Source organism: Streptomyces avidinii (genome assembly GCF_045161815.1).
GTDB lineage: Bacteria > Actinomycetota > Actinomycetes > Streptomycetales > Streptomycetaceae > Streptomyces > Streptomyces avidinii.
Genome location: NZ_CP108863.1, coordinates 8,240,239 through 8,691,153, shown reverse-complemented (window position 1 = coordinate 8,691,153; position 450,915 = coordinate 8,240,239). Strand labels below are relative to the sequence as shown.

General features: G+C 71.3%; 428 protein-coding genes and 28 pseudogenes (2 of these 456 cut by a window edge). 227 read left to right on the top strand and 229 right to left on the bottom strand.

Translation table 11 applies throughout. The features are described 5' to 3' along the window. The 3 genes from OG373_RS39600 to OG373_RS39590 form a co-directional block, all read left to right on the top strand. On the top strand, positions 1-938 hold the end of the coding sequence (locus OG373_RS39600) for a phosphoketolase (protein ID WP_405443734.1). 1,423 nt of this gene lie to the left of the window's left edge; the window shows 938 of its 2,361 coding nt (coding positions 1,424-2,361); the start codon falls outside the window, past its left edge; its stop codon occupies positions 936-938. Between the two features lie 271 nt (positions 939-1,209). After that, a complete protein-coding gene (locus OG373_RS39595) occupies positions 1,210-1,854 on the top strand; it encodes a CBS domain-containing protein (RefSeq protein WP_405443732.1) in 645 nt (214 codons plus the stop codon). Positions 1,855-1,973: 119 nt separating this feature from the next. After that, entirely contained in the window at positions 1,974-2,672 is a 699-nt protein-coding gene (locus OG373_RS39590) for a response regulator (protein WP_405443730.1), read from the top strand. A 16-nt stretch (positions 2,673-2,688) separates the two neighbouring features. Here the strand turns inward: OG373_RS39590 and OG373_RS39585 are convergent. Both OG373_RS39585 and OG373_RS39580 read right to left on the bottom strand, forming a co-directional pair. Next, positions 2,689-3,455: pseudogene (locus tag OG373_RS39585) on the bottom strand (sensor histidine kinase); the annotation flags it as partial. After that, positions 3,449-4,348 (bottom strand): universal stress protein, encoded by a 900-nt coding sequence (locus OG373_RS39580; RefSeq protein ID WP_405443728.1) that lies wholly within the window; start codon positions 4,346-4,348, stop codon positions 3,449-3,451. The pseudogene OG373_RS39585 and the gene OG373_RS39580, both read right to left, overlap by 7 nt. A 258-nt stretch (positions 4,349-4,606) precedes the next feature. On the opposite strand from OG373_RS39580, the gene OG373_RS39575 reads away from it, so the two are divergent. The 4 genes from OG373_RS39575 (at position 4,607) to OG373_RS39560 (ending at position 8,151) form a co-directional block, all read left to right on the top strand. Then, positions 4,607-5,290 carry a CBS domain-containing protein gene (locus OG373_RS39575; RefSeq protein ID WP_405443726.1) on the top strand — a complete coding sequence of 228 codons (684 nt, stop codon included), beginning with the start codon at positions 4,607-4,609 and terminating at the stop codon, positions 5,288-5,290. 94 nt (positions 5,291-5,384) lie between these two features. Then, on the top strand, positions 5,385-6,251 hold the full coding sequence (locus OG373_RS39570; protein ID WP_405443724.1) for a universal stress protein: 867 nt from the start codon (positions 5,385-5,387) through the stop codon (positions 6,249-6,251). 39 nt (positions 6,252-6,290) lie between these two features. Continuing rightward, positions 6,291-6,893: a CBS domain-containing protein gene (locus OG373_RS39565; protein WP_405443723.1), complete on the top strand. Its 603-nt coding sequence runs from the start codon at positions 6,291-6,293 to the stop codon at positions 6,891-6,893. A 268-nt stretch (positions 6,894-7,161) separates the two neighbouring features. Continuing rightward, positions 7,162-8,151 carry an Acg family FMN-binding oxidoreductase gene (locus OG373_RS39560; RefSeq protein ID WP_405443722.1) on the top strand — a complete coding sequence of 330 codons (990 nt, stop codon included), beginning with the start codon at positions 7,162-7,164 and terminating at the stop codon, positions 8,149-8,151. Positions 8,152-8,173: 22 nt separating this feature from the next. Here the strand turns inward: OG373_RS39560 and OG373_RS39555 are convergent, their stop codons facing one another. The 6 genes and pseudogenes from OG373_RS39555 to OG373_RS39530 form a co-directional block, all read right to left on the bottom strand. Next, the gene (locus OG373_RS39555) at positions 8,174-8,458 is read right to left on the bottom strand and encodes a glycosyl hydrolase family 65 protein (RefSeq protein ID WP_405444394.1); all 285 of its coding nucleotides are present in this window, start codon (positions 8,456-8,458) and stop codon (positions 8,174-8,176) included. A gap of 45 nt (positions 8,459-8,503) precedes the next feature. Then, positions 8,504-8,623, bottom strand: a pseudogene (locus OG373_RS39550) (trehalose 6-phosphate phosphorylase); the annotation flags it as partial. An 80-nt stretch (positions 8,624-8,703) separates the two neighbouring features. Next, positions 8,704-9,297, bottom strand: a pseudogene (locus OG373_RS39545) (glycoside hydrolase family 65 protein); the annotation flags it as partial. Then, positions 9,294-10,046, bottom strand: coding sequence for an HAD family hydrolase (locus OG373_RS39540; protein ID WP_405443720.1), 753 nt, complete (start codon positions 10,044-10,046; stop codon positions 9,294-9,296). The pseudogene OG373_RS39545 and the gene OG373_RS39540, both read right to left, overlap by 4 nt. After that, the gene (locus OG373_RS39535; protein WP_405443719.1) at positions 10,043-10,723 is read right to left on the bottom strand and encodes a helix-turn-helix domain-containing protein; all 681 of its coding nucleotides are present in this window, start codon (positions 10,721-10,723) and stop codon (positions 10,043-10,045) included. The genes OG373_RS39540 and OG373_RS39535 overlap by 4 nt, the downstream gene beginning before the upstream one ends. A gap of 5 nt (positions 10,724-10,728) precedes the next feature. Continuing rightward, positions 10,729-11,817, bottom strand: a complete 1,089-nt coding sequence (locus OG373_RS39530; protein ID WP_405443718.1) for a zinc-dependent alcohol dehydrogenase family protein — start codon at positions 11,815-11,817, stop codon at positions 10,729-10,731. Between the two features lie 74 nt (positions 11,818-11,891). On the opposite strand from OG373_RS39530, the gene OG373_RS39525 reads away from it, so the two are divergent. The 3 genes from OG373_RS39525 to OG373_RS39515 are packed head-to-tail and all read left to right on the top strand — an operon-like array spanning position 11,892 to position 15,511. After that, the gene (locus OG373_RS39525; protein ID WP_405443716.1) at positions 11,892-12,344 is read left to right on the top strand and encodes an MBL fold metallo-hydrolase; all 453 of its coding nucleotides are present in this window, start codon (positions 11,892-11,894) and stop codon (positions 12,342-12,344) included. Continuing rightward, positions 12,232-13,446 (top strand): hypothetical protein, encoded by a 1,215-nt coding sequence (locus tag OG373_RS39520; protein ID WP_405443715.1) that lies wholly within the window; start codon positions 12,232-12,234, stop codon positions 13,444-13,446. The genes OG373_RS39525 and OG373_RS39520 overlap by 113 nt, the downstream gene beginning before the upstream one ends. Continuing rightward, positions 13,424-15,511 (top strand): protein kinase domain-containing protein, encoded by a 2,088-nt coding sequence (locus OG373_RS39515; RefSeq protein WP_405443714.1) that lies wholly within the window; start codon positions 13,424-13,426, stop codon positions 15,509-15,511. The genes OG373_RS39520 and OG373_RS39515 overlap by 23 nt, the downstream gene beginning before the upstream one ends. A 59-nt stretch (positions 15,512-15,570) precedes the next feature. Here the strand turns inward: OG373_RS39515 and OG373_RS39510 are convergent, their stop codons facing one another. Beyond that, complete coding sequence (locus OG373_RS39510; protein ID WP_405443712.1) at positions 15,571-16,866, bottom strand: acyltransferase; 1,296 nt, start codon at positions 16,864-16,866, stop codon at positions 15,571-15,573. 3 nt (positions 16,867-16,869) lie between these two features. After that, positions 16,870-18,957: a bifunctional polysaccharide deacetylase/glycosyltransferase family 2 protein gene (locus OG373_RS39505; protein ID WP_405444363.1), complete on the bottom strand. Its 2,088-nt coding sequence runs from the start codon at positions 18,955-18,957 to the stop codon at positions 16,870-16,872. Positions 18,958-19,900: 943 nt separating this feature from the next. On the opposite strand from OG373_RS39505, the gene OG373_RS39500 reads away from it, so the two are divergent. Next, a complete protein-coding gene (locus OG373_RS39500; RefSeq protein ID WP_405443711.1) occupies positions 19,901-20,839 on the top strand; it encodes a glycoside hydrolase family 16 protein in 939 nt (312 codons plus the stop codon). A 90-nt stretch (positions 20,840-20,929) separates the two neighbouring features. Here OG373_RS39500 and OG373_RS39495 read toward each other — a convergent pair whose 3' ends face one another. The 3 genes from OG373_RS39495 to OG373_RS39485 all read right to left on the bottom strand — a co-directional run bounded on the left by OG373_RS39495 (position 20,930) and on the right by OG373_RS39485 (position 24,599). Then, positions 20,930-23,260, bottom strand: coding sequence for a bifunctional polysaccharide deacetylase/glycosyltransferase family 2 protein (locus tag OG373_RS39495; protein ID WP_405443709.1), 2,331 nt, complete (start codon positions 23,258-23,260; stop codon positions 20,930-20,932). 304 nt (positions 23,261-23,564) lie between these two features. After that, complete coding sequence (locus OG373_RS39490; protein ID WP_405443707.1) at positions 23,565-24,101, bottom strand: hypothetical protein; 537 nt, start codon at positions 24,099-24,101, stop codon at positions 23,565-23,567. A gap of 336 nt (positions 24,102-24,437) precedes the next feature. Next, positions 24,438-24,599, bottom strand: a complete 162-nt coding sequence (locus OG373_RS39485; protein WP_405443706.1) for a hypothetical protein — start codon at positions 24,597-24,599, stop codon at positions 24,438-24,440. 128 nt (positions 24,600-24,727) lie between these two features. Here OG373_RS39485 and OG373_RS39480 point away from each other — a divergent pair, with 128 nt between their 5' ends. Continuing rightward, the gene (locus tag OG373_RS39480) at positions 24,728-25,978 is read left to right on the top strand and encodes a M4 family metallopeptidase (RefSeq protein WP_405443704.1); all 1,251 of its coding nucleotides are present in this window, start codon (positions 24,728-24,730) and stop codon (positions 25,976-25,978) included. A gap of 108 nt (positions 25,979-26,086) precedes the next feature. Here the strand turns inward: OG373_RS39480 and OG373_RS39475 are convergent, their stop codons facing one another. After that, positions 26,087-26,941 (bottom strand): caspase domain-containing protein, encoded by an 855-nt coding sequence (locus tag OG373_RS39475; RefSeq protein WP_405443702.1) that lies wholly within the window; start codon positions 26,939-26,941, stop codon positions 26,087-26,089. 190 nt (positions 26,942-27,131) lie between these two features. Between OG373_RS39475 and OG373_RS39470 the strand changes: the two genes are divergently transcribed. From OG373_RS39470 to OG373_RS39445, 6 genes and pseudogenes are all read left to right on the top strand, one after another. Then, complete coding sequence (locus tag OG373_RS39470; RefSeq protein WP_405443701.1) at positions 27,132-28,022, top strand: DNA/RNA non-specific endonuclease; 891 nt, start codon at positions 27,132-27,134, stop codon at positions 28,020-28,022. Between the two features lie 149 nt (positions 28,023-28,171). Continuing rightward, the gene (locus OG373_RS39465; protein WP_405443699.1) at positions 28,172-32,491 is read left to right on the top strand and encodes an AAA family ATPase; all 4,320 of its coding nucleotides are present in this window, start codon (positions 28,172-28,174) and stop codon (positions 32,489-32,491) included. A 6-nt stretch (positions 32,492-32,497) separates the two neighbouring features. After that, a complete protein-coding gene (locus tag OG373_RS39460; protein WP_405443698.1) occupies positions 32,498-33,658 on the top strand; it encodes a trypsin-like peptidase domain-containing protein in 1,161 nt (386 codons plus the stop codon). A gap of 1 nt (position 33,659) precedes the next feature. After that, positions 33,660-34,733, top strand: a complete 1,074-nt coding sequence (locus OG373_RS39455; RefSeq protein ID WP_405443697.1) for a trypsin-like serine peptidase — start codon at positions 33,660-33,662, stop codon at positions 34,731-34,733. A 479-nt stretch (positions 34,734-35,212) separates the two neighbouring features. After that, positions 35,213-36,316 carry a hypothetical protein gene (locus OG373_RS39450; protein WP_405443696.1) on the top strand — a complete coding sequence of 368 codons (1,104 nt, stop codon included), beginning with the start codon at positions 35,213-35,215 and terminating at the stop codon, positions 36,314-36,316. A 26-nt stretch (positions 36,317-36,342) separates the two neighbouring features. Then, positions 36,343-36,610, top strand: a pseudogene (locus tag OG373_RS39445) (IS5/IS1182 family transposase); the annotation flags it as partial. Here OG373_RS39445 and OG373_RS39440 read toward each other — a convergent pair. Further along, entirely contained in the window at positions 36,559-37,113 is a 555-nt protein-coding gene (locus OG373_RS39440) for a hypothetical protein (RefSeq protein ID WP_405443695.1), read from the bottom strand. The pseudogene OG373_RS39445 and the gene OG373_RS39440 overlap by 52 nt on opposite strands. A 139-nt stretch (positions 37,114-37,252) precedes the next feature. Continuing rightward, positions 37,253-38,260: a 1-aminocyclopropane-1-carboxylate deaminase/D-cysteine desulfhydrase gene (locus OG373_RS39435; protein ID WP_405443694.1), complete on the bottom strand. Its 1,008-nt coding sequence runs from the start codon at positions 38,258-38,260 to the stop codon at positions 37,253-37,255. Between the two features lie 180 nt (positions 38,261-38,440). On the opposite strand from OG373_RS39435, the gene OG373_RS39430 reads away from it, so the two are divergent. Next, the gene (locus tag OG373_RS39430) at positions 38,441-38,932 is read left to right on the top strand and encodes an SRPBCC family protein (protein WP_405443693.1); all 492 of its coding nucleotides are present in this window, start codon (positions 38,441-38,443) and stop codon (positions 38,930-38,932) included. A gap of 289 nt (positions 38,933-39,221) precedes the next feature. Here OG373_RS39430 and OG373_RS39425 read toward each other — a convergent pair whose 3' ends face one another. Continuing rightward, entirely contained in the window at positions 39,222-39,380 is a 159-nt protein-coding gene (locus OG373_RS39425) for a hypothetical protein (protein WP_405443692.1), read from the bottom strand. Positions 39,381-39,931: 551 nt separating this feature from the next. Between OG373_RS39425 and OG373_RS39420 the strand changes: the two genes are divergently transcribed. The 3 genes and pseudogenes from OG373_RS39420 to OG373_RS39410 form a co-directional block, all read left to right on the top strand. Further along, complete coding sequence (locus OG373_RS39420) at positions 39,932-40,330, top strand: hypothetical protein (RefSeq protein ID WP_405443691.1); 399 nt, start codon at positions 39,932-39,934, stop codon at positions 40,328-40,330. A gap of 404 nt (positions 40,331-40,734) precedes the next feature. Next, a complete protein-coding gene (locus tag OG373_RS39415; RefSeq protein WP_405443690.1) occupies positions 40,735-42,324 on the top strand; it encodes an alpha/beta hydrolase in 1,590 nt (529 codons plus the stop codon). 368 nt (positions 42,325-42,692) lie between these two features. Then, positions 42,693-42,809 (top strand): annotated as a pseudogene (locus tag OG373_RS39410) (IS5/IS1182 family transposase); the annotation flags it as partial. Between the two features lie 2 nt (positions 42,810-42,811). Here OG373_RS39410 and OG373_RS39405 read toward each other — a convergent pair. Continuing rightward, positions 42,812-43,048, bottom strand: a pseudogene (locus OG373_RS39405) (nucleotidyltransferase family protein); the annotation flags it as partial. A 94-nt stretch (positions 43,049-43,142) separates the two neighbouring features. Between OG373_RS39405 and OG373_RS39400 the strand changes: the two are divergent. After that, positions 43,143-43,469 (top strand): hypothetical protein, encoded by a 327-nt coding sequence (locus tag OG373_RS39400; RefSeq protein ID WP_405443689.1) that lies wholly within the window; start codon positions 43,143-43,145, stop codon positions 43,467-43,469. Between the two features lie 276 nt (positions 43,470-43,745). Here OG373_RS39400 and OG373_RS39395 read toward each other — a convergent pair whose 3' ends face one another. Next, positions 43,746-44,483, bottom strand: a complete 738-nt coding sequence (locus OG373_RS39395; protein ID WP_405443688.1) for a dienelactone hydrolase family protein — start codon at positions 44,481-44,483, stop codon at positions 43,746-43,748. A 366-nt stretch (positions 44,484-44,849) separates the two neighbouring features. Between OG373_RS39395 and OG373_RS39390 the strand changes: the two genes are divergently transcribed. The 3 genes from OG373_RS39390 (at position 44,850) to OG373_RS39380 (ending at position 47,706) form a co-directional block, all read left to right on the top strand. Continuing rightward, a complete protein-coding gene (locus OG373_RS39390) occupies positions 44,850-45,545 on the top strand; it encodes a VC0807 family protein (RefSeq protein WP_405443687.1) in 696 nt (231 codons plus the stop codon). After that, positions 45,542-46,750, top strand: a complete 1,209-nt coding sequence (locus OG373_RS39385; protein WP_405443685.1) for an aromatic ring-hydroxylating dioxygenase subunit alpha — start codon at positions 45,542-45,544, stop codon at positions 46,748-46,750. Before OG373_RS39390 ends, OG373_RS39385 begins: the two co-directional genes overlap by 4 nt. A gap of 167 nt (positions 46,751-46,917) precedes the next feature. Next, complete coding sequence (locus OG373_RS39380; RefSeq protein WP_405443684.1) at positions 46,918-47,706, top strand: hypothetical protein; 789 nt, start codon at positions 46,918-46,920, stop codon at positions 47,704-47,706. Between the two features lie 108 nt (positions 47,707-47,814). Here OG373_RS39380 and OG373_RS39375 read toward each other — a convergent pair whose 3' ends face one another. Together OG373_RS39375 and OG373_RS39370 are read right to left on the bottom strand one after the other, a co-directional pair. Beyond that, positions 47,815-48,663: a hypothetical protein gene (locus OG373_RS39375; protein ID WP_405443683.1), complete on the bottom strand. Its 849-nt coding sequence runs from the start codon at positions 48,661-48,663 to the stop codon at positions 47,815-47,817. Positions 48,664-48,793: 130 nt separating this feature from the next. Continuing rightward, positions 48,794-48,961, bottom strand: a pseudogene (locus OG373_RS39370) (SAM-dependent methyltransferase); the annotation flags it as partial. 241 nt (positions 48,962-49,202) lie between these two features. On the opposite strand from OG373_RS39370, the gene OG373_RS39365 reads away from it, so the two are divergent. Beyond that, a complete protein-coding gene (locus OG373_RS39365) occupies positions 49,203-50,420 on the top strand; it encodes a DUF418 domain-containing protein (RefSeq protein WP_405443681.1) in 1,218 nt (405 codons plus the stop codon). A 162-nt stretch (positions 50,421-50,582) separates the two neighbouring features. Here the strand turns inward: OG373_RS39365 and OG373_RS39360 are convergent, their stop codons facing one another. Beyond that, entirely contained in the window at positions 50,583-50,906 is a 324-nt protein-coding gene (locus OG373_RS39360; RefSeq protein ID WP_405443680.1) for a hypothetical protein, read from the bottom strand. 69 nt (positions 50,907-50,975) lie between these two features. Here OG373_RS39360 and OG373_RS39355 point away from each other — a divergent pair. Further along, positions 50,976-51,267: pseudogene (locus OG373_RS39355) on the top strand (hypothetical protein); the annotation flags it as partial. Between the two features lie 52 nt (positions 51,268-51,319). On the opposite strand, the gene OG373_RS39350 reads toward OG373_RS39355, so the two are convergent. Then, positions 51,320-53,329, bottom strand: a complete 2,010-nt coding sequence (locus OG373_RS39350; protein WP_405443678.1) for a hypothetical protein — start codon at positions 53,327-53,329, stop codon at positions 51,320-51,322. A gap of 934 nt (positions 53,330-54,263) precedes the next feature. Here OG373_RS39350 and OG373_RS39345 point away from each other — a divergent pair. The 3 genes from OG373_RS39345 to OG373_RS39335 all read left to right on the top strand — a co-directional run bounded on the left by OG373_RS39345 (position 54,264) and on the right by OG373_RS39335 (position 58,079). Further along, positions 54,264-55,694, top strand: a complete 1,431-nt coding sequence (locus OG373_RS39345; protein ID WP_405443676.1) for a DUF2252 domain-containing protein — start codon at positions 54,264-54,266, stop codon at positions 55,692-55,694. 113 nt (positions 55,695-55,807) lie between these two features. Then, on the top strand, positions 55,808-56,902 hold the full coding sequence (locus OG373_RS39340; RefSeq protein WP_405443675.1) for a glutamate--cysteine ligase: 1,095 nt from the start codon (positions 55,808-55,810) through the stop codon (positions 56,900-56,902). A 340-nt stretch (positions 56,903-57,242) separates the two neighbouring features. Beyond that, positions 57,243-58,079, top strand: a complete 837-nt coding sequence (locus OG373_RS39335) for a class II glutamine amidotransferase (protein ID WP_405443673.1) — start codon at positions 57,243-57,245, stop codon at positions 58,077-58,079. 36 nt (positions 58,080-58,115) lie between these two features. On the opposite strand, the gene OG373_RS39330 is transcribed toward OG373_RS39335, so the two are convergent. Continuing rightward, complete coding sequence (locus OG373_RS39330; protein ID WP_405443671.1) at positions 58,116-59,009, bottom strand: hypothetical protein; 894 nt, start codon at positions 59,007-59,009, stop codon at positions 58,116-58,118. A 479-nt stretch (positions 59,010-59,488) separates the two neighbouring features. Between OG373_RS39330 and OG373_RS39325 the strand changes: the two genes are divergently transcribed. Further along, positions 59,489-59,968: a ricin-type beta-trefoil lectin domain protein gene (locus OG373_RS39325; RefSeq protein WP_405443669.1), complete on the top strand. Its 480-nt coding sequence runs from the start codon at positions 59,489-59,491 to the stop codon at positions 59,966-59,968. A 104-nt stretch (positions 59,969-60,072) separates the two neighbouring features. On the opposite strand, the gene OG373_RS39320 is transcribed toward OG373_RS39325, so the two are convergent. The 3 genes from OG373_RS39320 to OG373_RS39310 all read right to left on the bottom strand — a co-directional run bounded on the left by OG373_RS39320 (position 60,073) and on the right by OG373_RS39310 (position 64,805). After that, positions 60,073-61,437: a glutamate decarboxylase gene (locus OG373_RS39320; protein ID WP_405443668.1), complete on the bottom strand. Its 1,365-nt coding sequence runs from the start codon at positions 61,435-61,437 to the stop codon at positions 60,073-60,075. A 439-nt stretch (positions 61,438-61,876) separates the two neighbouring features. Continuing rightward, on the bottom strand, positions 61,877-63,385 hold the full coding sequence (locus OG373_RS39315; protein ID WP_405443667.1) for a DUF4246 domain-containing protein: 1,509 nt from the start codon (positions 63,383-63,385) through the stop codon (positions 61,877-61,879). 169 nt (positions 63,386-63,554) lie between these two features. Continuing rightward, entirely contained in the window at positions 63,555-64,805 is a 1,251-nt protein-coding gene (locus OG373_RS39310) for a saccharopine dehydrogenase family protein (protein WP_405443666.1), read from the bottom strand. Between the two features lie 103 nt (positions 64,806-64,908). Between OG373_RS39310 and OG373_RS39305 the strand changes: the two genes are divergently transcribed. Continuing rightward, on the top strand, positions 64,909-65,640 hold the full coding sequence (locus OG373_RS39305; RefSeq protein WP_405443665.1) for a TetR/AcrR family transcriptional regulator: 732 nt from the start codon (positions 64,909-64,911) through the stop codon (positions 65,638-65,640). A gap of 228 nt (positions 65,641-65,868) precedes the next feature. Further along, positions 65,869-67,950, top strand: coding sequence for an NAD-dependent DNA ligase LigA (ligA, locus tag OG373_RS39300; RefSeq protein ID WP_405443664.1), 2,082 nt, complete (start codon positions 65,869-65,871; stop codon positions 67,948-67,950). Between the two features lie 161 nt (positions 67,951-68,111). On the opposite strand, the gene OG373_RS39295 is transcribed toward ligA, so the two are convergent. Further along, positions 68,112-70,283, bottom strand: a complete 2,172-nt coding sequence (locus OG373_RS39295) for a hypothetical protein (RefSeq protein WP_405443662.1) — start codon at positions 70,281-70,283, stop codon at positions 68,112-68,114. A gap of 157 nt (positions 70,284-70,440) precedes the next feature. Between OG373_RS39295 and OG373_RS39290 the strand changes: the two genes are divergently transcribed. After that, a complete protein-coding gene (locus tag OG373_RS39290) occupies positions 70,441-70,944 on the top strand; it encodes a GNAT family N-acetyltransferase (protein ID WP_405443661.1) in 504 nt (167 codons plus the stop codon). Between the two features lie 369 nt (positions 70,945-71,313). Here OG373_RS39290 and OG373_RS39285 read toward each other — a convergent pair. Beyond that, positions 71,314-71,616 (bottom strand): annotated as a pseudogene (locus tag OG373_RS39285) (DUF6882 domain-containing protein); the annotation flags it as partial. Between the two features lie 303 nt (positions 71,617-71,919). Between OG373_RS39285 and OG373_RS39280 the strand changes: the two are divergent. Both OG373_RS39280 and OG373_RS39275 read left to right on the top strand, forming a co-directional pair. Further along, the gene (locus OG373_RS39280) at positions 71,920-72,279 is read left to right on the top strand and encodes a hypothetical protein (RefSeq protein ID WP_405443660.1); all 360 of its coding nucleotides are present in this window, start codon (positions 71,920-71,922) and stop codon (positions 72,277-72,279) included. Between the two features lie 282 nt (positions 72,280-72,561). Continuing rightward, a complete protein-coding gene (locus OG373_RS39275) occupies positions 72,562-73,116 on the top strand; it encodes a flavoprotein (protein WP_405443659.1) in 555 nt (184 codons plus the stop codon). A gap of 46 nt (positions 73,117-73,162) precedes the next feature. Here the strand turns inward: OG373_RS39275 and OG373_RS39270 are convergent, their stop codons facing one another. After that, complete coding sequence (locus OG373_RS39270; RefSeq protein ID WP_405443658.1) at positions 73,163-73,735, bottom strand: GNAT family N-acetyltransferase; 573 nt, start codon at positions 73,733-73,735, stop codon at positions 73,163-73,165. 126 nt (positions 73,736-73,861) lie between these two features. Continuing rightward, the gene (locus tag OG373_RS39265; RefSeq protein ID WP_405443656.1) at positions 73,862-74,215 is read right to left on the bottom strand and encodes a hypothetical protein; all 354 of its coding nucleotides are present in this window, start codon (positions 74,213-74,215) and stop codon (positions 73,862-73,864) included. 372 nt (positions 74,216-74,587) lie between these two features. Between OG373_RS39265 and OG373_RS39260 the strand changes: the two genes are divergently transcribed. Both OG373_RS39260 and OG373_RS39255 read left to right on the top strand, forming a co-directional pair. Then, positions 74,588-76,498, top strand: coding sequence for an ATP-binding cassette domain-containing protein (locus OG373_RS39260; protein ID WP_405443655.1), 1,911 nt, complete (start codon positions 74,588-74,590; stop codon positions 76,496-76,498). Positions 76,499-76,555: 57 nt separating this feature from the next. Then, on the top strand, positions 76,556-77,956 hold the full coding sequence (locus tag OG373_RS39255) for a hypothetical protein (protein WP_405443654.1): 1,401 nt from the start codon (positions 76,556-76,558) through the stop codon (positions 77,954-77,956). Positions 77,957-77,977: 21 nt separating this feature from the next. On the opposite strand, the gene OG373_RS39250 is transcribed toward OG373_RS39255, so the two are convergent. The 8 genes and pseudogenes from OG373_RS39250 to OG373_RS39215 form a co-directional block, all read right to left on the bottom strand. Then, the gene (locus tag OG373_RS39250; RefSeq protein ID WP_405443653.1) at positions 77,978-78,937 is read right to left on the bottom strand and encodes an MBL fold metallo-hydrolase; all 960 of its coding nucleotides are present in this window, start codon (positions 78,935-78,937) and stop codon (positions 77,978-77,980) included. A 277-nt stretch (positions 78,938-79,214) separates the two neighbouring features. Beyond that, on the bottom strand, positions 79,215-79,469 hold the full coding sequence (locus OG373_RS39245) for a WhiB family transcriptional regulator (protein WP_397731875.1): 255 nt from the start codon (positions 79,467-79,469) through the stop codon (positions 79,215-79,217). A gap of 165 nt (positions 79,470-79,634) precedes the next feature. Beyond that, positions 79,635-80,279: a response regulator gene (locus OG373_RS39240; RefSeq protein ID WP_393785569.1), complete on the bottom strand. Its 645-nt coding sequence runs from the start codon at positions 80,277-80,279 to the stop codon at positions 79,635-79,637. Continuing rightward, on the bottom strand, positions 80,231-81,559 hold the full coding sequence (locus OG373_RS39235; protein ID WP_405443652.1) for a sensor domain-containing protein: 1,329 nt from the start codon (positions 81,557-81,559) through the stop codon (positions 80,231-80,233). The genes OG373_RS39240 and OG373_RS39235 overlap by 49 nt, the downstream gene beginning before the upstream one ends. 1 nt (position 81,560) lies before the next feature. After that, the gene (locus tag OG373_RS39230) at positions 81,561-82,490 is read right to left on the bottom strand and encodes a type II CAAX prenyl endopeptidase Rce1 family protein (RefSeq protein WP_405443651.1); all 930 of its coding nucleotides are present in this window, start codon (positions 82,488-82,490) and stop codon (positions 81,561-81,563) included. Between the two features lie 925 nt (positions 82,491-83,415). After that, complete coding sequence (locus tag OG373_RS39225) at positions 83,416-83,835, bottom strand: arsenate reductase ArsC (protein ID WP_405443650.1); 420 nt, start codon at positions 83,833-83,835, stop codon at positions 83,416-83,418. Between the two features lie 46 nt (positions 83,836-83,881). After that, on the bottom strand, positions 83,882-84,151 hold the full coding sequence (locus tag OG373_RS39220) for an arsenate reductase ArsC (protein ID WP_405444393.1): 270 nt from the start codon (positions 84,149-84,151) through the stop codon (positions 83,882-83,884). A 112-nt stretch (positions 84,152-84,263) separates the two neighbouring features. Next, a pseudogene (locus OG373_RS39215) lies at positions 84,264-84,416 on the bottom strand (arsenate reductase ArsC); the annotation flags it as partial. Positions 84,417-84,492: 76 nt separating this feature from the next. Between OG373_RS39215 and OG373_RS39210 the strand changes: the two are divergent. The 3 genes from OG373_RS39210 to OG373_RS39200 are packed head-to-tail and all read left to right on the top strand — an operon-like array spanning position 84,493 to position 86,700. Next, entirely contained in the window at positions 84,493-84,807 is a 315-nt protein-coding gene (locus OG373_RS39210) for an ArsR/SmtB family transcription factor (RefSeq protein WP_405443649.1), read from the top strand. A 40-nt stretch (positions 84,808-84,847) separates the two neighbouring features. Next, a complete protein-coding gene (locus tag OG373_RS39205) occupies positions 84,848-85,642 on the top strand; it encodes an aquaporin (protein ID WP_405443648.1) in 795 nt (264 codons plus the stop codon). Further along, positions 85,639-86,700 (top strand): ArsO family NAD(P)H-dependent flavin-containing monooxygenase, encoded by a 1,062-nt coding sequence (locus tag OG373_RS39200; protein WP_405443647.1) that lies wholly within the window; start codon positions 85,639-85,641, stop codon positions 86,698-86,700. The genes OG373_RS39205 and OG373_RS39200 overlap by 4 nt, the downstream gene beginning before the upstream one ends. Positions 86,701-87,090: 390 nt before the next feature. On the opposite strand, the gene OG373_RS39195 is transcribed toward OG373_RS39200, so the two are convergent. The 3 genes from OG373_RS39195 to OG373_RS39185 are packed head-to-tail and all read right to left on the bottom strand — an operon-like array spanning position 87,091 to position 88,239. Beyond that, positions 87,091-87,588: a GNAT family N-acetyltransferase gene (locus OG373_RS39195; RefSeq protein ID WP_405443646.1), complete on the bottom strand. Its 498-nt coding sequence runs from the start codon at positions 87,586-87,588 to the stop codon at positions 87,091-87,093. Further along, positions 87,585-87,953: an ArsR/SmtB family transcription factor gene (locus OG373_RS39190; RefSeq protein WP_405443645.1), complete on the bottom strand. Its 369-nt coding sequence runs from the start codon at positions 87,951-87,953 to the stop codon at positions 87,585-87,587. The genes OG373_RS39195 and OG373_RS39190 overlap by 4 nt, the downstream gene beginning before the upstream one ends. A 4-nt stretch (positions 87,954-87,957) precedes the next feature. Further along, a complete protein-coding gene (locus OG373_RS39185; protein WP_405443644.1) occupies positions 87,958-88,239 on the bottom strand; it encodes an NAD(P)-binding protein in 282 nt (93 codons plus the stop codon). 64 nt (positions 88,240-88,303) lie between these two features. Here OG373_RS39185 and OG373_RS39180 point away from each other — a divergent pair, with 64 nt between their 5' ends. Together OG373_RS39180 and OG373_RS39175 are read left to right on the top strand one after the other, a co-directional pair. Then, complete coding sequence (locus tag OG373_RS39180) at positions 88,304-89,671, top strand: NAD(P)-binding domain-containing protein (protein ID WP_405443643.1); 1,368 nt, start codon at positions 88,304-88,306, stop codon at positions 89,669-89,671. Positions 89,672-89,674: 3 nt separating this feature from the next. Beyond that, positions 89,675-90,895 (top strand): MFS transporter, encoded by a 1,221-nt coding sequence (locus OG373_RS39175; protein WP_405443641.1) that lies wholly within the window; start codon positions 89,675-89,677, stop codon positions 90,893-90,895. Between the two features lie 103 nt (positions 90,896-90,998). Here OG373_RS39175 and OG373_RS39170 read toward each other — a convergent pair whose 3' ends face one another. From OG373_RS39170 to OG373_RS39155, 4 genes are all read right to left on the bottom strand, one after another. Beyond that, complete coding sequence (locus tag OG373_RS39170; RefSeq protein ID WP_405443639.1) at positions 90,999-91,898, bottom strand: hypothetical protein; 900 nt, start codon at positions 91,896-91,898, stop codon at positions 90,999-91,001. Further along, positions 91,895-92,908, bottom strand: coding sequence for an SPFH domain-containing protein (locus OG373_RS39165; RefSeq protein ID WP_405443638.1), 1,014 nt, complete (start codon positions 92,906-92,908; stop codon positions 91,895-91,897). The genes OG373_RS39170 and OG373_RS39165 overlap by 4 nt, the downstream gene beginning before the upstream one ends. A 221-nt stretch (positions 92,909-93,129) precedes the next feature. After that, positions 93,130-93,777, bottom strand: coding sequence for a hypothetical protein (locus OG373_RS39160; protein WP_405443636.1), 648 nt, complete (start codon positions 93,775-93,777; stop codon positions 93,130-93,132). Positions 93,778-93,914: 137 nt separating this feature from the next. Beyond that, complete coding sequence (locus OG373_RS39155) at positions 93,915-94,475, bottom strand: TetR/AcrR family transcriptional regulator (protein WP_405443634.1); 561 nt, start codon at positions 94,473-94,475, stop codon at positions 93,915-93,917. A gap of 94 nt (positions 94,476-94,569) precedes the next feature. On the opposite strand from OG373_RS39155, the gene OG373_RS39150 reads away from it, so the two are divergent. After that, complete coding sequence (locus OG373_RS39150) at positions 94,570-95,172, top strand: DUF2867 domain-containing protein (protein ID WP_405443633.1); 603 nt, start codon at positions 94,570-94,572, stop codon at positions 95,170-95,172. Positions 95,173-95,455: 283 nt separating this feature from the next. On the opposite strand, the gene OG373_RS39145 is transcribed toward OG373_RS39150, so the two are convergent. Together OG373_RS39145 and OG373_RS39140 are read right to left on the bottom strand one after the other, a co-directional pair. After that, a complete protein-coding gene (locus OG373_RS39145) occupies positions 95,456-96,112 on the bottom strand; it encodes a response regulator (protein ID WP_405443631.1) in 657 nt (218 codons plus the stop codon). After that, entirely contained in the window at positions 96,109-97,374 is a 1,266-nt protein-coding gene (locus OG373_RS39140) for a sensor histidine kinase (protein ID WP_405443630.1), read from the bottom strand. Before OG373_RS39140 ends, OG373_RS39145 begins: the two co-directional genes overlap by 4 nt. A gap of 130 nt (positions 97,375-97,504) precedes the next feature. Here OG373_RS39140 and OG373_RS39135 point away from each other — a divergent pair, with 130 nt between their 5' ends. Further along, the gene (locus OG373_RS39135; protein WP_405443629.1) at positions 97,505-98,422 is read left to right on the top strand and encodes an ABC transporter ATP-binding protein; all 918 of its coding nucleotides are present in this window, start codon (positions 97,505-97,507) and stop codon (positions 98,420-98,422) included. Between the two features lie 8 nt (positions 98,423-98,430). After that, a complete protein-coding gene (locus OG373_RS39130) occupies positions 98,431-99,273 on the top strand; it encodes an ABC transporter permease subunit (RefSeq protein ID WP_405443628.1) in 843 nt (280 codons plus the stop codon). Positions 99,274-99,295: 22 nt separating this feature from the next. On the opposite strand, the gene OG373_RS39125 is transcribed toward OG373_RS39130, so the two are convergent. Next, a complete protein-coding gene (locus OG373_RS39125; protein ID WP_405443626.1) occupies positions 99,296-100,258 on the bottom strand; it encodes a LysR substrate-binding domain-containing protein in 963 nt (320 codons plus the stop codon). A gap of 67 nt (positions 100,259-100,325) precedes the next feature. Between OG373_RS39125 and OG373_RS39120 the strand changes: the two are divergent. After that, positions 100,326-101,026 (top strand): annotated as a pseudogene (locus tag OG373_RS39120) (inositol monophosphatase family protein); the annotation flags it as partial. Positions 101,027-101,078: 52 nt separating this feature from the next. Beyond that, a complete protein-coding gene (locus OG373_RS39115; protein WP_405443624.1) occupies positions 101,079-101,723 on the top strand; it encodes an NADPH-dependent F420 reductase in 645 nt (214 codons plus the stop codon). Positions 101,724-101,779: 56 nt separating this feature from the next. Here OG373_RS39115 and OG373_RS39110 read toward each other — a convergent pair whose 3' ends face one another. Next, positions 101,780-102,283, bottom strand: a complete 504-nt coding sequence (locus OG373_RS39110) for a MarR family winged helix-turn-helix transcriptional regulator (protein ID WP_405444362.1) — start codon at positions 102,281-102,283, stop codon at positions 101,780-101,782. Positions 102,284-102,503: 220 nt separating this feature from the next. Between OG373_RS39110 and OG373_RS39105 the strand changes: the two genes are divergently transcribed. Together OG373_RS39105 and OG373_RS39100 are read left to right on the top strand one after the other, a co-directional pair. Further along, positions 102,504-103,634, top strand: coding sequence for an NADH:flavin oxidoreductase (locus tag OG373_RS39105; protein ID WP_405443623.1), 1,131 nt, complete (start codon positions 102,504-102,506; stop codon positions 103,632-103,634). Positions 103,635-103,905: 271 nt separating this feature from the next. Beyond that, positions 103,906-104,874 (top strand): helix-turn-helix domain-containing protein, encoded by a 969-nt coding sequence (locus tag OG373_RS39100; protein WP_405443622.1) that lies wholly within the window; start codon positions 103,906-103,908, stop codon positions 104,872-104,874. A 15-nt stretch (positions 104,875-104,889) separates the two neighbouring features. On the opposite strand, the gene OG373_RS39095 is transcribed toward OG373_RS39100, so the two are convergent. Then, positions 104,890-105,879, bottom strand: coding sequence for a helix-turn-helix domain-containing protein (locus tag OG373_RS39095; RefSeq protein ID WP_405443621.1), 990 nt, complete (start codon positions 105,877-105,879; stop codon positions 104,890-104,892). Between the two features lie 247 nt (positions 105,880-106,126). Here OG373_RS39095 and OG373_RS39090 point away from each other — a divergent pair, with 247 nt between their 5' ends. The 10 genes from OG373_RS39090 (at position 106,127) to gap (OG373_RS39045) (ending at position 116,625) form a co-directional block, all read left to right on the top strand. Then, positions 106,127-107,098, top strand: coding sequence for an alpha/beta hydrolase (locus tag OG373_RS39090; protein ID WP_405443620.1), 972 nt, complete (start codon positions 106,127-106,129; stop codon positions 107,096-107,098). After that, positions 107,091-107,819, top strand: coding sequence for an acetate uptake transporter family protein (locus OG373_RS39085; RefSeq protein ID WP_405443619.1), 729 nt, complete (start codon positions 107,091-107,093; stop codon positions 107,817-107,819). The genes OG373_RS39090 and OG373_RS39085 overlap by 8 nt, the downstream gene beginning before the upstream one ends. A 54-nt stretch (positions 107,820-107,873) precedes the next feature. Beyond that, a complete protein-coding gene (locus OG373_RS39080) occupies positions 107,874-109,772 on the top strand; it encodes an amidohydrolase (RefSeq protein WP_405444361.1) in 1,899 nt (632 codons plus the stop codon). An 80-nt stretch (positions 109,773-109,852) separates the two neighbouring features. After that, positions 109,853-110,527, top strand: coding sequence for a hydrolase (locus OG373_RS39075; protein WP_405443618.1), 675 nt, complete (start codon positions 109,853-109,855; stop codon positions 110,525-110,527). Positions 110,528-110,542: 15 nt separating this feature from the next. Continuing rightward, positions 110,543-111,061: a DoxX family protein gene (locus OG373_RS39070; protein ID WP_405443617.1), complete on the top strand. Its 519-nt coding sequence runs from the start codon at positions 110,543-110,545 to the stop codon at positions 111,059-111,061. 55 nt (positions 111,062-111,116) lie between these two features. Further along, the gene (locus OG373_RS39065) at positions 111,117-111,962 is read left to right on the top strand and encodes an alpha/beta fold hydrolase (RefSeq protein ID WP_405443615.1); all 846 of its coding nucleotides are present in this window, start codon (positions 111,117-111,119) and stop codon (positions 111,960-111,962) included. 27 nt (positions 111,963-111,989) lie between these two features. Continuing rightward, positions 111,990-112,862, top strand: a complete 873-nt coding sequence (locus OG373_RS39060) for an alpha/beta hydrolase (RefSeq protein ID WP_405443613.1) — start codon at positions 111,990-111,992, stop codon at positions 112,860-112,862. Positions 112,863-113,115: 253 nt separating this feature from the next. Then, the gene (locus OG373_RS39055; RefSeq protein ID WP_405443612.1) at positions 113,116-114,378 is read left to right on the top strand and encodes a hypothetical protein; all 1,263 of its coding nucleotides are present in this window, start codon (positions 113,116-113,118) and stop codon (positions 114,376-114,378) included. A 133-nt stretch (positions 114,379-114,511) separates the two neighbouring features. Then, positions 114,512-115,468: a GlxA family transcriptional regulator gene (locus tag OG373_RS39050; protein WP_398671917.1), complete on the top strand. Its 957-nt coding sequence runs from the start codon at positions 114,512-114,514 to the stop codon at positions 115,466-115,468. Positions 115,469-115,626: 158 nt separating this feature from the next. Further along, a complete protein-coding gene (gene gap / locus OG373_RS39045) occupies positions 115,627-116,625 on the top strand; it encodes a type I glyceraldehyde-3-phosphate dehydrogenase (RefSeq protein ID WP_397731829.1) in 999 nt (332 codons plus the stop codon). 75 nt (positions 116,626-116,700) lie between these two features. Here the strand turns inward: gap (OG373_RS39045) and OG373_RS39040 are convergent, their stop codons facing one another. Together OG373_RS39040 and OG373_RS39035 are read right to left on the bottom strand one after the other, a co-directional pair. After that, entirely contained in the window at positions 116,701-116,883 is a 183-nt protein-coding gene (locus OG373_RS39040; protein WP_405443611.1) for a hypothetical protein, read from the bottom strand. 83 nt (positions 116,884-116,966) lie between these two features. After that, complete coding sequence (locus OG373_RS39035) at positions 116,967-118,436, bottom strand: MFS transporter (protein ID WP_405443610.1); 1,470 nt, start codon at positions 118,434-118,436, stop codon at positions 116,967-116,969. Positions 118,437-118,536: 100 nt separating this feature from the next. On the opposite strand from OG373_RS39035, the gene OG373_RS39030 reads away from it, so the two are divergent. Then, the gene (locus OG373_RS39030; RefSeq protein WP_405443609.1) at positions 118,537-119,406 is read left to right on the top strand and encodes a helix-turn-helix transcriptional regulator; all 870 of its coding nucleotides are present in this window, start codon (positions 118,537-118,539) and stop codon (positions 119,404-119,406) included. A gap of 60 nt (positions 119,407-119,466) precedes the next feature. Here OG373_RS39030 and OG373_RS39025 read toward each other — a convergent pair whose 3' ends face one another. Both OG373_RS39025 and OG373_RS39020 read right to left on the bottom strand, forming a co-directional pair. After that, positions 119,467-119,823 (bottom strand): hypothetical protein, encoded by a 357-nt coding sequence (locus OG373_RS39025; RefSeq protein ID WP_405443607.1) that lies wholly within the window; start codon positions 119,821-119,823, stop codon positions 119,467-119,469. A gap of 86 nt (positions 119,824-119,909) precedes the next feature. After that, positions 119,910-120,353, bottom strand: a complete 444-nt coding sequence (locus OG373_RS39020; RefSeq protein WP_405443605.1) for a MarR family winged helix-turn-helix transcriptional regulator — start codon at positions 120,351-120,353, stop codon at positions 119,910-119,912. A gap of 108 nt (positions 120,354-120,461) precedes the next feature. On the opposite strand from OG373_RS39020, the gene OG373_RS39015 reads away from it, so the two are divergent. Then, on the top strand, positions 120,462-120,854 hold the full coding sequence (locus tag OG373_RS39015; protein WP_405443604.1) for a nuclear transport factor 2 family protein: 393 nt from the start codon (positions 120,462-120,464) through the stop codon (positions 120,852-120,854). A gap of 7 nt (positions 120,855-120,861) precedes the next feature. Here OG373_RS39015 and OG373_RS39010 read toward each other — a convergent pair whose 3' ends face one another. Together OG373_RS39010 and OG373_RS39005 are read right to left on the bottom strand one after the other, a co-directional pair. After that, positions 120,862-121,248, bottom strand: a complete 387-nt coding sequence (locus tag OG373_RS39010; RefSeq protein ID WP_405443603.1) for a VOC family protein — start codon at positions 121,246-121,248, stop codon at positions 120,862-120,864. 14 nt (positions 121,249-121,262) lie between these two features. Next, positions 121,263-122,459 carry an FUSC family protein gene (locus OG373_RS39005; protein ID WP_405443601.1) on the bottom strand — a complete coding sequence of 399 codons (1,197 nt, stop codon included), beginning with the start codon at positions 122,457-122,459 and terminating at the stop codon, positions 121,263-121,265. Positions 122,460-122,620: 161 nt separating this feature from the next. On the opposite strand from OG373_RS39005, the gene OG373_RS39000 reads away from it, so the two are divergent. Beyond that, complete coding sequence (locus OG373_RS39000; RefSeq protein WP_405443599.1) at positions 122,621-122,806, top strand: hypothetical protein; 186 nt, start codon at positions 122,621-122,623, stop codon at positions 122,804-122,806. Between the two features lie 46 nt (positions 122,807-122,852). On the opposite strand, the gene OG373_RS38995 is transcribed toward OG373_RS39000, so the two are convergent. After that, a complete protein-coding gene (locus OG373_RS38995; protein WP_405443597.1) occupies positions 122,853-123,221 on the bottom strand; it encodes a hypothetical protein in 369 nt (122 codons plus the stop codon). Positions 123,222-123,411: 190 nt separating this feature from the next. On the opposite strand from OG373_RS38995, the gene rox reads away from it, so the two are divergent. From rox to OG373_RS38970, 5 genes are all read left to right on the top strand, one after another. After that, a complete protein-coding gene (gene rox, locus OG373_RS38990) occupies positions 123,412-124,857 on the top strand; it encodes a rifampin monooxygenase (RefSeq protein WP_405444359.1) in 1,446 nt (481 codons plus the stop codon). Between the two features lie 190 nt (positions 124,858-125,047). Further along, complete coding sequence (locus OG373_RS38985) at positions 125,048-125,443, top strand: hypothetical protein (RefSeq protein WP_405443595.1); 396 nt, start codon at positions 125,048-125,050, stop codon at positions 125,441-125,443. Between the two features lie 121 nt (positions 125,444-125,564). After that, positions 125,565-125,924, top strand: coding sequence for a PRC-barrel domain-containing protein (locus OG373_RS38980; RefSeq protein ID WP_397731811.1), 360 nt, complete (start codon positions 125,565-125,567; stop codon positions 125,922-125,924). A gap of 49 nt (positions 125,925-125,973) precedes the next feature. Next, positions 125,974-126,237: a hypothetical protein gene (locus tag OG373_RS38975; protein WP_405443594.1), complete on the top strand. Its 264-nt coding sequence runs from the start codon at positions 125,974-125,976 to the stop codon at positions 126,235-126,237. 46 nt (positions 126,238-126,283) lie between these two features. Beyond that, positions 126,284-127,174, top strand: coding sequence for an oxygenase MpaB family protein (locus OG373_RS38970; RefSeq protein ID WP_405443593.1), 891 nt, complete (start codon positions 126,284-126,286; stop codon positions 127,172-127,174). 20 nt (positions 127,175-127,194) lie between these two features. Here the strand turns inward: OG373_RS38970 and OG373_RS38965 are convergent, their stop codons facing one another. From OG373_RS38965 to OG373_RS38950, 4 genes are all read right to left on the bottom strand, one after another. Continuing rightward, positions 127,195-127,503, bottom strand: a complete 309-nt coding sequence (locus tag OG373_RS38965) for a hypothetical protein (RefSeq protein WP_405443591.1) — start codon at positions 127,501-127,503, stop codon at positions 127,195-127,197. A 54-nt stretch (positions 127,504-127,557) separates the two neighbouring features. Further along, the gene (locus OG373_RS38960; RefSeq protein WP_405443589.1) at positions 127,558-128,046 is read right to left on the bottom strand and encodes an SRPBCC domain-containing protein; all 489 of its coding nucleotides are present in this window, start codon (positions 128,044-128,046) and stop codon (positions 127,558-127,560) included. Next, positions 128,043-128,378 (bottom strand): ArsR/SmtB family transcription factor, encoded by a 336-nt coding sequence (locus OG373_RS38955; RefSeq protein ID WP_405443588.1) that lies wholly within the window; start codon positions 128,376-128,378, stop codon positions 128,043-128,045. Before OG373_RS38955 ends, OG373_RS38960 begins: the two co-directional genes overlap by 4 nt. A 228-nt stretch (positions 128,379-128,606) precedes the next feature. Next, positions 128,607-129,452, bottom strand: a complete 846-nt coding sequence (locus OG373_RS38950) for a class I SAM-dependent methyltransferase (RefSeq protein ID WP_405443587.1) — start codon at positions 129,450-129,452, stop codon at positions 128,607-128,609. Between the two features lie 172 nt (positions 129,453-129,624). On the opposite strand from OG373_RS38950, the gene OG373_RS38945 reads away from it, so the two are divergent. From OG373_RS38945 to OG373_RS38920, 6 genes are all read left to right on the top strand, one after another. Further along, positions 129,625-130,365 carry an ArsR/SmtB family transcription factor gene (locus tag OG373_RS38945; RefSeq protein ID WP_397731799.1) on the top strand — a complete coding sequence of 247 codons (741 nt, stop codon included), beginning with the start codon at positions 129,625-129,627 and terminating at the stop codon, positions 130,363-130,365. A 124-nt stretch (positions 130,366-130,489) separates the two neighbouring features. Continuing rightward, on the top strand, positions 130,490-131,431 hold the full coding sequence (locus OG373_RS38940; protein ID WP_397731797.1) for a DMT family transporter: 942 nt from the start codon (positions 130,490-130,492) through the stop codon (positions 131,429-131,431). Positions 131,432-131,464: 33 nt separating this feature from the next. Next, positions 131,465-132,394: a ketopantoate reductase family protein gene (locus tag OG373_RS38935; RefSeq protein WP_405443585.1), complete on the top strand. Its 930-nt coding sequence runs from the start codon at positions 131,465-131,467 to the stop codon at positions 132,392-132,394. A gap of 139 nt (positions 132,395-132,533) precedes the next feature. Further along, positions 132,534-133,022 (top strand): hypothetical protein, encoded by a 489-nt coding sequence (locus OG373_RS38930; RefSeq protein WP_405443583.1) that lies wholly within the window; start codon positions 132,534-132,536, stop codon positions 133,020-133,022. 109 nt (positions 133,023-133,131) lie between these two features. After that, entirely contained in the window at positions 133,132-134,364 is a 1,233-nt protein-coding gene (locus tag OG373_RS38925) for an FAD-dependent oxidoreductase (protein WP_405443581.1), read from the top strand. A 101-nt stretch (positions 134,365-134,465) separates the two neighbouring features. Continuing rightward, positions 134,466-135,689 carry a cytochrome P450 gene (locus tag OG373_RS38920; protein ID WP_405443579.1) on the top strand — a complete coding sequence of 408 codons (1,224 nt, stop codon included), beginning with the start codon at positions 134,466-134,468 and terminating at the stop codon, positions 135,687-135,689. Positions 135,690-135,731: 42 nt separating this feature from the next. Here OG373_RS38920 and OG373_RS38915 read toward each other — a convergent pair whose 3' ends face one another. Then, on the bottom strand, positions 135,732-136,412 hold the full coding sequence (locus OG373_RS38915) for a M15 family metallopeptidase (RefSeq protein WP_405443577.1): 681 nt from the start codon (positions 136,410-136,412) through the stop codon (positions 135,732-135,734). A gap of 124 nt (positions 136,413-136,536) precedes the next feature. Continuing rightward, on the bottom strand, positions 136,537-137,772 hold the full coding sequence (locus OG373_RS38910) for a PP2C family protein-serine/threonine phosphatase (RefSeq protein ID WP_405443575.1): 1,236 nt from the start codon (positions 137,770-137,772) through the stop codon (positions 136,537-136,539). A 190-nt stretch (positions 137,773-137,962) separates the two neighbouring features. Between OG373_RS38910 and OG373_RS38905 the strand changes: the two genes are divergently transcribed. The 3 genes from OG373_RS38905 to OG373_RS38895 all read left to right on the top strand — a co-directional run bounded on the left by OG373_RS38905 (position 137,963) and on the right by OG373_RS38895 (position 140,927). Further along, positions 137,963-138,376 carry a cytidine deaminase gene (locus tag OG373_RS38905; protein ID WP_405443574.1) on the top strand — a complete coding sequence of 138 codons (414 nt, stop codon included), beginning with the start codon at positions 137,963-137,965 and terminating at the stop codon, positions 138,374-138,376. Between the two features lie 150 nt (positions 138,377-138,526). Continuing rightward, entirely contained in the window at positions 138,527-139,459 is a 933-nt protein-coding gene (gene hemC / locus OG373_RS38900) for a hydroxymethylbilane synthase (RefSeq protein ID WP_405443572.1), read from the top strand. Between the two features lie 427 nt (positions 139,460-139,886). After that, the gene (locus tag OG373_RS38895; protein ID WP_405443571.1) at positions 139,887-140,927 is read left to right on the top strand and encodes an AraC family transcriptional regulator ligand-binding domain-containing protein; all 1,041 of its coding nucleotides are present in this window, start codon (positions 139,887-139,889) and stop codon (positions 140,925-140,927) included. Positions 140,928-140,939: 12 nt separating this feature from the next. Here OG373_RS38895 and OG373_RS38890 read toward each other — a convergent pair whose 3' ends face one another. The 4 genes and pseudogenes from OG373_RS38890 to OG373_RS38875 form a co-directional block, all read right to left on the bottom strand. Beyond that, the gene (locus tag OG373_RS38890; protein WP_405443570.1) at positions 140,940-141,158 is read right to left on the bottom strand and encodes a hypothetical protein; all 219 of its coding nucleotides are present in this window, start codon (positions 141,156-141,158) and stop codon (positions 140,940-140,942) included. 48 nt (positions 141,159-141,206) lie between these two features. Beyond that, positions 141,207-142,118: an SDR family oxidoreductase gene (locus tag OG373_RS38885; protein WP_405443568.1), complete on the bottom strand. Its 912-nt coding sequence runs from the start codon at positions 142,116-142,118 to the stop codon at positions 141,207-141,209. Further along, positions 142,115-142,723, bottom strand: coding sequence for a TetR/AcrR family transcriptional regulator (locus OG373_RS38880; protein ID WP_405443566.1), 609 nt, complete (start codon positions 142,721-142,723; stop codon positions 142,115-142,117). The genes OG373_RS38885 and OG373_RS38880 overlap by 4 nt, the downstream gene beginning before the upstream one ends. A 113-nt stretch (positions 142,724-142,836) precedes the next feature. Next, a pseudogene (locus OG373_RS38875) lies at positions 142,837-142,992 on the bottom strand (SDR family oxidoreductase); the annotation flags it as partial. Between the two features lie 180 nt (positions 142,993-143,172). Between OG373_RS38875 and OG373_RS38870 the strand changes: the two are divergent. Beyond that, complete coding sequence (locus tag OG373_RS38870; RefSeq protein ID WP_405443564.1) at positions 143,173-143,736, top strand: hypothetical protein; 564 nt, start codon at positions 143,173-143,175, stop codon at positions 143,734-143,736. An 82-nt stretch (positions 143,737-143,818) separates the two neighbouring features. Next, positions 143,819-144,136 (top strand): hypothetical protein, encoded by a 318-nt coding sequence (locus tag OG373_RS38865; protein WP_405443562.1) that lies wholly within the window; start codon positions 143,819-143,821, stop codon positions 144,134-144,136. 15 nt (positions 144,137-144,151) lie between these two features. Here OG373_RS38865 and OG373_RS38860 read toward each other — a convergent pair whose 3' ends face one another. From OG373_RS38860 to OG373_RS38830, 7 genes are all read right to left on the bottom strand, one after another. After that, positions 144,152-144,901, bottom strand: coding sequence for an SDR family oxidoreductase (locus OG373_RS38860; RefSeq protein ID WP_405443560.1), 750 nt, complete (start codon positions 144,899-144,901; stop codon positions 144,152-144,154). Positions 144,902-145,079: 178 nt separating this feature from the next. Further along, positions 145,080-145,985 (bottom strand): AraC family transcriptional regulator N-terminal domain-containing protein, encoded by a 906-nt coding sequence (locus tag OG373_RS38855; protein ID WP_405443558.1) that lies wholly within the window; start codon positions 145,983-145,985, stop codon positions 145,080-145,082. Between the two features lie 129 nt (positions 145,986-146,114). Then, on the bottom strand, positions 146,115-147,686 hold the full coding sequence (locus OG373_RS38850) for a S8 family peptidase (protein WP_405443557.1): 1,572 nt from the start codon (positions 147,684-147,686) through the stop codon (positions 146,115-146,117). A gap of 741 nt (positions 147,687-148,427) precedes the next feature. Then, positions 148,428-148,664 carry a hypothetical protein gene (locus OG373_RS38845; protein ID WP_397731764.1) on the bottom strand — a complete coding sequence of 79 codons (237 nt, stop codon included), beginning with the start codon at positions 148,662-148,664 and terminating at the stop codon, positions 148,428-148,430. A 312-nt stretch (positions 148,665-148,976) separates the two neighbouring features. Beyond that, positions 148,977-149,690 carry an RICIN domain-containing protein gene (locus OG373_RS38840; protein ID WP_405443555.1) on the bottom strand — a complete coding sequence of 238 codons (714 nt, stop codon included), beginning with the start codon at positions 149,688-149,690 and terminating at the stop codon, positions 148,977-148,979. Beyond that, complete coding sequence (locus tag OG373_RS38835; protein WP_405443553.1) at positions 149,687-150,145, bottom strand: hypothetical protein; 459 nt, start codon at positions 150,143-150,145, stop codon at positions 149,687-149,689. The genes OG373_RS38840 and OG373_RS38835 overlap by 4 nt, the downstream gene beginning before the upstream one ends. Positions 150,146-150,240: 95 nt before the next feature. Further along, complete coding sequence (locus OG373_RS38830) at positions 150,241-150,765, bottom strand: VOC family protein (protein ID WP_405443551.1); 525 nt, start codon at positions 150,763-150,765, stop codon at positions 150,241-150,243. Between the two features lie 205 nt (positions 150,766-150,970). On the opposite strand from OG373_RS38830, the gene OG373_RS38825 reads away from it, so the two are divergent. Further along, complete coding sequence (locus OG373_RS38825) at positions 150,971-151,681, top strand: intradiol ring-cleavage dioxygenase (RefSeq protein WP_405443549.1); 711 nt, start codon at positions 150,971-150,973, stop codon at positions 151,679-151,681. 3 nt (positions 151,682-151,684) lie between these two features. Here the strand turns inward: OG373_RS38825 and OG373_RS38820 are convergent. From OG373_RS38820 to OG373_RS38810, 3 genes and pseudogenes are all read right to left on the bottom strand, one after another. After that, a pseudogene (locus tag OG373_RS38820) lies at positions 151,685-152,220 on the bottom strand (YbaK/EbsC family protein). A gap of 133 nt (positions 152,221-152,353) precedes the next feature. After that, positions 152,354-154,861, bottom strand: coding sequence for a SpoIIE family protein phosphatase (locus OG373_RS38815; protein WP_405443548.1), 2,508 nt, complete (start codon positions 154,859-154,861; stop codon positions 152,354-152,356). Positions 154,862-154,929: 68 nt separating this feature from the next. After that, positions 154,930-158,958 (bottom strand): HAMP domain-containing protein, encoded by a 4,029-nt coding sequence (locus OG373_RS38810; RefSeq protein ID WP_405443546.1) that lies wholly within the window; start codon positions 158,956-158,958, stop codon positions 154,930-154,932. A 271-nt stretch (positions 158,959-159,229) separates the two neighbouring features. Here OG373_RS38810 and OG373_RS38805 point away from each other — a divergent pair, with 271 nt between their 5' ends. Next, positions 159,230-159,712 (top strand): ATP-binding protein, encoded by a 483-nt coding sequence (locus OG373_RS38805; protein ID WP_405443545.1) that lies wholly within the window; start codon positions 159,230-159,232, stop codon positions 159,710-159,712. Here the strand turns inward: OG373_RS38805 and OG373_RS38800 are convergent. Further along, positions 159,707-160,057 carry an STAS domain-containing protein gene (locus OG373_RS38800; protein WP_405443543.1) on the bottom strand — a complete coding sequence of 117 codons (351 nt, stop codon included), beginning with the start codon at positions 160,055-160,057 and terminating at the stop codon, positions 159,707-159,709. The two genes, OG373_RS38805 and OG373_RS38800, sit on opposite strands and share 6 nt — an antisense overlap. A gap of 217 nt (positions 160,058-160,274) precedes the next feature. Between OG373_RS38800 and OG373_RS38795 the strand changes: the two genes are divergently transcribed. The 7 genes from OG373_RS38795 to OG373_RS38765 all read left to right on the top strand — a co-directional run bounded on the left by OG373_RS38795 (position 160,275) and on the right by OG373_RS38765 (position 165,584). After that, a complete protein-coding gene (locus OG373_RS38795) occupies positions 160,275-161,198 on the top strand; it encodes a SigB/SigF/SigG family RNA polymerase sigma factor (protein WP_397731745.1) in 924 nt (307 codons plus the stop codon). A gap of 8 nt (positions 161,199-161,206) precedes the next feature. Continuing rightward, positions 161,207-161,677, top strand: a complete 471-nt coding sequence (locus OG373_RS38790) for an STAS domain-containing protein (protein ID WP_405443541.1) — start codon at positions 161,207-161,209, stop codon at positions 161,675-161,677. Continuing rightward, positions 161,674-162,642 (top strand): anti-sigma factor RsbA family regulatory protein, encoded by a 969-nt coding sequence (locus tag OG373_RS38785; RefSeq protein WP_405443540.1) that lies wholly within the window; start codon positions 161,674-161,676, stop codon positions 162,640-162,642. Before OG373_RS38790 ends, OG373_RS38785 begins: the two co-directional genes overlap by 4 nt. A 202-nt stretch (positions 162,643-162,844) precedes the next feature. Beyond that, positions 162,845-163,222 (top strand): ATP-binding protein, encoded by a 378-nt coding sequence (locus tag OG373_RS38780; protein WP_397731739.1) that lies wholly within the window; start codon positions 162,845-162,847, stop codon positions 163,220-163,222. A 79-nt stretch (positions 163,223-163,301) separates the two neighbouring features. Then, positions 163,302-163,424, top strand: a complete 123-nt coding sequence (locus tag OG373_RS38775) for a hypothetical protein (RefSeq protein ID WP_405443538.1) — start codon at positions 163,302-163,304, stop codon at positions 163,422-163,424. A 77-nt stretch (positions 163,425-163,501) separates the two neighbouring features. Further along, the gene (locus tag OG373_RS38770) at positions 163,502-164,869 is read left to right on the top strand and encodes an NAD(P)/FAD-dependent oxidoreductase (protein ID WP_405444358.1); all 1,368 of its coding nucleotides are present in this window, start codon (positions 163,502-163,504) and stop codon (positions 164,867-164,869) included. A gap of 52 nt (positions 164,870-164,921) precedes the next feature. Then, positions 164,922-165,584, top strand: coding sequence for a DUF4230 domain-containing protein (locus tag OG373_RS38765; protein ID WP_405443536.1), 663 nt, complete (start codon positions 164,922-164,924; stop codon positions 165,582-165,584). 241 nt (positions 165,585-165,825) lie between these two features. Here OG373_RS38765 and OG373_RS38760 read toward each other — a convergent pair whose 3' ends face one another. Further along, a complete protein-coding gene (locus OG373_RS38760) occupies positions 165,826-166,323 on the bottom strand; it encodes a flavin reductase family protein (RefSeq protein ID WP_405443535.1) in 498 nt (165 codons plus the stop codon). Positions 166,324-166,477: 154 nt separating this feature from the next. Between OG373_RS38760 and OG373_RS38755 the strand changes: the two genes are divergently transcribed. Together OG373_RS38755 and OG373_RS38750 are read left to right on the top strand one after the other, a co-directional pair. Next, entirely contained in the window at positions 166,478-166,927 is a 450-nt protein-coding gene (locus OG373_RS38755; protein ID WP_397731734.1) for an SRPBCC family protein, read from the top strand. A gap of 8 nt (positions 166,928-166,935) precedes the next feature. Continuing rightward, a complete protein-coding gene (locus OG373_RS38750) occupies positions 166,936-167,760 on the top strand; it encodes a DUF1206 domain-containing protein (RefSeq protein ID WP_405444357.1) in 825 nt (274 codons plus the stop codon). Between the two features lie 26 nt (positions 167,761-167,786). Here the strand turns inward: OG373_RS38750 and OG373_RS38745 are convergent, their stop codons facing one another. Then, complete coding sequence (locus OG373_RS38745; RefSeq protein WP_405443533.1) at positions 167,787-168,329, bottom strand: VanZ family protein; 543 nt, start codon at positions 168,327-168,329, stop codon at positions 167,787-167,789. Positions 168,330-168,413: 84 nt separating this feature from the next. Here OG373_RS38745 and OG373_RS38740 point away from each other — a divergent pair, with 84 nt between their 5' ends. Next, positions 168,414-169,298, top strand: a complete 885-nt coding sequence (locus OG373_RS38740) for a YihY/virulence factor BrkB family protein (RefSeq protein ID WP_405443531.1) — start codon at positions 168,414-168,416, stop codon at positions 169,296-169,298. A 106-nt stretch (positions 169,299-169,404) separates the two neighbouring features. Beyond that, positions 169,405-169,896 carry a DUF6328 family protein gene (locus OG373_RS38735; RefSeq protein WP_405443530.1) on the top strand — a complete coding sequence of 164 codons (492 nt, stop codon included), beginning with the start codon at positions 169,405-169,407 and terminating at the stop codon, positions 169,894-169,896. 18 nt (positions 169,897-169,914) lie between these two features. Here OG373_RS38735 and OG373_RS38730 read toward each other — a convergent pair whose 3' ends face one another. The 4 genes from OG373_RS38730 to OG373_RS38715 all read right to left on the bottom strand — a co-directional run bounded on the left by OG373_RS38730 (position 169,915) and on the right by OG373_RS38715 (position 172,089). Further along, positions 169,915-171,039 carry a glutamate--cysteine ligase gene (locus OG373_RS38730; protein ID WP_405443529.1) on the bottom strand — a complete coding sequence of 375 codons (1,125 nt, stop codon included), beginning with the start codon at positions 171,037-171,039 and terminating at the stop codon, positions 169,915-169,917. Positions 171,040-171,163: 124 nt separating this feature from the next. Next, the gene (locus OG373_RS38725) at positions 171,164-171,337 is read right to left on the bottom strand and encodes a CsbD family protein (protein ID WP_405443528.1); all 174 of its coding nucleotides are present in this window, start codon (positions 171,335-171,337) and stop codon (positions 171,164-171,166) included. 73 nt (positions 171,338-171,410) lie between these two features. Further along, a complete protein-coding gene (locus OG373_RS38720; protein WP_229920453.1) occupies positions 171,411-171,566 on the bottom strand; it encodes a DUF6131 family protein in 156 nt (51 codons plus the stop codon). 139 nt (positions 171,567-171,705) lie between these two features. After that, complete coding sequence (locus OG373_RS38715; protein ID WP_405443526.1) at positions 171,706-172,089, bottom strand: PRC-barrel domain-containing protein; 384 nt, start codon at positions 172,087-172,089, stop codon at positions 171,706-171,708. Between the two features lie 257 nt (positions 172,090-172,346). Between OG373_RS38715 and OG373_RS38710 the strand changes: the two genes are divergently transcribed. The 3 genes from OG373_RS38710 to OG373_RS38700 all read left to right on the top strand — a co-directional run bounded on the left by OG373_RS38710 (position 172,347) and on the right by OG373_RS38700 (position 174,845). Continuing rightward, a complete protein-coding gene (locus tag OG373_RS38710; RefSeq protein ID WP_405444355.1) occupies positions 172,347-173,084 on the top strand; it encodes a VOC family protein in 738 nt (245 codons plus the stop codon). A 160-nt stretch (positions 173,085-173,244) separates the two neighbouring features. Next, complete coding sequence (locus OG373_RS38705) at positions 173,245-174,051, top strand: ribonuclease BN (protein ID WP_405444354.1); 807 nt, start codon at positions 173,245-173,247, stop codon at positions 174,049-174,051. 266 nt (positions 174,052-174,317) lie between these two features. After that, positions 174,318-174,845: a hypothetical protein gene (locus tag OG373_RS38700; protein WP_405443524.1), complete on the top strand. Its 528-nt coding sequence runs from the start codon at positions 174,318-174,320 to the stop codon at positions 174,843-174,845. 204 nt (positions 174,846-175,049) lie between these two features. Here the strand turns inward: OG373_RS38700 and OG373_RS38695 are convergent. Further along, a pseudogene (locus OG373_RS38695) lies at positions 175,050-175,523 on the bottom strand (DoxX family protein); the annotation flags it as partial. Positions 175,524-175,621: 98 nt separating this feature from the next. Here OG373_RS38695 and OG373_RS38690 point away from each other — a divergent pair. Both OG373_RS38690 and OG373_RS38685 read left to right on the top strand, forming a co-directional pair. Beyond that, on the top strand, positions 175,622-175,969 hold the full coding sequence (locus tag OG373_RS38690) for a GntR family transcriptional regulator (protein WP_397731721.1): 348 nt from the start codon (positions 175,622-175,624) through the stop codon (positions 175,967-175,969). A gap of 23 nt (positions 175,970-175,992) precedes the next feature. Further along, a complete protein-coding gene (locus OG373_RS38685) occupies positions 175,993-176,931 on the top strand; it encodes a DUF1648 domain-containing protein (protein ID WP_405443522.1) in 939 nt (312 codons plus the stop codon). A 103-nt stretch (positions 176,932-177,034) separates the two neighbouring features. Here OG373_RS38685 and OG373_RS38680 read toward each other — a convergent pair whose 3' ends face one another. From OG373_RS38680 to OG373_RS38670, 3 genes are all read right to left on the bottom strand, one after another. Continuing rightward, positions 177,035-177,586, bottom strand: coding sequence for a hypothetical protein (locus OG373_RS38680; RefSeq protein WP_405443521.1), 552 nt, complete (start codon positions 177,584-177,586; stop codon positions 177,035-177,037). 263 nt (positions 177,587-177,849) lie between these two features. Continuing rightward, complete coding sequence (locus OG373_RS38675; RefSeq protein ID WP_405443520.1) at positions 177,850-180,000, bottom strand: SpoIIE family protein phosphatase; 2,151 nt, start codon at positions 179,998-180,000, stop codon at positions 177,850-177,852. A gap of 111 nt (positions 180,001-180,111) precedes the next feature. Beyond that, entirely contained in the window at positions 180,112-180,471 is a 360-nt protein-coding gene (locus OG373_RS38670; RefSeq protein ID WP_405443519.1) for an MmcQ/YjbR family DNA-binding protein, read from the bottom strand. A 134-nt stretch (positions 180,472-180,605) separates the two neighbouring features. On the opposite strand from OG373_RS38670, the gene OG373_RS38665 reads away from it, so the two are divergent. Continuing rightward, positions 180,606-182,744, top strand: a complete 2,139-nt coding sequence (locus OG373_RS38665; RefSeq protein ID WP_405443518.1) for a DUF4139 domain-containing protein — start codon at positions 180,606-180,608, stop codon at positions 182,742-182,744. An 8-nt stretch (positions 182,745-182,752) separates the two neighbouring features. Then, positions 182,753-184,318 (top strand): mucoidy inhibitor MuiA family protein, encoded by a 1,566-nt coding sequence (locus OG373_RS38660; RefSeq protein WP_405443517.1) that lies wholly within the window; start codon positions 182,753-182,755, stop codon positions 184,316-184,318. Here OG373_RS38660 and OG373_RS38655 read toward each other — a convergent pair. After that, positions 184,305-184,997, bottom strand: coding sequence for a TetR/AcrR family transcriptional regulator (locus OG373_RS38655; RefSeq protein ID WP_405443516.1), 693 nt, complete (start codon positions 184,995-184,997; stop codon positions 184,305-184,307). The two genes, OG373_RS38660 and OG373_RS38655, sit on opposite strands and share 14 nt — an antisense overlap. Positions 184,998-185,162: 165 nt before the next feature. On the opposite strand from OG373_RS38655, the gene OG373_RS38650 reads away from it, so the two are divergent. Then, positions 185,163-186,197, top strand: coding sequence for a medium chain dehydrogenase/reductase family protein (locus OG373_RS38650; RefSeq protein ID WP_405443515.1), 1,035 nt, complete (start codon positions 185,163-185,165; stop codon positions 186,195-186,197). Positions 186,198-186,214: 17 nt separating this feature from the next. On the opposite strand, the gene OG373_RS38645 is transcribed toward OG373_RS38650, so the two are convergent. Then, a complete protein-coding gene (locus tag OG373_RS38645) occupies positions 186,215-187,786 on the bottom strand; it encodes an alpha/beta hydrolase (RefSeq protein ID WP_405443514.1) in 1,572 nt (523 codons plus the stop codon). Positions 187,787-187,950: 164 nt separating this feature from the next. Here OG373_RS38645 and OG373_RS38640 point away from each other — a divergent pair, with 164 nt between their 5' ends. Next, positions 187,951-189,018 (top strand): PI-PLC domain-containing protein, encoded by a 1,068-nt coding sequence (locus OG373_RS38640; protein ID WP_405443513.1) that lies wholly within the window; start codon positions 187,951-187,953, stop codon positions 189,016-189,018. Between the two features lie 58 nt (positions 189,019-189,076). On the opposite strand, the gene OG373_RS38635 is transcribed toward OG373_RS38640, so the two are convergent. Together OG373_RS38635 and OG373_RS38630 are read right to left on the bottom strand one after the other, a co-directional pair. After that, positions 189,077-189,358, bottom strand: a complete 282-nt coding sequence (locus tag OG373_RS38635) for a WhiB family transcriptional regulator (RefSeq protein WP_397731700.1) — start codon at positions 189,356-189,358, stop codon at positions 189,077-189,079. 56 nt (positions 189,359-189,414) lie between these two features. Next, complete coding sequence (locus OG373_RS38630) at positions 189,415-190,503, bottom strand: mechanosensitive ion channel family protein (protein WP_405443512.1); 1,089 nt, start codon at positions 190,501-190,503, stop codon at positions 189,415-189,417. Positions 190,504-190,648: 145 nt separating this feature from the next. On the opposite strand from OG373_RS38630, the gene OG373_RS38625 reads away from it, so the two are divergent. Continuing rightward, positions 190,649-191,131, top strand: a complete 483-nt coding sequence (locus OG373_RS38625; protein WP_405443510.1) for an ATP-binding protein — start codon at positions 190,649-190,651, stop codon at positions 191,129-191,131. A gap of 57 nt (positions 191,132-191,188) precedes the next feature. On the opposite strand, the gene OG373_RS38620 is transcribed toward OG373_RS38625, so the two are convergent. Further along, positions 191,189-192,124 (bottom strand): SigB/SigF/SigG family RNA polymerase sigma factor, encoded by a 936-nt coding sequence (locus OG373_RS38620; RefSeq protein WP_405443509.1) that lies wholly within the window; start codon positions 192,122-192,124, stop codon positions 191,189-191,191. Between the two features lie 171 nt (positions 192,125-192,295). Here OG373_RS38620 and OG373_RS38615 point away from each other — a divergent pair, with 171 nt between their 5' ends. Further along, the gene (locus OG373_RS38615) at positions 192,296-192,706 is read left to right on the top strand and encodes a helix-turn-helix transcriptional regulator (RefSeq protein WP_405443508.1); all 411 of its coding nucleotides are present in this window, start codon (positions 192,296-192,298) and stop codon (positions 192,704-192,706) included. A gap of 15 nt (positions 192,707-192,721) precedes the next feature. Here OG373_RS38615 and OG373_RS38610 read toward each other — a convergent pair whose 3' ends face one another. From OG373_RS38610 to OG373_RS38600, 3 genes are all read right to left on the bottom strand, one after another. Next, complete coding sequence (locus OG373_RS38610) at positions 192,722-193,186, bottom strand: hypothetical protein (protein WP_405443507.1); 465 nt, start codon at positions 193,184-193,186, stop codon at positions 192,722-192,724. Between the two features lie 102 nt (positions 193,187-193,288). Next, positions 193,289-194,050: a YqjF family protein gene (locus OG373_RS38605; RefSeq protein WP_405443506.1), complete on the bottom strand. Its 762-nt coding sequence runs from the start codon at positions 194,048-194,050 to the stop codon at positions 193,289-193,291. A gap of 88 nt (positions 194,051-194,138) precedes the next feature. Further along, positions 194,139-194,303, bottom strand: coding sequence for a hypothetical protein (locus tag OG373_RS38600; RefSeq protein WP_405443505.1), 165 nt, complete (start codon positions 194,301-194,303; stop codon positions 194,139-194,141). A gap of 46 nt (positions 194,304-194,349) precedes the next feature. Between OG373_RS38600 and OG373_RS38595 the strand changes: the two genes are divergently transcribed. Next, positions 194,350-194,745 (top strand): hypothetical protein, encoded by a 396-nt coding sequence (locus tag OG373_RS38595; protein ID WP_405443503.1) that lies wholly within the window; start codon positions 194,350-194,352, stop codon positions 194,743-194,745. On the opposite strand, the gene OG373_RS38590 is transcribed toward OG373_RS38595, so the two are convergent. After that, entirely contained in the window at positions 194,735-195,436 is a 702-nt protein-coding gene (locus OG373_RS38590) for a sortase domain-bontaining protein (protein ID WP_405443502.1), read from the bottom strand. The genes OG373_RS38595 and OG373_RS38590 overlap by 11 nt on opposite strands. Positions 195,437-195,693: 257 nt before the next feature. Here OG373_RS38590 and OG373_RS38585 point away from each other — a divergent pair, with 257 nt between their 5' ends. From OG373_RS38585 to OG373_RS38555, 7 genes and pseudogenes are all read left to right on the top strand, one after another. After that, positions 195,694-195,951 (top strand): hypothetical protein, encoded by a 258-nt coding sequence (locus OG373_RS38585; protein WP_405443501.1) that lies wholly within the window; start codon positions 195,694-195,696, stop codon positions 195,949-195,951. Further along, positions 195,948-198,266: a heavy metal translocating P-type ATPase gene (locus tag OG373_RS38580; RefSeq protein ID WP_405443499.1), complete on the top strand. Its 2,319-nt coding sequence runs from the start codon at positions 195,948-195,950 to the stop codon at positions 198,264-198,266. The genes OG373_RS38585 and OG373_RS38580 overlap by 4 nt, the downstream gene beginning before the upstream one ends. Further along, entirely contained in the window at positions 198,263-198,790 is a 528-nt protein-coding gene (locus OG373_RS38575; protein WP_405443497.1) for a copper chaperone PCu(A)C, read from the top strand. The genes OG373_RS38580 and OG373_RS38575 overlap by 4 nt, the downstream gene beginning before the upstream one ends. Before the next feature lie 667 nt (positions 198,791-199,457). Beyond that, positions 199,458-199,676, top strand: a pseudogene (locus OG373_RS38570) (metallophosphoesterase); the annotation flags it as partial. A gap of 77 nt (positions 199,677-199,753) precedes the next feature. Beyond that, positions 199,754-200,650, top strand: a complete 897-nt coding sequence (locus OG373_RS38565; protein ID WP_405443495.1) for a SigB/SigF/SigG family RNA polymerase sigma factor — start codon at positions 199,754-199,756, stop codon at positions 200,648-200,650. Between the two features lie 88 nt (positions 200,651-200,738). Then, a complete protein-coding gene (locus OG373_RS38560) occupies positions 200,739-201,110 on the top strand; it encodes an STAS domain-containing protein (RefSeq protein WP_405443494.1) in 372 nt (123 codons plus the stop codon). A 5-nt stretch (positions 201,111-201,115) separates the two neighbouring features. Then, complete coding sequence (locus tag OG373_RS38555; protein WP_405443492.1) at positions 201,116-201,577, top strand: ATP-binding protein; 462 nt, start codon at positions 201,116-201,118, stop codon at positions 201,575-201,577. Between the two features lie 12 nt (positions 201,578-201,589). On the opposite strand, the gene OG373_RS38550 is transcribed toward OG373_RS38555, so the two are convergent. Further along, on the bottom strand, positions 201,590-202,249 hold the full coding sequence (locus OG373_RS38550; RefSeq protein ID WP_405443491.1) for an HAD family hydrolase: 660 nt from the start codon (positions 202,247-202,249) through the stop codon (positions 201,590-201,592). 70 nt (positions 202,250-202,319) lie between these two features. Further along, positions 202,320-202,853, bottom strand: a complete 534-nt coding sequence (locus OG373_RS38545) for a type 1 glutamine amidotransferase domain-containing protein (RefSeq protein WP_397732031.1) — start codon at positions 202,851-202,853, stop codon at positions 202,320-202,322. A 352-nt stretch (positions 202,854-203,205) separates the two neighbouring features. Between OG373_RS38545 and OG373_RS38540 the strand changes: the two genes are divergently transcribed. Together OG373_RS38540 and OG373_RS38535 are read left to right on the top strand one after the other, a co-directional pair. Continuing rightward, a complete protein-coding gene (locus OG373_RS38540; RefSeq protein ID WP_405443489.1) occupies positions 203,206-203,697 on the top strand; it encodes a glutamate-cysteine ligase family protein in 492 nt (163 codons plus the stop codon). Beyond that, positions 203,694-204,062 carry a hypothetical protein gene (locus tag OG373_RS38535; RefSeq protein WP_405443487.1) on the top strand — a complete coding sequence of 123 codons (369 nt, stop codon included), beginning with the start codon at positions 203,694-203,696 and terminating at the stop codon, positions 204,060-204,062. The genes OG373_RS38540 and OG373_RS38535 overlap by 4 nt, the downstream gene beginning before the upstream one ends. On the opposite strand, the gene OG373_RS38530 is transcribed toward OG373_RS38535, so the two are convergent. The 3 genes from OG373_RS38530 to OG373_RS38520 form a co-directional block, all read right to left on the bottom strand. Beyond that, a complete protein-coding gene (locus OG373_RS38530; protein WP_405443486.1) occupies positions 204,059-204,637 on the bottom strand; it encodes a hypothetical protein in 579 nt (192 codons plus the stop codon). The two genes, OG373_RS38535 and OG373_RS38530, sit on opposite strands and share 4 nt — an antisense overlap. 177 nt (positions 204,638-204,814) lie before the next feature. Then, positions 204,815-205,921, bottom strand: a complete 1,107-nt coding sequence (locus OG373_RS38525; RefSeq protein ID WP_405443484.1) for a sugar ABC transporter substrate-binding protein — start codon at positions 205,919-205,921, stop codon at positions 204,815-204,817. A gap of 201 nt (positions 205,922-206,122) precedes the next feature. Beyond that, positions 206,123-206,368, bottom strand: coding sequence for a DUF6296 family protein (locus OG373_RS38520; RefSeq protein ID WP_397731659.1), 246 nt, complete (start codon positions 206,366-206,368; stop codon positions 206,123-206,125). Between the two features lie 497 nt (positions 206,369-206,865). Here OG373_RS38520 and OG373_RS38515 point away from each other — a divergent pair, with 497 nt between their 5' ends. From OG373_RS38515 to OG373_RS38500, 4 genes are all read left to right on the top strand, one after another. Next, complete coding sequence (locus tag OG373_RS38515; protein ID WP_397731658.1) at positions 206,866-207,351, top strand: lamin tail domain-containing protein; 486 nt, start codon at positions 206,866-206,868, stop codon at positions 207,349-207,351. A gap of 148 nt (positions 207,352-207,499) precedes the next feature. Then, positions 207,500-207,790, top strand: coding sequence for a hypothetical protein (locus tag OG373_RS38510; RefSeq protein WP_405443482.1), 291 nt, complete (start codon positions 207,500-207,502; stop codon positions 207,788-207,790). Between the two features lie 146 nt (positions 207,791-207,936). Beyond that, positions 207,937-208,962 (top strand): ATP-binding cassette domain-containing protein, encoded by a 1,026-nt coding sequence (locus tag OG373_RS38505; protein ID WP_405443481.1) that lies wholly within the window; start codon positions 207,937-207,939, stop codon positions 208,960-208,962. Then, positions 208,959-209,771 (top strand): ABC transporter permease, encoded by an 813-nt coding sequence (locus OG373_RS38500; RefSeq protein ID WP_405443479.1) that lies wholly within the window; start codon positions 208,959-208,961, stop codon positions 209,769-209,771. Before OG373_RS38505 ends, OG373_RS38500 begins: the two co-directional genes overlap by 4 nt. A 77-nt stretch (positions 209,772-209,848) precedes the next feature. Here OG373_RS38500 and OG373_RS38495 read toward each other — a convergent pair whose 3' ends face one another. Further along, positions 209,849-210,892, bottom strand: coding sequence for a S66 peptidase family protein (locus tag OG373_RS38495; RefSeq protein ID WP_405443477.1), 1,044 nt, complete (start codon positions 210,890-210,892; stop codon positions 209,849-209,851). Between the two features lie 284 nt (positions 210,893-211,176). On the opposite strand from OG373_RS38495, the gene OG373_RS38490 reads away from it, so the two are divergent. Continuing rightward, positions 211,177-211,674, top strand: coding sequence for a C40 family peptidase (locus OG373_RS38490; RefSeq protein ID WP_405443475.1), 498 nt, complete (start codon positions 211,177-211,179; stop codon positions 211,672-211,674). On the opposite strand, the gene OG373_RS38485 is transcribed toward OG373_RS38490, so the two are convergent. From OG373_RS38485 to OG373_RS38460, 6 genes are all read right to left on the bottom strand, one after another. Continuing rightward, positions 211,656-212,963, bottom strand: a complete 1,308-nt coding sequence (locus OG373_RS38485; RefSeq protein ID WP_405443473.1) for an MFS transporter — start codon at positions 212,961-212,963, stop codon at positions 211,656-211,658. The genes OG373_RS38490 and OG373_RS38485 overlap by 19 nt on opposite strands. Before the next feature lie 65 nt (positions 212,964-213,028). Next, positions 213,029-213,625 (bottom strand): MBL fold metallo-hydrolase, encoded by a 597-nt coding sequence (locus OG373_RS38480; RefSeq protein ID WP_405443471.1) that lies wholly within the window; start codon positions 213,623-213,625, stop codon positions 213,029-213,031. Positions 213,626-213,665: 40 nt separating this feature from the next. Further along, on the bottom strand, positions 213,666-213,761 hold the full coding sequence (locus OG373_RS38475) for a DUF664 domain-containing protein (RefSeq protein ID WP_405443470.1): 96 nt from the start codon (positions 213,759-213,761) through the stop codon (positions 213,666-213,668). A gap of 10 nt (positions 213,762-213,771) precedes the next feature. Beyond that, the gene (locus OG373_RS38470; RefSeq protein ID WP_405443469.1) at positions 213,772-214,977 is read right to left on the bottom strand and encodes an epoxide hydrolase family protein; all 1,206 of its coding nucleotides are present in this window, start codon (positions 214,975-214,977) and stop codon (positions 213,772-213,774) included. A 153-nt stretch (positions 214,978-215,130) separates the two neighbouring features. Beyond that, positions 215,131-215,337 (bottom strand): 4-oxalocrotonate tautomerase family protein, encoded by a 207-nt coding sequence (locus tag OG373_RS38465; protein WP_398678801.1) that lies wholly within the window; start codon positions 215,335-215,337, stop codon positions 215,131-215,133. Between the two features lie 36 nt (positions 215,338-215,373). Next, complete coding sequence (locus OG373_RS38460; RefSeq protein WP_405443468.1) at positions 215,374-216,102, bottom strand: SDR family NAD(P)-dependent oxidoreductase; 729 nt, start codon at positions 216,100-216,102, stop codon at positions 215,374-215,376. Positions 216,103-216,220: 118 nt separating this feature from the next. Between OG373_RS38460 and OG373_RS38455 the strand changes: the two genes are divergently transcribed. Further along, entirely contained in the window at positions 216,221-217,129 is a 909-nt protein-coding gene (locus OG373_RS38455; protein ID WP_405443467.1) for a LysR family transcriptional regulator, read from the top strand. A gap of 329 nt (positions 217,130-217,458) precedes the next feature. Further along, positions 217,459-218,103: a ScbR family autoregulator-binding transcription factor gene (locus OG373_RS38450; protein WP_405443466.1), complete on the top strand. Its 645-nt coding sequence runs from the start codon at positions 217,459-217,461 to the stop codon at positions 218,101-218,103. A 133-nt stretch (positions 218,104-218,236) separates the two neighbouring features. Here the strand turns inward: OG373_RS38450 and OG373_RS38445 are convergent, their stop codons facing one another. After that, positions 218,237-219,175 (bottom strand): alpha/beta fold hydrolase, encoded by a 939-nt coding sequence (locus OG373_RS38445; RefSeq protein ID WP_405443465.1) that lies wholly within the window; start codon positions 219,173-219,175, stop codon positions 218,237-218,239. Positions 219,176-219,301: 126 nt separating this feature from the next. Here OG373_RS38445 and OG373_RS38440 point away from each other — a divergent pair, with 126 nt between their 5' ends. The 3 genes from OG373_RS38440 (at position 219,302) to OG373_RS38430 (ending at position 224,899) form a co-directional block, all read left to right on the top strand. Beyond that, a complete protein-coding gene (locus tag OG373_RS38440; RefSeq protein ID WP_405443463.1) occupies positions 219,302-219,937 on the top strand; it encodes a TetR/AcrR family transcriptional regulator in 636 nt (211 codons plus the stop codon). A 232-nt stretch (positions 219,938-220,169) separates the two neighbouring features. Continuing rightward, positions 220,170-221,852 (top strand): glycosyltransferase family 2 protein, encoded by a 1,683-nt coding sequence (locus OG373_RS38435; protein ID WP_405443461.1) that lies wholly within the window; start codon positions 220,170-220,172, stop codon positions 221,850-221,852. Between the two features lie 14 nt (positions 221,853-221,866). Then, positions 221,867-224,899 (top strand): acyltransferase family protein, encoded by a 3,033-nt coding sequence (locus tag OG373_RS38430; protein WP_405443459.1) that lies wholly within the window; start codon positions 221,867-221,869, stop codon positions 224,897-224,899. Positions 224,900-224,970: 71 nt separating this feature from the next. On the opposite strand, the gene OG373_RS38425 is transcribed toward OG373_RS38430, so the two are convergent. Next, on the bottom strand, positions 224,971-225,378 hold the full coding sequence (locus tag OG373_RS38425; RefSeq protein WP_405443457.1) for a RidA family protein: 408 nt from the start codon (positions 225,376-225,378) through the stop codon (positions 224,971-224,973). A gap of 103 nt (positions 225,379-225,481) precedes the next feature. On the opposite strand from OG373_RS38425, the gene OG373_RS38420 reads away from it, so the two are divergent. Continuing rightward, positions 225,482-225,862, top strand: coding sequence for a winged helix-turn-helix transcriptional regulator (locus OG373_RS38420; protein ID WP_405443455.1), 381 nt, complete (start codon positions 225,482-225,484; stop codon positions 225,860-225,862). Positions 225,863-225,879: 17 nt separating this feature from the next. Here OG373_RS38420 and OG373_RS38415 read toward each other — a convergent pair whose 3' ends face one another. Continuing rightward, entirely contained in the window at positions 225,880-226,305 is a 426-nt protein-coding gene (locus OG373_RS38415; RefSeq protein ID WP_397731625.1) for a subtilase-type protease inhibitor, read from the bottom strand. A 396-nt stretch (positions 226,306-226,701) separates the two neighbouring features. On the opposite strand from OG373_RS38415, the pseudogene OG373_RS38410 reads away from it, so the two are divergent. The 7 genes and pseudogenes from OG373_RS38410 (at position 226,702) to OG373_RS38380 (ending at position 233,792) form a co-directional block, all read left to right on the top strand. Then, positions 226,702-227,885: pseudogene (locus tag OG373_RS38410) on the top strand (alpha/beta hydrolase family protein). Between the two features lie 309 nt (positions 227,886-228,194). Beyond that, positions 228,195-228,848, top strand: coding sequence for a hypothetical protein (locus OG373_RS38405; RefSeq protein WP_405443453.1), 654 nt, complete (start codon positions 228,195-228,197; stop codon positions 228,846-228,848). Between the two features lie 179 nt (positions 228,849-229,027). After that, a complete protein-coding gene (locus OG373_RS38400) occupies positions 229,028-229,663 on the top strand; it encodes an isochorismatase family protein (RefSeq protein ID WP_405443451.1) in 636 nt (211 codons plus the stop codon). Positions 229,664-229,689: 26 nt separating this feature from the next. Further along, positions 229,690-230,595, top strand: a complete 906-nt coding sequence (argB, locus tag OG373_RS38395) for an acetylglutamate kinase (protein ID WP_405443450.1) — start codon at positions 229,690-229,692, stop codon at positions 230,593-230,595. Positions 230,596-230,804: 209 nt separating this feature from the next. After that, positions 230,805-232,202, top strand: a complete 1,398-nt coding sequence (locus OG373_RS38390; protein ID WP_405443448.1) for a lysine N(6)-hydroxylase/L-ornithine N(5)-oxygenase family protein — start codon at positions 230,805-230,807, stop codon at positions 232,200-232,202. A gap of 4 nt (positions 232,203-232,206) precedes the next feature. Then, positions 232,207-233,535 carry a condensation domain-containing protein gene (locus OG373_RS38385; RefSeq protein WP_405443447.1) on the top strand — a complete coding sequence of 443 codons (1,329 nt, stop codon included), beginning with the start codon at positions 232,207-232,209 and terminating at the stop codon, positions 233,533-233,535. Between the two features lie 50 nt (positions 233,536-233,585). Next, a complete protein-coding gene (locus tag OG373_RS38380; protein ID WP_405443446.1) occupies positions 233,586-233,792 on the top strand; it encodes an MbtH family protein in 207 nt (68 codons plus the stop codon). 92 nt (positions 233,793-233,884) lie between these two features. Here the strand turns inward: OG373_RS38380 and OG373_RS38375 are convergent, their stop codons facing one another. After that, positions 233,885-234,385, bottom strand: coding sequence for a GNAT family N-acetyltransferase (locus OG373_RS38375; protein WP_405443445.1), 501 nt, complete (start codon positions 234,383-234,385; stop codon positions 233,885-233,887). A gap of 107 nt (positions 234,386-234,492) precedes the next feature. Between OG373_RS38375 and OG373_RS38370 the strand changes: the two genes are divergently transcribed. The 3 genes and pseudogenes from OG373_RS38370 to OG373_RS38360 form a co-directional block, all read left to right on the top strand. Then, positions 234,493-234,732: a phosphopantetheine-binding protein gene (locus OG373_RS38370; protein ID WP_405443444.1), complete on the top strand. Its 240-nt coding sequence runs from the start codon at positions 234,493-234,495 to the stop codon at positions 234,730-234,732. 212 nt (positions 234,733-234,944) lie between these two features. After that, on the top strand, positions 234,945-235,964 hold the full coding sequence (locus OG373_RS38365) for an MFS transporter (RefSeq protein ID WP_405443443.1): 1,020 nt from the start codon (positions 234,945-234,947) through the stop codon (positions 235,962-235,964). A 400-nt stretch (positions 235,965-236,364) separates the two neighbouring features. After that, positions 236,365-236,640: pseudogene (locus OG373_RS38360) on the top strand (DoxX family protein); the annotation flags it as partial. A gap of 27 nt (positions 236,641-236,667) precedes the next feature. On the opposite strand, the gene OG373_RS38355 reads toward OG373_RS38360, so the two are convergent. Continuing rightward, positions 236,668-237,012 carry a MerR family transcriptional regulator gene (locus OG373_RS38355; protein WP_405443441.1) on the bottom strand — a complete coding sequence of 115 codons (345 nt, stop codon included), beginning with the start codon at positions 237,010-237,012 and terminating at the stop codon, positions 236,668-236,670. 128 nt (positions 237,013-237,140) lie between these two features. Here OG373_RS38355 and OG373_RS38350 point away from each other — a divergent pair, with 128 nt between their 5' ends. Together OG373_RS38350 and OG373_RS38345 are read left to right on the top strand one after the other, a co-directional pair. Beyond that, a complete protein-coding gene (locus OG373_RS38350) occupies positions 237,141-237,728 on the top strand; it encodes a flavodoxin family protein (RefSeq protein ID WP_405443440.1) in 588 nt (195 codons plus the stop codon). A 48-nt stretch (positions 237,729-237,776) separates the two neighbouring features. Beyond that, a complete protein-coding gene (locus tag OG373_RS38345) occupies positions 237,777-238,583 on the top strand; it encodes an arylamine N-acetyltransferase (protein ID WP_405443438.1) in 807 nt (268 codons plus the stop codon). A gap of 56 nt (positions 238,584-238,639) precedes the next feature. Here OG373_RS38345 and OG373_RS38340 read toward each other — a convergent pair whose 3' ends face one another. From OG373_RS38340 to OG373_RS38325, 4 genes are all read right to left on the bottom strand, one after another. Then, positions 238,640-239,134: a hypothetical protein gene (locus tag OG373_RS38340; protein WP_405443437.1), complete on the bottom strand. Its 495-nt coding sequence runs from the start codon at positions 239,132-239,134 to the stop codon at positions 238,640-238,642. Between the two features lie 212 nt (positions 239,135-239,346). Continuing rightward, positions 239,347-240,924, bottom strand: a complete 1,578-nt coding sequence (locus tag OG373_RS38335) for an FG-GAP-like repeat-containing protein (protein WP_405443436.1) — start codon at positions 240,922-240,924, stop codon at positions 239,347-239,349. Positions 240,925-241,009: 85 nt separating this feature from the next. Then, entirely contained in the window at positions 241,010-242,161 is a 1,152-nt protein-coding gene (locus OG373_RS38330; protein ID WP_405443434.1) for an RICIN domain-containing protein, read from the bottom strand. A 121-nt stretch (positions 242,162-242,282) separates the two neighbouring features. Beyond that, positions 242,283-242,798 carry a hypothetical protein gene (locus OG373_RS38325; RefSeq protein ID WP_405443433.1) on the bottom strand — a complete coding sequence of 172 codons (516 nt, stop codon included), beginning with the start codon at positions 242,796-242,798 and terminating at the stop codon, positions 242,283-242,285. A 770-nt stretch (positions 242,799-243,568) separates the two neighbouring features. Here OG373_RS38325 and OG373_RS38320 point away from each other — a divergent pair. The 3 genes from OG373_RS38320 to OG373_RS38310 all read left to right on the top strand — a co-directional run bounded on the left by OG373_RS38320 (position 243,569) and on the right by OG373_RS38310 (position 247,507). Beyond that, positions 243,569-245,575 (top strand): DNA/RNA non-specific endonuclease, encoded by a 2,007-nt coding sequence (locus tag OG373_RS38320; RefSeq protein ID WP_405443431.1) that lies wholly within the window; start codon positions 243,569-243,571, stop codon positions 245,573-245,575. Between the two features lie 31 nt (positions 245,576-245,606). Further along, the gene (locus OG373_RS38315) at positions 245,607-246,515 is read left to right on the top strand and encodes a hypothetical protein (RefSeq protein ID WP_405443430.1); all 909 of its coding nucleotides are present in this window, start codon (positions 245,607-245,609) and stop codon (positions 246,513-246,515) included. A 326-nt stretch (positions 246,516-246,841) separates the two neighbouring features. After that, complete coding sequence (locus OG373_RS38310; protein WP_405443429.1) at positions 246,842-247,507, top strand: DUF4232 domain-containing protein; 666 nt, start codon at positions 246,842-246,844, stop codon at positions 247,505-247,507. A 133-nt stretch (positions 247,508-247,640) separates the two neighbouring features. On the opposite strand, the gene OG373_RS38305 is transcribed toward OG373_RS38310, so the two are convergent. Beyond that, the gene (locus OG373_RS38305; RefSeq protein WP_405443428.1) at positions 247,641-248,147 is read right to left on the bottom strand and encodes a nuclear transport factor 2 family protein; all 507 of its coding nucleotides are present in this window, start codon (positions 248,145-248,147) and stop codon (positions 247,641-247,643) included. Between the two features lie 222 nt (positions 248,148-248,369). After that, positions 248,370-248,753, bottom strand: coding sequence for a helix-turn-helix transcriptional regulator (locus OG373_RS38300; protein ID WP_405443426.1), 384 nt, complete (start codon positions 248,751-248,753; stop codon positions 248,370-248,372). Here OG373_RS38300 and OG373_RS38295 point away from each other — a divergent pair. Beyond that, positions 248,727-249,179, top strand: a complete 453-nt coding sequence (locus OG373_RS38295; protein WP_405443424.1) for an iron chelate uptake ABC transporter family permease subunit — start codon at positions 248,727-248,729, stop codon at positions 249,177-249,179. The two genes, OG373_RS38300 and OG373_RS38295, sit on opposite strands and share 27 nt — an antisense overlap. 297 nt (positions 249,180-249,476) lie before the next feature. Here the strand turns inward: OG373_RS38295 and OG373_RS38290 are convergent, their stop codons facing one another. Next, positions 249,477-249,935, bottom strand: a complete 459-nt coding sequence (locus tag OG373_RS38290; RefSeq protein WP_405443422.1) for a MarR family transcriptional regulator — start codon at positions 249,933-249,935, stop codon at positions 249,477-249,479. A gap of 283 nt (positions 249,936-250,218) precedes the next feature. Here OG373_RS38290 and OG373_RS38285 point away from each other — a divergent pair. The 3 genes and pseudogenes from OG373_RS38285 to OG373_RS38275 form a co-directional block, all read left to right on the top strand. Continuing rightward, a pseudogene (locus OG373_RS38285) lies at positions 250,219-250,782 on the top strand (siderophore-interacting protein); the annotation flags it as partial. Further along, entirely contained in the window at positions 250,716-251,375 is a 660-nt protein-coding gene (locus OG373_RS38280) for a methyltransferase (RefSeq protein WP_405443420.1), read from the top strand. The pseudogene OG373_RS38285 and the gene OG373_RS38280, both read left to right, overlap by 67 nt. Positions 251,376-251,424: 49 nt before the next feature. Further along, entirely contained in the window at positions 251,425-252,309 is an 885-nt protein-coding gene (locus OG373_RS38275) for a hypothetical protein (RefSeq protein WP_405443419.1), read from the top strand. Positions 252,310-252,404: 95 nt separating this feature from the next. Here the strand turns inward: OG373_RS38275 and OG373_RS38270 are convergent, their stop codons facing one another. From OG373_RS38270 to OG373_RS38255, 4 genes are all read right to left on the bottom strand, one after another. Next, entirely contained in the window at positions 252,405-253,106 is a 702-nt protein-coding gene (locus tag OG373_RS38270; RefSeq protein WP_405443417.1) for a hypothetical protein, read from the bottom strand. Positions 253,107-253,272: 166 nt separating this feature from the next. Further along, positions 253,273-255,063, bottom strand: a complete 1,791-nt coding sequence (locus OG373_RS38265; protein ID WP_405443415.1) for a methyltransferase — start codon at positions 255,061-255,063, stop codon at positions 253,273-253,275. 112 nt (positions 255,064-255,175) lie between these two features. Further along, complete coding sequence (locus OG373_RS38260; protein ID WP_405443413.1) at positions 255,176-256,405, bottom strand: 4-hydroxybenzoate 3-monooxygenase; 1,230 nt, start codon at positions 256,403-256,405, stop codon at positions 255,176-255,178. A gap of 218 nt (positions 256,406-256,623) precedes the next feature. Further along, on the bottom strand, positions 256,624-257,097 hold the full coding sequence (locus OG373_RS38255; RefSeq protein WP_405444392.1) for a hypothetical protein: 474 nt from the start codon (positions 257,095-257,097) through the stop codon (positions 256,624-256,626). A 57-nt stretch (positions 257,098-257,154) separates the two neighbouring features. On the opposite strand from OG373_RS38255, the pseudogene OG373_RS38250 reads away from it, so the two are divergent. Next, a pseudogene (locus tag OG373_RS38250) lies at positions 257,155-257,430 on the top strand (helix-turn-helix domain-containing protein); the annotation flags it as partial. Positions 257,431-257,602: 172 nt separating this feature from the next. Beyond that, positions 257,603-257,911: a zinc-ribbon domain-containing protein gene (locus OG373_RS38245; protein ID WP_405443412.1), complete on the top strand. Its 309-nt coding sequence runs from the start codon at positions 257,603-257,605 to the stop codon at positions 257,909-257,911. A 63-nt stretch (positions 257,912-257,974) separates the two neighbouring features. On the opposite strand, the gene OG373_RS38240 is transcribed toward OG373_RS38245, so the two are convergent. Continuing rightward, a complete protein-coding gene (locus tag OG373_RS38240; protein WP_405443410.1) occupies positions 257,975-258,298 on the bottom strand; it encodes a hypothetical protein in 324 nt (107 codons plus the stop codon). A gap of 269 nt (positions 258,299-258,567) precedes the next feature. Here OG373_RS38240 and OG373_RS38235 point away from each other — a divergent pair, with 269 nt between their 5' ends. The 6 genes from OG373_RS38235 (at position 258,568) to OG373_RS38210 (ending at position 263,137) form a co-directional block, all read left to right on the top strand. After that, a complete protein-coding gene (locus tag OG373_RS38235; RefSeq protein ID WP_405443408.1) occupies positions 258,568-259,143 on the top strand; it encodes a hypothetical protein in 576 nt (191 codons plus the stop codon). Positions 259,144-259,148: 5 nt separating this feature from the next. Further along, positions 259,149-259,700 carry a hypothetical protein gene (locus OG373_RS38230; protein WP_405443407.1) on the top strand — a complete coding sequence of 184 codons (552 nt, stop codon included), beginning with the start codon at positions 259,149-259,151 and terminating at the stop codon, positions 259,698-259,700. Positions 259,701-259,886: 186 nt separating this feature from the next. After that, a complete protein-coding gene (locus OG373_RS38225; protein WP_397739248.1) occupies positions 259,887-260,204 on the top strand; it encodes a hypothetical protein in 318 nt (105 codons plus the stop codon). A gap of 120 nt (positions 260,205-260,324) precedes the next feature. Further along, on the top strand, positions 260,325-261,149 hold the full coding sequence (locus tag OG373_RS38220; RefSeq protein WP_405443405.1) for a MerR family transcriptional regulator: 825 nt from the start codon (positions 260,325-260,327) through the stop codon (positions 261,147-261,149). Between the two features lie 119 nt (positions 261,150-261,268). Continuing rightward, positions 261,269-262,240 (top strand): bile acid:sodium symporter, encoded by a 972-nt coding sequence (locus OG373_RS38215; protein WP_405444353.1) that lies wholly within the window; start codon positions 261,269-261,271, stop codon positions 262,238-262,240. Between the two features lie 111 nt (positions 262,241-262,351). Beyond that, positions 262,352-263,137: a sulfite exporter TauE/SafE family protein gene (locus OG373_RS38210; RefSeq protein ID WP_405443403.1), complete on the top strand. Its 786-nt coding sequence runs from the start codon at positions 262,352-262,354 to the stop codon at positions 263,135-263,137. A 76-nt stretch (positions 263,138-263,213) separates the two neighbouring features. Here the strand turns inward: OG373_RS38210 and OG373_RS38205 are convergent, their stop codons facing one another. The 4 genes from OG373_RS38205 to OG373_RS38190 are packed head-to-tail and all read right to left on the bottom strand — an operon-like array spanning position 263,214 to position 265,351. Then, the gene (locus OG373_RS38205; RefSeq protein WP_405443401.1) at positions 263,214-263,480 is read right to left on the bottom strand and encodes a DUF4235 domain-containing protein; all 267 of its coding nucleotides are present in this window, start codon (positions 263,478-263,480) and stop codon (positions 263,214-263,216) included. Continuing rightward, the gene (locus OG373_RS38200; RefSeq protein WP_397739242.1) at positions 263,477-263,824 is read right to left on the bottom strand and encodes a DUF3618 domain-containing protein; all 348 of its coding nucleotides are present in this window, start codon (positions 263,822-263,824) and stop codon (positions 263,477-263,479) included. Before OG373_RS38200 ends, OG373_RS38205 begins: the two co-directional genes overlap by 4 nt. After that, entirely contained in the window at positions 263,821-264,234 is a 414-nt protein-coding gene (locus OG373_RS38195; RefSeq protein WP_405444352.1) for a phage holin family protein, read from the bottom strand. The genes OG373_RS38200 and OG373_RS38195 overlap by 4 nt, the downstream gene beginning before the upstream one ends. Continuing rightward, complete coding sequence (locus OG373_RS38190; RefSeq protein ID WP_405443399.1) at positions 264,221-265,351, bottom strand: YihY/virulence factor BrkB family protein; 1,131 nt, start codon at positions 265,349-265,351, stop codon at positions 264,221-264,223. The genes OG373_RS38195 and OG373_RS38190 overlap by 14 nt, the downstream gene beginning before the upstream one ends. A gap of 337 nt (positions 265,352-265,688) precedes the next feature. Here OG373_RS38190 and OG373_RS38185 point away from each other — a divergent pair. The 4 genes and pseudogenes from OG373_RS38185 to OG373_RS38170 form a co-directional block, all read left to right on the top strand. Then, a pseudogene (locus OG373_RS38185) lies at positions 265,689-267,125 on the top strand (catalase); the annotation flags it as partial. Between the two features lie 102 nt (positions 267,126-267,227). After that, complete coding sequence (locus OG373_RS38180; RefSeq protein WP_405442889.1) at positions 267,228-268,313, top strand: IS630 family transposase; 1,086 nt, start codon at positions 267,228-267,230, stop codon at positions 268,311-268,313. 56 nt (positions 268,314-268,369) lie between these two features. After that, a complete protein-coding gene (locus OG373_RS38175) occupies positions 268,370-269,203 on the top strand; it encodes a catalase-related domain-containing protein (RefSeq protein ID WP_405443397.1) in 834 nt (277 codons plus the stop codon). Positions 269,204-269,304: 101 nt separating this feature from the next. Then, positions 269,305-269,511 (top strand): hypothetical protein, encoded by a 207-nt coding sequence (locus OG373_RS38170; RefSeq protein ID WP_405443395.1) that lies wholly within the window; start codon positions 269,305-269,307, stop codon positions 269,509-269,511. A gap of 534 nt (positions 269,512-270,045) precedes the next feature. On the opposite strand, the gene OG373_RS38165 is transcribed toward OG373_RS38170, so the two are convergent. The 4 genes from OG373_RS38165 to OG373_RS38150 all read right to left on the bottom strand — a co-directional run bounded on the left by OG373_RS38165 (position 270,046) and on the right by OG373_RS38150 (position 273,253). Next, positions 270,046-270,510, bottom strand: coding sequence for a hypothetical protein (locus OG373_RS38165; RefSeq protein ID WP_405443394.1), 465 nt, complete (start codon positions 270,508-270,510; stop codon positions 270,046-270,048). Between the two features lie 160 nt (positions 270,511-270,670). Further along, positions 270,671-272,482: an alpha/beta hydrolase gene (locus OG373_RS38160; protein WP_405443393.1), complete on the bottom strand. Its 1,812-nt coding sequence runs from the start codon at positions 272,480-272,482 to the stop codon at positions 270,671-270,673. Positions 272,483-272,490: 8 nt separating this feature from the next. Continuing rightward, entirely contained in the window at positions 272,491-272,877 is a 387-nt protein-coding gene (locus OG373_RS38155) for a hypothetical protein (protein WP_405443392.1), read from the bottom strand. Positions 272,878-273,064: 187 nt separating this feature from the next. Then, a complete protein-coding gene (locus OG373_RS38150) occupies positions 273,065-273,253 on the bottom strand; it encodes a DUF6381 family protein (protein ID WP_405443391.1) in 189 nt (62 codons plus the stop codon). A gap of 162 nt (positions 273,254-273,415) precedes the next feature. On the opposite strand from OG373_RS38150, the gene OG373_RS38145 reads away from it, so the two are divergent. Next, positions 273,416-273,976, top strand: coding sequence for a YciI family protein (locus tag OG373_RS38145; protein ID WP_405443390.1), 561 nt, complete (start codon positions 273,416-273,418; stop codon positions 273,974-273,976). 31 nt (positions 273,977-274,007) lie between these two features. On the opposite strand, the gene OG373_RS38140 is transcribed toward OG373_RS38145, so the two are convergent. Further along, the gene (locus OG373_RS38140) at positions 274,008-274,973 is read right to left on the bottom strand and encodes a LysR family transcriptional regulator (protein WP_405443389.1); all 966 of its coding nucleotides are present in this window, start codon (positions 274,971-274,973) and stop codon (positions 274,008-274,010) included. A 153-nt stretch (positions 274,974-275,126) separates the two neighbouring features. On the opposite strand from OG373_RS38140, the gene OG373_RS38135 reads away from it, so the two are divergent. Then, complete coding sequence (locus OG373_RS38135) at positions 275,127-276,419, top strand: MFS transporter (RefSeq protein WP_405443388.1); 1,293 nt, start codon at positions 275,127-275,129, stop codon at positions 276,417-276,419. Between the two features lie 113 nt (positions 276,420-276,532). Here OG373_RS38135 and OG373_RS38130 read toward each other — a convergent pair whose 3' ends face one another. Then, positions 276,533-278,170: a serine/threonine-protein kinase gene (locus tag OG373_RS38130; RefSeq protein ID WP_405443386.1), complete on the bottom strand. Its 1,638-nt coding sequence runs from the start codon at positions 278,168-278,170 to the stop codon at positions 276,533-276,535. A gap of 181 nt (positions 278,171-278,351) precedes the next feature. On the opposite strand from OG373_RS38130, the gene OG373_RS38125 reads away from it, so the two are divergent. The 3 genes from OG373_RS38125 to OG373_RS38115 all read left to right on the top strand — a co-directional run bounded on the left by OG373_RS38125 (position 278,352) and on the right by OG373_RS38115 (position 281,570). Beyond that, positions 278,352-280,250: an FHA domain-containing protein gene (locus OG373_RS38125; protein WP_405443384.1), complete on the top strand. Its 1,899-nt coding sequence runs from the start codon at positions 278,352-278,354 to the stop codon at positions 280,248-280,250. A 495-nt stretch (positions 280,251-280,745) separates the two neighbouring features. Then, positions 280,746-281,252: a hypothetical protein gene (locus tag OG373_RS38120; RefSeq protein WP_405443382.1), complete on the top strand. Its 507-nt coding sequence runs from the start codon at positions 280,746-280,748 to the stop codon at positions 281,250-281,252. 156 nt (positions 281,253-281,408) lie between these two features. Next, positions 281,409-281,570 (top strand): hypothetical protein, encoded by a 162-nt coding sequence (locus tag OG373_RS38115; RefSeq protein ID WP_405443380.1) that lies wholly within the window; start codon positions 281,409-281,411, stop codon positions 281,568-281,570. 180 nt (positions 281,571-281,750) lie between these two features. On the opposite strand, the gene OG373_RS38110 is transcribed toward OG373_RS38115, so the two are convergent. Together OG373_RS38110 and OG373_RS38105 are read right to left on the bottom strand one after the other, a co-directional pair. After that, entirely contained in the window at positions 281,751-283,310 is a 1,560-nt protein-coding gene (locus tag OG373_RS38110; protein WP_405443379.1) for an amidohydrolase, read from the bottom strand. 12 nt (positions 283,311-283,322) lie between these two features. After that, a complete protein-coding gene (locus OG373_RS38105) occupies positions 283,323-284,663 on the bottom strand; it encodes a lysine N(6)-hydroxylase/L-ornithine N(5)-oxygenase family protein (protein WP_405443377.1) in 1,341 nt (446 codons plus the stop codon). 262 nt (positions 284,664-284,925) lie between these two features. Between OG373_RS38105 and OG373_RS38100 the strand changes: the two genes are divergently transcribed. The 5 genes from OG373_RS38100 to OG373_RS38080 all read left to right on the top strand — a co-directional run bounded on the left by OG373_RS38100 (position 284,926) and on the right by OG373_RS38080 (position 290,245). Next, positions 284,926-285,882 (top strand): methionyl-tRNA formyltransferase, encoded by a 957-nt coding sequence (locus OG373_RS38100; protein WP_405443375.1) that lies wholly within the window; start codon positions 284,926-284,928, stop codon positions 285,880-285,882. Positions 285,883-286,029: 147 nt separating this feature from the next. After that, positions 286,030-287,586, top strand: a complete 1,557-nt coding sequence (locus OG373_RS38095) for a serine/threonine protein kinase (RefSeq protein WP_405443374.1) — start codon at positions 286,030-286,032, stop codon at positions 287,584-287,586. 170 nt (positions 287,587-287,756) lie between these two features. Beyond that, positions 287,757-288,269 carry a hypothetical protein gene (locus tag OG373_RS38090; RefSeq protein WP_405443372.1) on the top strand — a complete coding sequence of 171 codons (513 nt, stop codon included), beginning with the start codon at positions 287,757-287,759 and terminating at the stop codon, positions 288,267-288,269. Positions 288,270-288,291: 22 nt separating this feature from the next. Then, positions 288,292-289,605, top strand: a complete 1,314-nt coding sequence (locus OG373_RS38085) for a HEAT repeat domain-containing protein (protein ID WP_405443371.1) — start codon at positions 288,292-288,294, stop codon at positions 289,603-289,605. A 103-nt stretch (positions 289,606-289,708) separates the two neighbouring features. Further along, positions 289,709-290,245 (top strand): hypothetical protein, encoded by a 537-nt coding sequence (locus OG373_RS38080; protein WP_405443370.1) that lies wholly within the window; start codon positions 289,709-289,711, stop codon positions 290,243-290,245. 23 nt (positions 290,246-290,268) lie between these two features. On the opposite strand, the gene OG373_RS38075 is transcribed toward OG373_RS38080, so the two are convergent. Beyond that, complete coding sequence (locus tag OG373_RS38075; protein ID WP_397735878.1) at positions 290,269-290,733, bottom strand: DUF2199 domain-containing protein; 465 nt, start codon at positions 290,731-290,733, stop codon at positions 290,269-290,271. Between the two features lie 433 nt (positions 290,734-291,166). Between OG373_RS38075 and OG373_RS38070 the strand changes: the two genes are divergently transcribed. Beyond that, positions 291,167-291,862: a hypothetical protein gene (locus OG373_RS38070; protein WP_405443369.1), complete on the top strand. Its 696-nt coding sequence runs from the start codon at positions 291,167-291,169 to the stop codon at positions 291,860-291,862. Between the two features lie 248 nt (positions 291,863-292,110). On the opposite strand, the gene OG373_RS38065 is transcribed toward OG373_RS38070, so the two are convergent. The 5 genes from OG373_RS38065 to nadE form a co-directional block, all read right to left on the bottom strand. Further along, the gene (locus tag OG373_RS38065; RefSeq protein ID WP_405443368.1) at positions 292,111-292,257 is read right to left on the bottom strand and encodes a hypothetical protein; all 147 of its coding nucleotides are present in this window, start codon (positions 292,255-292,257) and stop codon (positions 292,111-292,113) included. A 107-nt stretch (positions 292,258-292,364) separates the two neighbouring features. After that, the gene (locus OG373_RS38060) at positions 292,365-293,630 is read right to left on the bottom strand and encodes a YhgE/Pip domain-containing protein (RefSeq protein WP_405443366.1); all 1,266 of its coding nucleotides are present in this window, start codon (positions 293,628-293,630) and stop codon (positions 292,365-292,367) included. 192 nt (positions 293,631-293,822) lie between these two features. After that, on the bottom strand, positions 293,823-294,584 hold the full coding sequence (locus tag OG373_RS38055) for a GNAT family N-acetyltransferase (protein ID WP_405443365.1): 762 nt from the start codon (positions 294,582-294,584) through the stop codon (positions 293,823-293,825). A 129-nt stretch (positions 294,585-294,713) separates the two neighbouring features. Beyond that, positions 294,714-295,940, bottom strand: a complete 1,227-nt coding sequence (locus OG373_RS38050) for a PP2C family protein-serine/threonine phosphatase (protein WP_405444350.1) — start codon at positions 295,938-295,940, stop codon at positions 294,714-294,716. Between the two features lie 150 nt (positions 295,941-296,090). Continuing rightward, positions 296,091-296,921 carry an ammonia-dependent NAD(+) synthetase gene (gene nadE / locus OG373_RS38045; protein ID WP_405443363.1) on the bottom strand — a complete coding sequence of 277 codons (831 nt, stop codon included), beginning with the start codon at positions 296,919-296,921 and terminating at the stop codon, positions 296,091-296,093. Positions 296,922-297,938: 1,017 nt separating this feature from the next. Between nadE and OG373_RS38040 the strand changes: the two genes are divergently transcribed. Both OG373_RS38040 and OG373_RS38035 read left to right on the top strand, forming a co-directional pair. Continuing rightward, the gene (locus tag OG373_RS38040; protein WP_405443361.1) at positions 297,939-298,445 is read left to right on the top strand and encodes a hypothetical protein; all 507 of its coding nucleotides are present in this window, start codon (positions 297,939-297,941) and stop codon (positions 298,443-298,445) included. 111 nt (positions 298,446-298,556) lie between these two features. Next, positions 298,557-299,294 (top strand): SAM-dependent methyltransferase, encoded by a 738-nt coding sequence (locus OG373_RS38035; RefSeq protein ID WP_405443359.1) that lies wholly within the window; start codon positions 298,557-298,559, stop codon positions 299,292-299,294. Positions 299,295-299,335: 41 nt separating this feature from the next. On the opposite strand, the gene OG373_RS38030 is transcribed toward OG373_RS38035, so the two are convergent. The 8 genes from OG373_RS38030 to OG373_RS37995 form a co-directional block, all read right to left on the bottom strand. Next, entirely contained in the window at positions 299,336-300,748 is a 1,413-nt protein-coding gene (locus OG373_RS38030) for an ATP-binding protein (protein ID WP_405443357.1), read from the bottom strand. Further along, positions 300,745-301,476, bottom strand: coding sequence for a response regulator transcription factor (locus OG373_RS38025; protein WP_405443356.1), 732 nt, complete (start codon positions 301,474-301,476; stop codon positions 300,745-300,747). The genes OG373_RS38030 and OG373_RS38025 overlap by 4 nt, the downstream gene beginning before the upstream one ends. A 34-nt stretch (positions 301,477-301,510) precedes the next feature. Next, a complete protein-coding gene (locus OG373_RS38020; protein ID WP_405443355.1) occupies positions 301,511-302,080 on the bottom strand; it encodes a hypothetical protein in 570 nt (189 codons plus the stop codon). Positions 302,081-302,149: 69 nt separating this feature from the next. Then, complete coding sequence (locus tag OG373_RS38015; RefSeq protein ID WP_405443354.1) at positions 302,150-302,923, bottom strand: cytochrome c biogenesis CcdA family protein; 774 nt, start codon at positions 302,921-302,923, stop codon at positions 302,150-302,152. Further along, positions 302,920-303,564, bottom strand: a complete 645-nt coding sequence (locus tag OG373_RS38010; RefSeq protein WP_405443353.1) for a TlpA family protein disulfide reductase — start codon at positions 303,562-303,564, stop codon at positions 302,920-302,922. The genes OG373_RS38015 and OG373_RS38010 overlap by 4 nt, the downstream gene beginning before the upstream one ends. Continuing rightward, the gene (locus tag OG373_RS38005; protein ID WP_405443352.1) at positions 303,552-304,319 is read right to left on the bottom strand and encodes a thioredoxin family protein; all 768 of its coding nucleotides are present in this window, start codon (positions 304,317-304,319) and stop codon (positions 303,552-303,554) included. The genes OG373_RS38010 and OG373_RS38005 overlap by 13 nt, the downstream gene beginning before the upstream one ends. A gap of 325 nt (positions 304,320-304,644) precedes the next feature. Beyond that, positions 304,645-305,211: a hypothetical protein gene (locus tag OG373_RS38000; protein ID WP_405443351.1), complete on the bottom strand. Its 567-nt coding sequence runs from the start codon at positions 305,209-305,211 to the stop codon at positions 304,645-304,647. A 296-nt stretch (positions 305,212-305,507) separates the two neighbouring features. Further along, positions 305,508-306,380 carry a CAP domain-containing protein gene (locus OG373_RS37995; RefSeq protein WP_405443349.1) on the bottom strand — a complete coding sequence of 291 codons (873 nt, stop codon included), beginning with the start codon at positions 306,378-306,380 and terminating at the stop codon, positions 305,508-305,510. 246 nt (positions 306,381-306,626) lie between these two features. Between OG373_RS37995 and OG373_RS37990 the strand changes: the two genes are divergently transcribed. Then, the gene (locus OG373_RS37990) at positions 306,627-307,343 is read left to right on the top strand and encodes a hypothetical protein (protein ID WP_405443347.1); all 717 of its coding nucleotides are present in this window, start codon (positions 306,627-306,629) and stop codon (positions 307,341-307,343) included. On the opposite strand, the gene OG373_RS37985 is transcribed toward OG373_RS37990, so the two are convergent. Beyond that, positions 307,250-307,633: a hypothetical protein gene (locus OG373_RS37985; protein ID WP_405443346.1), complete on the bottom strand. Its 384-nt coding sequence runs from the start codon at positions 307,631-307,633 to the stop codon at positions 307,250-307,252. The two genes, OG373_RS37990 and OG373_RS37985, sit on opposite strands and share 94 nt — an antisense overlap. A 17-nt stretch (positions 307,634-307,650) precedes the next feature. Between OG373_RS37985 and OG373_RS37980 the strand changes: the two genes are divergently transcribed. The 3 genes from OG373_RS37980 (at position 307,651) to OG373_RS37970 (ending at position 309,936) form a co-directional block, all read left to right on the top strand. Beyond that, positions 307,651-308,562 carry an NADPH-dependent F420 reductase gene (locus OG373_RS37980; RefSeq protein WP_405443345.1) on the top strand — a complete coding sequence of 304 codons (912 nt, stop codon included), beginning with the start codon at positions 307,651-307,653 and terminating at the stop codon, positions 308,560-308,562. A 145-nt stretch (positions 308,563-308,707) separates the two neighbouring features. Next, positions 308,708-309,046: a PadR family transcriptional regulator gene (locus tag OG373_RS37975; RefSeq protein ID WP_397735759.1), complete on the top strand. Its 339-nt coding sequence runs from the start codon at positions 308,708-308,710 to the stop codon at positions 309,044-309,046. Further along, positions 309,043-309,936 carry a hypothetical protein gene (locus tag OG373_RS37970; protein WP_405443344.1) on the top strand — a complete coding sequence of 298 codons (894 nt, stop codon included), beginning with the start codon at positions 309,043-309,045 and terminating at the stop codon, positions 309,934-309,936. Before OG373_RS37975 ends, OG373_RS37970 begins: the two co-directional genes overlap by 4 nt. 21 nt (positions 309,937-309,957) lie before the next feature. On the opposite strand, the gene OG373_RS37965 is transcribed toward OG373_RS37970, so the two are convergent. Both OG373_RS37965 and OG373_RS37960 read right to left on the bottom strand, forming a co-directional pair. Further along, positions 309,958-310,746 carry a class I SAM-dependent methyltransferase gene (locus OG373_RS37965; RefSeq protein ID WP_405443343.1) on the bottom strand — a complete coding sequence of 263 codons (789 nt, stop codon included), beginning with the start codon at positions 310,744-310,746 and terminating at the stop codon, positions 309,958-309,960. A gap of 438 nt (positions 310,747-311,184) precedes the next feature. Continuing rightward, a complete protein-coding gene (locus OG373_RS37960; RefSeq protein ID WP_405443342.1) occupies positions 311,185-312,024 on the bottom strand; it encodes a dienelactone hydrolase family protein in 840 nt (279 codons plus the stop codon). Positions 312,025-312,188: 164 nt separating this feature from the next. Here OG373_RS37960 and OG373_RS37955 point away from each other — a divergent pair, with 164 nt between their 5' ends. Then, on the top strand, positions 312,189-312,848 hold the full coding sequence (locus OG373_RS37955) for an HAD family hydrolase (RefSeq protein ID WP_405443341.1): 660 nt from the start codon (positions 312,189-312,191) through the stop codon (positions 312,846-312,848). A 69-nt stretch (positions 312,849-312,917) separates the two neighbouring features. Here the strand turns inward: OG373_RS37955 and OG373_RS37950 are convergent, their stop codons facing one another. Both OG373_RS37950 and OG373_RS37945 read right to left on the bottom strand, forming a co-directional pair. After that, positions 312,918-313,748, bottom strand: a complete 831-nt coding sequence (locus OG373_RS37950; RefSeq protein ID WP_397735876.1) for an IclR family transcriptional regulator C-terminal domain-containing protein — start codon at positions 313,746-313,748, stop codon at positions 312,918-312,920. Positions 313,749-314,653: 905 nt separating this feature from the next. Beyond that, positions 314,654-315,232 (bottom strand): RNA polymerase sigma factor, encoded by a 579-nt coding sequence (locus OG373_RS37945; RefSeq protein ID WP_405443340.1) that lies wholly within the window; start codon positions 315,230-315,232, stop codon positions 314,654-314,656. 647 nt (positions 315,233-315,879) lie between these two features. Here OG373_RS37945 and OG373_RS37940 point away from each other — a divergent pair. Next, entirely contained in the window at positions 315,880-317,808 is a 1,929-nt protein-coding gene (locus tag OG373_RS37940) for a hypothetical protein (RefSeq protein WP_405443339.1), read from the top strand. Positions 317,809-317,839: 31 nt separating this feature from the next. After that, the gene (locus OG373_RS37935) at positions 317,840-319,093 is read left to right on the top strand and encodes an FAD-dependent monooxygenase (protein WP_405443338.1); all 1,254 of its coding nucleotides are present in this window, start codon (positions 317,840-317,842) and stop codon (positions 319,091-319,093) included. A 17-nt stretch (positions 319,094-319,110) separates the two neighbouring features. On the opposite strand, the gene OG373_RS37930 is transcribed toward OG373_RS37935, so the two are convergent. Then, the gene (locus OG373_RS37930) at positions 319,111-319,731 is read right to left on the bottom strand and encodes a hypothetical protein (RefSeq protein WP_405443337.1); all 621 of its coding nucleotides are present in this window, start codon (positions 319,729-319,731) and stop codon (positions 319,111-319,113) included. 135 nt (positions 319,732-319,866) lie between these two features. Between OG373_RS37930 and OG373_RS37925 the strand changes: the two genes are divergently transcribed. Continuing rightward, complete coding sequence (locus OG373_RS37925) at positions 319,867-320,544, top strand: response regulator transcription factor (RefSeq protein WP_397735743.1); 678 nt, start codon at positions 319,867-319,869, stop codon at positions 320,542-320,544. Positions 320,545-320,620: 76 nt separating this feature from the next. Continuing rightward, positions 320,621-321,991, top strand: coding sequence for a sensor histidine kinase (locus OG373_RS37920; RefSeq protein WP_405444348.1), 1,371 nt, complete (start codon positions 320,621-320,623; stop codon positions 321,989-321,991). Here OG373_RS37920 and OG373_RS37915 read toward each other — a convergent pair. Beyond that, the gene (locus tag OG373_RS37915; protein ID WP_405443336.1) at positions 321,975-322,550 is read right to left on the bottom strand and encodes a hypothetical protein; all 576 of its coding nucleotides are present in this window, start codon (positions 322,548-322,550) and stop codon (positions 321,975-321,977) included. The genes OG373_RS37920 and OG373_RS37915 overlap by 17 nt on opposite strands. Positions 322,551-323,068: 518 nt before the next feature. Here OG373_RS37915 and fusA point away from each other — a divergent pair. The 8 genes from fusA (at position 323,069) to OG373_RS37875 (ending at position 332,383) form a co-directional block, all read left to right on the top strand. Further along, positions 323,069-325,144, top strand: coding sequence for an elongation factor G (fusA, locus tag OG373_RS37910; protein WP_405443335.1), 2,076 nt, complete (start codon positions 323,069-323,071; stop codon positions 325,142-325,144). 106 nt (positions 325,145-325,250) lie between these two features. After that, entirely contained in the window at positions 325,251-325,793 is a 543-nt protein-coding gene (locus tag OG373_RS37905) for an FABP family protein (RefSeq protein ID WP_405443334.1), read from the top strand. A 138-nt stretch (positions 325,794-325,931) separates the two neighbouring features. Next, positions 325,932-326,711: a polysaccharide deacetylase family protein gene (locus OG373_RS37900; RefSeq protein ID WP_405443333.1), complete on the top strand. Its 780-nt coding sequence runs from the start codon at positions 325,932-325,934 to the stop codon at positions 326,709-326,711. A gap of 104 nt (positions 326,712-326,815) precedes the next feature. Beyond that, positions 326,816-327,523 carry a DsbA family protein gene (locus tag OG373_RS37895; protein WP_397735735.1) on the top strand — a complete coding sequence of 236 codons (708 nt, stop codon included), beginning with the start codon at positions 326,816-326,818 and terminating at the stop codon, positions 327,521-327,523. A gap of 15 nt (positions 327,524-327,538) precedes the next feature. Then, positions 327,539-327,847 carry a hypothetical protein gene (locus OG373_RS37890; RefSeq protein WP_405443331.1) on the top strand — a complete coding sequence of 103 codons (309 nt, stop codon included), beginning with the start codon at positions 327,539-327,541 and terminating at the stop codon, positions 327,845-327,847. A 589-nt stretch (positions 327,848-328,436) separates the two neighbouring features. After that, positions 328,437-330,512: an RICIN domain-containing protein gene (locus OG373_RS37885; RefSeq protein WP_405443329.1), complete on the top strand. Its 2,076-nt coding sequence runs from the start codon at positions 328,437-328,439 to the stop codon at positions 330,510-330,512. Positions 330,513-330,628: 116 nt separating this feature from the next. Further along, complete coding sequence (locus tag OG373_RS37880) at positions 330,629-331,255, top strand: hypothetical protein (RefSeq protein WP_405443328.1); 627 nt, start codon at positions 330,629-330,631, stop codon at positions 331,253-331,255. A gap of 240 nt (positions 331,256-331,495) precedes the next feature. Further along, positions 331,496-332,383: an endonuclease/exonuclease/phosphatase family protein gene (locus OG373_RS37875; RefSeq protein WP_405444347.1), complete on the top strand. Its 888-nt coding sequence runs from the start codon at positions 331,496-331,498 to the stop codon at positions 332,381-332,383. Here OG373_RS37875 and OG373_RS37870 read toward each other — a convergent pair. From OG373_RS37870 to OG373_RS37845, 6 genes are all read right to left on the bottom strand, one after another. Continuing rightward, positions 332,378-333,346: an NAD(P)-dependent alcohol dehydrogenase gene (locus OG373_RS37870; RefSeq protein WP_405443327.1), complete on the bottom strand. Its 969-nt coding sequence runs from the start codon at positions 333,344-333,346 to the stop codon at positions 332,378-332,380. The genes OG373_RS37875 and OG373_RS37870 overlap by 6 nt on opposite strands. Then, a complete protein-coding gene (locus OG373_RS37865) occupies positions 333,343-333,546 on the bottom strand; it encodes a helix-turn-helix transcriptional regulator (protein ID WP_405444346.1) in 204 nt (67 codons plus the stop codon). Before OG373_RS37865 ends, OG373_RS37870 begins: the two co-directional genes overlap by 4 nt. 23 nt (positions 333,547-333,569) lie before the next feature. Beyond that, complete coding sequence (locus tag OG373_RS37860) at positions 333,570-333,998, bottom strand: hypothetical protein (RefSeq protein ID WP_405443326.1); 429 nt, start codon at positions 333,996-333,998, stop codon at positions 333,570-333,572. A gap of 136 nt (positions 333,999-334,134) precedes the next feature. Beyond that, complete coding sequence (locus OG373_RS37855) at positions 334,135-334,878, bottom strand: SOS response-associated peptidase (protein ID WP_405443325.1); 744 nt, start codon at positions 334,876-334,878, stop codon at positions 334,135-334,137. Between the two features lie 37 nt (positions 334,879-334,915). Continuing rightward, the gene (locus OG373_RS37850; protein ID WP_405443324.1) at positions 334,916-336,904 is read right to left on the bottom strand and encodes a helix-turn-helix domain-containing protein; all 1,989 of its coding nucleotides are present in this window, start codon (positions 336,902-336,904) and stop codon (positions 334,916-334,918) included. A gap of 91 nt (positions 336,905-336,995) precedes the next feature. After that, complete coding sequence (locus OG373_RS37845) at positions 336,996-338,387, bottom strand: MFS transporter (protein ID WP_405443322.1); 1,392 nt, start codon at positions 338,385-338,387, stop codon at positions 336,996-336,998. Positions 338,388-339,135: 748 nt separating this feature from the next. Here OG373_RS37845 and OG373_RS37840 point away from each other — a divergent pair. Continuing rightward, positions 339,136-339,759: a hypothetical protein gene (locus tag OG373_RS37840; RefSeq protein WP_405443320.1), complete on the top strand. Its 624-nt coding sequence runs from the start codon at positions 339,136-339,138 to the stop codon at positions 339,757-339,759. A 65-nt stretch (positions 339,760-339,824) separates the two neighbouring features. Continuing rightward, the gene (locus tag OG373_RS37835) at positions 339,825-340,592 is read left to right on the top strand and encodes a transposase (protein ID WP_405443319.1); all 768 of its coding nucleotides are present in this window, start codon (positions 339,825-339,827) and stop codon (positions 340,590-340,592) included. A gap of 84 nt (positions 340,593-340,676) precedes the next feature. On the opposite strand, the pseudogene OG373_RS37830 reads toward OG373_RS37835, so the two are convergent. The 4 genes and pseudogenes from OG373_RS37830 to OG373_RS37815 all read right to left on the bottom strand — a co-directional run. Continuing rightward, positions 340,677-341,162 (bottom strand): annotated as a pseudogene (locus tag OG373_RS37830) (PP2C family protein-serine/threonine phosphatase); the annotation flags it as partial. 263 nt (positions 341,163-341,425) lie between these two features. After that, a complete protein-coding gene (locus tag OG373_RS37825; RefSeq protein WP_405443317.1) occupies positions 341,426-341,731 on the bottom strand; it encodes a hypothetical protein in 306 nt (101 codons plus the stop codon). Then, a complete protein-coding gene (locus OG373_RS37820) occupies positions 341,728-341,862 on the bottom strand; it encodes a hypothetical protein (protein ID WP_405443315.1) in 135 nt (44 codons plus the stop codon). Before OG373_RS37820 ends, OG373_RS37825 begins: the two co-directional genes overlap by 4 nt. Positions 341,863-342,586: 724 nt before the next feature. Continuing rightward, positions 342,587-343,231, bottom strand: coding sequence for a GAP family protein (locus tag OG373_RS37815; protein ID WP_405444344.1), 645 nt, complete (start codon positions 343,229-343,231; stop codon positions 342,587-342,589). Between the two features lie 225 nt (positions 343,232-343,456). On the opposite strand from OG373_RS37815, the gene OG373_RS37810 reads away from it, so the two are divergent. Further along, positions 343,457-343,606 (top strand): hypothetical protein, encoded by a 150-nt coding sequence (locus OG373_RS37810; RefSeq protein WP_405443314.1) that lies wholly within the window; start codon positions 343,457-343,459, stop codon positions 343,604-343,606. 19 nt (positions 343,607-343,625) lie between these two features. Here OG373_RS37810 and OG373_RS37805 read toward each other — a convergent pair whose 3' ends face one another. Beyond that, a complete protein-coding gene (locus OG373_RS37805) occupies positions 343,626-344,990 on the bottom strand; it encodes a glutamate decarboxylase (RefSeq protein ID WP_405443313.1) in 1,365 nt (454 codons plus the stop codon). A gap of 1,381 nt (positions 344,991-346,371) precedes the next feature. Here OG373_RS37805 and OG373_RS37800 point away from each other — a divergent pair. Both OG373_RS37800 and OG373_RS37795 read left to right on the top strand, forming a co-directional pair. Next, on the top strand, positions 346,372-346,581 hold the full coding sequence (locus OG373_RS37800; RefSeq protein WP_405443312.1) for a hypothetical protein: 210 nt from the start codon (positions 346,372-346,374) through the stop codon (positions 346,579-346,581). Positions 346,582-347,292: 711 nt separating this feature from the next. Then, positions 347,293-348,264 carry a formylglycine-generating enzyme family protein gene (locus OG373_RS37795; RefSeq protein ID WP_405443311.1) on the top strand — a complete coding sequence of 324 codons (972 nt, stop codon included), beginning with the start codon at positions 347,293-347,295 and terminating at the stop codon, positions 348,262-348,264. Between the two features lie 350 nt (positions 348,265-348,614). Here the strand turns inward: OG373_RS37795 and OG373_RS37790 are convergent, their stop codons facing one another. Beyond that, complete coding sequence (locus OG373_RS37790; RefSeq protein ID WP_405443310.1) at positions 348,615-349,061, bottom strand: DUF6325 family protein; 447 nt, start codon at positions 349,059-349,061, stop codon at positions 348,615-348,617. Positions 349,062-349,754: 693 nt separating this feature from the next. Here OG373_RS37790 and OG373_RS37785 point away from each other — a divergent pair. From OG373_RS37785 to OG373_RS37775, 3 genes are all read left to right on the top strand, one after another. Continuing rightward, the gene (locus OG373_RS37785; RefSeq protein WP_405443309.1) at positions 349,755-350,189 is read left to right on the top strand and encodes a hypothetical protein; all 435 of its coding nucleotides are present in this window, start codon (positions 349,755-349,757) and stop codon (positions 350,187-350,189) included. A 714-nt stretch (positions 350,190-350,903) separates the two neighbouring features. After that, positions 350,904-353,258: an arylsulfatase gene (locus OG373_RS37780; protein WP_405443308.1), complete on the top strand. Its 2,355-nt coding sequence runs from the start codon at positions 350,904-350,906 to the stop codon at positions 353,256-353,258. A gap of 28 nt (positions 353,259-353,286) precedes the next feature. Next, a complete protein-coding gene (locus OG373_RS37775; protein WP_405443307.1) occupies positions 353,287-353,820 on the top strand; it encodes a DUF1269 domain-containing protein in 534 nt (177 codons plus the stop codon). A 465-nt stretch (positions 353,821-354,285) separates the two neighbouring features. Here OG373_RS37775 and OG373_RS37770 read toward each other — a convergent pair whose 3' ends face one another. Both OG373_RS37770 and OG373_RS37765 read right to left on the bottom strand, forming a co-directional pair. Beyond that, positions 354,286-355,527 (bottom strand): IS701 family transposase, encoded by a 1,242-nt coding sequence (locus tag OG373_RS37770; protein WP_405443306.1) that lies wholly within the window; start codon positions 355,525-355,527, stop codon positions 354,286-354,288. Between the two features lie 169 nt (positions 355,528-355,696). Next, positions 355,697-356,047, bottom strand: a complete 351-nt coding sequence (locus OG373_RS37765) for a DoxX family protein (protein ID WP_123082018.1) — start codon at positions 356,045-356,047, stop codon at positions 355,697-355,699. 95 nt (positions 356,048-356,142) lie between these two features. Between OG373_RS37765 and OG373_RS37760 the strand changes: the two genes are divergently transcribed. Then, on the top strand, positions 356,143-356,574 hold the full coding sequence (locus OG373_RS37760) for a helix-turn-helix domain-containing protein (protein ID WP_266607114.1): 432 nt from the start codon (positions 356,143-356,145) through the stop codon (positions 356,572-356,574). 356 nt (positions 356,575-356,930) lie between these two features. Here the strand turns inward: OG373_RS37760 and OG373_RS37755 are convergent, their stop codons facing one another. The 6 genes from OG373_RS37755 to OG373_RS37730 all read right to left on the bottom strand — a co-directional run bounded on the left by OG373_RS37755 (position 356,931) and on the right by OG373_RS37730 (position 362,419). Beyond that, on the bottom strand, positions 356,931-358,244 hold the full coding sequence (locus OG373_RS37755; RefSeq protein WP_405443304.1) for a cation:proton antiporter: 1,314 nt from the start codon (positions 358,242-358,244) through the stop codon (positions 356,931-356,933). A gap of 764 nt (positions 358,245-359,008) precedes the next feature. Continuing rightward, the gene (locus OG373_RS37750; protein ID WP_405443303.1) at positions 359,009-359,491 is read right to left on the bottom strand and encodes an SRPBCC family protein; all 483 of its coding nucleotides are present in this window, start codon (positions 359,489-359,491) and stop codon (positions 359,009-359,011) included. A 16-nt stretch (positions 359,492-359,507) separates the two neighbouring features. Further along, positions 359,508-359,669, bottom strand: a complete 162-nt coding sequence (locus OG373_RS37745; protein ID WP_405443301.1) for a hypothetical protein — start codon at positions 359,667-359,669, stop codon at positions 359,508-359,510. Positions 359,670-360,115: 446 nt separating this feature from the next. Then, positions 360,116-360,610 (bottom strand): hypothetical protein, encoded by a 495-nt coding sequence (locus tag OG373_RS37740; protein WP_405443299.1) that lies wholly within the window; start codon positions 360,608-360,610, stop codon positions 360,116-360,118. Between the two features lie 643 nt (positions 360,611-361,253). After that, positions 361,254-361,715: a DUF6114 domain-containing protein gene (locus OG373_RS37735; RefSeq protein WP_405444343.1), complete on the bottom strand. Its 462-nt coding sequence runs from the start codon at positions 361,713-361,715 to the stop codon at positions 361,254-361,256. Positions 361,716-361,804: 89 nt separating this feature from the next. Beyond that, on the bottom strand, positions 361,805-362,419 hold the full coding sequence (locus OG373_RS37730; RefSeq protein WP_405443297.1) for a DUF6230 family protein: 615 nt from the start codon (positions 362,417-362,419) through the stop codon (positions 361,805-361,807). A gap of 340 nt (positions 362,420-362,759) precedes the next feature. Between OG373_RS37730 and OG373_RS37725 the strand changes: the two genes are divergently transcribed. Then, complete coding sequence (locus OG373_RS37725) at positions 362,760-363,017, top strand: hypothetical protein (RefSeq protein ID WP_405443296.1); 258 nt, start codon at positions 362,760-362,762, stop codon at positions 363,015-363,017. 949 nt (positions 363,018-363,966) lie between these two features. On the opposite strand, the pseudogene OG373_RS37720 reads toward OG373_RS37725, so the two are convergent. Continuing rightward, positions 363,967-364,140: pseudogene (locus OG373_RS37720) on the bottom strand (pirin family protein); the annotation flags it as partial. Between the two features lie 583 nt (positions 364,141-364,723). Here OG373_RS37720 and OG373_RS37715 point away from each other — a divergent pair. Both OG373_RS37715 and OG373_RS37710 read left to right on the top strand, forming a co-directional pair. Beyond that, entirely contained in the window at positions 364,724-365,734 is a 1,011-nt protein-coding gene (locus OG373_RS37715) for a beta-ketoacyl-ACP synthase 3 (RefSeq protein ID WP_405443295.1), read from the top strand. A 28-nt stretch (positions 365,735-365,762) separates the two neighbouring features. Further along, on the top strand, positions 365,763-366,014 hold the full coding sequence (locus OG373_RS37710) for an acyl carrier protein (RefSeq protein WP_328764352.1): 252 nt from the start codon (positions 365,763-365,765) through the stop codon (positions 366,012-366,014). A gap of 28 nt (positions 366,015-366,042) precedes the next feature. On the opposite strand, the gene OG373_RS37705 is transcribed toward OG373_RS37710, so the two are convergent. The 6 genes from OG373_RS37705 to OG373_RS37680 form a co-directional block, all read right to left on the bottom strand. Further along, positions 366,043-366,876, bottom strand: a complete 834-nt coding sequence (locus OG373_RS37705; protein WP_328764351.1) for a methyltransferase — start codon at positions 366,874-366,876, stop codon at positions 366,043-366,045. 70 nt (positions 366,877-366,946) lie between these two features. Next, positions 366,947-369,493 (bottom strand): FAD-dependent monooxygenase, encoded by a 2,547-nt coding sequence (locus OG373_RS37700; protein ID WP_405443293.1) that lies wholly within the window; start codon positions 369,491-369,493, stop codon positions 366,947-366,949. A gap of 4 nt (positions 369,494-369,497) precedes the next feature. Then, positions 369,498-376,742, bottom strand: coding sequence for an amino acid adenylation domain-containing protein (locus OG373_RS37695; protein ID WP_405443291.1), 7,245 nt, complete (start codon positions 376,740-376,742; stop codon positions 369,498-369,500). Then, a complete protein-coding gene (locus OG373_RS37690) occupies positions 376,739-378,001 on the bottom strand; it encodes a cytochrome P450 (RefSeq protein WP_328764349.1) in 1,263 nt (420 codons plus the stop codon). Before OG373_RS37690 ends, OG373_RS37695 begins: the two co-directional genes overlap by 4 nt. A gap of 84 nt (positions 378,002-378,085) precedes the next feature. Continuing rightward, positions 378,086-378,910 carry a methyltransferase domain-containing protein gene (locus tag OG373_RS37685; protein WP_405443289.1) on the bottom strand — a complete coding sequence of 275 codons (825 nt, stop codon included), beginning with the start codon at positions 378,908-378,910 and terminating at the stop codon, positions 378,086-378,088. Positions 378,911-379,272: 362 nt separating this feature from the next. Then, entirely contained in the window at positions 379,273-379,824 is a 552-nt protein-coding gene (locus OG373_RS37680) for an EF-hand domain-containing protein (protein WP_328764347.1), read from the bottom strand. 327 nt (positions 379,825-380,151) lie between these two features. On the opposite strand from OG373_RS37680, the gene OG373_RS37675 reads away from it, so the two are divergent. Continuing rightward, the gene (locus OG373_RS37675) at positions 380,152-381,045 is read left to right on the top strand and encodes an SDR family oxidoreductase (RefSeq protein ID WP_328764346.1); all 894 of its coding nucleotides are present in this window, start codon (positions 380,152-380,154) and stop codon (positions 381,043-381,045) included. A 1,050-nt stretch (positions 381,046-382,095) separates the two neighbouring features. On the opposite strand, the gene OG373_RS37670 is transcribed toward OG373_RS37675, so the two are convergent. The 3 genes and pseudogenes from OG373_RS37670 to OG373_RS37660 all read right to left on the bottom strand — a co-directional run. Continuing rightward, positions 382,096-383,259 carry a helix-turn-helix domain-containing protein gene (locus OG373_RS37670; protein ID WP_405443287.1) on the bottom strand — a complete coding sequence of 388 codons (1,164 nt, stop codon included), beginning with the start codon at positions 383,257-383,259 and terminating at the stop codon, positions 382,096-382,098. A gap of 6 nt (positions 383,260-383,265) precedes the next feature. Then, on the bottom strand, positions 383,266-383,991 hold the full coding sequence (locus OG373_RS37665) for a hypothetical protein (protein WP_405443286.1): 726 nt from the start codon (positions 383,989-383,991) through the stop codon (positions 383,266-383,268). Further along, a pseudogene (locus tag OG373_RS37660) lies at positions 383,969-384,518 on the bottom strand (transposase); the annotation flags it as partial. The gene OG373_RS37665 and the pseudogene OG373_RS37660, both read right to left, overlap by 23 nt. A gap of 308 nt (positions 384,519-384,826) precedes the next feature. On the opposite strand from OG373_RS37660, the gene OG373_RS37655 reads away from it, so the two are divergent. Then, positions 384,827-385,396 carry an SMI1/KNR4 family protein gene (locus OG373_RS37655; RefSeq protein ID WP_405443285.1) on the top strand — a complete coding sequence of 190 codons (570 nt, stop codon included), beginning with the start codon at positions 384,827-384,829 and terminating at the stop codon, positions 385,394-385,396. A gap of 66 nt (positions 385,397-385,462) precedes the next feature. On the opposite strand, the pseudogene OG373_RS37650 reads toward OG373_RS37655, so the two are convergent. The 4 genes and pseudogenes from OG373_RS37650 to OG373_RS37635 all read right to left on the bottom strand — a co-directional run. Beyond that, positions 385,463-385,624, bottom strand: a pseudogene (locus OG373_RS37650) (IS5/IS1182 family transposase); the annotation flags it as partial. Positions 385,625-387,070: 1,446 nt separating this feature from the next. Then, the gene (locus tag OG373_RS37645; RefSeq protein ID WP_405443283.1) at positions 387,071-387,346 is read right to left on the bottom strand and encodes a hypothetical protein; all 276 of its coding nucleotides are present in this window, start codon (positions 387,344-387,346) and stop codon (positions 387,071-387,073) included. Next, positions 387,343-388,248: a universal stress protein gene (locus OG373_RS37640; protein WP_405443281.1), complete on the bottom strand. Its 906-nt coding sequence runs from the start codon at positions 388,246-388,248 to the stop codon at positions 387,343-387,345. The genes OG373_RS37645 and OG373_RS37640 overlap by 4 nt, the downstream gene beginning before the upstream one ends. A gap of 139 nt (positions 388,249-388,387) precedes the next feature. Continuing rightward, positions 388,388-388,870 carry a GNAT family N-acetyltransferase gene (locus OG373_RS37635; RefSeq protein WP_405443280.1) on the bottom strand — a complete coding sequence of 161 codons (483 nt, stop codon included), beginning with the start codon at positions 388,868-388,870 and terminating at the stop codon, positions 388,388-388,390. Between the two features lie 52 nt (positions 388,871-388,922). Between OG373_RS37635 and OG373_RS37630 the strand changes: the two genes are divergently transcribed. Continuing rightward, on the top strand, positions 388,923-389,930 hold the full coding sequence (locus tag OG373_RS37630; protein ID WP_405443279.1) for a transposase family protein: 1,008 nt from the start codon (positions 388,923-388,925) through the stop codon (positions 389,928-389,930). Positions 389,931-390,467: 537 nt separating this feature from the next. Here OG373_RS37630 and pflA read toward each other — a convergent pair. From pflA to gap (OG373_RS37590), 8 genes are all read right to left on the bottom strand, one after another. Continuing rightward, positions 390,468-391,196, bottom strand: coding sequence for a pyruvate formate-lyase-activating protein (gene pflA / locus OG373_RS37625; protein WP_405443278.1), 729 nt, complete (start codon positions 391,194-391,196; stop codon positions 390,468-390,470). Further along, positions 391,193-393,460 carry a formate C-acetyltransferase gene (gene pflB, locus OG373_RS37620; protein WP_405443277.1) on the bottom strand — a complete coding sequence of 756 codons (2,268 nt, stop codon included), beginning with the start codon at positions 393,458-393,460 and terminating at the stop codon, positions 391,193-391,195. Before pflB ends, pflA begins: the two co-directional genes overlap by 4 nt. A 49-nt stretch (positions 393,461-393,509) precedes the next feature. Next, positions 393,510-394,409: a PEP/pyruvate-binding domain-containing protein gene (locus OG373_RS37615; protein ID WP_405443276.1), complete on the bottom strand. Its 900-nt coding sequence runs from the start codon at positions 394,407-394,409 to the stop codon at positions 393,510-393,512. Between the two features lie 117 nt (positions 394,410-394,526). Further along, entirely contained in the window at positions 394,527-394,907 is a 381-nt protein-coding gene (locus OG373_RS37610) for a universal stress protein (RefSeq protein ID WP_405443275.1), read from the bottom strand. Between the two features lie 134 nt (positions 394,908-395,041). Further along, on the bottom strand, positions 395,042-395,299 hold the full coding sequence (locus OG373_RS37605; protein ID WP_405443274.1) for a universal stress protein: 258 nt from the start codon (positions 395,297-395,299) through the stop codon (positions 395,042-395,044). A 328-nt stretch (positions 395,300-395,627) separates the two neighbouring features. Continuing rightward, complete coding sequence (locus OG373_RS37600) at positions 395,628-396,338, bottom strand: response regulator (protein WP_405443268.1); 711 nt, start codon at positions 396,336-396,338, stop codon at positions 395,628-395,630. A gap of 385 nt (positions 396,339-396,723) precedes the next feature. Then, entirely contained in the window at positions 396,724-399,381 is a 2,658-nt protein-coding gene (gene adhE / locus OG373_RS37595; RefSeq protein ID WP_405443267.1) for a bifunctional acetaldehyde-CoA/alcohol dehydrogenase, read from the bottom strand. A gap of 265 nt (positions 399,382-399,646) precedes the next feature. Then, positions 399,647-400,675, bottom strand: coding sequence for a type I glyceraldehyde-3-phosphate dehydrogenase (gene gap, locus OG373_RS37590; protein WP_405443265.1), 1,029 nt, complete (start codon positions 400,673-400,675; stop codon positions 399,647-399,649). A gap of 371 nt (positions 400,676-401,046) precedes the next feature. On the opposite strand from gap (OG373_RS37590), the gene OG373_RS37585 reads away from it, so the two are divergent. The 3 genes from OG373_RS37585 to OG373_RS37575 all read left to right on the top strand — a co-directional run bounded on the left by OG373_RS37585 (position 401,047) and on the right by OG373_RS37575 (position 404,037). Next, positions 401,047-401,694, top strand: coding sequence for a CBS domain-containing protein (locus OG373_RS37585; protein WP_405444342.1), 648 nt, complete (start codon positions 401,047-401,049; stop codon positions 401,692-401,694). 451 nt (positions 401,695-402,145) lie between these two features. Continuing rightward, a complete protein-coding gene (locus OG373_RS37580) occupies positions 402,146-402,943 on the top strand; it encodes a sigma 54 modulation/S30EA ribosomal C-terminal domain-containing protein (protein ID WP_405443263.1) in 798 nt (265 codons plus the stop codon). A gap of 161 nt (positions 402,944-403,104) precedes the next feature. Further along, entirely contained in the window at positions 403,105-404,037 is a 933-nt protein-coding gene (locus tag OG373_RS37575; protein ID WP_405443262.1) for a universal stress protein, read from the top strand. 552 nt (positions 404,038-404,589) lie between these two features. Here OG373_RS37575 and OG373_RS37570 read toward each other — a convergent pair. The 5 genes and pseudogenes from OG373_RS37570 to OG373_RS37550 all read right to left on the bottom strand — a co-directional run. Continuing rightward, a complete protein-coding gene (locus OG373_RS37570; RefSeq protein WP_405443260.1) occupies positions 404,590-406,122 on the bottom strand; it encodes a YfcC family protein in 1,533 nt (510 codons plus the stop codon). Beyond that, a complete protein-coding gene (gene arcC, locus OG373_RS37565) occupies positions 406,119-407,072 on the bottom strand; it encodes a carbamate kinase (protein WP_405443258.1) in 954 nt (317 codons plus the stop codon). The genes OG373_RS37570 and arcC overlap by 4 nt, the downstream gene beginning before the upstream one ends. A 33-nt stretch (positions 407,073-407,105) precedes the next feature. Continuing rightward, positions 407,106-408,107 (bottom strand): ornithine carbamoyltransferase, encoded by a 1,002-nt coding sequence (gene argF / locus OG373_RS37560; protein WP_405443257.1) that lies wholly within the window; start codon positions 408,105-408,107, stop codon positions 407,106-407,108. 66 nt (positions 408,108-408,173) lie between these two features. Beyond that, the gene (locus OG373_RS37555; RefSeq protein WP_405443255.1) at positions 408,174-409,397 is read right to left on the bottom strand and encodes an arginine deiminase; all 1,224 of its coding nucleotides are present in this window, start codon (positions 409,395-409,397) and stop codon (positions 408,174-408,176) included. A gap of 419 nt (positions 409,398-409,816) precedes the next feature. Next, positions 409,817-409,979 (bottom strand): annotated as a pseudogene (locus OG373_RS37550) (polyphosphate kinase 2); the annotation flags it as partial. A 186-nt stretch (positions 409,980-410,165) separates the two neighbouring features. Between OG373_RS37550 and OG373_RS37545 the strand changes: the two are divergent. Together OG373_RS37545 and OG373_RS37540 are read left to right on the top strand one after the other, a co-directional pair. After that, on the top strand, positions 410,166-411,848 hold the full coding sequence (locus OG373_RS37545) for a GAF domain-containing protein (RefSeq protein ID WP_405443254.1): 1,683 nt from the start codon (positions 410,166-410,168) through the stop codon (positions 411,846-411,848). Positions 411,849-411,936: 88 nt separating this feature from the next. Then, a pseudogene (locus OG373_RS37540) lies at positions 411,937-412,095 on the top strand (response regulator transcription factor); the annotation flags it as partial. 129 nt (positions 412,096-412,224) lie between these two features. Here the strand turns inward: OG373_RS37540 and OG373_RS37535 are convergent. From OG373_RS37535 to OG373_RS37525, 3 genes are all read right to left on the bottom strand, one after another. Then, complete coding sequence (locus OG373_RS37535) at positions 412,225-413,100, bottom strand: universal stress protein (protein WP_405443252.1); 876 nt, start codon at positions 413,098-413,100, stop codon at positions 412,225-412,227. Between the two features lie 530 nt (positions 413,101-413,630). Continuing rightward, entirely contained in the window at positions 413,631-414,293 is a 663-nt protein-coding gene (locus OG373_RS37530; RefSeq protein WP_405443250.1) for a response regulator, read from the bottom strand. Further along, on the bottom strand, positions 414,290-415,417 hold the full coding sequence (locus tag OG373_RS37525; RefSeq protein ID WP_405443249.1) for a sensor histidine kinase: 1,128 nt from the start codon (positions 415,415-415,417) through the stop codon (positions 414,290-414,292). The genes OG373_RS37530 and OG373_RS37525 overlap by 4 nt, the downstream gene beginning before the upstream one ends. Positions 415,418-415,637: 220 nt before the next feature. Here OG373_RS37525 and OG373_RS37520 point away from each other — a divergent pair, with 220 nt between their 5' ends. After that, on the top strand, positions 415,638-416,060 hold the full coding sequence (locus OG373_RS37520) for a DUF6223 family protein (RefSeq protein WP_405443248.1): 423 nt from the start codon (positions 415,638-415,640) through the stop codon (positions 416,058-416,060). A gap of 34 nt (positions 416,061-416,094) precedes the next feature. Here OG373_RS37520 and OG373_RS37515 read toward each other — a convergent pair. The 3 genes and pseudogenes from OG373_RS37515 to OG373_RS37505 all read right to left on the bottom strand — a co-directional run. Then, positions 416,095-417,062, bottom strand: a pseudogene (locus OG373_RS37515) (APC family permease); the annotation flags it as partial. A gap of 261 nt (positions 417,063-417,323) precedes the next feature. After that, positions 417,324-418,340 (bottom strand): annotated as a pseudogene (locus OG373_RS37510) (PEP/pyruvate-binding domain-containing protein); the annotation flags it as partial. A 179-nt stretch (positions 418,341-418,519) separates the two neighbouring features. Then, positions 418,520-418,804: an SHOCT domain-containing protein gene (locus OG373_RS37505; RefSeq protein WP_405443247.1), complete on the bottom strand. Its 285-nt coding sequence runs from the start codon at positions 418,802-418,804 to the stop codon at positions 418,520-418,522. A 333-nt stretch (positions 418,805-419,137) separates the two neighbouring features. On the opposite strand from OG373_RS37505, the gene OG373_RS37500 reads away from it, so the two are divergent. After that, positions 419,138-419,803: a class I SAM-dependent methyltransferase gene (locus tag OG373_RS37500; protein WP_405443246.1), complete on the top strand. Its 666-nt coding sequence runs from the start codon at positions 419,138-419,140 to the stop codon at positions 419,801-419,803. Positions 419,804-419,905: 102 nt separating this feature from the next. Here the strand turns inward: OG373_RS37500 and OG373_RS37495 are convergent, their stop codons facing one another. Beyond that, the gene (locus OG373_RS37495) at positions 419,906-420,766 is read right to left on the bottom strand and encodes a universal stress protein (protein WP_405443244.1); all 861 of its coding nucleotides are present in this window, start codon (positions 420,764-420,766) and stop codon (positions 419,906-419,908) included. Further along, entirely contained in the window at positions 420,763-421,665 is a 903-nt protein-coding gene (locus tag OG373_RS37490) for a universal stress protein (protein ID WP_405443243.1), read from the bottom strand. Before OG373_RS37490 ends, OG373_RS37495 begins: the two co-directional genes overlap by 4 nt. Positions 421,666-421,871: 206 nt before the next feature. Between OG373_RS37490 and OG373_RS37485 the strand changes: the two genes are divergently transcribed. The 12 genes from OG373_RS37485 to OG373_RS37430 all read left to right on the top strand — a co-directional run bounded on the left by OG373_RS37485 (position 421,872) and on the right by OG373_RS37430 (position 432,975). Beyond that, positions 421,872-422,567, top strand: coding sequence for a CBS domain-containing protein (locus tag OG373_RS37485; RefSeq protein WP_405443241.1), 696 nt, complete (start codon positions 421,872-421,874; stop codon positions 422,565-422,567). Positions 422,568-422,688: 121 nt separating this feature from the next. After that, positions 422,689-424,479: an acetate--CoA ligase gene (acsA, locus tag OG373_RS37480; RefSeq protein ID WP_405443240.1), complete on the top strand. Its 1,791-nt coding sequence runs from the start codon at positions 422,689-422,691 to the stop codon at positions 424,477-424,479. Positions 424,480-424,504: 25 nt separating this feature from the next. Then, positions 424,505-425,584 carry a pyruvate dehydrogenase (acetyl-transferring) E1 component subunit alpha gene (gene pdhA, locus OG373_RS37475; protein WP_405443239.1) on the top strand — a complete coding sequence of 360 codons (1,080 nt, stop codon included), beginning with the start codon at positions 424,505-424,507 and terminating at the stop codon, positions 425,582-425,584. After that, positions 425,581-426,585 carry an alpha-ketoacid dehydrogenase subunit beta gene (locus tag OG373_RS37470; protein WP_405443237.1) on the top strand — a complete coding sequence of 335 codons (1,005 nt, stop codon included), beginning with the start codon at positions 425,581-425,583 and terminating at the stop codon, positions 426,583-426,585. Before pdhA ends, OG373_RS37470 begins: the two co-directional genes overlap by 4 nt. 1 nt (position 426,586) lies before the next feature. Beyond that, entirely contained in the window at positions 426,587-427,927 is a 1,341-nt protein-coding gene (locus OG373_RS37465) for a 2-oxo acid dehydrogenase subunit E2 (RefSeq protein ID WP_405443236.1), read from the top strand. Then, on the top strand, positions 427,924-428,175 hold the full coding sequence (locus OG373_RS37460) for an acyl carrier protein (RefSeq protein WP_405443234.1): 252 nt from the start codon (positions 427,924-427,926) through the stop codon (positions 428,173-428,175). Before OG373_RS37465 ends, OG373_RS37460 begins: the two co-directional genes overlap by 4 nt. 109 nt (positions 428,176-428,284) lie before the next feature. Next, entirely contained in the window at positions 428,285-429,154 is an 870-nt protein-coding gene (locus tag OG373_RS37455) for a universal stress protein (RefSeq protein WP_405443232.1), read from the top strand. A gap of 28 nt (positions 429,155-429,182) precedes the next feature. Continuing rightward, positions 429,183-429,869 carry a CBS domain-containing protein gene (locus OG373_RS37450; protein WP_405443230.1) on the top strand — a complete coding sequence of 229 codons (687 nt, stop codon included), beginning with the start codon at positions 429,183-429,185 and terminating at the stop codon, positions 429,867-429,869. Between the two features lie 243 nt (positions 429,870-430,112). Continuing rightward, complete coding sequence (locus OG373_RS37445) at positions 430,113-430,718, top strand: CBS domain-containing protein (protein WP_405443228.1); 606 nt, start codon at positions 430,113-430,115, stop codon at positions 430,716-430,718. Between the two features lie 12 nt (positions 430,719-430,730). Next, the gene (locus tag OG373_RS37440) at positions 430,731-431,357 is read left to right on the top strand and encodes a CBS domain-containing protein (RefSeq protein WP_405443226.1); all 627 of its coding nucleotides are present in this window, start codon (positions 430,731-430,733) and stop codon (positions 431,355-431,357) included. A gap of 9 nt (positions 431,358-431,366) precedes the next feature. After that, on the top strand, positions 431,367-432,023 hold the full coding sequence (locus OG373_RS37435) for a CBS domain-containing protein (protein WP_405443224.1): 657 nt from the start codon (positions 431,367-431,369) through the stop codon (positions 432,021-432,023). A gap of 76 nt (positions 432,024-432,099) precedes the next feature. Then, positions 432,100-432,975, top strand: a complete 876-nt coding sequence (locus OG373_RS37430; RefSeq protein ID WP_405443222.1) for a universal stress protein — start codon at positions 432,100-432,102, stop codon at positions 432,973-432,975. A 24-nt stretch (positions 432,976-432,999) separates the two neighbouring features. Here the strand turns inward: OG373_RS37430 and OG373_RS37425 are convergent, their stop codons facing one another. Beyond that, positions 433,000-433,419, bottom strand: a complete 420-nt coding sequence (locus tag OG373_RS37425; protein ID WP_405443221.1) for a CBS domain-containing protein — start codon at positions 433,417-433,419, stop codon at positions 433,000-433,002. Positions 433,420-433,675: 256 nt separating this feature from the next. Between OG373_RS37425 and OG373_RS37420 the strand changes: the two genes are divergently transcribed. Both OG373_RS37420 and OG373_RS37415 read left to right on the top strand, forming a co-directional pair. Further along, a complete protein-coding gene (locus OG373_RS37420; RefSeq protein WP_405443219.1) occupies positions 433,676-434,551 on the top strand; it encodes a universal stress protein in 876 nt (291 codons plus the stop codon). Positions 434,552-434,577: 26 nt separating this feature from the next. Then, entirely contained in the window at positions 434,578-435,567 is a 990-nt protein-coding gene (locus OG373_RS37415) for an Acg family FMN-binding oxidoreductase (RefSeq protein ID WP_405443218.1), read from the top strand. Between the two features lie 73 nt (positions 435,568-435,640). Here the strand turns inward: OG373_RS37415 and OG373_RS37410 are convergent, their stop codons facing one another. From OG373_RS37410 to OG373_RS37375, 8 genes are all read right to left on the bottom strand, one after another. Further along, a complete protein-coding gene (locus tag OG373_RS37410; RefSeq protein ID WP_405444340.1) occupies positions 435,641-437,116 on the bottom strand; it encodes an AAA family ATPase in 1,476 nt (491 codons plus the stop codon). Between the two features lie 103 nt (positions 437,117-437,219). Continuing rightward, positions 437,220-438,095 (bottom strand): universal stress protein, encoded by an 876-nt coding sequence (locus tag OG373_RS37405; protein WP_405443216.1) that lies wholly within the window; start codon positions 438,093-438,095, stop codon positions 437,220-437,222. Between the two features lie 218 nt (positions 438,096-438,313). After that, positions 438,314-439,678 carry a Ni/Fe hydrogenase subunit alpha gene (locus tag OG373_RS37400; RefSeq protein WP_405443214.1) on the bottom strand — a complete coding sequence of 455 codons (1,365 nt, stop codon included), beginning with the start codon at positions 439,676-439,678 and terminating at the stop codon, positions 438,314-438,316. Continuing rightward, positions 439,675-440,493, bottom strand: a complete 819-nt coding sequence (locus OG373_RS37395; RefSeq protein ID WP_405443213.1) for an oxidoreductase — start codon at positions 440,491-440,493, stop codon at positions 439,675-439,677. The genes OG373_RS37400 and OG373_RS37395 overlap by 4 nt, the downstream gene beginning before the upstream one ends. Position 440,494: 1 nt before the next feature. Next, entirely contained in the window at positions 440,495-441,301 is an 807-nt protein-coding gene (locus OG373_RS37390; RefSeq protein ID WP_405443211.1) for an FAD/NAD(P)-binding protein, read from the bottom strand. Further along, positions 441,298-441,783 (bottom strand): cyclic nucleotide-binding domain-containing protein, encoded by a 486-nt coding sequence (locus OG373_RS37385; RefSeq protein ID WP_405443209.1) that lies wholly within the window; start codon positions 441,781-441,783, stop codon positions 441,298-441,300. Before OG373_RS37385 ends, OG373_RS37390 begins: the two co-directional genes overlap by 4 nt. After that, positions 441,780-442,949 (bottom strand): 4Fe-4S dicluster domain-containing protein, encoded by a 1,170-nt coding sequence (locus OG373_RS37380; RefSeq protein WP_405443207.1) that lies wholly within the window; start codon positions 442,947-442,949, stop codon positions 441,780-441,782. The genes OG373_RS37385 and OG373_RS37380 overlap by 4 nt, the downstream gene beginning before the upstream one ends. Before the next feature lie 42 nt (positions 442,950-442,991). Beyond that, positions 442,992-443,528 carry a hydrogenase maturation protease gene (locus OG373_RS37375; protein ID WP_405443206.1) on the bottom strand — a complete coding sequence of 179 codons (537 nt, stop codon included), beginning with the start codon at positions 443,526-443,528 and terminating at the stop codon, positions 442,992-442,994. A 281-nt stretch (positions 443,529-443,809) separates the two neighbouring features. On the opposite strand from OG373_RS37375, the gene OG373_RS37370 reads away from it, so the two are divergent. Continuing rightward, the gene (locus tag OG373_RS37370) at positions 443,810-444,127 is read left to right on the top strand and encodes a hypothetical protein (RefSeq protein WP_405443204.1); all 318 of its coding nucleotides are present in this window, start codon (positions 443,810-443,812) and stop codon (positions 444,125-444,127) included. A 35-nt stretch (positions 444,128-444,162) separates the two neighbouring features. After that, a complete protein-coding gene (locus OG373_RS37365) occupies positions 444,163-444,522 on the top strand; it encodes a CBS domain-containing protein (protein ID WP_405443203.1) in 360 nt (119 codons plus the stop codon). A 67-nt stretch (positions 444,523-444,589) separates the two neighbouring features. Here the strand turns inward: OG373_RS37365 and OG373_RS37360 are convergent, their stop codons facing one another. After that, on the bottom strand, positions 444,590-445,483 hold the full coding sequence (locus tag OG373_RS37360) for a potassium channel family protein (protein WP_405443201.1): 894 nt from the start codon (positions 445,481-445,483) through the stop codon (positions 444,590-444,592). A 101-nt stretch (positions 445,484-445,584) separates the two neighbouring features. Then, positions 445,585-446,010, bottom strand: coding sequence for a pyridoxamine 5'-phosphate oxidase family protein (locus tag OG373_RS37355; RefSeq protein WP_405443199.1), 426 nt, complete (start codon positions 446,008-446,010; stop codon positions 445,585-445,587). A 239-nt stretch (positions 446,011-446,249) separates the two neighbouring features. Here OG373_RS37355 and OG373_RS37350 point away from each other — a divergent pair, with 239 nt between their 5' ends. The 3 genes from OG373_RS37350 to OG373_RS37340 all read left to right on the top strand — a co-directional run bounded on the left by OG373_RS37350 (position 446,250) and on the right by OG373_RS37340 (position 448,246). Then, positions 446,250-446,714 carry a Crp/Fnr family transcriptional regulator gene (locus tag OG373_RS37350; RefSeq protein WP_079403917.1) on the top strand — a complete coding sequence of 155 codons (465 nt, stop codon included), beginning with the start codon at positions 446,250-446,252 and terminating at the stop codon, positions 446,712-446,714. A 44-nt stretch (positions 446,715-446,758) separates the two neighbouring features. Beyond that, positions 446,759-447,394, top strand: a complete 636-nt coding sequence (locus OG373_RS37345) for a CBS domain-containing protein (RefSeq protein ID WP_405443196.1) — start codon at positions 446,759-446,761, stop codon at positions 447,392-447,394. Positions 447,395-447,517: 123 nt separating this feature from the next. Continuing rightward, on the top strand, positions 447,518-448,246 hold the full coding sequence (locus OG373_RS37340; RefSeq protein ID WP_405443195.1) for a response regulator: 729 nt from the start codon (positions 447,518-447,520) through the stop codon (positions 448,244-448,246). Between the two features lie 13 nt (positions 448,247-448,259). Here OG373_RS37340 and OG373_RS37335 read toward each other — a convergent pair whose 3' ends face one another. From OG373_RS37335 to OG373_RS37325, 3 genes are all read right to left on the bottom strand, one after another. After that, complete coding sequence (locus tag OG373_RS37335) at positions 448,260-450,008, bottom strand: GAF domain-containing protein (protein ID WP_405443193.1); 1,749 nt, start codon at positions 450,006-450,008, stop codon at positions 448,260-448,262. A gap of 88 nt (positions 450,009-450,096) precedes the next feature. Beyond that, positions 450,097-450,327 (bottom strand): DUF1918 domain-containing protein, encoded by a 231-nt coding sequence (locus OG373_RS37330; RefSeq protein WP_405443192.1) that lies wholly within the window; start codon positions 450,325-450,327, stop codon positions 450,097-450,099. A gap of 5 nt (positions 450,328-450,332) precedes the next feature. Beyond that, positions 450,333-450,915 carry the 3' portion of a cation-translocating P-type ATPase gene (locus OG373_RS37325; RefSeq protein ID WP_405443190.1) on the bottom strand. The gene runs 2,000 nt beyond the window's last position, so 583 of the gene's 2,583 nt are visible here — the last part of the coding sequence; its start codon lies off the right edge, out of view — the gene reads right to left on this strand; the stop codon is at positions 450,333-450,335.

The window sequence follows — 450,915 nt, the reverse complement described above, 5'->3', positions numbered from 1 at the left end:
GCCACGGCCTCTTCTCCACCTACGAGGCCTTCGCCCACATCGTCGACTCCATGGTCGGCCAGCACATCAAGTGGCTGAAGACCTCGCGCGAGCTGTCCTGGCGGGCTCCGATCGCCTCCCTCAACTACCTGCTCACCTCACACGTCTGGCGCCAGGACAACAACGGCTTCTCCCACCAGGACCCCGGATTCGTCGACCACGTCCTCAACAAGAGCCCCGAGGTCGTACGGGTCTACCTGCCGCCGGACGCCAACACCCTCCTCGCCGTGGCCGATCACGCCCTGCGCAGCCGCGACCAGGTCAACGTCATCGTCGCCGGAAAGCAGCCCTGCTTCGACTGGCTGCCGATCGACGAGGCCCGCATCCACGTGACGCGCGGCGCCGGCGTCTGGGAGTGGGCCGGCACCGACCACGGATCGCGCGAACCGGACGTCGTACTCGCCTGCGCCGGCGACGTGCCCACCATGGAGGTACTGGCCGCCGCGGCCCTGCTGCGCGAACGCCTCCCCTCGCTGGCCGTCCGGGTCGTCAACGTCGTGGACATCGCCCGGCTGATGCCCCACGAGGAACACCCGCACGGCATGACGGACACCGAGTACGACGCCCTCTTCACCACCGACCGGCCGGTGATCTTCGCGTACCACGGCTATCCGTGGCTCATCCACCGCCTCGCCTACCGCCGCACCGGCCACCCGAACCTGCATGTGCGCGGGTACAAGGAGTCCGGCACGACGACGACCCCCTTCGACATGGTCGTGCGCAACGACATGGACCGCTACCGGCTCGTCATGGACGTCATCGACCGCGTCCCCGGCCTCGCGGGCCGCGCCGAGGGCCTGCGCCAGGCCATGACCGACCAGCGTCTACGCCACCACGACTGGATCCGCGAGCACGGCACCGACCTGCCGGAGATCGCCAACTGGGCCTGGCCGTACTGATCGGCCCTGATTCACTCGCTCGCGTGGTCGGGACAGGCCCTTGGGTCCCCCGGAGCGGTTTCCGGAGGCCGGTAGGCCCATGCCTGGCAGGAACCGGGCCTCCGATACTGGAAGAGGACTCGAAAGAGGAGGCTCCGTGACCACCCACTCCCCCACCCGGATCGCCGCCGCGCCGCCCCCGGAATTGCGCACTCGGCAGCTGGACCTCGCCCGGGAGGTCGACTGACCAGGGCTGCGGTTCGGCCCCCGTGCCAGCACGAAGGAGCACACCATGCCCGCGTCCCGGTACACCGTCAGCGACGTCATGAGCCACACGGCCGTGGCCATCGGCCGCGAGGCCTCGTACAAGGAGATCGTCGAGCTGATGCACCAGTGGAAGGTCAGTGCCGTCCCCGTCCTGGAGGGCGAGGGCCGCGTCGTCGGGGTGGTCTCCGAGGCCGATCTCCTGCCGAAGGAGGAATTCCGGCAGGACGACCCGCTCCTTCCGGAGCAACTGGAGGAGGCTTCCAAGGCCGGGGGCGTGCTGGCCGAGGAGCTGATGTCGAGCCCGGCCGTGACCGTGCACCCCGACGCCACGATCGCCGAGGCGGCCCGCGTCATGGCCCGCAAGCGCGTGAAGCGTCTCCCCGTCGTGGACCGCGTGGGCATGCTGGAAGGGGTCGTGAGCAGGAGCGACCTGCTCAAGGTGTTCCTGCGCCCGGACCGGGAGATCGAGGAGGAGATCCGCGACGCGGTCCTCGCCGAGCTCGTTCCCCCGGTGCGCCTGGCGGTCACGGTCCAGGACGGTGTCGTCACCCTGCGCGGATCCCTGCGGAACCGCGCCCTGGTACCGCTGACGGCCCGCGCGATCCGCGCCGTCGAGGGCGTCGTGGACGTACGGATGGAGCTGGACGGAGCCGAAGGCGCGGCGGCCTGAGGCCTTCCCCGGGCGCGGGCACCGCTCGGGGCCGGCGCTGAACCGCACGGTGCTTCCGCCCGGCCCCTGAGACAATGCGTACGAGACATACGCAGAGCGGATCGACCACGGGGGCGTACATGTCCGACGCACCAGCACCCTCCGTCTCGCCCGGGGCGCCCATCAGGGTCTTCCTCCTGGACGACCACGAGGTCGTACGCCGCGGCCTGCACGACCTGCTGGACGCGGAGCCGGACATCGAGGTCGTCGGCGAGGCCTCCGGCGCCGAGCAGGCGCTCGCCCGCGGGCCGGCGCTGCGCCCGGACGTCGCCGTGCTCGACGTCCGGCTGCCCGACGGCGACGGGATCACCGTCTGCCGCGAGCTCCGTTCGCGCATGCCGGAGCTGGCCTGCCTCATGCTGACCTCGTTCGACGACGAGGAAGCACTGCTCGACGCGATCATGGCCGGCGCAGCCGGCTACGTCCTCAAGCAGATCAAGGGCTCCGACCTCGTCTCGGCGGTACGGACGGTCGCCACGGGGCAGTCCATGCTGGACCCGGCGACGACCGCCCGCCTGATGCACTCCCTGAGGGACCCGGAGACGGCCAGGGCCCCCGAGGACGCCCGGCTGGCCGCCCTCTCCGAGCGGGAGCGTTCCGTGCTCGAGCTCATCGGCGAGGGCCTCACGAACGCGCAGATCGCCAAGCGGCTCTACCTTTCCGAGAAGACGGTCAAGAACCACATCTCGCGGCTGCTCGGAAAGCTCGGGGTGGAGCGCCGGGTACAGGCCGCCGTCATCGCCGCCCAGGTTCAGGAGCACGAGAAGGGTCAGCACTGAGGACTGTCGTGGACCCTCAGCGGGGCGGTTCGGGACGCGACCTCGACAGCGGGATCCGCCATTCCAGCTGCGTCCCCCGGCCCCTCTGATCCAGCTGTGTCCCCTGGCTCCTGCGACCACTCGGACCGCTCGCCGACACCGACAGTTCGCCGCCGAGCCGCTCGGCCCTCTCCGCGAGATTGCGCAGCCCGCTGCGCCGGCCGCCCTCCGGGATACCGATCCCGTTGTCGGCGACCGTCACGGTGAGAGCGCCTCCGGCGGCCACGATGGAGACCTCCGCCCGGGTGGCCCGGGCATGGCGGACCACGTTAGGCCCTCCATCCGCAGGGCCGGCGCGAAGCCCAGAGCCGTCGCGGCCGCGTCCACGGCTTGGACGACCCGCAGCCGGAGCTTGGGCGCCGCTCCGGGCACCTCCCGCTCCCGGAGCCCGAAGATCATCGAACGGATAATCTTGATGGTGGCGTCCAGGTCGTCGATCGCCCTGGCCAGCCTTTCAGCCGCCTCCGGGTGCTCGACGAAGCGCTGGGCACTCTGCAGCGTCATCCCTGTGGCGAAGAGCCGCTGGATCGCCAGGTCGTGCAGGTCGCGGGCGATGCGGTCGTGGTCCTCCAGGAGGCTCATCTGCTCGGCGTCCCGGCGCCGGTCGGCAAGCTCCAGGGCAAGCGCCGCCTGCCCGGCGAAGCCGGGCAACGCGGCCACCGCCGCGGCGGAGAACGGCGAGCGGCCCCGGCGCCTGGCCAGCATCAGAACACCGGCCAGCTGTTCCGCGGTGGCCATCAGGACCCGCTCCCGTTCCGGTCGGCGGTGCGCGGGATGAGCAGCACGGGGCAATGGGCGTGGTGCAGGAGGCTGTGGGTGTGCCACCCGAGGGTGGGCCCCATGGCGTCGTGCGAGCGCCGCCCGCCCATGACCAGCAGGTCCGCGTGGTGCGACGCCTCGACGAGTGCTCCGGACACCGAGACGCTCTTCTCCGCGTCCGCCTCCACGGTCAGGTCCGGGAACTCGTCACGGATCCGGTCCGTCACCGCGGTCAGGTGCCGGACCTGCTCTCCGGCGATCTCCTCGACGTCATCGAGCATGGTCACGACGCTGCCGACGGACTCGAGGATGTTCCAGATGTGGAGGAGCCTCAGCTCGGACTTGCGGATCCGGGCTTCGCGCGCCGCGTGGCGGACGCTGTCCAGGTCGTGCTCGTCACGGACGGCGGCGAGCACCACACCGGTCGTCACGTCGCCGGTTCCCCTGACCACGACGACGGGCGTCTTCGCCCCTGCGGCGACCTTCAGCCCGACGGAGCCGAGCAACAGGGAGTTGAATCCGCCCAGACCCCGGTTGCCGACCACGATCGTGCCGCGCCGAGCAGCAGACCGGTGCAGGCTGATGGCGGGTGCACCGAGGCTGAACTCGGTGGTCACGTGCAGGCCCGGATGCAGCCGCGCGACCGCGGCGGCGGTCTCGTCGAGCAGGTCACTCCCGGCGCCACGGCCACGTTCGATGGTGTCCGCCGAGATGTACAGGTCCCGGCCCTCGGTATCGGCCGCGTAGACGATGTGCAGCGGGCTTCCACGGCGATCGGCTTCGGCCGCCGCCCACAGGGCTGCCCGACGGGCAGGCTCCGAACCGTCGACGCCGACGACGACACTGCCGAATTCCGAACCGTTGACGGTGCTGTTCATGATTCCTCCTCGCGCAGGGACCACTCGGGGTCGTCTCCCACGCTGACACCACAGCCGCGGCTCGCAGAGGGCCACTCAGGACCGTCGTGGGACCAAAGGTCCCTGTCGTCGGCGCACCCTGCGCGCAAACGTCCCCGCCGAGTGGTCCGACCGGCCCCTTCCGGGACCCGTTCGGCCCTGCTCAGCACCGTGTCGGCCGACGCATCGTGGATCTCGAACAGCTACCCGCCATCACGCAACGCGGCCGGAGGTGCCCCGATGAAGCACATCAAGGTGGGAGACCTGATGACCGACGAGGTCGTCTCCGCCCTCGCGGACACGACGTTCAAGGAGGTGGCGAAGCTGCTCGCGCAGCACGACATCACCGGACTGCCGGTGCTCGACGCCGAGGACCGGGTGATCGGCGTCGTCTCCGAGAGCGATCTGCTGAACCGGCAGGGCGCGGCAGCCCTGATCGAGCGGGACACCGTGGAGGGCGCCGCCGTGCCCGAGCCGGCGACGTTCACGGCCGGTGAGGTCATGTCGGCGCCGGCCGTGACGGTCCGCGCGGACGAGACCGCCGCGGAGGCTGCCCGGCTGATGTCCCGCCGTGGTGTGGAGCGGCTCCCCGTCGTGGACGAGGAGGACCGGCTCGTCGGCATCGTGACACGCCGCGACCTCCTGAGACTCTTCCTCCGACCCGACTCGGAGATACGCCGCCGCGTCATTGAGGACGTCCTCACCGACACCATGGGGCTGGGCGCCGACGCGGTCGAGATCCACGTCGTCGACGGCATCGTCACCCTGCAAGGGACACTCGAACGACAGAGTCAGATCCCGGTGCTGATCCGCCTCACCGAACGGCTCGACGGAGTCGTCGCGGTCGCGGCCCAGCTGACCGCCCGCGTCGACGACAGCCTGCTCGCACCACCCGAGCGCGCCACGCACGGCATGCCCTGGTGACCATCGGGGGACTTCCGGCAGACGGCATGCCGCGCCGCGCCCCGTGAGAGCCCGCCGGCCGAACACCCGAGGCGAACACCCGAGGAGACACGCAATGAAGCACCATGTGACCGTCGGTGTCGACGGCTCCCCCGAGAGCCGCGCGGCGGCCCGGTGGGGTGCCCGGGAAGCGGCACTGCGGCAGGTGCCGTTGCGGCTGGTTCATGCTGTCGACTGGCCCGAGGCTCCTCTCGTTCCGCGGCCGGGCCGCGAGAACGCCGACCGGTGGGCGGACGAAGCGCTCACCGAAGCCCTGGAGGACGTACGCCTGCGCCATCCCCGGGTGGAGGTCACCACCCGATGCCTCTCCGGCAGACCCGCCGCCGCCCTGGCCGCCGAAGCGGCCGACGCCGGCCTGCTCGTACTCGGCTCCCGCGGTCTCGGCCGCCTGGCCGGATTCCTCATCGGCTCGGTGAGCCTGTCCACACTCGTCGCGACGCAGACACCGGTCGTCCTGGTCCGCGACACCGGCGAACCGCAGGAGGACGCAACCGCCCCCTTCGGCGAGATCGTCGTCGGCCTCGACATCCACGAGGCCACCGACCGGGTCCTGTCGTTCGCCTTCGCGGAAGCCGACCGCCGTGGTTGCGCGCTGCGCGCCGTCCACGGCTGGAAGCTTCCCGCCGCCTACGCGTACGTCCCCTTCTCCGACCCCGCCGACGAACGCGCCATCGGCCTGAGCGTGACGCAGATGCTGGACGACACGCTGCTGCCCTGGAGACACAAGTACCCGAACGTGGACGTCACCCACCAGGCGTTCATGGGGTCCGCCGGTGCTCGGCTCGTCATGGCGGCCGCCGGTGCGGACCTCGTCGTGGTCGGCCGGCACCTGCGCCGTTCCCCTGTGGGCGCGCACCTGGGTCCGGTGGCCCATGCAGTGCTCCACCATGCCGGGGCCCCCGTGGCCGTCATCGCTCACTGAGCCCGGCAACGGAGTCCCTCACGGCACGAGGCTGGAATCATGAAGAGCCTGTCCACCGTCGGCGACGTGATGACGCACACCGTCGTCACGGTCGGTCCCGAGGCCCGGTTCAAGGACATCGTGGAGACCATGCGGCAGTGGCACATCAGCGCGCTGCCGGTGCTGTCCGGCCGGGGCCGGATCGTCGGAGTCGTCTCCGAGGCGGACCTGCTCCTCGAGGCCCGGGGCACGGACGACCCCCGCGCCGTCAGCGCCGGACAGCTCATGACCGTACCCGCGGTGACCGTGGGCAAGGACACGACCATCGCCGGAGCCGCCCGGCTGATGGCCCGCGGCCACCTCAAGCGGCTTCCGGTCGTCGATGCCGACGGCCGGCTCACCGGTGTGGTCAGCAGGGGCGACCTGCTGAAGATCCATCTCCGTGCCGACGACGACATCGGGCAGGAACTGCGCGATCTGATCACGACCGAGATCATCCCCACCGGGTCGGCCGAGGTCCACGTTCATGTGGCCAACGGAATCGTCCACCTTTACGGCTCAGCGCCCGGCCCCTCCCTGGAGGACGTGCTCGTGCGTCTCGCCCGCGCGGTGCCGGGAGTCGTCGACGTCACGGCTCAGTTCGACGCCGAAGGCCCCACGTAGCGCGCCGGGCAGCGTCTGCGCCACCGTGCACGGGAGGGGGCCGATCGGACCCCGTCAGGGCCGGTCGGCCCCTCGGCGACGGCGCCCTCCCTGTACCAAGCTGGAGGAAGCAGTGAGAAACCCCCTCGGTGAAGGAGACGGCCCTCATGACGAACCCGCATACGGCACCCACCTCCGATCGATCGCGCACGCCGTGACGCACCACGCGACCTCCCCGGTCGCCGTGGTCGCCCACGACCGAGGTCCACCGCACAGGCAGGAAAGTCCCATGACCACAACCCTCCCGGAAACGGCCGAAGTTCTCCCCCTGATCGCGGACGCCGTCGCGGCTCCGTCCATGCACAACGCCCAGCCCTGGAAGTTCGTCCACCACCGGGAGAGCGGAATCGTCGCACTGTACGGCGACCCCGCCCGGGCCATAGCCCATGCCGACCCTGATCACCGCGCCCTCCATCTGGGCTGCGCCGCCGCGCTGTTCAACCTGCGGGTGTCGGCCACCTGGGCTGGCTGGGAGCCGTCGGTACGGCTGTTGCCCGACGGCGGCGATCCGTGGTTCCTGGCCGAGGTGCGTCTGCGCAGGCCCGAAGTGGCGGACCCGGCGCTGGCCGCGCTGCACACCGCCGTACGGCGGCGCCATTCGAGCCGGTTCCCCTTCTCCGAGGAGGAAATACCTCCCGCCCTGCTGGACGGGCTGCGCTCCGCCGCTCTCCTGGAGGGATGTCGCCTGGCCGTGCCGGACGCCTGGCACGCCGAGACCGTCCTCGGCCTGGTCCACGACTCCGAGCACCGCGAGGAGATGGACCCCACGCTGCGGGCGGAGACAAAGGCCTGGACGCACACCGGCAACCCGGAGCAGCAGGTCCGGCCGGACGGCATCCCCGCCTACGCGTTCGGCCCCAAACAGTCCGGCCGGGGAACCGTCGTACGCGACTTCGGCCGCTCGGATCCCGTACCGGGCCGAGGCTGGGCCGTCTTCGAACGCCGCCCGCATCTCGCCCTGCTGGGCACGTCCGGTGACACGCCCGAGGACTGGCTGCGGGCCGGGCAGGCCCTCGAGCGGGTTCTGCTCCAGGCCACCACTGACGGTCTGGTCACCTCCATGACCTCCCAGCCCCTCGAATGGCCCGAACTCCGCTGGACGGTGCGCGATCCTGGCGCGTCGATGAGCCACGTCCAGATGGTCATCCGGCTCGGCTACGGCCCCGAGGGGCCCGCGACGCCGAGGCGCCCGGTAGCCGACGTGCTCGACGTCCGATGAGCCACCGGCCACCGGCCTGCGGTCAGTCCCCGGTCAGTCGGAACCATCGCTCCTCCCCTGCGGCCACGGTCACGAGCCGGCTGCCGGTCAGGTGCACCGGCAGCGGCGATACGAGTGCGGACGCCGACACACGGACGCCCAGCCGGCCGGGGAGAAGGTGGACGCGGATGCCCCGGTGCCCGCGGCAGCAGAGGGTGAACGAGCATCGGGGAACCTCCCGGAGCAGGACGGGATCGACATGGAGGCCGTCGGGGCCAGCCTCGATGCCCCCGACGCCCCGCTCGATCAGGTCGAGGGTCCCTGCCATGGCACCCAGGTGGATTCCTTCGCCGGTGGTGCCGCCCTGGACGTCCGCCACATCACTGAGCAGGGCCTCCTCGCAGTACCGCCAGGCGTCGGCGCCCTTCTCCCGGGCGAGGACCCACCCGTGCACCAGGCTGCTGAGGGTCGACCCGTGGCAGGTGCGCTCCAGGTAGTACTCGACCGTCGTGCGCCAGATGTGACCGTCGAGGTGGTAGCCGAGCCGGGCGAAGAGGGTCCGGCGACCCCGTCCGTGCCGACTTCGGTGCGGTGGCCGGTGAGGTGGTGCCCGTCGAGGTCTCGATAGCGTTCCACCCCCGCGTTCGTGACATCGCCGTCGAGGACGGCTTGGGCCTCGATCGTCCCGCTCCAGCCGTACGCGCGGAACGTGGTCCGCTGGGCGGCGAGGTACGGGTCGCCCATGTGGACCAGTCTGGTGTGGGTGACGCCGAGTCGGCGGCCGTGGCCGTCCTGGAAGAGCATCCGGCGGGTGAGGACGCCGTCGCGGAGGTCGAGCGTGGTCCCGCAGTGGCGCAGGGTCGGGTGGTCGGGGGTGAGCCAGTCCCCCTGCGGTCCGTCGTCGGGCACGCAGCGGTAGCGCAGCCGGCTCCAGTCGGGCAGGTTGACCAGGTCTTCGTTTCCGACCTGCCGGCCCGCGATCCGGGTGGGGAGCCAGTCGTAGCAGCCGGCTGCGTAGGTTCCGGGGTAGTGGACCGGTCCGGCGGTGGCCTCGGGCCCGGCTCCCCGGGTGGCGAATCTGCCGTTGCCGAGGGTGCACAGGGCTTCGACCAGGCGTTCCTTCTTGGGGTCGTAGCCGTTGAAGGACCAGGTCCACGAGGTGTTCACCGGCCTGCCCCGCACACGCGCGCCGCCAGGGCGCCCAGGTCGGGGAACACCACGTCGGCCCCATGAGCGCGAAGCTGCGCGTCGGCGTCGGGGGCACGGGTCCGGCTGATGCCGACGACCAGCCCGAAGCACCCACGTCGTCCAGCCTCGACCCCGGCGAGGGCGTCCTCGGCCACCGCCGCGTGAGCGGGAGTGGTACCCAGCCGGTCGGCGGCCTCCAGGAACAGTGCGGGGTCCGGTTTGCCGGCCAGCGCGAGCCGGGCCGCGTCCGTACCGTCGACCAGAGCGTCGAGGAGGTCGACGAGACCGGCGGCTTGCAGCAGGGGGCGGGCATGCCGGGAGGCCGATACGGCGGCGCAGCGGATGTTTCGCTCACGGAGCCTGATGAGCGCGGGCCGCACGTCCTCGAAGGGAGTGACCGGGCGGGTCCGCAGCGCTTCCGTGAACGCCTGTTCCTTCCGGGCTGCGACCGCCCACACGGTGCCGCAGCCGGGCGGATCGTCGGGTGTGCCGGTCGGCAGTGCGATCCCGCGGGCGTGCAGGAAGGCCAGCGCACCGTCATGGCGCGCCTTGCCGTCGACCAGGTCCAGGTACTCGCGGTGGGCGTCGAAGGGCTGCCGGCTCCCGCCGTCCGATGCCCAGGAGTCCAGGCAGCCGTCGAATGCCGTCTTCCAGGCGCCCGCGTGAAGCGCCGCCGAGTCGAGCAGCACTCCGTCGGTGTCGAGGACGACCGCCCCGAGTGCGCTCACCGGTGCACTACTCGGCGTCCGGTGAGCCGGGTCGGCGTGACCTTCATCCAGAGGGTACGGGCGCCTCCGGCCCAGGGCAGCGAGCGGGCCACGGCATCGAGCCGCTGGATGACAGCGGCATCGGTGATGCCTTCCGCCTCGCCCACGGCCATCACGCTCCAGCCCGTGTGCATGACCTCGTCGATGTGATCGACCTCGAAGGCCACCTCGGTGCCGGCGGCCCCGGCGATGGCCGTCTCTCCGGACGTGCGGAAGGCGATGTCACCGCCGGCCACCACGTAATTCACGGGGAAGATCGCGGGTCCCCGGGTGCTGAAGACCGCGACCCTGCCGATGCCGTGCGTGGACAGGAGGTGCCGGCACTCGTCGTGGGTCAGCGCGACCAGGTGCGCGTCGCGCAGGCTGGTGCCCCGGCCGGGCGGATGGTCGGCCGTCGCTCCGGTGAGTTCCGCGACGGTTGTCTCCAGCCCATCGGCGAGGCGGAGCAGGGAGCCGATCGCGGGCGACGCGGCGCGTTCCTCCAGGTAGGCGATGTACGTGGCATCAGTGCCGCAGCGCTCGCCCAGCGCTTCCCGGCTGAGGCCGAGTTCCTCGCGGCGCGCGGCGATCCGGCGTCCCAGATCGGTCCGCCCGGCAGGCATCTCGGTGGAGGCGGATCCCGGAGTTCTGGTGTTCATGGCTATCACGCCCCTTCGGTTTCGTGCCGGGCCGCCGCGGCGACCACGTCGTGCCGGGGGCCGCCGAGTACGACCTTCAGGGCACCGGTGTCACCGGCGCGGGAGAAGACGTCGTACGCCTCTTCCATCTGTCCCAGCTCGAAGCGGTGGGTCACCAGCTCGCCACCCGGCAGGCGGCCGGCCGCCATCATGCGGAGCAGCATCGGCGTGGAGGAGGTGTCGACCAGCCCCGTGGTGATGGTGACGTCCTTGATCCACAGGTCTTCGAGGTGCAGGGTGGCGGGCTTGCCGTGGACGCCGATGTTCGCGACCCGGCCTCCGGGGCGAACCATCCGGGTGCACATCTCGAAGGCCTCCGGGACGCCCACCGCCTCGATGACCACGTCGGCGCCGAGCCCGTCGGTGAGGTCGGCCACGAGCTGTTCCGGCTGCTCGGTCGCGCCCGCGGTCGCGTCCGCGCCGAAGGCCCGGGCCGCTGCCAGCCTCGACTCGGCGAGGTCTACGGCGATGATCCGCCCGGGGCTGTACAGGCGGGCCGTGGCGATGGCCGCGAGGCCGATGGGACCCGCTCCGACCACCACGACCGTGTCGCCCGGCCGCACCTTCCCGTTGAGCACGCCCACCTCGTACGAGGTGGGGAAGATGTCGGCCAGCAGCACCGCGTCGTGGCTCTCCACGGCGTTGGGGAGGGGGTGGACGGAGAGGTCGGCGAAGGGCACCCGGACGTATTCGGCCTGCGTGCCGTCGATGGTGTGCCCGAGCACCCATCCACCGCCGCCCCGGCACTGGCCGTAGCGGCTCTCGCGGCAGTAGCTGCACCGGCCGCACGAGGAGATGCAGGAGATGAGGACCCTGTCTCCGGGACGGACGGTGCGGACGTCGCCGCCGGTCTCGACGACGGTTCCGACAGCCTCGTGCCCCAGGATCCGGCCCGGCGTCACCTCGGGGACATCGCCCTTGATGATGTGCAGATCGGTGCCGCAGATGGTCACGGCGTCCACCCGGACGATCGCGTCTGCGGCGTCCTTGATCGCGGGGTCCGGGACGTCCTGCCAGGCGGTCTGCCCCGGGCCGTGGAAGACGAGTGCCTTCATGACTTTCGCCCTGCTTCCTGTCGCTCGTCCAGTGGGGAACACTGCCAGGCTGGCCCGATGCCCGGCCCGCCCGCATGGGCCGGTCGGCCCCCGTCCTGGCCCTGTCGGGCCCCTCGCCGCACCATGCGACGAATGGGATGGTGAAGACCGGTACCCGCCTCGAAAGGCCTCGAAAGGAGGCTGCCGCCATGGCCGAGACAGCCCCGACCGCCGTGCCCTCCTCCTCCCGCCCGGCGCTGCTGCGCTTCCTCGGGGGCGTGCGGACCATGACCGGCAGCAAGTTCCTGGTGGAGAGCGATCACGCCCGGATCCTCGTCGACTGCGGTCTCTTCCAGGGTTTCGCGGACCTGCGGCGGCGCAACTGGGACAGGCTGGCGTGCGACGCCTCAGACATCCACGCCGTGGTCGTCACCCATGGCCCACCTGGACCACTGCGGCTACCTGCCTCGCCTGGTCAGGCACGGCTTCCGCGGGCCGATCCTGACCGGCTCCCGCACGGCCCGCCTCGCCGAGATCGTCCTGCGTGACAGCGCGAAACTGCAGATGGAGGCCGCTCGGCACGCCAATGAGCACGGCTGGTCCAAACACCGGCCCGCCTCTCCGCTGTACGACGACGGCGACGTGGACCGAACGGTCCAGTACTTCGACCCCGTGCCGGTGGGCGAGGAGGTCGAGATCATGGCCGGGACGAAGCTGAAACTGCACCGCGGCGGCCACATCCTCGGCTCCGCCTGGGTCCACCTCACGCTGGAGGACGGGCACACGCTCGCCGTCAGTGGCGACCTCGGCCGTCCCGGCCACCCCCTGCTCCTGCCCCCGGAGCCGTTCTCGGGTGCCGATGTGCTGCTGATGGAGTCCACCTATGGAGACCGGCGCCATGATCACGAGGCGGCTCAGCGGGAATTCGGCTCCGTGATCGCAAGAAGCCTGGCGCGGGGTGGCACCGTCGTGATCCCGGCCTTCGCGATCGACCGCACCGAGGTCGTCCTGCACGAACTCGCCGGCCTGCGACGCGAGGGCATCCTGCCGCGGAACGTTCCCGTCTACGTGGACAGTCCCATGGCCCTGGCCGCCCTCGACGTCTACCGGGACGCCCTGCGCAGCCGCTCCCCCGAGCTACGGCCGGAGGTTCTCGCCCAGGGTGAATCCGCGATCAGCCCCGAGCCGTTCCTGGCGGCCCGCAGCGTTCAGGAGTCCATCGACATCAACAGCACCACCGGGCCGGCCGTCATCGTGTCCATACCTCGTCCCGGTGGCCACGCGCCTCGCACAGGCCGTCGAGGGGATCGTGAGCGTGCACAACCACCTGGAAACACTCGCCCCCTCCACCGACACCGGAGCCTGAGGGACCGGGTCCCGCCTCATCGGCGAAAGGTGCGCCGCGACGCGATGGCCAGGATGCGCTCGGCTGTGCGGGCCGTGGCGGGGTCGTCGCCCGTGCTGGTCACGCGGACGATCGCGGACCCGCCGCCGGGCCTGCCGACCAGGAGTAAAGGTTGTCAAAGGCACCCTTGTCGGGTCTCCGCAGGGGCCCCGCTTGACTGGTGGTCGGCAGGACAGGTAGGGAGAGGGCTGTTCATTGCGCAATGTGTGAAACGGGGGACGTATGAAGCCGCTCGAAACGGGTGATCCCACCTCGCTCGGCGAGGGCCGCTACCGGCTGGTGGGACGGCTCGGTCAGGGGGGCATGGGCGTGGTCTATCTGGGCCGCTCCCAGTCCGGCCGTGCGGTCGCCGTCAAGGTCGTACGTCCCGAGCTGAGCACCGAACCCGGGTTCAGGCGCAGGTTCGCCGACGAGGTCGCGGCCGCGCGGCGGGTGGGCGGCTTCCACACTGCGCCGGTGGTCGACGCCGACCCGGACGGGGATCCGGCGTGGCTGGTGACGGCCTTCGTGCCCGGTCCCACCCTGCAAGCGGTACTCGCGCGCGTCGGATCGCTGCCTCTGGACACGCTCACCGTCCTGGCGGCCGGGCTGGCCGAGGCGCTGGAGGCGATCCACCGAGCGGGGGTCATCCACCGCGATCTCAAGCCCGCGAACATCATCGTCGCGGAGGACGGACCGCGTGTCATCGATTTCGGCATCGCGCGCGCCCTGGACGGAACGTCCCTGACACAGACCGGCCTGCAGATCGGCACGCCGGGATTCCTGGCACCCGAGCAGCTCACCGGCGGCGGGGTGGTCACCCCCGCGGTCGACATGTTCGCTCTGGGGGTGGTGCTCACCCAGGCGGCGGGTGGCGCCCCCTTCGGCGACGGCCCGTCCGCGGCCAGGCACTTCAAGGTGGTCTACGAGGAGCCGGACCTGACCGCGGTGCCCGGTGAACTCCGCGAAGCCATCGGCGCCTGCCTGTCCAAGGACCCGGCGGCGAGGCCCACCCCGGCCGCCTTCCTCGGCACTCTGACCGTCCGGCACCCGGACGGTGGCTCCTGGCTGCCGGAGGCGGCGACGCAGCTGCTCCCACCCCCGGAACCGGCGGTGCGCCCCACCACGCCGGACAGCCGGTCGGACACCCTGCAGGAACTCCCGGAACCGGCGGTGCGCCCCACCGGGCCGGACAGCCCGTCGGACACTCTGCAGGAACTCCCGGAGCCGGACGCCGCCCCGCCCGTCGTCGCGGAGTCCCGTACGGAACAGGCGCACACCATGACGGGGCCCTTGGCGCAGCTCTCCCCCGCCCCCGCGCAGGTACCGGAAGGGGTGTCGGGGAAGCCCCGGCGTCGCCGCGCGGTGGCGGTGGCGGTACTCGCGACGTCCGTCGCGGCCGTCGGTCTGTTCGTGTGGCAACCCTGGAAGGACTCCGCCAAGGACAATGCCAAGGGCCGCGCCTCCACGCGCACCGCATCCGCCCCCGCCCCCGCCGCGTTCCCGGCCGATCCCCTGCTGATCCGACAGGACACCGCCCCGGGCTGGCCCGGGACGTGCCACAGCGTCATCGCCCGCCGGGACGCCGCGACGGAGAAGCCCGTGGTGCTCATCGCCGGAGGCGCAGGCGTATGCGACACCTTGCCCCAGTGGTCCCCCGACCGCAGGTCGTTCGCGTTCACCCGCAGTACCCCCGAGGGCACGGCCGTCTGGACCGCCAACGCCGACGGTTCGAACGCGCGGCGGATCACCTCCGTCGCCGGCGGCAGGGTGTCCTGGTCGCCGGACGGCAGCCGGCTCGCCGTGCTGCGCAAGAAGGACGGCGTACAGCAGCTGTTCGTGGTCGGCGTCGCCGACGGCGCGGCTCGCCAGATCACCTCGGGCCGGGGCCAGGTCGAGGATCCCGCCTGGTCACCGGACGGGAAGAGCATCGCGGTCTGCTTCCAGACGGAATCCGAGAACTGGCAGATCCACGTGGTCGACCCCGCCGACCCGAACCGCGCACCGCAGCAGGTGACCCGGCTGCCCCACCCGGCACTCGACCCGGTGTGGTCACCCGACGGCACCACCATCGCCTACACGGCGGGCACCTACGGCACGGGCACTCAGGGCGACATCCGACTCGTGGCCGCCGACGGCAGTGACGATCGTGAACTGGTCGCCACCGACGCCCAGGAGATGGACCCCGCCTGGTCCGTCGACGGCAAGTGGGTGGCCTTCGTCCGCGGCCCGTACGAGAAGCCCGTGATCTGGGCCGTACGCACGGACAGGACCGGCGAGCGCACGCTCACCCCCGACGCCGCCAGCGAGGGGCATCCCGCCTGGCGCTGAGAGCGGAAGGGGCCGTTTCGGATCACTCCGGAACGGCCCCTTCATCCAGTCGCAGCCCGTCAGTCGGCCCGGCGTCTGCCCCGTCGGCGGCGCGGGTACGGCAGGAGCCGCGGCGAGCGCTTGGCGGCCACGTCCTCGACCCAGCCGAAGGTCAGCACCAGCACGCCGAGCAGCGGGATCGCCACCAGGAGCGTGAACCATTGGCTGGCCAGCAGCCACTGGAAGTTCCTGTAGAAGAACGGGACGCTCCAGAGGGGGTCGATCAGCGGGACGGCGACCACCAGCGCGATCTGGTGCCAGAGGTAGACGCTGACGGCGCGTGCGTTGAGCAGGCCGACGAGGCCGTTCCAGCGTTCCAGCGGCCTGGGCCACCGCTCCCAGGACGGGCTGACGTGGAGCAGGATGGCAACGAAGCCGAGGGACCACAGGGCCTGGGCGATCGGCCAGGCCTCGATGTCGGTCGGCTGGGTCGGATCGACCGGCCGGGTCTGCAGGTACCAGAGGCCGGCCACCATGATCAGCGGCGCGATCGACGGCAGCACGTACTGAGGGATCTTCTTGAGCAGCCCCTCCTGGTGGGCCATGCCGAGGATCCAGCAGGAGCCGAACAGGGTGAAGTCGTTGGCGGTCTCCCAGACCCGGCTGTAGATGAACTCCTGGTCGGCGAAGAACGTGTTCATGACGATCACCAGCACCAGGGGGGTGAACAGCGTCACCACCGGGAATCGTCGCAGTGCCCGGAGCATCAGGGGTGAGAGCAGGACGTACCACAGGTAGGCCCGGAGGTACCAGAGCGGGACGATGATCTGCGCGGCCCAGGTGTGTTCCACGAGGCCGTGGAAACCGGGCAGGTCGTCCGCGTACGGCGGAGTGCTCAGCGGCAGGATCCAGTACGCCAGCTTGGTCCACCACCAGGTGGGGTGGCCGTCGGAGTGAGGGCCCCAGCCATCGAGGATCTGGAGGGCGACCATGACGACGCCGAACAGCCACATCGGCGGCAGCAGCCGGCGCAGTCGGCCCCGGATCACGCCGAGAGCGGGACGGCCGGGAGCGGGACGGCTGAGCGAGCGGGCCATGAGCGAGCCGGCCAGCGCGAACATCACGCCCATCGAAGGGAAGACGAGGGGCAGCCAGAACCAGCCGAAGTTGTGGTAGAGCATCACTCGTACCAGTGCCAGGGCGCGCAGCAGGTCGAGATAGCGGTCCCGGCCGCTCTTGGGTGAGGACGGTGCCTCCGGCTGCGGCTCGAGCTCCGGCTCCCGCTCCGGCTCCCGCTCCGGCTTCTGCCGCAGATCGGCGGGGACTCTCAACTGGAGGGTGTCCTGCATGCGCTTGAGGTCGATGAAAGCGGTCACGGGTCAGGCCTCCACCGGTACAGCGACCTCGCCGGTGCGCCGGAGCTTCTGCCAGCGCAGGCGGCCGCCGGTCATCGCCGTGATCGCCGACTGCAACAGGACGATGTACATCAGCTGCCGGTAGACCAGTTGCTGGATCGGCAGGCTGATCAGATGCCAGGGCTTCTCGTGGTCGAGCCGGAAGGCGTACCAGGACAGTGCGGCCTGGAGCAGGATGAAACCGCCCCAGCTGGTGAGGGTGATCGGGGCGTCCCCGAACAGCACGCCGTACAGCAGGAACAGGTCGACCAGCGGCGCCAGCAGCGGAGCGACCACGCCGAACAGCACGACGAGCGGCAGCCCGAGTCGGCCGAAGCGCCCGGCCGGGCCGCGGGAGGTCACCGCGCCGCGGTGCTTCCACATCGCCTGCATGCTTCCGTAGCTCCAGCGGTACCGCTGGGACCAGAGCTGCTGGAGGCTGGCGGGAGCCTCGGTCCAGGCGCGGGCGCGCTCGGCGTAGACGATCCGCCAGCCGTCGCAGAGCACCGCGATGGTGATGTCGGTGTCCTCGGCAAGGGTGTCGTCGCTCATCCCGCCGACCCGCCGCAGGGCCTCCTTGCGGAAGGCGCCGACCGCGCCGGGGATGGTCTGGATGACGCCCAGCATGTCGTACATCCGGCGGTCCAGGTTGTGGCCGAGGACGTACTCGATGTGCTGCCAGGCGCCGATCAGGCTGTCGCGGTTGCCGACCTTGGCATTGCCCGCGACCGCGCCGATCGCCTGGTCACCGAAGGGCTGGACCAGTTCGTGCACGGTGGACGGCTCGAAGACCGTGTCGCCGTCCATCATCACGATGATGTCGTGCGAGGCGGCCGCGATACCGGTGTTGAGCGCGCTGGACTTCCCGCCGTTGACCTGGCGGATCAGCCGGACGAACGGCAGGTCCATCTGCTCGACGATGTCCGCGGTGCCGTCCGTGGAGCCGTCGTCGATGACGATCACCTCGATCGGATGGTCACTGACGGCCAGGGAGTTGAGGGTGTTGGCTATGCACTCGCGCTCGTTGTAGGCCGGGACCAGTACGGTGACCGGCTCGGTGACGGGCGGTCCCCAGGCGTCCCGCCGCTTGGAGCGGCGGGCGTGGATCGGTGCGAGAACGAGCATCAGCGCGAACCGGCCGAAGTTGAGGAAGCCGACGACGGCCAGCAGCGCGACCAGCACCGGCAGGGTGAGTACGGCGGCCTGGGTGGCCCAGATGTATCCCTTGCCCGCCCACAGCTGGAACCCTTGCACCGGCACGGTGGCGCTGGAAGCGCCGAGTGCGTCGGAGATGGTGGTGAAGCGGTAGCCCTGGGCCTGCAGCCTGTCGATGATCTGCCCGAGCGCAGTGAGGGTCTGGGTACGGTCGCCACCCGCGTCGTGCAGCAGGATCAGCGCGCCCGCACCGGGCTTGGACGGCATCGCCGCCTTGACGATCTCCTCGACTCCGGGACGCTTCCAGTCGTCGGTGTCGCGGTCGATGAACGCGGTGAGGTAGCCCCGCGCCCCCACGTACTTGATCACCGGGTAGTTCCAGTCGTCCAGCGCCGAGGCGTCGGAGGAGTACGGCGGGCGGAACAGCGCGCTGTGGACGCCCGCGACGCCGGCCAGCGCCAGCTGCGTCTGCGCCAGCTCCCAGCTGATCCGGGCGTGGGACTGGTACACCAGATCGGGGTGGGTGAAGGTGTGCACGCCGAGTTCGTGTCCGCCCGCGACGATCTCGCGGATCAGCTCAGGGTGTCGTGTGGTCATGGCGCCGGTCACGAAGAAGTCCGCACGGACGTTGCGGGCCGCGAGCACCTCCAGGATCTTCGGCGTCCACTCCGGCGAGGGACCGTCGTCGAAGCTCAGAACCGCGGTGCGGTCGGGAATGCGATAGCTCACCGGCTGCGCGTTCTTGGTGCCGCGCGCGTCGATGATCGGACCACCCTTGAGCAGGTTGTCCGGCACGGTGGTCTTGTCGACCGAGATCGCGATCCGGGAGTCGTGGAACGCCTCGTTGGTGGCGAGGCCGCGCAGGACGAGGAGCGCGAGCAGGCAGGCCAGCAGGGACAGCGGCATGAAGAAGCGCAGCGGCGGCGCGGCCAGTCGGCGCGGCCTCAGCAGGGACTGCCGGCGGCGCTGGTGGCGGGACAATGACGCTCCTGGAGATGGGTGGTGCGGGCGATCAGGGGTGCTTGGCCGGTGGGCCCGAGGGTTTTGCCCCGCGCGACGCGGTGGTCCTGGGCTTCGACGGGGTGACCGTGGGCCTCGACGGGGTGGCCGAGGTTTTCGTCCGCGGTGCAGCGGACCGCGTGGCCGTCCGGGCCGAAGACGAAGCGGACGACCCGGACAAGGGGGTGGACGACAGCGCCGGCACGGGTGAGGGCGACGGGTCGGGCGACCGCGATGGCTGCGCGGGTATGCCCATCGCCGGGGCGTCCGCCTGCACACCGATCAGGCTGCTGCCCATGGCGACCGCCAGGATCGCGCCGACCACGGAGACCGGCCAGCCGAAGCCCCGCAGTAGACGGCCGCGCAGGCCGGTCCGGTCGACGAACACCGGTGCGGGAGCGGGCTCCTCAAAGCCCGATTCGGACATTTCAGGCTGTGCCTGGTGCGCCGACCCGCGTTCGATGGAAGTGATGACTGAGCGCACCTTGCGGGGGCCTTTCATTGCAGGGCACGTAAAACGCGGGATCGCAGGGCGAACGCTAGTGCACCGGCCTGAGTCGACTTGGGCCCGATGTGTTTGTTTGACACGATCCGCCCCGGTGCCGTGATCGGATCGAAATGGAATTGGTCGTACCGGTTAGTAGTCTGCTCATATGGTCGCCGGGCAATGATCGGTACGTGTTCAACCTGAGCCGTTTGCCGCGACCGCGGTGGCCGGGGTCACGAACGTTGCCCGGCGGTCACCCCGGCGGTCACTCCGGCGGTCGGCCGCAACCTTAGGATGACCCCCTCGTGTGATCAGCCACTGATCCTCATGCACAGGGCGTGTCCAGGTACCGCCACTACGCCCCAAGGAGCCCGTGTGAGCCAGCCCCGCCGCACCCCTCGTCGCCGCGCATGGACCGCGCTCACGCTGCCCGCCCTCCTGTGCGCACTCGCCGCGTGTTCCGGCGGCCCCGGTGACGATGCCGCCGCGCCCGCGCCCAGCGCCTCGCCGACCCCGTCCGGACCGCCGGGAACCCTGTTCGACACCTTCCACTACAGCGGCCCCGACGACCCCTCGCTCGCCGCCCACGGCTGGGAGGTCCGTACCGGTGGGGGTGGCCCGGGGATCAAGGACAGCTGGTCCGCAGCCGGTGCCGGATTCCCCTCCGACACGACCGCCCAGGGTGGCAGGGTCCTGAAGCTGCAGTCCTCCACCGACGGCACCAAGCAGGGCACCAAGCAGGTCGAGGTGCAGAGCACCGGCACCCCCCTCTTCAACGGGACCTTCGCCGCTCGGGTCTACCTCAGCGACAAGCCCACGAGCGGTCGCAACGGCGACCACGTCGTCCAGACCTTCTTTCCGATTTCCGCCTCGGATTCCTCGGAGAACTACAGCGAGCTCGACCACGAGTACCTGCCGAACGGCGGCTGGGGTTCGGTGGGTCCGCGACTCGACAACGTCAGCTGGTACAAGGCCGATCCGCCGGACCGGGTCAACCACACGCTCAAGCAGCGCCTCGAGGGCTGGCACGTCATGATGATCACCGCCATGAACGGGAAGGTCACCTACTCCCTGGACGGCAAGGAGCTGTTCACCAGCTCCGGCAAATACGTCCCGCGCGAGAAAATGGACATCCACTTCAGCAACTGGCTCATCGACCTTCCCTTCACCGGCGGTCCGCGCACATGGGACATGAAGGTCAACTGGTTCTACTACAAGGCCGACGAGGCCGTTTCCCAGGCGGATGTCCAGAAGGCGGTGGACGGCTTCTACAGCGCCGGCACCCACTACATCAACACCGTGCCGAAGTCCTGACGGGAAGGCACCGGCGTCCGAAGCCGGGGTGTCACGCCCCGCCCCGCTCGCCCTCACGGGAACGTCGAACGGAACACCCCGGCGCCGTGCCTACAGGTCGCGGTGCCCCTGCGAGGGCCAGATGTGGTCCTGCGAGCTGTACGGGGCCGGCGCAGGAGGGTGGGACGCCCAGGCGGGGTCCGGGCCCGCGTCGTAGCCGTCGTACGGCGCGGCCGTGGGAGCGGCCCAGGGCTCGGGGGCCGGCGGGGCCCCGGGCACGGACAACCGGTCCGCCAGCGGAGGCTCGGACGGGGTGCGGGGCACCTGGAGGCTGCCGTAGCGATCCATCCGCTGCCAGCGCAGGCGGGACCCGGCGACCGCGGTGAAGACGGACTGGATCACGACCAGGTACATGAGCTGGCGGTAGACGAACTGCTGCAGGGGCAGGCTCCACAGCGGTCCCGGCCGCTCTCCGTCCAGGCGGAACGCGTACAGCCCCATCAGGACCTGGAGGAGCAGGAACGCCGTCCACAGGCCGACGATGCGCAGGGGGTCGAGGAAGAGCAGACCGTAGACGGCGAAAACGTCCACGACGGGCGCGAGCAGGGGCAGCAGGACCTGGAACATCAGCAGGTAGCCCAGACCGCGTCGGCCTAGCTTTCCGGCCTGCCCCCGCTGGGTGAGGGCGCCCCGGTGCTTCCACATCGCCTGCAGGGTGCCGTAGCACCACCGGTAGCGCTGCTTCCACAGGGCGCCGAGCGATGCGGGGGCTTCCGTCCAGGCCTTGGCCCGCTCCTCGTAGACGACGCGCCAGCCGTCCCGGCACAGGGCCATGGTGAGGTCCGTGTCCTCGGCGAGGGTGGTGTCGCTGACGCCGCCGACCCTCAGCAGCGCCTCGCGGCGGAACGCGCCGACGGCACCGGGGACGGTGGGCATGCACTCGGCGAGGTCGAACAGGCGGCGGTCGAGGTTGAAGCCGACGACGTACTCGATGTGCTGCCAGCGTCCGAGCAGCCCGCCCCGGTTGACCACCTTGGCGTTGCCGGAGACCGCGCCCACGCGGCGCTGGGCGAAGGGCTGGACGATCATGCGAACGGCGTCCGGTTCGAAGACGGTGTCGCCGTCGACCATGACGAGCAGATCGCAGTAGGCCGCGGCGATGCCCGTGTTGAGGGCGGCCGGTTTGCCGGCGTTCTCCTGCCGGATGACCCGTACGCCGGGCAGCCGGAGGGCCTCGACGATGTCGGCCGTGCCGTCCGTGGAGCCGTCGTCGACGACGATGACCTCGACCTGGTGGTCCGAGGCCACCAGGGAGCGGACTGCGGCCTCGATGCCGGCGCTCTCGTTGTAGGCGGGGACGATGACGCTGACGGGTTCGGTGACCGGAGCGCCCCAGGGCCTGCGGCGCATCCGCACGTGCCGCCTGGCGGCGACGAAGACGGCCACCGCACGCAGCAGGCTGATCGCGCCCGCCGCCCACAGCAGCCACGAGAGGGCTTCGATGATCCAGTCGCTGGTGCGGATCGCGGTGATGAGGGCGAGGCCGTGCCATCGGTCCGCGGTCCCGGCCGGCTGCACGACTTCGGGGAGGGCGACCGCGTCGCCCACGGTGACGAACTTCCAGCCGGACGCCTTCAGCCGCGGCACGAGCTGTTCGAGCGCGGCGACTGTCTGCGTGCGATCCCCGCCCGCGTCGTGCATCAGCACGATCTGCCCGGCCGTGTCCTTCGGGGTGGCGCCGGTGATGATCTGCTCCACGCCCGGGCGTCGCCAGTCCTGACTGTCCAGGGTGGTCAGGACGGTCAGGTAGCCCTCCTGCCCGGCCTGGACGACGGCGCTCCAGTCGGCGTCGCCGAGCGCCTTGTTGGTGGAGGAGTACGGCGGGCGCAGCAGCGGCGTGGTGACGCCGGTGGCGCCGGCGATGACGAGTTGGGTCTCGCGCAGTTCCAGGGAACGCCGCCAGGCGGACGCGGTACCGAGATCGGTGTGGGTGAAGCTGTGCAGGCCGATCTGGTGGCCCTCGTCGACGATCCGGCGGGCGAGGCCGGGATTCTCGGCGACCCGGGTGCCGACGGTGAAGAAGGTGGCGGGCACGTCGTTGCGGCGCAGCACATCGAGGATCTTCGGCGTCCAGACGGGGTCGGGGCCGTCGTCGAAGGTCAGTGCGAGGGTGCGGGCCGCCGGGGCGGCGGTGCGACCGGCCGTGCCCTCGATCACCGGCCCGCCGGAGCTGATGCCCGCCGGGACTGCGGTTCCCGGACCCCGCTCACGGGGAGCCCCGTCGGGGGTGGAGTCGAACAGGTGCTGGGTGTAGCCCTGGAGGAGCAACGCCGCCGAGAGCGTGAGCACGAGGGTGGTCAGCAGCAGCCAGTGGGTGCGCAGGGGGACGTTGCGTACGGAGCTGTGCCTGCCGTGGGGGCGGCGGCGACGGTTCTTCGACAAGGGAGGGGTCTTCCTGCCTGCTGCGCAGTGCGGAGCGGTGTGGAGCGGTGCGGTGTGGAGCGGAGCGGTGTGGAGCGGTGCGGTGTGGAGCGGAGCGGTGCGGTGCGGTGCGGTGCGGTGCGGTGCGGTGCGGAGCGGTGCGGTGTGGAGCGGAGCGGTGCGGTGCGGTGCGGTGCGGTGCGGTGCGGAGCGGTGCGGTGCGGAGCGGTGCGGAGCGGTGCGGAGCGGTGCGGTGCGGAGCGGTGCGGAGCGGTGTTTGGGGCATGCGGTGTCGCCGGTGTGGACCACGCCCGGCGTGCCGGGCTCAGGGGCGGCTGGTGGGCTTGCCTCCGCCTTGGCCCGGCGGCTCGGTGCCGCGACCGCGCCCGCCGCCGGGAGACGACGGAACGGGGTCTCCCGGTCCGTTGCCGGTCTTCGTCGGAGCCGGTCCGGGGCCGGGTGTCGCAGGGCTGGTCCCGGTCGCGGCGGCCGGGGAGGGTGCAGCGCTGCGCGAGGCCGCCGGGGCGGGTCGCGGGCTCCCGCTCACCGCGCCGCGGGGGGACGGGCTCGCGGTGCGGCTCCCGGCCGTCCCCTCGGGCGCGGGGGTCTGCGGAGCCTGGGCGGAAGGGAGGAACGGCGACTGGAGGGTGGGGCCGCCCAGCAGGGTACTGATGAGCAGGACGACGTAGGCGGCGGCCGGTACCACCAGCAGGTAACCCCAGCGGCGCACCCGGCGCTGTCTGCGCCCCGACGTGTCCACGAACACCGGGGCCGGCGGCTCCGGCGCCGTACCGGGTGCACCCACATCACCGAGGAAGAGCTCCATCGTGTCGTGATCCGGGTTGCCGATTGGTGGGTGCATGCGCGGTGGCCTCTGAGGATCGGGGGACGGAACGTCGGGGGCAGGGTCGTGGTCGCGGCCGGGACGGCGACTCATGCCCTTCAGCGTTGAATCCGCCGTCGGTGTCACTCCCGGTGCCGAACCCGTCCCATTCCGTACGATCCCGACCGGGATGCCCGGCCTCCGACGCAGCAGCCGGACGAGAAGCCTGACGTGAAGCATGGGTCTATACGGGGTTATTCAGGCGAACCCGGCCAGGCTGGGCGGACCGTACATCGAGTGCGTCATCACCGGTACCGGTCCCCCGCCGGAGCGAGGCACTTGTCGCCGTGTCGGGCGCGGGAACCGCGCCGAATCTCACCGAACGGTGCGGACATGAATCGCGCTGCGTTTGCCGGTGACCAGGGCCGGCGGGAAAATGTTGACATCGGCGTGGCGGGCCGCGAGAACGGCTCCGGTGGGCGCTGAGCGCTTCTGTCGCCGCTCGCCCCACGCATCCTTGCCCGCCTCGGCGATCATCGCCGGACATCCACTTCTTGCTTCACCCCGTACCGGTGCGCGCCGCTGCGGGAAGAAGGCCCATCGGGGACTGCCCGACTACTGGCCAGGCATTCACCGCCGCGCTCCTCTTTCACAGGAGATATGCCATGAGCAGGACCCGCCGTCTCAATTGCATCATCCCCCCGCACATCCTCTACAAGCTCTTGGAGAGCGAAGACCCTGAGGTGCGTCAAGCCGCCCTGGACTCCCTGGTGAGCACGGCTCGATTGCGCGGCGAGAGGTCGGTCCGGGGGTCCTTGCCCGGCGCCGCCGCAGGCAATGGCCGGCGGACCATCTTCGACTGCCGACGGGGCAGGTTCCTGCACTCTGCCGAACTGGCCCGGTCGGAGGACGGACCGGCGTCCACGGACGAGTCCGTCAACCGAGCGTTCGACGGACTCGCCGAGACACGTGATTTCTTCCGCGAGGTACTCCAGCGCAACTCACTTGACGACCGGGGAATGCGCCTCGACGGGTACGTGCACTACGACGCGCACTACAACAATGCGTTCTGGGACGGACGCCAAATGGTCTTCGGTGACGGGGACGGAAAGCTGTTCACCGACTTCACCGGTTCCCTGGACGTCATCGCCCACGAGTTGACACACGGAGTCACCGAATTCACAGCGGGGCTGGCGTATCACAATCAGTCCGGTGCGCTGAACGAGTCGATGTCGGACGTCTTCGGGTCACTGGTCAAGCAGTGGTCGCTGAACCAGTCGGCCGAGACCGCGGACTGGCTGATCGGGGCCGATGTGTTCACCCCGGGGGTCGATGCGGACGCCTTGCGTTCGATGAAGGCTCCCGGGCAGGCCTACGACAACGCCCTGTTCGGCAGGGACCCCCAGCCGGACCACATGCGCAATTTCGCCAACCTGCCGGACAACGAGAGAGGGGACTTCGGCGGGGTGCACATCAATTCCGGCATTCCGAACAAAGCGTTCTATCTGGCGGCAGCGCGCATCGGCGGGTTCTCTTGGGGCGCTCCCGGAGTGATCTGGTACGAATCGCTCAAGGCTTCCGGTATGGACACTCAGTTCCAGAGTTTCGCGGATACCACCTACCGGAAGGCCGAGGAGTTGTACGGGGACGGCAGCGCCGAACAGCTGGCCGTGCTGTCGGCATGGCAGGAGGTGGGTATCCGGATCAGCGGCGTCCCGGCCGGGGTCGCCCGGGCGCGGGGCGCCGCTGTCAACGGGAACGGTGGTGTGGGCCGGGAGGACGGTCTGGCGGCCTTGAGCAAGCAGATCAGGGAGCTGTCCGCCCAAGTGAGGGGGCTGACCGAAGAAGTGACTGCGCTGAAGGGGAAGAAGTGGCCCCCGCGGGTCGATGCCGGCCGATCCTCGGACGGACGGTAGTCGTCGGAGTCGTCGGGGCCGCGGCGAACGCCTTCGAACGAACTTCTTCGAACGACTCCTTCAGGTCCTTCGACGTGCGCCGCACGGTCGGTGGCCGGGCAGGGGCGCTCAGACCGTGAACGGCTTCTGCCGGAGGAAGTCCTCGGGCGGGTTGCCCGTCGTGTAGAAGTTCGGGCTCTGGATGGCGGGCATGCGCTTCTGGATGTCCCGGTGGAAGGTGCGGTAGTCGCCCCGGAAGGTGCCCTCCTTCCACACCTTGAGCAGCTGCGCGGTGAACAGTCCGTTCACGTCGCCGTCGGAGGCGACCTGGTTGTCCTGGCAGGCGGCGATGAGCACGGCGCCGGGGGTCGGGCGGCCACCGTTGCCGTTCCTGAGCTCGCGCTGGAGCCCCTCGTACAAGGCCCGGTCCCGCTCGAAGGCCTGCTGCTGCCTGTACAGCGGCATCATGCGGGAGGCGGCCTCCAGTCCGCCCGGGTCACTCGTCTGGAAGTGTGACTGCATGGCCTCGGGGGTCAGCAGCTCGTGCACGGACTCGATGGCGCTGCCGCTGTGACAGCAGTCGAGCAGGGCGACGATCCTGACGCCCTCCTCGAAGCGCTGGAACTCGCGGTACAGCTCGTCGTCGAGGAACTGGCGGTCGAAGAACACCAGCGTCTCGTCCTGCCGGTCGGGCTCGGCGTCCGATCCAGTGGTGTTGGGCATCTGGCCGCCGTGGCCCGAGTAGGTGAAGAGCAGGATGTCCCCGGCCTTGAGCCGTGCGGCCGCCGAGCGCAGCTCGCCGATGATGTTCTCCACCGTGCCGTCGCCGGTGAGGACGACCGTGTCTTCGAATCCCGCGGCGCGGCCGACCGCCGCCATGTCTCGGGCGTCGTTCTCGCAGGCCAGGAGTGTGCCGTCCCAGCCGTCGTAGGCAGCGGGATCGACCTTGTTCAAGCCGACGTGAAGGGAAAGTCCAGTGGGCACGGGGGCTCCTCGGGGGCGCGCCGGGCGGAGGGGGTCGGAGGATGGATTCCGCGGCCCGCCCCGTCCGAACCGGGGCGGGAGGGAAGCCGCCCGATCGGGCCTGCCGCGGGGTGACGGGAGGGTGGCCGCTGTTCGGGTGGCCCGTGACGCGCCCCCGTAAATGATCATCCCCGCGCGGTATTCCCATCGTATGAACGCAATTGAGACGCCGCCGGATCGTGCTGCGGGCACCGCGGCGCGCCCCGACGCCCTCGCCGACCGGACCGGCTACGACGAGGCCTTCCTGGGGCCCGTCGTCCCGCTGCCCGTCCCGGCCTCGGCCGCGGTCGACACCGTGGTCCTCCCCTACACCCACTTCACGGTCGTCCTGCGCCCCGACCGCAGGCTGGCCGCCTCCACCGCCGTCTGCATCGACGGCCAGAAGCTCCTGGAGGACGTACCCCGGGACGACGCCTGGACATTCGACCCCCGGGTGCCCGAGTCCCAGCAGGCCGGCAACGACGTCTACCGCGACAACCCCCTGGACCGCGGGCACCTGGTCCGCCGCCTGGACCCGGTCTGGGGTGCGGCGGCAGAGGCGGGCCGCGCGAACACGGACACGTTCCACTTCACCAATGCGGCCCCGCAGCAGGACGTCTTCAACCAGGGCAAGCAGCTGTGGCAGGGGCTGGAGAACCACCTGCTCGACCACGCGGCCCGGTTCGACCGCAAGCTGAGCGTCTTCACCGGCCCCGTCCTGCACGACTCCGACCCGCCCTACCGGGGCATTCAGGTGCCGCTGCGCTTCTGGAAAGTGGCCGCTTTCGTCCAGGGCGGGGCGCTGGCCTCGACCGCGTACATCCTCGACCAGAGCCCCGACCTCAGCCGGGACCGCGAGCGGGCGATGGCCGGCGCCAAGCCCGGCGACCCGCCCCCGCTGGGCGCGTACCGCACGTTCCAGGTGCCGGTGGCGGACATCGCGGAGCTGACCGGACTCGACCTCGGACCGCTGCCCGCGGCGGACCTCATGCCCCTGACGCGCGCGCCCGAGGAGCGCTGGCGGCGACTGGAGTCCTACGAGGACATGGTCCTGGGGAGCTGACCGGTGCGGGCCGCCCGCCACTGGGCGCGGCGGCCCGACTCCGCAGGGGCACCGGTCGCCGCGTTGCGGCCGGACAGGCCGAGTGAAACCATTGCAGGTATCAGGCAGTCCGTCATTACGCGCCGCTTCGGCGGGTGTGCAGGTGCGGTATGTCTCCCAAGGATACCGAGTGGGGCCTCGTCACCGAATGGGTGCGCGACCACCTCTTCATCACCGGTGAACCCCGTTCCCGGCTGGTGCAGTTCGGATTCACACCGGAGTTCGTGAGCAGGATCCCGCTCAACTACGTGAGCAGCGACAACGCCGTGGCCCTGGTCGAGGCCGTGCGGAACGACGGCATCGACGCCCAACTCCTGCTTCTCGAAACCCTCGTACGGCTCGACTCGCTGAGTTCGCTCCCGGTCGGCGTGGAGGTCCTGCGGCTCAAGTCCGAGCTGGTGCACGCCGCCCGGCTGCACATCTCGCCGCAGGACCATTTCCTCTCGACGGTGCTCGGGAACGGAACCGAGGTGTTCATCGACCGGGTGGACCTGAGGGAGAGGCTTCGCGAGTTCATCGAGGACCCCGACAAGACGGTCCTGGTGGTGGACGGGGAACCGGACAGCGGCCGCTCGTACACCTACCACCTGATCCGGCACATAGGCCTGCACTCCCGCTTCCGCCCGGTCCGGCTGACGCTGAACCGGGCCTCGACCGCGGAGCAGGTGATCCTCCGGCTCGCCGAGTTCGTCGGCGACCCGCACACGGCCCTCGCACCGTTGAATCCGACACAATTGAACGATCCACTGCCCGAGATGGAGGCGGCGCTCCACCGCATCGTCAGCCAGGCCACCGCCGCGAGCGGACAGTACTGGTTCGTCCTCGACGACTGCGACAAGCTCGACGTCAATTCCGACGTCTGGGACTGCATCGGCAAGCTGGCCCTGACCATCTATGAGCACAGGCCGGTACGGCCGGACGCCGCGCCCCGGCTCGTATTGCTCGGGTACTCGCCGACCATGCGCCAGCTTCCGTACGAGATCCGCAAGAACGAGGTCCGGGACATCGCGCGGAGACTCGGTCCGGAGGATCTGCGGCAGTTCTACCTGCAGTTCTTCACGGAGGCCGGGACGGAAGCGGCTGCGGCAGAAGCAGCGGCGACGGAATCGGCCTCGCCGGGCGGAACGGCGGACCCGGCCGCGGAGGACCCGGCCGCCTCCGACCTGACCGCCGCGGACCCGGCCGCCTCGGACCCCGCCGCCTCGGACCCGGCCGCCTCCGACCCGGCCGCGCCTCCGGGCGATCAGCGGCTGTCCGCCCTCGTGGAGGCCGCCGTCCCCGCGGTCCTGCAGGCCGGCGACGCCCCCGGCCCGGACAGCTACATGCGCAAGCTCTGCACGGCGGCGGAGGAGTCGGTGCGCCTCTACCGCTCCCTGGCCCCGGGCCAGGACTTCGGCGCTCTGCTGCGCGAGCGGCTGTGCGCCGCGGCGGCCTCCCCCGGCCCAGCACCCGTGTCGGACCTTCGCCGGGCCTACCGGGAAGCGGCCTCGCTGCTGTCCCGGTTCGACCCGGCGCAGCTGCGGCTGCCCGGCGAGGAGGAGCCCTCGGGGCGAGCCGCTCTGGAGCTGGTGCAGGACTGCCGGACCACCGGGGCGCGCAACAGCTGCACCTGGGTACTCAAGTCGCAGGTCCGCGACACGGCGCTGCGCGGCTTCGCCGGTCCTCAGCAGGCCCGCCGGGCCCTGACGGCCAACCTGGACCGGATGCCTCCCGGACCCGGACCCGAGCAGACCGTCCTGGCCTACCTCGGGGGCGATCTCCCGGACCTCGCCCGGCAGAATGCGGACGAGCTGCCGCACACCCTTCAGGCCGTCCTGTGGCTCGCCCAGATTCCCGGGATCACCGGCCTGCCCGAGACCGCAGCGGTCCAGGGGCTGCTGGAGCGGGCGCGGCTGCTGCAACCGCTGGAGCGGTTCGTACAGGGCCCCTTCCAGGGGCGCACCGACGAACTCGCCCAGCTGCGCGCGTACATCGGACTGCCCGTCGGCACCCTGCCGGAGCGGCTGCGGCAGATCCGCAGCGAGGTGTCCCGGGCGGGCGCCACGGAGCGGCCGGTACTCATCCACGGGCCCGGCGGCGTCGGCAAGAGCACCCTGCTCGCGAGGTTCCTCCTGGAGAGTCTGCACGACTCCCCCACCGGTTTCCCCTTCGCCTACATCGACTTCGAACGTCCCACGCTGTCGGTCCACGAACCGGCCACGTTGATCGCGGAGATGGCCCGGCAGCTCGGCATCCAGTACCCGCGGCAGCGCGCCGCCTTCGACGCCCTCGCCCACGAATGCGAGGCGGCGGCGGGCGTCCACCGCACCGCGGAGGACACGGTGGACGAGCTCTACGGACTCTCCACCACCCGGGCCACGATGGGACGGCTCTCCATGTCGGGGCTGCACGCGGTGGCCGCCGCCCGTGAGGGAGTCCTGGCGGCGCAGCTCGCGACCCTCGTCGTCGCCGCCGTGGGCGTCCCCGCGGCGGAGCAGCCGCCCCTGGTACTGGTGGTCGACTCCTTCGAGGAGGCCCAGTACAGCGGCTCCCCCGAGCTGGGCCGCATGTGGGGCGTGTGGGCGGGGCTCCAGAAGGTCCATCCACGGCTGCGGACCGTCGTCGCCGGGCGGCTGCTGGAGCGGCACCCGGCCCGGGCGGTGCAGCTGCTGGCCATCGAGCTGCGCGACCTCGACCACGAGGCCGCGGTGGCCCTGCTGGTGTCCTGCGGCGTCGCGGACAAGCGGCTGGCCGAGAAGCTCGCCGAGCGCGTGGGCGGGCACCCGCTGAGCCTGAAGCTGGCCGCGCGGGCGGCCGTGCAGGCGGCCGAGAACGACAGGAGCCGGGGCGACGGCGACGGGGTCCAGTCCCTGAACGCGCTGATCGAGAGCCTGCCGCGGCGACGCCGGCACTTCTTCCGCACGGTCGACCAGACAATCATCCAAGGGACCCTGTACGAGCGCCTCCTGGGCCACATCCGCGACCCGGAGGTCCGCTCGCTGGCTCAGGCGGGACTGGGGCTGCGGGCCATCACCCCGCGGCTGATCAGAGAGGTCCTCGCCGCGCCGTGCGGGCTCGTGGTGGAATCCGACGAGGAGGCCGAGCGCCTCTTCGAGCTGCTGTCCCGGCTCGACCTGGTGGAGTCCGCCGGTCCGGGATGCGTGTGCCACCGGTCCGACCTGCGGGCGATCATGCTACGGCTGGCCGACCGGGCCCGTACGGACCAGATGCGCGCGGTGGGGTGGCTGGCCGTCGCGTACTACGCGGCCCAGGACGGTACGGAGGCGCGCGCGGAGGAGATCTACCACCGGCTGCGGCTGAACGAGAGCCCCCGCGAGGTGGAGCTGCGCTGGGTGCCGGGAGTCGAGCGGTTGCTCGCCGGGGCCGAGCAGGACATGGCGGGACGGTCCGCCGCCTACCTCTCGGGGCGCCTCGGCGGCCACACCTCGGACGAGGTCATGGCGGAGGCGGACCAGGAGGACTGGGAACGCATCACGGCCCACGAGGTGGAGGGCCTGCTGTCCCAGGGGTACACCGACGCGGCCGCCGCCCGGCTCGAGGAGCGGCGGCCGTGGACCGCGGGCAGCCCGCTGCACCCCCTGTGGGCGGAGACCCTGGACCGGCTGGGGCGACGGCCGGAGGCCAGAGCGGCCGCCGAAGCAGCGGTACAGGGCGCCGACGAGGCCGGCTTCCCCGAGCTGCGGCTGGAACTACTCCTGCTGTCGGCCCGGCTCGCGGAGGCGGACGGCGACGTGAGCGAGGCGGACGAAGACCTCGCCGAGGCCGAGGAGGCCGCCACGAGCCTGGGGAGGGAGTTCGAGGCGCTGGGCGCCCTGCTGAGCCGTGCGCGGCTGGCGGCGGGCACCGAGGCGCACAAGCACGAAATCGACGGCAGGCTCGCCGAGCGGCTGCGGCGGCTGCCGGACGCCGAACTGTCCCGTCGGCCCGCGCTGGTGCGGGCCGCGGCCGCCGCGGTCTCCCGCGACCACCCCGGGGTCCTGGAACACACCCTGCACGTGGTGGGCCTCCCCGAGACCGAGGAGGCGGTCCTGGAGTACCTCGCGAAGGCCATCGACCATGTGGTGGCCGGCCGGCCCGAGCTGCGCGGCCCGCTCCTGGGCATGCTGAAGGACGCCGCCGGCCCGCCGGACGGGGCGCTCACCTCCGGCAGTACGCACACCGGGGTGCTGGGCATGCTGCGCACCGCGCGGGCGCGCGGCACGCTCGACCGGCTCGCGGGGAGCCTGCTGCACCTCGACGACCGCAGTGGCGAGCTCGCCTCGGGGGTGGCGGAGGCGATGGCCTCGGGTGCGCCCGCCGACGCCGGGCAGGCCACCCGTGCGGCCGAGCAGTACCTGGCACGGGGCCCGGCCGAGGGCGACCGGGCCGCGGAACGTCCCGCAGGAGGCTCCCCCACCCCCGTCGAAAGGAACGGCCACCGAGCGGCCTGATCGACCATGAGCGACCCGTATCTGTCCCAGGACGACGTCGTACGGCTGCGTGACACCGCGGTGGAATCGGATCTCGCCGATCCGGCCCGGCGCACCCTTCTGTTCGCGGGTGTCCTCCCGAAGTACCGCGGTTCGCTGCCGCTCCTCGCGGCGCCCGGCCCGCAGGTGCAGTCGGACCTCAACGAGATGAACCGCGTGGAACGGCTGATCGACGGCAGCGTGCCGCTCGCCAGGTGGCTCGCCAACGCCGCCGACCAGCTCACCGATGCCGCCGCCCGCGACGTGTTCCTGAAGGCCCTGGACCGGGTGTCGCGCGACGCCGCCGGAGAGCCCGATGTGGCGCCCGACGTGCCCACCGGAGAGACCAAGGAAGAGATCGTCTTCCGGGACGACACGGTCCCCTTCGAGTTCCTCGGCGGCGGCGCGCTGGCCGGTGCGTCGGTCGCGCGCGTCAAGGTGCTGCCGTACGAGGGGGGCGCGCTGCTCCGGCCGGTGGCGCTGCCGCACACCGGGACCGGCTGGCTCATCGCCCCCGGCCTGCTCGTCACCAACCACCACGTGGTCAACGCCCGCAAGCGCAGCGCCGGCGAGCAGCAGTCGGCGGACCCGACGGACCTGCGGCTCCAGGCGCAGGGGGCGCGCTGCCGCTTCGACTACGTCAGCGAGGACGATCCGACGGCCGAGGATGCCGCGGCGAGCGAACTCGCGGCCTGGGACGAGGAACTGGACTACGCGGTGCTGCGGCTGGCCGATACACGGCCTCGGCCCTTCCTCCGCGTCGCCACGCAGGCACTTGCCGTGCCCAAGGAAACGCCGGTGCCGGTCAACATCATCCAGCACCCGGGGGGCGAGCCGAAGCGGATCGCGCTGCGCAACAACCTCGCCTTCGACGCGGACGACCGGGACGTGCGGTACTTCACCGACACCCGGGGCGGCTCCTCCGGGTCCCCGGTGCTGACCGACGACTGGACCGTCGTCGCGTTGCACCGCGGCACGCGCCGGGTGTCCGACGTCAGTTTCCAGGGCAAGAGCACCGCCTTCGTGAACGTGGGCACGCAGCTGAGCGCCGTCATGGAGCACCTGCGCGAGCACAGCCCGCAGCTCCACGAGGAAATCGCGGCGGCCCAGTCGTCGTTGGCGCGGCAGGGACAGACACAGGAGGTGTGAGATGCGTGGCGGATCACCGGTGGCGACCGGACCCGAGCAGGTCTTCAGGGAGGACCTGATGGAGGTCGCCGCACGCGTACGCAAGGGACTGGAGGCGGAGATCTCCGAGTCCGCCGAGGAGCTCGCGCCCCGAGAGGAGACGGCAGGGCGGATCGGACGCGCCGCGCTGGAGGAGCGAGCCGGGGTGCTGGAGGCGGGGGTGCGCGGGCTGGAGAAGCTGGCGGCCGGCCGCGGCGGGGACGTGGACGAGGACGAGTACTTCGGGGTGGAGGCGATCGTCCTGCTCGAAGGCCGCCCGGCGATCCTGGTCCAGGGCCAGGACTTCACCTCGCCCCCGGGCGACTGGGCGCTGTTGGAGGGCCTGCGGCCGGGCATCCGCGAGTCGATCGCCCGGGTCGGCCGGGTGGAGGTCACCGGGCACGCGGAACTGGACTGGCTGGGCACGGGCTTCCTGGTCTCACCGTTCGCCGTGATGACCAACCGGCACGTAGCCGCCGAGTTCACGCGCGCGGACGGGGAGGGCGGGTTCACCTTCCGCCAGGGCATGGGCGCCCGCGTCGACACCGCCGAGGAGCTCGGCGCGGCGGCCGCCGACGACTCGTTCGAGTTCGAGGTCACCGAGGTGATCGGCATCCACCCGGACGTCGACATGGCACTGCTGAGGGTCTCCCCCTCGACGCGCGCCGGTGGCGTGCTGCCGACGCCGCTCGCGGTCGCGGGCGACGCTCCGCCGGAGCTGGCGGGGCGTCCCGTGTACGTGGTCGGCTATCCGGCGGCGGACGGCCGCCGCAACGAGCCGGAGGCCATGAGCCGGATCTTCATGGACATCTACAACGTGAAACGGCTCCAGCCGGGCACGGCGACGGGCCTGGTCCCGGACGGGGCCGGTTCCACGATGACGCACGACTGCTCGACCCTCGGCGGCAACAGCGGTTCACCGGTCTTCGACCTCGCCGACCACCGGGTGCTCGGCCTGCATTTCGGCGGCAGGTTCCGCTCCGGCAACTTCGCCGTACCGCTGTTCGAGCTGACCGACGACCCCCTGCTGGAGCGGGCGGAGGTCAACTGGGTGTGAGCGGGCGGCGGCGAGGGCGGCGCGGAGTGACTCCGCAACGCCCCTGCAGGGCGCTCGTACGGCATCACGGTTGAAGGAGAGGCCGTCCGAGTAGAGGAGGCCGGAGATGCTGGTGGAGGCGCTGGCGGCCCTGGCAATGGCCGGCGGCAGTGCGGTGGTTCAGGCTGCGGGGACCGATGCGTGGGCGGGGTTCCGGCAGGCGGTTGCACGCTGGTTCGGGCAGGGCGACGCCCAGCAGGAGCGGGCGGAACTGGAGCGGTTGGACAGGACCGTGACCTCCCTCCGGACGGCGGACCCGGCTCAGGCCGAGCGGGCGCGGATCAGTCAGGAAGCGTACTGGCAGGCACGGATGGAGGCCGTGCTGGAAAACCTGGACGAGGGAGAGCGCAGTGGTGCGGCCGACCAGCTGCGTGCCCTGCTTGCCCAACACGTCCCTGAGGTCCGGGTGACAGCCGGGCCGGGCGGGGTGGCCACCGTCGGTGGCATGGACGCCCAGGGAAGCCGACTGCTTCCAGGACCGTGCCACCGCCCGGGAGCTCGGTCATGGGGCGGACGGCAACGGGAGCGAGGCGCGCTACCAGGTACTCGTCGGCCTCGGCGGAGTCGGCAAGACCCAGCTCGCCGCCCACCACGCCCGCACTCTGTGGCAGACGGCGCAGCTGGACCTGCTGGTACGGGTCACCGCAGCCACCCGTGATGCGGTCGTCACCGGCTACGCCCAGGCGGCAGCCGAGATTCTCGGCGCGGACCCCGCCGGACCGGAGTCCGCCGCGCGCTCGTTCCTGGCCTGGCTGGAGCCCAAACCCGCCGGCGAGCGCCGCTGGCCGGTCGTCCTGGACGACCTCGCAGACCCTGCCGATCTGCGCAACCTGTGGCCTCCTGCCATCGACCACGGCCGCACCCTGGTCACCACCCGCCGCCGCGACGCCGCGCTGACCGGACACGGCCGACGACTGGTACCGATGGGCCTGTTCACCGAGGAGGAAGCAGCCGCCTACCTCACCACCTCCCTGGCTGCGCACGACCGCCACGAGCCCGCCGACCAGCTCCTCGGCCTTGCCGACGACCTCGGTCACCTGCCGCTGGCACTGTCTCAGGCCGTCGCCTACCTCACCGACGTCGATCTGGACTGTGCCACCTACCGACGCAGGCTGTGCGATCGCGCGCGCTCCCTGTCCGACGCGCTGCCCGACCCGTCCGGGTTGCCCGACGACCAGGCCACCAGCGTCGCCGCCGCTTGGTCCCTGTCAATCGAGTGCGCCGACCACCTCCCGCCGGCGGGGCTGGCCCGCCCCATGCTGCAGCTCGCCTCGATGCTCGACCCCAACGGCATCCCCATCGCCGTCCTGACCAGTCCGCCGGCGCTGGACCACCTCGCCCGGCACCGGAGTGCCGGCCCGGAGCACACAGGTGCCGTAGAGATCACGGCGCCGGACGCGACACAGGCGCTGCGTGCGCTGCACCGCCTCAGCCTGATCGACCACACCCCCGACAGCCCGCACCACACCGTCCGCGTCCACCAGCTCCTCCTTGCGGCTCTACCTCTACTGGCTCGAAGAACGCAGTCCTCCGGCCCCCACTGAGGCTCTGCCCAAGCTGTGACCGCGGCGCGATCCGGTCCCATATTCGTCGGCGCGGGATCCGGGCGTCGATCCCGCAGCCCGCCGACCAGGCGGCCAACCGCAAACGGCTCGGCAGCCGCGGCGGCAGACCGCCCGCCTTCGACCGCGAGGCCTACAAGCAACAGAGCACCGTGGAGCGCTGCATCAAACAAGCTCAAGCAATGGCGCGGCCCGGCCACCCGATACGGCAAGACCGCCACCCTCTACCCCGCCGGACTCCACCTCGCCGCCATCTTCATCTGGTCAGCGAAGTAATCCGCAGGAAACGGCCCAGGAGTGATGTGCGGGAGCGCTGGACGGGTCTGTGTGCCCGGGGAGCCTGTGTCAGTACGCGCCGAAGGACCAGAGGACCCCGCCCCGTCGCCGGACACGGCGATGAGGCCCAGTTCTTCGAGCAGGTCGAGGCCGTTGATGTACTCGCATGTGATGAAGCTGCGGACCCTCGTCCCTTTGAGCCCGGCCCGTACGAAGTCCCGGGCGGGGTCCGAGGCTGCGTCCCGGGCGTTCGTCCAGAATTGGGCGTCCGAGCCGTAGCGGTCCAGCAGGAACCGTGCGTCGGCCAGCAGGGCGTCGCGCTCCGGCCGGTTCCGAACGGGCCGGTCGTCGCCCCACTCCTCCACAATGACGGCGAGCGCGGTGACGGCACCCGCCGGCTCCAGCTCGTGGAGGCGGTCCCGGAACGCGGCGGCGGGCGGCGGCTCGAAGGGGTACGCCGGCACGGCGTAGCGGGCATCGTTGGTGACGTTCAGCGGGCCCAAAGTCCATGTTCAGGGGTCAGGAAGAGCCTTCGCTGAGTCGTGATGAACGTTTGATCCGGGTAAAGAGCGTCAGCGATACCCTTTAGGCGGATCAAAACAGCGGGATCAAAATGCGACGCGGACCCGCTCCTCAAGGACCTCAGAAGGCGTCCCGGGGGCCATGGGTATGGAGGAACAGGACAGGCCCGGTGCCCAGACGGCCGCCAGCTGCCATGGCGAGCAGGGCGGCTAACGCCTTCGCCGTGTATACGGGATCGAGCTCCATCAGCCCGCTCTCCGAGGCAAGGCGCTGCGCCCTCACGCCCGCCGCTGTGGTGTGCCCGTAGCCCGGTCCCAGCCAGTCCCGCACCATCGTCACCGCGTCCGGCACGATACGGGTCCGAGGATGGTTCGCGCCCCGCCTGCGCAGCAGACTCTCCGCCCGCTCGGCCAGAGCGACCACGGCCCGGTCATCCAGCCGCAGCGTGTCGTTGACGACCACGCCCACGACACGGGTACGCAGCCCGGCCAGCCTGAGGCCAAGAGCCAGCCCTGCGGCGGTACCCCCCGAGCCGACGGCGGTGACGATGTGCGAGGGTTCCGGCAGGGTTCCGTCCGCGACCTGTGCCGCGAGCTCGAGGGCCACCTCGGCGTAGCCGAGCGTGCCGATCGGCGCGGAACCGCCCGCCGGTAGGAAGTACGGCAGCTGCCGTCCCGTGGTATGGCGGAGGAAGAGCCACGGTGCGGCTGCGATGGTCCGGGCCTTCGTCCGGGTGAGGTGGAGGGTGGCGCCGGACCGCCGCAGCCGCTCCAAGTGCGCCCGGACGTGGTCGTTGACGGGCTGGTCGATCAGCGCGAGCGCGGTGGACAGACCGTGCTCGCGAGCGTAAAGGGCAGTTGCCAGACCCCAGTTCGTACCGAGACCGCCCACCGTCAAGATCGTGTGCTTCCCACTTCGCCGCACGTCGGGAAGGATCCACTCGAGCTTGCGGATCTTGTTGCCGCCCCACCCACCTGAGCCGAATCCGCTCTCGTCCTTGCACCACAGCGATACACCGTCCGCCATCCCGGTCAGCTCGCGCACGGGCGTCGGCCGGTCGCCGAGCGAGAGGTGCGGCAGTGAGGTGACCAACTGGGGAAACAACCGGTGCAGCAGGGGTCCGCTCATACCCGGGACTGCCCCTTCCTATCGATGGTTTCACGTGGCGTGGGCCCTGCCAGAGTAGTGAGTCGGCATCCCCCGCACCTCGCTACGCTTTACTTTACGGACACAGAATGCATTGCCCTCAGCCGCGGAGCACGACGAGCAGTACAAAAGCACGTTGTCCCAAAGGAAATGATGCGCGCCATGAAATACACCGTCTCCATCGAGATCGCCCTGCCGCGGGAGAAGGTGGTCCAGCTGCTCGCCGACCCGGCACACCTGCCGAAATGGTTGCGGGGCCTGGTGCTGCACGAGCCCCTGAGTGGGGAGCACGGGCGACTCGGCACCAAGTCGCGGGTCGTGATGCAGATGAGCCAGCGGAAGATCGAGTGCACCGAGACCGTCACACGCCGGGAACCGGCAGACCTGCGCGAGATCGCGAAGACGAGCGTTGTTCACTTCGACCGCGAGATCGTCGGCGAGGGCATGTGGAGCGCCGTGCGCGACCGGCTGACCGAAGCCGGCCCGGAAACGACGCTCTGGGAGAGCGAGAACGAATACCGGTTCAGCGGCTTTCTGATGAAGCTGGTGGGACTTCTGATGCCTGGCGCCTTCCGCAAGCAGTCGCAACAGCACATGCAGGACTTCAAGGCGTTCGCCGAGCAGGGAAAGGACGTCCGCGAGGCAACGGACTGATCTGCCGTAACTGGTCAAGCGTCTGACGGCGCGGCGTGTTGATCTTCCCTTCGTTCGTAGAGGACCGCTGGGGCAAGCTCCACCGAGATGACCGTTGCCGAAGGCGGCGAGGCCAGCACGCCCGCTCCCGCCGTTGCATCGGATGCAACATCGTGGCGTCAGATCGAACCCGCCCCAGGCCAAAGCCCCTCACCTCACCTCACCTGAACGAGCCACCCGCCCACACCGCACGACCAGGGCAGAGCGTGCTCCATCAGGAAGCGGAATGATGCACCCAGCACCACACCGCCTACTTGGAGTCGTGTGCCTCGGCGAGGGGGACCATGTGGTGGATGTCGAGGCCGGCCGGGCCCTGGACCAGGACGTCGTCGTAGTAGGAGTGCCAGACGCCCCCGGTGATGGTGCAGCCGGCTCCCACGGTCGAGGCCTCAAGCGCCTCGGCGATCAACACGTCATTGTGGGCGGTGCAGCCGTTCTTGCGACCCGGCGGCCATCCCCGTCCGACCCGGCCGAGTCGTGCAGCCCGCCCCTCTCCGGCCGGGCCGCGCTGGGGGCGGGACCGACGAGCAGGCCGTCCGCACCGAGCCGACGCCGACACCGACGGTCAAGCGGTTATGGCGAGGTTGAGTGCCGGCCCCTTCCCTGTCCGCTCTCGCGACCAGCGCGGACGGTGCGGGAGCAGCAGCGCACTCCACCGCACCTACTCGGCCGGGCGGTCGGAAGCGAGGCGGGGACCCGCTGACAGCGCGCTGCGCTGCTGACGGACCCTTTGATGCTGGCCCACCTCACCCACGACCCGCAGGCCATCGCCTCCGCCACCGCCGACACCACCGCCCGCCCCACCACCACGGCGTATGCGCGTCAGCAGCTCGCCGGGCCACTGCACGACGCCGTCCTCGCCCACCCCGACCTCTGCCCCACCGCCCGGCCGTCCTCGGCTCCGCCGGGCGGGCGTGGCTCCAGCACGTCACCCTGCACGACCCCGTCGCGGACACCGTCATGGCCCCGGCCGACGACGGAACCGACCCCCGCCACCACCTCGACGACGCCCAGTGGATCACCACCTACGCCACCTACGCCATCGCCCGCACCATCGGCGTCTACGGACGAGACGAAACCGCCGACACCTCACCCAGATCCGGAACGCCGACTTCCTCCCCCACCTCACCCAGTAGACCCGCAGACACGGCTGCCACCGGCCAGACGCCCAAGGCACAGGTCCGCGCAACGGATCCCGCCTTGGCGGTGCCACTCCGACACCGGCCCCACCGCGTAGCCGTGCTCGGCGCACCAGGAGACGGGGACCACGCCGCCGCAGTCGTGGCGCTTGCACACGCACCCCTCGACCGGCCCGGCATGGGCGACGCCGTGGCGTACCGGCCCTCCTCGTGCACCTGACGCGGCGGCGCCGCGCAAACCGGCCGGCCGGGCCGGCGTGAGGCGCAGGCCTCCCGAGCCCGACCGGAACCGATCGATCACCCGTACCTCGCCGAGGACGGCAAGGGGCGGTGTCCCGGGCGTGGCCAGGTGCTTGACGGTCAGTCCGAACGTGCCGGCGGACAGCGCGGCGAGGGTGTCGGCATCCTCGTCGGTGGACCAGCCGGGACAAGCTGTCCTCTGGCGGACTGGCGCGGCCCGGCCGACGCGCCGTCAGGCCCACTGCTGCATGTCGGCCAACTGTCCGAATATCGCATGATACGTGAGTTGTACAAGGAGTGGCCCTCAGGAGGGATTCGCCCTGCCCACCGGTGCAACACGGTGGACGGGCACGCAATCTCCGTAAGAATGGGGACACCGCACGTATGAAACGCCTCTCACCGCTGTTGGCCACCGCCGGACTCATCGCAACCACCCTGTCCCAGCTGGCCGTTCCCCAGGCATCCGCCGCCCAGCCCACCCCCGGGTACATGAGCCAGAAGCCCGCCTGGCACCGCTGCAGTGAAGACAGACCGGCGACCTACGAGTGCGCAACCCTCAAGGTCCCGCTCGACTACGAGCGCCCCCAAGGCCCCACGATCGACCTCGCGATATCCCGGGTGAAGAGCGAGAACCCGGCCAAGCGGCACGGCGTCATGCTCCTCAACCCGGGCGGACCCGGCACCCCCGGACTCTACCGGCCGATGCGGTTGAGCACGGAGATGCCCAAGGACGTACGGGACCGCTACGACCTCATCGGCTTCGACCCGCGCGGCGTCGGGGCCAGCAGCCCGATCACCTGCGGGCTGGACCAGACCGAGACGGGCACCGGCGGGGCGTACCGGCCAGAGCGCTTCGCCTCGGACGTGGCGTGGGCGCGCAACGTCGCGGACAAGTGCCGTGAGAAGGCCGGTGACGTGCTCCCGTACATCACCACCCGCAACACGGCCCGCGACATGGACGTGATCCGCGCCGTGCTGGGAGAGCGCAGGATCTCGTACCTGGGCTACTCGTACGGGACCTACCTCGGCGCGGTGTACTCCCAGATGTTCCCGCAGCGGACGGACCGCTTCGTGCTGGACAGCGGCGTGGACCCGCACCGCATCTGGCGCGGCATGTACCAGGTGTGGTCGACCAGCTCCGGGCCGGCCTTCGAGCGGTGGACGCACTGGGCGGCGGAGCGCTCGGCCGAATACGGCCTCGGCGCGACCCCCGAGGGGGTGTCCGACACGTTCTGGGCACTGGTGGCGCGCGCCGATCGGGAACCGATCGACTACTTCGGGCAGAAGCTCACGGGTGACGACATCCGGGACCCTGGAGTGTTCTACTCCCCGGTCGAGGCCTCGATCATCACGAGGTCCATCAAAGCCGCGGCCGAGCGGACACCCCTGCCGGCGGACGCCGGGGTGCCGGACGTGAAGAGGCTCCTCGCCGGCGGCCGGGGGGCCACCGGGCCGGATCCCGACACGGCGGCCGCCCCCGCGCCGGGCGACGGGCCCGCCCCAGAGGCCGTCTTCGGTGACAACGGCACCGCCGTCTACTGGTCCGTGGTGTGCGGGGACACGGAGAACTGGCCGCGCGACCCCGAGCAGTACGCGCGGGACGCGGCACAGGACAAGGTGAAGTACCCGCTGTACGGGGACTTCGCGTCGAACATCAAGCCCTGCGCCTTCTGGCAGCGGCCACTGGAGGCAGCGACGCCCATGACGCACCAGGCGAAGGTGCTGACCGTGCAGAACGAGTGGGATCCGATGACCCCGCTCAGCAGCGGTCAGGGCCTGCACCGCGCTCTGAAGGGCTCGCGGATGGTGTTGGCGAAGGGCGGGCAGGGCCACGGGGTGTACCTCATCGACGGCACCTCTTGCGCCAACGATCCCGTCAACACGTACCTCACCACGGGCCGGCTCCCCGCCAGGGACGTGACATGTCAGAGTCCGCCACGCGAACAGGAGCCGAAGGGGTCGTCGGCGCCGTGAACCCTGCCATCGTCCTGGATGCCTGACGAGGGGGACACCAACCGGACCGTGGAACGCGATCGAGGGCCGATCGCCCTGCGGGCGCCGGGCCCGGTGGGGCCGACCGCTCGCCCGCGTGTGGTCGCCCGGCTGCGCGGGACAGGTCGGTGCAGCGGATCCCGGGCCCGGTGTGCCGCTCCAACACCGGCCCCACCGCGACACCGTGCTCGGCGCACCAGGAGACCGGGACGACGCCACCGCCTGTACACGGGCCGCGTACATGTGAGGCACGGATTCACCCGTGCGGGGGAAGGGCAGGGCCCTCTGCGGCCCGGCTGCTGACCCCAAGGCCCGGACACGCGAAAGGGCCCGTTACCCCTGCACCGGGCACCTTCGCCTGGTCTCACCACTTCAAGCGTCTGCGAATCCGCTACGAACGCCGGGCCGCCCTCCATCTCGGCCTGCTCCAGCTCGCGTGCAGCATCGTCTGTCTGCGTCGGCTCCGGCCTCAGGATGAAGAGGTGGCTGGGGCGACAGGGCCAGATGGCCAGGTGAGAACGGTCAGCTCAGGCCACTGCTGTTGCCAGCGGGCCGCCTTGGCCTCGTACACCTCGCGCGGGGCAAGCACCGGGTTGGGGCGCACGACGAGGTTGAACACGTCGGAGAGGCCGTGCGGCGCATAGACGCGCCATCGGCCGCCCGGCTCCAGGCGCACGCCCAGGCAGCAGGTGGTCGCCGCGAAGCTTCGCCGAGGACATCGTCCAGCACTACCAGCAGTTCCTGAACCACCGCCGAGCCGCGCGTCCCGAGGGCGAGTACGTCGATGTCACGGCCGAGGAGTGGGCGAGTTCGAGGAACACTTCGACAAGCGCGAGGTCGGACTCGGAAACTGCGCGCGCCCCTACGGATCGCCCTGCCAGCACGAGCACGCCTGCATCCGATGCCCAATGCTCCAGGTCAACCCGAAGATGCTCTCCCGGCTGGCGGAGCTGGAGAAGGATCTCCTCATGCGGCGCAAACGGGCTCAGGCAGAGCAGTGGCTCGGCGAGATCGAGGGGATCGACCTGACGCTCACCTTCCTCCGCAGCAAGCGGAGCGACGCAGCCCGAACCCGACGGGAACCCGTCCACCTCGGCCTCCCCCTATCCCGAGCTGAAGGCGACTGATCCTCCATCGGCCCGCTGGACAATGGGGGGTTCAGCCGAGATACGCGTCAAGGGTGCAACGAGTAGATCCTGATGCGGTGACGCCGCAGTAAATGCGTACATCTCTGATGACGGCCAGGGCTCCGTCGCAGTAAAACCGTTATTTGCTGCGGTAGTTGGGAGTACGTCTCCGCGACCGTACAACTGGCCGAATGTGGGTCTGCTGTGACGGCTTGAGGGGAGGAGACTGGCAGTGCGCGACGCCGACCAGGCCTGGCACCAGCATGTTCGCCTGGGTCATGCCCCCAGTTCCTCCACCACAGGCAGGCACTCGGCGAGCAGGTCGACGACGTCGCGCCAGGCTCGCTGCGCGTGCTGTGGGTGGTAGCCGACGCCGGGGACCACGGGGTGGTCGACCGGCGGGTGGTGGAAGGCGTGCAAGGCGCCGCCGTAGACCGTGAGGCGCCAGTCGACGCCCGCGGCCTGCATCTCGGCGGTGAACGCGTTTCGTTGAGCGGGCGGCATGATCGGGTCTTCCGACCCGACCCCGGCCCACACCGGGCAGCGAATGCGCGCCGCCTCGCCCGGTCGGCCCGTGGTCAGTGCGTTGACTGTCCCGATCGCGCGCAGGGTGACGCCGCCGCGCCCGAGTTCCAGCCCGACGGCGCCCCCGGTTCCGTAGCCGACGGCGGCGATCCGGTCGGGGTCGGTCCGGGGCTCGGTGCGCAACACGTCGAGCGCCGCATGGCCGATCCCCCGCATCCGGTCGGGATCAGCGAGCAGTGGCATGCAACGGGCCAGCATCTCCTCGGGGTCACCCAAATAGCGCCCGCCGTGAAGGTCGAAGGCCAGCGCTACGTATCCCAGCTCGGCGAGAGCATCGGCCCGGCGGCGCTCGACGTCGCTGAGCCCCATGCCCTCTGGTCCGAGCAGCACCGCGGGCCGGCGGTCGACACCGGCCGGGAGCGCGAGGTGCCCGATCATCGTCAAACCGTCGGCCGGGTACTCGACCGTACGCGTCGTAATCGTCGTCATGAGACTGGACTGTAGTGATCGTCGAGCCCGGTCCGGCCGGTGTTCTGCCGCTGGCAGAACAGCGCGGGTGTCCCTCTGAAATACGGGACGGGTCCGGCGCTCAGGGCTTCAAGATCATCCCGTTGCCCCTTTGGCCTGCCTGCCTGCCTGCCTGCCTGCACAACCCGGGCAGGCAGGCATTTTGTTGCAAAGCGAGGCCGGTCCCCTCCGGAGCCTGAGCTCACGGAGCCGTCTGGCCGATCCCGCATCGCCCCCGCCATCGGCACACGGGGATGGATCAGAATAAAACGGTACATCGAAGGATGTACGCGCATATCACCCACCATGTCGATTTGGTGATCTTGGCCGGTCCCTACGGTTTTTCGTATGGCATCACTGAACGGTCGGACCGGAGCACACGAGATCCCGACGTGGCGGGCAGCGGCCACTGCAATGCTGCTCGCCGTGGTTCTCCCGCTGGCCGTGTTCTACGTCCTCCGGGCACAGGGGATCAGCCAATGGCTGGCCCTGACGCTCAGCGGGGCAGTCCCCGCAGTGCACATGGCTGTCCGGGCCGCCACGCAGCGTCACGTGAACAGCTTCGAGGCGTTCATGATCGGCATGCTGGCGGTACGCATCGTGACGTCGCTGCTCACCGGCAGTCCACGGGTCATCCTCGTCAAGGACGCCGGACTCGGGACGGCTGCCGGGCTCTGGATCCTGGGCTCGCTACTCGTGGCGAAGCCCTTCGCCTTCCAGGCCGGCCAGTCCTGGCACGCGCCCACCGGCGCAGCCGCCCGAGAAGCAGCCTGGGACACCTCGCCCGCTCTGCGCAGCGGACTGAAACGGCTGACTGTGCTGTGGGGCTGCACGCAACTGCTGGACGGCGCTGCCGGAATGCTCCTCGCCCTGCTGATGCCGGTGGAAACGGTTCCGGCACTCAACCGGGCCAAGGGACTGGCGCTGCTGGGCGCTGTCCTCCTCGCCACCGTCTCCTGCAGCCGCCGCTACCGGCGTCGGCACGCCCTGTCCCTCTTCGGTTCGACACCTCTGATCACCGGAAAGGAAGGCCGATCACCATGACCGTGCACCACACCACGGCCAAGCAGCCTGCCTCCCCCGCGTCCGCCCCCGGGGCCCTGCGTGAGACGCTCGCGGAGCTTGAGCGTCTGGCCACGCTTCCACTCGAACGCGGCCAGACACTGCCGCCCCACGCCTACACCTCCCCCGAGATGTACGCATGGGAGGTCGAGCGGATCTTCCGGCGCGAGTGGCTCTGCGTGGCACGAACCGAGGACATTCCACAGCCGGGGAGCTATCTGCGGTTGGACGTACTCGGCACACCGCTGGTGATCACGCGGGACGAGGAAGGCAAGCTTCATGCCCTGTCCCGGGTGTGCCGCCACCGGTTCATGGACCTCCTGCCGCCGGAGAACACGCCCGAGCGCGGCTGCCTGGAACGGCTGACGTGCCCGTACCACACCTGGACCTACCGGCTGAACGGCCACTATGCGGGACAGCTCGCCGGTGCTCCGTTGATGCAGCGTGTCGAGTTCGACCGGGCCGGCTGCCGGCTCCCGGCCCACCGCGTCGAGGTCTGGAACGGCTTCGTCATGCTCAACCTCGACCCCGACGCGGCACCGGCAGCACCCGCATTGCGCGGGCTGGACCTGCGCCTGAGCAGCCTCGGCATCGCGGACTGGGTGAGTGTCCACACCCAGACCTGGGAAGGCGTACCCGCCAACTGGAAAGTGGCGGTGGAGAACGGTTCGGAGAACTACCACCACATGGGCACACATGCGGCGACGCTGGATCCGGTACTGCCGGGCCGGAACACGGAAGTCGACGAATGCGACGGCCGCTGGTTCACCATGTTCACGCCGCTTTCCGACCCCGAGCAGGGCGGCACCGGCCTCGGGAGGCCTTCTTCTCGATCCCCTCGGGAATCGCAGCCGGGAATGCTCATTGCCGGTATCTTCCCGCAGTTCGTCCTGGCGGTCCTGCCCAACAGCGCGGTCGGCATCCGCTGGCTGCCCACTGGTCCCGACACCCACGACACACAGATCACGGCCATGGTCCCACCCGGGGCGCACAGCACTCCCGGTTTCGCGGAGGCGCTGGCCGCCATGCGCGCCCAGATCGCGCAGGTCCAGGAAGAGGATCTCGTGGCCGTCCGCGGCGTCCAGCGCGGCCTGGCCTCCCACCCGGCGCCGTCCAACGGCCGGTTCTCCCATCTGGAGCGCCCGTTGTGGCAATTCCAGCGCTACCTTGCGGAGCGACTGTTGTGACTGCCGTCAGGCATCGACGTCAGAGGGTCAAGATCAAGCCAGGGAACGTGGCGTTGGTAGCCGCGTCCGTCGCCGTGCCGGTCCAGGAACAGCCCCGAGTCGCCGAGCGCGGCCGCGCCGGCCCGGTGGCTGCCGCGCAGCGCGGGCAGAGCGACGAAGGGTGGGACATGCGCGGGACGGACGCGATGGCGGCACTTGCCGAGCTCATGCCGGTGATTGACGGGGTCGACGAACGGGTCGACCGGGGTGAGGTCGAGGCGGCCTGGGGGACCCGGTTCCCGTCGGACTGCGTCCGTTTCATGAAGGTATACGGGTCGGGGGTGATCAGCGACGGGATCAGCATCCTGCTGCCGGCACTGCAAGCCGATGGGTACCCGTACACGGCAGGCCCGGGCCTGCAGGACGAGACGGAGATCGCCCGCGAGACCTGGGAGATGTGCCGCGACGCCGCCGCCTTCGACGCGGACCTCGAGTCCATCGTGGCGTGGGGCGTGACGTCGGGCGCGGACATCTACTGCTGGGTGACCGCGTACGACGACCCGGATCGTTGGCCGGTCCTGATCTGCGGGAGGCACACCAACCCCGAGATGCAGTTTTGCACCCCCTCGGGATGGCCGAGTTCCTTCACCGTCCCCTCGGGCGACGCGGCGGGACGGGTCGGCTTCTGGAGAGTTCACGTACTGTCCCGCACGATGTGCTCCCGACCCCTGGGGGTGCCTTGGTCCGGGGAAATACGATCGAAGGCGACCAGCTCCTCCTCGTGCCGCCCGGAGATCGACGTGTCTCCGTACGCCGGCTACTTCGACAGCCGTTCGAACTCTCCAACCACCCTCACGTGGTCTCCTGGTCACCGGTCAGCACGGCTTGGAGGGCGAGTGCGACCGTGCCGGCGCTTTTCCGGACTACGGGACACAGGGACGGTCGGAGCTCTCAGAGCAGAAGACTTGATCGTGTGAGAAACGCGCTGTGGAGTGCGACGTATGCGGGCGTTCGGATCCGCGCGCACGGTGGCCCAGTGTGCTGGCCCGACAAACTTCGGCGCAGGCGCGGTAGTCGCGACCCGCTCAGCGCAGCAGCGCTCCGCGCAGGGTGATGTTGTGGCGTGTGCGCAGCCGCCGCAGCTCCCACATCGCCACGGCGGTGACGGACAGCGGTGCTCCCAGGAGGAAGGCCAGCCGGGCCCCGAGGGGCACGCTGTCGTAGGCGCCTCGGAAGAGGTCGAAGAGGGCGAGTTCCCATACCAGGAGCGTCGCGAGCAGCGGTGGCACCGTCTCGTGGAGGTCTGCCGTCCGGAAGACGTGGATGAGCGATTGCCCGATGCCGTAAAGGGCGAAGGGGGCGAGCCACAACAGGAAGGCGCCCAGGGCGAACAGCAGCACCACCCGCCCTGCGGACGCCGTCCAGTTCGTGTGCTCGTCCACATAGCCGAGTCCTGTGATCAGGCGCGGCACGGCGAGCGTGACGACCAGAGCGAGCAGCGCCGCGGCCGGCTTGACCGCGCGGCGCACAAACAGGCGCCGGTGGGGCGGGCGGGCCGCCGCGATGAAGGCGGCGACGGCGACCGGGAAGGTCACCGCCAGCACGATCAAGGCGGTACGGACCTGGCCGAAGCGGTCGTCGACCACGCCGTCGGCATCCGACGCCAGCCCGTAGGACAACAGCATCCACGTGATGGCGACCAGTCCGATGACCGTCCGCAGGATCTGCACCCTCTTCACCAACGGATCCTGCACGCGGTCCGGCCGGGACGGCGTGAACACCGTGCGGCCCACGGCGATGGGGTTGAAGAGCTGTCCGAAGGTCAGCCGGCGCGCGGCTGTCGGCGGTACCGGGGCCGGCGGCCAGCCCGCAACCGGGGGTTGTCCTGCTCCGTACGGATTCCAAGGCCCGCCGCCGCCCCCGCTTGCGCTCATCCCCGCGTCCTTCGTCTCGTATGGCCGACAATCTCATGGAGCATAAGCGGATTTCCGCACGCCGGATACGGACAAGGGGGCGTCCGTGCGCTGTAGCAACTGCCTCCGAGCCGGCGAGCACGCCGCCCCTGAGCTCGCGAGCGGCCGGATCGGGCTGTGGCTCGCTGATGACGGCCAGACGGAAACCTGCGGCAGAGAAGGCGTCGGTCGTCGCGTGCAGCGGCCTGCCCCAGAAACTCATCCGGGCGTTCTGCCCCACCAGGTCAGCCCATTCCTGGGTGTAGTTGGTGGCTGAGTACTGCCGGCTCCACCTGCAGTCGGCGGCGCCGGTGCCTGCCCCTGTGGCACCTGCGGCACGGAGCTCGGTGTGGTCGTTGGCGCAGGCGTCCGGGCGCTTCGACTGGGCTACCGTCATCGCATCAGGTCGGCGCTTCCTTCCGTCAGCTCTGCCGCACGCGCCGGGACCCGCTGGACGACGCCGGCCGCAGGTGCGGCACGGGGGGGGAGCCCTCACACCTACGACTGCGGAGGGGGAAGCAGTGCCTTCAACGGCTGTGCACGCACCAGGAGATCGGTCGACGCGGATACCGGAGGTCGACGCACTGCGCGGGTTCGCGCTCATGGGCATCCTGCTGGTCAACGCGTTGATGATGGCCGGTCCGTACGGTCTCGGAGCCATCACCGATCCAGGTGCCTCCGCACTCGACCGGACCGTCGAGGGTGTCGTCCAGACCTTCGCGGTCGGCAAGTTCTACTTGATGTTCTCGTTCCTCTTCGGCTACAGCTTCACCCTCCAGCTGGCCTCCGCCGAACGCGATGGCACGAGCCCTGTTCCCCGCCTGCTGCGCCGCTCGCTCGGCCTGCTCGTCCTGGGAGTCCTCCACGCCGTTCTCCTGTACACCGGCGACATCCTCATGACGTACGCGGTGCTCGGCCTGATCCTGATCGCCTCACGCAACTGCGCACGGGCGCTTCGCGCCGCCCGGGTCCTGTACGGATGCCTCAGCGCCTTCCTCCTTCTTGTCGGCTTGGGGACGCTGCTCATGTCGGATGCCGAAGCAGCCGAAGCGGATGCCGAACTCGCGGAAGGTGTGCCCGAACTGATCGCCGGCTACCGTGGTGACGCCTCGTCAGTCGTGCAGGCCAACATCGGCCAGCTGCCCGACCAATTCCTCGCCGCGCTGCTGTTGAGCGGCTTCGTCATGGCGGCCTTCCTGGTCGGGCTGCACTGCGGCAAGCGGCGCCTGCTCGCCGACACGGGGCACCACCGTGCGCAGATGCGCCGCATCTTCGTGATCGGTGCCGCCGTGGGGCTGCCCGGGAGCCTCTTCATGGCCTTGGCCGTCAGCGGGCCGCTCGGTCCGCGATGGTCATCCTTCGGCTCGATGGTGGGAATGGTCACGGCCCCCGCACTCACCGCCGCGTACATCTGCGGGATGCTCCTGCTCATGAGGACCGCCCACGGCGCCGGGATCGCTGCGATCTTCGCTCCCGCCGGCCGGATGGCCCTGACGAACTATCTGAGCCAGTCCCTGATCATGGCCCTGGTCTTCACCGGCTACGGGCCGGCACTCTACGACCGCCTCAGCCCGGCCGTCGTCATACTCGGCGCACTCGTGCTCTACGCCGGCCAACTCGCCCTCAGCGCATGGCTCACGGCGCGATACCGCTACGCCCCGGTGGAATGGCTCCTCCGCGTGATCACCCTCGCACGGCTCCCCCACGACCGTGACCGGCCAACAGCCGCCACACGGTGACGCACACCCCACCGCCTTCCACGTCCCGCCGCAGCGGAGAGGCTGGCCAAGGGGCGCGAATTGTTGTTCCCGTCATGTGACCCGGTCAGGCCCGAGAACCCGTGCCGCGTGTTTGCGGGGGCATCCGGTGGGGAGGACGATCCCCCGCTGCCGCAGCCTGATCTACCGCGCAGCCCGCAACGCCGCCGCGATCTGGACGACATCCAGGTCGACGACGACCTCCTCACCGTCCCACACGCCGCGCGAGGAGATCGCCAGGCCGATGAAAGCCAGCTCGGCAGCATCGTCACGCAGTTCGTACTCTTCGTGGCTCTCCTCGCCGATCCCACCCAGTTCCTCGCGATCCCAGGCAGCGACTGCCGACTCTGCCACGGACCGAGGCAACCGCACGCTGATCCGACTGATCCGGGGATCAAGATGAGCCCCGATCGATGCCAGCACGGCCCGATCCTGCCGGTACCTCACATACTGTTCGCGACGTTCCACGAGCCGAGGGTACTCAGGCCCAGCCGAGCCACCGACACCAAAGCCGGTGAACGTATGCGGTCACAGCACTCCTGGAAGGACCGCACCAACTCGCCCTGGCGTGATCTGCCGGGCGAGCTCGGCCCGTTCCGGACCGCTCACCACGCCATCGGACGCTCCCGCGGAGGCCTGAGCACCAAGGTCCACCTGGCGGCCGACGGCCGGGCCGGCCCCCTGGCCTGTGCTGGCCGACCGCGCCCACTCCTCACCCGCCATCCGGGCCCACCTGCGACGCCGGGGAATCCACGCGGTCGTCCCCCAGCCGTCCGACCGGATCGGCCACCGCCAACGGCGAGGCCATCGCCCACCAGGCCGCACTCCACCTCGCCGGCATCCTCATCCGAACCCGACACTGGCCAAAGAGACAGAACCTATTAGGGCAGGCCGCCGACGGGGACGGTCAGTGCGGTCGCTTCGGCCTCGGTCTCGCGGGTCACGGGGATCTCCGGTGTGCGGAACCGGTCGAGGAGGGCAAGGGCGATCGCCGGGACGGCCAGGTAGACCAGGAGGACGACGAGGGCCTGAGTGGTGCCGTGGCCGTCGAAGTAGATCGTGTTGCGGAGCAGGATGTAGGCGTTGCGGGGCGGCAGGAACGGGCCGATGTCACGCCAGAACGCCGGCAGGTACGGGACGCCGTTGGCCCCTCCGGAGGAGGGGTTGCCGAAGAGCATGACCACGATGACGGTCACGAGGGTTCCGGCGGCGCCGAGGAGCTTTTGCAGGACGGCGGCGACGAGGGCGACGACGGCGACGATCAGCGACAGGATCGGCCACACGATCCAGAACTTCTCCAAGGGATAGCCCTGCAGCCAGAGGCCGACCACGAGGTTGACCACCAGGCCGGCCACGGCGGAGAAGCCGAGGAGGGCGGTCAGGCGCCGGCGTCCGGTCGCGCTGCCGGTGACGGTTCTGAGCATGGTCGAGGCCATGTAGCCGCCGACCAGCAGCGGGACCAGCATCAGGGACACCACGAAGCCGAACGGGTCCTTCTTCGCCAGCGGGTGTGGCGCGTACTGCTGGACGCTGAGCGGCTGCCCGAGCTTCTTCGCTGCGATCTCGAAGTTCGCCGCCAGGTCGAGGGGGGCGACGTCGCTGAGGGTGGGGACGACGAGCAGGGTGTTCGATGCCTGCCCGGGGATGAGCGCCCCGTAGATCTCGGCCTGGTCGATCGCGTCCTTCGCTGCCTGCTCGCTGAGGTACTGGCTGACCTTCAGGGAGAGGTTCTTCTCGGTCGCGGCCAGGAGCGGGGACGGTCCGACGGTACCGAACGGCATGTCGGTCGCTACGGGTTCGTGGGCCGAGCTCATGTAGTTGACGGTGAACAGGCACTGCATGACAGCGGCGATCGCCAGCGCGATGAGGACCCGGACGAGCGTCTTCGGGCCCGCGGACTGTGTGGCCGGGGCTTCGACTGCGTCGGGTGTGTCCGACGCGTCGGCGGGTTGGGGTGCGCCGGCCGGCTTGACCGGCCGCCACCGTCCCAGGTAGCCGACGATGACGCCGCCGCCCAGCGCGTACAGGCCGAGGACGATCAACGGTGTGGTGATGTTGTTCCCGTTGAAGTAGATGACGTTGCGCACCAGGGTGATGGCGTGCTGGGGCGGGAAGACGGCGCCGAGGTGCTGCCAGTACTCGGGCAGGAGGGTGACGCCGACCCCGCCGGCCGCGGAGCCGCCCACGATGATGAACAGGGTCGCGACCACGAGGGTGCCCACAGGTCCCAGGAGACGCTGGAAGGCTGCCGCCGCGAGGGCTACCGAGGCGGCGATCAGGATGAAGCACGGCAGGAGCGGCCAGAAGTGGCTGTTGGAGTATGCGCCGATCCCCGGCCCGGCGATGAGGTCCGTCAGCAGGGCGCCCACCGCCGAGTAGCCGACGAGCATCGCCACATGCCAGGGGGCCGCCGCCGTCCTGGTCGCCTTGAGCAGCAGGACGGCCGCCAGGTAGCCGCCGATGAGCAGCGGGATCAACAGCAGACCCGAGACACCGCCGAGGCGGTCGTACTTCGGCAACGGCTTGACGGTCTGCACCGTCAGGGGCCTGTCGAGCTTCTTGGCCGCGTCCTCGAACGCGGCTTCCACCTCCACCCGGCCGAAGAAACTCTTCGCTGGGACGACGATCAGCGTGTCGCTCGCCTGGCCGGGCAGGTAGGCGCCGTAGAGCTTGCTCTGGCCGATCGCCTCCATCACCGCGGACTCGTTCGCGTAGCTGCGGGTATCCAGCGACACTTTCGAAGCCACCGCGTTCACGACCGGCGACGCACCGGTCACCCCGAACGGGGTGCTCCGCAGCACCAGTAGCTGCAGCGCACTGACCAGGCAGAGCGCGAAGAAGCTCTGCAGAACCAGAACGATCCCCAGCGCGACCAGAGCCTTCTTCAGCACGGGTTCACCCTGTCGGCCCGCGTCGCCCGCCCGGCATACGTCGTGCCGGGGTCGGCCACGTCCGATCCTGCTGCCCGGACCGGGACCCCGATCGCTGCCAAGGAACTACACATAGCACCCATGCATGCACGTTATGGCCTTTGTGGGGGTCGGACGTGGAGGCGCCCACTCACCCGTGTCGAGCGTGGATCGCGCAGCAGATGCCCTGCACCGGGGGTGCGGGCCACACCGTTGAAGCAGTTGCCGGCCGGTCAGGCGCGATTCGGTGCTGCGGTGTTGTCCTGGCAACTGCCCTGACGCCCGTGCCGGACCCGCCACGCCCCTGCGGGCTCGGCGTCCTGTTGCACGGCATGACGGCTCCGTCCTCGCCGACCGCCGGGGCAGCCGGGGCAGCCGGGGCAGCCGGGGCAGCCGGTCCGACGACGCACTGGTCGTGAACCCTGGCTCCGAGAGGGCTCAGGGCCTGAGGGAGGGGTCCGAGAAGCGGGTCGCCATGCGGGGTGACCAGGACGGATCTACGGTTGAGGAAGGCCCGGCGCTCGCGGACACCCGATGCTCCACGATCATTCCCGGCTCGGTGTCAAAAGCCCACGGGAGGCGTACGACATGGCCGCTGCAGGCGAAACTCCCGTCCTGGGCACCCTGGCCGACGTCCTCGCAGCCCTGGCCGCCCCGCAGGCTCCGCCCGGCTTCGTCCCTGGCCCACGTCGACCGCGCCGTCAGGGCATGCGTGACCACCGAGCAGTTGCAGGACGTCCTGGTCACCGTCGCCGACGCCCCAGACCGAGCCCCAGCGCTGCGGCCCGGCTGACCGAGAGCAGACTCCACCCGCATCGGTGATCGGCACGGTCGGCATCGGACGGAACCACGGCACGTTGCCGGCCACCGAACGCCGGCGACCTCACGGCCAGAGGGCCAGACAGGAGGGCCTTGGATGCCCCAGCACGCGACCACGACGATGCGCGCGTCACTTCACGCCACGCCCGAGGAGCGCGCGGCACTCGGCAAGGCGGCCCGGCGCCGCTCACCACGGTCGGGGCACGCGGTGTACGAGCCCTCACCGAACCGACGGGACCCGCTGGAAATCCTGGATTCCCAGTCCAGGACCAGGGTGACGGAACTGGTGCCGATCCGGTACGGCCGGATGACCGAGTCCCCGTTCCGCTTCTACCGGGGCGCCGCCGCGATCATGGCCTCCGACCTGGCGGGCAGCCCCGACTCGGGGATCTTCGCCCAGCTGTGCGGGGATGCGCACCTGCTGAACTTCCGGCTGCTGGCCTCGCCGGAGCGGGAGCTGATGTTCGACATCAACGACTTCGACGAGACCTTGCCGGGCCCCTGGGAATGGGACGTCAAACGCCTGTCGGCGAGTTTCGTCATTGCCGCCCGGGCGAACGGCTTCGACGATGCCGAGCGCGCCCGCATCGTCGGCAGCACGGTGCGTTCGTACCGTGAGGCGATGATCCACTTCGCGGGCATGGGCAACCTCGACGTCTGGTACGCGAAGATCGACGCCGCCCGCCTCACAGCCCTGACCACGGACCAGCTCCACAAGAAGGGCCGCAAGAAGCTGGACCTCGCCATGGCCAAGGCCCGCTCCCGGGACGCCCTGCAGGTGTTCGGCAAACTCACGCACGTGGTGGACGGCCGGCCGATGATCGCGGCGGATCCCCCCTTGCTGGTACCGATCGCCGACCTGATGCCGGACGCCGAGCGCGCCTCGCTGGAGCGCCAGTTCAAGGCACTCATCGAGCGGTACGGAGTCACGCTGCCGTCCGACCGGCGCGCCCTCCTGGAGGACTACCAGCTGGTCGACGTCGCCCGCAAGGTGGTCGGGGTCGGCAGCGTCGGCACCCGGTGCTGGATCTTCCTGCTCCTGGGACGGGACGGCGGGGACCCGTTGTTCCTGCAGGCCAAGGAGGCCGACACGTCCGTGCTCGCCGACCACGTCGGGGCGAGCCGGTATCGGAACCAGGGCGAGCGCGTGGTCGCGGGGCAGCGGTTGATGCAGGCGGCGAGCGACATGTTCCTCGGCTGGGAACGGGTGGAGGGGCTCGACGGCAGGCGCCGCGACTTCTACATCCGCCAACTGCGCGACTGGAAGGGCATCGCGATGCCGGAGACGATGTCGCCCAGGCAGCTGGAGACGTTCGGTGGCGTCTGCGGCATCACCCTGGCCCGCGCGCACGCGCGGTCCGGTGACCGGATTGCGATCGCCTCCTACCTGGGCAGTGGCGACTCCTTCGACCGGGCCCTCGTGACCTTCGCGGAGGCGTACGCCGACCAGAACGAACGCGATCACCAGGCACTGGTCGACGCGGTACGAGAGGGACGGCTGCCCGCGGAGGAACTCCCGGCCGACTGACGGACCCGGCGTTCCTCCCGCACGAGACACGCGAGGAGCACCGGATTGCGCCTCATTGTGTGGCAATCGGCCCTCACCTGGGTGATCACATCTGGTTCGGGGTACTACCCAGCATGATCACTGTTGGGGTCGAAGAGGAGTACTTGCTGGTCAACCCGGAGACGCTCCTTCCTACCCCACTCGTGCAGCAGGTACGTGCCACAGCCCGCCTGGCACCCATCGCGGAAGAGCGAGAGGTCCAGGACGAGCTGCTGCAGGCTCAGATCGAAGTCGCCACCCCTGTGTGCACGGCCCTCGTGGAGGTGGGAGGCCATCTCCTGCGGTTGCGCCAGGCGGTCGCCGCCGCCGCGCAGGCGAACGGCTGCCGCATCGCCGTCTCTGCCACCGCGCCGGTCAGGAACGCCTCGCCCGTACCCATCACCAGCACGGCGAGGTACGTGAAGATGCAGGAAGAGGCCCGGTTGCTGGTCGATGAGCAGCTGATCTGCGGGATGCACGTCCATGTGGGGGTGCCCGACCGCGAGACCGGGGTGGCCGTCCTGAACCGGCTGCGTGTCTGGCTTCCGACGTTGTTGGCGATGTCCGCGAACGGGCCCCTGTGGGACGGACGGGACACCGGCTTCGCCAGCTGGCGCACGATCGTCTTCGGCCGCTGGCCGGTCAGCGGCCCGCCACCGCATTTCGCGGGGCTCGCGGACTACGAGGCGCGGGCCGATGCGCTGGTGAAACCGGGGGTGATCCCGGACCGGGGGCAGCTGTACTGGCACGCCCGGCTCTCCGAGCGCTACCCGACGGTTGAGGTGCGCTGCTGTGACGTGCAGCTGGAGGCGGACGACGCGGTGATACTGGCCGGCGTCGTCCGCGGGCTCGCCGCCACCGCGGTAGCCGAGGAAAAGGCCGGAGTCGCTCTCGTGCCCTGCCGAGCGGAGCTCCTGCAGGCCGCGACGTGGCATGCGGCCAGACACGGACTGGGCAGCACGCTGGTGGACCCGACGGGCCGGCTGCGGAGCAGCGGGGACGTGCTGAGCGCGCTCCTGCGGTACATCGGCCCCGCCCTCGAGGAGAACGGTGATCACCGCGAGGTGACCTCGCTCGTCCACCGGCTGCGCCGACGGGGAACGGCGGCCGACCGCCAGCGCCGCGCCCTGGCGGAAGCCGGCCTGCCGGCGGTCCGCGACCTGATCACCGCAGGGGCCACTACCGCGTGACCTCGCCGGGATAGACCGATCCGGCCGTGCCGTCCGCATCGGCTCCGGCCGATCGTGCGGCAGCTCGCCGTGCGGTGGCAGCTCGGGCCGCGAAAACCCCGTGGAGTGCGAGGTTCTGCTCGGCATGCTCGGGCTGCTCCCCCACGACAAGCACTGCGGGACCCCAGACCCGCATCTCGAACACTTGGGCGAATAGAACTGCGTGCGGGCACCGCCGACCCGACGGCCCGGCCGCTCCGCATGGCGACGCGCGGCGAAGGAGGCGAAAATGGGGTTGGCCGGGGGGCGAGCGCGACAAGGCATTCCCGCAGGTTCAGGTGAGGAAAACAGGTGATCGCTCATGTGCCGATGGCTCGCTTACTCGGGAACACCCCAGCTGCTCGACACCATCCTCTACAAACCGGCTCACTCGCTGATCGATCAGAGCCTGCACTCCAAGCTGGGTGTCGAGACAACGAACGGTGACGGGTTCGGCGTCGGGTGGTACCCGGAGGGCGGCGACGGCACCCCCGCGCTCATGCGGGACGTCGGCCCGGCCTGGAACAACCGCAACCTGCGGGAGCTCGCGGACCACGTCAGGTCCCCGTTGTTCTTCGCCCACATCCGGGCGTCGACGGGTACGGCGGTGCAGCAGACGAACTGTCACCCGTTCCGGCACGGCCGCTGGATGTGGATGCACAACGGCTCCGTCTCCGGCTTCCACGCCATGCGGCGGGACCTCACGATGCTCGTCGACCCCGCGCTGTACTCCGAGATCGAGGGGACGACGGACTCGGAGACCATGTTCTACCTCGCGCTCACCTTCGGCCTGGAGGAGGACCCGCCGGGCGCCGTCGCCCGGATGGTGGGGCTGGTGGAACGCGTCGGCCGCGAACACGGCGTGGAGTATCCGATGCAGATGACGGTCGCCGTCAGCGACGGGACGTCCGTGTGGGCCTTCCGCTACTCCAGCCAGGGCGCTTCCCGGTCGCTCTTCTACAGCAGCCGGGTGGACTCGCTGCGCAAGCTGCACCCCGAAGTCACCTTCCTTCAGGAAGTGTCCGACGAAACCCGCCTGGTGGTCTCCGAACCCCTCGGCGATCTGCCCGGCGCCTGGAACGAGGTACCCGAGAGCAGCTACGGCGTCGTACGGGCCGGGGCCGACGAGTTGCGTCCCTTCACTCCGGAACCGGTGTGACGCAACGTCGCATTGTGCCGAACACCCAAGGGTCCGTCAGGGACAGGCGTCGGCCGGGTCGTCGTGGACGAGGGCGCAGACCATCTGTGCGCCGCGCCGGTGATCGGGGTACTTCGCGAGCAGCTCGGCCTTGAAGTCCTCCCACTGGCGCGTGATCTCGGCGGTGGCCCCGGCCGTCGCGTGACGGAAGTTGTCGCCCGTCCCCGAACGGGCCGATGCGAGGGTGTCCTTGTTCAGGGCGCGGTCGTGGGCGACCCGGCCGTCGCAGTCGGCGGGCTTGACACCCGTGGAATCGATGTCGGTGTAGCAGCCGGTGGCAAGGTCCGCGGGGATACGCTCACGCGCGTCCCGGGTCCAGTCGGCGTCCTTCATGGTGCTGTAGCGGCGGATGTCGAGAAAGGGCGCCACGTCCCTACGCTCCAGGCCGGGCGGGTTGTCGATGCCGATCGGGCCGGGAGCGGGCCGGTCGCTCCAGTTGGAGTGCGAGTAGAAGTCCTCGATCTGGTGCCACCCGCGACCGAGCTGTTCGAGGACGGCGCACTTGGCCCGCCCGGGCTTCTCGTCCCACGTGCAGTGCGAGGACAGGTCGCTCTGGTCGGCGCGCACCTTGCCGTCAGCGTCGACGAGGCCGTCGGCGGCCTCGACCGCGTTGCGGAAGCGGGTGACGGAGGTACGGATGCACGCGAGGAGCTCGGTGTCGGCCTCGTCCCGGGTCCGGGGGTAGTCGGGGGCATAGCGGGCGGCGAGGTAGTCGGCGTTGTCGCAGTGCAGGGGGCCGACGCCGAAGTACGGCGGGCGGTCGTTGGCGTTGATCGCCCCATTGACGGCATCGGCCATCTCGGTCAGCGTGACGGGCTCCCAGGGCAGTGCCGCCCTGGTGATGTCCTCGTGGTTGCCACCGGTGAAAGCATGGGCGGGACCGATCGGCACGGTGGTCAGAACCGCAGTAAGAAGGGCCGCGAAAGCTGTGCAGGACGCGCGGGGCAGGCCGGGCGGCATACGGCGGGGCATACGAGGCTCCGGGCGCCCTGGAGGCCGACCGGGCGCGGAGGCCTTCGAACGTCGACCCGGCCGCGAGAGTACAACCATGCCTCCATGCTGCGCGTCCGCCCCCAGCCCCGCATTCGCTGTCTCTTTCACGCCGGCTCCGACGCCGTGATCGCATCGGCCACAACGCGATCACGGCTTGGTGGGCGGGATATCCCCGCATGCCGGCGGGCTTGTTCCGCCACTCGGAAATCTTTCGGATCATCGCACATCCGGACTCCTTGGAATGAACGTGCGGCGCAGAAACCGTTGGCCAACCAATGAGTGGTGCTACCAATTGCCATGCGCTCGGGTCCGAGTTGGGAAATCACCTTGTGATCGTGCGCGAATCCCACGCCTCCAGCAAGAACGGATTCCGCCCCATGGAAATCGCATTCCGCAAGACGCTCGCCGTCGCGACGCTCGCCCTGACTTCCTCCCTCCTGCCGGCCGTCGGGGCAGAGGCCGTAGACACCGCCGCCCCGTCCCTGCGCGCTCCCGGCCTCTACTGCCTCGCCAACGCCTGGGAAACCCCGAACATCTCCACGAAGCCGTGCGATGCCGCCGACCGCGGCCAGCACTGGACCCTCTCGGGCCAGCAGATCTCCCTCAGCAATGCGCGGGGCTACTGTCTCGCCAACACGTGGAACGCCCAGGACGTCTCGGTAAAGCCTTGCAACTCCAAGGACCAGGGGCAGTACTGGACTGTCTCGGGTCAGCAGATCTCCCTCACCTATGCTCCGGCCTACTGCCTGGCCAACGCCTGGCAGACCCCGAACATTTCGACCAAGCCGTGCGACTCCGCCGACCGCGGCCAGCGCTGGGTGATCTTCAACGACCAGATCAGCCTCGCCGCCGCCTGACCCCTGCCCCACCACTGCCGCACCTGATCTCTGCCTGGACAGAGCCGGGTGCGGCAGCCCGCACGGCCCTGCCCGAGCACTTCGGATCGTGGAAGGGTGCCGCGTCAGTAGCCGGTGCCGCGCTTGACCTGGGCCCGCTCGATTCCGTGGGTCGCACCCTTGTCGTCCAGCGTGCGACAGGCGTCGGCGATGTCCTGGGTCAGGCGATCGACCTGCTCACGGCTCAGAGTCGCCTTGACCAGGGCGCGCAGGATCTTCACCCGCTCGGCGTTGGGCGGGAGGGTGTACGCCGGCACCATCCAGCCCCGCTCGGCCGAGAGCTGCCAGGCGATGTCGGACTCGTCGTACGCGTGCTTGCCGGCCAGGCGGAAGGCGACCAGCGGCAGCTGCTCGAGGTCGCTCCCGATCACCTCGAAGCGGCCGCTGCTCCGCAGGTTCTCCGCCAACGTGCGGGCGTTCTCCTGCATGATTTGCATGACGTAGGTGTAGCCCTGGCGACCGAGCCGCACGAAGTTGTAGTACTGCGCGAGCACCATCGACGCACCGGTGGAGAAGTTCAGCGTGAACGTCGCGTCGGTCTTGCCCAAGTAGTTCTCGTAGAACACGAGGTCCTTGGCGAGATCGGCCTCCTCGCGGAAGACCAGCCATCCGATGCCGGGGTAGACCAGTCCGTATTTGTGTCCCGAGACGTTGATCGAACGGACCTGCTCGAGCCGGAAGTCCCATTTCGACTCCGGGTAGAGGAAGGGCCACACGAATGCGCCGCTGGCGCCGTCGACATGGATGGGAATGTCGAGGTCCCGCTTCTTGCGAACGTCCCGCAGGAGCTTGTCGATCCCGACGACATCGTCCTTGTGGCCGGTGAACGTGGTGCCGAGAACGGCGACGACGCCGATCGTGTTCTCGTCGAGGTGGGGCTCCACGTCCTCCGGGCCGATCGTGTACTTGTCCTCGGCGAGCGGCACGATCCGCGGCTCGACGTCGAAGTAGCGGCAGAACTTCTCCCACACGACATGGACGTCACCCCCGAAAATCAGGTTGGGCCGGTCGATCGACAGGCCGGCTGCCTGGCGGCGCTCGCGCCACTTCCACTTCAACGACAGCGCCCCGAGCATGATCGCCTCGGATGAGCCCTGGGTCCGACATCCGGTCGTCCTGCCCGGCGCATGGAACAGGTCTGCGAGCATGCGCACACAGCGCTGCTCGATGTCGGCGGAAATGGGGTACTCCGCATGGTCGATGAAATTGCGGTGGAGGTTCTCGGCGATCAGCCGTTGGGCCTCCGGCTCCATCCACGTGGTGACGAACGTGGCGAGGTTGCGCTGCGGGTCGCCCTCCATCGCGAGATCCACATCCACGAGCCTCATCGCATCGGTGGCGGCCATGCCTTCCTCGGGGAAGGTCTCCGAGGGAGCGGGCACCGTCAGAAACCGGTTACCGAAGAGAGCCGAAGCGTCGCTCTTAGTCATGGACCGATTCAACAGCGCCGGGCCTGCCGCGGGGCGCGGGACACACCGACGGACCAGGCGCGCGCGGAGGAGGTTACGGAGATGCAGCTGTAGACGCACGCCGGTCGCGTGCCAGCAGGTCGTGGATCCGGGTGTACTGCATGCCATCGACGCCCGACCAGTACGGCCGCCCCCGTGGCCGGGCTCGCCTCGCCCGGCCACGTGACTCTCCGATCCCACACGGCGAAGCGGCTGCCGACGGGCCGAGTCGGGATCCGGTACGCACGGCTGTCGGCCACTCGCGAGTCGCTGACGGCGGTGTCCACGACCCGTCCAAAGCGGCACGGACCCTTTTCCTCGGTAGACATCGGTGACGTTCGCCCCCTCCGTCCGTGGCATCGCCACCAGTTCCCTGTGGCGGGGCACATCGTCGCTGCCACGGACGGAGGATGGGCGAGGTTCAGTGCTCGCAGAGGGAGAATTCTCGCTCGTAGAGCTGCTCGTTGTGTTCGTCGACGAAGAACTTGCGTTCCTGCATGAGTTGTTCGCGGTAGTCCTTGGCCTGTTCAAGCGTCATGGTCGAGGTGTCGGACCATGGCTGTTGCGGTGGTACATCGGACGTCGAGACGATCTTTTCCGACGGGTCGACCAGGAAGAACGCGAGAATTTTGCGATGGCCCCGGCGCGTGGGGTCCGTGAGGCGGAATGAGCCGACGCGGTGTTGCAGGATGTTCGGGAACGCAAGGCAGCGGCCCGCTGGGGTCGATGTCGATCCCAGCAGCTGGTTCAGTGCGTCTTCGTCCTCCAGGCCGTAGACCTCACGCATGCCGCTGTCGTCGTTCTGTTCGTAGTCCGGGTCGTCGAGTGCCGCCCGGAAACCCAGGCTGCTTTCGGTGATGTTCTCGCTGTCCCAGTAGTAGATGCCGGTCGAAACGATCCGCTCGTTCAACATCCCCTCGACATGCCAGGAACCGCCGGAGTACTCGGGCTGGTCCGGGGTGAGATGAATGGTGGCGAGCTTGACGATGACCTGGAGACCACGGCCGCGCAGGTCGACTCGGGCGGACTCGTCGGGCAACACGGGCGGCGTGAAGGCCGGGGCGTCCGGGACGACCGGACTGCGGTTCTCCCACCAGTCGTCCTGGGCCTCTCCCCACACACGGAGGGCTTCTGCGTAGGCCCCCTCATCACTGTAGGAGCTTTTGTTCGGATACTCCGGCTTCGAGTCGTACCACCCGTAAGGATCGACCTCGATCCGCAGGGGCCGCGGATGACGCAGATCGGTGAGCACGTTCTCCAGCAGCGGGCGCATGCATGCGAACAGGTCCGGCAGGACGGACGTCAGCTCGCGATGCTGCTCGGGATGGACGTTGTTGACGTACGAACGGAAGGCGACATCGCCGTCATCACTGACGTCGACGTCAGTGGGCAGCCACTGGAACTTCTCCGAGAATTCGTACCTCGAGTAGCGGTTCGTCGGGTTCTGCCAAGCCCTCTCGGGCGCACCGCTCACCTCTCGCACCAGACAGAACAGCGAGGGATGGACCAGATCCAGCACCTGGCCGTCGGATCCGGGATGCCAGTCCTGTTCTGCCTCGGGCACCTGCTCCAGAACCCGAACCGCCTCGCGCAGCCGGGTTCTGAGCTTTTCGTCGACCAGCGTGTCCGACTGCCACACCCCGTCGACGGCGGACACCTCGACGCCGGTTCGACCGTCGCGGAGCGCGGCGTAATGCAGGAGTTCGGCAAGCACGTACCCAACCTGCGCTTCGGTGAGGCCCTGGGCCATCGCTTCCTGCGTCCACCGGGCGACGATCTCGGGATCGTTCATCTTGTCGAACCACCCCGGCTTCGCCCGAATGAGCGCGCTGCACTGCATCATCTGAAGTTCCCGCAGCGTTCGGGGGGTCGCGAACGATATGGAACGGGAAGCATGAAAGGGCAGCGGGAAAGCAGACAGGCCGGTCAATTCTCTTTTTCCTTGCAGTCGGTGTGCAGTGGCGGGAAGGATACTTCAGCAGACTGACACCGTCGCCCGAGGCCCCTGCCACCCCTGGCCCTGGAGCCAGGGCTTCGACGCATTCGCCTGATGTCGGTCCGCGCCCGTCCAAGGCGAAGGAGCGCGAGGTGCCCCGCGGTCAGTGGCCCGCGGTCCGGGCCCCGTCGCTCTGTTCGCGCATGCCCCACGGGGAGCCGTACGCGGTGAGCAGGTCGAGGAAGGGCTGCGGCGGCAGCGCCTCGGGGCCCAGGACGCCGGACTGCGCCCACACGCCGGTGGCGAGGAGTTCGAGGGCCACCACCGGGTTGACGGCGGTCTGCCAGACGACGGCCTGGGAGCCGTACTCGGCCATGGACCACTGGTTGTCGACCACGTGGTAGAGGTAGACCTCGCGGGGCAGGCCGTCCTTGGTGCCCTTGACCCAGGTGCCGGCGCAGGTCTTGCCGGTCATACGGTCCCCGAGCGTCGCCGGGTCCGGCAGGCAGGCGGCGACCACGTCGCGGGGCGAGATGCGGACCTCGCTGCCGTCCTCGCCGCGGACCGCGACCCGGTCGGTGGAGTCCAGGCCCAGGGCGTGGAGGGTCTTGAGCTTGCCGATGAAGTCGTCGCCGAGGCCGTACTTGAAGGTGACCCGGCGGGCTCCGACCCAGCGCGGGATCAGGAGGACCTCCTCGTGTTCGACGTTGACGCACTCGACGGGTCCGATGCCCTCGGGGAAGTCGAAGACCTCCGGCTCGCTGAAGGGCTCGGTGGTGAACCAGCCGCGCTCGCGCTCGTAGACCACGGGCGGGTTGAGGCACTCCTCGATCGTGGTCCAGATGTTGAAGGACGGGGCGAAGTCGTAGCCCTCGACGGTCAGGTTGGCGCCGTCACGGATGCCGATCTCCTCGATCTCGTCGAAGAGCCGGTCCGCCGCGTAGCGGGCGAAGACGTCCGAGAGGCCGGGCTCGACGCCCATGCCGACGAGGGCGAGACGGCCCGACTTCTCCCACTCCCCGGCCCGTTCGAACTGCTCGTCGCCGAGCTTCACCCCGCATGCGCTGTGCGGGTGGTCGGGGTGCGGGCGGGAGAGGGACATGGCCATGTCGACGTAGTGGCTGCCCGCCGCCAGTGCGGCGTCGAACAGCGGCATCACGAACCGAGGGTCGGTGGCGTTCATCAGGACGTCGCATCCGCGCTCGGCGAGCAGGCTCGTGACGGCCGCCTCGTCGCAGGCGTCGACGCGGCAGGCGCTGAAGCGCTGCTCCTGGCCGCCGAGGGCCGCGACGGCGGCCTCGGCGCGGGCCAGGTCGTAGTCGGCGACGACGAAGTGGTCGAAGAAGTCGCGGCGGGCGGCGATCTTGGTGATCGCGCTCCCGACACCGCCGGCACCCACAAGCAGAACACGCATGGCGAGGTCCTTTCTCTGTGAGGCGTGCGCCTCAGGGGGCTGATGCAACCCGTCGGCCCGAGTTAAGGTCAATGGTGTTGGCATAAGGACGGGAGGCCGGGAGATGGCGAAGGACGTGGTCCCGGAGGAGGCCCGCAGGCGGCGGCGCCCGACCCGGCAGGGGACGGTGCTCTCCGAGCGGCTGATCGTCGAGACGGCCCTGCGGATGGTGCGCGAGCACGGGAGCGCGGGCCTGTCCGCCCGGCGGCTGGGCGCCGCTCTGGGCGCGGACCCCAGCACCCTGTACCGGTACTTCGACGGCATGGACGGACTGACCCTGGCCATCGGCGAGGAGCTGATCGGGCGGGCGCTCGCGGGCTGGGCCCCCACCGGTCGGTGGCGCGACGACCTCCGCTCGCTCGGGCTCCGCATCCACGGCGCCTACCTCGCCCACCCCCAGGCCGCACTGCTGACCGCGAGCCGGGTGACCGGCCGGCCGCGCGAGATCGCGACCGACGAGGCGATCCTCGGGAGCCTGCGCGGCGCGGGGTTCCCCGATGCGGACGCGGTGCGGATCTACCACGCCTACATCGACCAGGCCCTGGCCTTCGCGGCGCTCGACGCGGGGTCCCTCGCGCTGACCGACAAGGCACGCGAGTCGGACGAGGAGAGGTGGGAGTCGACGTACGCCCGGCTGCCGACCGACGCGTACCCGAACATCGCGGCCACGGCCGGGCTGCTGGCCGCCCGGATGCCGCACAGTGCGTACCCGGTCGCGCTGGAGATGCTGCTGGACACCGCCGAGAGGCAGCTGGCGGACGCGGACACCGGCGGGGCTACGGGCCGGCGCCGCTGACCGGACCGGCCGGGCACGCTTGCGCCCACTGGCCGTCGGCCTGAACGGCTGGGCCGGAAACACGCTGATCCGCCAGGCGCTCACGGTGCCGGCGCGCGGTGTCCGGGGTGTTCCGGACCGGGCGCCCGACCGTGTACGAGGGGCCCGCGGACCGTACGACAACGGGCGTGCGGGAGGTGTGCCCGGTGCCCGGCCCGATTGTCAGTGCCTCGCGAGAGGATCACTGGCATGACGAACCTTTCCGCCGTTCAGGCGCTGTCCAGCATGCCCAGCATCCCCGTCCTGTCCGGCCGCTCCGAGTACGAGGCCGCGCTCGAGCGCCTGCGCACGGCCTCGGGGGCGTACTACGCCGACGGCGACAGCGCGATGGACGACGTGACGTACGACCAGCTGCGGCTCGCCGTGCTGGCGTGGGAGGCGGAGCACCCCGACGAGGCCGCCGCCGACTCCCCCACCGGGCAGGTCGGTGACGGCGCGGCCCCGGTCGGGGATGTTGCGCACACCACCCGGCTGCTCAGCCTGGACAACGTGTTCAACGCCGAGGGCCTGGTGGCGTGGGGCGAGTCCCTGCAGCGCCGGCTGGGCCGTGAGCCGGTCGGCGGGTTCACCGTCGAGCCGAAGCTGGACGGCGCGGCCGTGGCGGCCCGCTACCGGGCCGGGCGGCTCGTGCAGATCATCACGCGGGGCGACGGCAGCAGCGGTGAGGACGTCAGCCACGTCATCGGGCAGATCGAGGGCCTGCCCGAGCAACTGCCGGTGGCGGCCACCTTCGAGGTGCGCGGCGAGGTGCTGTTCACCCAGGAGCAGTTCGAGGCGGCGAACGCGGTCCGCACCGCGCACGGCGCGCAGGTCTTCGCCAACCCCCGCAACGGCACGGCCGGCACGCTGAGGGCGAAGGACCGCCCGTACCGGCTGATGATGACGTGTCGGACGTACGGCGCGGTCGAACTCGACGGGGAAGCGTTCCTGCCCGCCGGGGCCACGCACGCCGAGGTGCTGGCCGCGGTCGCGCGGGCCGGCGTACGGACGACCGCGGACACCCCGGCCGGGCTGCACGTGGTCGCCACACTCGCCGAGGCCCAGCAGCGGGTGGACGAGATCGCCGCGCTGCGCCCCGGGCTGCCGTTCGGTATCGACGGGGTGGTCATCAAGGTCAACGACGCGGCCGAGCAGGAGGCGGCGGGTCTGGGCAGTCGCTTCCCCTACTTCGCCGTCGCCTTCAAGCTCCCCGCCGTCGAACGGCAGACCGTGCTGGAGGACGTGGTGTGGGAGGTCGGCCGGACCGGAGTGCTCGCTCCGACCGCGATACTCGCCCCGGTGCTGATCGACGGGTCCACGGTGACCCGGGCCACGCTGCACAACCCGGCCGACATCCGGCGCCGGGACCTGCACCTGGGCGACACCGTGACGGTCTACAAGGCGGGCGACATCATCCCGCGCGTCCAGGCGGCCGTGGTGCCGCTCCGCCCGGCGGGAGCGGTGGAGGTACCGCTCCCCCAGGAGTGCCCGAGCTGCGGCGGGGAGATCAACAAGACCCAGGAGCGGTGGCGCTGCGCCAAGGGCGCGGCCTGCGCCCTCCCGGCGCTCATCGAGTACGCCGCCGGGCGCGAGATGCTCGACATCGACGGACTCGGCAGAACGTACGTCAAGGCCCTGGTCGACGCCGGTGACGTCGCGGACGTCGCCGACCTGTTCCGCCTGTCCCTGGAGCAGCTCACCACCGCCTCCGGGAGCGCCAAGCGGGCCGCGAAGCTCGCCGAGCAGATCGAGGCGGCGAAGGCCCGGCCACTGAACCGCGTGGTGTGCGCACTGGGCATTCTGGGGACCGGACGCAGCATCTCGCGCCGTATCGCCCGGCACTTCGGCACGATGGACGCCGTCCGCGAGGCCGATGCCCTGGCGATGCAGGCGGTGGACGGCATCGGCCCGGAGAAGGCCCCGGTGATCGTCGAACAGATCGCCGCTCTGGCCCCGGTGATCGACAAGCTCGCCGCGGCGGGCGTCAACATGACCGAGCCCCAGGACACTTCGGCGGCGCAGGATTCGGGTCCGCTGGCGGGCAAGGTCGTGGTGGTGACCGGCAAGATGACCGGAGCGCTGGAAGGCCGGGGGCGGGACGCCATGAACGCCCTGATCGAGAAGGCGGGCGGCCGCGCGGGCAGCAGCGTCAGCCCCAAGACCTCGATCCTGGTCTCCGCACCGTCGGCAGGCGGCAAGCCGAGCTCGAAGGCGGTCAAGGCGGCCGAACTCGGCGTCGAGGTCCTCACTCCGGAGGCGTTCTCCGAGCTGGTCGCCGAGTTCCTGGCCTGAGGGGGAAGGAGCCGGCGGCCATGCGAAAGGCCTCCGGCCGTCCCGCGTTCAGGCGGGGCGACCGGAGGCCTCAAGTCGGCGGCGAGGAAAGCGAAGGGACTAATTTCAAGGAGTGTGGAGAAGGAAGCCCCTTCATGGCCTCGCCACGGCCACGTTAACAGTCAGGCGGGGATCAGGTCACGCAGGTTTTCGGTAGTGACGATCCGCGACTGCGGGTGCAGCCCGGCGGGGCGCTCCAGGCCGATGTAGGTGACGGGCCCCGCCGGAACCGTCTTGCCGTCCCACAGAGTGACCGTCGTCGCGCTGCCGGTCATCAACTCGGTGAGGTGGCGCACGGTGAGCTGCTCGCGCTCGATGATGCCGCGCAGGAGCGTCGCCACCGTGGCCCGGTTGCCCTCGACCCTGTTCGACGACGGAGTCCCCTTCAGGTAGAGGTGCAGCCACTTGGCGCGCCACCGGCCGTCCGGACCGCGCAGGAAGACCAGCGGCAGGGCGACCCGGCCCGGACCGCGCAGCTCCGACTTCATACGTACCGTGCGCGGCTCGAAGGGGCGCCCCTTCTGCTCGCCCTCGCGCAGCATGAACCCGAAGAACGACTCCTCCACCTCCTCGAAGCCCTCCCCGGAGTAGATGTTGATCTGCGGCACGATGCAGGCGGCGCGCACAGCGCCCAGGCGCAGGTTGATGAACTCCGAGGCTCCGTCGGGAGCGTTGGTGATATCGCCCGAGTGCTCGCCCTCGACCCCGCGCAGGTTGGTGTAGGACAGCCAGGATGCGGTCGAGTAGTCGGCGTTCAGCAGCGCCGCCGACAGGTCGTAGTCGGTGGACTTCTCGCTCTGCTTCCAGTAGGTGAAGAAGCGCAGCAGTTCTCCGTCCACGCGCGACACCGAGCCGCGCGGCAGCACGCCGAGCCCGGACGCGGTGGCGTTGCCGCTGAGCGGCAGCGCCACGTCCAGGACGTCCGGGTCGACCAGCAGGTGGTCCGCGGCGGGCAGCCGGCGGCGCAGCTCCGCGTCGAGCGCGGCGATCAGTCGCTCGCGCTCGGGCGCGAACACCGGCCGGCGGGTGTCGTCGGTGACCCAGGCCCGGCCGAGGCGGTTGACGAACACGCGCTGCTCCCCGGTCTCCTGCTCGCGGTTGTGCAGGTGCTGGCGCACCGACAGCACGACCCGGCCGGAGACATCGGGGACCACCTGCTCGGCGGCGGCCACGACGACGTCGCGCTCCTCCTGGGTGAAGGAGTCGCGCAGCAGCTGGTCCAGGGAGCGGAAGAGCTTGCCGGGCGCGGCCTTCAGCAGTTCGACCGCCGCGGTGGTATCGCCACGGGCGAGCAGCTCCTCGACCCGGCTGTCCAGGGAGCGCGCCGTCTTCTCGCCGCGGGCGACGGCGAACACGTCGGCGGCGTAGGGCCACTGCGGGTACTCGTGCGGGTGCAGCCGCTCGCCGAGCCGCTTCCACATCTCGCGGTGGGCGTGCACGTCGGCGAGCTTGGCCGGCGCCGCGGCGACGACCGTGTCAAGGCCGGCGAGCAGCGCCCGGCGCACCGATCGCGGCAGGGTGCGCAGCCGTGTCGGCTCCTGCAGGGTCACATCGCCGCCCGCGAACGCGCAGGCCAGGCGGAGCACATCGGTGACCGTGTCCAGCAGCAGTCCCGCACCGGCCGTCAGCCGGGCCTGGTTGACCACGGCCCGGTTCTCCCGTACCGGGATCTCCTCGGGCTGCGGCCCGTCGGCGCAGTGGCCGGCGAGGTCCTGCAGATCGCGCAGACCGTCCTCGCCGAGAGGGGTCGTGCTGCCGGCCAACGCCAGGTAGAGGGACGTGATTTCGTCGTCGAGCGCCCCGCCCAGGTGCAGGACCGTCATACGGTCTCCCGCCGCGGCGATCAGCTCGTCGTGGTGGGTCAGCATCTCGGCGTAGGTGTGCCGGTAGTTCCCGTAGGAGGGGAGGGTGAGCAGGTCCACCACACCGGTGCTCAGCTGCTCCAGCGTGTTCGTGCGCGTCTCGTCGTCGGCGAGCGCGTCGGCGATGCAGCGCATCCAGAAGTCGAAGGTGTCGGGGACGTTGGCGGGGAAGTCGATGAAGTACGCGTTGTGCCGGACGTGGTCGCCGACCATCTCCCGTACGGTGCCCAGCGTCCCCACGGCGGTCTCGACGACCGCGCCCTCGGAGAGCCCCGACAGGTCCGCGAGCAGCTCGGCCGAGAGCTTGAAGCCCACGGACATCAGCGCGGCGTCGAACTGCTGCGCCGCGACTGCGCCTTCCCCGACGGGTCCTGTGGGGCAGGGGACGCGGTGGGTGTGCCGGATGACCAGGGGTTCGAGTCGGTGGACCATCCCGGGATGATCCCAGGGCGGGGCGAGCGGCCGCACCCGGTTTTCACGGTGCGCGAAGCAGGGGTTGAGGTGAGCCGGGGTCGGGCCGGGTCGGGCCGGGGTCGGGCCGGGTCGGGCCGGGGTCGGGCCGGGTCGGGCCGGGGATACGCTGAGGGGCATGCCAGCCCTGAACACCCCCGCACCGGGCACGCTGCGCCTGGAACCCGTCACCGCCGACAACTTCGACGCGGTCTGCGCGATACAGGTACGCGCCGATCAGGCGCACCTGGTCTCCCCCGTGGTGAAGTCCCTCACCGAGGCGTACGTGCACACCGCGACCGCCTGGCCGCGTGCCATCGTCGACGGCGACGAGGTCGTCGGCTTCGTGATGGCCTTCCACGACATCGTGTGGGACCCGGCCACCGACCCCGACGACCGGCGCAGCGGGCTCTGGCGCCTCAACATCGACGCCCGCCACCAGGGCAAGGGTTACGGCCGCTTCGCCGTGCATGCCGTGACCGAGGAGATCCGCGCCCGCGGCGTCGACCACGCGTACGTCAGCTGGAACACCGGCGCGAACAGCCCCGAGCCCTTCTACCTCGGCCTCGGCTTCCACCCCACCGGCGAACTCGCCGGCGACCAGCGCGTCGCCAGGCTGCCCCTGACCCCGAACCGGACCTGACCCGACCGGACCGGACCCGACCGGACCCGGCCTGACCCGACCGACCCGGTCTCGGCGAGCGTGCGCGGCGGGTCGCTCAGGCCATGGTGAGGCGCACGCCGGAGATGCGGTCCGCCGCATCGAAGGCGACCTCCGCCCCGCCGCCCCCGGGAGCTCGGTGAGGATGCGGTTCCCGTCCTCCCGCCAGGGCAGCGCGTGGTACTCCAGGTAGCCGGTGACGACCCTGCGGGCCGAGCGGCCGATCAGGCCCGCCCCGGTGACCAGCTCCCGCGGCAGCGCGACCGTGTCCAGCGCCGCCCGGGGAACCTGCGGGTCGTCCGGCAGGAAGTACACCCGTGTGTCCGGGCCCGCGGGGAGGCCCAGGTACCCGGGGGCCTCGGCCACGCCCATACCCGCGAAGGCGAGCGTCTCCGCCGCGCGCCGGGGGTCCGCGAAGCCGGACAGGTCCACGGCCTCCTCGGTGAACTCGGGAATCCCGTGGGCCCGTCCGTACCGTTCGACCGCGCCGGTCAGCGCCACGACCTCGCTGCCGCGCAGCCCCGGGTTGGCCCATCCCCACATCCAGGAATGCTCGTTGGTGTCGTACGTGCCGAGGACGGCTATCCGGAGCTCCAGGCCGCCCTGCCGGTACAGACAGGACGGAAGATCGGCCGTCCAGGGGCCCTCCGGCATGAACCGGGTCAGGGCTTCCAGTTGTGCGGCGCCCCAGGCCGCATGCCGTTCCGCCTCCAGGAGGAACGCGTCACTGAACTGTTCATTCACCATGGTCATGTCCACGACCCTAGCGACCCTGCCCCGGGTCCCCGCACTCCGCACGACCGGCCCCGACCGACATCGGACGAGTTCGGGACGAGCCACGCCGCGTACGTAGCCGCTGGTCACCGGCCCGAACTGGGTGCGGAAACTCCGTAGGCGCCGAATGCGCGGGGCCGGTATCGTCCGTCCGGTCCACCGACCCGAGTCGACCCGAAAGTGATGCAGATGACCAGCCGGCAGGCAACGACGACCCTCTGGCGCCCCACCGGCCCCGAGGAGCTGAAGCTGGTCCGCGCGCTGAACTCGCGTGCCTGGCCGCCCCGGCTGCCCGAGCAGCCGATCTTCTACCCGGTCCTCAACGAGGACTACGCGATCCGGATCGCCCGGGACTGGAACGTGAAGCACAGTGGCGTCGGCTTCGTCACGCGTTTCGAGGTCGAGTCGGAGTTCCTGAGCCGGTATCCGGTCCAGCAGGCCGGCGGGGAGACGATCCTGGAGCTCTGGGTGCCGGCCGAGGAGCTCGACGAGTTCAACGCCCACATCGTCGGTGAGATCCAGGTCGTCCACGAGTTCCGCTGAGGCGGTCGGCGGCCCTGCCCCGAGGCTGCGAGCCCCGCACCGCCCGGCGCGGTGCGGGCCGGCATCCCACCACTGCTGTCGGCCGGGGAGACCGTACGGTCCGCTCGGCGGACCGCCCCACTCCGCTCGGCGCCGCAGGCCTCCGCCCACCGGAGTGGGGCGGCCCGCCGGATGCGCTGCAGCGGATCCGGGTGGCGCCCGTACCCGACCGAGTACGTCCGCAGGAAAGCCGGCCGTTCCGGATAGCGCGATCATGGTCAAACAATGTGATCATATGGCCGCATGACCACGAGGACTCTCCACCTGCTCTGTTCCGCCGCCCCGCCCGTCTTCGACATCGCCCATGTCATCGAGGACGCCCAGACCCGCGGCTGGGACGTGTGCCTCGGCCTCACCCCCACCGCTGCGCACTGGCTGTCCGAAAGCCTCGACGGACTCGCCGCCCTCACCGGCCACCCGGTCCGCTGGCAGTACAAATTCCCCGGCCAACCCGACGTATGGCCGGTGGCCGACGCCCTCCTCTTCGCACCCGCCACCTTCAACAGCATCAACTCCTGGGCCCTCGGTCTGACCAACAATCTCGCCATCGGTCTGGCCGCCGAGGCAACCGGCAAGCGCATGCCCGTCGTCGCGATGCCCTGCACCAACACTGCACTCGCCGCGCACCCGCAGTTCGAGACCTCCCTGAGCACCCTGCGCAATGCCGGAGTCGAACTCCTCCACGGCGAGACCGGCTACTCCCCCGACCCCGCCGACCCCGACGCCCCGCTCCACTTCCCGTGGCCCGCCGCCCTGAACGCCCTCGACGCCCGCACCCGCATCTCCCCGCAGATCTAGACATAGGCATAGGCACAGGGCGGGGCCCGGACCGAGGCGCAGAGCGTCAGCGCAGGTCGAGCCGCATCAGGATCCGAGGATGACCGGCCAGCACCGAGGTGGTGTCCGCGGCGTGGACGAACCCGGCGCGCTCGAAGTTCTTGCGGATCCCGGCGTACGCCATCGTCAGGTCGACCTTGGCGTCACCGTTGTCGAGCGGGTACGCCTCGATCACCGGTGCGCCCTGAGCACGGGCGAATTCGACCGCGCCGGCGATGAGGGCGTGCGAGATCCCCCTGCCGCGGTGGCCGGGGCGTACCCGGACGCACCACAGCGACCAGACCGGGAGGTCGTCGACCTGCGGGATCGTACGGCTGCGCGCGAACGAGGTGTCCGTACGCGGGGCCACTGCGGCCCAGCCGACCGGCTCGTCGCCGTCGTGGGCGAGTACCCCGGGAGGGGGTTCGCCGCGGCACAGCGCGGCCACGTACGCGCCGCGGGCCGGCCCGCGCAGCTCGTTGTTGAGCTTGGACGGGATCCGGTAGCTCAGGCACCAGCAGACGTTGGCCCCGGGTGACTTCGGGCCGAGCACGGCACGGACGTCTTCGAAGACCGAGGCCGGACGAACGCTGAGGACCATGGCGCCACCCTGTCACGGCGGATGCGGCGACGTCGTCGCATCTCTGCGCCGTGTCCCCGAGGAGCGGTGGGCCCACTGTCAGGTTCACCCGCCCGGGCGCGCCCGCTTACCCGTCCGACCCGCCCTTCAGCACCGGTAGGGCCAGACGCTGACACGGCTCCTGGCGGCACGTACCTCCACCCACGGGCCATCGGCGTAGTCCGGCGGCGTACCTGCCGGATCGACATCGAAAAGGATCAGCGCGCCGCCCACCTCCAGGACGGCCGCTCCGTCCTCGGTGAGGCTCAGCCTCCCCCGGAAGACGATGTGGGAGCCGTCCTCCCGCACCTCGGACGTGGAAGCGGCGGCCATGCGGGTGTTCCCCGCCCAGGCGATGTCCTCGTCGACCGTCCACTCGACGTGGTGCTGACCCTCCGCCGCCTCACCGGCGCCGTCCCGCCAGACCACGACGGCGCTTCCCACCTCCGTACGCACCCGCACGGACGTGGGCTCCCCTGCCGGCTGCCGCACCGGCTCCACCTGTACCAACACCCCGCCATCATCCACGGCCTCCCCGCAATCGATTTCCGGGGGCCGCCCGCCGTACCGGCCGGTTCCGGCCAACCTCTCTTCCCGCTGTGCCCGGCAGCCCGGCGGCACGCGTACACGATCAGCGGCCACCGCTGGGGAGCAGTCGCCACGAGGTAGGCCAGATCCGGCTGCTCCGCCCCCGGGCCTGCGCTCTACTCACTCCCTCCAGTTCCCGCGACCACGCAGCCGCCCCTCCGCACACCGCGGAGCCGGGCTTCTCCGCCATGCGCCGGAAGCGGCCGAACCGGCCTCCACGACAACCCAGTTGAAGGAGAAGACAGCATGTCCGAGCAGCAGGACACCCGGCGAAACGAGCAGCAGGCCGGGCAGCGGAACAGCGCCGCCGCACCGCCCACCCCTCCCGAGTTCAAGTACACCTGGGGCCAGCACAACGAGACCATGGAGGCGCTGTCGCTGGGGCAGATGGCCCGCCGCGTTCCCTCCGCCCTCCGGCAGACGGCCCGGCTCGCCCTCGCCGTCAACCGCACCGCGTTCCATGTGCTGGTCACCGCCCAGATCCTGGGTGGCATCTGCACGGCCGCGGCACTCGCGGCGATCTCCCGGGCCATGGTCCCGCTCCTGGCGGGCAACGGCGTCCAGGAGCGGATCTCGGCCGCGGCGTGGCCGCTGGTCGTCGCCGCCGCGATGACGGCGCTCGGCGCGCTGGCCTCCATCACCTCGGGCAGCGCGGCCCGCCGTCTGAATCCCGGCATGGCCACCCTCGCCGACCTCGCCATGGTCGACGCCCACATGGACGTCGAACTCGCCGCCTACGACGCCCCGGACTTCACCGAGCGCTCCGAGGCGGCCGAGACCGGATCCGCCCGGTCCGCCATGCTGCTGCAGGACGCCCTCGGCTTCACCGGCGGCCTGATCGACATGCTCGCGGTGGCGTCCGTCCTCGCCGTCGTCCACCCGGTGCTGTTGCCCCTGCTCCTGCTGTCGGTGGTTCCCCGCGGCCTGGGCTCGGTCTACGCCGCCCGCCTCGACTACCGCCTCCACAACCAGACGATCGCCTCCCGCAACATCAAGCACATGATGCGCTGGCACCTGACCACCCCGAAGCTCGCCGACGAGCTGCGCGGCAACAGCATGCGGCCGTACGCCCACCACTGGTACGCGGCCGTCTGCGAGCGCATCGACTCCCGGATGGTCAGCTCCGCGCCCCGCTACCTCACCGTCCATCTGATCGCCGCCTCCGCCTCGGGGGTCTTCGTCGTCGCGACCTACGGGGCCCTCGCGGGGCTCGTCGTCGGCGGCTACATGGCGATCGCCGCCGCCGGCACCGCGATCATCGCCATGCGGACCTCGACCGCCGCCCTGTCGCAGCTCGTCGTCTACGGTGCGGCGATGTTCCAGCACGCGCTCTACCTCGGCGACTACACCGCTTTCGTCGCCGAGGCCGCCCGGAAGTCCGGCCCGCGCGGACCGCAGGTGGTGGAGGGCGCCCCCGAGAAGATCCGGCTGGAGGAGGCCACGTACACCTACCCCGGCAAGGACACCCCCGCGCTCGGGCCGGTCTCGCTGACCCTGTCCCGGGGCGAGGTGATCGCCGTCGTCGGGGAGAACGGCGCGGGGAAGTCCACGCTGATCCGGCTGCTGACCTCGCTGACTGTCCCGACCGCCGGCACCGTCGCCTGGGACGGGATCCCGACCTCCGACGCCGACCAGCGCACCGCCTGGCAGCACGTCGGCCTCGTGACACAGTCGTACGGGTACTGGCCGTTCTCCGCCCGGGAGAACATCACCCTCGGTCAGCCCGACCCGCGCGGCGAGGAGGCCGTGTGGGACGCCCTGGACGCCGTCGGCATGCGGACGACCGTCGCGGAGTTCCCGGACGGCCTGGACACCCTGCTGGCCCGGTCGGTCTGGGGCGGGCACGAGCCCTCCGGCGGCCAGTGGCAGCGCCTGGCGTGCGGGCGGGCGTTCCACCGCAAGCCGGGGCTGCTGGTCATGGACGAGCCGACGTCGGCCATGGACCCGCGCGGGGAGCACATGGTCTTCTCCGGACTGCGGGACATGCACGCCGACCGGATCACGGTGATCGTCACGCACCGGATGGAGAACTGCCGCCTCGCCGACCGGATCATCGTGCTCGACGCGGGCCGGATCGCGGAGCAGGGCAGTTACGAGGAACTGGTGCGGCTGAACGGCTCCTTCGCCGAGCTCGTGCGCCTCTCCCAGGACCGGTAGCCCCTCGGCCGGGCGGCGCTGTCGGTGGGGCGGTCTGGACGGTCTAGCCTGCGTCACATGATCGATGGAGAATGCGCCGCACCGGCAGTGGGTGCGCTCGCCGACGAGGTCGCGGCGGTACTGGCCGACCGCCGCGACCCCGGCGTGCAGTCGTTCGAGCGTGTGCTGGGCGGCGTCGTGAGTCACAGCTTCCGGGACAGGGACGCGCTCGTCACCGCGCTGGGCTCCGTACCGCGCGAGTTCAGGGTGAAGCCGCACCCACTGGCGGGGTGCGTCGCGAGCGTCGTCGGCGCCGCGGTGGGCCCGGTCCGGGCGGCGGAATCCTGGGAGAACGCCGGGGCGGCGGGCTGGCTCGAACTGTGCCAGCACGTGGCACTGGACTACGTGGCCGGGGCGCGGATCGCCGAGGTCGCCGCGCGGCTGCGCGCCGGTGATCCCGTCCCGTTCCTGCTGTCCACGCCGAGCGGGCCGACCGGTGCCGTGGCGCCGTACGACCTGGTCGCGCGTCTCGCGGAGTACGAGCGTCTCGGCGTCCGGCCCGGACCGGCGGACCTGGGGCAGGCACTGCTGCGCATCGGCGGCCCTGTCGATCCCGACGTCGTACGCGCCGCCGAGGGGTTGCGGCCGGCGGAGGGCGCCCGCGTGGCCGACTGGCTCCGGCAGGGCGGTCTGCCCCGGCCGGCGTGGTGGCGGGAGCGCGAGGCCGGGGCGCCCGAGCGTCCCAGCAGGCGCCGGGGAGCACGGATCGGCCGCCGGATCCTGGTGGGGCACGAGGCGATCGAGGGGCGCGGCGCGTTCCCCCGGCGTTTCTGGTCGCTGTTCCGGAAGTTCGAGCCGCACCTCGCCTGTCCGCACTCGTCGCTGCCGGACGGCCGGGACGCCCATACGGTCGCCACCCTCCCCTGGCACCCGGAGACGGCGGCGGCCCGGCTGCTGACGGGTGTCGCATCGGCGGCCGACCAGGACGGCAGCGGCGCCCCCGCTTTCCTGGAGGCGCTCGCAGCGACCGACGGCCCGGCCGGACCCGCCGTGCATCTGGCCGTCGCCTACGGGCTCGCCTCGGTCCCCGAGCAGGACCGGGAGGCCGCCGTGCGGGCGCTGGTCCTGCTGGCTGCGCGGGGCCGGCTCGACGGGGAACTGCTCGGCCGTGAGCTCACCGAACTCGTGGGGCTGGGCACGCTGAAGGTGCCCCTGCTGATCGAGTCGCTGCGGGCTGCGGCCGGCGCCCCGCAGGGCGCCGGGGCCGTCTGGGCGGTCCTGGCCGGCGCGCTGCCGGGCCTGCTGGCCCACACCCGGCCGCAGGTGCACGGGGTGCTCCTGGCCGTCGCGGTGGACTGCGCGCGGCTGTCGGGTGCGCGCGGCGGGCTGGCCGAGGTGAGCGCGCTGGCGGAGCGACCGGGTTCGTCCCAACTGCTCGTGCAGGCACGCCGGTTGCATGACGTACTGGCCGGGCTGTGACCGGACGGGGGCCGGTGCGGATCAGCCGTGCTGGTGCTGTTCGGGCAGTCGGCTCTCCGGGTGCGCCCACAGCAGTACGTTGCCGGGCCGCTCGTCCCCGAAGAAGTCGAGGACGTCCTCGTCCGAGTGGCGCAGGCTGAAGTGGGTGAGGACGAAGAGGGTCTCGGGGTGGGCCTCGACGACGGGCTTCAGCCGGCTCCAGACGGTGTGCCCGACCCGGTCGGCCCGCTCCAGCTCGGCGTCGTCGAGAAAGGTGCACTCGGTGATGAGCACCGGGTACTCGAAGAGCCAGGGATTGTCCTCGAAGACGCTCACGTGGGTGTCGCCGAGGAAGGCGAACAGCGGCCTGAGCAGCTCTCGTTCGACCTCGGCGCCCTCCTTGCGGCGCCGGGCGAGGACGCGCCCGAACTCGCCGCCCCGGCCCTGTTCGGCCAGGTCGCGCCGCAGTTCCTCGTACTCGGGCAGCAGCGCCTTGCGGCGTTCGGAGAAGGCGTATCCCACGCAGGGCACCTTGTGCACGCACTCCACCACCCGTACGTGGTGGCCACGGCGCCCGAAGGTGAACTCGTCGCCGCCGCGGACGCCGTGCAGCCGGCAGTTCGCGGCGAGGTCCGGATCGTAGGCGGTGCCGTGGTTCAGTTCGGCGGAGGCCCGCAGGAAGGTCTCCACGTACGGGGCCGCCGCGGCGGGCAGGTGGATGTCGACCCCGCCGGGCCGGGCGGCGAGGTAGTCGAGGTCCTTGGAATGGTCGTGGTGGGTGTGGGTGAGGAAGACGGTCTCCGGCTGACGCCCTTCCGCGAGTCCGGCGTCGAGCGCGCAGCGCAGCTCCGGGATGTGGAAGAACGTCTTGTCGTTGGCGCGCGAGTACCCGGTGAGGGTGAGCTCGGTCCCGGGTATCCGCCAGGTCTTCCACTGACGGAACGGGTGTCCCCGGTCGAGTCGTTCGGGGTGGGCGGGCGTCCGCGAGGGGGCCGGTGTCATCGGTGCCTCCGTGGGACCGCCGAGGTGGGTGGGGTGTGCGCGGGCCCGATCGTAGCGGCCGGTGCGCCCGGGCGGCGTGCGGTTTTCCCGGCCGGCGCGGGGCGGAGGCGGCACGCCCCGCGGGCGGGCCGGGCTCTCACCTCCACCGCAGGGCGCGGCGTCCGGAAGGATCTGTCACGGTCACGGCGCCTGGGCCTGGGCCTGGGCCTGCTGTGCCCCTTCGTCGGCCTCGGCCGGCAGGAACAGCCACAGCCGTTCCCGCTCGGCACCCACGGGATCAGTCCCCCGATCGTGCGCGGGCCCGGGCCGCCCGCCGCTTGACCGCACGTCGTTCGTCCTCGCTCATGCCGCCGCACACACCGAGGTCCTGGCCTCCCTCGAGGGCCCACTGCAGACAGTTCTCCATGACCGGGCAGCGGTGGCACACCGCCTTGGCCTCCTCGATCTGGATGAGGGCCGGGCCGCTGGATCCCACGGGGAAGAAGAGGTCGGGATCTTCCCACCGGCAGGCGGCCTCTTGGCGCCAGTTCATCGTCGTTCCTCCATCCACGTCGTCCAAACCCTTCCCCCCGCTCCTGGCCAGTACCGGCGGCCCTATTCAGCACTCGGGCCACGACTTGCCGGCTCTTCCTCGACCGGCGCGCGGCGCCTGCTGTGTCGGCAACGGTGGACGACCGGGAACGCTGCGGTTCTCCGGCTACCGTTTGAGGTAGGCCAGGACCGCCAGTACCCGGCGGTTGTCGTCCGCGGATGGTTCGATCCGGAGTTTGGTGAAGATGGCGGCGGTGTGTTTGGCGACGGCGCTTTCGCTGATGAACAGGGTTTGCGCTACGGCCGCGTTGGAGCGGCCCTCGGCCATCAGGGCCAGTACGTCCAGCTCGCGCGGTGTCAGCTGGGCGGTGGTGCCCCGGGCGTCGCTGCGGGCCAGTAGCCGTGCGATGACCTGCGGGTCCATGACCGTACCGCCCGCGGCGACGGTGCGTACCGCGTCGATGAACTGGGTGGTGTGCGTGATCCGGTCCTTGAGGAGGTAGCCGATGGCGCCTTGGCCGCCGGCGAGCAATTCGTGGGCGTAGAGCTGGTCGACGTACTGGGAGAGTACGAGGACCGGGAGCGCCGGCCGGGATCGGCGTGCTTCCAGGGCGGCTTGGAGTCCTTCGTCGGTGAAGGTGGGTGGCAGGCGGATGTCGACGACGGCGACGTCCGGTTGTTCTTCGAGGAGTGTTTTGAGCAGGGCGGGGCCGTTGTCGACTGCGGCGATCACCTCGAATCCGTGTTCCTGGAGGGTGCGGGTCAGTCCGTCCCTGAGGAGGAAGAGGTCTTCGGCGAGGACGACGCGCACGGTATCTCCAAGGTCGCGGTGGTCGGGCCGCCCGGCGGGCTGTGCAGGACGAGGGTTCCGTCGAAGGGGTCCAGGCGGCGGCGTACTCCTTGCAGTCCGCTTCCGCCGGGGTCGGCGCCGCCGCGGCCTTCGTCGGTGACCGTGGCACGCAGGGCGCCGTCGGTGTGGCTGAGGCGGATGTGGACCTCGGGGGCGCCGGAGTGTTTGGCGGCGTTGGCGAGGAGTTCCGCGACGGCGAAGTAGCCGGCTGATTCCACGGGGGCCGGGAGCCGGCCGGGCAGGGCTGTCTCGATGTGCACGTCGAGGTGGCTGTCGAGGGCCAGTGAGCGGACCGCGTCGCCGAGCCCGCGGTCGGCGAGTATCGGGGGCAGGACGCCGTGGACGAGTTCGCGGAGGTCCTGGAGCGCCCGTTGGGAGGTGGCGCGTACCTCGTGCAGGAGTGCGCGGGCCGCCGGGGGGTCGCGGTCGAGGAGCCGGGTGGCTTCGTCGAGGGTCATGCCCAGGGCGACGAGGCGGGCCTGTGCCCCGTCGTGCAGGTCCCGCTCGATGCGGCGCAGTTCGGCGGCCTGGACGTCGAGGATGTCGGCGCGGGACCCTGCGAGGTGTTCGATGCGGCGGACGAGTTCGGTGGTGTGCGGGGCGGCGAGCAGGCGTCTGCTCCACCGTGCGTGGAGCCGCAGGGTGGCGGGGGCCAGCTTGAGTCCCGCGGCGATGAATCCGAGGCCGAGCAGGAGCGCGGCGAGCATCGTCGGGGTGGAGTCGACGAGGATGAAGGCGTACCAGTTGCCGTCGCCCAGGAGCCGCCAGACGAAGGGCTGTACGGCCGCACCGAAGAGGCCGTACTCGAGGAGGGCCAGGGGAACGGCGGCGAGCAGTGCCCCTGTCCACGGCTCTGCCCAGGCCCAGCGCAGGTCGTGCCAGAACCCGTTGTCGCCGAGGAGGGCCCGGGCCTGTCGGTGGCGGCCGGTGGTGTTCTCGGGGGAGGTCGGGCGGGGCGGGAGCGGTTGCGGTGGGCTGATCACCGTTCCCGTCCAGCGGGCGACCCGGTCGCGGTAGAGGTCGGAAGTGCGGCGCAGCGCCGCTGCGGCGGGCGGGAGCAGGAGGAGGCCGATACCGACGGGCAGGAGGAGCAGCGCCCCGACCACGAGGGTGCCGGCCCCGAAGACGGCGAGCGCGGCGAGCGAGAGCAGCTGGCAGCGTCCGATGTCGGCGAGCGCGCCCCTGAGGCTGATGCCGGGGCGTCCGTCTGCCTGTGCCATGCCCACCTGTGGTTCCGTCATGTCAGCGCGGTCCGTTCGCGGTTGCGCCGATGATCCTATCCGGCGTGGTCGCCGCCCGGCGGGCGGAGGCGATCCACGGGAGTGCTGCGGCCAGGCAGGCGGCGCCGAAGACCACCATCGGCGCTGTTGCCGGGGACGTCTCGTCCGTCACGAACAGCATGCCGAGGTTGACCAGGGTGTGGAAGCCGCCCGCGAGCAGCAGCCGGTTGCTCCGTACGCGTTCCAGGGCCAGGCCGAGGATCACGGACATCGCGATGGTGGCTGTCAGGAATCCGGCCGCGTAGGCCGGCGCCTGGGTGAGGGCCGGTACGTGCCACAGGCCCCAGGCCGTCCCGACCAGGGCGGAGGCGGTGACCGGGCCGAAGCGGGTACGCAGCAGTGGCTGGAGGTAGCAGCGCCATCCGATCTCCTCGGCGCAGGCACCGATGAGTTGGGCGGTCACGAGCAGGGTGAGGGGATGTGCGAGTGCCTGGGGGCTGGTGACGGGGAGGGAGCCGGAGGTGAGGAGGGCGCCGCCGGCGGACAGTGCGGTGATCAGGACGGCGGTGAGGAGGAGGGCGGCCCGGTTGCCGGACGGCAGCCGGGCCTCGCGGTCCGCCGGTCCGTTGCTGCGGGCGGGCAGGCTTCCCCTGAGCCGGTCCCTGATCCGCCCGGGCCACAGCAGTGCCACGGCCGCCACGGCGAGGGCGGGGCCGAACTGGGTCAGTTGCAGCACCTCGGGCGGTATGCCGGTCGCGGGCTGTAGGGCCCCGCACAATCCCGCCGCCACCAAGGCGACGGCGAGGAACACAGCTGTCTGCGCCGCCCATCCGCTGCGGGGTGCTCGCTGCTGCTCCCGGTCTTGCCCTTGGTCCTGGCGCTGCCCCAGGTCCTGCTTGTGGTCCTGGCCCTGCTTGTGGTCCTGGCCCTGCTTGTGGTCCTGGTCCGGCATGGTGCCCGGCCTCCCCGTGGATCGCTGGCGGCGCGGCTGTCGCGCCCCGCGTTCGACTCTGCCGGTTGGGGTCGAGGCCGTCCTTGCACGTGGGTGCCGGAAGGGGTGTATCCAGGTACACCCCCCTCTCAAGGGCAAGTCGGGTACAGGTTGCGCGATTCGGGACAGCCCGAAATCGGAGAGAAGCCACGCTTCTCTCCTGGGACTCGTTCTCGAGGGGGGTGTGGCTCTGCGGCGGGTTGTTGCACGACTCGATGCAGGAGTTGCGGATGCGGGCGTTTCCCGTGGTGATGCCGTCCGGGCAGAGGTACTGGACGGTCCTTGATGACGACCTGGAGGTCGTCCCCGTAGCCGATCAATGGCTGCGGAACCTTCTTCGGGCGGGACCGGGCCGAGCTGACGACGAAGTCGTACGCCGACGGGGCCGCCCTGTACCTGAAGTGGTGCAGGTCAACCGGTAGGCAATGGCCCGAGGCGGGCCGAGACCTGGGCCTGTTCATGGTCTGGCTGAAGTACACGCCGGCCGCCGTTCACGGGGTGGTGCCAGTCGGACGGAGGTCTGTTCTACCGGCTGCGACCGGTTCACCGCCTGCGGGAGCCGGTCTCGGAGGTGGACCGGGCAGCCGACGCCGAGCTGGTGGCGATGTTCGTGGCGTGCCGCAGCGCGGGACCGCTTGGTCGTGCTGCTGCTCGGGCGGGTGGGGCTGCGGCGCGGTCAGGCCGCCGGGCTGCGTCGCAGCGACGTGCATCTGATGCCGGACTCGCGGGCACCAGGCTGCGAGTACCGGGGGCGGTGCCGCCGGACGTCCTCAAGGACCTGATGGACCACCGGGCCATCACCACCACCCAGGGCTACTTCCGCATCGGCGCCGCGATGACGTCGCGGACGTCGTCGGTCGGGGTCGACCCGGTCACGTCGAGTGCCTCAGGCCTTCGACTTGGCGTCGATCTCGGCGATCAGGCCCTCGATGAGGCCCTTGATCTCGTCGCGGATGGGGCGGACGGCCTCGACGCCCTGGCCGGCCGGGTCCTCGAGCTGCCAGTCGAGGTAGGTCTTGCCGGGGAAGTACGGGCAGGCATCCCCGCAGCCCATGGTGATGATGTAGTCGGAGGCCTGGGCTGCCTCGGGGGTGAGGACCTTCGGCTGCTGGTCGGAGATGTCGATGCTCAGCTCGGCCATGGCGGCGACGGCCGAGGGGTTGATCCGGTCGCCGGGCACGGACCCGGCGGAGCGGACCTCGACGCGGTCGCCCGCGAGGTGGCGCAGGAACCCGGCCGCCATCTGGGAGCGGCCCGCGTTGTGGATGCAGACGAACAGGACGGAGGCGGCAGGAGCGGAGGACATCTGTTCTTCCTTGGGGTGAGGCGACTGCAGTGGGGATCTGTACGGCTTAAGGGGCGAGCTGGGTGAGCAGCTCGGTGATGTGTGCGTCATTGGCGTCGCGGATGTCGCGGACGACGGCGATGGGCGCCCCGTCGGGATCGGCGACGGGCCGGTCGTCGAGGTAGCGGCGGCCGGGCATGACGGGGCAGGCGTCACCGCAGCCCGTCGTGATCACGATGTCGGCGGCCTGGACGACCTCTTCGGTCAGCGGTTTGGGGTAGGCGTCGGCCGAGTCCGCGCCTGCCTCGGTGAGGGCCTGGGCGATGTGCGGCGCCACCTTGCCTGCGGGGCAGCAGGCGGGTCGGTCCGCTCACCAGTCCCTGGGGGTGGGCGAGGGCGTCGAGGCGTTCGGCAGTGAGCCGTTCCGCCGGCACGACGAGGTGCATAAGGATCCGTGCCTGCTCGGCAAGACGGGTGTGCGAGTCGACGAGCAGGCCCAGCACGGTTTCCGGCGCGAAGCGGCCGGCATACCGGTGGGCGAGACGGGCGGCCCCCGCGGCCAGGCGTTCGTCCGGCAGGAGGGGCGAGGAGGGCGAGGGCATGGCGATCCCGTTCAAAGGAGCCAATAAGGTCAGCTCGGGCTGGTGTCAGCCCCAACTGATGTGACAGTATCAGTCCATGATGACGTCAGTCGACACTGATCTGATCCGGGTTCTGGCCGACCCACTCAGGCTCCGGATCGTGAGCCTCCTCGCCAAGGAGACGCTCTGCACCACCCACCTCGTGGAGGAGACGGGTGCCAAGCAGACGAACCTCTCCAACCACCTGAAGGTGCTGCGGGAGGCCGGGGTCGTGGATACGGAGCCATGCGGGAGGTTCATCTACTACCGCCTGCGCCCGGAGGTCATCGAAGCCCTCGCCGGTCAGTTCGCCGACCTCGCCCAGACCGCGCGGGCCACCGCAGAGGCGCACCTCAAGCGGTCCTGCCCATAGCCTTCCGCGCTTTGCCTCACCTGCCCGAGGAGAACCCGCCTTGACCGCCACCGAGCCCGTCGGCACCGCCCCCGCAGCGGACACCGTCATAGCCGCCGACGCGCCCCAGCCCGCACCCGGCGCGACCCCGCCCCGCACCCCCCTGATCGCCCGCGCCGCCGCCGAGCTGGTCGGTACCGCCGCCCTCGTCGCCGTCGTGGTCGGCTCCGGCATCCAGGCCACCGAGCTGACGCAGGACGTGGGCCTGCAGCTGCTGGCCAACTCCACCGCCACGGTCTTCGGGCTCGGCGTGCTCATCGCGCTCCTCGGACCGGTGTCCGGCGCCCACTTCAACCCGGCCGTCACACTCGCCGAGTGGTGGACCGCCCGCCGCGGCGGCGCGGGAGTCAACGGGCGTGAGCTCGCCGTATACGTGCCTTCCCAGACCGCGGGCGCGATCGCCGGCGCGATCCTGGCGGACGCGATGTTCGGCGAGCCGCTGGTGAAGTGGTCCACCCACGACCGCTCCGCCGGGAACCTCCTCCTCGGCGAGGTCGTCGCCACCGCGGGCCTGATCCTGCTGATCTTCGGCCTGGCCAAGACCGACCGACTCCGCTTCGCACCGGTCGCCGTCGCCTCCTACATCGGCGCCGCCTACTGGTTCACCTCCTCCACCTCCTTCGCCAACCCGGCCGTCACCATCGGGCGCGCGTTCACCGACACGTTCGCGGGCATCGCCCCGGCCTCGGTGCCCGGCTTCATCGGCATGCAGCTCGTCGGCGCCGTGGTGGGCCTGGCGCTGGTGGCGGTCATCTTCATGCGCGGCAGGACGGACAGCGGGACACCGTCGGCATGACGCAGCGCACCGAGGTGGTGGTGATCGGCGGCGGCCAGTCCGGGCTCGCCGCCGGCTACCACCTGCGCCGTCTGGGCATCCAGCACGTCATCCTCGAAGCCCGGGCGGCACCCGGCGGGGCTTGGCAGCACACCTGGAACTCCCTGCGCCTGTTCTCCCCCGCCCAGTACTCCTCCCTGCCCGGCAGGCTCATGCCCGTCCAGGAGGGCGAGCTGTACCCGGACGCCGCCCACGTGGTCGCCTACCTCACCGACTACGGGAAGCGGTACGCGCTCCCCGTCCAGCGCGGCACCCGGGTCGAGAGCGTGCACCGGGACGGGCCCGGCCTGCGGGTCGAAACGGACTCCGGACCCTGGACCGCCCGGGCGGTCATCAGCGCCACCGGCACCTGGACCCGCCCCTTCCTCCCCGCCGTACCCGGACGCCGCGAGTACCGGGGCCGCCAGCTCCACACCGTGCAGTACCGCAGCCCGTCCGAGTTCGCCGGGCAGCGCGTGGTCGTTGTGGGCGGGGGCAATTCCGGCGCACAGATCGCCGCCGATCTCGCCCACGCCGGCATCGACCTGATCTGGGTCACCCAGCGTCCGCCCCGCTACCTGGCCGACGACATCGACGGCCGAGCCCTCTTCGACGCGGCGACCGCCCGCCGATGCGCCCTCGACGAAGGCCGCACGGATACCGGCGGCGTCGCCTCCCTCGGCGACATCGTCGCCGTCCCGCCCGTCCGCGCGGCCCGCGACGCCGGACTCCTCGACGCCAGGCCGATGTTCGCCCGCCTCACAGCGACCGGAGTCGAGTGGGCCGACAGCACTCGGGCCGAGGCGGACACGGTCATCTGGTGCACCGGCTTCCGCCCCGCGCTCGCACACGTCGCCTCCCTGCGCCTGCGCGGCACCCGCGGCCACATCGCCACCGTCGGCACCCGCGCTGTCGATGAGCCCCGCCTGCACCTGGTCGGCTACGGCGACTGGACCGGCCCGGCCTCCGCCACCCTCATCGGTGTCGGACGCCCCGCGCGCGACGCCGCTCGAGAGATCGCCGGCTCCCTGCGCAGCTGATGCAGGTAAATGTCAGACAGGGTGGCTGAATTCCGCGTCTCATGGCCGGTGTGACAAACCCTCCAGCACCCTTCCTGCAGCCTCCCGTACAAGACGATGATCCCGAGGCACTCACGCTCATACCGGACACCCAATCCACATGGCAGCAGCTACCCGGGGGCATGCCCGATTTCGTGTTCCAGCAGGCCGCGCACGCCGCCAAGGGCTCGGGGCGCCGAGAGCTGAGCGACCGGCTGCTCCTGGCCGGCACCAGCCAGGGCGGAGTGGGGTCACCACACGCACCGGCCGGATCGAAGAATCCTCGACCCTCGGAGTGCCGCTCACCCGCCGCCCCGGAGGAGGTCGGCCTTGGGACACCAACACCGTGCGGGTCCACGGAGCTGACCGCTCTCACCCCACGTTCGGGCTGCGGCGCTCCAACAGGACGACGTCGCGCCAGACGCCGTGGTGGCGGCCGATCCGCTCGCGGGTGCCGATGATCCGGAAGCCGGCCCGTGCGTGGACGGTGAGGCTGGCGGTGTTCTCGGGGAAGATCCCGGACTGGATGGTCCAGAGGCCCGCGGTCTCGGTCGAGGAGATCAGCGCGTCCAGGAGCGCGCGGGCAACGCCGCGGCCGCGGGCGTCGGGGTGGACGTACACGGAGTGCTCAACCACGCCCGCGTATGCGCACCGGTCCGAGACCGCGCTCGCCGCGACCCAGCCCACCACCCGGCCGTCGTCATCGACGGCGACGAAGCGGTGGTCGGGCAGCTTGGCCTTGTCGAACGCGGCCCAGTCGGGGGCCTGTGTCTCGAAGGTCGCGTTGCCCTCGTCGATCCCGGCCCGGTAGATGCCCAGCACCTGCTCGGCATGCTCGGGCAGCAGCTCCTCGATGCGCACTGCGGTCATGCCGCCTTCGCGGCGCCGGCCAGGAGCGCGCCCATGGCGGCGAGGACGGACGGCTCGACCCTGTAGTACACCCACGTCCCGCGGCGCTCGGAGGACAGCAGTCCGGCTTCCTTGAGCTTCTTCAGGTGGTGGGAGACGGTGGGCTGGGAGACGCCGACGTCGGAGATGTCGCACACGCACGCTTCTCCACCCTCATGGGAGGCGACGGCGGAGAACAGGCGCAGACGTACGGGGTCGCCGAGGGCCTTGAACATCTTCGCGGCGACCTCGGCCTCCTCGGCCGACATGGGGCGCTCGTTCAGCGGCGGGCAGCAGGCCGCGACGGGGTCGGGCTCCAGGAGCGGCAGAACCTTCGTGTTCGACATACGTCTATGTTGACACACATCGAACCAGGTCGTCTCTTTCGGATCTTGTCGGCCGAGTCCGCGGCGTCCGGTGCCGTGCCCGGCAAGGCGGAGGGGCGCCCTTGCACTGGACGCACTCGGGCCACGAACCGGCCGCACTCCCCGAAGCCTCCAGGACCATCGACGTTCGGCCCTGACCTGCGAGTGCGTGCGCGGCGGCGAGGCCGGCCCGGCCCCCTCCGATGACGGCGACGTCCACATGCTCCACAACAACCTCGTTTCGATGAATGTCTATGTTGACGAACATCGAAACAGGTGCAATGCTGGCTGCGCAAGCCATCGACAGACATCGAAACAACAGGGAGCCGACCGTGAACGCGCAAGCCATCACCGACCTGCCCGTCGTCGTCATCGGGGCCGGCCCGGCCGGTCTCGCGGCCGCCGCCCACCTCACCGACCGCGGCATCGAACCCCTCGTCCTGGAATCCGGCCCCGTGGCCGGAGCCGCTGTCCGAGAGTGGGCACACGTGCGGCTCTTCTCCCGCTGGGGCGAGCTCGTCGACCCCGCCGCCGAGAAGCTCCTGGCCCCCACCGGCTGGGCCAAGCCCGCCGAGAACACCTACCCCTCCGGCGGGGACTGGGCCGACCTCTACCTCCAGCCTCTCGCCGACGTCCTCGGCGAGCAGGTGCGCTACGGCGCGACCGTCACCGGCGTCTCGCGCACCGGCCGCGACCGTGTCGTCGACGCCGACCGCGAGGCCCAGCCCTTCGTCGTCCACTACGAGAGCGCGGAAGGCCACGAGCAGCGGGTCCTGGCCCGCGCCGTCATCGACGCCTCCGGCACCTGGTCCACCCCGAGCCCGGCCGGTGGCAGCGGACTCGCCGCCCTCGGCGAGAAGGCTGCCACGGACCGGATCACCTACCAGGTCCCGGACCTGAAGGACCCCGCCGTCCGAGCCCGGTACGCGGGCAAGCGGATCGCGGTCATCGGATCCGGCGCCTCCGCCTTCACCGCCCTCGCCTATCTCGCCGATCTCGCCAAGTCCGAGGACGGCAAGGGCACCCACGCCACATGGATCCTGCGCCGAGGGATCTCCGGCTCCACCTTCGGCGGCGGCGAAGCCGACCAGCTCCCCGCCCGCGGCGCCCTCGGCCTCGCCGCCAAGGCCGCCGTCGACGGCGGCTACGCGGACGCGGTCACCGGCTTCCGCACCGACACCTTCGAACGGGACGGTGACGGCCGCGTGGTCCTGGCCGGGGAGGACGGCCGCCGCCTGGACCCGGTCGACGAGGTCATCGTCCTCACCGGCTTCCGCCCCGACCTCGGCTTCCTGGGCGAGCTGCGGCTCGGTCTCGACGAGCGCCTGCAGGCCCCGACCGCGCTCGCCCCGCTGATCGACCCCAACCAGCACTCCTGCGGCACCGTCTACCCGCACGGCGTGAACGAGCTCTCCCACCCGGAGAAGGACGTCTACCTCGTCGGCATGAAGTCCTACGGCCGCGCCCCCACCTTCCTCGCCATGACCGGCTACGAGCAGGTCCGCTCCATCGCCGCCCACCTCGCCGGCGACCGCGAAGCCGCCGAGCGCGTCGAACTCACCCTTCCCGAAACCGGGGTGTGCGGCGGCGCGGGCCTGTTCGACGAGCCGGAGGCCGCCGAAGCGACCGGTGGCGGCTGCTGCGCAGCCCCGGCCACCCTCACCGTCGGCAGCGCGCCCGCCTCCTCCGGCGGCTGCTGAACCGTGCCCGACACCCAGGCCGGCGTGGCCGCGACCGGAACAGGGGACCGGTCGCGGCCACGCGCCGTCCTGCCCGCCCTCTGCCTCACCCAGATCACCAGCTGGGGCATCGTCTACTACGCCTTCCCCGTCCTCAATCCCGCCATCACCGCCGACACCGGCTGGAGCGCGGGAGCGACCACCGCGGCGTTCTCCGCCGCCCTCGTCGTCTCCGCCACAGCCGGGATCTACGTCGGCCGCGTCCTGGACCACCGCGGCCCCCGCACCGTCATGACCGCAGGCTCCGTCCTCGGCTCCCTGAGCCTGCTGGTGATCGCCGCAGCGCCCAACCTGGCCCTGTTCTTCGCCGGATGGCTGCTCGCCGGGGCCGCGATGGCCGCCATCTTCTACCAGCCCGCCTTCGCCGCCCTCACCCGCTGGTGGGCCCCCGACCACATCCGCGCACTCACGATCGTCACCCTTGCCGGCGGACTCGCCTCCACCGTATTCGCACCCCTGACCGCGATACTCGCCGACCACATGTCCTGGCGCGCCACCTACGTGGTGCTCGCCGGCATCCTCGCCGTCCTGACCGTCCCGGCCCACGCCCTCGCCCTGAAAGCCCCCTGGCCACCGGCACCGCCGAGCCCGCCGCACCTCACCGGCGGCCACGAGCAAGTCGTGCGCAGCCGGGCGTTCTGGATGCTGGCCGCCACCTTCACCCTCTCCGCGTTCGCCATGTACGCCGTCGTCATCGGCCTCGTCCCCCTCCTGATCGAACGCGGCTGCACCACCACCCAGGCCGCATGGGCCCTCGGGCTCGGTGGCGCGGGCCAGACCCTCGGCCGCACCCTGTACGCGTCCCTCGCCCGCCACCTGGGCGTCACCGCCCGCACCGTCACCCTGATCGCACTCGGCGCCCTCACCACCGCGGCCCTCGCAACCGTGGCCGGCCCGTATGCCCTACTCATCGTGGTATCCGTCCTCGCCGGGGTCATCCGAGGCAACCTCACCCTCCTCCAGGCCACCGCTGTCACCGACCGCTGGGGCACCACCCACTACGGCCGACTCTCCGGACTCCTCGGCGCACCGGCCCACGCCGCAGCCGCCCTCGCCCCCTTCGCCGGCGCGGTCCTGGCCGGACCCCTCGGCGGATACCCAGCGCTGTTCGCACTGCTCGCCGCCTTGTCGATCGCTGCCGCTGTCACAGCCCTCGGGGCTCACACCCGCAACCGGAAGGAATGACTCACCCGAACCGGCGACAGCACCACACCTTGCCAGGCCGCGTGACGGGCCCCGGAACCTCCTGCGGGTCTGGGGTCGAGACGGCCGGTCGGGCAGGGGGGGCTCACGTCACCAGGTGCAGCGACGTTCCCGCGATGCCCAGCCGTACGCTCTGGCCCCAGGTCAGCTCCAGGGCGTCGCTCTCCATTCCGTCGCCGAAGACCACGATCCGGTCCGACTCCACGGTCAGCTGCAGCCCTTGCCCGCCACCCAGCTCACCGGCGACCTTCGTCGTTCCGGTCGTGGGAGAGGGCCAGGCCTCGCGCACGAACCACAGGAGCCGCCGGTCGCAGGGTGCGGGCAGCCCCGCGGGGCTGCCGCGCTCCAGCCACAGGGAACCCAGCCAGCCGGTGGCGCCCGTGCCGGTGCCCACCAGCACTCCGGAGGATGCCTGGGCCTCGCCCGGGCCCGTGTCGCCGTCGGGGCCCAGCCGGTAGCGGGCCGTCTGGTGACCGGGCGAACCCAGGTAGATCTCGTTCAGCGCGAGAAGGCGCTGGGTGTCGTCGGCGACGGCCTCGACCATGGTCAGCTCCTCTGCCCGGCCCCCGGCGGCGGTCGCCGCACGCAGCAGGGCGGCCGTGTCGGCGCAGCGGTGCCGGACCAGGACCCCCGGGTTGCACCCCGGGTCGGTGTCGATGCCCACCACGGGCTGTCCGCGCAGATACTTCGCGGTGTTGGCGACCAGGCCGTCCTGGCCGACCACGACCACCACGTCCTCCGGGGCGAACAGGAAGCGGTCCAGGTCCGCCCGCTCCACCCGGGAGCTGCGCCAGGTGAGCGGCACCGCCGCCGCCACCTCCCGCAGCGCCTGCCGCGTGCGCTCGTGGCGGCGGACCACCTCGTCGATCGACCGGCCCCTGCTGGAAAGGAAGAACGCGGCCTGCCCATGCGTTCCGTGCCGGGCGAGCAGCTCCTCGTACTCGGTCCTGCGGTGCACGAGTACGGCCCGCGGGGCCAGGCTCACGCGCCCGCGCCGCCTTCCGGACGTCCGAGCCTGGTGAGGAGCCCGGTGAGGACGTCGGGAGAGAGCGTGATGCTCTCGATCCGCGGCAGGTTCTCCGCCAGTCGGGTCACCGCAAGGGCGTGCAGCGTGCCCGGGCCGGCTTCGTCGTGCACGCGCAGCCAGGCTGCCTGGGCCTCGGCGCGCGCCGCGCCCGTCTCGCGCGCCGCCTCGGCGTCCGCGCGGGCCAGGCGGACCTTGCGGGCCGCCTCGGTCTCGGTGCGTATGCCGTCCGCCGCCGCCTTCTCCTCGGCCTCGCGGCGGGTGTTGGTGCCGCGCTGGTCGATCAGCTGCTCCTCGCGCCTGGCCAGTTCGATCTGACTGGCCAGCTCGTTCTCGGCGATGGCCCGCTCACGCTCGACGGCGACGGCCCGTCGTTCGTAGGTGGCCCGGTCCGCCTCCTGCTGGATCTGCTCGCGGGCCGGGGTGCGCAGGGCGCGCTCCACCTCGGCCTCGGGGCGGATCGCCACGACCCGGACGGTCACCACATCGATGCCGGTCGCCGGGAGCCTGGGCTCGGCGGCGAGACCGGCGGCGACGCTCCCCCGCACGGAGGCGACGCCGTCCACCAGGGCGACGGCCAGCGGAGTCCGGGCCAGTACGTCCAGCGTGTGCTGCTGCGCGGTCTCGGTGAGGAGCGTGGCGATCTGCTCCAGCGGGGCGCCGCGCCAGCTCCCGGTGTCCGGGTCGACGGAGAAGTCGAGTCGGTCCGCGGCTTCGGCCGGGTTGCTGATCCGGTAGGTGACGGTGGCCTGCACGGCGACGTCCTGGAAGTCGGACGTACGGGCGTGGAACGCCATGGCCAGCTCCCGGTCGTCGACCGGCACTTCGGAAAGCGCCGCCGACAGCGACCGGTACCAGAAACTGAGCCCCCGCCCGTCGTGGACGAGTCGGCCGCGCTTGTGGTGGCGGATGTGAGTGGTGGGCGCGGAGCGCAGATGACGCCAGCCGAAGCGCCGGGTGATGTCGGCCATGGCTAACCCCCTTCATTTCGTCAATGCGACGATAACGAGCCGCGCCCATATCGTCAAGAGGACGAAAAGAGGGCTTGCGAGGTGTCGCCCCGGCAACAACGGAAGCCGCCCGCACGGGTCACCCTCGGCATGCGCGGGTGATGGGCGGCTTCCAGGGGGTGGGTACGTTCGGAGGTAAGGGGTGTTCGGCCTTCGCCACGAGAGGCTGCGATGCGGTGTGCTCAGTCCGTGAGGAAGGCACCTTCGCGGCAGGCTCGGCAGACGAAGACATAGCCCAACTGGCCGCCGAGGTTCATCGCGGTCTGCACGGAGATCCCCTGCTCCAGATGCGCCGCGAATTCCATCGTGCCCGCGCAGGAGGGGCATGCGGGCACTCGGTCGTCCTCAAGGTATGAGGGGTTGCCTCCGAGCGACCCGAGCACTTCGCGCTGCTTCCCGAATCGTTCTTCGGGTTCCCGCTTCCATCCCGAGCGGGCAAGGTCGTATGCGTCAGGCACGAGTTCGTCGTCGTCATCGTGGTCGTCGTTCTCCTCGGGGTCGAGTGTCACGACGTGGGTGCGGATGGCCGAGGTGGCGGGCAGCAGCGTCACTCCCGTCTCGGGCACAGCCACCGACTGCAGTCCCTCCCGGGGGAACAGGTAGACCCGGTTCGCGCCGGAAGTCGCGTCCCAGAATTCACATGCGCCGGGGTCGTTCTGACACACGAACACCGACAGGACGCCGTCCTCGGCGGGGAGATGGGCGAAGAACTGCAGCGGCCCTCCACAGAAACAACCGCACATGGGCCAGCTGAATCCCGCGGGAGCCAACGGCACGCCCCCGGTACGCGGGACATCGGAGTCGGCCGGTGCGGTGCCGTCGTAGATCATCAGAGTTGTCTGCATGGCCACAGGCTACGGGCGGCCTACGACATGACCGGTATGACCGGTCCCCCGCCATCGGCAGCCTCGTCGATCGCCTTCAGCAGGCGCATCCACCGCTCCGGCCACCACCCCGAGCGCTGCGGCTACTCCAGTAGCCGACGGCTGATCAGCTCCATCACTTCCGCACGACTGCGCTTGCCGTTGTCGGCGGCGTTGAAGTGGTTGCCGATGCGCACCGAGACGGCGAGCAGGCAACGGACCTCGACCTCGTCCTCGTCGGGGCAGAAGGCGGAGAACAGGGAACGCAGGTAGTCCATACGGCGGTTGTCGACGCGGCGCAGACGCTCGGCGACGGCCGCGTCGCGGCGGGCCCAGTCGCGGATCGCGATGTCGGCGGTGGTGCCCCGTACCGGACCGTCGGTGCTGGCGGCGACGATGTCGAAGAGCCGCTTCAGCCTGGCCCTGGCCTCTCCCCCGCCGCTCTCCACCTGTTCGATGACACTTTCCGCGACCTCGTACTCCCAGGTGTCGAGCATCTCGGTGAGCAGCGCGTCCCGGTTGCGGAAGTAGCCGTAGAAGCCGCCCTTGCTGACACCGAGCGCCTGCGCCAGCGCCTCGATCCGCACGGCTTCCGGACCGCCGGCGACGAGGGCCCGCAGGCCTTCCTCGATCCACTTTCCTCGGGGTGTGCGGGTCGCGCCCATCCTGTGTGCCTCCTCACGTCCTGCCGAGTATACGGGGGCGTACAGATATGCCTACACTCGATCTATACGCCACCGTATAGACAGGGGTACGGCCATGCGACTTCCCCGAACCGAACACACCGACCGCCCGTGGCGGATCCACGAGGTCGCCGACGACTTCACCGTCGAGGACGTGTGGGCGCTGCCCACGCCCGGCGGACCCGGCGACCTCGCGCTGCTGGTGGGCCAGATCGCCGAGGGCATCAGGGGTGGGGTGAACGGAGACGGTTTCGTCTCCCGAATGCTCTTCGCCGTCCGCTGGAAGCTCGGGGCCCTGCTCGGCTGGGACAAGCCCGATTCCGACGCCGGCGCCCGGCCGCCGAGCCTGCGCGACCGCTTGCCGGCGGACCTTCGCGACGGCCCCCGGGGCCCCGACCTCGGCTCGTCCCCGTTCACCTCGCTCTATCAGCGGAAGGACGAATGGGCCGCCGAAATGGCCAACCAGACCGTGCAGGCCGTGATGCACATCGGCTGGGTACCGGACGGGTCCGGCGGCTACCGCGGCCAGATGGCCGTCCTGGTGAAGCCGAACGGACTTCTCGGCTCCCTCTACATGGCCGCCATCAAGCCCTTCCGGTACCTCGGGGTGTACCCGGCGCTGATCCGCTCGATCGGCCGCGAGTGGGAGGCGAACGCCACCCGGCGGAGCGCGAGCTGACCGGAGGGCCGGGGCTCCGAGGCCTGCCCGAGACGGCGTTGAGGGGCCGGGGGACGGGCCGGTCGCTGACGGCATCCCTGCCGGCCCTCACCGCGATCCGCGCCCGTGTGGGACGTCCTGGCGGTCGGTGAAGTGGTCCCGGAGCCGCACCGGGTACGCCCGCGGACCGACCGTTGAGTGAGCCGGCCACGATATCGGCCATGGCGTGGGCCATGCGCTGGTAGAAGCGCCACAGGAAGGGGTCGCGGGGGCTCGGTACTCCGAAGTAGCCCTTCGTCGCCCCTCAGCAGGACGGTGACACCAGCCCTGCCTCGTAGGCGGCGATGACCAGGTGGACTCGGTCGCGGGCGCCCAACTTGGACAGCAGACTCGCGACATGGGCCTTGGCGGTGCCGGGGCCGATCCGGAGGTGGGCCGCAAGTTCGGTGTTGGACATGCCGCGGCCGACAAGTGTGAGTACTTCACGTTCTCGCGCGGTGACGGCGGCGAGTTCGGGCACCGCCGGGGCGGGTACGGGGCGGCCGGCGAACTCTGCGATGAGGCGGCGGGTGACTCCGGGCGAGATCAGGGCGTCACCGGCAGCGACGACCCGGATGGCGGTGAGGAACCCGTCAAGGTCCGTGTCCTTGACGAGAAAGCCGCTCGCTCCGGCCCGCAGGGAGCCATGGACGTGGGTGTCGGTGTCGAAGGTGGTGAGGACGACGACCCTGGCCTCATACGACTCGGCGGTGATCATCTGCGTGGCCTCGATGCCGTCCATGCCGGGCATACGGATGTCCATGACCACGACGTCGGGAGCGAGTTCCCTGGTCAGGGCGACGGCCTGGGCTCCGGTCGAGGCCTCTCCGACGACGTCGATATCGGGTGTGCTGTCGATTACCATGCGCAGGCCGGAGCGGACCAGCGACTGGTCGTCTGCGAGGAGGACTCGTATCGTCATCGCGCCTCGGCCGTGGGCAGGGGGAAACGGGCAGCGACCCTGAAGCCGCCCTGCGGCCGTGGGCCGGCGGTGAAGTCTCCGGCGAGGAGGGCAACCCGCTCCTGCATTCCACGGATCCCGTACCCGGTCCCGGGTTCGGCCTCGGGCAAGGGGGCCTTGGTGTCCGGGGTGTCGGGTCCGTCGTCGACGATCTCGACCGACAGGTCGTCGAGGCCCCAGTCGACCGTCACCCGGCAGTGCCCGGCGTTCGCGTGACGCACCACGTTGGTCAGGGACTCCTGGATGATGCGGATGGCGGACCGGTCCACGGCTTCGGCCAGTTCACGTCGTTCCCCACGGTGGCGCACCTCCACGTGGACTCCCCCATCCGCCGTCGTCGTGACCAGCCGGTCGAGGGCGGCGAGTCCGAGGAACGGCTCGGCTTCGGCGACCGACACGGATTCCGGCTCCGTCCTGCGCAGGATGTCGAGCATGGTCCGTAGTCCGCGCAGCGTCTCGCGGCTGGTCGTCTCGATCGCGGCGAGCGCTCCGCGCGCCCGCTCGGGTTCGCTGTCGATGACCCGTTTCCCGGCACCGGCCTGGATGGCGATCACCCCGATGCCGTGCGCGACCAAGTCGTGGATTTCCCGGGCAATGCGCAGCCGTTCTGCCGTGACCGCCTGAGTCGCGGCGTGGGAGCGCAGTGCCTCGCCGTACGCGCGTCGTTGGCGTACGTATGTGCCGGACAGCCAAGCCAGCATGACGAGCAGGGCCAGGCATACGGTCAGGCCGATGAAGCCGGGGGCCAGCACACGGCCCCAGCCGCCATCCCGGAAGAGGTCCACTTGGAGGACCGTCTCCTGGACGGCGCCCGTGGCGAGTGCGGCCACGAGACCGGCGCGGGGCGTCCGTGCGGCTGCGACAGCGGCGGCCAGCAGGCCGGTGACAGGGAAGAGGGGCCAGACCTGCTCGGCCCGAAGACCGGCGGCGGTCGAGGCGGCGGCCTCGGCCAGCAGAAGCCCGAGGGCCGCGGAGGGCCTGCTCCGCGCCCAGGCCAACGGTGCGGCCATCACGACGGCCGCAACGGCGACGGCCACTGCGGCGAGGGCCGCGCCGTCGGCGGCCGGAGCATGGCTCGGTTCGGCCCCGCCCGCGATCGCCGCGTACAGCAGGAGCGCCGGCACGGCCGCCATGCACCCGGTGACCGCTGCCCGTGCGGCGCGCGGAAGACGTTGCATCAGGGGCGGATCGGGCGCGGAGGGCATCGCGGCGGGCACGGGCACGTGCCGATCGTAGGCAGCATCCGCTCGACAGGCATCAGACCTCAGACGTATGCCCCTGGGCCGATGCCTGCCGCCGATGGCCGACGCCGGATCGATGTGGCCGGCCGACGGCGTCCGACACCGTGTTCATGTGATCGAAGTCAACGGACTGACCAAGCGCTACGGCGACGTCCTCGCCGTCAACGACCTCAGCTTCACGGTGCGGCCCGGGACCGTGACCGGGTTCCTCGGCCCGAACGGCGCCGGTAAGAGCACCACCCTGCGCATGATCCTCGGTCTGAACCGGCCGACCGCCGGAAGCGCCACCATCGACGGCCGTCCTTTCGCCCGACGGCAGGCCGGCCTGCACCACGTCGGTGCGCTGCTCGACGCGGGGGACGTCCACCCGGGTCGGAGCGCCGCCGCCCATCTGTCGGCGTTGGCCCGCACCAACGGGCTGCCCCGCCGACGGGTGCGGGAGGTCCTGGAGGAGGTGGGTCTGGCCGGCGCGGCGCGCCGCCGTGTCGGCGGGTTCTCCCTGGGAATGCGGCAGCGGCTCGGAATCGCGACGGCCCTCCTCGGCGACCCGCCCGTGCTGCTGTTCGACGAGCCGGTCAACGGCCTGGATCCGGAGGGCGTGCGATGGGTACGCGGGCTCTTCAAGGCGCTGGCCGCCGAGGGCCGCACGGTGCTCGTCTCCAGCCATCTGATGAGCGAGATGGAGAACACCGCCGACCGTCTCGTCGTCATCGGCCGGGGCGAACTGATCGCGGAGGAGAGCGTTGCCGAGTTCGCCGCGCGCGGCACCCACAGCCGCGCGCACGTCACCGTGCGCACCCCGGACCCCGCCCGGCTCTCGGCCGTTCTGACGCCCGAAGGCGCCGGCGTGCAGGCCGACGGCCAGGAAACGCTCAAGGTCACCGGGCTGACCGCGGACCGCATCGGTGAACTCGCCTTCGAGCACCGGATCATGCTGCGGGAGCTCGCCACGCGCAGCCCATCGTTGGAGGAAGCCTTCATGGAACTCACCACCGACCGCGTCGAATACCTCGCGGGTGACCGCCGATGACCTCGCTCATGGCACCGCGACCGGGCGCGGCCTCCCGCTTCGGGGCGACCGACGAGCCACGCGTTCGCCGGCGCGGCCTCCTGGCCGCTGAGTGGATCAAGCTGTGGTCCCTGCGGTCCACCCGGTGGGTACTCGGGCTCGGCATCCTGATCCTGATCGCGCTCGCTGTGCAGAGCAGCCTCGACACGTACGGCAACTGGCCGGACTTCGGTCCCCAGGAGAGATCCCGCTACGACCCGATGAGCGAGGCGCTCAGCGGCGCCGGCGTCGCCCTGCTCATGATTGGCGCGGGCACCGTCGGGGCCCTGACGATCGTCGGCGAGTGCGCCTCCGGTCTGATCCGCACCACGTTCACCGCGGTACCCGCCCGGTACCGGGTGGTGCTGGCCAAGGCAGTCGTCGTCGCGGCCGTCATGCTCGCCGTGGGCGTGGTCGCCTCGTTCAGTACGTTCGTTGTGAGCCAGGCCATCCTGTCGGGCCGCGACATCGGCATCTCGCTGGGTGAGCCCGGCGTCCCGGCCGTCCTCGCGGCGAACGCGGCACTCGCGCCCGTTGCGGCTCTGGTGGGCATGGGTGTCGGCGCACTCCTGCGGCACACCGCCCTGTCCGTCGTCTCGGTCTGCGGCGTTCTCGTCATCCTGCCCGGCTTCTTCAAGCCGACCGTCCACCAGTGGGCGAACGAACTGTTCGGCTACTTCCCCTACTACGGCTGGCACAGCTGCCTGTCCCAACTGCACCCCCAGAAGGCCGCCGCCCTGCCGTCGACGGCTGAGGCATGGACGGGCTTCGCGCTGTGGCCCCTGCTCGCAGTGGCGCTCACCCTGGTCGTCGTGCGGCGCCGCGATGTGTGAACGCCCTCCGGGCAGTACGGAGTCACGAACGCCCTCCCGTGCAGGCCTCCGGCCGTGCTGCGGGGCCCTCCGGAGGGGCGCTCGGTGGTGCGAAGAGTGCCTGGACGGTTTCGGTGGCCAACTCTCGCAGCCAGGTGTGGGCGCGGTCCTCGTCGTAGCGCTGGTGCCACAGCAGGTACAGGGGGACATCGGGCAGCGGGAGCGGCGGGGGCAGTGTGACCAGGCCGAGTTGATCCCGCGCCGTGCGGGTGACCGCGTCGGGGAGGGTGACGATCAGGTCGGTGTCGAGGGCGAGTTGCAGTGCGAAGGCAGCGGTGGGACCGGCAGCGACGACGCGTCGTTCGAGGCCGCGTGCGGTCAGGGCGTCATCGATCGGGTCGCGGAGGCTCCCGCGCCGCGAAACGGTGAGGTGTTCGGCGGCTGCGTAGCGCTCAAGGCTCAGCGGGCCTGCGGTGAGCGGGTGGCCCGGGCGGGCGGCGACGACCAGCCGGTCCCTGCCGACGAGGCGGTGGCGGATGTCGGGGAGCGTCGGGGTGCTGGAGCCGGATTCGAGGTCGACCTCACCCCGGCGCAGCTCGGCGTCGTCCGTCCCCGGTTCGGCGGACAGGCGCAGCCGGACGCCGGGGGCCTGTCGGTGGACGGCGGTGATCAGGGCCGCACCGGAGGCGGCGGTCAGGGCGTCGTGCCAGCGCACGGTGAACACCCGGTCGAGAGCCGCCAGGTCCAGTTCCTGCTGCGCGGAAAGGAGTTGGTGCGCCTGCTGCACGAGGGCGTGGACCTCGGCGCGCATGGCCAGCGCCCGGGTGGTGGGGACCATGCTGCGGCCGGTGCGGACCAGGATCTGGTCACCGGTGGCTTTGCGGATGCGGCCCAGGGAGCGGCTCATCGCCGGTGGGGTGACGTGGAGGCGTGCTGCCGCGCCGGCGACGCTCCCCTCTTCCAGCAGGGCGTCCAGGGCGGTGAGCAGGTTCAGATCCAGTTGCATGCGAGTAACTCTATAACTGACAAGCATGCACTTGTTGTTAGTGTTCGTGCGGCCTGCCTTCGAAGTGCGGGGGGTGAGTCCGGACGAGGACGTGGGTGAGATCCACGCCAACGACGACGCAGTGCTGGATGTGTTGCGGGAACCGCTGCTCCGGGCCCGGCCGGGGTCGCAGTGGGCCGAGGACGAGCCGGCCGGAGGCACGCTCCCGCCCGGGGAGTGGTGGGTGGTCGACCCCGCCGAGGGCAACATCAACCACGTCCACGGCATGGATGACTGGGCCGTCACCGCCACCCCGGTCAGCGACAACCGGCCGACGCTCACCGTCGTCCACCTACCGCTGACCGGCGACACCCACACCGCGGTCGCCGGCGGCGGCGCCCGACTCAACGGCCGTCCCCTGAAGGTGTCCGCCAAGACCGACCTGGACGCCGCGCTCATCGGCACCGGTCAGGCCAAGCCCGGCGAGGACGAGCGCACCTTCCGGCGGATCGGTGACTCCGTCACCGCCATGCTCATCAACGGCCTGGTCGTGCGTGTGTCCGTTCCCGCCACGATGCAGCTCATCCATGTCGCCGCCGGCCGGATGGACGCGTTCTGGCAGTGCTCCGACGTCCGCTCCGGCCTGGTCGCCGGCGCCCTGCTCGTCTCCGAAGCCGGAGGCACCGTCACCGACCTGGCGGGCGAACCCTGGGACACGGGCAGCCGTGACTTCCTGGCCGCCGCCCCGGCATCCATGCCGCCGCCCTCAAGGTCCTCTCGCCGATCGCCCGACCCGGAAGTCACCGCTCTTCCCACTCGATACCGCAAGGAGCATCACCGTATGACCAGCATCGGCATCCTGGGCGCCGGCCGCGTCGGAACCAACCTCGCCGGCAAGCTCTCCGCAGCCGGGCACCACGTCACCCTCGGTGGCCGGAGCCCCGAGGACACCTCCGCCCGCGCCGCCGGGCTCGCCCCGCGGATCACCTTCGCCGGCCTGCGCACCACTGCCCGCGGCACGGACGTCGTGATCAACGCGATGCCCGGCGGCAGCTCCCTGGACCGTCTCACCGACCTGCGCACCGAACTCGCCGGCAAGATCCTCATCGACGTCTCCAACGCCACCCGCGACACCGCCGACGGCCTGCCGGGCGACCTGTGCCATCCCGGCAGCAGCCTCGCCGAGAAGCTCCAGGCCGCGCTTCCCGACGCCCCTGTGGTCAAGACCCTCAACACCATGCTGTTCATGGTCATGACCGCCCCGGAATCCCTGGCCACCCCACCGACCGCCCATCTCTCGGGCGACGACGAACACGCGAAGAAGACCGTCACCGGCCTGCTCGGCGACCTGGGCCGGCAGCCCGAACGGATCGAGGACCTCGGCGACATCACCACGGCCCGCGCCACCGAGGCCATGATCCTCGTCGTGCCCCACATCCTGCGCCGACACGGCTTCAAGCCCTTCGCCGTCTCCCTCGCCCGCTGACCCCGTGGCGGTTCTCGGCCCGCCGCCCGGGCCACCGAGCGAACCTCCCGCCGTTCTTACGGCGCGGGGGTCGCGGGTGCCTGCGGAGCAGGGGTCGGGGATTCGTGCGGGACCGGCGGGTGGCATGCGGCGCGGGCGTCGTCCTCCTCCGTGCGCGGCCAGTACCGTCCTTCGAGGGCCTCGGCGCTGCGGTTGAGCCGGACCAGGGCGTCCTCGAGCTCCCCTACTTCCTCGGGGGACCAGTCGGCGACCACCCGGGCCAGGCAGGAGCGGTTGACCTCACGGTCTTCGGCGAGCCGGCGCCCGCCTTCATCGGTGATGCACAGCTTGCGGGCCATGCCGCCGCCCGGGTCCGCGACGCGCTCGGCCAGTCCGCAGCGCAGCAGCGCGGCCGTCTGGCGGTTCACGGTCGAGGTGTCGAGCCCGAAGGCATCCGCCAACTGCCCGATGGACATGGGGCCTTGTGTGTCGATCCGGCTGAGCAGCAGGTACGCCGACCGCTCCAGGCGTTCGGGGTCGCGCTCGCGCCGGGCGAGCACCTGGTGCCGCGAGAGCAGCATCAGCTCCCGCTCCAGTTTCTCCAGCACTGCGCCTCCCGCTCTTCCGGCGCTCCATTATTGCGGACCTGTGAACCCGGGGACCGGCGGACCCCTGCACGGCTCGACCTGCGGGCGAGGCCGCACGTCGGCCGGACGCGGCAATATGCATGATACACAACATGTGTACTATGCACTTCTCGTTGCCGTCCGACGAGCCACAGCCTCAAACCGGAGGACCCGCATGACCGTCACCACGTCCACCGCCTCCCGCGCGGCCGAGATCCTGTCCCGGCCCGTCAAGCTGAACGGCCTGACCGTCCCCAACCGCATCGCGATGGCGCCGATGACGCGGATGTTCTCCCCCGGCGGCGTGCCCGGCGAGGACGTGCAGGCGTACTACGCCGGCCGGGCCGCCGCAGGTGTCGGCCTGATCGTCACCGAGGGCACCTACGTCGGTCACGACTCCGCCGGGCAGAGCGACCGGGTGCCGCGGTTCCACGGCGAGGACCAGCTGGCGGGATGGGCGAAGGTCGCCGCGGCCGTGCACGAGGCGGGCGGCACGATCGTGCCGCAGCTGTGGCACATAGGCATGGTGCGCAAGCAGGGCGAGGCACCGTACGCCGACGCCCCCGCCGTCGGCCCCTCCGGGATCCGCGTCGACGGCACCGAGGGGACCGGCAGGGCGATGACCCGCGCCGACCTCGACGACGTCATCGGTGCGTTCGCCGACGCCGCCGCGGAGGCCGAGCGGATCGGCTTCGACGGTGTCGAACTGCACGGCGCCCACGGCTACCTGCTCGACCAGTTCCTGTGGGAGCGGACCAACCGCCGCTCCGACGCCTACGGCGGCAACGCGGTGGCCCGTACGAAGTTCGCCGCGGAGATCGTGGCCGCGGTCCGCGAGCGCGTCCGGGCCGACTTCCCGGTGATCTTCCGCTACTCGCAGTGGAAGCAGGAGGCCTACGACGCACGGCTCGCGCAGACCCCGGAGGAGCTGGAGGCGATCCTCGCCCCGCTGGCGGCGGCGGGCGTCGACGCGTTCCACGCCTCCACCCGGCGCTACTGGATCCCGGAGTTCGAGGGCTCGGACCTGAACCTGGCGGGCTGGACCAAGAAGCTCACCGGGCGGCCGGCCATCACCGTCGGTTCGGTCGGCCTCGACGGCGACTTCATCCGCGCCTTCGTCGGCGAGGGTGCGGCGCTCGGAGACATCGACAACCTCCTGGACCGCATGGAACGCGACGAGTTCGACATGGTCGCCGTCGGCCGGGCGCTGCTCCAGGACCCGCAGTGGGCGGCGAAGGTCCTCGGCAACCGCTTCGACGAGCTGAAGCCGTACGACGCGGCGGCGCTCAGGTCGCTCAGCCGGTAGGCGCAGCCGGTGGCCGAAAGCCGGCAGCCGTCCGGACGGCCGGTCCGAGGACGCCCCGTGACATCGGTCCGCCGAGGTCACGGGGCGTTCCCGCTCCGGGCAAGCCGGAGCGGGTCGCTCACGAAGACCATGGTGTGCGACGGCTCCGGCAGCAACCGGCCCGGCTCTCCGCCCGCCTGCCGTGGCCAACATCCTCCGCTCGAAATCCACCTCCTCGTTGACCTGATGCAAAATGGGCCGAGCGGCGCCCGGGGCGGAGGGGAACCAACAGGTGTTGATCGACAGTGCGGCCATGGCTCCCGCCGAGCGGGCCGAGGCGATCCGTGAGGCGATCTGGGACAGCGTGGTACGCGTGGAGATCACTCATCAGCCGGACCCCCGCCTCATCCGCACGGTGGGTGCGATCAGCGCGGTCGGACCGCTGCAGGTCTGCTCGGTGCGTGCCAACGCCACCACCATCCGCCGCACCCCCTCACTCGCCCGCGACGACCTGGAACCGAGCGTGTTCGTCGGGCTGCAGGTCACCGGGAGCAGCATGGTCGTCCAGGACGGCCGGGAGGCCTTCCTGGAACCCGGGGATCTGGCGCTCTACGACACGACCCGCCCCTACACCCTGCTCAACAGGGACGGTATCCACCAGCACTTCTTCCGCATCCCGAGAGCTGAACTAGCCCTTCCCGCAGCCACGTTGAACCGAGCCACCGCGGTCCGGCTCAGTCGCCGAGACCCGCTGGCCGACCTCACCGCCACCTGCCTACGGCGCATCGCCCGTCACCAGGCCCATCCCGCCGCCGCCTCCTCCGTGCACGGCATGGATGCGGCCGGCCGGCCGGGCATCGAACTGCTGCGTGCCCTCATCACGGCCCGGCTCGGCGACCACCGCAGCGCCTCCGAGCCCCTGCACGACACCCTTCACCTGCGCATTCTGGAATACGCCCGGACCCACTTGGGCGACCACGACCTGACCCCGGCACGCATCGCGGCCCATCACCACATCTCGCGTCGGTGTCTGTACACCACCCTGTCGCGCAACGGCATCTGTCTGGGCGACTGGATCCGGACACAGCGCCTGGAGCGCTGTCGTGACGAACTCGCGGCACCCGCCGCGCGCCACCGTCCGATCTCCGCCATCGCCCGGCGCTGGGGCTTCCCGAACGCCGCCCACTTCAGCCGCATCTTCAAACACGCCTACGGCCTGACCCCGAGCGACTGGCGGGACCTGCACGCCGCGGCGCGGTGAGCCGGCCCCGTACGCTCAGGCGTCCTCGCGGGCGACCGGGGCGGTGGGGCGGAGCCGGTGGCGCCGCCACTCGCTCGGTGTGACCCCGTAGGACTCGCGGAAACGCCTGGTGAAATGGCTGGGGCTGATGAAGCCGCAACGGGTCGCCACGGCGGAAACGGGCAGTGCCGCGTGGCGGGGCGAAGCCAGCAACCGGCACGCCGCCTCCAATCGCTCGCCGATGAGCCACTGTTCCAGCCGGATGCCCGCGCGACCGAGCACCACGTACAACTGCCGCTTGGATATGGCGTGTTCCACAGCGATGCGCTCGGGGCCGAGATCGGGATCGGTGAGGTGGCGACGCGCGTAGGCCATGATCCGGGCCACCAGGGAACTGTCCATGGCCTCTCTGACCTGCCGGTCCCGCTCGTCGTGCGCCGCCGATGTCAGGAGGGCCCGCACGAGCTCGGTGGTGGCGTTCGCGAGGGCGGCGGCTCCGGGATCCTCTTCCAGGCCGCCCGGATCCTGCCAGAGCGCTCGCAGATGCCCCAGGAGCAGGTCGTGCAGGGGGCTGGCCCGCAGCCGAACGGAGGCCCGTAGCACGGTGTCGACCGGTACCCCGAGATATTCCATGTCCATGGTGATGGCCTGCGAGGCGCCGTATCCGGACCAGCCGTATGCGCGCGGCGCGAGCTCGTGGAACACACAGATGTCCTCCGGCCCCAGAGTGAACCGCCCGCCCGCCTGCTCGGCCCGGTGGACGCCCCTGGTCTGGAGGGAGACCGAGACCACCGGACGGTCCCGGTGCCCGCGCACGTGCCTGGCCGTCCGCCGGACCTCGAAGCCGGAGCACCGCACGTCGAAGAGGTCCAGCCCGCCCACCCGCCATGCTTCGATCCGGGCACGCATCCCCGATTCGGGCTCTTCGTGAGCGATGTCGTTCGGCACGGAGGTGTCCGTCATCGCGTGGTGGAACGCGTCCACCCGGTCACGCGGTGCGAAGTCCTCCAGGTCCAGCAGCAGCACGAACTACCCCTCCATCACGGTTGTCTGAATCCGGCGGTGTCCATCCTCCCGAGAGGACGGTCCGCCCACTTGCCCGTGCGTGCTCATCCCTGTTCTCCGGCGCCCTCCTTCCGGAGTCCTGCACCGAGGGACAACTCCCCTGCGCGGACAGGCGACCGCGCACTTTCCCGCCCGTCTAGCTTCGGAATGCGCCGCAGCTCAGCACGGCGTGGGCGTACGCCCTTCGATCCGACGAGAGGTCCGATCCATGACCGACCACACCCCTGTCGCCCCCGTACTGGAGCCGGCCGCCGCCGACTTCGCGGAAGCGACCGGGACACCGCCGTTCCTGTTCCAGGTCCCACCGGCCGAGGGCCGCAAAGCTGTCGACGAGGTGCAGTCGGGCGGCGGGACCGCAAGGCCCGACGTGGACGAGGAGTGGGTGACCGTCACCGGTGGCCCCACCGGCGAGGTCAGGGCCCGGATCGTCCGACCTGCCGGAGTGAGCGGCGCCCTGCCGGTCGTGCTCTACATCCACGGCGCGGGATGGGTGTTCGGCAACGCGCACACCCACGACCGCCTCGTCCGGGAACTGGCCGTCGGCGCCCGGGCCGCCGTCGTCTTCCCCGAGTACGGGCTGTCGCCCGAACACCGCTACCCGGTCGCCATCGAGCAGAACTGGACGGTGGCCCGCTGGGTCGTCACGGACGGCGCCCGCCACGGCCTGGACGGCACCCGCATCGCGGTGGCCGGCGACTCGGTCGGCGGCAACATGGCCGCGGCGCTGACCCTGATGGCCAAGGAACGCGCCGGGCTCGCCCTGCTCCAGCAGGTCCTCTTCTACCCCGTCACCGACGCGGCCTTCGACACCGGCTCCTACCACCGGTTCGCGGAGGGGTACTTTCTGCGCCGCGACGGGATGCGGTGGTTCTGGGACCAGTACACGACGGACGAGGCCCAGCGGGCGGAGATCACGGCCTCCCCGCTGCGCGCCACCATCGAGCAGCTGACCGGTCTGCCGCCGGCCCTGGTGATCACCGCGGAGGCGGACGTCCTGCGGGACGAGGGCGAGGCGTACGCGAACAAGCTGCGCGCCGCGGGCGTGCCCGTCACGGCGGTGCGCTACCAGGGCATCATCCACGACTTCGTCATGCTCGACGCACTCCGCGGGACGCAGGCGGCGGCGTCCGCGATCGAGCTCGCCGTCCACGTCCTGGAGCGGGCGCTGGCCGATGGCTGAACCCGAACCGGCGACCGCTGCGGTGCCGGGGCGCGGCCCGGCCGACGGGGGAAGACACCTGGAGCCCGACCTGCGCCGGATGACGCGCATCAACCTGCGGCCCATCGCCTCGCCCATGCCGCTGGGCTTCTACTCGGTGGCCATCGCCTCGGTGATCGTCGGCTGCTTCCAGATCGGGCTCTTCGACGAGGGCGCGCACCGCGCCGTCGGCCTAGCCATCCTGCCGGCCTTCGTCCTGCAACTGCTCGTGAGCCACTTGGCGTTCGGCGCCCGCGATGTACTGGCGGCGACGCTCATGGCCTGCTTTTCGGGTCTCTGGCTGGTGAACTCCCTGACCCTGTTCGTGGACGCCCCGGGCGGGAGCCGGGTGCTGGGCGTCCTCAACGCCGTCTTCGCGGTGTTCGCCGTAATGATGGCATCCGTCGCGACCCCCAAGCGGGCCCTGTGGCTGGTGCTGTGCACGGCGATCCCCCGCTTCGCCGTGGCAGCGCTCGCCAACCTCACGGGCGCGCACTGGCTGGGCACCGTCTCCGGGGTCCTCGGGCTCGTGCTGGCGGCCGTCGCCCTGTACACGGCCTTCGCCCTCATGCTGGAGGACATGCGCGGCGAGCCGGTTCTCCCCATCGGCCGCAGCGGCCCCGCGCATCACGCCGTCGAGGGGGATCTGACGGTCCAGTTGCGCAATCTCGAGCGGCAGGCCGGCGTGCGGCGCACCCTCTGACCCCCTGGCCTTCTGGCACTTCCCCTTTCGAAAGCGAGCAACGTGAGCAGCAGCATGCCTGTCGGCGGCATCACCGCCGCGCCCGCGCCGGCCGGCCGTCCCCCGAACGGCCGGGCGGCCGACCTCGTCCTGCGCAACGCACGCGTTCACACGCAGGATCCCTCCCGGCCCGCAGCGACGGCGATCGCCGTACGCGGTGGCCGGATCACGGCCCTGGGCGACGACGGTGACATCGCCGGCCTGGTGGGACCGGCCACCCGGGTGGTGGACGCCCTCGGCCGGCGGGTGGTCCCGGGGCTCAACGACTCCCATCTGCACGTCATCCGGGGCGGCCTCAACTACGTACTGGAGCTGCGCTGGGACGGCGTACGCAGCCTGCGGCATGCCCTGGCCATGCTGCGCGAGCAGGCCGGCCGCACCCCCAAGGGCCAGTGGATCCGGGTGGTCGGCGGCTGGACCGCCGAGCAGTTCGCCGAACGCCGGATGCCCACCGCGGCCGAACTCACCGCCGTCGCACCCGACACCCCGGTGTTCGTCCTGCACCTCTACCAGTCGGCGATCCTCAACCGGGCCGCCGTGCGCGCCGCCGGATTCACCCGCGACACCCCCGATCCGAGGGGCGGGCAGATCGTCCGGGACCGGAACGGCGACCCCAACGGCCTGCTGCTGGCCGCCCCCGGAGCGCTGATCCTCTACTCCACCCTCGCGAGGGCCCCCGCGCTGAACGAAGCCGACAAGATGGTCTCCACCCGGCACTTCCTGCGCGAGCTGAACCGGTTCGGCCTGACCTCGGCCGTGGACGCGGCCGGCGGATTCCAGAGCTTCCCCGAGAACTACGCCACCGTCACCGAGCTGGCCCGCGCGGGTGAGCTCAGCGTGCGCATCGGCTACCACCTGTTCCCGCAGACCGCCGGCCAGGAGCTGGCGGACCTCGAACGCTGGACCGAGACGGTCCGGCCGGGGGACGGCGACGCATGGCTACGGCTGAACGGCGCCGGCGAGAACCTGACCTGGGCGGCCGCCGACTTCGAGAACTTCTCCGAGCCTCGGCCGGAACTGGGTTCCTACGAAGCCGAGTTCGAGAAGGCGGTCCGGCTGCTGATGGAGAACGGCTGGGGCTTCCGGCTGCACGCGACGTACGACGAAACCATCGGCCGAGACCTCGCCGTCTTCGAGAAACTGGCTGCTGACGGACTCTTCCCGGCGGGCAACGGCTGGCTGTTCGACCACGCCGAGACCGTATCCGCCCGGAACCTGGAGCGGATCGCGGCGCTGGGCGGCGGGATCAGCGTGCAGAACCGGATGTCGTTCCAGGGCACGGCCTTCGCACAGCGCTACGGGGCCGAGGCCGCCGCTCTCGCCCCGCCCGTCACCGACATGCTGCGTCACGGTCTGCCCGTCGCAGCGGGCACCGACGCCACGCGCGTCTCCTCGTACAACCCGTGGGTGGCCCTGCACTGGCTGGTCACCGGCCGGACCGTCGGCGGCGCGGCCCTGCGGCCGGCCGGGCAACGGGTCTCCCGCGAGCAGGCCCTGGAGCTGTACACCCTCGGCGGAGCGCGGCTCACCGGCGAGGAGGAGCACAAGGGCATCCTCGGCGAAGGCCGGTTCGCGGATTTCGCTGTCCTGTCCCACGACTACTTCGCCGTGGCGGCCGATGACATCCCGCACATCGAGTCCCTGCTGACCGTGGCCGGCGGCCGGATCGTGTACGCCGCCGGTGAGTACGAGGGCCTGGACGAGGCCCTTCCGCCGATCAGCCCCGAGTGGAGCCCTGTCGCGCACCTCGGCGGCTACCAGGCCACACCGCCGCCCTCGGCGGCGGGCGCCCGCCAGGCCGATCTGCTGGCGGAGGTGGTCGCCGCCTCCGAGCAGCACCGCCGGTGGAGGGCCGCGCGCGGCGAGGCCCCCGAGGTGCCACCCGCCGCATTCGATCCGTGCTTCGTCCTCTGAGCCGCCCGCCCACCCGCGCGCGCACCCGGCCCCTTCCCCCTTTCCCTTCCCACACCGTTCACCTCCGAGAGGAACTCCTCATGTCCGACTTCGACTTCGACCTCGACGCCGTCACCGCCGCGCCCAGCCGCGATCTGCTCACCCCCGACAACGCGATGATGCTGTTCGTCGACCACCAGCCGCAGATGTTCTTCGGCGCCGCCAGCACCGACCGCGTCGCCGTCATCAACGCCACGGTCGGCCTCGCCAAGGCCGCCCGGGTCTTCGACGTACCCGTCGTACTGTCCACCGTGGCCGCCGAGTCCTTCTCCGGGCCGATCCTGCCGCAGCTGCGCGAGGTCTTCCCCAAGCACGACGTCATCGACCGGACCTCCATGAACGCCTGGGAGGACGAGGCCCTGGTCGAGGCGGTCAAGGCCACCGGCCGCCACAGGATAGTGCTCTGCGGCCTGTGGACCGAGGTCTGCCTCGTCCTGCCCGCCCTCTCCGCGCTCAACCAGGGGTACGAGGTCTACGTCGTCGCCGACGCATCGGCCGGTGTCACCCCGGCCGCCCACGAGCACGCCCTGCAGCGGATGACCGCCGCCGGCGCCGTACCCGTCACCTGGCTGCAGGTGCTCCTGGAGCTCCAGCGCGACTGGGCGCGCACCGAGACGTACGCCGCCACCACCGACGTGGTCAAGGAGCACGGCGGCGCGTACGGCCTGGGCGTCGTCTACGCCCACTCCATGATCGACCCGCACGCGGCCGGCTGACCGGACGGTTCGACCATGGACACCGGACTGCTCCTCCTCCGCCTCCTCACGGGCCTGCTGATCGCCGCGCACGGCGTGCAGAAGGTCAGCTTCCTGCTCGGCGGCAGCGGACTGGCGGGCGGGACCGAGGAGTTCCGGCGCGACGGCTTCCGCGGCGGGGCGCTCACCGCCCTCGCCGCGGGGGCCGGGCAGATCGGCTCCGGCCTGCTGCTGGCCGCCGGAGCCCTCACTCCGCTCGGCGCCGCAGGGGCGATCGGCGTGATGACCGTCGCCCTCGCCGTCAAATGGCCCCACGGCCTGTGGGTGCAGCACGACGGCTACGAGTACCCCCTCGTGCTCATCGGAATCGCCACCGGGCTCGCCCTCACGGGACCCGGCCGCTTCTCCGTCGACCATGCACTCGGCCTGCCGCTCCGGCCCGGCTGGACGGCCGCGGCCGCGCTGGCGGTCGGGGTGGCCGGCGGCCTCGCCGTACGCGCCCTGCTGCACGACCCGGCCGCGCCCGCGGCCCCCGATCGGCCGGGCTCCCCGTGACCGCATCGGCCCGACACGTCTCAGCCCCGCTCCCCGACCCGGAAGGACCCCGAACATGACCGGCCGTCCACTGAGCCGACGCCACACACTGAGGACCGCCGCCGGCGCAGCGGCAGCGCTGACCGTCGCCGCGGCGCCGCCGGCCGCAGCGTCCGCCACCGGCCCCGGCCCCGGCCCGGAGCGGGCCGGGAGGCCGACCGTGGTCCTGGTCCACGGCGCCTTCGCCGACGCCTCCAGCTGGAACCCCGTCACCGAACGGCTCCAGCAGTACGGCCACCCGGTGATCGCCGTGGCCAACCCGCTGCGCGGCCTCACCCACGACGCCGCCCACGTGGCCGCCCGGCTCGCCGCCGTCCCCGGACCCGTCGTCCTGGTCGGCCACTCCTACGGCGGGGCGGTCGTCACCCAGGCCGCAGCCACCGCTCCCACCGTCAAGGCCCTGGTCTACGTCTCCGCGTTCATCCCCGATGCCGGAGAGGTCCTCGGTGAACTCGCCGCACGGTTCCCCGGCTCCCGGCTCGAAGCCTCGCTCGACCCCGTGCCCGTCCCCGGCCCCGACGGCACCACCGGCGTCGACCTCTACATCCGGCCCGACCGGTACCACGAGGTCTTCGCCCAGGACGTTCCGCCTCCCACCGCACGCGTGCTGGCCGCGGGCCAACGCCCGCTCAGCGCATCCGCGTTCACCGACCGGGTGAGCAGCGCGGCGTGGCACACCGTGCCGTCGTGGACCCTGATCTCCGGCCGGGACCGGGGCATCGTTCCCGAGCTCCAGCGGTTCCAGGCCTCACGGGCCCGGTCCCGGACGGTCGAGGTGCCGTCCTCCCACCTGCCCATGTACAGCAGGCCCGACGCCGTCGTCGCGCTGATCCGGTCGGCTGCCCGCACCATCGCCGCCTGATGCCCCGCCACCTCTGAGGAGCCACCCGTGTCATCCCCCGAAACCACTGCGTCCTACGCGCGCGACCTCGCCCGGGTCGAGGCGGCCAACGCCACCGGCCGCATCCCCGTCGTCTTCATCCACGGCCTGTGGCTGCTGCCCACCAGCTGGGACCGCTGGGCCGCCGTCTTCGAGGACGCCGGCTTCGCGCCCGTCACCCCCGGCTGGCCGGACGACCCGGAGACCGTCGAGGAGGCCAACGCCCACCCCGAGGTCTTCGCCGGCAAGAGCGTCGGCCAAGTCGCCGACCACTTCTGCGGCCTCATACGCACACTCGACCGCAAGCCCGTGGTGATCGGCCACTCCTTCGGCGGGCTGATCACGCAGATCACCGCCGGGCGCGGCCTCTCCCGAGCATCCGTCGCCATCGATCCGGCGCCCTTCCGCGGCGTGCTGCCGCTGCCGCTCTCCTCCCTGCGGGCCGCGAGCCCGGTCCTCGGCAACCCGGCCAACTACCATCGGGCCGTCCCTCTGACATACGAGCAGTTCCGCTTCTCCTTCGCCAACGCGGTCGGCGAGGAGGAAGCCCGCGAGCTGTACGACACCTTCGCCGTCCCTGCCCCGGGAGAACCCCTCTTCCAGGCGGCGGCGGCGAACGTCAACCCGTGGACCGAGGCCAAGGTCGACACCACCTCCGCCGACCGGGGACCGCTGCTGATCATCTCCGGGGAGAAGGACCACACCGTCCCCTGGGCCATCGCCGATGCCTCCTACAAGAAGCAGGCCCACAACACGCACGCGGTCACGGAGATCACCGAGATTCCCGGCCGCGGCCACTCCCTGACCATCGACCACGGCTGGCGCGAGGTCGCCGACACCGCCCTCGCCTTCGTCCGCCGGTTCGCCCACCCGGCTTCGTAGCGCGGCACGGCACGGGGCCCGGCGGTACTCCTCGGGCTGCCCGGTGAAGGACGGCCCGGGGAAGTCCGCAGGCAACGCTGTGGGCCCGAGGCCCTCCCGGGGGTGTCGGATGGGGCACGCGGGGCGCTTGCGGCGGGGTTTGCGATGGCTGTCGTTGCCGCCCTCCCCAATGCGCCGGAACCGGTGGACGGCCGCTCCCCGAGGACCCGAAGATGAGCGCGGCCCCCGCTCGGTGGGCCGCGAAGGGAGTGCCATGACGACGTCTGCGGTGGCCGGCAGGCCTGCTCCACCACCGAGCACGGCCCGGGAGGTACCGGACAGGACGAAGTGGGCCGTCAAGCCGCTGAACGACGGCAAGTCGGCCTACGCGCTGCCCACCGAGTGGAAGAGCGGCGCACTGCACCACAAGATCTCCAAGGAGCGCCTCAGCTCGATCGCCGAACAGGTCACCCCTGCCTGGAACTCGAAGAGCCCGCAGCTCCAGGGAGCGGCTCGGGCGTTCTGGAGTCTGTGCTGGTCGGTGGCCGGCCAGCGCGTCGCCGAGGCCGTGGCGACGGCGGGTGCCGGCGGCAGCCCCAACCCGCACCGCCTGCTGTGGAACCTGCCGCTGATGGTGTCATTGGGGCCGCAGAGTCCGGCCAACGACCCGGGCATGAACTTCGACCCCGACACCGAGCCGATACCGGGCGGCCCGGGCACGCGCCGGATGGACGCCGTGTCGCTGGCGCTCAAGGACCTGGAGACCGCCTGGCTGAGGGCCGCCGGGGCGGACAACGGACGCGGTGTGTACGACGCCGCGCTCTGGACGACCCTGCACCGGCACCTGCAGACCGCTCACCTCGCCGCCGAGCGCGTGGATCGCGAGGAGCGGGTGCTGTACCCGCCCCTGCACGAGCAGTGGGTGTACGACGCCACGACCAAGCAGAACCTGCGCAAGGGGCTGACACCGTTCCCGACGTGCGAGCAGGGCCGGCGCCTCTTCGCGGAGGCCCGTGTGAACGCGCCGTCGATCGCGGCGTACGCCGACTCCGGGACGACTGCCGCGACCGCCACGGTCCGGGCCGACGTGAGCGGGCGGCAGGTCACCCTCACGCTGACCGCGGCCGAGCAGAACGTGCACCACGTGTGCGTGCGCCACACCCTCACGTTCTTCGACTTCACCGACACGTCCCGGCCCCGGCCCATCAACACGTTCTGGCCGGACGTGCGCACCTTCGCCGACGCCACGGCCCTCACCACGACGCTGCTGCCGGGGATCGGCCGTAGTTGTCTGCGGGAACTGGACCGCGAGCTGGGCAATGCGGCCAAGGCCGCCGACTGGCTCGACGAGGTCCTGGAGATCTCCAGCGAGGACGTCGACGGCAGACTCGTCTTCTACAACGTGCAGTTCACCGAGGTGAACGGTACGGACGCGGCTCCCGCCGTCCAGGCGGTCATCGAGTCGTTCGCACCGGACGGCCCGGACGGCCCGGGCTTCACCCGCGGGGACCTGGACCTCATCGCCAAGCAGTTGTGACCCGTCCGGCCCGCCGGATCGCGTCCCGCACCGCGTCCCGGCGGGTCACCGCAGGACCGCATATCCACCGCCACGCTCCCGCGCGGGAGACGGCACGGCCGTGCGGTCGGTGAACCCGCCGTACCCTGAACCCGTGCCGCCCTCCCGCCTCCACCGTGTCGCCGTCCTCGTCCTCGAGGGCGCGAAGCCGCTCGACGTCGGTATCCCCGCGCAGGTGTTCACGACGCGCGCCAGCATGCCGTACGAGGTGCGGGTGTGCGGGGCGGCGCCCGGTCTGGTGACCGGCGGCGACGGGCTCTCGTACCACGTCACGCACGGGCTCGACGCGCTGGCCTGGGCCGACATCGTCTTCGTACCCGGCTACCGCTTCCCCGACCGTGAGGACCCGCCGCGGGCGGTGATCGACGCGCTGATCGCCGCCCACGAGCGGGGCGCGCGGCTCGCCGCCATCTCGACGGGTGCCTTCGCGCTCGCCGCCACGGGTCTGCTCGACGGCAAGCGGGCCACGACCCACTGGCACTACGCACGAGCGCTGGCGGCGAAACATCCGCACATCCGCCTCGACGAGAACGTCCTGTTCGTCGACGAGGGCAGCGTGCTCACGTCGGCCGGCGCCGCCTCGGGCATCGACCTGTGCCTGCACATCCTGCGCCGCGACCTCGGCGTGGCCGCCTCGAACCACGCGGCCCGGCGCCTGGTCGCGGCCCCCTACCGCAGCGGCGGGCAGGCGCAGTACGTGCCGCGCAGCGTCCCCGAGCCGCTCGGCGAGCGGTTCGCCGCCACCCGTGAGTGGGCGCTGCACCGGCTGGGCGAGCCCCTCACCCTGGAGGCGCTCGCCCAGCACGCGGGCGTATCGCCCCGTACGTTCTCGCGCCGCTTCGCCGAGGACACCGGGTACACACCGATGCAGTGGGTCATGCGGGCCCGCATCGACGTGGCGCGTGAGCTGCTGGAGCGTTCGGAGCGCAGTGTCGAGCAGATCGCCGATGACGTCGGCCTCGGCACCGGCGCGAATCTGCGCCTGCACTTCCACCGCATCCTGGGCACCACTCCGACGGAGTACCGGCGCACCTTCACCCAGGGCGTATAGGGCGTATACGGCGCATCCACGGCCGTATCCACCCGAGAAGGATCTCGTCCCACGGTGTGGCGAGGTGTGGCGAGATCCTTACGAACCATGGCGATCTCGCCGCTGTCGGGGACACGGAGCGGGGGCGAACCTGATGGCGAACGAAAGGGACATCGCTCATGACTCGCATTGCCATCAACGGATTCGGCCGCATCGGGCGCAACGTGCTGCGCGCGCTCCTGGAGCGCGAGACGGACCTCGAGGTCGTCGCCGTCAACGACCTGACGGAGCCCGCCACCCTCGCGCGACTGCTCGCCTTCGACACCACCTCCGGCCGGCTCGGCCGCCCGGTCACCGTCGAGGGCAACGTGCTCGTCGTCGACGGCCACCGCATCACGGTGCTCGCCGAGCGGGAGCCGGAGCAGCTGCCGTGGGCCGAGCTCGGTGTCGACCTCGTCCTGGAGGCGACCGGTCGCTTCACCTCGGCCGAGGCCGCCCGTGGCCACATCAAGGCGGGTGCGCGGAAGGTGCTGGTCAGCGCGCCGTCCGACGGTGCCGACGTGACGCTCGCGTTCGGTGTGAACACCGACGCCTACGACCCGGCGCTGCACACGGTCGTCTCGAACGCGTCCTGCACGACCAACGCGCTGGCCCCGCTGGCCGCCGTACTGGACGACCTCGCCGGCATCGAGCACGGCTTCATGACCACGGTGCACGCCTACACGCAGGAGCAGAACCTGCAGGACGGCCCGCACCGCGACCCGCGCCGTGCCCGCGCCGCCGGCGTCAACATCGTGCCGACCTCGACCGGAGCCGCGAAGGCGATCGGCCTGGTACTGCCGCAGCTCGACGGCAAGCTGTCGGGCGACTCGATCCGGGTGCCGGTCCCGGTGGGCTCGATCGTCGAGCTCAACACCACCGTCGCCCGCGAGGTGACGCGCGAGGAGATCCTCGAGGCGTACCGCACTGCGGCGCAGGGGCCGCTGGCCGGCGTGCTGGAGTACTCCGAGGACCCGCTGGTGTCGTCCGACATCACGGGCAACCCCGCCTCGTCGATCTTCGACTCCGAGCTCACCCGCGTCGACGGCCGCCACGTCAAGGTGGTCGCCTGGTACGACAACGAGTGGGGCTTCTCGAACCGCGTGATCGACACGCTCACCCTCCTCGCCGCGGGCTGAACCGCGGGCTGATCCTCGGGCCGATCCGCGAATCGAACCGCGAACCGAGCCACGGGCGGCTCCCGGTGGGGCGGCTCAGAGGTTGTCCCAGAACCTGCGCCAGAAGTTGGCGCGCACGTCGCTGATCCAGTGGCGGGTGTTGCAGTGCAGCTTGCGCACCACCGGGAAGGGCTGCGATACGGGACGCCCGCACCACTGGCACGGCTTCGTGCGCCGTGCGGGCGAGCCCGGCGCCTGCGCGCGGTTGGTCTCGGTCATGGTCACAGTGAACCGACCGGCCGCGCGCGGCGCCTCGGCGTACGTACTCAGGCGCCCCGGGCTCTCCTGCTCATGCCGCGCGCTCAGCGCATGCGGGGCAGACGGAGGCTGAGCAGAACGGTCAGCCCGATGAGGCCGAGCTGGACGAGCAGGGTGGTGGACACGGCCTCGCGCACGCCCGCCGTCGGGATCAGCGCGAGGAAGAGACTCCCCAGCGTGGCGACGCCGATCGCCACGGCGGACTGCTGGGCGGTGATCATGACGCCGCCGCCCGCGCCGGCCCGGTCGGCGGGGACGTCCGAGAGCATCAGCCGCATCAGCACGGGCATTTGGAAGCCCTGGCCCAGTCCTGCCAGGGCCACGCCCGGAGTGAGCGCGGCCGGGCCGAGGTCCGGCCAGCCGTGGCGAAGGGTGACCAGCAGGAGGGCGATCCCGGCCGCCTGGATGACACCGCCGGCGGTGACGATCCGGCTGCCGAAGCGGGTGATCAGGCGCGGCCCGGCGAGCGCGGCCCCGAAGAAGGCCACCGCCATCGGCGCCAGCGACAGTCCCGCCTGCACCGGGCCCATGCCCAGGCCCTGTTGGAGGGTCACGGCGAGCACGAACATGAAGCCGCCGAACCCGATCGAGAACGGCAGCAGCAGCATCAGGCCGCGCCGCAGCGACTCCAGCCTCAGCAGGCTCGGCGGCACCAGCGGGATACGGCCGAGGCGGTCGGCCCGGCGCTCGGTGAAGTAGAACGCGGCAGCCGCGACCGGGAACACGCCGAGCGAGACCCAGGTCCACAGCGGCCAGCCGGCAGCCCGCCCCTCCGTGAGCGGCAGCAGCAGCGAGACCAGGGACAGCGCGAGCAGCAGGGTGCCCGGCACGTCGACCGCGGCGGGCCGGCCGGCGCGGGTGTCCGGGACGGAGCGCACGGCCAGGACCAGTCCCAGGATCACCACCGGTACGTTGACCAGGAACACCGCGCGCCAGCCGGTGCCGCCGAGGTCCGCGGCGACCAGGACGCCGCCGAGGATCTGCCCGGCGACCATGGACAGGCCGCCGGTGGCCCCGTACAGACTCATCGCCCGGGCCCGGCGCGGGCCCTCGGTGGTGGCCTGGATGGTGGCGAGCACCTGCGGCAGCATGAGGGCGGAGGCCGCGCCCTGTGCCACGCGGGCGGCGACGAGGGTCCAGGCGTTCGGGGCGAGGCCGCAGGCGAGCGAGGTGAAGCCGAAGGCGGCCATGCCGACGAGGAAGAGTCGGCGCCGGCCGAGACTGTCGCCGACGCGCCCGCCGAGGACGAGCAGGACGGCGTACGCGACGCCGTAGCCGCCGATGACCAGTTCCAGGAGGGCCGGGCCGGCGGAGAGGTCGTGCTCGATGGAGGGCAGCGCGACGTTGACGATGAAGAAGTCGATCAGGGGCAGGGCCGCGCCCAGGAGCACGGTGAACAGGCCCAGGCCGCCCAGGTGGGGCGCCGCGGCGGTGTGTGCGGGAGTGCTGCGTGCGGGGGTGGTGCGCGCAGGAGTGCTGCGTACAGGCGTGTCGCCTGGAGGAGTTCGGGTCACCCTGCGACAGTCGTGCACCTGCCGGACGGGTACCAGAGTGCGCTTATCCGGGTATCAGGACTACCTGGCAACAGGATGAGCGGTGCGGCAGGCTGGGGGCATGACCACTGTGGCTCCTGGAAGCGATGTCCGCCGGCACGAACTGGCCGAGTTCCTGCGCACCCGCCGCGAGCGGATCACCCCCGAGCAGGTCGGACTCGTACGCGGACCGCGCCGGCGCACCCCGGGACTGCGCCGTGAGGAGGTCGCGCACCTGTCGTCGGTGGGCGTGACCTGGTACACGTGGCTGGAACAGGCGCGCGACATCCAGGTGTCCGCGCAGGTGCTGGACTCGGTCGCGCGGGCGCTGCTGCTCGACGTGAGCGAGCGCGAGCACCTGTTCGCGCTGGCCGGGAGCCTGGATCCGGCGCCGCCCGCGGACTGCCCCAGTGTGACGCCGGCGGTGCGGGCGATGCTCGACCAGTTGGGCCCCATCCCGGCCTGCGTCCAGAACAGCCGGTACGACGCCGTGGCGTACAACGCCACGTACGGCCGGCTGCTCTGCGATCTGGACAGCAAGCCGCCGGAGGACCGCAACTGCATGTGGCTCGCCTTCACGGATCCCGAGTGGCGGGAGGCGGTGGTCGATCTGCCGAGTACGCACCGGATCATGGCGGCGAGGTTCCGGGCGGCGATGGCCGAGCACCTGGCGGAGCCGGCGTGGACGACGCTGCTGGCCCGGTTGGAGGGGGCGTCGGCGGAGTTCCGGGAAGTGTGGGCTCGGCACGAGGTGGTCGGCGGGCAGGTCTCGAAGGCGAAGTACATCCGCAACGCGCACGTGGGAATGCTGCACGTGGAGCACACCAACCTGTGGCTCGGCCCGCGGACCGGTCCGAGGGTCGTGACGTACGTACCGCTGGACGAGGAGACCCGGGAACGGCTGGAGGCGCTGGCGGAACTGGCCGGCGCCGGGGTTCCTGTGACGGCCTGACCGTCTGACGGCCCTGGCAGCCCTGCCATCCCTGCCGGCCTGACGGGTCGGCCGCCGATGTCATCCCCCCAGGAGCGCCGAGGCGAACCACACGACCACCAGCGGCAGCATCGTGGCCACCGTGCCGAGCACGGCCCCGGTCCGCGCCCGGCGGCGGGCCGCTCCCCCGTCGTCCTGCGGGCCCCGCATGTGCCGCAGGTCGAGGAGACCGAAGACGACCGCCAGGATCCCGACGGGGATGACGAAGTAGACGGGGGCGAACCGGAGCCAGGCCGGGAGTCCGTCCGGCAGGAAGGGGCAGCCGATCATCGCGACGGCGGCGGCGCCCAGAACGAGAGGCACCCAGCCGCTCGGCCGCGGGCCCGGCTCCAGCTCCTGCTCCTGGCTCTCTTCCGTCTCCTGCTTCACAAAGCTCATGGCACGGAGGCTAGGCGGGCGGGAAGCTGTCGCGCCTGAGCGCAGATACTCAGATCTCCGTGAGCAACCGCACCGGGGCCCGACCGCTACGCGAAGGGCCCCTCCGTCATGAAGCGGCGCAGATGGCGGGCGAAGGTCTCGGCCTCGCCGGGGGGCCACGAGGCCAGGCTCGCGGTGATGCGGGCGGCCAGGCGCGCACGCAGCTCCGCCACGACGAGCTGTCCCTCACCGGTCAGGACGAGGAGGTGTGCGCGCCGGTCGGTGGGGTCCGGCTCGCGGCGGATCAGGCCGGCCGCCTCCAGCCGGGAGGCCCGGCGGGTCACGCCCGAACGGTCGACCCCCGCCACCTGAGCCAGGTCGGCCGCACTGCGCGGACCGGTCCGGGCCAGGGCGCTGAGCACGGGGTACGTCAGTTCGTCCACCGCCTCCCCCATGCCCTCCGTGAGCTGCTTGTGCAGGTGCGTGCGGGTCGTGCGCTTGAGCAGGATGCCCAGCGCGTCGGCGATCTCATGCCCGATCTCGTTGTCCACGAGAAAAGAATAGCGTGCGTTGCGCACGCATCGGTGTTACGGTGACGAAAGAGCGTGCGCAGCGCACGCATCCCCGGTCACATTCCTCCCGCACCGAAAGGCAGCCCCATGACTCGCACCGGTATCTCCGCCGCCCTCACCGACCTGCTCCTCAGCCGCGACCTCACCGTCGAGGAAGCCGCCGACCGCCACTTCGCGCCGGAATACCGCCAGCGCACCGACGGGGAGTGGGCCGACCGGGCGGGCTTCATCGAGCACATCACCCACCTGCGCGGCGTCGTCGACCACGGCAGCGTCCAGGTGCACGAGGAGCTCTACGAGGGCAGCAGGTACGCCGACCGGCACACCGTCCACGTCACGAAGACGGACGGTTCGACGGTGAGCATGGAGGTCTACCTGTTCGGCGAGTTCGCCGCCGACGGCCGCTTCAGCCGCATCGAGGAGACCACCCTGCTGCTCCGTGGCTCCGCCGCCGACCGCAACCTCGGCAGCGCCCGCTAGCGGGCGGTCAGGGGCGGAAGCGCAGGGGGTGGTCCGCGGGGACCTCCACCAGGGCGATGTGGACGCCGTCGGGGTCGGTGATCCACATTTCGATCAGGCCCCACGGTTCGCGGCGGGGAGGGCGCAGGACCTCCGCGTCCCGGCTGCGCAGGTCCTCGTACGCCGCGTGGACGTCCGCGACCTGGAGCCACAGCCGCAGCCCCGGTCCGGGCGGCTCTTCGGCGCGCCCCGACACCTCGAGGAAGCCGCCGCCGAGGAAGTAGACCGTGCCGCGCTCGGGGCCCGTGCCGAACTCGCGGTAGACCGCCAGCCCCAGGGTGTCGCCGTAGAAGGCGCGCGAACGTTCGGGGTCCGTCGGTCGCAGCAGCATCCTGCTGCCCAGTACGTGCACCATGGCTCCACCTTCCCTCACCCGGCGTCCTGCCGGGACCTCTTCAGCGGGTTCCAGCTCCTGCGCCGGGTGCGCGTGTGCCGGTCGAGTTCCTCCAGCAGGCGCTGGGAACGTTTGTCCACGCCCAGCTCGTCGAGGACCCGGTCGATCTCGGTGAGCAGCGCGCCGCGCAGCTGCCAGTGCGTCGGATCCTCGCGGGCGGAGGCCAGCAGCAGTTCCGCGAGCCGGTCGCGGTAGGTCCGGGCGACGGCGAGTTCCCCCGTCAGGCGGGCCTCCGCCTCCTCGGCATTGGCGCTGACCTGCGCGGTGATCAACTGGGCGAAGCTCTCCACCGCGATGGCCGTGTGGCGCCGCACCTGCCGCAGCGCGGCCGCCGTCGCCGGGTCGAACAGCGGGCCGTCGGGGCGGGCCTTGGCCAGGTCGGTCAGGGTCCGGGAGGCCACGCGGAGCACCACCGCGCAGATCTCCAGGGTGTCCAGGCCGGTGCGCAGCACCAGCCGGAAGAGCAGTCCCTCCTTGACGCGCGGGTTGAGCCGGAGGCTGTCCTCGGCCTGCCGGAGGGCGGCGTCGACCTGAGCGATGTCGTTGTCGAGGCGGCGCGCCTCGTGCAGCCGGGCCGCGGCCTGCTCGACCCGCGCCGGGCCGGCGGGGTCCTCGCCGAGGTGGTCGAGCAGCCGGCTCATGCGCCGGGCGAGGTCGGTGATCGCGGCGCCCGCGGGGCCGACCCAGAGCGGCGGTGCCAGAAGCAGGTTGACCAGCAGTCCGACCACCGCGCCGATGACCGTCTCCAGGACCCGGTCCCAGGCGGTGTCCGTGACCTGGGTGACGCCGAGGACGAGCATGGCGCTGATCGCGACCTCGGGGACGAACTCGTCCACGCGCACCAGGTGACCCACGACCAGGGAGGCGAGGATCAACAGGCCGAGGCTCCACCAGGTCAGACCCACCAGGGCGCTGAAGCCGATCGCGATCAGCACGCCGACGACCACCGAGTTCACCCGGCGGATGCTGGTGGTCAGCGTGGAGTACAGCGTGACCTGGACGACGAGCAGGGCCGTCAGCGGGGCGGTCAGTGGATTCGGCTCGCTGCTCAGGCGGAGCGCGACGACGTAGCTGATCACGGCCGCCGCGGTGGAACGCAGGGCCTGGACGGCGACCGGCTCGCGGCGACGGCGCACGAAACGGGTGGCGAGGCTACTGATCGTTTCCGTCATGCGGGGCGCCTTCCCGCTGCTGGGCCGGATGACGCATGGCGTGGCCTATGGGGTGCGAGCGCCTCAGGATGGGTCGTGAGAGGAGGGTGACCGGGCCGTTCGCGGGTAGGCGGAGGGTGTCCGGATCCCGTGTCCATCAGATCTGCGAGGGAGCGGCAGCCATGAGCGGTATGGAGAGCAAGCGTCAGAAGCCGGGTAAGGGTCGTGAGGAGCAGGCGCAGGAGCACCCCGGTCCGGACCCGGTCCACCCGGAGGCCAGCAAGCGGGTCAGCGGCAAGACCCCGGAGGAACTGAGGCGGCTGCAGGAGCGGAAGATGACCCGAACGGGCGACGACGACGCGGAGTAACGGCGTCCGGTCGTAGGCCGACCGAGCAGGGACCGTCGGCGGGGCTCTATTGACCCTCGTCGTAGGTCCCTGCCTCGATTTCCAGGGCGAGTTGCTGAAGGACCTCGATCGAGGAGATGTCCGTCCGCCCGCTGTCGTGCACCATCGCGAGGCTGGTGAACGCCAGGCTGAAGCCGGAGACCATGGTGTGCAGGGCCGGACCGAGCGCTTCCGCGACCAGCGCCGCCACCTGCTGCGGGGACGCGTCGGCCGGGACGCGGATCGACGGCAGCATCTCGTTCAGCAGCAGGGTGGCCACGCCGGCCGTCGGTTCCGGGCGCTCGGCCTCGTCCTCCCCGGCCTCGGCGGCCCGGCGGATGTCCTGGGCGTCGGTGAGGATGCCGACGACCCGCTTGAGTACCTCTGCGCGTTCCATCTGCGGAGCGTAGCCCCGCGCCCAAGGCCCGGGCGACAAAAAAGAAAGGGCAAGGAGGTAACTGCTCCTTGCCACTCTCAACATATAGCGCACCGGGGGCCTTGCGGCAAGGCCCCCGCCGTGCCGCACAATCTCCGTTCGAAGCCGGAACCTGACGAAATCAGGGATTCGCGGAGTATGGGGGATCTTGTTGATCGACGTGATGATCATCGGTGGCGGACCGACCGGACTGATGCTGGCCGCCGAGTTGAGACTGCACGGTGTGCGGACCCTCGTGCTGGAGAAGGAGGCGGAACCGGCCCGGTACGTCCGCGCGCTCGGCCTGCACGTGCGCAGCATCGAGGTGATGGCCCAACGCGGCCTGCTGGAAAGGTTCCTCGCGCACGGCAAACAGTACGAGGTGGGCGGCTTCTTCGCCGGCCTCGGCACCTCGTGGCCCGACGGGCTCGACACCGCCCACTCGTACGTCCTCGGTATCCCGCAGCCCGTCACCGATCGTCTGCTGGCCGAGCACGCCACCGAACTCGGCGCCGAGATCCGGCGCGGCTGCCGACTGGTCGGGTTGAGCCAGGACCAGGACGGGGTGACCGCCGTACTGGCCGACGGTACGCAGCTGCGCTCGCGCTATCTCGTCGGCTGCGACGGCGGTCGCAGTACGGTGCGCAAGCTGCTCGGCGTCGGTTTTCCCGGCGAGCCCACCCGGGTGGAGACGCTGCTGGGCGAGATGGAGCTGACCGCGGATCCGCGGACGCTGGCCGCCGTGATGGCGGAGGTGCGCACGACGCAGAAGCGGTTCGGCGCGGCGCCCTTCGGGGACGGGGTGTACCGCGTCGTCGTGCCGGCCGAGGGGGTGGCGCCGGACCGCGCGGTCCCGCCGACCTTCGAGGAGTTCAAGGAGCGGCTGCGGGCCGTCGCCGGCACCGACTTCGGCGTGCACTCACCGCGCTGGCTGTCGCGGTTCGGCGACGCCACCCGGCAGGCCGAGCGCTACCGGGTCGGCCGGGTGCTGCTGGCGGGCGACGCGGCGCACATCCATCCGCCGACCGGCGGACAGGGACTCAACCTCGGCATCCAGGACGCCTTCAACCTCGGCTGGAAACTGGCCGCCGAGGTGCGCGGCTGGGCTCCGGAGGGTCTGCTGGACAGCTACGAGGCCGAACGGCACGCGGTGGCGGCCGACGTGCTGGACAACACCCGCGCGCAGATGGAGCTGATGTCCACGGAGCCCGGCGCGCAGGCGGTGCGCCGACTGCTGTCCGAGCTGATGGACTTCGAGAACGTGAACCGGTACCTGATCGAGAAGATCACCGCCATCGGGGTGCGCTACGACGTCGGCGAGGGCCACAAACTGCTCGGCCGGCGGATGCGGGACATCGCGCTGGAGCGGGGTCGGCTCTACGAGCTGATGCACGGCGGCCGCGGGCTGCTGCTGGACCGGACCGGCCGGCTCTCGGTGGCGGGCTGGGCGGACCGCGTCGACCACGTCGTCGATGTCGTCGACGCCGGCGAGAAGCGGGAGGAACAGGATGTGCCCGCCGTGCTGTTGCGGCCGGACGGGCACGTGGTGTGGGTCGGCGACGACCAGCGGGATCTGCTCGGCCGGCTGCCCGAGTGGTTCGGCGCGCCCACCGCCTGAGCGGGCCCGGGAACACCGCGCAGGATCTGCATAGGCCGCTTCCGCTTCCTCACCGTTCGGTAACGCTTGGTCAGGCACGTATGCCGCATCAGCCGTTCTGTGCCGTTTTGGTGTCCGAGGCTGCCGCTAGGTTCTGATCCACAGCGGCGACTTCCAGCCATCACGTGGGGATTTTCTCCTTGGGGAAGCAGTGAACCTTCGAAAGAGCTCGGGCACCCGCCGGCAGGGCCACCGGCCGCGGCCGGTGCGGCGGCTGCCGGTCGGCTGGTCCGTCACTCTTGCCTTCGATCTGCTGGCCACTCTGCTGACCTGCCTCGGCCTGTGCGCCGTCGGCCTCCTGCTGCCCGGGATCACGGAGGACTACGGGCCCGCCACGGTGCCCACGTCGAAGAAGGCGCTCGCCGTCTTCGCGGCCGCCCTCGCACTGATCTCGTCCCTGGCCGTGACGGCGACCCTGCTCGCACGGGCCAGGACCGATCGCTCCCGCCGCCGCGCCCTGTGGCTCTCGGCCTGCCGGCTCGCGCTGCTGGTTCTCGCCGCGGCGGCCTTCGTCGCGTACGGCGTCTTCGGGATCGAACTTGTCTGACCGCCCTACGTGCCGTCAGCCCGGGCCGCCCCGAAGGCAGTCGCGGGCGGATGTGTAGCCGGGAGACCGCGGGGCAGGCGCGCCGTGACGGACACGGATCGACGAAGGGAGCTGTTCCCTCATGTCAGAGAACTTCTGGGCCTACCGCCTCACCGTTGGCCGCCTCGCGGACGTGGACCTGTCCGGCTACAAGGTGGAGGCGACCGACGGCACCGTCGGGAAGGTCGACAAGCACTCCGACGAGGCCGGATCCGCCTACCTGGTCGTGGACACCGGCCCGTGGATCTTCGGCAAGGAGGTCCTTCTCCCCGCGGGTACCGTCACCGGTATCGATGTGGAGGAAAAGAGCATCCGGGTCGCGCTGACCAAGGAACAGATCAAGAACGCCCCCGAGTTCGTGCGGGACGTGCACCTGCAGGACGCCGACTACCGCGAGGCCCTCGGCGGCTACTACGGGTTCTTCCCGCCCCGGTGGCTGTGATCCACGGCCGCCAATAAACGGTGCGAAATCGCGCAGTATTGATGCAACTATGGTGCACCTCTTCATCGACAGGAAGGGCTTCGCCATGGATCGGCTTCCCCCTCACCCCGACAGCGAGCGGTACTCCGTCACCCTGTGCCCTCCGGCCGTCACCATCGTCTCCGAGCTGACCGCCGCGACCGGCGTCAGCAAGTCCGACGTGATCAACCGGGCGGTGCTCCTGCTCGGGTTCATCGAGCGCGAACGCGCCAAGGGCAACGACCTGATGGTCCGCGACGCGTCCGGCGCCCTGGAACGCATCCACATCATCTGAACGCCGCCTCCTGCGCCGTGCGCCCGGAGCGGCACATACTGGGCGCATGGCAAGGGCGACGACAACCGTCCAGCGGATCAGACGTCACGCCGGGGAAGTGGTCTTCCTGCGCGTGGCCGGACCCGACGGGCCCGGGAACAGGGCGCGGATCCACACGACCCCCGGACCTCGCTGGTTCGGGCCGCAGCGGCCGGTCCGGCGGGTGCACGGGGACGCGTCGATGTTCATCGGGGGGCTGGCCGCCCTGCTGCTCCAGTCCCTGCATCCCCTCGCGATGGCCGCCGTGGCCGCGCACTCGGGCTACCGGGGCGACCCGTGGGGCCGGCTGCACCGGACCAGCACCTTCCTGGCCGTCACCACCTTCGGTACCAGCGCCGATGCCGAGGCGGCCGTGGCCCGCGTGCGCGAGGTGCACGGCCGCATCCGGGGCCGGACGGCCGACGGCGTGCCGTACCGGGCCGACGATCCGGAGCTGCTGACCTGGGTGCACATCGCCGAGGCGGACTGCTTCCTGCGGGCCCACCAGCGGTACGGCAGACGCCCGTTGGACTCCGCGGGCTGTGATGCGTACCTCGCCGACACGGCGCGCGTGGCCCGTGCGCTGGGCGCGGACCGGGCGCCGGAGAGCGTGCGGGAACTGACCCTGCTGATGGCGCGGTACCGGCCCGGCCTGCGTTCGACGGCGGCCTCCCGGGACACCGCCCGGTTCCTGCTGACCGATCCCCCGCTGCCGGGTGCCGCCCGGTGGCCGTACGCACTGCTGGCGGCGGCAGCGGTGGATCTGCTGCCGCCCTGGGCGAGGGCGGCCGTGACCGCCGATGCCTCCGTCGCCGCCCGGATCCCGCCCGTTGCCGCACGCGCCGGTGGCCACGCCGTGACGCGGGCGATCCGCTGGGCGCTGCCTCCGGCGCCTCCGTCTCCGCCTCCGTCGGACTGAAGCCGGGGCGGCTCAGCCGGTCAGTACTCCTCGTCGGGGTACCCCCAGCGGATCTCCGGCCGGGCGGCCGCCGCCACTTCGGCGACCGTCGCCGCGAAGAGCCCCTCGAAGTGCGGTTGCCACAGGTAGAAGCGGGAGATGCCGAGCGGGAAGTCGGAGTCCCCGGAGACGAAGTAGGCGCCGTCGTCGTCCACGGCCACCCCGATGGTGACCTGGTTGGCTATGTCCTCCTCATCCATCAACTGCTGCAGGGCGCGCACGATTTCCCAGGCCTGCGGTTCGCCGGCGACCCCGGTGACGGTGAATGCAAGATCGATGTTCACTGACATGCCGGAAGGATAGGCGGGGCCACTGACAGCGCCGACAGCCCCCCGCCGCGCTCCTCAGAGTTGTTCGACCACACGGATCAGGGCGTCCATGACGTGGGTCCGCCAGCCGCTTCCCACGACCCTCCGGGCCATCATCTGCAGGTCGTCGTCCGGGTCGAAGCCCTCATGGACGAGGAAGAGCCGGGTCCCGCGGCCTTCCGGTTCGAGGGTCCACGTGATGGTCCAGTCGGCGCGGTTCGCGTCGGAGGCGTCCTGGCAGCGGACGGCCAGCATGCGGCCCGGGTCGAAGGCGAGGACCTCCGCCGCCGTCGTTCCGGAGAAACCGGTGTGAGGACGGGGCGCGGCGGTCATCGTGTAGCGGTGGCCGACCTCCAGGCGGAAGTCGCAGGGCATGAGCCACTGGGCGATCAGATCGGGCTCGGTCAGGGCCCGCCAGACCTTGGCGGGCGGGTGAGGCAGGAACTGGTCGACCCGGACGGTCGTCAGGTCCTCCTGCGCATCGTCGAATGCGGGCGGGGGCCGGTGCGGGGGTTCCTGGGTCATGTCTCATCGTCGGGCATGCTGTCGAGGAGTCGGCCGAGGTCCTTCAGCCTGCCGCGCCAGTACCGCTCGTACGGATGCAGCCAGTCCTGGACATCGACCAGGGGCGCGGCCTCGAGCCGGTAGATGCGCTGCCGACCGGCCCGTCCCTCGGATACGAGCCCGGCTTCCCTGAGCACCTTGAGGTGCTCCGAGAGGCTGGGGCGGCGCATGTCGAAATGGTCGGCGAGGGCCTGCACGGGCTGCGGGCCGCGCTCGCGCAGCAGGCGCAGCACCTCACGGCAGGTGCCGTTGGCGAGCGCGGCGAACACGCGGTCCGAGTCGGCACCCGTCATGACCATGGGGCTAGAAGCCTTCCTTCTCCGTGAGCAGCATCAGGCTGTTGCCGTAGGGGTCCCGGAAACCGGCCATCCGCCCCCAGAGGGCATCGTCCGGGCCGGTCACCTTGACCTAGGTAGGAGATTCCCTACGCGTCAAACGTAGGAAATCTCCTACCTATGATGGGGTGGACCGAGCAGGCGCCGGGCGGGCCGGGCCACGGCTTCCGGGCTACGGCTTCCCGGCTACGGCCGGGTGGCGGTCACGAGGTAGTAGTCCAGGATCCGTTGCTCCCAGGCGGCCAGGAAGTTCCGGGGCCAGGTGCCCGGCTCCCACAGGCGGGCGAGCCAGCGGTCCCAGCCGGGCCACACCTGCGGGCCGATCGAGGCGACCCGGACGTCGGCGAAACCGGCTTCGGCCAGGGCGTCGGTCAGCCGGGACACGGGCCGGGCGATGTCCAGGCCGCTGGCGAACGAGTCGAGCAACCCGGCGAGCCGCTCCGCGGGCTCGGGCGCGCCGGCGACGCTGAAGAAACTGGTGACCGCGACCCGGCCGCCGGGTCGCAGGACTCGCGCCGCCTCCCGGGCGAAGGCGAACAGGTCCGGGAAGTGCTGGGCCGCCTCGACGCTGTAGAGACAGTCGAACTCCGCGTCGCCGAGCGGCAGATCCTCCGCAGCTCCGAGCAGGAAGCGCAGCCGGTGCGGCTCCGCCGCGAGGAGCGGTGAGTTCGCCTCGCGGGCCCGCCGGAGCTGCTGGGGGTGGATGTCCACGCCGGTGACGGCCGTGGGACCGTACTCCTCCAGCGCGAGGGCGCACCCCAGGCCGAGACCGCAGCCGACCTCGACGGCCCGGCCGCCCCCGGGCACCGCAGCGTCGAGGACGTGGCGGTAGAGGTCCTGCTCACTACGGATCCGGTCGCCCTGCGACAGGGGCCCTTCGAGATCGACCGCCTTCCAGTAGCCGAAGTTGATGAACCCTCCGGCGAACACCGGAACGGCGCTGAGATCGGCCGGCCCGTACGTCTCCCAGACCTCGGGCCGTACGACCGGAGCGGGCCGCGACGGCCGCTCCGCAGGGTCACGCGACGACACCACCCCACCACCTCCCCGTGACGGGGGCGTTCTGCCCCGAAGAACCCAGTGTGGCCGGTGGACCCCCGGTCGCGACAGAGGGCCCGCCTCCTCCCGGCCACGCACATGGATACGAGCCGTCCCCCACAGGGACTATTCGCTGTTTGCCGAAACGATGGGGCATCCTGGACCTATGAACGAGATGCATCCCGGGCCTGCGTCGCCCTCGTGCGGACCGGCCCCCGCAGCCCTCCTGGCCGCCTTCGCCGCCGCCCTGGCCGACGAGACGCGGGCCGCGATCTGTATGACGCTGCTGGAGGGGCGCGCCTGGACCGCGGGCGAACTGGCCCGCATCACCTCGGTGGCGCCCTCCACCATCAGCGGCCATCTGACCCGACTGCTCGACGCGGGCATCTGCGTGACCGAGCGGCAGGGCCGCCACAGTTACGTGCGCATCGCCGACGGAGCGACCGCGCGGCTGCTCGACGATCTCGCCTCGCACGCGATTCCGGACCGGGACGCGGCGCACGCCGTGCCCGTGGTCGCCGCACCGGACCCGCTGGCCCGCGCCCGTACCTGCTACGACCACTTCGCCGGGCGGCTCGGCATGGCGGTGACCGACGCGATGGAGCGCCGCGGGCTGCTGCGCACGGAGGACGTGTTCGAACTGACGGAGGCCGGCCGCGACTGGTGCGCCGAGGCCGGCATCGGCCTCGGCGACGAGGGGCGCAGGAGGCTGGCCAGTTCCTGCCTGGACTGGACCGAGCGGCGCCGCCACCTGGGCGGGCTCGCCGGGGCGCGCCTGTGCGCCCGGGCGTTGGAGGAGCAGTGGGTCGTGCGCCCGGCGGGCGGCGGCCGGGCGCTGGAGGTGACCGATGCCGGGGAGCGCGCCTTCGACGAGCTGCTGGGGCTCACGGCGGACGCGTGGAGCTGAGGCGCAGCACCGGGACGCGGAGCGGAGCCGGGGAGCCGAGCCGCCGAGCCCTGACGGAGCGATCCCGGCTGCATCCGTCAATAATTCGGTCGACACCGAAATGTTGCGCCCGTAGGGTGGGTTCATGACGTTCCGCTCGAGTCCGATCCCGCCCGGCGTCCTCACGGTCGGCGCCGTCACCTTCACGGTGTTCGCCTGGGCCTCCGCCTTCGTTTCCATCCGCAGCGCGGGAGCCGCGTACTCGCCCGGCGCCCTGGCCCTCGGCCGGTTGCTGGCCGCCTCGCTGGTGCTCGTCGTCCTGGTCCTGGTACGCCGTCAGGGACTGCCGCCCCGCGAGGCCCGGCGAGGGATCCTGGTGTCCGGTGTGGTGTGGTTCTGCGGCTACACGATCGCGCTGAACTGGGGTGAACGGCTGGTGGACGCGGGCACGGCGTCGCTGCTCGTGAACACCGGGCCCATCCTCATGGCGCTCCTCGCGGCCCGCCTCCTCGGCGAGGCCCTGCCCCCACGCCTTCTCGTGGGCATGGCCGTCTCCTTCGCCGGAGCGGTGGTGGTGGGTCTGTCCATGTCTTCCGGGGACGGCGGCTCCACCTCGTTGCTCGGGGTCGTGCTCTGCCTGCTGGCAGCGGTGGCCTACGCAACCGGCGTCATCGCCCAGAAGCCGGCGCTCTCCTACGGCACGCCCCTGCAGGTCACCACCTACGCCTGCCTGACGGGAACCGTGGTCTGCCTGCCCTTCACGGGTCAGCTGCTCGCGGAACTGCCCGACGCACCAGTGTCCGCGACCCTGAACATGATCTACCTGGGCGTGGTGCCGACCGCCCTCGCCTTCACCACGTGGACCTACGCCCTGGCACGCATGCCCGCCGGCAAGCTGGGCGCGACCACGTACGCCGTCCCCGCCATCGTCGTCCTGCTCAGCTGGACCCTCCTCGGTGAGGTACCCGCCTGGCTGACCCTGCTCGGCGGGGTGCTCTGCCTGGCGGGGGTGGCGGTCTCCCGGTACGCGCCGCGCTCGCCGCGCACCCCCGCCGAGGACAGCCCCCTCGGCGCGGGCCGTACCTGATCCCCCGTCACTCCCCCGAAAGGCAAGCAACCCATGAGGATCCTCACGGTCGGCGCCGGCGCCGTCGGCGGCTTCTTCGGCGCCCGGCTCGCGAACGCGGGCCAGGACGTCTCCTTCCTGGTCCGGCCGGCCCGCGCGAAGGCCCTCGAAGCCCGCGGCCTGCGCGTGGCGGGCCAGGGCGAGCAGCTCCGCCTCACGCCGCGCCTGGTGACGGCGGACGCGGTGGGCGGACCGTACGACCTGGTCCTGCTCTCCGTGAAGGCGACCGCCCTGCACACGGCCCTGGCGGACATCGAACCCGCCGTCGGCCCGGATACCGCCGTCGTCCCCCTGCTCAACGGTGTGGCCCACCTCGACACGCTCGTCGCGCGCCTCGGGGCCGACGCGGTCCTCGGCGGTGTCGCGAAGGTGGTCACCACGCTGAGCGAGGACGGCGACATCCTCCGCATGGCGCCGCCCGCGGTCATCCTGACCGGCGAGCTCGACGCCCGTCCGTCGGCCCGCGTGGACTCGATCCGTACCGTCCTGGCCGAGGCGGGCATCGACTCGCCGGCGGCCGAGGACATCGTCGCCGCCATGTGGCACAAGTGGGCCTTCATCTCCACCCTCGTCGCCCTGACCTGTCTGATGCGCGGCACCGTCGGAGAGGTGAACGCCGTTGCGGGCGGGCCCGATCTGGCGGCGGCCCTGATCGCCGAGACGACGGCGGTGGCGGACGCCGCGGGCCATCCGGTGACCGGCGCCGAGCTCGCCTTCACCACTTCGACGGTCACGGCCCCCGGCTCCCCGCTCACCCCGTCCCTGTACCGCGACCTCGTCGCGGGGGCTCCGACGGAGGCCGACCACGTCCTGACCGACCTCACCGTCCGCGCCCGCGCGCTGGGGGTGGCCACTCCCCTGCTGGACCTCGCAGCCCTCCAGCTGCGCGTGCACGAGCACCGGCTCGCCGCGGCAGGCGCCTGAGGTCGTGGCCGCGCGGAGCAGCCGCCCGGAGCAGCTGCCCGGAGCAGCCGCACGCCTCACCCGGATGCCCGGTCCACTGGGCATCCGGGCCGGGGCGCCTTTGACTGGGGGTCCGGAGGTTCCGAACACCCGTGGAGGCATGGTGACGACGTTCGCGTTGATGCGTGGTGCGGCAGGTGTGGTGGCTCTCTCGCTGGTGGCGCTCGGCGCCGCGGGGTGCTCGGACGGCGAAGGCACCCCGTCCGAGGCCGTGTCGAGCGCCGCGTCGGCGGTGCAGTCGGCGGGCGAGGCGGTCTCGTCGGCCGCGGCCGAGGCCAAGCGGGCCGCCGAGTCGGCGGCCGCGGTGGCGCAGGACAAGCTCGCCGAGGTGAAGGACGGGGTCGACGCCAAGGGCCACGGTACGGACGGGTACACGACGGTGCCCGTGACCGTACAGAACACCGACGACGGGACGAAGTCCTTCGCGGTGCAGGTCGAGTTCAAGGACGAGTCGGGCAACCTCGTCGACACGGCGGTGGTCACGATCACGGACGTCGCCGGAAAGGGCACCGGCCAGGGCACGGCCCGCAGCACGCACAAGCTCTCCGGCACGGTGACGGCCCAGACCGGCACGGCCCTGCGCTACTGAATCCTCTCCGGGCCGGCCCGCCGCGCACCGTCACGCGCGTCGGCGGTGCGGGCGGGGTATACGTCCTCCGGGGCCTGCCTGCCCGATGCCTGTGAAGGGAGCGGTTGCCGTGGAACGAACCACCTGCTGTGTGGTGGGAGGAGGGCCCGCGGGAATGGTGCTGGCCCTGTTGCTGGCCCGGGCCGGGGTCGAGGTGACCGTACTGGAGAAGCACGGCGACTTCCTGCGCGACTTCCGCGGTGACACCGTGCACCCGTCCACCCTGTCGCTGCTCGACGCCATCGGCCTGGCCGACCGGTTCGCCCGGCTGCCGCAGCGACGGGTCACCTCGGTACAGCTGCCCATCGGGCCCGACCGGTCCCTCGTCACCGTCGGGAACATCGGGGCGCTGCCCGGGAAGTACAACTACATCGCGATGGTGCCGCAGTGGGACCTGCTCGGCCTGCTCGCCGACGAAGCGCGCCGGGAGCCTTCCTTCCGGTTGCGGATGAACACCGGGGCCACGTCCTTCCTGGTCGAGCGGGGCAGGGTCACGGGCGTGCGCTACCGCACCGCCGACGGTGACACCGGCGAGCTCAGGGCCTCGCTGACCGTGGCCTGCGACGGGCGCGGCTCGCTGGCCCGGGCTCTTCCCGAGCTCGGGCTGGAGGAATTCCCGTGCCCCATGGACGCCTGGTGGTTCCGGGTACCGCGCCGCGAGGAGGATCCCAGCGGGCTCGTGGGCGGTATCGGGGACCGGCTCTTCGTCGCGCTCATCGACCGCGGCGACTACTGGCAGTGCGCGGGGCTCATTCCCAAGGGCTCCGATGCGCGGCGCCGCGCCGAGGGCCTGGAGCCGTTCATGGACCGGTTCACGGAAGCCGTCCCGTGGCTCGCCGACCGGGCCGACGCCGTCACCTCGTGGGACGAGGTCAAACTGCTCGACGCACGGCTCGACCGGTTGCGCCGCTGGCACCGTCCGGGGCTGCTGTGCATCGGCGACGCCGCCCATGCGATGTCGCCGGTCTTCGGCATCGGCATCAACCTCGCCGTGCAGGACGCGGTGGCCGCGGCGCGCCATCTCGTGGGCCCGTTGCGCGAGGGCACTGTGGGCCTGCGCGACGTACGCCGGGTGCAGCTGCGGCGCATGCCCACGACGGTGGCGACCCAGGGCCTCCAGCGCGTCGCCCACGCCCAGGTCATCGAGCCGCTGCTGGCCGGCCGCGTCGCGTTCGGCGACCCCCGGCGGGCCAAGCGGCTGACCGAGCTGATCACCGAGTCGCGTTGGCTGAACCGGCTGCCCGCCTACTTCCTCGCCTACGGAGCCCTGCGCGAGCGGCCCCCGAAGGAATCGCTGCGCTGACCTCGCCGCACCGACCGGCATGGCCGGAAAGCGACGTATCGGGAGGGTTGGGCATATAACCTCACCCTGCAGAGCGAGGACGACGTGCTTCGGGAGGCACCATGAGCGAGCAGCCGCCGGCCCTTCTTCCCTACGCCGACCCGGCCTTCGTCGCGGACCCGTTCCCCCTGTACCGGCAACTGCGCGAGGAAGGCCCCGTGCGCCGCGTCGTCATCGCGGGCGGCCTGGACGCCTGGCTCGTCACCCGATACGAGGACGGACTCGCGGCCCTGTCCGACACCCGCCTGAGCAGCGACGTACGCGATGCCTCGGACGCCCGGATCCTGCGGCAACTGCCCGAAACGGAACGCGAGTCGATGCTGAGCAACATGCTCCGCAGCGATCCGCCCGACCACACCCGGCTGCGCCGCCTGGTCTCCAAGGCGTTCACCGCCCGCCGCGTGGCCGGGATGCGGCCGCGGATCCAGAGCATCACCGACCGGCTGCTGGACGACATCGCCCCGGCCGGGCGCGCCGACCTGGTGGCGGACTTCGCGCTGCCGCTGCCGGTCACGGTGATCAGCGAACTCCTCGGGGTTCCGGTGGACGACCGTCACGAGTTCCAGGACTGGACCGACCGCATGATCAGGCGGGGCGCGGAGCCGCCGGATCCCGCCGTGGTCAACGAGGCGTGGGAACACATGCGCGCCTACGTGACCGGGCTCATCCACGCCAAGCGGGCGCACCCCGGTGACGACCTCCTGAGCGGCCTCGTCACCGCCCGGGACGAGGAGCAGCGGCTGAGCGAGGACGAGCTGGTCGCCATGGTGTTCCTGCTGCTGGCGGCGGGCTACATCACCACGGTCAACCTGATCGGCGGGGGCATCGCCATGCTGCTCGCCGAGCCCGGCCAGCTCGACCTGCTGCGTTCCGAGCCCGGCCTGTTGCCGGGCGCGATCGAGGAGTTCCTGCGCTACGACGGCCCGGTCAGCCCGGGTATCGCCCGGTTCGCGCGCGAGGACGTCGAGATCGCCGGCGTGAGTGTGCCGCGCGGGGCGACCGTGCTGATCGGCTCGGCCGTCGCCGACCGCGATCCGGCCCGGTTCCCCGATCCGGACCGCCTGGACATCACCCGGCAGGACAATGCGCACCTCGCGTTCGGGCACGGCATCCACTACTGCCTGGGGGCTCCGCTGGCCCGGCTGGAGGGCCAGATCGCCATCGGTACGGCCCTGCGCCGGCTTCCCGGGCTCGCCCTCGCGGTGCCGCCGGACGGAATCCGCTGGCGACCCGGCGGGCTGCGCGGGCCGGAGAGCCTGCCGGTGACCTTCACTCCGGGCGGCTGAGCCCGGTACGGCGCGGCGCGGGCCCGGCCGCCCGGGCCGGTGTCAGCCGCCCTCCGCGGAGAAGTGCTGGTAGTCGGGTGGACTCCAGCGGCCGCCCCAGTACCAGCCGGCCTCCCGGAAGGCCCGGGTCACCACACCTTCCGGGGTGACCATCCCGGGGCGGGCGCGACCGCGGTCGAGGTAGGCGCGGCCGTTCGGGGGATGGCTGGTGCCCCGGACGTCGACGTACGGGTTCTCGACCGGGTTGATGTCGATGGCGTCGCCCCATGCGTGCCGGGACAGGCGGCTCGGGTCGCCGGTGACCGGTCGGCAGTTGAAGGCGGAGGTGTTGTCGTCGGCCATCGCCGCGGTGTCGCTGCCGCCGTACTCGGCGTTCACCTGCATGCGGCGGATCGGGAAGCGGGCGGCGAAGGCCGTACCGAAGACCCGCAGCACGGGGTCCACGACGTCCTCGTGGACGACCAGCTCGCCCCGGTGCACCTTGCCGTCGAAGCCCCAGTGGTTCATCGACACGAGCCTGAGCCGCTCCGGTGGCACCGGGCACCCCGGGCGGTAGGTGGCGCCCAGCTTCTCCGGGGGAACGGCAGTGACCTGCGCGGAGAGCGTCTTCACCGCGGGCTCGGGCAGCGCCTGGAGGCGAGATTCGGACTTCGCCGCTGTACATGACAACGCGGTCGCGCACAGGGAGGCTGCCAGGGCTGCGCGGGCGAGGCGATGGCTCACCGTTCCACCGTAGGCACGCCCGGCCCTCCGGGCATGCCGGATGCGATCCGGTACGGCTCCGCCGCCCGGGCGGCCCTGGACGACAGGACGGCCGGGGCCGCCCGGGCGGCGGGGCAGGCGGCCCTCAGAGCGGCCCGGCGGCGGCTTCGGGGTCCGCGGGCGGGCGGGGACGGGCCCGGGCGGCGAGCACGGCGACGTCGTCCTCCGCGTGGTCGGCGTCGAGGCCCGCCACCACGGCGTCCACCACCGCATTCACGTCGGCCCCCGGCGGCAGGCGCACTCCCGCCAGCCTGGCCAGCGAGACGTCGATGTCCTCGTCCCGGCGTTCCACGAGCCCGTCGGTGAACATCAGCAGGGTCTCCTGCGGGGTGATGGGACGCGTGACGGCCTCGTAGCCGCCGACCCCGGTGCCCAGGGGCGGGCCGACGGGGACGTCGACCAGGGTGGCCGAGCCGTCGGCCCCGAAGACCGCCGGAGGCAGGTGGCCGGCGCTGGCGAACATGGCGACCCCGCGTGCGGGATCGAGCCGTACGAGCAGGCAGGTCGCGGGCCGGCGGCTCTCGTCGCCGGCGGCCAGGGCGTCGAGCTGGCGCAGCACGCGGTGCGGGGCGAGGTCCGTCGACGCAACGTCCCGCAGGGTGGAGCGGTAGGCGTTCATGTCCACCGCCGCGTCGAGCCCGTGACCCATCACGTCTCCGACCACCAGGAGGGTACGGCCGTAGTGGAGGCGGACCGTCTCGAACCAGTCGCCCCCCACCAGGGCCCGGGGGCCGGCCGGCAGGTAGCGGCTGGCCATCTCCAGGTTGGGGTGCGGCCGGCCCGGTTCCGACACGATCGCCCGCTGCAGGTGCGACACGGTGTCCTCGGTGGCGGCCAGCTGCCGCGCGTGCCCGAGGTGCACCGCCGCCAGCCGGGCCGCGAAGCGGACGGTGGCCGCCTCGTGGTCACCGAACGCCGTCCGGGCCCGTACGGCGGTCAGCAGGCCGTGGTCCCGGTGCCGGTCCGGCAGCGGGAGGTAAAGGACGTGGACCGGGACGCCGCCGGCGACCGTCACCCACTCGGAGAGCGGGTGCCCGCCGTCGGTCGCCCGTACCGAGGGCGCAGCATCGGCCCCCGCCGCCAGGAGTCCCACGGCTCCTGCCGTTGCCACGCGGAGCGTGCCGCCGTCCTCGTCCAAGAGGTCCACGGCGACCGCGTCGCACACGTTCCGGAACAGGAATCCGGCCAGCTCCTGGCACGTGGTCACCGCGTCGAGGGTCGTGCCGATCTGCTCGACGGCGGCCTCGGTCGCCCGGACACGCGCCGACAGCCCCTCGTCCCCACCGACAGACCCGGTGGACCTCCCGTCACGCTGCGGCAACAGACCTCCTCGCCCCGACCCTCCGAAGCAGCCATTCCAGCAGGCCCCCTGGTCACGGGCACGCACACCGCGCCCCTGGGGTGCCCGGGGGCGCGGGCCGTCGTCGAGGGGCGGCCCACGGCCGATATTCGCTTGCACCCCCATCGTCGCTCGGGCCACCGTCGACCGACACCGCACGGAAGCAGAGAAGATGACCACGCATCCCCATCCGGTCGACCACGAGCTCATCGAAGCCGCGGCGCACGTCGCCCGCACGCGTTGCCGGAGCGACAACCACACGATGGCGGCGTCCGCCCGCGCCCACGACGGCCGGATCGTCACCGCGGTGAACGCCTACCACTTCACGGGAGGCCCCTGCGCCGAACTCGTCCTCATCGGCGCGGCAGCCGCCCAGGGCGTCCACGCGTTGGACACGATCGTCGCCGTGGGCGACCGCGACCGGGGTGTCGTGCCCCCCTGCGGGCGGTGCCGTCAGGTCCTTCTGGACTATTTCCCCGCCCTCAGGGTCATCGTCGGCGCGGGCGATCGCGTCCGGAGCGTCCCGATCGAAGACCTGCTTCCCGAGAGCTACGTCTGGGCCGACCACCAACTCGCCGACGAATAGACCCCGGTTCCTGCCCGCGGGCCCAGCGGCGATATCGCGCGGCGGCGCCGTCGAACACCTACGCGAGCCGTCAACTCCCTTGACTCGCACGGGTGATGGATGTGCGCTGCGGATGCCCGCCGTCGAGCTCCGAGGGCGTATCGTGCCCGCATGCCCGCTGATCCGATCCGTATCGTCTCCCGCGACTCGCCGATGGCCCTCGCCCAGGTGGAGCGCGTCCGCGCCGAGCTCGCCGCGCTCCACCCCGGGATCGAGACCACCGTCCTGCCGGTGAAGACCACCGGAGACATGTGGATGGGAGACCTCTCCCAGGTGGAGGGCAAGGGCGCGTTCACCAAGGAGGTCGACGCCGCGATCCTCGCCGGGGAGGCCGACCTCGCCGTGCACTGCGTCAAGGACGTCCCGGCCGACCGTCCGCTGCCCGCCGGGACCGTCTTCGCCGCGTTCCTGGAACGCGACGACATCCGCGACGCCCTGATCCACCCGGAGGGGCTCACGCTCGACCGGCTCCCGCCCGGCACCCGGATCGGGACCTCTTCCGTGCGCCGGATCGCCCAGCTCGCCGCCGCCCACCCGCACCTGGAGTGCGTACCGATGCGCGGAAACGCCAACAGGCGGCTGGAGAAGCTCGCCGCCGGTGAGGCGGACGCCCTCCTCCTGGCCGTCGCGGGCCTCCACCGCATCGGCCGCGCGGACGTCATCACGGAGATCATCCCGGTGGACACCCTGATGCCGCCCATCGGTGCCGGGGTCCTCGCGCTCCAGTGCCGCGAGGACGACGCCGTGCTCATCGACACCGTCAGCGCCCTCGGTCACCCCGACACGCACCGGGAGACGATCGCCGAGCGCATGCTCCTCCACGTGCTCCAAGGTCACTGCAACAGCCCGATCGCGGGGTACGCCCGGGCGGAACGCGGAGGGGATCTGTCCCTCCGCGCCTGTGTGTTCTCGCCGGACGGCAAGGTTGTCCTGAACGCCCACGAGTGGGCGGGCCGCCTCGACCCGGCCACCCTCGGCACGTCCGTTGCCGTCGCCCTCCTCCGGCAGGGTGCCCGAGAGCTGATCGACAGCATCCCGCACTGACCCCACCCCCGTGCGGGTCGGTGCGTCCCGGTGCCCCGACACCCCGCACTGCCCGGACCCCCGTCCAGGGCAGTGCGTTCGGCGAGGCGCCCGTGCTACCCGGCCGCGGGGACCAGAGCAGCCAGCGCGAAATCGTCTCGGGTCAGCTCCATGAGAACTCCTCGGTGGGCGCGGTGCGAAGCCGTGCGGCAGTACGAAGCCGTGCGGGGTGCGAAACCGTGCCGGGTGCAAAGCCGTGCGGCGGTGCGATGCGCCCGGCGAGAACGATCACCACGCTAGGGCCGCACAAACCGCCCGGCCCGGGGCAGCTCGCGCCAGCCAGGGGACCGTGCGCGCCACCGGGGGACTCCGCACGCCGAGTTGGGGACATCGGACGCCGAGCCACGCGGCCGAGCTGGTCATTCCTGCTGGTCTATGCTCAGCCCCTGTGATCTCGCACGCACACCAGGGGACTACCTCCTCCGCCCTCACCCGACTGAGCGTCAACGCGGCGCGCCGGTTCGGTATACCCGCGCACGGTTACGCGCACCTGCTGGGTCTGGCGCCCGAGCACCTCAACGACGACCTGTGCCGCACCCCCGCGGCCACGGGCATCCGCATCGCGGAACTGACGACCGTGCACGCTCCCTGGACGGAGCTGGCCCGGCAGTTGACGGAGCAGTCCACGATCGGCGCCCTCGGGGTCTGGGACTACCTGATCACCTCCGCGCCCACTCCGCTCGAGGGAATCCGGGACGCCGCCGCCTACATCGCCACGGTCGCCGACAGCAGCACGGACACCATGCGGATCACCGAGGACGGCGAACAGGTCGTCATCAGCCATGTCAACGAGGCGGATCTGACCTACGAGGCGGCCTGCGCCATCCGCGCCTACGCGCTCGGGCTGTACCAGCGGCGGCTCAGCGATGCCGCGCGGCGCCGGCTCGTTCCGCTGCGCGTCACCCTCGCGGCCAAGGCGCCCCCGCGGCACGAGGCCCTGATCGAGCTGTACGGCACCCGCGCCATCGACTTCGAGGCCCCGAGCAGCTCCCTCACCTTCCTCGCCGCCGACCTGACGGCGCCGACACCGCACGCGCAGCCCGGCCTGTCGACGGTGCTGCGCAGGCACGCCGAACAGACCCTCGCCACCGCGGTCCCGCTGCACAACTGGCTGGACCTCTTCCGGACCGCCCTGGCCTCCGTCCACGACGAGACCGTTCCGACCCTGCCCGCGGTGGCTCGCCGGATGGCCGTCAGTACGCGAACCCTCCAGCGCCGCCTCGACGAACACGACACCACATGGAGCAACGAGGTCGAGTCCGCGCGCCGCGACCACATCACACGGCTGCTCCACAGCACCGACCTCAGCATCGACGCGGTCGCCTCCCGAAGCGGCTACGCCGACGCGCGCGCCCTGCGCCGGGCGGTGCAGCGCTGGTACGGGACCACGCCCGCCGTCCTGCGCCGCACCGGCCGGCCGGCCGACTGACCCCGGTGCGCGCTACCACCGTGCGGGCCGGTCGCCGGTGTCGGCCGGTCTGCCGAGGCGGGACGCGATGCGGAACCGCATCTCCCCCGCGGCCCTGCGGACCTCCTCGGGCTGCTCGTCGCTTTCGAGAAACCCCAGGAGCACCATCAGGGCCCGCGCCTCGTCGCCGCTGATCAGCTTCAGCCGCTGTTCCGTCACACCGTCGAGCAACACGTCCAGTACATCGTCCATGCCCGTACCAACACCGGACGCCCCCGCGGGGTCACCGGTGCGGGGAGCTCAGAGCGGGTCGCCGAGGGGGCCGTACTCGGCCTCCAGGTTGCGGGCCCAGTGCGCGGCGAAGTCGGGGCGGCTGCCGTCGGCGTCCGTGAACCCGTACTCCTTGTGGAGATCCCAGGTGGCCAGTGCCCGGCCGGTCCTGGCAATGACGTCCGGGTCGGCCGCCAGCGCCACGACCGCGCGCCCGAGGTAGGCGGGGGTCTCGGAGTGGGCGAAGTTCGGGTCCCCGGCCGCGCCGTCACGCCAGTTGGCCTCGGTGACGCCGAAGTGCTCCAGCATCGCCTCCGACCGCAGGAACCCGGGTGTCAGTGCCACGGCCGCCACGCCGTGCGGCCGGAGTTCGGCGGCCTGCGCGACGGCGAGGCGGATGACGGCGGACTTCGCCATGTCGTAGAAGAAGGAGCCGCGGTACCGGGCGGTGTTGCCGTCGGTGACTTCCACGACCAGTCCGCTCCTGCGGGTGACCATCAGCGGAAGCGCGTACCGGCTGGTGATCACATGGGTCTCGACCGCCTGCCGCAGGAGGCGCAGGCCCTGGTCCAGGTCCTGCTCCCACAGGGGGTGCTCCCAGTCGGTGAGCGGATCGCCGCCCCAGACGGAGTTGACCAGGATGTCGAGCCGGCCGTCCTGTTCCGCCGCGATGCGCTCCACCAGGGCCCGGACCTCTTCCGGGTCGCTGTGGTCGGTGCGTACCGGGACGCCCAGGCCTCCGGCGGCGGTGACCTTCTCGGCGGTCTCCTCGATGGTCTCGGGGCGGTCGAGGTCGGAACGGCCCGCTCCGCTGCTGCGGCCGGTCACGTAGACCGTGGCGCCGGCTGCTCCGAGCTCGACGGCGATGCCGCGTCCCCCGCCCCGGGTACCGCCGGCGACCAGCGCGACCTTTCCGGCCAGCGGTGGTGTCGGTGTCGTCATGTCGTCTCCAGGTGGTGCGGCGGCTCGGGGCGGCGGGGAGTGGCGAGGTGCGGGGCCAGCACGGTGTCGAGTCCGTGCCGGACGCGTCGGTCGAGGGTGCCCCGGCGGTCGAGCGCCCAGGTGAGACCCGTACCGGAGGTGACGGCCAGTACGGTCGCGGTGAGCTCCTCGACGTCCGTCGTGGCAGCCAGCTCGCCCGCGGAAACGGCCTCCTCGAGCAGCGTCCCGACCGCCCTGCGCTGGGCCCGGTGCACGGCCAGCGCCCTTTCGTGGAGGTCCGGATCGGTGAGATCGGCGCAGAGGAAGGCCAGGTGATGGGCGAAGGTTTCAGGGGTGATCATCGGGGCCATCCACTGCGTGAACAGGGCGGCGAGGGCGCCCAGCGCCGAGCCCTGCTCGTCGCGGACCCGGTCGGGCAGCGCCTCGACGTCCCGGACGGACTGGTCGGCCAGTGCCAGGATCAGGCCGCGCTTGGATCCGAACCGCTGCACGAGTGTGCCGGGCACCAGGCCGACCCGGCGGGCGACCGCCGCCAGCGTCAGCCCGGAAGGGCCCACCTGTCCCATCACCTCGGCCGCCGCGCGCAGGATCACCGCGTCTTCCATACCTCGGGGACGTCCGGCCACCACCACTCCTCTTTAATAAATGCATGTTCATTTATTAAAGCATGTGCCGGGCCACCTCGGCGATCACGTCGAGCCCGGCGCCCGACTTCCCCTCAGGGAAGGATGGAGTCCACGTATCCCCCGTCCACCCGGAGCGCTCCGCCCGTGGTGGCCGAGGCGTACGGCGAGGCCAGGTAGACCACCATGTGGGCGATCTCTCCCGGTTCGATCAGCCGCTGGATCAGCGACTGGGGCCGGTGCGCGCGCATGCCGGAGAGGTCGATGAGCACGCCGATACCTGCCTCGTCTGCCGCCGTGCGGATGTCGGGTCCGTTGCCGTCCTGGTCACCGGTTCCCCGCGACAGCCGTTTCCTCACCCGGCGGTGTGCGGGCGGCGCGCTGCCCGCACCTGCGGGGCACAGGCACCGGCCGGCCCTACGGTGGACCGCATGGCCCCCGACGAGACGCACCCTGCCGGGTCACCCGGCGGCGCCACCCCCGGACCGGACCACGAGCAGGCCTTCGACCGCGATCCGCGGTTCGCCGCCGCGCGGCTGAAGGAGCGCCTGTACGCGACCATCGCCATGATCGCGGTGGTGATCGGGCTGGCGGGCTCCGAGCACATCGGCGCCACCGGCGCCGCCGCGACCGTGCTGACCGCCGCGGTGGGCCTGTGGCTCGCCGCGCTGGTCGCGGACCAGCAGGCCCACCGTGTCGTCCACGGCCGCCTGGCCACCGGCCACGAGCTGCGCCGCATGCTGTCGGTCAGCAGCCCGCTGCTGCTGTCCGCCGTGGGACCCCTGGTCCTGATCGCCGCGGCGGCGCTCGGGCTGATGACGGTGGACACGGCCCTGCTGGTCTCGGCCGGGGTGAGCATCGCCGGGCTGTTCTCCTGGGGCTGGTACGGCGGTATCCGCATGGGCGGGGGTACGGGCCTGGCCCTGCTGGCCGGGACCCTGGACGCGGCCATCGGCACCGCGGTCGCCCTGGTGAAGGCGGCCGCGGGACACTGATCCTGCCGTGCGGGCGCGCGAACCCCGGTCGCGCCGTAGCGTGGAAGCATCAGAGGCACTCCGCGGTGAGGGGCGATGCGCCATGACCTGGGCTTCGTGGACGACGACAGGGGTATACGCCGGACGCGGCGGAGTGAGCACCGACGAGGCGGGGATCCTCACCGGGGACCTGACCGTGCACACCACCTGGTCGGCCCCGGAGGCCCATGTGGCCGTGCAGTACAGCGGCGGCTCCGACTGGTTCACCGTGACCGGCAGTCCGGTGCCCTGCGAGTCCGAGGAGGTCAGCCGCCTCCTGCACCAGGCCGTGGTGGACGCCGTACGGGTCGGCGGGGCGGCCTCGGTCCCCCGCAATCTGCCCGTGGAGGCCCGCTGGAGCCCGCCCGCGCCGACTTCCTGATCGCTCGACGCTCGATCACTTCGCCTGGGCGAGCCGGACCGCGTCGGCGCCGGCCGGGAATCGCAATTGGCCGGTCGTGTCGTGGGCGGCGCGCCACACCGTCTCGGCCACGTCGCGCTCCGTGGTGTACAGGTCCTGGCTCGCGAAGTCGGCCAGGACCTTCTTCGTGAACTCCGTGTACGGCGCCGGGACCAGTTCGTCCGGCGACCCGTCGCTCGTCGCCCTGTTCCCGAAGTTCGTCGTGAAGCAGGCGCCCGGCTCGACCGTCCTGGCCCGCACGCCGAAGGGCTCGAGTTCGAGCGCGAGCGATGCGGTGAACCCCTCGACGGCCATCTTGCTGGCCTTGTAGACGGCTGTGAGCGGCATGTGACCCAGCACCACGCTGGAGGTCACGTTGACCACGACGCCGGAACCGCGTTCGCGGAAGCCGGGCAACACCGCCTGGGTCATGGCCATCACGCCGAACGTGTTGGTCTCGAAGACCTCCCGCACCCGGGCCATGGGGGTGCCCTCGAACACGCCGATCGAGGGGACGCCGGCATTGTTGACCAGGACGTCGACGGGTCCCGCGGCATCGAGCGCGGCAGTGATGGTCTCGGGCCTGGTCACGTCGAGCTCGACGACGCGGATCCGGTCCGACTCGGGCAGGATGCCGGCACGCGGCGTCCGCATGGTGGCGATGACGTTCCACCCCTGCTCGTGGAAGTAGAGGGCGGTCTCGCGCCCGTAGCCGGAGGAGGTGCCGGTGATCAGAACGGTCTTCATGGTGTGCCCCTCGCGATGTGGTGGGATCGGGGATCCACGGATGGACAGGCATTTTCCTGCTCCGCGGAAGAACTGCTGATCCCATTGAATCGCTCTGACCTGCACAGATAGTAGAACTATCCTCGCTCCTCCTTGCATAATCCTCCTTGCACGATGCTCCTCGACCGTCCGGATCGGCTCAGGGCAGGACACTCACGGGGGCGCGTACGGTGTCCCGCAGACGGGCCGCGTCCCGGCTCGGGGGTGCGCCGAACAGGCGGCGGTACTCACGGCTGAACTGCGAGGGGTTGTCGTAGCCGACGCGGTGGCCGACCCCCGTGACGTCGCCCGGGTGCGTGGCGAGCAGCAGCCGGGCCTCCTGGAGCCGGATCTGCTTCTGGAACTGGATGGGGCTCATCGCGGTCACCGCCTGGAAGTGCCGGTAGAAGGCGGAGACGCTCATGCCGGCCAGGCGCGCCACGTCCTCGACGCGGAAGGGCTCGGCATAGTGCTCGCGGATCCAGCGCACGGCGCGTGAGACGTGACTGAGGCCGCTGTCGGCGAGGCCGAGCCGGCGCACCGCCGCCCCCTGCTCGCCGGTGATCAGACGCCACAGGATCTCCCGCTTGACCAGCGGGGCCAGCACGGCCCGGTCCCGGGGCTCGTCGAGCAGGCGCAGCAGCCGGACCACCGCGTCCAGCATGGCAGGCGGGGCGTCGCCGACGGCGATCCCCGACGGCACGCCCGCCCCGGAACGCGGGGTGTCCGCGGGACCGGCCTGCACCAGCAGCTCGGCGACGGCGGCCGGTTCCAGCGTGAGGCCGAAACCGAGGGCAGGCTGTTCGGGGTCGGCCCGGGTGAACTGTCCGGTGACCGGCAGGTCGACGGACGCGACCAGGTACTGCCCGGCGCCGTACTCGTAGACCCGGTCGCCCAGCGCGAGCCGTTTGGCTCCCTGGGCGATGACCGCCAGGACCGTGCCGGACATCGAGGGCGCCGGCGGATCCGGCCGGTCGACCCGGGAGATCAGGACGCCGTCGATGGCGGTGCTCCAGTCGGAGCGGGCGTGCCGCGCCAGCAGGGTACGGAGCTCTTCGAGGTACATGGATCCATTGCAGCACCGTTTCGCGGTGCGGAACCCTGCGCGGTGTACGGACAGCGCAGCGGGGGCGACCGCCCTGTGGTCGCCCCCGCCTGTTCATCGCGGCTCAGAAGTCAAACGCGATTGCTGTGCTCAGAACTGCAGCGCCCAGGAGTCGATCTTGCCGGTGTCGATGTTCGCGTTGTCGTTGACGCGAAGCTTCCAGACGCCGTTGGCCACCTCCGCGGAGGCGTTGACGGTGAAGGTCCTGATGATGTTGTCCGCGCTGCCGCCGGTGCGGTTGTGCAGGGTGTAGACGGTGCCGTCGGGTGCGACGAGGTCCACCTTGAGGTCACCGATGTACGTGTGCTTGATGTCGACCGCGACGGTCAGCGCCGCCGGGGCGTTGCCGGCGACACCGCTGACGGTGACCGGCGACTCGACGGTGGCGTTGTCGTTGATCGCGTAGTCGGCCGCGTTCTCGAACCGCTTGCCGGGCGGAACGGTACCGCCGTCACCGACGTACAGCAGCAGGTTCGGGGAGCCGGTGCCGGGGCTGGTCACCACGTTCGGGGTCGCGGCGGCCACCAGGGCGTCGCGGACCTGCGCCGGGGTGCTGGAGGTGTTCTGCGCCAGGTACAGCGCCGCCGCGCCGACCACGTGCGGGGTGGCCATCGAGGTGCCCGAGATGGTGTTGGTCGCGGTGTCCCCGGTACCCCACGAGGAGGTGATGGAGGAGCCCGGCGCGAAGATGTCCAGGACCGTGCCGAAGTTGGAGTAGCTGGCCTTGGCGTCCGTGTTGGTGGTGGCGCCGACCGTGATGGCCTCGGCCACGCGGGCCGGGGACTTGGTCGAGGCGTTGGTGGACTCGTTGCCCGCTGCGACGCCGTAGGTGATGCCGGAGGCGATGGAGTTGCGCACCGCCGTGTCGAGCGCGGAGTCCGCGCCGCCGCCGAGCGACATGTTGGCCACGGCGGGCTTGACGGCGTTGCGCGTCACCCAGTCGATGCCCGCGACGACCTGGGCCGTCGTACCGGAACCGTTGTTGTCGAGGACGCGGACGCCGACGATCTTCGCCTTCTTGGCCACGCCGTACGCGCCGCCCCCGACGGTGCCGGCGACGTGCGTGCCGTGGCCGTGGCCGTCCTGGGCGGTGTTGTCGTTGTCGATGGCGTCGTAGCCGTAGGAGGCGCGGCCGCCGAAGTCCTGGTGGGTGATGCGGACACCGGTGTCGATAATGTAGGCGGTGACGCCCTCACCGGCCTTGTCCGGGTAGGTGTAGCTCTGGTTCAGCGGCAGCGCCCGCTGGTCGATGCGGTCCAGGCCCCAGGACGGCGGGTACGGCTGGGTGGCGTCGACGGTGAAGACACGGTTCTGCACGACCGACTTGACCGCCGGGTCGGCGGCGAGCTTCTCGGCCTGCGCCTCGGAGACCTCGACCGAGTAGCCGTTGAGCGCGGCGCTGTAGGTCTTGTCGATCTTGGCGCCGTAACGCTTGGCCACGGCCTTGCCGCTGTCGGCGGTGGAGCGGGCCGCGGTGTCGTTCAGGGTCACGATGTAGCTGCCGGAGATGGTTCCGGCGGCGCCGGCGTTCTCGATGACGCCCTGCGCGCCGTTGTCGGCCGCCGAGGCGGGCAATGCGGCGGCCGCGCCGAGCGCGAGCGCGACGACGGCGGTCGCGCTGATGCCGGCGATCTTCCGGCGGGTGTGACGCATCACGGACATGTGGGGGGTCCTCCTCATGGGTGCTGCACTGCGGGGACGAGGCGGGCTCATTAGCCATGCACATGACAATGCAATGGCCAACGGGCTGCCGCCCCCGAAAGGTTGACCCACCCCCCGCTCACCCACAAGAGGTCGACGGGCGCGTAACATCCTTGCCATGTCCCAGTCATGATTGCGCAAAGCTGCACCGCACATGACGCGGGCACGGCCCGGTCGGGCCGGCCCCGAGGGCGGCACGCGCGCCGACACCCGGACGCGTGGCGGGCGTTGCCCGAACAGCGACGGACCCGGGACCTCGATTTCCCGCCGGACCCTACGACGGCACGCCGGCCGGCGGCCGCAGCGGCTCACCGCGACGGGACGCGGGTGCGGACCACCGCCGCCTGCGGGGTTACCGGTGCATCCGGCGGCGGGGACACCCCCACCGCGCCACCCCGACCGAACGGGTTCACGCCAAACCGGACTTCCCGGTTTCGACCTCGCCCTTCAGGTCCGCGGGCTGGGCGACAGGCACGGACCCACCCGGCGGACGGCACCGCGGCAGGCCTGACGGGCGGCCCCGGCAGCGTGCGGGGCTCCGGCCGGGCCGAGTTGTGAAATTTTTGTGTACCCGAACCCCCGCCGGGGTGGGGGCCGGGGAACAGCTGTGGCGGACCGTAACCGGTCCGCCACAGGCAAGCGCGGAAGGGTCGGCGCACGTATGCCCGCGCGCCGACCCGTCCGTGCCGAAAGCTGCTTCGATCAGCAGTCGCCGTGACCGTAGCCTCCGCCCCAGTCGTCATCGTCGTCGTACCAGCCGTGGCCGTGACCGCCGTAACCGTGGTCGTCATCGCCCCAGCCGCCACCGGTGACATAAGTGGGCGCGTGCGTGGGGGCTGCTGCCGAAGCCGTGCCTGCGGCTCCGAGAGCGGCGCCACCTGCCATCAGAACACCGATGGCGGACACCGCGAAGAGTCGCTTCACTCTCAGTGCTTGCATGGTTCGAACCCTTCTTTTCCGTTCTCGTGCCACGCATTCGGGACGTGCTCGGGGGCGCCCTCTCGCGCAATTGGTTATGAGCGCGGGTGCGTGGCCGACCGCATGCATGCGTGTGCGCGTATCCCCCGTCAACACAGCCTCCGTGGGGCTGCGGACTTCCGGGCCGACACGCGATTCCTCAAGCGTGGTGCTCGGGCGCACTACTGCGGGCTGAGTGTGTTCCCCACAGTTGCGGTTCTCATGTACAGACGCTAGTCCCCTATCCGGAGCTTGGCATCTCGGGCAGCACATCTGCAGCACATCCGGTGGGCGTCACGACGAACTCCCCTGCCGGGGCACGAGGTGCCACCACTGGTCGTCGTACTCCTCACCGCATGAGTTCTGCGCCGCCGGAAGGGCCTGCCCGCGGCCCTGGACCAGCAGGCACTTGGCGTTACCGGCGTTGCGCAGGACGAAGTGCCCGGCCCGGGCATCCGTGCCCCACAGCAGTTCCCAGCGCTGCCCGCGCTGCCCGGCGGTGCAGGCGAACTGGCGGACGGGGGCGAGGTTCTCTTCGCCCGCCACGGCCAGGCACCGGCCGCTGTGCGCATTGCGCAGCGTGCGGCTGGAGCCGCCGTTCTGCTGGGCCAGCGTCCAGGTGCGGTCGGTATCGGCGGTGCAGGTGTCCTGCACCGGCACGAGGCCCTCGCCGGTTCCGGATGCCCGCAGGCACAGTCCGCTGCCGTCGTTGACCAGGTGTCCGGTGAGCGCCGACGGATCCTCCTGGGCCGCGCCCGGGCTCGTGGCGGTCCTGCCGGCGGGCGGGGTGGCGGCCCCGGTTCCCGGGTCGCCGCCCACCCGGACCGCGATCACCGTGGCCACGCACACCAGGGCGACCGCGCAGGCCGACAGGATGCCGACGCGGTGCTCGTGGATGTTGACCTGGAGGTTCCCGCTGCCGCGCTGCACCCCGGCCGGGCCGTGGAATGCGTCCCCGCGGCGGCCGTCGGCCGGGGCGGGCTCCGGGTCGGGCGCCGACCCGGTCACCGGCGGGAGTCGAACCGGTTCACCTGGACATTGCCGTCCCCGGACTGGACCGCCGCCGGGCCGAGGAACACGTTGTGCGCGGACATCCCGGCGGCCGGGCCCGTCGCCCGCGCGACCTCGGCGAGCAGCGCCCGCAGTTCCGCCGCGGCCGCGGCCCGTTCGTCCGGGTCCAACTGGTCCAGCAGGTCCTCGGTACGGGTCCGCCAGGCCGCGCCGTGCCGGGCCCTCTCCTCGTCCCCGCCGCCTTCCGGAGCGTCGCCCTCCTGCCCGGCTGCCGTCAGTTCGGCCGCGGTCCGGTCCAGACGTTCCAGCTGGGCGCTCTCCTGCTGCCGGTCCCCGCGTCCGAGCAGCCGGGCCAGCCGGTGCCGCACCGCCTGCCAGGCGTCCGTCCCGGCGGCCTGTACGACGCCCGATCCCACCGAGGCCGCCAGTGCGACCATCGCCTCTTCCAGCATGACGCTCCCCCTTCGCCGCCCCCGGGCACGGCCTCAACGGTAGCCCCGCCCGCCGCGGCTGCGACAGCCCCGGACCGGCCGGGCCCGGACCCTCCTCAGTGGGGCGGTCGCTGCGGGGTGCCGGCCATGCCCGAGGAGCGGCCGCCGAGTTCGGCGTCGAGGGTCCGCTGGGCCGTGCGCATCGACTCGGCGTACTTCGGCTCGGCCATGCGCCGCCAGGCCTCGTCCGGCGCGACCTCCTCGACCCGGCTCACGACCCACCAGATGTTGCCGAACGGGTCCCTCACCCGGCCCCCGCGGTCACCCCACGCGCTGTCGTCCGCCTCGGTGACCACCCGTGCTCCGCGGGCGACGGCGGCGGCCATCGCCGCGTCCGCGTCGGGTACGTAGACCCGCAGCATGGAGGGCATGGCCGGCCAGTCGGGCCGCCGGTCGAAGGCCAGCACGACCGTGTCGCCGATCCGGATCTCGCCGTGGCCGATGCTGCCGTCCTCGACCGACACCCGTGCGATCTCCTCGCCGTCGAACGCCGCGGTGATGAAGTCGAGCAGCGCGCCCGTGTCGTCGGTGACGACCCACGGCGCGACGCTCGTGTAGCCCTCGGGGGCAAAGCGGTCCATCGGCCTCGTCCCGTCCCTTCTGTTTCCTGCTGCTTCGCGTGACATCACCACCGTAGGCACCAATGAGGTCAGCACCCGTCCTACTTGGGGCGCGGATCCGTGACGTGTCGGTGATGGCCCGGACGCCTCGCGTCCGGCACGGTGGGCGCGGTCGGTGGCCGTCGCGTCCCGTGCGGCGGTCGTTCAGCGCGCGGGAGAGTTTCGTATGACCGAGAACGGCAGTTCCCCGACCGGCCGCCGCGCCCTCCTGCTGGCCGCCGGGTCGGTCGGGGTCGCGGCGCTGACGGCGGCCTGCTCCGGCCCGGCCCGGACCCGCGGGGCGGCGGGGCAGCCGTCCGCGTCCTCGTCGCCCCTCTCGGCGTCGCCCGGCGGCAGCACCCCCGCCTGCGTGCTGGCCGTGAAGGCGGGCGCCGGCCCGTACTACCTCGACCTGGACCGGGTCCGGTCGGACATCACCGAGGGCCGCAAAGGCGTGCCGTTCCGGCTGGACCTGACCGTGGTGCGGGTGTCGGCGGGCTGCCGGCCGGTCGCGGACGCCGCCGTCGACGTCTGGCACGCCGACCACTCGGGTGCCTACTCCACCGGCGGGTCCGCCTTCCTGCGCGGTACGCAGGTCACGGACGGCGCCGGCCGCAGTACCTTCCGCACCATCGTGCCCGGCTGGTACGCCGGGCTGGCACCGCACATCCACTTCAAGGTGCGTCCCGACCGCCGGACCGAGACGACCTCGCAGTTCTTCTTCCCCGAGCCCCTCCTGCTGCAGGTGTACGCGCGCCCTCCGTACGCCGGGCGCCGCGCGCCGAAGCACCCCAACGCCCGCGACGACCGGTACCGCGCCTCCGGGGCCGCGATGACGCTGGCGCCCGTCCCCGACGGCGACGGCTACCGCGCCGCGTACACCGTGGGGATCGCCTGAAGGTCAGAGTGCGAGGCCCTCGATGAGTTCGGCACCCGGGAGCTCCGCGAACAGCTTGCCGGGGGCGATGAGCTTGCCCCGGCGGCGTACGGCATGTCGGCGACCGCCGCGTCCACCAGGAGCGGCCAGTCGGCCGGCAGACCGATCGGAGTGATGCCCCCGTACTCCATGCCCGTCAGTTCCACGGCCGTCTCCATCGGCGCGAAGGACACCTTGCGCGCGCCCAGGTGGCGCCGGACGGCGCCGTTGACGTCGATACGGCCGGCGGAGGGCACGAGGCAGGCCGCGAGGGTGACCTCGCCACCGCGCTTGGCGGCGACCACCACGCAGTTCGCCGACTGCCCGAGCAGGTCCTGCCCGTAGTGCGCGACGAAGGCAGCGGTGTCGGCGATCGCCGGGTCGGTGTCCACGAGGAGGAGCTGCTCGGCGGGCACGTCACCGGTCCAGCCGCGGACCGCTTCGGCCACGGGCGGGGTGAGTTCCGCGAGACAGTCGGGAGCCGGCACCGCGTGTTCGAAGGGCCCGATGGGAGCGCGCATGCCCGCACGCCAACACGGCCCGCCCACGCCCTCGGGCGTCCTCCGGGTGCCCCGAGGACTCGTGCGGGCCCCCGCCGGGCCTTCGGTGTGAGCGGGCACCCGAGGTCGCAGTCGGACGTGGCGCCCCGTCCCGTCAGCCGACCTGGATTCCGATGACGCAGGTGTCGTCGTCCGTGTCGGAGCGGCTCTCGGCGAGGAGCCGGTCCAGCTGCCGGTCCAGGTCCCCGGCGCAGGCGGCCGCCGTGTGCACGAGGTGGCCGAGGGAGTCCTGCACCGAGGAGTCCCGCCGCTCCACCAGCCCGTCCGTGAACATCAGTACGGTGTCCTCCGGTTCGAGGCGCACCTCCCGTTCGGCGTACGTCACCTCGGGGAGCGCGCCGAGCAGCAGGCCCTCGATCAGCGGGAAGGCCTCGGCCTCGCCGCCGCGCACGAGTACGGGCGGCAGGTGCCCGGCGCGCGCCCACCGCATCACCCGGGTGCTGGGATCGAAGATCCCGCAGACGGCGGTGGCCGTCACGTGCTTGGCGAGGTGGTGGGTGACCGTGTTGAGCCAGGAAAGCAGCTGTGCCGGGCCCGCTCCGGTCACGGCGAGGCCGCGCAGGGCGTTGCGCAGGACGACCATGCCGGTGGCGGCCTCGATGCCGTGGCCGGCGACATCACCCACGGACAGCATGATCAGACCGGAGGGCAGGACGACCGTGTCGTACCAGTCGCCGCCGACGAGCGACTCGGTCTCCGCGGGCCGGTAGCGGACGGCGACGCGCAGGCCGGGGGCCGTGATGGCCGGCGGGGTCGGGGGCATGATGGCGTGCTGGAGTTGCAGGGCCAGGCGGTTGCGTTCGGCGGACTCGGCCTCGCTGTGGGCGAGTTGGTCCCGGGTCGCGGCCAGGGCGACCTCGGTCCAGTGCTGCGCGGAGATGTCCTGGTAGGCGCCGCGGACGGCGTGCAGTCGCTGGTCGGCGTCGAGGACGGGCTCGGCGACGACGCGGATGTGCCGGGTGATCCCGTCGGACCTGCGCAGGCGCAGGTTGACGGAGGCCGGACGGCGGTAGCGCAGCACGGCCCGCAGGAAGCGGCCGAGGGCGGCGGAGTCGTCGGGGTGTGCGTAGCCGGGGAGTTCCCGCAGCCGTACGGGCGGTGCGGTGGTCGGCAGGCCGTGGAGCGCGTACAGCTGCGCGTTCCAGGTGATCTCGCCGGTGACGAGGTTCTCCTCGAAGCCGCCGATCCGGCCCAGGCGCTGGGCGTGCTGGAGGAGGTCGGCGAGGCGCGCCGTCTCGTCCTCGACGCGCCAGATCAGCAGGACGGCCGCGCCGTGCCGGCTGACGCTGATGTCCGCGACCGAGGTGAGGGGGATCTGGTCGACGAGCGCGGTCAGGCTCATGCGGCGGGCGCGGAAGGGCTCGCCCGTCGCGTGGACCCGCTCGACGATGTCGAACAGTCCTCGCTCGCCGGCGGCCATCGGGTAGGCCTCCAGCAGCAGCGCGCCGTTGACGTCGCCGCGCTGGCGCCCGGCGGGATCGACGAACCTGCTGCTGGCGTGGCGGATGCGGAAGTCGGTCAGTCGGCCCTCGGGGTCGACCACCGGGGTGAGGACCACGGCGGGGTCGTGCAGGCCTTCGGCGAGGTCGACCAGCTCCGCGACGTCCGGGAGCACGGCTTCGAGGGCGCCCGGGTCGCCCGGCGGCGCGGCGTCCATGGTGCGGGCGCACAGCTCGGCGAGGGCCTCGACCTGGCGCTCGATCTGCGGGGGTTGCGGCGCCAGGGGCTGGGGCCAGCAGATCTCCAGGACTCCGTGGATGCGTCCGCCGGTCCCGGCGGGTACGGCCATCCGTCCGCCGTCGGGCCACTGGAGGTGGCCGATCGAGGGGAGTCCGACGCGGTTCAGCCGGGCGAGCGCGACCAGGCGGCGCTCCCGCAGCGCGCGGCGGGCGACGGTGGAGACGCCGGGGGGTACGTGGCGCCAGCGCGCGGCCTCCCCCGGCCCGAACCCGGCGTGCCCGGCGAGGGCCAGGGATCCGTCGGGCGAGGCGCTCCACACGGCGACGGCGACCGCTCCCAGGGGTCCGAGGGCGTTCGTCAGGAGGGACTCGGCCACCGCCTGGGTGTCGTCGGCGGCGGCCAGTACCCCGCTCTCGGCGGTGCGCAGTCGTACCGCGAGCGTGGTGGACCGTTCGGCCGGTTCGGCGGGTTCGGCGGGTTCGGCCGGTGCCGGCGTGGCGGTGCGCTCGACGAACTCGGCGGCGACCTCGCTGACATGGTCGCGTGCGGCCTGGTTGACGATGTCGGCGGCGAGTTCGAGCGGGGCGAGCCCCGTCTCGCGCGACAACTCGTCGAGCTGGCGGGCCGCCGCCGCGGGGGTGCAGTTCAGCTGTCCGATGAGGATGCCCTTGGCCAGTTCGACCAGGGCCCTGCCGTCGGCGGCGGCGTGCGCGTCCCGCACCTCGCGGCGCAGGCGTTCGACGGTGGCGACCAGGCGCCCCAGGGGTGTGGGGGCCTGGTTCGGGACGGCGCTACGGGACTCCGCCGCCACCGCGCCCGGCAGCCGCGCATCGTCGTACTGCTGTGTGTCGGGGGTACTCACCGTGCTGCCGGCTCCTTGTCGGGGCGGTCGTGGCCCTGCGGGGCGGGCTGTCGGGGGCATGCCCGCGGCGGACGGGTCGGACGGAACGGATGGAACGGATGGAACGGACGGTGGATACGGGGCGGCGGTCATCCGGTGAGCCAGTGCCGGACGCGGGCGATGAGGTCGTCGGCGTCGACGGGCTTGGTGACGTAGTCGCTGGCTCCCGCGGCGAGGCTCTTCTCCCGGTCCCCCGGCATGGCCTTGGCGGTGACCGCGATGATGGGCAGCCCCGAGTAGGCCGGCATCCGCCGGATCTCGGCGGTCGCCGCGTAGCCGTCCAGTTCCGGCATCATCACGTCCATCAGGATCAGGTCGACGCCGTCGTTGCGGGTGAGCGTCTCGATGCCCTTGCGGCCGTCCTCGGCGTGCAGGACCCGGACGCCGTGCAGTTCCAGCACACCGCTGAGGGCGTACAGGTTGCGCGCGTCGTCGTCGACGACGAGGACGGTGCGTCCGGCCAGGTCGTCGTCGAGGACCGGGGCGGTCTGCCGGCGCTGCGACTCCTCGTGGACGAGGGGCAGTACGTCCCCCGGCCGGTCGGCGGACAGGTGCAGAACGATGCGTTCGCGGAGCTCGTCCAGGCTCGACAGCAGTTCCAGCCGGCGCGACGCGGCCCGTTCCCGCAGCGCCCGCTCCTGCCCGTTCTTCAGGCGGGGGTTGTTGTGCGCGAGGACCGGGAGGGAGGAGAGCGCCGGGTCCCCGTCGAGCGCGTCGAGGAAGCGCAGGGCCTCGCCGTCGGGCATGTCGAGTTCGAGGACGACGCAGTGGAAGGAGTCCGAGGCCAGGGCGGCAGCGGCTTCCCGCGAGCTCGTGGCGTTGACCACCTGGATGCCCTCGCGGTGGTCCCCGGGCGGCTGGTGGCCGGGGGCGAAGTCCCGGTCGGCGCTCTCGGCGACGAGGGAGAGCAGCCCGTTGGGGCGTTCCTCGATGACCAGGAGCCGGCGGGCCTGCCGCTGCGGCGGAACGGGGGCGGCCGGTCCCTGGCCGCCCGCCGGTGCGGGGGCCCGGCCCGCGGCGGTCTGCCGGGTGGCCGCCGGGGCGTCGGTGAGGGGCTCCTCCTCGTAGTCCGCCCGGCTGACCGGCAGGTAGAGGGTGAAGGTGCTGCCCTGGCCCGGCGTGCTCTCCGCGGTGACGGCGCCGCCGAGGAGCTGGGCGATCTCACGGCTGATGGAGAGCCCGAGCCCGGTGCCGCCGTACTTGCGGCTGGTGGTCCCGTCGGCCTGCTGGAAGGCGCCGAAGACGGACTCCAGCTGCTGCTCGGGGATGCCGATGCCGGTGTCCCGTACCCGGAAGGCCAGCATGGGCGCGCGGCCGGGGAGCCCGGCGGGCACCTCGGGGGCCGTGGCGGGTTCGATCCGCAGCTCCACGCCGCCGCGCTCGGTGAACTTGACCGCGTTGGACAGCAGGTTGCGCAGGATCTGGCGCAGCCGCGCGTCGTCCGTGAGCAGGTCGGCCGGGGCATCGGGGGCGGTGGTGACGGTGAAGTCGAGGCTCTTCTGGGTGGTCAGCGGGCGGAAGGTGGCGTCGACGTACTCCAGGAGCTGCGGCAGGTGCACCCGCTCGGGGTTGACGTCCATCTTGCCCGCCTCGACCTTGGAGAGGTCGAGGATGTCGTTGATCAGTTGCAGCAGGTCCGAGCCCGCCGAGTGGATGATGCCCGCGTACTCGACCTGCTTCGGGGAGAGGTTGCGGGTCGGGTTCTGGGCGAGCAGCTGGGCGAGGATGAGGAGGCTGTTGAGCGGGGTCCGCAGCTCGTGGCTCATGTTGGCCAGGAACTCGGACTTGTAGGTGGAGGCCCGCGACAACTGCTGGGCGCGGTCCTCCAGTTCCTGCCGGGCCTGTTCGATCTCCAGGTTCTTGGCCTCGATGTCGCTGTTCTGGCTGGCGAGGAGGGCCGCCTTCTCCTCCAGTTCCGCGTTGGAGCGCTGCAGTTCCACCTGCTGGACCTGCAGTTCCTCCGAGCGTGCCTGGAGTTCCCCGGTCAGCCGCTGGGACTCCTCAAGGAGTTCGTCGGTACGGGCGTTGGCGACGATGGTGTTGACGTTGACGCCGATGGTCTCCATCAACTGGCCGAGGAAGTCGCGGTGCACGGGCGTGAAGGCGGAGAAGGAGGCGAGCTCGATCACCCCGAGGACCTGGTCCTCCACCACGATCGGCAGGATGATCAGGCTGCCGGGCGTGGTGTGGCCGAGGCCCGAGGAGATGACGTAGTCCCCGGGGACCCGGTCGGTGGCGATGATCCGGTGGCTGCGCGCGGCCTGCCCGACCAGGGACTCGCCGAGGGCGAAGCCGGCGCCCAGGGTGGTGCCGGCGGGGCGGCCGTAGGAGCCGACCAGGGTGAGGACGGTGCCCTGGGTGCCGTCCTCGGCGAGGTAGAAGGCGCCGTACTGGGCCGCGACCAGCGGGGTCAGTTCGTCCATGACGAGTTCGGCGACGACGGCGAGGTCCCGGTGGCCCTGCATCAGGCCCGAGATGCGCGCCAGGTTGGACTTGAGCCAGTCCTGCTCCTGGTTGGCCCGGGTGCTCTCGCGCAGCGAGCCGACCATGGAGTTGATGTTGTCCTTGAGTTCGGCGACCTCGCCCGAGGCGTCGACGGTGATCGAGCGGGTCAGGTCGCCCTCGGCGACCGCGCTGGCGACCTCGGCGATGGCCCGGACCTGGCGGGTCAGGTTGCCGGCCAGCTCGTTGACGTTCTCGGTCAGGCGCTTCCATGTCCCCGAGACGCCCTCGACCTCGGCCTGGCCGCCGAGCCGGCCCTCGCTGCCGACCTCGCGGGCGACCCGGGTGACCTCGGCGGCGAAGGCGGAGAGCTGGTCGACCATGGTGTTGATGGTGGTCTTGAGCTCCAGGATCTCCCCGCGGGCGTCCACGTCGATCTTCTTGGACAGGTCGCCGTTGGCGACGGCCGTCGTGACGAGGGCGATGTTGCGGACCTGACCGGTGAGGTTGTTCGCCATGGAGTTGACGTTGTCGGTGAGGTCCTTCCAGGTCCCCGCGACGTTGGGTACCTGTGCCTGGCCGCCGAGCCGGCCCTCGGTGCCGACCTCACGGGCCACCCGCGTCACCTCGTCGGCGAACGCGGACAGTGTGTCGACCATCGTGTTGATCACGCCGGCCAGCGCGGCGACCTCGCCCTTCGCCTCCACCATGATCTTCTGCGAGAGGTCGCCCCGGGCGACGGCGGTGGCCACCTGGGCGATGGAGCGCACCTGGCCCGTCAGGTTGGAGGCCATCACGTTGACGTTGTCGGTGAGGTCCTTCCAGGTGCCGGAGACCCCGCGGACGGTGGCCTGGCCGCCCAGGTTGCCCTCGGTGCCGACCTCACGGGCCACCCGCGTCACCTCGTCGGCGAACGCGGAGAGCTGGTCGACCATCGTGTTGATGGTCTCCTTCAGCTCCAGGATCTCCCCGCGGGCGTCCACCCGGATCTTCTGCGTCAGATCGCCCTGGGCCACCGCGGTGGTGACCTCCGCGATCGAGCGCACCTGGGCGGTCAGGTTGTCCGCCATGACGTTGACCGACTCCGTCAGGTCCTTCCAGGTTCCGGAGACGCCCTTGACGTCGGCCTGGCCGCCGAGCCGGCCCTCGGTGCCGACCTCACGGGCCACCCGCGTCACCTCCCCGGCGAACGCGGAGAGCTGGTCGACCATCGTGTTGATGGTCTCCTTCAGCTCCAGGATCTCGCCGCGCGCGGTGACGTTGATCTTCTGCGAAAGGTCACCCTTGGCCACGGCCGTCGCGACCTGGGCGATGGAGCGCACCTGGGCAGTGAGGTTTCCGGCCATGAAGTTGACCGAATCCGTGAGGTCCAGCCAGGCGCCGCCTACTCCCGGTACGTCCGCCTGACCGCCGAGCGTTCCCTCGGTGCCCACCTCGCGGGCCACCCGCGTCACTTCGGACGTGAACAGCGACAGCTGGTCGGCCATCCCGTTGAAGACCGTGGCGATCTCGCCGAGCAGGCCGTCCGCCGTGTCGGGCAGCCGGGTACGGAAGTCCCCGTCCCGCACGGCCGTCAGGCCGGCCAGCAGCTGGCGCAGTTCCGATTCGCCGATCCTGTCCTCGCCGGGAGGCGCCGGTGTGCTGCCCAGTGCCTCGGAACCCGACCGCTCAGCCATCTGCCAACCTCACTCTAGACAACGACCGTGCCGGCGCACGGGACAGGACACGGCAGCGGGACGCACCGGATCCCCCGGACCGGCCGGGGGATCCGTCTTTCGCCGTACAACCAATGGAGAAGGCTATCGCCGACCCCGGCAGGTCCGATCACCTGATCCCCGATCAATCGGAATCCGCGCGTACGCACACCGCCGCGGAACCGGCGGATGCACGGGCGGGCGGCGGGTAGGCGAACCGTGACGAACGACACGAACGACACAGCCGAAGTGGGTGAGGACATTGGCGGTCAAGGCCGTGGGCTGGGCCCGCACGTTTCCGGTATCGAGAGGGGTCCGGGCGGCGCGGCAGTGGACCGCCGGACACCTCGCCTCGCTGCCGTGGGGCGGCGCGGCCCCGGACACGGTGCATTCCGTACTCCTCAGCGTCTCCGAACTCGTCACGAACGCCCACCTGCACGCGGTCGGCCCCGCCCACCTCGTGCTGACGTGGGACGGCAGTTGCCTCCACGTGAGCGTCGCCGACTCCGACCCGCATCTGCCCGTTCCGCGCACGGCCGATGCCGATGGCGACACGGGCGCCACCTCGGGCCGGGGGCTGGGGATCGTCACCGTCCTCGCCGACTCCTGGGACGTCCACGCATGCCACGGGGGCAAGGCGATCACGGCCTGCTTCCGGCCACCGGGCGCGTCCGACCCCCACTCCGGCCCCCGGCGGGGCCCGCCGACCGGTCCCGGTGGGACCCGGCGGTCATGACCCGCCGACGGCGTCCTCGACGCTCGGGTGAAGGGAGAGGACCGTATCGGCGCCCGTCAGGGCGAAGAGACGGCGGAGTTGCTCACCGGGGGCCGCGATCCGCAGGGTGGTCAGGTGGTGCAGGCGCAGCAGCAGGTTGAGGAACGACGAGTCGCCGAAGGTGATGGGGCCGGCGTCCAGCACGACCAGCCGGTACCGGTCCGCGGCAGAGGTCAGCGCCGTCTCCAGCGGCGCCAGCGTGTCCTGGTCCAGCTCCCCGTGCGCCGTCACCACCCACCCGGCCCCCGCGGGGTAGCCGTCCCCCACGACGCCCTCGTGGTGGTACGCGTCCCCTGCTCCGGTCATGTCCGCCTCCCCGGATCGTCATCTGTACGGCCTCCGCAAGGGAGTATGCCTGTTCGTCAGCCGGGCGCGGACGCCGCGGTCTTGGCATGCCCGCCGGGGCCCGACATCGCCTCCCGGCGATGCCGGACAAGAAAGATCCCGCGAAGGGCGAGTAAGGACGCGAAGTCGGGGCACAAGCGTCCGAGCAGCCGTCAGTCAATCGGGAGGGAACGGCCACATGTCTCGCTCGGCCACCGCCGTCAGCCTCATTCGTGCAACAGACGCGCAGATCACACCCACTGCGCCCGCCGCCGTGGGAGCCCCGCCGCAGGACGGGCCACTGCCCGAGGTGCAGAACGCGCGGGAGATGGCACCCGCCGACGCGCGCGAACTCTCGAAGCACTTCTTCGAGCGGCTCCGCGACCTGGAAGAGGGCACGCGCGAGTACCAGTACGCCCGCAACACCCTGATCGAGATGAACCTCTCCCTCGTGCAGTTCGCCGCGCGGCGCTTCCGCGCCCGCGTGCTCGGCGGGGGCCTGGACATGGACGACGTGATCCAGGTGGGAACCATCGGTCTCATCAAGGCCATCGACCGCTACGACACCGAGCGCGGGGTCGAGTTCTCCACCCTCGCCCTCCCCTACATCATCGGTGAGATAAAGCGCTATTTCCGTGACACCACCTGGGCCGTCCACGTGCCGCGCCGGCTTCAGGAACTGCGTACGGAACTGGCCAAGGCCCAGGAGTCGCTGACCGACGTGCTGGGCCGGGCCCCGACGGTCAAGGAGGTCGCCGAGCACCTCGAACTGACCGAGGAACAGGTCATCGACGGGCTCGTCGCCGCCAACGGGTACACGAGCGGCTCCCTGGACACCGGCGCCGACAGCGACGAACCGTCGGCGACGAACCGGACGATGCGCCCGCTGGCGGACAGGCTCGGCGACGTCGACCCCGCCATGGAACTCTTCGAGGATTTCCACACCCTCGCCCCCCTGCTGGAGCAGCTGGACGAACGCGACCGGCTGATCCTGCAGATGCGCTTCGGCGATGAGAAGACCCAGGCGGAGATCGGCACCGAGTTGGGCATCTCGCAGATGCAGGTCTCCCGTCTGCTGTCGCGGACCCTGGCCCGGCTGCGCGCCGGAATGCTCACGGTGTAGGCAGCGCCATGCCCTCATCGCCCTCACCCCACCGGGACGACGGACCCGTCCCGCCCGCCGGCGTGCAGCAGCCCTACGACGCCGATGCGGTGTGGGCGGACGCCGTCGTGCGGTGCACGGCCGACGGCACGGGCGCGCGTACAAGTACGAGTACGGGCGCGGGCAAGGCGGCGTCACTGACCGCCCGGCCGTTGCACGACCGTCCCGGTGCCCGGCTGAGCGGCAGTTGCGACCTCGACACGCGGCCGATCCTGAGCGCGGCGCTCGGCGTCGTCACCCGGATCCCCGGCCCGGTCGTCCACCTCGACCTCTCCGCCGTGGGCTTCCTCGACGCGGCCGCCGTCGCGGCCCTGGTGCAGGCGAACGCCACGGTTGCCGGTCAGGGTCGTCGCCTGCTGCTCCACCACCCGCCATACTCGCTCCGCAAGGTAGTGGAGATGTTCCCGGACGAATGTGCCGCGCTGGAGGTCGCAGCATGATCAACCATCCTGCGGCCGACGCCCCCGGGGCCTTCGTCCACCCCGCCCTCTTCTACCGGGGCCCGGCTGATTACCTGGCGGGCGTCGGAGGGTTCGTACGGGCCGCCCTCACGGCCGACGAGCCGGTACTCGTGGCCGTACCCGGTCCGCGGCTGGACACGCTGCGCGAGAGCCTCGGCGGCGACGGGGCCAAGGTCACCTGGACGGACATGACGCAGACGGGCCGCAATCCGGGCCGCATCCTGGCGACCCTGCAGGAGTTCGCCGACCGACACCCGGACCGGCCCGCCCGGATCGTCGGCGAGCCGATCTGGCCCGGCCGCTCGCAGGCCGAGGTACTGGAGGCCACGCGTCACGAGGCCCTCATCAACACCGCCTTCGCGGGGCGGCCGGCCAGCGTCCTGTGCCCGTACGACGTCCTCGGCCTGACCGCCGGGGTGGTGAACGACGCCCGGCGCACCCATCCGGTGGTGATGGAGGACGGCAGGGTCCGGCTCAGCCCGGACCACGTCGACGCGGCCGTGGTCGGCGCCGACTGCGACCGCCCCCTGCCCGAGCCCGAGAGCGGTGCGCCCTCGTTCGCCTACGCCCACGGGGAGCTGGGTGAGGTGCGCGCGTACGCCGAGGCCTGGGCCCGCGGCACCGCCCTGAGCGCGGCGCGGCGCGGCGACCTCGTCCTCGCGGTCAGCGAGGCCGCCGCCAACTCCCTCGCCCACGGGGGCGGGCGTGGCTCACTTCGGCTGTGGAACACGGTCGGCACGGGCCCGGGTGGGGGTGCCGGGGTCGTGGCGGAGATCCGCGACGCGGGCCGGCTGACGGACCCGCTGGCGGGACGCCGCCGCCCCGCCCTGGCCTCCGTCAACGGCGGGCGCGGCCTCTGGATGATCCACCAGCTGTGCGACCTGGTCGAGATCCGCGCCTCGGACAGCGGCCTCACCCTGAGACTGCACATGGCCACGTCCTGAGGGACCGACGGTCCCCTAGACTGTCACGGACATGCTCGGGTGTCCTCGGCCCCACGGGGTCCGGACCGGTACCGCGAACGGCGGCCGGCGTCAACGGTGGGGGTGAGAGACCACAGTGGAAACGATCGGGCCGGAAACCGGCGATCGGCGGCCTGCAGGGCCTTCCATAGCAGGGCAGCGCCGCCGCCTGGCCCTTTCGGGCGTGCGCGGCCACGTGGCCAAGGGCCGTGACTTCACGCACCAGGCGCTGGTGGACTGGGGCTGGGACGGGAACGAGACGTCCGAGGACGTCCTGCTCCTCGTGTCCGAGCTGCTCACCAACGCGGCACTGCACGCGGGGGGTTGCGTCGAGCTCGTGGTCTCGGCCGGCGAGGTCCTGAGGATCGAGGTCTTCGACGGCACGACGACCCTGCCGCGCCGCCACCCGTCCCCGCAGCGCGGCCTCCCCGGCGGCCACGGCCTGTACATCGTGGAGCGTCTCTCCGATCGGTGGGGCACCCGCACCCACGAGAACGGCAAGGCCGTCTGGGCGGAGATCGACGCCTCCCGGCTGACCTCGGGCAGGTCCACCGGCCGGTGACCCGGCCGGTCCGTCCCCCGTACGCGCCCGCGCCCGCGTACGGGAGCTTCATCCCGCGGTACGGGGGCAGGCGCGCGGTATGACATCTCATGCGCTCACCTCCCTGGCCCTGACCCCGGCCCCCGGCCCCGCCTGGCTCCACCTGATCGTGATCGCGTTCGCCGTTCTCGTCCTCGTCAGCAGCCTGGCCCGGCACCGGTAGGCATCCGCACACCGGGGCACAAGCGCAGGAGTCCGTGGACTCGGCAGGCCCGGGAAGGGAGCAACACCATGACAGCTGTGGCACGTCCGAGGATTCTCGTGGTGGGCGCCGGATTCGCCGGTGTGGAGTGCGTACGCCGCCTGGAGCGGCGGCTCTCCCCCACCGAGGCGGAGATCGCCCTCGTCACCCCGTCCTCCTTCCAGCTCTACCTACCGCTGCTGCCGCAGGTGGCCGCAGGGGTGCTGACCCCGCAGTCGATCGCCGTGTCGCTGCGCCGCAGCCGCCGGCACCGGACACACATCGTGCCGGGCGGCGTCGTCGGCGTGGACACCCGGGCGAAGGTGTGCGTCGTACGGAAGATCTCCGGCGAGCTGACCCCCCGGGCCTACGACCACCTGGTGCTGGCCCCGGGCAGCGTCACCCGTTCCTTCGACATCCCGGGTCTGGCCGAGCACGCCCGCGGCATGAAGACCCTTGCCGAGGCCGCGCACCTGCGCGATCACGTCATCGCGCAGCTCGATCTCGCCGACGCCTGCGAGGACGAGGCGGAGAGGGCGTCGCGGCTCTGCTTCGTCGTCGTGGGCGGCGGCTACGCCGGCACCGAGACGGCGGCCTGCCTGCAGCGGCTCACCCACCACGCGGTGCGGCGCTACCCGCGGCTGGACCCGCGGCAGATCCGCTGGCACCTGGTGGACATCGCCCCCAAGCTGATGCCCGAACTCGGCGAGGCGCTGGGCAGGTCCGCCCTGGAGGTGCTGGAGCGGCGGGGCATCGAGGTCTCGCTCGGCGTGTCCGTCGCGAAGGCCGGGCCGGACGAGGTGACGCTCACCGACGGCCGGGTCCTGCGCAGCCGCACCCTGATCTGGACCGCCGGAGTGACCGCCAGTCCGCTCATCGCCACCTTGGAGGCCGAGACCGATCGCGGGCGGCTCGTGGTCGCCCCCGACCTGACGGTTCCGGGCCTCCCGGGAGTCCTCGCGCTCGGCGACGCCGCTGCGGTGCCCGACCTCGCCGCGGGTGAGGACGGGGCGGTGTGCCCGCCCACCGCCCAGCACGCCCAGCGGCAGGGGCGCACGGCCGCCGACAACCTCATCGCGACCCTGCGGAACCGGGCGCTTCGGCCCTACCGGCACAAGGACCTCGGGCTCGTGGTGGACCTGGGCGGACGCGACGGCGTCTCCAGGCCGCTCGGCATCGAGCTGCGTGGCCTGCCCGCGCAGGCGGTGGCCCGCGGGTACCACTGGGCGGCGCTGCGCACCAATGTGGCGAGGACGAGGGTGGCGACGAACTGGCTGCTCAACGCGGTCGCGGGCGATGACTTCGTGCGGACGGGCTTCCAGGCCTGGCGACCGCCGACGCTGCGGGAGTTCGAGCACACGGACGCGTACCTGACACCCGAACAGGTCCGCGCGCACACGGCCCCACTGCGCGCGGGGCTCACGTAGCCCGTCTCGGGAGCCGGGCGCTGGAGCGGCATCCACGGGGTATCCGCGGAGCATGGAAACCTCTTCGGATCGGCCGGGCGCCGCGCGGCGCCCGTGGTGGACGAGGATCGCCGTGGGCGTGGTGGTGGTCGTGGTGCTGATCGTGCTCGTCGGGCGCTTCGGCCCGATTCCGGGACTCGGCGCGCTGTTCGGTGAGAAGACGCACGACCGCTCCGGCCCGGCGCTGCTCAAGTCGTTGCAGGACATGCACCGTTACGAAGCCGCCGTCGGCAACTTCCAGGTGGTCGTGGACCTGGAGAAGGACGCGGCGTTCCTGCCGGACGCGATCCGCGGAACCCGCACGCTGTACGTGGGAGCCGGCTCGGTCAGCGGCTACGTGGACCTGGGCGGGCTGGGCGAGCGGAGCGTCACGGTGAACGGCGACCGTACGGAGGCCACGATCCGGCTGCCGCGCCCGGTGCTGGGGGCCGCCGCGCTGGACCCGAACCGTTCGTACGCGGTGTCGAAGCAGCGCGGCCTGCTGGACCGGCTCGGTGATCTCTTCTCCGACAACCCGGCCGGCGAGCAGGCCGTCCAGAAGCTCGCCGCGCAGCACATCGACGAGGCGGCCCGCGACAGCGGCCTCGCGGAGCGCGCCGAGAAGAACACGACGGCGATGCTGGAGGGGCTGCTGCACTCCCTCGGCTTCCGCACGGTGCACGTCAGCTACGGGTGAGGGGCGCGGCCCGGGACGGACCCGAAGGGGCTGACCGCCGGGCCGGACCCGGAGCGACCGAAAAGTTTCATCGCCTCTGTTTGAGCCCTCGATTCGGGGTCATACGCGTGATGTCGGCGAGTCGCCGTTTCGAGCGGGGCGGCGACTCGCCGAGATCCGTGGCCGCACGCCGGTGTTCCGTCCCCCCGGGCACCGCGTGCGGCCGCAGTCCTGTGTCCCGCACTTCTACGGAAGCAGCTGGTCACGCAGGGTGTCCGGGGTTGATCTCCTGGACGTCCGTGTACCTCATCGAGGCGGGCTCGCTGCGGGCCGGTGCACAGACCTCGGTCGGCGCCAGGAGGAAGCCCTCGTGGTCTCCGCCGTCGAGGAGTGCCTCGATCCGGCCGACGAACCATGCGCGGGCCCCGGTCAGCACGGGGCTGCCGTCGGCGCTCGGCCGCCAGTCCACCCGGGCGAACTTGTCCACCTCGTCGCCCGTCTCGCCGCCGAACAGCTCGGCCAACGGCTGCCGGCCACGATCGAGCACGTGCACCGCCAGGTGTGTGGCACCGCGAGCCACCCGGAAGGTGTGGTTCTGCCTGGACAGCCACACCACGAAGCGCGGCGGCCGGATCGAGCACTGCGAGGCGAAGCCCACGAGGCAGCCCGACCTCTCTCCCGCGGCCTCCACCGTCACCACGTACACGGGGCCGTTCAGGACTTCGGCGAACGCGCCGAGGTCGAGGTCCGTCCGCGTCACGACCGATCCCTCCTGCCGCTTTCATCGCCCCTGCCGGGCACCTGCCCCCGTAGCCGGCGCCCAACCGCGGCGCATGGGGCGCCCGGGGCCGGGTAGCCGGGCCCTGAAGGGTCCTCGCAGGAGGGGGACCGCCGACGGTACCGAAGGGATACGCATGTCGCACGTCGAGGAGTACGTCGAGGTCAACGTTCCCGTACGCACGGCCTACAACCAGTGGACGCAGTTCGAGGAGTTCCCCGCCTTCATGGAGGGGGTCGAACGCATCGACCAGCGCACGGACACGCTCACCCACTGGGTGACCAACGTGAACGGTGTGCAGCGTGAGTTCGATGCGCAGATCACCGAGCAGCTCCCGGACCGCCGCGTCGCCTGGATGACGGTCGACGGGGAGACCCGCCAGGCCGGACTGGTCGTCTTCCAACCGATCGACGCGACCACCACCAAGGTCGTGCTGCACATGAACTGGGTGCCCGAGGGGCTGGCCGAGAGCGCCGCCGACAAGCTCGGCTTCGTCAAGCGCCAGGTCGCGGGCGACCTGAAGCGGTTCAAGATGTTCATCGAGTCGCGCGGCGTCGCGACCGGCGCCTGGCGCGGCGAGGTCTGACCGCTGTGATCGGCGGCGAGAACGCGCGCAAGGGCGCCCGGGCCGCGTCCCGCGGCGGTGGGGCGCGGGAGGTCACGGCGCGCTGCGGGCTGCTGGCCCGCGGGGTGCTGTACGTACTGGTCGGGGTGCTGGCCCTGCGCCTGGCCTTCGGCGACTCCGGAGGCAAGGAGGCCGACCGTCAGGGCGCCCTCCAGGAGCTCGCGGGCAAGCCCTTCGGCAGCGTCCTCGTCTGGGCCGTGGGCATCGGACTGGTGGGGATGATGCTGTGGCACCTGTCGGAGGCGGTGTTCGGGGCGGCCGGACCGGACGGCGACGAGCCGCTGAAGCGGCTGGCCGCGGCGGGGCGGACCGTCATCTACGCGATCGTCGCCTTCTCCGTCCTGGCCTTCGCGGCGGGCGGCGGCGGGCGCTCCGGGGACCAGCAGTCACGCGATGCGACGGCGCGGGCCCTGGAGCTGCCCGCCGGCCAGTGGCTGGTGGGCGCGGCCGGGCTCGGGATCGCGATCGCGGGCGTGGTCATCGCGGTGCAGGCCGCGCGGCGCACCTTCCGCGAGCACCTCGCCATGGGCGGGGTCCCGGACTCCGTGCGCAAGGCCGTCGGTTTCCTCGGGGTGACCGGCGGCCTGGCCCAGGGCGCTGTGTTCGCGGCGGCCGGCGGCTTCGTCGTGTACGCCGCGGTGCGCTACGACCCGGAGCAGGCGAAGGGCATGGACGACACCCTGCGGTCGTTCACCGGTACGCCGGCGGGGCCGTGGCTGCTGGTCGCGGTCGCCGTCGGGCTGATGCTCTTCGGGGCGTTCTCCTGGGCGCTGGCCCGATGGCGCGAGGTCTGACACCCGCGGGCGACGGGCCCGCGGGTTCAGCGCTGCCACCAGTGCCTGCGGCGCGGGTGTACGGCCCGCCCCAGGCGCAGGCCGATCAGCAGGTAGCCGATGAGCGCTCCGGCCGTGTTGAGGATGACGTCGTCGATGTCGAAGACGCGTCCCGTGACGAGGGCGCCCTGGGTGAGCTCCACCAGCGTCATCAGGGCGACCGTCACGGCGGCGACCCGCAACAGCCCGCGGGCCGGGGGCAGCAGGACGGGCAGGAGCACCCCGAACGGCACTCCCAGCAGCAGGTTCCCGCCGAGCTGGCGCACCGCCTCGATCGTCGAGGTCCCGTCCAGGTAGGCCCTGATCGAATGGCCGGGCCGGGCATTGGCGTGCACGAGGTCCGCCGAGGCGGCGGACGGCTCCAGCGTCAGCCGTGCCAGCACCACACTGAACAGGACGGTCCCGGCGAAGGCCGCGAGCATGGCCAGCGCCCGGACGGCCGGGTGTGCCGGACGGCGCTGCCGCCCGGTGGCCTCCATGGCCCCTTCTTCCGACGCCGCACCGCGCCGCCGCGCGTAGCTCCATGTCATGCGGGCGCGTGTACCCCGCCGACGGCCCGGTACGCCGGACGCCAACTGCGCATGTTCCCGGGCCCTTTCGGGCACGCGCGCTGCGTGACCGACATCCCCCGCACCGCACCGCGCACCGGAGGCCCGCCCGCCGCGCCGGCCCTGGCGGCGCGCACCCGCGCCCAGCTGCGGCGCACGGCCGTCCACGTATGGACCGAGAACGTCGCCGACCACGCGGCCGCCCTCACCTACTACGCCGTACTGGCCCTCCTGCCCGCGCTCGTCATCGCGGTCTCCCTCGTGGGGCTGCTGGGCGCGGCGACGCGGGACCGGCTGATCGCCGCGATCACCTCGTACGCACCGCCCCAGTCGGCGCAGGTACTCAGTGACGCGCTCGGCAGCCTCTCGGCGGAGCGGTCCTCGATCTGGGCCCTGCTGATCAGCGGGGTACTGAGCGCGCTGTGGTCGGCGTGCAGCTACCTGGCGGTGTTCCGGCGGGCCCTGCACACGATGCACCGGGTGCCCGACACGCGGCCTCCGCTGCGTGCGGCCCACACGTTGGTGATCAACGCCCTGCTGCTGGTCCTGCTCTTCGTCGGCGCCGTGGGACTGATCGTGTCCGGGCCGCTGGCCCGGTGGGTCGCGCACGTCACCGGCGGGCCCGGCCCGGACGTCGTCGCGCTGCTGCGCTGGCCCGTGCAGGTGGCGGTCGTGACCCTGCTGGTGCTGATCGTCTTCCGTACCGGCCCGACCCGGAGCCGGGGCACGCGGCGGGGGCTGCCCGGCGGCGTCCTCGCGGCCCTGCTCTGGCTGACCGCGACGGGGCTCTTCACCCTGTACACGGAGCTGGACACCTACGGCCGGCTCTACGGCTCGCTGGCCAGCATCGTGGTCTTCCTGGTGTGGCTCTGGCTGGCCAATCTGGCCCTGCTCACCGGGGCCCAGTTCAATGCCGAGCGGGCCCGGGAACGGGAACCGGACGCCCGATGACGTCGGCGGGACGGACGTTTCACTGACGCCCCCGTCCGGGTACCCCTGGCGGTGACCTCCGGGTCGGGCTCACGCGCAACCCCCACGACGGACAGAGGGAGGCCTCATGGACCAGAGCCACGGTGCTCGGGACGGGCGGAGCGAGAGCGTCGAGGAGCGCGCCGACCGGCAGTGGCAGGAGCTCATCCAGGAGATCCGGGTCGCGCAGACGGGCGTGCAGATCCTCTTCGGCTTCCTGCTGACCGTCGCCTTCACCCCGCACTTCCAGGGGCTGCCCCAGGTCGACAAGGTGATCTACATCGTCACGGTGGTCCTGGGTGCCCTGGCGACCGGGGCGCTGATCGGGCCGGTCTCCTTCCACCGCATCGTCTCGGGCCGCCGGCTCAAGCCCGAGGCGGTCGCGTGGGCGTCGCGCCTGACCTTCACCGGACTGCTCCTGCTGCTGGCCACCTGCACGTCCGCCCTGCTCCTCGTGCTGCGGGTGGCCACGCACAACGCCGTCGTGCCGTGGCTGGTCGCCGCGGTACTGGCCTGGTACCTGCTGTGCTGGTTCGTCCTGCCGCTGTGGGCGCGCGTCCGTTACACCGCGGAGGACTGAACCTGAACCGCAGCGACCTCAGGGGGCGGGCGCGGCCGTGGTCAGCTCCGCGCAGCCCAGGACGACGCCGGCGAGATCGCCGCGCCGGCTCAGCAGGGCGCGTTGGGCGCGGGCGCCGTTGCCCCGGTCCAGGAGCACGGCGATCTCCGCGCTCACCCGATCCCGGTCGCCGTGGTCGACGAGCGCCTCGCGGACATGCTCGTAGAGGGCCAGTACGGCGTCGGCGGGAGCGGTCTCCCGCATCGTCCGCGGATGCAGCAGCGGTCCGTCCAAGCCCGAGCGCCCGGCCCGCCAGGCCGCCAGTCGCAGCAGGCCCGTACCGATCCGGGCGGGCGGCTCCCCGGCCCGCCAGGCCCTGGCGGCCGTTTCGACCAGGGCGCGCACGAGGGCGGCCAGGAGCACCGTGGTGCGCGCCTCCAGGCACACGTCCGCGACCCGGATCTCCACCGTGGGGTACGTGGCCGACAGCCGGGCGTCGAAGTAGATCATCCCTTCGTCGTGGAGCACCCCGGAGTCCACCATCGCGCGGACATGCTCGTGGTAGCGGTCGGCGGAGCCGAAGACGTTCTCCGGCCCGGCCGAGGGCAACCGGTCCCACACCCGGCTCCGGTAGCTCGCGTACCCGCTGTCCGCGCCCTGCCAGTAGGGGGAGTTCGCACTCATCGCGGTCAGCACGGGGAGCCAGGGGCGGATCCGGTCCAGGACGGCCACGCCCTCCTCGTCCGACTCGACCGCGACGTGGACATGGCAGCCGCACGTCAGCTGTTCCTGCGCGGTCAGACAGAACTGCTCGGCGATCCACCGGTAGCGCGTCCCCGCACTCAGCGAGGGCCGTACGGGCAGGGGTGAGGTGCCGAGGGCGGCGACGAGTGCTCCGGCGGACGCGGCGTGCCGGGACGCCTCCGCACGCCACCGGACGATCTCCTCCTGGAGCTCGCCCATCTCCGTCACCGGCTTGGTGTTGAACTCCACCTGCTCCCGCTGGAGCTCCTTCTCGAAAACGTGCTCCTGCTCCTCCCGGCCTCTGGAGCACTCCCCGGCGCAGCGGTCGGCCGCGGCCAGGACCGCACCCGACACGGCGAGCGGCTCACCCGTGGAGGCGTCCACCAGCAGCAGCTCTTCTTCCACGCCCACACTTCGCATTCCGCCGCCGCCCATCGCGCCCCGATGCCGCACCGCACACGTTGTCACGGAAGATACGCCGTTCACATGCCGAGGTCCCGCACCCACACAGGCACGGGACCTTCGGCGGAAACCCTGGAGCGCGTCAGCGCTTGAAAACGTCCTTACCCTTTTCCTTGGCCTGCCGGGCATCGCCCTTGGCCTTTTCGGCGCGCCCCTCGGCGGTCATGCTTTCGTTGCCCACCGCGCGACCGACGGTCTCCTTGGTCTTTCCCTTGGCCTGCTCGGCCTTGGCCCGGCTCTTTTCCTTGCCCGACACAGCTGATCACTCCCTGGAGCATGTCAATGGAAATGGGAACTGGATTCGCCTCCCGCGGCGCGGGGCCGACCGGCTACCAGTAGTGGCGTCGGCCGCCGACCGCATGCCCGACCGAGCCCAGGATCCACAGCACCGCGCCCACCACGAGCAGGATGATCCCGATGGTCCACAGGATGGAGATTCCGGTCAAGAATCCGACGAGCAGGAGAATAAGACCGACAACAATCATGATGCCCTCGTTCCCACTTCGGAATTCGGCGGAACAGTTGTATCCGCCGCGGCGTTTCGAGTGGCGTCTACCCTCGAAATTCATCTTTATCAGTGCGACGCCTGTTGATTTTCAGCGGCGAGAACGCGCCGGCACTGTCTCACGCGCGGTGGCTTCCGGAGGGGCCTTCCCCGGGCAGCCCGCCGAGGCCGTAGTGCCCTCCGAGTTCCTCCCGGTAGCCGGGGTCCTGCAGGTGCTTGTCCCGGTGGAACTCCGGGGCGTCCTTGATCTGGTCCTTGGTGGCGTTCACGTAGACCTTTTCCTCCTCCAGATCGATACGGGCGACGGTGCTCGCCGGCAGGAGGACCTCCTTGCCGAAGATCCACACACCGATGTCGACGACCAGGTAGGCGTCACCGACCTCGTAGGAGTGCTTGTCGACCTTCCCGATGTGGCCGTCGCTCGCCTCGACCCGGTATCCGGTGAGGTCGGCCCAGGCCAGGTGGCCCGATGCCGGCCGGTAGCTCCACACATGCTCGGTCATGCGAAACAACTCCTCCGGCAGGGTGAACCCGTGGGGCCCTTCCGTATGTGTTGACGCGGGTGCCCGCCCTGTCGCGGGGCAAACACCACGCCCCGGACCCCCGGAATCCAGCCACTCGCCGGGCACGGCCTCGCGGCCCGGCGGCGCCGCCAGGTCTACGGTGGAAGGGTCCCGTCCCACGTGAACGGCAGATGAGGCTGACAGCTGTGTCGACATCGAGCCACGAGATCTTCGGTGCCCCGTGCTGGGTCAGCCTCATGGCCCGGGATCTCGCATCCGCACAGCGGTTCTACGCCGGTGCACTCGGCTGGGACTTCCGCCCCACCCACCTCGGGGGCGGAATCGTGGTCGCCTTCCGCGACGGGGCCCCCGTCGCCGGCATCGGCTCTCTCGGCGGGACGGGCGGCGCGCCGGCGGTGTGGACCCCCTACTTCGCCGTCGAGGACGCCGACGTCACCGCCGCCCGGATCCAGGAGCGCGGCGCCACCATGGCGGTCGGCCCCGTGGCGTTCGGCACCGGCCGCATCGCCCTGGCGGCGGACCCCGCAGGGGCCGTCTTCGGGTTCTGGCAGGGAGAGGTCGTCCCCGACTGGTCGGTCGGCCGCGGCAGCGCGCCGGCCTGGCTGGAACTGCGGACCCGGGACGCCTTCGCGGCCGCCATCTTCTACGGGGAGGTCCTCGACTGGGCCGGCGGGCGGCCCGGCTGCTGCGTGGTCTCGTACGAGCACGCCCACGTCGTCCTGCGCCACGGGCGCGACACGGTGGCGCGCATCAGCGGCGGCGCGCTCGAAGCGGCACCCGACCCGGAGGTGCGTCCGCGCTGGCACGTCCACTTCCGGGTGCCCGACCTGGAGGCGGTGGTCGAGGCCGCGGTCCGGCTGGGCGGCAGGACCGCCTCGCCCGTCCAGACGTCCAGCGCGAGCCGGTGGGTCGTGCTCGCCGACCCCGACGGGGCGCTGTTCACCGTAGTGGCACCTCAGGACGGGCCTGCCTGAACCGGCTCCGACCGGACGGTCACGGGCCGTCTCAGGCGGTCGCGGGGCGCTTCGAGCCGGACGGGAGTTCCCGAAGATGGATTCCAGGGCACCGGAGTCCTGTCGTGGGAGCGACATCCGGAGCGGCCATGCTCGTCACCTCTCCCCCGGCCGCAGCGAGATGACCGGGTCGGGTGGACCGGGCCGGCCGTCGCCCCTCGGACGGATACGCAGCGCGATACGCCGTACGCGGGCCGGACGCCGCTGGCAGCGGGTCCGGGACGTGGACCTGTGGCAGCGCTCCCTGGGGTTCTCGGCGCTCGGGTTCCTGACGCTCGTACCCCTGCTGATCGTCGTCTCCGCGGCGAACACCGCCACCGGGGAGGGCTTCGCGCAGTGGCTGGGCGACGGGCTGGGCGTATCGCCTGCCGCCCGGGTGAAGATCGACCGGCTGTTCGCCCTGCCCGGCCAGGCGTGGCGGACCACGACGGCATTCGGCCTCGCCGTGCTGACCGTGTTCGGCCTGTCCTTCGGCACCATGCTGCAGAGCGGCTACGAACGGATCCGGGACCTGCCCGCGGCCCGCTGGTGGGCCCGGTGGCGGCATGTGCTGTGGCTCGGCGCCCTGGTCGGCGTCCTGTACCTGTCGGCCATCGCACCACTGTGGCGTGACTCCCCGGCCCGCGGGTTCGTCGCGGTCGCCATCGGCACGGTGTTCTTCTGGTGGTCCCCATGGCTGCTGCTCGGCGGCCGCATCGACTGGATCGCCCTCCTTCCCGGCGCGGTGGCCACCATGATCGCCCTGCTCGGACTGCGGGTATTCGCCCGGATCGTGTTCTCCCCGCTGATCGCCTCCAGCGCCGTCACGTACGGCCCCTTCGGAACCGTGCTCGTCATCCAGACCTGGCTGGTCGGTGTCGGCGTCGTCGTCTTCGGCGGTGCGCTCGCCGGTCGACTGCTCCACGACGAACTGCCGCGCCGGCCATGAGGCCGGCCTGTACGACTGCAACCGCCGCGGAGCACGGCGTTCACCGGCAGGCGCCAAGGAGCGGATCACCCACGGGACTTCGGGCAGGGTGCTCGACGCCACCCGTGGCGGAGCAAGCCGCCGGCACGGCCGAACAGCCCCGCAAGGCCTTCAGGGACGGCGACCGGGGTGCCCGTGGCGATGGATCAAGGGCGCCCGGCCCCTGTTAAAGTGACATGCGCCCATCAAGTCGGGCTCTCGTACACTGCTATTCCAACGGGGTTCACGTGAAGCTTCGCCATGTCCGCGCGGTTGCCGTCTTCGGTATCGCAATCTTCGCACTCACCGGAGCCCGAGGCTCCCACGGCGCCAGCTGCGGTGGCAGCAGCCACAGTTCCGGCTCGGGCTCCAGCAGCTCCAGCGGCGGCAGCACCGGTGGCAGCCACGACAGCGACAGCACCGGCGGCAGCACCAGCAGCTCGGGTGGCACGTCCGTCACCGGCGGATCCAGCAGCAACAAGACCGAGCGCGACATCAAGATCGACGCCTGCAAGCTGGACGACGCGGGCAAGAACCTCGTCGCCAGGATCACGGTCACCAACAGCGGTTCGCTGGACCAGACCTACAACATCACCATGAAGTTCCGCGGGGACGCCACCTCGGCCGCGACCTCCGCCCAGGCCAAGGTCACCGCTCTCACCGTCAAGGCGGGTGCGTCCCAGCAGGCCGAGGCCACCACGCCGTACACCGGCAAGGGCGACGGCAGCGAGTACAAGGAGTGCGTCGTCGCCAGCGCGACGAAGAGCGCCCTCTGATCCGTTCCCGGTCCGGCGAAGCCCCCTCTCCCCCCCAGCGGGAGAGGGGGCTTCGCCGTCCGCCGCCTGCCGCGCGAATCAGGGACCGACCCGGGCCCGGGCCCGCCCCCGAGCCCGTCGGCCACCTCCGCCCGGGCGCACGCCGGGAGACGGGGCGGGGGTCGAGGCCGGGTTCGAGGCGGCGCGTCCCCGCCCGGTCGCGCCGCGGCGCCGGTGGAGCAGCGCGTCGAGGGACAGGGTCGGCGCGCCCGCGAGGATCAGGGGGGTCCACGCCAGCAGGTAGATCAGGTCCGCACCGAAGTAGTACGGGGTGGTCGACCAGCTCATGGTCAACCACAGGCTGAGCGAGATCAGCGCGCCGCCGAGTGCGGCGATCCGGGTCAGCAGACCGGCCAGGGCGCCCAGTCCGACGGCCAGCTCCCCGACGGCCATCGCGAGGCCGATGCCGACCGGATTGGTCATCGAGAGATCGATCAGCCCCGGCACCCCTGCGGCGTCCCGCACTGCCTCCATCTGCTGCCCGATCGAGCCGTCTCCGGTGGCGGACAGGAATGCCGGATCGGTCAGCTTGTCCAGACCGGCGTAGACGAACGTGACGCCCAGGAAGAGGCGCAGCGGCAGCAGTGCGTGCTCGGAGGCTCTCGCGCGGAGGCCGGCGGAAGGCGTGTTCATGCCCATCACACGAGGGATCCCGCGATCCGGTTCGACGTTCGGAGCGGGCTTTTTCGCGGCGGCGGATGCCGAATGAAGCCGATGGTGCTAGCGTCAATAGCATCATGCTGCTCAGTCTGAACATCGCGGACAACCGCCCCCTGCACGAGCAGGTGGCCGGGGCCATTCGGCGGGCTATCGCCGAAGGGGAGTGCGGGCCGGGTGACCGGCTGCCGCCGGCGCGGGAGTTGTCCCAGGCGCTGGGCGTCAACGCCAACACCGTGCTACGGGGGCTGCGCGCGCTGCGCGACGAAGGGCTGCTGGAGTTCCGGCGCGGCCGGGGGGTCACCGTTGCCGGTGGGGCGGACGGCCGGTCGGCGTTGCTGGAACGGGTGCGGGAATTGGTGGCCGACGGAGCCCGCCTGGGCTACGGCAAGGCCGATCTCATAGAGATGATCAAGGAGGCGCAGTGAAGGACCGTGGGGGCTTAACGGGGTTGAGTCGTGGCGCCGCGTGGGGGACGGCCGCCTGGGCGGCCGGGATCCTCGCGCTGCTCGTGGCGCTGCCGCTGGCGGCGCGCAGGGGGTTCGAGGACCGGCTGGCGACGCACTGGAACGCCTTCGGGGATCCCGACGGTTCACTTCCGCTCCGGGCGGTCGTACTGGTACCGACCGCGATCTGGATCGTACTGATCGCCGCCGCGGTGTTCTGGCGCGCGGCGCGGCGGTGGCGAGGGGCCGTGCTGGTCTCGTGCGGGGTGCTGCTCGCCGGGGAGCAGGCCTCGATCGTGCGGGCGAACCTCCACCACGCGGACTGGCGCAACGCGGACTCGGTCACCGTGGGGGCCGTGGCGGCGGTCGTGGCGGCGGCCGCGGCCGGGCTGGTGGGCATGCTGGCGAGCGGCCGGCCCTCCTCCCCCGCCTCGCCGGGACAGGGCCCGCGGATGGACATTCCCGCGGGCGAGCGCCGCGTGTGGCTCGCCCGCACCGAGAACCCGTGGCTGTACGTGCTCGCTGCCGTCGCCGGAATCGTCGCGCTGGCCGCGCTGCTCGTCGGGCTCGGCGATCCGGCGGAGCCGATGTGGCTGTTGATCGTGCCGTTCACGTTCGTCTCGATGGCCGTGCTCGCGTGTTCCTCGGTCCGCGTACGGGTCGCCGAGCGCGGTATGGACGTGGCGTTCGGGCCCCTCGGGTGGCCGGTGAGGCACTGGGACGCGGCGGACATCGAGTGGGCGCGGGCCGAGCACCGCACCCCGACGCAGGTCGGGGGCTGGGGCTACCGGCTCAGCGGCCTCGGCACCACGGTGATGCTGCGGAGCGGCGAATGCCTGGTGATCCGGGCCGGGGGCAAGGACTTCGCGGTCAGCGTGGACGACGCCGAACGGGCCGCCGCCCTGCTGAACTCTCTGGCCGGCGCGCACACCGAGCGGCCCTGAACCGGGCCGAACGGACGGCCGCGCAACCGGTCGGCCGGACGGCGAGGCCGGTGGCCTCCCCGTCCGGCCGACCGCCGTCGGCGCCGGCGCCGGCGCCGGCGGCTCAGTGGAACAGCATCGACGCGTCGCCTGCCGGGGTCGTGACCGATCCCGGACACAGGAAGCTGCCCGAGGCCTTGGCCGCCGTGAAGGCCCGGTTGATGTACTTCCGGCTCGTGGCGTCGCGGTCCCACACGATGCCCGTCGCCTTGTAGCGGCAGGAGATGAAGCTCTGCCTGCCGGTGATGTCGATCAGGTCGGTCCGGGCCGTGCCCGCGGCGTCGTCGAAGGTGAAGGCGGGGTTGTTGTTCAGGGAGGCGACGATGCCACCGCCGCAGGCCAGATTGCCGCCCGGGGTGTTGATGGTGGCGCGGTCGACCGTGAGGGCGGTCGGGGGGACGGCGCTGGTGCTCGCGTTGGTCCAGCTGCAGCTGTTGCCTGCGACCACCATCACGCCGTCGACCTTCTGGTCGACGGCCGAGGCGTCGGTTCCCTGTGCGAGGGCCGCGCCGGTGCCGGCGAAGGCCGCCGCGACGACCAGCGTCGCGATCCCGGCGAGACGTGCGATACGGGTGGTGCGGGTGACGGTGCGGGTGCTCTGGGCGATGTGCCTCATGGTTCGCTCCTCCATGCCACGTACTGGTGGGGGTGGGCGAGGCGCTGGGCCTCACAGAGTGTGCGGAGTGCGTGCCGGGAGAGTCCCACAGCGACCTTGAAGTGTCAGGAGCATGTCAGTGCCGTACCGAGAATGGCCGGAAATACCAACCCCGGTGCGGTGCCGCAGGCCCGTTGCCGAACCGCCACCGGGCCGCGCCGGAGTACCGAGCTGCCGTCGGCGCACACCGACTCGGCGGATTTGGCGGGGCGGCGGTCGGGGGTTCAGGGCCGGTGGGGGTCCGCTTGCGGAACCGGGCCATCGGTTCGCAGCAGCAGGAGGGCGATGTCGTCGGTGCGTGGTGCGTCGCGGTGGGCGTGCTCGATGAGTTCGTCCGCCAGATCGCCGAGGGAATGGTGCTCGGGAGCGTCTGCGATACGGGCCGCGACCGCGCCGATGGCGTCCTCGATGTCCCGGCCGGGGGCCTCGACGAGCCCGTCGGTGTAGAGCGCGAGGAGGACGCCGGGGCTGAAGGGGATCTCGACGGCCGCGTACGAGGCCTTGGGGTCGATGCCCAGCAGGAGACCGGCCGGCAGGGGCAGCATCTCGGTCCTGCCGCCGGGGTGACGCAGCAGGGGTGGCGGGTGGCCGGCGGAGGCCAGCCGGGCGGTGTGCCCGGCCAGGTCGATGTGGACGTACAGGCAGCTGGTGAACAGCCCCGGTTCCAGGTCGGTCAGAAGCCGGTTCGTGCGGGCGAGGACCTCTTCCGGGGGTGCGCCGGCACCCGCGTGGACGGCGGTGCGGACCTGGCCCATGAGGGCGGCGGCGTTCACGTTGTGGCCCTGGACGTCGCCGATGGCGGCCGCGACGGTGGTGTCGTCGATGCGGATGAGGTCGTAGAAGTCGCCCCCGACGTCCAGGCCGTGGGCGGCGGGCAGGTAGCGGGCGGCCACCTCGAGGCCGGGTACGCCGGGCAGGGTGTGGGGCAGGAGTCCGGTCTGCAGGCTGCGCGCGAGCTGGTGGGTGGCGTCGTAGAGGCGGGCGCGGTCCAGGGCCTGCGCGATCAGTCCGGCGATCGAGGTCAGGACGGCGCGTTCGCCGGGCGCGAAGGTGCGGGGATGCGTGTACGCGAGGACGAGGCAGCCGACCGGACGGTTGGAGGCGATCAGGGGAAGGAACGCCCAGGCGGCCATGCCGTCCTCGATGGCCGCGTCCGGGTGGGCGGCCAGGAGCTCGTCCATGTCGGCGAAGAACAGGGGGGTGGCGGTGCGCAGGATGTGGGTGGTGGCGGTGTCGGCGGAAACGGGTGTGCCGTCGAGGTCGGCCATGTGTGCCGCGGAGTATCCGCGGTGGCCGACGACCCGTACCCGGCCGTCCTGCTCGGCCAGGAGGGCCATGGCGTGCGCTCCGAGCGACGGGACGATCTGGTCGGCGGCCTTCTCCACGACGTCCTGGGCGTGGGCGGCCTCCGTGAGGGTGGCGGCCAGCAGCATGAGCGGGTAGAGCGCGGTGGCCCGGCTGGGTGTGGACTGGTCGGGATACCCGGGCGGGGCAGGTGTCGGCGGGCCGGACTCGTCACTCCCCGTGGTGATGCGGACACTGATTCCGGTGTTGTCCGGGTAGAGGTCGAAACGCACCTGCTGTCCGGTCGGGCGCGGTGTGGTGAAACTCCGCGGCAGTCGGCTCATCGCGGCGGCCCGGTAGTGGTTCTCCACGGCGGGCGTGTCCATCCAGGGCAGGGCCTCCCAGGGCAGGGCTCCGCGCAGGCTGGAGACGGGCGCGCCGAGCAGGTCGGCCGCCTCCTCGGTGATGAAGGTGATGGTGCCGTTCAGGTCCAGTGCGCAGTTGCCTCCGGGCAGGCGCCGGACGAAGGCCATGGCGGCCGCCGCCTCGGCCGGGCCCGGTGTGGGGGGCGGGAGCGGGCGCAGGATGACCGGACGCACCGCCGGGCGCGGCGGCCGACCCTCGTCGGTGGCGCGGAGCAGGGCATGCGTGAGGTGGCTGCGGGCGGATTCCAGGGCCTTGTGCTCCCGCTCGTCGAGATCGGGGGCGTGCGCGCCGGGCCACAGGAGGATCAGACCCGCCCCAGTCGGCTTCAGCGGGGCTGCGGCGAGGGCGAAGTCGTACGGGAGGACGAGGCCGAGTCGCGGGTAGCGGCGAGCCGTGTCCTCCTGGCCACTGAGCCACACGACGCGGCCCTCGCGGACCGCGTCGGCCACCGGGATCGGATCGTCCAGGCCGACCCTGGACCAGGGCGCCGCGAACTCGCGGGAGAGCCCGGAGGCCAGGGTCAGGTGCAGAACGCGCCGGTCGGGGTCGGGGTCGGGCAGGTAGAACATGCCGATGGACGCTCCCGCGTCGGCGCAGGCCCCGACCAGTGCCTCGCTCAGCGCACGCCGGTCGGCCCTCTCATCGCGCCCCGGAACGTTTCGCACATGACCATGTTCCCCCCATATCCGCCGTCCCGTCCGCACCCGCCCGTCCCGGCGAGCCCGCGCGAGCGCATGTGGGGCCGCCCGGAGCCGACGGCTGGGTCGCGGCGGGCCTCAGGGCCGGGCCGGGGGCCCGAGCTCGGGGTGGTCCTGGAGCAGCCGGGGCGGGGCTGCCTGGTGCCAGGAGTCGATGACGATGGCGCGCAGCTCATCGACGTCGTCGAGCGCGGCGAGACGCGCCCGGACCCAGGCGAAGGAGGCCTCGTGGTCCGCCACCCAGAACTTCCCGGGCTCGGCGCGGACCAGTTCGTCGCGCTCCTCCTTGGGGCAGCGGACGGCCAACGAGGTCTCGTCGTCGGGCAGGGTCAGGAACATCTTCCCGGCGACCCGGAAGGTGGGCATGGCCCAGGCTTCCTTCTCGGTCGTCTCCGGGAGGGCGAGGGCGATTTCACGGGCTTCTTCGGACGTGCACACCCTCTGACCGTACGACAGGCCGCTGACAACCGGCCTGATCCCCACCTGATCCCCGAGAGACGGCCCGGACGCGGACGCGCGGGCCGCTCGGGCGTAGGCTTCGATCGGCACGCACACGGCGGGGGGCGGAGTACATGACGGCGAAGACGGCACCGAGGTGGGACTCGACCCTCGATTCGGTCGTGGTGTACGCGCAGGGCGCGCTCTGCCGCCGGCTGGTCCGGGGCACCGTGCCACCGGACGGGCGGGTACGCGTGACGGGACTGCCCCGGTCACTGGATCCCGCCTCGCTGCGGGCCGGTGTCCTGGGCGCCTCCGGAGTGCGCGTCACCGAAGCGCGGGTGGAGGTCGAGGCCGAGCCGCACGGCGCCGACGCACCCGGCGCGCTGCGGCGCGAGGTCGAGCGGCTGCGGGACGCCCACGCGGCGGCGCAGGGCCGCCGGAACCGGCAGTTGGGCCTGATCGAGGAGATCCGGGCCCTGCACCCGGTGCCGCCGGTCCCCAACCCCGAGGACCCGCACCGCCGCACCGCCGTCGACGCGTGGCTGGAGCTGGCCGACTTCGTCGACGGGCGGCTGACGGGACTGCACGCCCGCCTCGCCGAGTCGGAGGAGGAACTGCGCCTCGTCGAGCACGAGTTGGGCGTCGCCACGGACCGCCTCGCCCGGGCCTCCACCGACACACCGTCAGCGCACGTGGAGACCACGGTCTCCGCCCTCCTGACCCTCGACATCACCGATGGCGCGGAGGACGGGGGGGACGGTGCCGGGGAGGTCGAGCTGGAGCTGGAGTACGGAGTCCCGGGCGCCGTCTGGGTGCCGGCCTACCGGCTCACGCACCGTCAGGGGGACGGCGACGGCCGCCTGGTGCTGCGGGCCTCGGTGGCCCAGCGCACCGGGGAGGACTGGACCGGAGTGCACATCGCGCTGGCCACCGCCGACCTGCGGCGCCGTACCGACCTGCCGCGGCTCCGGTCGGTCCGGATCGGGCGCCGTCAGCCCGCCCCCGCGCCGTCCGGCTGGCGCGAGCCGCCGGCGGGCCTGGCCGACCTGTTCGCCGGGTTCGAGGCGGCCGGCCCCCGCCGCCCCGCCGCGACCGCCGCAGTACCCGCCGCCGTCAGGGTCGGCTCGGCGGCCGGTCCCGTACCGCCACCACCGCCGCCGCCCGCACCGGCAGTCGCGCCGGTACCGCAGAGCTACGCCGCTCCGCCGGCGCCCGGCGGCGCGTACGGCGCCTCCCCGGAGACCTTCGGGGGCGCCATGCCCGACTTCGCTCAGCCTGCCCCCGCACAGCCGGCCGCCGCACGCCCGGCCGCCCCCCGGTCGCGCGCCGGCGGCATGCCCTTCGCCGGCGCCCCGGCCGCGGCCCCCCAGGCACCGGCGGCACCCGGCCGGGCCGCGCCCCCGGCCCCCGCGGCACCGGAACCGGCGGCCGGGCCGCCGCAGCCCAGCGGCGCCGAGCTCGACTACGCCGCCCTGGTCCTGTGCGGCCCGGACGAGCCGGGCGGTCGCCGCGGCCGGCTGTTCCCCGACTCCCCCTTCGACCCGGTGGCGGCCGAACACCGCCGCCGCGCCGAGGCGGTGGGCAGGCTGCCGCTGCCCGGGCACGCCGTGCGGCCCCGCGAGTCGGCCGGCTCCTTCGACCACCGCTTCGATGCCGCCGCCCGCGCCGACATTCCCTCGGACGGCACCTGGCACACCGTCACCGTCGGCGAGATCCCGGTCGGTCTGCATACCGAGTACGTCTGCGTTCCGTCCGTGGAGCAGACCGTGTACGCGACGCTGGTGCTCTCCAACGCCACCGACCAGGCGCTGCTGGCCGGCCCGGTGGAGGTCACCGTCGACGACGAGTTCCTGCTGACCGCCGCCCTGCCGACGCTCGCCCCCGGCGGGGTGCGCCGGGTGGGCCTGGGGCCCGCCGAGGGCATCCGGGTCACCCGTCGTACGAACCTGCGCGAGTCCACCGCGGGCCTGCGCAACAACACCACCGTGCTCGATCACCAGGTCCACGTGGAACTGGCCAACCGGCTCGCCGGACCCGTCACCGTCGAGGTCCACGAGCGGGTGCCCGTCTCCTCCGAACCGGACGTCCGCGTCGAGGAACGCGCCACCTGGACCACCCCCGAGGCCGGCGCGGGGCCGGAACACCACGCGCCGGGCACCCGCGTCTGGCGGGTGGACCTGCCCGCGGGCGGGCAGATCGCCCTCGACGGCGGCTACGAGATCCGCATCCCGGCCGGCAAGGCCCTGGTCGGCGGCAACCGCAGGAGCTGACACCCATCATGACCACGGCCCCGAAGCCGATCGCCCTTCCCGTCACCGCCGTCACCTGCCTGGAGGACCGCGCCCACATCGAGCGCAGCGTCGTACTGGACCTGGCGGCCGGGGTCCAGCGGCTGCGGCTCGGCCCGGTCAGCGCGCTGGCCGTCGACCGCACCCTGCACGCCGAGCTGACCGCCGACGGGCCCGCCACCGTGCTCGACGTGCGCATCGTGCGCACCTGGCAACCGCGCGGACCGCTGCCGTCCGCCGAGGAGGACTCCGTCCTTCGCCTGCGCGTGCACGACCTCGAAGAGGAACAGCTCGCGCTGGGGCGGCAACGCGAGCGGCTGCACGCCCGCCTCGGCGTGCTCGGCCGGCTGGCGGCCGATCTGCTGCGGGAGATCGGTGAGGGCTCCGGCCGTGGTGAGAGCGACCGAGCGCGCTGGGCCCGCGAGATGGACCGGGTGGACGGCGAGCGGGATTCGTACGGGGAACAACTGCGCACCGTGGACACCCGGCTGGCCGCCCTCGCGGTCGAGCTCGGAGAGACCCGGCAGGCCATGAACCTGGCCGAGACGGAACCCGCCGAGCTGGTCGGCCATGTCGAGCTGACCGTGGAAACGGCGGCCGCCGGGCCCGTCCGGCTGCGCCTGAGCCACCTCAGCCCGTGCGCGCTGTGGCGGCCCGCCTACCGGGCCGTGCTCGACGGGGACTCGCTGACGCTGGAGACCGACGCGATGGTCTGGCAGCGCACGGGCGAGGACTGGTCCGACGTACGGCTGACCCTGTCGACGGCCCGGTCGGCGCTGGCCGCCGAGCCGCCGCGGCTGGGCGAGGACCGTCTCACGCTGGTCGATCGCACGGCGGCGGAGCGCCGCGCGGTCGACGTCGAGCTGCGCGAGGAGGAGATCGGGGACCTCGGTCCGGCGGCTCCCGTACTCGGCCTGCCCGGGGTGGACGACGGCGGGGAGGCACGTGTGCTGCACTCCCCCGTGCCGGTGTCCGTGCGCGGGGACGGCCGCGCCCACCGGGTGCCGCTGTCCGCCTTCACCACGGCCGCGGCCGGCGAGTACGCCTGCTCACCCGAGCTGTCGCCGCTGGTCACCCGGGTGGTGTCCTTCGACAACCGGTCCGGCCACGCGCTGCTCGCCGGTCCGGTCGACCTGGTCCGCGGCAGCGGATTCAGTGGCCGCGGCACGCTGGGGTTCGCCGCTCCGGGCGCTCCGGTCGAGCTCGCCTTCGGCAGCTGCGACGACCACCGGGTGGTCCGGGAGACCGAGGAGTCCCGGGACTCGGCCGGATTCACCCAGCGGACGGTGGTCACCCGCACGGTGCGGCTGCACCTGTCGCGTTTCTCCGCCCCCGGGAACGACGGCGAGCGGGTGGTCGTCCTCCGGGAGCGGATCCCGGTCTCGGAGGTCTCGGCGGTGGAGGTGCGCCTGCGCAAGGAGGCCTGCTCGCCGGCGCCGGACGGGGTCGATGCCGACGGCATCGTCCGCTGGGACGTCGCGCTCGCGCCGGGCGGCCGCCGGACGGTCACGCTGGTCTACGAGCTGTCGGCGAGCGCCAAGGTCACCGGGCTGTGAGCGGGTCGGACGTCACGATGCGGTCGACCTCGGCCTCGTAGAGCAGGGCCGGGTCCAGGCCCATGCCGGTGAAGTGGCCCGCCAGTTCCAGGGAGAGCACCCCGTGCAGGCGGCTCCAGAAGGTCAGGGCCAGGTGCAGCGCCGACGGCGGGGCGTCCGGGTGGCTCGCGGCCCACTCGCGGTGGTCCGCCAGGTGGCGGTCGAAGGGGTCCGGCTCCGCGCCCGGGGTCGGGGGCGCGGCGGCTCCGGCGGCGACGCAGGTCTCCAGCAGGACCGCCATCAGCTCCGTGGAGATCGCGGTGATGTCCTGCGGGGCGTGGTACCCGGGGACCGGGGTGCCGTAGATGAGGAAATAGCGGTGCGGGTCCTCCAGGGCCCAGTACCGCAGCACCCGCGCCAGCCCGGCGAGGCCGGGCCGGCCCGCTCCCCCGCCGTCGGCGGCGATGAAGGCGTCGGCGAGGCTGCGGTAGGCGTCGCGGATGAGCTCGGTGATCAGCTCGTCGCGATTGGCGAAGTACCGGTACAGCGCCGGTCCGCTCATGCCCATCTGCTTGGCGATCGCGTTGAGGGACAGCGCGGAGGCGCCGGAGCCGGCGATCTGCTGCCAGGCCTTTTCCTTCACCTCCTCGCGCACCTGCTGCCGGTAGCGCTCACGGGGAGTCCTGGTCGTTCCGGTCATGCCCGTCACCTCTCGCCGCCCGACATTCACCGTTAGAACCTATCACCATCGGCAACACCACTCGCGATCGAACAAACCCTTCCCTTGACATCCACGAGACAGCCATTCACTCTGGTTACAGCTTCTAACAAACGCGATAGATGCAAACCACCTCTGGAGGTCATGATGACGAACACCGTCGAGCGGGTCGAGATCGTTCTGCCGGGCAAGGTCGAACCGGAAGGCCTCCAGCTCCACCGCGGTCCCGTCCCGGCCCCGGCGGCCGGCCAGGTGGTCGTCGCCATGGAGGCGACGGGCGTGTCCTTCGCCGAGCAGCAGATGCGGCGCGGCCGCTACTACGACCAGCCGCCGTTCCCCTTCGTTCCCGGATACGACCTGGTCGGCACGGTGCTGGCGGTGGGCACGGGAGTGAGCTCGGCCCTGCTGGGCAAGCGGGTGGCCGCCCTGACGAAGACGGGCGGCTGGGCGAGCCACATCGCCCTCGCCGCCGCCGACGTGGTCGAGGTACCCGAGGGCGTCAGCGCGGTGGACGCGGAGACCGCGGTGGTCAATGGCATCACCGCCTGGCAGATGCTCCACCGCAAGGCCCGGGTGCGCGCCGGCCAGACCGTACTGGTCCACGGCGCCAACGGCGGCGTCGGCTCGATCCTGGTCCAGCTCGCACTGGCCGCGGGCGCCCACGTGATCGGCACCGCCTCCACCCGCCACCACGACGCGCTGCGCGCCCTCGGCGTGACCCCCATCGACTACCGGTCCGGCAACGTCGCCGCTCGGGTCCGGTCCCTCGCGCCCGGCGGGGTGGACGCGGTCTTCGACCACGTCGGCGGCGACGGCATCGTCGGCTCCTGGCGGCTGCTGGCGCCGGGCGGCACGCTCGTCTCCTACGGCAGCGCCGCCACCCGCGACGACGAGGGCTCCGGCGCGTGGCCGGTGCTCAGGCTGCTCGGCCGGGTGTGGGTGTGGAACGCACTGCCCAACGGCCGCCGCGCGTACTTCTTCAACGTGTGGGCCGGGCGCGCCTACGCGAAGGACCGCTTCCGGGCGCGCCTGCGTTCCGACCTCTCCCAGGTCTTCACCGCCCTGCAGCGCGGTGAGATCACGGCCAAGGTCGCGGCCGAGATCCCGCTGGCCCGCGCCGCCGAGGCGATGCGCCTCGCAGAGTCCGGCACGGTCGCCGGCAAGGTCGTCCTCGTCCCGTGACCCGACCGCAGGGCCGGTCAGGAGAAGGGGAGCCGGTCGGGTTGGCAGGTCGTGCCGGGCGGCGGGAGCGTGCCGTCGATGAAGTAGCGGCTCTCGTAGGTGTTGATGCAGGTGCTGGCGTTGTTGAAGAGTGCGGTGTGGCCGTACCCGTTGTTCGTGAGCAGGCGGGCGTCGGCCAGTTCCTCGGCCATGGCCTGGGCGTCCGAGTGGGGCGTCGAGGGGTCGTACGTGGTGCCGATGACCAGGACGGGGTGCGCCGTGGGCCTGTCCCACGGGCCGTCGTACCGGTTTGCGGCCCGGGCCGGCCAGGTGGCGCACGGCTCGCCGGACCAGGTCCAGTAGCGTCCGGCGTCACCCGCACGCTTGGCGCTGTCCTCTTCGAGACTGCGGTAGACGGCGGGATCGCTCGGGTTGGGGCTGTCGCCGCACCACACGGCTCCCGCCTGTTCCTCCCCCAGGTACGGACTCGGATTCGCGACCGGGGGCGGGGGCGGGTACTGGGGCGGCTTCGGGGTGCGGCCCTGCCAGAGGTCCTGGAGCCGGGCGGCGAGATCGGTCCAGCCCGGCCGGACGATGTACATGCCGCTGACCGTGTCGGCGACGGTGGCGGCGTACGTCCACGGGCCCACCGGGTGCTCGCGCAGGCGCTGCATCAGCTGGTCGAACTTGTCGCGGGTGGCCTGCGGGCTGCCGGCCGAGAAGGCGCAGCGGGCGGTGGTGGCGGATCCACAGAGCTCGAGGAACTTGTCGAGGGTCGCCGCCGCAGTGCGGTCCGAGCCCATCCGCAGGAGGGTCGTGGTCCGCGGTTCGCTCGGGGAGGCGTTGTTCGTCCACGCCAGCGGGTCGACGTTGCTGTCGAGGACCATGGCCCGGACCTTGTCGGGGAACAGGTTGGCGTAGGTGGCGCCCAGGATGGTGCCGTAGGAGACACCGAGGTAGTTGAGCTGCGGCTCCCCCACCGCCCGGCGGAGCAGGTCCAGGTCCTGCGCGGTGTCGGCGGTCGAGACGTGGCGCAGGAGGTCGGGGTCGCGCTTCTCGCAGCGGCGGCCGAGGTCCTCGTACGCGTCGATCCAGGTCGTGCGCTCCTTGTCACCCACCGGGAAGCCGACCGGCTTGTCGCCGCCCCAGGTCTTCGCCTCCTCGGGGCTGTCGAAGCAGTTCACCGCCGTGCTGTTGCCGATCCCCCGCGGGTCCCAGCTCACGATGTCGAAACGTTCCCGCAGTTCCTTGGGGAACGAGTCGTAGTTCTGCGGGACCTGCACCGTGCCGGGGCCGCCGGGGCCGCCCGGGTTGACGAAGAGGGTGCCCACGCGCTTCCCGGGGTCGCCCGCCGTGCGCCGGACCACCGCGAGGTCGATGGTGCGGCCGGCCGGATCGGCGTGGTCGAGCGGCACTGCGGCGGTGGCGCAGTCGTAGGGGCTGCCGGGTTTGCAGGGACTCCAGTCCAGCCGGGGGACGGTCGCCGAGGGGGACGGCTCCGCGTGGGCGGCGCCGAGTGGCGGCACGGTGAGCACCGACGAGCAGATCGCCGCCGTGACGAGGACCGCCGCGCAGCGGCGGCGGCCGGACATCGGGCCGGGTCCGGGCATTTTCGCCCTCCTCCGCCTCTTCGGCACACACCCCTGCTTCAACCAAACCGCAATCGGCCGCCGCGCGCGAGCCGGGGCCCGGGGATCGCCGGATCCGGGCCGTCTTCCGGCCGGTCGTGTCCGCAGGGCGGCGGAACGGCGGAGTGCGCGCTATCCTCCGCGCCATGATTGACATGGACATGCAGCGATCGCGGTCGCGGCGCAGCCTGCGCCTCCTGGTGTGCCTCCTCCTGCTGGCCCTGCTGGGTACGGCGACCGCGGCGGCCGCCGCACCCCGGGCCGGGGCGAACCCCGCCGGGGTCACGGCCGGTACCCGCACGGCCGGCGCGCCGGCCGGCGCCGCGGCCGCCCGCTGGGGCGACCGGCGGCTCGACGAGGTCGCCTTCCTCACCACCCACAACGCCTTCACCAACTACGAGGACTCGCGCTGGAGTTCGGTGAACCAGTCCGAGTCGGTCCGCGCCCAGCTCGACAACGGCGTCCGCGGCCTGAGCCTGGACACCCACTGGTACGAACGCAGCACCTGGCTGTGCGTCATCAGCTTCGGCAGCGACTGCTACCCGAGCGACGTGTACCTGTGCCACGGGGACTGCAAGACCTTCGCCGGAGCCACGTACGCCCTGCCGCGGCAGTCCTTCCACGGCACGATGCAGACCGTGGTGGACTTCCTCGCCGCCCATCCGCAGGAGGTCGTCACCGTCTTCCTGGAGGACTACGTCGGCGCCGACCAGCTGCAGCAGTCCCTCGGCCGGGTCAGGGGCCTGCAGGAGATGGTGTTCCGGCCCGACGAGTGGGGCGTACGGCAGCACGGCTGGCCGAAGGTGGCCGACCTCGTCACCGCGGGCAAGCGCCTGCTGATCTTCTCCGACCGGTCCGACCGCGAGCACCTGGGCGTGATGTACGACAAGTCCTGGACCGTGAGCAACTTCTGGAGCCTCGGCGACCTGGGCAACGACCTCACCTGCGTCAGCCGTTGGTCCGACGTGCCCCTGGACCGTCAGGAGCCGGGATTCCGGCGCCTGTTCACGATGAGCCACCACCGAAACGTGCCCACCGTCCTGACCGCGTCCCTGGACAACGGCAGCAAGCTGCGCAATCGCATCGCCGAGCAGTGCCGGACCGCCACCGGGGGCCGGGACCCGAACTTCGTCTCCGTCGACTTCCACCGCCTGTCGGACGGCAGCGGCCACACGCCCGCGTCGATCGTCGCGGAGCTGGGCGCGCGCCCCTGATCCGTGCGTCGGGCGCCGACCGGGTGGATCGCCGCGTACGCGCGGTTCGCCCGGTCGGTCAGCCGGCCCTGCGCGCGCCCAGCGCCCGCCGCTCGTCCTCGGTCAGGCCGCCCCACACGCCGTAGGGCTCCTGCACCCGCAGCGCGTGGCTCAGGCACTGCGCCCGCACCGGGCACCGCGCGCAGACCTCCTTGGCCTCCTGCTCGCGCATCGAGCGGTCCTCGCCCCGCTCCCCCGCCGGGTGGAAGAACCGGTCCGTGCCCAGCTCCCGGCACGCCGCTTCCTCCTGCCACTGCCACAGGTGCTCCGCACGGCCCGGCAGGCGTGCCACCTTCGACATGTCTCCACTCCTCTCGCCCCATGCACCTTGCGCATGTCCTCGGACTGGCTGCTCCCTCACGCGTCTGACCCGGGCGCCCGTTTCGAAACACCGTCCGCGTACGCCGGGGGATCGACGGCCGGGGAGGTGGAGACCCGCGGCAGGGCGTAGGGGTGCTTCTCCGCCAGCCAGGTGACCAGCTCCTCGCGCACCGTGCAGCGCGCCGTCCACAGGTCGTCGGGGTCCTTCGCCGTGACGATGGCCCGCACCACGATGGTGGAGGCGGTCGTGTCGGTGACGGACAGGTCCCACCCGCGGCCGTCCCACGCCTCGCAGCCGTCCAGGACCTCCTTGAGCTTTTCGCGCATCAGCGCCACGGGGGCGGTGTGGTCGCAGTGCAGGAACACCGTGCCGGTCATCTGGATCCCGCCGCGCGACCAGTTCTCGAACGGCCGCCCGGTGAAGTAGGAGACGGGCATGGTGATCCGGCGCTCGTCCCAGGTGCGCACGGCCAGGAAGGTGAGGGTGACCTCCTCGACCACGCCCCACTCACCGGCGACGACGACCGTGTCGCCGATGCGCACCATGTCGCCGAAGGCGATCTGGAAGCCCGCGAAGAGGTTGCCCAGGGTGGACTGGGCGGCGACGCCGGCGACGATGCCGATGATGCCCGCCGAGGCCAGCAGTGAAGTGCCGACGGCACGCAGGTCGGGGAAGGTCAGCAGCATCGCGGCGGCGGCCACCACGACGACCACGGCGGTGACGATCCTCATGATCAGCGTCACCTGGGTACGGACCCTGCGCAGGCGGGAGGGGTCGCGCGTGCCGAGCGCGTAGCGGGCGTACGAGGACTCGACCACGGCGGAGCTGACGAGGACGACGCACCACGCGCCCGCCCCGATCAGTACGAGCGTCAGGATCCGGCCCACGGCCGCCTCGTGATCGCGCAGTGGCTGCCACTCGATCTGCCGGTACACCCCGCGCAGCACCGCGGTGAAGAGCAGCACCCGGACCGAGGTACGGCAGCGCCGCAGCATGTCCCACAGTGGCGTCTCGGGATGACGGGCGGCCGCGCGCCGCAGCAGCAGGTCGGTGAGCCGGCTCACGACGAGGGTGAGCACGATCGAGCCGCCCAGGACGGCCGGCAGTCGCAGAAGGTTGTCCATGACTCCTCTGAGATGGGTCTCGGGAACGTAAGGGTCCGGGAGAGCGGGGATGGGGGTGACGGTGGGGGCGTCCGCTGCGCGAGCGTGGGTACAAGCGCACCACGACATAGCGGGACATCAGAGCCGAGGACGAGGTGAGGGCGTAGTGCGGACCATCGGAGCCGACACCGGCGAGCGCGCATCGGACGAAGCGCGGGGGCCGACGTTCCCCCAGCGCCGACGGCTCGCCCTGCGCGGCGCCCGCCGGCAGATCGCGCGGGGGCGCGCCTTCGCCCGCGAGGCGCTGGAGGACTGGGGGTGGGACGGTCGGACCACGTCCGAGGACGCGCTCCTGGTCGTGTCCGAACTCCTCACCAACGCCAATCTGCATGCCGACGGCTGCCACGAGCTCCTGCTCCGCGGCGGGGAGGCCTTCCGCGTCGAGGTGTACGACGGCCACGGCGACCTGCGGCGGCTGGCGCCCGGGACACCGCGGCTGCGCACTCCGGGTACTCCGGGCGGGTACGGCCTGCTGCTCGTCCGCAGGCTCGCCGACCGCTGGGGCGCCGAGACCATCGCGCAGGGCAAGGTCGTCTGGGCCGAGTTCGATGCCGATCGGCTGCGGTCGGGCCGGCCCGGGCGGGCCTGAACCGGCCCGACCGGCAGGGCCTCACCGGGTCGGTCGACCGGGACGCCCGCCCCCGGGTCAGTCCTGGAGCAGCTCCGCGCGCAGGGTGCCCAGGGTGCGGGTGAGCAGGCGGGACACCTGCATCTGGGAGAGGCCGATCTCCTCGCCGATCTCCGCCTGGGTCATCTCCTGGCCGAAGCGCAGCTCCAGGATGTGGGTGCAGCGCTCGTCCAGGTCGGCGAGCAGGGGCGCGAGCGCCTGCCGGTCCTCGACCGCCTCCAGGGCGGGGTCGATGTCGCCCATGGTCTCGGCGAGGCTGCGCGAGGCCCCTGCGGCCGTGGCCGCCTGGGTGGCGCCGGCCGCGTTGTCCTGGGGCACGTCGAGGGACTGGGTGGTGTAGCCGTTGGCCGCGACCAGACCCTGGCGGACCTCGTCCTCGGTGAGGTCCAGTCGCTCGGCGAGCTCCGCGGGGGTCGGCGCGCGGTCCGTCTCGGCGGTCAGCTCCTCCGTGGCCTTGGCGAGTTCCAGGCGCAGCTCCTGAAGGCGGCGCGGAACCCGTACGGCCCAGGTGGTGTCACGGAAGTGCCGCTTGATCTCGCCCGTGATGTACGGCAGGGCGAGTGTGGTGAGCTGCGTGTTCCGCTCGGGGTCGTAGCGGTCGATGGCCTTGATCAGGCCGATGATGCCGACCTGGATGATGTCCTCGTTCTCGGGTCCGCCGGGGCGGTCACGGAACGGGCGGGCGGCGAACTGCACCAGGGAGATGTTCATCTCGATGAGCGTGTTGCGCACGTACTGGTACTCGCGGGTGCCCTCTTCGAGGCTGTGCAGCCGTTCGAAGAAGACACGCGTCAGCTCCCGGGCATCGTGGGTCGACAGCTCCCGTGGGCAGGGCACGTCCGGCAGGCCGCCCGGTCCGGGGGCGTCTGCGGCACCTGCTGTTCCACCGGTGGTGGTGGTCGTCGTCGGGGTTGTCGTCGGGGTCATGGCCTCGGCCGTGGCCGTGAAGGTCATCGTCTTCGCTCCTTGGGCACGTGTGCTTGCGGTGCGTCTCGATAGCTCGGGTCGTGCGGAAGTCTGCCTCCGCTTCCCTGCACCTTGTCGGGGTCGAGGACAGACGTCAAGTAATACCGGAAAACCGGTTCTGGAATTGCTTTTCGTGAGTCATCCCTCAAGAATGACGGTGTGGAGAGCGAGCACACGGGTCACCGCCGCAACGGCTGGACCTTCCTGACGAACCACGCCCGGGTACTGATCGCCATCGCGCGCGACCCGGGCATCCGCCTGCGTGACATCGCGGTGGACTGCGGTCTCACCGAGCGCACCGTGCAGGCGATCGTCACCGACCTGCAGGCGGACGGGTACCTGACCAGGACCCGGGACGGCCGGCGCAACCGCTACGTGGTCGCGCCCGGCGCCCGCTTCCGGCACCCGGCGGAGGCCGGCCACGAGATCGCCGGCCTGCTGGCCTATCTGGCCGGCCCGCTGAGCACGCAGCCGACGGTGCCCACCGGCGAGGTGCGAGCCGGTGAAATGAGAGCCGGCGACGTGAGAAACGACACGCCCGACGACAGCGAGCCCCGCGCGGCGGTGTAGCCGCCCGGCGACGGGTCAGACCGTGTGCGGGCGGGCCCGGAAGTGGGCGCGCGCCTCGGGCAGGAACATCGGGACCACGGCGGCCGCGGCGAGCAGCTCCGGGAGGGCGGCCAGGGCCGGGCCGATGCCGGGCTGCGTCCCGCTCATGCCGAGGTCGGTGGCCAGGAACAGCAGACCGCCGCCGCCCGCGACACCGAGGACCGTACGGGCCCAGCCGCGGCCGGCCCTCATCCTGACCGCAACGGCCAGCCAGCCGGCCAGGACGACGAGCAGGACGCCGCCCGACAGAGCGAGCTGACGGGCGGCGGCGTCCGCTCCGGAGTGGGCCGTCAGTTCACCCAGGCCGGTGGGCTCGATCACGAACGCACCCAGCACCCAGTCCACGGCGGTCGCGGCGACGGCGGCGAGCGTGAGCCTCCACGCCGCCTCGATCCCCTTCGGGCGTACGCCCTCCGCCTCCCTGCCCGTGGTGCCGCTCATGCGCGTCTCCTTCGCCTACGCCGATGTCCCGTCCGTACGCCCTGAGAGAGGAAGAAGGAAGCCGTCCGGTTCCTCGGATCGATCATGCGGTGGGCCGGGCGCTCAGGGCCGTCCGAGCTCCGGCCGGCCGAACCGTACGGGGACCCCCGGCGAGTAGAGCACGCTCGCCGGCGGCCCGGCCGGGGCGGGCAGGCCCCCTGCGGCCACCAGGTTCTCGTCGCAGTCGAGCAGTTCGGCCCGGTGCAGCGGCCAACGGGGGTGCGTGTTCGGGAGGTACACCGCTCGCCCGCGGAACTCCGTGTGCATGCCCCAGCGAGCGGTCACGAAGTGTTCCAGGTCGGTCGGCTCCGCGACGGGCTCGCCGACCCGGACGGCGATCCGGCTGTGCGCGCCGCGCGGGCCGGGCCAGCGGCGGCTGCTGGCGTACGTGACCGTGTCGCCCTCGTGACGGACCGTCATCCGGGACCAGACGTACGGCAGTCGGAAGGCCGTCCGGCCGACGGCCACCGGGATCAGCCGGGAGGCGTCCAGCGAGCGGAAGACCACGGCACGGCGGCCGTCGGCATCGACCGAGTAGAGACGGACGTTGGTCTCCGGGAAGGAGCCCAGGTACGGAACGCCGGGCAGGCGGAACCAGCCGACCCTGTGCATGCGGAAGGCCACCAGGCCGACGTACGTGACCCCGTCCAGGGTGTCCGGCACGGTACCGGGCGGCAGCAGCGGGGCGACGTCGGCGGGGTCGGCGGCCCAGTGCAGGAAGGCGAGGTCGAGCCAGGACTGGGTGAGCAGGGGCCGGTCCGCCGTGTGCGGCGGGTCGGCCGTTATCGGCTCGGGGACGGCTGCGGGCGGCGGCGTCTGACGCATGCGGCCAGTATCCCCCGGCACGTCCCTCCCGTGGCGCGCCCGCCGGCGACCGCGGCCCGAAGGCCGGGGCGATCTGCCGGCCGGCGGCTCAGCGCCCGTACTGTCGGGGAGAGTTGGCGGGATGACACGCGACGAAGGCGTCGGCGGCCCGGCCGAGGACACTCGGCACGCGGTCGGGGCCGTGGGCCCGGGCGGGCGGCTCGGCGGTGCCGGTGGCGACGGCGAGGAAGGCGCCCGGCCGGTGGTGCATCATCTCGGAAGGCCCCAACGGCGGGGCCACCGCGCGAAGGAGGCATCGCATGCTCGAGTGGAAACGGATCAGCTCGGGCTCGCGTCCCGTGCCCACCCCCGCGGCGACCGGCTCGGTCTGGGCCGCCGCGGCCGTCGCGGCCGTCGCCCTGGTCGCCGTGCTCAACTTCCTGGACGGCCCCGGCGACCCTCTGGTCGACCTCCTGGCGCTCTCCCTCGCCGTGGCGGTGGTGAGCACCGGCGCCCGCCTCACCGCCGCCCCGGGAACGGCACTGCTCGGCTGGCTCGTCCTGAACGCCTATGCGAGCGCGCCCATCGGCCAGCTCACCTGGGACGCCCCTTACGACCTCGTACGCCTCGCCTGTCTCCTGGCGGCGGCGGGCACGGGCACCGTTGTCGCGCGCCTCAGCAACGCTCGCGCGGCGCACCGCCGGCTCACCCCGTAGGGGAGGTCTTGCGCAGGACGCCTATCTTGTCGATGCGGTGCTCGGGGTTGCCCTGGTCGTCGCTCCAGTAGTTGCCCTCGGCGTGGTCCTCCGGCGTCGCGCAGGTCGAGATGGTGATCATGGCCTGGGTGGGGGCCGCACCCGGGGCTCCGGGCACCGCGGCGCGCTGTTCGCTCAGCGAGCTCTCCGACCGGAAGGACGTCTTTCGGGTGGCGGTGATCTCGTACGTGTACACCACCTCGCCCACGGTCACGGTGACCGTGTCGCCCGGCTTCACGGAGGGCAGGTCGCCCAGCCGGCCGCCGGCCGACAGGCGGTGCGCGGTGATCAGGAAGTTGCCCACCTGACCGGGCCCCACTCCGCCCCGCTTCCCGTACGGGCTGGCCGCGACGCCGAGGTCCTGGATGCGTGTCCCCGGGACGTCGTCGGTGGTGCCCTCGTACGGCAGCACGCGCAACCCTGAGACACCCGCGGAGGGTATGGACAGCGTCGATTCCACGGGCGCGGAAGCGGGGGCGGGGGTCGGGGTGGGGGCGGCGGCGGGGGTGACCGCCCGCGCGGGCGTGGAGGCCGCGGAGGAGGCGGGCACCACCGGACCGGCGGCGACCGAGGGCGAGCACGCCACCAGCAGGGCGGTCACGGCACCGGCGAGCACGCCGGGGACGGCTCGGTACGGGAACGGCAGGGGCATGGGCGTTGTCCGTGTCGGTCGATCGGCCGGGGGATGCGGCAGGCGGGTGAGCCGATGCGCCCGGCCAGAGTGACATACGGAGCAAGAGGTCCATAAGGGCCCAACCCTGTGACCTCGACGGCACCGAACCGGAAGTCACGGGAACTTCCTCCCGCCTCAGCCCGACTACCTCACCGGACGGAGTGCCGTCCCGGCTCCAGCACAGCATGATCGGCACCTCGTCCGTCTGGAACCGAGTACAAGAATCCGGAGTGACGATGACGGACCGGCCCCAGTACCCGACCCCGGCGATCACCACGCTGAAGCAGTGGGCTCCGCCCCCGGCTCTCGTCGGCTTCCTGGCACTCCTCATATGCATGTTCGCCGCGGCGTACGGAGTGGGCGCCTCCGCCGGACCGGTGGCCCCCGGCATGCGGTCCGGCGAGATCGACAGCCCGGTGTTCGACGGGGACCCGGGCCGGCCGCACGGACACAGCGGTGGCGCGGGCGGTACGGACACCGGCGGTACGCGATGACGGCCGAGCGGACGGAGGCGGGAGCAGAGGCGGAGGCGGTGGCGGTGGCGGTGAGCACCGATCTCATCATCGGCGGGATGACCTGTGCGGCTTGCGTGAACCGGGTGGAGAAGCGGCTGGCCAGGATCGAGGGCGTCCGCGCCACGGTCAATCTGGCCACCGGGCGGGCCCGGGTGAGCCATCCGCCGGAGGTGACCACGCAGGACCTCGTCGCCGCGGTCGAGAAGGCGGGCTGCACAGCCGAGCTGCCCGCACCTCCCCGCCCGGCGGAGGACAGGACGCCACCGGCCGAGGGCGGTTCCCCCGGCCGGGAGGAGGCGCAGCGGCTGCTGATCACCGCTCTGCTCTCCGTTCCCGTTCTGGTCCTGTCGATGGTGCCCGCCCTGCAGTTCCGCAACTGGCAGTGGCTGTGCTTCGTCCTGGCCGCGCCGGTCGCCGTCTGGGGCGCGTGGTCGTTCCATTCCCGGGCCCTGCGGGGGCTGCGGCACGCGGCGGCGACGATGGACACCCTGGTGTCGCTGGGCGTCGTCGCCTCCTTCTCCTGGTCGGCGTACGCGCTGTTCCTGGGCGGGGCGGGTGATCCGGGGATGCGGATGCCGTTCAGCCTGCTGCCCTCGGTGGGCGGGGACGTGGCACACATCTACCTGGAGGCGGCCGTCGGTGTTCCGCTGTTCGTCCTGACCGGACGTTTCCTCGAATCCCGGGCCCGGCGCGGCACGGGTGAGGCACTGCGCTCGCTCGCCGGGCTGGCGGCCAAGGACGTGACCCTGTGGGAGGACGGCCACGAGCGGCTCCTCCCGATGGAGCAGTTACGGGTGGGGCAGGAGTTCATCGTCCGGCCGGGCGAGCGGGTCGCGACGGACGGGGTGGTGACCTCCGGCGGTTCGGCCCTCGACCTCTCCCTGGTCACCGGCGAGAGCGAACCCGTCGAGGTGGGTCCCGGTCGGGCCGTGGTCGGCGGTGCCGTCAACGCGGGCGGCCTGCTGGTCGTCCGGGCCACCGAGGTCGGCGCGGACACCCGACTCGCCCGCATCACCCGCATGGTCACCGAGGCCCAGGCCGGAAAGGCCAGGGCCCAGCGCCTGGCGGACACGGTGGCCGGTGTCTTCGTCCCGGTGGTGCTGGCCCTGGCCGCCACCGTTCTCGGCTTCTGGCTCGGTGCCGGGGCCGATCCGCAGGCAGCCGTCACGGCCTGCGTGGCCGTGCTCGTCGTGGCCTGTCCCTGCGCCCTGGGGTTGGCGACTCCCACCGCCCTGCTGGCGGCCACGGGCCGGGGCGCGCAGCTCGGTCTGCTGGTCAGCGGCCCTCGGGCGCTGGAGACGCTGCGCCATGTCGACACCGTGGTCCTGGACAAGACCGGCACGCTGACGACCGGCCGGATGACCGTCGCGCGCGTGACGCCGGTGCCCGACGGGATCGGCCGGGAGCGGGCCCTGTGGCTGGCCGCGGCGGTGGAACAGGGTTCCGAGCACCCGCTGGGCCGGGCCGTGGTCGCGTACTCCCGGCAGGAGGTGCGCCATCGGCCGCCGGGCGAGGTGAGCGGGTTCCTGGCCACCGCGGGTATCGGTGTGACCGGGGTGGTGGAGGGGCACCGCGTGGAGGTCCGCGCCGCCGGCGCCGACCTCCACCCGGCCCTGGACCGGGCGCTGGCCGAGGCGGAGGCGATCGCGCACACGCCCGTCCTGGTACGGGTGGACGGCGCCGACCAGGCTCTGATCTCCCTCGGGGACGTCCTGCGCCCGGGCAGCTACCACGCCGTCGACCGGTTGCGGCGCCTGGGAGTGGAGCCGGTACTGGCCACCGGCGACCGCCGGGCCACCGCGGCGCGTGTCGCGGCCGCGCTCGGCATCACACAGGTGCACGCCCAGTGTTCGCCGGAGGACAAGGCGCGGCTGGTGAAGGAGCTGCGCGGGCAGGGGCGCCGGGTCGCGGTGATCGGCGACGGCGTGAACGACGCCGGCGCCCTGGCCGGCGCCGACCTCGGGATCGCCATGGGGAGCGGAACGGACGTGGCGATCGGCGCGGCGGACGTCACGCTGGTGCGCGGCGACATCGAGGCGGTGGCCGACGCCGTCCGGTTGGCGAGGCGGACCCTCGGCACGATCCGGGCCAACCTCGTCTGGGCCTTCGGCTACAACGTCGTCACCGTGCCGCTCGCCGCGGTGGGGTTGCTCAACCCGATGGTCGCGGCCGTCGCGATGTCGGCGAGTTCCCTGATGGTGGTGGGCAACAGCCTCCGCTTGCGTACCTGGCAGCCCGCGCCGTACCCGCGCAGGGCGGATACGAGCAGCCGGACGGGAGGTACGGGCCGATGACGCAGTCGCCTTCGGAGCAGATCCCGGACCGGTGGCGCCCGACCGGTCGGCGCGTGCGCGAGGGGGTGCGCGCCGCGGCCGTCCCGGTGGTCGCCTGCGCGTTGGCGCTGGCGGGCCTGACGATCTGGACCTCGTCCGGCGCGGCGGGCAGCCCGCCGCAGATCGCGGCCGGCAACGGCCGCGTCTTCCTCCCGTACGGCAACAGCCGTGACACGGCAGCCTTCTTCGACATCACCAACATCGGTGGCGCGGAGGACCGGTTGACGGGGGTGACGTCACCGGACGTCGAGAAGGCACTGCTGAGTCGGCACCGGAGCTCCGGCCTCGGGGCGGACACCATGGAGATGGCGGGATCGGTACGGATATCCGCGGGCGGCACGCTCGCCATGTCCCCCTTCGACGTGAGCGTCATGGCACGGACGAGGACCGGCTGGGAGGCGGGCGACGTGGTGCCGTTCGTCCTCCACTTCCGGCACAGCGCGCCGGTGAAGGTGTTTGCGGTGGTCGTCCGCCCCGGTAGCTGAGGTACTGGCCGGTCCGCATCAACCCGGGCCGGCCGGGTAGCCGCGCAAGGAGCGAACAGCCCCTGTACGAGCCGAGGTGACGCCTGTGAACACCCGTCCCGACGACCCCGTACCGCCCAATCCCACGCCGGCTCCCGGGCCCGGCCCGGGGCCTGCACCCGGTCCGCTGCCGGGGCCCGTGCCCGCCCCGGGGCCCGATCCGCATCCGCAGCCCGGCCCCCTGCCCGGGCCGGTGCCGGCTCCCGAACCGATCACCTGACGAGCGGCCGGCGGGCCCGCCGGCGGCACGAGCCGGCAGATCACCCGCCGGCCACGACGGCCGATCGCGAAGGCGTACCCGGCGGCTCCCGGCAGGTTTCAACGGCGCGGTCCGGGCAAACAGCAGCCCATGACGAGACGGCAGAAAAGCGATCCCGGATAGCGTCCGGAGGCACACCGTGAGCAACCATCCTCTCGCTCCGTCGGGATTCGCCACCGCGCCCGGAGTCCCCTTTCCCGGGGGCGACGGTCCGGACGGGAGCCTCCCGCACGACCACACCCAGGCGATCCTGGAGACCACCAAGCGCGTGGCCGCACTCCTGAAGGCCTCCGGACAGCCCTTCGCCCTCCGGGCCGCGTGGCCGCCTTCGCGCACGGCGTGCCGGCGGGCTTCCAGCACGACACGGACTATCCCTTCCTCGGAAGCTACCTGCTGGCGGAGGCGGCCGACGGGGCCGGCGCCGATCTCGCCGTCCACGGCCACGCCCACCTGGGCACGGAGCACGGAACGACAGCGGGCGGGGTGCGCGCACGCAACGTCGCGATGCCGGTCATCGACCGGGCCTTCGCCGTCTACCACCTCGGGGCGAGGGAGCCGGTCGGCGGCGCGGTCGGTCACGTAGGGTGACGTACGGCCACGAGCTGTACAGCTTGAACCTGAGGTGAGCGGGGTATGTGGCTTGAGGGAACTCCCAAGGAGGCCTCATGCCCACTACTCGGAGTATCCAGGCCGCCCCCGCGCTACAGCCGGGCGCAGTGCCGGCCGCCCTTCCCGAGATCCCTGAGATCGCCGACCCGCAGTCGGTGAGTACGGCGGACGCCCACGACCTGTCGGTGACGCTCTTCCGGCGGCTGCACGCGCTGGAGGAAGGCACCGCGGAGTACTCGTACGTGCGCAACACCCTGGTCGAGCTGAACCTGAGCATGGTGAAGTACGCGGCCACCCGCGTCCGCCACTGCAGCGCACCGTGGGAAGACGTCATACAGGTCGGCACCATCGGCCTGATCAAGGCCATCAACCGGTTCGACCCGGAGCGCGGGTTCGAGTTCATGTCCTTCGCCCTCCCCACCATCGTGGGCGAGATCAAGCGGTACTTCCGTGACACCACCTGGGCCGTCCGCGTGCCGCGCCGGCTGCAGGAACTGCGCATCGATCTGGCCAAGGCGAACGATGCCCTGGAGCAGGAGCTCGGGCACGCCCCCAGCGCGCAGGAACTCGCCGAACGGCTGGGCATCACCGCGGAGGAGGTCTGCGAGGGCCGGGTCGCGGCCAATGGGTTCACCAGCCTCTCCCTCGACCTGCCCGTGACGGAGGCGGACGACGCGCCCGGCACGCTGGCCCGCAGCCTCGGCACCGAGGAGACGCGCTTCGAGACGGTCGAGGACCTGGCATCGCTCAAGCCGCTCCTCGAGGAGCTGACCGAACGGGACCGGACGATCCTCGCTCTCCGCTTCGGTGAGGAGCTGACCCAGGCCGAGATCGGCGAGCGTCTGGGCATGTCGCAGATGCATGTCTCCCGGCTGCTGGGCCGCATCCTGGGCCGGCTGCGGGAGGGACTGCTCGCCGAGGAACCCGAGGAACCGCACGCCGATCCGGCTTGAGGCGCTCAGCCTTCCGCACGGGACAGACAGGTATATTGCGCTGGAACCCGGGCAGGTGCAGGGGAGCACGACGGAAGGGTGATGCCGGATGGTGCCGGAAGCGGAAAGAGAACGCTTCACCGTCGCGGTGGAGGCCGTGGACGGAGCTGTCGTCCTCGCGCTCGCTGGAGAACTGGACCACGACACGGCGCAGCCCCTGCGGGATGCCCTCGACGCGGCACTCACCCCGGGCCGTCGGGTCCTGGTGGACCTGGCGGCGCTCGGGTTCTGCGACTCCACCGGGCTGAACGTACTGCTGAACAGTCGGCTCGCGGCGCAGGAGGCGGGTGCCGTTCTGGAACTGGTCGGCCTGCACGGGCCCGTGGCCCGCATGTTCCGGATCACCGGTGCGGACGGGGTGTTCCCCATCCACTCCGATGTGGGGCAAGCCCTGAGGACGACGCGCGGCGGAGGAGCCTGAGCACCATGGATCAGCGCGGGCACGGGCCGTCGGACCGGACCTGGAGCCTGAGGCTGTCCGGAACCACCGACGTCGTCTCGCGCAGCCGTGACTTCACCCGCCGGGCCCTGATCGCCTGGCACTGGCTCCCGGGCGTGGGGGATAACGGTCGTGAGGCCGCCGAGGACGTGCTTCTGCTGGTGTCGGAGGTGGTGGCCAACGCCTGTCTGCACGGTGGAGGCCCTCGCGCACTCGTCCTCGACTGCTCGGCCGAGCGACTGCGGATCGAGGTCACGGACGGCAACCCGGCCCCGCCGGTGCGCGTGCCGGCCCGCGGGCCGGACGCGCGTGAACAGCCGGGTGGCCATGGGCTGCTGATCGTGGAACGCCTGGCGCGGCGCTGGGGTTCCGAGTCCGGGGCGGACGGCAAGCGCGTCTGGTGCGAGGTGGGGTGGCCGCCGGGAATCGGCTTTCCCGGCCAGGGGTGAAGGTGCGCGGGTCTACCGCGCGAAGGGACTGCTGTCGAGGTGTTCCAGCAGGTCGGCCGGGTCCCGGTAGACGGCTCGGGCTCCGGCCTCGGTGAGGTCGGCTCGCGGTATGCCGCCGCAGAGCAGTCCGACACCGGTGACCCCCGCCCGTACGGCGGCTTTCATGTCCCAGACGCTGTCGCCGACGAATACGGCGTGGCTCGCCGCTGCCCCGGCCAGGTCGAGGGCGTGGTGCACCGGGTCGGGTGCCGGTTTGCCCTCGCTCACGTCGTCGGAGCTCGCCGCGGCGGTGAGGGCGTCGTCCGCATCGATCGCCCTCTTCAGGGCCGCCAGCTCCATGCTGTTCGCCGAGGTGACGAGCACGACGGGCCATCCGCTCCGATCGAGTTCGCGCAGCAGGTCGGCGGCGCGGTCGAAGCTCGGCAGCCGGTCGAAGTACGTGCCGTAAAGGGTGTCGTGCGCGGTGCTCAGGTTGTCGTCCTCGCTCTTGTCGCGATCATCGCCGAGCAGCTGCGTGATCAGGTCGTCGCCCGGCAGGCCGAGTGCGCGGTGCACGCTGTGCATGGGCACTGTGTGACCGGCCTGTCGCAGCGCCTCCCACCAGCACGTCACGTGCAGGTGGTTGGTGTCGGCGAGCGTTCCGTCGACGTCGAAGAGTGCGGCGCGGTTCATGATGCGGATCAGCCTCCGTGATGGATGTGCCCGCCCCTCCCCTGGCTTGCGGGAGCGGCGGGCACGGCGGTCAGCCGCCGAACTCCTTGACGAGAGCCGCACAGAACGCGTCCAGGTCGCCCGGTTTGCGACTGGTGACCAGCGTCGCGGGCTGCGCGTGGCAGATCTGCACCGCCTCGTCCACCCAGGTGCCGCCCGCGTTGCGGATGTCGGTGGCCAGGCTGGGCCAGGAGGTCAGGGTCCGGCCGCGTACGGCATCTGCCTCCACCAGCAGCCAGGGCGCGTGGCAGATCGCGGCCACGGGCTTGGCCGACGCGATGAATTCGCGGGTGAAGTCCACGGCCGGCCGGTTCATTCGCAGTGCGTCGGGGTTGGCGACGCCGCCGGGCAGGACGAGTGCGTCGAAACTCTCGGCCGTGTGACTGGAGAGGACCCGGTCGACGGGATGTGTGCCCGCCCTGTCCAGGTGGTGGAAGGCCTGAATGCGGCCCGGTTTGGTGGACACCAGCTGTGGGTTCCAGCCGGCTTCGAGCACGGCCTTCCACGGTTCGGTGAGTTCGATCTCCTCGACGCCCTCGGGCGCCGTCAGAAAGGCGATGCGCACAGCGCTCACATCCCTCCGTTGCCGTCGTGTGCAGTGGCCGGTCCGGCGGCTCAGTCCGGGGGCTCCGGTAGCGGCGGGGGCTTGCCCGGAGCGGGGCCCGGGGCCGCCGGTTCGGGTGGTGTCGCACCCGGGTCGGCCGGGCGGGGGTCCCGTGGCACCGGATCCGGCGAGGGCGTGGGTCCGGGACCCTCGGGCTCCGGTTCGGTGGTTCGTTCCGTACGGTTCACCCTTCTGCTCCTTCGTGCGGTGGCGGGTACACCCTGCGCCTGCCCGAACGGGCGCGCGTCAAGCCGGTTCGATCCCTCCGGTCCGGACGTGCCGCATCAGAGGCGCTTCGGGGTAAATGCGCCATATGATCGCTACCGAGCCTCGCAGCCTTCCGGTCGGCGTCCCGGGCCTCGGCCCGGGCCCGACCCTCGCCGCCACCGGCGGGCCGGTGGTGTCGACCATGGGCGTCGAGGAGGAGTTCCTGCTCGTCGACCGGCTGACCGGGGCTCCCGTGGCGCGCGCCGGGCCGGTGATCCAGACGGCTTCGTACCCACTGGGCGAACTGGTCCAGTCGGAGTTCTACGACTGCATGATCGAGACCTGCACCCGGCCCACGACCGACGCCACCGACCTACGGACTCGGCTCCGCCGCCTCCGGGCCACCGTCGCCGACGCGGCGCACGTCTCGCACTGCCTGCTCGTCGCCTCCGGCACCCCCGTCGTGCCGCCGACGGCGCCGATCCCGGTGACGGACACGCCCTGTTACCGCCGCATGGCCCGGCATTTCAGCGCCCTCGTCGATGGCAGGCTGGGCATCGTGTGCGGAGGCCACGCCATGTACATGGACCGCGGGTGATCTACTGGTTCGCGCGCCCGTCGGAACACCAGCCGACGATCGAGTTCCGGGTCACGGACAGCAATGCCGACCTCGACACCACCGCGCACCGGTGCGCGGCACGGTACGGCGCCGCCGGTTTCGCCCTCGACCCGTTCACCGGGGATCGCGTACCGGCCCAGGCCCTGGTCGGGACGGCCGGGCCAGGGCTACGGGCGGCGGGGGACGAGGCGGAGGTCGACCGGTTGCTCGACGGGCCGGACAGGAAGGGCACGGGGCGGACCGCCGGCGTGCCGCCCTCCAGCGCGTCGGCCGGCTGCGGTACGTGGTCGGCGAGCTGGCCGACCTGGCCATCGGCGGCTGTGAGGCCGGTCGAGGAGTACTAACCGGTCAGGGTGGGCTCCGCGTCCAGACGCGCCAGGAGCCGGGGCCGGTGAAGCCGGGCTATCGGCGCGAGGAGGTCCGGGTGCCGCATCAGGGCGGCCGCCTCGTGGTCGGCCGCCCTCGGCCGGGTCAGACGGTGGAAGGCGAGGGGGACGGCACTGCCGTGATCGGTCCCGGCCAGGGCCCGGGTCGCCGCGGCGGCCAGGTCGGGGTGGCTCAGCAGGCACGCCGCCCAGCTGGCCACGACCTCGTCCACCCACGAGCGCCAGGCCTCGCCGCCCCGCTCTCCCCCGTGCTCTCCCTCACACTCAGTGTCGGCGCCGGCGCCGGCGGTCCGGACTTGGGCCTCCGTACCGGCGATCCGGTCGAGCCGCTCCGCTCCGCCGGGGCCCGTCAGGACGACCAGCTGCGCATCGAGCTCGGTCGGGTAGCAGAGCCACGCCGCGACGGTGACAGCCTGGCGGGCCTGAGCCTCGGCCAGGCCGCGCTGCAGGGCGCCTCCGTCGGCGGGGTAGGCCCGGGTGAGCCAGTGCGCGGTCGCCGCGATCAGGGGCGAGAGGGAGAAGTCTGCGGACACGGGCTGACCATCCGGACCGGTAGGTGAGGGGATCGGATCGTCACGTTAGCGAGCCGATCAACCGAAATGGAACGTTCGGGCCGAAACGGTGGCACTGGCCCCACGCCCCTGCCACTCCCCCGAACCGTCCCCGCCCTGCCCCGCTCTGCCCCCCGACTTACCGCCCACGCAGGCCCGCTACCTCAGGCCGATCTCCTCGCAGGCGGCCTTGATCCGGTCGGTGCAGATCGCGGCAATCGTGAAGATGCCGTCATCGACCACCGTGGACTTGACGTTGTTCCTGGTCACCGCGACGCCGGGGACGAGAACCGACGGCACGCGCTTGGTGGTCGGGCTGTCCACGATCTGGTTGATGAGTCCGTCGATCTTCTGCCCCTTGGCGAGGGCGTAAGCCATCTCCGCGGCGGCCGCGGCCTCGGGGGCGTAGCTCTTGTAGACCGTCATGTACTGCTCGCCCGCGACGATGCGCTGCACACCGGCGAGTTCGGCGTCCTGGCCGGTGACCGGCGGAAGCGGGGAGACGCCGGCCGCCTTGAGTGCGGCGATGATGCCTCCGGCCATGCCGTCGTTGGCCGAGTAGATGCCCGCGATCCTGCCCTTGCCGAGCGCCGCCAGGGCGGCCGTCATGTTGGCGCCGGCGTTCTCCGGCTTCCACTCGACAGTGTCGTACTCCTTGCCGACGTTCACCTTGCCGTCGAGGACGGAGTGCGCACCGGACTTGAACTGCTTGGCGTTCGGGTCGGTGACCGAACCGTTCATCATGACGATCTGGCCGGCCCCGGCCTTGTCACCCAGCGCGTCCAGCAGCGCCTTGCCCTGGACCCGGCCCACGTCCTCGTTGTCGAAGGAGGTGTAGGCGTCGATCGGACCTTCCGCCAGCCGGTCGTAGGCGATGACCGGGATTCCCGCGTCCTTGGCCCGCTTGACCGCTCCCGCGATCGCCTTGGAATCCACGGCGTCGATGATCAAAGCGTTCACCTTGGCGGCGATCATCGCATCGACCTGGGTGTTCTGGGCGTTCGCGTCCTGCCGGGCATTGGCATAAACCACTTTGCCCCTGCCGCGGGTGAGTTTCGCGATCTCCTTCTCGATCAGCGGCTTGTCAAAGTTCTCGTAACGCGCGGTCTGGTCCTCCGGAAGCAGCAGACCGACCTTGATCGCGTCGTCCTTGACAGAGCCGCCCGGTCTTCCGTCGGCGTCCTCCCCGCTGCCGCAGGCGGTGAGCGAGACGGTCATCGCCGAAGCTGCGACAACGACAGCGGCACGACCCAGATGTGTGTTCACGATGTAAACCTCCCTGACGAGGCCGTGTCCTTGCGGCCGAGGTAGAGGCAGTCAACTCGGCACTGACACCCTCGTCAAGAAGTGAATTGTTAACGTGATGGCAACGTTGCCATCACTGTCCGCATTCGCACATTCGGGCCTTTCAGTGGCAATTCACCATCATTGATTCCGCTGCAACGATTCAACTTATGAATCGAAAGATCAGCCGGTCGATACCGGCCGGACCCGGACACGCGAAGCGGGCTCCTGGTGGCCACCGCTCGCGATCATGCGCACGTCGCCCTGGTCACTGATCTCCGCCTGCACGATGCCGGTTTCGTCGGCGTAGATCGGGTGACCTCCGGGGCCGGACCGGTCGGTGCGGTGCACGAGGACCGATTCCTCTCCACCCGGTGCTGCATGGTCGGGGGCGACGAAGACCAGTTCGTACGTGCTGTCCCGTCCCATTGCGGCCTCCTCTGCGCCCGACACCTTCGGGGCGAACGGTTCCACCAGCGGGCGAATGCCCTTTCCGTCCCATTATCGGGCAGAGCCGGGCTGCCGCCCGCGCGGCGCCCCGGGTCCGGCAGAACATCAGAACCAGCCGCGTGAGTGCGTCCGAAGAAACGGTGCGAGCGGCTGTTACGGGGCCCTGAACCCGTTCGGCGCAAGGCCGAAGGGCGCCGCGGGGAAAGCACCTGCCAGCGGATGGGCCCCCGACGCCGGGCCCGCCAAGGCCTACCGCACACACCCTCGCCGTTCACGTCAGCGTGAGGTTGACGTGTGCCCATTACAAGGGACAGTCACCGAAAGGTCCGTATTTTGCAACACGCCCCGAATTGGTGGCTTTTGGTGGCGCTTGAGGGCCAGAGTGTGGCTCCTCGGCAGGACGCCGGGAACTGTTCGAAGCCCACCCGCCGTACACGAGTCGGGCAGGGCTGCTGTCTGTTGAAGGGGTCATCTTCATGTCTGCTTCTCTCGCCACCCGCCGGGTCGTCGCCGCGTTCCTGGCCGCAGGGGCCCTGGTCGGCGCCGCCGCCCTCCCGGCCACCGCTGACGACCACCGGCGCGACCGCGACCACCGGGCCCCGAAGTCCTCGATCGTGATCAGCGACGTCCAGTACGGCAGCGGCGGCCGCGACCGCTCCGCCCAAGCGCTCAACCGGGAATGGGTCGAGGTGAAGAACACCGGCCGCCACAGCGTCAACCTGCGCGGCTTCACCCTCACCGACCGCCAGGGCAACCGCTACCGCTTCGCCGACTTCCGGCTGGACGGCCGCTCCAGCGTCAAGGTCCACACCGGCCAGGGCCGCGACACCCGCCGCGACGTCTACCAGGACCGCCGCCACCAGATCTGGGACGAGCGCGACACCGCCACCCTGCGCGACAACCGCGGCAACGTCGTCGACAGCGACTCCTGGAACGGCCGCCGGCACCACCGCAACGGCTGACCCGGCCGGCCGCCGTGCCCGTACCCCCGCGCGAGGCGGGGGTGCGGGCACGCCCGTGCGTAAGGACACCGCGCGATATTGGGCGGCGACTGTCAGTGGTGGGTGGCAGGATCGACGACGGTGATCCGACCACCTACAGGGGGCAGGGATGGGGAGCACGACGTTCGAATGGCCGCGCGGTGCAGAGGCCGGGGACACGGCGGCGCTGGAGCTGTGGCTGGCCGTGCACGGCTGGGAGGTCGACCCGACGGTGTTCATGGCCGGCGGCCTCGGCCCGGCCGTGCAGGTACAGCCGATCGGCGGGGCCGGCCAGGACGAGGAACCCGGGCTCCTGATCCTCCCGGGCGAGACCGTGGAATACGCGCAGGACCGGATGCGGATAGCCCCCCGGGCCCCCGTCGCGGCCGACTGCGGCTCCCCGCCGCACGGCCCTTCGTAGATCGGGCGGGGCGGTGCGGTCCTCTGCCAGGACCGGGCGGGGTCCTCGGTGGCGGCGAGGGCGGCGGATCCGTCGGCGGGCCGGCTGTCAGTGGTATGGGTCACAGTGGAAGGGATGCCGAATCCTGCGCCGAACGAGGTGATCCCGTGAGGTACGCGATCCAGGCCGAGGGCCTGGCCAAGCGGTTCAAGGAGACCCGCGCGCTGGCCGGGGTGGACCTTGAGGTTCCGGCGGGTACCGTGCTCGGCCTCCTCGGTCCCAACGGCGCGGGCAAGACGACCGCCGTCCGTATCTTCGCCACGCTGCTGCGCCCGGACGAGGGCCGGGCCGAGGTGGGCGGGCACGACGTGGTGCGGGAGGCTGGCCGGGTCCGCTCGCTCATCGGGCTGACCGGACAGTACGCGGCCGTCGACGAGAACATGAGCGGCACGGAGAACCTGCTGATGATCGGGCGTCTGCTCGGCATGTCGCGCGGCGGGGCACGTGCCCGCTCCGCCGATCTGCTCGACCGTTTTCATCTCAGTGACGCCGCGGGGCGGGCCGTGAAGACCTACTCGGGCGGTATGAGGCGGCGTCTCGACCTCGCCGCCAGCCTGGTCGGACGGCCGCAGATCCTCTTCCTGGACGAGCCGACCACCGGGCTCGATCCGCACAGCCGCGGTGAGGTGTGGGACATGTTGCGCGTCCTGGTGGCGGAGGGCATGACCACGCTGCTGACCACGCAGTATCTGGACGAGGCGGACCGGCTCGCCGACAGCATCGTGGTGATCGACAACGGTCGGGTGATCGCCGGCGGTACGCCGGACGAGCTGAAGGCCCAGGTCGGCGGTCAGGTCCTGCACCTGCGCCCGGTCCGGCCCGCCGATCTCGACGCGGCGCACGCCCTGGTGGCGGAGGAGGCCGGTCCGCAGACCAAGACCGAGGGCGACGGGATCCTCGCCCCTGTCAACGATCCGGCGCTCATGCCGCGCGTCGTACGCCGACTCGACCAGTCGGGTATCCCCGTCGGGGAGCTCACTCTGCGTCGCTCCACCCTCGACGAGGTGTTCATCGCCCTGACCGGCCACCGCGCCGAGCCGGGCGCCGCCCCTCGGGACGACGCCGACGGGGCCGACGGGGCCGACGACGCGGATGACGACAGCGCGTACGCGGAAGCGGGGAGGCCCTCGTGACCGGCGCGACTCTCACGGACAGCCTGGGCCGCGGCGGAAGGGTGCGGCCCCTGCCGGCCCTGCGGCAGACCGCCACCATGGCGTGGCGCAGCCTGGTCTCGGTGAAGCACAACCCGCTGGAGCTCGTCGACTACAGCATCACGCCGATCATGTTCGTGTTCCTGTTCACCTACGTCTTCGGCGGGCAGATGGCGGGCTCCCCTCAGGAGTACCTCCAGTACGCGCTTGCCGGGATCATCGTTCAGAACACGCTGTTCATGAGCATGTATACCGCCATGTCGCTGAACACCGACCTGACCAAGGGCGTGTTCGACCGGCTCCGCAGCCTGCCGATCGCCCGTTCGGCCCCGTTGTTCGGGCGGATCGTGGCCGACCTGGCCAAGCAGCTGTGGGCCATGCTCCTGATGATCGCCCTGGGCGTGGTGCTGGGCTTCGAGATCACCGGTGGTCCTGCGGGCTTCATCGGGGCGGCCCTGCTGCTGCTCACGTTCGCCGCGGCCGTGTCGTGGACGGCTGTGCTGATCGGGATGGTGGCCGGGGACCCGGAGAAGGTGCAGGTCTATGCCTTCACCTTCATCTTCCCGCTCACCTTCACGAGCAGCGCGTTCGTCGAGGTCGACACCATGCCCGGGTGGCTTCAGGCATGGGTCCAGGTCAACCCGGTGACGCATCTGTCGGACGCGTTCCGCGGCTTGCTGCTCGGCACTCCGGCGGGCGGACCGATCCTCTGGTCGCTGCTCTGGGCGGCGGGCATCACCGCGGTCTTCATGCCCCTGGCGATGCGCGCCTACCGCTCCGAGAGCCACTGAGCACCGGGCCCGGGAGCCGATCCGCCTCCGGCTCGGAGCCGATCCGGCTCCGGCTCGGCCCCCGCTCCTGATCCGGCTCAGTAGGTGACGACGATCCTGCGTGCCGGGCCGTCCACCCGGATGCGGCCTCCGACGGGGACCACGAGTTGCGGGTCGGTGTGGCCGAGGTCGACGTCGAAGACGACCATGATGTCGGGGGCGTACTCCTGGAGGGCCTTCAGGACGGCCTCGCGCTGTTGCAGGCGGAAGTGGGCCTTGTCCTGCGCCGCCAGCCGGTTCTCGAAGGACCAGCTCTTCGCCCTGCCCATGAGCAACGCGGGGAACTGTCGCAGCAGTCCGCGTTCGCCCATGCTCCGCAGGATCCGGTAGACCTCTTCGGCGCGCGGCATCTCCTCGGACGTCTCCAGGAAGAGCACGTTGCCGGCGTAGGTCTCGGCGGGTTGCACCGCCCGGTCGGCCATCAGCATCCAGGAGATGACCTCCAGGTTGCCGCCCCAGCCGATGCCCTCGACGACGCGGTCGGCGTTGTGCCAGGACCAGCCGTCGGCCGGTTCCATGAGCGGCTCGGATGCGAAGGTGTGCGGGTCCTCCCAGGGGCTGTTGACGTCTCCGTAGCTGCTTGCCGGGGTGAGCTCGAACTCGCCCGAGGTGAACAGCGCCGCCCGGAGCGAGGCGGCGGTCGACGGGTGCAGCGCGCCGGGTCGTCCGAGCTCGACCATGACCGAGCCGCCGTGGTAGCCGACGATCCCCAAGTCCCGCAGGAACAGCAGCAGGTTGGTGTTGTCGCTGTAGCCGAAGAACGGCTTGGGACCGGCCCGCAGCAGGTCGCGGTCGAGGTGGGGAAGGACGGTGATCTGGTCGTCGCCACCGATGCTGGCGATCACCGCCTTGATCTCCGGGTCCGCGAAGGCCGCGTGGATGTCCGCGGCCCGCTGCTCGGGCGTCGCACCCATGGTCCGGGTCGTCGGATACTCCACCACCTTCAACCCGAAGTCCTCCTGGAGCCGGCGCACGCCCAACTCGTAGGGCAGCGGGAACATGCCGGGGAGGCCGGACGAGGGGGACAGCACCGCGACCAGGTCTCCGGGGCGGGGCTTCGCGGGATAACGAGGATCTGACATCCGATGATCATAGAAGTCGCGGTCCGGACGCCGCGCGGCCATACCGGCACGCCTATATGCACGACCAAAGCCGCCATTTCGGGCACATATGTCGGATAGTCATCCCTTCTTATGATCTCGAATCGAATGCAAAATCGAGACAAATACCACTGTGTCCGACACGGTTCGGCGCGTCACGTCGGAGAAAACTGGTCCGCCGTCAGAGCCATGACGCATCCGACCGAGAACAGGACCACGACCACTGACCTGACTGTTACCTGCCAACCGATTGCGGAGGTGTCACGATGTCCTGCTTCAGGACCGACTTCCGAAAGGTCCCCAAGGGCCTTCCCCCCACGTGCTGTTGCCCGAGAGCACGCGCCGTCCTCTCCCTGCTCCTCCTGACGGCCGCCGCCCTCAGCGGCCCCGCGGCCCCGGCGCACGCCGCCGCCCCCTATGGCGCCAGAGCCGTCGCGGTGGCCGCCTCCAAACAGGGCTCGCCGTATGCCTACGGCGCCACCGGCCCGAAACGCTTCGACTGCTCGGGCCTCACCCTCTACGCCTTCAAGAAGGCGGGCAAGCGTCTCCCACGCACCGCCGACCAGCAGTACGAGCACACCCGCCACATCCCCGAGGCCGATCGCGCGGCCGGTGACCTGGTCTTCTTCCCGAGTGGCGCGACCATGACCCACGTCGGGATCTACGCGGGCGACAACCGGATCTGGCACGCCCCACGCCCCGGCACACGGGTGCGGCTGGAGCGGATCTGGAGCTCAGCAGTCCGCTATGGGCGGGCCACCTGATCCGGCACCCGGCCGGTCCGGCTCCGGCCGTCCCGGTGGTCCTGGTCTCCCGCCGCTGCCGCGGCCGGTCCGGGGCCGGCGCGCAGCCTGCGGACCGCCCACACGCTCGGGGCGAGCAGCAGCACCAGACTCGCCGCGGTCATCAGTACCGCACTCCAGAGAAGGACGGATTCGGTGCCGAGGGATGTCGCGGCGGCGCCGACGACGAGGTAGCCCAGCGGCACGGACATGAGCTCACCGGCCGAGCTGAAGGAGCTGACCCGCCCGAGTACCTCGGGCGGCAGATGTTCCTGCACGGCGGTGCTCCAGCACACGATCGCGATGTCGAGGCCGATACCCGCCAGGGCCGCCGCCCCCGCCAGCACGGCGAGCGGCGCGCCCTCGGCGAGCGCGACGAGGGGCAGCGCGAGAGGCACGTTGGCGCATACGCACACGACCATGATCCTGGACGGTTTCCAGGCAAGGGAAACGATTCCGCCCAGGAACAGGCCTGCCGCGAAGGCCCCTTGGACGATGCCCCAGGAAGGGGCGCCCAGCCGGCTGTCCATGGCCACGACGGGGCCGAGGAGTTGATAGCCGCCGAGCCAGAGGGCGACGACCACGGTTCCGGACAGCACATAGGACCAGATCCAGAAGAGACGGGAGAACTCCTTCCAGCCGTCCTTGAAGTCGCGGAAGACTGAAGCCGGCGTCTTGGCGGGTCCGGACACGCCGAGACGGCTGCAGAGGAGGGCCGCGACCGCGAAACTGACGGCGTCCCAGCCCAGGGTCAGCTCCGGGCCGACCAGCACGACGAGGGCGCCGCCGACCGCGGGCGCGAGGATGCGGATCAGGTTGCTGGGCAATCGCATCAGCGCGTTCGCCTGCTGCAGCTCGCCGGGATCGACGAGCTGCGGCAGCACGCTGTTCATGGCGGGCTGGGTCAACGCCGACGCACAGCCCGCCAGCGCCGCGAACAGGGCGATCCGCCCTGTCGTGGCCGCACCGGACACCACGAGGAGGGCGACGCAGCCCTGGGTGACGGCCGGTACCAAGTTGCCCAGCACCATGACCCGTTGACGGGAGAACCGGTCCGCGATCACTCCTCCGACAAGCAGCAGGACCAGCTGCGGAGCGGTGTTGGCGGCGAGGACGATCGCCAGGGATGCCGGGCGGCTGTCGAATCCGAGTACCGCGAAGGCCAGGGCCACGGGGGCCATCGCCGTTCCGCTCATCGAAACGAGCCGTGCCAGAAGAAACAGCCTGAACGGCTTGTGCCGCAGTGTGGAGAGAGATCCCTGTCGAACCATTCGACGGAGCCTAACCTGCCCAGCGACGCCGCCCGTTCACCCAGCTGTGCCGGTGCTCCTCGGACTCAGAGGGATTCGCCGGGCCGCAGGTAGCGGTAGCCGTGGGTGGTCTCCTCGGTGAGCCAGCCGTTGACGCTGCCGAGGCCGCGCTCGTTGATCTGGGCGTCATGGATGGCGAACGCCCGCTGCGGCGCGACGGCCTTGACGAAATCGATCGCCTCCACCGTCTTCAGCCACGACCCGTGCACCGGGACCAGAAGCGTTTCGATCTCCTGCTCGGGCACGTGCAGCGAGTCACCCGGGTGGTAGAGCGCGTCGTCGATGACGTAGCCGAGGTTCGCGCAGTCGGGTTGGCCGCCGTAGATGAACGCATGACGCCCGCCGACCGCCCGTATGCGGAAGCCGGCGGCCGTGAACTCGGTGCCGGCGGACACCCCGTTGACCTCCAGCCCGGGAATGTCCGCGTCGGCAGGGGCGTGGACCGGCACGCCGAGCCCGGCCAGGCGCAGCACATCGACGTGGTCGGCGTGTTCGTGCGTCACCAGAACGGCGTCCGCGCCGGCCAGTGCGGCCGGTTCGCTCCACGTCCCGGGATCGATGACCAGAACACGGCCGTCCTGCTCGATCCGGACACATGCGTGGGTGTACTTCGTGATCAGCATGGCCTGGGACCGTACCGCGCCGCGGGCCGCCGCGCCGCGGTTACGCTCCCGTCGCCCCGTCGACGACCTCGCGCAGCAGGTCGGCATGCCCGCTGTGGCGGGCGTACTCCTCGATCACGTCGGGTTCGTCGATCATTGGGTGATCATCACATCGGGCCCCCCTCGTACCCAGCTGCAGGTCGGCGCAGCTGCCGGAAGAAGGCCCGGATGTCCCCCACCAGCAGCTCCGGCACCTCCATGGCGGGGAAGTGGCCGCCGCGGTCGTACGAGGTCCAGCGCACGAAGGTGTCGGTCCGCGCGGCGATGTGACGCAGCGGGATGAAGTTGTCCCGGGGGAAGTCGGCCAGTGCGCTCGGGGTGTGCGACACCTCCGGCGGCTGACCGGCGTAGGCGGCGTGTGCGCGCTCGTAGTAGATCCGGGCCGCGCTGCCGGCCGTGCCGGTGAGCCAGTACAGCATCACATTGGTCAGCATCTGGTCGCGGTCCACCGGGCACGCGGGGTCGCTCCACTCGTCGAACTTCTCCGCGATCCAGGCGAGGAGACCGACCGGGGAGTCGTTCAGCCCGTACGCCAGGGTCTGCGGCCGGGTCGCCTGGATGTCCGCGTACCCCTGCCGCTCGCGCGCCCAGATCCGGTACCGCTCCCAGGACGCCAGCGTCCGCTCCCGTTCGGCGGGGGACAGTGCCGCCAGTTCCTCCGGCCGGGGTTCGGAGGTGGCCCCGCCCCCGGGCAGCAGGTTCAGGTGCACGCCGATCACGTGGTCGGGCCGGATCCGCCCGAGCTCCCGGGAGACGGCGGCTCCCCAGTCGCCGCCCTGCACCCCGTACGAGGGGTGTCCCAGCCGTTCCATCAGCACGCCGAAGGCCCGGGCCACTCGCTTGAACTCCCAGCCCGGCTCGGTCGTGGGCCCCGAGAGCCCGAAGCCGGGGATGCTCGGCAGCACCAGGTGGAAGGCGTCCGCCGGGTCGCCGCCGTGTGCGCGGGGATCCGTCAGCGGGCCCGCGACGCGCTGGAACTCCACCGGCGATCCGGGCCAGCCGTGTGTCATGAGCAGCGGGGTCGCGGCCGGCTCGGGCGAGCGGACATGGGCGAAGTGCACCCGTGCCCCGTCGATGACGGTGGTGAACTGCGGCCACTCGTTCAGCCGGGCCTCGGCCGCCCGCCAGTCGTACTCCTCGCGCCAGTACCGGGCGAGGTCCCGCATCCGGGCGCGCGGCATGCCGTACGCCGACCCGACCCCGGGCAGCTCGTCGGGCCACCGCACCCGCCCCAGCCGCTCCCGCAGGTCGTCCAGCTCCGCCTCGGCCACGTCGAGCCGGAACCCGTACACCCGTTCGTCAAGATCACTCATGGCCGCATGCTAGGCCGTCTCCTTCGGATCCTGCCGGGCCCGCGCCGCCCGGCACCGCGCCCCGACAACGCGCCGGGGCGCGGTGCCGGGCGGCGCGGGTCCGGGGGGACCTCCCAGCGGTATCCGAGGGGAGCGCGATCCGAAGGAGACGGCTCAGCCGCGGGCGCGGCGGCGGTATTCGTCGGTGGGGACGCCGGCCACGCCCCAGTCCTCCAGAGCGACCTCGTCGATGAGGACGAAGGTGGTGGCCGGGTCCTTGTCGAGGACCTTGACCAGCAGGTCCGTGACGCCGGCGATGATCTCGGCCTTCTGGGCGGCGGTGGCGCCTTCACGGGTGATCTTGACATTGACGTACGGCACGTGGAAGTCCTTCCGGGGGTGGGGAGTGAGGGGTGGTCAGGAGCGGCCCGTGACGTGGCCGCCGTCCACGCGCAGGGCGTGGCCCGTCACGAAGCCGGCGCCAGCGAGGTACAGCACCGCCTCGGCGATCTCGGAGGTCTCGCCGACCCGGTTGAGCAGGGCTAGTCCGCCGAAGGTGTCCACGTCGGCTCCCCCGTGCAGCGGGGTGCGGATGATGCCGGGCGAGACGAGGTTGACGCGGATGCCGTCGGCCGCCAGCTCGGCGGCCAGGCTCGTGGTCAGCCCGTGCACACCGGCCTTGCTGACCACCGGCGCGGAGGCCGGGAAGCCGGCCAGTCCGTGGTCCACCAGGACGGTGCCGATGTTGACGATGCTGCCGCCCTCGCCCTGCGCGCGCAGAGCCCGCACCACGGCCTGGGTGGTGAGGTAGGTGCCCTTGAGGTTGCCCGTCAGGAAGCCGTCGAGTTCGGCCTCCGTGACCTCGGTGAAGGGCTTGGAGGCGAAGGTGCCGGCGTTGTTGACCAGGACGTCGACGCGGCCGAAGCGCTCCAGCGCCGTACGGACGAGGGCCTCGCCGGTCTCCCGCTCGGCGATGCTGCCCGCGACCCACGCGGTCCGCTCCGGATGGCCGAGGCCGGCGGCGGCCTTGGCGAGGCGCTCGGGGTCCCGGCCGTTCAGGACGACGTCGGCGCCGCTTTCCAGGAAGGCGCGGGCGATGTCCAGTCCGATGCCGCTGGAGGATCCGGTGATGAGAGCGGTGGTCATGGTGGGTGCCTTTCGGGGTGGATCGGCGGACTGGTTCGTCCGGCTGACACCCAAGAACCTATGAACTCCCAACCCATAACACCACGACGTAGATTGGAGCATGTGATAATCCCAGGTTATGGATGTGGACCTGCGCGACTTGGAGCTTCTCGACGCCACCGCCGAGGCCGGCTCACTGACGGCCGCCGCGGCGCGGCTCTACGTGAGCCAGCCGGCCCTCAGTCAGCGGCTCACCCGGCTGGAGGCCCGCCTCGGCATGCCCCTCTTCGACCGCAAGGGCCGCCGCCTGGTACCCAACGCGGCAGGCCGCCGGCTGCTGGTCGCCGCCCGCCAGATCATCGGCGAACTGGCTTCGGCCTCCCGGGACCTGCGAGAGATCCGCGACGGCCACGGCCGCCGGGTCCGCTTCACCGCGCAGTGCAGCACCACCTTCCCGTGGCTGCCGCCCGTCCTGCGCGCCTTCCGCGAGCGCGAGCCGGACATCGACGTGCGCATCGAAACCGTCGCCGACGACGCCCCGATCCCGGCGCTGCTCGCCGACCTGGTCGACGTCGCGCTGGTCACCAAGCCAGACCTGCAGATGGACCGGGTGTCCCTGACCAAGCTGTTCGACGACGAGATGATGGCCGTGGTGCCCGCCGGACACCCGTGGGCCTCCCGCGGGCACCTGACCGCCCGTGACTTCGACGGCGCCGACCTGGTCCTCTATGACGGCTACGACCAGAACCGCATCCCGTCGATGCCGCTGCCGATCCCGGCCGGGGCCCGGCCCGGCCGGATCACCACCATGCCGGTGGTGACCGACCTGGTGATCGAGATGGTGGCGGGCGGCCAGGGCGTGACGGTCCTCCCCAACTGGGTGGCCGCGCCGTACGTGTCCTCGCACGGCCTCGCGCTGGTCCGCATCGGCGAGGAGCCGCTGACCCGCACGTGGTTCTGCGCCACCCGGACCGGGCCACGCCCGCCCCACCTCGAGGCCTTCGTCGAGGAGCTCACCGGCCGGCTCACCGCCCCGATCAGCGGTTAGGCCGTCCGGGCGGGCCCTGGACCGCCCCGCCGCGGTCGGCCGCCGGGGCCCACCGCACGGGCCCTGGCGGACGTCCGGCGGGCCGCCCGGGCTCCGCCTCGCGCCCCTCCCGCGGAACAGCCAACTCACCTTCTCCACAAGTCCGTTACCGAGTCCACCCAGGTCACTGCGGAGAAGCAATCAGGCAAACGGTCACACAACTCCCCGAACCGATCGCCCGCCGCCACATAAAAGTACTGGTCGACTGGTTTCCTTTCGAGTTGCCCGACTAGATTGACGGCACACCGCAGCGACCACCGCGCGGGAAGCGACCGGGGAGACGAGCGCACGTGGCGAGGGCGAGACAGGAGCGGGCCGAGATCACCCGCCAGGCCATACTCACCGGTGCGGCCACCGCCTTCGACATCAGCGGGTTCGACGGCACCAGCCTCAGCGACGTCGTCAAGCACGCCGGAGTCACCAAGGGCGCCCTCTACTTCCACTTCCCGTCCAAGGAAGCCCTCGCCCGCACCCTGATGGACGAACAGTTCCAGGTCTCCGAACACCTCGCCGCCATCGAAGAGCCGGGCCTGCAGACCGTCATCGACCTCACCCACCGGATGGCCCACGGACTGCGGACCGACGTCCGTATCCGCGCCGGTATCCGCCTGGTCATCGAGTTCGGTTCCTTCACCAATCCCGACCCGACCCCCTACGACACCTGGATCGACACCTGCCGCAGCTGCCTGACACCGGCTCAGGAACGCGGTGACATACACCCGTCGCTCGATGTGCGGGCCCTCTCGACGCTGCTGGTCGCAGCCTTCACCGGCATCCAGGTCACCTCGCACGTCCGCACCCGCCGCGAGGACCTCCACACGCGCGTCACCGACCTGTGGAACTTCCTCCTCCCCACCATCGTCCCCGCGCAGCGCATCGACAGCTTCCTCCCCACGGGCACGCCGGCGGCCATACCGCCGGATCCCACCCACTGACGCAGGACGGCCTCGCACACGCCGTGGCGAGCCACGGGGGTGCTTGCCACGGCGTGGCCGAGACCGCCCTGCCCCGAACCGCACCACCGGCCGGACCCGTCGTCGGCCGTGACCGCGCAGGCGGCCGCAAGAATCACGCTTCGGCGGGGGCCAGGGAGTCGACGTCCTCCATGAAGCTCAGCATCCGGGCGTTGACCAGCTCGGGGTGGTCGAGCTGCGGTCCGTGGCCGGTGGCCGCGACGATCTCGGCGCGGGCGCCGGGGATCAGGCGCGGTACGCGTTCCAGCTGCCGCTTCGGGTGCACCAGCAGGCTCCGCCTGCCCATGACGAGGTAGAGCGGGGTCCGGATGGACCGGAGGGCGTCCTCGGCCAGCGGCAGGGGGGCGGGGCGCCGGATCCGGAAGGCCCGGGCACCCGCCTGGACCCACTTGCGCATCTCGGGCACGACGATGACGGGCTGCTCCAGCCAGGCGGCGAGGCGCGGGCGCAGCGCCTTCGGCGCGAAGCTGGCGAAGAGGCTGACGAAGACCCAGGCGAAGAAGCGCAGGCCCACCCGCTCCAGGCCGCCGGGGTCGAGGAGGGTGACGGAGGCGAGCCGGCCGGGTCGGCGGTGCGCCTGGTTGAGGACGAGCCAGCCGCCGTAGGAGGAGCCGACGAGGTGGACCCGGTCGAGGCCGAGCTCCTCCAGCGCCTCGTCGAGCCACTGGGCCGCGCGCTCGGGCTGCCACATGGGTTCGCGGTGGATGCTGCGACCCGCGTCGCCGGGGGTGTCGAGCGCATAGACGGGGCGTTCGGCGCTGAGCGCGGGGGTGTTGGGGTACCACATGGCGGAGCAGTAGCCCGCGCCGTGGATCAGGACGACCGGCGTACGGGACTCCGCCGCCGGGTCGTCGGGGCCGTACCGGTAGACGCGCGTGGTGCCGAAGCTCGTCTCGACATCCGTCTCGGAGCGGGCGGGTGCACCCATCGCGTAGAGCGTGTCGCAGGCAGCGAAGTACCGGTCGCGCAGGGTGTCGTTCACATAGCGGCCGACGTCGCGGCGCGGACGGGTTCGAGTGGTGTTCTCGGGCACGGGGCACCTCCGGGAAGATCCGTTCTTCGTAATACGAACGTACCATAAAGATGGTACGGCGGTACCATCAAAAGGTCCGGGCGGTCCGGACCGCGAACGCACCACCGACGGGCGGAGACACGAGACATGCCGAAGCGCGTGGACCACGAGGAGCGGCGGACCCAGATCGCCGAAGCGCTCATCCGGGTGGCCGGACGGCGCGGACTCCATGCCGTCGGCATGCGCGACGTGGCGGCGGAGGCGGGCGTATCACTACGGCTCGTGCAGTACTACTTCCAGACCAAGGAGAAACTGCTCTTCTACGGGCTCCAGCACCTCACCGACCGTTTCACCGCGCGGGTCGGCGAGCGCCTGCGCGCCGTCGGCCCGAACCCGGGCCCGCGTGCGACCGTCGAGGCACTACTGCTGGCCTCCCTCCCCACCGACGAGGAGAGCCGCACCTTCCACCTCCTCTACAGCTCGTACTCGATCCTGTCCGTGACCGACGAGGCACTCGCCGCCCAGCCGTTCATCGACAATCCGGACGCCGCGGAGAACGCCGTGACCGGGCTGCTGCGGCAGGCCCAGGAGGCCGGCCTCGCCGATCCCGGCGCCGACGCCCGCACGGAGGCGATCAGCCTGCTCGCCATGACGGCGACCATGGGCACCAGCATCCTCGTGGGCCAGCGGGGGCCCGAGTCGGCCGTCGCGGTACTCCACCACCACCTCGACCGGATCTTCACCGCACCGGCCCGGCCGACCGGGGACGTCGACGACCAATAGCCCCGCCGCCCCGGCGAGTTCCGGGACTGTTCACCCCCACGTGACCCGCACCTTCCCGGACCGGCCGGGCGCGGCCGGTCGAATGGCCGCATCAAGAGGTCTGGACCAATGGAGTCGCGCCAATTCCGTGGCGCATTGGCTCCGGTGCCACAATCTCGCAACAACTGGTCTATACCTTTGGCACTAGGGTGGGCCACCTGAAACGGGTACATGCACAGCCGTGGGGGGCTTTATGACCTTTCATCATCTTCCGCAACCACCATCCGACGAAGAGCTCTACTGGTACTTCGGACCGCAGCGCCGCTGGGTGCTCGTCAGTACCTCGCTCGCCTTCGTGTTCACGGCGGCGACCATGTTCACCTTCGCCCTGCGGACACCGGCCCTGTGGGCCTTCCTCGCCGTCCTCGGCCTCAACGTCGTGGCCCTCGCCCTCTCCTCCGTCAACAGCCTGCGCCGGCGCCGGCTCACCCGGCAGTCGCACGAGGTGCTCGTCCACGCCTGGCAGCCCGCCGTGCCGCCGGGCGTCGACCTGTACCTGCCGACCTGCGGCGAGCCGCTCGACGTGCTCGGCAACGCCTACCGCTCCGTCGCGGCCGTCGACTGGCCCGGTGCGCTGACCGTCTGGGTCCTGGACGACGCGGACCGGCCCGAAGTCGCCGCGCTCGCGGCCTCGTACGGCTACGAGTACGTCGTACGACCCGACCGGGGCCACCTGAAGAAGGCGGGCAACCTCAACCACGCGCTCACCCTGAGCAGCGCCGGGTTCATCGCGATCCTGGACGCCGACTTCGCCCCGAGGCCGGACTTCCTGCGCCACCTGGTGCCCTATCTGGCCGACCCCGCCGTCGGCATCGTGCAGAGCCCGCAATGCTTCGACACCGACGAGACCATGGGGTGGATCCAGCGGGCGGCCGGCTCCGCGCAGGAGTGGTTCTTCCGCTGGATCCAGCCGTCCCGGGACGCGAGTGACGCGGCCATCTGCTGCGGCAGCAACGCCGTGTACCGGCGCAGCGCGATCGACCGGGCGGGCGGCTTCGCCCGGCTCGACCACAGCGAGGACCTGTACACCGGACTCGCCCTCCACGAGCAGGGGTTCCGCACCCTGTACGTGCCGGTGCTCGTCGCCAAGGGCACCTCGCCCGACCGGGTCACCTCCTTCGTCAACCAGCAGTACCGGTGGGCGATGGGCAACCTCCACCTGCTGGGCACGCCCGTGCTGCGGCGGATGCGCGCGCCCTGGCGGATGCGGCTGTGCTTCTACGAGGGCATCGTCGGATACCTGACCACCGCGGTGAACACCTTCGTGGCGCCGCTGCCGCCGCTGGTGATGATGTTCTGGTACCCGGACCACATCCGGCCCTGGCACGTGCTGCCGCTGCTCGCCCCGCTGTGGCTGTGGCACGTGCTGCTGCCGAGGATCAGCCGGACGCGCTGGCGGGTGGAGGTCATCCGGGCGAACGTCCTGACGAGCGTGGCCGCGGCCACCGCGTTCGTGCACACGCTGCGGGGGCGCAGCGCCGCATGGGTGCCCACCGGTACGCGCGGGGCGCCGGCCCGGGGCGGGATGGCCCGCCGGGTGATCGCCGTCTCGCTGGTCTGGCTCGTCCTGTCCAACGGCGCCGCCGTCACCGGTTTCGCGCTGGCCGTGCACCGGGGCGGCTGGGAGCCCAACTGGGGCCTGCTGCTCTACCTCCTGGTGCAGTGCCAGATCAACGTCCCGCTGATCCGGGACCTGGCGGCCGAACTGCACCCGGCCGCGGGACGGGCGCGCTCCCGGCTCCGGGACGCACTGCGCTCTCGCACCGGCATGCTGCCGCGCCGCTGGCCCGAGACCGTGGCCGCCTCGGCGGTCCTCCTGCTCACCGGCCTGCTGGCATCGGGGTGGGTCGACCCGATGCTTCCCTGGCTGAGTTGAAAGGCACCGTCGTCATGTCCTACCTCGTCACACCCGGCCGGCGCCGGCCCCGCAGGGCCGCGGCTCCACGGGCCGGAGAGCTGCCGCCCGGATCCCGCTCCGGCGGCGAGTCCGGGCCGAGCCCGCACCGCTCCGCGTTCCGGCCCGACATCGAGGGGCTGCGCGCGGTCGCCGTCCTCGCGGTGCTCGCCTTCCACGCCGGGATTCCCTGGACGACCGGCGGTTTCGTCGGCGTGGACGTCTTCTTCGTCATCTCCGGCTACCTGATCACCGGTCTGCTGGTCCGGGAGGCGATCACGACCGGCCGGATCCGGCTCGGTGACTTCTTCTCCCGGCGGGCCCGACGGCTGCTGCCCTCCGCCGCCGTGGTGCTCGCCGCGGTGGCCGTGGCCGGGGCCTGGCTGACCGTACCGCTGCGCCGCGCGGACATGGAGTACGACGTCGTCGCGGCGGCGCTGTCCTTCGCCAACTGGCGGTTCGTGTCGCAGCGGACCGACTACCTCGCCGCCGGGCACGACCAGAGCCCGCTGCTGCACTTCTGGTCCCTCGCCGTCGAGGAGCAGTTCTACCTGTTCTGGGCCCCGCTGCTGGCGGTACTGGTGCTGTGCGCGGGCCGTGCGGTCCGCCGGGGCCGGGCCGTGCGCCTCGTCGTGGTGCTCGCCGCCGCCCCCCTGGCCGTGGCCTCGTTCGTGCTGGGGCTGTACTGGACCGAGCACTCCGTATCGCTCGCGTACCTCGCAACGCCCTCGCGCGTCTGGCAGTTCGGCGCCGGGGCACTGCTCGCGCTGCTGCCCTGGCACCTGATGCGCGGGCCGCGCCCGCTGCGGCTGCTGTGCGGCTGGGCCGGGGCAGCGGCGATCGGCTGGTGCGTCGTGTCGTACGACGCCGGGACCGCGTACCCCGGCTACGCGGCCCTGGTGCCGACCCTGGCGACCGCCGCCGTGATCCTGGCCGCGATACCGGGCCGGGGCGAACGGCACACCCAGGGCGCCTGGGACGTCGGGCGGTTGCTGTCGGGGCGGGCGCCGCGGGCCGTCGGGCGGCTCTCCTACAACCTGTACCTGTGGCACTGGCCGGTGCTCGTCCTCGCCGAGGCGCGGCTGGGCACGCTCGGCTGGCCCGCGAAGTCCGCGCTGACACTGGCGGCCGTCCTGCCCGCCCTCGCCACCCTGCGCTGGGTCGAGCAGCCGCTGCGCCGCAGCCGGACGGTCTCCGAACTCCCGCGCCGCGGGCTGTCGGTGGGCGTCTCGGCGATCGTGCTGCCGGTGGTCCTCGCGCTGGTCGTCGGCTCCACGACGCTGCGGGTGCTCGGCCCGGCCGCCCCGGTCGACACGCAGGGGCTGCCACCGGGCGCCGCGTCGGGCCCCACGCTGCTCGCCCGCACCGCCGGCACCCCGCTCGTGGACGGCCCGGTGGTGCCCAGCCCGGTGCAGGCGCGGTCGGACTTCCCGCCGGACGGGGCCTGCGAGGTCGCCCCGGCCGTAACGCGGAGCCCCGACTGCCTGTTCGGCGCGACGGACAGCCCGGACCGGATCGTGCTGCTCGGCGACTCGCACGCCGGGCAGTGGTTCTCCCCGATGCTGGCGCTGGCCGCCCAGCGGGGCTGGGCCCTGCAGGAGTTGGTGAAGCAGGGCTGCCCGCTGCCGGAGCTGGCGGTGGACAGTCCGCAGCTCGGCCGCGCCTACCGGGAGTGCGACACCTGGCGCGCGGATGCCCTGGAGCGGCTGGGGCAGCAGCCCCGGCCCCGCCTCATCGTGATCGCCTCGCTCAACCGGTACACCGACGACGCGAAGCTGCTGGCCGAGGCGTGGGAGAAGACGCTGACCCCGCTGCGGGCGCTGGGGGCGCCGATCGTCTACATCGAGGACACGCCCGTACCCGGTAGGGACATCCCGGCGTGCGTCTCCGGCAGTCCCGGATCCCCGGCCGCCTGCGCGTTCAGCCGGGCGGACGCCCAACTGCCGGATCCGCTGGCGGTGCGGATCGCGTCCGGTGCGCTGCCCGGCGTACGGAGCATCGGCGTGAACCAGGTCCTGTGCCCGGGCGACGGGCCGACCTGCCCGGCCGTGCTCGACCGGATCCTGCTCTACCGGGACGACGCGCACCTGACGAACGCGGCGGCCGTGGTCCTGACCAACCGGCTGGAGCGGCTGTTCACGGAGGCCGGGCTACTGCCCGCCGCGGCCTCGGCGCCCGCGGCCCGACCGGACGCCGTCCCGGGGGCCGACGGGTGGACGAGGTTGCTGCGTGACGACTTCGACGGTCCGGCGGGCTCCCCTGTGTCCGCCGTCAACTGGCTCCACGACCTCGGCACCTGCTACCCGGGCTGCCCCGCAGCGCAGTGGGGCACCGGGGAGATCGAGACCATGACCGACTCGACGGACAACGTCCGCCTCGACGGGAAGGGCGCCCTGGAGATCGTGCCCACCCGCAGGGACGGACAGTGGAGTTCGGGGCGGATCGAGACGCGGCGCTCCGACTTCGCGCCGCCGCCCGGCGGGGCGCTGCGGATCGAGGCGTCGATCGCGCTGCCGGACGTCACCGGGGAGAGGGCGGCCGGGTACTGGCCGGCGTTCTGGACCCTGGGGGCGCCGCTGCGCGACGGGTACACGGGGTGGCCGGGGGTCGGGGAGCTCGACATCATGGAGTCCGTGAACGGGCGGGACACCGTTTTCGCCACGATGCACTGCGGTGTCCTCGAAGGGGGCCCATGCCGGGAGCCGGCCGGCCTGACCTCGGGTCCGCAGCCCTGCGACGGCTGCCGGACGGCCTTCCACTCGTACGCCGTCGAGGTCGACCTCGCGCCCGGCGCGCAGGAGGTGCGCTGGTACCTGGACGGGCGCGTGTACCACCGGGTGAGCGCCGACCGGATGGACCCCGGAACGTGGCGGGCTGCGGTGGAACACGGCCTGTTCCTGATCCTCGACGTGGCCGTCGGTGGCAACCTGCCGCTCGCCGACGGTGCGGTGGCGGGTCCGGCGACCGAGCCGGGTCATGCGATGCGGGTGGACCACGTCACCGTCTCGGCCCGCGAAGGGAAGGCGTAGACACAGAAGGGCGGGCGCCCCGCTGCCGGGCCGGGAAGGGTCCGGGAGCGGGGCGCCGCGTGCGGGGATGTTCAGTCGAGGACCGCGGTGGCCTCCACCTCGACGAGGTGCTCGGGCACGTCCAGGGCCGCGACGCCCAGGAGTGTGCCGGGCGGTACGGGAGTGACGCCCAGTGCCGCGGCCGCCCGGCCGATGCCCTCCATGACCAGGGGCATCTTGTCGGGGGTCCAGTCGACGACGTACAGGGTCAGTTTCGCCACGTCGTCGAAGGACCCTCCGGCCCCGGCGAGGGCGGCGGCGACGTTGAGGTAACACTGCTCGACCTGGGCCGCCAGGTCGCCCTCCCCCACCGTGGTGCCGTCGGCGTCCCAGGCCACCTGGCCGGCGATGAAGACCAGCTTCGACCCGGTCGCTACGGCCACCTGCCGGTAGGCATCGATCTTCGGCAATCCGTCGGGGTCCATCAGGCTGATCGCCATGGTGCCCGCCTCCTTCTCCAGCGCTCTCTTGTAGTTACTGGGGAACCGTAGGAGAGTGATCGCTGACGTGGAAGAACGCACTTTTCAGTGACTGGGGAACCTTATGGTGACCAAGCAGTTCGGCAACTCGCCCGAGGAGGCGGAGCTGAGGCGCGCCGACTCGCTGGCACGGGAGATCTTCTCGGACGTCGCCAACAAGTGGGCGCTCCTGATCATCGAGGCCCTGGGTGAGCGCACCCTGCGCTTCAGTGAGTTGCGCGACGAGGTGGAGGGCGTCAGCCACAAGATGCTCACCCAGAACCTGCGCATGCTGGAGCGCAACGGGCTGGTCGTGCGGACCGTGCACCCCACGGTGCCGCCGAGGGTCGAGTACACCCTGACCGCGCCGGGCCGGGGGCTGCGGGAGACCGTCCACGGCATGTGCGACTGGACCCACCGGAACCTCGGCCACATCGAGGCCTCGCGCCGGCTGTTCGACGCCTGAGGCCCACCGACCCGGGATCAGAACGCGAAGACGGCGTTCCCGTTGAGGGTCGCGGACATGACGCAGGCGTTGGAGAAGGTGTGCTTCCAGGCGACGCGGCTGCCCTTCCACACGCCGTCGGCGGTCACGGTGACCGGGGCGTAGTGCATCGGGCAGGCGCGGTCCGGGTTCGGCGCGGCCAGCAGACGGTCCAGCGCTCCGCCGGTGGCGTTGAGCGCGGCGCAGGCGGCCTGCGGGTCGGGGTGGGTACCCAGGGCGGTCGGGGCGCAGCTGAGGGTGGACGCCCGGACGACGGTGGACGTGGCGGCGTCGTCTCCCTGCGCGACGGTGAACACCAGGGCGGACGGGGCGTAGAGGCTGGAGGGCTGGGCAGCCGCGATGCCGGTGGTGCCGACCAGACAGACGAGGGCGGCGGCGGAGGCGGCTGCGATGCGGTGACGCACGACGAAACTCACTTTCGATTCAAAGGTTGAACGCGATATTTGGTTTCGATATCGCGTCGTTGCGGCACCAGACTGTCCGACCCAAAGACAAGTTGCATGTTGATGACCGATTTACGGACAGAGCGTTCACATACCGGCGACCGAATGGTCGTTCGGGCAGCTCACGAGGGGCGTGACCGGTGCCGCCGCCGGACCCCGAGGCGGGCCCTGTCGGTCGCGACATGCACCCCCGCCCCCGCTGACCTGCTGTCGGCCGCGCGCGGTTCACCGGACGGCCACTCAGCTTGACCGGATATGCACGTTCGCGCCCCGAAGCGCCTCGCCGCAGCGATCCCACTCCACATCATCTCCAAGACGTTAGGTAAGGCTTACCTAAACGTTACTTAGGATGCCGTCATGAAGAAGATCATCCGCGTGCTGACGGCGCTGGCGACCGGTCTGGTCATCGCCGCACCCGGTACGCTCGCCGCTCCCGCCGTGGCCGCTCCCGCCGTGGCCGCACCCACCCCGGCCGGCCCCACCGGACTCGAACTCCCCCGGCCCACCGGCGACTTCGCCGTGGGCCGCGACACCCTCCACCTGGTGGACAGGGAGCGCAAGGACCCCTGGGTGCCCACGGCCGACCGGGAATTACTCCTGTCGCTGCACTACCCGGCACTCGCTCGCACCGGAACTCCCGCTCCCTACATGAGCGTTCCCGAGGCCAGGGCGCTGCTGACCGACCGGGGGCAGCTCGGCGAGTACGTCAACCCGAGCGGGTCGCGGCCACCCGGACGAACGCGCGGGCGGACGCGCTGCCCCGACCCTCCGCGCACCGGTACCCGCTGATCGTGCTCTCCCCCGGCTTCACCATGCCGCGGTCCTCGCTGACCACCCTGGCGGAGGGCCTCGCCAGCCGCGGCTACGTCGTGGCGGCCGTGGACCACGCGTACGAGTCGGACGGCACCGTCTTCCCCGGCGGACGGACCCTCACCTGCAAGGCGTGCGAGCAGGTGTTCCCGGACGGATCGCTGCACCGGGTCTCCGACGGCCGGGCCCGTGACGTCCCGTTCGTCCTGGACCGGCTGACCGGCCCCCGCTCCGCGTGGAAGTACTCCTGGCTGATCGACTCCCGGCACATCGGCATGGCCGGTCACTCCATCGGCGGGGCGGCGGCCTCGGCGACCATGGCCGTGGACCCGCGCGTGGACGCCGGGGTCAACATGGACGGCACCTTCTTCACACCGGTCCCCGAGGCCGGGCTCGGCGGACGCCCCTTCCTGATGCTCGCCGGTGACCCCGCACTGCTGCCGCCGGACTTCCCCGACACCTCCTGGGAGGACACCTGGCCCCGCCTGGACGGCTGGAGGCGCTGGCTGACCGTCACGGGAGCGGGTCATCCCGGTTTCACCGACTGGCCCGTACTCGGCGAGCAGGTGGGCTACCCCCACCCGGAGACTCCCCTGTCGGGCACCCGCTCCCAGCAGATCACGCGGGCGTACGTCGGCGACTTCTTCGACCTGCACCTGCGCGGCAAGCCGGCGCCACGCCTGGACGGCCCCTCGGCGGCCGATCCGGAGGTCGTGTTCCACCGCAGCTGAGGCTCCGCACACGGCACCGAATCGCCCCCTCCACGGACGTGCCCACGCGGCCGAGCGGCTCGCGGGGGCGCTGCCACCGGGCGGTGGCGGGCCTGTTCCGGATGCCGGCCCCGGGCGCTCCGCTCCGCGCCGCGGCCCGGCTGCACGCCACCGGGCAGGACGTCGGGCGGTCGGACAGTTCATCTCTCAACCGCCTTACAGAACAGCCGGGTTGACCGGGGCCCGGTTCGTCCCGGGAATACCACGACTACGGCCGCACACCTCCCCCCGCACTCCACTCTTAGGTTAGGCTTACCTAATAGTGGGGGTGTGGGGATGCAGGATGACGCGCGACACCGAGCGCAGCAGGACGAATGGGCCGACGAGGTACTGGCCTGGATGAGCTCCCAGGAGGAGATGGACCGGGCACTGCGCGGCGCACTGCGCCGCACGCCGAGCCAGCGCGAGGAAACGATCGCCCGGATGGCGGACGCCCTGCGCGGAGCGGCCCAGGGACTGACCATCCCCGGGTGCGCGGCCGCGGCCGGGGTGCCCGAGCACATTCTGCGCGAATGGCTGGAGATCGACGCCAGCTTCGCCACGGCGCTCCGCGCCGCGCACGCACTGGCCGAGGCACACGGACTCAGACCGGGAGCGGCACCTACCCCGGCCGCGTTACAGCTGATGCTGAACGCGATCCGCAAGGGGGCTGCCTGGCCGGCCGCGGCGACCCTCGTCGGGATCTCCGTGCGCGGATTCAACCGCCTGCGCGCCGAGGCGCCACCGGTGGGGGCCCTGATCGCGGCCGCCCAGCGAGCGCGCTCGGCGAAGCCCGGCGCGAGCCGGCGGCGCCGTCCGCCCAAGGCGGCCGGCCGGCCGCCCGGGTACCGGATCGTGCAGCTCGACGACCCCCTCCTTTCCCCCGGCCGCCAACCGGAGGACGGCGCGGGCGGGTCGAGCGAGCGCACCCCGCCCCGGAGTTGAGCACCCCGTTCACCACGAGGGCCGGTTCGGCGGACGATTCACACCCTTCGAAAGGATACTTAGGTTAGGCTTAGCTAAGTATCTGATGCGGGTCGGGGCATCCTCCGGCCCTCGTCCAGCTCCGCGCGCCCGTTCACCACCGGCGCCCAGCGAAGCGCCGGTAACGAGGAGATCCAGCCGTGGGCCCTGTGAGCATCGCCCCCTACCCCATGCCCACCCAGGAAGTCGTGCCACGTTCCGTGGCACCGTGGTCCGTCGACCCCGACCGGGCCGCCCTGCTGATACACAACATGCAGAACCATCTGCTCCGACCCTTCCCGCGCGATCACTCACCCCTCGTGGACCTGATCGGCAAAATCTCCGCCCTGCGCCGGTCCGCCCGGCGGCTCGGCCTCCCGGTCGTCTTCAGCGCAGTACCACCGGCCGGGCGCGGCGAACAGCGGGGCCTGGCTGCCGAGATGGAGAGCGCACCGGCGGCGCCGGAGCGCGACGTGGCGATCACGGAGGAACTGACCCCGCACCGGGGGGAGCGCGTGATCGCCAACGCCCGGCACAACGCCTTCCTGCGCAGCCACCTGGAGGGGATCCTGCGCACCGCGGGCCGGGACCAGCTGATCCTGTGCGGCGTGTTCGCCCATTCCGGTGTGCTGCTCACCGCGGCCGACGCCTTCATGAACGATATCCAGCCATTCGTCGTGGCCGACGCGGTGGCGGACACCTCCGCGGAGGAGCACGCGCTCGCGCTTCGCTGGACGGCGGCCCGCGGCGCCGTCGTACGCACCACCACGCACCTCATCGACGAACTGGAAGCCTGAATGACGACCGCACACCACCCCGCCCCGTGAACGGACGGACCGCGCCCCGGGCGCGCACCCTCATCGAGGCCCTGCCCTGGCTGGAGCGGTTCCAGGGCCGCACGATCGTCGTCAAATTCGGCGGAAACGCCATGGTGAACGAGGAACTGAAGGCAGCCTTTGCCCAGGATGTGGTCTCGCTGCGCTACGCGGGGCTCCGGCCGGTCGTCGTGCACGGCGGCGGCCCGCAGATCAGCGCGATGCTCGAACGGCTGGCGCTGGAGGTCCGGTTCGCCGCGGGACTGAGGGTGACGACCCCCGCGGTGATGGAGGTCGTGCGCATGGTGCTGGCGGGGCAGGTCCAACGGGACATCGTCGGCCTGATCAACCGTCACGGCGCCTTCGCCGTGGGCATGACCGGCGAGGACGCCCGCACCCTCTCCGCCGTCCGGCGGCCGGCCCTGGTGGACGGGGCGGAGGTGGACATCGGCCTGGTGGGCGACATCGTGCACGTCGACCCCGACACCGTGCGGGGGCTGCTGGAGCGCGGCCGCATCCCGGTGATCTCCCCCATCGCCCGGGGAGCCCACGACGACAACGTCTACAACATCAACGCGGACCTCGCGGCGGCCGCCCTCGCCGAGGCGCTGGACGCCGAGAAGCTCGTGATGCTCACCGATGTCGCGGGCCTCTACGCCGACTGGCCGCACAGCACGGAGATCGTCGACCGGCTGATGGCCGGTGAGCTGGAGGAACTGCTGCCCTCAATGGCCGGCGGCATGGTGCCCAAGATGGAGGGCTGCCTGCGTGCGGTGCGCTCGGGCGTGCGCATGGCGCACGTACTGGACGGCAGGGTGCCGCACGCCCTGGTGCTGGAGGTCTTCGCCGACAAGCACACCGGTACCACCGTGGTGCCCGACGCCGCGCCTGCCCGGGAGCCCCTCCTCCACTGAACCGGGGAGGGTCGACCTGCCACGACCCTCCCCCACAACCCCGGAACCGATACGGCTCCGGGGCCTTCCGTGTGCCCAACTCGACCCGCCACGAGCCGGGTTGGTAAGGATCGAGCCAGCCCCCGGGCCAACTTGACAGCTTCCGGCCTGTCAGGAATGTTAGGCCAGCCTTACCTAACCAAATAGGGTAGGACCGAGGAAGGATGGGCATGTCCGCACCGCACGCGAGCTCCACACCCGGGGACGCTCTCCCGGACATCAGGGACCTGGTGGGCATCGGCTTCGGGCCGGCCAACCTCGCCCTGGCCATAGCGATCCGGGAGCACAACGGCCGACGCGCTCCGGGCGAGGCGCTCCGGGCCTCGTTCATCGAGCGCCAGGACGACTTCGGCTGGCACCGGGGCATGCTCCTCGAAGGGGCCACCATGCAGGTGTCCTTCCTGAAGGACCTGGTGACGATGCGCAATCCGGGGAGCCCCTTCAGCTTCCTGCACTACCTCCGGGACCGGGACCGGCTGGCCGACTTCATCAACCAGAAGTCCTTCTTCCCCACCCGCCTCGAATTCCACGACTACTTCCGCTGGTGCGCCGCCTCCTTCAGCGGGCAGGTCGACTACGCCACCGAGGCCGTCGAGGTGCGTCCGGCCGGTCCCGCCGGGGCCGCGGACCAACTGGACGTCATCACCCGACCCGCGGCCGGAACCGGTCCGGAGCGCACCACCCGCACCCGCAACCTCGTGCTCGGGACGGGGCTGCGACCGCGTGTACCGGCCGGCGTCAGCACCGGGCCGCACGTGTGGCACAACCGCGACCTGCTGCACCGTGCACCGGGCCTGACGACGCGTCCGCACCGCCGGTTCCTCGTGGTCGGCGCGGGCCAGTCCGCCGCGGAGACCGCCGACCACCTGCACCGTACGTTCCCGGACGCCGAGGTCTGCGCCGTGTTCACCCGGTACGGGTACAGCCCCGCCGACGACAGCCCGTTCGCCAACCGGATCTTCGACCCGGCCGCCGTGGACGAGTTCTTCAGCGCCCCGGAGGAGGTCAAGCAGCGGCTGATCGGCTACCACGGCAACACCAACTACGCGGTGGTGGACGGCGACCTGATCGAGCACCTGTACCGGACCGTCTACCAGGAGAAGGTCGCCGGCACCGAACGGCTGCGCATCCTGAACACCACCGCCCTCACCGCAGTGGAGGAGCTCCCCGACGGGGCACGGGCCGTGGTGCGCTCCCTCACCACAGGAGAGACCCTGACCCTCGACTGCGACGCGGTGGTACTGGCCACCGGCTACCGGCCCACCGAACCCGCGGAGCTGCTCGGCGACCTGGCCGGGGAGTGCCTCACCGACGGGCAGGGGCGTCTGCGCGTCGGCCGCGACCACCGGGTGGAGACCACCGACCGCGTCCGGGCGGGCATCTACGTCCAGGGCGCCGCCGCCGAGCACACCCACGGCATCACCGCCTCCCTACTGTCCACGCTGGCCGTCCGCTCGGGTGAGATCTGCGACTCCCTGCTGCTGCGCGTCGCCGAGCGCGAGGTGCAGGCCGCGATGGCGACCAGGGCGGCGGCCGTCGCCGACGGCGTCCCCGTCCGCCGGGGCTGAGGCCATGCCGCGGACCGATACCCCGGCGGCCACGCCGGCCACGGCAGCCGGACTCACGGCAGCCCGGGCCCACATCCTGGCGGCCCAGAGCGCGGATCCCTCGTACGCCGGCCACAACGTGGGTCAGTACATCGAGCTCGTCGGCCCGCTCGACACAGCGGCCCTCGACGAGGCCGTGCGCCGCACCCTCGACGAGGCTCCCTGGCTCCGGTCGCGACTGACGGGCCGGGGCGGCCTGCCGCGCCTGGACACCTCCGCGGCGGCCCACCCGGTGAGCGCCGCCGTCGAGCTGGTCCGCGGCCAGCTCGTCTGCCCGCCCCGGCCCGAACTGTTCACCGCCCCGGTGGACACCGGCCCGGCACCCGACCTCACGGGCGCCCTGCTGGTCACCGTCGGGCCCGAACACCACCTGCTGGTGCAGTACTTCCACCTGCTGGCGGTCGACGGGTACGGGGTGGCGCTGATCGGCCGGCGCATCGCCGAGGTCTACACGGCTCTGGTGGGCGGCCGCCCGCCCGGCCCGACCCCGTTCGCACCGGCCTCGGTTCTGGCCGACGCGGACCGCGCCTACACCGGCTCGGCGGCCCAGGCCGAGGACCGGCGGTACTGGACCGGGCGGTACGCCGACCGCCCGGCGCCCGTGTCCCCCGCCGGACGGGCCGCCCCGGCCCAGGACGCCGTGCGGCGGCACACCGTCCACCTCGGTGCGGCGGACGGCGCGGCCCTGCGCGCCGCCGCCCGCTCCGCGCGCGTCACGTGGGCCGAGGTCGTGCTCGCCACAACCGCGGTGCGCGTGACCGCGCAGGCCGGAGCGCGCGAGGCGGTCCTCGCCGTGTACGCGACGGCACGGACCGGACCGGGAACGCTGCGGGTGCCCGCGACGGCGGTGAACGTCCTGCCGGTGCGGCTGCCGGTCCGCGGGTCGGACACCTTCCGTTCCCTGCTGCGCGCGGCGGCCGGCGAGCTGACCCTGCTGCGCCGGCACCAGCGGTTCCGCGGCGAGGAGTTGGCGCGCGAGGTGTGGCCGGCGTACGGCGGCGGCCGCGTCCCGGGGCCCCTGGTCAACCTCCGGCCGTTCGAGACGGAGCTGGACTTCGGCGGCATCCGCGGCCGGGTCGTCAGCCTCGCCTCGGGCCCGGTCGACGACCTGTCGGTGTCCGCCGCGGTGGACCGGCTGGGGCGGCTTCGCCTGGACTTCGACGCCAACCCGGCGCTCTACGGCGAGGCCGAACCGGCCCGGTTCGCCGCCCTGTTCACCGAGGACCTGGCGGCACTGTGCCGCGCCCCCGACGTACCGGTCGCCTCCCTGCAGGCCTCCCCCGTCCACCACTGATCCCATCACCGAACCGACCGTCCCCGGGTCATCACCCAAGGAGAGACACCATGGCCACCAACCCCTTCGAGGACGACGACGCCCGCTACTTCGTGCTGGTGAACGCCGAGAACCAGCACTCGCTCTGGCCGGCCTTCGCGGAGGTTCCCGCGGGGTGGACCGTCGTGCACGGCGAGGACAGCCGCGAGGGCTGCGCCGCGTACACGGAGACGCACTGGACCGACATGCGGCCCGCCAGCCTGGCCGCCAGGAGCTGACCCCGGGAGGCCGCCGGCCCCGCGGTCCACGCGCGGGGCCGGACCGGAGCACGTCCTCCGGTCCGGCCCCGGTCGCGTGCGGACCGTACGGTTCACAACCTCCGCCAGAGCACCTCCGAGCCGCGCGCGGGGTCCAGCGCCGCCGCCCAGGCCGCGGGCGCCCGTCCCGGGCCGGCGGGCTCGAAGCCGTGCCGCCGGAAGAAGGCGGCGCCGCCCGTGGTCGCCGTGAAGACCTCCCGCACGAGGCGGCTTCCGGCGTCGGCGAGCGCGGCGCGCAGCAGCGCGGCGCCCAGTCCCCGGCCCTGGTTCCCCCGGGCGACGCAGAAGTTGTAGAGCACGGCGGCTCCGTCCCCCTCGTCACTCAGAGCGAGGCAGCCCAGGACCGGAGTGCGACCTCGACCGGTCGCGAGGATGAACTCCCCGGCGTGTGCCAGGTAGTGGTCGATGCTCCGGGGCCGCAGGGCACCGGAGCGGATGAAGGCCAGCGAGAGGGCGTGCAGGGCGGGGGCGTCGTGCAGACGCGCCCGTCGGACCAGCGGCGGAAGGCCGCCCGTGCCATGCAGCGGGGGACGGGGGGTGGCGGCAGTAATCACGAACTTAGGTTAGCCTTCCCTCAATTGAGCCGCCATTCCGCCTCTCGCCCCAACGCATCACACCCAGAGGCCACCCTTCCTCCGATCCCCGAAGAGAGAGTCCCTCCATGTCCGCTTCCCCGCCCTTCACGCTCGACCGGCTGGTCCGCGACGTCGCCGACGTGCTCTACACGGAGCCCGCCGACGTCTCCCTGGAGGACGACCTGCTGGACCAGGGCCTCGACTCCATCCGGTTGATGTCGCTCGTCGAGAAGTGGCGGGCCGAGGGCGCCCGCATCAGCTTCGTGGACCTCGCCGAACGGCCGACCCTGCGCCAGTGGGCCGAGCTGCTCACGCCCGCCCCCTGATCCCCGCCCTCTCCCGCACCTGCCCGCCCCGGAGCCTGCCGTGCCTCTGCGTGACTTCGTCATCGAGATCGAACCCCTGCGCACCAGCAGGGACTTCCGCGCATCTTCATCGCCCGCGTGGTGTCCCTGCTCGGCCTCGGCATGGCGACGGTGGCCCTGTCCGCCCAGGTGTACGGACTGACGCGATCCACTTCAACGTCGCCGTCGCCAGCGTGATCAGGAGCCTCACCGTGCTGCTCGGCTCGCTCTGGGGCGGCGTCATGGCCGACCGACCGCCGCTGCCGCCTGATCGTGGGGCCCGCGGCGCCGCCGCCCTCGCCTTCGCCGGTCTCGCCGTGAACGCAATGCTGCCGGATCCGACCCTGTGGGGCATCTACGTGTGGGTCGCCTGGGACGGGCTGGCCACAGGTGTCAGTGTGACGGCCCTGATGGCCGTCGCCCCGACCCTGGTGCCACCCGACCAACTGCCCGCCGCGGGCGCCCTGATCTCGCTGACCGGTGAGCTCGGCTCCATCAGCGCCCCGTTCCTCGGCGGTGTCCTGCTCGCCCTGTGGGGACCCGGCCCGGTCTTCGCCTTCACCGCTGTCACCACGGTGCTGATCTCCCGGATCCGGCCCCTGCCCCCGGTCGAGGCCGACGGGGACGGCGAGGAAGGTACGGAGTACGGCGCCGACAGTGGATCGCTGCTGGTCGTCTTCAAGCAGGCGGTGCGCAACCGCGTCGTCGGCGGCCTGCTCGCGCTCGGCGGCGTGATGGCCCTCTTCAACCTCCCGGTCGTCCTCTTCCCCGAGCTGGTCGACCGTCATTTCCACGGAGGCGAGGCCATGCTCGGCCTCCTCTACACCGCCCCCGCCGTCGGCGCGGTCGCCGTCGGGGCCACCAGCGGCTGGGCGCACCCGGGCCGCCCGGCCCGGCCGACGCTGCTCGCCGTGGGCGGCGCCGCCGGAACGGTGTACGAGATCCTCGAATACGCCCTCGTCCAGCACAGCACCCCGGACCGGCTGCGCGGCCGCATCGTCAGCGTCATCACCACGCAGGGCAGCACCGGAGGCGTCGTCGGCGACGTCGAGGTCGCCACCCTCGCCGTGGCGGTCGCCGTGCCCGGCCTGCGCAGGGCCACCCTCCTTCACGACGAGCGGAACGAGGGGGACGGGCACGACGGCGACGGCCCCGGATCCGGCCCCGACACCGCCGACCTGAAGCCCGCCACGCCTGCCGCCCCTGCCGGCTGACGGTCCTCCCCCGCTGGCCCGCATGCCCGCAGGCCCCGGCAGGCCCCCGCATCCCGCCTACCTGCACCGGGCCACCGGCAGCCGGGACGCGCTGCTGTCGCTGCCCGCCATGGCGCGGCTCGGCTCAGCGGCCCTCAAGGTGCCCTCCGTGGTCGTCAACGTGCTGCCGCTGCGCGTGTCCGTGCGCCCGCCCCCCCCTTGGCGGAACTGGTCGCCGCGGTCGCTGCCGACATCCACGACCTGCGCCCGGTCGGCCGCCGCGCACGTGCCGCCCGTGTCCCCCGTGCCGCTGCCGGTGGCCCTGCCCGGACAGACCCGTGTGTGGGCGGCCTCGGTGGCGCAGAACGCGACGAGCTGCCGGCCCTGCCCCGCTCCGCCCGGCCGACCGCCTTCGCCCGCTGCTGGACGCGGGACCCGCAGCGCGGCCTTCGTCGCCTCCGGCTCGATGGCGTACGCCTACTTCACGGCCCACCAGCCGGACGCCCTCTTCCCGATCCAGAACAGGGGCGAGTCCTCCGCGATGTACTGCTGTGCCTTCCTGCTGCTCGTCTTCACCGGTCCGGGCGCCTTCGCCCTGGACCGTCTCCTGCCCGCCCGCGGGAACCGGGGCGCGCGGACCGATCAGCGCCCGCAGGCGGCCGCCGTCCGACCCCGTGGCCGGTGGCCGCGTACCTGAGCCCGCCCCCGTGTCCCGGGGCCGGGCTCAGGTCTGTGCCAGGTAGCAGGCCAGGGTGTCGCGGCTGTTGCGCAGGCCTTCGATGCGCGCGTCCATGGCGGCCAGCTCCCCGTCGAGGACGGCCCGGATCTCCTCGCACCAGGCGAAGCGCACCTCCTCGCCCCGGACGCAGGGCAGCACCGAGCGGATCACCTCGGTGGACAGGCCCGCCGCGAGCAGGGCACGTACCTTCCGTACGGCGGCCACGGAGTCCGCGGTGTAGTCGCGGTACCCGTTCGGGCCGCGCTCGGCGTCGAGCAGCCCCTGCGCCTCGTAGTAGCGCAGCAGCCGGGAGCTGACGCCGGTGCGTCGGGACAGTTCGCCGATCAGCATGTGCCGTACCTCGGTATCCGGTTGACCTTGACCTTGACATTGATGTCAACCTCTAACGTCGCCCCTACGAGCGGGCATTCCGCCGGCTCGACCGCGCACGAGCGCGCACGACCGCCGGAGTGATGTCCATGACCGACCGCTCGTTCCTCTTCGTCCTCGGCAGCTCCCGGTCCGACGGGAACACCGAGATCCTCGCGAGGGAGGCCGCCGAGCAGTTGCCCGCCGGGGTCCGGCAGCGCTGGGTGGACCTGGCCGGGCTGACGTTGCCGGACTTCCGGGACGGGCGGCACGAGGAGGAGGGCTGGAAGCCCGGGGAGAGCGAGGCGATGCTCAGAGGGGCCACGCTGGAGGCGACCGACGTCGTCATCGCCTCGCCCCTGTACTGGTACACCCTCTCCGCGCACACCAAGCGCTACCTCGACTACTGGTCGGGCTGGCTCACCGCCCCCGGCTCGGACTTCGAGCAGCGGATGGCGGGCCGGACGCTGTGGGGCGTGACGGCCATGGCCGACCACGACGAGGCCCGCGCCGACGGGCTGGTGACCAGCCTCCACCACACCGCCGCCTACCTGCGGATGCGCTTCGGCGGGGTGCTGCTCGGCAACGCTTCCCGGCCGGGCCAGGTGCGTGCCGACGAGCGGGCGTCGATCCGCGCGAAGACCTTCTTCGCGCAGGACGCACCCCTCGCCCGCTTCCCGGGCGAGGAGGCGGCCTAGGACCAGCGGAGTATGGCGGGGCGGGGGGCAGGTTGCGAGACTGCCGGGATGGAAGACCTTCCCGCGTCACGGGTTGACGCGTACCTGCGGCGGATCGGGGCCGAGCGGCCCGTGGCGGCGAGTGCGGCGGCCCTGCGCGACCTGCACCTGCGGCACCTGCGGACCGTCCCCTTCGAGAGCCTGTCCATCCACCTCGGCGAGGCGATCGTGCTGGAGCCGGCCGAGCTGCTCGACAAGCTGTTCGGCGGCCGCGGCGGGTTCTGTTTCGAGCTGAACGGGGCGTTCGCGCTACTGCTGCGGTCCCTGGGGTACCGGGTGGAGCTGCTGCAGGCCCGGGTGTACGCGGCCGGCGGCGGGGCCCCGGCGCCGGGCGTCCCCTACGACCATCTGGCGCTGCGCGTCGAGTGCGGAGACGGGCGGGCGTGGCTGGTGGACGTGGGCTTCGGCGACCACAGCCACTTCCCGCTCGCCCTCGACGAGCGCGGCGAGCAGCCCGACCCGGGCGGGGTGTTCCGGATCGGGCCGGCCGACGGCCCGCACGGCGACCTCGACGTCATCCAGGACGGCGTGCCGCAGTACCGGTTGGAGACGCGTCCCCGGGTCCTGTCCGACTTCGTGACCGGCGCGTGGTGGCACAGCACCTCGCCCGCGTCCGGTTTCACCCGCAAGCCGGTGTGCTCGCTGCTGACGGAGACCGGCCGGACCACCCTCAGCGACCGGGTCCTGACGTTGACGGACGCCGGGGAACGGACCGAGCGGACCCTGGCCGACGACGCCGAGGTCCTGGCGGCCTACCGCACTCACTTCGGCATCGACCTGCCCCGGGTCCCGGTCCCGCTCCACCCCCGCCCGTAACGGCCGAGCGCCGCCTCCCGTGCGCCGAGACGGATGTCGGCCCGGGCCGGCCCCGGTCAGCCCGTATCGGCCCGGGCGACGAGGCGGGTACCGCACCAGCTGCAGTACCGGGCGTCGGCCTCGATGGCGTGCCGGTGGCACTGCTCGCAGACGAGGTGGACCGGGCACTGCGGTGTGAGCGGTTCGGTGCGGGGCGGCCGGCCGATGGCCATGCCGGCACGCCTGCGGTGCGCGGTGAGGAACACCAGTCCCTCGGGGCCGGCCCGGAGCGAGCGGGCAGCCCCGCGCGGCAGCAGGGTGAGGGAGCCGGGCACGACTTCCGACGCGGCGCCGTCCAGGGTCAGGGAACCGCCGCCGTGCACGACGGCGAGCAGGACGTCCACCTCGGGCTCCCGGTGCACGGCGATCTCGCCGCCGGGCAGGAGCCGCACCAGGTTCGCGTCGAGCTGCCGGCCCTTCTTCCGGAGCCGCCACAGGGCGCCGCTCTGGCCGTCCTCGGCAGCCTCGATCAATCCCGTGACCGTGACTCCCACGGCTTTCCGCTCGACCACCGCATGTCCTTCCCCCGTGTTCGGCCGCTGTGCCGACCCGTCGTGCTCGCCCATGAGAACATCTCGGCCGGTGTCCGCACCAACGAGCCGGGCACGAAGCGGTCACATGATCGCCAGGACGACGACGGCCGCCTCCTGTCCACAGGTGGACAGGAGGCGGCCGTCATGTCGCAGGTGAGCCTCTCCGCGCCGGCTCGGGCTGAACCGACCCGTCAGGTTCCGCTCGCCACCCTGCCGAGGTCGATCCAGCCGTTGCCCTTGTCGCCGCCGTTCCAGGCATGGACGGTGGCGCTGTTCCCGGCGCCGGCGAGCACGTAGTCGGCGTGGGTGTCGGCGTCGAAGTCGACGAACTGGACCTTGGTGTGGTCGGTGGTGAGCCCGGTCGCGATCTGTCCCACGACGTTCCAGCCGGCGTTCGGGACGACGTCGCCGCCCCGGTTGAGGTACAGGTCCACCTTGCCGTCGGGCTTGACGATGAAGTAGTCGGCCCTGCCGTCACCGTCGTTGTCGGCGAAACGGACCCGGGCACGGTCACGGGTGGAACCCGTGGTGACCTTGCCCGGCGAGGGCCAGCCCTGGCCTCCCGCGGTGTCACCGCCACGGTTGAGGTAGGCGGTGACGCCTCCCCCGTCGTCGAACGCGAGGTAGTCCGTGCGGCCGTCGCCGTCCCAGTCCGCGAAGCGCACCTTGCTCGGATCGTTCGTGACGCCCCGCGCCACCTTGCCCAGGTCCTTCCATCCGCCGCGGCCGTCGCCGCCCTCGTTGCGGAAGACCGTGACCGAACCATCTCCGTTGACGAGGATGCAGTCGGCCCTGCCGTCACCGTCGAAGTCGGCGAAACGGACCCGGCTGCGGTCCTGCGTCAGGCTGGTGGCCACCCGGCCCAGGGACTGCCACCCGGCGGCACCGGCCGGGTCGCCACCCCGGTTGAGCCAGACGGCGACCTCACCGTTGTCGGCCACGTCGATGTAGTCCGGCTTCCGGTCACCGTCGAAGTCGGCCCAGCGGATCCGCTCGCTGCCTCCGGCCTCGTTCGCCGCGGCGGAACGACGCGGTTCGATCGCCTCGGTGATCCACTGGGCGATGTCGTCGACCCGTGCGGAGATGGCGCCGGTGCGCTTCTCGGCGGGGTCGGTGCCGAGGCATCCGCCCTGCCAGGAGCGGCTGTTGACGCCGACGAGTTCACCGGCCGCGTTGAGCAGGGGGCCGCCCGTGTCGCCCTTGCAGATCGCGTCCGTGCCCTTGCCGGTGATGGCCACGGTGGTCGCGTCGGAGGTGCCGGCCGTGAAGGCCCCGCTGTGAGGACGGCCGGGTACCCACTCGGTCCTCGTCCGCCCGTATCCGGCGGCGGTGAGGTCGGTGCCGGCCACCGGGGCGGCGGCCCCGACCTTGACCGTGGCCGCCCCGCGCGCCGGAAGGGCCAGGCGGGCCAGGACCAGGTCCCGGTCGGCCCGCGGCGCGAGTTCGGTGACCGCGAAGGTCTGACCACTGGCCAGCGCGACGGTGGCCGGGGTCGCGGGCTTCCCCGCGGGTACCTGCTGCCCGGCCGTAGCGGCGAAGCAACTGGCCGCGGTGGCCACCCACCACTCGTCGACCAGGGTGCCGGTGCAGGCCCGGCCGTTCGTCTCGTCGCCGATGGTGAGCTTGACGACGGCGGCGTGCAGACCGGAGGGGACTTCAGGGCCGGTGAGGGCATGGACCGGGCCGGCCGTGATGAGGCCTGCGGTGACTGCCGTGGCGGTCGCCACGAGCCCGGTCATCCGCGTCGGGCGCGGACGGAGGACAGACATGCGGGGCATCCTTCGGACACGAGATGGGGTGTGCGTGCGCACGGGGAACGGCCGGAGGCCGGGTTCCTGCGGTACGTCGGTCCGTTCAGATCTTCCAGACCTGGTCGACGTACTTCGAGTCGCAGCCGATCTGGGTGATCGGTGCGCCCCATTCCGGCGTGCGCCACGAGACGAACATGCACTTGTCGGTCACCGAGTTCCGGATGGAGTAGCCGCCGCCGGCGACCGGCTCCAGCTTCCAGACCTGGTCGGCGAACTCCGGGTGGCAGTCGTACTGCGTCACGGGCGCGCCGTCCTCGGGCGTGCGCCACGAGACCACGAGGCAGCGGTTGTTGTGCTGGTTGCGGATCTGGTAGCCGCCCTGGACGGGCTCCAGCTTCCAGACCTGGTCGGCGTACTGCGGGTCGCAGTCGACCACCTGGGCCGCAGCCCCGTTCTCGGGGGTGCGCCAGCCGACGTACGCGCAGCGGTTGCTCAGCGCGTTCTGGATCGAGGCGGTCGTGAACCGGATCTGGCGCAGCCAGTCGGCGAGGCCGTCGGTACGTGCGGCGATGGCGCCCGTACGGGTCTCGGTCGCGGGGACTTCGAAGCAGCCACCCTGCCAGGAGCGGGAGTTGACCGCGACGACCTGGCCGGAGGCGTTCAGGAGCGGGCCGCCGGTGTCGCCCTTGCAGATCGCGGCGGTGCCCTTGCCGGTGACGGCGAGGGTGGTGGAGGTGGCCGAGCCGAGCGTGAAGGTGCCGGTGTGGAGCTTGTCCGGAACCCACTCGGTCTTCGTCCGGCCGAAGCCGGCGGCGGTCAGCTCGGCACCGGTCGCCGGTGCCGCGCCGGCGAGGGTGGCGGGCGTGATCCCGGTGACCGGGGTGGCAAGTCGTACGAGGGCGGCGTCCCGGTCGGAACGGGGCGCGATCTCGGTGACCTCGACCGTCTTGCCGTCGCTGAGCGTCGCGGTGGCCTTGAAGGCCGGCTTGCCCGCCGGGACCGCGGTGCCCGGGGTCGCCGCGAAGCAGCTCGCGGCTGTCAGCACCCAGAAACGGTCGACCAGGGTGCCGGTGCACCCGCGGGGGTTCGTCTCGTCGCCGATGCCGAGCCGGACGACGGAAGCGTGCGTGCCGGCGGCGGCCTCGGGGCCGGAGACCGCGCCGGCGGGGGTGGCGGTCATCAGGGCCGTCGACAGCACGGCGGTGGTGGCCAGCAGGCCGGAGATCCGCGCAGCGCGCGGACGGGGTGCAGACACGTGTGTTCCTTCGAGGACAGGGCGCGCGGGCATGGCTTCGCGAACGCCGCGGGTCGGCATCTCGGCCGACGGGTTCAAGGGAGTGGTGCCGGTGGCGCGCAACCAGGGCGCCGACGCGGGACTACTTGTTGGTGCGGATTTCCAGGAGCATGAAATCGCGACCCTTGTCGTCCGCGGTTTCACCCACTGCCGTCCAGGCGTTCTTGTCTACGTTGAAGGTCTTTTCCTCGGCGCCCGTGATCATGTTGACCTGCGAGGCGTACTCATTTCCCTTGATTCCGAACACCGACGGAATCTCCAGGCTCAGGTATCCCTTGTTCCCGGTCGTCCGGAAGCACACCTTCTCGTTCTTGTGGGAGAAGACCTCCATCAGCTCAGGTGCGCCGGTGCACTCGGCGAGGAGAATGTGACCATCGCCGCTCTTGAGCTTGATCTTCTTCTCGGCGAGGATTTTGTCGGCGTTCGGGTACGCGAAGTCCTCGATGGCGTAACCCGGACCCTCATCGGCAATCGCCTTCGTCGCAGGAGCCTGCGCGCCGGGGAGGCCGGTGGCGCCACCCAGGACTGCGACCCAGGTCAGAGCACCTGCACCGACGGCCACGGCGGTGATGCGCAGAATCGCGCTACGTACCTTCATTGTCATCCTCATTTTCGATCCGTGCGGCTCCCGCAACACATGCGAGAGCCAGGATGGGCAGATCGAACAACCTTTACCCACGCGGTTCAGGCGTGGGTTGTACGCACCCTTCGGGCACGACTGACCGGCGAAGTCGAATTGATTATTCGACGCCGCTTCGCATTGGCCGACGATCACTCGAATGAAACAGTCACGTCGGCCACCCGCACAAGGGAATATAACCAACAAAAAGCCATCAAAAGCCCCATAGGGTGCGTGATTTGCACCACTCGCCTGAAGGGTTGTGGCGGTTTTGCGAAAAGTTACGGGCGGGAATCAGCCATCTTTCGGCTGCACTGTCCGACGGGTTCCAGTCGGGGGCGGTCGGGCCGTTCGAACTGCATAAAGTCAGGGCACCACCCGCCCCCCGCGCAGCATCCCGGGCAGGTTTTGCCCTCGATCTCGAGGAATCTCGAATCAGAAAGGTTCCGCCGTGCAGGAAACGCCCCGGAGCCGGCGCCGGTTCGCGAGCGTCATCGCGCCCGGCGCCGCCACGGGGCTGCCGGACACGGACCGAACGCCGCCGACGGCGACGTCAGACCGCGCTACCGGCCCGTGCGAACGGCCCCTTTTCGAAGCGACCGTGACGGATGGTCAGTGAGGAAACGATTCTCCAGGCCGACTCCGGCCATTGCATTCTTTTCCGCCCTGGATGACACCAGGCGGTTCAACCCGACCGACCACGCAGCCTGTCAGGTGGCGCTCGGGATGATCTCCTACCGAAAGAAGATATGAGTTCACCACGCGCGAAGCGAATACTTCCCGGCCTTCTCCTCGCTTTCACCCTCATCGCGACCGGAAGTGCCGCAGCCACCGACGGCAGCACCGCACCGGCCCCTTCGCCGGCCGCCACCGGTAAGGCGCCGGAAGCATCCCCCGCCAAGGCGGGCCGAATCAGCCCGAGTGATCCGACCGGGGCTGCTCCCGCTCCCGGCAGAACCCGGCCCGCGACCGCCCCCTCCGGGGAGAAGTGCGAGCCCACGGCCGCCGGCTCCGGCGAGCGCAAGGCGGGTGCCGTACAGTCCTGCGTCTCCATCAGCCCCGCGCCGGTGATCCCGGTCGGGCGGAAGGCCCTCGCCGCCGCGCCGCCGGCGGCCGCCGCTGCCGCCACGGCCGACTCGAGCTGCGTGATCACGTCCCCCGGGTCGTGGTACTACACCCGCTTCGGTTACTGCATCACCGGCCTGACCGTGCTGTACACGCTCAAGGACGGCAACGGCAACCCGATCGGCACCGGAACGCTGAACGTGGCGACCAATGCCGCCCTGCCCGAACAGGGCACGAAGTGGGACGAGCGCGTCACGGTGACCATGACCGCTGCGACCGGGGCCGTCACATCCCTGACCGCCAAGTTCAGGCCCACCTGCTCGGACGGCTGCAAGGTCACCAAGGCCGCCCCGTGGTACGGGGGAAGCCTGATCGTCGGCAAGTTCCACAGCGGCCTCGTGTCCTACGCCTCCACCCCGGCCCCCGGCACGCAGGTCGAGTTCACGACGTCGTACAACCTGTACGTGGCCATGCCCGGCGCCCAGATCACGGACCCGAACGCCTCCTGGAGCAACCCGGAGAAGATCCGCTGCGACGACAACGTCCGGGACACGGCCGACCCCGCCGGTACGCCCGGGCCCGGCTGCGTCGTGCCCAGCGTCATGCCGGTCATCAAGATGAGCACGGTGGCGAACGCGCAGAGCTCGGGCTCCGCGGCCGCCGCCTACCTGTGGGCCCAGAACAACCTCTCCACCGCCTGGGGACGCGACAAGCCGCTGACCCGGGCCAAGAACGGCGCAGGCGACCGCACGGGTCGCACCTGCGGCAGTGCGGGTTCGAAGCCCTTCCAGGCCCGGACGGACGTCGTTCCGACCGACAGCTGCGGCGAGTTCCCCTTCGCGGCCACCCATGAAGGAGGCACCGACGGCGCTCGGTGCGCCGAGATCATCCCCCGTCACGGCTCCAACGGGTGGGCCGTCAATGTGCTGGAGGGCGGTTCGGGCAGACCGTGCGTACGCGCTCACGTCCCGCTCGCCGACGCAGAGGCAGCCAAGGCTCAGCTCTCCGAGAGCTACGCAGCCCAGCGCGTGGTGGAAGCCGAAGACTTCAAGGTCGAGATCACCGGTTCGCTCGCCGAGCCGCAGGGCGCCTGCCTCAACAGCATGCCGACCGGGGCCCGCCGCTCCGGCAAGGGTTGGGTCAAGAACACCACCGAACCGGTCCCGCTCAAGAACCTGACCAACCCGAGCGGCCCGTCCGGTGATCGGGCGGCCAAGGCGCAGGCCTGCCTCGACAAGACTGTCGTCAAGGGCACTGAAGCCGAAGGCGACATCACAGGCTGGCAGGACGCACAGGTCTTCGCCAACGCCCACACGCCCGTAGCCGGGCTCGCCCGATGCCATCTGATCGCCAACATCCTCGGCGGGACAGGCGAAAAGGAGGACGGCGGACCGACCAATCTCGTCCCCTGCTGGCAGTCCGGGTTGAACACCGGGACGCCCAGTATGCGGTCCTACGAGTTCATGGCGCAAAGGGCGTTGAAGGATGCGGCCGACAAAACCCTCGGGCCGAATGACGCGATCCTTTACGAGGTGACGCCCAATTACGCCAACAGCAACAGCACGATTCCGGGGTCGGTCACGATGAAGGCTAGGATCGAGCGGGCGGACGGAACGTCGCAGCCGTTCTTCCCCGACGTCGAGATCACCAACACCCAGAAGAATACTGGGCTGCTGAACCTCGGAAACTGACCCCAACCGATTCACGCCATCGGGAGCCAGAATGAGCCGTACCACCCCTCCGCGGTCGGTCGACGTCACCGCGGTCTTTCCTCAACTGGCCCCGCTGGCACGCCCGGCGACCCGGTTGCATCCCCGCCCCGGGTCGCCGACGCCGTACGACAGTTCGGTCGGCGGGCCACTCCTGTGGCCCGCCGACGAACCGTGGCCGTACTGCGACGAGTCGCACGGGTTGTACGACAGTGCGGTCGACGAGTGGCACGAGGGTCCGAACCCCATGCTGCCCGTGGCCCAGCTGTACGTGCGCGACATACCCCTCCTGCGACCGCCCGGGCAGGCCGATCTGCTCCAGGTGCTGTGGTGCCCCTTCGAACACGAGCCGGACTACAAGCCTCCGACCGCGCTGTTCTGGCGTTCCTCCGCCGAGGTCACCGACATCCGCGCCGCGCCGTCCGGCCCGTCGGCTGTGGAGTACGACGGTTACGTGCCGAAGCCGTGCGTGCTCGCGCCGGAACAGATCACCGAGTACCCCAACCGCCTTCAGTTGAGCAAGGAGTTGCAACAGCAGCTGGAGGACTGGAGCAGGTGGCAGGCAGCCGGATCCGGTATCGACAGCTCCTACGCTCCCCACCCGGAGTCGTTCTACAGGAGCGAGCTGTCCGTCGCCCCCGGCTGGAAGGTCGGTGGCTGGCCCCAATGGGGCTTCACCGATCCCGTCGCCCGGTTCTGCACCGCCTGTGGCGCCGGGATGGACCCACTGCTGACCATCGCCTCGAGCGAATGGGACAGGAGGAGCCACGGTTGGGTCCCGTACGAGGATCAAGGCCTTGCCGCGCTCGACGACGCCGCCGCGTCGAACCCGCCCGGGGTCGAGGTCTCCAGGAGCAACCGTCTGCAGCTCTACGTCTGCCCGGAGTCCCCGGATCATCCGCACACCGACCTGATCCAGTAGGCCTCCGGGCGCCGCGAGGCCGGGTCGAGCAGGTGTCCCACCCACTGGGGTCAAGATCTGCCGGGTTACGGGTCTGTACCGGCGGACGACGCCCTCCCAAGGGTGCGGAAGGGAGGCGGGAACCGGCGTCCCGGCTGGTCGGCGGCGCTCCCCGGGCGGGTGCGCGCATGTCGGGTCCGGATGTGCGTGTAACAGGAAGGTATGGGTGGGTGGTCGGATGGAACGGCTGCCCGGGCCGGGCGGTCCTGCTGATGAGAGACGTTCGCCCGTACCGACCGCGCCGAGCGCCCGCACCGCCGACCGACCCCGATCCTGAGGAAGCAACGATGCGCGTTCACAAGCTGACCTTCGCCGCCCTGGCCGTCGCCGCGGGTTTCTCGCTCACGGCCTGCCAGAACGGCGAGGACGGCGCGGGGCAGAGCGGCCCGTCGCCCTCGTCCACCGCCTCGGCTCAGTCCACCGCGTCGCCCTCGGCGGGCAGTTCGGACCAGGGCAGCGGGAAGGCCTCCGACGGGACGAGCTCCGGCGGGAAGAGTACGGCCGCCGGGACCGGCTCCGACGCGAGCGGCAAGGCCGGCAAGTGCCGGACCGACGAGCTGGAGATCACGGCCGCGGAACGCACCATCGGCGGCGACGCGGACGGCACCGTCGCGGTGACCCTGAAGAACCGCGGTGGCCGCGACTGCACGATCTCCGGATACGCGGGCGTCGACCTGAAGACCGGCTCGGGCTCATTGTCCGCGCAGCGCACCGGTCAGCAGCCGGACACCGCCGTCCTGAAGAAGGGCCAGTCGACGTACTTCGGTATCAGCTACCCGCTCAACACGTCGGGCGGCTCCGGCGTCCGCGTCACGGGGCTGGTGGTGACCCCGCCGGACGAGACGAAGTCGGTCACCCTCGACTGGCCGGGCGCCGGCACCCTGCCCGTCACGGAGGGCGGCGGCAGCCCGCTGAAGGTCGGCCCGGTCGGCAGCGCCGGCCAGGGCGGCTAGGCCGTCTCTTCCGGAGGATTCCGGGCCGGCAAGGACCGACAGGACAACCGGCCGGACAGCCGACTGCCCCGTACCCGGGTTGTGACCCCGGGGACGGGGCAGGTCCGTTTCGGCCGGACCGTGCGCCGGCCGATCAGGCGGCGGACGGGGTCCAGTCGGCGGGCAGGCCGGACTGGGCGAGGACCGTGGCCAGGCTGTAGTGGTCCTTGTCGGAGGCGATCCGGCAGTGGTTCCTGTCGAGGTCGAGCACGGTGGTCATCGGCACGGCGAAGGGCTTGGGCGCGCCCTTGAGGTGGCCGGAGTAGACGGCCTGGACGGTGACACGGTGGCCGTCCAGGCGTGCGGTGCGGACGGTGACGTGGACGTTGTCGATCAGGGAGTCGGCGCGGGCCTTCCACCCCGAGATCTCCTTCCGGCCGCGGAAGGTGACGGCCACGGCCTCGTCGGTGTAGACGCCGTCGGCGGTGAACACGGCCCCGAGCGCCTGGGGATCGGTACCGTTCCAGGCGCGGGCCCAGGCGCCGACGATGCCCGGCGTACGGCGGTCGGTGTGCTGAGCGGCGTAGGCGGTGGAGGCGGTGGCGCCGAGGACCGCGGTGGCGGTCAGCACGGTCATGGCACGAAGTGCGCGGGACGTCATGGTGGAAGCTCCTCGGGGTAGGGATGCGGGGGCGAGTACGGAAGCGAGTACGGGGGCGGACCCGGCCCGGGCCGGGTCCGTCCGGGTACGTGCAACGTTCATGGCGCACAGACTCATGTCGGTCGGTGTCCACCCGCCAGGCCCTGCGCGGCCGACCACTGTCCAGCCCTGCCCGCTCCTGTCCACCCGGACCGGTCGACGGGGCGGCCCCGAGCCGCGTTCCTACGCCGACCGGTCCAGCGAGCTCCGCACGTACGCGCCCGGCGTCTGCCCGAAGTGGCGGCGGAAGGCCAGGATGTAACCGTTGGTGCTGACGAACCCCACCCGGGCGGCGACCGTGCTGACCAACTGGCCCTGTTCCAGCAGGCTCAGCGAGTGGTTGAGCCGGAGCCGGGTGCGCCACTCGGAGAAGGCCATGCCGGTCTCCGCACGGAAGGCCCGGCGCAGGCTGGTCGAGCTCGTGCAGAGGTTCTCCGCCCACTCGGTCGCGGTGCCCGGGTCACTCGGGGTGCGGGCCAGCTCCCGCGCCACGGCGCCGGCGGTGTGGCTGGTGGGCTGGGGCGGCGGCAGGCAGTTGCGGTGCCCGGCGGACAGTGCGGCGAACACCTCCGGGTCGTCGTCCTGGGGCTCGGCACCCGGGTGGCAGCGGCCCGGATCGCGGCCCTGCTGGTCGGGGCCGCGGCGGCCGCTCTCGCCACCAGTGTCACGGGCCCGATCGGTTTCGTCTCGCTGATCAGCGGTCCCATCGCGGTCCGGTCGGTGGGCGCCGACCGGTCCGTCGCCCTGGCCGCCCTCACCGCGGCCGGCGCCGACGCGAACGCCGGGTTCCCCATCGCGCTCACCAGCGCGTGGGGCAAGACCGAGGTCAAGAAGCAGCCGTTGAAGGTCGCGACGGTCTCCGGCGGCGACCGCGATCGCGCCGGCCCTCGGCATCGGCCCGGTCATCACCCCGAACGCGAGAACGGCGCCAAGGTGCCCGAGTACAAGCAGCACGCCATCGACAAGCCCGGCGCGGGCAAACTCAAGACCTAGGACGACACCGACGGCACCGCGTACGAGGCCATCGCGGCCGAGGCTCCCGACATCATCCTCGGTATGAACACGTGGGAGATGGACGCCGACTACGCGAATCTGCAGCCAATCGCCCGGTCGTCACCTTCACCGCCAAGGCGCACGCCGACACCCTCACCTGGCAGGACCGGCTGAAGACGGCCGCGAAGGCCCTGGGCCTGAGCGCCAAGGCGGATGAGGTGCCGGCCAGAAGGAGCCGCCGTAGCCACCCGCCCGGGGGCGTTTACCGAGCCAGTCACCCCGTGCCGGCCACCCCGGTCAGTGGTGCCAGGCCCGGCCGCCCGTGTTGTGGATGAACCGCTGGAGGACCTTCAGCGTGAGCACGTACTCCTCGTCCGGGATGTCCCGGTGCCGCTCCTGCCACAGCTCCGCCTGCGTCGCGACCAGGAGGGCGTAGAAGTCCTTTCCCTCGGGACCGAGTTCGAGGCGCCCTTCGGCGTCCTGCGTGACCCAGCCCCGGGCGACGGTGGCGTCGATCTCCTCGTCCAGGTCGTCGATGCCCGCCGCCGCGTAGCCGCTCAGCACTCCGGTCACTCCGTCGCGGGTCGGCGGTGTTCCGGCATGCGCGATCCGGGCCAGGATCCAGGCCTGCGGCTGAGTGGTGCCGATGCCGGCGAGGACGGCCCGGATCCGGCTGACGACCGCGTCGGAGGCGGCCCGGCTCCAGTAGCCGATGGGCTGCCGGACCAGTTCGGCGTCAGTGTGCGAGTACTCCATGACGGATGCGCTCCGTTCGCTGTTTCGAAATCCCCTGCCGCCCAACACCGTAAAATCTCAAGCGCACTTGAGGTCCAGCCCCAAGGCCCGGCCCGGTGCCGGGAGGCTGCTGGAGCCCCGTGGGTCGGCGGCATCGAAGCGTGCGCACCGGACGTGGAACCGGGTATCCGGATTGCGCGCACGGTGCCAGTGACGTGGCCCGCGGGTTGGATGCGGCGTGCGCGGGGCGACGTAGCGTGGCCGCAACCCGGATCCACCGGCCCGGATGTGAAGGAGCAGTCAGATGTCCACCCGTAGTACCCGCTCGGTCGTCACCTTCCCCATCGTGCTCAGGGAGCTGACGGTGTTGCGCGTCTCGGACGTCACGCCCGGGATGCGGCGGGTGACCCTCGGCGGGCCGCAGCTGCACGCCGTCGAACATGCGGGCCTGTCCCTCCCGCCGCTGTGCACCGAGGGCTTCGACGACCACGTGAAGTTCTTCTTCGCCGAGGAGGGCCGGGAGCCGGTGCTGCCCCGGCAGAACGTGAGCAGCCTGGACTGGCCCTCGGACGGCCGTCCGATCTCGAAGGACTACACGCCGGTGCGGTTCGACCCGGTGGCCGGAGAGATCGACTTCGACTTCGTCCGGCACGACGGCGGGATCGCCTCGTCCTGGGCGCAGCAGGCCGCTCCGGGCCAGGTGACCTGGATCGCCGGGCCGAAGATGTCGCACGGCCACCCCGAGGGGGCGGACTGGCTGCTGGTGATCGGCGACGAGACGGCGCTGCCCGCGATCGGCCGGTGGCTGGCGGAAATGCCCGCGGGGACCCGGGCGCGGGTGTTCGTCGAGGTCGGCGAGGACAGCCACCGCCAGGAGCTGCCGCCTCCGCCCGTACGGCGATCGAGGACGAGGCCCGCTGGGTCTCGACCGGGGTGGCCGGTGCCTACGACTGGTCGGCGGTGGACGTCCTCGGCGCGTCGGGCAACGGCGCCGGCACGGTCGTCAACGCGCTCGTCAAGGAGTTCCCCGGCCTGCGGGTCCGGCTCGCCGCCCTGCCGTCGGTGCTGAACGTCCTCGGCGAGCAGCTCCTCGAACCGGAGGCACTGCCCCGGGTGGAGCTCGTGGCGCAGACCCATCCGGTGCCGTCGGGTGCGGGGACGCTGCTGCTGTGCCGGCTGCTGGAGTGGCTGCCGGACGAGGACGCGGTGCTGACCCTGACCGAGGCCGCGGCCGCGCTGCCGGCCGACGGGGCCCTGGTCCTGGTCGAGCAGGTGGAGGCGGCCGACCCGGACGACATCGACGCGGCCTTGCACCACCTGCGGCTCACGGCTGCGTTCGGCTCCGGCCTGCGCTCGGTCGAGGACGTGACGGCGCTGGCGGAACGGGCCGGGCTCGCCGTGCGCGACTGCCGCGACGTCGGCTGGGACCACCGCCTGTGGGTGCTCACCCCGTCGGCCTGACCCGGCAGGTCTACGGCGGCGACTCCGGGGGTTGTGACAGTCTGTCGGCATGATGTCTGAGGTCACGGCCGCTGCCTGGGCCGGGCAGCAGGTCGCGGCGGTCCGCGATGACCCTGCCGGGCGGATGTCCCTGATGGAGCGCTGCTACTACGGTCCGTTCGGCAAGGCACCCCGGCACCTGCCGTTCCGGCGAGCGGCGATGTCGTTCATGCGCTGGCAGTTGCGGCGGGGCGTGCTGCAGCCGATGTCGGGCGACCGGCCCGGCAGCCCGTGGTGGCGGGCGGTGAACGAACGGATCCTTCGTGACGGCTGCGAGGCGGTGGGCCTGAGCGGCGGCCTGCCCGGGCCCGCCTCCTCGCGGACGGTCGACCATTGGCTGTCCTTCGCCGACCACCCGGCGGCCCGGGCCTGGTACCGGGCGCACAACGGGAGCGTGGTCGCGGCGTACCTCGAGAACCGCGACCTCGCGGAGGCGGAGAACGAGACCGAGCGGTTCTTCATGAACGTCGTCCTCTGCCGCGTGCTCTACGCCCACGCCCTCGTCGCAGCGCCTCGCATCGCCCTCGGCCGGCTGCGTCCGCTCGCTCCGATCCTCGGTGACCCGAGACTGGAGATGACCGGTATCTTCCTGCAGCTGTCGCGCGTGCTCCCGGACGAATATCCGCTCCACGACAGCGTGCAGTCCCATCTCAACAGGGAGATGGGATTCGGCCGCCTCCTCGACTTCGGGGTGATCGCGCCGAGACTGCAGCAGCTGTACGCGTGGTCGGCGCACGAACTCGCAGCGCCCGGCCTGCTCGACTGCATCCGCGACGGGGCGCTGACCTACGCGTGGTCCTTCGACGACCGTCACGTCTGGCAGCCCCCGAGTTCATTCGCCCTCCGCCTGATCCACCGCGCCCTGCCGCCCGCACGCCCCACCCCGCGCCGGTAGCACGTGAGTCGTGAACGAGTGGCGGGTGCCGGCCCGCACTCACTGGCGCATGGGGATCACCGACCGGCTCCTGCTCACCGTCGCCCGGATCGGCCCTACGACGGGTCGGTGTAGCGCAGCCAGGCCGTCAGGGCGGCGTGGAGTTCGGCGGCTGCCGGACGGTCCAGCGTGTGCTCGGCCCCTTCGGTGTGGAGGCGCACGCCGTCCCCGGTGACGGACCAGCCCACCTCCAACTGCCCCTCGGGAGTGAGTACCCGGTGGTGGGTGAGAGCGCGCAGCATCGCCTGCGCCCGTGGCGAGAGCGGGCGTTCCGGTCCTGGTCGCCCTTGCCCCGGCACCGCAGCCGGAGCCGGGCGCCGGGGCCGGCCGAGCACCGCCTGGAACTGGCGGATCGCGTCCTCCAGAGAACCGGCCGGACGGTGCACGGCACCGAGAAAGGCGTCGGTCAGCTTCTGCTGCGGCAGCCGCGGCCGCCCCTGCAGCACGGCGGGGAGGTCCTCCTCGACCGCGAGGGACGTGACGACGGGCGGGATCAGCTCGCGCGTGAGGCCGTGCCTGAGGCATTCGGCGTGCTGCTCACGCAGCGACCTGATCGGCCTGGCCAGTGGCTGCTCGCCCGCGAGCCTCGGCGCGGACGGGTTGCCGACCACCGGGGAGACCTCGGGCCGGACCAGCACCGGCCGCTTCCCGTACGGGCCCGCCGACCGGTACAGGACGCCGGCCTGCGAGACGAACACGGTCACCTGACGGCCTCTGCCGTCGCAACCCAGCCGGAACCCCACCACCGTCGTCGGCATGCGCAGCCCCGTTCCGCCCGGTCCGGCACTCCGGGCACGCCCCACGTCCACCGCCCGCCGATCGCAACGGTCCGGGAAGCACCGTACCGCGCGGCGAACGGCCGCGGCGGGGCTATCGGATGAAGACGCGTGGACCGGTGGGCGGAGGAGGGGCGGCCGTACCCGCTCAGCTCCGTCGGACGACGGGGTCCGGTGCGGCCGCCCTGCGGGCGTGGAGGACGTGTGCGTCCAGGGGCAGTGGGCTGTGGCCGACGAGCTGGAGGCCGGACTCGGCGAACAGGCGCGCGTAGTGGTCGGCACGGCGTTCGCGGCCTCCGACGTTGCACAGCATGTGCAGGTCCCAGGCGGTGGCCAGCGAGGGAGAATCGTCGACCGGCAGGAGGCGTTCCACGACGAGCAGGTCCGCGTGGGCGGGCATCGCGCGGGCGCAGTGGCGCAGGATCTCGCGGCAGCGGTCGTCGTCCCAGTCGTGCAGGACGCGGGAGAGGACGTAGACGTCGCCGCCGGACGGCACGTCGGCGAAGTCTCCCGCACGGTAGTCGCAGCGCAGGCCGCAGCCCGAGGCGTCGAGCCGGTGGCGGGCGGCCTCGACCGCGTGCGGGCGTTCCAGGAGGACCCCGCGCAGGTGCGGGTGTGCGGTGAGGAGGAGACCGAGGAGCTCTCCGTTGCCACCGGCGATGTCGACGACGGTCGCGGGCGCGGGTGCCTGGGCCGCGGCGGCGATGACCGGGTGCGCGGGGAGCGGCTGGAACATCCGGGAACTCGCGGCCATCGACCGGTCGAAGAGCGAGGCGAGTTCGGGGTCGCGGGCGAAGTGGTCGAAGTGGTTCTCGCCGAAGATGCGGTCGAAGGCCGGCTGTCCGGTCCGCACGGCGTGGTCGAGGCCGCTGAAGGAACGGTAGAACGGGCCTCCGTACATCAGGGCCAGCGGTCGCATCGAGCCGGGCGTGTCCGCGCGCAGCAGGGCGCCGAGTTCGGTCAGGCGGAATTCTTCCTGCTCCACCTGCTCCACCTGCTGCTCATGGGCCGTGGCCAGGGTCGGGTCCGGGGTCCTGGTGACGGCGCCGAGCATGACGAGGTAGCGCAGGAGTACGGCGAGACTCCGGGGGTCGGTGCCGGTCAGCCGGGCGAGGTCCTCGATACGGCAGGCGGTGCGGGTGTCCATGGCGTCGGGCAGCCCCAGCCGGGCGAAGGCGGTGAGTGCCTGTGTCGTCCATGCGCCGGTAAGGAGGTGAAGGAGCGTTTCGGCGGGCTGCCGCGCGTCCCGGCGTGCGTCGGGGTCCAGGTGGGCGGCGAGTGTGTCCCGGTGGTCGCCGCGTGCGTAGAGTTCCAGCCGCCGGTAGTCGCAGGCCGCGTCGGCGGGGAGGGTGAAGTACAGGACCGTACCGTCCTCGTGCGGGTTGTAGCCGCCGCCGTCGGGCCACGCACCGTGGCGGACGAGGATGGCGCACAGGCCGCGCAGGGCCAGCGTCTGCGGGCGCTCGATCTCGAAGGCGAGGTGCGCCTCGTGCTGGCGGGTGCGTTCGTACGCGGCGATCGGTTCCAGGCCGGAGTGCGGGGGCACGGTCAGGGCGAACACCTCGACCGCGCGGAGTTCCCCGCCGCAACCGTGCACCTGCGGGCGCAGGATCTGCACATCGAGCTCGGCCGGGTCGCGCCGGTGGCGCCGGGCGAGGCGTTCCCGTACCACCACGCTGGGTTGGGCCGGGGTGTCCACGGTCAGTCCACAGCCGGCGAGTTGGGCCCGCAGGCTCTCCGCGTCCGGCGGGAAGAGCAGCAACCCTGCGTGGGTGAACCGGCATTGCCCGGCCAGCGCCTGCAGGTCCGGGCCGCCGAGGCCGGGCAGGAGCAGGGGAAGCAGGGCTGCGCTGTCGTGCTCGCGGACGAACCGGGCTGCCGCGCGCAGGCTGGCGGTGTCGTCCAGGAGCAACGTTTTGTCGGGGAGGGTGGTCGTCATCGTGAAGGTGTCCTCGGGCCGGTACGGGGCTGGGCAGGGCGAAGCGGGTGGAGGCAGTGGAGCCGATGGAGGCGGTGGAGGCGGTGGAGGCGGTGCAGAGGAGCCGCGGCGGTCACACGCCGACGTAGTTCTCCGCGAACCAGTCCTGGTGGATGCGCGAGGTGCGCAGCGAAGCGAGCCGGGAACGCTGCAGGGCGGCGTGGAAGAACGATCCGCCATCGTGATCCCGGTCGGGGGTCGCGTGCAGGAGCCGGGTCATCCACCCGGTGAACTCCTGCGCCCGCCAGATGTGCGCCAGGCACTGGTCCGAGTACCTGTCGAGTCCCGCGGTGTCGCTCCGGGTGAGGGCGCCGGTGAGGGCTTCGGCCAGGATCTCGGCTTCCAGGACTGCGAGGTTGGCGCCCTTCGCGGCGGCCGGGGCGAGCAGACTCGCCGCGTCGCCCGCCAGGAAGAGCGAGCCGTGACGCAGCGGTTCGATGACGTCGCAGGTCAGGTCGAAGACCCCGCGTTCCATGAGTCTGCCGCGTCGCAGCGGGCCGTGGTCCGCGGCGCGCATCCGGACGTCGAGCTCGTCCCAGATCCGCTGCTCGGGCCAGGCGTCGGCGGGTGTGCCGCGCTGCCACTGGAGGTAGTAGCGGGTGACGTCCGGCGTGCGGGCCATGTGTCCTGCGAAACCGCGGTCGTGGATGGCGTAGCCGACGGCGTCGAGACTCGGCGGGGCCTCGGCCAGCAGGCCGAGCCAGGTCACGCCGTGGTCGTGGTGGTGGCGGCGGACGGTTCCCGGCGGCAGTGAGCGGCGGGCCGCCCCGTACCGGCCGTCGCAGCCGGCGACGTACCGGGCGGTCCACCGGGTGGGGCGGCCGTCGGGCTCGCGCGCCGTGACGGACGGCTGGGTTCCGTCGGCGACGGCGTCGGCGTCACTCACGACGAGTGCCTCGGTGTGGAAGTGGATGCGTCCGCCGAGGCCGAGGTAGTGCGTCAGGAGGTCCGTGACCAGCTTCTGCTGCGGGTAGACGTGATGCTGCTCGCCCTGGCCGAGGGCGCCGTAGTCGAGGCGTAACCGGCCGTCCGCCGTGCGGAATTCGCATGTGCCGTGGCGGCGGCCGTGCCGGTGCAGGCCGTCGGCGAGGCCGTGGCGGTCCAGGATGCGCACGGTGTTGGGGGCGAGGAAGCCGGCGCGGGCTCGGGTCTGAACGTGGGTGCGGGAGGCTCGTTCCAGGATCACGCAGTCGATCCCGGCGGTGTGGAGCAGGATTCCGAGGACGAGTCCGGCGGGACCGGCGCCGAGGACGACCACGTCGGCTGAATTACGTAACGTGCGGGAGTTCTGACTTTCCGTCATAGCGGGTGAAGCATAAGCACGCGAAGATCCACGTACCTACGCAAGCCATCCTTAGGTGGGAATAGAGTGACAATCTCCCTGGGTGTTCGGGCCCCGCGACGGCAGGGCCGGGACCGGCTTCCGCGGCCGGTCGGTGGTGCGCGCCGGGCGTGCGGGAGCGGGCGCACTCTCCCGCATTTGCCCCGGCGCGCGGCCGGACGCCGGCGGGCCGCGCTCGCTCAGCGCCCGACCCGTACGGCGGTCGGTCCCGCGCCGTTGTGCGTGGGGGCGGCCCGGTGCAGGGTGCGGATCGCCGGGATCGCGAACAGCGCCGCACAGCCCACCAGGCAGGCACCCGCCGACACGAGCAGCAGCCGGCTCGGGGAGGCCAGTGCGGTGGCCAGTCCCGCCAGTATCTGGCCGAGTGCGATCCCCGAGACCGAGCCGGCCAGCTCGTACGCCGTAACCCGGTTGAGCACACCCGGCGGGGTGTGGGTCTGCACGCTCGTCGCCCACATCACCGACCAGAACGCGATGGCGGCGCCGCCGAGAACGTGCCCCGCCAGCAGCAGCGGCAGGTCGGCGCCCAGCGCGACGCAGAGCGGCAGCGTCGTGTAGAGCGCCATCGCCACGGTACCGGCGGCCAGCGGGATGGCCAGCAGTCCGCCCAGTACCGTCCCGGCGCCGAGGCAGGAGACGGCCAGGCCGTACACGTTCGGGCCGAGCCGGGCACCGACCAGCGCGGAGCCGAGCGGTACGACCAGCCCGTCAGCGTAGCCGAGATGGCGATCCGCTCGCAGGTCTCGGCCCGCACGCTGACCCGGCGCTTCACCGAGCAGCTGGGCATCAGTCCCGGGCGCTGGCTGCTCGACCGCAGGATCGCCGCCACCCGGGCGCTGCTGGAGGAGACGGACCTGCCCGTGGAGACCATCGCGCGCAGGGTCGGCCTCTCCTCGGCGGTCAATCTGCGCCGCCGCTTCCACGAGGCCCTGCGCACCACGCCCGCCGCCTACCGGCGCGCCTTCCGCTCGGACAAGGCCGGGTGACCAGAACCGGGACAGGACCCCGCCGTGCAAGGCGGTCGGGGGCTCATCCGCGTACGAGTCGGGGCTCCTGGGCGGCGCCGCCAGGGGCCCTCTGGGAAAATGTGAGAGAGCATCTCGGTCAGCGTCCGTCTCCCGCCCGGCGGTGGGCAGTGAGCCCAGAAGGGCCGAACTGATGATCATCTTTGGCACCAAGGTATACCTGTACCGGCTCGCGATCCTCACACTGGTGTGCCGTCACTGCGGCTACTCCGCCGCGCACACGCTCACGAAGCGCGTCACCAAGTTCACGCTGTTCTTCGTGCCGTTGTTCCCCGTCTCGACGGGGTATGCGACCCAGTGCACGTTCTGTGGCATGCAGCAGGAGGTGGCCAAGGACTGGGCCGAGCAATCACAGGCACAATCCGCAGCCGCTCCCGACGGTGAGGCGTACGGTCAGCCGCAGCCGCAGCCGCAGCAGCCGTACCGGCACCCCGGAGCCTGATCGGTCGCCCTCGAAGGCATCGAGCGGCTCACGAGCGGAGTGTCTCCCTCCTGCCCGTGCGGCTCACCCTTCCCGCACCGCGGTCCCTCGGTCCAGGACCGCCGAGACCGCGACCACGAGCCTTTCTCCCGCGCGGTCGACGCTGCCGTTCTGCGCGCTGATCTGGGCACCTTCCAGGAGGAAGGTGATCTCTGCGGAGACGTCATCGGGTGCGGGCGCGCCGGCCCGCTCGCACATGGCCGTGAGGCGACGCCGTTGATCGGCCTTGTGGTTCTCGATCAGCCGACGGGCCGGATGACCGGGGTCGGGCAGGCCGGCGATCGAGTTCACGAAGGGACAGCCCCTCCGGGCGATGTCCGGCAGCCCTTCGGCGATGAAACGTGCCACGCCGAGCACCTGGGCCCGTCCCTCGTCCGAGTGCTCGCTCGTTCGCCGCGGGCTACGGACGCGAGGACGTGCTGTTCCGGCTCGCCGCGCAACTGGAGAAGGCCGCGCCCTGGGCGGAGCGCAAGCCGGCCGTATGGGCGGGTGCCACCCGGTCCGCATGATCCCGTAGCGGGGGCGCACCGGCCGAACCGGCAGAGGGCCCGGTTCGTCCGGGTGACGCCGGCGGGGTGAAACGATTCGGCCCGGAACCCGCGCCCTACCGTGTCGGCATGAAGCAGTTACGGACGGTGCTCACGGTCGTCGTGCTGGTCGCCGGGCCGACGGCGGCTGCACCTCCACCGGCTCGGGACCGTCCCTCCGTTCCGGCCGCCGCGGCCTACGCCGCGTGCTGGACGAAGTACTCCGGTGGCCGGGCCACCGACTCCCGCGGCAACTCCTCCGTCGACGGCAGAGAGCTCACGTACGACGACGCGACGAGCCTTGACGACGCCCTGTCGCACGCAGTGCGGTCCTGGAGCCTGGGCACCATCAGCATCCGCAAGGACGGGGCGACGAGCTACGCCGACGTCGAGTTCAAGGACACGAACCGAACGGACGGCCAGTGGCGCGACCTGTACGGGTACTGGGAGCACGGGCCGGGCACCGACGTGATCTGGCTGAACCTGGCGAACCTGACGACGACCGAGGCCAGGCGGAAGACGGCGGCGCACGAGCTGGGCCACGCCCTCGGCTTCTGCCACAAGGACCCGTCGAAGTACGCCACGGTGATGGCACCGCACACCGGCGACATGGCGTCGGCGCCGACCACCCAGGACAAGAAGAACTACGCACTGCTGTGGGGATGATGACCGTGAAGAAGAAGACGTGGGCGCTGGCCGGTGCCACGCTCGTCCTTACCGCCGTCGCACTGGGCGCCGCGAAGGTCGCACTGGAGCCGGGCCTGCCCCCGACCTCCTCGGCGGACGTCGGCTACCGGGCCACCGACGACCGCGAGGTGGCCGGCCACGCCGACGAGCTGGTGTGGGCGCGAATCACCGGCAGCAGCGAGCACGCCCCGCTCTTCGGAGGCGGGCCGGTCCGGGTCGACTACCGGGCCCAGGTGCAGAAGGCGTTCAAGGGAACGCCGCCGGCCACAGTGACGGTGAGCGTCGTGTACGCGGACGGCGACAGCACTCGGATGGCCGAGGGCCGCTCGTACGTGATCGCGGTGGCACGCGGCGCGCAGGAGGGGGAGAAGGAGGAGCGCTGGATGCTGCCGGGGAGCGTCCACGTGGACACACCGTCGCTGGACGACGCCGAGGACTCCCGGCAGGGCGAGCACAATGCCTCCCTGCGCGAAGCAGCCCCGGCGGACCAGGGCGACCGCTGGACCCGGGCGGTGGCTCGGCAGAGCGGCCGCTGACCGGGTACGCGGTACGGCGGCCCGCCGGCATGCCGTTGACGCGGGTCGGGCGGGCGTCGGAGCTCGCGGCGGCCGACGTGCGCGGCGGGCCACGAGCAAACGGTGCAGGAAATGTGCCTTCGGCCAAACGTCGGTATGGGACGCGGGGCGCGAGTGTCACCGCGATGTCGGGGCATCTGTGTCCCTATGACCATTTACGTCGTCACTCTCCCCGGTACCCTCCTCACCGAGCTGACGCCCGAGGCACGCACGGAACTCACCCGCGCGCTGCGCGGATCGGACCCGCGCGAGACGGACCTGGGAGTGGCCGAGGACCTGGACCTCCTCACCCTCTACCCGGAGTCGTCGGCCTTCAGCCTGCGCCTCGAGGTCGAGGCCGCCGATACCGCAACCGCTGAGGCCCGAGCGCGAGACCTGGCCACGGCGGCCCTCCGCTCCGTCGGCCTGACGGCGGAGGCCGCCCCGCTCGGGGACCCGGTGATCACCGGAATCGCCGGGCCGTGACGGACGGGGCCAGGCGTGCCCGTGGTGTCTTCCCCGGGCGACCTCGTGCCGTAGATGAAGCCGGTGCCTCGGGGACGCGGTCTTGACCTTCGAGTCGGGTTGAAGGTTTAGCGTCGAGGTATGGCGACCTACCGGATCTCGCAGCTGGCCGAGCGCTCCGGCGTTCCGGCCACGACGCTGCGCTTCTACGAAAGTGCCGGGCTGCTGCCCGCCGAGCGGACCGCTTCCGGGTACCGCGTCTACGGCGAGGATGCGGTCGAGCGCCTCGCGTTCATTTCCTCTGCGAAGCTCCTGGGCCTGGCGCTGGAGGAGATCCGCGACCTCCTGGAGGTCCGCGAGGAGGGCGTCTGCTCTTCGGTGCGGGCCCGGATACTGCCGCTGGTCGCCGCCCGGCTCAGGGACACCGACATCAGGGTCGCCGAGTTGCGCGCGTTCTCCGAGCGTCTCTCCGGCGTCCGCGCCGCCCTGTCCGGGCCCGCGCCGGAGGGTGCCTGTGGCCCGGAATGCGGCTGCGGACCCGCCGCAGCGCCAGCGGCCGGTGCGGCGCCGGTGGCCCGTGCGGAGCCGGTGGCCCGTGCGGAGCCGGTGGCACTCCCGCCCGGGGACCGGGAGGCGTCGCGGGCCGCCCCGGTCGCCTGCACCCTGGACGCCGCCGAGCTGGGCCGGCGCACCGGACAGTGGCGCGCCCTGCTCGCGCTCGCCGTCCGGCGTGAGGACATCGAGGACGGGCTGCGCCTGCACTTCCCGCCGGACGCCGCGCTCGCCGGCCGGATCGCGGCGCTGGCCGCCGCAGAACAGGGCTGCTGCGCGTTCTTCGGCTTCACCCTGCACCTGACCCCTGCCGCCCTCCGGCTGGACGTCAGCGCGCCCGAGAGCGCCGCCGGGATGCCGGCCGGCCTGTTCGGAACGCCCGCATCCTCGCCGGTGGCCGGTCCGGTGGCGTGACCGGTGAGCGTGAGCCACCTGTGAGGATGAGCCAGTGGCCGCCGCACCGGTGGCCCGGGCGTGAGTACGAGGGAGCGGTCAGGGTGTCGCAGCAGGGACCGCACGGCCCGGTCGAGCGGATGGAACACCACCAGGTCGCGATCTACCTCGCGGCGCTGACTGCCGGAGGTCTCCTGGGCCGGCTGGCCCCGGGCGTCGGCTCCGGGCTGGAGCACGCCATCAACCCGGTCCTCGGCGCGCTGCTGTTCGTCACCTTCCTCCAGGTCCCCGCCGCCGAGCTGCTGCGCTCACTGCGCGACGGCCGCTTCCTGGCGGCGGCCCTGGTGGTGAACTTCGTGGTGGTGCCGCTGGTCGTCGCCGCCATGTTCACGTTCCTGCCGGCCGATCAGGCCGTGCGCGTCGGGGTGCTGCTGGTTCTGTTGTGCCCGTGCGTCGACTACGTGATCGTCTTCTGCGGCCTGGCCGGCGGCTCCAGCCGCCGTCTGCTGGCCGCCACCCCGCTCCTGCTGGTCGCGCAGATGCTGCTCCTGCCGGGGTTCCTCTACCTGTTCATGGGCTCCGACCTGGCCGATATCGTCGAGGCCGGCCCGTTCGTGGAGGCCTTCGCCGTCCTGATCGTCATTCCGCTGGCGCTGGCCTGGGCACTGCAGGCGTGGGCAGCGCGCCGCCCGGCCGGGCAGAAGGTGGCTGACGCCGCGACGACGACGATGGTCCCGCTCATGGCCGCGACCTTGCTGACCGTCGTCGCCTCGCAGATTCCCGAGCTGGACGACAGCCTCACCGACGTCGCCGCGGTCATCCCCTGCTACGCCGTCTTCCTGATCGTGATGCCCTTCGCCGGGAAGGCCGTCGCCCGGCTGTTCCGACTCGATGTCCCCGGCAGCCGGGCGGTCGTCTTCACCGGCGCCACCCGCAACTCCCTCGTCGTCCTGCCCCTCGCCCTGGCGCTGCCCGCCCCGTACGCCGTCGCCGCCGTGGTCGTGGTCACCCAGACGCTCGTCGAGGTCATCGGCATGGTCGTCTACGTCCGCGCGGTGCCCCGTCTCATCCCCGGGGCGACACCGGTGAGGTCCGACTCCGCCGCCCACTGACCGCCCGCAGAGACCGCAGAGAGCGCAGGAGTCGCAGAGGCTGCAGGGGTCGAGACGGGCCGGCGTGTCGATCGCCGATACTGATCAGATGATCTGTGCGGCGGTCACACGGTGAACTGGACTTCCGGCCTCATGGGCTTCGCCGCCGGGCTGGTCATTTCCGTGGTGACCGCCCCCGCCGGGGTCTCCGGAGCGGTGTTCCTGCTGCCCGTACAGGTCAGCGTCCTGGGGGTGCCCTCCCCCGCGGTCACGCCGACGAACCTGCTCTACAACGTCGTCGCCGGACCCGGCGCGCTCCTGCGCCACGCCCGCGCCGGCCGGCTCGGTGGGCCGCTGACCCGCCTGTTGCTGGCCGGGACCGTTCCCGGAGTCGTCCTCGGCGCCCTCATCCGCGTATTCGCCGTCCCCGGCCCGGCCGTCTTCCGCCTCCTGATCGCCGTGTTCCTGCTGCCGCTGGGCCTGTGGCTGTCCTGGCGCACCCTGCGGCCGCCCCGCGCAGAGCGGCCGGTACGGCACCTGTCCGCGCGGTCGACCGGCGGTCTGGCCCTGGTGGTCGGGACCATCGGCGGGATCTACGGCATCGGCGGCGGTTCCCTCCTCGGACCGATCCTCGCCGGGCGCGGTATGCCCGTCGCCCAGGTCGCCCCGGCCGCGCTCGCCTCCACCTTCGTCACCTCGGTCGTCGGCGCGATCACGTACGCCCTCCTGTCGCTGACCGCCGAGGGATCGATCGCGCCCGACTGGCCGCTCGGAATCGCCTGCGGGCTCGGCGGACTCGTCGGCGGCTACCTCGGCGCGCATCTCCAGCCCCGCCTTCCCGAGACCTTCCTGCGCCTCCTCCTCGGCAGCCTCGCCACCGCCATCGGCGCCCTCTACGCCGTCCAGACCCTCACCTGACCTGTGCCGTCCCTCGCCCGGCCGGTCAGCCGGTCACCGGTCACCGGTCACCGGTCACCGGTCAGCGGGTCACCGGTCAGCCGGGCCAGGTGCCCGTGACGTGCCGCGTGGCGACCGCTCCGGAGCGGTCGACGGCGGCCTTGACGACCGCGAAGATCGCGCCCTGGAGAGCCGCGGCCATCAGGATCTCGCGCCAGGAGCGGTCCTCGTCGGTTGCGTCAGGAGCGTCGTCCGCCCCTTCGACCAGTCTCCAGACCTGCTTGAACACCAGAGCGGCCAGCGCGCCGCCGACGGCGCCCAGTGCCAGCCCGACCGGCTTGTAGGCGATCGCCGACGCCTTCACTTGTGCCCCCTGGTGTGGCGTACCTGCCGTACCAGCAGGAATACGATGACGGCGGCGGCGCCGACGGCGACCAGTGCGGTGGTCCGGTTGTCCCGGGCCGCGGCCCGAGCCGCAGGGGTCCTGTCGGACGCCAGGTGCGCCGCGTGTTCGACCCGGTCCCGGATCTGTCCGGTGACCAGGGCGGCCTTCTCCGCGGCCTGGGCCTTGACCGCCGCCGTCTTCTCCCGGGCCTGCGCCTTGACGTCGGCCTTGGCGGCCAGGGCCTCGACGGTCCGGCCGAGTTCGTCGCGGGTGTGCTCGATGTGTTCCCGCAGTGTCTCCGGAGTGGGTTCGTCGCTGCTCATCGGTGTGCCTTCTCCCTGATTGCGGCCACATCGGCCTTGAGGCTGTCCATCGCCTGCTCGGGCGCCGGCGTACCGGCCTTCGCGATCTGCTTCCTGCCTGCCATCGCCACCACGGCGGCGGTCACGGCGAGCACAGCGGTGACGATCAGGGCCGAGGCCCAGACCGGGAGCACCAGAGCCAGCGCGGCGATGCCCGCCACCACCAGGGCCTGGGCCGCGAGGACGCCGAGGAGTCCGGCGCCGCCGAACAGGCCGCCGCCCGTCCCGAACCGTTTCCCCTTCTGCGTCATCTCCACCCGCGCGAGCTGCATCTCCTGGCGCACCAGCTCCGAGATCTGCTGGGACGCCCGCGATACCAGCACGCCCACCGAATCGTCGGTGGCACGGTACGTCCGTTCACTCGTTTCCACGATCGTGCCCACGATGTTCCACCTCGTCCTCACGTCGGTCGGATGCGCCCCGCTCCCGGCCGCCGGGCCGGACCGGGGATCCCTCCATACGGCGACGGTCCTCGTCGCTCCATGCCCTGGTGTCGCGGGGCTGCACGTACGGCTCCTCGTGCTCGGGCAGGCCGCCCGCGATCGCCCGTTGGCGGGTCATCTCCGCGTCGAACTCCAGACCGAGGAGGATGGCGAGGTTGGTGATCCACAGCCACACCAGGAAAACGATCACGCCCGCGACCGTGCCGTACGTCTTGTTGTAGGAGGCGAAGTTCGCGACGTAGACGGCGAAGCCGGCCGAGGCGATCATCCAGATCAGCAGGGCCAGGAAGCTCCCGGGGGTGACCCACCTGAAGCCCCGGCCCTTGGCGTTCGGCGCGGCCCGGTACAGCAGCGCGATCATGGTCGTGACGAGCAGCACCAGGACGGGCCACTTCGCGATCGACCACGCGGTGAGCGCGCCGTCACCCATGCCGAGTGCCTCGCCCGCCCGCCGGGCCAGCCCGCCGGTGAAGACCACGATCAGTGCGCTCGCGCAGGCGAGGAGCATGAGCGCGACGGTCAGGGCCAGGCGGAGCGGAAGGATCCGCCACACCGACCGGCCTTCGGGGACGTCGTAGACGGCGTTCGAGGCACGGATGAACGCCGCGACGTAGCCGGACGCGGACCACAGAGCGACGACCAGGCCGACTACCGCGACCAGCGATCCGATACCGCTGCGACCCTGCAGCTGCATGACGGCGTCGCTGATGACGTCCCGGACCGAGCCGGGCGCCAGCCTCCGCAGATTGTCCAGCACTCGCTGCGTCGTCGACTCGCCCGCGATGCCCAGCAGGGACACGAGGACCAGGAGGGCGGGGAAGAGTGCCAACACCCCGTAGTAGGTCAGTGCCGCTGCGCGGTCGGCCAACTCGTCGTTCCTGAACTCTGTCACCGTGCCGCGCAGCACGGCTCGCCACGATCGTTTCGGCAGGTCGGTGGGCCGGTCGGGGGTGTGTTCGCGCACTTGGTCGTCGGGACCGGCATCGGCGTTCACACCGGTGTCCGGACGCTCGCCTTCAGCCGTCGGCATCGGGATGCGTTTCATATCCTGCGGCTTTCCGTCTCGGCGGCACTCATGCCCGTATCTCGGGTCCAACCTGTCGGATGTGTCCGGGCGCGGACTCGGAGTGGGCCCGCGCCCGCTGAGGGGCCCTGTATGGCGCGTGCCCCCGGTGGCGCACGGGATGCGTGGGGGATCCGCATTTTTCGCGCGGTGCCCCGGCGCCGTAGGACTCGGCCGTGACAGGAAGCTCGCGACGCTGCGGGTTGATCGGGACATATCGGGTAGCCGGTGATCGAGGCCCGCGGTGTGCGGCTCCGGCCCCCGATACCGCCGGGCCGACGCCAGCCCCGACCCGACCCCGACCAGTGGAGGGAGCATCATGGCTCCGAAGAAGGCGACGACGGCGAAGGCGGCAAAGCCGAAGAAGGCGACGTCCGGCAGAGCCGCCACCACCGCTTCTGCGGCGACCCGCCGGGCGGCCCGGGACCAGGACGTGCCCCCGGGGACGCCCTCTTCGCAGCCGCCCGCACCCTCCGAGCCCGTGGACCCGCGGGAGCCGCTGCCGCCCAAGGCCGACCAGCGTGGGCCGGACCCCCTGAGCCCCACCGGCCGGGCCACCGGGGCGTCCGCGGCCTCCGTCGCCCAGGCGGGCCCGTACCTGACGACCGCGCAGGGCGCCAGGCTCTACGACAGCGACCACTCCCTCAAGGCCGGAGCCCGTGGCCCCGTCCTCGTCCAGGACCACCACCTGCGGGAGAAGATCACCCACTTCGACCACGAGCGGATCCCCGAGCGTGTGGTTCACGCCCGCGGCGCGGCCGCTCACGGTGTCTTCACCGGGTACGGAACGGCAGCGAAGGTCACCAGGGCGGCCTTCCTCGCGAAAGGCGTCGAGACTCCGGTCTTTGTACGCTTCTCGACCGTGCTCGGATCCCGCGGGTCGGCCGACAGCGTGCGGGACACCCGCGGCTTCGCGACGAAGTTCTACACCGCCGAGGGCACCTTCGACCTGGTGGGCAACAACATCCCGGTCTTCTTCATCCAGGACGCGGTCAAGTTCCCCGACGTCATCCACGCGGGGAAGCCGCATCCGGACCGTGAGGTCCCACAGGCCCAGAGCGCGCACGACACGTTCTGGGACTTCGTGTCCCTGCACACGGAAGCAACCCACCACACCCTCTGGAACATGTCCGACCGCGGCATCCCCCGCTCCTACCGGATGATGGAGGGATTCGGCGTCCACACCTTCCGGCTGGTCGACGCCAAGGGCGCCTCGACGCTCGTGAAGTTCCACTGGAAGCCACGGCTCGGCGTGCACTCCCTGGTGTGGGAGGAAGCCCAGATCACGGCCGGCATGGACCCGGACTTCCACCGGCGCGACCTCGCCGACGCGATCGAGGCCGGCGCCTTCCCCCAGTGGGAACTGGGCATCCAGACGTTTCCCGACACTCCGGACCAGACGTTCGAGGGCATCGATCTGCTCGACCCGACGAAGATCGTCCCCGAGGAGCTGGCCGCCGTGCAGCCGATCGGTCTGATGACGTTGAACGCCAACCCGCAGAACTATTTCGCCGAGACCGAGCAGGTGGCCTTCCACCCCGGTCATCTGGTTCCCGGCATCGACGTCACCGACGACCCGCTGCTGGCCGGACGGCTCTTCTCCTACCTGGACACCCAGATCAGCCGGCTCGGCGGACCCAACTTCGGGCAGATTCCGGTGAACCGGCCCCACGCCCCCGTCAACGACATGCTCCGCGACGGCATGCACCAGACCGCCGTGCACGCGGGTGTCGCCCCCTACCGCCCCAACAGCCTAGTGATCTGGTTTTGAGGTCGGGGCTCGCCTCGTGAGTCGTGTTCTGTTTCAGATCTTGGGGTTCGCCTGACGTGGCTGGCTTTGTGCCGCTCTGCTGAATGGATGGGTGACACCAGGTTGCCGCCGGTCGTGCTGTCGGATACCGAGCGGTCGACGTTGGAGGACTGGGCCAGGCGGCGTTCGACCGCGCAGGGTCTGGCTCAGCGTGCGCAGATCGTGCTGGCGTGCGCGCGGGGATGGAACAACACGATGGTGGCCGCGCGGCTGGGCATCGAGCGCAAGACGGCGGCCAGATGGAGGACTCGGTTCCTGCGGGACCGCCTCGACGGGCTGGCCGACGAGCCGCGGCCCGGGGTGCCACGGACCATCACCGATGCCCAGGTGGAAGAGGTGGTGGTCCGCACTCTCGAGGAGGTGCCCGCGGGCGGGACGCACTGGTCGAAGCGGGAGCTGGCCAAGGTGGTGGGGATCTCGCCGGCGAGCGTGCTGAGGATCTGGCACGCCTTCGGCCTGCAGCCGTGGCGGACGGAGACCTTCAAGATCTCTCCGGACCCGTTCCTGATCGACAAGATCCGTGACGTCGTCGGTCTCTACCTCGCCCCGCCTGCCAACGCGGCTGTGTTCGCGGTGGACGAGAAACCGCAGATCCAAGCTCTGGAACGAACCGCGCCGGTGTTGCCGATGCTGCCCGGGGTGCCCGAGCGGCGGAGTTTTGACTACGTCCGGCACGGGACCGTCAATCTGTTCGCAGCATTTAACACGGCGACGGGCAAGGTGATCACGAAGCTGTCCGCGCAGCACCGGGCCGTGGACTTCCGTGACTTCCTCGACGAGATCGACCGCCAGACCGATCCCGGTCTGGCGGTCCACGTGATCTGCGACAACCTCTCCGCCCACAAAGCGCCTGTGGTGCACAAGTGGCTGCTGGCGCATCCCCGCTTCCACCTGCACTTCACGCCTACGTACTCGTCATGGATCAACCAGGTCGAGCGGTGGTTCGCCGAGCTGGAACGGCGCTGCCTCGCACGCGGAGTGTTCTGTTCCCTCGACGACCTCAAGGCCGGTCTTGAGAGCTGGATCAAGGTCTGGAACGACGAGGCCCGGCCCTTCAAGTGGACCAAGACCGCCGACCAAATCCTCGACCGCATCTGCCGCTACTGCGACAGGATCTCAAAACCAGTTCACTAGACGGCGGCTGCCCGTTCCTGGCGGGCGCGGATACGGCCGCGTTCGTGGAGGTGCCGGTGGAACTCCCCGCCGCGCACAAGGAACGGGCCGCGCCGGAGTCCTTCGACGACCACTTCGGCCAGCCCCGCCGGTTCTGGCTCAGCATGACCCCTGTGGAACGCGAACACATCGTCGCGGCCTACACCTTCGAGTTGTCCAAGTGCTACGAGCAGACCATCAGGGAACGCGTGCTCACCGTTCTCGCCAACATCGACTCCGAACTCTGCGAACAGGTGGCCGCCGGCCTCGGCCTGCCCGCCCCCGCCGCTACGGAGCCCCTCGCGCGCGTCGAGCCCAGTGCTGCCCTGTCGCAGATCGGGGGGACCTGGCCGCTGGACGGTCGGGTCGTCGGCATCGTCGCGGGGCCGGACAGCGACGTGAAGGGCGTCGCCGCCGCGCGGAAGGCCGTACTCGCGGCCGGGATGACGCCGCTGGTGATCGCCCCGACCGGCGGCTCCCTCGGCACGGGCAAGGCGGCCGTGGCCGTACAGCGGACGTTCGCGACCGCGCGGTCCACGGAGTTCGACGCCCTGCTCCTCGCCGGCGCGCCCGGACCCGCGGCCGACGCCGACGGGGCCCGTGACGCCAAGTCGGGGCGGGGCAAGGGCGGTCGGAGCAAGGCCGCACGACGCCCCGCCACCGACCCGCGGCTGCTCCTGCTGGTGTCGGAGATGTTCCGGCACGCCAAGGCCATCGGCGGCTGGGACGGAGCGGCGGCCGTGCTCGACGAGGCGGGCGTCCCGACCGACGCCCCCGGCGTCGTCGACGCGGCGAACCCGGCCTCCGCCGCGAAGTCGCTGGCGGCACTGCTCGCCGAGCACCGGGTGTGGGACCGGTTCCCCGCCAAGTAGCTACGCAGGGACGCAGGAACGGACGACAGGACCACGCACGGCCTTCGCATCACACGCGTCCCGCGACGACGGCGAGGACGTCGGACGAAAGGAAGCAGCCGATGAACGAGCCGGAACCCCGCAAGCCGACCCCGCCCTCCGAGGCACCGGGCGAAAGCGGCGACCGCGCGGCCCGAAAGGAGGCCGAGGACGCGATGATCCCCGGCACGGGCGACAGCGAGCCGGGCGACGCGCGCCGCTCCCGTACCGAGGCCGAGCGCCGCTCGGCCGGCCGACGGGGCAGGCACGGAGAGCCCGGCAAGCACTGAGCGGCACCCTGCTCGGGCCAGGAGCCGGGCGCGGCCCATCCGTACGCACCCAGCGCCCCGTTCCGCTGCTCCGCGCCGCGTCGGGCCGCCGCAGCCACCACCAGCGGACGGGGTACCGGGCTGCTCCCCGGCGTACGCGGGACGCGGCGTAACCGCCGAGAACAAGCAGGGCGACGGTGACCGCGCCTGCGCCCGGGAAAGCCGCGGCCACGGCGTGCCGGGCGGAGTACAGGCGCCCGCGCCGCCCCGGGAGCGGTGCGTCGTCGCGAGGCGCCCCGGGGCCCGGCACGGGCCGGCGGGGCAGCACGGAGTCAGCTTTCACGAGGGCGGCTCCTGGCACGGCGGCGCACGGGACGATCGGCGGAGCGACGGGAGGGCCGCACCGTCAGCCACCCTGCACCGCTGATCTGTCACCGGCCTACAACGGCCCGGGCCTCCGCCCCCGGAGGGAACTGCCCCGCGCCGGGCGTGGACTCAGGGGCCGCCGGTCGCCGGGCCGCGCGGCCCGGCGCACACGACGGGGTCCTTCAGGGGTCAGAACCTCTCGACCTCCTTGCCGTCCGGGACCTGGTAGCAGCCGGAGACGACGGTCAGGCTCAGCTTCGGCGGGTCGTTCTTCTTCATCTGGACGATGCTGACGCTGTACTTCTTCTCGCTGTTGTCGGCGGTCAGGTTGAGGTTCTTGGCCTGGCTCGTGTCGGGCTCGTACCGGACGACCTTCCAGCCGTGCTGGGGGAGTTCGCTCTTCAGCCTCTCCATCGCCTCGTCGAGCTGGTCGGCCGAGGCGGGGTAGAAGCTCCACGGGTGGAAGACCTGGAAGTACTTGGCCGGGTCCTTGCCCTCGCACTCCGTGACGCCGGAACGGCTCTCGGATGCCTTCCCCTTCACCCCGAGCAGGTCGTACAGCTCGCTCGACACCTTCTCCACCGCGTCGGCGGCATCGCGCGAGGTGCTGGTGCCCACGACGGGGATCGCGTCCGGGTCTGCGGAGTCGTTCATGCTGCATCCAGTCAAGGTGGTGAGGGCGAGGGAAGGAAGGAGCAGGAGCGCCGTGGCGCCCGGTTTGATCTTCAAAACGGGGTCTCAATCGTCGTTCGGACCAGTCTGACCGGTCGGACCGGTCGGACCTGGGAGAGGACGGACTGCGGTGCCGTCATGGCTACCTCATGTGCTCCCAGCGGTTCGGCGGCGGCTTCAGGGTCACGTCCTCGCTGTGCCCCGCCACGACCAGACCCTGGTTCCGCAGGCTCTCGGACCCCTCCTTCCAGTACTCGCTGTGGCCGGAGACATTGCTGCCGGTGGTCATCTGGTTGGCCCCGAACACCTCGTCGCTGGGGATCCGCCACGGACCGTCCCAGTCGGTGCCGCCGTGTCCGAAGCGGCCGATGTCCGGTACCGGGTCGCCGTCGGCCTCCTGGTTCCAGACGTGCCCCTTGGGCACGTCCAGCTGCTCCGCCTTGGGGACCTGGACGCCCGGGCTGCCCGCGGTGATGATGTCGTCCGCGTTCAGGTCGCCCTGGCGGGCCGCCGACCCGATGAGGGTCGTACCGTACGAGTGACCGATCGCGGTGCGGTGCGGATCCGATTCGCCGGTGTGCGAAGCCTCGAGGCCGTCCATGAACCGGTTGAAGGCCGGGGCCCCGTCATTGGCGTAGTGGCTGAACGGTGAGTCCTTGACGATGTCCTGCGGGGCGTCGTAGCCGAGCCAGGTGATCGTGGAGACCGGCTTGCCGTCGGCCGCGTCGGTGGCCGTACGCCAGACGTTCTCCATGCGCCCGATGTCGCCGCCGATGCCCCCCAGGTTCGACGTCGTGCCCGGCACGTAGACGGCCTGGTGCGCGGCCGTGTCGGGGTTCCCGTTGGCAACGATCGCCCGGCCGTTCCCCTCCGGGCTGAAGCCGAGCAGGTACGCCTCGGGGAGGTTGTTCTGTCCCGTCGCGTCGAAGCGCTTCTGGATGCTCTCCATGCCCTTGAGGGAGTTCGTGAGGTGCCGGTACTGGTCCCCGTACTTCTTGTCCCACTGCATCCATTCGTCGGTGTGGACCTTGGAGGGGTACATGCCGGCGGTGATCCACGTCCACTCGTTGGCGGGCGGCTTGGGGATGCCGTTCAGCGTCATCTGGTAGTTGCCGCGCCTCTCGTCGAAGACGGCGCGGTTCGCCTCGTCCCGGACCGTGGCGGGCAGGCCGTCGATCGCGCCGACGGCGTCCGGCCTCAGCGAGATCCACGCTGCCTGCTGGTCGGCGTCGAGCCCCTTCCACCAGTCCGCGTTGGCCTGCGGCGAGCCGTCCTTCGGGGGCTGGGGCAGCGAGTCCAGGTAGTGCTGGCCCGCCCCGCGGACGCCCTCCATGTCCTTCCCGGCGTCCGCCCAGTCCCCGTCGGACACGACCAGGTCGTCGTCCGCCTTGAGCTTGCGCACCTGCGGCGCCCATTTCTGGTCCGCCTCGGTGGCCTCGTTCACGGCTTCCGTGATGCGGTTGGCGATGTCCTGGGCGATCTTGTAGTTCGGGTTCGGGTCGATGTTGCCCGCCTGCCGCAGGATCCCGCGGGCCGGCTCGGACAGGGTCCCCTTCGCCGCGCCGGGCTGCGGCGGCGAACCGCCCGGGTTCTCCCCGGCCGCCGGGTAGGCCACCGACCCGTCGGCGCCCACCGTGAACTTGTGCTCGGCCGCCTCCGACAGCGCCTGTTCCAGCTTCTTCTGCGCCGGGCGCACGTCCGCCACGAAGGCCTTCAGGGCCGTGCCCATCAGGCCGCACTCGACCTGGACGTAGTGGAAGTCCTTGGCCACCTCACGCAGCTGGACGACGGCGGCGTCGACCGCCTCGCCCTTCAGTGCCTTCTGCATCTGAGCCGTGATCCGCTGCTCCAGCGCGTCCTTGGCCTGGCTCGCCATGTCGCTGGTGGAGCGGTATCCGGTCGCCGCTTCCTCGAACTCGTGCAGCTTGAGCGTCTTGAGTGCCTCGATGTCCACGGCTCAGGTCACCTCCCCTGCCCGCCGGTGGCAGGGGTGTCCTGGTACTGCTTCCCCAACGCCGTGAAGAGGCCCTTGATGTTCTCGTCGGTGAGGAACAGATCGATCCCCACCCGCTCCAGCTTGCCCTGCAGGCCGGTACACCGGCCGGACAGCGACTCCAGGTACGTCTTCCAGGTCTGGTAGACCTCGGACTGCGCCCCCGCGGTCTCCACCCCGCCGCCGGTGGCGAGGCCCGTCTGGCCGGTTTCGAGGCCGGTCAGTGCCTTCTTCAGATCACCGCCCAGGCCCCCGACCGCAACGCCGGCCGCCGTCCAGGCGGCTCTGCTGGTCTTCACGTCCCCGTCGCCGCCACCGCCGCCGTCCTGAGCGCTCGCGGCGCTCGCCAGCCGCATTTCCGGTTCACTTGCAGCGGCGCCCCTGTGACGCGCCCACTCCTCGTCGAACGAACCCACCCCGTGTCCCCCTTACAAGCACCAGTAAAAGAGTTCCCAGTAGCAACCCTACGCAAGGGTTACCCGCGGGGATCTCACGGGGTGGGGTGGTTCGGCGACTCGGCGGTGCGGCGATTGGACGGTGCGCCTACATGGGGTCCATGGTTCCGGCACCGGGGCCGTTCATCTGCTCGCTCTTCTCACGGATGTGCAGCGCCTTCTTCGTGAGCCGCTGCTGTTCCGCGGGATCGGTGGCGTGCTGGGCGGCCTGTTCCAGCTCCTGGGCCTTGTCCCGCATCTCCCGGGCTCGCTTGCCGGACGGGCTATCGATACTCACGTCGACCTCCTCGGTCGGGCTGGTGTTATCCGGCTACCCGCGCATCCGCGGGGCATTCACCAGGAGCACCGTGCGATACCGGGCGGCACCCCGGGCCGCATCAGAACCCCGCATCACGGAACCCGTTGATCCGCCGCCGGCTCTCGGGAAGAGTCCCGCATCATGGAATTCTTCTGCTACCACCGCGATCGCACCGGCTCCCTACCGCTGCGCAGGGAACTGCTGGAACGGCACTGGTCCTACATGGACCAGTACGAGAAGGAGCTGATCGCCCGGGGCCCGACCTTCGTCCCGGGCGGTGACGCCCCCAGTGGCAGCGTGCACATCGTGGACGTCCCGGATCCCGCTGCCGCGCGTGCCTTCGCCTTCGACGAGCCCGGCTACCAGTCCGGCGTGTACCGGGATGTGCTCCTGCTCCGCTGGCGCAACATGCTGGGGCGCACCATGTGGGACTTTCCCGGTGGCCGGACCGGGGGCAACCGCTACCTGGTACTCGGCCTCGGCACCGTACCGGCCACCGCCTCCGCCACCGACCTCGCCGTGCCGCCCGGCGAGGACGAGCTGATCGCGTACGGCCCGCTGCTGTCCGACGACGGCAGCACCTGGCTCGGTACGGCGGCACTGGTCCGGGCTCCGGACGCCGACACGGCGCGCACGGTCCTGACGGTGGACGGCTATGCCGATGTCGAGGTCCACGACTGGGAGTTCGGAGGCCGGCGGTGACGTGACGGCAGCGTGCCGGCGTGCCGGCGTGTCAGCGTGCCGGAAGGTGCCCCGGGGCGCCTTCCGGCGGAACCACCCAGCTCGGCACCCACGTCCCGGCGGCATCGCGGTCGGCCCCTGCGCCGGCGAGGTGGGTGCGCAGGGTGGTCAGCGCCGGGTGCGGGTTGTCGCGGTGCCACAGGAGCGAGTGCGGGTACACGGGCGTCGGGTCGGTCACCGGGATGCGGCGCAGACCGTGGCCGGCGGGCCAGACGAGGCGGGTGTGCTCGCCCATGAAGGTGGCCAGGGCAGGGGTGTCGGCGACGGTGTCGAGGAGGGCGTCGGACCCGAAGTTGGGGCCGGTCGCCTCGATGGTGAGGCCGAACTCGGCGACGAGCTCGTCGTAGTAGGCGCCCCACTCGGTACCGGGGACGATCCCGGGCATCCAGATCCGGTGCCCGGCGAGCCGGGCGACGGTCACCGACCGGGCGCCCGCCAGCGCGTGCGCGGGGCCTGTGAGGAGCTGGAGCGGCTCGTCGAGGACCCGGACGGATCGGATGTCCTCCGGCAGGGGCCGGCCGGGCGCGGCGACGGCGCGGAAGGACGCGTCGATCTCGCCGGACCGGATCGCGGCGACGGCCGTCTCGATGTCGAACAGCATGACCACGTCGAGGTCGATCTCGGGGTGGGCGCGGTGGAAGCCGCGCATCAGGCCCGACGGCGCGACGCGTGAGGCGATCACGTCGACGCGCAGCGGGCGGCGGCCCGCGCGCACGGACGTGACCGCGCGCTCGGCGACGCGCAGCAGTTCGCGTGCGTGGGGCAGGAAGGCCTGCCCGTCGATGGTGAGCTCGGCGCCGCGCGGTGTACGGGTGAACAGGCGCACGCCGAGCTTGCGCTCCAGGGTGGCGATGCGCTTGGAGACGGCCTGCTGGGTGACCGCCAGCTCGGCGGCGGCCTCCTGGAACTGCCCCGCGTCGGCGGCGATGACGAAGGTCCGGACGGTGTCGAGGTCCATGCCGCCACCCTACGGCCACAACCATCGGTTGTGGATGATGGCGATGCGGTTGTTTGATCCCCAGGTGTGCCGCTCGCTTTGATGATTCCGAACGCGGATCGGTTGTGCGGGAGCCGGAGCGGGAACGGGAGCGACGAGGGGCGCCGGGCAGGGATGAGGAACGGACACGGGCCGGGACGCCGGTGGGTACACCGACTGGGGAGCCGCCTCGGGCACCCTCTGGGGTACCGCTTCGGGTGGCTCTGGGCAGCGTACGGGACCAGCGCGCTCGGCACGTGGCTGGCCTTCGGCGCGTTCCCGCTGATCGCCGTCCGGGTGCTGCACGCCGGACCGGCCGAGGTCGCCGCGCTTTCCGCCGCGGGGGCCGCGGTGGGCGCGGCCGTGGCGGTGCCGCTCGGCCCGTGGGTGGAGTTCCGCCGAAAGCGGCCGGTGCTGATCGCGATGGACCTGGCGCGGTCCGCGGCGCTGCTGACGATCCCCGTGGCGTTCGCGCTCGGTGCGCTGACCTACGTCCAGCTCCTGCTGGTGTCGGTCGTCGTCGCGGCGGGCGACATCACCTTCCGTGCCGCCTCCGGCGCGTACCTGAAGACGCTGGTACCGGCCGAGGAACTGCTCGTCGCCAACGCCCGGTTCGAGGCCACGGCATGGACGACCACGATCATCGGGCCGCCGCTGGGCGGCGCGGCGATCGGGCTCCTCGGCCCGGTGGCGACCGTGGCGGCGGACGCGGTGAGCCACCTGCTCTCGGCCCTGGGCATCCGCGCGACGGGCGGACCCGAGCCGCAGCCCGAGCACCGGAAGGCCCGGCGCCTGCGGGCCGGGGATCTGCTCGACGGCTGGCGGTACATCCTGGCCGACGCGTCGCTGCGTCCGCTGTTCTTCAACACCGCCTTGTTCAATGGCCTGTTGATGGCCTCCCAGCCGCTGCTGACCGTCCTGATGCTCGGTCCACTCGGTTTCGCACCGTGGCAGTACGCCGTCGCGTTCGCCGCGCCGTCGATCGGCGGGCTGCTCGGTGCGCGGCTGGCCCGGCCGCTCGTCGCCCGGTTCGGGCAGCGGGAGGTCCTGGTCGCCGCGGGGACACTGCGCGCGATCTGGCCCGTCGGCCTGGCCTTCGTGGGACCGGGCACGGGCGGGCTGCTACTGGTAATGGGCGTCGAGTTCGGGCTCATCCTGTGCTGCGGGGTCTTCAACCCCGTCCATGCCACGTACCGCCTCGAACGCACCGCGGGTGACCGGATCACCCGCACGCTCTCCGCCTGGGCGGTGACGACCAAGGCGTCGACCGCGCTGCTCACGGCCGTCTGGGGCGTGCTGGGCGGCCTGCTCGGGCCCCGTACGGCCATCGGCCTGCTCGGCGCCCTCCTCCTGGCGACCCCACTACTGCTCCCCCACCGAGCGCCGGCACGCCCCGCCGAGCCGGAGCCGACCACGAGCCGCACCTGACGGGCCTCCCCCGGCCCGCGCACCGCCCGGCTCAGTCCCGGCGGCCGCCGACGCGCTGCCTGGCCCGTCACCGTGCGCGAGCAGTGACGGGCGGGCAGGTTGCGGGGCGGGATTCAGCCGGTGCAGGTGATCGAGAAGGGGACCGGGTTGGAAAGGGTGCGGGTGGGGCTCTGGAGCTCCACGGCCATCCCGGTGGTCAGGGTGCCTGCCTTCGTGTACGTCGTCAGGCGCACGGTGTCGTGTCCCGTGGGGTTGGCCTTGTCCCCGATCGACATGGTGCGCCAGTGGGGATCCACCACGGAGCCGTCGCCCGACACCCAGCGGTAGGAGATCAGCGTCGGCTCGGGCGCGGTGAAGGTCGCGGTGAACGCCGGGGCCCGGCCCTCGGGGGTCGGGCAACGGCCGGTGTAGGTCGTGTTGGCGCCCGCCACCGACACCCGTACGCCCGAACCGGGAGCGGCGTCCCCGTCGTTGCCGGTGAGTGCGTAGGCGAGCCCACCGGCGACCAGGACGCAGGCGGCGGCGCCGGCGGAGACGAGGACCGCCGTACGACGCGTGCGGCACGGGGCGGCATCCGCAGGTTGCGCGGGCGCGACGGCCGGGGGAACGGCGGGAGCCTCCGCCGTGGGAGCCGCTGCCGTAGGTGCCGCTGCCGTCGTGGCTGTCTCCTCGGGGACGGGGGCGGGGGCGGGGGCCGCGACCTCGGCCGCGGCGGGCCGGGCGGGGGTCGGGAGGATCCGGGAGGCTGTCGTCGTGGCATCCGGTTCGTGGGCGATGTCCCGCAGGGCTTCGGCGACTTCGGTGGCCGGGGTCCGCTCCGCGGGCTCCTTGCGGAGCAGTCCGGCGATGACCGGCGCGAGCGGGCCGGCACGGGTCGCCGCCGGCGGTTCTTCGTCCACGACGGCCCGCAGGGTGCTCAGCGCGGTGTCCTGCCGGAAGGGGGAGACCCCCTCCACGGCCGCGTACAGCAGCACGCCGAGGGACCACAGGTCGGACTCGGGACCCGAGGGGCGGCCCAGCGCCCGCTCCGGCGGCAGGTACTCGGGGGAACCGACCACTTCGCCGGTCATCGTCAGGGCGGTGCTGCCCTCGACCGCCGCGATCCCGAAGTCGCTGAGCACCACCCGTCCGTCCGCTGCGAGCAGCACGTTCGCCGGCTTCACGTCCCGGTGCTCCACGCCGACGGCGTGCGCGGCGCGCAGCGCGCTGAGCACTTCCGCGCCGATGTGCGCGGCGTGCCGCGGGGTGAGCGGCCCCTCGGCCCGCAGCAGATCGGCCAGCGACTGACCGCGGATCAGTTCCATCACGATCCAGGGCCGGTCGTCCTCCATGACCACGTCATGGACCGTGACCACATTGCGGTCGGGTATTCGGGCGGCCGCCCACGCCTCCCGCTCCAGGCGGCTGTACATCCGCGCGATGTCACCGGCCCGCAGTCCGGCCGGGGCCCGCACCTCCTTGACGGCGACCTCCCGGTGCAGAGTCTCGTCCCGGGCCCGCCACACGGTGCCCATCCCGCCTTCGCCGAGCCTGGACAACAACCGGTAGCGGCCCGCGATGAGCCGCTCCCCGCCCTCCGCTCCCGGCGCGGCCACGGTGGTGACCGTGTCCGTGCCCCCGGCCGTGTCCGCGACCGTACCCGCGGTGGCGGCCGCTGTGGTGACGGTATCCGCGCTGGTCGCCACGGTGGTCGCCGCGGTGGTGGCCGCGAGCGCGGTCTCCGTCACGGTCTCGGTTTCCTCGTTGTGCATGGGGGCGGTCTCCCTCTTATCGCCGGCCGACGCGAACATCACGTACGGACCGGGCCCCGGGTTCAGGGGGGCTCAAAAGATTCTCAGAATTGGTTGAACCGAACACGTTCTCGATGACGTGTTGCAGTCGTACGAGGAAGTCGTACGCGGTATCAGCAGCGTCGTTCACAAGGGGTGTGGAGTGCCATCGGTCATCGTCGGGCGCACGGGTCCGTTCACCGGACAGAGCGTGGTTCTGGGCAGCGAGCCCCTCAGCTTCGGGCGCAAGAGCGACAACAGCGTCGTGATCGTAAGCCCCAGCGCCTCCCGGCTGCACGCCGAGATCCTCACGGAGGACCCCGGTTTCGTCCTCTACGACCGGGACAGCCGGAACGGCACGTTCGTCAACGACCAGCGCGTCACCCGGCATGTGCTGCGCCCGAACGACTGCATCCGGATCGGTGACGAAACGTTCCTCTACGAGGCGCAGGACTCCATGGAGACGGTCATGGACCTCTCCCTCATGGCCATCCCCCGGGCGAGCACCACGGACCCCGGCATGCTGCGGGTCACCATCACCGGCGGCGGCCCGGTGGGCCTCGCCTTCGCCCTGGCGCTCGACGAGATGCTGCCCGGCCGGACCGCCATCACCCTCTACGACGGCCGCTGGACCAGGAAGGGCTCCACGGTCGTCTGGAAGGACGAGACCCAGGGCAACTTCCGCCGCCAGCAGGTGGTGACCGTCCAGAGCCGGCAGTACCTCGCCCTGTCCGAGGAGGTCCTCGCCGCGCTGTTCGACGACAACGGCGCCTATTCCGAGATGTGGCCCGTCGGCCCGGACTCGGTCGACGGCCGCCCGCCCCGCAACATCCGGATCGCCCACATCGAGGACCGGCTGCTGGACCTGGCGAACCGGCGGCCCGCGATCCGGCTCGTCCCCAAGCGGTTCGACGTGACGGAGCAGCAGAACCGGCTCACCCAGGAGCACGTACTGGTGGTCTGCGAGGGCGGCCGCTCCCGTACCCGCGAGCACTACGCCGACCGCTTCGGCGCGGCCGACGCCTCGATCTACTCCCTCGACGGCGAGCACCTTCAGGACATCGTGCTGGGGCTGCGGGTCAAGTCGAAGCTGCCGGACCCGATGAGCGTGCTGCTCACGGTGTCGCAGAACCGCTTCCTCCTCAACTCGCTGCGCGGCGAGGGCTTCCTGAACATGCGGCTCACCCGGGAGGAGGCCAAGAACGTCATCGGCATCGACCCGGTCCGGCACGTCTTCGAGGAGTGCATCGCCACCCGCCCCTGCCTGATGAGCCGGCAGGAGGAGGACAACGAGTTCCGCTGCCCCACCCACGGCACGCTCTTCCTGCCCGCCCTGCTGCGCAGTTCGCCGCTGTGGAAGGAGATCCGGCAGGGCCTCAGCCTCTTCGGCGTGGCGGAGGACGATCTGTCGGCGATCACCTCGTTCCGCCTCGACATGGTGCAGCGCCCGCGGTTCACCGCGCAGTTGCACCGGCCGACCGCGACCACCCCCGGCACGTACGGCTTCCTGCTGGGCGATGCGGCGAACGCCATCCACTTCTGGCCGGGCCGCGGCCTCAACAGCGGCCTCGCCTCGGCCACTTCACTGGCCCGCTCGCTCAGCCGCGCCTGGCAGGGCAAGCCGCTGCGGGACGCCGACTTCATCCGGCACGAGGCGGCCATGTCCATGCTCCAGTACCGGCACAAGAGCCGGGCCTGGAACGCCATGGTGACCACCGACGACCAGGGGGTCACCCGGGCCATCAGGGACATCATCGCGCGCAGCGCGGAAGCGGGCGCCGACGTCGCGGACGGGAGCGACCTGGAGGTGCTGCTGGACCGGATGGCCGAGATCCGCGACCGGCTGGGGGCCCGGCTGCCCGGCCTGCCCTCGGACGCGGAGCTCCGCGCCCACCTCGCCCCGATCGCCCCGGCCACCCTGCGCACCCTGCGGGAGAGCGGCGCCTGGGACACTCTGATCGTCGGCGGTGAGGAGGCCGACATCGACCTCTTCTACCAGTCGGACTCCCCGGTCTTCGTCCCCCGCCCGGCCGACCCGCGGGCCCTGCAGCCGCAGGCCTGAAGGGCGTTGCAGACGGGCGCGGACCCTTCGGTGTTCGGCGTTGTCCTCCTCCTGACCCCGCAGGAGGAGGCGTCCGGCACCTTTGCGGTGCGGGACGATCACCCACGTTCCCGGGTAGGCGCCCGTCGGTGATCGCCGTGGGGCCCGCCCGGTGCCGGGCGGGCGCCGGCGACGACCGGGCCGGTGTGGGCGTCGATGATCCGGCACTCCCTTCGACAGGCCGAACTGAGCAGCGGGACAGGTCCCTTGCGGCGAGCGAGGTCCCTTCCTGCCTGCTCCGGCAAGTGCGCGGCAGCCGGAAACACCTAAAATGGGAATCGCCGAACTCATTCGGCTCCGACATCTCCGCGACGGAATGATTGATCGGGCAATCTTTGAATCCGGCACCGCATTCCGTGCCGCGCGAAACGAGCTCCGGAAAACAGCTCGTGGACATCTCACGCCCTGCTCGGCTCGTTCAAAAACAGCCCCCGCAAGCAGGGAAGGAGACCCACTGTGTTCACCATCCGAACCCGGCGCTTCATCCCTCTCGTGATCGTCACAACTCTGGCCACCGGAGGCACCTTCCTCTCCGAAGCCTCGGCGGACGCCGCGCCGGCCGCAGCGCCCGCCCTCATCACACCCGACCCTGAACCCACCCCCAACACCGAGCTCCTCAAGAAGTTCATTCCCCCCGGAAGCAAAATCGACAAGATAAAGAGGCAACTCTACCTGTACACGTACGCATTCGGTGGGGACTTGAATGTTGCCGCACTCAATCTCAGCGCCGGGCACCCGGCCACGATTCAAATCAAACGCTACAACGGCGAGATGGTGGTCAATAAGACGAAGATCGCGAAGCTGCATCCATCACACCCCGGCGGAACGATCTTCGTAAGGACCCACTTCAGTTGGCCCTGCGCACCGAACAGCGCCAACAACGGGTACATACGGGCCTACGATCACAGAACCGGGACGTGGTCGAAGAAGCTGCACGTACCGCTCTGCCAGCCGATCGACTGACGAAAGTTGATCCCGAAAGGGGACGGCGACGCCATCACCCGCGCCTTCGCGGGCTCGCCGAAACACTTCCACCGGGACTCACCGGCGCTGACAGCGCTACCGGAGGGGCGTTTCGTTCTTGCCTGGGTGGAGGAGAGCGCTGACACGTTCTCGACCGTGCCGACCGTGATGGCCCAGCTGTGCTCGGACTCCCAGCTCGAGATCGGACCCAAGCTCCAGGTCAGCTCCGGCACCGACGGCAAGCGCTTCCACCTGAGCGCAGCCGCCGTGTTCGGCAACGGCGCTCAGGACAGCGCCTCCTGTCCTGGACGGACATGAAGGCCGGCGGCGACACCGCCATCCGCGGACGGGTCCTCGCCGTCGCCCCCGGCGGGGTGTCCTGACCCGTCGCCCCGCCGCTGCGTACGGCGGCAGCGGCAGGGGTTCGGGACCGGCGGTCGGCTGCCGGCAGCGCCATGAAGATCGACTTCGGCACGGTCGAGAACGAGGGGCGTGCCCCTAGGACTGCTTGCCGTCGACGTACGTGGCGACGACCTCGATCGCTCCGATCCGCGAGGTGTCGACCCGACGCGGGTCGTCGCCCAGCACTGCCAGGTCCGCGCGCCGGCCCGGGGCCAGGGTGCCCGCGTCGGCGTCCCAGTGGCAGGCGAAGGCACCCGCGACGGTGTAGGTGCGTAGGGCCTCCTCCACGGTGAGGCCCTCGTCGGGGCCGATGAGGGCACCGGACGCGGAGGCCCGTTCCACCATGAACTGCATCGCCCGCAGCGGCGATCCGTCGGTGACGGGCCGGTCGGAGCTGCCCACCAGGGTGACTCCGTGGTCGAGGAATCCCCGGCCCCGGTACAGCCAGGGGGCCCGGTCCGCGCCCATGACGGCCGCGTAGTCGTCGCCGAAGGAACGCAGGAAGTTCGGCTGGACCACCGCGCTCACGCCGAGGCGGGCGAAGCGCGCCAGCTGGTCGGGCCGGATCAGGCCGGCGTGTTCGATACGGTGCCGGGCGGTCGGCCGCGGCCTCAGCCGCTGGGCCCGTTCCAGGGCGTCCAGTGCCAGGTCGGCCGCGCGGTCGCCGATGGCGTGCACGGCGAGCTGCCAGCCGGCGAGGTGGCCGTCGACGATGGTGTCGGTGATCCGCTCGGGGGTGTCCTGGAACTCGCCCGCCCCATCGGTCCCTTCGTAGGGACGGGTGAGTGCCGCGGTGCGCGCCATCATCCCGCCGTCGGTGTAGACCTTGAGCGCGCCGAGGGAGAGCCAGTCGTCGCCGAAGCCGGTGCGCAGGCCGAGGTCGAGGGCCCGGGGGATCCCGTCGGACGCGTGGGCGGCAACGGGTCGCAGGGTGTCGGCGGCCGCCATGAGCTGGACCCGGAGCGGCAGACGCCCCTGGTCGCGCAGGAGTTGGTACGCGCCGAGCTCGACCGGGCTGTGGCCGAGCAGGCCGCCGCCGATGCCCGCCTCGGCGCAGGCGGTGATGCCCTCGGTGAGGCAGGCACGGCCGGCGTGCTCGATGGCGTCGGCGATCTCCTCCTGCGCGTACGGCAGGCGCAGTCGGCGGGCGGTGGTCATGGCGCTCTCCGCGAGGAAGCCCTCACCGTGGGCGAGTTCGCCGGGGAGAAGGTCGAGGACCGCGCCGTTGACCACGCAGCCGTGTCCCGAGTCGTGCAGCATGAACACCTTGCGGCCGTCGCTGACCTTGTCCAGTTCGGCGGCGGTGAGGTGTCGGCCCAGGGCCCGTTGGTCGTAGCCGACGATGTCCACCCACGCTCCGCGCGGCTTGCGGGCGACCGCCTCCGCCGCGACGGCGAGCACGTCCTCGACGCGCTCGCAGGGCGCGACGTCGGGGGTGACCGCCTTGAGGCCGGCCCAGGCCAGGTGCACGTGGGAGTCGATGAACCCGGGCAGGACGGTGGCGCCCTGGAGGTCGATCACCTCACGGGCCGGCAGTGCGGTGACGGCCTCGTCCAGGCCCACGATGCGACCGCGCCAGATGCCCAGGTCGTGGGCGACGGGACGGTCGGGGTCCATGGTGAGGAAGGTGGCGTTCGTCAGCCTGGTGCAGAGCATGGGGGCAGGTCCTCAGGGGGTGGGCGTGGGCGCCGTGTGCGAGGCCGGTACCGGTACCCGGCCGTGGATGACGATGGACCGGAGGATCTCGCCGACCCTGATGGCGGTGTTCGACAGCAGGGAGGACGTGATGCCGTGCGTGTGCTCCGTTCCTCCCTGGAGGTAGATGCCGCAGCGCAGTTCGGGCTCGCTCTGCACACGGTAGTCGCGGGCGACGCGGACGCGGCCGAGGTCGTCGCGCCGGCAGTACTTCTCGACGTCCCCGAGCAGTCCGAGGCCGTCCCCCGAGCGGTATCCGGTCGCATAGACCAGCGCGTCCGCCTCCAGGGCCTCCTTCTCCCCCGTGACCAGCGACTCGACCGTCACGAGCACCTTGTCGGTGGTCTCGGTGGCGTCCGCGAGCCGCGACACCTTCAGGAAGCGCAGCCGCTCGGTGCCGAGGACCTTCTCCTGGTACTCCTGCCGGTAGAGGTCGTCGATCAGGTCGATGTCCACCACGGAGTAGTTGGTGTTGGCGTGGTAGTCGATCAGTTTGCGCTTGATCGCCTCGGGCGCGGTGAAGTAGTCGTCGACGGCGGCGGGGTCGAAGATCCGGTTGGCGAAGCCGCTGTCGTCGGCGGGGCTGTAGCCGTAGCGGGAGAAGACGGCGCACACCTCGGCCCGGGGGAAGGTGCGGTGGAGGAAGGCCACGTTCTCGGCGGCGCTCTGGCCGGCTCCGACGACGACGAAGCGGGAGGGGTCCGCGCCGTCCAGGGACGCCACGCGCGTGAGGAGTTCCGAGGTGTGCCAGACCCGTTCGGTGCGGTCGACGCCTTCCGGCATCTGCGGGCGCAGGCCGGTGCCGATGACCAGGTTGCGCGCCCGGTGGACCACCAGTTCGGTGCCGGAGCGGGCGGTGACGTCCAGGTACTCGATCACCCCGTCGCGCAGAACGGGACGTACGGCGACAACCTCGCAGCCGTAGGAGACCATGTCGTCGACCTTGGCGGCGGCCCACTCGAAGTAGTCGTGGAACTCCACGCGCAGCGGGAAGAGGTTCTTGTGGTTGACGAAGTCGATCAGACGGCCGCGGCTCTGGAGGTAGCAGAGGAAGCTGTATTCGCTCGTCGGGTTGCGCAGTGTCACCAGGTCCTTGAGGAAGGACACCTGCATCGTGGCGTCGTCGATGAGCATGCCGCGGTGCCAGCCGAAGCGCGGCTGCTGCTCGAAGAAGTGGGCGGTGACCGCCTCCTGAGGTCCGACACCGGCGTTGTGCTCGCTGAGTGCGATCGCCATGGCCACGTTCGAGGGGCCGAAGCCGATGCCGATGAGGTCGTGGATCAGAGGCGCATCATCGGGAAGATCCTGTGACATGTCACTCCCAGTCGTGCGGGGGGCAGGCGGCCGATCGCCATGCGTGGGGGAACCGGGGGCAGGGCAGGGCACGCCGAAGGAGCCGAGCCCGAGAGAAACTTAGGGAAGGCTAACCTGATGTCATGGAGCTGTCGATGGGCAAATCAGATCGAGTCACCATCGACTTTCCGGCTGAACTCACTTCAGAATGTGGGACGTTGCGGAGTTAGGTAAGGCTTGCTTTACTCATTCTGAATCTGTCGCCGCTCCAAGGAGGAACCCCATGCGGGTCGTCATGTTCGGCTATCAGACGTGGGGGCACCGCACCCTGCAGGCCCTGCTGGATTCCGAACACGATGTCGTTCTGGTCGTGACGCACCCCAAGAGCGAGCACGCGTACGAGAAGATCTGGAGCGACTCGGTCGCCGACCTCGCGGACGACCACGGCGTCCCGGTACTCATCCGCAACCGCCCCGACGACGAGGAGCTGTTCACGCGCCTCAAGGAGGCAGAACCGGACATCATCGTGGCGAACAACTGGCGTACCTGGATCCCCCCGCGCATCTTCAACCTCCCCCGCCACGGCACCCTCAACGTGCACGATTCACTGCTGCCCAAGTACGCCGGCTTCTCACCGCTGATCTGGGCACTGATCAATGGCGAGCCCGAAGTGGGCGTCACGGCCCATCTGATGAACGACGAGCTCGACGCGGGCGACATCGTGGTCCAGCGCGCCGTACCGGTCGGGCCGACCGACACCGCCACCGATCTGTTCCACAAGACGGTCGATCTGATCGCACCGGTCACCGTCGGCGCGCTGGGCCGGATCGCGGCCGGCGAGAGCAACTTCACCCGCCAGGACCGCTCGCAGGCCAGCTTCTTCCACAAGCGGTCGGCGGAGGACATCCGCATCGACTGGGACTGGCCGGCCGAGGACCTCCAGCGGCTGATCCGCGCCCAGTCCGCCCCGTACCCGGCCGCCTTCACCTTCCACCGCGGCAAGCGACTGGAGGTACTGGCCGCCGTCGTCTCCGAGGGCCGCTACGGCGGCACGGCCGGCCGGGTGTTCTACCGCGAGGGCGAAGGCGTCGTGATCGTGGCCGGAGCCGATGCGCGCACCGGGCGCAACCACGGCCTGGCCATCACCCGGGTGCGCACCGAGGACGGCGAGGAGATGCCGGCCACCGACTACTTCACCACCATGGGCGGATACCTGACCAGTCGGCCGCCGAGCGTCTGAGCCGCTGAGCCGCGGCGTCGCTGAACCGCGGCGTCGACCCGGGCGCCGGGAAGGATCCGGCGCCCGGGCGGCGACCTGCGAACGCCTGCATGACCATGGTTCGCGCCACTAGAATTCGGCCGGACCGGCGCGAATGCGGGGGGTCGAGTGGACGCACTGATACCGGGTGACCCCGTACGGGTCGGGCCCTACCACGTCGTCGCACGGCTCGGCAGCGGAGGCATGGGCCGGGTCTATCTGGCCCGCACGCCCGGCGGACGGAGCGTCGCCGTCAAGGTGGTGCATCCGGAACTGGCCCGGGACCCGGAGTTCAGGCGCCGGTTCGCCCGCGAGGTCGCCGCCGCGCGGGCGGTGGACGGACGGTTCACCGCGCAGGTCCTCGCCGCCGGAGTGGACGACCCGACACCGTGGTTGAGCACGGTGTTCGTACCCGGGATGTCGCTCGCCGAGGCGGTGGCCGAACACGGCCCGTTCCCCGAGGCCTCGGCCCTCGCCCTGGCCCGCGGACTGGCGGCGGCCCTCGCCGCCGTGCACGCGGCGGGACTGGTGCACCGTGACCTGAAACCGTCCAACGTACTGCTGGGCCCCGACGGGCCCCGGGTGATCGACTTCGGCATCTCACGGGCCACCGAGGCGAGCGCCCTGACCCGCACCGCAATGACCGTCGGCTCCCCCGGCTTCATGTCCCCGGAGCAGGCTTCCGGGGGCGTGGTCGGCCCCGCCTCCGACGTGTTCTCCTTCGGGGCGGTGCTGGCCTTCACCCTCAGCGGCGAGAGCCCCTTCGGGACCGGCGCCACCCCGGCGCTGCTCTACCGGGTCGTGCACTCCGAGCCCCGGCTGGACGCCCTCTCGGGGACCGCGCTGGACCTCGTGCGACGCTGCCTGGCCAAGGACCCGGCCGCGCGGCCCTCCCTGGACACCCTGTTCACCGAACTCGCGGCCGAGGCGGACGACGCCCGCCCGGACGGTTCCGGCTGGCTCCCGGCCCCCGTCGCGCACAGCCTCCTCGCACGTGCCTCCTCGGCGCTGGAGGCGGACTCCGACCCCTCGCTGACGGCCACCGCGCCTCCCCGGTACGCGCCCACGCGGGTGGATCCCGCCGCGGCGGCGGTGCCGCTCGCCGCCCTGCCCGGCCACGGAACGCGCCCGGGAGGGGCCCGCGCCCGGATCCGTACAGCACCCTTCATCGCGGCCGCGGCTGTGGTGGTGGCCGCGGCGATCGGGGCCCTCGCCTACACGGCCGCGCAGAACGGGAAGGACAAGGACCAGCAGTACGTCTCCCAGGACGACAGCGGCGGCACCCCGACGGACCCGACGCCCGAGAGCACCGACCCCTTCGAGGGGTGGTCCCTGTCGGACGAGGCGGACATCCAACTGCCCACCGGGTACGGCATCGACGCCGCCGACTTCACGGACCCGAAGGCGGGGGACGGTTTCGACGTCGACCTGCACACGAACTGGGACCTCGGCGGGAACGACATCCTGCTGCTGCCGTCCGCGGATTCCGACGTGAACAGCGACTGCCTCTCCGACGAACGGTCCTCCGGATACGGAACGCTGGTCGAGGATGCCGAGTGGGGCATCGACGACATGCTCTGCGTCCGCGTCTCCTCCGACCTGCTGCTCGTACTGGAGATCACCAACATCGAGGACGGTCAGGACGATTACCTGGAGGCCGTGGCCAAGGTGTGGAAGCGCGAGTGACCCGCGGCGGGGCGGCGGGGCGGCGGCACGACAGGAAACCATGATCGTCGCCGGTAGGGTGATGCGGAAGGACTGTTGTGCCTCCGGCACAGCGCACACCCACCGCACGTCCCCCTCTCCGCGCACTCCACACACTCCATGCACTCCACTCACCGAAGCGACTCTCACCTGTGAACCAGATAGACCGAGCCCCCATCGAGGACACGCACTTCGGCGCGATCACCGTCCGCCTGAGCGGCCAGGACCGCCTCGAGGTCGACGGCGAGACGATCCCCCGCGTGACCCTGGAACGCGACCCCGCGGCGGAGGCGGACCCACAGATCGCCATCGGCACCCGCGACCCGGCGCACCTCACGATGCGGGTCGACGGCGCGGAGGTCGGGCTGCTACCGGCGAAGGGCCGGCTGACCAGGCACTCGTACCGGGTGGACGTGGAGTACGACGGGGCCTCCTACCGCCTGGTCCCTGACTCCGTCCCGAGCAGTCGGCTGACCCGCGACGGCACGCACCTGGGCGACTTCTCGTCCGACGGCGACGAAACGGTCATCGCCGAATGGCGGGAGGACCGCGAACTCCGCCCGGCGGACGCCGCGATCGGCTACGCCCTGGCCGCGGCCTTCGGCACGGGCGCCCAGCCCATGTGGATGATAATCGCCGACGGCGTGAGCAGCGCCATCCCCTAGGGTGGACGGCTGGGAGGGCTTGATGAATGTGGACCTGGTGCGGGAGCTCGGTCGCCCGGACCGGCGCGTCGCGGCGGCGGAAACCCTGGCCGCGGGCGGTGCGACGGCGGCCGAAGCCATCGTGCGTGAGCTGACGGCCGAGTCGTCACCCGTGGAATGGAGAGCGGCCGCTCCCGTGCTCCGCCGGATCGGGGGCGTGGCATTCGACTACCTGCTTCAGGGACTGCTCGACGCGCCTGCCGAAGAGATGCACAATCGGGTCGGCCACGCGTTCGCACGGTTGGGCCCCGGAGCCCTCGGCCGGTACACCGCCGCGCTGTCGCACCCCTCGCCGTTGATCCGCCGCTGGGCGGTGCTCGGAATCCACCACTGCGACGGGGCCGGCCTGCCGGAAGTCCCCGCCCTGCTGCCCTTGCTCGGCGACACCGATCGTGCTGTTGCCCAACAGGCGCAGGACACCTTGGTGATCCGTGGCACGAAGATCGGGCAGAGTCTTCTCCCGCTGCTCCGGCAGATCCGAGGGGAGGGACCCGGCCGGCAGCGTGCTCGGGCGCTGACCGTACTCGCGGTGCTCGGCGGTGAGACCGCGCTGTCCGCAAAGGACGTGGCGGCGGTCGAGCGCCTCATCCGCATGAAGCTCGCGACAGACCGGCCTGTGGCGTTGTGGGCATGCTCGAATCACTGGATCGCGGTACCGAGCGGAGACCAGGCCGGGATCATCAGCACTCTGGGCCTTACCGGTCCGAGGCCCGTGACCTTCCCTCTCGGCAACGACATCGTGGACGACGACGGACACGAGGCCGGGCCCGACGGTCATGAGGGCTTCACCAGGGTGTTCGTCACGCCCGAACTCGACGGGTGGACCTTTGTACTCGGCGCCTGGTGCGACCCCTGCGGCGAGGCCCGCAGCGAGGATGTCCTGCGGCTCTGCACTCGGCTCAGCTCGCGCTACGGACGTGCTCAGGCGTACTACTACGGAGCCCAGGGTGACGGCTCCGCGTGGCTCGCTGCCGAAGACGGCAGAGTGGTCCGGCGGTACTGCGAAACCGGCGACGGCGAGGACGAATTGCTGACTCTGGGAGATCCGCTGCCCTACGAGCGGATACGCCGCGAGGAGCTCGGTCTCCTGCCCGAATGGGACCCGGCTCTCGAGTCCGAGGCCGACGCGGACGCCTGGAAGTGGGCAGCGTTCGACCTTGCGCCCGACATCGCCCGGTCCCTCGGAGTCAGCCCTCTCGCCATTGGGCCGGAAACCCCCTCTCGTGGTACCGGCGTCATCGCCCTGACTCCCTACGGCGTTGCCCATGGCGTGCCGACAGGTGCCTATCGGATCTGAGACCCGTCCAAGGCCCCCTCAAGGGTTCGGCTGACTGCCCTCCCGTCCGGTGGCTACTGTACGGAGATGACCCGCTGCTCAAGGTCACCCGAGGAGGAATCCTGTGCCATCGCCCTGCGACGCCAAGTACGCTCCCGCCGGGGATGTGGGTGCAGCACTCATGATGATCGACTCCCGACTCAAGTCCGTCTACTCGGGCAAGAGCGAGACCGACCCCGAACAGCAGCAGCTGATCGACCAGTTCACCGCGTCACTGGGCCCCGAGGAGGCCAATGACCTGGTGGACGGCGCGTGCACGCTCATCTACATGTTCATGCAGTGGCTGCGGATGGCTCACGAGGACCAGAACACGGACGTCATCGAGTACGTGGTGCCGAGCTTCGTGGCGTCGATGCGCATGATGCCCAAGAGCGTCCGCCCCGAGGTCATCCCCACCATGGTCGGCATGGTCGTCGCGGCTGCCACCGGCCTGAGCCCCAACCTGTGGCGCAAGCAGTACGGGGACTGGACCGGGGACGAGATGAACTCCCTGGAAGCCACGGCCCTGCTGCTCGCGGAACACATCAACCGGCTCACCGGCGACCGCGACTTCGCCACCCGCATGATCACCGACGCGCTCTCCCGCTCGGACCGGGACTGACGGAGTCCTACGGGCGTGTTCCGTCACCGCCGCCCGTCGCCGGCGGGGTGGAGTACGGCGGCGGCGATCTCGCGTACGCGGTCCCGCGTGATCCCCGTGCGCTGCTCGACGGCCAGGGGGTGGTCGGTGGGTTCGAGCTCGACGAAGGGGCGCTCGCCGAGCGGCCGGGTGTGGAGGTTCGTCTTCAGGTTGAGGGTGGTGGGGGTGTAGACGAGCAGGTCGGTGGTGAGCCGGCCGAAGTACGGCTCCTCGAACTCCCGGCCCGGTGTGTCCCACAGGTCCATCGCCCGGGAGAAGTTCTCGCGGCTGAGGGAGACCCACACGGCCCAGGAGAACGTCTCCTGGCTGCCGATGACCGGTATCTCGACGAGACCCTTGACGAAGTAGTACCGGCCACGGATCACGCACTGGTCCGAAGAGAGCAGGCAGTCGTCGGCATCGGCGAAGGCCGGATCCCACACGGCCGGGGCCTCGGCCGTGTAGTTCATCGGGAGCTCAGGGTGCCGTGCGCCGCAGCACGAGCAGGTGAATCCGAGATCTCTGGTCATGACGCGGAGCCTACTGATCGGCCTCCGTGCCCCGGCCGTCATCCACTCACCGAGCGCGCCACGCCTTCGCCTCGGGGTGGTTAAGGGGAGATCAAACGAACCTTAAGGCTGCCTTTGGGCTGCCCGGTCCCGCGCCGGGCGGGGGCGTCGGGGCGTGGGGTGCACGTTCGTCCGTCCATGGGTGAGGGGGCTGTTTACCTGCAGCGTTGGGCCTGCTCCGGCTGTCGGGAGCCCCGCACTGCGCCCTCGCGCAGCGCCTCAAACCTTCTCGCGGCCTGATTCGTAAAAAGGCAACAGGACTGCTTGCGCGTGTGGCGTCGGCCGTATTCAGGACTCCGGGGGAGACAGCGTCCATCGGATCGAGGAGTGTCAAGTGTCCAGGAAACGGACCATGGGTCTCAAGAAGAAGCTCGTGCTTTCTGTCGTCACGGGAGCCCTGGTGGCCGGCGGGGTGGTCGCCACCGTGGCGACCGGCAATGCCGCCGCCCCCGACGTGGTGTGCAAGGGGTCGACGGTGACGTTGTCCGGTGAGGCGGGTCCGCCGGCGGCCAGTAGCGGGACCTTCCCCGTCGGAACCAAGCTGAAGGTGACCAACCTCGACAACGGCCAGGCCACCACCGTCACCGTCAACGGCCCCTCGGGCAGCTGCGTCCTGCTCAACAACGCAGCCTTCGACAAGGTACGGGAGCCCGGCAAGAACCTCATCCGACGCGCACGCGTCGAACGCGTGGCCGGTGGCGCCAACAGCGGCAGCGGCGGTGGTGGCGGCGGCGCGAGCGCCCCGGGCCAGGCCACCGGTGTGCAGGTGCCGCCGGCGACCGGGGAGGTGGTGTGCCCGGGGTCGACGGTGACCCTGTCCGGTGAGGCGGGTGCACCGGCGGCCAGTAGCGGGACCTTCCCCGTCGGAACCAAGCTGAAGGTGACCAACCTCGACAACGGCCAGGCCACCACCGTCACCGTCAACGGCCCCTCGGGCAGCTGCGTCCTGCTCAACAACGCAGCCTTCGACAAGGTACGGGAGCCCGGCAAGAACCTCATCCGACGCGCACGCGTCGAACGCGTGGGCTGAGCTTCGGACCAGGCCACGGCGGGGCACGGGCATGCCCTCCCCGCCGTGGCCTGCGCAGCCAGGCCGTCTCTTTCGGATCTTGTCGGCCGAGTCCGCGTCGTCCGGTGCCGTGCCCGGCAAGGCGGAGGTGCGCCCGAGTACTGGACGTACTCGGGCGCACCGACAACGCGGCCGGGTGCGGTGCCGGGCGTCGCGGGCCCGGCAAGATCCGAAAGAGACGGCCTAGACGGCCTAGGAGCGCCGGGCGGTCAGCGCCGCCCCCGCAGGCGGTTCAGCAGCCGGCCTGCCTGTGTGCGCCTGCGGGGGTCGGCGGCGGCGCGCCGAACCGATGCGACGGCCCGCTGCCCCTGCGGGCTGCGGGCGAACTGCTTGATACGGGTCAACAACGCTGACATGTCGCCTCCTTGGGGTCCTCGTCGGCTCGTGTACCCCGAGGCGCAGCAGGTATGTGCACGCGGCCGACCTCACCGCACCGGGACCGCACCACAACGCGCCGCAGCCGTCAGGCGGGTTGCGGCGTGAGTCGCTTGTGGCCCTTGCGGTCGTAGTAGAGGGTCATGGCGAAGCCGAAGAGCAGGGCCAGTACGGTGCCGACCACGATCATGATCCAGGAGCGGGTGAGGCCTGCGTCGCCGCGGGCGTCGAAGTAGAGGATCGCGCGTACGCCGTCGCTGAGCTGACGCATCGGTTCGAAGTGGGAGAGGAAGCGGTAGAAGCCGGGGACCGCCTCCAGCGGCACGGTCGCACCCGACGACGGCAGACCCAGGACGATGAACACGAACATCGACACGAGCTGGCCGATTCCGCCGAAGGCGGCGTTGATGGCCTGCACGCCCAGGCCGACGGCGAGGGCCGCGCAGTAGGAGTAGATCCACAGGAGCGGCAGGTGGGACGCGTCCATTCCCAGGATGGCGACGCAGGCCAGCATCACCAGGGAAACGCTGACGAGCGTGATGCCCGCGGTCATCAGCATCTTCAGGAGCAGCGTCTGCGTACGGGTGATCGGGACCGTCGGGCGGCGGGTGTGCCAGGGGCCGATCTCGTTGTCGGCGTAGCCGAGGGCGGTGTCGACGCCGTTGCTGATGACGTTGCCGCCCATGAATCCGGCCAGCACCAGGAGCAGGGTGTAGTAGAAGGCCGTCAGGCCGAGGCCGCTGTGCGCGCCGATCGGGTGGCCGACCTGCGTGACGACGTCGACCGGGTCGGCGAGCAGCAGCTTCGCGGTGGGGCTCGCGTCGCCGGCGGCCGCGGTGAGCTGTTCGCCGACGGTCCGGGACGCGCGGTGGGCTGCCTGTGTCGTGATCTGGCTTGCCAGGGAGGATCCGAGGCTCCCCTTGCCGGGGTTGGTGAGCACGGTGATGGTCGGCAGCTTCGTGGCCCCGGACGTGGGGAGCGCCACGACGGAGTCGGTGAAGCCGGCCGGGACGACCAGGGCGCCGTAGACCTTTCCGGAGTCGAGCTGGTCCTCGGCCTGGGCGAGGGTCAGTTCGCGCCAGTCCGCCTTGCCACCCGCGGGGTCGGCGGAGATGGCGGCCGTGATCTGCGTACCCAGGTTCTCCTGCTGCCCCGGCGGGGGCTTTCCCGTGTCCTCGTTGACCAGGGCGATGGGCAAGTGGCGCAGTTCCGCGTTGGGATTGACGATGCCGCCCATGTAGAGCAGCGACAGCAGCAGGGCGAGCAGCCCGGTGAGGATCGTGGGGACCAACCACAGCTGGGGGCGGCGCACCAGGGCCGCGGCAGTGGCTTCGGGGGCGTCGGTCGGGGACATCGGTCTCCGTAGCTTCCCGGCGGCGGGCCGGGATCGAAGGACGGAAGGGCGGTGGGAGCGGCCGGGCCGCACGGCACCCCCAGGATGGTCCCCGCACCCGTCCGGGCCGTCGCACCCCTCGCACACCGGCCGCGATCCCGCGTACGGACCACCGGAACAGCCCACCGCGGGCACGGTCGCGCCGGGTCGGCGTCAGCCCCGTTCGAAGGCGTGCGTGTGGCCGATGACGGTGAAGCCACGGCGCTCGTACCAGTGGCGCGGCCAGTCCATCGCGTCCGCGGTCAGGAAGCGGGCATCGCAGTCGTGGGCGGCGGCCCGGTGCAGGGCGCCGGCCAGGACGGCGTCCGCGTAGCCGCGGCCGAGGTGGTCCTCCGCGGTGATCAGGTCCTCGATCTGGGCCGTGCCGGTCGCCCGGTCCACGTAGAGGTCGGCCCATGAGGCGACCTCGCCCGCCTCGGTGCGGGCGCCGATGAACCGCACGATGTCCGCCCCGCGCCGGCGGGCCTCGCGCCGCTCGACGAGCTGGCGCAGCACCTCGTCGTCGACGTCCGGGAGGAAGCCCCGCCAGCGCCGCGTCAGCGGAACGCGCAGCGCTTCGAGGTCGACCTCCTGCGCGGGTCCGGCGTCCGGCGCCGGGCCGGTGTGCAGCATGACCAGATACGTGGAGTGGGTGTAGCCGGCCCGGATCAGCGGTTCCGCGCACGCCCTGCCGGTCTCGTCGTCGAGTACGGAGACCAGCCGGTGCGGCAGATGTCCGAGGGCCTCGTCCGCGAGGGCCGGCAGTGCATCGGGGTCCACTGCCGCGTCGATGACGACCTGGTTGTTCGCCCGGGACTCGCCGTACGCGTCGTCGTATACGGCGAACCCTCCGGGAAGGGTCGCGGTGCGCGCGGCCTGGCGGCGGGCGAAGTCCGACAGGAAGGTATGGACGCGCTGGAGTTCTGGACTCTGCATGGGCCGAGCCTACGCAGCCGCCGCCCCGGGCACGCCTTCGGGTTTCCGGCGCGGGTGGCTCGGGGGCGGCCGGGCGGTCCGGAGGCGGCCGGAGGTGGGCGGGGATGCACATGGGCGGCCGGGGGGCCCTCACATGCGCAGGACGACCAGCGCGGTGTCGTCGGTGATGCCGGCCGCCGGAATGAGCTCGGCCAGCAGCGCGTCGGCGATGGCGTCGGCGGTGGCGGTGCGGTGGCGCACGAGGGAGTCGGCGAGGCGGCCCAGTCCGACGTCGATGTCCTCGCGGCGGCGTTCGATGAGCCCGTCCGTGTAGAGGACTAGTACGGAGCCCACGGTGAAGGCGACCTGGGCCTCGGGGCGGGGGGCGTGCTCGGGCCGGGCGCCGAGCGGGGGGTCGGTGGCCCCGTCGAGGAAGGTGACCGTGCCGTCGGGGTGGCAGAGGAGGGGCGGGGGGTGGCCTGCGCTGCTGTAGGTGAGGGTGCGGCTGTTCCAGTCGATGAAGACGGAGACGGCGGTGGTGGACTCGGCTCCGTCGACGGAGCGGGCGTAGAGGCCGAGGACCTCCAGGGCCTGGGCCGGTCCCTCGGCGACATGGGAGACGGCCGACAGGGCGCTGCGCAACTGGCCCATGACGCCGGCCGCCCTCAGCCCGTGGCCGACGACGTCGCCGACGGCGACGGCGGTGCGGCCGGGCCGGTCGACGAGGTCGTACCAGTCGCCGCACACGTTCAGGGACTCGGTGGCGGGCCGGTAGCGCACGGCGGCCTGGTGGTGGCCGAGCGGAACCGGCGCCGGCAGCAGCGCCTCCTGGAGGTGGAGGGCCACATCGCGCTCGTAGGCATGGGACGTGCGCAGGCGTTCGTTGACCTCCTGGAGCTCCCGGCCGCGGGTGTAGATCTCGGCCTCCAGCACCTGGGCCTGGTCCCGGTCGCTGCTGGCGCCTCGGGCCCGGATGAATTCGGTGACCTCTTCCACCCGGTGCAGCAACAGCACCAGGCTGCCGTCGGGGGCGAGGACCGGGACGTTGACGGGGCTCCAGTAGCGCTCGTGCCACACCCCGGACCCGTCGGGCTCCTCCACGTCGTAGCGCTGCACGGCCATGGTGTCGCGCTCCCGGGTGGCCTTGACCCGTTCCAGGGAGGCACGCAGGTTGCGCATGCCGTTCGCCGCCGGATCGGCGGGGTTGTCGGGGAAGACGTCGAAGAGGTAGCGGCCGACGAGCTGCGTCCGGGTACGGCCTGACGCCGACAGGAAGGACTCGTTGGCGTCCAGGTACACCAGGTCAGGGGTGAGCAGCGCGACCGCGCCCGGCAGGGCTTGGAACACAGCCTGATAGTCGATCCCGGTTCCGTCCACGTCCACCCGTTCGCGCGCCACCGCCCTGTCATGGGGTCTTTCCCACGATAGGGGCGACGGTGCGGGGCGGTCCCCCGCAGGCTCCGGGATTGAGCCGTTCGGCCCAATCCCGGAGCTGCACGGCACGTGGTGGCGGCAGCGCGGAGGCGCTCAGGGGGCGATCGGCAGCTGTCGCTTGTGCTCGGTGAGCCGGTAGCGGCGGACGATGGCCTGGAAGGCCGCCCCGCCGACGGGCTTGCCCTCCAGGAAGTCGTCGATGTCGTCGTACGTGACGCCGAGCGCGTCCTCGTCGGGCTTGCCCGGGTCCAGGGTCTCCAGGTCCGCGGTCGGGGTCTTGTGCACCAGCTGCGACGGTGCGCCCAGCTCGTCCGCGAGGGCCCGTACCCGCCGCTTGGTGAGACCGGTGAGCGGTACGACGTCGGCCGCGCCGTCGCCGAACTTGGTGAAGAAGCCGGAGACCGCCTCGGCGGCGTGGTCGGTGCCGACGACCAGACCCGCGTGCGCGCCTGCCACCGCGTACTGGGCGACCATGCGCTGCCGGGCCTTGATGTTGCCGTGCACGAAGTCCTGGTGGTGGGCGTCGTGGAATACGGTGCCGCCGACCAGCCCGGCCTCCAGGGCTGCGTCGCTCGCGGCCTTCACGTCCACGGTCAGGACGCGGTCGGCCCGGATGAACTCCAGCGCCAGCTGGGCGTCCTTCTCGTCGGCCTGGGTCCCGTACGGCAGCCGCATCGCGAAGAAGGTCGCGTCGTGCCCGGCGGCCCGGACCCGCTCGACGGCGAGCTGGCACAGCCGGCCGGCGGTGGTGGAGTCGACACCGCCGCTGATGCCGAGGACCAAGGAGTGCAGGCCCGTGGAGGTCAGCCGGTCGGCGAGGAAGGCCACGCGGCGCTCGATCTCCTGCCGTGCGTCGAAGGACGCGCTCACCTGGAGATCCCGGGCGATCTCCTGCTGCAGGGATATGGACGCCAGGTCGGTCACGATTGCTCCTCGCTCGGGCCCGTGCGCGGGTCGGCACGCGCCGCCCGGCCGGGGTCACAGTCACGTGTACGGGACGGAAGCACTCTAAGGGAAGCGGGCGGGGCCCCGGCGCCCGGTCACGGCGGTGCCGGGGAGTCGGCGGCCTGCGGACCGGGGAGCCGGTGGGCGCCTGGCTGCCGGGGTGCTTGCGGACCGGGGAGCGTGCGGATCGGACGGCCGTGGGCCGTCACGGAGTGTCAGTGGCCCGTGCGACGATGCGAAGCATGATCGTCTCGCTCGATGCCCTGTTGCCCGCTTCCGGTCCGCACGCCTCGACCACGTACGCCGACTGGGTCGCCGCCCATGACCCGGGTGCGGCCGGGGTCGCGCGGGGCCTGATCGAGGACATGCGCACCGAGCTCGGCCGGTCCCGGCACAAGCCCGGCCGGTTCGTCGACACGATGACCGTGCGCGCACGGCGGCTGCCGCCGGCGCACCTGCCCTGGTTCTGGGACACGGTGGGTCACCGGCTGATCTGTTACGGGAGCCGGCCCGGCGGGCGTGCCTACGCGGCTGCGCGCGCGGCCGAGGCCGAGCACGGGCTGCCGGTGGATCCCGGCTACCGCCGGGCCAACGCCATGCTGTTCGCCGCGGGCGGGGCCATGCCGGCCAAGGAGTTCGGGGCCCATCAGCGCTTCCTCGCCGACACGCTGGATCCGGCCGGCGGCGCACTCGGCCCTGGAGGCGTTCCTGACGCGTGGGCGGGCTCGCCGGCGGACCTGCCGGCGGATCTGGTGCGCCGGGTGCGGGCCTCCGCCAAGGCAGCCGGGCACGGTGACGAGGAGGCCGCCCGGATGGTGGGGGCGATCCTTTCGGTCACCCGCGAGAAATCGGTTCCGGAGGCGTTGCTGACCGCCGCGGACGCGGTCCTGACGGCCCGTCCGCCGGCGGACCCCGTCCTGGCCGGGCTGGTGGAGGTCTTCCCCACCGGGGTCACCGATCCGCGAGGTCACCGACCTCGCGGAGGAGTTGGACCGGGTGGCGCCGCTGCTGGTCGGCGGCGGGCTGGAGCGGATGATGCTCCGGGCGCGCTCCGGGCCGCTGCCGGCGGGTGCGTACGAGGCGGATCCGCGGCTGTCCTGCCCGGAGCTGGTCGCACGGGTCGCGGCGGATCTCGGCGCGGGCGCGGACGCGGCGGCGCTGTACCTCCAGGTGGCGACGCTGGCCTCCCCCACCGACCGGAACGTGCGGCGGTGGAACGGCTGGTCCGCCAAGCGGCACAAGGAGGTCCGGGAGGAACTCCTGGCCACCGGCGCGGTCGTCGAGGCGAAGCGGGCTCGGGCGGGCCGGACCGTTTTCCTGCCCGGGGAGTGGACCGACCTGAAGGCCCCGAACCTGCCGCTGGAGACCGTGAAGCTGGCGAGCCACCTGGTCCGCCCGCTGTGGGGCAACTCGGTCCACGCCCCCTTCGGCCGGGTGCTCCCGACGGCCCCCCTGCACGAGATGTTCGCGCAGGCCTGGGAACGGAGGTGCACCGGTCGCTAGGTCCCGGGAGACCGGGCCGCCGGTCCGCCGGTCCGCCAAACTGCCGTGGCATGTCCGGTAGTCGGACGGAAATCAGGTGCGCGGGACCTTCGGTGTTGAGAGGCTGCCCCGATGAACCGTGAACAGATCTCCGGGATCGCCCACGCCGGCCACCCCATCAAGGCCCCGCTCGACGACGACTCGGTACGCCGGCTGCTCGGCCACGGCGCCCCGCGCGGTGACGAGCGGGTGCTCGACCTCGGCTGCGGCAGCGCGGAATGGCTGTTGCGCGCCCTGACCGCGCACCCGAGCCTGCATGCCGAGGGCGTGGACGTCTCCGAGCAGGCCCTGGAGCTGGCCGGCCGGTCGGCGGGCCGGCTCGGCGTCCGGGAGCGCCTCGTCCTGCACCACCAGGAGGCCGCCGACTTCGTCCCCGCGCAGGCCTTCGACCTGGTGCTCAGCGTCGGGGCCACCCACGCCTTCGGCGGTCTGCTGCCGACCCTGGCGGCGGCCCGGAAGCACCTGGCTCCCGGCGGCCGCGTACTGATCGGTGACGGGTTCTGGGACCGCACGCCCTCCCCGGAGGCCTTCGAGCTCTTCGGCGAGCTCGACGACCTCGCGACCACCGTGGACCGCGTCGTCGCCGACGGCTGGACCCCGGTCCACGGCCATGTCAGCACCCGCCGCGAGCTGGACGACTACGAGTGGTCCTGCTGGGGCTCCCTGGCCTCGTGGGCGCTCGACCGGCCCGGCGATCCGGACGCGGCCGAGGCACTCGCGACGGCCACCGCCCGGCGCACGGAATGGCTGCACTCCTACCGGGACAGCTTCGGCTTCCTCACCCTGGTGCTGCGGCCGACCTCGGGCTGACCGAGAGGGCCCGGGCGCAACAGTGGCCGCCACCGCGCAGTTCACCGCTTGCGCGGCGGCCACCATCCGGTCCGCCGTCGCGAGCCGCGCGGCCCGCGCCCGGTCAGCAGGGACGGCGCGAGCGCGAACACCACGGTGATGTGCGCGCCGCCCCGCGGCCCGTGCCCGATGCGCATCGAGCCGCCGGTGACGGCCGCGGCCCTGCGGGCGATGTCGAGGCCGAGCCCCGAGGAACCGGTGCTGCTCCCCCGCGACAGCGCCCGGTCCGGTTCCGGAATACCCGGCCCGGAGTCCTCCACGATCAGCTCCACGGCCTGCGCGGTGCGGACGACGCGGACGCCGAACGCCGTACCGGGCGGGGTGTGGCTGAACACGTTGCCGATGAGCGCGTCCACCACGGCGGCGATGTCGTCGTCGCTGAGGCTGACGCCGGTGGGTTCCTGAGTGATCTCCAGGGCGCAGGACCGGTCCTGCTGCTCGGCGAGGACCGCCCAGAAGGCGGTCCGGCGCCGGACGACGTCGGCGACCTCGGAGCGGCAGCCCGCGGACGGCTCCGCCCCGGCCGCCTGCTGGGGCGTACTCGGTTCCGCACTGCGCAGGCCGTGACCCATGGGCCCCACGGCGAGCGGAGTCCGCGCCGCCGCGATGATGGCCTGGAGTTCCGTCTCCAGCGCGTGCACCGCCGCCTCCACCCTGGCCGACTCCGGCGTCCCGGCCATCCGCTCCGACGCCAGGTGCAGGGCGGTCAGCGGGGTGCGCAGCCGGTGGGACAGGTCGGCGACCAGTTCGCGCTCGATGGCGAGGAGTTCCGTCATCCGGTGGGCCATGGCGTTGAAGGCGACGCCGGCGTCGCGCAGTTCCTTGGGGCCCATGGGTTCCACCCGGGTGTCGAGATTGCCCTGGCCCAGGGTGTGCGAGGCCTGCGCGAGCTTCTTGGAGGACCGGACGACCTTCGCGCCGAGCCGGTCGGCGACCAGTACGGAGCCTCCGACGAGACCCACCGCGAGCAGAAGCATGACCGCCCAGGAGGCTCGGACCCCGCGGGTCAGTTCCTCGTCGGGGACGAAGTTCTCGATGACGGCGACCCGGTCGCCGGGGAGCACCACGGGTTGCAGGCAGATCCATCCGCCGGGGGTCTTCTGGGAGATGGACTCGCGTCCCTGCTGGGCCCGTTCGAGCAGCTTCGCGGGGGCCTGGGTGTCGCCGAGGGTCTGGGCGTCCGGCAGGTGGACGACCAGGTGCTCGGACGCGTCCAGGCCTGCGGCGGATTCCCGTAGCGCGGACGGATCCGTGGTGAGCGTGAGGACGGGGGCCAGGGCTGCGGCGCGCTGTTCGGCCGCGGTGACGCTCTGCTCCTTGACCAGCGACATCACCAGGGCGCCGAGGGGTATGAGGAAGGAGAGGGCGACCATGGACGTCACGGCGAGCGCCACTCCGGCCAGTGAGCGTCTCACCGGGGGGCCACCAGCTTGATGCCGACGCCGCGCACGGTCAGCAGGTAGCGCGGAGCGGCCGCGCGTTCGCCGAGCTTGCGGCGCAGCGAGGACAGGTGCACGTCGACGGTCTGGTCGTCCACGTACGGCTCGCGCCAGACCTCGGTCAGCAGGCGGCGTTTGGAGACGACCTGGCCGGTGTGGTGGGCGAGGAAGGCCAAGAGGTCGAACTCCCGCCGGGTGAGGTGGAGCTCCCGGCCGGCCAGGTACGCGGTGCGCGCGCCGGGGTCCACGGCGAGTTCGCCGACGGTGGTGGCGCGCAGCGGTTCGGCGGTGGGCGCCGGCCGCGCCCCGGGCCCGGCATGGGCGGCGCCGGTGGGCGGCACGTGGCTGGTGCGGCGCAGGACGGCGGACAGGCGTGCGATGAGCTGTCCCCCGGAGAAGGGTTTGACCAGGTAGTCGTCGGCGCCCGCGTTGAGGAGCTTGATGATTTCGGTCTCGTCGTCGCGGGCGGTGGCCACGAGTACGGGAACGGAGGATATGCCCCGGATCATGCGCAGTGCGTCTCCCCCGTCCAGATCGGGCAGCCCCAGGTCGAGGACCACGGCATCGACGGGTGTCTGGGTGACCTCGCGCAGGGCGCCGAAGCCGTCGCCCACGCTGCGTACGGCATACCCGTGCTCCGCCAGGACCTCGATGAGTGACTGGCGGATGCTGGGGTCGTCTTCCACGACGAGGACGCTGGGCATGGGCACACCTTAGGGGTTCGGTCCGGGCGCCCTTCTAGTGGGCGGCGAACGTCGGGCCGTCGTCGGTGATCCGCAGGTGTACGGGGCGGTCGGCGACCGGAATGGTGCAGCCCTGCTCCGTGCTGCAGCTCGCGTAACCGAGCAGGACCGTCGCGTCCCCGTTGCCGTCGGCGCGGATGGGCAGGGTGGTGGTGACGGGGCCGTCGGGGTAGACGGGGACCGGGGCGTCGACGCCGGGCACGCTGATGGTGCGTACGTCGGCGGCGGCCGTCAGCTTCCCGTCGGCCTTGAGGGCGCCGGTGACGGCCACGGCGGTCGGGCGGCCCACGCCTTCTATCCCGGTGAGGGGCAGTTCGGTGCTGTAGAGGTGGAAGCCCTTCTCCTCGGGGGTGAAGACGGCGGTCAGGGTGCCGTTCGGGGCGTGCCAGTCGGACACGGTGAGCGTGACGCTGACCCCGTTCTCGCTGAAGTTGCTCGTGGGCGGCGGCGCGGCGGCGGAGCCCTTGGCGGGCTGCTCGCCGCATGCCGTGAGCGCGGCCAGGCAGAGCAGGGCGACCGCCGTCCGGGACTTCCGGGAGTGCTTCGTACGCGGGGAGAGGTTCATCTGCGTCTCTGTGTCTCTTGTGTCGGGGTAAGGGGGAGGGGAAAGCGGAGGGGAAGGGGGGAGGCCCGCTCACACGGCGGTGGTGAAGTCCGCGCTCCACAACTGCAGCCGGTACACCAGGTCGTTCCACACGCCGGTGGCCAGCAGCACGCCGACGAGCACGAGCAGGCCGCCGCCGATCCGCAGGACCCACGCGTAGTGCCGTTTGACCAGGCCGAAGGCGCCCAGGGCCCGCCGGAAGGCCAGCGCGGCCAGGACGAACGGCAGTCCGAGGCCCAGGCAGTACGCGGCCATCAGCAGCGCTCCGCGGGCCGCGCTGGCCTCGCTCCAGGCCAGGGCCTGGACGGCGGCCAGCGTCGGCCCGATGCACGGGGTCCAGCCGACCGCGAACACCGCGCCCAGCAGGGGGGCTCCGGCCAGTCCGAGCACGGGACGCCGGTGGCTGCGGAACTCCCGTTGGGTGAATCCCGGCAGGAAGCCCATGAAGGACAGCCCCATCAGCACGGTGAAGACACCGAGCACCCGGGTGACCACCTCCTGGTGGGCCAGCAGGGTGCGGCCGAAGTACCCGAACAGGGCCCCGCCGGAGACGAGGACCGCCGTGAAGCCGAGGACGAACAGCAGTGCGCCGGCCGCCATCCGGCTGCGGCGCCCGCCGCTCGCCTCCGCCAGGTCGGAGACCGACAGGCTGGTCACGTAGCTGAGGTAGCCCGGTACGAGCGGCAGTACGCACGGTGAGAGGAAGGAGACGAGCCCCGCCAGGAACGCCACCGGGGCGGCGATGGCCAGGGCCCCGTGGAGGAGGGCCGGGGTGTCGGCGGCGAGCGCCGCGCCCGCCGTCACGGCGCCTCCTCCATCACGTGGGTCAGCAGGGGCCTCAGTTCGTCCTCGGTGACCGCGCCACCGATGCTGACGGCGATACGGCCGCGGCGGTCGATCACAAGGGTCGAGGGGATGGCCTGCGGGTTGAGCAGCGCGGGAGGGAAGCGGAGCAGGAGCGCACCGGTGGGATCGTGGAGGCTGGGGAAGCCGAGGCCGTGCGCGCGGACGAAGGAGCGCGCCGCGGCGCGGTCCGGGTCACGGGTGTTGATCCCGAGGAACCGGACCCCGGCGTCCCGGGTCTGCCGGTCGAGCCGGTCCAGGTCGTCGGCCTCCGCGCGGCAGGGGGCGCACCAGGAACCCCAGACGTTGAGGACGACTACGTGCCCCCGCAGGTCGGCCGGTCCGATCGGTTTCCCGTCCAGGTCGTCGCCGGACAGTTCGGGCGCGTCCGGCCGGGCGGCGGGGTCGATGACCGTGGCCTCGGCCGCGGACCGGACCGCGGTCACCGGCCCGGCCGCCGCCTCGGCCCGGCTGCCGTCGGCGGCGACCGTGCCCAGGGCGGCGAAGACGCAGCCGGCCGCCGCGGCGGCGAGGCCTGCTCCGGCCAGGGCCGCGGTACGCACCCCGGCCCGGTGCGGGCCCCGGGCTCTCACGGAGCCCACTTGCGCAGGAAGGCGTTGATCCCCTCCGCGGTCAGGGCGGGGTTGCCGGTGGCGTGGGTGTCGGTGCGCACCTTGCCGGACGAGTCGACCACGATCAGGACGGGCATCTTGTAGCTGCCGCCCGAGGGGCTGTACTTGCGCAGGAGCGCGGAGTTGGCGGAGCTGTTGCCGCCGATGTCGATCTTGACGAGGTGGTACGAGGCTCCGAGGATCGCTGCCGTCTGCGACTGGGCGAACACCTTGTCGGCGGCCTTGCAGTTGCCGCACCAGTTGGCCCCGAAGTCGAGCAGCACCATCCGGCCGTCGGCCTTGGCCGCGCTCAGCGCCGCGTCGATCAGCTTCTGCGCGTCGGCCGAACTGTCGTAGCCGGGCCCGGGGATCCGGGCCGGCGCGGGCGCGGCGGACGTACGGGCGGGCTTGGGGGCGGCCGAACTGCTGCGGGCCCGGGAGGGGGTCGGCGAGGAGCCGGGCGTCGTGCCGGCGGAGGCCGGCGGCGAGGCCGAGGCGCTCGGCGAGGCCTCGGTCGAGGCGGAGGCGGAGGCCGACGGAGTGGCCGATTCGGTGGCCTGCGTGGACCGTCCGGCCGAGGCCGGCGAGGCGGAACCGACGGTCTGGGTGGATGCCCCGCAGGCGGCGCACAGACCCGCCGCGACCACGGCCGCGGTGACGAGCGGCAGTCGCGCCTTCAGGAACGAGGCGGAGCGGGGCTGCGCGTGGCGGCCGGTGCGGACGGGTCGGAGCATGCGAGAAGTCATGGCGAAGGCACCCCAAGGCACGGTGAGAGCTACGGGAAGGGCGGCAGGCCCCCCGGTTCGGTGAAGTCGGCGGTCGGTCCCTCGGTTCGCCGGGGCGCACTGCCCGGGCGCCGAGGGCCGCTCGGCTGAGGTGAGCATAGGACCGTGTCGGGCCGTCCGAACCTGCTGGGCGCGATCTTGAGGTTCCCCTAAGGAAGAGCTCACCTTCCGCTTCGCCGGGACCCGTCCGATGAGCGCATACAGGGAGGCAAATCCCCTGAAGGGGCCGGGGAGGTACCGACTGGTGCGGACCGGTCGAAGCGGGCACGCCGCTTCGACCGGCCTGTCAGAACGAGGACTCGCGCACGCTCGCCTTGGCCACCGGGTCGATCGTCGCGGTGATGACCGATCGGTGGTTCGCGCCGCTGAACGTGACCGTCAGGGTGTCGTCGTCGGTCTGTGACGTGGTGGCCTTGAAGCCGCGGCTGGGGACCGCGGAGATCAGGCACACGCCGCGGCTGCCGTACCGCACCGTGGCCTTGCCGCCCTGCGAGGGGACGGTGTGCAGGCCGGGTCCGCCGTCCTCGCAGTCGACATCGGGTTTGGGTGCGGTGGTCCGGGCGGCTCCCGAGGGCTTCGCGGACGGGGAGGGGGAGGCCGAGGGGGTCGGCCGGTCGGTCGCGCTCGGCGAGGCGCTCGGGGACGCGGAGGCGGACGGGGACGGCGGCCCCGGCGACGGGCCCTGCATCGCCGGCCACGCCGGCGGGGAATCGAAGACCAGGGGTGCGGACCGGGCCACCGGGGGCGTATGGCTGGTGGAGCCGACCACGAACTGGACCGTGGCGAGCACGGCCGTCACGCTGGTGGCCGTGCACGACAGCCATATGAACAGGTAGCGCGGAAATCGAGGCACGGCCCCATAGTGTCCGACGGGCCGGGCCGCGTGTCACCTCCTCCCCCGCACGGCGGCGCCTCGGGGGTGCCACGGGCACCCACACGGGCACAAACACGGACGTCCTCCTGACCCGGGTACGGGTCGGAGGACGTGTGCGGCACGGCGCGGGCGCACGCGGGCGGCCGGCGCCGGTCTGCGGCGCCCGGCGGCCGGGTGCCGGGGGCGGGGTCACGCGTGCCGGGTCACGCGTGCCGGGTCCCGGGTGCGGGGTGCCGTATGCCGGGTGCCGCATGCCGGGTGTTCGGCGGGGCTTTCTACCTCGGCGCCCCGAAGTTCTGGGTCCACCACGGGCCGCCGTCGCCCTTGTGGACGCCTATGCCGATCTCCCGGAAGTCGCAGTTGAGGATGTTGGCCCGGTGACCGGAGCTGTTCATCCACGCCTTCATCACCGCGTCGGCGTCCGACTGCCCGCGGGCTATGTTCTCGCCCAGGCGCGACCACGCGTATCCGGCGGCCTCGACGCGGGTGGTCATGGTGGACCCGTCGGGTCCGGTGTGGGACATGACTCCGCTGCGGGCCATGGTGTCGCTGTACCCGCGGGCCGCGGCGCTCAGCTTGGCATTCATCGTCACGGGTCCGCAGCCGGCCGCGGACCGCTCCTTGTTGACCAGGGCGAGGACCGCGGACTCGGAGTCGCCGGAGGAGCTGCCGGAACCACCGGACGAACCGCCGGTGGACCCGCCGGACCCGGACCCGCCGGACGAGCCCGAACCGCCGCCGGTGGACCCGCCGGACGTACGCGGGGGCTTGCTCGCCGGGGTCGACTTGGCCGGGGCGCCCCCCTCCGCCGCGCTCTTCTCGGGAGCGGCGGACTCCGAGCCGGTGGCGGCGGGCGTCTCGGGCGGCAGGGAGCCCGTCGCGGCCGCGGCGTCGGCGGTGATCTCGGGGCCGGGAGCGGTGGGGCTCGCCGTCCCGGCCGTGCCCCCGGGAGCCGGCGTCCCGGACTTCGCCCCGGTGGCGCCGTCGGCCCGCTGGTCCACCTGCGTACCACCGTCGGAGTCGGCCACGGCGACGCCGACCGCCACCGCCGCGGCGGCCGCGGTGAGGGACAGGACGATGCGCGTGCGCACCGTCTTCTTGCGCCGCGCCTCGACGCGGGACGGCGTTCCGGGAGTTCGGCTGCTCATGCCTGGTAGCACCTCACAGAGGGAAGGGGGTGGGGTGCAACCGAGCCTAGGGCGGTGATCAGCAAAAACAGCGCGCCGGAGGGGTACTTCAGGTTCCCTTAAGGAAGCCCGCAGGGACGGCGCAGGGACGATCCGGGCCATAACGCACCAACGCGCCTCCGCACGTCCGCCAGGGCGGGCGGCCGGTTGCGCACCGGCGGTCGTGTGATCATGTGCCTCGACACATCTGCACCTCATGGGGGGACCATGCGCACCCGCACCACCACCGCCACGACCGGTCTCGTGACCGCGCTCACGGCGCTGCTCGTCCTCGCCGGTTGCAGCACGCCGGGAGGGGGCCGGCCCGCGGCGGTGAGTTCCGCGTCTTCCGCTTCCGTGCCCGCACCGAGCGGCGGCGAGGCCGGCTTCGAAGGGCCCCGGCCGCAGGATCAGAACCTGCTGGCGTGGACCGGGGACCCCAATGACGCGGGGCACGTCACCGCCCAGTCGACGGCCGGGGTCGGCGGCCGGGTCACCCTGGTACGGATCGTCCTGCGGGAGCAGATCACCTGGTCGAACGTCTGGCTGGGCCTGGCCGGCATCGACCCGAACGCCCAGCTCGCCAACTGCTACCTCGGGGTGTACGACGCCAAGGGCGCCCTCGTCGCCACCACCGCGGACATCTCGCCGCAACTGATGACCGACGCGATCGCCAAGCCGTTCGCCCTCGGCAAGCCGTTCACCGCCGCCCCCGGGACGTACTTCATCGCGCTGCTGCTCAACGGCAATTGGGCCACCAACGGCCTCACCCTGAAGTCCACGGGCGCCGGCATCTCGGTCAACGCCGGTCTGACGCCGCCGAACCTCCGGTACAGCACCCTGCTGACCGGTCAGACCTCGCTGCCGCCCACCGTGAACCTCGCCGAGCAGTCCACGAGCACCATCAACACCGGCTGGGCCAGCCAGTGGTACGCGATTTCCTGACCTGCCGGTCGGCCGTCCCGGTGCCGGGGGTCAGTCCCGGATGGAGACGATCTTGCGGTCGGCCCGTCCCCGTCGTACACGGCGTCGATGTAGGAGCCGTAGAAGTCGGCGATCCGGGTGAAGGCGCCCTCGGGGCTGCCGGAGACGGACGAACCCGGGGCGGCGGCCGGGGTCTGATGCCCCGTCGGTCCGTCGGCGGAGGCGCTGGGGACGAGGGCGAGGGTGAGGGTGAGTACGGCGGCCGCCGCGAGGGTGAGGGACGCGGTTCGCTTCGCCGAGTGCTTGGACATCGGCCGGGCCTTTCCCCGTGCCGAGTGGCTGCCTCGACCGACGCGGCCCCGACCCCGCCCGGTTCGCGGAATGCGAGAAATGGCCGGAAGGTCATGCCTCCGGCCCTATCGGGCCTGCCAGGAGCGGGGCCGCCCGCGGCTCGGCCCCCGTACGGCGGCCCGATCGCATCGCCCGTCCGGGGAGCGGGCGGTACGGGTCGGAATGCCTTGGCCCGGGCGGGGGTTGGTGCCAGCGCGACACTGAACCCGGATGCACTGGAGAGCTCATGAAGATCGGCATCATCGGCGCGGGCAACATCGGCGGCAACCTCACCCGCCGGCTCACGGCACTCGGGCACGAGGTCTCCGTGGCCAACTCGCGCGGCCCCGAGACCCTGACCGCTCTGGCCGAGGAGACCGGCGCCACCGCCGTCACGGTGACGGAAGCCGCGCGCGGCGCCGAGCTCGTCGTGGTCACGATCCCCTTCAAGAACGTGCCGGACCTGCCCGCCGGCCTCTTCGACGAGGCCGCCGAGGGCTTCGTCGTCATCGACACCAACAACTACTACCCGCGCCAGCGCGACGGCCGGATCGCCGGCGTCGAGGACGAGGGCCTCACCGAGAGCCGCTGGACCGAGCGGCAGCTCGGGCACCCCGTGATCAAGGCCTTCAACGGCACCTACGCGCAGGACATCCTCGACCGGCACCGCCCGGCGGGCGCCGCCGACCGGATGGCGCTGCCCGTCGCGGGTGACGACGCGGCCGCGAAGAAGACGGTCCGCGCCCTCGTCGAGGAACTCGGCTTCGACTCGGTCGATGCGGGCGGCCTCGACGATTCCTGGCGCCAGCAGCCCGACACCCCCGTCTACGGACTGCGGGAAGGCGTCGACGCGGTCACGAAGGCTCTCGCGGAGGCATCTCCGGTCCGGCCGGAGGCCTTCCGCGGCTGACTGCCTTCCGGGGCGGACCCCGCCGGCCGCGAGAACCGGCGGGCGGATGAACGAACGACCATAGGGTGCGCACCGGTGCCCGGGGGCTCAGGTGCGCACCCTACGGCCCGGCGTCATATGCCGGTGGGTGACCTACCATGCAGGCATGAGCGATCGTGCGATGCAGGAACCGACCCTCCTCCTCCTGACCGCGCTGGCGGACGAGCCCCGCCACGGGTACGCGATCGCCCGCGAGGTGGAGCTGATCTCGGGCGGGCGCGTCAAGATGCGCACCGGCACCCTGTACGGGGCCCTGGAGCGACTGCTGGGTCAGGGGCTGATCGAGGTCCACGAGGAGCAGATCGTCGACAGCCGGCTGCGCCGCACCTACAGCCTCACCGCCGAGGGCCGGCAGAGCCTGGCCGCCGAGGCGCAGCGGATCGCCGCCACCGCACGGGAGGCCGCGCGCCGCCTCGGCGTCTCCGGCAAGACGGCCACGGCGTGAACCCTCGTCTGCTGCGCCTGTACCCCGCCGGTTTCCGCCGCGCCTTCGGCGACGAGATGGCCGAGGCCTACCGGGAGGCGACCGAGGGCGCCGGCCCGGTCACCCGGCTGCGGGAGGCCGGCGACATCGTGGCGCACGCACTGCGCCTTCGCCTGGGGGTCGGGTCCGCGCAGCGCGGCGGCCGCCTGTTCGCGGCGGCGGCGCCCTTCGCGCTGGCCGCGACCGGCGCGCACGCCGCCTACCTGCTCGCCTCGACCCTCAACCTCGCCTACGTCACCGGCCGCCCCGACTTCGAGACTCCGCTCGGGTACGCGATCAACGGCTTCCACGTGCTGACCCTCATCGGTGCCGTGGTGGCGCTGGGCGGGCGGTTCGCCGTCGGCGCGCGAACCACCTTCGCCGGGGCCGCCGGGACCACGACCTGCTTCGTCATAGCTGTGCTGCCGGGCGCCCTGGACATGCCGCTGGAGCACCTGGCCTACCTGCTACCACCGCTCGCGATCGCCGCCCTCCCGCTGCTCTGCCCTGCGGACCTGCACCCGCCCTGCCGGATCCGGACCACCACGGGGCTGCTGGCGCTGCTGCTGTGGACCCCGCTGTCCGTGGTACTGCTCGCCCTGCTCGATGCGGGCGGGCTCGGCATGATCGTGCTGTGGCGCTTCGCCGTGACCGTGGTCGCCGCCCTCGCCCTGGCGGGCCGCCCGGCCCTGTCCGGCATTCACACCGCCGGCCGGTTCGCCCTGACCTCGGCCCCGTTCCTGATCCTGGGCCACTTCGCGGGGGTGGTGCGCGAGGACACCGCGTTGCCGTGCCTGGCCCTGCTCGGGGCCACGGCGCTGACCTTGCGCCTGTGGCGTCGTAAGCGCTCGGACACGGCCGGCCACGCCTGAGCCGGCGATCGGCCGGCCGGGTCAGACCTCGGCCCCGGCGGCGGTGATACGGATCTTGGACTGGCCGTGGCCGAGCTCCTCCCAGTCGTCCATGAAGCGCGCCGACAGCCCGTGTGCGGCGGCGAGGTCGACGAGGGTCCGGGTGCGGTAGTAGAAGTCCTCGCGCAGCACATGATGTTCGGTGCCGGTGGTGCGGTCGAAGGTGAAGTCGAAGTGGCCGCCGGGCGCGAGCACGCGGCCCACGTGGGCAAAGCACTCCTCGATGACGTCGATCGGCGAGTGCGAGAAGACGCTGTGGGCGTGGACGACGTCGAAGTAGCCGTCCGGGAGGAAGTCCAGCGTCAGGTTCCTGGTGAGGGTCAGGTGCGGGACCTTGGCCTGGAGGCCGCGCTCGGTCAGGGTCCGCTTGGCGGCGATGAGGATGTCGGGCGAGATGTCGATGCCGTAGTAGTGGCCGGCGTCGAGGTAGTCGATGAAGCGCCAGCCGGCCCGGAGGTTGCCGCAGCCGATGTCGAGCATGCGCGCCCCGGGCTTCAGACCGTGCCCGAGCAGGTAGTCGAACTGCATCTGCCCGAGGGCGAGCCAGCGTTCGTGGGTCTGGCTGCCGACCGCGGACTCGGGGTTGCGGCGGGTGTCCGAGGCCATCACGGCCCGGTAGTAGCTGACGTGGTCGGGGTGCTTGAAGGCCAGCCACCGGTCGCGGGCGGCGCGCTTGAGGTACGGGGCGATGCGGTGGGGGCGGCTCGCGGCGTAACGGACCTTGTGGACGAGGGATTCCCGGTTCGCGGTGAGGTTCTTCCTGGTGGCCATGCGCACTCCGTCTCCATCGCAAATGACTCCCCGACGGCGGGCAGGAGCGACTGCCGCCGGGAAGGATCTTCAGGTCCCACCATACGTCGGTGACCGACATATACAAACCACTGGAGTGTTCCGGGAAGCAGAAGGCGCCACGCGGCGTACGGAGAGTTCGCGGGTATGGAAATTGTGGTGATATCGACCAGATTGCCACTGCATGTCCCTCTGGTCCACGCAACGCGCCCGGGGTGTGACCTGTCGTCAGCCGCACCCGCGATGACGGCATGCAGAGATGACGGGGCGGGTCGCTGCGTCGCGATCGCGGGCACGGCCCCTCGGGGACGACGGTTCCACCGCCGGGGCCGGTGAGGCCCACGCGCGGACCGGACGCCGCCCGCACATCCGCGCGCTCCTCGCGGAGGGCGAAGGACGGGACCTGTCCCGAAGTCACCGTCACCCGGCCGGGGCGGTCCGTTCCCCGAGCAGCCGGGTGCGGAACAGGTCGAGGACCGTGTCCAGCGCCTGCCGTGTGGGCTGCCCGGGTTCGTCGATGAGATGTTCCGTCAGGACGGAGTGCGGCGCCAGGGCGCTCTGCGGGTTCGCCGCGCCGGCGTCCAGTTCGACGGCGACGAAGGCGTCGCCGAGTTCGCGCCGCAGGTGCGCGAAGCGGTCGCCGGGTACGAGCCGGTCGCCCCGGAAACGCAGCCCCAGCACCTGGAGCCCGTCGCGCTCGCAGCGGCCGCGGACGACCGCGAGGTCCTCGGGGCTGATGTCGATGGCCCCGGCGCGGCTCGTGGTGCAGGCCAGCGGCAGCGACGGCTGGGACAGCACCGGCGCGACAAGGCGCTCGTCCGTGGCCATGGCCAGGGCGAATCCGCCGGTCAGACACATGCCGACGGCGCCGACCCCGGGGCCGCCGCAGCGCTCGTGCTCGGCGGCGGCCAGGGCGCGCAGCCACCGTACGACGCGCGAACTCCGCCCCGTGGCCAGCACCGTGAACTCCCGGCTCACGCACACCTGCCACATCGACGCCGCCATGTAACGGCCGGCGCTCGGCCACCCGACGGCGCCGGGGTTCGGGTCGCGGCCCGGTTCACCGAAGAGCACGGGGAGCACGGCCGTGCAGCCGGTCGCGGCGACGTGCTCGGCGAACTCGATGACCTTGGGGGTGATGCCCGGGATCTCGGCCATGACGATCACGGCGGGACCCGTGCCCCGGCGCAGGATCCGGCGGGTGGCGCCGTCATGGGTGAACATGCTCGTCCCGAACCCGCTCAGGTCGTGGTCTGCCACGCGCCCGGCTCCTTCCCGCGGCCCTCTCGGGCGACATCACGTTACCGATAGGTAGTGCCTGCGGCGCCTCGCGGTCAAGAGTTCCGGCCGCTTCACCGTCGTCACCCCCTGACGGAGCGGCCACCGCATGCCCACGCGCTGTGACCGGCCTCTATGCTGCGGGAATGATCAAGCCCATTGAACTCGTCATATTCGACTGCGACGGAGTGCTGGTCGACAGCGAACGCATCGCGGTGCCCATCCAGGTCGCGCTCGGCGCGGAGCTGGGCTGGCCGCTCACCGAGGGCGAGGTCATGGAGCGGTTCACCGGGCGCTCCACCGCCTCCATCCGCCAGGACATCGCGGCACGGGTCGGCGACGAGGCGGCCGACATCTGGCACCGGCGCTTCGAGGAACGCCACCGTGAGGCGGTGGACACCGGTTTGTCGGCCGTCGAGGGGCTGCCCGAGGCGCTCGGCGCGATCACCCTGCCGACCTGCGTCGCCTCCAGCGGCTCGCACGAGAAGATGCGCCACACCCTCGGGCACACCGGCCTCTACGAGCACTTCGCGGGCCGCATCTACAGCGCCACCGAGGTCCGGTACGGCAAGCCGGCGCCGGACCTGTTCCTGTACGCCGCCCAGCGGATGGGCGTCGACCCGGCGGCCTGTGCGGTCGTCGAGGACAGCCGCCCCGGGGTCGAGGCCGCCCGCGCCGCCGGCATGCGCGCCTTCGGCTATGCGGGGGGCCTGACTCCGGCCGAACGACTCGAGGGCGCCGGCACCGTCGTCTTCCACGACATGCGCGAACTGCCCCGTCTCGTCTCCGGGAGCGACGGGTTCTGACGACGCCCGGCCGACGGGCCCGCCACACCCCAGGAGGGGCGGCGGGCCCGTCGTTGTCCGCAGACCGGTCTACGCGGTGGGCGACAGGACGGTGTCCTCCGGGCGGCGGGCCGTGGACGGGGTGCTGCCGGCGACGATCAGAGCGAGGAGGACCGCGGCGGCCTCGCTCTGCAGGATCCGGGCGGCCTGCTTCAGCCGCCCGGGGTCGGGAACCGGGATGGACAGGGCCACGCACTCCGCGTTCGGGCCCGCGGTGATCGGTACCGCCGCGCACACCGTGCCGATCGCGTACTCCTGGAGGTCGAGGAGCGGTGCGTTCGGCGGGCGGTGGTCGAGCTGGTGGAAGAGGTCCTGCTGGCCGGTGAGGGTGTGCGGGGTGAAGCGGGTCGGCCGGTGGCGCGCCAGGTGGTCCTTCCGTTCGTCGTAGTCGAGTTGGGTCAGCAGTGCCTTGCCCACCGCGGAGGCGTGGGCGGCGACGCGGAAGTCGACCCACTCCTCGACCACGGGTGCGGCCGGGCCGTCGGCGTACTGGGTGATGGAGACCTCGCCGTCGGTGTAGCGGGCGACGTAGACGGCGGCGCCGACGGCGTCCCGTACCCAGGCGAGGGTCTCGCGCAGGTGCCCGCGCCCTTCTCCGGTCGCCGAGTCCGCCAGCACGAGGGCGTTGCCGGCGATGTACGCGTCCGGTGCGATCGGGGTGGCGAGGTTCGCGCGGATCAGCTGCTCCGTCGCCCGGGCGAGGACCAGTTGGGGCAGTGCCGTCTCACGGGCGATCTGTGTCAGGTTCACCCCGCCCGAGTAGCGGTTGATGACCTCCAGGACCCGCAGTGCCTGGTGGACGGATTCCAGCGGGGCGGGCGCCGGGCGTCCTTCGGGGGTCTTGCGGGCGGCGTGGGTCAGCTGCGGCTGTTTGAGGGCTTCCAGTGCCCATCCGTTCGCCTGGTCCGTCAGGTAGAGCGGGTTGAGCCGTGCGTTCTGCGCGACGGCGACCGCCACTTGCGGGCCCGGGGTGAAGACCTCCCCCAGGTCGGGGTGGTCCTTGCGGGGGCGGGCCCTGAGGGCCTGGCGCAGTCGTACGGGGAGCCGGCACGGGGGCCGGCCGGCCCGGCCGGGGCCGGTGGTGAGGGTGCTGAGGTCCTGGGTGGTGATGGGCGGGGAGGTCCAGATGACCGAGGCGCCGAGGGCCTCTTCGAGGTTCTCGGGGAACTGCGGCAGGGGCGGCAGGTGCTCCTCCGCGGGCAGGGTCCGTGCCTGGCGCATCCAGTAGCGGGCGGTGGCGACCTCGGCGCGGGCGAGGTGGAGGAGGTAGAGGCAACGGGCGGCGGTCCGCGAGCCCGCGCCGGCCGCGTACTGGAACCAGAACTGCGCGCCCTCCATCCGGTCGGACAGGTGGAGCAGGCAGCCGAACAGCAGCGCCGAGTCCACGCCGTGGGGCCAGGAGTCGGCATCGAGCGCGAGTTCGGCGAAGGCCCGGCTCTCCACGAGGCACCAGGCGAGGTCGTCCAGACCCCGGGCGGCCCGCACATGGCAGGCGGCGTCCAGGACGAGGTCGTCGTCGGCGGCGGCGCAGGCGGAGGACGCCTGCCTCCGCGCCGGCGGGACGGTGGCACCGGGCGGGCCGGCCGTGCCGGTTGCGGAGCGGGCACGGTCGGCGACGATCCGGCGGGCGATCCGGCGGCGGGCCGCCCCCTCGTCGTATCCGGCGTACTCCTCCGCGAGTACCGTCGCGTCCTCCAGGGCCGCGTCCAGATCGCACAGCGGCATGTCGCGGTGGCGGGGCATGTCGCGGTGGCGGGGCATGTCGCTCACTGGTCTTTCTCCTCTCCGGGGATCCAGTCCACCCCGAGCTTGCGGGACAGGGTTCGGCGTGCGCCGCGGATGTGCGAGCGGACCGTCGCGGGGGTGATCCCCATCATCCGGGCGACGGTGTCGGAGTCGTTGCCGAGGAGGAACGCCAGCAGCACCACGTCGTACTGCCGCTCGGACAGACCCGCGATCGCCGCGTACAGGCCGAGCTTCGACTCCAGCAGTTCGAGCCGCTCTCTGGAGGAGCGGCGCAGCGCGGCGAACCACGCCGTCTCCACCATCGCGACCTGGCGGCCCAGCGCCGCGAGCCGCCTCTCCACGTGCTCGCGCAGCACCGCCCAGGCGAAGCCGTGCAGGCTCGCCTCCTTCAGGGCCTGGTGCCACACCTTCAGCAGGAAGGTGAACACGTCGTCGACGACTTCCTCGGCGTCCTTGGGGTTGCCCAGTTGGAGGTGGGCGTAGCGCAGATAGGCGCGGTGCTGCTGGGAATGGAAAGCGGTGAAGTCCACCGGCAGTACGCCGGCCAGTTCGCTGGAGACCGCCTGGTCCCCCGATGGATCGAATTCGCCTTCGCTCATACGCTCCCCCACGGCTGTTCTTCGTCGCACGCCGGTGCGACGGGGACCTCTTGGTGGCGGGCGCGGGGAACGGCACGACGGTGGCCGGCGGTCGGTCCGCCGGTTCTCGTCCGTACGCCCGCGCCCGGCAGGCGCACGGGCGCCCTGAACACATGGATGACGAGACAACGGGCAGGGGTGACTAACAGCGCGAGGGCGGCCGTTTCGGCAACATTCACGTCGGCGCGGAACCTTCCAGATGGATCATGCACAATCGGCTGCCTGCCCCCGGACCGGCAGCCGCGGAGCTCTGTGCGCTCCCATTCACCACCCCATCGGAAAACGAGTCCGATCGTGCAGGCCGGTCCCGGAAAATCTTCCGGAGGAAGCGCATACGCCTCTCTGCGCGCCCCGGTTCACCTGCGCGCGCCCCTGGGCGCCCGCCGGGCGCCGTCTCCAGCGACGTGCGCCGATGTCCGCTGATGTGCCGCCCGTGCGGTCGCCCGCGGCCGCTCCCGTCACACGAACGGATGCCGCTGCCACCCCATCCGGTGGGACACGGCCCGACTCACCCCTCCGCGGTACGGGATGCCTGCATGGTGGGTCCAGCTTCCGGCGCCCCGGCTCCTCCGCCCCGCGCGCCCGTCGACCAGGAAGGGCGTGCCCCCATGGCGTTCGCGAGGACCCTGCTGCCCGTCGTGCTCTCCCTGGCCCTGGCCGGGGTCCCCGCCTCGCTCCCGGACGCGGCGGGCCGTGCGGCCGGTGCGGCGGCTGCGGCCGGTCCCACTGCCGTCGCCTACGACGGCCAGGTCGGCCACGAGACCGCGCTGTTCAGCGTGAAGGCCACGAACAACGCGGCGGCGCAGGAGTTCACCGTGGACGGCCCCCGGCTCTCCCGGGTGAGCGTCTGGCTGGGCAGCAAGGTGGCGAGGGGCACCGTGACCGCCCAGGTCCGCCGGGTCCGTACGGACGCCGCGTCGGCGATCGCCTCGACGACCCTGGACCTCGCCGCACTCGGCGGCGCCGGAGCCGGCTGGGTCGAGTTCCCGCTCGACGCCGCCGTCACCCCGGGCACCGTGTACTACCTGTTCCTCCAGGCGAGCACCGCGGAGAGCGGACCGATCGCCTGGTACGGCACCGTACGGTCCGTGCCCGGCTCGCTGACCGCCTGGAACTACGACAGGGCGTACTGGGGCGGCTGGCACGCCGCCACCTCCCGGCCGGCCTTCCACGTCAACCCCACCGGCAGCGAGCGCTGCGGGGAGACCGAGCCCTGCTACGTACCCGCTTCCGCCCTTGCCGCCCGTACCTCGGGCCTGTTGACCAACCGGGTCGCGACCGAGGCCGTCCTGCCCTCCTTCGCCGTGGGCGCCTCCTACGTCGACGGGAGCAACGTGCTGCGCCTGCCTTCCGGCCGGTGGCGGTACCTGCCCGACGGGGCGACGGCGTCGGCGGTGGTCTCGGCGGCCGACCCGGGCGCCCTGGCGCAGATCGAGGAGAGCCGCGCCTGGCTGGCGGCGGGTACGGTGCCGGGCGCCACGAACGCGCAGCGGACGGCTTCGCAGCGCGCCCTGCTGTCGATGAGGGCGCTGCTGAAACCGAACGGGGCGTTCGCCGCGGCGTGGGCGCCGCCGTGGGAGTACTCGTGGCCCCGCGACGGGGCGTTCGCCGCGGTCGCGTTCGCCGCCACCGGGCACGACGAGGAGGCGTACCGGATCCTGCGCTACGACGCGCTCACCCAGCGGGCCGACGGGACCTGGGAGGCCCGCACCCTGCTGGACGGCAGCGGCCCGCCGGACGCGCGGAAGTGGCAGCTGGACGCCAACGGCTGGGTCCCATGGGCCACTTGGCAGTGGTACCGGGCGGCCCCGGCGGGGGGACGGGACGACCGGCTGCGCGAGCTCTACCCGATGGTGCGCCGGGCGGCCGACCACGCCGCACGGTCGCTGGGGCCGGACGGGCTGCCGCCGGCCTCCCCGGACTACTGGGAGCTGGACACGACGACCACCAACATCGGTACCGCCGCTCCGCTGCTGGCCGGGCTCAACTCGGCGGCCGACCTGGCCGCCCGGCTGGGCAGGGGCGCGGACGCGGAGCGCTGGGGGGACGCGGCCCGGCGGCTGTCGGCCGGGATCGCCGCCGCCTTCGCCCCGCTGGGCTACCAGCGGACCGTCGACGGCAAACACGGCCGGGACAGCGCGGTGGCGTTCATGGCGCCCCCGTTCAACTCCGCCCCGGCCGGTCTCGGCGAGGCGCTGGACTCCACCTACCGGGCGCTGCTGCTGCCGAACGGCGGGGTCTCCCCCGGCAACGACCCCTCCTTCAGCTGGGGTTCGTACGCGTGGACGGCCAGCACCTCCTTCTTCGCCCTCGCCTGGGCCGGTACGGGTGAGCAGGCGAAGGCGGGCAGGGTGCTGGACTGGGTGCTGTCCCGGCGCAACGGGCTGGGTGAGCTGCCGGAGACGGTGAACGGGGCCGGGCTGCCGTCCGCCGTGGCGCCCTTGGGATGGACCGACGCGCTGGTGGTACTCACCGCGCTCGCCCTCCAGGGTTCCGCGCGACCCACGCCGCCCCCGGCGGCCGTGCATCATCGGTAGAGGGGCCGGCCCGTTGAGGGTCGCGTCCGTCATGCGCGTCGACGAGGAGACGGTCATGCGGGGCGGAACGGTCGCGGTGGTCGGCGGGAGCATCGCGGGGTGCGCCATCGCCACGGCGGTGGCGCGGGCGGGCGCCGGTGAGGTCGTGGTGCTGGAGCGCACGCGCGGGCGCCTCCAGGACCGGGGCGTCGGGCTGTGCATTCACAACGAGCGGGGCGCGGAGCTCGGTGCGAGCGGGGCGCTGCCCGCGGGGATCGCGGCGCACCCGCTGGAGCGGCGCCGCTGGGTGGTCCGCGACGATGCCCACGGGCCGGGTGGCCGGGTGATCTGGGAGCAGCCCTTCCCCTTCCACTCCTACCACTGGGGCCTGCTCTGGCACGGGCTCCGGGAGTCCGTGCCGGACTCGGTGGTCTACCGGCAGGGGGAGACGGTGACGGGCGTCGAGGAGGCGGGGAGCGCGGGCGCGGATGTCCGGCTCGGGGGTGGTTCCGTCGAGCGGTACGACCTGGTAGTGGGCGCCGACGGGTACCGGTCGGTGGTGCGCGCGGCGCTCTGCCCGGACTCCCGGCCGCAGTACGCCGGTTACGTGTGCTGGCGCGGCAACTTCGACGCGGCGCTGCTCCCCGGGCCCACCGGGCTCGGCAGCGTCGCGGACGCGTTCCCCGAGGCGGTGACCACGATCTGCTTCGCGGGCGGCTCGTGCGTCATCTACCGCATTCCCGGGCCGGACGGCCCGCGGGTGAACTGGGTGCTCTATGCCGCTCCGCCGCTGGACGGCAGCCTGCGCCTCGACGATCCGACGAGCTTCCCGCCCGGCGGCCTCACCCCGGCGCTGGCGCTGCAGCTGGCCGCGTTGCTCGATCGGGAGTTCCCGCCGTACTGGGGGCGGGCGCTCGCGCTCACCGGCCCGGCGGACACCTTCGTCCAGCCCATCTACGACGTGGAGACCCCACGCGCCGCCGCCGGCCGGCTGCTGCTCGCGGGGGACGCCGCGAGCGTCGTACGCCCCCACAACACGAGCGGCGCGGCGAAGGCCCTCCAGGACGCCACCGCCCTCGCCGACGGCTGGCGCGGCTGCGGAACCTTCGAGGAGCTGCTGCGCGGGTACCAGGAGACCCGGGGCGCCGCCGGACGGGACCTGGTCGCGCTGGCCCGCCGGCTGGGGCGCGCCCAGGTCGAGCGGACCCCGGCCTGGGCGCGCATGAACGGCGCCGAGATGGAGGCCTGGTGGCGGGGGCAGCTCGGCGGGTCCCCCGGTATCGGGGGCCGGGCGATGAACCCGTAGCGCGCGGCCCCCTCGGGTCAGCGATCCATGGTGGTGTTGCTGGTGATCGTGCCGTCGGAGCCGGAGACGGTGACCGCGTGGCGGACTCCGTCGGAGCCGATGACCACGGCCAGCCAGGCGCTCCCGCCGCCGTCCTGGGCGACCGCGCGCAGCCCCGCCACCTTGCCGCCCGGCACCGCCGCGGCCGCCTTCTCGGCCGCCTCGCCGATGGCCAGGGAGGGGATGGGTGCGGGCGCCGGGGCGCCCTTGCCGCTCCCGTGGCGGCCCGGCCCGCCGGGCGCGTCGGGTGCGTCGGGGGCCGCCTGGCGGCCGGGCTCGCCCGGGCCGCGTTCGTGGCGCGGTTCGGCGTTCTTCGGGCCGCCCCGGAGGCCGCCCTCGGGTCCGGGTCCGGCCCAGGCGAAGTGCGGGCCGCGCTCGACGCGGCCGTGGTGGTCGTGGTGCTCGGCCACGGCCACCGCCGTCACCACGCCCACGACCACCACGGCCGCCGCGCCCGCCGCCACCCAGCGGGCGCTCCGGCCGCGGGGGACGAGGCGGCCCAGGGCCGCGGACTTGCGGGCTCCGGCCTCGGGGACAGCCGGAGGGGCGGCATGGGCGGCGGTCTCGGCCTGCTCGGGCGGCGGGACAGAATCAGACATACGGGAACTCCTCAGAACAACCGGGCGTGGTGCGCGGCTCGTTCCCGAGCATGCTGAGCGGAAGCTGAAGCCCCGCTGAAGCCACCTGAAGACCTCTTCAGCCGGCGGCGGGGCTGTACTGCGATCCTGTCCGGCATGCGCGTACTGGTGGTGGAGGACGAACGGCGGCTCGCCGTGGCCCTGCAGCGTGGGCTGCAGTCGGAGGGGTTCTCGGTCGATGTGGCCCACGACGGGTCCCAGGGACTGTGGATGGCCACCGAGCACGACTACGACCTGATCGTGCTCGACATCATGCTGCCCGGCCTCAACGGCTACCGGGTGTGCGCGAAGCTGCGCGCGGCCGGAAACGAGTCGGGGATCCTGATGCTCACGGCGAAGGACGGGGAGTACGACGAGGCCGAGGCCCTGGACACCGGAGCCGACGACTTCCTGTCCAAGCCGTTCTCCTATCTGGTGCTGGTCGCCCGGCTGCGCGCGCTCGGCCGGCGTACGGGCCGTCGCCGTCCCCAGGTGATGCGGTTCGGGGACCTGCTGCTCGACCCCGCCCGTCACTCGTGTTCCCGGGGCGGGACGGAGATACGGCTGACCGCACGGGAGTTCGCCGTGCTGGAGTGCCTGGCCCGGCGCTCCGGTGAGGTGGTGCCCAAGCGGGACATCCTGGAACAGGTGTGGGACAGCGCCTTCGACGGCGATCCCAATGTGGTCGAGGTCCACGTCAGCGCCGTCCGCCGCAAGATCGACGCGCCGTTCGGGCGTGCCGCGCTGGAGACCGTGCGCGGGGCCGGGTACCGACTGGCGGCCGACGGTGGCTGAGCGGATCCGCCTGCGCGGGCGCGTGCGCGCCGCCCTGCACACCGGCCTGCGCGCGGTGCTGCGCCATTGGCCGGTGCTGCGGCGGTTGTGGCCCACCACGGTACGGGCGCGGGCGACCGTGGGCGCCAGTGCGGTGGTGGCCGTGGCCCTGGCGGTCGCCTCGTTCGCCCTGCTCGGGCTGCTGGAGGCGAACCTGCTCCGCAACGCCGAGAACGACGCCCGCCGGCAGGCCGAGAACGTGGCGCAGCTCGCCGCCACCGGCAAGCTGGGCCGCGTACGTCCGCCGGCCCGCGGCATCGACTTCGTCCAGGTGGTGGGCGCCGACGGCCGCATCCTGTTCGCCAGCCCGAACCTGGCCGGTGTGCCCGCCTTCCCGCCGCCCGCCCCCGGCATCCCCGGGACCCGGTTCCACACGTGGCGGGTCCGCCCGATCGACGGCGAGTACCGGCAGCGGGTCGTCCAGGTCGTCACGCAGACCCCGGACGGCATGGCCATCGTCTACGCCGGCGCCTCGCTGCGGGACGCGGACGCGGCCGACGACACCACCACCGCCGCCCTCGTCATCGGCATGCCCCTGCTGCTGGCCACCGTCGCCCTGGTGACCTGGCGGGTCACCGGCCATGCGCTCAGGCCGGTGGAGGAGATCCGGGCCGAGGTCGCCGGGATCTCCGACCGCGACCTGCACCGCCGGGTGCCGGTACCGGGCACCCACGACGAGGTGGCCCGGCTGGCCGAGACCATGAACGCCACCCTGGACCGGCTGGAGGCGTCCGGGATCCGGCAGCGGCAGTTCATCGCCGACGCCTCGCACGAGCTGCGCAGCCCCATCACCGTCCTGCGCACCCAGCTGGAAGTGGCCCTGGCCGTCCGGGACCCGGAGCTGTGGCCCGAACTGATCGGCGGGGCCCTGGAGGACATCGAGCGGCTCCAGCACCTCACGGCCGACCTGCTGCTGCTCGCGCGCATCGACGCGGCCCAGCCCGTGGTCACCGCCCCGCTGGACCTGACCGCCCTGGTGCGCGAGGTGGTGGAGGAGCGCCTCGGCGACCGGGTCCCCGTACGGATGCGGCTGGAGCCCGATGTCGAGGTCACGGCGGGCGCGCTGTGGCTCGGCCGGATCGTCACCAACCTCGTGGACAACGCGCAGCGCTACGCCGCGGGGCGCGTGGACGTCACCCTGCGCACCGTGAAGGGGGCGCGTTCGGGCACGGCCGTACTGGAGGTCGTCGACGACGGCCCCGGCATCCCGGCGGCGGACCGCGAGCGGATCTTCGAACGCTTCACGCGCCTCGACGACTCGCGCAGCCGCGATCACGGCGGAGCCGGCCTGGGCCTGGCCATCGCCCGCGACCTGAGCACCCACCACGGAGGCACCCTGACGGCGCAGGACGGCCCGGGGGGCGGCGCCCGCCTGGTGCTGCGCCTGCCGACTACGCGCCTGCCGTGACACCCGCGCCCGGCACGCTCCGCCGGGCGATCTCCGTACCGGCGGCGAGCAGGACCAGTGCGCACAGGGCGGCCCGCCACGGTGCGGACTCGCCCTCCGGGGCCGGGGAGACCCGGCGCTGCGGGTCGTAGGCGACCTTGATCTCCTCTCCCACCGCGGCGAGGGGCCGGTCGTCCTTGAGTTCGCCGGGGTAGCCGCCCGGGCAGCGCAGTTCGAGTCGGTACACGGTCTTCTCGGGCGGGCCGCCCTCACCGTACGAAGCCTGCACCTTGGTGTGGACCGCTCCGACGACGCAGGTGGCAACCTCGGCGCGCGCGGTCGCCTGATCGGCGGCCGTCACGGTGAGCAGCAGCCCGACGGCCAGGAACAGCACCCCGAAGAAGCCGGCGCTGCCGCCGACGCGCACGACGTACGCCGCGCACGCACCGGCGACCAGGAGCGCCCCGCCCGCCACCGCGACCGCTGTCGGCGGCGACGAAGGGCCCGCCAGGTACCAGTGGACCCATCCGTACACGGCCGCCGCGGCCGCTACGGGCAGGGCCACGGTGAACCACCGCATCCGCCGCCGCTCCGTTCCCGGCACGAGCACCACCCCCGCCTGGGGGACGTCGGCGGCCCGCGCCCGGTTGCCGTTGACACGACGTCAACTCCCTCTCCGTGGAAGGCGCGGAAAACCCGGTGCCGCGAAGGGGCCCGATCACTAGACTCGCCGTGCGCGCTGCCGACAGGGCACCGCGCCCATGCCGAGTGAAGAGAAGGGGAGCCGCGCCATGTGCACGTACCGCACCGCCGCCTTCGCTCCCCCGTCCCGGTACGACGTGATCCCGGTGTCTCGCAGCGCGCGGTGCCCGCTGCGCGGCCGGCACCGTATGCCCGTGACCCACTCCTAGGGTTCCGATCCCTTCCCGGGTTCCGTTCCCCGTCCCGCCTTCCGCGGGCCCGTGAGCCGCAATCCCGTACGTCCTCCTGCCCGGACCCCGTCCGGACGGGGACGGCGGCTGCGCCGGGCCGCGGTCGTGCCCCGGGTCATAGATCGCGCTGCCCTCTTCCCTCAGCACACTCGAAAGGCCTCGGGCCATGCGCGCCAACAGGCAGCCCCGTAGCACCACTTCCTCCACCGCCGTCCGCAACCTGGGCATCCTCGCCCACGTCGACGCGGGCAAGACCACCATCACCGAACGGATCCTGTTCGCGACCGGTGCCATCCACAAGCGGGGCGAGGTCCATCACGGCACGACCGTCACCGACTACGACGCCCAGGAACGCGATCGCGGCATCACCATCTTCGCCGCGGCCGTGAGCTGCGCCTGGGGCGGTCACCGCGTCAACCTGATCGACACCCCGGGTCACGTCGACTTCTCCGACGAGGTCGAACGTTCCCTGAGGGTGCTGGACGGGGCCGTCGCGGTCTTCGACGCCGTCGCCGGGGTCGAGCCGCAGAGCGAGACGGTGTGGCGGCAGGCGGACCGGCACGGTGTGCCGCGGATCGCGTTCGTCAACAAGCTGGACCGGGCGGGCGCCGACCTCGATACGGCCGTCGCGTCGATCCGCGGGCGGCTGGGCGTCGTACCCCTGGTGGTACAGCTGCCCATCGGGGCGGAGGACTCCTTCACCGGTGTCGTCGACCTGCTGGGAATGCGCGCGCTGAGCTGGGAGGCCGGCTCCGACACCTACCAGGAGGGTCCGGTGCCCGAGGCGCTGCGCGAGGAGGCCGCCGGGCGGCGCCGGCTGCTGGAGGAGACGGTGGCCGAACTGCACGCCGACGCCCTGGAGGAGTTCTGCTCGGCCTCGGCCCTGACGGAGCGCACCCTGGCGCGCGCCCTGCGGGAGCTGACGCTGCGCGGGGACGGTGTGGTGGTGCTGTGCGGCTCGGCGTACCGCAACCGCGGCATCGAACCCTTGCTGGACGCGGTCCTCGCGTACCTGCCCTCGCCCTCCGACATGCCTCCCGTACGGGGCCTGGCGCCGGACGGTGCGGAGCAGGAGCGGGTTCCCGACCCGGCCGAGCCGTTCGCGGCCCTCGCCTTCAAGGTGACGGCGACGGCGACCGGTCGGCTCACGTACCTACGGGTCTACGCGGGCACCCTGCGCAAGGGCGCGACGGTACTGGACGCGGCCACGGGCCGTACGGAGCGGGTCGGCCGGATCCTGCGGGTCCAGGCCGACCGGCACGAGGAACGGGAGGAGGCGGTGGCCGGTGACATCGTCGCGGTGGTCGGGCTGAAGGCCGCCCGGGCGGGCACGACCCTGTGTGCGCCGGGCGCGCCGCTGGTCCTCGAACCGCCGTCGGTGGCCGAGCCGGTGGTGTCGGTCGCGGTCGAGGCCCGTCGCAACAGCGACACGGGACGGCTCTCGGCGGCGCTGGCGCGCCTCGCCGAGGAGGACCCGTCGCTGGTGGTGCGGTCCGATGCGGAGAGCGGCCAGACCGTGCTGTCGGGGATGGGCGAGCTGCACCTGGAGGTCGCGGTGGAGAAGATCCGCAGCGGCCACGGGGTGGAGGTCGTCGTCGGCCGGCCGCAGGTCTCCTACCGGGAGACCGTCGTGCGCGGGGTGAGCGGTCTGGTCCACCGGCACGTCAAACAGGACGGTGGCGCGGGCCAGTTCGCGCACGTCGTCCTCGACGTCGAGCCGCTGGACGAGCCGTGCTTCGAGTTCCGGTCGACGGTCGTCGGCGGGCGCGTACCGCAGGAGTACGCGCGCGCCGTGGAGGCCGGCTGCCGGGACGCGCTCGCCGAGGGCCCGCTCGGCGGGTTCCCGGTGACGGGGCTGCGGGTCACGCTCACGGACGGGGCGACCCACTCCAAGGACTCCTCGGAGATGGCGTTCCGGGCGGCGGGCCGGTTCGGGCTGCGCGAGGCCCTGCGCCTGAGCACGATGGAGCTGCTGGAGCCGCTGGCCGAGGTGACCGTGACGGTTCCGGAGGACGGCGTGGGCGGCGTCCTGGGTGATCTCGCGGCCCGCCGCGGCCGGGTGTCCGGTTCCACGGCGGAGGCCGGGACCGCCGTGATCACGGCGGCCGTACCGCTGGCCGAGCTCTTCGGCTACGCGTCCCGGCTGCGCGGCCGGACGCAGGGCCGGGGCACCTTCACCACCCGGCCGGCCGGTCTCGCACCGGTACCGGCCTCGGTCGCGGGCGCCCTGCCGGCCCGGTGACGGCGCCGTTGCCGCCCGCCCCGCCCCCTGTCGTGGGGGCGGGGCGGGCCACGCCCTGCCACTAAGCTGCGGCCTTCGGGGGTTCCAGCAGACAGGCAAGGTGAACATGTTCGAGTCGGTGCAGGAAAATCCCTACCCTGACAGCCACGTCCTCGGCGAGGGCCCGGAGCCGCACCCGCTGCTGCGGCCCGTACTGCCGCTGCTGGGCCGGTGGCACGGGCGGGGGCAGGGCGAGTACCCGACGCTCGAGAAGGACTTCGCCTACGAGCAGGAGATCACCTTCAGCCACGACGGCCGTCCCTTCCTCCGCTACGAGGCCCGCGCCTGGCTGATCGACGCCTCCGGGGCGCCCGTACGGCCGGCGGGACGCGAGGCCGGGTGGTGGCGGGTGACGCCGGACGCCGCCCTGGAGGTCGTGCTCGCCCACCCCACCGGCATCGTCGAGACGTATGTCGGGCGGGTGTCCGGCGCGGAGATCGAGATCGAGACCAAGGACGTGGCGCTGACCCCGCTGGCCAAGGAGGTCACCGGTACGCGGCGCCACTACACGGTGGGGGACGGCGAGCTGACGGTCGTTCACGACATGGCCGCGGTGGGACAGCCCCTGCAGCACCACCTCACGACGCGCCTGCGCAAGCGCTCCGCCTGATACGTCCCTGCCGGTCCGGCCTCGCGGAGATCACCCGGGTGCCCCGGCACGGCTGCGGGTGCTGCGGACCGCGCCGTCGCATAGTCGGTGGCAGGCCCGAGCCGGAGGCCGTGACCGTGGGGAGTGACCGTGGTGCTTGTGGGACGACGCGCCGCCCTGGCGGCCCTGGTGTGTGCGGGGGCCGCCGGGTTCGTGCCCGGCACCGGTTCCTCTGCGGCGGCATCGCCGTCGCCGGTGGCCGCGGCTGCCGGCGCCGCCGCCACCGCCGGTCCGCGCCCGCCGGCCTCCCTTCTCGGCGATGAGATCCGCCGACTCCCCACGTCCCGCAAGGCTCTGGCCCTCACCTTCAACGCCGCCTGGGACGATGCCGGGGTCGACACGGTGCTGGCCGAACTGCGGCGGCGAAAGCTGCCCGCCACCTTCTTCCCGACCGGTCGGTTCGCCGAGGCCGAACCGGCTGCGGTGCGCGCCATGGCGGACGCGGGGCACGGACTGGGCAACCACTCGTACAGCCACCCCTACTTCGACGACCTGAGCACGACGGAGCGGGCCGACGAGGTGAGTGCCGCCGATGCGGCCATCCGGAAGGCGTCCGGGACCGAGCCGCTGCCGTTCTTCCGGTTCCCGTACAGCTCCACCACCCCGGAGTCGATCGCCGATGTCAACGCGCTGGGCTACGCGGCGATCGAGTTCAGCGCCGACACCAACGGCTATCTCGGCCCGGAGGGCGGCATGAGCGTGGACCGTGCCGTCCGGCGTGCCGTCGACGCCTTCGCCCCGGGGGCGATCATCCAGATGCACGTCGGGAGCCACGGGGACGGAGTCGTCCTCGACGCCGAGGCCCTTCCGCTGATCATCGACGCTGCCCTGGCCGACGGCTACGAGGTCATCGACCTGCGCCGGTTCCTCGAAGCCTGACGAGTGACTCCGGCCGGGAACAGGCGGGGGCGCATATATCGGTGCGCCCCGGGCCCGCGGACCGCGTAATGTCTCGCCCTGTTGATCCCGGGGAGAGGACATTCATGCAGGTCAGATCCAGGCGCGGCTTCCTTGTCGCGGCCGCCGCCGTCACCGCGTCGGCATCCGTCGGCGCCTGCCGTCGCCGGGACGGTGCGAGCGGTGATCCGCTCGATGTGTCGGCGAGTGCGGATCTGCCCGTGGCACCGGAATCCGTGGCCGCCGACGGCACCACGATCGTGCTCGGTGACCCGGCCGCGCCGCTCGCCGTCCGGTTGTACGAGGACCTGAGCTGCCCGGCCTGCGCCGAGTTCGAGACGGAGGGCACCGCCCCGTACCTGAAGCGGGCGGCACGCAACGGCGGGCTGCAGTTGCAGTTCACGCTGGGTTCCTTCCTCGGTCCCGGATCGAAGTTCGCCGCGAACGCGCTGCGCGCTGCGGTGGATCGGAACAGGTTCGCCGAGTACCACGAACTTCTGTACCGCCACCAGGCCCGGGTCCGGAAGTCCGGGGGCTTCACGCGGGACCGGCTGCTGGGACTGGCGATCATGATCGAGGGTCTGCGCGGCCCGGAGTTCGACGCGGCCGTGCTGGACACGAAGTACCAAGACTTCGTCGAGGCCGCGGACGATGCCATGAGCAGGTCACCCGCCAAGGGAACCCCCACGATGGCGATCAACGGAACCCTGGTGCCGCCGGGCAGCCGGGCGTACTACACCGATCGCAGCAGCCTGTACCGACACCTGAAGAAGGTGGCCCGGGCCACGGGGTAGGAGCGCGGGGATGTCATGGGTGAGCGAGAAGGAAGTCGCTCTCCCCCGCCGAGTGCCTGGCCTTCGTACTGCACGACCTGTTCGCCGTCCGACGGCGGCGCGCTGCGCCCCTCGCTGCTCCGGCGCGGTGCGGGCGACGTCGCTTCCCAGGCCATCACCTTCGCCCGGTACGCCGAGGCGGCGCACGCGGCACCGGTCAACGGGATCCCGGGGGCGCTGTCGGTGATGGCGTTCACCTTCCGGGACGGCAGGATCATCGCGCTGGACATCCTCACCGACCCCGAACGCCTGGCGCGCATCGACCTGAGCGTCCTCGACGGCTGATACACGCCTTCGGGGTGATCCACCTCACACTTTGTCAAAACTCCAAGCCCCGGGGTGCCTTGCGGACGAATCCACGAGGACGAAGGGGCAGCGCCATGACCAGGAGCACGGATGCGGTCGCGACCGGCGGCGCAACCCGGTCGCGCCGAGCCGCACCGGGTCCGGGATCGTGCCGCTCCTGTGGTGAACCCGTGCGTGATGCGCGGTCATTCCGTGCCCCTCGGGTGAACTTCTGGACCTCGCGCGGGCTTCGACGCCCGGTCGGGGCGATACGTGGCCCTCGCACCTCACAGGTCGTGACGGAGGGAATTCGGCTGGTAGTAATTAGGTGAATTCCTGACTGAATTCCCGTCAACAAGCCTCCGCTTCATATCTCGATTTGATAACAACCCACCCTCGAAGGACTGGACCATTCGCAGGCGACGCGCGTAACTGTCCTTTGTTTATTGGAAGTTGATTGTTCGTCAAATCAGGCCGACAGGTAACGGAATGATTTCTCGAACCACGCCCCCGTTTGTCCGAATTCTCCTCCGCATTCGTCTGGCAGGCTTCCGCGCACCCAGTCTTCCGACAACGATTTGAGGTGCCCATGACAGGACGTCGCAGACGGCCTGCCACCGCCGCCGCCGCCGACCACCGCCGCAAACCCCGGCGGTTGATACTCGTCACCGCCGCCACCGCAGCGGCGGGGCTGATAGCCGCAGGCATCGCCTATTCCGGAATCGGCGACGGCGCCCAGGCGGCGGCGCCCGTACAGGCCGCCGCCGCCGAGGCACCGGCCGCCGCACCCGCGCGCGACCAGGAGCCCGAGCCGATCGCGGCCGCGCCCTCCAACGAGACCGAGCGCGGCTTGATCTTCGACGGGCTGGAGGCCGCGCCGAAGGGCGACAAGTGCGTGGGTGTCTACCGCACCACCGCCGGGCTGTGCACCCACGGCCCCGACGCCCCGCCCAAGGGCGTCGACATCACGAAGGACATCGAGCCCGCCGTCAAGGAGAAGGCTCCGGCGGCCGATCCGGCCAGCCCCGCGGCCGCCGACCCGGCCAGCAAGGAAGGCGGCGGGCGTCCTCAGGACGCGCCCGCGGCCGACGCCTCGGCCGCCAAGGCCTCCGCGCCCGAACCGGCGGCCGCGGCCGGCAGCCAGAACGTCGCCGCCGGCCCCGCGGGCCAGACCGTCCAGTGCGAGGGCGACGGCAGCACCGGCAACCGCGTGCAGGTCGTCTACGTCCACGCGCCGGGCAAGGACCGATACTCCGAGTACGTCGCCTCGTTCCGCAAGTGGGCCGCCGACGCCGACCTCATCTACTCGGCGAGCGCCAAGGAGACCGGCGGAGTACGTCACATCCGTTATGTGACGGCCGCCGACTGCACCCCGACCGTGCTCAACATCGAGCTCCCGGCCTCGGCACTGGCCGAGTTCAGCGCGACCAACAACGCGCTCGCCGGCAAGGGCCTCGACCGTCGCGACCGCAAGTACATGATCTTCGCCGACACCCAGGTCTACTGCGGCATCGGTACCTTCGCGGGCGACGAGCGGCCCGGCCAGGCCAACCAGAGCAACTTCGGTCCCTCCTACGGGCGCACCGACTCCGGCTGCTGGGGCGGTCACACCGCCGCGCACGAACTCGGCCACAACCTGGGCGCCGTCAACAACAGCGCCCCGAACACCAGCCGTGGCGCGCACTGCACGGACGAGTACGACGTGATGTGCTACTCGGACACCCCGTACTACCCGCAGATGCGCAACATCTGCACCAACCAGGCGTCCGAGAACATCCTGGACTGCAACCACGACGACTACTTCCACACGAGTCCCAAGCCCGGCAGCTACCTGGCCACGCACTGGAACATCGCCGACAACCAGTTCCTGATGAAGAGCAAGGGCGGCGGCGGCACGGACCCGGGTCCGAACCCCAACCCGACCCCGACGCCCACCAAGAAGCCCACGCCGACGCCGACCAAGAAGCCCACCGGCGGACCGACCGTGACGGCGGCCCAGATCCAGGCCGACTCCGTCGTCGTGAGCTGGCCCAAGGTCGACGGTGCCACCTGGTACGCGGTGCAGCTCAACGGCAAGCACCTGACGTGGGTCCAGTCCCAGGTGCTCCGCATCTACAACCTGCAGCCCAACACCGCCTACAAGGTCACCGTCTCGGTCCGCGACAGCTCCGGCCGTGACACCGGACCCGGCAAGGCCGCGTCCTTCCGTACGACGGGCGCGGGCGGCGGCGCGACCACCCCGGGCACCCGCTACGTGCTCGGCAACGGCAGCACCGGCATGGCCGCCGAGGTCTGGGGCGGCCGCACCGCCGACGGCACCGTGCTCGTCGGTGGCCGCACCAACGGCTACGCCCAGCAGCAGTGGTACTTCGACGACGCGGGCAGCGGCCAGGTTCGCATCAAGTCCGTGGCCACCGGCAAGTGCCTCCAGCCGGGCGGCACCCCCGCCGCGGGCATGTGGGTCTCCCAGCAGCCCTGCGGCAACGGCAACAAGGCGCAGGCCTGGAAGCTGACCTCGCGCGGCGGCGCGGTGACCGTGACGGACGCCAGTGGCGGCTTCGCCCTCACCGTGAGCAGCCGCCCCTACTACGGGTACTGGCTGCTGGACCTCCAGCGTGCGGACGGCCGTGCGACGCAGGCCTGGACCCTGCAGAAGTCCGGCTGATCACTGCCACGGCGCAGCACCACCTGACGCCCTGACGGCGTGAAACCACCCCGGCGGACGGTCGCCCAGCGCGGCCGTCCGCCGGCACCCCTCATCTTGACCGGAGCACCCCGACGATGCGCATACGAATCGTTTTCTCGGCCGCCCTGGCCACCCTCGGCCTCATGTTCCTGCTCCCCGCCGCGGCCCACGCCCACGGAGACACCGTGAAGGTGGTGGTGACCGGGCAGCGGGACGGCCACGTCACCGCCGATGTCACCTGGGAGAACGACGGGGACGCCGTCGACGAGGCCGTCGCCGCGACCGTGAACGCGGTCAGTGTCGACGGCACCCGCACCATGGGCCCGTGGCGCCTGGTCCGCGACCCTGCCGCGGCGCCCGCGGGCTGGACCACGGCCGAGACGCTGCCGCCGGGTTCGTGGAAGGTCGGCGTCGACGTGGGCTTCCCGGCCCTGGGGCACGGCGAACTCGAAGTGGCCGTACCCGTGGTGGACCCGGCTCCGGTCGCCTCCGTGACGTCTCCCGTCACGCCGTCCGCCGCGCCGCCGTCGGCTCAGGCGTCGGCCTCTCCCGCTTCGGCATCGGCCGCGTCCTCGGCGCAGGCACCGGACCCGGCCGCCGACACCCAGGGGTACGCCGTCTGGTGGACGACCGCGGGTGTCGCGGTGACGGCCGTGGCCGGTGCGGCCGTGGGTCTCCTGCTCCGCCGCCGCCGACGCGTGCGGCTGGACCGGCTCGGCTAGGCCGTCCCTTCCGGACCCGGACGATCACTCTTCCACACGGGCCCCGGCGGGAACCCGGCCGCCCGATCATGCGTCGTAGGGGACGCGAGGGCGGCAGACGGGCTGCGGCGGACGGGCGGGGCACCGGTGGTGGACGTGGCGGGGAGCGGTGCGCGGCGCACCGCCCGGTGGCGCTGGGGCACGGACGCGCGGGGCCGTACGGCCCGGACCCGTGGACGCGTTCCCGCGGCGCTCGCCGTACTGACGGCCGCCCTGCTGGTGTTCCATTCCTCGGTCCCCAACGCCGTGGGCCGCCCGGGCAGTCTGCTGGAGGCGTTCCTGCCCTGGCTGGGCCTCGCGGTCCCGGTCCTGCTCGTCGCGGCGCTGGTGCGCCGCTCGGTCAGCGCGCTGGTGGCCGTGCTGCTGCCCGCCGCCGCCTGGGCCGTTCTCTTCGGCGGTCTGCTGCTGCCCGCGGACCGCGGCGCGCACGACATCACGGCCGTCCAGCACAACGTGAGTGACGAGAACCCCGACCCCGCGGGCACCGCGCGCGCCCTGATCGGGTCCGCGCCGGACCTCGTCGCGCTGGAGGAACTGACGCCCGCCGCCCTGCCGGCCTACGAGGCGGCGCTGGCCCCCGAGTACCCGTACCACGCGGTCGAGGGCACGGTCGGACTCTGGTCGAGGCATCCGCTCACCGACGTCCGCCGCGTGGACATCAGGCCCGCGGGCATCGGGGAGGGCTGGAACCGTGGCCTGCGCTGCGGTGTGCGCACGCCCCGGGGCGAGATCGCGGTGTACGTGGCGCACCTGCCCTCGGTCCGCTTCCGGTCGACCGGTTTCGGCTCGGGCCCGCGGGACGAGAGCGCGCGGCTGCTGGGCGCGGCCGTCGCCGCCGAGAAGGTGGAGCGGGTGGTCCTGCTGGGCGACCTCAACAGCACGGTGGACGACCGGGGTCTCGCCCCGCTGACCTCCCGGTTGAGCGCGCCCCTGCGGGGGTTCGCCCTGAGCTGGCCCGCAGTCTTTCCGGTGGCCCGGATCGACCAGGTCCTGACCCGCTCGGCGACCGCCGCCGAGGTGTGGACGCTGCCCGCCACCGGCAGCGATCACCTGCCGGTCGCCGCCCGCATCAGGTTCGATGCCTCATAGCCGGATGACGAGCTTGCCCCGCACCTGGCCGTCCCGCAGCCGGCGGATGGCATCGGGTACCTCGGCGAGCGGGTAGATCCGGTCGACGGCGGGGGTCACCGCACCCGCCTCGATGAGTTCCGTGAGGGCTTCGAGGTCGCGACTGCGCACCAGGGTGCCGTGCGCGCGGAGCCGGTGCCCGACGAAGGGCGACAGCAGCATCGCGCCCAGCTGTCGCTCGTTGCCGCCGATCCACTTGCCGCCGCCCTCCCCGCCGACGATGGCGAGGGTGCCGCGCGGAGTGAGGGCGCGACGCAGCCGGGCTATGGGGCGGTTGCCCGCGATGTCCAGGATGACGTCGTAGCGGCGGCTGCCGTCGACGGGGTCCTGGTGCGTGTAGTCGAGGACCTCGTCGGCGCCGAGGGAGCGGACCAGGTCGGTCTTGGCGGTACTGCACACTCCGGTGACGTGGGCTCCGTAGGCCTTGGCCACCTGTACGGCGAAGCTGCCCACGCCGCCCGAGGCGCCGAGGACGAGGACGCTCCGGCCCGCTTCGACGCGTCCGCTGTCGCGCACGGCGCCCAGGGCGGTGCACCCGGAGACGGGTACGGCCGCGGCCTGTTCGAAGTCGAGGCCGGCCGGCTTGGGAGCGAGCGTGCCCTCCTTGGCGACGGCGTACTCGGCGAACGAGCCGGAGCAGTTGCCGTACACCTCGTCGCCCGGCCGGAAGCGGGTGACGTCCGGGCCGACGGCTTCCACCACCCCCGCGACATCCATGCCGCGGACGCGCGTCCTGGGTGTCCGCAGGCCCGACACGGCTCGGACCGCGTAGGGCAGGCCCGCCATGAGGTGCCAGACACCCTGGTCGACGCCGGCCGCGCGCACCCGTACGAGGACCTCGCCGCGGCCCGGCTCCGGCCGCTCCACCTCTTCGAGCCGCAGGACCGCGGGCGGTCCGTATCTGTCCTGGACCATGGCTTTCATGAGTCGTCTCCCTCGGTGACGGTGTACTGGAACACGGAGTCGAGCGGTACCTGGAACACGCGGGCGATCTCGAAGGCCTTCTCCAGGGAGGGCGAGTAGCGGCTCTGTTCGATGGCGATCACCGTCTGCCGGGTCACTCCGATCCGGCGGGCGAGCTCGGCCTGGGTCATCTCTCCGTTGGCGAAGCGCAGGGCCCGGATGCTGTTGGTGACCCGGGTGGGCCTCACCACGGGTGGAAGCCCAGCCGGTAGGAGGCGATCTTCGCCATGGAGGCGAGCAGCGCCGACAGGACGAACCCCAGGTAGATCACGTTGGCGATCCAGAACTGGTCCGCCTCGGCCATCGCCAGGAGCATCCCGGCCACGGCGCCGATCGCGACGAACGACTGGCCGATGTGCTCACCGAACCGGTGGATCTCCCGGTCGCGCTGGTCCTTGACCTTGCCGTCCTCGGGCGAGATCAGCGACACGATGATGTGGAGCGCGATCGAGGCGACGATCGCCGCGCCGACCGACCACAGGAGTGCGGCGGCGTACGGCTGCTCGGCCAGGGGCCCGCTCCCGGAGCGTCCGAGAACGACGGTCAGATACGCCCCGTACGCGAGGACCGTGACCACGATCATGATCCACGCGCGTTTCTCCTCGACTGCCACTGCCACTCCCGATGTAAAGAAAACCCGACATCACCAGTGTCAAAGATCCAGGACACGATGTCAATATTTCTTTACCTCGCCACGCGCGGGCAGGGCGCGGGCCGGCCGAGGAGGGCGGATCGTCCCCGGGTGCGCCTCAGCGCCCCGGGGCGCTGGGCTCGTCGAGGAGTTCGGGGCCGTTGTTGCGCACGTTGTTGACCGCGGTCGACACGGCACGGACGTCCAGCCGGCCGCCCGCGGGAGCGGCGAGCAGGGCCCGCAGGCGGTCCGGGTCCTGGTGCGACGGGTCGAGCCAGGCCTCGTAGTCGGCCGGAGCGAGGGCCAGCGGCATCCGGGGGTGGACGCGGCCGGCCGCGTCCGTGGCCTCGGTGGTGATGATGGTGCAGGTCGCCCACCAGGCCGCCGGATCGTCGTCGTCCGTGACGGCGGGGTCGCGCCAGAACTCGTACAGCCCGGCCATAGCCATCACCTCGCCGTCCTCGGGGCGGATGAAGTACGGCTGCTTGTACGCCTTCACGGAGCCGGAGGCGGGGACCGGCTGCCACTCGTAGAACCCGTCGGCGGGCAGCAGGCACCGGCGCTTGGCGAAGGCGCGCCGGTAGGCGGGCTTCTCGTGGACCGTCTCCACCCGCGCATTGATCATCTTCGCGCCGCCGGAGAGGCTCTTCGACCAGGAAGGGACCAGCCCCCACCGCAGGGGGCGCAGTTGCCGCTCCAGTACGCCGCTCTCCCGGTCGGCGCGCTCCAGTACCGCCCACACCGCATCGGTCGGAGCGACGTTCCAGCTCGGCTCCAGCACGTGCCCCGGATCCGGGGGCGTGGCCTCGAAGAGGCCGGACAGGTCCTCGGGACTGCGGGTGGAAGCGTAACGGCCGCACATGCCGTCCACCCTGCCAGCTGAACCGGGTTCCCGCCGGCTACGCCGCGAAGTCGCCCGGGCCTGGGTCGCCGCCGGCGGTGTCGTCGGGGCCGTTGACCCGGTGGATCCGCAGCGCGAGTTGGAGCTCCAGCGCCCGCTCGGGGCGCTGCCAGTCACGGCCGAGCAGGCTGCCTATCCGGTCCAGGCGCTGCACCACGGTGTTCACGTGCACGTGGAGGGTCTCCGCGGCCCGGGACCGGCTGGTGCCCTCGTCGAAGTAGGCCCGGAGGGTACGGGTGAGGTCGGTGCCGCGCGTCGCGTCGTACGCCAGCACCGGTCCCAGGGTCTGGTGCACGTAGCCGCCCAGGTCGGTCTGGTCGCCGAGCAGTACTCCGAGGAAGCCGAGGTCGCGCAGGGCCGCCCCGGTGCCTGCCCGGCCCAGGGCGCGCAGTGCGGTCCGGCACCGGCGGGCCTCGGCGTAGGCGTCGGCGAACTCGGCGGGGCCGGTGACCGGGCCGGCCGCTCCGACGGTGACCGGACCGGCGAGGGCCCGGCCGAGCTCGCCCGCGAGGCTCACGGCGGCCGGACCGGTACCGGTCGCGGGGCCGTGGCCGGGTCCCTCGCCGGGCGCCTCGGCCGGGCACACGAGGACGACGTCCTCGTGGTGCAGCCCGGCCAGCCCCTTGCGCGCCTGGGCGAGGCGGGCGGCGGCGGCCAGCAGCCGGGGCCGGGGCGCGGCTTCGGTGTGCAGGACGAACACCGCGTGCGGGTGGCCCAGGTTCACGCCGAGCCGCAGGGCACGCGCCGACAGCCCCGCCGGGTCGGCGGCCCGGGTGAGGAGGTCGCCCAGCAGTTCGCCCCGTACCCGGTCCTCGGTCTCGGCGACGGAGCGGCGCAGGAGCAGCAGCAGGGCGGTGACGAGGCTGGCGCGCTCGAAGAGGCGGCGGTCGGCGTCGTCGAGGTCGGCGCGGCCGGTCAGGGCGATGCTGCCGAGCAGTTCGTGGCCGGCGAGGACCGCGCACACCCACATCCCGTGCGCGGAGACGGCGCGTCCGTCGGCCCGCGACGCGGCGACGGCCTCGGCGGCCGGTGGCCCGGAGTCGGTGCCCACCCTGGCGAGTTCGGCGCCTTCGGCGTCGTGGACGAGGGTGCCCCCCTGCAGGACGGTGCCGATTGCGGTGGCCACATCGGTGACGTCACCGCCGCGCAGCACCAGGTCGGTCAGGCGGTCGTGGGCGTCCTCGGCCCGGCGCATGGCCTCACTGTGCGCCTCGATGGTCCGCGATGCCTCGTTGAGGTCGACGAGAGCGGTACGCGTCTCGTCCAGCAGGCGGGCGCCGTCGATGGCGATGGCGGCGTGGTCGGCCAGGGAGGACAGCAGGGCCACCTCGTCGGGCGTGAAGGTACGGGCGGTGCGGTCCGCCGCGTACAGGACGCCGATCACCCGGGTGCCCACGCGCAGCGGTACGCCGAGGATGGCCCGCAGGCCCTCCTCCGTGACGGCGGTGTCGATCTTCGAGGTGTGCCGGAAGCGCCGGTCGTCGCGGTAGTCGCCGGTGGAGTAGGGGCGGGCGGTCTCCGCGACCAGCCCGCCGAGGCCCTCCCCCAGCCCCAGGCGCACCTGCTGGAACGCGGCGGAGACCGAACCGTCCGTCACCCGCATGTACGTGTCGCCCGCCTCCTCGTCGTTGAGGGACAGGTACGTCACGTCCGTGCCGAGGAGCAGCTTGGCCCGGTGGACGATCGCCTTCAGCACGGCGTCCGGCTCCCGGAGCCGGGCGAGGTCGCCGGCGGTGTCGAAGAGCGCGGCGAGTTCGGCCTCGCGGCGGCGGTGCTGGCTCAGGGTGCGGCGGATGCGGAGCGCGATGCGGGTGGCGTCCGCGAGCACGGCCGCGTCCGCGTCGGAGAGTTCCCCGGCCTCGGTCGCCCCGGCCGTGGAGGGGGTGAACTGCTCGGCGGGCGCGCCGCGGTCCAGGAGGTCCAGGAGGTCGCGCATCCGGAGCAGCGCACTGGTGCCGGCGTTCCCGCTGTCTTCGGTGGTGGGCATCGGGTGCTCTCCGTGGTGCTGGACGCGGACGAGGGGGCGGCGCCGGTCGAACCGTCGCCGCCCCGGACCGGAATCTCCGGCAGGAAGGAGGTCAGTTGTCGGCGGACACCGGGTCGTGACCGGCCCGGCGGGCGGCGGGAACCGTGGTCTGCGCCGGGGCGTGTTCCCGGGTCAGGCTACGCCCGCGGGTCTCCTTCGCCACCAGGACGGTCAGCGTGGTGACCGCGGCCGCCGCGGCGAGGTAGACCGAGATGGGCAGGGACGAGTCGTAGTCGCGCAGCAGGGCCACGGCGATGATCGGGGCGAGTGCCCCGCCGATGATGGAGGCCAGCTGGGAGCCCATCGAGGCGCCGGAGTAGCGGACCTCGGTGTCGAACATCTCGGAGATGAAGGCCGCCTGCGGTCCGTACATGGCGCCGTGCAGGAGCAGCCCGACGGTCACGGCGGCGGCGATCACCGGGAAGGACTTGGAGTCCAGCATCGCGAAGAACGCGAACGCCCAGCCGATCATGCCCACCGAGCCGATGAGGGTGACGGCGCGGCGGCCGACGCGGTCGGACAGCGCGCCCCACGCCGGTATGGCCACGAAGTGGACGGCGGAGCCGATGAGTACGGCGTTCAGGCCGTCGCTCTTGGGCAGCCCGAGGTGGCTGGTGACGTAGACGAGGAGGAAGGCGGTGATGACGTAGTACGAGATGTTCTCGCCGAGGCGGGTGCCGATGGCGGTCAGGACTCCGCGCCAGTTCGTCCGGAACACCTCGGCGACGGGCGGCTTGGCCCTCACCCCGGCGGCAGCCCGTTCCGCGGCCCTGGCCTGCGCCTGGAGGAAGACCGGGGACTCCGAGACCGACACCCGGATCCACAGGCCGATCACGACCAGTACGCCGGAGAGCAGGAACGGGATCCGCCAACCCCAGGCCAGGAAGGCCGTGTCGGACTGGACGGCGGCGAGCAGGGCGAGTACCCCGGTGGCCAGCAGATTGCCTCCGGGCGCCCCGGCCTGTGGCCAGGAGGCCCAGAACCCGCGGCTCCGGTCGTCCCCGTGCTCGGAGACGAGCAGCACCGCCCCGCCCCATTCACCACCGAGCGCGAACCCCTGGATCAGCCGCAGGAGGGTGAGCAGAATCGGGGCTCCGACGCCGATGCTCGCGTGGGTGGGCAGCAGCCCCATGGCGAAGGTGGCGCCGCCCATGAGGAGCAGGCTGAGGACGAGGAGCTTCTTGCGGCCGATCCTGTCCCCGTAGTGCCCGAAGAGCAGTCCGCCCAGCGGACGGGCGGCGAAGCCGATCGCGTAGGTGAGGAAGGCGAGGAGGGTGCCGACCAGGGGCTCGCTGCCGGGAAAGAACAGCTCGTTGAAGACGAGCGCGGCGGCCGACCCGTAGAGGAAGAAGTCGTACCACTCGACGGTGGTGCCGATCAGACTGGCGGCGACGATTCTCCGGATGCCGGACGGGGCCGGTGCGGCCGTTGCGGGGGAGGTCATGGACACCACTTCCGGGGGTCTGCGGGGACGATCCGTGTCGCCACAACGTAGAAGTCCGCTGGTCAGCGGGATATGTGGCCGAGCATCACAATCAGGCACCCATCTATGTAACGCGCGACCACACCCCGGAGGCGAAGCCCCCGGGCATCCTCCACAGAGGGGCAACAGACCCTGCCTGAATTGCAGAGTTGGACCCGATATGGACATGCGGTACTGGTTCCCGTGCTGGTTCGGTGCCGACCTGAAACCCCTTGTCAGCACCCCTCATCACCGATCCCGTGCTGGTTCGGTGCTGACTACGGAGCGTTGAGTACGGCCCATCTGGGGTCGAGGGGCGCAAATCGGTGACGGGGAACCGCGGGACCCGCTCTTGCCTCAAAGGCCTGCTCCCTGAACAAGCCTCAGCCCTCAGGCGCGTCCGGCCCGAGCAAGACAGTCACCTGAGTACCGGGGACATGGCGGCCTTGCCCTCAAGAGCGGGCGGCTGTACTCGGCGCGGCAGAGAACGCCCGCGACAGGACGGCCTCGCAGATCTGCCGCAGCTGCTGAGGCGGGCGTGTCGCTGTCAGCGCGCCGGCGTTGTCCCTACTAAGGGACAACTGCTGTGGACAGGCGACCTCGGCCACCTGCTCACCGGACCAAGCAGGACTGCACCACCTCCCCTGCTAAGGGCTGTCCCGTAACTGGGCGGCGCCTCTGCACCGATGCCGGATCGAACCGTGTCAGTGGCTGGTGACAGGATCCGGGTGTGCTGATCAAGGGATACGACGACGGCCCGCTGGTTGCGGGCGAGTCACTACTGGCCCGCCCGGGCTTCTGGTCGAACTACCTCATGGCGATGTGCGGCGATGGGTCGAGTGCTGCGTGTCCCGTTCCGGAGTGGTTCGGCGATGACGGTGCCGATACCGACGCCTTGTCCGAGGTCCTCTTCGATCCCGAACGCTGGCCGGTGTTCCGGGTACCGGCTGAGGACGGTCCCGGAGCTGTGGTGATCTACCGCAACCTGGTCGGCGACTATGGCATCGACTGCCTCCTCACTCATCCAGGCCGGAGCTCCGCCCAGCAGGTTGCGAGCTGGGAAGGAGACCTTTCGGGGCCCGGGCTGACGTGGCATGAACTGGTCCGCCTCGCCGACAGCCCGTCCCCCGCGGCCGAAGGTGTCGAGGACACGGGCGCCCGCCTCCTGCTGGTCCTTCCCCTCCTTACCGACTCGGACCTGCCAGAGTCGGCGCCGGCAAGGCTTAGCGCCGCCCTGTCTTCGGCTGGAGCGCCGCAAGACACCGTCTTCAGTACGGCGGAGCATCTGCTTACCCACCTGACGAGAAGATCGCGCCACGATCCCACATGGGGATCGCCGCTGAGCGGCAGCTAATCGCCGCTGAGCGGCAGCTAAAGGACGGGCCGAAGCCGCTGGTCACCCAGTGGGACGATCTTGGTATGGCTGGTGTGATTGCGGCGTCGGAGCCTTCCTGGATAGCTCCGTTCACCGGGCTGAGCCCGCGCCAGTTCGGCAAGCTGGTGACCGTGCTGCGGCGCGAGGGTGCGGACGGGGTCTGCAAGGGCCGGCCGTGGAGCCTCCCGCTGGAGGACAGGGTGCTGCTGGTCGCGGTTTACTGGCGGACGAACCTGACGATGCGGCAGATCGCGCCGTTGTTCGGAGTCTCGAAGTCCGCAGCCCACCGGATCATCGACCACCTCGGGCCGATGCTTGCGCTCCAGCCCCGCAAGCGGTTCGCCAAGGACGCCGTGCTCATCGTGGACGGCACCCTGGTGCCCACTCGCGACCACGTCATCGCCGCGCAGTCGAAGAATTACAGGTACTCCACGAACCACCAGGTCGTCATCGACGCCGACACCCGGCTCGTGGTGTTGGTCGGCCGGCCCTTGCCCGGAAACCGCAACGACTGCAAGGCGTGGGAGGAATCCGGCGCCAAAGCTGCCGTCGGCAAGACCACGACGATCGCTGACGGCGGCTATCCCGGCACCGGACTCGTCATACCCCACCGCCGCCGCAAGGGCGAAGACCTTCCCGACTGGAAGGAAGCCCACAACACATCCCACAAGCAGGTCCGGGACCGCGTCGAGCACGTCTTCGCCCGCATGAAGACCTGGAAGATCCTCCGCGACTGCCGACTCAAAGGTGACGGCGTCCACCACGTCATGCGCGGCATCGCGCGCCTGCACAACCTCGCCCTCGCCGGATAGGCGAGCGGGCCGCGCAGCGAACAGCCACGTCCGCCCCCGCTCAGAGAGCACTTACGGGACAGCCCTTAGTCGGCTGCTGCGTGGTCAGAGGCGGAGGATGACCAGGGCGGTGTCGTCGGTGATGCCGACGGGCGGGATCAGGTCGGTCAGGAGGGCGTCGGCGAGCCGGTCGGGGTCGGCGGTGCGGTGGCGGGTGAGCGAGTCGGCGAGCCGTTGGAGGCCGGTGTCGATGTCCTCGTGGCAGCGCTCGATAAGTCCGTCGGTGTAGAGCACGAGAGTGGATCCGTCGGTGAAGGCGGTCCGGCTCTGGAGGCGGCGTACGTGTTCGGGGCGGGCTCCGAGTGGGGGGTCGGTCACCTGGGCGAGGAACGTCACGGTGCCGTCCGGGTGGCAGAGCAGGGGCGGCGGGTGACCGGCGCTGCTGTAAGTGAGGGTGTGGCCGGCCCAGTCGACGAACACCGAAACGGCGGTGGCGGACTCCGCGCCGTTGACATGGCGGGCGTACAGGCCAAGCACTTCAAGGGCCTGGGCGGGCCCGGCTGCCACCCGGGAGGCGGCGGACAGAGCTGCACCCGCGATGCCCTCGCGGTATACGGCACGCCGCGGAGCGGTCCGGAAGTGCGGGGGACGGCCGAGCCGTTGAGACGACGGGGTGCGACGTACTGGTACTGACAGCGACGCAGCGGTTGTCGGCAGAGCCACCCATCAGTGTGGGGCGTCGTGGTGGGGCAAGTGCGTTCTCCCGCAGGTCCGGTGTGACGTGGAGTGTCCTGGTGAACCATGTGCCGTAGCAGTTGCCCAGGAGGGAGCCCAGGCTCCGTGGAGGATGATGCTCAGCTCCACGGCCACGGCGATGACCTCGCGAGCAGGCCGAACACGAGGGAGGCGAGCCCACGCCGACCGAACCAGCCGATGTAGGCAACCGAGGCGGGGCGCAGGCCGCTGCCGACCAGGGTGAGTGCGACGGGCAGCAGCCGGATGACGGTCAGGCTGAAGAGCGCGTAGACGACCGTGTGCCAGGTCAGGTGCTGGAGTGCACGGAGGCAGGGGTGGCGGTGAGGAACTCGGCGGCGAGGTGGCCGCCCAGGCTTCCGGTCGCTCCGGTCAAGCAGGACCGAGTGGGGGGTGGTGCCGCTCATGTACGGTTCCCCTTCACGGCCAGCCCCGCGGCCAGAGCGCGCAGGCCCAGGGCTCGGGCCTTCAGGATGGCGGGCACGGTCAGGTCGTGCCCGTAGTCGCGGCGCAGCCGGGTGCCGAGCTCGGCGGCCATGAGGGATTCGACGCCGAGCCGGTTGGGGGGCCGGATCCTGTCGACCTGCCCGACGAGCCAGCCCTCCAGGGAGGCGGCGGGGGGTGGTCCGGGAAGCGAGGGGCGGCGCCGGGCGAAGCAGGGGCGGCGGCGGCCGTCCAGGACTAGGGGTCCGAGCCGAGTGCGGGGCGGGCTCGGACGCCGTGTCCGACGGGCGGGTCTCGCCGGGGCGCGAAGTCCCGCCCGGCAGCGCAGCCGCGCCCGTCGGGGCAGTCGCCGGCGCACGGCTCCGGCCCGCACGGGCCTCTGTGTGTGCGGCCGGGGGCGGGAACCCGGCTCGCAGGCCCCGCCTCTGCCCGCAGTGGGGCGGGCCGGTCCTGCCGGCCCAGGAGCTCCTGCAGGAGCGGAGCGTCCGCGCCGGCCGGTGCCGCCGTCGCGTACTCCTCCAGTCGGCAGGCATCGCCAGCATCCGCCCCTGGGCGCGCAGCATCCGCGTGAACAGGCCGGGGGCGTCCCAGCGCCGGATCGCGCTCATCCCCCGGGGCCGTACGTCGTGGCCGCTCATCCGGTAGGCGAGGCCGGTACCCGTCCAGTAGCCCCAGTTGACGACGGTTTCGGGCAGGGGGGGGCGGCGATGGAGTCGAGGAAGGAGTTCCCGGCGGCATACGCGCCGAGCTGGCTGCCCAGGCGCAGACCGCTGCAGTCCCGCAACCGGCCGGCAGAGGCGAAGCAGCCACACGCGCTGTCAGGCGACCAGCTCGTAGATGCCCCCTGCTGTCAGCCATAGACCGACGATCAGGGAGAGCGTGACGATCAGTTGGTCCTGGTGCTGCTCAAGCCAGGTCCGCAGGGCGTTCAGCCTGGCATTCGCGACCGCGGGTGCCCAGACCGTGTACATCTCCATGATGATGAGGCTGAGCGTGGCGAGCAGGCAGTAGCCGATCAGGGCGAGCCAGTCGGCGAGGGAGGAGAGGTTCGCGGCGACGACCGTCGCGGCGCCGGCACCGACCATCGCCCATGGCTGCAGCAGCCAGGCCAGCCCGGCGGCCGTGGCCAGCGAGGCGCCGTCCACCCGGGCGGTCCAGCGAGGCGGGACGTGCGGGCGGGGCGGCCGGCGGCGCCGATGTGCGCCGTACAGCACCAGCCCCAGGCCGATGGCGAGTTTCACACACGCCGCGGCGGTCGACGGCGCGCTGTGGCGGGCCGGGGGCTCACCGCCGGTCAGCAGCAGCACGCACGCGATCACCACAACCAGGTTGGCAAGCCACGACAACAGGAACACCAGGCCCTTGCGGACACCACGCCGCGAGGAGAGCAGCAGGATGAAGGCGCTGTTGTGCAGGGGTCCTAGGGTGATGGCCGTACCGATCACGACCAGGTCGAGGATCATCAGCGCAGTCACTCCCGGAGGTGAAGGCCGTCTGCCGCCTTTGGACGGGAGAGGCGGGTGAGCAGGGTCGGCCCAACGCACGGCGACCGCACCGAACCGGCCAGGGCAAGACGCTGCCGCGATGCGCATGGCCACATGCCCGAAGACCGGCTGTGGGACTTCCTCAGCGGACGGGTTTCACGGTCGGCACCGCCGGGCGGACGGAGAACTGCCAGAGCGCCTGAATTGCCTTGGCAGGCCGACCTCTACCACGTCATGGCCATCACCCGGCACGACATCGTGTCACCGCTGGGCCATCGACCACCCGTGAACGCCCTGTTCAACGGCCTGGCCCGGCAGAAGTGGAAACGCCGCTCCTGCGGCAGCGGTACCTGAGGGGCGCCGGTTGGGGGCATCAGTAGCCGGTGCCGCGCTTGACCTGGGCCCGCTCGATTCCGTGGGTCGCACCCTTGTCGTCCAGCGTGCGACAGGCGTCGGCGATGTCCTGGGTCAGGCGATCGACCTGCTCACGGCTCAGAGTCGCCTTGACCAGGGCGCGCAGGATCTTCACCCGCTCGGCGTTGGGCGGGAGGGTGTACGCCGGCACCATCCAGCCCCGCTCGGCCGAGAGCTGCCAGGCGATGTCGGACTCGTCGTACGCGTGCTTGCCGGCCAGGCGGAAGGCGACCAGCGGCAGCTGCTCGAGGTCGCTCCCGATCACCTCGAAGCGGCCGCTGCTCCGCAGGTTCTCCGCCAACGTGCGGGCGTTCTCCTGCATGATTTGCATGACGTAGGTGTAGCCCTGGCGACCGAGCCGCACGAAGTTGTAGTACTGCGCGAGCACCATCGACGCACCGGTGGAGAAGTTCAGCGTGAACGTCGCGTCGGTCTTGCCCAAGTAGTTCTCGTAGAACACGAGGTCCTTGGCGAGATCGGCCTCCTCGCGGAAGACCAGCCATCCGATGCCGGGGTAGACCAGTCCGTATTTGTGTCCCGAGACGTTGATCGAACGGACCTGCTCGAGCCGGAAGTCCCATTTCGACTCCGGGTAGAGGAAGGGCCACACGAATGCGCCGCTGGCGCCGTCGACATGGATGGGAATGTCGAGGTCCCGCTTCTTGCGAACGTCCCGCAGGAGCTTGTCGATCCCGACGACATCGTCCTTGTGGCCGGTGAACGTGGTGCCGAGAACGGCGACGACGCCGATCGTGTTCTCGTCGAGGTGGGGCTCCACGTCCTCCGGGCCGATCGTGTACTTGTCCTCGGCGAGCGGCACGATCCGCGGCTCGACGTCGAAGTAGCGGCAGAACTTCTCCCACACGACATGGACGTCACCCCCGAAAATCAGGTTGGGCCGGTCGATCGACAGGCCGGCTGCCTGGCGGCGCTCGCGCCACTTCCACTTCAACGACAGCGCCCCGAGCATGATCGCCTCGGATGAGCCCTGGGTCCGACATCCGGTCGTCCTGCCCGGCGCATGGAACAGGTCTGCGAGCATGCGCACACAGCGCTGCTCGATGTCGGCGGAAATGGGGTACTCCGCATGGTCGATGAAATTGCGGTGGAGGTTCTCGGCGATGAGCCGTTGGGCCTCCGGCTCCATCCACGTGGTGACGAACGTGGCGAGGTTGCGCTGCGGGTCGCCCTCCATCGCGAGATCCACATCCACGAGCCTCATCGCATCGGTGGCGGCCATGCCTTCCTCGGGGAAGGTCTCCGAGGGAGCTGGCGCGGTCAGGAATTGGTTGCCGAACAGGGCCGCGAGGTCTGGCTTGGTCATGCCGACGATTTAAACAGTCCCCGAGCCTGCCTCGGCAAAGGACGCGCCGGGGCAGAACACCGAAGGACCGATCAGGAATAAGACTGCGGCCATCATATTTCGGTGCTCCGCAGGGGTCTGCTATGTCGGCTGGGCGTGGCAGCTGGGCCACCGTGGCCACCAGCCGCTGAACCATGCCGCTGTCCTCGATCACGGGGTCCCGGCGTTGGCACCTGAGGTAGGTCGCGTCCGAGAACGCCGCATCCACGTACTGGCCGCGCCATCCGGATCGAGTGATGACGCCGATGGTCGCCTTGGCAAACGCAGCGACGATATCGGATGTCCTGTCTACGCTCCACCCTGCCTCCCCGGCCACGCTGTTGAAGCCAGCAGGCGAGCCGCCCGTCGGGCGAGCAGTTCCGCCTTGCCGCAGCCCGGCGACGCGATGGCCAGTAGGTTCGCAGTTGGGCTGTAGTCCGCGTCTGGTCCCGCGTCGTGATTCATCCTGCGGTCAGTTCCGAGGGGGGTCTCGGCGTCGCAGACCACCCGGTGGAACGTGCCGAGCCAGCTCGCCCCTTCGTCCTCGCCCTCGTCCCGCACATCGCCGAACTGCCGTACAGCTCCGCCGCACGCTAAACGGCACCAACTCCCGCGCGTCCACGAACGGCTCCGTCAGGAAAGCGGGAATCACCAGTCACAGGCGAGCGCAGGGTCCGCCTCGAAGCTTGTCGCCCCCCGGTAGACGGAGGCCAGCACACAGCTGTCTCCGCCGAGCGCGGTATTCCGCAGACCGGCCTCTTTCATGCTCCGGTCCGAGGTCGGCCACGACGATATCGACACCACACAAAGGAATTTGACGATCAGCCAAACAAGGCGATGGAGCATTGCGATTATCAGCGGCTCTGGGGCGACGTTGCCAGCGTTTTCGAGCGAAGGCGCCGTCCGCGCCCTCGGGTATACCGCGCTCCAGCACTCCGTAGGCGGCAGTATCCGCGCCTAGTGGCTCGCCCCCGACTTACGTCCAGTCAGCGCGACCGGGCCTCAAAGAGCGGGCAGAAACAGGAGCCCTGTTGATTGCCGGACCCACGGCGAGCCAGCCTCCAACTCGAGCCGTGACTAGAGGCTTCTCTGGCTTCTCACCCGAGATGCCGAGCGGCAAGCATATGACTAGAACCATACATGGCTGTCGGCCGCAACTGCTGGAGTCGTACGACCGCAGGGATGAGCCCAGAGCTCGCGGCTTGAGAACATTTGCGCACAGCCCAGTGGATTGACGGCGAATATAGCCCCTTGCATTTATGCGGCCATTCGCATACTTCGCGCATACTTCCTACGTCAAGGTATCCGAACAGCTTCGCACCGTAGGTGGCGAGCGGCAAAAAAAGAGAAGGGTTCTGAACCCATGCAGGCACTGAGAGTGAAGCGACTCTTCGCGGTGTCCGCCATCGGCGTTCTGATGGCCGGTGGCGCCGCCCTCGGAGCCGCAGGTACCGCCTCGGCGGCAACCCCGACCTACTCTGTCGCCACCGTGCACGGCGGTGGCTGGGACGACGACAGGGGTTACTACGACGACGATGACGACTGGGGCGGAGGGTACGACGACTGTGGCTGACGAGCAGAACACGCTGTGCGGCCCGACGGCGGGTCGCACAGTGTCACGTTCCACCACAGCACGCACTGCCTGGGCGATGGTTCACAGCGGCATCCTTGAGGACGGGTTCGTCGCGAGGGGTTCGACAGTCGACGAGGGGTTCGACAGTCGAGAGGTACCGTCGGCGTCGAGCACGATGTCGTGCACCCAGACGGCGAGCATGCAGTTCGGCACGAGGATTCAGGTGAGCCTGATCGGCACGGTCGATACGGTGCTCCGTGCGATCCGTGCGCACGTGAGGCACCCATTCGGTTGCGGGTGGGACGGGTGCCGGTGCCTCTCATGGTGTGGTTCGGACGGGCACGGCTCAGACAGGCTGCTCGTAGCGCTCCAGGAGGAGGAGGAGGCCGGTCTGCCACTTACCCTTCGTTGGGGCGCCCCGCAACGGTCGCCTCATCTCGGGTACACCTTCCTAGCGACTCGCCCGGGGACACGCCATGCGGTTCGCCGACCGTCCTCGCAGGTGCGGCAAGCTGCGGTCAGCTCGTGGAGCCAAGCGGTCGAGCATCGTGATCAGCAGGACAGGAACGGATACGCCCTGGCCGAAGAACTTCTGCGCGAACATGTTGACCCCCGGTAACACCACGGTCGAACCACCCCACCCTTTGGGCGCCCGCCGACCTTCCCCCCTGCTGCCTCCTCCGGCCACCAGGAAACAGAGAAGCCAAGCACATGACGCGAGACACCCCGTCCTGCTGCACCCCCGATCGCCGTAATGGAGTGCCTGGCGCGTCAGGGCTATCCAAGGCCGTGACACGGCCGACCGAGCAGTCCGGCGCGACCCCCGCCGGCCCGCGTGAGATCCGGCTGGCCGGCGGGTGGTTCCGCATGGGCAGCGATGACGCGCTCTCCTATCCCGCAGACGGCGAGGGTCCGGTGCGACGGGTCCGGGTCAGCCCTTTCATCATCGATCCGCACTGCGTCAGCAACGCCCACTTCGCCTCGTTCGTGGCCGCCACCGGCCATGTCACCGATGCCGAGCGCTACGGGGCCTCGTTCGTATTCGGCGGCCTGCTGCCCGACGACTTCCCACCCACTCGCGCGGTCGTCGGCGCTCCGTGGTGGCGCGAGGTGCTCGGCGCCGACTGGCGGCACCCGCACGGCCCCGACTCCGACCTCGACGGGCGCGCGGAGCACCCGGTGGTGCACGTCTCCTGGAACGACGCGCTCGCATACTGCACCTGGGCCGGCCGAAGGCTGCCCACCGAGGCCGAATGGGAGTACGCCGCCCGCGGCGGGCTCGAACAGCAGCCCTTCCCGTGGGGCGACGAACTCCGCCCCCGCGACCAACATCGGATGAACGTGTGGAACGGCTCCTTCCCCGACCACAACACCCTCGAGGACGGCTACCTCGGCACCTGCCCCGTGGACGCCTTCCCCTCGAACGGCTACGGCCTGCACAACATGACCGGCAACGTCTGGGAGTGGACAGCCGACTGGTTCCATCCCGCCTGGCACGCCACCGGCCCCCTTGAGGACCCGACGGGCCCACCGACCGGCACCGCACGCGCCCTTCGCGGAGGCTCCTACCTCTGCCACGCCTCGTACTGCCGCCGCTACCGGGTCTCCGCCCGGATGCCCAACACGCCCGACTCCTCCACCGGCAACATCGGCTTCCGCTGCGCAGGCCCGGCTGGTGGATGACCAGCCCGGGTATCCACTCTGTGACCACGTCCGCAGGGCCCGTTCCCGGAAGCCGACGCGGTCGTGGAGGCCGCTGCCTTCGCTTCCCGGCCGGCCGGGCCGCCTCGGGTGGCGGCCCGGCCGGAAAGCGAAGGCAGCGGCCTCCTGGGCGGGCAGTGAGCTCGGATCAGCGCCGGTCCCGGCGGTCCTCCCGGCGGTCTTCACGGTCGTCCCGGCGGTCCTCGCGCCGGTCACTGCGGCGACCGACCCCGTGGGCGACGACAGCTGCCGTGCCCGCGACAGCCGCAGTGCGAGCAACGGGGGCGCCGATGACCCCACGTCGTCCTCTTCGCATAGGTCCCAGGGGCATCTCACTCTCCTCCTTCGTCGGCTTCGATCGAGGCCAGGATGGCCTGGATCGGAATACGTCCGTTCGCGATGAGCTGGCCTCCCGAGCGGCGTGCAGCGGAGGCGAAGGGCCCCGCCCACACGTTCTCCCACACCAGCACCCCGGCAGTCGTGCCGGGCTCCATGGCAGCGGCCAGGTTGACGACGTCCTCTTCAGCGAGCAGGCCGGCCAGCTGTGCCTCTGCGGCGCGCACTTCACCGGCGTCCTTGAGGTCATCAGCCTCCAGGACGTCGATCTCGCCATCGGCGCCCTTCGTCAGGATGACCACGTCCAAGACCCGGATGGTCCCCGAGGTGACCAGCTTGTCAAGTTCCGCAGCCATCTCGCCGGTGAAATTCGAGGTAGCCGGCGGGAACTCGACGACCAGGTAGTCAACCGGCCCCAGTCCGTCAGTGTCAGGTGATGCCATGTCCGCACATCCGTTCTCTCGATGAGCGCCCATTCGAGACAAGCGCCTTTCGGCAACCGAAACGATCCGAAAGCTTCCGTTCGGACTCGCCAGCTTGTTCACCTGATCCAAGGCAGAGCGCCCACATGATGAAGATATCGACGAGAAGCACGACGGCCCCGAGGGGCTGGAAGGGACAGCCAGAGAGGCTGCCGACAACGACCAGAGACGGGATGCCCACCATCAGGTCGACCCGGCCCGTCTGCCCACGATTGAGGCGCTAGCCGTATCGGACTCCTTCCGAGAAGGAGCGGGCTCGGTCCTCGCCGGACGGAGCGGGTCCCTCGGCGAGCTCCACTATTGCCAGCCTCGCACGGTGGCTGTAGGCCCGCATCCTGGCCGAAGTCCCTGCCTGTGGGTGGTAGATGCCGTCTACTTCGACCGTGATACGGGCGTGGACCCGACGCGTTAAGGACGAGCGAGGGCAAGGGCGTCGAACTGGGACATCACCCGCCCACACTCCCTCTTGTCCCACGTCCGGCAACATGTACTTGGTGGGGGTGTCGGCGTATGTCGACACCCCCACCAACACCCGCACACGTACCACTACACCCGAGGCGCCACCCTGGGGCACAGCGCCCTCCGAGCTGCCCTGCCAAGCCCCCCGGCAGCGGTTGAGAGGTGCACTGCTCAGCCTCACAGCAGACTTGCAGCATGCTGATTGCATTGCTTGCAGTGCTGGGAGTGAACCTGATCGTGATTGGCTTCCTGCTGCTCGGAGTACTGGCGCGCAGACGTTGGCTGCGCCGTCAGCCGAGCTCCTTCAAGGGGGCCATCCGGGTGGTCGAGGGCGAGGTGCCGGGCTTGCCCGCCAAGTGGCGGCGCGGATACGGCCGCTGGGTACGCGATGTCCTCGTCTGGGAGAAGACACCCTTCCTGTTCCGAAGCGAATTCGTTCTCGCGGACGACCTGGCGGACCCGGACCGAGCGGCCGGACCCGGCGAGGTGAAACGTCTCGGAAAGAGCGTCACCGTTGTGTCGCTGGCGGTTGAGGGCGGTGCCCGGATTGAGACTGCCGCTCCGGCGGGAGATCGCGAACGGGCACATGGTCCATTCTTCCCGCCCGAACGGGTTGCGGACCCTTCCTGAGGCCGCGACGCAGACGGCGAACTTCGAAGCGAAGCGCTGTCAGGCCGTCCGACTCCGGCCGACGGCTGGGGCGGTTGGCACGGCGCTCCTCCCATTCGGGCGCCCCCGTGCCTTGACGACCGCCAGCCACGGGGGCGATTCAGGCTTGGGGGGCAACGGTTACCTGGAAATACCAGCTTTCCGTCCAGTCGGGTCACTCCTGCGTCCGTCCTCGCGCCATCGCGCGCGGACGGGATGGTCCGGGCGGACAATGAAAAGGTCACCGTCATCGACGGCAACGACAGCGTGGCCTGTCACAGCGCAGAGGCCGGCTCAGGACGAGCTGGTCAAGCCCGGCCGCTACCCACTGATCATGATCGACGAAGTGGGCTGCATCCCGGTCGAGGCCGAGGCCGCCACCTGCTTCTTCCTGCTCATTTCGAATGGATCACGAGAGGGCCAGTGTGATCGTCATCTCGAACAAGCCCGCCGGGTACTGGGGAGAGGTCTTCGGCGACGCAGCCGTCGCCGCCGTGGTGATCGACAGGAGCGGCGAAACTCAACCGTCCAAAGCGGGTCGGTCACGGTCCAACCACCACCGACGTGATCTTCAGGAACTCACGGCATGGACCTCCCTGACCAGCGCCAGCGCTGATGATTGTGAACGTGAGGTAGGAAACCATGAGCGAGCTTGACCGCACGAAGCTTCCGATACGCAGGCCGCCGTTCCAAGGGGTGAGTAACAGAACACTCGGCGGATCGAAGCCGGACTGGAACCTCATCGGACACCCAGAGCCTCCTGAGGGGGCCCCGAACGTCCTGCTGGTACTGATCGACGATGCGGGCTTCGGTAACCCGAGCACGTTCGGCGGTCCCATCAACACCCCCCGCTTCACCCAGCTGGCCGAAGCGGGGTTGCGCTACAACCGGTTCCACGTCACCCCCCTGTGCTCTCCGACGCGTGCGGCTCTACTCACCGGGCGCAACAGCCATGCGGTCGGCTTCGGCTCGGTCGGTGAGTTCTCCAGCGGCTTCCCCGGCTACACGGCGATGGTTCCGCGTGATTGCACGCCATGGCCGAGGGTCCTGTCGGAGAACGGATACAGCACAGCGGCGTTCGGCAAATGGCATCTGACCCCCGACGGCGACCAGGGTCCGGCCGGACCGTTCGGGCGGTGGCCGAACGGGTGGGGCTTCGACTATTTCTACGGTTTCCTGGGCGGTGACGCAGGCCAGTGGGATCCCTGCCTCGCCGAGAACCAGAAGATCATCGGCGTCCCGGAAGGCTTCAACGACAGGGAGAACCCGTACTACCTGCCGGACGACATGGCCGACAGGACCATCGGGTGGCTTCACGGCGTCCGGGGGCAGAAAGCCCGCAAGCCCTTCTTCGTCTACTTCTCCACCGGGTGCAGCCACGCCCCGCACCACGTGGCCTCCGCATGGGCGGACAAGTACAAGGGCAAGTTCGACCAGGGCTGGGACCGGCTTCGCGAGGAGGTCTTCGCCCGGCAGAAGGAGCTGGGTGTGATCCCCGCGGAAGCGGAGCTGACAGCGCGTGACGACGCCTTCCCCGCGTGGGACGACGTTCCCGATCGGCTGAAGGCCTACTACGCCCGCCAGATGGAGGTCTACGCAGGCTTCTCGGAGAACGCCGACCACAACGTCGGCCGGGTCATCGACGCGATCGAAGAGCTCGGCGAGCTCGACAACACTCTGATCATCTGGATCTGGGGTGACAACGGCGCCAGCATGGAGGGCACCGTCACCGGCTCGTTCAACGAGATGACGATGCAGAACGGCATCCCGCTCACCGACGAGATGCAGGTCCAACTGGCCGAGCGCTACGGCGGCATCGAGGCCTGGGGCTCCCAGCTCATGGATCCTCACTACTCCGCGGCGTGGGCGTGGGCCGGCAACACTCCGTTCAAGTGGGGCAAGCAGGTCGGCTCGCACCTGGGCGGTACGCGCGACCCGATGGTCGTCCACTGGCCAGGACACGTCACCGACCCTGGCTCGCTGCGCTCGCAATTCACCCACGTCATCGACATCGGACCGACGATCCTGGACATCGCCAAGATCCCGGCCCCCTCGCACATCGACGGGATCGAGCAGCAGCCCTTCCACGGTGTGACCTTCGCCGACTCGCTGTCGGACGCAGCCGCGCCGGAACGCCGTACACAGCAGTACTTCGAGGCCATCGGTAACCGCGCCATATACAAGGACGGTTGGTGGCTGGCGATGAGGACCGAGCGCATCCCGTGGGTGCTCACACCCCATGAGATCAGGCCGTACGCCCCCGGCGTCTGGGATCCGGACGCAGACCCGACCGAGCTGTACTACTTGCCCGACGACTTCACCCAGGCGAGAGACCTCGCCGCGGAGCACCCCGAGAAGGTAAGGGAGTTGAAGGAGCTCTTCTGGCAGGAGGCGGAGAAGTACAAGGTTCTTCCCCTGCTCGCCACACTGTCCACGTTCTTCGGCATCCTCCCGCCTCGGCCGGATGTGGACCATTTCGAGTACCGGGGAGACGTCCAGAACGTCATGTCGGGGATGATCCCGCGGATCTACAACCACTCGTACACCATCAGCGCCGACCTGGACGTCCCGGCGGAGGGAGCCGAAGGCGTGATCGTCGCCGAAGGCGACCATTTGGGCGGGTTCACGCTCTTCGTCGAGGACGGCAAACTCACCCACACCTACTCGATGATGGGCGTGTTCATCTACCGGCAGCAGGCCGAAGTACAGTTGCCGGCGGGTGAGGTGAACGTACGCATGGAGTTCGTGGCCGATGCGCCCAAGCCCGCCACCGGCGGGCAGGTCACCCTCCTGGTCGACGGGAAGGTCGTCGGCAGCGGACGCATGGACCACACGGTCCCGGTCCGCTTCTCCGCCTATGCGGGCATGGACATGGGCCGCAACAACGGCGGGGTCGTCGACCTCGGCTACGAGGACAAGAAGCCCTTCGCCTTCACCGGCACCGTCAAGAAGGTCGTCTTCGACACCAAGCCGCACTCCTCGGCCGAGGCCGAGGACGAGCTGCACGCCGCCACCCACCACGGGCATGTGGGGAACGGACTCGCCGGGTGAAACGTGTCCGCGGCTCGAAGGAGGACCGATGAGATTCGAAGACGAAACGATCGACGTTCTGATCGGCGGATACATGTCGAAGGACGCCGCTCAGGAGGACTACGAGGCGGTTCTGGCCAGCGGCGGTTACCTGCACGGTGCGGTGGTCGTCACCAAGGACCTCGACGGCGACCTGTCGGTGGAGCAGACCGACCACCTGGTCCGCAAGGGCGCAGCGGGCCTGGGCTCCGTCGGGTTCGTGGTCGGGCTGTTCGCGCCACCGCTGCTCGCCGCGACCGCGGTCGGCGCGGCGATCGGCGCAGGGGCCGGAAAACTCCTGCATCACAAAGCCGCAGCCAAGCTGGAGGAACAGGCAGGTGCCACCATTCCTCTCGGTGGCGCGGGACTCATCGTCGCCTACCCGCGCTCGGCGGCCGGGAAGGTCGAGCCGACCGTGACCCGCGCCGTCAGGAAGGTGGTGGGCGAGGCGGAGGGGCACCACGCGAAGGCCCTGAAGGGGGCGATCGAAGACGCGCAGCAGAAGATGGCCGAAGCGGATCCCGACACTTCGGGGAGTGCGTGACGTAGTCGGCGAGCCGGGCGAGGCTTGATCGTTTGGTGACTGGACAGCTGCGCCTGTTCGGGGGCATGCGCGGCTTCCGGTCGGCGAGGACCGGTCGCGAGGTCGTGACCCCGGCGCAGGTAGTCCCGACCGCTCGCGCACTGATCGGCCGGCGCTCGGGTGCGCCCGGCGCTGCCGGGCGGTGCGGTCCTTGGACGGAACTGCCCGTGCATCAGGTACACGCAGGCGGAAGCCAGCCGCGGCCGTACTGCACCGGAGCCCCCACCCCGTCCGGAGCGACGGCCCGCAAACGCCCGGACTCCCGCAGCGACTTCGGCGCCAGCCGGCCAGGTCCGTCCGACGCGTTGAGCTGCCAAGTCGTGACGGCCCTGGACACGTGGAGTCACCAAAGGCAATGGCTTGAGATCCAGTTGGGCCGGCTGTCGGACTCAGGCCAGCTAATACTCCGGCTGTAGATCGTGATCTTCATGGTTGTTGGGCGGCTTGTCGCTGGAAGTGGCTGGTGCGCGAGCGTGCTTGGTGCAGGCGGCGCCATGCAGACCAGCGCAGGCGGTGAGCAAGGTCGCGGGCCGGCGCAAGCAGGGCTGCGAACAGTCGTCGGATCTCATTGCAGGTCAGCGGGCTGAGCTCGGGGTTCACGGTGGTCGTGGCCCGTTCGATGGCGGCGGTGACGGCGAGGAAGGCGTGCGCGAGCATGGCCAGGGTGGTCCAGCGGTGCCAGGAGACCCAGCTGCGGACCTGGTGCTCGTCCAGTCCGGCCAGGCCCTTGGCGGCTTGGACGGTCTCCTCCACCGTCCAGCGGCGTCCAGCCGCCTTGACCAGGGTGCTCAGTGGAACCGGGTGGGCCGAGTAGCAGCGGTAGAAAGCGAGTTCACCGGTGCGCCGGTTGCGCCGCACCAGCAGCCAGCGGTGACCGGGGCTGCCGGGCGGGCTGGCCATGTCAACCTGGGCCCAGTCATAGAAGCGGTGGCCCTTGGCGCCGGTGCCCGCCGAGAGCCGCTGCCAGGCCTTCTTCGGCAGGCCGTAGGCGAGTTGGCCGGCCCTGAAGACGCCCGCGCGGGTGGCGATGGGTCGCTTGCGTGAGACGGCCAGGACGTAACCGATCTGACGCCTCTCCAGCTCGGCGCTCAGGTGCGGATCGCCGCCGTAGACCTCGTCGCCGGTGACCCACGCCGCGGGGACGCCGGCATCAAGAGCTCGGGCGATCATCTCGGTGGCCAGTGCGGGCTTGGTCGCGAACGTCAGGTCGTCGGGGACGCCTGCCGCGCGGCACCGATCGGGGTCCTGGGTCCAGGAGCGCGGGATGTAGAGGCGGCGGTCGATGGCGGCGTGCCCGGCCGCACTCGCGTAGACGAGGTATACGGCGACCTGGGAGTTCTCGATCCGGCCCGCGGTTCCGGTGTACTGGCGCTGGACCCCGACGCTCGCGGTGCCCTTCTTCAGGTCCCCGGTCTCGTCAACAACCAGTACGGCGTCCTCGTCGCCGAGGTGCTCGACTACGAAGTCCCGTATGTCGTCGCGGACTTCGTCGGCATCCCAGCGGGCCCGGCTGAGAAAGTGCTGCATGCCGGCCGGACTGGCGTCACCGGCGTGCTCGGCGATCGTCCAGCAGTTCTTCCTCGGCAGGTCCGCGAGCAGCCCCAGCACGAACGCCCTCGCCCGGCGGCGCGGTTCCACCCGGGCGAACCGGCCCGCCACCTTGCCCATCAGGCCATCGAATACAGATTGCCACCGGGCAAGGTTTACGCTGTGGCCCACGGCCACCGGCTGATCTTCGTTTGTCGACACAACTCACGATGATCAACGGTGGCTGCCCTCAGAGGAGACCGACCTCACTCAGCACGATCAAGGCCAGCGTCAGACCGGCTGTCCGCTGTCAGAGGGTGGCAGCACGCAGCACGATCAGGGCGACGGAGGCCATGGTGAGGACCACCGCCGGAGACGCGCCCTTGCGGTCGCCGACGCGCAGGTGGAAGGCGACCGCCCCGGCGAAATAGAGCGTCAGGCCGATCGCGGCGGCGATTCCGATGGGTCCCCACCAGAGTCCGGCGATCGCACCGGCCGCGCCCGCGATCTGAGCGCCGATCAGGAAAGCCATCATGCTCTGCGGCACTCCGAGGGTGGACATCTGCTCGGTGATGTGCCGCGTCCGCAGAGACTTGGCCCCAGCCGATACCAGGAGAAGCGCCGACATGAACACGGTGACGACGGCAAGGGAGACGAACATGGCTGAAACCTCAATCATGCGAGATGCGAGTAAGGGGCGTGCGCACCTCGACGACGATAGGCGGCCACCAGGTACCTCCAGGTAACCTTCGGGGCATGAGCCTGCGACCCGGAATTGCCTTCCTCGCCGACTGTCCCGCTCTCCTGGCCATGGAGATCATCGCCAGCAAGTGGTCCATGGTCACGCTCTTCGCGCTGACCGACGGCCCGTTGCGCCACGGCGAGCTGGTCGAGCTGAGCGGTGGCATTTCGCGCAAGGTACTGACCCAGACGTTGCGCCGGCTCCAAGCCAACGGGCTCGTCGAGCGGCACGCGTACGCCGAGGCGCCGCCGCGCGTGGAGTACGGCCTGACCGATCTCGGGCGAACCCTGGAGAAGCCCATCAGGATGCTCACCGCATGGGCGCGGGAGAACGGCGAGGCGGTCGTCACCTTCCGGGAAGCAGCCGAGGCGGCCAGGACCATCGAGGCGGATCAGGCGACCCCGGTGAAGACCCCTCCTGTTGATGAGAACCCGAGCCGTTTCTGATCAATAGAAGAGGCTGAACCTGTAAGACCCTGCCGTCGCCGGAGGCTTGGCCATCCTCGTGATCGGGGCCCTCCTGCAAGAGGCCAACGACGACCGTCACCTCAGGGTCAAGCCCCTGGTCCTGAAGGAGCTCCCGCAACCGAACCCAGAGGGCGCTCGTACCAGTCCGCAGATACTCGGTGTACTGGACGACGATGCTCGAAGCCATGAGCTCAGCCTTCCAGTCCGCCCGGCGCAGCGGAACAGATGAGGCCACCCACGATCGACGACGGGCGGCGGCAACGACAGGTCGCTCCGCAATAGTGATCAAGAACTACAGCTGGAGTACTCATTGACAACGCCCGGGCAAGAAACCATCACGTCTCGGGCCGGTCCAGGGAGCCGAGCCTGCGGCGCCCGGGTGACTCAGGTACGTGTGCCGTCTCGCGCAGGCCAGGGGTGGCGGCGGCGACCTTCTCGTACCAGCGACCGTACCGCTCGGCGAGGGCCACGGCCGAGACGCCGTGCAGGAGGACGCTGAGGGCGACGGTGATCGCGACCACCCTGCCCAGCAGTTCCGCTCCTGGGATGTGCTCCTCCGCCACGAGCAGCGCCAGCACGACGGACGCGAGACCGCGCGGCCCGAACCACCCGATATACGCCACCGTGGGCGCCCGCAGCCCGCTCCCGACGAGAGAGAGAAGCACCGGCAGCATCCTGACGACAGTGAGGCTGAGCACCGCATACAGGACGATCTGCCAGCTCAGATTCTCCAGCGCAGGACCGAGCAGCACCGCTCCGAAGACCAGAAGGCTGATCGACGCCAGGAGTCCGCCGAGATTCTCGGCGAAGTCGGAAGTGTGATCCGGGTGCTCCTTCTCGCTGCCGGTCCGGTAGCGGCGCAGAGCGAACCCGAAGGCGAATCCGGCGACCCAGGCGGCGATGAAGCCGCTGCCGTCCGTCACGACGCCGAGTTCGTACGCCGCCGCCGCGACGGCCAGCGCATAGACTTGCCTCCACTCCCGCGTGACCCACCCCTTGGCCCGGGACCACTGCAGCAGCCGGCCGCCCAGCCCACCGGCCAGAAGGCCCAAGGCGGTGCTCAGCACCAGCGCACGCCAGAAGACTCCCGCCGCGCCCTCCTCCGCATAATGCGTGCCTGGGATGGCTGCCAGAAACAGGACGAAGAACGGCAGCACCATGCCGTCGTTCAGGCCGCTTTCCACATTCAGTCCATGCCGTACGAGCGCCGGGACCCGAGGATTGGAGATGGCGGTCTTTCCCAGGGCGGCGTCGGTGGGGGCGAGAATCGCGCCGACGAGCGCGAGCTCCCACATCGTCAGCCCTGGCAGCAAAGGCCAAGCGAGCAGCCAGCCCGCCCCGATACTCAGCGGCAGTCCGATGCCCAGCAGACGGCCCGGCAGAAAGCCCCCGGCCGTGATGTCCCGTCTGCGAACGGTCATGGCATCGGTGAACAGCACGAGGGTCAGCGTGGCTTCGAGAAGCACGGTGATCGGTTCGGCGTCGTGCTCCCAGTCGACGATGTCCAGCACGGCCGGCCCGAGGAAGATGCCGGCGCCGACGAAAACGATCGCCGACGACAGCGGCGTCGAGGACAGCCGACGCGAAACCAGTGCGTACGCGGCCGCGACACCCGCCACCGCCACAATGGTCCAGGCGCCACTGCTCATGTTCGGGCCCTTCGGATCCACCCACCGGACACTTTCGGCGGATTGTCGACTTCTGCGGCGCTGCGGCGGAACCACTGCTCCCGCAGAACACGCGGTCGCCTCCTTCTACAGGTCAGCGCGGGGCTGCCCGCCGACATCGACGAGGACACGCCGAACGGTGCCGCCCCAAGAGTGCAACGGCAGCCGTGGTCGCTCCTCCCCCACGGACCGCGGCCCGGCCCGCCCCTGCATCACTCGCCCGGCCCCGCCCCTGAACGGCGCAGGGTGGAGAAGGCGGCCGTCCTGGTGAGCGAGGTCTGATACACCTGCTTCGACGCGAACGAGCTGCAGCTGCAGTTCGCCACTGTGCTGAGTGCCGGGCAACGCAACCGCTGGGCATGGACGCGGGGGCTGGCCCGTGCGCGCGACACGCTGCAGGTCGTCGAAAAGCTGGCGCGCACGTCATCGACGGAAGGCGTCTGATCTCTCCCTATCCGCGGCTGCTGGTGCGGCTCGGCTCCAGGATCTCTGCCGGGCACCGAACGCGGCGAGCTGGGGAAGGAGAAGGGACCATCAAACCCGGGCCGGCTACGCCTTCGAACTGGAACCTCCCGGGAAGAGGACCAATAAGGACGGGCCCGGCCCCACGGACACGCAAAAACCCCGAGTGTCGCAGGCCCACTGGCCCGACTGCCGCCTCGACGGCTTCACCGCACCAGGCATCCACGATCAGCCCACGTAGTGCGAACTGTGGGTGCACCGTCGGATGAGCCCGCCTCGGGCCGTCAGCCCGACCCCGGCGGGTGGCCCTGGGTCGCGGTCGAGGCTGTGAGGGCTTCCGCCCGGGCAACGGCGGCGTCGGTGAAGTCGGCGATGGCCTTCTTGACGACTTTGCTGAGGACGGGCTTGAGCACACGCAACCTCGGCTCGACGGTCACGGAATACACCACCTCGGTGCGGGTGCGCTGGTGCTGGACCGGAGTGAAGGTCACGGTCGCGGTGAAGTGCCGCAGGGGCAGACCCGAGACCAGCTGATAGGAGTAGCGTCCAGGCCGCTCGTACACGGTGACCTGCTCCCGGACCGTCACGCCCGGCATGTGCAGCCTTCGCACGGCGCCCACGCCGTTGGGCCTGGGGTCGCCCTCCCGCTCCAGAACGGAACTCCTGATAGCGGTGACGAGGGCGGCGTACTTGCGGTGGTCGGTGAAGACGCCGAACACCGTCTCGGGTGGCGCATCTGCCGTTCTGCGGACATCGAACGTACTCATCGACGAGCCCTCTTTCCTACTCTCGCCGGCTGACGCGAGCCCCGGGCACCGATGCCTGTCGGCCGGGGTTTCCGATCAGGCCGATCCGGAAGCCCAGCCAGGGGTGGACGTTCATCGGGGTGAGGTCGGAATTGCGGCTGGGGCCGATGGTCGAGATCCATAGCCGGTCGAGATCCATAGCCGACAGGCTTTGGCGTTGTAAACGCCACCGTGCACTCGCCGCACGACCCGCAGGTGTCTTTCAGCCTATCGGATCGCTCGTGTCCGTCCACTGCACTGCGTTCCCGGCCTGGTCAAGAGTCCCCACGTAGACAGGGTGAGGTCCTGGCCCACGGTTTCCAGGCGCCGTCCGCGTGCTTTAGACGGGCACTGCGACCTCGGCCCCGTGTTGCGGTGTCACTGCAGTGACACCGCTCGTGTGCGGGCGACTCTCCTGCCTTGAGGCAGCTGGCCCAAAGTATGGGCTGGCCACCCCATACGGGCGGGCAGCTGCGGTGGGGGCGTCACCTTGTGACTTCTCCGCCCGTGACAGCTCTACGTTCACCAGGCTCCCGGTCGCCGGGCGGGTGAGCGCTGCCAGTGCGGTGACCAGGAAGAGCGCTGACCCGAGCTGGTCCGGGCCTGCTACCCCCGAGGCCGGGCCGAGGGACTGCCCATGCGGACATGAGCGCGGGGGATGGTCAGGCTCGCTCGCGTGAGGCTGATCTGGGAGACCGCGGCGTTCTTGATCGTGATCGTCCGGGAAGCTGAGTCCGATGGCGCAGCGACCGGGTTGAAGAGCCACGACGGAATGTTGCTCGGCGTGACGGTGACTCTGTCGCCGGGTGGTGCCGCCCCCTGCCCCGTAGTCGTGAACGTGCCGACCAGCATTTCCGCGTACAGGGTCACGCTGTTTCCGACAATGGTGGAAGTCGTCCCGGGAGCGGCCTGCAGATGCCAGGTCCCGATGGTCTGCCGCACCTCCAGATCGAGATCCTCCACCTCCACGGATCGGGCGGTGAATTCGAGCAGGCGCTTCGGGCCCGCCGCGCTCTCGACGGTCACCACTCCGCGGAACACGCCGCCGAGCAGCACGAGCCGGGGCGAGTTCAGCGTCCAGACGCCTTCCGCAAGGCGCAAGGACGCGTGGTGCTCCGCTGGAGTCGGTGTGGCACAGCCGACAGCTCCGATGGCGTTCGGTCGGGCGGGCGTACGGGACGGCGGAGCCCTGTGGGTTGTCGGCTCGGCGGACGTCGGGGGAGCCGACGGGCACAACGGTGTCGCCCCGGCAGACGGCCCCGGCCTCTCGGACAATGACGGGCGGGCCCCGGGGGTCGCCTGGCAAGGGGAGGAGCCAGAAGCCTTCAGGGCCGCGGCGGAGCCCCGTTGCCCGGGCAAGGGCGAAGTTGGGCTCCTCTGGCGGCCCGTACCGGGCTCAGGGGTCCCATCCCGCGCGGCTGACCGGCTCGCCCCCCGGGACTCTGGAGGGCTCACGGAGACCGGTGGGACCTGTGTGCTCGATGGGACCGGCGCGTCCTTCACCGGCGAGGGCGCACAAGGAGTTCCGTCGGCTCCGGCCGGGAGGACGTGGTGAGCGGTTGCGGGCATTCCCCTCCACTCGACGGCCATAGTCGCCAGCAGGGCCGCCGGCAGGGCCGTGAGCGCCAGGAACTGGCCGACCGGTCTCGGGACCCGGGGGAAGGGGCCCGTCTGCCTCACAGGACGCGAGACGCGGGCGAGTCGTGGGGCCGGCACGCTGTCGCGGTCGGCCTCATCCGTGTTGTCACTGCGCATTGTGCCAACCGGCCTCGAGAGTCGAGGGGAGGGCGTTCTGGCCGTCGCCATCCGAATCCTCGCTCGGCGGCGACCAGGCACAAGCCAGAGAGCCACCGACGAGACCGAGCAACGCGCCGAGGAGAAGACCTCCGAAATTGGCGAGCGGCAGGGAAACCAGCGACAGCAGGATCGCGGCGACCCCTGCGAAGACGCGTACGAGCGGACGGATCCACATGAGAAGACCCAAGGTGACGAGGAGGACCCCGATGACCAACGACCCCGCACCCGCGGTGGTCGACAGTGCCATGGTGACACCTCCCAAGGTGAGGTGCCCATAGGCGAAATACAGGATGGGCCAGCCCGCTGAGAGCGTCATCAGCCCGGCCCAGAAGGGCCTGTTGTCACGCCAGATACGGAATCCCTTGTTTGCTCCTGAGAGAGCGTCACGCCATTCGATTGACGTGGTCATCTTCGTCACGCAAATGACTTTCTACTCAAGGAATCCAACGAGGCCGATGCTCGCGGCGCGCCATATCGGGGCCCTGAATTGAAGGCACCTCAGAAGCACTGGTGGTCACCTTGTCGCAGCGATGCCTTCATATCAGGCAGGGTGATGGAACCCATAGTGGCTGCCACCCCGGTGGCTCGGACATTGGTCAACGTTGCCGAAGCTCCCTGCAACGCGATGGTGTTCGGAGCGAAGAACTTGGAGTTCTCGTCGCCCGAGTTAACTTCGCCCGTGGTCAGCGAGCCTGCCGCAACGCCGATGTCCACGTTGTTCATCGTTGCACTGGAAGACGCGAGGAGATCGGTGTCGAGGAATGCATTGGTTGCGGTGGCGGGGTTTCCATCACCGCCACCGGTGAGCCGGAGAGTGAAGGGGCCCAGCACAGGGATCGGGATGAGCACCGACTGGCACAGCCCACCGATCGTCACGCTCCTCGCTCCCGTAACGATCACTGGCACGGCCTTGCCCCGCCGCGTCACATCCACCATGCCGTACAGGCTCAGGCCCTTGGCCTGCAGTGTGTCCACGGAGAGCTTGAATCTCTCTCCGGAGATGAAGAAGGATGCTGCGAAAGCCCCCTGGGCCATGCTCAAGACCAGGGCAGCGGCGGCAACGACGCTCGGCAGCAAGACGGCGGCGAAACGCTTCCACCGGGTTCTGCGCATTCTTCTCACTCCCTCGCACCCCAGGATGTCGCTCCGCATAGGCGTCGCGATCAGGCCAGAACCGGTCGAATTTCTCCAATTCGAGCGGCATTCAGAGGCCTTCGAAGTCATTGCCGCAATGGAACATCACGTCGCGGATCAGACCTCAGAAACTCAAGCATCTGTTACGCCAGAGAGCCCGGCAAGCGGGGCGCCACCAATATGGTTGGAATCACCCGAACGGACCAGGATAAGCAGATTGTGATTCAAGGCAGAAAATCACTGGCGCCGCGATCGGCTGCGGCGGCGGTGACGGTCCGACCCGTTTGGCACGTGAGTCCGATCTCGGTATGTGAGTCCGATGACGCGCCCCCCGCCAAGGAACGCATATGATGATCGTCCCCGTGCCGCTGCCGCTCAACGGGCTCGCCATCCGGCTCTGGGCGGCGCCGACCTCGCCGCCCGGCTCATCGACGAGATCGCCGTCAGGGCGCATCCCGTCTTCGTGGGCATGGGGATGCCGATGTCGCGGGCGGGCGTGCACCCCCCCCTGGAGCTCACTGAGCTCCAGGCTCTCGGCGGCGGCCAGCTCGTCACCACGTACGCCGTCACGCCCTGACCGGCCGAACAGGCGAGACCGGCCTACTGTGGACATATGACCAGTCAAGAGCGAAGGGCTCACGGGACGGTCGCTCCGCATGCCGGGCGCGAGCAGCGGATTTGCCCGGCCTGCGGGAGCCCCGTCGACACGGTACTCAGGCGGCGCAAGTCCCTCGGAATCTTCATCCCGGTATGGACTCCAGGACCCTGCCGAAGCCCTGAGTGCTCCTCGTACGCGTCTCCGGAGGGCTAGCCTTCTCAGTCTTGAGTTCCATCCAGACTGCAGGCTGGCCTTTGGCGCGGATGGGGCGACCGAACGCCGAGTTGACGCTGTCGGACGAGGAGCGGGCCGCACAGGCGGGGTGGCACTCTCGTCGAGTGGCTGCCGCCAGATCTCAGACCATCAGTACACCGGTCCTCACCACGGGCAGGCGTCTCACGCAGGAGGCGACGAATCGCAACCTGCTGGGCTCGAAGTCACACTGGCGACTGCAACCCGACCGCGGTCGAGCCGGACCAAGATCTGGACCAGCCTGTCATGGCGTGCGCGACCGGCCAGGCCTGATGCCTTGCCAACTCGACAGCCGCGGTTCAACACCCCGCTTTATTCACTACCCACAACGTCGCGCGTCGGCCTCCGCGACAGAACGACAGAAGCATGCAGGCCCGAAGGAGAGCTCCATCTGGAAGCCTTCCACGGCAGCCGAGGGATCCCGGAACCGGATCCCTCGGCGCAACACTCCCCTGCCAGAACACACTCCCGACGCGCTCCAAGGAATCTAACTACTCGTCAGTAGAGGGCCAGCATTCGTTCGACTAAGACCTGACCACAGCCTGACCCACATGAGACTCGACCTCAAGATCAAGAAGCCACTCTAGAGGTCGTGCCGAGCTCCGATAGCCCCAAGAAAGCGGAACCCTATGGCAGCCGCTACGTCCAACTCCCAGCGTGATGACATCGGCGTAGCTCAGCGCACCCTTCCCCTGGGCTTCAACCGAGTTGGGGGAAGGTCCGGGGCAGGAATCGGAGCGCCGTCTTAGCCCTTGACCTCGCCGAAGCGGGTGCGGTTCATCCAGTCCTCGCGGGCCTGTGCGATATCCTCTTGGGACCGTCCGATCCAGTTCCAGAACCATTGGATCTCTGAGCATTTCCGCAGGTCAGAGCATCACGAGTCTCGGGAAGTCAGCATCCGTGCCTCGCTCAGCGGCACGTTTCGCCGAAACATGACCACGTAACAGGCACTCGAACGATGAGCCCAGCCGCTCGTCGTATCCGCCGTCACCACCGAGTTCACGTGGTGTGTCACAAGAAACAGATCTATGCAAAACAGGTGGAAGGAAACCGCAGGTCAGCACCACGTGCGGCGTGCATCGGATGCATGAGCGGTGTGCCTTACGGGCACTACGCGCGGATTTCGATGCATACCTATAACTCGAACGGGCTGATCGCCGACTTCTCGAGACCAACGGCCTCGTCAAGCCGGAGGCTGTAGCTGCCAAGCGGGGCCGGACGACTACTTCCGAGCGGTCGTCGGCGGCGCGTCGTGGTTCAGGATCGCGCGTCGCTCGGATCGTCGTGCTTCTGGACGTGGTACGACTGTGTCCCGTGGGGGATTTACGCATGCATGCGGCCGCATGGGGCCTTGTTCGGGAGAGCTGTCGAAGGTGTGGAGCGGTGATCCCCGAGCGGCTTCCGGTCCGTCTTCCGGAGCGAGGGCAGGGGCAGTGACGAATCGAGCGGTCCCTGCGTCCGTCCTGGCGGGGGTCGGGTCGTACGTGCCGCCGCGCAAGGTGGCCAACGAGGAGCTCGCGGAGCGCCTTGGGCGGGCGCCCGAATGGATCTTCCAGCGCTCCGGCATCCGGTTCCGGCACGTCGTGGAGCCGGGTACCACCAGCGGGGACCTGGCCGTCGCGGCCGGTCGCGAGGCGCTCTCGCGGGCGGCGGTCGGTGACGTCGCGGCCGTGGTCGTCGCCACCACGACACCGGACAGGCCGTGCCCCGGCACCGCCCCGAGCGTCGCCTCGCGCCTGGGGATGGCCGGGGTGGCCGCGCTGGACGTCCAGGCCGTGTGCGCGGGCTTCGTCTACGGACTGGGTGTCGCCCAGGGCCTGATCGCCGCGGGCACGGCCGACAGCGTTCTGGTCGTCGGCACGGACACGCTCTCGCTGAGCGTCGACCAGGCCGACCCCACGAGCATGCTCTTCGGCGACGGCGCCGGTGCCGTCGTCCTGCGCTCGGGCCACCACGAGGAACCCGGCGCCCTCGGGACCTGCGTCCTCGGCAGCGACGGCGGTGGCCGCGACCTGATCACCGTACGGGGCGGAGGGTCCGAGGAACGCTCGACGGCCGATGGCGTCCCGGCGGACCCGTACATGCGCCTGGAGGGGCGGGAGGTGTTCTGGCGAGCCGTGGAGCACATGAACTCCGCCTCGCGCGCGGCGCTGGACGCCGCGCGGTGGAAGCCGGAGGAGGCGGACCGGATCGTCGCGCACCAGGCGAACGCGCGAATCCTGGCCGTGCTCGCGCAGCGGTTGGGCGTCGCGCCGGACCGCGTGCTGTCCGACATCGAGCGGGTCGGCAACACCTCGGCCGCCTCGATCCCGATCCTGCTCGACCGCGCCGACCGCACGGGAGCCCTCGAACCCGGGCACCGGGTCCTGCTCACCGCCTTCGGCGGCGGCCTCGCCTGGGGTGCCACCACCCTCGTGTGGCCGCAGCTCTCCCGCCCGCACTGACTCGTCCCACTCATTCCGGAGGAACGGCATGTACGACACCTTGGTGAACATCCTCACCGGCAGGTTCCAGGTGCGGCCCGAGCTGGTGACCCCCGAGGCCGCCCCGCCGGCCCTCGGCCTGGACTCGCTGTTCGTGGTGGAGCTGTCCTTCGTGCTGGAGGAGGAGGCCGGTCTGAAGATCGGCTTCGACGAACTCGCGGAAGCGGACACCCTGGCCGAGATCACACGGCTGATGCAGGACGAACGGAACAGGCAGGGCAGGCAGGACGCGTCGGTCTGAGACCCGTCGGCCGTACTCGTGAGGGGCGTCAGCGGCGGGCGGCGCCCCGGGGACGCCGGAACAGCAGCGCGTGCACCGTGAAACGCGATCCGTCGAACTCCGCCCGGCCCTCCGCCCGCAGTTCCTTCAGCCGCAGCTGCAGGGTCTCCCGGTGCTCGGCGTACGCCAGCAGCGGGATGTCCATCTCGAAGACCTCCAACGTCTCGCACTCGTAGCCGCGCAAGGTGAGTTCCGCGACGGTCCGGGGGACGTCGGCGAGGGAGGAATGCGCCATGAGCAGGGAGCCGCCCGGCGCCAGGAGCCCGTCCACGCGGTCGACGACCGCGTCGTACACCGCGCGGCCGCCCCTCCGGGCGACGAGGGCCGTCTCCAGTCCGTCCGTCCTGGCGTAGCTCGGATCGTAGGGGAGGTGGGGTGGGTTGGTGATCACCAGGTCGAACCGCTCGTCCGTCGTGTACTCCTCCAGCGGCGACGTGACGCACGTGAGCCGTGAGCCGTCGAGCCCGTTGGTCGTCACGTTGGCCACGGTCTGTGCGGCGGAGGCGGGGTTGACGTCCAGGGCGGTCACCCGCTCGGCGCCGGCCGCGAGCAGGGCGACGCTGTAGAGGCCGGAACCGGCCCCGATGTCCAGGGCGTTGACGCCCTCCAGTACGGGAGCGCCGGCATCGTCGAGTGCGCCGAGCAGGCTCAGTCCGCAGTCGGTCGGGAAGAGGACCTCCCAAGGGTCGTCCACCGTGATCCGCAGACGCGTGCCGCGGAACTCGACGATCCCGCACGAGGGCCGGGCCTCCCACAGCGAACCGTTCTCGCCGGCGGGCAGGACACGGCGCCGTGTCGGCGTGCGGTCGGGAGCACTGGTCATGGGAACGGAACCTTTCAGGGGGAAGAAGGTACGGAGTTCGCCGTGGCCGGCGCGTTTCCGGTCCGGCCGGTCACTCGGCGAGGGCGGACAGCACGAGGCGTACGGAGTCGTCGGCGATGCGCCGCGCGCGTGACTCCGTAACCAGGCCCTCGACGTAGCCGAAGTTCCACGCGAGCCGTCCGTGAACGGTGGTCGCCGTCGCCACGACGGCGCCCATCACCGAGACGCCCGTGAGGAACTGGGCGCCGTCGATCCGCCAGGGACCGACCTGTTCGGGGCAGTCGTAGCGGCCGACGTTGGACAGGCACAGGTTGATCGGCCCCTCCTCGTCCATGAACCGCATGAACGACGCGCCGTCCGCCAGTGACCCGGGGCCCGCCACGCGCGGCAGGCTGATCGTGGCCAGGTGGTCCTGTCGTTTCCGGCGTCGGACGAGATCCTGGCTGACGGTCCGGGCCATGGGCCACAGCGACCCGCCCGGCTCGTACCGGACGCGGGTGGGGACCGTGGCCACGTAGGTGCCGACCTCGTCGGGGAGTACGGGCGGTTCCAGGTCGGCGCGGAAGTCGACCGGTGAACCGATCGAGAAGTACGCGGCGGCGGGGGTATCCGCGTCCCGGGCGACCGCCGACACCATCGCGGCGGCCAGGGCCCCGTGGACCGTGGTGCCGTGCCGCTTGGCGGCCCGTACCAGGCGTTCCAACTGGTCGGCGGTGAGGGACCGGTGCGTCATCCGGGTGCGCCGCCGCTCGAACGGGACGTGCTCGTCGGGGACGATCCGCTGGGCAGGCCGGGTCAGGGACGCCCGTTCCTCGCGGCGCATCAGGGCCCGGAACCCGCCGGCGCCCGCCGCGCCCCGGTGCCGGCGCGGGAGCAGGTCGTCCGTCGCGGGAAGGACCCGCCGCGAAGTGGTCGGCGGCGTTGCTCCGCGGTCCAGTTGTGCGGCGATCTCGATCCACTCGCGGACCAGGGACAGGCAGGTCTTGCCGTCGGCGATGGCGTGCGAGACCGTCAGCAGCAGGTCGTGGAACTCCCCTTCGTTCTCGGCTTCGTTCTCCGTCCCTCCCGATGTGATCACCACCGCGCGCAGAAGCGGTCCGGTGCGCCGGTCCAGGCCCTCCGCGAGTTCGTGATCGTCGACCTCCTGTTGCCACCGGATGTCGGCGGCGGGGTCGTCCGGTCGTACGCGGACGTGCCGGAACGGGATCTGGCGTCCGTCCACGGGGACGAAGGCCGGGTGTGTTCCGGTGCCGTCGTCCATGATCGCGACGCGCAGCAGGGGGTGCCGGAGCTGGAGGACGTCCAGGGCGCGGCGGTGCAGCGACGGGGACAGGCGCCCGTGGACCCGGGCGCGGGCGATGACGTTGAGCGGCGAGGTCAGGTCGGCGATCCAGTACAGCCGTTCCAGGGGGCTCAGGTCCCGGCGGACGTCACCGCGGCCGGTGAACCGCTCGCCCGGGTAGGTGAGGGCCTCCACGGTCTGCCGGACGAGGACGCGACGGGGCACCAGCCGGAAGTAGGCGTCACGGATCAGCCGCCGGTGCGGGCGGGCCCCCTGGGTCAGTCTGTTCATGCTGCGGGAGCCGGCCACCATCGCCCGTGCGCGGTCGCGGCGCAGTTCCTCGTACGCGCGCAGGGCCCGCACCGGGTCGTCTCCCGTCGCCGGATCGGCCAGCGCCCGGGCCAGGACGACGGCGTCCTCCATGGCCGTGCCCGCCCCCTGGGCGAGCGTGGTCAGCATGGGGTGGGCGGCGTCGCCGAGGAGGGTGAGAGGGCCGTCGCCCCACCGTTCCAGGAAGGCCCGGTCGCGCGAGGGGACGGTGAGGATGTCCGCTGCGGGGGTGGCATCGATCACCGCCCGCACCTCGTCGGCCCACCCCGCGTAAGCCTGTCGGACGGCGTCCTTGACGCGGTCGGGTGCGGGCGTCCCGGGGGTGGTGCTCATGGCGGCCCACCAGTAGCACCGGCCGTGGCCGATGTCGATGAGGCCGAAGCGCTGTCCGCGCCCCCAGTAGTGGCGTACGGCCCCCTCGGTGAGGCGCGGGTGCCGGAAGGGGACGATGCCGAGCCGGAAGAGGTGGTCGCAGTCCCGTGGCCGCTCGGGTCCGACGAGGTGGCGCCGTACGGCCGAGTGGAAGCCGTCGGCGCCGACGAGGACGTCCCCGCTCGCCGAGCGGCCGTCCGCGAAGCGGACGGTGACCCCCGGGCCCGTGGTGTCGAAGCCGGTGGCGGTCGCCCCCAGGTGGACCGGGCAGTCGCCGGCCTCCGTCAGCAGGGCCTCCTGGAGGTCAGCGCGGCTGAGGCAGAAGCTCCGCGCGCCCGCCTGCTCGCAGGCTTCCCCGAACGGCAGGTCCCGGATGAGCCGGCCGCGCCGGTCCATGATCCTGAACGACTCCACGGCCCGGCCGCGCTTGTCCAGGCCCAGGTCGATGCCGAGACCGGCGAGGGCGGTGACGGCATTGCTCATGACCGACAGGCCGGAGCCGGCTTCCCGCAGCTCGGTGGCGCGTTCGTACACCTCGACCTCGACGCCGACTCGCCTGAGCGCGACCGCGCACGTGAGACCGCCGATGCCGGCACCGATGACGAGGACTTTCGCAGGACGTCCCGATGGCATGGCGTCAGCCCACCCCGTGATCGCGGTCGGAGTCGTCGATCAGCTCGGCGAGGGTGTCCGCCAGCCGGGCCACGTGCGGCTCTTCCATCATGGTCAGGTGGTCCCCGGGGACACGGACCGTCCGGATCCGTCCCTCGGTCACGGCGCTCCAGCCGTTGCAGGGGTCCTGGTGGCGGGTGCGGGCGGCCCCGTGCATGGCGGACAGGACGGCGGGCAGCGGCTCGGCGGCCCGGACCAGCGTGAGGTCCTGCTCCTCGCGCGGGGGGCGGTAGGCCAGCGTCGCGTGCCAGTTCGCCCGGTAGACGTCGAACAGGCGGCGGACGACGGAACCGGAGCTGCCGGCCGGCAGGATGCCCCGCTCACTCGCGACGCGGGCCATGGACGCGAACCTCCCCTCCGGCGAGCCCGGCCCGCCCGGAACGGTCGGGGCGGGTGCCGTGCCGCCGTCGCGCGGCCAGAGCAGCTCGTGGAAGAACCACGCCAGCATGGCCTCGTCGTCGTGCGGGGAACGCGGCCCCTGTTCCAGGGCGGTGGTGTCGACCACCAGCAGGGTCACCCGCTCGCCCTCCGCCCGCAGCCGGCGGGCGATCTCGAAGGCGACGAAGCCGCCGAACGACCATCCGCCGACGGTGTACGGGCCGTGCGGGCGCACCCTCCGCAGGGCGGCGAGGTAGCTCTCCGCGAGCTCCTCCACGGTGCCCAGCGGGGCGGTGCCGGGGTCGGCCCCGGCGGCCTGGAACGCGTACAACGGCCGGTCGGCAGGGAAGTACCGGGCGAACGCGACGTAGCACAGCACGGTGCCGCCCATCGGGTGGACCATGAACAGCGGCGGGCGGTCGCCCTGCGGGCGGAGCGGCACCAAGGCGTCGAACGCGGCCTTGGCGCCGCCGTCGCGCAGCCGTGCCGCGAGCGCGGCGGGGGTGGGCGTCGCGACGAAGTCGGCCAGGCGGAGGTGCACCCGGTAGAGCTGTTCGATCCGGACCACCAGCCGCATCGCGGTCAGCGAGGTGCCGCCGAGGTCGAAAAGGCTGTCGTGAGTCCCCACCTCATCCAGGCCCAGCACGTCCGCCATCAGCTCGGCGAGCGTCTGTTCGTACGCGTCACGCGGACCGGTGCGGGGAGCGCGGCCGGCGGCGGCCAGCTGGGTGCGGCGCAGCGCGGCGTCGTCGCGCTTGCCGCTGGGGGTCAGCGGCCACCGGGAAACCCACTGCAGGTGCGAGGGGACCATGTGGGCGGGCAGGACGGCGCGCAACCCCTCGCGGACGCCGGTCAGGTCCTCGTCGGTACCCTCGCCGAGGAGGAAGGCGGCGAGGAAGGTCTCGCCGTCCGCCCGCTCGCGGGCCACGACCGCGGCGTCGCGCAGGCCGGGAAAGCCGTGCGCCAGGCCGGTGACGGCCAGTTCCACCTCGGCCGGTTCCACACGGAAGCCGCGTACCTTCACCTGCGCGTCGTCGCGTCCGAGGAAGACGACGTCGCCGCCCGGAAGGACCATGCCGACGTCGCCCGTGTAGTAGAGCCGGTGGTCCCCGTCCGCGAACGGGTGCGGGAGGAATCGCTCCTTGGTCAGGTCCGGCCTGCCCTCGTAGCCGTCGGCCAGGAAGTTGCCGCCCAGGTACACGTCGCCCCGCGCCCCGATCGGCACCGGGCGCATCCGCTTGTCCAGGACGTGCACCTCGGCTCCGTCGAGGGCGCGGCCGATCGGCGGCAGCGCGGGGAAGGCGGCGGGGTCTCCGGTCATGGTGAACGCGGTGACCACATGCGTCTCGGTAGGCCCGTAGTGGTTCTCCAGGACCACGCCCGGGAGCTCGGCGCAGAAGGCGCGGATCTCCGGGGTGACGCGCAGCTGCTCGCCGCAGGTGATCACCGCCCGCAGGGCAGGCGGCGTGACGCCCAACGCCCCCGCGGCCTCCGCGAGCTGCTGGAGGGCCACCGGGGGGAGGAAGACCTGCTCGACGCGCTCGCGGTCCAGCAGGTGCAACAGAGCGGGCATGTCGCGCCGTTGCGCGTCGTCGGCCAGGCACAGGGTGCCACCTGTGCACAGGGTGGAGAAGATCTCCTGGAAGGAGATGTCGAAGCTCAGCGGCGCGAACTGGAGTGTGACGCCGCCGGGGACCGCGCTGGGCGCCGCAGCCTGCCAGGCCACCAGGGAGGCCAGGGTGCGGTGCGGCATGACGACGCCCTTGGGGGTCCCGGTGGAGCCGGAGGTGAACAGGACGTACGCGGTGTCGTCGGCGCCCGGTCCGCTCCCCGCCGGTGCATCCGGTACGCCTCGTGACGGCACGTCCGGCGTCGGTGCGGCCACCGACTCGGCGGGCAGTAGCAGCGCCGGGTCGCCGGCGAGGTGGGCGTGGGCGACCTCGGCCACGACGCGGAAGGGTCGGGCCTGCTCCAGCATGGTGGCCAGCCGGGCGGGCGGATAGCCAATGTCCATCGGGACGACCGCGCATCCGGCGCGCATGGCTCCCAGGAGCACCGCCATGGTCAGCGGGGACCGGTTCATGGCGACCCCGATCCGGGCGTTCGCCGGCGCGCCGAGCGCGTACAGCCGTCCGGCCACGTTCTGCGCGGCCTCGGCCAGCCGGGCGTAGCTCCACCGTTCCCCGCCCGCCACCACGGCGGTCGCGTCCGGGGTGCGGGCCGCCTGTTCGGCGAAGCGGGAGACGACCGTGGGATGTTCCGCCGGAGGGGCCAGGACGGGCCGGGGGGAGAGGAAGGCGAAGTCCGGCGCTTCGTCCGGCTGCTCCACCAGACGCCGTAGGACGCGCAGGTAGCAGTCCGCGTAGAGGTCGCCCTGCTCGGCCGGGAAGGTCTCCCCGTCGCAGTCGATCCGCAGCCACGTGCCGGTGCCGTCCGGATCGGTGATCGCGTTCACCAGGAGGCGGAAGTCGTTCTCCTCCCAGGTGCGGAAAGCGGTGAGGCGCAGACCGGGCAGGTCGAGCACACGGGAGAGCTGGCGGAAGTGCACGTAGTTGAAGGCGGTGTCCAGCGCGGGGCCGCCGTGGTCCTCCTGGACGGCGCTCAGCGGGTAGTGGCGGTGGGGGTGGTCTTCCTGTTCCTGGCGGAAGCTCGCGCGCGCCACCTCCAGCCAGCTGTCCCGCGCGGTGTCCAGGCGTACGGGCACGGTGTTCAGGAAGAGCCCGGCGGTGCGCTCCGCACCGGCCGTCTCCGGACGGCCGTGGGTGATGAGACCCGTGGTGACGTCACGGGTGCCGGCGAGCGCCGCCAGCGTCAGGGCGTGTGCCGCGAAGAGCACGGACTTGACGGGCAGGGCGTGTTCGGCCGCGAGGCTCCGCGCCTGCTCGACGAGGGCGGCGGGCAGGTCGACCCGCCGGGAGGCCGGTCGGTGTCCGGTGCCGGGCAGGTGGGGAGAGAACGACTCGACCGGCAGGGGCTCGCAGCCGGCCAGCTTCTCGCGCCAGTACCGCCGGGACTCCGCCGAACGCAGGGCTGCCCGCTCCAGCCGCACGTGGGCCGCCGGTGAGGGGGGTGCCGCTCCTTCCACGGGGCCGGTGTCCAGGCCGAGGCCGTGCGCGTAGTCCTGGAGCAGCTCCTGGAGCAGGGTGGCGACGCTGCCGCCGTCGAGGAGCGCGTGGTGGAAGCTGAGGACGAGGTCGACGGCGGTGGCCCGTACGTGGGCGCGGAACAGGTACAGCGGCGGCCGGTCGAAGGTGTACGGATGGCGGCGGCGTTCCTCGACGTGCGCGGCCACCTCGGCCTCGGCCGCCGCGTCGTCCAGCGGACGCAGGTCGGCGATCTCCAAGCCACCGTGCACCCGGGGCAGGACGACCTGCAGCGGTTCGGCGCCGTTCAGGTCGAACGCCGACCGAAGCGCCGCGTGCCGGGCCGTCAGCTGGTCGAAGGCTCGGCGGAACTCCTCCTCGTCCCACGGCATCTCCAGGGTGTACCGAAAGACGTCCAGGTACCTGGCCGAGGACTCGTGCCGTCGGCTGTGGTACAGCAGGCCGAGCTGGAGCCGGGTCAGCGGGTGGGCGTCCTCGGCGTCCCGGAGCCGGGCCCGGTCCACGTCGGCCACGAGGGCGAACGGGGCCGGGCCGGTCTCGGCGCCGGACGCGTCGCATTCCTCGGCGTACGGGGCGAGGCCCGCCACCGTCGGGTTCCGCAAGATGTCGGTGAGCGAGAGGCGCAGTCCTCGGGCCTCCGCTTCGGCGCGGACCCTGAGCATGGTGATCGAGTCGCCGCCGAGGGCGAAGTAGTCGTCGTGCACCCCCACCATGTCGTGGCCCAGGACGCGGGCCCAGACCTCGGCGAGAACCGCTTCGGTGCGGTCGCGCGGCTGCCCGCCCCCGGAGGCTCCGGCGGTCCCGGCGGTGTCGTCCGGCGGGGGCAGCGCGCGGCGGTCGGCCTTGCCGTTGGGGGACAGCGGGATCACGTCGATCCGGGTGAAGGACGCCGGGACCATGAACGCCGGCAGCGTGCGTCCGAGCCGCTCGCGCAGCAGCGCCGCATCGATGTCGGTCGCGGTCTCGGCGACGTAGTAGCCGGCCAGGACGGTTCCCCGGTCGGCGGTGGCACGGCCCACCACGACGGCGTCGCGCACCCCGGGGACCGCGCGCAGGGCGGCCGCCACCTCGCCGGGCTCGACGCGCTGCCCTCGGACCTTGACCTGGTCGTCGATCCGCCCGAGGTACTCCAGGGTGCCGTCCGCGAGCCACCGGGCCAGGTCCCCGCTGCGGTAGAGGCGGCCGCCCGGCACGAACGGGTCGTCGCCGAACTTCTCGGCGGTCAGCTCCGGGCGGTCGAGGTAGCCCCGGGCGACGCCGACTCCGCCGATGCACAGCTCGCCGGGGACGCCGACGGGTTGCGGCAGGTCGTCGGCGCCCAGCACGTACAGCCTGGTGTTGTCGATCGGCCGGCCGATCGGGACCCGTGCGACGGCGAGGGTGGGGTCGGTCGGGCAGTCGTACGACGAGACGTCGACCGTCGCCTCGGTCGGGCCGTACAGGTTCACGAGCTGCGCCGGCCGCTCGGTGCCGCTCTCGCGGCGGCACCGGTCGGCGAGGCGGTTGAACCGTTCGACCTGCTCCCGGGGCAGGGCCTCGCCGCTGCAGTGGACGTACCGCAGGGACGCGATGCCCCGCCGTGCCTCCCCTGACTCCTCCAGCAGGTCGAGGAACGGGCCGAGCATCGAGGGGACGAAGTGCACGGCGGTGACCCGGTGCTCGCGGACCGCCCGGAGTACCTCGCGCGGGTCTCGCTGCCCGCCGGGCGGAAGCAGGGCCACGGTCGCGCCCTCGACGGCCCACCAGAACAGCTCCCACACGGAGACGTCGAAGGAGGCCGGCGTCTTCTGCAGGAGCACGTCCCCTTCTCCGAGCGGGTAGCGGCGCTGCATCCACGCGAGGCGGTTGACCACGCTGTGATGTTCGACCATGACGCCCTTGGGGTGCCCGGTGGAGCCGGAGGTGTAGATGACGTAGGCGAGGTTCCGGGAGGTGGCGACCTGCTCGACCGGAGCCCCGTTGCCGGTCATCAGGTCGTCGATCCGCCGGGCCGGCACTTCTGAGGGGAGGACGGTGGGCGCGCCGTCGACGATCACCAGCTTGGCGCGGCTGTCGCGCAGCAGGAAGTCCACCCGCTCAGCCGGATGGTCGGGGTCCACGGGTACGTAGGCGCCGCCGGCCTTCAGGATGCCGAGCAGCGCGACCGGCAGCCGCGGTCCCCGCTTCATCATCACCGCGACGCGGTCGTCCGGGCCGACGCCGTCCGCCCGCAGGGCGCGGGCGATGCGGTTGGCCCGCTCGTCGAGCTCGGCGTAGCTCAGCGTCCCGCCGGACGCCGTGACCACGGCGGTCCGTTCCGGCTGGGCGGCTGCCCGGGCCTCGAACAGCCCGTGCACGGTCGCCCGGTCCGCGTAAGGGACCCGGGGACCGTGCGCGCGTCCGGCGGTGAGGTCCCGGTGCTCTTCCGGCGTCAGCATGGAGACATCGCGGAGCGGCCGGTCCAGTAGCTCCACACCGTGCTCCAGGAGTGTCCTGAGCTGGCCGGCCACGGCGGTGACGGGGAGGTCCTCGTCGAAGACGTCTCGGGCGTAGTCCAGGTCGACGCGGATGTCGGCGGTGTCGTCGAAGGCGGAGACCAGGACGCCCAGCGCGGCCTGGTCGTGCGAGGGAGCCATCAGGGCGCTGCGTCGGACGATCCCCGGGACGTCAGGCCGGGACCAGTTCACCGAGGAGAGCGTCACGTCGAAGAGCTGCCGCGGGTCCCCGGCCGTCGAAGACGTCTCGCGCAGGACCTCGCCGAGCGGAAGCCGTTCGTGGCGCCGGAGCCGACGGGTCGTGTCCTGGACTTCGGCGAGGAGTTCCCGGACGGTCAGCCCACCGGAGGCCGTGATCCGCAGCGGAAGGGTGTTGGCGAACTGGCCGAGGACGTCCCTGTGCCGCTTCGTCGGGCGGTTGAGGAAGGGGACGCCCAGCACCACTTCCCCGCTGCGGTGCAGGCGCGTCAGCCACACGCCGAGCATGGCCGCGACGTAGGTGGAAGGCCAGTGGCCCACGGCGCGGATGCGATCGACGAGGGCGCCGTCGACGACGAACGAGTGGCGCCCCCGCTCGCGCGGGCCGTCGCCCGTCGTACGGGTGAACAGCGCGGGTGTCACGCCCGCGAGGTACCCCCGGTGGAAGGCGCGGTCGCGGTCGCCGTCGGGCCCCGCGAGGTAGGCGGCGTCCTCCTCGACGAACGCCAGGTAGGAAGGGGCTTCCCCGTCGCTCTCCCGCCGGTCGCCCTCCGGGGCGCCGCCGTCCTGCGGAGCATCGGCGTACTCCCGGAGGATCTCGTGGCCCAGCCGGTCGAGGGTCCAGCCGTCGGCGACGATGTGGTGCGCCTTGACGTGCAGGTGCGTGACGTCCGCGCCCTCCAGGAGGACCGTGGCCTCGGTCAGGGGGCCGCCGTCCATGGGCAGGGCGCGCCCCATCGACGCCCGCATCCAGTCGGCGCGGGCGGTGTCCGGTTCGGGCGCGTCCGAGAGGTCGACCACGGCGACCCGGACCGCCTCCGGTGCCACACGCTGGAAGGGGACGCCGACGCTGTCGGCGAACCGCAACCGGAACGTCTCGTGCCGGTGCAGCACGCGTTCCGCGCAGGCGGCGAGCCTGCGGTGGTCGACGCCGCCGTGCAGGCGTTCGTGGAGCACGCAGTTGAACTGCGGTGATTCCGGCGTTCGGGATCCTGCGGACCAGATGTCTCGCTGGTACGACGTCAACGGGTGCGGTGATCCGTGGTGAGTGCTCAACTGTGGAGGTTTCCTTCGAGCCGTACCGGGATCTCCCGGTGGCCGTTGAAGATGAGGGAGGGCAACGGGGCAAGGCGGTCGGAACCGACGGCCAGTCCGAGGCCGGGGAACCGGGAGAAGAGCGCGGACAGTGCGATGCGGCCTTCCAGGCGGGCGAGTTCGGCGCCCAGGCAGTAGGTGGGGCCGTGGCTGAAGGCCAGGTGATCGCGGACATTGGGGCGGGTGACGTCGAAGAGGTCGGCCCCCTGGCCGTGGACTCCGGGATCGCGGCCGACGGCAGCGTAGTTGATGACGAGGGCGTCGCCCCGCTCGAACGTCAGCCCCGTCGGTTCGTCGTGGAGGTCCTCGGTGGGGAAGCGCATCATGAAGCTTGCCACCGGGGCTTGGTGGCGCAGCGTCTCCTCCACGACCCGGTCCCAGCCGACCCGGCCCGACACGGCCAGGGCCAGCTGTTCCGGGTGGGTGAGCAGGTTGACCACGGCGTGGTCGAGCAGGTTCGCCGTGGTCCCGTAACCGGCGCCGAGCACCATCCAGATGTTGTCGCCCACCTCCCGCTCGTCGAGCAGGCCCTCGCGGTGCGCGTCGACCAGTGCGGTGGCGATGTCGTCGCCGGGCCGTTCGGACTTGAGCACGATCAGCTTCGCGAGGAGCCGCGCGGCCTCCGCCTCGGTGTCACTCGCCTGCTCCGCGCTCAGGTCGGTGGTGAAAACCATGTCGTTGACGGCCTGGAAACCGTCGTGCATGGATTCCGGCAGTCCGACCAGCGTGGTGACCGTCCGCCACGGCAACTGCGTGGCGAACCACTTCCGCAGGTCCACGACCCCGTCGGGAGCGAGGGCCGCCTCCCGTGCGAGGTCGTCGAGGAGTACGGCGGTGGTCTCCTCGATCCACGGGGCGAGCGCCCGCACGCGGCGGGCGCCGAACGCCGGCACCAGAGGGTGGCGCAACCGGGTGTGGTCGGGCCCGTACGCGGTCTGGACGGTGCGGATGTCGACCCAGATCCGCAGGGGCCAGTCGGCGGGGAGGGCGCCGTCGACGAAAGCGGGCCAGTGCTGGTGGGCGTCCTTGGAGACCCGGGGGTGGACCAGTAATCGCCGGACGAGTCCCGGGTCGGTCACCGACCAGGCCGTTACGCCGCCGGGCAGTTCGACCCGGGCGGCCGGACCCAGCGCGCGCAGCGCCCCGGCTTCGCCGTGGATGTCCGCGGCGCTGCCGTCCAGGCGGTAGGGGCAGCGGTCGCGGGAGGGCGGGGAGGGCATGGCGGACGACCTCGGCGGCGGTAGGAGTCTCGGCGACGGACGGCGGTGCTCGGTGTCCGGCGATGGACGGCGGTAGACCGGTTCTCAGGGGCGGACCGCGGTCAACAGCCCGTAGCGGAGCTCCGCGACCTCGAAGAAGAACCAGTGGCCCAGGTCGGCCGCCGCCGCCCATTCGCGCGACGTCTCGCCGCTGGAGTTGTCCGCTGCGTTCCGCCAGCCGCTGATCATGCTGCCGTAGCAACGCCGGACGTTCTCGGTGATATCGGTGTGGTCCACCACCTCAAGACCGGCCTCGCGCAGCAGCTCGCCGTACATGTCAGTGGTCAGCGAGAACTTGAAGTACGCGTACGCGTCGGCCATGCGGGCCGCGTCCGGCCCGGTGAGCTCGCCCGCGAGGCTGTGCTCGGCGATGACCAGCCGGCCGCCGGGGCGCAGGACCCGCGCGATGTGCCCGAGGGCCGCCTTCTTGTCCTTCATGTGCATCAGGGACTCGATGGCGTACGCGCCGTCGAAGGTCTTGTCCTCGAAGGGGTTCTCCATGGCGTCGGCCAGCCGGAACGTGGCTCGCCCGGGGAGGTCCTGGGACAGGGGACGGCTGTTGGCCAGGTCCACCTGGTAGTCGCTGACGCTGATGCCGGTGATCTCCACGGCGTGACGGGCGACGATGCGCGCCGCGGTGCTGCCGTGGCCGCAGCCCACGTCGAGCAGGTGGTGCCGCTCGGTCGGAGCGAGGCGTTCGGTGACGAGGTCCGTCAACCGGTCGGTCGCCTCCCGCATGGAGCTGTCGTCCGCGTCGTCCTCCCAGTAGCCGACGTGGATGTTGCCGCCGAGGGCGTGGTCGTACACGTCCGTGTGACGGTCATAGAAGGTCCCCACGTCGCCGGACGTATGGCGGTTCTGCGTCAGCATGAGGGAGCCTTTCACGGTTGGTCGAGCCACGCGCTGTGGCGAAGAAGGGGCCCGGTCGGCCTGTGCGACCGGGCCTCCGGGAGCGTGTCGATGGTGCCAAGCGCGCCGGCCCGAACGGGGCGAACGAGCTGCGGTTTCACCGTTTGGGGGACACGGATCTCACCTGTCCGGCGGAACGGACGACGGCGGAGCGGCGGACGGATCTGTGGGGGAACGCCGTCGGTCGGAGGGGGCGCGCTCCCGGCACACGCGGCCGCCGGGCACGTCCGTCACCCCCCGGAGGGGGCGCGAGGCCGTGCCCGGCGGAGTGGGTGCGGTGAGCGTGTTCACGCCGTCAGCCCGTACGGGCCGACCGGATCCACTCAGACGCGCCCGAAGAACAGGCTGCCCGGCGCCTCCGGGTCGTTCGACAGGAAGTGCTCACGGACGGCGCGGATGAACTCGTGGCGCGAGATCGCGCCGTCACCGTCGGTGTCCAGCTTCGTGAACATGTCCATCGCGTCAGGGGCTTCGCTCTTCCACACGTCCCGCAGGAAGCGCTTGAACTCGTCCTTGCTGATCTCGTTGTCGCCGTCGACGTCGATGACGTCGAAGATGGCGTGGCCGCCGCCCTCGGTGACGTTGAGGCGGCTGGTGTCGACGACGGCGAGGCGGTTGGCGATGACGAACTGGTCCTTCGTCAGCCGGTCGCCGTCCACGCCCGCGTGGCGCAGCAGCTCCAGCCAGTAGATCTGGCAGAAGGTCTGCAGAGCCCTGGATCGGCGGTCGTTCTTGTCGAGCTTGTACGCCTGGATGTAGCGGTCGGCGAGCTTCTGGTAGTCCGACCAGTCCAGGTAGCCGTCGTTGTTGGCGTCCATGGTGTCGAAGGTGCGCTCGAGCTTGGTGGTGATGATGTCCTGTACTGCGGCGGTCACGTGTCCTCCTTGGGGAGAAAGGGGGGATGTACACGAGCACCCTTGCGCGAGGGACATCCCGCACAAAAGTGCCCATCCCCACCTTCCACTCCTTCGGCCCAGCCGGGCCACCCGTAGGAGTGCGTTCGGCACGGACCGACGCACATACTGAAGTCCCGCCCACGGAAGCGGGGCGCCGCGCACTGTCGCCGGACGCCGTCGGCTCCGAGAAGCCGAAGCCGCCGACCGTGCCACCGATGCCACGACGGCAAGGGGGCGGAACGCCCTGCCGTCCGGCCCGCGGAGCACGACCCCGCCCGCCTCCATGCCATCAACCGGAGTGAACACGTGTCGAAATCGTCGGGTCCGACGTCGCCCGCAGGCCGGGCCGTACTGATCACCGGGGCCTCCTCCGGCCTGGGGGAAGCCTGCGCGCTCCACATGTCCCGGGTCGGCTTCCACACCCTCGCCGGGGTCCGCCGCCCCGAGGACGGGGAACGGCTGCGCGCGGCTGCAGCCGGCCGGCTGACGCCGGTGATCGTCGACGTGACGGACGAGAAGTCGGTCCGGGCGGCCGTGGACGAGGTGACCGGGCTGCTCGGCGGCGCCGGACTGTGGGGGCTGGTCAACAACGCGGGCATCGCGGTCACGGCTCCGCTGGAGTGCGTGCCCATGGAGCAGATGCGCAGGCAGCTCGACATCAACGTGATCGGCCAGGTGCAGATGGTCCAGGGCTTCCTGCCGCTGCTGCGTGCCGGTACCGGGCGGATCGTCAACGTGTCCTCCGGCCTCGGGAACGTCGCCCTTCCCTACCTCGGCGCCTACGCCGCCTCTCAGTTCGCCAAGGAGGCCCTCAGCGACGCACTGCGCCGCGAACTCGCTCCACAGCGCATCCCCGTCGTGGTGATCCAGCCGGGCGCTGTCCTGACCCCCCTCTGGTCCAAGATGTCCGACACGGGCAACCGGGCTCTGGAGGGCGCACCCGAGCCGGTCCGTGAGCTCTACCGCGACTCGTTCCTCGGCTTCATGGAGGCGAACGAGACCTCGGCCCGCAGTAGCAGCACGACCGTCGACGACGTCGCCCGGGTGGTGTTCCGCGCGCTGGTCGCCGAGCGGCCGAGGACCCGGTACACCGTCGGCCGCGACGCCACCGGCAGCCGGGTCCTGTCGAGGCTGCTGCCGGACCGGGCCCTGGACCGAGTCTTCGGCGGGACGTCGGCCCTGAAGAATCTCAGGAACTGAACGCCCCCGACCGCCACCCACCCCACCGCATGAGAGGGCCCGGCGGCCACCTCGTTCTCCTCTGGTGCGCACGCGATGCGTGAGCGGATGGCCTGACACCACGCCGCACGAGCGGGAACGGATGCACCGCCGCCCCAGGCCGACCAGCACTCCGAAGCAGTACGCGGCTCAACCCGGCACGGATTCGAGCCCGCTCCTTCTGGGCAGGTCGATGAATCCGAATCCTGAGATCGGCTTGCGTAGAGGCCTGAAGGGGTCCCGAACGGAAGCAGTCGGCGCCGTCGTCCGTCCGTTCGCCTGGACCCCTTGACCCGCAAGTCATAGCGCAGCGCGCGGGCTCCAGTGTCCGAGAAAGGGCCTGAGACCGCCGGCTCGCGGTTCGGGGATGCCGTGGCGGCCGGGGACGGTGCGCTCAGAGGGCCGAAGCCCTCCACGCGAGCCACTGTTCGGTCGACCCGCGCTTCGGCTTGGACCCTGGTCCGACCTGGAGGCACGGCGCGACCCGGGTGCGTACGGCGCTCGCATACTCCGCCAGCCCAACGGCATCCCGCCCCGCGTCACGGAACGTCACCACCCGGAACCGGATGGGGCAGGGGTCACCAACAGCTCGGCTGCCAGTGCCCCAGCCACTTCAAGGTCCCTACTCGCCACAGCTGAGGGCCCCGTCCAGCAACCGCCAATCAGGCATGACGACCCATCAGAATCCGCGCCGTCCGTGCGTCAAACGTGCGTCACATGCGTCGAACATGCGTCAAGATATCGCACCTAACGCATGTAACGCCCATAACGCACACTCGGAGAAACGCCAGGTCAGCGGCCCTTCTCGGCAGGCTCAAGGATCGCCACGCACTCGACATGATGGGTCATCGGCATCAGGTCGAGCCCCGACACCTGAGAGGTATACGGCAGCCCTTCCATCCGAGATTAAGCCCGCGCCAGGCACAAGGCCAGCCTGTCTTGGCCGAGCCAAGAACTGCGGTTGACCAACGCTCCAGGAGGATGAGCCGTAGCTGCCCGGACGTTGCGGCCAAGACAGCCATTACTCGGCGGTCAGCCAGGAAAGAGCTGGAGCACTTCGGGTCCACCCATGGACACATCGCCCTCTTCAACACTGAGAGCGAGGCGGGGACGGGTCATGGTGGCTGTCGCGTAGACCTCATTGGCGAGCTCGAAGGGAAGGCCTGACCGGGCAACGAGCTCGTCGAACGAGACGCCTGTCTCCTCACATAGGCGGACCGCTCTCTCCAGTAGAAGAGGGGCTTCACGGGGGCCGAGGTCGCACGGCTCCGGATCCCCATTCTGGGAGAGCATCATCATCGCGCGCTTGTACGTGGCATCACGGAAGGCTCCGAGAGCATGAGCGCGATAGACGATGGCCTTCAGTGAAGTGCCCCAACGCCGCTTCAGCGCGTAGAGCGCTTCCCAATCAAGGCGCTGCGGTAGCTCGGCGAGGATCTCCGCACTCGGCATCAGGAACTCGGCCGCAAAGTCGTGCGCCTGATTCTCGACGATGCGGCTACCGGGCTCTGCGTCGAGGTGCATGACCAAGTGCCCAGCCTCGTGTGCGGCATCGAACCGAGAGCGAGCTCTGTCGTTCTTGGCGGGATTGCGGAAGACCATGGGTCTGCTTCCGTACCAGTGAGAGAAGGCGTCCACACGCTCCGACATGGCGGGAAGTTCCATGACTACCGCGCCATGAGCTTCCAGAAGTCGTGCCATGTGGGGAATGGGCCCGGTGGGAACTCCCAGCGCATCCCGTGCATCCCGCGCCACGGCCGCGATGTCGGCCCGGCTGGGATCGGACGCCAATGGCAGGCGAGGCAGTGCAACGGGAGGCAGCTCCACGTAGTGCTCGATAGTCGTAACCAGCCTCCAGGCAATCTTGCCGAATGCGACAGCCTGGTCACGTTGCAGCTGGGTCGTTGCCCGAAGGCTCCGGAAGTGGGCAGCGCTGGGCACCATCGGGTGCGGGTGCCCAGTCGCGAAGAAGGTGGGCGGCACCCCCAATGCCATGGCCGACTGCGCCACCACCGACGTCGATGGCCTGCTTTGGCCGAGTTCGTACTGACTGACCGCCGCTGGCGTGAGAGCCACCTTCTTGGCGAGCTCGTTCTTGCGGAGTCCTCGAAGTTGACGGGCCGTCGTCAGAGCTTCTGGTTCGAAGGAACGGGAGGCGAGCTCAGCGCCTCTCGATCCTCGCAGCGGTGTCGGCATGGTTTCTCAGTCTGTCTTCTCGCGCTTGTCACGCGGTTCTTCGGTGCGCCGCCGAAGCAGCAGCTCGTGCTCGTCCAAGTCGCTGTAGGCGGGCGCCTTCGGTGCCTCCTCGGCAGTACGGATCTCGCCAGGGCTCGGATCCGGCAGCTTCCACTCCAGGCCCGCACCAACCTCCTGTAGCAAGCCTTCCTGCCCAGCGATGGCATCTGCTGCCGAACGGGGAGCCGGAAGGCCGACTTGGAGATCATTGTGGATCGCGACCGTGCCATCAAGCCAAGGAGACCCGCCTTCGCGGTTGTCTCGTGGGAGGCCCACCTCGATGACACAGTTACCTGTCTCGGGATCGCCTGTGTGCATGACCCGCACGTCGCCCTGGCGCACGGCATCGGCGAAGCTTTCGGCCCAGTCCGGATCCCGGTCAAAGGCCAACTGGCCCTTCATCGAGCTGTTTGCCACAGCGCCCCTCAAGCGTGCAGCGCTGCCGTCCCAGCTCAGTTGCTCCAACTTGTCCCGCACCTTGTCAGGTGCGGTCAGCGGAAATTTGTAGATCCTCACAACCCACGGCCCCGCGACGATCTCGATCGCCCCGCCGGCAACCTTGCGGACGGAAATGCCTGCCTGATTGAGTCTTTGGAAGGAGAGGTTGGCGATGTTCCGCCAGACCAGTTGGGCAAAGGTGCCGTTGTCATCCCCATGCGAGGGGTCATGACGGTCGGCGTTGGTCGCGTACACCTCGCGCGCGACATCCCGGAATAGCCGCCCGGGTTCCCCGGCGCCGCAGGTGATTACGGATGGCGCGGGAGGAGTAGGCCCGGTCAGCCAGCACCGCGAAGGGCCGGGTTCGTGGTCTTCCAGGGCCGCTGCGGGGCACGCGAATGCGAGCCATCACGCTGTCGAAGGCAGGCGCGTCACCGGCCTGACCTGCAGTGACGATGAAGGCCAGGGGTCGTGCCCCGCCGTCTGAGGCCAGGTGGACCTTGGTGCTCAGCCCGCCGCGAGCATCCGAGAGCGTGATCGGGCGGGCTCGCCGGATCGAGTCGCCCCCTTTTCGGCGAGGATCGTCTCCCAGGTGCCGTCGACTCCCCACCTGATCAGCCGCTTGTGGGCGGTCTGGAACGGGCCGAGCTTGTCGGGCAGGTCCGCCAAGGAGAGTTGGTGCGGTACTTCCAGGCGATGGCCTCAAGGGTGCGGCGGTGGTCGGCCCGTCGCCTGCCGCGGACCGGATCGGCTGGCATCAGCGGCTCGATCCGGTCCCACATCGCATCGGTGATCACTGAGCGTTTTCAGCTTCGCCACCCCCCAGGGTGACGCCGTGGCCCTCGCTTGAGTCCTGGAAACTCTTCGGCTGGGCCCGCCGGGCACAGTGGCTTGTCTGTGAAAAGTCGCGGGCGGGCACTTCGCTGAGGGGCCGCCCCTGCGCTTCGGGGCGGAAGACGAACGTGGGGAGGAATGGAACACACGCTCGAAGTACCATCCCTGCAAGGTTCTCCGGCCGGTACTTCTCAACCTCCGCAGTGGCGTAGTCGGACGGAGACATCCCTGTAGAGAGGACAGAGGGCAGAGGGCGATGAGTGTGGCTGAGAGTTGGTCGCGTGTGATGAGTCTTCTTCGGGAGCACGCGCCGGCCGATCACGCGGATCTGCCGGGGCCCGCTACGGAGCAGATGCTCGCGGCAGCCGAAGAGCGGATGGGGATCTCCCTGCATGGGGACCTGCGGACGTGGCTGTTGCGGAACAATCTGGACCTGCCGGAGGAAGATTTCGACGACGACGTGATGTGCTGCGGCTTCGATGGGTTCCCCGACGAGGGAAGCTTCTTTCTGGGTATCCGGGCGATGGAGAGGCTTTACGCGAACCGTTCCACGTCCTGCGGATTCGACCCTCCGGACCAGCCGGACTACCCGTTCTGGCGTAACGAGTGGATCCCGTTCCTGTCGGACCAGGACGGCTGGAGGGGAAAGTTCATCGATGTGCGGGACGGGCGCGTCGGCAGCTGGTTCGTGGGTGAGATCACGGTCACGGGCGAGTACGAGTCGATGGCCCAGTATTTCGACTCCGTGGCGGAGACGCTGACGAAAATCGCCGGTGGAAGCTTCCCGGTCTGTCGGTTCACCGAAGGTCGACTTGTCTGGTCGTGAGACGGTTCTCAGCTGGATGAAGGCCATTGCCAAGCCGTCCTCACCCTGGAACGGCAATGAGCCTCGTCAGCGTTGACGTTCCAGGGTGAGGACGGCTGCGGCGATGGCGGTCATGCGGTTGGGGCTGCAGCGGGCTTTGCGGAAGATGCGCCAGGACTTGAGTCGCGCGACGCTTCGTTCGACCGGTGCTCGCGCCGCTGACAGGGCTCGGTTGATCGTCTGCGGTGTCGACCGGTGCGTCTTCGTCGTAGCGGCAGACCAGCAGGTTCTGGAGCAGGCGCTCACCGAGGCGTCCTCGCAAGCCACCCCAGCCGACACAGGCAACCCTTACTACAGCAGCGGCAGTGGTTACCTGGACAAGGTGTTCCAATATCAGGTCAGCGTGCCACCGCTGATGAGTCTGCGAGTGAGCCACCTTCCCACGTCACCAGCCCTCGACGAGTCAAGGCACTCCTCAATACATTCGTTCTCAGCTACCGGCTCGTGCAGGAGCGCCGGACGCCCGGCCTGCTCGACTGCAACCTGCAGGAAAGGGTTGATGAGACAGCCCGCCTTACCTGTCTACGCGTGGAGTTCCCTCTCTTCGCCCGCGACCTCCTTCTTGATCACGCGCTGCCCGACTGCGTACGCGCTCTGCTTGACGACCCGGACGCCGACCTGGGGCCACACGTCACCGCGACCGTCCGGGAGATCGCGAAGAAGTACGCCAGGAAGGAAGCACAAGTCGACCGGCTGCTCGCCGACACCACTACGGTCAGCGGCACCGGGCCGTCGGCTGGTACCGGTGTCGGGCCACCGACGAGGAGAACGGGATGGCAACGGATCCGCCCGGTCTGGTGCGGGCCGAACATGGTCGGCGGCTCCTGGACTACCTCCAGCGAGCCCGCTCCGTCCGCGCTCCGGGCCGCGACCTGCTCTACCTGCAAAACACGGGCAGCGTGTTCGGCCCAGCCTGCGAACTGGCCGAAATGACCGCCCAGAGTTCGGAGTCGCAGCAGCCAACGTCGCGACATCAGCGCTGTTCTTGTACGCGGACGCCGGCGCCGACGCGAGTGTCGGCGCAGATGCGGCGGTGGAAACCCTTGCCCTGTGCTGGCCAGAACCTCCGGCTTGCTCCGCACCGAGATCCTCCCCGGCGCCTGGCGCCCGGTCGCCGGCCAAAGACCGGCGGCCAGGAAGCTACGCATTACCGTCCTTCAGCACGACAATTTCCGTGCCCCAGCCTCGTCGGCATCATGGCGGCTCCGCGATGTCGACCCCGCCCTCGAAGCCGACGCCGTGCGGGTCCGCGACCTGGTCTGCCCTCACCTGCTCTCGGCTGACGCCCCGATGTCGACCGACGTATTGAAGGGACTCGAGCCTGAGCCCGCCGAACAGCTGGTGCAGGGGCCAACCCCGTACCTGGGCAAACAACTGCGGAAGGCGGCCCACGAAAAACACGATGCGGCCAAGGACTCGGCATCGGCCGCCGTGCCCCCGGCAGGTGTGGCCGGGAGGGCACCGGACGGACCAGCCACCACCGCAGACGTCTTCGATCCCGCGCCCCACCCTGACGTCTCTCGACGGCCTGCTGGAACATTGGGCGCGGCTGACCACACAGTCCCGGGGAGCAACCCATGCGCGCCGAACCCGGCCGGGTGATTACCACCGGCCGGGCTCGGCGTATGCCTGGCGCTACTGCGTTCCGCCTGTGTCTCGTTCTTCACGGCGGACGTCTTCCTCACCCCACCGTTCCGCCTCTGAGGGGCACTGGCCGGTGGCGGCATTCCGGCTCTCGTCGGCACGGGGCAGATCTTGTGGATGGGCTGTGGTGAGGACGAGGCGAAGGCCCAGTCCGCGCTGCTCGGCCTCGGCTGCTGCCCGGGCCAAGCTCGCGTACCAGTTTTCCGCCGGGTCGATACGGACCAGGATCTCGCCGGCTTCGGTGGTGGCCATTTCGGTGATCGTCATGACGCCTGGCTCCTCTGCTCTTCGGCGTGCCGCGGGATCAGTTCGACGGGGCAGTGCGCATGGTGCAGCAGGCTGTGCGTCACGCGCCCCAGGGTGCGCCCGAGGTAGCCGGGCGAACGGCGCCCACCCATGACCAGCAGATCGGCGTGGCGGGAGGCCTCCACCAGTACCCCGGCGACGGACAGACTCCTCTCCGCGTCCGCCTGGACCGTCAGCGAGGGGTACTCGGCCCGGATCTGTTCGGCTACGGCCCTCAAGCTCTGCCCGTGGTGGCCGGCGGCCTTGTTCTGGCCATCGACTGCTCCGGCCGCAGAGCCGACGGACTGCAGGACGCCCTGTACGTACAGCAGCCGCAGCGAGGCCTTGCGCAGCTCGGCTTCGCGCGCGGCGTGACGGACACAATCGAGATCGTGCTCGTCGCGCACGGCGGCCAGCACGACACCGTGCACGGCCTCGTACTCGCTCCCCCGCACGACGATCACGGGCGTACGAGCGTCCGCCGCGACCTTGAGGCCGACCGAGCCCAGGGTCAAGGAGCTGAATCCGCCCGGTCCCCGGTTGCCGACGACGAGGGTGCCGCGGCCGCTCGCGGCCCGGCGCAGGCTCATCGCAGGCCCGCTACGGCTGAACTCCGTCGTGACCGAGAGCGCGGGATGCCGGGCCTGTACGGCCTCGGCCGTAACGTCCAGCAGTTCACGCCCTGCGACACGGACCCTCTCCATGTCGTCGTCCGAAAGCTCGAGGACCCGGCCGTCGACATCGGACCCGTACACGATGTGCAGGGGGCGGCGGCGCCGAGCAGCCGCGTCCGAAGCCCAGAGCGCCGCCCACCGGGCAGGCTCGGACCCATCGACGCCGACGATGACCGATCCGAGGTCCAGACTTCTGCTGTTGCTTTCCATAGCTCCTCCTGGCCGACCGCTATTGGGGGCAACTCCACGCTGACACCCCGGCGCCGGACAGAAGAGGGTCCCTGGGTACCTCATCGGGGCCGAAGGTCCCCGCCCAGGGTTCTGCCCGCCTCCAACGGGGTGGGGAGAATTAGCCGTCCAACTGCAGCACCAGCTCGTCGATCTCCGCTCCCCGCGCGTTCGCGAAGCCCCGGTCCTCGCCGACGACCTTGAAGCCGCACTTCTCCAGGACCCGCACCGATCCGCTGTTGTCCGTCGCCGCCCGGGCCAGCAGCGGGCGTTCAGGGACCTCGGCGAGCAGTTCCCGCAGCGCCGCGGTCGCGATGCCCCGCCCCCAGTAGTAGCGATCGATGAAATACGTGACCTCCCGCTCGCCCGGATCGCCGTACACGGCCGCGTGCCCGACCACATCGCCGTCCGCGAGCACGGTGCGAGTGACGACGTCGGGCGAGGCGAGGATGCGCTTCCAATGCGCGTCGAAGTGGGCTCGGTCCGTCGGGTCCTCGGTGGTGAAGGCCGCCATCTGATTCGACTCGGGATCGTTCATGTGCCGAAAGAACACGGGCAGATCGCTGGGGTGCACGGGACGCAGGGAGACATCTATGGAAGCCATGGGTCCGACCCTAACGACCCTGGGGGAAGGACAGGAGTGAGTCGGCCGTGACATGGGAAGGGCCCCACGGGTTGGGCGAGCAGTGAAGCTGACCTGGGCCCGTACGGCCTGTACCCATCCTGCCCTGTCAGGGGTCTCCCACGCACATTTCGGGGAGTTGCTCGAAGAACTCGCCCAGCCCTGGGCAGCGGCCCGCGCGTCGGCCCTGCAGGTGATGAGGGGCGGGCCCCGCAAGCGGGCCGAGGGTGCCGGACGCAAGCCGCGCCTGGTGTTCACCGACCGGCTCGCGGCCACCCTGGCCCACCTGCGGCTCGGGCTGCCACATGCCGCCTTGGCCGAGTTGTACGGGGTGGACCGCTCCACCGTCTCGGCCGCGATCCGCGAGGTCAGGCCCTTGCTCGCCGCGCGGGGCTTCGCCGTCCCGGACCGCCCCGGTCTGCGCATCCGCACCCTGGACGACCTGTTCGCCTACGCAGATGCCGAAGGCGTCGGCATCCGGCTCGACGGCACGGAAGTCCAGGTCCGACGCCCACGCGCGGGCCGCCCCGGACGCAAAGCCTTCGTCTCGGGCAAGAAGAAGCAGAACACGATCAAGACCACCACATTCAGCGACCACCAGGGCCGTCCCCTGTTCTCCGGTGTCGTCCGCCCGGGCCGCATGCACGACCAGACCACTGTGCGTACCGAGGGCATCGCCGAACAGTTCCGCCTCCACCCCGATGTGCACGCCGAGGTCGACTCCGGCTACCAGGGTCTGGCCAAAGAGTTCCCGTCCCAGGTCAGCGCCCCGCCGAAGAAGCCGGCCCAGGACGCTCCCGACGGCGACAAGCGTGCCTGGCGCGAGACCCGCAGGCGGCAGTCATCGGCCCGCATCGTGGTCGAACACACCAACGCCGAGTTCAAGCAGTGGCATCCGCTTCAGCGCTACACCGGACGCCGCGAGGACTACGAGCAGACCCACCTTGCCATCGCCGGCCTGGTCTCCGACCGCGCGGCCCGACACACGACCCGTCACCTCACGAGCACCGAACTCGTGCCCGTTTGCGCGACCGCCTGCTGAATCACCCACCAGCCAAACCGCCAGACCAACACGACCCAACCTCAATTTTCCCCAAGGTCGCAAGCGGAACCCGACCGGTCCCGCACGTTCCCCGCAACGTCCCGTTGTTCTTCCTCGTGGCCATCCGCGAGTCGGCCCGCGCTGCCCCGCCAGCACCGCGCCGGTTATCGCCCGATGCATCGGGCACTTCGACGGCGAGCTCACCGCCGGCGAAGCCAGGAGGTGGCCCGTGTACTGGAGGCAATCCGGGACGTACCCCTGTATCCCGCCGGATGTGCGAGCCACCCGGACGCCTCGAAAGCGCTTGCTGCCCTCGCCGGGGCGCCGGCGAACCCGGGCGGGAAGACCGCCCCACGGCCCAGCGGCAGTTCGTCTCGTGTGACGCGCTTTTCGTGAGGGTGCGGTCCAGATCGTTGGGGAGACGGGGGCGGGAGAGCTGCACGGCTGTAGGACCTGGGCACCCACACTGACGTCCAGAGTGATGGATCTTCGTCTCGGCCGCAGTGGCCCACCGGCAAGGATGTACGTCCGGCTGGTTCACCGTGCCTGCAGGCCGTGTGCCCGGAACTGGTCGCGAACTCGCTCGACCAGTGCGGCGTCCGGAACCGGATTGTCTCGCAGCGGGAAGGGTATGCCGAGCGAGTCGTACTTGTGGGCACCGAGTTTGTGGAAAGGCAGGATGTCGACACGGTCGACGTTGTCCAGTTCCGCGAGGAGGCGGCCCAGCCCATCGATGGCAGATGGATCGTCGGTCCAACCGGGGACCAGGACGTAGCGGATCCAGGTGCGGACGCCGAGACGGTTCAGCCGGGTGGCGAACCTGAGGGTGGGCGTGAGGTGGCCGCCGGTCAGGCGCCGGTAGACGTCGGCGTGGAAGGACTTGATGTCGAGCAGGACCAGGTCCGTATCGGCCAGGAGCGCGTCGTCGGCGCGAGCGCCGAGGGCGCCGGAGGTGTCCAGTGCGGTGTGCAGGCCGAGCTCCTTGCAGCGTCGGAGCACCTCGGCGGTGAAGGCGGACTGGAGCAGAGGCTCGCCTCCGGTCAGCGTCACTCCTCCACCGGCCAGGTCGGTGAACTCCCGGTAACGCTCGATGCGACCGACCACTTCGTCCACGGTGACCGGCTGCCCGTCGCGCATGTGCCAGGTGTCGGGGTTGGCGCAGTACAGGCAGCGCAGCTGACAGCCGCTGAGGAAGAGAACGAACCGGGTGCCGGGCCCGTCGACCCCGGTGGACAGGTCCCAGGAGTGGATGCGGCCCGTCGTCATCGCGCACCGTGGAACGTGCGGTTGATGACGTCGAGTTGCTGCTCGCGCGTGAGGCGGACGAAGTTGACGGCGTAGCCGGAGACGCGGATGGTGAGGTCCGGGTAGTTGTCCGGGTGTTCCATGGCGTCCTCGAGCGTGGCGCGGTTGAGGACGTTGACGTTCATGTGGAAACCGCCTGCGGCGGTGTAGGCGTCGAGGATTCCGACGAGGTGCCCCGCACGTTCGGCCGGCTCGTGCCCCAGGCCCTCCGGGGTGATGGTGGACGTCAGGGAGATGCCGTCGCGGGCCTGGTCGTACGGGATCTTCGCGACCGACAGCGCCGATGCCGCCATCCCGTGTCGGTCACGTCCGTTCATCGGGTTGGCGCCAGGCGCGAACGGCGTACCCGCACGGCGGCCGTCGGGGGTGTTGCCGGTGTGCTTGCCGTAGACGACGTTGGAGGTGATGGTGAGCACCGACTGTGTGTGCTCGGCACCCCGGTAGGCCGGGTGGCGGCGGACCTTGGTCATGAAGGAGCGGACCAGGTCGACCGCGATGCGGTCGGCGCGATCGTCGTCGTTGCCGTAGGCCGGGTAGTCGCCTTCGACTTGGTAGTCGACGGCGAGCCCGGTGGCATCCCGAATGACCCTGACACGGGCGTGCTTGATGGCCGAGAGGCTGTCGGCCGCCACGGAGAGACCGGCGATGCCACACGCCATCGTCCGGTGCACCGGGTGGTCGTGCAGGGCCATCTCGATGCGCTCGTAGGCGTACTTGTCGTGCATGTAGTGGATCACGTTGAGCGCGTTGACGTAGGTCGCGGCGAGCCAGTCCAGCATGCCGTCGTACGCGTTGGTCACATCGGCGTAGTCGAGCTGCTCGCCGGTCAGCGGGGCCGTCGCCGGGGCTACCTGCTCGCCGTTCATCTCGTCGCGGCCGCCGTTGATGGCGTACAGCAGCGCCTTGGCCAGGTTCACACGGGCACCGAAGAATTGCATCTGTTTGCCTACCGCCATCGCGGAGACGCAGCAGGCGATCGCGGTGTCGTCGCCGGTGCGGGGACGAAGGAGGTCGTCGGACTCGTACTGAATGGAGCTGGTGTCGATGGATGTCTGGGCGCAGAACTGCTTGAAGCCCTCGGGCAGTCGTGGGGACCACAGCACGGTCAGGTTGGGCTCCGGGGCGGGGCCGAGGTTGTACAGGGTCTGGAGAAGGCGGAAGGAGGTGCGGGTGACCAGGGGGCGGCCGTCCTCTCCCATGCCACCGATGGACTCGGTGACCCAGGTGGGGTCCCCGGAGAACAGCGCGTCGTACTCAGGTGTACGCAGGAACCGCACGATGCGCAGCTTGATCACGAAGTCGTCGATGAGTTCCTGGGCACGGCTCTCGTCGATGTTCCCCTCGTCGAGGTCGCGCTGGAGGTAGACATCCAGGAAGGTGGAGGTGCGGCCCAGGGACATCGCCGCGCCGTTCTGCTCCTTCACGGCGGCGAGGAAGCCGAAGTAGAGCCATTGGATGGCCTCGTGCGCCGTGGCTGCGGGCCGGGACACGTCACAGCCGTAAGAGGCAGCCATGCGTTCCAGTTCGCCCAGTGCCCTGATCTGCTCGGCCAGTTCCTCGCGGTCGCGAATCACGTCGGCCGTGGACGGGGTCTCGTCCAGCCGGGCCCGCTCGGCGCGCTTGGCGTCGATCAGCCGGGCGGTTCCGTACAGCGCGACGCGGCGGTAGTCGCCGATGATGCGGCCTCGCCCATAGGCGTCTGGCAGACCGGTGACGATGCCGGCCTTGCGGGCGCACAGCATCTCGGGGGTGTAAGCATCGAAGACACCGTCGTTGTGGGTCTTGCGGTACGTGCCGAAGATCTCGGTGACGAGCGGATCAGGTTCGAAGCCGTACGCGCGCAGCGCGTTGTCCACCATCCGCAGCCCGCCGTTGGGCATGATCGCACGCTTCAGCGGAGCATCGGTTTGCAACCCGACGATCAGCTCCTGGTCGCGATCGATGTAGCCGGGCGCGTGGGAGGTGATGGTGGACGGCGTGGTGGTGTCCACGTCGAGCACGCCCTTGCGGCGCTCCTCCGGGAAAAGTGCGGTGACGGTCTTCCACACGGTGCGGGTGCGCTCAGTGGGATCGGCGAGGAATGCGGCATCGCCCTCGTAGGGCGTGTAGTTGGCCTGGATGAAGGAACGGACGTCGATGTGTCGCTGCCACTCATCACCCGCGAAACCCCGCCACGGGGTGACGAGGGGGCTGGTGTCGGCAGGGTGCTGGACGGTCACAGTCATGTCGTCATCTCCTGGGCCGGAAGGAGGCGAAGTGGGCGATCGCCGGGTCTCACTGCTGATGGTCCGCGTCGGCTGTGTCGCCGGCCAGGGTCGAAGAGGCAGGCGGAGCCCGCCGACCGGCCCCGGTGAGCCGGGCGGAGAGGGCCTGTGGTCCCGGCGATACGAGGGACCATGGGCCCTCCCCCAGAGCGACACGGGCCCAACCCGGCAGCCGCGGCGGGTATCGGGTCCATGACCGGACGGTGACCGGCAGTCCGTCCATCGCTTCGAGGATGCCGGTGAAGTCCTGCCTCTGGAGCGGCAGCAACGCCGCGAGTGCCGCCTCTCGTTCGGTGTCGCCGTGCGCAAGGATCATCGCCTCGACGAGGGGGCGCCGGTCGCCGAGGAACATGTGCTCGGTGCGGCACAGGCCGATCCCCTGGGCACCGAAGCGGCGGGCGCGGGCCGCGTCCTCGGGGGTGTCGGCGTTCGCCCGGACCGTGGCAAGCGCCGCCTCGAAGTGGGCGCTGTCGACGCCCATGACCGTACTGCCGAACATCTGCACAAGGCGCCGGTAGGAGTCCCAGGCGAAGCGTTCGCGCTCGGGGGTCTTGGCCAGGCCCAGGACCGAGAGATCGTTCAGCCCTACGTCGAGGATGGTCTCCATCATGCCCGGCATCGAGAACCTCGCCCCCGAGCGGACGGAGAGCAGGAGCGGGTCGTCCACCTGACCGAGCCGCTTCCCGGCCGCTCGTTCCAGGGCCGCGAGATGCTCGCCGATCTGCCGGTCGAGGCCGTCCGGAGGCTGCCCTGTGGCGAGGAAGATCCGGCAGGCTTCGGTGGTGACGGTGAAGCCGGGCGGCACGGGCAGACGCATGCGCGCCATCTCCGCGAGGTTCGCTCCCTTGCCTCCCAGGAGATCGGCCATGTCCCGGCCGCCCTCGGAGAAGTCGTACACATAGGTGGTCATGGCTGCTCGCCTGTCTCTTCGGTGGGTGTCGGGGCCCCGGAAGCGGGGCGGCATGCGGCATGCGGCATGCGGCATGCGGCATGCGGCATGCGGCACGGTAGCGGCCGGTTCGGTCAGTCAGTCGTGCGGCACGACCGTCACGGGAGCCAGGGAGTGGTGGATGACGGCGTGGGTCACGGCGCCGACGTGCGTGCCGATCCGCGCACGCCGGTTCCGGCGACCCACCACGGCCGACCGGGCCCCCCGCGAGGCTTCCGCGAGGGCCTGCACCGGCCGGCCGTGGTGGCATTCACGGACGACGGACACACCGGGGTACTTCTCCGTCCACGGGGCCAGCGCCTCGTCGAGCGTCCGGCGCGCGTCCGGCGCGGCCTCCGCCCGGATCAGTTGCATGGCGCCGCCCATGTCGGCTGCGTGGACCGCCGGAACGGCCCAGGTGTGCAGTACCCGCAGACCGCAGCCGTACCGGTCGGCCGCCGCGAAGCCGAAGGCAAGCACCTCGTCGCCGGGTGCGGGCGAGCGCGGCCAGCGACACGGACCCGGCGAGGTAGCCGGCCGGCCTGGCCGGGCCACGGGAGCCAAGCACCAGCAGCTCCGCCTCGTCCGCGGCGGCGCACAACTCCGGCACCGGGTCACCGCAGACCCATTGCGTCTCGGTCCGCAGACCCGGGCGGCGTCGGCGCAGTCGCCTCCGCCGTACCGAGCGCCCGCTCACCCCACCCCTCAGCGGTCGCCGGGACCACCAGGCGCGTACGCGGGCCGTCGCCCTTGCTCCAGACCTGGAGAAGCCGCAGCGGCACCGCGCGGCGCACTGCCTCCCCGGCAGCCCAGTCCACGGCGGCGAGACTTTCACGGGATCCGTCGAATCCGACGGTGACGGTGCGGGACATGAACGGCTCCTCGGGAGAGCGGGGAAGGGCCCTGCATCTCCACAGTGACCTGCCCACGACACGCCCGCAGAGGGGCCACAGGTCCCTGTTGCGGGTCCTGTAGGCCCCACAGGACCGCACACCGCCGGGCGGCGGACAGGCATCGCGGCCGAACGGCGGGGACGCAGGGCCGGGTGGCCCTCTGCCAGCGGTGCGCGTCTCGTCGATGCCGACCGGGCGACGTGCAGTGCTGCACCACGCCCGGCCCCGCGTCCGGGAAGGACGCCGGGCAGGGTCGCTCAGCCGTTCCGCGGGCGCGTGAACCTGCGCTCAGGTCCTCGAACAGCCGTCACACCCTGCCGAGCCGCCCGCTCTGATCTCCCTGGGCGGCCAGAGCCTGGGTGGCGATCACGGCGGCCTGCACTCGCCGTTCGACGCCCAGTTTGGCCAGCAGACGGGAGATGTTGTTCTTGACCGTCTTCTCCGCCAGGTAGAGCCGCTGACCGATCTCACGATTGGTCAGCCCTTCCCCGACCAGGGCGAGGATCTCACGCTCGCGCTCCGTCAGGCCGGGCAGACCCTGCAGAGGCTCCTCCTGGGGAGGTCCGCCGCGCAGCCGGGCCATCACCCGGGCCGTGGCGCCGGGGTCCAGCATGGACTGCCCGGAGGCGACCGTCCGCACGGCGTTCACCAGGTCGGTACCGGTGATCTGCTTGAGCACGTAGCCGGAGGCGCCGGCCATGATCGCGTCAAGCAGCGCCTCCTCGTCGTCGAATGACGTCAGCATCAGGCAGGCGAGGTCGGGCATTCGGGAGCGCAGCTCCCGGCAGACGCTCACGCCGTCCCCGTCCGGCAGCCGTACATCCAGGACGGCGACCTGCGGGCGCAGCGCGGGCACGCGGACGAGCGCCTGCTCGGCCGTACCCGCCTCCCCGACCACGGTCAGGTCAGGCTCGGCGTCCAGCAGATCGTGCACACCGCGGCGCACGACCTCGTGATCGTCGAGGAGGAAGACCCTGACCGGTTCCTTCCCGGTGAGGCCGCCGCTGCTGTCAGTCATCGCACACTCCGAGTTCGCCGAATCTTCCGCCCGCCGGCGGATCCCCTGCATCGTGCCGTGCGAGCGGGACCTTCAGCCAGGGCCGGATGGCCCTCATACGCGGCCGCACCCCAAATGGTCGCCCTGGACCACCGAGTCCCACATGGTCACGGCGGCCCTGCACGTCTGCGGACGGGGGGCTCCTCGGCCGGCACTGACGACAGCTAGGATCCGGGCCGGCGCACGAGGCTCCGGCGGCGAGGGACCGTCGGCCCGATGTGGAGGAACCGGCCGGACCGGCTGCCTGCGCGCCCTCTGATGGACTGCCATGCGCCGGCGCAGTCGACGCGATCAGCCCGCCCGGGCCGTGCCCGGAAGCAGAGAGGCCCCGTCGCCCTACACACGGTCAGAAGGAGGGAAGCGGCCGGGGCCCGGCGTAGTAGGCCGTGCGCATGATGTCCTCCATGTCGTCCAGCATCGGCATGCGCGGGTTGGCCGGGGCGCACTGGTCCTCATAGGCGTTCAGTGCCTGCTGCGGCAGCGCGCCGATGAAGGCGGCCTCGTCAAGGCCCAGGGCGCGGAAGGACGGTTCGATGCCCACGGCGTCCCGCAGGCGTTCCACCGCGGCGGCGTACGAGGCCACGCCCTCGGCGGGGGTGGATGCCGGGAGCCCGAGGGCACGGGCGATGTCCTGGAACCGCTCGGGCGCGCGGTACCTCTCGTATTTGGGCCATCCCGTCAGCTTGCCGGGAACGGTGCCGTTGTAGCGGATCACGTGCGGCAGGAGAATTGCGTTGGTCCGCCCGTGGGCGATGTGGAAGGTGGCGCCCAGAGTGTGGGACATGGCGTGGACGATGCCGAGGAAGGCGTTGCCGAAGGCCATGCCGGCGATGGTGCCCGCGTTGTGCATCTTCTCCCGTGCCAGGCTCCGCCGTGCCGCCTGGCCGGTGACCGCCGCCTCGATGTGGTCGAAGATCAGCCTGATGGCGTGCAGCGCCAGACCGTCAGTGAAGTCGTTGGCGTAGACGGAGACGTACGCCTCGGTGGCATGGGTGAGGGCGTCGAAGCCGCTGTCCGCGGCGAGCGACGCCGGCAGGTCGTTGGTCAGGACGGGATCGATGATCGCGACGCTGGGGGTCAGGGCATAGTCGGCCAGCGGGTACTTCTTGCCGGTCGCCGGGTCCGAGATCACGGCGAAGGGGGTGACCTCGGCGCCGGTTCCCGAAGTGGTGGGGACGCAAACGAGGCGAGCCTGCTTGCCGAGCACGGGGAAGCGGAAGGCTCGCTTACGGATGTCGGAGAACTTCTGCCGCATGTCGGCGAAGTCGACATCCGGCTGTTCGTACAGCAGCCACATCACCTTCGCCGCGTCCATGGGGGATCCGCCGCCCAGGGCGATGATGGTGTCCGGCCGGAAGTCGCGCATGAGGGCGGCGCCGCGCTGTACGGAGTCGATGCTCGGCTCCGGCTCGACGTCGTCGATGACCTGGATGGTCACGGGCTGCTGCCGCTGTTGCAGGACACGGCTGACGCGCTCCACGTAGCCGAGCCGGGTCATGGTCGCGTCGGTGACCACGGTGACGCGGTGGACCTCGGGCATCGCGGCGAGGTAGCGGATGGCCTGGGGCTCGAAGTAGATCTTCGGTGGCACCTTGAACCACTGCATGTTGTTCTGCCGGGTGGTGACGCGCTTGATGTTGAGCAGCTGGGCGGCCGAGACGTTGTCCGAGACCGAAGTACTGCCCCAGGAACCGCAGCCCAGGGTCAGGGACGGAACCAGACGGTTGTAGATGCCGCCGATCGCCCCCTGCGAGGACGGCGAGTTGACGATGATCCGTACGGTCTTCATACGGCGGCCGTAGCGCTCGGCGAGAGCCGGGTCACCGGTGTGTATCACCGCGCTGTGTCCTTGCCCGTGGAAGTCGACCATGTCGGCCGCGAGGTCGAAGCCCTCCTCCGTGGACGCGGCCCGCAGCACGGTGAGGACCGGGCAGAGCTTCTCCCGGGTCAGCGGCTCGTCGGGCCCGACGTGGCTCGCCTCGGCCAGGATGAGCGATGTGTCTGCGGGTACGGTGAACCCGGCCTGCTCGGCGATCCGGTCGGGACTCTGTCCGACGGCTGCCGGGTTGACGCGGCCCTGTCGGCCGGCCGGGTCGGGCGGGAAGAGGTAGGTCTCCAGCTTCCTCTTCTCCTCGGCCGTGGCGATGTACGCGTGCAGGCGCCGGAACTCGGCGAGCGCCTCGTCGTACACGTCGGTGTCCAGGATGACCGCCTGCTCGGACGCGCAGATCATGCCGTTGTCGAAGGACTTGGACAGGACGAGGTCGTTGACCGCCCGGCGCACGTCCGCGCTGTGGTGCACGTAGGCGGGCACGTTGCCTGCGCCGACGCCGACGGCGGGCTTGCCGGCCGAGTAGGCGGCCTTGACCATGGCGTTGCCGCCGGTCGCCAGGATCAACGCGACGCCCGGGTGTCGCATGAGGAGGCTCGTGGCCTCGATGGAGGGAGCCTCGATCCACTGCACGCAGTGCTCGGGCGCTCCGGCGGCGATGGCGGCGTCCCGCACGATGCGCGCGGCCTCGGTGCTGCACACCTGCGCGGAGGGGTGGAAGGCGAATACGACAGGGTTGCGTGTCTTCAGCGCCAGCAGCGCCTTGAAGATGGTGGTGGACGTCGGGTTGGTGACGGGCGTGACCGCGCAGAGTACGCCGACGGGTTCGGCGATCTCGATGATGCCCTCGATGTCGTCGCGGCCGATGACGCCGACCGTCTTCGCCCGGGACATGCTGTGGGTGACGTGCTCGCAGGCGAACATGTTCTTCGCCGCCTTGTCCTCGAAGACACCCCGCCCGGTCTCCTCCACCGCCGAGCGCGCCAGGGCGGTGTGCTGATCCAGGGCGGCCACCGACGCCTTGGCGACGATGTGGTCGACCTGCTCCTGCGTGAAGGACTCAAAGTCGGCGAGCGCCTTGGAGGCGTTGGCGACCAAGAGGTTCACGGCGATGAGCGTGTCCGACGGGGCGCCGTCGGTGGTGGTTCGGGGGTCGCTGGTCGCCTGAGTCATGGAAAGCTCCCTGGGTGTGGGTGGCGCTGCGGCCACACGTGGCCGGCCACCGGGGTGGCCACCCGTTCCGTTCCGTCCTGTCACCTACAGCCTTGCCCTGGACGCGTCCTCGGCCGAGGTCCCGAAGGTCCCTCGGCGGGGCCCGTTGGTCTCCGGCCGCTGCGTCCCACGGGGCCGCGGTGGTGGCGCAAAGAATTGCGCCACCACCGGCCGGCTTTCCGCGCCACGACGGCGTCTACTGCTCAGGCTGCCGTCCGCCGCCCGCTCACGGGGCGTCGAGCAGCGTGGCGACGTACTGGGTCAGGTCGACCAGACGGTTGGTGTAGCCCCACTCGTTGTCGTACCAGCCGAAGACCTTGACCAGGTCACCGTTGGCCTGCGTCAGCGGGGCGTCCACGATGCACGAGGCAGGGTCGCCGACGATGTCGCGCGAGACGATCGGGGCGTCGCTCACCCTCAGGACTCCCTTCAGCGGTCCCGCGGCGGCTTCCCGAAAAGCGTCGTTGACGTCCTGTGCGGACACCTGCTGTGCCAGCACCAGGCTGAGGTCGGTCAGCGAGCCGTCTTCGACCGGCACGCGCACGGCGATGCCGTCCAGGGTGCCGGCGAGTTCGGGGAGCACCAGGCCGACGGCGCGGGCGGCGCCGGTGCTGGTCGGGATGATGTTCACTGCGGCCGTGCGGCCGCGTCGCAGGTCCTTGTGCGGGCCGTCGAGCACGACCTGGTCGTTGGTGTAGCCGTGGATGGTGGTCATCAGCCCCTTGACGATGCCGAAGCGCTCGTTGAGGACCTTCACCATGGGGGCCACGCAGTTGGTGGTGCAGGACGCGTTGGAGATCACGTGGTCGACGCGCGGGTCGTACGCGGATTCGTTGACGCCCATGACGATGGTGGCGTCGACGCCCTTGCCGGGGACGGACAGCAGCACCTTGCGTGCTCCTGCCGTCAGGTGCCGGCCGGCTTCCTCCTTGGTGCGGAAGCGGCCGGTGGCTTCGATGACGACGTCCACGCCGAGCGCGTCCCACCGGAGGTCGGCGGGGTCGCGCCGGGAGGTGACCGCGATGCGGTGACCGTCCACAGTGATGGATTCGCCGTCGTGATCAACGGTGCGGCGAAGGCGGCCGTAAGTGGAGTCGTAGGTGAGCAGATGGGCCAGCGCGGCCGGGGAGGTGAGGTCGTTGACGGCCACCACCTCGATGGGGGTGCCGCTGCTCGCCTCCGCGCGTTCCATGACGCAGCGCAGGTAGTTCCGGCCGATGCGTCCGAAACCGTTGATTGCAATGCGTACGGTCATCTCCGCCGCCCTTCCCGTAGGTGCCGATGTGAGTGGTGCCAGCCTGGGGGCCCTGCCGCGCCGGGGGCAGGGGCGAACGGGGTGCACCCCAGGGCCGGTGGGCCCTCTTTACGGCGGGCCCGGCCCGGCCTGTCGCGGGCCGAATGGCCCGGCGGACGGGTCCTGACCGGTTCTGTCCCCCGGCCTTCCTCCGCACCACGCTGGAAGCAACGACAAGCATGGGGAGCAGACGAACCCGAGGGTTCCCGGCCCCGGCGCTCTGCGCAGAGCGCCGGCGCAGTCGGAGGTTGGCCGCCTTCGGCTGTATCCAGAAACCTGCGCAACGAGTGGAGACGAGAACAGTGGTCGGAAAGCGGACGGTGGGCGAAATCATGACCGGCGAGGTGGTCGTGGCACGTCCCGACACCTCCTTCGAAGAACTGGCCCGCATGCTCGGCACCCACCGGATCAGCGGCCTGCCGGTGGTGGACGACGACGACAAGGTCATGGGCGTCGTCTCCCGGACAGACCTCGCCAGGCGGCAGGGCTGTCTCGGCCAGCACGAATCCGGGCGGCACCGGATGGCGCGCGCACTACGGCGACCGGCCGACACCCACCCCGTCGCGGGATCCGCCTGGGCGGCCGGCGCGCTGATGACCAGCCCGGCTGTCACTGTGCATCCCGAGCAGCGCGTCGTCGACGCCGCGCGCATCATGGAACGCCGCCACGTCGACCGGTTGCCGGTGGTGGACGAGGAGGACCGCCTCATCGGCATCACCACGCGACGTGATCTGCTGCGCGTCTTCCTGAGGACGGACGAGGAGATCCTCGCGGACGTCGCCGGTGCTGTCTCGGGCCGGGCGCCGGCCGCGCACCGCATCGACGGGCTCCGCATCGATGTCCGCGACGGGATGGTCACCATGGTGGGATCACCCGAACCGGCCCTCGATGCAGCGGCGTTGATCAGGGCCACGTGGCGCGTGGACGGTGTGGTGGGTGTGGTGAACCGGCTGAAGGCCGGCCGCGAGAGCGATCACTGACGACGGGGCGGGAGACCACTGGTCTCTTCCGCCGGCCGAGGGGCGGCGGTCACAGCGGCCGGTACGCCGCCCTTCGCCCGGCAGCACCCTGAGATCGCCCTCACGGCACCACCCTGTCCTGCTGGCGCACTTGGGCGACTGGGCGCCCTGGGCTGCTGAGCCGGTTCGGAGGGGCGTGCTCGTTGCCGCACTCCCCTCCACGCCGCCTTGGGCGGCGGCCCGGAGCCGCCGACCCGAGCCGTGCTGCCCGTCCGGCACGCCACGCGATATCGGTCCGGGCTCGTCGACCTACCCGTCCGTGGTCTGTAGGCCGAACGGCCTTGCCCGGCCGACCGGAAGTCCCGGGTTCTTGCGTGGTGCTGGTACCAGTGGCGCCGCGGCGGGGTCCGGACGGCTCTGCCCGGGAGCGGCCGCAGGCAGCCAGGCTGGAAGCGATCGAGGAGGAGTTCTCATGAGCGGTCTCAAGACCAGCCGGACAGCCGACGTTCAGGTCCGCAACCGAGGGCAGGTACCCGATGGCGCGGACGTGTACGCCCAGGGAAAGATGCTCGCGGTGATCGGCCACGTGCGCGAACCTGTGCTGGCCGTGCGGGTGAAGCTCACGCAGGCCGTCAACACTTCGGCAAACCGTCCGGCGACGGCTCAGGCCGTGGTGGACGTCAACGGCCGGATGGTACGCGCCCACGTGGCCGCGAACACCATGTTCGAAGCGGTCGACCTCCTGCAGGAGCGCCTGGCTGCCCGGCTCGCCCGGCCACGGCGGTATGGGGCGGGCGGCCCCCACGGCGACGGCCCGCGCACCCGGACATGGCCGTACAGCGCAGGGCACGACCACCGGCCGCACCGGCATCACGTTCCCGCCGAGGAGCGCGGGATCGTGCGGCACAAGTCGTTCAGCCTGGTCCACCAGACGCCCGAGGACGCCGTGATCGACCTGGAAGCCATGGACCACGACTTCTGGCTCTTCACGGACCTGGCCTCCGGGCGCGACAGCGTCGTCTACCGCGACGTCCGTACCGGGCGGCATCGGATGGCTTCGCTGGGACCCCTGGGTCAGGAACGGGAGGTCGACGGCCTGCTCGGCGTGAGCACGGTTTCCGTGCCGACGAGCAGTGTGACCGAGGCCGTTTCACGGTTGCACCTCACCGGGCTGCCCTTCGTCTTCTTCAACGACACGGCCACCGGCCGGGGCTGCGTCCTCTACCACCGCTACGACGGCCACTACGGACTGATCACTCCGTCCAGGTAGCACGTTCCGGGCCACACCGCCCGCCACGGCCTCGGCCTCGGCCCGTCCGGTCGGACCGCCCCTGGGGCCGGCCCGCAGACGGCCGTCCATGCCGCGCGCCCGGCCGCCGGTTCCCGGACCGGTGCCGCAAACCATCCGAAGACCCCTCACCCGGAGGAAACATGTCACGTACCGTCATCGCCGCTGTGGACGGCTCGGCCGAGTCGCTGGCCGCCGCGGACTGGGCCGCCCGCGAGGCGCGGATGCGCCGTCTGCCCCTGCACCTCCTGCACGTCTGGCAGGACTGGTCACCGGCCTTCGCCCATGCCCCGTTCACCGGCCTGGACACCCCGCCCTGTGAGGGGGCGACCGCCACGCAGCACTACGCCGAGCAGGTCACCCGCGACGCGTCCGACCGGCTGCGCCGGGAACACCCCGGCCTGGAGATCACCGTCGAGCAGGTGTACGGCCGCCCTGCGGAGGTGTTGCTTTCTGCCGCGGAGAGGGCGGAAGTCCTGGTCGTGGGTTCACGAGGACTGGGTGGCCTGGCCGGCTTCCTGACCGGATCGGTGTCCCTGCCCGTCATCGCGCACGCCGAGCGCCCGGTCGTCGCCGTACGGGTCGGGGAACGAGCCGAGTGTGAACTGCGGCCCGGGACGGGCGACCACGGGGACCGCAAGGGGCAGGGCCTCGACGTGGTGCTCGGCCTCGACCTCTCCAGGCCGTGCGACGAGTTGCTCGCGTACGCCTTCGAGGCCGCCGCTGCCCGAGCGGCCACCCTGCGGGTCGTGCACGGCTGGAGCGTACCGGTGGTCGACGGGTACGACCCTGCGGCGGCCGACCCCGGCCACGGCGTCGCGCTGGGACTGCGCGAGGCAAGCGCGCTCACCGACGTACTGCGAACGTGGCGCGGCAAGTTCCCCCAGGTCGAGGTCAAGGAGCAGTGCATGGTGGGCCGGCCCGCGGGCCATCTTGTGGAAGCGTCGAAGGACGCCTCGCTGCTCATCGTCGGACGGCGCATACGCCGGGCGGCGATCGGAGCGCACATCGGCCCGGTCACGCACGCAGTGCTGCACCACGCCAAGACGCCCGTGGCGGTCGTCCCTCATCTCTGATCGTCGCGGGCCGCACCGAAGACGAAAACGCCTGCGGCCGCGGTCCCTCGACGGACGCCCCCCTTGACACAAGGAGCCCTCGTCGCGCAGCTGCGCGACGAGGGCTCCTTGTGTGCTGTGACCGCAGTGGTCGGCGCGTTGCTCGTCGTGCCGGACGGAAGGGACGGCAGCCGCCGCGGCGAGGGGCGGGACGGGGCGGCCGCCCGGCGCCGCGAGCGTGTCCGCATCAGCAGCCGCAGCGAGAAGGCCACTGGTGGGGCGGGCGCCCCACCAGTGGCCGGTCGGCGCTGTCGCTCTGCCGGTCCACAGCGAAAACGGGAATCGCGCCCGTGCTGTCGCTCCGATGGCCGGCAGTCCGGGCATGGGGCCCACCTCCTTGAGCGGCACGGGCACCCTGCCTCGCCGGATCTCACGGTCGCGGCTCAGAGGAGCGCCCAGGGCCCTGTTGGTCCCGTCCGGCAGAGCCATGAGGTCCGCCTCGTGCTGGGCGCACGACGGTGGCCGGCGGGTCGATGTCCCGACCGGCCGGCCACCTGCCTGACCCGTGGCGATTCAGCGCACTGCCGCACCGAGCGCGAGGAATCCGGCGACGGCCACCAGCAGGGCACCCATCAGTGGTGCCATGAAGCGCAGGTACTGGTCGTAGCGGACCTTGGCAAGGGCGAGGCCTCCCATGACGACGGCCGAGGTGGGCGTAATGAGGTTCACCCAGCCGGAAGCCGACTGGTACGCGGTCACCACCAGGGCCCGACTCACCCCGGCGAAGTCGGCCAGGGGGGCGAGGATGGGCATGGCGAGGGCCGCGTGGCCGGACGAGGAGGGGACGAAGAAGGCAAGCGGGAGATTCACCACGAACATCAGGACGACGAACACGCCGGAGGACGTGTCGGCCACCGCACTCTGCAGGACGTCGAGGATGGTGTCGGTGACACTGGCGTTGTTCATGATCACCGTGACTCCCCGGGCCAGCATGACGATCATCGCCGCTCCGATGAAGTCCCCAGCGCCGGCGGTGACGGCGTTCATCGTGCCCTTCTCGCCCAAGCCGCCGATCAGCCCCACGGCGACCGCCGCGACGATGAACAGGGCCGCGAGTTCGGGGAAGTACCAGCCGAGGGTGGGCAGGAAGGTGACGTGGAGATCGGACCAGGGGACGACGGCGAAGATCATGAAGAGGAAGGTGGCCGCGAAGAGGTACAGGACGATGCGCTGGCGGCTCGTGGGCTTCGCCGCGTCGCTGCCCTCGGCCTTGATGCGGAGGTCGTCCTCGGTAACGGGTGTCAGCGACCGGGAGGGGTCCTCGGTGACGCGGCGGGCGTAGCGCACGACGTATGCGGCTGCCAGGGCCGTCAGACCGGCCCACATCACCAGTCGCAGGACGATGCCGTCTCCCGTGCCGATGCCGGCGCTGTCGGAGGCCACCCCGGTGGCAAAGGGGTTGACGGTCGAGGCGAGGGTTCCGACCCCGGCTCCCACCATGACGACCGTCGCGGCGACCATGCGGTCGTAGCCCAGGCCCAGCATCAGGGGGACCATCAGCCCGTAGAAGCCGAGGGTTTCCTCGGCCATGCCGTACGTGGTCCCGCCCAGGGAGAACACCGTCAGCAGGACCACGAGGAGCAGGGTCCTGCGGTGGTGCAGACGCTGCGCGAGGCGCGCCACTCCCGCCGTGAGTGCCCCGGTGCGCATCGTGACGGTGATGAACGCGCCCACGGCCAGGATGAAGAGGAACACGCCGGCCGCGCCCGCGAAGGAGCCGGTCCCGCCGGGCGCGGTCAGGCCGGTCCCGGCGTCGGTGACGCCGTACAGACCGTTGACCGGGGCGACGAACAGGTCTTTGAGCCGCTCCCAGAACCCGGTGGTCAGTTCTACGGCGTGGTAGGTGCCCGGTACGGGGCTTCCGTCCTTGGTGTCGTAGCGGCCGGCGGGGATGACGAACGTCAGGGCCCAGACTGCGACGGTTACGGCGATCAGGACGGTGAGGGCGGACGGAAACCGAAACCGTCGCCGCGGGCCGCCAGGCGCGCCGGAGTGCGTTCTCGCCCGGGCCGGCTGCGGGGATGCGGGTGCGCTCTGCAGAGTCATGTCAGGTCCTGTGTTCCGTCGTGGCGGGTTTCGCGGTAGCTGCCGCTGGGCGTGACGACGGTGCCGGTGGCTCCGTCGAGGATGGCTCGGGCGTCTTCGAGAGCGCCGATGGCTGCCATACCGCCGGTGAGCTCGACGAACCGGCACACGGCGTCGACCTTGGGGCCCATGGATCCGGCGGGGAACTGCTGGGCTCTCAGGGCCGCGGGCGTGGTCCGTCCGATGGGCTCGGCGCCGGGGGTGCCGTAGCCGAGCGACACGTGGGGAACGTCCGTGAGCAGCAGGAGCGCGTCGGCATCGAGCGCCTCGGCCAGGAGAGCAGCGGTGAGGTCCTTGTCCACCACGGCTTCGACGCCGGTCAGCTGCCCTCGTTCGTCACGGATCACCGGTACGCCGCCGCCTCCGGCGCACACGGCCACCGCTCCCGAGTTGAGCAGCAGCCGGATGAGCCGGGTCTCCACGACGCGTTGTGGACGGGGGGACGGTACGACGCGTCGCCAGTGGGCGCCGTCCTGCTTGACCGTCCAGCCGCGTTCGGCGGCCAGTCGCTCCGCTTCGGTCCGGTCGTAGACCGGGCCCACGAATTTGGCCGGGTCGGTGAAGGCAGGGTCGGCCGCGGAGACAAGGGTCTGGTTGAGCAGGGCGCAGACCTGCCGTCCGGGCAGGGCGTTCTGCAGCGACTGGAGCAGCCAGTAGCCGATCATGCCCTGGGTCTCCGCGCCGAGGACGTCGAAGGGGTAGGGGCTGCTCAGGGAGCGGTCGGCGGCGCTCTGGAGAGCGAGCACGCCGACCTGCGGTCCGTTGCCGTGGGTGATGACGAGTTCGTGCTCGTGCGCGAGGGGGGCGAGCGCGGACACGGCCGCGCGGATGTTGGCGAGCTGCACGGCGGCGTCCGGCCGCTCCTCGCGGCGGAGCAGGGCGTTGCCGCCCAGTGCGACGACTACACGCATGACGTGTTCTCCGGAGGTCGAGGGGATGCCGGTTCAGTCGCCGAGGGTGGCGACGAGGACGGCCTTGATGGTGTGGAGCCGGTTCTCGGCCTGGTCGAACACGATGGAGTGGGAGGACTCGAAGACCTCGTCGGTGACCTCCAGTGCGGTCATGCCGGTCCGCGCAGCGATCCTGGCGCCGACGGTGGTGTCGCTGTTGTGGAAGGCCGGAAGGCAGTGCATGAATTTGACCGACGGGTTGCCCGTCGCCTCCAGGGTCTTCGTGGTCACCTGGTACGGCTTGAGCAGTGCTATGCGCTCGTCCCACATCTCCGGCGGCTCTCCCATGGAGAGCCACACGTCGGTGTAGACGAAGTCGACGCCGGCCACGCCTTCGGTCAGGTCCTCGGTCAGGGTGATCCGCGCGCCACTGACGGCCGCCGCCCGCCTTGCCTGGTCGACGACATCGGAGGCGTTGTGCAGGGTTCGCGGGCCGACCATGCGTACGTCCATGCCGAGCATTGCCGCGACGATCAGCAGGGAATTGCCGACGTTGTTCCTGGCGTCGCCCAGGTAGGCGAAGGACACCTGGTTCAGCGGTTTGTCGGTGTGCTCCCACATGGTGAGCACGTCGGCGAGCGACTGGGTGGGGTGCCACTGGTCCGTCAGGCCGTTCCAGACCGGAACGCCGGCGTGCTGGGCCAGCTCCTCCACCAGGCGCTGGTCGCTGCCCCGGTATTCGATCCCGTCGTAGTAGCGGCCGAGGACGCGTGCGGTGTCCTTGATGGACTCCTTGTGCCCGAGCTGGGAGCCGGCCGGGTCGAGGTACGTCACGAGCGCGCCTTGCTGGTGCGCGGCCACTTCGAAGGCGCATCGGGTCCTCGTCGACGTCTTCTCGAAGATGACGGCGATGTTCTTGCCGCGCAGCCGCTGCTCCTCGCGTCCCTCGCGGCGGGCAGCTTTGATGGAGGCGGAGAGTTCCAGCAGGTGGCGAAACTCCTCGGGAGTGAAGTCGAGTTCCTTCACGAACGGGCGCTGGTGCAGGTCGTCGTGCATGGCAGGCTCCTGGATGTGTACGGGGTGTGTGTGCGGCGGGCGGGTGAGGGGGCGTGGGCGGGGTGGTCAGGCGGCCTCGCGCTCGATGGGGCAGGTCATGCACCTCGGGCCACCACGGCCCCGGCCGAGCTCGCTGCCTCGCACGGTGATCACCTCGATCCCGCTCTTGCGCAGGTGGGTGTTGGTGGTCACGTTGCGCTCGTAGGCGACGACCACACCGGGCTCCACCGCCAGCACGTTGCAGCCGTCGTCCCACTGCTCCCGCTCGGCGGACCGCAGGTCCTGGCTCGGGGTGAGGACGTTGATGGAGGGCAGACCCAGCGCCTCGGCGATGGCCCGGTCCATGTCCTCGGGGGCGTGGTCGGTGACCCTCAGCCCCTCCCCACCGGCCCCCGGTTCGATCGTGGAGGAAGGCAGCATGCCGAGGCCGGCGTATCGGGTGAAGGTGTCACCGCTGACCATCGTCATGACCGTGTCGAGGTGCATGAAGCTGCGGCTCTTCGGCAGACTGACGGCCACGACCCGCTGGGCGGAACCCGCCGCGAACATGCGCAGGGCGAGATTCTCCACGGCCTGAGGCGTGGTGCGCTCGCTCATGCCGACGAGCACCGCGCCGTTGCCGATGACCAGGACGTCGCCGCCCTCGATGGTGGCGGGATAGGCCGCTTGCCCGTCGGTCCACCGGTGGAACTCCCCCTTCGCGAAGAGGGGGTGGTGCTGGTAAAGGGCTTCGAAGTGAACGGTTTCACGGCGCCGTGCCCGCTTGTTCATCGGGTTGACGCTCACACCGTCATACGCCCAGCACGAGGTGTCGCGGGTGAACAGATGGTTGGGCAGCGGCGCGAGGAGGAAGTCGTCGGGCGACATGGCGTGCAGTCGTACGCTCGCCATCGGGCCCGTGCGCTCGAGCAGTTCCGCCTTGGTGACGCCGCCGATGAGGCAGGCGGTCAGGGCGGCCGACTCCAGGGAGTCGAAGTACGTGCGGAGCCGGTCGGTGCCGAGGACGCCGAACTCGCGTTCGTCGAAGACCCGGTCCAGCACGAGCTGCCGCGCCTCGATGCCGTCCAACGTCTCGGTGAGCAGGTCGGCGAGGAGGTGCACGCGCACTCCGCGGTCCCGCAGGACATCGGCGAACGCATCGTGCTCGTCGCGGGCGCGCTTGGCCCACAGCACGTCATCGAAGAGGAGCTCGTCCTTGTTGGTGGGTGTGAGGCGTGTCAGTTCGCGGTCGGGGCGGTGCAGGATGACCTGCTTCAGCCGGCCGGTCTCGGAGTCGACGTGAAAGGTCATGGGGTCCCCGGGAGGTGAGAAGGTAGGTGTGCTCGACGGGCGCGGTGATGGGACGTGCGTCCGGCCGGGCGTCCTCTGGGGGCGCCTCGGGGAGCACTTGAACTCTGTCACTCGCGTCCCCTCGTGCCCGGCGGCAACAGTCCCTGGTGGCGGGCCGGTCGGCACTCTCCGGGAGGACCCGTTCGGTCGCTTCGCAGGGCCCTTCGGCCCTGCGTGGCGACGGTCGGGAACCGAACGCGGCGGGGCGGGGCGAACCCGCGGTCAGACGTCTGCCTACGGTGCGACGGCCACCGGTGGCCGGCCGTGGTGTCGCGTGGCGTGCGCCAACGGCGCCCCAGAACGCGCCGACCGGCAGGTACAGCGGCCGACCTTTACGACCGGCCCCGCGTCCCGCGAGGCGGCGACCAGGTCACGGGCCGGACGTCCGAGGCCGAACCTCCCTTGCCCGCAGCGTCGCGGCCCTCGAAGACGACCATGAGCCGGGCGCATGAGCCGGGCACCCTCCGTACGCACCCATTCCTGGAGTTCGATCAGCTCAGTCTGGAGCCGCAGCAGCTCCTCCTCATGGACAGGCTTCTTCAGACCCGTGCTGTCTCCTCCCCGTCGTCGTCGGGCGCTTCGGTCAAGTCGGTCCCGGCGGGCATCCGCGCGCAACGATGCCCATCGGGCCTGGGCGTATCGATACGCTGACCGTGGATCGGGCAACTGAGCGAGCCTTCGGAGGGGAAGCACGTGGGTGTGAGGGATCCGTTGACGCAGGTACCGCGGATGCGGCTGGACGAACTGCTGGACGAACTCCAAGCACGCATCGACGAAGTGCGCGGCACCCGCGACCGGGTGCACAGCCTCCTGGAGGCCGTCATGTCGGTCGGGCGGGAGCTGGATCTCGCCCAGGTGCTCCGGCGGATCGTGGAGGCGGCCGCGCTGCTCGTCGACGCCGAGTACGGCGCGCTGGGCGTCATCGGCCCCGACGGGCGGACGCTCTCGCAGTTCCTCACGGTCGGACTCACCGAGAAGGAGATCGCCGCGATCGGCCCGCTGCCGGCCGGCCACGGCCTGCTCGGGGAGGTCATCCACCACCCGGAGCCCCTGCGCCTCACCGACCTCGGCGCGCACTCCTCCTCGTACGGTTTCCCGGCCCATCACCCGCCCATGCGCACGTTCCTCGGCGTGCCGATCCGGGTCCGCGACGAGGTGTTCGGCAACCTGTACCTGACCGACAAGCGTGGCGGGATCGATTTCGACACCGAGGACGAGACGGTGATCTCCACCCTCTCGGTGGCGGCGGGCGTGGCGATCGACAACGCCCGGCTCTACGAGGGGTCGCAGCGCCAGCAGCGGTGGCTCAGGGCCAATGCGGAGATCACCGAGAGCCTGCTGTCCGGCAGCTCCCGTCCGGCGGTGCTGGAGCTCATCGCGCGCCGCGCCCAAGAGATCACCGCGGCACGCCTCGCGGACATCGCCATGCCCGTGGCCGGTATCGACGGCCTGGTCGTGGAGTTCGCGGCCGGTACGGACGGATCCGAGCGGCGAGGCCTCGTCGTCCCCTTCACAGGCACGCTCGCAGGAGCGGCGCACCTGGCCGGCAAGCCCGTCACGGCCGTGCAGGCCTCGACCGACGAACGCTATCCGGCCGAGGCCCAGGTACAGGACGGACTGGGCCCTGCGGTGGCGGTCCCCCTGGGCACCGCTGCCGGAGCGAGCAGGGGTGTCCTGCTGCTCGCGCGCCCGGCGGGAGAGCCGGCGTTCGGCGAGGGAGAGCTGGAGCCGCTCGTCGCCTTCGCGGGTCAGGCCGCACTCGCGTTGGAGCTGGCGGAGCGGCGCAGGGACGCCGAGCAGATAGCACTGCTGGAGGAGCGCGACCGGATCGCCCGTGACCTGCACGACCTGGCCATTCAGCGGCTCTTCGCCACCGGCATGACCCTGCAGAGCGCCGCTCGTCTCGTCGAGCACGAAGGTGCCGCGGAGCGGGTCGGTCGCGCGGTCGACGACCTGGACGAGACCATCAAGATCATCCGATCGACGATCTTCGGACTCCGCACGAAGGACCGCGAGAGCGGCCCCGGCCTGCGGGCGCGCGCCGCCCGCGCCGTCGGCGACGCGGCCACAACCCTCGGCCATCCGCCACGCCTGAGCATGGAGGGCCTGCTCGACACCGACGTACCGCCACAGATCGCCGACCACGTCCTGGCAGTACTGGGCGAACTCCTCAGCAACGCCGCCCGCCATGCACAGGCGACCCGGGTCGGCGTGGCCCTCAAGGCCGGCCAGGGCGAGATCGTGCTGACCGTCTCGGACAACGGGACGGGCATTCCACCTCAAGGCCGCAGAAGCGGCCTGCTCAACCTCGACGAGCGGGCGCAGAGCCTGGGCGGGTCCTTCATTCACGAGACTCCGGATGACGGAGGCACAAGGCTCGTCTGGCGCGCGCCCCTCCCCACCGGGAGCTGAGGACCCGCGGCACGGCGTCAGCCCCGAGCCGCAGGCACGGGCAGCGTCGGGTCCGCTTCCAGCCGGAACCCGGCAACAGGATCAGGACGGCCTCACGGACCGGGAAAGGGAGATCCTCCTCGTGGTCAGTGAGGGTCTCACCAACCGGAAGATGGGCAAGCGGCAGTTCCTCGCGGAGAAGACCGTCAAGAACATCATCTCGCGGCTCTTCGTCAAGCTCGGCGTGGAGCGGCGCGTCCAGGCCGCGGGTGATCGCCAGTCACGCGCTGACCCCGCCCGGCCGGCACCCGGTCCCGGCCGCGGAGTAGGAACCGCCCACGGGAAGGGCCGGGCACGCCGTACGACGGCGTGCCCGCCTTCGCCGTCGACTCGGCGGTCAGCGGTGCGGGACGACGGCAACGGGGCAGGCCGCATGGTGGAGCACGGCATGGGCCACCGAACCGATGCGCGTACCCACCGACGACTCGCGGACCCGGCGGCCGACGACGACCAGCTGGGCGTCCGAAGCCTCGGACAGCAGGACGTGGCCGGCGCTGCCCCTCTCCACGTGCGCGACGACCTCGACCTCGGGAAACCTCAGCCGCCACGGCTCCAGCGCCTGGTCCAGCGCGGACTTCTCGAACGGCTCCAGCCCGCCGAACTGCTCGGCTGTCCACATCGAGCCAGGGCTGTAGCCGTAGACCGGGGGAAGGCTCCAGGCCCGGACCGCGCGGAGCGGGACCTTGCGCGCTGCGGCCGCCTCGAATGCGACGCGCAGTACCTCGGCGGATTCCTCCACACCACCCTGCTGTCCCACGACGACCTCGCCCTCCTCCGGCACGGCCGCCGGCCTGCCGTGGGCGGAGCGGACGGAGACGACGGGGCACTCGGCGGCGGCGATCACCTGCTGACCGTAGGAGCCGAGCAGGAAGCCGAGCAGGGCTCCGTGCCCGCGGGTGCCGAGGATAAGCATCTCGGCTTCCTTGGCGGTGTGCAGCAGGGCCGGGACGGGCGCGTCGGACAGGACTTCCGCGGTGAGCGCGAGCGATGGGTATCGGTGGGTGAGCTCCTGCTCGACCTCCTTCAGGATGTCATCGGCCCGGCGGGACTCGGTATCGCGGTCCTGGACGATCGGGACGGCGAGCGGCTGCCACAGCCAGGCGTGGACGACGTGCAGGGGCAGGTCGCGCCGTACGGCTTCGCATGCGGCCCAGTCCGCGGCGGCCCGGCTTTCCGGGGATCCGTCCACTCCGACGACGAGGGTGCGCTTCACAGGTCTGTCCTCCGTACTGATGCGCGAGGCATCGGGGTCGGCCGGCGGGGATGGGTGGCGCCGGCCGGGGGAAGGACCGGGCGCCACCGGGATTCACCTTGCTCGTGCCGGGCAGCGGCGCAGAAGGGCCAACGGTCCCTCCTCGAGGGCCGGTCCTCCTCTCGCGACCGCCCCGTGGCAGGAACAGCGCTCCGGCCGCAGCGGTTGGGCCAGCAGGGATTGCCCATGCTCTTCTGGAGCGATTCGGCGTGGTGGCACGGGGGCAGAGGCGTGGACATCATGTGCCCGTGGCAGCGCATCAAACGCGCCGACGAGGCGACATCCCCGACGGCATGGTGATCTACAGCCTCCGCCACTTCTTTCGCCGCGAGCTGCCTCACCGATGGCATCCCCATCACGGACGTCGCCGAGTGGATGGGCCACAAGAGCCTCGACGTCGGCCTCGGGGCCTGAAGCCGTAGTGGAAACAGGTTCACAGCACAGGTGATTGACCAGAAATCCGTGTTCGAGGCGGGATTGTCGAGTGAACGTCAGGAGTTGCGCGGGGTTACCAGGCCGGATTCGTACGCAAGTACCACGAGCTGGGCGCGGTCGCGGGCGTGGAGCTTGGCCATGGCTCGGTTGATGTGGGTCTTCGCGGTCAGCGGGCTGATTACCATGCGGTTCGCGATCTCGTCGTTGGACAGGCCCTGCGCAGCCAGGACGACGGCTTCGCGTTCGCGGCCGGTCAGCTCGTCCAGCGCCGTTCCGGTGTCGGCGGGGAACGGCTGGCTGACGTACCTGTGGATCAGCTTGCGGGTGATCGACGGCGCGAGCAGTGCGTCACCGCGCGCTGCGACGCGTACGCCATGCAGGAAGTCCTCCGGCACGATGTCCTTGACGAGAAATCCGGCGGCGCCGGCGCGCAGGGCGTCGAAGACGTACTCGTCCAGGCCGTAGTTGGTCAGGATGACGACGTGCACTCCGGCCAGGGTCGGGTTCGCGGCGATGCGCCGGGTCGTCTCGATGCCGTCGAGAATCGGCATCCGGATGTCGATGAGTGCGATGTCGGGCAGGTGCTCTTCGGCGAGTGCCAGGCCGTCGCGTCCGTTGGCGGCTTCGGCCACGACCTCGATGTCGTCTTCGAGGTCGAGAAGTGCGCGGAATCCGCTGCGGATGAGCGGCTGGTCGTCGACCAGCAGGACGCGGATCATGACGCTCGCTCCAGGGGGAGTTCGGCCTGCACGGTGAAGCCGCCCTCGCTGCGCGGTTCGGCCCGCAGCCGGCCTCCGAGGGCGGTGACGCGTTCGCGCATACCGAGCAGCCCGATGCCGGGCTCCGGCACGCCGTCCGGCGTGGCCCTGCCGTCGTCGTCGATGCGTATCGCGAGGGCGTCCGGCTGATAGTCGATGTGGACCGACGCCGTGCCGGCGTCCGCATGGCGGGCGATGTTGGTCAGCGATTCCTGAACGACACGGTAGGCCGTCCGGCCCACAGCGGCCGGCACGTCGTGCCGCTGTCCCCCGATCGTCAGCGTCGCCTCCAGGCCGGACCTACCAGCCCGCTCCACCAGTTCAGGAACGTGGTCGAGCCCACGCGGCGGGAACTTGTCGTCGTCGCGCAGCGCCTCCAGGGTCGCCCGCAGTTCCCGGGACGCCTCACGACCGGCTTCCCTGATCGCGAGCAGGGCCTCCGGCACCTCCTCACCCCGCTTGCGGGCCACGTGGACGGCCGCTTCGGCCTGCACCTTGATCACCGAGATCTGGTGCGTGAGCGAATCGTGCAGCTCCCGTGCGATGTGCAGCCGCTCCTCGTCGGCACGGTGCAGCGCTGTCTCCTCCCGGGTCCGCTCGGCCTCGTCGGCCCGCCGCTCGGCCTGCCGCAGCGCCTCACCCGCCGCACCGGCAGCGATCAGCCAGGCAATCTCAAGGGCTCCTCGAGCCTGAGCGAACGCCTGGCCCGTGTCGTGCAGGCCCGATACCAGGGCCGCCAGGGGAAGAGCGGCCAGCACCGCCACGCTCACCACGACCGTGATGACGCGGTGTCCCGCCCGCATAGCCGCGTACACCGCGAACAGGTAGGCGACGGCGGCCACGTCGAAACCGGCCGCCTGATACCCCACCGCGCAGAACCCGGTGCCGGCGAGCACGGGAACCGGAGCCCTGCGACCAGCGGCCAGCACCAGGCCACCGCTCACCAGCAGCACGTAGCCGAGCAGGTCGAGACCCGTGCCGGAGTGCTGCCCGGACACCCCGGTGACCAGCAGCGCCGCCGCTACCCCGACGGCGATCAGCCAGTCTCTGACCCCGGTACCGACACGGAACCGTCCTTTGCTCATGCGCGCACCGTAGCCGGATGCCGGGCGTGAGCGAGTCCCGCTCTCGGACGACGGGACGACTACTGCGCACGCAGTACCTTCGCGGCGCCTGCCGCGTCCGCCGTAGCCGGATGCTGCACCGACGGCAGGGCAAAGTGCCAGCGTCAGCGGGACGACCCGCGGTGGGTCCGGCGGACATGCTCGAACGAGATCCAGCCATAGGAAGAGAAGGAGCACCTTCATGTCTGTTCGTCGCCTGTCCGCCGCCGCTGCGGCCGCCCTGCTCGGAGGCATCGGGCTTGCCGCACCGGCGGCAGCGCACGCCTCGGCGCAGCCGGTCGCCGCCAGTGTCCACGACTTCAGCCTGGGGCGACTCGGAGCCACCTCCGGCGGGCTGCTGGGACTGACTGCCGTGGTCATAGCCGTGCTGGCACTGGCACGCCCCACCGGTCGCCTCGGCACCGCCAACGGGTCACTCGGAGCCATGACGGCCATAGCGGCGGGGCTGACCGGCATGGCGCTCGGCGGGCTGGTCGCGGCCACCGCCGACGGTGGACTCGGCACCGGCAACGGCCTGGGCGGAGCCTACGTGGCCCTACTGCTGGGGCTGACCGGCACAGCCCTCGGCGGCCGGGCCGTGTCCCGCTCCCGCCGCGCCGGCTGATGGGCGCGGATACGCGAGTTCGGGTCCGCCGCGATCACGCACGGCGGACGGTCAATTGGCGGCGCACCCCGTATACAGCGGCGCCGACAGCCAGGACTGCGGTACCGGAGATCACCGAGGAGGACGGAAGGGCGAGGGCGAGGACGAGGCAGCCGGCGAGCCCGACGACCGGGATGATCCGCGCCGGTCGGCCCTCGTGCGGAGTGAGCGTCCAGGCGGAGGCGATGGCGATGGCGTAGTAGGCGAGCACTCCGAAGGAGGAGAAGCCGATCGCCCCGCGTACCTCGGTGGTCGCCGCGAGTACGGCCACGACGGCGCCGACCACGAGTTCGGCGCGGTGCGGCACCTGGAATTTCGGGTGGACGGCGGCCAGCGCGTGGGGCAGGTGCCGGTCGCGGGCCATCGCCAGGGTCGTGCGCGAGACCCCGAGGATCAGGGCGAGGAGCGAGCCGAGCGCGGCCACCGCGGCGCCCGCCCGTACGACCGGTGCCAGCCGGTCCGCGCCTGCAGCACGTACGGCATCCGACAAGGGAGCCGTGGCGCCCGCGAGCGCCTGCGGGCCGAGCACGACCAGGACGGCAACGGCGACGGCCGCGTACACGACGAGTGCGATGCCGAGAGCGAGCGGGACGGCCCGGAGGATCGTGCGGGCGAGGTCGCGGACCTCCTCCCCGAGGGTGGCGATGCGGGCTAGCCGGCGAAGGCGAAGAAGAGCAGGCCAGCCGCTTGGAGTACCCCGCCGAAGGTCGCGTCGTCACCGATGCCGAGCCGTGCCGCGTCCGCGTCGCCGGAGGTGACCGCGGCGGCCACCACCGCGGCCAGCACGGCCAGGACCACGGCGACGATGACGCGGGGGAGCCGGGCGGACTTCTGCACCCCGGCGTAGTTGACGGCGGTCAGCGCCACCACGGCGGCGACCGCGACCGCGTGCGCCTGGCCGGGCCGCACGTATGAGCCGACAGTCAGTGCCACGGCCGCGCAGGAGGCGGTCTTGCCGACCATGGCGTCGAACACACCCAGGGTGCCGCTTCAACTCCCCCGTGCCCGCAGACCCCGACACCACACCCATCACGCGCTCCCCCACCCTCCACCACGAGCGGACCGGGCCGCTGGCCGTCGCGCTGCTGGCGCCTGGCGTGGGATCCGGGTGATCCTGGACGGCGCCCGCGCATCTCACCGAGCAGCCGGCCACCGACCTACCTGATCCCGACGCCCGGCCCTGCCGCCGCGCAGCACGGAGCCTGGGACATCCGACTACGTGGCGCGTCGGCCAACCCGCGTCTCGAGCATCCACAGAGTGCCGCGCTCGATCGTGAACTCGATGTCGCACAAGTCGTGGTGATGCGCTTCGAGCTGCTCCATGTAGCTGCGCAAGCGCTCGAACGAGGTCGGGTCCAGCGTGGCCAGCTCCCGGAGCGGCAAGGCGGTGCGGACGCCCGAGACGACGTCGTCGCCCTGGGCGTTCGGCAGGTACTCGCCGTACAGCCCGGGACGCCCAGTGGTCGGATCACGGCTGAACGCGACGCCGCTGCCGGAGTCGGCTCCGAAATTCCCGAAGACCATGCTCTGGACGGTGACCGCCGTTCCATGGTCGTCCGGAATGTGTTCGCCGTGCCGGCGGACGCCGGCCTGCTCGCCGTTCCACGACCGGAATGCGGCGAGGATCGCCTGCCGCAACTGCTCGGCCGGATCCTGCGGAAACGCCCTCCCTGTGCGTTCGAGGATGAGGTCCTTGAACGTTTCGACGACCCGGATGAGGTCGCAGGCGTCCAGATGAGAGTCGTTCACGACGCGGTGCTGCACCTTGATTCGCCGGAGCACGTCTTCGAACAGTGCACTTTCGACGCCCATGACCGTGCTGCCGAACATCTGCACAAGACGGCGGTAGGAATCCCATCCGAACCTCTCCCGTCCGGGCACCTTGGACAGCCCGAGCACGGACAGGTCGTTCAGGCCGATGTCCAGGATGGTCTCCATCATTCCCGGCGTGGAGCGCCCCGCCCCCGCCCTGACCGACAGCAACAGGGGATTGTCCACCTGCCCCAGCCGCTTGCCGGCAGCCCGCTCCAGCGCAGCCAGGTGCTCGCCGATCTCGCGGTCCATGCCCTCCGGCGGCTCGCCGGTGGCCAGGAAGACGCGACAGGCCTCGGCGGTGATGGTGAAGCCGGGCGGAACGGGCAGGCCCATGCACGCCATCTCCGCAAGGCTCGCGCCCTTGTCTCCGAGGAGACCGGCCAGGCCCCGGCCACCCTCGGTGAAGTCGTACACGTAGGAGCCCATGACCTTCACCAGCCTGTTCGACGATGCCCTGTCATCTCGGGGCACAGACGCAGCCGCGCGGACAAGCGTCGTACCGTGCGGTGAGCCCGTAGGTGTCCAGGCTTCCGCGCAGGTCCTGCTTGCCGGGGCCGCGGCGAAAACGACGCCGCGGCGCTCGCGTTCCAGGCGGAGCTACGGACTCAGTTCTCTCCCGGTCCCCGCCGGCCTTGACCTGTCCCGTGCGCACGCAGTGCGGTCAGGCGCTGTTCGTACTCCTCTTCGTCGATCTCGCCCCGGGCGAACCGTTCGGCGAGCACCTGCTTGGCGGAAGGCGCAACCGAGGGCTGCGCCGGGCCCGAGGGGAAACGGTCGACGCTGCGGAAGAGCAGAACGACGGCCGCAACGGCCAGGGCCACGAGGAGGGCCATGCTGAACGACATGGCGAACCAGCCCCATCCGCCCATTCCGTGGCCGTACCAGAACATGGCTCACGCTCCTGTTCAGACGGTCTGGGACACGGCCCACGGGGCATGTCCCCCATGTCCTCACTGTCCGTCGGCCCTTGTCGTCCGGGCATGGGCCGGTCGGGGTCGTGAGCAGGGCCGATTGGCCCCTTCCCACGGCCCTGTCCGCCTCCCGGCCCCGGATCGCCGCCGCAGGAGTCGGCTCGTCGCCACAGACGTTGTGCCAGAAGTCGAGTACCGACGAGCTCCGACGGCCGTGGCGCAGCGGGTGGGCGCGGTGACGACATGGTGTCCCTCTAGGGTGGCCTCGCGGGGCCGGTTGTTCGATGCCGGCCTGGTGAGGAAGGCGTCAGCATGTCGGAGTCCGAGCACGAGCTGGCCGAGCTTCAGCGTGCGCACTGGCAGCAGACCTACGGCGAGCATCCCGGCATGTACGGCGAGGAGCCGTCCGAGCCGGCGGTCCATGCCGCTGCCGTCTTCGGGGCCGCCGGTGCCCGCGAGGTGCTGGAGCTGGGTGCCGGCCATGGCCGTGACGCGCTGTACTTCGCCCGCCAGGGTCTCGCCGTGTCGGCCACCGACTTCAGTCCGGTGGGGCTGGAACAGCTGCGTGAAGCTGCCGCTGCGCAAGACGTGGCCGGGCGGGTCTCCACGGCCGTTCACGACGTTCGCGAGCCCCTGCCGCTCCCGGACGCCTCGGTGGACGCCGTATTTGCGCACATGCTGCTCTGCATGGCGCTGTCCACCCAGGAGATCCGCGCCCTGGTCGCCGAGGTGCGACGGGTACTGCGGCCGGGCGGAGTCTTCGTCTACACCGTCCGCCACACCGGGGACGCCCACTACCAGGCCGGTGCCGGGCACGGGGACGACATCTGGGAACACGGCGGCTTCGCCGTCCACTTCTTCCCCCGCGACCTGGTCGACGCCCTCGCCGAAGGCTGGACTCTGGACGAGGTCGCCGCCTTCGAGGAAGGCGGCCTTCCGCGGCGGCTGTGGCGCATCACGCAGACCGTCCCTCGGTGAGTGCCCCTGAAGGCTCCGTCTGTCCGATCTCGGGCCGGCTCAACTTCTGTCGTGCCGCCCCGATGCTCGGTGCACCGGGCGGCGGGCGTCGTCACGCAGCCCTCACCGCACCGGCACCGTGATCACCGGGCAGTGCGCCCGGTGCAGCAGCCCGTGGACGACCGATCCGAGTCGCATGCCCGTGTAACCGCCCTTGCCTCGACGGCCCACGACCACGGCGAGGGCGTGCTCGGCGGCACCGGCGAGCTCCTCCACCGGGTGCCCGGTCAGTACCTCGTGCGTCAGCACCACATCCGGGTACTCCTGCGACCAGCCCGCCGTCGTCTCGGACAGCATGCGTCGTTGCCCCTGGAGCGCGGCCTCCTCGTCATGGCGCAGGAAGAGCGGTGGCTGCCACACCGACAGGGCACGCAGCCTGGCCCCTCTGAGGTCGGCCTCCTCGAATGCCAGCGCGAGCGCCGCCTTCGAGGACTCGCTTCCGTCGATGCCGACCACCAGGTACGGCGGCTGTTGAGTGACGTGCTCGGCGTCCCCCACGACGACGACAGGACACTGCGCCTGGGCACTGACGGGGACGACCAGGGAGCCGGCGCTGAGGAACTCCGAGGTCCGGCTCAGGTGACGGGAGCCGAGCACGATCATGCGGGCCTGCCTCGACAGCAGGCCGATCTCCGGAGCCGGGAACCCCTCGACGAGATCCACCACCGGTTCGACCTCCGGGTGTCGCTCCCTGCTCCAGGCCACAGCCGCGTCGAGGGCCTCCGAGGCCGCCTGGTGCAGGGCGATGCTGCGCGGCGTGTCGTCGACGTGTTGCGTGTCGTGCTGGGGAGGTACGGCTACGACGAGTCGCAGACGTAGGCGGCGTCGCCCGGCCTCGTCCACCGCCCAGGCCAGGGGCAGACGCCAGTCCCTGGCCGGGTCGATGCCGACGACGACCTCCTGGTGTTCGCCCGCGTCGCTCACGATTCGCTCCCGTCCTTGTCCGGGTGGCGCGGAATGAGCTGTACGGGGCAGTGAGCGTGGTGGACCAGGCTGTGCGTGACCCGCCCGAGGGTGGGCCCGAGGTAGCTGGGTGACCGTCGGCCGCCCATCACCAGCAGGTCCGCCTGGCGCGAGGCCTCAACCAGTACAGAAGCCACTGAGGTGCTCTTGTCCGCGTCCACCTGCACGGTCAGGTCCGGGAACTCCTCGCGGATCCGGTCCGCCACGGCGTTCAGGTGATGGACCTGCTCGTTGGCGATTTCCTCCACGTCGTCGAGCAGGGTCACGACCTCGCCGACGGACTGCAGGATGTTCCACACGTGCAGCAACCGCAGCGAGCCCTCGCGGACCTGTGCCTCGCGTGCGGCATATCGTGCACAGTCGAGGTCGTGTTCGTCGCGGACGGCGGCGAGCACCGCACCCGTCCCGGCGCCGTTCTCGGTGCCCCTGACGATGATGACGGGCGTCTTCGCCCCCGCTGCGACCTTGAGGCCGACCGATCCGAGCATGAGGGAGCTGAAACCGCCCAGCCCCCGGTTGCCGACCACGATGGTGCCATCGGGGCCCGCAGCCTGGTGGAGGCTCGGGACAGGTGCCCTGCGGCTGAACTCGGCGTCGACCTGCAGGACGGGAAACCGCTCCCTGACCTCGGCCGCCGTGGCATCCAGCAGTTCGCGGCCCGTCCGGCGGACCCGCTCGATGCTCTTCTCCGAGACGTAGAGGACCCGGCCGTCGGTGTCGGACCCGTGCACGATGTGCAACGGACGCTCGCGGCGTGCGGCCTCCGCCGCTGCCCACATTGCTGCCTGGCGGGCCGGGTCGGAGCCGTCGACGCCGACGATGACCGCGCCGAGTTCCGAGCTGCTCGTGGTGCCTTCCATGGTTCCTCCTCAGAGAGCCGCCAGGGGGTCCGGCTCTCGGGTCGGTTCTTCGGGCTCCTCCGCCAGGAGGCTGCGGCACGGGTCCGATCGGGACCGGCTCCGGACCGTTCGGCCCTCCTCCTCTCGTGGCCTTCGGCGGATCGTGGTTATCGGCGTCCTCCGGCCTTCCCGTCCGGGTGGATCGCCGTGACGGCAGGAGGTGCCTCATGAAGCACATCAAGGTCGGAGACCTGATGACCGACGAGGTCGTCCCGGTCGCGACGTCCACCCCTTTCAAGGATGTCGCCAAGCTGCTCGCTCAGCACGACATCAGCGGGCTGCCGGTCCTCGACGACGAGGACAGGGTGCCCGGCGTCGTCTCCGAGAGCGACCTGATCGGCCGCGCAACCACCGATCACCCACCGATGGGCGAAGAGCCCGATACCGGCCGAGGCGGGGCCGCATTCCCGTCCGAGGTGACCTTTACCGCTGGTGAGGCCATGTCCGCGCCGGCGGTCACGGTTCATGGGGACGAGACCGCGGCAGGAGCCGCCCGGCTGATGGCCCGCAGGGGCGTCGAGCGGCTGCCGGTCGTGGACGACGAGGACCACATCGTCGGCATCGTCACCCGCCGTGACCTGCTCTGGCTCTTCCTGCGACCGGACTCGGAGATACGACACCGCGTGGTCGCGGACATGCTCGTGGACACCATGGGGCTGAGCGCGGACACGGTCGCTGTCCACGTGGTCGACGGCATCGTGACGCTGGAGGGCCGGCTGGAGCGGCAGAGCCAGATTCCGGTCCTGATCCGCCTCACCAACCAGCTGGACGGTGTGGTCGCGGTAGCCCCCCGTCTGACGGCCCGCATCGATGACTCCCGGCTCACCCCACCGCACCGCAGCGCTCTCGGGATGTCCCGGTAACCCCGACGTCCGGTGTGGACCGTCCGGGGGACGCCCGGAAGACCGCTCGCCGCGCTTACGACCGTCACCCAACGTGACGCTGTCTCCTTGAAGATTCCAAGGCGAGGAGAGAGGCCCGGCCATGGATCACTCGATCATCCACAAAGAGTCCGGACCCGATGCCGTCTTCATGCTCCAGGACTACGAGCGGGCCCGCGCGGATTTCACCTGGGACGAGGCCCGATCCGGGCTGTCCGGACTGCCAGGAGGCGGGCTGAACATCGGATACGAGGCCGTCGACCGGCACCTGGTGGCAGGCCGCGGCGGGCGGGAAGCGCTCCGGTGCATCGCAGCCGACGACACCGTCACCCATCTCACCTACGCCGAGCTGGGCGGCCTCACGGGCCGCTTCGCCAACGTACTCACGGCCCTGGGCGTGGGGCGGCAGGAACGGGTCTTCACGCTCCTGGGTCGCTGCCCCGAGCTGTACACGACGGTCTTGGGCACGCTGCGCAGCGCACGCGTGCTGTGCCCGCTCTTCTCGGCCTTCGGGCCCGAGCCCGTACGGCAGCGGCTGGAGCTGGGCGACGCCCGGGTCCTTGTCACCACCGAGGCCCTGTACCGGCGCAAGGTCGAGGAGAACAGGCAGCGCCTGCCCCGCCTGGACCATGTCCTGCTCGTGGGCCCGGTCCACGATCCGCCGCCGGGCACCGTCTCCTTCGCCGAACTCATGGAGCGGGCACCCGAGGAGTACGCCGTCCCGCCCACGGATCCGGAGGACATGGCGCTGCTGCACTTTACCAGCGGCACGACCGGTACCCCCAAGGGTGCGGTCCATGTGCACGAAGCGGTCGTGGCCCACCACGCAACGGCCGCCTTCGCACTCGACCTCCGCCGGGAGGACATCTACTGGTGCACGGCGGACCCCGGGTGGGTGACCGGTACCTCGTACGGGATCATCGCGCCGCTCACCCACGGTGCGACCGTCGTGGTGGACGAGGGGGACTTCGATGTCCACCGCTGGTACCGCATCCTCGACAACCAGCGGGTCACGGTCTGGTACACGGCCCCGACGGCGATCCGCATGCTGATGCGCGCCACCCCCAGGGACGGCACCTGCGAGCTCCCCGGACCGTACGACCTTTCTGCCCTGCGATTCATCGCGAGCGTGGGCGAGCCGCTCAACCCGGAAGCCGTCCTGTGGGGGCAGGAGGTGCTCGGCCTGCCGATCCACGACAACTGGTGGCAGACGGAGACCGGAGCGATCATGATCGCCAACTTCGCGGCCAGCGACATCCGGCCCGGCTCCATGGGACGGCCCCTGCCCGGGGTGGAGGCCGCGCTGCTCGAACGTGGTGAGGACGGACGCGCCGACGTCACCGAGGGACGCGTGCGCGTGATCACAAAGGCGGGCGTCGAGGGGGAGCTGGCGCTGCGCCCGGGCTGGCCCTCCATGTTCCGGGGCTATCTGAACGAGGAGGCCCGTTACCGCGCCTGCTTCGCAGACGGCTGGTATCTCACCGGCGACCTCGCGAAACGCGATGGGGACGGGTGGTTCTGGTTCGTCGGCCGCGCCGACGACGTCATCAAGTCGGCAGGACACCTCATCGGCCCGTTCGAAGTGGAGAGCGCGCTGATGGAGCATCCCGCCGTCGCCGAGGCCGGCGTCATCGGCCGCCCGGACCCGGTCGTGGGAGCTGTCGTCAAGGCATTCGTCTCCCTCCGTCCGGGGCTCGCCGCCGACGCGTCCCTCAAGCGAGAACTTCTGGCGTTCGCACGCAAGCGGCTGGGCCCCGCGGTGGCCCCGAGAGAGATCGAGTTCGAGCAGAACCTTCCCAAGACGCGCAGCGGCAAAGTGATGCGCCGCCTGCTGCGGGCCCGGGAACTGGGATTGCCCGAAGGGGATCTGTCCACGCTGGAAAACCCCGGATGACCCGCTCGTGAGAGAAGGCAGAGCCATGAGCAGCACCACCTCCCACCACGAAGGAAGGGCCCGTACGGCAGCACGCAAGAGCGGGCGCAAGAAGGGACCGGCCACCGCCGCCCGCGGCACTCCCGACGGGATTCCCGCGCCCGGCCACCACCTGTCCCTGCTCCGCCGGATGCTCGCCATCAGGCGGTTCGAGGAAAGGTGCGTGGAGCTCTACAGCGGCGCGAAGATCCGTGGTTTCGTCCACCTCTGCATCGGTGAGGAAGCCGTAGCCGTGGGCGTCAACCAGGCCCTGCGCGAGGAGGACGCGGTGGTGTCCACCTACCGCGAACACGGGCACGCCCTGGCCCGCGGGGTTCCCGCCGACGCCGTGATGGCCGAGATGTACGGCAGGGCCACCGGCTGCAGCCGCGGACGCGGCGGCTCCATGCACCTGTTCGACGCCGCCCGCCATTTCTATGGGGGCAACGCGATCGTGGCCGGCGGCCTGCCCCTGGCGGCCGGACTCGCACTCGCCGACCGGATGCGCGGCAGCACCCGCGTCACCTGCTGCTTCTTCGGGGACGGTGCTTTCGCCGAAGGCGAGTTCCATGAGACGGCCAACCTCGCGGCCCTGTGGCAGCTGCCCCTGCTGCTGGTCTGCGAGAACAACCTGTACGCCATGGGGACGAGCCTGGCCCGGGAGCACGCCCAGACCAACCTCGCCATGCGTGCCGCTTCGTACGGGATGCCTGCCTGGACCGTCGACGGCATGGACGTCCTCGCCGTCGAAGCCGCCGCGCTCCGGGCGACGGAGTCCGTGCGCGCGGGCAACGGCCCGCACTTCCTCGAGGCGCAGACGTACCGGTTCCGCGCTCACTCCATGTACGACCCGGACCGGTACCGGGCCAAGTCCGAGATCGAGGAATGGAAGGGACGCGACCCTCTCAAAGGGCTGGCCGAACTGATGCGTTCCGAAGGGCAGCTCGACGACCGGGTGATGGAAGAACTCGACAAGGAAGTTCTCGCCGAGATCGACGAGGCCGTACGGGGGGCCGAGGAAGCCCCGCTGGAACCGGTCGCGGACCTGCTCCGCTTCGTCACGAGCGAAACCGGGAGCACGGTATGAGCACGCGGCAGGCACCGACCGGGACTTCCCGGCCGACCACCTATCGGGAGGCGCTCCGTGAGGGGCTGCGCGAAGCCCTGCTGCAGGACGAGCGGGTCTTCCTCATGGGCGAGGACGTGGGCCGGTACGGCGGATGCTTCGGCGTCAGCCTGGGACTGCTCGAAGAGTTCGGACCCGACCGGATCCGCGACACACCGCTGTCCGAATCCGGATTCGTCGGCGCGGGTATCGGGGCCGCGCTCGGCGGGATGCGGCCCGTGGTCGAGATCATGACCGTCAACTTCAGTCTCCTGGCACTGGACCAGATCCTCAACAACGCGGCCACACTGCTCCACATGTCGGGCGGGCAGCTGAGCGTCCCCGTGGTGATCCGCATGACGACCGGAGCGGGCCGGCAGCTCGGCGCCCAGCACTCCCACAGCCTCGAAGGCTGGTACGCCCACATCCCCGGCATCCGGGTGCTGGCCCCCGCGACGGTCGACGACGCGCGCCACATGCTCGCGGCCGCACTCGCCGACCCGGATCCGGTGCTGATCTTCGAGCACGGCGGCCTCTACAACGCGGAGGGCTCTTTGGACGAAAGCGTCGATGCCGTCGATCTCGACACGGCTGCCGTACGCCGGTCGGGCACGGACGTCTCTGTGATCACGTACGGCGGCTCCCTGCCGAAGGCCCTGGCAGCCGCGGAAACCCTTGCCGGGGAGGGCATCAGCGCGGAGGTCGTGGACCTCCGTGCCCTGCGCCCCCTCGACGACGCCACCGTCATGGCATCCATCGCCCGAACCCACCGGGCCGTGATCGTCGACGAGGCATGGCGCAGCGGCAGCCTGGCCGCGGAGATCTCGTCCCGCATCACCGAGCAGGCGTTCTACGAGCTCGACGCCCCCGTTCAGCGCGTATGCAGCGCGGAGGTCCCCATTCCCTATGCCAGGCAGCTCGAAGAAGCGGCGCTTCCCCAGCCCGCGGCCATCGTGGACGCCGTTCGCCGGACGGTGAGCTGACATGGCCGATTTCACCATGCCTTCCCTCGGCGCGGACATGGACGAGGGCACCCTCGTGGAATGGCTGGTAGGGCCCGGTGACACCGTCACAAAGGGCGATGTCGTCGCTGTCGTGGAGACGGCCAAGTCGACGATCGAGGTCGAGTGCTTCGACTCGGGCACGGTCGGTGCGCTCCTCGTCGAACCGGGTACCACCGTGCCGGTCGGGACACGGATGGCCGTCATCGACTCGGCGGCCGAGCCTCCTGCCCCTGGCCCTGCCCCTGCCCCTGCCCCTGCCCCTGCCCCTGCGAAGCCGACGGTCCCGACCTCCGAACTGCAAGCCGCTCCCGGACACATCACCACCCCGGGTGGGGACGCCGTGTCCACTCCCCTGGTGAGGCACTTGGCCGAGCGGAAGGGCATCGACCTGTCGTCCGTGCACGGTTCCGGCAAGGGCGGTCGGATCACACGTTCCGACGTGGAGCACACACCGGCCGAGGGGCCGCACCGGGTGAAGGCCTCGCCGCTCGCCCGTCGGCTGGCCCTGTCGTCGGGCGTCGACCTGAGTGCCCTGAGGGGAACCGGGCGGGACGGCACGATCCGGGCGGAGGATGTGCGGGCCGCCACGGCGGGCCCTGCGTCCCGTACGGTCGAAAGCCGCGAACCGGCGCGCCCGTCTTCGGCAACGGCCGAGCCCGTGCATCCGGCGCGCGCGGCGATCGCGACTCTGATGAGCCGCGCCAACCGCGACATCCCCCACTACTACTTGTCGACGACGATCGACCTGGCCGTCGCGATGGCGTGGATGCGCGAACGGAACGCGAGCAGGCCCGTGGCGGAACGGCTCGTGCCGGCGGCCCTGCTGCTCAAATCGGTTGCCCTGGCAGCACGGCAAGTGCCCGAACTGAACGGCTACTGGAAGGACGAGGCGTTCGTCCCCTCGCCTGCCGTGCGACTCGGCGTCGCGGTGTCCCTGCGCGGCGGCGGCCTGGTCGCACCGGCACTGGCGGACGCCGACACCATGCCACTGCCGGAGCTGATGGCGACGCTGAAGGGTCTGGTCTCGCGGGCGCGCAGCGGCCATCTGCGGGCTTCGGAGACGGCAGACCCGACACTGACGGTGACCAACCTCGGCGATCAGGGGGTCGAGGCTGTCTTCGGGGTGATCTACCCGCCTCAGGTCGCCCTCGTCGGCCTGGGGCGTGTCACCGAGCGGCCGGTGGCCGTGGACGGGATGCTCACGGTGCACCCGACCGTGACGGCCACGCTCGCCGCCGACCACCGCGCGAGCGACGGTGCGACCGGGGCGCGATTGCTGACGGCCATCGACCGCCTGCTCCAACGACCGGAGGAACTGTGAACCGTGACGAGGCGCTCGTACTGATCAAGGACGTTCTGACGGACGTGGTTCCCGGCGCCGACGCGGCAGCGCTCGCGCCGGACGAGAACTTCCGCGACAACCTGGAGATGGACTCGCTGGACTTCCTCAACTTCATCGAGGCACTGAGCGAGCGCACCGGGCTCGCCCTGCCCGAGTCCGACTACCCGGCATTGAACTCCCTGGACGGCTGCGCGGACTACGTCACCTCGCGCACCTCCGTGAAGTAGGGGGGCTGGTCGGCCCCATGGGGGGCCACTCGGCCCCTCCTCGGTCGTCGCGCCGCAGGCGACGCTGGAAGAGGACCGCGGCCCCGCGCCGCCCGAGGAGGTTCTGGCCATGAAGCACCATGTGACCGTCGGAGTGGACGGCTCTCCCGAGAGCCGGGCCGCAGCCCGTTGGGGCGCCCGGGAGGCGGCCTTGCGGAAAGTGCCGCTGAGGCTCGTTCACGCCGTCGACTGGCTGATCAGCCCCGCGGTACCGGTGCCGGGCCGCGAAGCGGCCGACCGTTGGGCCGACGAGGCGCTCACCGAGGCATTGGAGGACGTGCGACGCCGGCATCCGGGCCTGGAGGTCTCGACGAGATGCCTTTCCGGCAAGCCGGCGGCAGCCCTGGCCGCGGAGGCGGTGGACGCCGGGTTGCTCGTACTCGGCTCGCGCGGGGTGGGAGGCTTGGTCGGCTTCCTCATCGGCTCGGTGAGCTTGTCGACACTGGTGGCCACCGAGACGCCGGTGGCACTCGTACGCGTGTCGGACGCGCCCGAGGAGGCCGAGAACGTCCCGTACGGGGAGATCGTCCTGGGTGTCGACATCCACGAGGCCGCGGACAAGGTTTTGGCCTTCGCCTTCGAAGAAGCCGACCGTCGCGGCTGCGCCCTGCGTGTGATCCACGGCTGGACGATGCCCTCCATCTACCAGTACGCGCCCTTCTTCGACCCGGAGAACGAGCGGGAGGTCGGCCGGAGTGTCACTGTGATGCTCGACGACATGCTGATGCCGTGGCGGCACAAGTTCCCGTCCTTGAGCGTCACCCACGAGGCGTTCATGGGGCCCGCCGGCGACCAGCTCGTCCGAGCCGCAGCGAGCGCGGACCTCGTCGTGGTGGGCCGCCATCTGCGCCGCTCTCCTCTGGGAGCGCATCTGGGGTCTGTGGCCCATGCGGTCCTGCACCACGCGACCGCCCCCGTCGCGGTCGTCGCTCACGACTGACGGCCCTACTCACAAGGGAGATCGGACCATGTCTCACCGCACTGTCGCAGACGTCATGACCAGGAACGTGGCCACGACCGGCCCCGAAGCGTCACTCAAAACGGTCGCCCGGAGCCTCGACGACAACGGGGTCTCGGCCCTACCCGTCGTGGACACCCGTCACCACCCGATCGGCGTCGTCTCCGAAGCCGACCTCCTCCGCAGGCAAGCCGGCCTGCCCGACACCGAAGGACGTGATCCCCTGCACAGCACGACGCCCATGGACCGTGCCTCCTTGGACGCCCGGACCGCCGGCGATCTGATGACCGCTCCCGTCCTGACCGCCCGGCCGGAGTGGGGCATCGTCGAGACGGCCCGCTTCCTGCACGAGCGGGGTGTCAAGCGTCTGCCGGTGGTCGACCGGACCGGAATCCTGGTGGGCATCGTCAGCCGCACAGACCTGCTGCGCCCCATGCTCCGTCGCGACGACGCCATCCGCGATGAAATCGTCGACGACGTGCTGGGCCGGACGCTCAGGATGACACCCGGCGGCGTTGGGGTGACCGTACGCGACGGGGTCGTCTCCCTGAGCGGCCGGGTCGAGGACCGGTCCACCATTCCGGTCGTGGAACGACTGTGCCAGTCGGTCGACGGGGTCGTCAGCGTGGACCAAGCACTCGGCTACGCGATCGACGACCTGTCGACGGCTGCCGACCCGGACCGCGCTGCCCATTGACCCCTCACAGCAAAAGGGCGGAAAGAGTCCGCCCGCTTCTCGCGGATCCCGATCGTGCGGTGCACGGCCGCCAGCCGCTTCTCCGCATCCTCTCAGGGACTCTTTCCGTCAATGTCATGAAAGCACGCCCGACATGATCGACAACAGGGCTGATCAGCCCGAAGTGACCCCCTGACGGCCCTACCGCCGACGGACACAGGTGTCCACTCTCGGACGTATCAGGACTCCGCTACTGGAGGCATCATGAAGCAGCTTCACACCGTCGAGGACGTGATGACGCATGCCGTCATCTCCGTCGACCTCAGAACACCGTTCAAGGACATCGTGGAGACCATGCGGCGGTGGCGGATCAGCGCCCTGCCCGTCCTGTCGGAGGAAGGACGGGTCGCCGGCGTGGTGTCCGAAGCGGATCTGCTGCTCAAGGCCCAGGGCGCGGACGAGTCCCGCGCAGTCACCGCCGGGCAGCTGATGACCGTACCGGCGGTCACGGTGACCAAGGACGTCACCATCCCCGGCGCCGCACGTCTGATGGCCCGCGGCCACCTCAAGCGGCTCCCCGTCGTCGACGGCGACGGCCGCCTCGTCGGCGTGGTCAGCCGGGGCGACCTCCTGAAGATCTACCTCCGCCCGGACGCGGACATCGCCGAGGAGCTCCGCCGGCTGATCATGGCCGAGCTCATCCCCGGCGGCTCGGCCATGGTGCAGGTCCATGTGGCCGATGGCATCGTCCGCCTGGACGGATCCATCCCGGACCCGGCCCTCAAAGACGTGCTGGTCCGAGTCGCACGCACTGTACCCGGAGTCGTGGACGTCACGGCCGCGCGCCTCGACACCGAAGTCCGCGCGTGAAGGAGGCCGACGATGAGGCACCGCAGCGTCGCCGACCTGATGACTCCGACAGCTGTCAGCGTCCAGCGGGGCACCCCGTTCAAGGAAATCGCAAGACTCCTGAAGGAGTTCGACATCTCCGCCGTACCCGTGGTGGACGAGGCAGAGCGCCCCGTGGGCGTCGTCTCCGAGGCCGACCTGCTCCGCGAGCGCAGCTCCGGCAGCGGCGCGAACACCGCCGCCGATCTCATGACCAGCCCCGCCGTCACCGCCCGGCCCGAATGGAGCGTCGTCCGAGCGGCCCGGGTCATGCGGGGGCGCCAGGTCAAGAGGCTGCCCGTGGTGAACGCCGGCGGTCGGCTGATCGGCATCCTGAGCCGCAGTGACCTGCTTCAGCTCTTCCTGCGCAGGGACCACGCGATCCAGGAAGAAATCCTCGAAGACGTACTGACCCACACCCTCGGGCTCAGCCCGTCGTCGTTGACCGTCGAGGTCACCGACGGGCTGGTGACCCTCAGCGGGACCGTCGGCCGACGCAGCATGGTCCCCATCGTGCTGCGCCTGTGTCAGAGCGTCGACGGCGTCGTGGACGTGGTCAACCGGCTCGACTACGAGCAGGACGACGTGTCGGTCGGCGCCGGGCCGGCTGTGGAGCGGTAGGAGAAGAGCATGAAGCATCGGGAAGTCCGCGAGCTGATGACTCGCGAGGTCGTCACCGTCCCCAACAACGCCCCCTTCAAGGAGATCGCCCGCACCCTGACGGAACACAAGGTGTCGGCCGTCCCGGTCGTCGACCATTCCGGCCACCCGCTCGGCGTGATCTCGGAGCGGGACCTGCTGCCGAAGTCCGCAGGCCAAAGCGACTACTTCCGGTCACTTCCCGAACGGGAGGCCTGGCAGGAGGACAAGGCCGCGGGTACGCGCGCCGAGGAGTTGATGTCCTCGCCCCCCGTGTGCGCCAGACCGGGCTGGACCGTCGCCGAAGCCGCCAGGTTGATGGAAGCACAAGGAGTCAAGCGGCTCCTGGTCGTGGACGACTCGGACGTACTGATCGGTATCGTCAGCCGACGGGACCTGCTGCGGATCTTCCTCAGGGACGACGAGGACATCCGTCACGAGATCATGGGTGACGTGCTCGAACTCGGCGTGCGTCAGAGCCCCTCGGCCGTCACCGTGGCCGTCACCGACGGCCGGGTCGAACTGCACGGAACCGTCGACTTCAGGAGCCTCATCCCGCTCATCGAACGCCTCTGCCGGACCGTGGACGGCGTGATCTCCGTGACCCAGCATCTCGGATACGCCATCGACGACACGAACTCAGCCTGAAGAAGCCGCCGATCCGCCTCGACACGGACGGCGACGAACCACCTGACCCATGTGGGCCCTGCCGGGAGAAGCCATCATGCACGATCGAATCGTCGTCGGCCTCGACGGATCCGCGGAGAGCCTCGCGGCGGCCCACTGGGCGGCGCGAGAGGCCGTCCTGCGCGGCGTGCCGCTCCACCTCGTCCACGCCGAGGAATGGTCGTCGCCCCGCGACCGCCCGGTGCCGGCGAGCGAAGTGCGCCGCCACTGGGCCCAGGCGCTGCTGAACGAGACCGCCGACGAACTGCGCGCGAGCCACGCCGAACTGGATACCCACATCCGGTCACTCGACGGCAGACCGGCTGCCGAGCTCGCCGGCATCGCAGCCGACGCGAACATGATCGTCCTGGGTTCCCGGGGACTGGGCACCGTCACGGGCTTCGTCCTCGGCTCCCTCGGCATGGCGGTCATCCAGGCGACGGTGCGGCCGGTGGTCATGGTGCGGGCGAGCGAGGACGCTGTTCCGCGCCCCGACGGCCGGCACGCAGCCCGCGAGGTTCTGGTGGGCGTTGACATCAGCCGGCCGTGCGATGCCCTGCTCACCTTCGCCTTCGAGGAGGCCGCGCGGCGGGCCTGCACCCTCCACGTCCTGCACAGCTGGTCGCTGCCTCCACTGGTGGGGTACGGCGCGGCGTACGATCCGAGAGTTCACGCACAGCTCGAAATGAGCGCGAATGCCTCGCTGAGCGACGTCCTGGCGCCGTGGCAGGACAAGCACCCGGATGTCGCGGTCATTTCGCGCGCGAGCGCCGGGCATGCCGCTACCGAGCTCGTCGAGAAGTCCTCCGAAGCAGGCCTCATCGTCGTAGGCCGCCGCATCCGAAGGTCCTCGATCGGCGCGCACATCGGACCGGTAACCCACGCGGTCCTCCACCATGCCAAGGCGCCCGTAGCCGTCATCGCGCACGATTAGCGGCGCGGGACGACACGCTGCGGCTCAACGCTCCGCGCAGATCGTCTCGACGAAGTGCCCCACCTGTTCCTCGGACAGGTGCCTGGCGAGATCGGCCTCGCTGATCATCCCGACGAGGCGGTGATCGGCGATCACCGGGACCCGCCGAATCCGGTGATCCTGCATCGTCTGCAGAACTTCGCTCGTGTCAGCACCCGCGTCGACCGTGATCGGCTTGCCCTGCGCCAGCTGCCCGGCCGTCATGTGGTGCGGGTCCTTGCCCTTGGCCAGGCACTTCAGCACGATGTCACGGTCCGTGATGATGCCGTGCAGACGGTCGTCGGGCCCGCAGATCGGCAGGGCGCCAACGTCCAGTTCGCTCATCCGCCGGGCCGCGTCCATGAGCGTCTCGGTCTCCTGTACGCAGGTGGCACCGCTGTGCATGATGTCCCGAGCTGAGGTCATGGCTGCCTCCTCACATGCGTATCCGTATCCGTACCCCTCTCCAGTCTGGGCTCGGGCCCAGTGCCGCGCTCGTCGACGCGGGATCACGGGGACATGGCTGCTCCGCTCCATGGCGAGCAGCGCGATCCACCGCACCGGATGGGGCCGGTCGGTCCCACGAGGGGCCGACCGGCCCCTCAACAGGAGGCCGTCGGGCAGTCAGTCTGAAGTGAGCGGGAGAGGCGCCGGCCCATGAAGGAAGAAGGAGATGGCGACCATGGCGAACCGAGTGACCGTCGGTCTCGACGGGTCCCCGGAAAGTACGGCGGCTGCCCGCTGGGCAGCCCATGAAGCCGAACGCCGCGGCGCCTACCTGGACCTGGTCCACGCAGAAGAATGGCTGGAGAACCCTCCCCTTCCCGTCACGACCACCGAGGACCGTCGGTCGTGGGCCGAGGCCGTCCTCCGCGACACCGCCGAAGACGTGCGCCGCGTGCATCCGTCGTTGAAGGTCGACACCCGCCGAGTGAGCGGGCTGTCCGCCCTGGCACTCACTCACGCCGCCGAGGATTCCGACATGCTCGTACTCGGCTCGCGCGCGCTCGGTAGCGTCGCCGGGTTCCTCGTCGGATCCACCGGCTTCACCACCGTCGCCGAGGCCGCGCACCCCGTCGTACTGGTCCGGTCAGTGGACCGCGCCGGCAATCCGCCGGACGGTGCCCGCGACACTGGGCCCATCGTGGTCGGCGTGGACATCCACCAGCCCAGCGACAAGCTGCTCGCCTTCGCCTTCGAGGAGGCGTCCCACCGCCACTGCCCGCTCGTGATCATCCACGGCTGGTCGCCACCGCCCATCCTCAGCTACGCACCGGCTCTCGACCCGGGGGTTCAGCAGGAAATGGCCAACGGCATCACCACAAGGATGGACGAGATCATCCGCCCCTGGCACGAGAAGTACCCTTCGCTGCAGGTCGACTCCCGAGCCACCATCGGCCAGCCGGCGATTCAGATCCTCGACGCGGCCTCCACTGCCGCCCTCGTCGTCGTCGGCCGCCGTATCCGCCACGCCGCATTCGGCACTCACATCGGCCCGATCACACACGCCGTGATGCACCACGCGGTCTCACCCGTCGCCGTCATCGCACACGAATGAGGCCCCCGCACAGGCAGGAAAGTCTCATGACCGCACCGCTTCCGAACCCGGCAGAGATTGTTCCGCTCATCGAGGATGCCGTCACGGCTCCGTCCATGCACAACGCCCAGCCGTGGAAGTTCCTCTACCGACCGGCCTCCGGGCTCATCGAGCTGTTCGGCGACCCGGACCGTGCCATGCCCCGTGCCGACCCGGACCACCGTGCCCTCCACCTGGGCTGCGCCGCCGCCCTGTTCAACCTACGGGTGTCCGCAGCCTCGGCAGGCTGGGGCGCGGACGTACGGTTGCTGCCCGACCCGGATGACCCGTGGTTTCTGGCCGTTGCCGACATGCGGGAACCCGGGCCCACGGACAGAGATCTCGAAACCCTCCACCCAGCCGTACGGCGACGTCACACCAGCCGATTTCCTTTCGCGGAGGACGAGATCCCTCCGGCACTGTTGGACGGTCTGCGAGCCGCCGCCCTTCTCGAAGGGTGTCGCCTGGCCGTACCCGACGCTTGGCACACCGACACCGTGCTGGGCCTGGTACACGACTCCGAGCATCGCGAGGAGATGGATCCCTCGCTGACGGCAGAAACGATGGCGTGGACACATGCAGGCACACCGGACGAGCAGACGCGTCCTGACGGAATCCCCGTGGACGCATTCGGTCCGAAGCACTCGGGTCGCGGTGGGGTCGTGCGCGACTTCGGTCGCTCCCGGCGCGTTCCGGGGCGCGGGTGGGCCACCTTCGAGCAGAACCCCCACATCGTGTTGCTGGGTACTTCGGGTGACGGGCCCGAGGACTGGCTACGAGCAGGACAGGCCCTGCAGCGGGTTCTCCTTCAAGCCACCGCCGACGGGCTGGTCACGTCCATGACCTCGCAGCCGCTCGAATGGCCCGCGCTCCGCTGGACGGTGCGCGATCCGGGCTCGGCGATGACCCATGTCCAGATGGTGATCAGGATCGGCTACGGACCGCAGGGTCCCGTGACGCCCAGGCGCCCCGTGGCCGAGGTGCTGGACATCCGATGAAACCGGAGATAGAGCTGTCGCCGGTACATTCGTTGCGGCGAGCGTGCCTCTGCACGCGGCGTCGCCATTCTCCTTAATCCGGCTCCATATAAGGGCGGCGGAAGACCGGGGCCTGGCCGGTGCCGTACGGGCGTACGGCCGCCATCGCCTGGACGACCGCGACCTCCAAGGGGCCGCCGGTGTCGATGGGGACGGCCTCCTCCCACGGCAGCTCCGCGGCTGCCATGGCCTCGGCCACCTCAGGGGTGGCGTCGGATGCTCCGTGGGCGCGGGTGGTCAGGCGCGCGGTTGACACCTCGCCCGGAACCCGGCAGTGCAGGGCCACCAGGTCGGCACCGGTGCGTTCGGCCATGCGCAGGGCGGCGTCGCGCTGTCCCGCGTCGGACCAGGTGGCGTCGAGGACGACGGACTCGCCCAGGGACAGCAGGGTGGACGCCCGGTCGAGCAGGGCCGCGTACGTCCTCGCGGTCCACTCGGGCGTGTACAGCCCTTCGCCGTAGTCGGCAGCCGCGGATTCCTCCGCCGGGATGCCCGCCAGCTCCTTGCGGAGGCGGTCGCTGCTGAGCAGTGTGACGCCCAGGCGATCGGCCAGTGCGCCGGAGAGCGTGGACTTCCCGCTGCCCGGGAGGCCGCCGACGAGGGTCAGGCCGACGGCGGAGGTGCGCAGGTGCCGCAGCGTCGCGGTGACCAGGCGCCGTGCTGCCGCCTCCGCGCCGCGAGCGCCTTGAGCCGCCTGGATCAGGGACACCTTGGCCCGGACGAACGCGCGGTAGGCGACGTAGTGGTGCCACAGGGACGGCGGTGCGGGGTCGCCGGAGTACTCGCCGTACTGGGCGAGGAAGAACGCCGCGGCCTCCGGGGCACCCGCCTGCTCCAGGTCCATCGCGAGGAAGGCCGCGTCGTCGAGCCCGTCGACGTAGCGTAGGCGGTCGTCGAACTCCAGACAGTCCAGGATGCGGGGGCCGTCGTCGAGGCAGAAGATGTCCTGGGCGAGCAGGTCGCCGTGGCCGTCGACCACCCGCCCCTGCTCGACACGGGCGTCGAACAATGTCTCGCGACCGGCGAGATAGCGACGTACCAGGCGCTCGATCTCCTCCACCCCGTCGAGCAGCCCGCCGCCTTCGGTCAGTCCCCTGACCTGTGTGAAGCTCGCTTCCCAGCGTGCTGACAGCGCGTCCCGCCTGCCCTGTTCGTCGATGTCCGGGCCGCGGGGCGCGTCCGCGTGACGGGCCGCCAGCAGGCGCGCGACGGACCGCAGGGCGTCGTCGACGTCGGCGCCTTCACTCACGAGCAGGGACAGGCGGCGTTCCGCCGGCATACGACGCATCACCACGAGAGGTTCGGGCGTGTCGGCGTCCGGTCCTCGAAATTCGCCCAGCCCCAGGTAGACGTCGGGAGCGAAGCGACGGTTGAGGGCGATTTCCCGTTCGCAGACGATCCGCCGGGCCGCTGTGGTCGTGTAGTCGAGGAACCCCAGGTCCACCGGCTTCTTGAGCTTGTAGGCGCGGTCGCCGACGAAGAACAGGACCGCGGTGTGCGTCTCGCACACCTCTGCCCGCGGAAGCGGCGGAGCATCGAGGCCGGTGCCGGTCCGGAGCGCGGACGCGTCGGTGCGGTGCACCGGCACCGACGGCTCCTCGTTGTGGCTCGGCTCAGTCATGGGGAATGACGGCGACGGGGCAGCGCGCGTGATGGATCGCGGCGGTGGCCACGGAACCCAATGGGGGTGCCAGGGCGGGACGATGCCTGCGTCGGCCGACGACCAGCAGCCCTGCGCCCTCGGCGGCCCGCACCACGGCCTTGGTGGGGCTTTCAAGACCGACGCTGTCGGCCACCTCGACGTTCGGGAACTTCTCGCGCCAGGGGCGGAGGGCGTCGCTCAGGAGCTTCCGCGCGTCCTTCGTGATCTTCTCGGTCACGTCGTGGTCCACGCCCCAGGGAGCGTGGGCGTGGAGGGGAACGCTCCGGCCGTGGACGGCTCGAAGGGGCATACCCCGGCCCGCGGCGGCGGCGAAGGAGAACGCGAGCAGGTCGTCGCACGGACCGTGCAGCTTCAGTGCCACCACCACGCCGCCCGAGGCACCCGGAGCGGACGGCCGGCCCTCTTCACTCGTCCCGGCACGCACCAGGACCACCGGCCGCTCGGCCCGTGCGACAACGGGCATGCTGATGTCGCCCAGGAAGTAGCTCTCGACGGGCTCCAGTCCTCGCGAACCGAGCACGGTCATCTCGGACTCCGCCGACGCTTTCAGCAGCGCCTCCTGAGCATCCTCGGCGACCAGGTTGCCGACGATGATCAGGCCCGGGTGGCGCGCTTGGAGCTCCGCCTTGGCGTGGTGCACGATCCGCTTCGCCCAGTAGTTCTGATCCATCTCGGAGGGGAGGTGGGTCGGTTCCGGAGCCAGCAGCGGCCACGCGTGCAGCAGTCGCAGTGTGAGTTTGCGGCGGTCGGCTTCGTCAGCGGCCCAACGGGCGGCAGCGAGGCTCTCGGGTGAGCCGTCGAGGCCCACAGTGACGACTGGCTCCATGCCGGCTGCTCCGTCCGGTAGGTGAGTGGAATGGCGGTGAGGTGTCCGGTCGGCCGGAGCCCTGTCGTCCCCGCGCTCGCGCCGGTAGCCGTGCAGCGACCGTAAGCGGTACTCGACGAAGCACTTGTGCCAACGCGCCGAGCACACGGCCGTATGTCATCCGAGGAGCACATGAAGCCGCCCCGCAGCGCGCAGGAGGCCGTCCTTCCAGGGCGTGATCACTGGGTGTGCTCGATGTCCAGTTCCAGGAAGTGGGCCGAACACGAGATGCACGGGTCGTGGTTGCGGACGGCCCGCTCGCACAGCCGGGTGAGCTCGGCCTCCGAGCCCTCACCCCGATCGAGCCCGGCCTGGACCAGCCGGCGCAGGTCCTCCTCGATGGCGCCCTGGTTCTGGGCGGTCGGTGGCACGATGCGGGCGTCCGTGACACGCCCCCCGTCGTCGAACGCGTAGCGGTGGTAGAGCAGGCCGCGCGGCGCCTCCGTGGCACCGTGCCCGATGCCGGCCCGGGCCGGCACCTCCACGCACGGGCGGGCCGGACGTTCGTACTCCGTGATGATCCGCAGGGCCTCCTCCACCGCGTAGAAGACTTCCACCGCCCGGACGAGGACGCTTCGGTACGGGTTCCGGCAGACCTCCCCCCGCCCGGCACCCGCGCGCGACGGGGGGTCACCCAGTCCGGCCTCCCGTGCCGCTTCCAGAGCCAGCGGGGACAGCAGGTGGCCGCTGACCGCCCAGCGGGCGAGGGAGCCGGTGAGGTGCCTTCGGCCGTCCAGCCGGGAGTGGAGGGCGGTGGAGTGGGAGACCTGCTCCTCGGCCACGTGGTCGGTGAAGTCCCGCAGGGGAAAGTTGTACGGCGGGAGCGTCGCTTCGTACGGGAGCACGCTGGGGACACCGGACTCGATGGCGTAGGTGCCGGTCTCGGCGAGGGCGAGCAGGTCGGCGGTGCACTCGGCGTCCGGGAATTCGAAGCCGGCGACCCAGCGCACCGTGTCCCAGGCGTCGTCGACGGCGGTGCGCAGCCGTTCTTCCAGGGGGCGGAGTTCGGCGCGGGTCGGAGCGCGGTGGAAGCCGCCGATCCGGACGTTGACAGGGTGGATGGCCCGGCCCCCGAGCAGTTCGACCACGGCGTTGCCGGTCTGCTTCAGGCGCAGTCCTCGCTTGACGTGCTCCGGATGGGAGCGGGACAGACCGATCACGTCGTCTTCGCCGAGGAAGTCCGGTGCGTGCAGCATGTGGATGTGCAGCGTCTGGCTCTCGATCCATTCGCCGCAGTACAGCAGGCGGCGCAGGGCGGCCAGTTGTCCGTCGACGACAACGCCGCACGCGTCCTCGATGGCACGGCAGGCACTCATCTGGTAGGCAACGGGGCAGATCCCGCAGATGCGGGAGGTGAGGTCGGGTGGCTCCGTGTGGGCTCTGCCCCGGAGGAAGGCCTCGAAGAACCGCGGCGGCTCGTAGATCTTGAGCCGCGCTTCGGTGACCGTGCCGTCGTGGATCCTCAGGTGCAGCGCGGTCTCACCCTCGACACGAGCGAGTGAGGGGATGCGCAGCTCCTGGTATCGGGGCGTGGGATCGCTCATCCCGGTCCTTCAGCGTCGGTCACGCCGGGCTGTCCTTGCTCCTCCACGGCGGTGAAGGCGGTCACGTTGAAGGTGTGCAGGAACCTGCCGATGTCCTCCTCGCTCATCCCGTCACGCTGCATGAGCGGGACCAGCGCGGGAAGATTCGTGGTTCCGGCCGGCCCGAAGCAGCCGTAGCAGCCGCGCCCGTAGGTCGGGCACAGGGCCCCGCAGCCCGCGTGGGTGACGGGGCCGAGGCAGGGTGTGCCGTGGGCGACGGTGACACAGACGTTGCCGCGCCGTTTGCAGGCGAAGCAGACGCTGTGGTTCGGGATGGCGGGCTTGCGTCCGGCGAGGAACGCGGTGATGACCTCGACGAGCTGACCGCGGTCGATGGGGCAGCCGCGCAGTTCGAAGTCGACGGGTACGTGGGCCGAGACCGGCGTAGAGGTCGCGAGGGTCTCGATGTAGTCGGGGCGGGCGTAGACGGTCGCCAGGTATCCCTCGACATCGGCGTAGTTGCGCAGCGCCTGCACGCCGCCCGCCGTGGCGCAGGCACCGATGGTGACGAGGTGGCGGGCATCGGCGCGGATGCGCCGGATGCGCTCCACGTGCTCGGGTGTGCTGACCGACCCTTCGACGAGCACGAGGTCGTACGGACCGGGCGCGGCTTCGCTGGACGCCTCCAGGAAGTGGGCGATCTCCAGTTCGGCGGCGATGCCGAGCAGTTCGTCCTCGCAGTCGAGGAGGGTGAGCTGGCAGCCGTCACAGGAGGCGAACTTGAACACGCCGAGGCGAGGGCGGACAGGGGGCTGGGGCGTGGTGGGGGTGCTCATCTCACAGTTCCCGGACGGTGAGCAGGGGCTCGGCCTGGTCGTAGCCGACGACCGGGCCGTCGCGGCAGAGCAGCAGGGGGCCGAGCTGGCAGTGTCCGCAGTGGCCGGTGGCACAGCGCATGTTGCGTTCGAGGGAGACCCGGATGCGGTCGGGACGTACCCCTTGATGGATCAGCGCGCGTGCGGTCGCGCGCATCATCACCTCGGGACCGCAGACGAAGGCGACCGTGTCCGAAGGTGTGAACCGGGCCTCGCGGAGCAGCGTGGTGACGACGCCGACCCGGCCGGTCCAGCCGCCGGAAGGCCGGTCGACCGTGACGGCGCCGAACGGCTTTCCCCAGGCGGGGAACTCGTCCCCGTACAGCAGATCGGCGGGGGTCCGGGCGCCCGCGAGGACGTTCACCCGCCCGAACGCCCGGGGCTCGGCCAAGACCGCGTCGACGAGGGGACGGAGCGGAGCGAGCCCGATGCCGCCGGCAATGACGAGCAGGTCGTTGCCGAGGGCGGCAGCCGTGTCCCAGGCGGTACCGAAAGGGCCGCGCACGCCGACCCATCCGCCGATCCGCAGGCCGCACAGTGCGCGGGAGACGGCACCGACGGCGCGGACCGTGTGCGTCAGCCGGTGCCCGTCCGCGAGCCGGGACACGGACACCGGGATCTCGCCGACCCCGAACGCGTACAGCATCGCGAACTGGCCGGGTGCGAAGGGCTCCAGGGCATCCACGGCAGGCTCCAGTACGAGCGTGACCGTGTCGTGCGTCTCGTCGCGGCGGTCCACCACGCGGTAGGAGAGGGGCGTGGGCGTCATGGCAGCGGCCCGGTCCCCTGCGGTCCCGGCGGTCCGTACAGGTCGAGCAGCCGGGTGCGGGTGGCCCGAAGCCGCTCGCCGATGGTCTCGGCGACGACGGTGACCAGCGACAGGCCCAGCGCCGTGTCCTCGGCGCACAGGTCACGGACCGCCGCGGCATCGAATTCCCAGGCGCGGACGGGGTCCCGGGTCTCGGCCGCGAGGTGCCACTGACGCGGCGGGCAGAGCCACGACCAGCCGAGCAGGCTGCCCGCACCGATCGTCTCGACGACCGCTCGCCCCCGGCCCGGCATGTGGACGTCGAGCGCGACCGTGCCCGAGCGGATGATCCAGAAGCGGTCGGCCTTCTCCCCTTCCTCGAAGATCCGCGTGCCGCCCGGAAGGGCGACTTCCCGGGCGAGGGCCATCAGCTTCCCGCGGTGGTCCGCCGTCAGAGCGGTGAACACCCCCTCGCCGGGAGCCCCAACGGGATGCGAGGTCACGCCGTGCTCTCCCGCTGCGTGGCCTCCTGGTGCAGGGCGTGGGCTTCCTCGGTCAGGTCGATGCCCGTGGGACACCAGACGATGCACCGGCCGCAGCCGACACAGCCGGAACTGTCGAACTGGTCGTGCCAGGTACCCAGCTTGTGAGTGAGCCACTGGCGGTAGCGGCTGCGCGGGGTGGACCGGACCGGGCCGCCGTGGAGGAGCGAGAAGTCCAGGTCGTAGCAGGAGTCCCAGAGGCGCCAGCGCTCGGCGTGATCGCCGGTCAGGTCGGTGACGTCCTCCGTGGTGGTGCAGAAGCAGGTGGGGCAGACCATGGTGCAGTTGCCGCAGCTGAGGCACCGGGCGGTGACGTCGTCCCATCGATCCGCTTCCAGGCTGTCCCGCATCAGCGTGCGCAGGTCCACCGGCGGCATGGAACGGCCCATGCGTTCGGCGGCGGCGCTCACGGCCTGGGTCGCAGCCGCTCGGGTGGAGCCATCGGGGCTCCGCCCCGGCAGTTCCGCGAGAACCGCGGCTCCCTCCTCGCTCCCGCTCCGGCACAGGAAGCGGTGGCCGTCATCGTCCACGACCTCGGTGAGGGCGAGGTCGTACCCGGCGTCGACGGCCGGCCCGCTCCCCATCGAGACGCAGAAGCAGGTGGCACCCGGCTCGGTGCACTCGGCCGCGATCAGGAAGGCACCCGTCCGCCGGGACAGGTAGGTGGGGTCCCGGTACCTGCCTCCGCTCATCACCCGGTCCAGGATCTGAATGGCACGCAGGTCGCAGGGCCGCACGCCGAGGAACGCGTACGAAATGCTCTCCTGCTGCTCTTCACGGACGACCGGCGCACCGTCCGGGCCGCGATCCGCGGACCACTGACGGACGCGCTCCGGATGCAGGAACGACTTCCACGACTGGGGTCCCGCGCTGTGTGCGAACACGGCTCCGTCCTCGCGGCGGCGGAGCCGGTACTGCCCCGCCTCCAGCTCGACCCCCCACCCGTAGGGAAGCGCATCGGCGGATTCCAGCTCGTCGAGGACGATCGCTCCGTCGCGCACGGTCGGGCCGATCACTGTGCGGCCGCGCGCCTTCAGGACACGCACGAGCGCGGCCAGACCGTCGCGGTCGAGAACCGCCTCGTCCTGGTGGTCGAGGACGGCTCCGGCATCCGAAGCGTCGGTCATGGTCCACCTCTCGGTCTCCACGTGCCTAGATCCGGCAGCATGTCAGACCAGCGGGCTCCCGGGTTCGAAGCTGGTCCGGCGAGTCCGCTCGCCGTGTTTGCGGACGTCTTCCTCGATGCGCCGGGCCAGATGCGGCAGGGCGGCCGCCACCGCCGGGGTGAGCCCCGTGCCGAGCGAGCGGTCCGCTCCCTCGACCGCGTACACGATGAGGCGGCCGGGGCCGCGCCCGAGACTGTCGGCGAGACACAGAGCCTCGGCGAGCCCCAGCCCGTGCGTGCTCTGCCTGCCTGCGGCAGCCGGGTGCGGCATCTCTCCCGGGGCCACACACCACCGGTGTGTCCGCCCGGGCTGCGCCGCGGGTGGGAAGCAGGCGTCGATGACGAGCGTGAGGTCCTTGTCCTCCCAGAGGGTCATCAGGCGGCCGGGGTCTCCGTCGCTCCGGGCGAGCTCAGTACCGGAAGGGAGAGGTCGCCGTGCTTCCCGTTCGCGCAACAACGCGACGGCGGCCCACCCCACCCCGTCATCGCGCCGGAACTCGTTGCCGATCCCGATGACCGCCGTGCCGGCGAGCGGCTTCATAGGTACCCGCTTCCCTCTTCGGGCGTCTCCCGGCACAGCCTGCCCTACTCGCGGAACGGGGTCCTGCGCCATGGGGCAAACGGCGCACGGCGCAGTACCGAGTGATGGACGGGGGCCCGAGCCCTGAGGCCGGTCATGGGACAGACAGCTGTGGAAAGGGACCCTTCGGCACTGGCCCTCCATTCAGCGGGCACCGGATCGTGAGAAATACCTGGGCCGGGGGCCGGGTTTCCTGGTACGCCGCCCGCGACCTCCCCGACACCCGAGGCCGGGAGCCGAAGATGAAAGAACAAGAGAAGGCCTCCGCCAGCAGCGAGGAGCAGGGTTCGCTGCTGCGCTACGTGGGTGCCGGAGCAGCGGCGAGGAGGCGGCAGGCACCTCCTGGGCCGACGGGTTCCGCGGCCGACGCCGACGGGCCCCGGCATCCCGGGCCGAAACCCCGGGCGCTGTCCCGGGAACACGCCGGGTCTCTGCCCGTCCTGGACCCTCAGGACCAGGTGATCGGCGTGGTCTCGGAAGCCGACCTCCTCGTGAGGGCCGCCGTGGAAGGTACCGGCCCCTGCCCGGGGCCCTGGCCCGGTACCGCGAAGTCCCGCTGAGCGGCGAGGCCCGCAAGGAGACGGCGGAGCGGCTCATGACGACTCCGGCCATCACGGTGCAACCTGGCGCCACCGTGGCCGAGGCGGCCTGGCTGGCATGCCTGTCCCGTCTCAAGCGCCTCCCTGTCGTCGACCATGAGGGGCACCTGGTGGGAACGGTCCTCCGGCACGCCCTGCTCGACGCCCTGGTCGGTGATGACGGTTTGCGCGCCGAGATCGAGGCTGTAGTCCGCTCCAGGGCACCGGAAGCCGCGGACACCGTCCGGCTCTCCGTGCACGCGGGGAACGTCACGCTCACCGGTTCGGCGGGCGGAACCGACGTGGCCAGGATGGCTGCCGAAATCCGCAAGATCGACGGCGTGAAGGAGGTGACCGATCGACTCATCGCTGTATGAAGCCGGCACCTCCTGCTCATGGAGCCCCCACCACGGCGGACGGGCGAGGTCGTCCGCGCCGGAAGACTCACGGCAGGGCGTGGTCACCGGTGGCCGCCTGGCGTCCGTGGTCGCGAGCGAAGGCGTCGAGCGCCTGCCTGAGCGTGCCCTGGGTGTGCAGGAAGCGCTCGTCCAGGATGGTGGCGAGGTCTTCCAGGGCGGAACGCAACACCGTGGAGGCGAGCCGGACATCCCGGTGTCCGGCTTCCGAAGCCTCATCGGCGATGTCGAGGGCGTAGCCGATCTGGTGGGCGAGGGAGGTCCGCTCGTCGCCGTCGTGGAAGTAGTAGGACTCCGCGTACTGGAGGAAGTCGACCGCTGCGACGGACAGCGCCGTGGCCAGGCTGTCCAGCATGGCCGCCCCGGCCGGGGAGTCGATCTGTTCCTTCGAGGGATGGGTACGGGAGAGGTGGGAGAGCCGCAATGCGAGCGCCCTGCGGCGCGCCAACGCCGGATAGATGCCGAGGATCCAGGAGACCGTCGCGGTCAGAAGGGCGAACCCGACCAGCGCCTCCAGGGGCGCGAGGAGGCGCAACCACCCCTCGGCGGGTGCGACGTCACCGAGGCCGAGCGTGGAGAGCGTGACCAGCGAGACGTAGGTCGCGTCCAGCGGGCTCGCATGGTCGTCGGGCCGCAACCCGCCCGCGTACACGAACGCCTCGGGCATGTGGGGCCAGTAGATCAACGCCCAGCCCGCCGCCACGGTCAGGGCCCACAGGGCGACGACGGACACCATGGCGAGCGGGCCGGCCAGGCCGGCTGCCGTGCGACGGGTGCCCAGGACGGACGACAGCCGCCACAGTGTGGTCATGACCAGCCGGCTCAGCCCACCGTGACGCGTCGGGTGCCACAGCGTGTGGAACACGTCCCGCAGGATCAGCAGGACCAGGGCCGCGCCCGTGGCCGTCACCAGCCAATCCATCCGGCACCCCTTTTCCACCACGTTCAGCCCAGGTTCGCGCACCTCCGTGGCCGCTGATCGCAGCCCACGCCGTCACCAGGTGTCAGAAGCAGCGCCGGGACTCACCCGGCGGCGGAAATCGGCCTGGGTTCCGGCCCCAGGCGAAACCCTGTGACGAGTTCGGCCCGGATGCGCAGCACGCCGGCCATCGGCTGGTTCGTCCACGGGTCGAGCAGCGCCTCAAGCCGTTCGGCCTCGTTGCGGTTCTCGACGAGCTCGGCGTAGCCGATCACCACGACACTCCAGCCGAGATGCGTGTCGGGGTCGATGGCGTCGGCTTCGTAGGCGAGGACGATGCCGGGTGTGCCGGGTGTCGCCACCAGCGACGCGCGTGAAGGACCTTCGTCGAGCCGGATGATCACGTCCTCCCCCTCGACCACGTGGTTCACCGGTCGGATGGCCGGCAGCGCCTGGTGGGTGAAGACGATGCGGCCCAGCGGCACGGCGCCCAGGAGCCGCAGCGCTTCAGAGCGGTCCAGTTGCTCCATGGACCGCATCGGGTCCGTGACAGGGCCGTGGTCCGGCCTCCAGGCGGTTTCTTGATCCATCACACGGCCCTCCGCTCCGACCGCGTCGTGTCGGCCTCGGCTTCACCCAGCGTCCTTGCCTCCTCGCGCGCCGTGCCAGGGCCGAACGGTCCCCTGTCCTGTGGAATCGGGGGCCGGTCGGCCCATGCCCAGCGCCTCTGGACCGCCCAGAATTGAATCGGAATCGACCGGAGGCCGCCATGAGGACCACTCCCCCTACGAAGATCGCCGGCGCGTTGCCGGCTGAGCACCGTTCCCGGCTGATGGACATCGCACGGGAGGTCAACTTCCCCGAGAGCGCACGCCTCTTCAACGAGGGCGGCCGGGCGGACAGGTTCTGGATCGTCCGAACCGGCATCGTCGCGCTGGACGTGCATGTGCCCGGCAGACAGCCGGCAGTGATCGAAAGGCTCGGCCCGGGCGAACTCGTGGGGTGCTCGTGGATGCTGCAGCCCAGTGCCTGGAGACTGGGCGCGGTGGCCACGACGCCGGTGCGCACGTACGAATTCGACGCCGCCGCGGTGCGCACGATGATGGATACCGACCCTGCTTTCGGCTCCGCGATGGGCCACTGGGTCGCGCAGGTGCTCGCGCACCGGCTGCACGCCGCCCGTATCCGGCTGCTCGACCTCTATGCCCCGCACGGCAGTGGCAGCTATCTCTGACGGCCGGTGTCCCGCACCTGAACCCCAGCAGTGAGGAGGGCGTCATGCCCGCGTCCCGGTACACCGTCAGCGATGTCATGACCCATACGGCCGTGGCCATCGGCCGTGAGGCTTCGTACAAGGAGATCGTCGAGCTGATGGACGAGTGGAAGGTCAGCGCCGTTCCCGTCCTGGAGGGCGAGGGGCGTGTCGTCGGGGTGGTCTCCGAGGCGGATCTCCTGCCGAAGGAGGAGTTCCGCCGCGACGACCCCCGGCTTCCCGATCAGCTGGAAGAGGCTTCCAAGGCGGGGGGTGTGCTGGCCGAGGAGCTGATGTCGACCCCGGCCGTGACCGTACACCCCGACGCCACGCTCGCCGAGGCTGCCCAGATCATGGCTCGCAAGCACGTGAAGCGCCTCCCCGTGGTGAACGGCGTGGGGATGCTGGAGGGGGTCGTGAGCCGGAGCGACCTGCTCAAGGTCTTCCTGCGCACCGACGAGGAGATCGAGGAGGAGATCCGCGACGCGGTCCTCGCCGAGCTCGCTCCCCCGGTCCATCTGCAGGCATCGGTGAAGGACGGTGTCGTCACCCTGCGCGGATCTCTCCGTAATCACGCCTTGGTGCCGCTGGTGGCCCGCGCCATCCGTGCCGTGGAAGGCGTCGTGGAAGTACAGATGGAGCTGGAAGGGCGGCCCGCCTGAGCTGCCTGAAACCCTCCGCCGCCCCGCTGGCTCCGGGACGCACCACAAGGTGCGCCCGCCCACTCCCCTGAGACAATGCGTACGGCAAGACGTACGCACAGCCGATCGACTACAGGGGCGTACATGTCCGACGCACCGGCGGCCTCCGCCGAGGCTCCCATCCGGGTCTTCCTGCTGGACGACCACGAGGTCGTACGCCGCGGCCTGCGCGACCTGCTGGACGCGGAGCCGGACATCGAGGTCGTCGGCGAGGCGTCCACCGCCGAGCAGGCGCTCGTCCGCGGGGCGGCGCTGCGCCCGGACGTCGCCGTGCTCGACGTCCGGCTGCCCGACGGCGACGGGATCACCGTCTGCCGCGAGTTGCGGTCGCGGATGCCGGATCTCGCCTGCTTGATGCTGACCTCGTTCGATGACGAGGACGCGCTGCTCGACGCGATCATGGCTGGAGCGGCCGGCTACGTCCTCAAGCAGATCAACGGGTCGGACCTGGTTTCGGCCGTACGGACCGTGGCGACCGGACAGTCCATGCTGGACCCGGCGACGACCGCTCGGCTGATGCACTCGCTGAGGGACCCGGCGACCTCCAAGGACTCGGAGGACGCCCGGCTGGCCACGCTGTCCGAGCGGGAGCGTTCCGTGCTCGAGCTGATCGGCGAGGGCCTCACGAACGCGCAGATCGCCAAGCGGCTGTACCTGTCCGAGAAGACGGTCAAGAACCACATCTCGCGGCTGCTGGGCAAGCTGGGGGTGGAGCGCCGGGTGCAGGCCGCTGTCATCGCCGCGCAGGTCCACGAACACGAGCACGAGCACGGGCACGGGCACGGGCCTGAGCACGGCAAGGGCCGGAGCTGAGTGTCGACGGGGGTCACCCGGAGGGTGGGAAGTCGTCTCCATCCAGCGGTACCCGCCATTCCAGTTTCGTCCCCCGCCCGGTCGACCCGTGCGCCGACACGGAGAGCTCGCCGCCCAGGCATTCAGCCCTCTCGGCAAGATTGCGGAGCCCGCTGCGACGGCCTCCCTGCGCCACTCCCACTCCGTCGTCGGTGACCCGTACGGTCAGTACGCCCTCGACGGCCGAGAGAAACACTTCTACCCGGCCTGCCTTTGCATGCCGGGCCACGTTGGTGAGTGCCTCCCCGATCACCGCGAGCGCCTCGTCCGCGGTCTCGGGAGGTACGTCGGTGTCGATCAGGCCCTCCATCCGCAGGGCCGGGGCGAAGCCGAGTAGCTGGGCGGCCTCCTCCACGGCTTGGACGGCGCGGAGCCGCAGCTTCGGCGTCACCCCGGGTGCCTCGTGTTCGCGGAGTCCGAAGATCGTCGAGCGAATGATCTTGATCGTGGCGTCCAGATCGTCGATCGCGCGGGCGAGCCGCTCCGATGCCTCGGGATGCTCGACGAAGCGTTGGGCGCTCTGCAGGGTCATGCCGGTGGCGAAGAGGCGCTGGATGGCGAGATCGTGCAGGTCACGGGCGATGCGGTCGTGGTCCGCCAGCATGCTCATCTGCTCGGTGTCGCGGCGCCGGTCTGCGAGTTCCAGGGCCAGGGCGGCCTGGCCGGCGAAGCCTGGCAGGGCTGCGATCTCGGCGCGGGCGAACGCCGGGCAGCCGCGTCTGCGGGCCAGGATGAGGACACCGCTCAGCTTCTCCTTGGTGCCGACCGTGACGGCGACGGCCGGACCGAAGCCCTTCCAGCGTTCCGGCTGCACCGTGATCCGGTCGTCGGTCCCGACGTCCGCAACGGTGATCAGCCCGTCCTCCTCACCGAGGGCGGCAGCAGCCAGGGTTCCCGCAATGCTGGGCAGCACGATGCGACGATGCGCCTCGGCGCCCTCCCCCAGAGCCAGCGAGCCGCGCAGCTCCCCGCCCTGGCCCACGAGGTAGAAGACACCGATGTCGGCGCCCGTGATGTCGCGGGCGCGCTCCAGCATCCCCTCCAGTACCTCCGTCTCGGCCAGGCCGGAGAGCAGAGCACTGGTGAAGTCGGAGCTGGCGGTCAGCCAGCGTTCCCGGAGACGTACTTCCTCGTAGAGACGGGCGTTCTCGATGGCGATGCCGGCTGCCACCGCCAGCGTGGACAGGACCGCCTCGTCCTCCTCGTCGAAGTCGATGCCGCCGCGCTTCTCGGTCATGTAGAGGTTGCCGAACACGTCCTCGCGGACCCGAATGGGGACGCCGAGGAAGGAGTGCATCGGGGGGTGGTGGGCAGGGAACCCGTAGGAGGCGGGGTGATCGGCCAGTTCGGAGAGCCGGAGCGGCTCGGGGTGCCGGATGAGCTGGCCGAGGATGCCGTGGCCGGAGGGCAGGTCGCCGATCTCGGCCCGGAGGTCGTCGCTGATGCCGACGGGGAGGAACTGGGCGAGCTTCCGGTTGTCGCCGATGACGCCCAGGGCTCCGTACTCCGCGTCCACCAGGACGACGGCGGCTTCGACGATGCCCCTCAGGACCTGCGGAAGGTCGAGCTCCCGGCCGACGGACATCACTGCTTCAAGGAGCCCGTTGAGCCGGTCCCTGGTACCGCGCACCTCGTCGATGCGGACCTGGAGCTCTTCGAGCAGTTCGTCCAGCCGGAGCCGCGGCACGCCCGGACGCACAGCACCCTGATCGTCCGCGCCCATGCATGACCTCCAAGTGGCGCCCACGGGGAAGCCCGTCCTGCCTCTTCACCGTATCCCCGCCCCGGCTTTCCCGCGCAGGCTGAAGGCGTCAGCCGGAGTCGTCCGCGCCCAGATGCCGTACGTGTGCGTCCGGTCCCGGGAAGAAGAGGGTCGTCCTGCCGGTGTCCGACCAGCGGACGTCGTAGGGCGGGGTGCCGTCGTCGTGGTGCAGACCGACGACTTCGCCGTCGCGGCCCGCTTTGCCCACCGAGGGCCCGCCCACCACGATCTCGTCGCCCACGCGGGCGTGGGGACCGTGCTCCGACGTGCGTATCTTCATGATCATCAGCTCCTTCGGAAAGCGTGCCGTGTGAGTCGGGCTGCCGCGAAGCCGCTCACGAGGGCGGCTGATGCCAGGGCAAGGCCCGGCCATCCAAGAGGTTCGGTCTCCAGTACCGACTGCAGCGGCGGAAGATAGAGCGCGGCTGCCCCGAGGAGGGCGGAGGCGAGGACGGACAGGGGCAGGAAGAGGTTCTCCCGGGTCAGCAAGCGGGTTCGCAGGCCCAGCACGACGCCGAGCTGCGCAGCGAGCAGGGACAGGAAGAGGACGCTCTGCCAGGGCAGGTCCCAGCCTCGTGCGACCGTCCCGGCAGTGAGGCAGGCGGCAGTGACGACCGCGGCGAGCACCACGAGGCGCTGCCAGGCGCCCGCGCCCAGGATGTGCTGACCGGGCGGCCTCGGGGGCCTGTGCATCGCCTCCGGGTCCACCGGCTCGGCGCCCATGGCCACCCCCGTCAGACCGTGGGTCAGGAGGTTGATCCACAGGATCTGGCCCGCCCGGAGCGGGAGCGGAAGGCCGAGGAGGGGGCCGATCAGCATGACGAGGATCTCTGCGGCGCCGCCGGCCAGGCCGTAGACGAGGAAGCGG

Excerpts from the sequence above, each read along its gene's own strand:
- OG373_RS39595 (WP_405443732.1), top strand. The coding sequence starts at position 1,210 with ATGCCCGCGTCCCGGTACACCGTCAGCGACGTCATGAGCCACACGGCC.
- OG373_RS39590 (WP_405443730.1), top strand. The coding sequence starts at position 1,974 with ATGTCCGACGCACCAGCACCCTCCGTCTCGCCCGGGGCGCCCATCAGG.
- OG373_RS39580 (WP_405443728.1), bottom strand. The coding sequence starts at position 4,348 with ATGAACAGCACCGTCAACGGTTCGGAATTCGGCAGTGTCGTCGTCGGC.
- OG373_RS39575 (WP_405443726.1), top strand. The coding sequence starts at position 4,607 with ATGAAGCACATCAAGGTGGGAGACCTGATGACCGACGAGGTCGTCTCC.
- OG373_RS39570 (WP_405443724.1), top strand. The coding sequence starts at position 5,385 with ATGAAGCACCATGTGACCGTCGGTGTCGACGGCTCCCCCGAGAGCCGC.
- OG373_RS39565 (WP_405443723.1), top strand. The coding sequence starts at position 6,291 with ATGAAGAGCCTGTCCACCGTCGGCGACGTGATGACGCACACCGTCGTC.
- OG373_RS39560 (WP_405443722.1), top strand. The coding sequence starts at position 7,162 with ATGACCACAACCCTCCCGGAAACGGCCGAAGTTCTCCCCCTGATCGCG.
- OG373_RS39555 (WP_405444394.1), bottom strand. The coding sequence starts at position 8,458 with ATGGCAGGGACCCTCGACCTGATCGAGCGGGGCGTCGGGGGCATCGAG.
- OG373_RS39535 (WP_405443719.1), bottom strand. The coding sequence starts at position 10,723 with ATGAACACCAGAACTCCGGGATCCGCCTCCACCGAGATGCCTGCCGGG.
- OG373_RS39530 (WP_405443718.1), bottom strand. The coding sequence starts at position 11,817 with ATGAAGGCACTCGTCTTCCACGGCCCGGGGCAGACCGCCTGGCAGGAC.
- OG373_RS39525 (WP_405443716.1), top strand. The coding sequence starts at position 11,892 with ATGGGCCGGTCGGCCCCCGTCCTGGCCCTGTCGGGCCCCTCGCCGCAC.
- OG373_RS39520 (WP_405443715.1), top strand. The coding sequence starts at position 12,232 with ATGGCCCACCTGGACCACTGCGGCTACCTGCCTCGCCTGGTCAGGCAC.
- OG373_RS39515 (WP_405443714.1), top strand. The coding sequence starts at position 13,424 with ATGAAGCCGCTCGAAACGGGTGATCCCACCTCGCTCGGCGAGGGCCGC.
- OG373_RS39490 (WP_405443707.1), bottom strand. The coding sequence starts at position 24,101 with ATGCACCCACCAATCGGCAACCCGGATCACGACACGATGGAGCTCTTC.
- OG373_RS39485 (WP_405443706.1), bottom strand. The coding sequence starts at position 24,599 with ATGATCGCCGAGGCGGGCAAGGATGCGTGGGGCGAGCGGCGACAGAAG.
- OG373_RS39480 (WP_405443704.1), top strand. The coding sequence starts at position 24,728 with ATGAGCAGGACCCGCCGTCTCAATTGCATCATCCCCCCGCACATCCTC.
- OG373_RS39470 (WP_405443701.1), top strand. The coding sequence starts at position 27,132 with ATGAACGCAATTGAGACGCCGCCGGATCGTGCTGCGGGCACCGCGGCG.
- OG373_RS39465 (WP_405443699.1), top strand. The coding sequence starts at position 28,172 with ATGTCTCCCAAGGATACCGAGTGGGGCCTCGTCACCGAATGGGTGCGC.
- OG373_RS39460 (WP_405443698.1), top strand. The coding sequence starts at position 32,498 with ATGAGCGACCCGTATCTGTCCCAGGACGACGTCGTACGGCTGCGTGAC.
- OG373_RS39455 (WP_405443697.1), top strand. The coding sequence starts at position 33,660 with ATGCGTGGCGGATCACCGGTGGCGACCGGACCCGAGCAGGTCTTCAGG.
- OG373_RS39435 (WP_405443694.1), bottom strand. The coding sequence starts at position 38,260 with ATGAGCGGACCCCTGCTGCACCGGTTGTTTCCCCAGTTGGTCACCTCA.
- OG373_RS39430 (WP_405443693.1), top strand. The coding sequence starts at position 38,441 with ATGAAATACACCGTCTCCATCGAGATCGCCCTGCCGCGGGAGAAGGTG.
- OG373_RS39420 (WP_405443691.1), top strand. The coding sequence starts at position 39,932 with ATGGCCCCGGCCGACGACGGAACCGACCCCCGCCACCACCTCGACGAC.
- OG373_RS39415 (WP_405443690.1), top strand. The coding sequence starts at position 40,735 with ATGAAACGCCTCTCACCGCTGTTGGCCACCGCCGGACTCATCGCAACC.
- OG373_RS39395 (WP_405443688.1), bottom strand. The coding sequence starts at position 44,483 with ATGACGACGATTACGACGCGTACGGTCGAGTACCCGGCCGACGGTTTG.
- OG373_RS39390 (WP_405443687.1), top strand. The coding sequence starts at position 44,850 with ATGGCATCACTGAACGGTCGGACCGGAGCACACGAGATCCCGACGTGG.
- OG373_RS39385 (WP_405443685.1), top strand. The coding sequence starts at position 45,542 with ATGACCGTGCACCACACCACGGCCAAGCAGCCTGCCTCCCCCGCGTCC.
- OG373_RS39380 (WP_405443684.1), top strand. The coding sequence starts at position 46,918 with ATGCGCGGGACGGACGCGATGGCGGCACTTGCCGAGCTCATGCCGGTG.
- OG373_RS39375 (WP_405443683.1), bottom strand. The coding sequence starts at position 48,663 with ATGAGCGCAAGCGGGGGCGGCGGCGGGCCTTGGAATCCGTACGGAGCA.
- OG373_RS39345 (WP_405443676.1), top strand. The coding sequence starts at position 54,264 with ATGCCCCAGCACGCGACCACGACGATGCGCGCGTCACTTCACGCCACG.
- OG373_RS39340 (WP_405443675.1), top strand. The coding sequence starts at position 55,808 with ATGATCACTGTTGGGGTCGAAGAGGAGTACTTGCTGGTCAACCCGGAG.
- OG373_RS39335 (WP_405443673.1), top strand. The coding sequence starts at position 57,243 with ATGTGCCGATGGCTCGCTTACTCGGGAACACCCCAGCTGCTCGACACC.
- OG373_RS39325 (WP_405443669.1), top strand. The coding sequence starts at position 59,489 with ATGGAAATCGCATTCCGCAAGACGCTCGCCGTCGCGACGCTCGCCCTG.
- OG373_RS39320 (WP_405443668.1), bottom strand. The coding sequence starts at position 61,437 with ATGACTAAGAGCGACGCTTCGGCTCTCTTCGGTAACCGGTTTCTGACG.
- OG373_RS39310 (WP_405443666.1), bottom strand. The coding sequence starts at position 64,805 with ATGCGTGTTCTGCTTGTGGGTGCCGGCGGTGTCGGGAGCGCGATCACC.
- OG373_RS39305 (WP_405443665.1), top strand. The coding sequence starts at position 64,909 with ATGGCGAAGGACGTGGTCCCGGAGGAGGCCCGCAGGCGGCGGCGCCCG.
- ligA (WP_405443664.1), top strand. The coding sequence starts at position 65,869 with ATGACGAACCTTTCCGCCGTTCAGGCGCTGTCCAGCATGCCCAGCATC.
- OG373_RS39295 (WP_405443662.1), bottom strand. The coding sequence starts at position 70,283 with ATGGTCCACCGACTCGAACCCCTGGTCATCCGGCACACCCACCGCGTC.
- OG373_RS39290 (WP_405443661.1), top strand. The coding sequence starts at position 70,441 with ATGCCAGCCCTGAACACCCCCGCACCGGGCACGCTGCGCCTGGAACCC.
- OG373_RS39280 (WP_405443660.1), top strand. The coding sequence starts at position 71,920 with ATGCAGATGACCAGCCGGCAGGCAACGACGACCCTCTGGCGCCCCACC.
- OG373_RS39275 (WP_405443659.1), top strand. The coding sequence starts at position 72,562 with ATGACCACGAGGACTCTCCACCTGCTCTGTTCCGCCGCCCCGCCCGTC.
- OG373_RS39270 (WP_405443658.1), bottom strand. The coding sequence starts at position 73,735 with ATGGTCCTCAGCGTTCGTCCGGCCTCGGTCTTCGAAGACGTCCGTGCC.
- OG373_RS39260 (WP_405443655.1), top strand. The coding sequence starts at position 74,588 with ATGTCCGAGCAGCAGGACACCCGGCGAAACGAGCAGCAGGCCGGGCAG.
- OG373_RS39255 (WP_405443654.1), top strand. The coding sequence starts at position 76,556 with ATGATCGATGGAGAATGCGCCGCACCGGCAGTGGGTGCGCTCGCCGAC.
- OG373_RS39250 (WP_405443653.1), bottom strand. The coding sequence starts at position 78,937 with ATGACACCGGCCCCCTCGCGGACGCCCGCCCACCCCGAACGACTCGAC.
- OG373_RS39245 (WP_397731875.1), bottom strand. The coding sequence starts at position 79,469 with ATGAACTGGCGCCAAGAGGCCGCCTGCCGGTGGGAAGATCCCGACCTC.
- OG373_RS39235 (WP_405443652.1), bottom strand. The coding sequence starts at position 81,559 with ATGACGGAACCACAGGTGGGCATGGCACAGGCAGACGGACGCCCCGGC.
- OG373_RS39230 (WP_405443651.1), bottom strand. The coding sequence starts at position 82,490 with ATGCCGGACCAGGACCACAAGCAGGGCCAGGACCACAAGCAGGGCCAG.
- OG373_RS39225 (WP_405443650.1), bottom strand. The coding sequence starts at position 83,835 with ATGTCCTCCGCTCCTGCCGCCTCCGTCCTGTTCGTCTGCATCCACAAC.
- OG373_RS39210 (WP_405443649.1), top strand. The coding sequence starts at position 84,493 with ATGATGACGTCAGTCGACACTGATCTGATCCGGGTTCTGGCCGACCCA.
- OG373_RS39200 (WP_405443647.1), top strand. The coding sequence starts at position 85,639 with ATGACGCAGCGCACCGAGGTGGTGGTGATCGGCGGCGGCCAGTCCGGG.
- OG373_RS39195 (WP_405443646.1), bottom strand. The coding sequence starts at position 87,588 with ATGACCGCAGTGCGCATCGAGGAGCTGCTGCCCGAGCATGCCGAGCAG.
- OG373_RS39190 (WP_405443645.1), bottom strand. The coding sequence starts at position 87,953 with ATGTCGAACACGAAGGTTCTGCCGCTCCTGGAGCCCGACCCCGTCGCG.
- OG373_RS39185 (WP_405443644.1), bottom strand. The coding sequence starts at position 88,239 with ATGTTCGTCAACATAGACATTCATCGAAACGAGGTTGTTGTGGAGCAT.
- OG373_RS39165 (WP_405443638.1), bottom strand. The coding sequence starts at position 92,908 with ATGGCCGACATCACCCGGCGCTTCGGCTGGCGTCATCTGCGCTCCGCG.
- OG373_RS39160 (WP_405443636.1), bottom strand. The coding sequence starts at position 93,777 with ATGATCTACGACGGCACCGCACCGGCCGACTCCGATGTCCCGCGTACC.
- OG373_RS39155 (WP_405443634.1), bottom strand. The coding sequence starts at position 94,475 with ATGGGCGCGACCCGCACACCCCGAGGAAAGTGGATCGAGGAAGGCCTG.
- OG373_RS39150 (WP_405443633.1), top strand. The coding sequence starts at position 94,570 with ATGCGACTTCCCCGAACCGAACACACCGACCGCCCGTGGCGGATCCAC.
- OG373_RS39145 (WP_405443631.1), bottom strand. The coding sequence starts at position 96,112 with ATGACGATACGAGTCCTCCTCGCAGACGACCAGTCGCTGGTCCGCTCC.
- OG373_RS39130 (WP_405443628.1), top strand. The coding sequence starts at position 98,431 with ATGGCACCGCGACCGGGCGCGGCCTCCCGCTTCGGGGCGACCGACGAG.
- OG373_RS39125 (WP_405443626.1), bottom strand. The coding sequence starts at position 100,258 with ATGCAACTGGATCTGAACCTGCTCACCGCCCTGGACGCCCTGCTGGAA.
- OG373_RS39115 (WP_405443624.1), top strand. The coding sequence starts at position 101,079 with ATGACCAGCATCGGCATCCTGGGCGCCGGCCGCGTCGGAACCAACCTC.
- OG373_RS39110 (WP_405444362.1), bottom strand. The coding sequence starts at position 102,283 with ATGCTGCTCTCGCGGCACCAGGTGCTCGCCCGGCGCGAGCGCGACCCC.
- OG373_RS39105 (WP_405443623.1), top strand. The coding sequence starts at position 102,504 with ATGACCGTCACCACGTCCACCGCCTCCCGCGCGGCCGAGATCCTGTCC.
- OG373_RS39090 (WP_405443620.1), top strand. The coding sequence starts at position 106,127 with ATGACCGACCACACCCCTGTCGCCCCCGTACTGGAGCCGGCCGCCGCC.
- OG373_RS39085 (WP_405443619.1), top strand. The coding sequence starts at position 107,091 with ATGGCTGAACCCGAACCGGCGACCGCTGCGGTGCCGGGGCGCGGCCCG.
- OG373_RS39080 (WP_405444361.1), top strand. The coding sequence starts at position 107,874 with ATGCCTGTCGGCGGCATCACCGCCGCGCCCGCGCCGGCCGGCCGTCCC.
- OG373_RS39075 (WP_405443618.1), top strand. The coding sequence starts at position 109,853 with ATGTCCGACTTCGACTTCGACCTCGACGCCGTCACCGCCGCGCCCAGC.
- OG373_RS39070 (WP_405443617.1), top strand. The coding sequence starts at position 110,543 with ATGGACACCGGACTGCTCCTCCTCCGCCTCCTCACGGGCCTGCTGATC.
- OG373_RS39065 (WP_405443615.1), top strand. The coding sequence starts at position 111,117 with ATGACCGGCCGTCCACTGAGCCGACGCCACACACTGAGGACCGCCGCC.
- OG373_RS39055 (WP_405443612.1), top strand. The coding sequence starts at position 113,116 with ATGACGACGTCTGCGGTGGCCGGCAGGCCTGCTCCACCACCGAGCACG.
- gap (WP_397731829.1), top strand. The coding sequence starts at position 115,627 with ATGACTCGCATTGCCATCAACGGATTCGGCCGCATCGGGCGCAACGTG.
- OG373_RS39040 (WP_405443611.1), bottom strand. The coding sequence starts at position 116,883 with ATGACCGAGACCAACCGCGCGCAGGCGCCGGGCTCGCCCGCACGGCGC.
- OG373_RS39030 (WP_405443609.1), top strand. The coding sequence starts at position 118,537 with ATGACCACTGTGGCTCCTGGAAGCGATGTCCGCCGGCACGAACTGGCC.
- OG373_RS39025 (WP_405443607.1), bottom strand. The coding sequence starts at position 119,823 with ATGAGCTTTGTGAAGCAGGAGACGGAAGAGAGCCAGGAGCAGGAGCTG.
- OG373_RS39015 (WP_405443604.1), top strand. The coding sequence starts at position 120,462 with ATGACTCGCACCGGTATCTCCGCCGCCCTCACCGACCTGCTCCTCAGC.
- OG373_RS39010 (WP_405443603.1), bottom strand. The coding sequence starts at position 121,248 with ATGGTGCACGTACTGGGCAGCAGGATGCTGCTGCGACCGACGGACCCC.
- OG373_RS39005 (WP_405443601.1), bottom strand. The coding sequence starts at position 122,459 with ATGACGGAAACGATCAGTAGCCTCGCCACCCGTTTCGTGCGCCGTCGC.
- OG373_RS39000 (WP_405443599.1), top strand. The coding sequence starts at position 122,621 with ATGAGCGGTATGGAGAGCAAGCGTCAGAAGCCGGGTAAGGGTCGTGAG.
- OG373_RS38995 (WP_405443597.1), bottom strand. The coding sequence starts at position 123,221 with ATGGAACGCGCAGAGGTACTCAAGCGGGTCGTCGGCATCCTCACCGAC.
- OG373_RS38980 (WP_397731811.1), top strand. The coding sequence starts at position 125,565 with ATGTCAGAGAACTTCTGGGCCTACCGCCTCACCGTTGGCCGCCTCGCG.
- OG373_RS38975 (WP_405443594.1), top strand. The coding sequence starts at position 125,974 with ATGGTGCACCTCTTCATCGACAGGAAGGGCTTCGCCATGGATCGGCTT.
- OG373_RS38970 (WP_405443593.1), top strand. The coding sequence starts at position 126,284 with ATGGCAAGGGCGACGACAACCGTCCAGCGGATCAGACGTCACGCCGGG.
- OG373_RS38965 (WP_405443591.1), bottom strand. The coding sequence starts at position 127,503 with ATGTCAGTGAACATCGATCTTGCATTCACCGTCACCGGGGTCGCCGGC.
- OG373_RS38960 (WP_405443589.1), bottom strand. The coding sequence starts at position 128,046 with ATGACCCAGGAACCCCCGCACCGGCCCCCGCCCGCATTCGACGATGCG.
- OG373_RS38955 (WP_405443588.1), bottom strand. The coding sequence starts at position 128,378 with ATGACGGGTGCCGACTCGGACCGCGTGTTCGCCGCGCTCGCCAACGGC.
- OG373_RS38945 (WP_397731799.1), top strand. The coding sequence starts at position 129,625 with ATGAACGAGATGCATCCCGGGCCTGCGTCGCCCTCGTGCGGACCGGCC.
- OG373_RS38940 (WP_397731797.1), top strand. The coding sequence starts at position 130,490 with ATGACGTTCCGCTCGAGTCCGATCCCGCCCGGCGTCCTCACGGTCGGC.
- OG373_RS38935 (WP_405443585.1), top strand. The coding sequence starts at position 131,465 with ATGAGGATCCTCACGGTCGGCGCCGGCGCCGTCGGCGGCTTCTTCGGC.
- OG373_RS38930 (WP_405443583.1), top strand. The coding sequence starts at position 132,534 with ATGGTGACGACGTTCGCGTTGATGCGTGGTGCGGCAGGTGTGGTGGCT.
- OG373_RS38920 (WP_405443579.1), top strand. The coding sequence starts at position 134,466 with ATGAGCGAGCAGCCGCCGGCCCTTCTTCCCTACGCCGACCCGGCCTTC.
- OG373_RS38905 (WP_405443574.1), top strand. The coding sequence starts at position 137,963 with ATGACCACGCATCCCCATCCGGTCGACCACGAGCTCATCGAAGCCGCG.
- hemC (WP_405443572.1), top strand. The coding sequence starts at position 138,527 with ATGCCCGCTGATCCGATCCGTATCGTCTCCCGCGACTCGCCGATGGCC.
- OG373_RS38890 (WP_405443570.1), bottom strand. The coding sequence starts at position 141,158 with ATGGACGATGTACTGGACGTGTTGCTCGACGGTGTGACGGAACAGCGG.
- OG373_RS38885 (WP_405443568.1), bottom strand. The coding sequence starts at position 142,118 with ATGACGACACCGACACCACCGCTGGCCGGAAAGGTCGCGCTGGTCGCC.
- OG373_RS38880 (WP_405443566.1), bottom strand. The coding sequence starts at position 142,723 with ATGGAAGACGCGGTGATCCTGCGCGCGGCGGCCGAGGTGATGGGACAG.
- OG373_RS38870 (WP_405443564.1), top strand. The coding sequence starts at position 143,173 with ATGGCCCCCGACGAGACGCACCCTGCCGGGTCACCCGGCGGCGCCACC.
- OG373_RS38865 (WP_405443562.1), top strand. The coding sequence starts at position 143,819 with ATGACCTGGGCTTCGTGGACGACGACAGGGGTATACGCCGGACGCGGC.
- OG373_RS38860 (WP_405443560.1), bottom strand. The coding sequence starts at position 144,901 with ATGAAGACCGTTCTGATCACCGGCACCTCCTCCGGCTACGGGCGCGAG.
- OG373_RS38855 (WP_405443558.1), bottom strand. The coding sequence starts at position 145,985 with ATGTACCTCGAAGAGCTCCGTACCCTGCTGGCGCGGCACGCCCGCTCC.
- OG373_RS38850 (WP_405443557.1), bottom strand. The coding sequence starts at position 147,686 with ATGTCCGTGATGCGTCACACCCGCCGGAAGATCGCCGGCATCAGCGCG.
- OG373_RS38845 (WP_397731764.1), bottom strand. The coding sequence starts at position 148,664 with ATGCAAGCACTGAGAGTGAAGCGACTCTTCGCGGTGTCCGCCATCGGT.
- OG373_RS38835 (WP_405443553.1), bottom strand. The coding sequence starts at position 150,145 with ATGCTGGAAGAGGCGATGGTCGCACTGGCGGCCTCGGTGGGATCGGGC.
- OG373_RS38830 (WP_405443551.1), bottom strand. The coding sequence starts at position 150,765 with ATGGACCGCTTTGCCCCCGAGGGCTACACGAGCGTCGCGCCGTGGGTC.
- OG373_RS38825 (WP_405443549.1), top strand. The coding sequence starts at position 150,971 with ATGACCGAGAACGGCAGTTCCCCGACCGGCCGCCGCGCCCTCCTGCTG.
- OG373_RS38815 (WP_405443548.1), bottom strand. The coding sequence starts at position 154,861 with ATGCCCCCGACAGCCCGCCCCGCAGGGCCACGACCGCCCCGACAAGGA.
- OG373_RS38810 (WP_405443546.1), bottom strand. The coding sequence starts at position 158,958 with ATGGCTGAGCGGTCGGGTTCCGAGGCACTGGGCAGCACACCGGCGCCT.
- OG373_RS38800 (WP_405443543.1), bottom strand. The coding sequence starts at position 160,057 with ATGACCGGAGCAGGGGACGCGTACCACCACGAGGGCGTCGTGGGGGAC.
- OG373_RS38795 (WP_397731745.1), top strand. The coding sequence starts at position 160,275 with ATGTCTCGCTCGGCCACCGCCGTCAGCCTCATTCGTGCAACAGACGCG.
- OG373_RS38790 (WP_405443541.1), top strand. The coding sequence starts at position 161,207 with ATGCCCTCATCGCCCTCACCCCACCGGGACGACGGACCCGTCCCGCCC.
- OG373_RS38785 (WP_405443540.1), top strand. The coding sequence starts at position 161,674 with ATGATCAACCATCCTGCGGCCGACGCCCCCGGGGCCTTCGTCCACCCC.
- OG373_RS38775 (WP_405443538.1), top strand. The coding sequence starts at position 163,302 with ATGACATCTCATGCGCTCACCTCCCTGGCCCTGACCCCGGCCCCCGGC.
- OG373_RS38765 (WP_405443536.1), top strand. The coding sequence starts at position 164,922 with ATGGAAACCTCTTCGGATCGGCCGGGCGCCGCGCGGCGCCCGTGGTGG.
- OG373_RS38755 (WP_397731734.1), top strand. The coding sequence starts at position 166,478 with ATGTCGCACGTCGAGGAGTACGTCGAGGTCAACGTTCCCGTACGCACG.
- OG373_RS38745 (WP_405443533.1), bottom strand. The coding sequence starts at position 168,329 with ATGACATGGAGCTACGCGCGGCGGCGCGGTGCGGCGTCGGAAGAAGGG.
- OG373_RS38735 (WP_405443530.1), top strand. The coding sequence starts at position 169,405 with ATGGACCAGAGCCACGGTGCTCGGGACGGGCGGAGCGAGAGCGTCGAG.
- OG373_RS38730 (WP_405443529.1), bottom strand. The coding sequence starts at position 171,039 with ATGCGAAGTGTGGGCGTGGAAGAAGAGCTGCTGCTGGTGGACGCCTCC.
- OG373_RS38720 (WP_229920453.1), bottom strand. The coding sequence starts at position 171,566 with ATGATTGTTGTCGGTCTTATTCTCCTGCTCGTCGGATTCTTGACCGGA.
- OG373_RS38715 (WP_405443526.1), bottom strand. The coding sequence starts at position 172,089 with ATGACCGAGCATGTGTGGAGCTACCGGCCGGCATCGGGCCACCTGGCC.
- OG373_RS38710 (WP_405444355.1), top strand. The coding sequence starts at position 172,347 with ATGGCCCGGGATCTCGCATCCGCACAGCGGTTCTACGCCGGTGCACTC.
- OG373_RS38705 (WP_405444354.1), top strand. The coding sequence starts at position 173,245 with ATGACCGGGTCGGGTGGACCGGGCCGGCCGTCGCCCCTCGGACGGATA.
- OG373_RS38690 (WP_397731721.1), top strand. The coding sequence starts at position 175,622 with ATGCTGCTCAGTCTGAACATCGCGGACAACCGCCCCCTGCACGAGCAG.
- OG373_RS38680 (WP_405443521.1), bottom strand. The coding sequence starts at position 177,586 with ATGAGGCACATCGCCCAGAGCACCCGCACCGTCACCCGCACCACCCGT.
- OG373_RS38665 (WP_405443518.1), top strand. The coding sequence starts at position 180,606 with ATGACGGCGAAGACGGCACCGAGGTGGGACTCGACCCTCGATTCGGTC.
- OG373_RS38660 (WP_405443517.1), top strand. The coding sequence starts at position 182,753 with ATGACCACGGCCCCGAAGCCGATCGCCCTTCCCGTCACCGCCGTCACC.
- OG373_RS38655 (WP_405443516.1), bottom strand. The coding sequence starts at position 184,997 with ATGACCGGAACGACCAGGACTCCCCGTGAGCGCTACCGGCAGCAGGTG.
- OG373_RS38650 (WP_405443515.1), top strand. The coding sequence starts at position 185,163 with ATGACGAACACCGTCGAGCGGGTCGAGATCGTTCTGCCGGGCAAGGTC.
- OG373_RS38645 (WP_405443514.1), bottom strand. The coding sequence starts at position 187,786 with ATGCCCGGACCCGGCCCGATGTCCGGCCGCCGCCGCTGCGCGGCGGTC.
- OG373_RS38640 (WP_405443513.1), top strand. The coding sequence starts at position 187,951 with ATGATTGACATGGACATGCAGCGATCGCGGTCGCGGCGCAGCCTGCGC.
- OG373_RS38635 (WP_397731700.1), bottom strand. The coding sequence starts at position 189,358 with ATGTCGAAGGTGGCACGCCTGCCGGGCCGTGCGGAGCACCTGTGGCAG.
- OG373_RS38630 (WP_405443512.1), bottom strand. The coding sequence starts at position 190,503 with ATGGACAACCTTCTGCGACTGCCGGCCGTCCTGGGCGGCTCGATCGTG.
- OG373_RS38620 (WP_405443509.1), bottom strand. The coding sequence starts at position 192,124 with ATGACCTTCACGGCCACGGCCGAGGCCATGACCCCGACGACAACCCCG.
- OG373_RS38610 (WP_405443507.1), bottom strand. The coding sequence starts at position 193,186 with ATGAGCGGCACCACGGGCAGGGAGGCGGAGGGCGTACGCCCGAAGGGG.
- OG373_RS38605 (WP_405443506.1), bottom strand. The coding sequence starts at position 194,050 with ATGCGTCAGACGCCGCCGCCCGCAGCCGTCCCCGAGCCGATAACGGCC.
- OG373_RS38600 (WP_405443505.1), bottom strand. The coding sequence starts at position 194,303 with ATGATGCACCACCGGCCGGGCGCCTTCCTCGCCGTCGCCACCGGCACC.
- OG373_RS38595 (WP_405443503.1), top strand. The coding sequence starts at position 194,350 with ATGCTCGAGTGGAAACGGATCAGCTCGGGCTCGCGTCCCGTGCCCACC.
- OG373_RS38590 (WP_405443502.1), bottom strand. The coding sequence starts at position 195,436 with ATGCCCCTGCCGTTCCCGTACCGAGCCGTCCCCGGCGTGCTCGCCGGT.
- OG373_RS38585 (WP_405443501.1), top strand. The coding sequence starts at position 195,694 with ATGACGGACCGGCCCCAGTACCCGACCCCGGCGATCACCACGCTGAAG.
- OG373_RS38580 (WP_405443499.1), top strand. The coding sequence starts at position 195,948 with ATGACGGCCGAGCGGACGGAGGCGGGAGCAGAGGCGGAGGCGGTGGCG.
- OG373_RS38575 (WP_405443497.1), top strand. The coding sequence starts at position 198,263 with ATGACGCAGTCGCCTTCGGAGCAGATCCCGGACCGGTGGCGCCCGACC.
- OG373_RS38565 (WP_405443495.1), top strand. The coding sequence starts at position 199,754 with ATGCCCACTACTCGGAGTATCCAGGCCGCCCCCGCGCTACAGCCGGGC.
- OG373_RS38560 (WP_405443494.1), top strand. The coding sequence starts at position 200,739 with ATGGTGCCGGAAGCGGAAAGAGAACGCTTCACCGTCGCGGTGGAGGCC.
- OG373_RS38555 (WP_405443492.1), top strand. The coding sequence starts at position 201,116 with ATGGATCAGCGCGGGCACGGGCCGTCGGACCGGACCTGGAGCCTGAGG.
- OG373_RS38550 (WP_405443491.1), bottom strand. The coding sequence starts at position 202,249 with ATGAACCGCGCCGCACTCTTCGACGTCGACGGAACGCTCGCCGACACC.
- OG373_RS38540 (WP_405443489.1), top strand. The coding sequence starts at position 203,206 with ATGATCGCTACCGAGCCTCGCAGCCTTCCGGTCGGCGTCCCGGGCCTC.
- OG373_RS38520 (WP_397731659.1), bottom strand. The coding sequence starts at position 206,368 with ATGGGACGGGACAGCACGTACGAACTGGTCTTCGTCGCCCCCGACCAT.
- OG373_RS38515 (WP_397731658.1), top strand. The coding sequence starts at position 206,866 with ATGTCTGCTTCTCTCGCCACCCGCCGGGTCGTCGCCGCGTTCCTGGCC.
- OG373_RS38510 (WP_405443482.1), top strand. The coding sequence starts at position 207,500 with ATGGGGAGCACGACGTTCGAATGGCCGCGCGGTGCAGAGGCCGGGGAC.
- OG373_RS38495 (WP_405443477.1), bottom strand. The coding sequence starts at position 210,892 with ATGTCAGATCCTCGTTATCCCGCGAAGCCCCGCCCCGGAGACCTGGTC.
- OG373_RS38490 (WP_405443475.1), top strand. The coding sequence starts at position 211,177 with ATGTCCTGCTTCAGGACCGACTTCCGAAAGGTCCCCAAGGGCCTTCCC.
- OG373_RS38485 (WP_405443473.1), bottom strand. The coding sequence starts at position 212,963 with ATGGTTCGACAGGGATCTCTCTCCACACTGCGGCACAAGCCGTTCAGG.
- OG373_RS38480 (WP_405443471.1), bottom strand. The coding sequence starts at position 213,625 with ATGCTGATCACGAAGTACACCCACGCATGTGTCCGGATCGAGCAGGAC.
- OG373_RS38475 (WP_405443470.1), bottom strand. The coding sequence starts at position 213,761 with ATGATCGACGAACCCGACGTGATCGAGGAGTACGCCCGCCACAGCGGG.
- OG373_RS38470 (WP_405443469.1), bottom strand. The coding sequence starts at position 214,977 with ATGAGTGATCTTGACGAACGGGTGTACGGGTTCCGGCTCGACGTGGCC.
- OG373_RS38460 (WP_405443468.1), bottom strand. The coding sequence starts at position 216,102 with ATGACCACCGCTCTCATCACCGGATCCTCCAGCGGCATCGGACTGGAC.
- OG373_RS38455 (WP_405443467.1), top strand. The coding sequence starts at position 216,221 with ATGGATGTGGACCTGCGCGACTTGGAGCTTCTCGACGCCACCGCCGAG.
- OG373_RS38440 (WP_405443463.1), top strand. The coding sequence starts at position 219,302 with ATGCCGAAGCGCGTGGACCACGAGGAGCGGCGGACCCAGATCGCCGAA.
- OG373_RS38435 (WP_405443461.1), top strand. The coding sequence starts at position 220,170 with ATGACCTTTCATCATCTTCCGCAACCACCATCCGACGAAGAGCTCTAC.
- OG373_RS38430 (WP_405443459.1), top strand. The coding sequence starts at position 221,867 with ATGTCCTACCTCGTCACACCCGGCCGGCGCCGGCCCCGCAGGGCCGCG.
- OG373_RS38425 (WP_405443457.1), bottom strand. The coding sequence starts at position 225,378 with ATGGCGATCAGCCTGATGGACCCCGACGGATTGCCGAAGATCGATGCC.
- OG373_RS38420 (WP_405443455.1), top strand. The coding sequence starts at position 225,482 with ATGGTGACCAAGCAGTTCGGCAACTCGCCCGAGGAGGCGGAGCTGAGG.
- OG373_RS38390 (WP_405443448.1), top strand. The coding sequence starts at position 230,805 with ATGTCCGCACCGCACGCGAGCTCCACACCCGGGGACGCTCTCCCGGAC.
- OG373_RS38385 (WP_405443447.1), top strand. The coding sequence starts at position 232,207 with ATGCCGCGGACCGATACCCCGGCGGCCACGCCGGCCACGGCAGCCGGA.
- OG373_RS38380 (WP_405443446.1), top strand. The coding sequence starts at position 233,586 with ATGGCCACCAACCCCTTCGAGGACGACGACGCCCGCTACTTCGTGCTG.
- OG373_RS38370 (WP_405443444.1), top strand. The coding sequence starts at position 234,493 with ATGTCCGCTTCCCCGCCCTTCACGCTCGACCGGCTGGTCCGCGACGTC.
- OG373_RS38355 (WP_405443441.1), bottom strand. The coding sequence starts at position 237,012 with ATGCTGATCGGCGAACTGTCCCGACGCACCGGCGTCAGCTCCCGGCTG.
- OG373_RS38350 (WP_405443440.1), top strand. The coding sequence starts at position 237,141 with ATGACCGACCGCTCGTTCCTCTTCGTCCTCGGCAGCTCCCGGTCCGAC.
- OG373_RS38345 (WP_405443438.1), top strand. The coding sequence starts at position 237,777 with ATGGAAGACCTTCCCGCGTCACGGGTTGACGCGTACCTGCGGCGGATC.
- OG373_RS38335 (WP_405443436.1), bottom strand. The coding sequence starts at position 240,924 with ATGTCTGTCCTCCGTCCGCGCCCGACGCGGATGACCGGGCTCGTGGCG.
- OG373_RS38325 (WP_405443433.1), bottom strand. The coding sequence starts at position 242,798 with ATGAAGGTACGTAGCGCGATTCTGCGCATCACCGCCGTGGCCGTCGGT.
- OG373_RS38320 (WP_405443431.1), top strand. The coding sequence starts at position 243,569 with ATGAGTTCACCACGCGCGAAGCGAATACTTCCCGGCCTTCTCCTCGCT.
- OG373_RS38315 (WP_405443430.1), top strand. The coding sequence starts at position 245,607 with ATGAGCCGTACCACCCCTCCGCGGTCGGTCGACGTCACCGCGGTCTTT.
- OG373_RS38310 (WP_405443429.1), top strand. The coding sequence starts at position 246,842 with ATGCGCGTTCACAAGCTGACCTTCGCCGCCCTGGCCGTCGCCGCGGGT.
- OG373_RS38305 (WP_405443428.1), bottom strand. The coding sequence starts at position 248,147 with ATGACGTCCCGCGCACTTCGTGCCATGACCGTGCTGACCGCCACCGCG.
- OG373_RS38290 (WP_405443422.1), bottom strand. The coding sequence starts at position 249,935 with ATGGAGTACTCGCACACTGACGCCGAACTGGTCCGGCAGCCCATCGGC.
- OG373_RS38275 (WP_405443419.1), top strand. The coding sequence starts at position 251,425 with ATGATGTCTGAGGTCACGGCCGCTGCCTGGGCCGGGCAGCAGGTCGCG.
- OG373_RS38270 (WP_405443417.1), bottom strand. The coding sequence starts at position 253,106 with ATGCCGACGACGGTGGTGGGGTTCCGGCTGGGTTGCGACGGCAGAGGC.
- OG373_RS38265 (WP_405443415.1), bottom strand. The coding sequence starts at position 255,063 with ATGACGACCACCCTCCCCGACAAAACGTTGCTCCTGGACGACACCGCC.
- OG373_RS38260 (WP_405443413.1), bottom strand. The coding sequence starts at position 256,405 with ATGACGGAAAGTCAGAACTCCCGCACGTTACGTAATTCAGCCGACGTG.
- OG373_RS38245 (WP_405443412.1), top strand. The coding sequence starts at position 257,603 with ATGATCATCTTTGGCACCAAGGTATACCTGTACCGGCTCGCGATCCTC.
- OG373_RS38235 (WP_405443408.1), top strand. The coding sequence starts at position 258,568 with ATGAAGCAGTTACGGACGGTGCTCACGGTCGTCGTGCTGGTCGCCGGG.
- OG373_RS38225 (WP_397739248.1), top strand. The coding sequence starts at position 259,887 with ATGACCATTTACGTCGTCACTCTCCCCGGTACCCTCCTCACCGAGCTG.
- OG373_RS38220 (WP_405443405.1), top strand. The coding sequence starts at position 260,325 with ATGGCGACCTACCGGATCTCGCAGCTGGCCGAGCGCTCCGGCGTTCCG.
- OG373_RS38215 (WP_405444353.1), top strand. The coding sequence starts at position 261,269 with ATGGAACACCACCAGGTCGCGATCTACCTCGCGGCGCTGACTGCCGGA.
- OG373_RS38200 (WP_397739242.1), bottom strand. The coding sequence starts at position 263,824 with ATGAGCAGCGACGAACCCACTCCGGAGACACTGCGGGAACACATCGAG.
- OG373_RS38190 (WP_405443399.1), bottom strand. The coding sequence starts at position 265,351 with ATGAAACGCATCCCGATGCCGACGGCTGAAGGCGAGCGTCCGGACACC.
- OG373_RS38180 (WP_405442889.1), top strand. The coding sequence starts at position 267,228 with ATGGGTGACACCAGGTTGCCGCCGGTCGTGCTGTCGGATACCGAGCGG.
- OG373_RS38170 (WP_405443395.1), top strand. The coding sequence starts at position 269,305 with ATGAACGAGCCGGAACCCCGCAAGCCGACCCCGCCCTCCGAGGCACCG.
- OG373_RS38165 (WP_405443394.1), bottom strand. The coding sequence starts at position 270,510 with ATGAACGACTCCGCAGACCCGGACGCGATCCCCGTCGTGGGCACCAGC.
- OG373_RS38155 (WP_405443392.1), bottom strand. The coding sequence starts at position 272,877 with ATGCGGCTGGCGAGCGCCGCGAGCGCTCAGGACGGCGGCGGTGGCGGC.
- OG373_RS38145 (WP_405443390.1), top strand. The coding sequence starts at position 273,416 with ATGGAATTCTTCTGCTACCACCGCGATCGCACCGGCTCCCTACCGCTG.
- OG373_RS38140 (WP_405443389.1), bottom strand. The coding sequence starts at position 274,973 with ATGGACCTCGACACCGTCCGGACCTTCGTCATCGCCGCCGACGCGGGG.
- OG373_RS38135 (WP_405443388.1), top strand. The coding sequence starts at position 275,127 with ATGAGGAACGGACACGGGCCGGGACGCCGGTGGGTACACCGACTGGGG.
- OG373_RS38130 (WP_405443386.1), bottom strand. The coding sequence starts at position 278,170 with ATGCACAACGAGGAAACCGAGACCGTGACGGAGACCGCGCTCGCGGCC.
- OG373_RS38110 (WP_405443379.1), bottom strand. The coding sequence starts at position 283,310 with ATGCTCTGCACCAGGCTGACGAACGCCACCTTCCTCACCATGGACCCC.
- OG373_RS38105 (WP_405443377.1), bottom strand. The coding sequence starts at position 284,663 with ATGTCACAGGATCTTCCCGATGATGCGCCTCTGATCCACGACCTCATC.
- OG373_RS38100 (WP_405443375.1), top strand. The coding sequence starts at position 284,926 with ATGCGGGTCGTCATGTTCGGCTATCAGACGTGGGGGCACCGCACCCTG.
- OG373_RS38085 (WP_405443371.1), top strand. The coding sequence starts at position 288,292 with ATGAATGTGGACCTGGTGCGGGAGCTCGGTCGCCCGGACCGGCGCGTC.
- OG373_RS38075 (WP_397735878.1), bottom strand. The coding sequence starts at position 290,733 with ATGAACTACACGGCCGAGGCCCCGGCCGTGTGGGATCCGGCCTTCGCC.
- OG373_RS38065 (WP_405443368.1), bottom strand. The coding sequence starts at position 292,257 with ATGTCAGCGTTGTTGACCCGTATCAAGCAGTTCGCCCGCAGCCCGCAG.
- OG373_RS38060 (WP_405443366.1), bottom strand. The coding sequence starts at position 293,630 with ATGTCCCCGACCGACGCCCCCGAAGCCACTGCCGCGGCCCTGGTGCGC.
- OG373_RS38055 (WP_405443365.1), bottom strand. The coding sequence starts at position 294,584 with ATGCAGAGTCCAGAACTCCAGCGCGTCCATACCTTCCTGTCGGACTTC.
- OG373_RS38035 (WP_405443359.1), top strand. The coding sequence starts at position 298,557 with ATGAACCGTGAACAGATCTCCGGGATCGCCCACGCCGGCCACCCCATC.
- OG373_RS38025 (WP_405443356.1), bottom strand. The coding sequence starts at position 301,476 with ATGCCCAGCGTCCTCGTCGTGGAAGACGACCCCAGCATCCGCCAGTCA.
- OG373_RS38020 (WP_405443355.1), bottom strand. The coding sequence starts at position 302,080 with ATGAACCTCTCCCCGCGTACGAAGCACTCCCGGAAGTCCCGGACGGCG.
- OG373_RS38005 (WP_405443352.1), bottom strand. The coding sequence starts at position 304,319 with ATGACTTCTCGCATGCTCCGACCCGTCCGCACCGGCCGCCACGCGCAG.
- OG373_RS37995 (WP_405443349.1), bottom strand. The coding sequence starts at position 306,380 with ATGAGCAGCCGAACTCCCGGAACGCCGTCCCGCGTCGAGGCGCGGCGC.
- OG373_RS37990 (WP_405443347.1), top strand. The coding sequence starts at position 306,627 with ATGCGCACCCGCACCACCACCGCCACGACCGGTCTCGTGACCGCGCTC.
- OG373_RS37985 (WP_405443346.1), bottom strand. The coding sequence starts at position 307,633 with ATGTCCAAGCACTCGGCGAAGCGAACCGCGTCCCTCACCCTCGCGGCG.
- OG373_RS37975 (WP_397735759.1), top strand. The coding sequence starts at position 308,708 with ATGAGCGATCGTGCGATGCAGGAACCGACCCTCCTCCTCCTGACCGCG.
- OG373_RS37965 (WP_405443343.1), bottom strand. The coding sequence starts at position 310,746 with ATGGCCACCAGGAAGAACCTCACCGCGAACCGGGAATCCCTCGTCCAC.
- OG373_RS37955 (WP_405443341.1), top strand. The coding sequence starts at position 312,189 with ATGATCAAGCCCATTGAACTCGTCATATTCGACTGCGACGGAGTGCTG.
- OG373_RS37945 (WP_405443340.1), bottom strand. The coding sequence starts at position 315,232 with ATGAGCGAAGGCGAATTCGATCCATCGGGGGACCAGGCGGTCTCCAGC.
- OG373_RS37940 (WP_405443339.1), top strand. The coding sequence starts at position 315,880 with ATGGCGTTCGCGAGGACCCTGCTGCCCGTCGTGCTCTCCCTGGCCCTG.
- OG373_RS37935 (WP_405443338.1), top strand. The coding sequence starts at position 317,840 with ATGCGCGTCGACGAGGAGACGGTCATGCGGGGCGGAACGGTCGCGGTG.
- OG373_RS37930 (WP_405443337.1), bottom strand. The coding sequence starts at position 319,731 with ATGTCTGATTCTGTCCCGCCGCCCGAGCAGGCCGAGACCGCCGCCCAT.
- OG373_RS37925 (WP_397735743.1), top strand. The coding sequence starts at position 319,867 with ATGCGCGTACTGGTGGTGGAGGACGAACGGCGGCTCGCCGTGGCCCTG.
- OG373_RS37915 (WP_405443336.1), bottom strand. The coding sequence starts at position 322,550 with ATGCGGTGGTTCACCGTGGCCCTGCCCGTAGCGGCCGCGGCGGCCGTG.
- fusA (WP_405443335.1), top strand. The coding sequence starts at position 323,069 with ATGCGCGCCAACAGGCAGCCCCGTAGCACCACTTCCTCCACCGCCGTC.
- OG373_RS37905 (WP_405443334.1), top strand. The coding sequence starts at position 325,251 with ATGTTCGAGTCGGTGCAGGAAAATCCCTACCCTGACAGCCACGTCCTC.
- OG373_RS37895 (WP_397735735.1), top strand. The coding sequence starts at position 326,816 with ATGCAGGTCAGATCCAGGCGCGGCTTCCTTGTCGCGGCCGCCGCCGTC.
- OG373_RS37890 (WP_405443331.1), top strand. The coding sequence starts at position 327,539 with ATGGGTGAGCGAGAAGGAAGTCGCTCTCCCCCGCCGAGTGCCTGGCCT.
- OG373_RS37885 (WP_405443329.1), top strand. The coding sequence starts at position 328,437 with ATGACAGGACGTCGCAGACGGCCTGCCACCGCCGCCGCCGCCGACCAC.
- OG373_RS37880 (WP_405443328.1), top strand. The coding sequence starts at position 330,629 with ATGCGCATACGAATCGTTTTCTCGGCCGCCCTGGCCACCCTCGGCCTC.
- OG373_RS37870 (WP_405443327.1), bottom strand. The coding sequence starts at position 333,346 with ATGAAAGCCATGGTCCAGGACAGATACGGACCGCCCGCGGTCCTGCGG.
- OG373_RS37855 (WP_405443325.1), bottom strand. The coding sequence starts at position 334,878 with ATGTGCGGCCGTTACGCTTCCACCCGCAGTCCCGAGGACCTGTCCGGC.
- OG373_RS37850 (WP_405443324.1), bottom strand. The coding sequence starts at position 336,904 with ATGCCCACCACCGAAGACAGCGGGAACGCCGGCACCAGTGCGCTGCTC.
- OG373_RS37845 (WP_405443322.1), bottom strand. The coding sequence starts at position 338,387 with ATGACCTCCCCCGCAACGGCCGCACCGGCCCCGTCCGGCATCCGGAGA.
- OG373_RS37835 (WP_405443319.1), top strand. The coding sequence starts at position 339,825 with ATGGCTGGTGTGATTGCGGCGTCGGAGCCTTCCTGGATAGCTCCGTTC.
- OG373_RS37825 (WP_405443317.1), bottom strand. The coding sequence starts at position 341,731 with ATGAGCGGCACCACCCCCCACTCGGTCCTGCTTGACCGGAGCGACCGG.
- OG373_RS37820 (WP_405443315.1), bottom strand. The coding sequence starts at position 341,862 with ATGGCCGCCGAGCTCGGCACCCGGCTGCGCCGCGACTACGGGCACGAC.
- OG373_RS37815 (WP_405444344.1), bottom strand. The coding sequence starts at position 343,231 with ATGATCCTCGACCTGGTCGTGATCGGTACGGCCATCACCCTAGGACCC.
- OG373_RS37805 (WP_405443313.1), bottom strand. The coding sequence starts at position 344,990 with ATGACCAAGCCAGACCTCGCGGCCCTGTTCGGCAACCAATTCCTGACC.
- OG373_RS37800 (WP_405443312.1), top strand. The coding sequence starts at position 346,372 with ATGCAGGCACTGAGAGTGAAGCGACTCTTCGCGGTGTCCGCCATCGGC.
- OG373_RS37795 (WP_405443311.1), top strand. The coding sequence starts at position 347,293 with ATGACGCGAGACACCCCGTCCTGCTGCACCCCCGATCGCCGTAATGGA.
- OG373_RS37790 (WP_405443310.1), bottom strand. The coding sequence starts at position 349,061 with ATGGCATCACCTGACACTGACGGACTGGGGCCGGTTGACTACCTGGTC.
- OG373_RS37785 (WP_405443309.1), top strand. The coding sequence starts at position 349,755 with ATGCTGATTGCATTGCTTGCAGTGCTGGGAGTGAACCTGATCGTGATT.
- OG373_RS37775 (WP_405443307.1), top strand. The coding sequence starts at position 353,287 with ATGAGATTCGAAGACGAAACGATCGACGTTCTGATCGGCGGATACATG.
- OG373_RS37770 (WP_405443306.1), bottom strand. The coding sequence starts at position 355,527 with ATGGGCAAGGTGGCGGGCCGGTTCGCCCGGGTGGAACCGCGCCGCCGG.
- OG373_RS37765 (WP_123082018.1), bottom strand. The coding sequence starts at position 356,047 with ATGTTCGTCTCCCTTGCCGTCGTCACCGTGTTCATGTCGGCGCTTCTC.
- OG373_RS37760 (WP_266607114.1), top strand. The coding sequence starts at position 356,143 with ATGAGCCTGCGACCCGGAATTGCCTTCCTCGCCGACTGTCCCGCTCTC.
- OG373_RS37755 (WP_405443304.1), bottom strand. The coding sequence starts at position 358,244 with ATGAGCAGTGGCGCCTGGACCATTGTGGCGGTGGCGGGTGTCGCGGCC.
- OG373_RS37750 (WP_405443303.1), bottom strand. The coding sequence starts at position 359,491 with ATGAGTACGTTCGATGTCCGCAGAACGGCAGATGCGCCACCCGAGACG.
- OG373_RS37745 (WP_405443301.1), bottom strand. The coding sequence starts at position 359,669 with ATGGATCTCGACCGGCTATGGATCTCGACCATCGGCCCCAGCCGCAAT.
- OG373_RS37735 (WP_405444343.1), bottom strand. The coding sequence starts at position 361,715 with ATGACCACGTCAATCGAATGGCGTGACGCTCTCTCAGGAGCAAACAAG.
- OG373_RS37730 (WP_405443297.1), bottom strand. The coding sequence starts at position 362,419 with ATGCGCAGAACCCGGTGGAAGCGTTTCGCCGCCGTCTTGCTGCCGAGC.
- OG373_RS37725 (WP_405443296.1), top strand. The coding sequence starts at position 362,760 with ATGACGCGCCCCCCGCCAAGGAACGCATATGATGATCGTCCCCGTGCC.
- OG373_RS37710 (WP_328764352.1), top strand. The coding sequence starts at position 365,763 with ATGTACGACACCTTGGTGAACATCCTCACCGGCAGGTTCCAGGTGCGG.
- OG373_RS37705 (WP_328764351.1), bottom strand. The coding sequence starts at position 366,876 with ATGACCAGTGCTCCCGACCGCACGCCGACACGGCGCCGTGTCCTGCCC.
- OG373_RS37700 (WP_405443293.1), bottom strand. The coding sequence starts at position 369,493 with ATGCCATCGGGACGTCCTGCGAAAGTCCTCGTCATCGGTGCCGGCATC.
- OG373_RS37690 (WP_328764349.1), bottom strand. The coding sequence starts at position 378,001 with ATGCCCTCCCCGCCCTCCCGCGACCGCTGCCCCTACCGCCTGGACGGC.
- OG373_RS37685 (WP_405443289.1), bottom strand. The coding sequence starts at position 378,910 with ATGCTGACGCAGAACCGCCATACGTCCGGCGACGTGGGGACCTTCTAT.
- OG373_RS37670 (WP_405443287.1), bottom strand. The coding sequence starts at position 383,259 with ATGCCGACACCGCTGCGAGGATCGAGAGGCGCTGAGCTCGCCTCCCGT.
- OG373_RS37655 (WP_405443285.1), top strand. The coding sequence starts at position 384,827 with ATGAGTGTGGCTGAGAGTTGGTCGCGTGTGATGAGTCTTCTTCGGGAG.
- OG373_RS37645 (WP_405443283.1), bottom strand. The coding sequence starts at position 387,346 with ATGACGATCACCGAAATGGCCACCACCGAAGCCGGCGAGATCCTGGTC.
- OG373_RS37640 (WP_405443281.1), bottom strand. The coding sequence starts at position 388,248 with ATGGAAAGCAACAGCAGAAGTCTGGACCTCGGATCGGTCATCGTCGGC.
- OG373_RS37635 (WP_405443280.1), bottom strand. The coding sequence starts at position 388,870 with ATGGCTTCCATAGATGTCTCCCTGCGTCCCGTGCACCCCAGCGATCTG.
- OG373_RS37630 (WP_405443279.1), top strand. The coding sequence starts at position 388,923 with ATGGGAAGGGCCCCACGGGTTGGGCGAGCAGTGAAGCTGACCTGGGCC.
- pflA (WP_405443278.1), bottom strand. The coding sequence starts at position 391,196 with ATGACGACGGGCCGCATCCACTCCTGGGACCTGTCCACCGGGGTCGAC.
- pflB (WP_405443277.1), bottom strand. The coding sequence starts at position 393,460 with ATGACTGTGACCGTCCAGCACCCTGCCGACACCAGCCCCCTCGTCACC.
- OG373_RS37615 (WP_405443276.1), bottom strand. The coding sequence starts at position 394,409 with ATGACCACCTATGTGTACGACTTCTCCGAGGGCGGCCGGGACATGGCC.
- OG373_RS37605 (WP_405443274.1), bottom strand. The coding sequence starts at position 395,299 with ATGTCCCGCACCGTCACCGTCGGATTCGACGGATCCCGTGAAAGTCTC.
- OG373_RS37600 (WP_405443268.1), bottom strand. The coding sequence starts at position 396,338 with ATGACTGACAGCAGCGGCGGCCTCACCGGGAAGGAACCGGTCAGGGTC.
- adhE (WP_405443267.1), bottom strand. The coding sequence starts at position 399,381 with ATGACTCAGGCGACCAGCGACCCCCGAACCACCACCGACGGCGCCCCG.
- gap (WP_405443265.1), bottom strand. The coding sequence starts at position 400,675 with ATGACCGTACGCATTGCAATCAACGGTTTCGGACGCATCGGCCGGAAC.
- OG373_RS37585 (WP_405444342.1), top strand. The coding sequence starts at position 401,047 with ATGACCGGCGAGGTGGTCGTGGCACGTCCCGACACCTCCTTCGAAGAA.
- OG373_RS37580 (WP_405443263.1), top strand. The coding sequence starts at position 402,146 with ATGAGCGGTCTCAAGACCAGCCGGACAGCCGACGTTCAGGTCCGCAAC.
- OG373_RS37575 (WP_405443262.1), top strand. The coding sequence starts at position 403,105 with ATGTCACGTACCGTCATCGCCGCTGTGGACGGCTCGGCCGAGTCGCTG.
- OG373_RS37570 (WP_405443260.1), bottom strand. The coding sequence starts at position 406,122 with ATGACTCTGCAGAGCGCACCCGCATCCCCGCAGCCGGCCCGGGCGAGA.
- arcC (WP_405443258.1), bottom strand. The coding sequence starts at position 407,072 with ATGCGTGTAGTCGTCGCACTGGGCGGCAACGCCCTGCTCCGCCGCGAG.
- argF (WP_405443257.1), bottom strand. The coding sequence starts at position 408,107 with ATGCACGACGACCTGCACCAGCGCCCGTTCGTGAAGGAACTCGACTTC.
- OG373_RS37555 (WP_405443255.1), bottom strand. The coding sequence starts at position 409,397 with ATGACCTTTCACGTCGACTCCGAGACCGGCCGGCTGAAGCAGGTCATC.
- OG373_RS37545 (WP_405443254.1), top strand. The coding sequence starts at position 410,166 with ATGCGGCTGGACGAACTGCTGGACGAACTCCAAGCACGCATCGACGAA.
- OG373_RS37530 (WP_405443250.1), bottom strand. The coding sequence starts at position 414,293 with ATGATCCGCGTCCTGCTGGTCGACGACCAGCCGCTCATCCGCAGCGGA.
- OG373_RS37525 (WP_405443249.1), bottom strand. The coding sequence starts at position 415,417 with ATGAGCAAAGGACGGTTCCGTGTCGGTACCGGGGTCAGAGACTGGCTG.
- OG373_RS37520 (WP_405443248.1), top strand. The coding sequence starts at position 415,638 with ATGTCTGTTCGTCGCCTGTCCGCCGCCGCTGCGGCCGCCCTGCTCGGA.
- OG373_RS37505 (WP_405443247.1), bottom strand. The coding sequence starts at position 418,804 with ATGTTCTGGTACGGCCACGGAATGGGCGGATGGGGCTGGTTCGCCATG.
- OG373_RS37500 (WP_405443246.1), top strand. The coding sequence starts at position 419,138 with ATGTCGGAGTCCGAGCACGAGCTGGCCGAGCTTCAGCGTGCGCACTGG.
- OG373_RS37490 (WP_405443243.1), bottom strand. The coding sequence starts at position 421,665 with ATGGAAGGCACCACGAGCAGCTCGGAACTCGGCGCGGTCATCGTCGGC.
- OG373_RS37485 (WP_405443241.1), top strand. The coding sequence starts at position 421,872 with ATGAAGCACATCAAGGTCGGAGACCTGATGACCGACGAGGTCGTCCCG.
- acsA (WP_405443240.1), top strand. The coding sequence starts at position 422,689 with ATGGATCACTCGATCATCCACAAAGAGTCCGGACCCGATGCCGTCTTC.
- pdhA (WP_405443239.1), top strand. The coding sequence starts at position 424,505 with ATGAGCAGCACCACCTCCCACCACGAAGGAAGGGCCCGTACGGCAGCA.
- OG373_RS37470 (WP_405443237.1), top strand. The coding sequence starts at position 425,581 with ATGAGCACGCGGCAGGCACCGACCGGGACTTCCCGGCCGACCACCTAT.
- OG373_RS37465 (WP_405443236.1), top strand. The coding sequence starts at position 426,587 with ATGGCCGATTTCACCATGCCTTCCCTCGGCGCGGACATGGACGAGGGC.
- OG373_RS37455 (WP_405443232.1), top strand. The coding sequence starts at position 428,285 with ATGAAGCACCATGTGACCGTCGGAGTGGACGGCTCTCCCGAGAGCCGG.
- OG373_RS37450 (WP_405443230.1), top strand. The coding sequence starts at position 429,183 with ATGTCTCACCGCACTGTCGCAGACGTCATGACCAGGAACGTGGCCACG.
- OG373_RS37445 (WP_405443228.1), top strand. The coding sequence starts at position 430,113 with ATGAAGCAGCTTCACACCGTCGAGGACGTGATGACGCATGCCGTCATC.
- OG373_RS37440 (WP_405443226.1), top strand. The coding sequence starts at position 430,731 with ATGAGGCACCGCAGCGTCGCCGACCTGATGACTCCGACAGCTGTCAGC.
- OG373_RS37435 (WP_405443224.1), top strand. The coding sequence starts at position 431,367 with ATGAAGCATCGGGAAGTCCGCGAGCTGATGACTCGCGAGGTCGTCACC.
- OG373_RS37430 (WP_405443222.1), top strand. The coding sequence starts at position 432,100 with ATGCACGATCGAATCGTCGTCGGCCTCGACGGATCCGCGGAGAGCCTC.
- OG373_RS37425 (WP_405443221.1), bottom strand. The coding sequence starts at position 433,419 with ATGACCTCAGCTCGGGACATCATGCACAGCGGTGCCACCTGCGTACAG.
- OG373_RS37420 (WP_405443219.1), top strand. The coding sequence starts at position 433,676 with ATGGCGAACCGAGTGACCGTCGGTCTCGACGGGTCCCCGGAAAGTACG.
- OG373_RS37415 (WP_405443218.1), top strand. The coding sequence starts at position 434,578 with ATGACCGCACCGCTTCCGAACCCGGCAGAGATTGTTCCGCTCATCGAG.
- OG373_RS37405 (WP_405443216.1), bottom strand. The coding sequence starts at position 438,095 with ATGGAGCCAGTCGTCACTGTGGGCCTCGACGGCTCACCCGAGAGCCTC.
- OG373_RS37400 (WP_405443214.1), bottom strand. The coding sequence starts at position 439,678 with ATGAGCGATCCCACGCCCCGATACCAGGAGCTGCGCATCCCCTCACTC.
- OG373_RS37395 (WP_405443213.1), bottom strand. The coding sequence starts at position 440,493 with ATGAGCACCCCCACCACGCCCCAGCCCCCTGTCCGCCCTCGCCTCGGC.
- OG373_RS37390 (WP_405443211.1), bottom strand. The coding sequence starts at position 441,301 with ATGACGCCCACGCCCCTCTCCTACCGCGTGGTGGACCGCCGCGACGAG.
- OG373_RS37380 (WP_405443207.1), bottom strand. The coding sequence starts at position 442,949 with ATGACCGACGCTTCGGATGCCGGAGCCGTCCTCGACCACCAGGACGAG.
- OG373_RS37375 (WP_405443206.1), bottom strand. The coding sequence starts at position 443,528 with ATGAAGCCGCTCGCCGGCACGGCGGTCATCGGGATCGGCAACGAGTTC.
- OG373_RS37370 (WP_405443204.1), top strand. The coding sequence starts at position 443,810 with ATGAAAGAACAAGAGAAGGCCTCCGCCAGCAGCGAGGAGCAGGGTTCG.
- OG373_RS37365 (WP_405443203.1), top strand. The coding sequence starts at position 444,163 with ATGACGACTCCGGCCATCACGGTGCAACCTGGCGCCACCGTGGCCGAG.
- OG373_RS37360 (WP_405443201.1), bottom strand. The coding sequence starts at position 445,483 with ATGGATTGGCTGGTGACGGCCACGGGCGCGGCCCTGGTCCTGCTGATC.
- OG373_RS37355 (WP_405443199.1), bottom strand. The coding sequence starts at position 446,010 with ATGGAGCAACTGGACCGCTCTGAAGCGCTGCGGCTCCTGGGCGCCGTG.
- OG373_RS37350 (WP_079403917.1), top strand. The coding sequence starts at position 446,250 with ATGAGGACCACTCCCCCTACGAAGATCGCCGGCGCGTTGCCGGCTGAG.
- OG373_RS37345 (WP_405443196.1), top strand. The coding sequence starts at position 446,759 with ATGCCCGCGTCCCGGTACACCGTCAGCGATGTCATGACCCATACGGCC.
- OG373_RS37340 (WP_405443195.1), top strand. The coding sequence starts at position 447,518 with ATGTCCGACGCACCGGCGGCCTCCGCCGAGGCTCCCATCCGGGTCTTC.
- OG373_RS37335 (WP_405443193.1), bottom strand. The coding sequence starts at position 450,008 with ATGGGCGCGGACGATCAGGGTGCTGTGCGTCCGGGCGTGCCGCGGCTC.
- OG373_RS37330 (WP_405443192.1), bottom strand. The coding sequence starts at position 450,327 with ATGAAGATACGCACGTCGGAGCACGGTCCCCACGCCCGCGTGGGCGAC.